The organism is Maribacter stanieri, from assembly GCF_900112245.1.
GTDB classification, from domain to species: domain Bacteria; phylum Bacteroidota; class Bacteroidia; order Flavobacteriales; family Flavobacteriaceae; genus Maribacter; species Maribacter stanieri.
Map to the genome: position 1 here is coordinate 1 of NZ_FOYX01000002.1, position 461,373 is coordinate 461,373.

Sequence of the window (461,373 nt, forward strand, 5' to 3'; positions counted from 1 at the left end):
TACTCTTTTGCTGTTCTTAAAACTTGAAAAGAATGTATTCCTTCTTGTTTCTGTCGGTGTGTTTCTGATAAAAGTTCTCATGATGTTCGTTTTTATATTGATGATTAATAATTTTGTTATACTAAGTAGACGACGATAAATAAGTTTTGTTACAGTACTATGCATAAAAAGGTACTATTTTTAACATATACATAAATCGAAATACTCATAAGTAATTAAATTACAGCTGTTTATGATTTATATTTTTTTTGATGTTTTAACAAAAATTCTTTATTTTTAAAAAATTAGATGGATTAAAGAGTAGGGGATTTCAATAAATATTTCTAAAAAACATACTATAATAGGAATTGATTTTTAAATTAATATTAGGTCTTTTAAAAGTTTGCTAGTTTGAGTACTAGTAATGCTAAATAATTGAAATACAAATCATATCTTTGCAGAACTTTAGAGGGATGCAGATGATTCTTGCAATGACCTTACAACAAGTGGAAAAAATAGTTTACTCAAAAAGCTTACCATTTGTTATACACGTCACCACGTATTTCAATTCCTTTACAGTAAAATCTATTATTATCATTAAAATTACGAATGGCAAAATCGCAACAAACATTTAATAAAACTGAAAAAGAAAAAAAGCGCTTAAAAAAGCGTGAAGAAAAGAAGAAAAAAATGCTTGCTCGTAAAGCAGCTGCAAAAGAAAGTGGTACTTCTGGTATTCCACTTGCTTATGTAGATTTCAACGGAAACTTAGTGGACACTCCGCCAGATCCGGCAATGAAAGTGGAAATTGAAGCAGAAGATATCGTTTTAGGTATTCCAAAGAAAGAAGAGGGAGATGTTGAGGAATTTGATCCGGTAAGAAACGGAAAGGTTTCTTTCTTTGACACTACTAAAGGTTTTGGTTTCATAATTGATGCTGAAAACAACGAAAAATACTTTGTTCACGTAAGTGGTCTTATAGATGAGATCATGGAGAACGACAAAGTTTCTTACGAGCTAGAAAAAGGCATGAAGGGCATGAACGCCGTTCGTGTTAAGAAGATTTAGTTTTAAAATTTTTTAATGGTGAAAATGCAACGTAACACCGTTCTGGTAGTATTGTCATTTTTCGCCATTTACTTCATATGGGGATCTACCTATTTATGGAATAAAATTGCAGTAACGGAATTACCTGCCTTTATGTTGGCAGGTATTCGTTTTGTAACTGCAGGTTGCCTAATTTTTATTATTTCAAAAGCATTAGGCTTTTCTTTAAAAATTACAAAAAAACAATTTAAGAATACAATAATTGCTGGCTTTCTATTTCTAACTTTTGGAAATGGGGTAGTAGTTTGGGCTTTAAAATATGTTGATAGCAGCTTTGCTGCTTTAGAAGTTTCTGCACAACCATTAGTAGTGCTAATAATGATGCGCATATTACATGGAAAAAAAATTCAGCCTATGTCCATTATAGGTGTAATTCTTGGTATAAGCGGAATTTTTTTACTTGTTGGACAAAAAGAAATTATAGCACAAGATGGGGCTATTCTAGGGATGGTTTTAATATTCATTTGTATGTTAAGCTGGTCTTATGGCAGTCTATTTGTTGGTAAGGCAGATTTACCAAAGAATTTCTTTGTGAATACGGGTTACCAAATGCTAACTAGCGGATTATCACTACTTATAATTAGTACCATTTTCGGAGAACAGTGGACATCACCAACCACCTGGAACACTCCTGTTATTTGGTCTATGCTATTGCTAATAGTATTTGGTAGTATTGTGACATTTACAGCGTTTAATTATTTATTACGAATTGTATCTCCAGAAAAAGTAGCTACTTCAACTTATGTAAATCCCATTATTGCAATGATTCTAGGTTGGTATTTTTTAAAGGAAAATATTAGTATGCAATCAGCATTGGCTTCTATTGTACTTTTAACCGGTGTGTATTTTATTAATACTAAAAAGAGTTTGACCATTTTTTCTAGATTCTCGGGAAAACGTATTCCTAAGAAGGCGGCAGATTAATCTTAAGAGGAAGTACATCTGTAGGGTTCATATTTTGTAATTCAATTTCACCTATACGAATACGTACCAAACGCAAAGTTGGGAAACCTACGGCTGCAGTCATTTTGCGTACTTGCCTAAATTTACCTTCTTTAATTATAATACGAAGCCAAGAAGTTGGTCTGTGCCTACCAATACGCATAGCAGAATTAGCATCGGGCAGGGTAGGAGCCTCATTTAAAAGAGTGGCTAAACAAGGCATTGTAACATATTTTTTACCGAAAACACCTATAGATATTCCTTTAGAAATTTCTTTTATGGCTGCTGTAGTGATTAAACCATCTACTTGTGCTAAATACTCTTTTTCTATTCCAGATCGGTTTATAGTATCACTCAATTTACCATCAGTGGTCATTAAGAGTAAGCCTTCAGATTTCTCATCTAACCGACCAATAGGCATTATTCCATCAGGAAAATCAAAAAGTTCACTTAGAAAACGTTTTTTACGAAGTTGACGGTCTTCTCCAGAAGTCATCTGGCTTAACATTCCATAAGGTTTATAGACTTGAAAATGGAAATGCTCCATAAATTTTATCCTATACTGTTTATTTTGGTTACATATGGTCGCAAAAGATACCCTTTTTAACCCATGAATTAGTAATGTAATGTTGATAATGTTACCTTTGTACACTCCAGAGAAGATTTTATGCAAGAGACAGTTTTTGAATTACAGGATAGAAAGACCGATAAGGAACTTTACAGCTATCAACAAGGTGCAATTCAACAAATTTTTGATAAGTTCGATTCAGAACGAGATGATTATCACCTTTTATACCAATTACCAACCGGTGGTGGTAAAACAGTGATTTTTTCGGAAATGGTACGTCAATACCTCAAAAACCACAATAAGAAGGTTTTGGTAATGACGCATCGTATTGAACTTTGTAACCAAACTTCTGCCATGCTTACTAGTTTTGGCGTTGTTAATAAGGTAGTAAACAGCAAGGCTAATCTTGATGATCATGAACGTTACAGCTGTTATGTAGCCATGGTTGAAACCTTAAACAACAGGTTGAACGATGACCAATTAGATATTTCTGATGTAGGTCTTGTTATTATTGATGAAGCCCACTATAATTCTTTTACTAAACTTTTTAAGTTCTTTGAAAATTCATTTGTTCTTGGTGTAACGGCAACCCCGTTAAGCTCAAACAAAGATTTACCAATGAATAAAAACTATGATGAGCTTATACCAGGCGAAACCATAGAAAATTTAATTGCCAACGATTTCTTGGCAAGGGCAGAGGTATTTCAATATGACATGGGACTTACATCTCTAGAAATTGGTTCTAACGGAGATTATACCGTTAAATCATCAGCTGATTTATATACGAGTCCGGCAATGTTAAGTAAGCTTTTAGAAGCTTACATGAAACATTCTAAAAACAAAAAGACATTAATTTTCAATAATGGTATAGAAACATCTATTCAAGTATACCATACTTTTCATGCAGCAGGTTTAAACATTAGACACCTTGATAATACCGCTACCAAAAAACAGCGTAAACAAATATTAAAATGGTTTAAAGAAACACCTGATGCCATTTTAACATCTGTAAGTATATTGACTACGGGTTTTGATGAACCTACTATTGATACTATTATTCTAAACAGAGCTACAAAATCGCTTACACTTTATTACCAAATGATAGGTAGGGGTTCTAGGGTTTTGAATAACAAATCGAAATTTACGGTTATAGATTTAGGGAACAACCTTTATCGTTTTGGACCATGGGGTGCAGATTTAGATTGGGGTGCTATTTTCAAGTCTCCTAACTTCTACATGGATCGTATTAAGGACGATGAGGATATTGAGAGTGATTTTAAACTTGAACTTTCTGATGAAGTTAAAGAAGAATTTAAAAACTCTAAGGAAACTTATTTTGATATTAAAGAAACCTACGAAACTGCAACGTTTGCAGGCGAATCTTCCAAAGTAGTTTTAGAACGCTCTATTGCTCACCATGCATATATGTGTATTGAAAATAGTGAAGATGTATATGATGCATTGGCATTGGCTAAGCTATTGAAAGAAGATATTGATAATCGTATCCATGTATACGGTAAATGCATAAGTAAGAGTACTTATAATTTTTTAAGCTGGTTGAAAGATGATTATCAAAAGAAATTGAACGCTTACTTACGTGAAAATTTCGATACTGTTTTTGAAGAAATTCATGGTCATCCGCCAGAAGATTAAGCAAAGATTTAATATTACAAAACATAAAAAGGGCTGTTCATAAATGAACAGCCCTTTTTATATATAGCTAATTACTTGTTATTCAACAATAAGACTGTATTGTGGAGTCGGATTTAAAGGGCAGAAATATACATATTCTCCTTTATCTAATTTAGTTTCTTTAGAATGACCTACAGTGTTATTCTTTACAGCAGCAGTTACATATGCAGTCTGAATATGGTTTTCTGGTTTAGATGCATCTTTACCTTTTTTCACCAATACTAAACCAACATCTTTACCTACATTGTTGTTTGCAACATCGAAAACATAAGTTCCTTCGCTAACAGTAATTGATTTCTGCGTAAACTCACCAGTTGTTTGCTCTAAGGCAATCTTCTTAACTGGTTGCTTCATCATTTTATCTTGAGCGTTTGCGCTAAATGAGAATGCTAGTACGATAACTAAAATTGATAATACTTTTTTCATGTGTTTTAAATTTAAAGAGCTCTTGCTCTAATGGATAGATTAATAATTATTGTTTGTTTATTGTTTATAATGATGGTGCTACAGGAAAATCAACTGGTACCTGCGTAGTGCTATGAATATAGTTCGATATTGTTTTGTCACCTACTAATGAAATGGTGTCAATTAAATTTGCTTTTGTATAACCTGCTGCAAAATAGTTTTCTAAAACCTTTTCGTCTGTACGACCTCTGTTTTCAGTAACATTTTTAGCTAATTGTGCTAATGCATTTAATTTAGAATCAAATGATGCCTTACCTGCTCTTAGTTCAAGAATTTGCTCGTCATTGAATCCGTTCATTTTACCTATTGCCGTGTGTGCAGATAAACAATAAATACAGTCGTTTACTTGACTAACTGCAAGGTTTACAACCTCTTTTTCTTTAGCTGATAATGTTGTTTTAGCATTAGCAAAATTTAAATAATTTTCTAAAGCTGTATCACTATTTGCATAGGTTGCATATAAGTTTGGTACAAAGCCCAATGCTTTTTTAAGGTTATCGAAAATTGCTTGATTGTTTTCACTTACTTCGTCTCGTGTTAATACTTTAAATGTGCTCATGTTTTTATTTTTTTAATATTTCGAAAAATTTATTTGTTGTATTTCTTCTACAAAAATATAATTGGGAGTATGTTCAAAACATGTGAAGACTTCCTTTTAGTTTGTCAATTCTTCCTTTATAAAAAAGAACCGAATGCGCTATTAAATTTTGAAGAGTTATCAGACTCACAGTAGTAATCTGATAAGTGGTTATGTTTACAATGTTTTTCTACATTGATTGTATTAGCAACAACTACCTTTCTCGAAGTGAATATTTCTATTAAATTGAAAATTGATTTGTGTTTTAAGTTCATGTCTTTACTGTTTAAATTCTACAGCACAAAGATCTAGATATTATAAACCTTAAAACGGGCGATATTACCCAAGTAATTGTCAATACTTCCCTAATATGCTTTTTTAAGTTGCTTCTTAAATTCAGATGGGGAATACTGGGTTTGCTTCTTAAATAAACGACTTAGATGAGATGCATCTTCAAAACCAATTTCATATGCAATTTCTTTTGCAGTCTTATCTGTATAAATAAGTAATCGTTTTGCCTCTAACACAATACGCTCATGAATTATTTGCAGGGGAGTGGTATTAAATTTAGAAAAGGTATTAGAAAGAGTTTTAGGAGACTTAAATAATTTTTCTGCATAAAATGAAACCGAGTGCTCTGATTTATAATGTGCTTCTACTAATAAATTAAAACCTCTTAAAAGGTCAACCTTTACATCATTAGCAGCATTACTAAAGCCTTCTTTAGCTTTCAGAAGCCTTGTACTCATTATCATAAAACGCGCCATTAGCATCCGTAGCATTTCTGCCTGAATTGTATCTTGCGTATCTAATTCGTCTACAAATACCTCGTGTAACGTATCAAACTTTTGTTGTTCTTTTTCCCCTAAATCAATTAGAGGAACATGGGCGTTTCCAAAAAATAATAGTCCCGCACAACTTACTTCTTGGTCATGATCCTTTATGCAATAAAATTCTCTATTAAATTGATATACAATTAAGTTTTTACCCTCAGTAAAATGTATAAATTGAATGGGAGTCAATGCAAGCAGACTATGTTCTGAAATGATATATGGTATGCCATCTACCTCAATAGTGGCTTTATTACTTGTAGTTCTAATAAAAATATAGAGTCCGGCTTGTTTTGGTTTTCTATAAGTTTCTAATAGTAATTCATTACCTATTTTAAGCAAACCATCAGTACTAAAATCTTTGAAAACTTCTTGCATGATTTCTTGGTCTCAAATTTAAGTAAATCATTACAATAGCTAATTTAATAGACTAAAGTTTGAATTGAAATTGAGAAAAGAACAAGGTCAATTGATTATTTTTAAACAATGGAAAAGAAATCTACCGAAATTGCTATTATTGGTGCCGGAGTTAGCGGATTAATTGCGGCAATTGTTTTAGAACAAAATGGTTATTCACCAACCATCTATGAGCAATCTAAAAGTGTAGGTGGTCGTGTTAAAACCGATATTGTTGACGGTTATCAATTAGACCATGGTTTTCAGGTTTTATTAGATGCCTATCCAATGGCAAAGAAATATTTGGATTTCGAAGCTTTAGATTTACAAAAGTTTCTTCCTGGAGCTTATATATTTAAAAATAATAAAAGCGCTGTAATTGGTGACCCACTTAGAAGCTTAGGCTTATTATTCCCTACATTACTTTCAAACATTGGAAGCTTTACAGACAAAATTAAAATTCTAAGATTAAACCTTACTGTCAAGCAAAAAACTAATGAAGATATTTTTAATGAACCAGAAACATCTACACTAGTCTTTTTAAAAGCACAAGGCTTCTCAGAACAAATTATAAGGGACTTCTTTAAACCATTTTTTTCTGGAATTTTTTTAGAGCCAAACTTGGAGACCTCTTCCCGTATGTTTCAGTTTGTATATAAAATGTTTGGCTCGGGTAGTGCTGTTTTACCCGTCGCAGGAATTGGGGCTATCACAGAATTCTTATCCTCCAAACTGAATAAAACAACAATTGAATTTAATTCTACGGTTGTAAGTTGTACAGATGGCTCCATAGAATTCTCCGACGGCAAAAAAATACAAACAGATTACACAATAATAGCTACAGATGCGTCACCATTAGTTCCAAATTTGAGGAAACAAAAACTTTCTTGGCATTCTTCCGATACCTTGTATTTCACTTGTAAGACTCGTAAAATCAAAAAACCTTTAATTGGGTTAATAGCTGATCCAGAGTCATTGATTAACAATATTTTTTATCACACATCGATAAATACATTGAATAAAGGTGATGATGAGTTATTATCCGTAACCGTGGTTAAAAAACATTTCCTTAGTGAATATGAACTTATTCAAAAAGTAAAAGAAGATTTAAATACCTACTGCGACATTACTATCGAGCGTTATATAAAACATTACGAAATTAAAAGAGCGCTACCTAAACTGAACGATTTTCGGTATACCTTGTCACCAAGCGAAACACGATTGACGGAACGTACTTTTTTGGCGGGTGATTACTTACTTAATGGTTCTCTTAATGCAGCCATGACTTCTGGAGAAATGGCTGCATATGGTCTTTTAGAAGTGATATGAGCAAAAGATTTAAAATCTAACGGAAACCTTACCTCTTAAGTAAAAAGGAGTTCCGGGAGTAAAGTGAATTTCCTCGACGGATGCAGTTTCATTGAATAATCTACTTTCTGTAGCAAATTGTGTTTCGTTCCATTCAGTATCAAAAAGGTTCTCTACAATTATGCCAACTGTCCAGTTTTTTATACTGTAGTTAAGATTTAAATCGGTTACAAAATAACCTTCTGCAACAATACTATTATCTTCATTTGCCGCTCTATCACCCAAATATCTATAGTTTAAATTACCGGAAAAATTGCCTAAATCGGTAATTGATAGTCCGCCTACTGCCGTAAAATCTGGTGCAAGGGGAATATAATCTTCACCATCTGGTTCTTCTGTACTTCTAGCATATGTATAGTTAACATCACTATAAAGGTATAACCAATCTGATAACTGATAGCGCCCTCCAAGTTCTACACCGACTCTTCTCGTTTTTCCACTAGGTTCTACAATACCAGCATCACCTACATACACAAATTCTTGATCTAAAAATAAGCCCCATAACGTAGCATTCAATACTAGCTTATCAACCGGTTTAATTATGGTTCCAAAATCAACACCATAAGCTTTAGGTAATACATCTCTACCCTCATTTGCAGTAACTACACGTGCATCATTAGAGTGAAAGCCCATACCTGTTTTTAAGAATAATTGCCAGTTGCGGTTTAGTGCATATAAAGTATTTAGCTTCGGACTAATAATTGCTTTGCTTTCACTTTTATTATCGTAAAGATTACTCAGTTTATTTTCATAATCGAAGTTGAAATAATCTACTCGAACAGAGGGATTAAAGGTCCAATTACCTGTTTTATATTCACCATTTACAAAACCATATACATTAGTTTCATCTACATCACCAAACGCATATTGTTCTAGCACTGTTTTTCTATTTAATGTATGTTCTAAGGTGACATCATCTACATTATCATTTCTAAAACCGATACCACCAGAATATTTAAAGGTGTCATTTTCGCCAACAACTATATTGATTTGCTCAAATACCGTTTCAGCACCCATAATGGTTCTATCTTCATACTGGCGAATTTGATCACCATTTACAGGGTCTTCCAAAAAGAAGGTAAAATTAGAGAACAGCTCAAAATCATATTTGCTCACAAAAGCCCTTGTCTTAAGAAATTGTTCTTCGCCTAAAAACTTTGTGTGATTCAGCATTAAGTTTGATCTACTTGTTTGTCCGCCTTCGGTATCATCTATAGCACCGAAACGACCAATTATGTTTTGGTCGATCGCGCGTTGGGGCACCTGACCAGAGGCATCCCATTTACTTTGAAAATGCGAAGCAGTTAACGTCAATTCTTCTTTACCTATATCTTTATAATGATAACGACCTAGAATATTTATACGATTAAAGTTTTGTGGCGAATCAAAAGGACCATCGGTGAGGTAAAGCTCAGAGGCTATATACGCATCACTTTTACTACTTTCTAAAATATTAAAAAGGCCTACAAATCTATTGGTATTGAATTGCCCTGCTTCATAAGACAACATGCTCTTATCTATACTTTTTTTAAGGTTTAAATCAACAAAACCTGCGGTATTGAAATCTCCTTTATCCGCGTAATACGGACCTTTTCCAAAATTGATATTATCTATAGTTTCTGGAATGACAAAATGCAAATCTGCATACCCTTGACCATGGGCGTGCGACACCATATTTACCGGCATGCCATCTACACTAATAGCAACATCGGTACCGTGGTCAATATCAAATCCTCTTAAAAATATTTGTTCTGCTTTACCACCACCGGCATGTTGCCCTATTAGAAGTCCGGGAACTTTTCGTAAAATTTCTTGTGATGATTTAACTGGGTCGTTCTGTATATCTACATTTACAATTCTGCTCATTGCATCTACTTTAGATACGACGACCACTTGGTCTAAGTTAATACTAGATTCCTCTAATATCACTTCAACACCTTCGCTCAAATGATTTTGATTCACTACCAAAACAAAAGTTTTATAACCTAAATTAGAGAAGTAAATAGAATCGTTGATTTGACTTGAAGGAAGTGAAAATAACCCAGATAGGTTGGTATGACTATGTTGACCAGAGGTTTGGTTAAAAATACCAACATTTTCCAATAAGGCACCACTAGTATCAGTAACAACACCTTTAAGATTTTGCGCGTTGGTAATATTGAATGCCCCAATAATGAGAAATATTGTTAACAGCCTAAGTGCCCAATTACTGCTATAATTCATAAAATAATATTTAAATAAAGTTTGTTTTCAATAGTACTTACGACAAAAACCACGGATGGTTTTATGGTTTTAAAAAAAACGCCAAAATAAAAATATTAAAGGGATAGGGAAATTATTTACGCTTAATGACAATGATTAAACTATAAGAGTCAATAGACATTCGTAGTTATTCAGAACTTTGCATTTATAACAGAATTTTAAAAAATAAAACAATGAGTACACAGATATTATTAACACCTTATCATAAAAATTTAGATTTAAAGAATAGGGTTGTCATGGCACCTATGACAAGAAGCAGAGCTGCAAACGATGGCAATGTACCAACAGAAGATTTACACGTACCATATTATGTTCAAAGAGCATCTGCAGGTTTAATTATTACAGAAGGTTCACAAGTCTCTAAACAAGCAGTAGGTTATGTAAACACTGCAGGAATTTATTCCAAAGAACAAGTGGAAGGATGGAAAAAAGTTACAAAAGAAGTTCATGACAAAGGTGGAAAAATCTTTATTCAATTATGGCACGTTGGGCGTATGTCTCACCCAGATTTTCATAATGGCGAATTACCATTAGCTCCGTCTGCAATAAACCCTAATGCGAAATCTTATACGCCAGAGGGTTTTAAAGATACCGTAACACCAAAAGCCATGTCTATTGAAGAAATTAAACAAACCGTAGAAGATTTTAAAAATGCAGCTAAAAATGCTATTGAAGCTGGTTTTGACGGAGTAGAAATACATTCATCTAACGGATATTTATTTCACCAATTTTTTAACGGAACTTCAAATACTAGAACAGATGATTATGGGGGAACAATTGAGAATAGAGCTCGTTTCTTTTTTGAAGTTTTAGATGCCATGACCAAAGTTATTCCAGAACAAAAAATAGGAGCAAGATTTAACCCTTCGTTAAACGGAATGTTCGGTATTACAATGGATGAGGATACCATACCAACATTTGAATATATTATTAAAAAACTGAATGATTATGATTTAGCTTATATTCATTTGTCTGAACCTTTTACAGATGTTTCTGATATTTCATACGCTGTAAAAAACATTTCTAAACACTTTAGACCTTTATATAATGGTACTTTAATGATTAATGCAGGATTTGATCAAGAGTCCGGAAACAAGGTCATTGAAGAAGGAAACGCAGATTTAGTAGCTTATGGTAAACCATTTATTTCAAATCCAGACTTGGTCGAGCGATTTGCTAATGGATATGATTTAGCAGATTGGAATGAAGAAACTTTTTACACACCAGGCAAAGAAGGCTATTTAGATTATCCTAAATACAATGAAGAAAAAGAACTCGCATAACTTAAAATAGTAGTTATTGTTCAAAAAAAAAGCAGCCATCTGGCTGCTTTTTTTATACAATCATGTACTGACTATTTAATATGGTCAGTATTTCTTTCTAAATCTTCATTTCCATCAGCTCCTTGACTATACAGTTGGTTCTCTTCGTCCTTTAAAATCTTATGCGTTTTGTTTTGGGGTAAATCACGTCCTGGAACATCCAAATCTTTTCCTGCAAAATCAACCTCTTTTTCACGACTGTTGAGTTGGCCATCGTCTCCATTATCTGTTCTTATATTTTTAGTTCTTTCTCCTAAAGCTTGCAAATCTGCTTCTGTTATATCAGAATTATATTTATCGTTTGTTTTGTCTTTTTTCATAGCTGTAATTTTATATAATTAGATTCTCAAATTACAATTTCTATGATGTATACATTATCGCTTTCCATAGATATTTAAGCTCATATCAAGGCAACAATTCTTTTTACAGTGTATTAATTCTACAGTGTGTATTCGTGTTAATATAATTAGTTAACGCATTAATGCTTACTATAGTTATTACGGAACTTGCTGAAAAATTATTAGAAGATGGAAAATGTATTAGTAGCTGGTGCTAACGGTACCACAGGAAAAAAAATAATAAACCTTTTAAAAAACTCTCAATACTTTCAACCAGTAGCCATGGTTCGTAAAGAAGAACAAAAAGAGCAATTTGAAAAGGAAAATATAAGAACAGTATTAGGAGATTTAGAAAAAGACCTATCGCATACGGTTGATAATATTGATAAGGTAATTTTTGCCGCAGGTTCTGGTGGTAAAAAAGTTGTGGAAGTAGATCAAGAAGGAGCAAAAAACTTAATTGACGTTTCAAAAAAAGCAAATATTAAAAAGTTTGTAATGCTTAGTTCTATGGGAGCAGACAATCCTGAAGAAGCAGATGATCTAAAAGACTATTTAAAGGCAAAACATAATGCTGATGAGTATCTAAAATCAACAAATTTAGTACATGCAATTGTTAGACCTGGGTCATTAACAAATGATGCAGGTACAGGTAAAATTGAATTGCAGACAAAATTGAACAAACAAGGTTCAATTTCAAGAGACGATGTAGCGCAAACCTTAGTGCGTTCTTTACATGATAATGATGCCATTAATAGTACGTTTGAAATTATACAAGGTGATACTCTTATTGGAAAAGCAATGGAATCAAATGCCTAAATTCAATCGAATTCTATAATTTAACTGAGCCAATTCTAATACTATTAGAATTGGCTTTTTTATTCATAAATTTTCAATAACTAATTTTAATAATTTAATTACAAAACCATGTTGTGTATCTTCGTGGGGAACTAAACAACCTAAAAAATGAAAATACCCTTTCTAAAAATGACTTTAGCGCTAGCCTTGGTTATTGCGTTACATTCTTGCAAAGAGAACAAAAAAGAAGATTTAAAAAATACAGCTGAGAAAGTTGAACTTGACAGTACTGATTTAGCTCTGTTGGATTTAAATCTACCAGAAGGATTTCAAATCGAAGTTTATGCAAGGGGAGTAGATGGTGCACGTTCTATGGCAATGGGTGATAACGGAACATTGTTCGTGGGTACTAGAACAGAAAATAATGTATATGCCATACAAGATACCGATGGTGATTTTAAGGCTGACAATATCATGGTTTTAGATACCATGGAAGTACCAAATGGTATTGCTATGCGAAATGGTGATCTGTACGTAGCGCAAGTTGGTAGTCTTTGGAAATATCCAAATATTGAAGAACAATTAGGAGGCGATTTAGAAAAGGAACTGATTTACGATGACTTTCCGACAGAATTTCATCACGGATGGAAATACATTGCTTTTGGTCCTGATGACAAACTATATGTGCCTGTTGGGGCACCTTGTAATATTTGTAACCGTACAGATGAGGATGAGCGATATGCAACTATTTCAAGAATGGACCCAGATGGTAGCAATCGTGAAATATATGCGCGAGGAGTTAGAAACTCTGTAGGGTTCACTTGGCACCCAGATACTAAAGAAATGTGGTTTACAGATAATGGCCGCGATATGTTAGGAGATGATATTCCGCCTTGCGAATTAAATAAGGTTACAGAAGTTGGACAACATTTTGGTTACCCTTTCTGTCATGGCGGTATTGTTAAAGATCCTGAGTTTGGTGATTTACACCCTTGTTCAGATTTTGTATCTCCAGCATTACAATTAGATGCACACGTTGCTCCATTAGGCATTAAATTTTACACAGGAAACATGTTTCCATCAGAATATAAAGGAAAGGCATTTATTGCTGAACACGGTTCTTGGAACAGAAGTAAAAAAGTAGGTTACAGAATTATGATGGTAAACATAGAGTATGGTGAAGCTGTAAGTACAGAACCATTTATTGATGGTTGGTTAAATGAAGTTGAGCAGAAAGCTACCGGAAGACCTGTAGACATATTATTATTAAAAGATGGTTCTATGTTGATTTCAGATGATTATGGCGATGCCATTTATCGTGTTTCTTATAGTGAAACAGCACTTGCCAATAACTAAATTTAGATATACATTTATAGAAGAAAAGCAGCCAAATTTGGCTGCTTTTTCATTTCTTATTCATCTTATTCCCGTTTCCAATTCTTATATTTATACTCCTTTTTTTGTCATCAATAATATATCATCATGAACGACTATAACTCACGTAGAACATTTCTAAAACAAACGGGTATATTATCAGTAAGTTCAATGCTACCATTATCCGTACTTCCAATAGATTATAAATATAAAATGGGACTTCAATTGTTCACTATTCGTGATGCCATGGCTAAAGACCCAATTGGCAGTATAAAATATGCCAGAGAGCTAGGGTATGAAGACGGGGAGATATATGGTTATGATGGCAAAAACGATACATACTACGGAATAAAATCTCAAGAGTTTAAAAAGCAACTGGTCGATTTAGATTTCACTATATCTAGTGGTCATTATGATTTCTCAAGTCTTTTTAATGAGCCTATGGATTATCTTAAGCGCTATGTAGACCAATGTATTAAAGGTTCTAAAACCCTAGATAGTAAATATATAACATGGCCTTGGTTAGCTCCAGAATTTAGAACTATTGAAAATTTTAAAATTTTAGCAGATAAATTAAATACAATAGGGGAGCGGGTTAGTAAAGCAGGATTACAGTTTGCCTATCACAATCATGATTTTGAATTTACCGACCATAATGGCAAACAGGGCTATGATATTATTCTTAAAAACACTGAACCCAGTTTAGTTAAACTACAAATGGATATGTATTGGGTAGAACATTCTTCTAATAAAAATATTCATGAGTTAATTACAGAAAATCCTGGGCGTTATGTTATGTGGCATATTAAGGATATGGATAAAGTTACCCGCGATTATTCAGAAATGGGCAATGGCTCTATTGATTATAAGTCCCTATTATCTTCTGTAGATATGGAGGATTTACAATACTACTATATTGAACAAGGTGGTAATTTTGCCGATAACTCCATGCAAAGCATTACAGATAGTGCTGTTTATTTTAAAAAACATTTGCAAAGATTTCTTTAATTCATGAAATACCCAGAAAAAGTTTATTTGAACGGAAGCATAGTACCCCATCAAGATGCTAAAATTTCAGTGTTTGATCGCGGATTTATTTTTGGCGATGGTATTTATGAGGTAATGGTTCAAATTAATGGTTCATTCTTTTATAAAGAAGCGCACTTAAATCGTTTAAAAGATGGACTTCAAAAAGTCAATATTAAATTTGATGTTGATATCCTTCCAAAGGAAATATCAAAATTACTTGAGGCATCTGAACTTACCAATAAAGATTGCATGCTTTATATTCAGATTACCAGAGGTGTAGCCCCACGACAGCATTCCTATCCAGCAGATATACTGCCAACGGTAATGATGTACGCCATACCTAAAGTATTACCTGATATTAATGAAATAGATGCTAAAGTCATTACTCGAGATGATTTTAGATGGTCTCGTTGCGATATTAAAATGACATCGCTTTTAGGTAACGTAATGTTGAATGAAGAAGCCATGCAGTATGATTGCTACGAAACTATTATGCATCGTAATGGCTTATATACAGAAGCATCTCATAGTAATGTATTTTTTGTGAAAGATAATGTTGTTTACACGCATCCTGCGGATGAGTATATTCTAAACGGAATTACCAGAATTATTGTTTTAGATTTATGCAAATCGCTAAATATCGAAATAAATGAATCACCTATTTCTATTGATGACTTAACTACTATAGATGAAGCATTCTTAACTGGTACCATCACACAAATCGCATCAATTAAGCAAATTGACGAGCATATATTATATACAGGAAATAAAAAAGGCCCCATTACAAGAAAATTGCAAGAGGCCTTATTAAAACTTAAGTGATTTATTTATTCTACGCTGAAATAAGTAAAGAATTCGTCTGAGTTCTTAATATCCATTAAATTTAAAATATAACATACTTCAGATAAATCGGAAAAGTCCAATCCACCTTCAGCTACACTTTCGTTAAGGTATCTACCATCTATGCCATTGTATTGGTTTCCTAAACGAATAGCTGTATTCCAAACTTGGGTTAAATGTTCATCATTTAATTTAGATTCCCAATCAACTTTTCCGTCGGACTTAAAACCTGGTGTACCATTACCTACGGCGTTACCATCAGCAATTTTGTGATAATCGGTTATAGTTTGGGCATATTTTAATTTGGTAGGTTCGGTAACAGATTCATTCCAATCGCTATGCTGAACCACATGAATTTTCTCTTTTACATTTAAAGAAGGATTCTTTTCTACCAGTTTCATAACCCAGTCAGCAGTAAAGTCTGACTGACCAGCCTCTGCAACCCAAACAGACCCACCATTATCGATGACTTTTTGAGCTTTTTTGGCAATCATTTTCACAGATGCCTTCCATTCTTTATCAGCATCTACCCAATTTTTATTAAATGCCAGTTTCATTAATTCATTTGGTGGCACATATAAACCTTCTTGTATGCCATAAGTACCTGCAATAGCTACATAGTTTAAATCTTTATAATCCGGGTGATCTAACAAAGTTGCCAAACCAGCGGCAGTGTGTAAATCATCAATATCAGTTTTTGAATCTAATTGTACCAAAAGTAAATCTGTTTCAATATTGAAATTGGGTTCTTGAGATTTTAAACTAATGCTAAAAAGCAAAGTGAGTAACATACAGCTAAAGACGCTTTTTAAATGTAACCTGTTTTTCATTTTGTTGAGTAAAATAAGTTGATTAATAATTTGTTGTTAATAATGGTGTTAGAGTATTCTTATTTTTAAAATAGAACTCCTTTGTTTAGCCTTCTAAAATAGAAAATAATACCATAACCTACATTAAAGGTGAATAATGATAAATTCAATTATCCAAAGCTTCAATCTGTTTTAATATGGCATCTGCCTCAGCTGCTTTACTGTCACTTTTAGAACGATTTTGAGTAGATAAGTCATAAGACTCCTTTAGTAATTTCTCGTACTGCTCTTGTAATTTTTCCTTTTGAGATTTCTTTTTAAATAGTCCGAACATAGTTTTTGTTTTGAAGTTAGCACATTAGTAGCATTTCAAGGAAGTTTTTAAATAAAACATAATCTCATATTCCTGAATTTCGCGGCTATTTAATAACAATGTTGGTAATAAAAATGGCTGATTTGACTTGGGAAATTGATAAATCTCAACTTTTAGGGTACGGTTTACAAAATTAGGAACTTAGAAAAAACCGATAAAAGGCTATAAATTGCCGATAAACTCTTAAATGTTTGCCAATTTATGTAATTAAACAAACTTAAAACATTGTTTGTCAACTATTGGCGTCATCTTTGCTACTTAATAAGTATTATAAATTAAATTACATTACAATGAGTAAAGGAACAGTAAAATTTTTCAACGACACAAAAGGATTCGGTTTTATCACTGAAGAAGGAGTTGAAAAAGACCACTTTGTACACATTTCAGGTTTGATCGATGAAATTCGTGAAGGCGATGAAGTTGAATTCGAATTAAAAGAAGGAAACAAAGGATTAAACGCAGTGAACGTAAAAGTTATCTAAACATATATACTTTCAAGTTTAAGAAAAAGCCTTTCACATAGTGAAAGGCTTTTTTATTACCGTTCATTTTTAAGTCTATCAAAATATTTTTCCAATTGAAATAACTTATCTTCTAGGGTAAAATTGATAATCTTTCCACAGAAAAAGATGAACGTTGGACCTCTATTAAGGAACAGTTTGTAAAGAATAATAAAATTAAAAGTTTTGGCAACGCCAACGAGATGGCGCAAGTACTTTCACAAATGATGGAATTTTCTGAAAACTTAGAAGGTATTAAGTCCGTTTTAGAAAAAGGGCTTAATAATGACTAACATTTAATAAGGTGGTTATTTTTTCTTTTATTCCTGAAATTCAAGCTTTCACGTCAAAATAAAGATGTAGTTTTGCACCCGCAAAAAAGCTGTATTATGAAGCGCATTAATGAATACAAGAAACTCTTCGGGGTTGAAAAAGAGATTGAACTTAAAGCACTTAAGTCCACGTATAGAGGTTTAGTTAAAGAATGGCACCCAGACAAGTTTCAAGAAGGTGACGAAAAAAGAGAAGAAGCTGAAGTTCAGAGTCGTCGTATTATTGACGGATACCACTTTTTAGTGAGTATCGCTCCTGAAACCAAAGAAGCTAATAAAGAAGTATACAACGAGTCTATAAACTCTGGTGTTGCTGATTTTCAGCATAATGGGTTGGTTTTAGAAGTTACTTTCGTTGATGGTGCTACGTATGAGTACTTCGGTGTAACGAAGCCTATTTTCCAGAAAATGATCAATTCTAACAAATTGAACAGATTTGCGAAAAGAAGTATTTTCCCAAATTATTTGTACAGAAAATCGAAACGTGACCTTCAAGAGGCATAATCGTATATAATTAATGGTTATCAAAAACGCATGAAAAATCAAAAAGAGATTTTATCAAAATTGAATATTGATGCGTTAAATCCGATGCAAGAAAGTGCGTTAGATGCTATCTCATCATCGAATAATACCATTTTACTTTCTCCGACTGGTACAGGAAAAACGTTGGCTTTTCTTTTACCGGTTTTAGATTTTATGGACCATGACAATCCTGAAGTTCAGGTATTGATTTTAGTTCCTTCTCGCGAATTGGCTATTCAGATAGAACAGGTTATTCGTAATATGGGTACTGGTTTTAAAGTGAATGCCATTTATGGTGGTAGAGCTATGTCTAAAGATAAGATAGAGCTAAAACATACTCCTGCAATTTTAGTTGGAACGCCTGGCAGAATTCTTGACCATTTTATGGCAAATCGTTTTACCAAAGAGCATATTAATACTTTAGTTCTTGACGAATTCGATAAGTCTTTAGAAGTCGGATTTGAAGAGGAGATGACTGAAATTCTTGCGGAATTACCAAATCTTAAAAAACGTATTCTTACTTCTGCAACGGAAGCTGTTAAAATTCCCAAGTTTGTGGGAATGGAAAATCCAAAGCGCATAAACTTTCTTAAGAAGGCAGCACCATCTCAATTAACAATCAGAACTGTTATAGCGGAAGATAAAGATAAACTGAAAACGTTAGTTCAGTTACTAAAATTTATAGGAGAACAACCTGGTATTATCTTTTGTAATTTAAAGGATAGTATTGAAACTGTTAGTTCTTTTCTAAGTCAGAAACATATTCTACATGAGTGCTTTTCTGGTGGTATGGAACAGAAAGACCGCGAACGTGCTTTAATTAAATTTAGAAATGGTAGTAGTCGTATTTTAGTTGCAACTGATCTAGCTGGTAGAGGTATTGATATCCCTGAATTAAAATTTATCATTCATTACGAATTACCACAACGTGTTGAAGAATTTACCCATCGTAATGGTAGAACCGCTCGTGTAAATGAAGCAGGTACCGCATATGTTGTAAAATGGGATAAAGAATCGTTACCTGGGTTTATTTCAAATTCAAAACCAATTAATATCGGTAAAACCAATAGGTTAGGTGACCCATTTTGGGAAACCTTATTTATATCTGGTGGACGAAAAGATAAAATATCAAAAGGAGATATAGCCGGACTTTTCTTTAAACAAGGTGGTTTGAACAGAGATGAATTGGGAGACATAGAACTAAAACAAGATTGTGCTTTTGTAGCAGTACCGAAAAGTAAATCTCAAGAACTCGTAAGCGAGTTAAATAATTCTAGATTAAAAAAGAAGAAAGTACGTATTACCGTACTTTAATCATTGTTAGTATTTTTGCCCTTTTTAAGGTAGTATGATGAAGGATAAACAGCACGAGAACGAAACTGAAATCGATTTAAACGAGATTGAAAGTTGTATTGAAATTTTAAATCGTTTGGTAACAGATACCAATCAAATTTTTGAGATTCCTGAAGATAGAAGAATTGCCTTAATTAAAGTTGCCGGTCAGCTTTCTCGTCCTAATAAGCAAGAGTTTGCTAAACGGGTTAAAGATGCCAAACGTAACGAAAAAAGAAAGCAAGCAGTTCGCGATAAGCATGCCCGTAAAGAGACAGGTATTCGTAGCGCTCGTGAAGCACATGTTTTTGTAGCTCCTAAATTATTACCTGCTGCAGAATTAGCTAGCAAAGATTTACCAGAACTTACCACTCCTCGTAACTGTTACGTATGTAAGACAGAGTTCACGAAACTTCACCATTTTTACGACACCATGTGTACAGATTGTGGTGATTTCAATTATGCAAAAAGATTTCAGAATGCCAATGTAAAAGGGCAAGTGGCGGTTATTACCGGATCACGCTTAAAAATTGGTTACCATATTACTTTAATGCTTTTGCGTGGCGGAGCTACCGTTATTGCTACCACACGTTTCCCTGTAGATTCTGCCCTTCGTTTTTCTAAGGAGGAAGATTTTATGGAGTGGGGGCATCGACTAAAAATTCACGGTTTAGATTTACGCCACATCCCTAGTGTTGAGATATTCTGCAATTTTATTGAGCAGCAATATGACAAGCTTGATATATTAATAAACAACGCAGCACAAACGGTACGTAGACCAGCAGGATTTTACCATCACTTAATGGAAAATGAAGAACGTGAATTTTCTTCATTGCCAAAGTTTGCCCAAATGGTATTGAGTGACCATGAAAGTTGTTTAGACGAATTAAAATCATTCAGTTCTAAAGCTTCTCCTAATCAAAACATGCCGGTTACTTGGCACGGACCAGAACCTGGCATTGGTTTACGAGCCTCTGCAAAGCTGTCTCAGATTCCATATAGTTTTGATAATGCCTTGGTTGCCCAAGAGGTTTTCCCAACAGGAGAATTGGATGCAGATTTGCAACAGGTAGATTTACGTAAAACCAATAGCTGGAGGTTAAAGTTAGGTGAAATTGAAACCACCGAAATGATTGAGGTACAGTTGGTTAATTCAGTAGCACCATTTGTGTTATGCAACCGTTTGGCAGAATTGATGAAAAAAGAAAATACGGGTCAGAAACATATAATTAATGTCACGGCCATGGAGGGTAAATTCCACCGTTTCTTCAAAGAATCGCGTCATCCACATACCAACATGGCGAAGGCTGCATTGAATATGTTAACACATACTGCTGCTGGTGAACTAGCAAAAGACGGAATTTTTATGAATGCTGTTGATACCGGTTGGGTAACCGATGAAGACCCTGCAGAATTAGCTAAAAAGAAACAAGAAGTACACGATTTTCAACCGCCTTTAGATATCGTCGATGGTGCCGCTAGAGTAATGGACCCATTATTCGATGGTATAAATACAGGAAAACATTGGTGTGGAAAATTTCTAAAAGACTATTTTCCAATAGATTGGTAGTTATATTATTCTTAGAATAAGTTAATATTATTACTGTATTCTAAATTGTTTAATAACATTTAATAAAAAGTTAAAATTCTTACTCTTCTAATTTATTAGTCTGAATCTATTTTCGTTTTTTTGCGGCATGATTAGGCTAATTATCAAACCATTACTACAATTTCTTGTATTTTTAGTTGTCGGAATTTCTATTCCGATGAGCGGTCAAGAAACCCAAACGTATAACGGACCTTTACAAATAGGTAAGTATAACGGTAAAGCAACGTATTCTTATAAACTTGTCGAGAACGATACTGTTCTCGATGGCGATTTTACGGTACTACGTTCCAACCTTCAAGAGCTATTACAGAAACAAGATTATTCATTTCAATTTAAGGGAGCTTTCGTTGATGGCACCGCAAACGGACCATGGAAGTTTCAATTCGGGAAATTCAACTCCCAGAGTCAATCTGAAATCATAGATTACCAATACCGCGTTTTGGTAAGTGGAATTCAAAAATCCGCTAGCGGAAAAATTCAAATGGGTAAACCCAATGGTAAATGGACCATTTTAGAAGAACAAATTGAAAATTCTGAAATATCAAATACCATATTTAAAAGCGTTATTTTTTTTGAAAATGGCGTTCCGCAGAAGAATTTTAGCATAAATAATGAAAACTATACATTAGTAGGTAGATTTCTACGAGATGGTTTGGCTCATGATGAGTGGTCTTTATTTCCTTCAAACGGAATGGACCAATCTGAAAGCTGGTATTTTAAAGATGGCTTATTGCAATCGATTAGGGTGGATGACGAAAGTGATCATAAAACCATAAAGGGATACAAAGGCTATAACGGGCAAACTAAAATCATTAATCTAAATGCGGGTTATATTAATGCCTTAGAAATTCAACTTTCGCAAGTAGATGTTGACATTCTACATCATAATAGTTTACCTGAACTTTTAAAGCAAAATGCAGCACGTTACCAAGAGGTTGATGATATATTATCTGAATTAGGTAAGTCAGAATTTCTTCCTGAATTTAAAGTTAAGGTTCCTTATTATGCGTTAGATTCTTTAGAAGTCTCTAAAGTTGATAGCATCGTATCCTATTACAAAAAAGCAAATGAATTAAGTGAATCTATACTACACAATTCACAATTAAATATTCTAAAATTATCTGATACCAATACAGCGTATCAGTACAACACCGTACTTCACCTAAAAGAAAATTTTCTTACCCCTATTCAAGAAATTGTAAGTTATGATTCTTTGGGTATTTTAGAATATACATCGCGCCAACAGTTAATAAACCATGTATTTCCGGCAGGAATGCCAAAATCTAAAGTGGATATTGAGATGCAAATAGATAGTGTAATATCTTCTAAGCCGTATACAATTACTTCAAATGCTGTAACCAATACCGATAATTCTAGCATAGCGAATATTGAAGCTGTTGCTAAAATGGGATATGACGGTATTCTGTCTATCGCCAACGAGGTTAAAGAAACATTAGCGCAAGAAAAAAGACAAAATGAGTTGGCTAGTTTAGAAGAGGAAATCATATTACAGAACGATTCATTAGTAACTTTTATTGAAGCGATAAACGATAGTATTCCACTAAAATATGCCAAATCTTTACATCAAATTAAATCTTTTGCTAGTACAACATTGAACGATTACTCTAAAGTAAAATCTGCTCAAAACAGATTATATGCTGCTAGAAATACGGTTGAATGTCTTGACAATTTAAACGATTTATCAAGAACGGTTTCGCAAATGCCAGTTTACCATACGGCTATTAAAGAAAGTTATACCGATCGTATTTGGAATCCGTTTATGGCAACATTGATGGATGAGGATATTAAAAAGAAAATTACATCAGCTTATTCCAAAATTTTAGAGCCTTACTTCTTAACTGAAATAGAACAACATATATCGTGTGAGACTATTGAAAATTTAAATAATACTATTACGGCTACCTACCAAAAAGTTCTAGAACTAAAAGATCAAGACACCAAAAAGCTGGAACGAAAGCTCAAAAAAGAAAAAGACCCTGTTACTGTATTAGAGATGTTGAATGTACAAAACACTACAAAGCAATAGCCTATGAAAACGTTTCGTACACATATCGTAAAGCTTTCTTTTTTAATGCTTTTTGCCTTTATTTTTAAAGGATTAGCACAAGAAAAAGAAGCCGTAGAATTGCCAGAATATTCGAAGTATAAAGATTTAGGTACCAAAACCTGGATCAATACTTATGGGAATATTAGAATAAGCAAACGCTTATTTTGGGATGCACAAACACATTTAAGATTAGAAGAAACGGAAGCTACACCATTTTTTGGGCAAGTAGCTCAGGTTTATAATAGACACGCTATTGGGTATATACACTCAAAATATTTCAATGTTCGTTTAGGCGGAGTATTGCGTTTAAACTTCAATACAGATGAAGCCTCTACGGATCGTAATTTAGTACCTGAATGGCGTATTTGGCATCAGTATCAATTTGCGCAGTCATTGGCGAGTATGATGATTTATCACCGTATTCGTATTGAACATCGTTGGACACAAAGTTTTGTGGAGAATAGTGAATACATATTTAGAAACCGATGGAGGTATATGTTCAGAATGAAAATCCCTTTGAACAATCATAAGCTAAAACCTAAGACTTTTTATGTAGCTCCTGAGGCTGAATTAATCATGCAAAGTGGAAAAGCGGTTGTTGCTAGCCCTATGGAAGATTTACGATTAACGACTACTTTGGGTTATATTCTTACACCAAGATTAACCGTTGCGGCAGGAGCCATGTATTCTCAAGGTCAAGATCTAAAGAACGGCGGATATTATAAACAAAGTTGGGCGATGCGTTTTCACGTATACTATTCACCAGATTTTAGAAAGGTGAAAAACAAGCTTCCAGAAATTCACTTAACAGATTAATACCATAGATCAAACAAACACTATGAAAAAAAGAGATGTAACATTGTACGGTCTGCTAGCCATCACATCTGTATTGGCAATTTATTTTGGCATCAAATCAAGCTCGCTGCAAAATGAAATAGGGGAGAGTAGCAAGGCAAAAAAGGAGTTAGATGTTCTTGTAACTGGCAATAAAGAATTAATCGCAATCGATTCTGTTTTAATGAAAGGCGATTATAATAAAGCTATTGAATCTTATAATACCACGCTTCAAAATCATGAAGAGCTGAACAGCGTTATTCCATTACGTATTGCTCTTGCTAAAAAGTTAATGCAAAACAATATTGTAAATGCTTCTGATGAGGAAACCAAAAAAACATCCATCGATTCAATTGCTATTGCCCCAGTTGCGCAAAGTGAAATTAGAAGTATAGATTCTTTAAGTTTCGCATTAGAAAAAGCTCGCGTTCAACTAAGTAATATGCGTAAGCAACTGAACAATAAATCATTTGGAGAATACCTTAGTTTTACTAGTAAGAAAGGAACTGGATTGCATTATGTTGGTCAAGTAAAAAACAACAAGGCCAATGGTATCGGCATTGCCGTACTTGAAACGGGTAGCAGGTATGAAGGCGAATGGAAAGACAATCTACGCGAAGGTAATGGCACATTTTACTGGCCTGACGGTGAATATTATATTGGTAGTTACAAAGATGATATGCGAAATGGTGAAGGCACTTATTTTTGGCCTAACGGTGAAAAATACAAAGGACAGTGGAAAAACGACAAGCGAAATGGAAAAGGTATTTTTCATAAGAAAGAAGGCTCTGTTATAAGTGGTATTTGGGAAAATGACAAGCTTAAAGATACTGACAAGTAGATATACGCTATAATAGCAGCATATTATATAATTTTCAGCAACGAGATTACGTCAAATCTCAGTATGTAATTGTCAAATTAAGAAAATCGTAAAAATGATTTTCAATATATGTTATACGTATCAGTTTAAGTAACTTTAGGTTTTAACCAACCTATTATTTAAGCTAAATGAAAACCTTTGTTCGTTTCCTTTCCATTTCTACATTTTTACTAAGTACAACCTTAGTTCTTGCCCAAGATTTTTCCGCATTTGAATACCGTACTATTGGTCCCTCTAGAGGTGGTCGTGTTACTACGGTTACTGGTACTCCTGTTTTGCCAGGTACTTTTTACCTAGGTGCATCTGGTGCCGGTGTTTGGAAAACAGATGATTATGGCACATCTTGGAATAATATTTCTGACGGATTTTTTGATACTCCTTCTATTGGTGCTATTGAAGTTGCTCTTAATGACCCTAATATCGTTTATGTGGGTACTGGTTCTGACGGACTGCGTAGTAACATCATCAGCGGAAAAGGAGTTTATAAATCTATAGATGCCGGAAAAACTTGGGACCATATCGGTTTGGCAAAAGCCGGACAAATTGGTGCCGTGGAAATTGACCCTACCAATAGTAATATAGTTTGGGTAGCGGCAATTGGTGATGCTTTTAAAGCTAATGAAGAACGTGGTATCTATAAAACTATAGATGGTGGTGCTACTTGGGAAAAAATGCTTCACATATCTAATACAACCGGATTTGCAGATTTAGAACTTTTACCCGGCAACCCTAATGTTGTTTATGCAGCTGCTTGGAAAGCACAACGTACTCCTTGGACAATTATATCTGGTGGAGCGAACAAAGAAGGCGGTATTTATAAATCAGTTAATGGAGGTAAAGATTGGATAAAGCTGGAAACAGGATTGCCAAAAGGATTGATAGGTAAAATAGATTTGGCAGTATCGGCCGTAGATTCTAGTATACTTTATGCAGTAATAGAAGCTCCAGGCGATGAAGGCGGAGTTTACAAATCTGTTGATCAAGGAAAAACATTTGTTCAAACGTCAAGTAATAAAGGTTTGGTCAACAGACCATTTTATTATACAAACATAGAGTTAGACCCCACCAATCCTGATATTGTGTATTCTAATGCCAATCCGTTATTAAAGTCTACGGATGGTGGTAAGAACTGGACAATGATGGCTGTACCACATGGCGATAACCATGATATCTGGATAAACCCCAATAATCCTGATTTATTAATTCAGTGTAATGATGGTGGCGCCAATGTATCGCATAACGGAGGCAAAACATGGTCCTCACAATTCAACCAACCAACAGCTGAAATTTATCAGGTAGCGGTAGATGATCAATATCCTTATTGGATCTATGGTGCACAACAAGATAATACTACCATTGCAATTCCAAGTTCGGCTCCAAGTGGAACTTCTGTTCAAGGTACACAGGTAATGATTGAAGTTGGTGGCTGTGAAACAGGTCCGTCAATTCCAAAACCTGGCAATCACAATATTGTTTACAACAATTGTAAAGGACGCTTTAGTGTTTATAATAAAATAACCGGTACAGGTAGAGAATACTCTATAGGTGCTTCCAATATTTACGGTCACAACCCTAAAGATTTAAAATACAGGTTTCAACGTGTAGCTCCTGTTCACGTATCTCCACATGATCCTGATGTCGTTTACATGGGTTCTCAATTTGTGCATAAAACAAGAAATGACGGAGTTATTTGGGAAACCATTTCTCCAGATTTAACTGCCTTTGAAGCAGATAAGCAGGTTATTTCAGGAAGTCCAATAACTAGAGACATTACCGGTGAAGAATATTACAGTACAATTTATTCGATAAGAGAATCTAAAATAAAGAAAGACCTTATTTGGACGGGATCTAATGACGGTGTTGTTTCAATAACCCAAGATGGCGGACAAACATGGTCAAATGTTACACCTAAGAAAATGCCAAAAGGCGGAAGAGTTGAATCAATTGAACCTTCTCAATTTGACCCTGCAAAAGCATATATTTCGGTAGACAGACATTTGTTAGGTGATGCTACTCCGTATTTCTATAAAACAGCGGATTATGGTAAAACTTGGGAATTGATAAGTACCACTACAAATGGAATTCCAGCTGACTATACAGCTAAAGTATTACGTGAAGATCCAGAAACTGCTGGACTTTTATATGCAGGTACAGAATACGGAATGTTTGTTTCTCTGGATGACGGTAAACAATGGAAATCGTTTCAACAAAACTTACCCGTTACACCTATTACCGATATCATTATTAAAAGAGGAGATTTGGTTTTAAGTACCATGGGGCGTGGTTTTTGGGTATTAGATAATATTACCACCTTAAGAAATGTAGATATTACGACACTAGCGGATTCCCCTGTTTTGTTCAAACCAGATAATACGATAAGATATCGTACACCAAGAAGAGCAAAAGGTTTTCCTGATTACCCAACAACCGGAGTTTTAATTGATTATTACTTGCCAAAGGAATTTAAAAGCGAGGTGCAATTAGAAATTTTAAACGCCAACAAACAGTCTGTCGCTTCTATTTTAAGTGATTCTACAAAGATTAAATCTAGCAAGGAAGAAGTTGAAAATATGGGGCTTAGTATGACTTTTAGTTACTTTGATGCAAAGCTTGAAACCAAAAAAGGTATTAATAGATTTCAATGGGATATGCGCCAAAAAGGTGCATGGAGCGATAAAGAATCTAGAAGGTATAAAAATGGACCTATAGTACCACCAGGTTCTTACATTGCTAAATTAACAGTAGGAGAGAAGACGTTGGAACAGCCTTTTGAAATTTTGGTAGATCCACGTTTAACAGAAGAAGGTATAGATAATACTATCATTCTTGATCACTTAGCTTTTGAGAATAAAGTGCTTGATTTATTAACGGAAGCCAGAAAGTTTCAGTCAGAATTAGAGGCACAGATTAAGAAAACTAAAGGAGATGAAAAAGCTTCCTTAGAGACTGTTTTAAAAGAAATAAAAAATGATGAAGGTGCATATCCTCAACAAATGCTGGTTGCCCAAATATCCTATTTATCCTATATCGTTGGTGGTGCAGATAAAGTGCCTGGCAATGAAGAAGTAGAACGTCTTAAAGAGTTACAACAACAGTTTAATTCTGTGAAAAATAAAGTAAAACTTAACTAAATATTTACTGGGCAATTGTTACGAATAACAACAATTGCCCAAAAATCTCGTCGATAGAATAAAGGTTTCCGTATAAACAAAAGAGCCAGACTTCTATTACATTCTACCAGAAAAGTATAAAGTTTCATTTTTGAAGTGTTAATTAAAAACACGCTTTAAATGAAACAATATATAATCATAGCAAGCATTTTATTTGCTCACTTTGCTTTTGCACAGGATGTAGAAACCAATACCGCCTCTAAAATTTGGTCTTTAGAAGATTGTATTTCTTACGCAATTGAAAATAACATTACTGTAAAAGATGCTGATTTAAATACCAGTATTTCTGAAGTAAATTATAACAAAGCAAAATCTGCTAAGCTTCCAAACTTATTTGGTAGTGCTTCCCAAAACTTCTCTAGTGGTACATCTATTGACCCAATTACGAGCGATTATGTTTCTGATCAAATACATAGTACCAATCTTGGTATTAATAGCTCCGTAACACTCTTTCAAGGAAATCAATTAAGTAATCAGGTAAAGCAAAATCAACTATTAATAGAACAGAATAGTTTATTGGCACAAGAAGCTAAAAACAATATTGTAATAAGCATTCTAGAAACTTACCTGCAAACCCTATATACTAAAGAAGGGATTAGCATTGCAGAAAATAATCTAATTGCTTCAGAAAAGGAAGTACTACGTGCCAAATCAAGATTAGATGCAGGGACTATTGCATTAAGTGATTATACAGAAGCTCAAAGCCAGGCAGCAACTAATAAATACAACGTAATTACAGCAAAAAATGATTACGAGCTTAACATCATCAACCTAAAACAATTACTTGAATTATCGCCCTTAGAGGATTTAACTATTGAAACGGTTGATGAGAATCAAGACTTAATAAATCCAGAACTAAACAAAGAAGCTATTTACACCAATGCCTTATCGTATTTACCAGAGGTAGAGGCTAGCAAAACAAATATTCTAGTTAACGAAAAAGAATTAGAAATAGCGAAAGGTGGATATTTACCAACCCTTGCTTTAACAGGAAGTCTTGGTTCTGGTTACACTAGTATAAGTGACAATACTTTCACCGATCAATTAGATGTCAATTTTAATCAAAGGTTAGGGCTAAGTTTAAACATACCTATTTTCAATAGAAACCAGACAAAATCTGCTGTACAAACAGCTGCTTTTAATATAGAAAAAGCTGAGATTCAGAAACAAACTATTGAAAAGGAAGTAATTAAAAAGGTGGAAACTGCCTACCAAAATGCGCTTTCATCACAAGAACAATTAGTGGCGGCAGAAGTCTCCCAAGATGCAGCAGAACAGTCTTATAATCTAGCACAGAAAAAATATGAGCTGGGCGACTTAAGTACTACAGATCTGGTAATTAGTCAAAACACTTTTACCAATGCACAACAGAACTATTTACAATCCAAATACCTAAATATTTTATACCATCAATTATTACAATTCTATCAAGGAAACGATATTAAACTTTAATCAAAATGAAAAATAAAACAAAAATCATAATAGGAGGATTAGCGCTGTTAGTCTTAGCTTTTGTAGCATATAGCTTTATAAAAGGTGATGACAGTGTTTCTATTGAAGCGAAAACCATAGCAGCTAAAAAAGGGGACGTTACCACTATGGTAACTGCAACAGGTACTATTGAGCCTATAAACCAAGTTGATGTTGGTACGCAAGTCTCTGGTGTTGTGGAGAAAGTATATGTTGATTACAATAGTGAAGTTAAAGAGGGGCAATTAATTGCGGAATTAGATAAAACAAATCTTAAAGCTTCCACTACACAAGCACAAGCTTCTTATGACAATGCTATTAGTCAAAGAAACTATTTGCAAACCATTTATGAAAGACAGAAATCGTTATACGACAATCAGGTAATTAGCAAATCTGATTTTGATGATGCTGTTTACAATTACGAAACTGCAAAAGGTACCGTTACACAACGTTTGTCTGACTTGCAACAGGCAAAAACAAACTTAGGCTATGCAAATATCTATTCTCCTATAGATGGTGTGGTACTTTCAAGAGATATTGATGAGGGGCAAACAGTAGCCGCAAGCTACAGTACACCTACACTTTTTACCATTGCACAAGATTTACAGGAAATGCAGGTAGAGGCAGATGTTGATGAGGCAGATATAGGGGTTGTAAAAGAAGGACAACGAGTAAGTTTTACTGTTGATGCTTACCAAGGTCAAGAATTTGAAGGTGAAGTAACGCAGGTAAGATTAGATCCAACCATTACTTCAAATGTAGTTACCTACACAGTGGTTATCAAAGCTGATAATCCTGATTTGAAACTTAAACCGGGTTTAACGGCAACCATTTCGATTTACACCCTCGAACTAAAAGATGTGTTATCGGTAGAAGCAAAAGCTATCAATTTTAAGCCTACACAACCAGAAATGATGGCATATAATGAGCAGGAGAAGTTAACGGCAGAGCGTCCCAAAAATGGACCAAGAACAGCTGATAAAGAAGAAGTTACTAAAGTTTGGGTTTTAGAATCTAATGGAGCTATAACTCCGAAAGAAGTGAAATTAGGTGCGAGTGATGGAGTAAACGTTCAAATTTTAAGTGGTATTAATGAAGGTGACAAATTGGTATATAGTTTAAAATCTGTAACTACTCAATCTGGTGCCCCAGCAGGTGGTACAGAAGAGAGTCCATTTATGCCACAACGCCCAGGAGGTAAAAAGAAATAAGCATGAGTAAAGAAATCATTAAAATAGAAGACTTAAAACGTGAGTTCGTCATGGGCACAGAAACTGTTCATGCGCTACGTGGAATATCATTCTCTATAAAGGAAGGGGAGTTTGTAACTATTATGGGCTCTAGTGGTTCTGGCAAAAGTACTATGCTTAACATATTGGGCTGCTTAGATCAACCCACATCAGGTACTTACGAGATCGATGGCGTAAGTATGAAAGATTTAAGTAGAAATGAACTGGCTACAATTAGAAATGAGAAAATAGGATTCATTTTTCAATCTTATAACCTTTTAGCTAGAACATCCGCAATAGAAAATGTAGAGTTACCATTGTTATATAACAGCAAGGTATCTACAGAGGAGCGAAGAGAACGGGCTATTAAAGCTTTAGAAATGGTTGGTTTGGGAGATAGATTACATCATACACCTTCTCAACTTTCTGGTGGTCAACAACAACGTGTTGCCATTGCTAGATCACTAGTAAACAACCCAGTAATGATTTTAGCAGATGAGGCAACGGGTAATTTAGATACACGTACTTCTTATGAAATTATGTCTTTATTTCAAGAATTGAACAAGAAAGGTATCACCATCACCTTTGTTACTCACGAGCCTGATATAGCTACGTTTAGTAGTAGAACAATTGTATTAAAAGACGGGGATATCATGCAAGATTATCAAAATCATAAAATACAATCCGCAGCAGCAGAATTGGCAAAATTGCCTAAACAAGACGATTAATTATGAGACTATTAAATCTATTTAAAATCGCTTTCAAAGCTATAATTCTAAACAAAACAAGAACTTTGTTGACCATGTTAGGGATTATCATTGGCGTAGCTTCGGTAATTGCCATGTTAGCTATAGGTGAAGGTTCTAAAGAGAGTATTAGAAGTACCATTTCAAGTATGGGATCTAATATGATAACTATACGTCCTGGGGCAGATGATAGAGGTCCTGCAAGGGGTAGTGGTGGTGATGTACAAACTCTAACGCTTGCTAATTATGAAACGATAAAAAATCAATCTACACTTCTAAGTTATATAACACCTATTGTTAATGGCGGCGGACAAGTAATAAACGGTGCCAATAACTGGCCAAGTACCATCTATGGTGTTAACCCAGAATATTTGGAGATTAAAGTTGTGGGGCTTCAAAGCGGGAGTATGTTCACCGATGCCGAAGTAAAATCTGCCTCTAAAGTTGTTGTTCTTGGACAAACCGTTGTAGACAATGTATTTCCTGATGGTCAAGACCCTGTAGGTCAAATGATTCGTTTTGATAATATTCCGTTTAAAGTTATTGGAGTTTTAGAAGAAAAAGGGGAGAATACATTTGGGCAAGATCAAGATGATGTGGTTATCGCTCCTTACACCACGGTACAAAAACGAATTCTGGCTATTGATTATTTGAATCAGATCATGGCATCTGCCATTAGTGAAGATGATGCACCCGATGCTGTAATAGAGGTTACCGACATTTTACGTGCAGAACATAAGTTAATGTATACCGAAGATGATGATTTTACGGTTCGTTCCATGGAGGAGCTAATTTCAACATTTAGCTCTACCAGTGAAATGCTTACTATTCTTTTAGTTGCAGTTGCCAGTATTTCATTATTAATTGGTGGTATAGGCATTATGAATATCATGTACGTATCGGTAAAAGAGCGAACAAAAGAAATAGGACTTCGTATGGCTGTTGGCGGTAAAGGTTCTGATATTTTGATGCAATTTCTTATTGAAGCAATTTTAATAAGTATTACTGGTGGACTACTTGGTGTAATCTTAGGTTTAGGTGCTACCGTTTTTATAGAAAAGTTCTTACATTGGCCTACAAGTGTGGCATTGTATTCAATAATAATATCGTTTGCCGTTTGTGCGGTAACAGGTATTTTCTTTGGATGGTATCCTGCAAGAAAAGCATCGTCACTAGATCCTATCACAGCATTACGTTATGAATAAATAATTATGTACAAGAATAAAAAAATAATCATAGTTCAGCATCTACTAATATGGCTGGTGCTGTTCAGCATACCTTTTGTTTTATCATACGGTCAAGAATTGGACAATAATAGATTAATTGCCCATTTCTTAATACCGATGTTGTTCTATGCAATCATATTTTATCTGAATTATTTCATACTAATAGACAAATTCCTTTTTTCGAATAAAACGGTAGTATTTATTCTTATCAATTTAGTGATTATCGGTTTTTTTATTTTGATGAAAGAATTTATTGAGGATAATTATTTTGCCGAACTCATAAAGAAACGTCCGCCAGAGGATAATAGGGAAGGACCTCCATTTAAACTGTTCTTATATGTACAAATGTTATCCTATGCTGCTCCTTTACTTTTTTCAATAGCCATTAAGACCACTAAAAGATGGGTTAGAACTGAAGCAGAGAAAAAGGAAGCGGATAACTTTAAATTACAAACGGAACTGCAACATCTTAGATATCAGCTACAACCCCATTTCTTTTTCAATTCTTTGAATAATATTTATTCACTTGTAGATATATCTCCAGATAAAGCAAAATCTACTATTCATAGTTTAGGCAAGCTAATGCGCTATTTGCTATATGAAACAAGTACTGAATTAGTTCCTCTTTCAAAGGAAATTGAATTCATGAGAAAGTATATCGACTTAATGAATCTTCGTTTAACAGATAAAACAACCGTAGAATCTAGTTTTCCAATTAGTGAGCCACAGACTAAAATTGCTCCATTACTGTTCATCTCTCTAATTGAAAATGCTTTTAAACATGGGGTTTCTGCCAGTAAAGAGAGTGTAATTTCAATAGATATGATTACTAATGAAAATGTAGTGATTTTTAAAATCGAAAATTACAATTTCCCTAAACAAATAAATGATAAAAGTGGTTCTGGTATTGGTCTACCCAACCTTAAGAAAAGATTAGAGTTATTATACCCTGGCAAACATCTTTTTCAGCAAGAAATCAAGAACGGAATTTATTCTGTGTATTTAAAAATTGAAATTTAAAACACTGAAAAAGAATATAGAACCCCAATCAATGAATCACAAAAAATATACATTTCTAATTTGCATTTTTCTTCTAATAAGTAATTCTATTTCCGCTCATGAAGGCGGACATGGAATTCCATCCAAACAATGGGAGTTAACTACAAATGAACTATTCAAGGCTCATTTTATTTCATATGAAAATGGTGAAGTTTGGCTTATGGACGGCAACCATAGTATTCAAACTTTTCAAATTACAGACTTTGCAGAAGCTGATCAAAAGTTTATTAAAACAAAAAATGAGTTCATTCATTCATTAAATAGCAGAACAGCTATTCAACTTGGTTCACAATCATTATCAATTTTTGATTGGGCGCTTATTGGTTTCGGTATTCTTCTTTTGTCTTTTTCTGTTTTTAAGCTGATAAAACAAAAAACAGTAGTGTACCTAACACATGGAGTACTTGGTTTAGGGGTTATTTTGATTGTATCCTGTAAAAATGTGAATTCTACTAAAACCAATAATTTAGAAGTACCAGAAAACAACGTTGCAGAGATGCGAGCTTTTTTTGAGAGATTTGAAGATGTCAGTACACATTCGGACGAAAACTATCTTTATGTTTCATCCAATGGCTTACCAGATCATGATATGATGGTTGGTATTACAAACTGGCAACAACAAGTGCCTATTAAGCAAAATTATACCGGTGACAATAGTTGGGCAATACCTACGCATCCAAAAATGGCTGAACATCCGTTATCTACAAAAACCAATTTGTTAAAAGGAGCAATTGCTGTTGCGGTGAATGGAATACCCATTTTCAACCCTTTAAATAACAGAGGCGAAGATGCCAATGCTATTGGAGAATTAGATAATTGGGGCGGACATTGTGGTCGTGCAGATGATTATCACTACCATTTACCACCTCTACATTTGCAGGACCAAGTTGGTGCGTGGAATCCAGTTGCTTATGCTGTTGATGGTTTTCCGGTTTATGGAGAAACCACAGATACATTAGATGAATATTTAGGAAAAACAAATCCAGATGGTTCGTATCAATATCACACCATTAAAGAATATCCCTATTTTATTGCAGGTATGCGGGGCGAAGTACAATTAGACCCAAAAACAAAAGCACCTGAAAACCAAGTGTATCCGCAACCTAGAACACAAGAATTAAGACCTGCGTTAAGACCGTTACGAGGTGCGGAGATTATTGATTTTAAATTCTTAGGAGAGAACTCATATTCCTTAACCTACAGTTTAGATTCCAAAGAATATATTATCAATTATAATTGGGACAGCGAAGATAATTATAGCTATCAATTTATAAATCCTGATGGTTCTTCAAAACTTGAAACCTATACCCCAAGAAAATGAAATATTCAAAATTTATAGTTCCCTTTCTTTTTATTTGCTTATTGTCTTGTAAAAATAGTAACAGAGAAATAACAGAAGTAAATCATGATGACTTTAAAACAATTCATTCAGATTTTAAACTAACTAGTATCGCCATAAAGAATGGTGTTTTATTGGATGATTATAAATGTGAAGAGAAGGTAAATGATGTTGAAAATTCCATTCCTCTTTCATGGGAAAATGTTCCAGAAGGCAATAAATCGTTAGCAGTTGTCATGTATCATTATCCAAAGAAAAATGATAGAACAGAGATTAATTCATATCTGCTATTATGGGATATAAATCCAGAAACCACAGGAATACCATATAAAATGGCTTCTAAAGGAAATTGGTTTATGGGAGTCAATAAAGATGGTACTGCAATATCATATACATCTCCATGTTCTCTTGGAAAAGGCAAGCATGAGTATACTCTAGCTCTTTATGCCCTTTCAGAAACGCCAAGTAGTTTACCAAAAAAACATAGTTTAAATGTAGATTACAATGTATTTATGAATGCATTGGCTACGGTGAAAATTATTGATAGAACAACATTAACCTTTATAGACTCAAATTAAAAATAACAATTCAATGATATACTTAAAGAACACTTTACTACTCTTTGTTTTCGCTTCTTTAACGATGACAGCTTGTAAAAATGGTCAAAACAGTAAAAATACAACACCTGATAATTCAGAAACTTATACAGGATCAGCGTCTGTATCTCAAGGGTCAGCAACCGTTCTTACTGAAAACATTTTTGAGTGTGATAGGGGCAGAGAAGCACCAATTGGTACGTCTACTGCTACAGATGGCAGTGAATGGACGGTTCCTGCAGAAGTGAATTTTACCAATGAAAGTTTTCCTTTTGCATCAGATTTATTTAATCCGTGTACAAAGGTAGAATATACATCTGCAGATGAAGCATTAGCCGCTTTAGACGGAACAGATGTTATAGAAGTTGATACTGATGGTGAAATAATTACAGCATACATATTTGCCGATAACTATTTTGAAATGTACATCAATGGTATTGAAGTAGGCAAAGACAATGTTCCTTTTACTCAATTCAATTCTAATATCGTTCGCTTTAAGGTAAACACGCCTTTTACAATAGCTATGAAATTGGTAGACTGGGAAGAAAATAGTGGTTTAGGATCAGAGGCAAATAGGGGGCAAGCGTTTCACCCAGGAGATGGTGGTATAGTCGCTGTTTTTAAAAATTCTAAAGATGATATAATTGCTACTACAAATTCTGCATGGAAAGCCCAAACATTTTACACAGCACCTTTAAAGGATTTGTCTTGTGCTTCTGAAGAAGGATCTTTAAGATTAAGTGATGCTTGCAGTACTGAAGATTCTAATGATGGTACTTCTTATTATGCTTTGCATTGGAAAACACCATCAAATTGGGAATCGGCAGATTTTGATGATAGTGATTGGCCAAATGCAACCGAGTTTTCAAATAATACCATAGGTGTGGATAATAAACCTGCCTATACTAACTTTATTGATGTGTTTGATAATAATGAAGAAGATGCTCAATTTATATGGTCAACAAATGTAATTTTAGATAACGAAGTATTAGTTAGATATACCGTAAAATAAATACAGAAAAATCTTTTAGACTATTAAAATTAGAAACCTGATATGGAAAGCATACAAATTACTTGCATGATTGTTGACGATGAGCCTATGGCTGTTAACCTAGTAGAAAGTTATGTAGAGAAAACTCCGTATTTAACGTTGAAAAAGAAATGCAATAGCGCCATAGAAGCCATGCAGTTTTTAAATACTGAAAAAGTAGACCTATTATTTCTGGATATTCAAATGCCGGATTTAACTGGAATAGAATTTTCTAAAATGCTTCCAAAACATTCTAGAGTAATTTTTACAACTGCTTTTGACCAATATGCATTAGAGGGTTTTAAAGTGGAGGCTTTAGATTATTTGCTAAAACCGTTTGATTATGCCGAGTTCTTAACCGCTGCCAACAAAGCCTTAGAATGGTTCTCTTTGGTAAAAGGCAATACACAACCTTCTATAGTATCTGATGAAAAGGAATTCCTTTTTGTAAAATCAGAATACAAACAATTGCGCATTAAATTGGCTGACGTCCAATATTTTGAAGGATTGAAGGACTACATAAAAATATGGATAAAAGATAACCCTAAGCCAATTCTAACTTTAATGAGTTTAAAGAGTTTAGAAGAAGAATTACCCAACTCTAATTTTATGCGTGTACACCGCTCTTTTATTGTATCTCTAAAGTATGTTGAAGTAATTGAGCGTAGTCAAATCATTATCAACAAACAACGCATCACCGTTTCTGAACAATACAAGTCCCGGTTTTTAGAATATATAAACGATAATTCATTGAATTCTTAGTATTTCATATTAGAAGTAGATTACAACAAGTAGATTTAAATAATCATACTTATTTTTCAGTACATTTAAAATTGATTTTTAATTCTGTCTGAAAATGAATATCCATTCTACATTTACCAAAGTATTTTTTGTCATTTCATTAGTGCTGTCAATTTCTTGTGGAAACAAAAAGGTACCTAATACCACAAGTTCTGCAATTAAGCTAGATGCTGCCAAAACTGAAACAAGATGGGTTTCTATTTTTAATGGAAATGACTTAACTGGATGGACCATTAAAATTCCTGGACATGAATTAGGTGAAAATTTCGGCAATACCTTAAGGGTAGAAGATGGTATTCTAAAAGTTAGGTATGATGAATACGGACCGGAATTTGGCGATAGGTTCGGTACAGTATATTATGATAAATATCTTACCAATTATAGATTAAGGGTTGTGTATAGATTTGTGGGAGAAACGGCACCAGGTGCTCCAACTTGGGGTTATCGTGATAGTGGAATTCAATTTCATGGCCAACCGCCAGCAACTCAAAAGTTAGATCAAGCCTTTCCTGTTTGTTTAGAATATAATTTTCATGGAGGAAATGGAACAGACGAACGCCCTTTAGGTGCTGCATGCACTAACGGAATGTTCATAGAGCATAATGGAGTACAGAATAAAACAACTTGCATACCTGCTGATGTTTTAAAAACATTTCACGGGGATCAATGGGTTACTGCTGAAATTGATATTAAAGATGGTTTAATTATCCACTATGTTAATGGTGAAGAAATTTTAAGATACTCCAACCCAACTTATAATAGTGAAAACGCTACAGCAAAATTGTTGATGACCAATGGGGACAAAAAAGTAAAAGGTGGCTTTATCTCCTTACAGTCAAACAGCCACCCTATTGATTTTCGTTCTATTGAACTTATGGAGTATTAATTACAAGGTAACTTTCTCTCCGGTTTTTGCCGCTAAGAAAATTGCATCTATAATTTTCATATCCTTAACACCTTCCTCTCCGTCAACTGGTACAATGGGTTGTACACCATCAAAAATTAACGCTGCCATACCGTCCATTTGTAATGTTTGGTGCGTAATGTGTGGTTGGGTCAATTTTCCTTCATGGGTGCGCCCCTCTATAGGTCCATATCCTGTGGAAGGTTGCATTTCAACAAAACCTTTAGATCCAGTCATATAAAACCTGTCTAAATTGCTCATGTTATAAGTTGAAAGGCAATTTGCCACTGCACCACTAGGGAAACCCATTTGAAACTGAATGGTTTCATCAATACCTTCTTTGAATTTTACCGGATCCGTTTTTGTTTCCTGTGCGGTAACCCAAATAGGTTCTTCGCCTAGCATATATCTAGCTCCGTTTATAGAGTAAATACCAATATCCATCATGGCACCACCACCAGACAATTCCTTATTTAAACGCCATTGCGTAGGATCACCAATGGTAAATCCAGATTGACCTTGAAAAAATTTAGTATCACCAAATACACCGTCTTTTCGCATTTGAATAACTGCTACTGTTTTAGGTTCAAAATGCATTCTATACCCGATCAGTAATTTTACATTAGCTGCTTTACAAGCATCAACCATTTGCTGACCTTCCTCGGCATTAATACCCATTGGCTTTTCAGAAATTACATGCTTACCAGCTTTAGCTACTCGTAACGTCTGATCTTTATGCAACCCATTTGGAGTAATAATGTAGACTGCATCAATATCTGGATTATCTTTTATGGCATCGAAATTTTCATAGTTATAGCAGTTCTTTGCCGGAATACTATATTTAGATTGCCATTGCTTGACCTTAGAGGGAGTTCCGCTAATGACACCCACCAACTTAGCTCTTTTACAAGATGTCATTGCTTCTGCTACTCGTGTACCATAACTACCTAATCCCATAATAGCAACCTTTAAAATTGGTCCATCATAAGGTTGCGTATCATTGGCAAATAGTTGTGCCGGACTATATAATAGTGGTAAACCTATTGCGGTAACAGATAATTTTTCTATAAAATTTCTTCTTGAGCTCATATTTTGTTGTTGTTTATTAAGTACCTAAATATAATGAAACTGGAAGTGTAATAATCACATTGAATTTGAATTTATTGTTAGGAATAGGATATGCTACCTTCCATTCATTAAAAATTACCAATTGAGGTAATTAAATATTGAATCTCATTAATGCTACCCATGCCCAGTGGCTAACTTTATTCTAAATTACAGAGTAATGAGTAGAGGGTTCGTAAAAGAAGAAGATCAAGAAGAAATACCAATGGTACCGCCAAGGGCAGATTTACCTGTAGGAGCAGTTAATTACGTGACTAAAAATGGATTTAATAAGCTGTTAGAAGAACGACAAAAATTACAAAATGAAAAGGAATCTTTACCAAATGACAATGAAAAGGAACGTCGTATAACCAGTAATTTAATAAACGCCAAATTACAATTATTGAATGAACGCATTTCTAGTGCAAAAATGGTAAACCTAGAAGAACAACCCAAAAATGAAGTTAGGTTTGGAGCAACGGTCTCTTTATTGATTGATTCTGCTAAAACTGATCAAGAGTTTCAAATTGTAGGGGTTGATGAAGCAAATATTGCTGAAAATAAAATATCGTTTCTTTCTCCTATTGCCAGAATATTGATTTCTAAAAAAGTAGGTGATACTGCAATTTTAAATTTAGGTAAGGTAGAACGGTTGTTTAAAATCACTAATATATCTTATTCCAATTGAATTCAATTCACCTATTATTTTTTTGAACTATAAACTCTTAAGATTCAATCCTACAAAGATATAACTACATCATTTATTCTTATTTGAGCTCTTTTTATTTTTTTCACAGCTAATCATAACTACTGGTTACTTATAATTTTATTGTTCAGAATAAAACATCCTAACACTATGAAGAACGATAAAACTGACACTAAAAAAATTAAGGATTTAGAGAAGTCCAAAAAGGATATGTCCGGTAAAGCATTGACAACCAACCAAGGTTTAAAAGTCAATGACACAAATAACAGCTTAAAATCTGGTGAGCGTGGATCAACGTTATTAGAAGATTTTTTACTACGTGAAAAAATAACAAATTTTGACCATGAAAGAATACCAGAACGCATTGTACATGCTCGTGGTAGCGCGGCTCATGGATATTTTGAGCTTTATGATAGTTTAGAAGAATATAGTAAAGCTGGTATTTTCACTGATACTGCAAGAAAGACTCCTGTTTTTGCACGTTTTTCAACGGTTGCAGGCTCTAAAGGCTCTCCAGATTTGGCAAGAGATGTAAGAGGTTTTGCTGTAAAATTCTATACACAAGAAGGCACATGGGATTTGGTTGGGAACAACATGCCCATATTTTTTATTCAAGATGCCATGAAATTTCCTGATTTAATTCATTCGGTTAAACCAGAACCTAATAAAGAAATTCCACAAGCTGCCTCAGCGCATGATACTTTTTATGATTTCGTTTCTTTAACTACAGAAACTCTTCATAATCATATTTGGGTGATGAGCGACCGTGCAATTCCAAGAAGTTTACGAATGATGGAAGGTTTTGGAATTCATACGTTCAGATTGATCAATGATAAAGGGGAAGCTAATTTCGTTAAATTTCATTGGAAACCAAAATTGGGTGTACATTCAGTTACTTGGGAAGAAGCTGTAAAAATAAATGGTGCAGATCCAGATTTTCATCGTAGAGATTTATGGGATGCTATTGAATCAGGACACTACCCAGAATGGGAATTAGGTGTACAAATTGTACCTGAAGAAGATGAGCATAAATATGATTTTGATTTATTGGATCCAACAAAGTTAATACCTGAAGAAATGGTGCCTGTTAAAATAATAGGTAAAATGACTTTGAACAGAAATCCAGAAAACTTTTTTGCAGAGACGGAACAGGTTGCATTTTTACCTGGGCATATAGTTCCTGGTATAGATTTTACAAATGATCCTTTATTACAAGGGCGTTTATTTTCTTATCGTGATACTCAGTTATCTAGATTGGGTAGTCCTAATTTTCATCAAATTCCAATTAATCGTCCTATTGTGGAAACGCATAATAATCAGCGTGATGCCCATATGCAGATGGATATACCTAAAGGACAAACAGCATATTTCCCAAATAGTTTAAGTGGGGGTTGTCCACATCTTTCAAAAATGGCTGAAGGAGCTTTTCATTCTTATGAAGAGCGTATTGATGCTAAGAAAATAAGAACAAGGAGTGAAAGTTTTAATGACCACTTCTCACAGCCTGCATTGTTTTACAGAAGTCTAGCAGATTGGGAAAAGGAGCATGTAGTTGCCGCATATACTTTTGAATTAGGAAAATGTAACCATGATCATATTAAACAACGTATGCTTTGGCTGATTTCACAAATTGATACCGACCTCTCTAAAGAAGTAGCGGAAGGACTTGGTATGGAAATACCATCTACTATAGATAAACCTATTAATCAAGCCATAGGAGCAGATGCGGATATAGAAAAACACCAACCTGGTAAGAAGAAAATTTATTTAGAGAAGTCTGAAGCACTGAGCATGGCCAACACCAAATTTGACAGTATTGCTACTAGACAAATAGCTGTATTAGCAGCCGATGGATTTAGCATGAAGAATTTCAAACCTTTTAAACAAACATTAGAAGAAGAAGGTGCTGTAGTTAAAATTGTAGCTCCACACGGTGGTTCCATAAAGTGTGACGAAGGTATGTCACATAAAGTTGATGCTGCAATTGCGACTACCGAAAGTGTACTATTTGATGCAATCTACATTCCTGGTGGTGAGAAATCCATAAATACATTGCTTAATAATGGAAAATATTTAAAGTTTATAAATGAGACTTTTAAGTATTGCAAAGCCATTGCTGTAAATGATGAAGGTGAGGAGCTATTAAATGCTTCCTTCGTAGTTGATTTTAAAGAAGACAAAGCTATTCATGTTAATGACACTGCATCTAATTTTGTAAGCAGTATCGCTAAACATAGAAATTGGGAAAGAAGACAACATACCAATAACGTTCCGGTATAAATTCAATATTCCTCACATATTAAAATCCATTGAATGTAACATACTTTAATAGAATATTTCAATGCAAGACAATAATAGAAATCTAAGTTAAAATAGTACGTAAATAAATAAACATAGTTAATTATGAAAACTCGAAATATTAAAAATTTAGTTTGTATTGCTGTAGTAGTTCTTGCTTTGAGCTCATGTAAAGACCAAGCAAAAAAAGACGCTGATAAAAAAGCTATGGAAGAGAAAATTTCCATGGAAGAAAGTAATATGAAAGCTGAAGAGGCTAAAGTAAAAGAAGAAACGAAGAAAAAAGAAATGATGGCAACCAGTATTGCAGCAGTAGCTAGCAATAACGAAGAACTATCTACATTGGTTTCTGCTTTGAAAGCTGCAGATTTAGATAAAATGTTATCGGAACCTGGAAGTTATACTGTTTTTGCTCCTTCAAATAATGCTTTTGAGAAGCTACCTAAAAAAATGTCTATTGCAGAATTAGGAAAACCAGATAACAAAGAATTATTGACCCAGGTACTTCAGTATCATGTAGTTTCTGGAGTAATTACTAGCGATAAACTGGTAGAAGCTATAAAGGGAGCAAATGGAAAGTATACATTTACAACGGTTGGCGGAAAAGATTTAACGGCAAGTCTTAATGGAGATAAAATTGTTTTAAAAGATGAAAAAGGGAATAAGACTGAAGTTGTTCTTGGAAATGTAAAAGCTTCTAATGGTGTAGTACACGTTATAAACGACGTACTTATAATGAAATAAGAGAATTATTATTTTAAACAAAAAGGAGGACCTAATTGGTCCTCTTTTTTTATGTTCAAACTCATTTTAATAAATAGTTATTTTTCGTTTTAAGAAGTCTCGCATTTCAATATTTAATTCTTGCTGATTTGCCAATGGCATCTGGTTAAACGGAGTTTGTGGCATATATGGATAAGGTCCAAATTCTGGAGTAATGGTATAATCTTCCATATTTTGATGCTCATTTATTATTTGTTGCCACCAAACCGTAAATTGATTTAAACTATCTTCCCATTCAAGCGCAAACGGATTGTTTACTTGTGGACTCTGCTCGAAACCTATTCGGGCATGAATGTGCTTAATACGTGGAAAAATCTTTTGGAGAATGTGTTCTTGATCTTGCAACATGCTTTCAGAGGTTACACACCAATGAGACAAATCTCCCACTAATTTCAAATCAGGATATTTTTCTAAATAGGCAAGGGTAGTAGTGGAATGAAAAGTAAATCTACCCCTATGTATTTCATGATAAATTGGAATATTATTTATATCTGAAAATGATTCTACTGCTTCTATGATTTTACAATTTTCATCAAAAGAATAATGGTCTTTTCCTGTATGAGAATTTATAAAATCTGGCTGATATGGCAATGTTCGTTTTAATTGTTTTAAAACATTTGAAATATATTCATCAACTGTTTCTGCTTCTACTGGTAAAACTTGCTGCAAAACAACTGTGAAATTTGGATATAGGTTTCTTGCTTTTTGTAATTCATCTAATAGTTCAATTTCAAAGACGTTATCATTTGGTAGATTCATTTCTATACCTTGAAAACCATGATCAGTTATCAATTTAATAAATCCCGCTGCTGTTAAATGTTCACTTCCCCAATGAGGATATAAATAGTTGATGGTATTCATTTAATATAAAATAGGGTTCAATGGTGAATTTATTATTTCACCAATTTTAACTCCGGGACACCAAGTATCCCAATCGTTCTGTTGACCCTCATTACTAGGTGCTTTTAGCTTCATATCCTTATCCATATATATTACGGTCATAACCTTTCGTATATTATTGGTTGTATTAGCTCCTGCACGATGAAAAATCCAACCGGAGTGAAAACTAATTTCTCCAATATCAAAAGGCTCTATAACATGTTCAAAATCAGTAACCTTTAATCGGTTCTGAATTGCTTTTTCACTTTCATCGCTTATAGATAAGTCTCTACCATCCATTATTTCATGACTGCCAGCACTAAACTCTAATGGTCCCATAGACAACGGAGTTTCTTGAAGTGGAATCCAAGCGGTTATAGTTTTATCTGTTTCTAATGGCCAATAGTATTGATCTGCATGCCAAGGGGTAATACCACCGCCAGCTTCTTTAAACAATGCTTGATCATGATATAATCGTACACCATCAACTTGTAATAAATCTGATGCAATCTTTGCCATGCGTTCAGAAAATACAAATGATTTAATTTCATCATCCTCTTGCCATAAGTTGAATAACTGCACAAAAGCTTTACCATAAGTATCCCTTTTTTCTAAGGGCTTAGGAGCTCTATTTAACTCTATAACCTTCTTTGAAATTACATTGTTAAAATAGGATAAGGTTTCTGAATCAAAAACATCTTTCAATTTAATATATCTATTTTTTTGATAAAAATCTTTCTGTTCTTTTGAAAGCTTATAATGTCTGTCAAGCAAATCATGTTCTTGCATAGTCCTAATTTTAGTTCTGTAAATTTAGAAATGTCATTTGCCTTTTAGTTTTTCTATTTTAACCAATACTATGCATATTTAAACATTATTAACTAAATTCATTCTTATTATATGTTTATATAAGATATATGAAACTTGTTATAGAAAAAATTGGATTACAAGAAACCAAGAGTTCATTTCACTTTTTTACACTAGAAGTAGATGCTTTTAAACCTTTTTGGCATTATCATCCTGAGTTAGAACTTACATTTATAATAAAGGGGCAAGGCACCCGATTTGTAGGCAATAGTATCATGCCTTTTTTTGAAAATGATTTAATGCTTTTGGGCGCTAACCTACCACATAATTATACCTCGCTGGTTCAAGATACGAAGCAAAAGTATGAGGCTATGGTACTACAGTTTCATGCTGCTATTTTTAGTTCTTTAAAAGAATGTGATATGTTATTTCCTTTATATAAAGAAGCGGAAAGAGGTATTCAGTTTATTACTCCTGATGAAGAAACGCTACGGTTACTACATGGTTTTGTAGCTTTGCACAAGGTAGATCAGTTAGCCGTTTTACTTCAAATATTACATCGCCTATTTAAAGATACGAATAGAAAATACCTCTCTTCAAAGACCTATCATAGTTCTATTATAAACTTAAAAGGGCAGAGCAAGATAAAGTCTACTACCAGCTATATTCTTGAAAATTTAGATAAAAAACTAACGGTACCACAAATGGCTCAGCGCACAAATATGGTAGAACAATCCTTTTGTCGCTGGTTTAAAAGTGCTGTTGGTCATTCATTTGTTACCTTTTTAAATTTGGCAAGAATAGAACAAGCCTGTATGTATTTGTCTACTACGGACAAATACATACAGGCTATTGCTTTTGATTGTGGCTTTGAAAATCTATCTCATTTTAACCGAACCTTTAAAAAAATAAAAGGTAAAAGCCCTAGAGAATTTAGGTCTTAAGCTTCTACTTCCGCCTCGGTTTCAGCTTCAATAGGATCTTCCTCAATAACTTCTGCTACTGCAGGTATAGAATCCTTAATAATATTGAATTTTTCTACACGCTCCATATCATCCTCTTCACCAGAGAAATAAGGAAAAACATCCATAATTGGAGATTCCGCAATAGAAGGTACAGAGTATTCACCCATTGTATCTTTCATAACACTAATGGTATTATCATAAGCTTCCTTTACGTCGTTAGCCTGTATCAATAAATACATATTGGTTTTACGTTCTTTGCCACTTTCTTCATCAAAAGCAATTAACGATACTTTTGATTTAAACCATCTGTCTGAATTCTCGAACGGATGAATTTCAGCAAAATTAGCAACCTTAATATTCGTAATTTTTATTTCTTCGGTATCGCTTAAATAAGCCGACATTTCTTCTGTAATTCTGCTTTCTGCTTCGGTATACGAAATAGCATCAACCAAAAAAGGTTCTGTTTTCACTTTCAACATACCTGAAGCTTCATCAAGCTTTCTATATTTTATTTTACACTCATACCAAGTTGCGCTCATATTTTCTATTTTTTTTGGGGTGCTAAATATACTCGTTAGCCATAGTTTGCAACGTCAAAAAATGTAATAGATATTCACAATTTAACGGTCGTGATGATAGTACGCTAAAAATTAGACACTTAGAGATATGTTGAATAATTCATAAATTTTAAACTATTGCAAAGCATAAGAATGGAAAGGAATCTCGATTAAAACAATTCTTCTTTTACTTGGTCATAATACGAATCGCTTACAGGTATAATAACATCAGAAAGAAGTAAGTCTCTACCTTTTAATCCCGTTACGCTATTCTTATTAATAATATAAGATCGATGAACTCTCATGAACATAGAACTCGGCAGTTCTTGTTCTAAAGCTTTTAATCGCTGATTGCTAATTATTTTCTTATCACCTAAATGGAAGGTAACATACTCACTATCACTAACTACATAAAGAATATCTTCATATTTTACTTTATGTAGGTCATAGCCAGATTTTATAGTAATGGTATCGGTCTTTTCAATGATTTTACCCGGTTTCACTTTATTTACGGCAGTAACAAAACGCTCAAACGTTATTGGTTTTAATAGGTAATCAACTGCATTTAACTCATAGCCTTCTAAGGCGTATTGTGAGTATGCTGTGGTAAAAATTATCTTAGTATTGGAATCAACCATTTTGGCAAAATCTGTTCCTTTAATTTCGGGCATTTGTATATCCAAGAACAAAACGTCTACGTCATGTTCTTTCATTAATTGTAAAGCCTCTAACGGATTCTCAGCCTGGCCTACCAAATTTAAATAATCTAACTTTTTTATATAAGTTATTAGTAGGGCACGTGCCAATTCTTCGTCATCTACGACTATACAATTTATACTATTCATTCAATTGTAATTTTAAATTCACTTTAAAAGCTTGCGAGGTCTCGTTTATTACTAATTCATGTCGATTTGGATATAGAATTGCCAAACGTTTTTTTACATTTTCAATTCCAATACCACCAACATCATCCTTTACGACTTTAAATTCTGGCTTGCTATTCTCTAGTTCAAAATCAATACTATTTTCGGTAGCATTAATTTTTAGATTAATAAATGTGCCCGTTACTTTTTCAATATTACTATGCTTTAAGGCATTTTCCAAAAAAGGAATCAATAACATGGGTACAATTTGAATATTCTGGTTTTCTATAGAAAAAGAAGTCGTTATAGGATATGTTTTACTGCTTTTAAGACAAAACAATTTTATATAATTTTCAATATAGTCTATCTCTTTATAAAGCGGTACAATCTCTTGCTCACACTCATATAATACATACCTAAGCATATCAGACAAATAACTAATACTCTGTTGTGTTCTTCCAGAATCTATTGCAGACAATGCATATATGTTATTTAAGGCATTGAATAAAAAATGTGGATTAATTTGTGATTTCAACAGCTTCAATTCTGTTTGTAAAGCTTCATTTTTATTGATAACTATTTCCTCTTCTTTTCGTTGAGCAAATAGAAATATTTCAACAAGCGTGGCTATCACATAAGCAATTGCAATCAATAACAGATTAATGAAAAAACGTGATGGTGGCCTACGGTTAACATCTAATGGCGGTCCGTCTTCAAATCTAGGTCCGGCCGCTGGTCCGCCAGCTCCCGGTCCCGGTCCAAATCTAGGTCCTGGCACCTGGTCTACGTTTTCTAACCCAAGTATCTGGTTTGGTAAAACGTTAGTCAACACTAAGGTGACTACAAAAACTGTGATCAAAGAGACAATAGTAAATGCTATATACTTTTTCTTTAATAATAATTGAGGAACCGTATAGTAGATTAATATGGCAATAACTAAAATCTGAAATACGAGAGCCATTCCGTTTTCCACTGCAAATTGAATATCACTGCCACTAAAAATCCAAGCAGTTGACCAAATCAGTAACCATAGCGCTACGTGAAATATAAAATTCTTATGTCTGTTCATGTTGCAAATAAAAGGAATAATAATTCAAACAAACCCCGTAAACAAGGCTATAAACCGGTGAAACTAAAGTGTTCGCTGTCTAAAATATGTCTTTCACTTAAAAGTAAACGGCAAACACTTAATGCGCTCATATTACATTGAAGTTTCTCACATCTTTGTTCTGGAATATTAATTATTAAAATTAAAACATATGAAACGTATTACATTAAAAACAGGATTATTATTTGCCATGTTAGTTGCATTTGGAACAGTAGCAGTTAACGCACAGTCTAAAGGCGAAAAAAAAGAGCCCCCAACATTTACTGAGCTTTTAAAGCAAATGGATAAGGACGAAGATGGTCAACTTTCTAAAGATGAAGTAAAAGGACCTTTAAAAGATGATTTCGATAAAATTGATACTGATGAAGATGGTTTTCTTACTGAAGAAGAATTAGAAAAAGCTCCTAAACCAAAAGGAAGACCTAGAAACTAATTCAAATTAACCCTTAAAATTTTACACATGAGTTATAAAGATATCAAGTCTGTTTTTCCGATTGAAAAGATCTTATTTTTCATATTCATTTCTGTTTTTATTGCCTGTAGTGATGATGACACAGTAACAAGTACTGACGAGGATGATGAAGAAATAGTTGAAGAGGAAGAAGTTAGTACTACTGTTGACGATACCGATTTTGAAGCTACAGATTGGACCACGGCAACACACAGTAAAGATGCCGACCCAGATTTTGACGAGGTATTTGAAGATAATGCGGTAAAGCGCCTTGATATCGTTATAACCGAGGATCGTTGGGAAAGTATGTTAGATAACATGACATCTCTTTATGGTTCCTTTGGCGGATCTAGCCAAGGAGGCGGACCAGTGGGCACTACATCAACTGATGAGGATCCTATATTTGTTCCTGCAGAAGTATTCTATGAAGGTATAGAATGGTATAGAGTTGGTGTTCGATTTAAAGGTAATTCTAGCTTACAATCTACTTGGCAAGCAGGAAACTTAAAACTTTCCTTTAAACTAGATTTTGATGAGTTTGAAGATGATTACCCCCAAATTGATAATCAACGTTTTTATGGATTTAAAAAATTAAGCCTTAAAAACAACTTTGACGATAAATCAATGCTACGTGAAAAAGTAGCTGCAGATGTATTTCGTAATGCCGGTTTAGCAGTTTCTAACACTGCATTTTATACGGTTTATGTTGATCATGGAGATGGTCCTATTTATTTTGGACTATATACCCTTGTAGAAGAGGTTGATGATACCGTAATAGATGAGCAGTTTTCTGACGATGATGGAAATTTGTATAAGCCAGATGGTGATGCCGCTACTTTTGCCGCAGGTACTTATGATGAAGATGAATATGTTAAAAAGACAAATGAAGATGATGCCGATTTTTCTGATGTAGAAAGTCTTTTAAATATTCTACATGATGCGTCAAGAACAACAGATGCTGCAGCATGGAGAACAAATTTAGATGCAACACTTGATACAGATGTGTTCTTGAAATACTTGGCAACCAATACCGTTATACAAAATTGGGATACTTATGGTAGAATGTCTCACAACTACTATCTATATAATAATCCCGATAACAGTAAGTTAACGTGGATACCATGGGACAATAATGAAGCTCTACAAACAGGTAAACAACAAGGCTCTGCAGCGTTAGATTTCTCAAATATTACAGCATCTCAATGGCCATTAATATCATACTTGTATACTGATGATGTTTACCAAGCTAAGTATGATGCCTACGTTCAAGAAGTTATTGAAGGTCCTTTTAACGAGGCAACGGTACAAGCATTATATGCTAGCTATTCTGCGCTAATTGAACCTTATGCAACTTCTGAAACTGAAGGGTATACCTTTTTAAACTCTAGTGCAGATTTTCAGAATGCGGTGAATGAATTAAATGCCCATGCCACAAGTAGAACTGCGGCAGTAAATAGTTACCTAAATAGATAATAATTGTTGTTGATGTTAGCTCAAAGCTTCGTGAGAAATCATGGAGCTTTATTTAAACACAAAAGTCTTACAACGGATTACAAAATAGCTTTCAATGGTATTGTTCAGAAAGGTTAGAAGTAAATTATTAAGGCTAGAAAAATTTAAAACATACTTTATTTACGCGCTTGGCGAAATAGCGTTAATAGTAGTAGGTCTATTGATTGCCTGGAAAATCAACAACTTAAACGAAATTAAAAAAAATAGGGTTGTAGAGCTTAAAATTTATAAAAGTTTAAGTCAAGAGCTGGATACAAATTTAATTGTATTGGATAGTGCTATTGTAGATTATACAAAGAGCATACAAATGCTTCAAAACACAATTAACTATCTAGGTGTACAGCCAAAAGAATTAACGCAAGACGCCAAAAAGTTAATTGTTAATCTCAACTATGAGAAAACCATTGTAAGAAACGAGGCTATTAATTCCATAAACGCTACTAACAAATTTGAATTTATTGAAAGTGACTCTCTTAAATATTTGATTGCTGCTTACCCTAACGAGTTAGATAGCTTTAATAATCAACAAATTAAAATTGAAAATATTATTACCAATCGGTTAAAACCGGTAATAGAAAAATATATTTCGTTATTAGAAATTTTACCTGAAAATAGTTACAACTACAAGCGAGTTAAAAACTATGGTAATCAATCTAATTATCCAGAATTATTGGTTAGTAGAGAATATCAAAACGGTGTTATAGATAGACTTTTAAGAACCAAAGATCAATTATCGATTGCCAAAAATTTAAGGTTCAAAACTGAGACTATTGCAACAAAATTAGATCAAGAATTACATAGACCTTAATCAAATTAAATAATAATCTAAAACTCAATATCATGATAGAAAAAAATAAATACTTTGTTTTAACCTGCTTCCTATTGGCTTTTACAGCTATTGGTTTTATTAGCTGTAGTAGCGATGATTCTTCAACTTCAGATGAGGCTGTAATTGAAGAGGATGACACAGAAACTGACAATGACGCTACCGATGAAGATACAAATACAGTAAGTGTTGACGCTTCTTATTTTTATACGACTGACGGTTCGGTCACTATCACAACGGTGCCGTGTACTTTATCAGATGGCACATCTACAGATTGTTATCAGATAGTTACGACCAGTCTACCTGGAGATCACGAAATGGGACCATGGTGCCCTGGTAATATTGAAGATGATGCTACAGCAGGTGGTATTTGGCTTGAAGGTGGAGAAGTATATGATGTAGATGGTGCTTTCGTTGAAAATATGGCAACATTCTATAATGATCCAAATTGGATGATGTACGATGCAAACGGAGATATTTATATTACAGATACCCAAGAAGATTGTGAAAATGCCGCCAACCCTGATGTTGGTGAAGAATACGAAAATTTTTGTGTTGAATGTCTTCCTTCCTACATTACAGATTTAACACAAACTTGGACAATTCCTATCACTCCCGTTGCGCAAGATTCTCCTGTGCTATTTACTACCGCAGGTGGTGGACCAGGTGGACCAGGAATAACTACAGCTCCTTCAACACGTGGAGTAGCATTAAACGGTATTGAGTTTTCTGCGCCTGCTCCCGTAGACAACATTCTGGGTGCCTATACTTTAGCTCCATTTGATGATGCTGGCGGACATATAAATGTTCACCAAGGGTATCATTACCACGCAGCAACAGGATTTAGTACTAAAATAGCACAAGATGACGGGCATGCTGCCTTAATTGGCTATGCTCTGGACGGATATGGAATTTATGAATTGGCAGATAGTAGTGGTGTAGAGGCTACAGACTTAGATGAATTAAGAGGACATTCTGATGATACTAGAGGTTACCATTACCATGTAGATGCAGCTGGTAATAACAACTTTATTGATGGATTAAAAGGTGCTTACGTAAACTAAATAGATATGAAAAAGTATATCTTATTATTGATTTTTTTATGGACAACTATGGGCAGTTTTGCCCATAGTCCCGATGCGTCAACCATTGTTTTAGCAGAGCAAAAGAACAACGTATGGGTTTTACAAATCAACGCATCGTTGACTGCTTTTCAACAAGAGGTTAGAACTCATTTTGCTGAGACCCCTTATAAAACACCAGAGGAGTTTCAAGAAATGGTTATATCCCATATTAAAAATAATCTTCAGTTTACTTTTAATAATGGCGAGCAAATTATTTTAGGTAAAGGCGTGGTTAAACTAGGGCATGAAACTAAAGTTGTATTTGAGGTTTTGAATTTACCGACAGAGATAACTTCCGTAAATGTTTCTAACAAAGTATTTAGCGATATCAATAGAAATCAAAGTACCCTGATGATATTTAAAGAAGGCTTTGCTAAAGATCATTTTACCCTAGATAAAACCAATGACCATACTATTACTTTGGTGGTAAAGGACAATAAGTTCATTGAAAAAACCGAACAAAGTGCAGGCGTATCTTCTTCTTTAATCATCTTAGGTTTAATAGCAAGTATTTGTTTAGGTCTATTGATTAAAAATATACTGCTATTGAGAGAAAAATCGGTGAGCGAAAATATATAATCTTAATCTAAAACCAGATTCACTTAATAGAACGCGGAGTTCACTGATTTTTGAAATCTGGTATATACTTAGTTATTAGTATTGTAGTGTTAAATCGCTGAAATCAAGCTCAAATTAAATATTATGAAAAAAAATAGTCTAAAAAGAATTCCCCAAGTGTCATTTGTTTTGGCATTATCATTCATCACATTAATTGCATGTAGTAGCGATAGTATTGATGATGACATTACAGAAGAGATTGCCAGTACTGATGACTCTGAAGATGAATCTGAAGAAGTTGTAACAGAATTACATCCTGCATATGCTGCCTTTAATTCAGATGCGGTAACTGTATATTTAGATGGTTCTGAAGTTGTAATTGAAACAACAGGTTTACCAAATCATGAAACCGTTTATTGGGGAGAAGGTAACGCCTTATACAGAGAAGAATCTGACGTCGCTACGACACCTAGCATTATGTCTAGTAATAATAATGCGACTACCATTCGTGTAGATGCTACTCCTAATTTAACTGGTAGTACTGTTGAAACAGAATTGAATACTATTGGTATCGCTGTAAGTGGCTCTTCTATTTTTAATGATCAAGAAGGTGGTGGTGCTTTAGACCAAGCTGCGGCTAGTTTAGATTGGACAGGGGCTCATATTGGTCCAGGTGTTTATCACTATCACTTAGAGCCAAAAGCGTTCTCGGATGATGATGAAAATTTAGTAGGTGTATTGTTAGACGGTGTTTTTCTTTATGGCCGTAAATGTAATTCAACAGGAGATTATCCTTCAGATCTTGATGCTTCTGGCGGACATACCACTACTACTCAATACACTGATGGTGAAGAAGAATATCATTACCATATTATAAATGAAGTTTATTCAACAACAGGATCATACTTAGCATTTGCAGGTCCTTACCAAGGATATTAATAATGAGAATAGTTCACTTCCATATCATATGTTTTATACTGATTTTTCAAGTTGGTTGTAAGAATATAACAGAGCCCAAAACTTTGGTGGATAAACCAATAGAAATTAAGCAAGAAACTAAATTTAAAGAAGAGTTGACATTAAATCAATTGGAAGGAACTTGGTATTATAAAAACTCACCTTATGATGGTTATTCAATAGCCTTACATGAAAATGGTATTTTGGCAGAAAAGGTGGGTTTTATAAAAGGTAAAAGAGAAGGTGAAGCCCAAAAATGGTCTCAAGCCGGAGTTTTACGAGTGGCATATCACTATAAAAATAACCGACTTGAAGGTTCTTATAAAAGCTGGTGGGAAAATGGTCAATTAGCGCAAGATGCTAATTACGTTAATGGTAATATGAACGGGGTTGAAAAGAAATGGTATCCAGACGGGCAATTGGCAAAAGAAAGACAATTGTTAAATGGAAAGGAAGAGGGTTTACAAAAAGCATGGTTACAAAATGGAACCTTGTATGTAAATTACGAAGCCAAAAACGGACGTATTTTTGGGTTACGAAGAGCCAATTCTTGCTATCAATTAGAAGATGAAGTTGTTATTAGGGATGAAATCGCGAAAAGAGATGAATAAGTCAATTGTAATAATACTGTTTTTTATAATTTTTGCTAGTTGTAAAGAAGCAGTGAAAAAGGAAAATATTCAGATAACTGAAACCAGTAGGGTAGAGCACTTGCCATATTACAATGGTGAATCGTTTACACCTCATTGGATAACTCCAAATACTGAAGAAGAAAAACAATTTCACAAAATTCCAGATTTTAAATTGGTGGATCAATTAGGAGATACATTGACGCAAAAATCATTTAATAATCAAATTTATATTACGGACTTCTTTTTTACGAGTTGTCCAGGTATTTGTTTGAAGATGACCAATAATATGACGAAGGTGCAAGAAGCCTTTTTAGATCATCCGGAAGTAGCTATTCTTTCACATTCCGTTACTCCATCCATAGATTCGGTTTCTGTTCTTAAAACATATGCTGAAAAGAACGGAGTTATAGATTCTAAATGGCACTTGGTTACCGGTGACAAAACTGAAATTTACAACTTAGGTAGAAACGAATATTTTGTAGAAAATGATTTAGGTATTCCAAAGGATATCAATGACTTTTTACACACAGAAAACTTCTTATTAATTGATAAGAACAAACACATAAGAGGTATTTATAACGGATTAAATAGAGCGTCAATAGCACAATTAATAACCGATGTAAATGCCTTATTAGAAGAAAGTTGATTGCAACTGTTTGATTAATTATTAAAAAAAAAGCCCGTAAACATAAGTTTACGGGCTTTTTAAATTTAACATGAAATGCTATTACTTCAAAGCAGCTAATAATTTCTCTGCTACTACTTCTGATGAAGCTGGATTCTGACCTGTTATAAGATTTCCATCTTGTACAGCGTAAGAAGCCCAATCTTCTTTCTTAGAATAGATTCCGCCATTTTCTTGTAGCATGTTTTCTACCAAGAAAGGAACAACCTCAGTTAACTGAACAGCCGCTTCTTCACTATTTGTGAACCCGGTTACTTTTTTACCATTTACTAAAGCTTTACCATCTTTTCCCTTTACACCTTTTAAAGCTGCAGGAGCGTGACATACAAAAGCAATTGGTTTTTCTTGTTCATTGAACGTTTCAATCAATTTGATTGAGGTAGCATCGTTTGCTAAATCCCATAGCGGTCCGTGACCACCTGGGTAGAAAACTGCATCAAAATCAGACGCGTCTACTTCGGCTAAAACCTTTGTATGGTTAATAGCGTCTTGAGCAACTTTATCATCTTTAAAACGCTTCGTATCTTTTGTCTGAGCATCTTCGGTATCACTACTTGGGTCAATTGGTGCTTGCCCGCCTTTTGGAGTAGCTACTGTAATTTCTACACCTTTATCTAATAATGCGTAATACGGAGCTGCAAACTCTTCAATCCAAAATCCAGTTTTCTTTCCTGTGTCTCCTAATTGATCGTGAGACGTTAATACAAATAATATTTTCATTGTTTTTTGTTTTAAGTTATAAATTTATATCAAGTCTTATGTTTAGACTTTAACTATCATTTTTCCTTTATTCTTACCATTCATCATATCTAAGAATGCTTGCGGAGTGTTATCAAATCCTTCTACAATCGTTTCTTTATATGTCAATTTACCTTCACCCAACCATGTAGATAATTGCTTCATAGCTACAGGGAATTTTTCTGCATAATTAGAAACAATGAACCCTTGCATTAAAGCACTATTCTTAACCAAGAAAGGTTGTACAGCAATAGCCATAGGTAGTTCGGTTTTGTTGTAGACCGAAATAGCGCCACAGATGATAATTCGTGCGAACTGATTTATGTTAAATAAAACAGCATCGGAAATTGGTCCCCCAACATTATCAAAATAGATATCGACTCCGTTTGGTGCCGCTTCTTTAATGGCAGCTTTCATATCCTTAGTAGTTTTATAATTGATACCATAGTCGAATCCGAATTCAGATTTCAACATATCAATCTTTTCATCTGTACCAGCAATACCAATAACATTAAGTCCAAGTATTTTACCGATCTGCCCCACAACACTACCAACTGCACCAGCAGCACCAGATACCACTAAAGTTTCTCCTTTTTTAGGTTTACCTATTTCGTGAAGACCTAAAAAGGCAGTTAAGCCAGTCATACCAACAATACCTAAGTAGGCACTTAATGATGCTTTACTTTTATCTATTTTTTGTAAGCCTTCGCCAGTAGAAATTTGCTTCTCTTTCCATTGCAGTAAACCTGATACAAAATCACCTTTTTTGAATTTGTCGTTCTTGGTTTCAATAACTTCAGCTACAATACCTGAGCTAATTGGCTCACCAACATTGAACGGAGGTACATAAGATTTTGCATCGCTCATTCGACCACGCAAATAAGGGTCAACAGATATATATTTTGATTCTAAAAGTATTTCACCTTCAGATACATTTAAGTTATTCTCTAATTCTATAATATCGAAATCTGCTAGGGTAGGAGTACCTACCGGACGTTGTTTTAAATTAATTGACTTATTCATAAGTTATTTATTTAATTTTTAAATATGTCTGAAGTTATCTATGAGTTAATACACGGGATACATCAGAAAATTCAATATGCTATTTTTATACAATTCAAAGGTATTACAAAAAAAGAATGAACATTCATTTTTTAACTAAAGTTTATAAAAATAGAATTCATATAATAGACAAAAGACAGTCAAATGACTGCCTTTTGTTTTGTTGCTTTTTTACTTCTCATCCATTATAATAATAGACTTTACATTAACGAATTCTTTCATTCCAAATCCGCCATGCTCCCTTCCGTATCCTGAATCTTTAACACCGCCAAAGGGCATAGAAGGCTCTGCTAATCCGAAAGAATTTATGAATACCATCCCTGTATCAAAATGTTTTGCCGCTAGTTCTGTAGCTTTTTTAACATCCATAGAGAAAATACCACCACCAAGTCCAAATCTACTATCATTGGCTATACGCATTGCATCTTCATTATCTTTTGCCTTAATTAACGATGCCACAGGACCGAACAGCTCATCATCATACGCAGGTTGTCCTGGTGAAACATTTCCTAATATGGTAGCAGGGTAGAAGTAACCTTCACCTTCTGGAATTTTTCCACCACATAAAATTTCAGCTCCTTTTTCAATACTTTCTTCCACTTGTTCGTGAATTTTCTTTCTTAAATCTTCACGCGCCATTGGTCCTAATTCGGTCTCTTCCAATTTTGGGTCACCAACTTTTAAAGCGTTCATAGCGTTCACAAATTTTTCTTTGAACTCATCATAAACTTTTTCGGTAGCTATAAATCGTTTTGCCGCTATACAGGTTTCTCCATTATTATAAATACGACCCATTACACTTTTTTCAACAGCGAGGTCAATATCCGCATCATCCAAAACTAAATAAGCATCATTACTACCCAATTCTAGAACAGTCTTTTTAAGTGCTGCACCTGCTTTTTCTCCTATTTTTTCACCAGCTACAGGGCTACCTGTCAAGGTTACACCTCTTACTAATTTATGCTCAACAATAGCATTAGATTGTTCATGCTCAATTACCAGTACATTAAAAAGACCTGCTAGCAAACCAGCGGTATCAAAAATGGTTTTTAATAATTTCGCTGTTCCTGTTACGTTCGAAGCATGTTTTAAAAGAATACTATTACCTGCCATAAGATTTACGATAGTATATCGTAATACTTGATAGCTTGGATAGTTCCAAGGTTGAATTCCGTAAATAATTCCCATAGGAGAGTAGTTGATAATTCCTTTTCCCCCATTAGTTAATTGTCGTTCTTCACTCTTTAAAAACTCCGGTGCATGCTCTGCTGAATAGTTGCAAATTGATGTACATAAGTCAACCTCTTGTTCACTTTGCTTCAATAGTTTTCCCATTTCATCGGTCATCAATTCGGCAAGCTCAGTTTTATAATTCTGTAATTCTTTACCTATAGCCTTAATAACCTCGCCACGTTCTTCTACTGTTTTATTTTTCCATTTTAAAAAAGCTTCGTGAGATTGCTGTATACTTTCCTCTACTTGATCATCTGTCATATACGTATATGTGGACAGTGTTTTTCCTGTAGTGGGGTTAATTGTTTTGAATGTATCTTGTTTTGTTGTCGTAGACATAACTTGTTTTTAAATTTTATTTATTGTTGTTCACTTGGTACCAAATACACATCATTGATGTTTACTCTATTTGGTTGTGTTAAAACATAGTAGATGCTGTTTGCAATATCTTCTGCTTCTAATGTTTCCATCTTTTGCATTTCTTTCATCATCTCCTTAATATCCTCATCACTAATGGTGCTTGTCAAATTAGTAGCTACTGCCCCAGGTTCTATAGAGGTAATATTAATTCCGTATTTCGGTGCCAATTCTTGGCGTAGTCCTTCTGAAAACATTTTCACTGCAGATTTGGTTGCACAGTACACTGCACCACCTGGAAAATATCTATTTGCAGCCATTGATGAGATATTAATAATATTACCACCTTTGTTGGCTTTTAGTTCAGGTAAAACCGCTGCAACACCATTCAACACTCCTTTAATGTTGACATCTACCATTTTTTCCCATTCATCTGTCTTTAATTTCTCTACAAATGAAAGTGGCATTAAACCGGCATTGTTAACCAAGCCTGTTATTTTACCGTATTCTAATTTTGTTCTTGATACTACTTTTTGAAAATCTTCCTTTTTAGTGACATCTCCAGTTGCAACTAAAGCTTCTCCACCATTTTTTTTGATCTGTGATTTTATATCGTTCAGTTCATCTTCACTTCTTGCCATTAATACAACTTTGGCTCCGTTTTCTGCCAATTTTATTGCTGTTGCTTTACCAATTCCGCTTGATGCTCCCGTTATTATAATAACCTTATCTTCTAATTTCATAGTGTGTTTATTTTTGATTTGAATACAAGGTACAGGTAATGAAAACAGTCTTTTAACTAGATTAAAATAAGAATTGACGTTATTGGTATTGAATTAATTTTTACGGGTTGTGAGTTAATAGTTAAAAGGTTTTACGACATAATTATTCTGGTTACAGAAATTATTAATATGTTAAAAAATATATGCATTTATATGATTTTCATTTGACCCATATTTTTAAAATCAGGTAAAAGCTGTGATGACAAATAAGATGATTCGTATTGTTGGTGGAGTAGTTAGTTGAGCTGGAATTGACTTTATTAAAAAGTATATGATTTTACTAAGGCTACGATTGACTGGGAACATTTACTAGTGAACGTGCTTTCGGTTCCTCATAAATATATATATATATATAGAACTAAGTGTTTGTTTGGTGAAATAAATACTGATGGCGAGATTGCGATAGCTGAAATTATTGCATTTATAATTGCAAGTAGTTCTAGAGTTATTGGTAATTCTTGTAATACGGCACGTACTAAACCGCTGAATTATAGATGCCACCACAATATTGAATAGAACATTTATTAAAGAGTCTACACAAATGGAAATGATTGCATGTTATTGATAAATTTATCCTGTACATGCATTTCTGGTTAATAACATGTAGTTTCCATTAGTTTTAAATTCTTTAATAGATATGCCAACATAACGCTTAAAGGTCTTTGATAAATGACTGACGTCTGTAAACCCTAAATCGTCTGCTATTTGGGTTAAGGTAAAATCAGAATTAAGCAGTCTAATTTCAACTAATTTCAATTTTGCTTTTATTATATATTCCCGCAACGGCATTTGTACTTGTTTTTTAAAATACTCACTCACATACGTAGGAGACATCATAAAAACATCTGCTAAATTTTCAACTTTTAACAAGTCGGTTTTATCTATATTCTCATTAATATAGGTTAGCATTTTTGTGATTCTTTCTTCAGATACTTTTGCATCAGTATCAAAATAATTACTCTTTCTAATATTCCTAATTAGTATTTCTAAAATACTGGTCATTAAGCTGGTAATAAGCGTAACGGACTCTTCTCCATAATTTCTTGTTTCCAATAAAATCATCTCAAATAAATTACCAATATGTAATCTATCGGTTTCAGATTTTAAAATATCGCCTGGTAATTGATTGTAGTTAGATAATATGTACGAAGCTTCTTTAAACCACTCATTTCTATCAATCTGTATTTTATTTACACCTCTAAAAAATGAATCTGTAAATTTTAAGAATACAAATTTACTAGTATCGTTAATGGTGAAAGAATGACATTTTAAAGGGGGTAACAAAAAAACGCTTCCCTCTTTATAAGGTGATTCATTATAGTTTATACACTGGGTTCCTGAGCCAGATTTTACCAAGACCAACTCAAAAAAATTGTTCTTAACCGGGCGTTGCTTCCACTCAGATAATTCAATTTCTTGTATTTCAAAAGGTTTATAAGCTTCTAAAACTTCCATATTTATCTAATTATAGTGTAAAACTATAGTATTTACGTGAATATTTCATTCAGCTAGTCAAATAAACCTTGATTTATACAAACATCACCTTTTTATGTACATGATTAGATATGAGTAATACCAATACATTTGTATCAAATTAAAAAAACAACATTTTAAAATATAATAATGAGCACACCAAACATCGCAAAAGAAGAGATCATCAACGCTTTTAACTTTAGACATGCAACAAAGGAATTTGATGCTACTAAAACTATCTCTGATGATGACATGAAATTCATCTTAGAAGCAGCACATTTATCACCAAGTTCATTTGGTTTTGAACCATGGCATTTTATAGTAGTTCAGGATAAAGAATTACGAGAGTTATTAAAACCTGTAGCATGGGGGGCACCTCTAAAATTAGATACTGCTAGCCATTTTGTATTAGGTTTGAGTATGAAAGCGCCAATGGTAAAGCACGATTCGGAATATATCATGCATATGATGAAGGATGTAAAGCAACTACCTGCTGATGTAATTGAAATGTATTCTAAATTTTATAGAGAATTTCAAGAACGTGATTTTGATTTGGACACGGACAAAAAATTGTTTGACTGGTCATCAAAGCAAACGTATATCGCTTTAGGAAATATGATGACCGCTGCCGCTTTAACAGGAATCGATTCTTGTCCTATTGAAGGTTTTCATCAAGAAAACGCAGAAGCTTTATTGAAGGAGAAATTTGGTGTAGATACCGATAAATATGGTCTATCGTTTATGACTGCTTTCGGTTACAGAAAAGCAGATCCAGAATTTGGTAAATCTAGAAGAAACTTTGATGATATCGTTACTTGGAAGTAATCTTATCATTCTAAAAAACAACATAAAATGAAAGCAATAGGATACAAGGAGAACCTCCCAATAGAGGATGTAAAATCTCTACAAGACATCGAAATAGATACTCCAAAAGCAATTGGCAAAGACATTCTAGTTGAGATAAAAGCAATTTCTGTAAACCCAGCAGATTATAAAGTAAGAGCAGGAATGCCTGTTGAAGGCGATGATTGGAAAATTATTGGTTGGGATGCTACCGGAATTGTAAAAGAAGTTGGAGATGATGTTACGTTATTTAATGTTGGTGACGAAGTTTGGTATGCGGGCGATTTCACGAGACAAGGAAGTTATGCGCAGTATCAAGTGGTAGATGAGCGTATTGTGGGCAAGAAACCATCTAGCTTATCTTATGCAGAAGCTGCGGCTTTACCATTAACTTCTCTTACGGCTTGGGAAATGTTGTTTGATAGATTAGAAGTTGCAAACGATGATGCCAGTAAATCTATTCTAGTCATTGGTGCTGCAGGTGGTGTTGGTTCTATTTTGGTACAATTAGCCAAGAAGCTTACAAAACTGAATATTATAGGAACGGCTTCCCGTGAAGAAACTACAGATTGGTTAAAAGAATTGGGTGCTGACTCGGTTATTAATCACAAAAATAAATTGAGTGAGGAATTTGAAAAATACAAGCTACCTGCCCCTGATTATATTGTGAGTTTAAATGCTACCGAGCAACACGCAGACGAGATTGTAAAAGTCATTAAACCACAAGGTAAATTTGGTTTTATTGATGACCCTAAGTCATTTAATGTCATGCCTTTTAAAGGTAAAGCTGTGTCTACTCATATTGAGTTGATGTTCACTCGTTCTATGTTCCAAACGGAAGATATGATTGAGCAACACAACATCTTAAATGAGGTTTCTAAATTGATAGACAACGGAACTATTAAAACCACTTTAGGAGAAAATATTGGAACTATTAACGCAGAGCATATGCGTAAAGCCCATGCTTTCTTAGAGACAGGAAAAGCAAAAGGTAAAATTGTTTTAGAAGGATTTCAAGATTAACTATTTAGATACTGAAAATAAAATGAAAAATATATTAACAATTTTAGCTGTAACGGTGGTATTTGCAAGTATCAAGATAACTGCACAAACACCAACAACAGATTCGGTAAAATCGGTAAACGAGGTGGTAACTGCAGATAATGTAGAATGGGGTTGGTTAAATCCGCTTCGAGGTGATAAAAGTCCGGCAGCAGGTGAACTTTGGGGAGACAGAACTAAAAACGAACCAGCGGGATTTTTGGTAAAATTCAAAAAAGGATTTTCACCACCACCACATATTCACAATATAACCTATAGAGGTGTGGTAATTAAAGGTTTGTTGCACAATGATGATGAAAATGCCGAAAAACAATGGCTTCCGGCAGGTTCTTATTGGCAACAGCCAGCAGGCGAAGCGCATATTACTGCTGCTGACGGTGAAGAAAATATGGCGTTGTTAGACATTCAAGAAGGTCCATATTTGGTAAAACCAACATCAGAAGCCTTTGATAATGATGAAAGACCTGTAAATGTTGATAAAACAAACTTGGTTTGGTTAAACGCTAACGACATCCAATGGGTTTCTGAAAAGAGTAATGTGCAAACTGCCTTTTTATGGGGAAGTCATCAAAAAAATCAGCTACGTGCCGCACTTTTAAAATTGCCAGCTGGTTTTAATGGAAAGATTAAAAACTTAAGTCCTAATTTTAGAGCAGTGATAATTTCTGGTGAGATAACACATCAGTTTTCTAAAAAAGATACTAAAAATGAGTTGCAGTCCGGTTCTTATTTTGGAGCGGAAGAGAATGCGACTTCAATCATTTCTACCGCTAAAGAAACAATTCTTTACATAAGTAGTAATGGAGATTATGAGGTAAAATAGATTACAAACATTATCTTATGTTCAAGCTTATCACTATCTAAACAATCAAACCAATTATGATCGATCCAAAATTTCCTGAATTAACCAATGTTCAGGTAGAAAAACTTAAGAATTATGGTGAAATAGAGTTCTATAAGGAGCCAACGGTAGTTTTAGATTTTGGAGATCAGCATTATGATTTTTTTGTGGTGCTCACTGGCGGAATCAGAATTATAGACCCTGATAAAAAAGATGAAAATATTGCCATTCATACCAGGCATCAATTCTCAGGTTCTAGTAGTATTCTTTCGCACAGAACCGTTGGGGTTTGTGGTGAAACCTTGGCAAATACGCAGCTTATAAGAACAAGTCCTGAAAACCTAAAAAGTGCCATTGCCAAGTTCAGTGATATTAGCGATGTACTTCTGAATGCATTTTTATTGCGTGAAGACGCGCTGAAAAACAATGTTCAGGGTATTAAGCTAATTGGTTCTGAACACTCCAATGAAACCTACGCTATTCGTGATTTCATGGATAAGAATGATATTTGGTACAATTTTATTGATTCGGATAAAGAAGATGGATTGGTGCAACTATTGGAAACTTTCAATTTAAAAGAATCTGACCTACCTGTTTTGATTAATAGTCAGAATGAGATTTCCGTTCGCCCATCCATAGATGAAATTGGTACGTGTACCGGTGTTAGATTACAATTGGATGATGATGTTTATGATGTTCTAGTGGTAGGTGCAGGTCCAGCTGGCTTGGCTGCTAGTGTTTATGCCGCTTCAGAAGGCTTAAAAGTGTTGACCATAGATAGTAATTCCCCTGGCGGACAAGCCGGTAAAAGTTCTAAAATTGAGAACTATCTAGGGTTTCCTACCGGAATTTCAGGACGTGACCTTGCCAATAATGGCTACATACAGGCACAAAAGTTTGGTTGTACCATTTCCGTGCCTCATAGGGTAGAGGGCATAGCGCGCAAAGAAGGTTATTACGAAGTTAATTCTAATAACACATCTATATTAAAAGCAAAAACGGTAATTGCCGCAACAGGTGCGGCGTATAGAAGACTACCTTTAGAAAGTATTGAAAAATTTGAAGGTTCCGGAGTGTACTATAGCGCCACTTCTATGCATGCCAATATGTGTAAAAACAGCGAAATAGGTATAGTGGGCGGTGGCAACTCCGCAGGTCAGGCGGCATTGTTTTTAGCAAGCCATGCGCATAAAGTATATGTAATCATCAGAAACGAGGATATTGGCGCAAAAATGAGCGACTATCTAGTGCAGCGAATTTTCGCATGTGATAACATTGAAGTTTTAACAGGTAGTAATGTCGTTAAAGTTGACGGCGATACATATTTGGAAAAGGTAGAAATCAAGCAAAACGAAACTTTAGTCCTAAACAACATTAATTACCTGTTTACATTCGTTGGTGCAAAACCGTGTACGGAGTGGTTAGATAATATTATAGACACGGATGCTAAAGGCTTTGTACACACAGGGCTCACTATTTGCGACAATGCTTTAAATGGCGAATCGGTATTCAAACATAGAAAACCATACACTTTTGAAACCAGTTTACCCGGACTTTTTGCTGTTGGCGATGTACGTTCTGGTTCGGTTAAACGTGTAGCTTCGGCAGTAGGTGAAGGGTCTATTGTAGTTAGTGACATCCACAAATTTTTAGCGCTTGAAACCGAAGCAAAAATTATATAGAACTTTAAAGCCCTATGCCACGTACAATAATCGAAAATATTGTAATTCAAGAGTACAAAGACCAAACCTTTTTTGAGTTTTGTAAATACACTACCATCAGGTTTTTTGAGATTGTGTATTTTGAAAAGGGTAGTGGCACCATAAAAATTAACGGCAAAACGGTAAACTATTCGGCTAACAGCATTTTTGTTTTTGTACCGGACGATATTTATATCGTAAATCCGGAATCGGCTACTACTACCATTGCCATTAAATTCTTGAAAAGCTTTTTTAGGGGAGATGCACCACAAAATGTAAATCTTCCGGTGAACGATTGGTTTAGAAAAATTGAAGGGATTCTAAACAGTGAAAGTCATCAATTACGAGAAATGCGTTTTGAAACCGAATCGGACAAAATACATTTACTATCCTTGATAAAAATGGTGGCGGCAGAAAACGATAAAAAGAAATCATACGACCTGTTTATCATTCAAAATTCACTTTCTGTAATTCTTCACCTTATTGCCCGTAACATACAGTTTTTAAATGCTGATATGAGTACTAAAATTGTGGAGTCCTCTAAAATTCAGCAAATCATCAACTTTATTCACGCCAATATTTACAATCCAGAATTGCTGACCACCAAAAACTTGGCAGAAGAGTTTCATATGGCGGACAATTACATCAGTGAATATTTTAAAAAACATACTGATGCGTCGCTAAAAAAGTACATTCTTAACTACAAATTAAAACTCGTAGAAACCCGATTAAAATATACGGATCTGCAGTTTTCTGAAATTGCAATGGAATTAGGCTTTACAGATTCTAGTCACCTTAACAAGACTTTCCAAAGTTATAAGGGGATGACTATTGGTGCTTATAAGGCAAGTATTTCCTAATAAATTACCATTTACCTCTTTTTTTACTAAAAGCCCTTTGTTTTTTACTTATCCAAAGCTTGAGTGCCTAGGTAACTTTGTACTGTAATAAAAACAGAACAATAATTAACCAAAAACTCAATAGTATGGAATACAAGAATTTTCAAACATTTACGGCAGAACAAAAAGGTGGAATTTTAACAGTGACTATCAACTTTGGTCCTGTGAACGTACAAGGACAAGAAATGCTTGCAGATTTAAGCAGTCTTTGTTTACGATTAGAGCGCGATAGAAGCGTAAAAGTAGTTGTTTTTGAATCTTCAAATCCAGGATATTGGGTATGTCATTATGATACCAACTTGCTTAGAGATATGTCTATGGAAGCGGTACCAAGAAACGAAGTACAGTTATTGGACTTACAGTCTGTTTTAGAAAGATTAAGCAATGTACCACAAGCAACCATAGCAAAAATTGAAGGTTTTGCACGTGGTGGCGGACACGAAATGGCATTGGCACTAGATATGCGTTTTGCAGCAAGAGGAAAAGCCAAATTTATGCAAATGGAAGTAGGTATGGGCATTTTACCTTGTGGTGGTGGCGCTTCACGTATGGCAAGACAAACAGGTTTAGGTAAGGCATTGGAAATTATTTTAGGAGCCAGAGATTGGGACGCGGATGAAGCTGAAAAGTTCGGAACTATTAATAAAGCATTAGATGCAGATGAAATAGGACCTTATGTAGATGCTTTGGCAGAGCGCATTTCTAAATTTCCGGCAGATTCTATTGCAGCTAGTAAACGTGCAGTTTATGCATCCATAGACTTACCAATTAGAGAGGCTTTAAAAGAAGAAGCCTACCAATTGTTTCAGGCTACGAGCAGAACACCTGCCATAAAAAGATTCACCTACGCAGATGAAAATGGCGCTCAGTTTGACCATAACAACCAAAAAAATTGGGAACAAATGGTAATGGATATTCAAGAAGTAAATTAATGGCGCCGAGTGCCTTGCGCTATACGCTTTACGCCAATCGCATATCGCAGTTTGCGTAGAGCGTGTTGCGCACAGCGAATAGCGAATAGCGAATAGCGAATAGCGAATAAAATAAAGTCTCTGTCCTAAGGCTAGAGATATTTCCACAGATAAATAGATTATAACTATAAAAAGAAGAAAGATTATGAAAGCAATGCTTATAAACAACTACGGAGAAAACGGAAATTTCGAAGTATCAGAAATTGAAAAACCAGCAGTAAAGGCAAATCACGTATTGGTAAAAATAGCGGCATCTAGTGTAAATACAATCGACACTATGATTAAGAATATGGGAACTGACTTACCATTATCACCAGCTACACCAGCCTTATTAGGTATGGATTTCTCAGGAATTATAGAATCGGTTGGTGATGGCGTAGAAGGTTTTAAAGTAGGCGATGAAGTTTACGGTTGTGCTGGCGGATTAGCCGATTTACCAGGAACCTTAACGGAATATATTGTAGCGGATAGCAACCTTGTAGCGCACAAACCAAAAGGCTTAACAATGCGCGAAACTGCAGCTTTACCATTAGTAGCTATTACAGCTTACGAAGGTTTAACTAGAGCAGGCGTAAAAGAAGGTCAGAAAGTACTGGTACACGGTGGTTCTGGTGGTGTTGGTCATTTAGCGGTACAATTGGCAAAGTATTTTGGAGCAGAAGTTTTTGCTACAGGTACTGGTGATAATCAAAAAGAAATTGTTGAAAAATTTGGAGCAACCTTCATCGATTTTAAAACTGAAAAAGTAGCCGATTATACTGCAAAATATTCCGATGGTGGTTTTGATGTGGTTTTTGATACTGTTGGTGGAGCAAACCTGAACAATTCTATTGAAGCTGTTGCCTTAAACGGACACATTTCAACTACGGTGTCGTTATGTGAGTTAGATTTAACGCCGTTACACTTTAAAGGAGCATCATTACACGTGGTATTTATGCTAATACCAATGTTACATAATTTTAAAAGAGATGAACACGGTACTATTTTAGAGCGTTTAGCTGAAATTTCTAACGAAGGACACTTAACGCCTATACTAGATGAAAACAGGTTTTCACTAGAAGAAGTTGGTGATGCTTATGCACATTTACAAAGCGGAAAAGCTATTGGTAAAATAGTCGTTGAGAACGAAATTGAATAAGGATTTGCAATGTATCCTTATGTTGATTAGTAGCGTTAAATGCCTCAATTTTGAGGCATTTTTCTTTTTAACAAAGTCAAACCTTGTTTTTTACTAAAACCACCAATTTTACTACCAAAAACAAACAGGTATTTGTGCTTAGTTTTGCTGTAAATAATAACAACAATAGCAGTAGCTATATTTAAAACATATAATTATGAAAACAATAGAATATACAAACGCACTTGCAGAAGCTCGTGCTCTAGAGTTACCATCACGAGAATTATCATTAAGACGCGATCCTTCTGTTTCTCAATTTTGGAATGAAAACCGTAAATTATTAGAAGCTGCTTGGGCGGAGTGGGAGATTGAAAACAAAAACGATTTACTAGTTCCTGACGAAACTTTGCTTGACCCACGTTTACGTAAAGCCATTAAAGAGGCTTGGGAAAACCCAGAAAAAGAATCTGCTGTGGCCGATTTATGGGAAGAAATTATACCTGGTGTTTATGTGGCACAGTTTTTTGATTTAGATCGCTTAGCAGATTTTCGCAACTATTTAGAAGCTGTAGCAAATTCTCAAGTACCTAAACGCGCGCCTTACGGCATACAATTAAACCGATATGGAATGATGTTAGATCCACGTTCCCAAGGGCATTTGGCTGCACCTAATTTTCAAGCCTTTTATAACGATATGATGGACCGTTTTATGCGTCCGATTGCACGTTTGTTATTGGGAACCTACGGTTATGATAATCAGACTTTTGGATTTTCAATACAATACAATCCAGATAAAGACAAGGATTTACATGCGCATACCGATGCGTCTTCAGCAACTTTAAATATTAATATTAACTTACCAGATGAAACGTTTACAGGATCTGAGGTAGATTTTTATGATAAAGCTTCTGGTAAAACAGTTCAAACAAAGTTCGAGCCCGGTAAAGCCATCATCCACAGAGGTAATGTACCACACGCAACACATCCAATTACAAGCGGACAACGTAGTAATTTAGTAGTTTGGCTGTATGGTGACCGTATGCAAATACCACGTGGTAGTACCAGTAGTTACGGAAATATTAGCAGCGACTCCATTAAAGATGTTGCATTAGAAAACGTTACGGCTCGCCAACGTTGGAGTTTACCTGATGGTCCTAAAGATACCGTTGCACCATTCTAATTAGAGCAAGCGTAGTTTATTATATTAAACAAAAATAAAATTATAAAACTGGCAATAGTTGTATTGCCAGTTATCATCAACATAAAAAATACAATGAAACATATATTAATAACAGGAAGCACAGACGGCATAGGAAAATTACTAGCCTTGCGTTTGGCTAATGAAGGGCACTTTGTAGCCATTCACGGTAGAAGTGATGCTAAATTAAGCGCTACTTTAAAAGAAATTAAACAGCAATCTAATAATGAAAATGTAATAGGTTTTTTAGCGGATTTTTCAGACTTAAATGCAGTAAAAAAAATGGCTGAAGAGGTTGCTGAAATAATGCCGGTAATTGATGTTTTGGTCAACAATGCAGGTGTCTTAATGACAAACAGCAATAGTGGCGCTACAGACATACGGTTTGTGGTAAATTACTTTGCACCTTATGTATTAACTAATGGTATAATAGCAAATTTAAAATCCTCAGACGCACCAAGAATTGTGAATTTAAGTTCTGCTGCGCAATCTACTATAAATGTACAAGCATTAGAAGGCAAAACAGGCTTGGGCGCAAACGAAGCTTACGCACAAAGCAAACTGGCATTAACCATGTGGAGTTTTTATTTAGCGGAAAAAAAACCATCAATTACGGTAGTGGCGGTAAATCCGGGTTCATTATTAAATACTAAAATGGCTAAAGAAGCTTACGGGCAGCATTGGTCTCCTGCAGAAAAAGGCGTTGACATTCTGTACAATTTAAGTATGACAGATTTAGCAAAATCAGGTGAGTATTTTGATAACGATAAAGGTTCATATGCTACAGCGCACGCAGATGCTTATGATGCTTTAAAAATTGAAGGGTTATTAAAAAAAACTATGACTATATTGAACTAGTTATAATTTTGGCAATGCTTTAGTATACTTATGTATTGCACGTCGCAAAATTCATTTAGTTTTGCATTTTTTTTAAATGAAGGAAATGGTTATTTTCAAAGCCTGTACCCGTCAGATTACTTTGCAACATTATGGATGATTTAATTACATTTTCTATTGCTGTTTTTACCGGCTTTTTTGCGATTACAAACCCTATTTCAAACATGACGGTTTTCTTATCGCTTACCCAGGGTGCCGATGAAAAAACAAAAGCCGACATTAACAAAAGAGCGAATATCATTGCCTTTATAATCGTTCTGGTATTTGTCCTTTTAGGAAAATATATATTCGAGCTTTTTAATATTAGCATTCCTGCATTTAAAATTACAGGTGGAATTTTAATATTTTATATTGGTTTTGACATGCTGCAATCAAAACAGTCTAATGTTAAGAACATTAAGCATGTAAATATTGATGAAAATATTGCGGTTTCTCCATTGGCAATTCCAATTTTAGCTGGTCCAGGTACGATTGTTACAGCAATGAACTTTGTATCAAGTGCTCAACCTGTTCATATAACTATAGTAATTGCGATTTTTGCTTTCATGAGTTTACTAACATATTTTACTTTTAGATTAAGTAACTTAATTGTTAGGCTTGTAGGCTACAATGTTATTTCTGTGATTGGTAAAATAATGGGTTTAATCATTGCCATTATTGGTACAGGTATGATCATAGAAGGAATAAAAATCTCTTTTAATTTGGTTACCGAACAATAAGCAGCTTTAGCAATCTTTCTTTAACTTACTGAAATATGAAAAAAGTTCTTGTCTTATTTGCTCATCCAAAGTTTGAAAAGTCAAGGGCAAATATGGTCTTAGTAAATCATATTAAAAATAAAGAAGGAGTAACTTTTCGCGATTTGTACGAAGAATATCCAGATTTTCTTATCGATGTTCCTTTTGAAAAGAAATTATTAGAGCAGCATGATGTTATCATTTGGCATCATCCTATGTACTGGTATAGCTGTCCGCCATTGCTAAAACAATGGATAGATATGGTTTTGGAATTTAATTGGGCTTACGGACCTAATGGCAAAGCGCTAAGCTCTAAAATATGCTTAAACGCTATAACCACTGGCGGAAGTAAAGAATTATATTGTACCCAAGGTATCAATAGCTATACAATTACAGAATTTTTAAGACCTTTTGAGCAAACTGCAAATTTATGTCTCATGACTTACAAAAAGCCATTTTTAGTTATGGGAACCTATAAATTAACCGATGAAGAACTTGAAGTTTATGGAACTCAATACAGTTCTCTCATTGATAGCTTGCAACATTAAATTTTCTTATTTAATCTTATTGAAAATTTTGCATTAATTAGGCTTACACTAAACCAACCAAAATGACCGGCAGTATTCTTTTCGACGCAATTGTTTTCTTACTGGGAGCAATAATATGCGTTTCTATAGCAAAACGATTTGGACTAAGCTCTGTTATAGGCTATTTAATGGCAGGTGTTCTTATTGGTCCTTATGTACTAGGCTTTATTGGCGAAGAAGGTGAAGACATTCTCCATTTTGCTGAATTTGGAGTTGTCGTTATGCTGTTTTTAATTGGACTGGAAATTGAACCAAAAAATTTCTGGAACATGCGAAAAACAATTGCCGGTATGGGAGGCCTACAAGTTGCCGGTACCATGCTTCTTTCTTTTATATTTTTCTCCCTTTTAGATTTTGAATGGAAAGTAGCGTTGGTTACTTCTATGGCGGTAGCATTATCTTCAACAGCGATTGCCATGCAGACTATAAAAGAAAAAGGATTAATGGAAACCACGTTTGGTAATTCAGCTTTTTCAATTTTACTATTTCAAGATATCATAGTTATATTTATGTTGGGTGCAATTCCTTTGCTAGCCAATACAGATGCAGTATCAACCACCACTACTCATGAAAACGCTGGTAATTTATTAGATACGCTACCTATGGGGTACCAAACCCTGGCAATTATTTTATCGGTAGTATTGATTATTGGTGCTGGGCAATATTTAATTGTTCCAATGCTTCGCAAGGTTGCGCAAACAGGTGTTCGTGAACTTTTAATAGCCTCGGCATTATTAATTGTTTTTAGCATTTCCTCTTTAATGGAATATGTAGGTCTTTCTCCTGCATTAGGTGCTTTTTTAGGCGGTGTAGTATTATCGAGCAGCGAATATAAACATGAGCTTGAAAGCACCTTAGAACCTTTTAAAAATCTATTACTAGGTTTGTTTTTTATTGCCGTAGGCGCTTCCATAAATTTCGTTGTAATCGCAAAAATGCCATTGACCATTGGTGGAATTTTGGTAGCCGTAATTTTAATAAAAGCATTGGTTCTATTTATTACTGGTCGTGTATTTAAAATGAAGCTTGACCAGAAACTATTATTAACCTTTAGCTTGGCACAAATAGGGGAGTTCGCCTTTGTATTATTATCCTTTGCATTTCAGTTGAATATTCTTGAACAGGAACAAATGGATATCTTATTGGTAATAACGGCGCTTTCAATGTCAATAACACCAATTATTAGCATTATCAACGAACGACTAATTCTACCGAAAATAGGTACCAAAGAATCTATAAAAAGACCTATGGACCATATTGCAAAATCGCAAAATGTTATTTTAGTAGGGTTCGGACATTTTGGAAGTACCGTTGGGCGTTTTCTAAGGTCTCACGGTATAGAGGCTACAATCTTGGATCAAGATTCTAACAGGGTAGACTTTCTTCGTAAAATGGGATTTGAGGTATATTATGGTGATGCCACTCGAATAGACTTATTGGAATCCGCAGGTATTGCTCAAGCTAAAATATTAATCTGCGCTATAGACAACCCCAGTGTTACCAAAGAAATTACAAAATTGGTTAAAGAGAAATATCCACATGTAGAACTCATGATACGGGCACAAAATAGGTATGATGCTTATGAATTGTTGAACATGGGTATGGAAAACATTTACCGTGAATCTTTAGATACATCGCTATCTTTAGCTAAAGATGTACTTAGTAAGTTAGGTTTTAGAAAATACACGTTAAATCAACAGGTTCAAAATTTCATTAAATATGATGAGAGTAGTTTAAGAAGATTGGCTGCAGAACCTGTGCAAGATGATAATTATATTTTTAAAGCCAGAAAAGAATTAGAAGAGCAAGAAAGATTGCTTAACGAAGATTTTAAAAGAGGCATCGTAGAATATGATAACCATTGGGATAGCGAGTCTATACGAAAAGTACTAGAGGACCAACAAAAAGACAATCATTCATAAATACAACTCACAGTTTATCATTTACTTAAAAAGGTGAACTTTTTTACTTCTATAAAATTGAAAGATTCGTAGATAGAATCCACCTTCTGGTCTATTTCTTCTGCATTTGCGAGGTTTCAAATTAAACCACAACTATAATTATATGTCTTAGTATTGAACGTAAAATAAAAGTTTAATCTTTTAAATTTAAAACGATGAAAACAAATACTAAAACATACGTAGTACTAGGTTTATTTATAGTTGCATTTGCACTGCCAAGTACAGCACAAACACGTAAAAGAACAACTACAAAAACTACAGTTTCGAGAACGGTAACAAAAACACCAGGTAGAGTTTCAAGTAAAAAAGTAGTTTACCGAACACCTACAAAAAAAGTTATATCGGTAAGAACAGTTCCTAATAGAACGGTGGTTAGGCATAATGGTCAAGATTACTATTATTCTAACAATAGATACTATACCGCTTCTAGAGGTAGGTATATCGCTATAGCTCCAAAAGTTGGTTTTAGAATAAGAACCTTACCATCTAATTCTGTTAGAATAAATTATAATAATCATGTGTATTTTAATGTGGCAGGAACATTTTATCAACAAACTAATGCTCAATATGAGGTTGTTGAGCCAGAAATTGGAACTTTGGTTTATGAATTACCAGATGGGTATGAGAAAGTGACTATTGATGGTTTAACATACTATGAGTATGCTAACATACTTTACGAGAAAGTTCAAGTAGATGGTTCTAGAGCTTATGAAGTTGTAGGTATCATTGATATGGAATAGTATTTTTTAGGTTTAAATTCAGAAAGCGCTTACGCAATAATACGTAAGTGCTTTTTTTTGTATTTCATATTCTTAAAAACATGACATTGCTCAGGTTTGGTAACTAGCTATTTTTTTAATTTTACCCAAACAACCAATAGGTTGTACTCAATTATTTAAACATGTCTTCATTTTACCAATACATCATTGTTTGTTCTCTTCTTTTTTTTAATTCCGATTACAATCAATTTAACACCATAAATGCTTCTAAAAACACCTTGACTTTTGATATCATTAATAAAAATGAAGTTATTGGAAACTTAAAGGCTACAAAGACTTCTACCGACACAAAAACTCATTATCAAAGTGTAACAACTATTTCTACCAAGATTCTAAAAGAAATCAAAGTAAACTACAAATACGATGTTACCTATGAACGGAATAAATTAAAAAAAGCCAATGTTTATATAGATGTAAATAATAAACCATATGCAGATATTTTAACCAATTGGGAAGTAAAACATTATCAAATCACCAAAAATGATAAAAAGGAAAAGGTAGTTGAAGATGAAATTAATTACGCGACTATTTTATTATATTTTAATGAACCTTTTGATATTGAGCGTTGTTATTCTGAGCAAGATGGAAGTTTTAATACCATTGTGCCATTAGGAAATCACACATACAAAAAGATAAATGCTAAGAATCATGAAAATATATATTATTATAAAAATGGTTTCTTGCAAAAAGGTGAAATAAACGGCGGATTAGTGAAATTTGAGATTATTGCTCAAAAATGATTAGTTAAAAAGTAAAATCAATTCCATGAGCGTAGGACTAGTATTATCAGGTGGCGGCATTAGGGGAGTGGCACATATTGGTGTTATTAAAGCACTAGAAGAAAATGGTATTTACCCTACACATATATCTGGCACAAGCGCTGGTGCTATTGTTGGAGCGTTATATGCAGGCGGTGTTAAATGGAAAGAAATTTTAGATTTTTTTAAAGTAATTCCAATATTTCATACCAATAAATTTGCTCGTAGAAAACCCGGATTTTTAGACACCGAGAAGTTTTACGATGAGTTCAAAAAATTCTTCCCTCATGATTCATTTGAGTCCCTTCCTAAAAAACTATTCATTACAGCAACAGATATTATTAAAGGGGAATTAAAGATTTTTGATGAAGGTGAATTGATAAAACCGGTGCTTGCATCTGCAACTTTTCCTGGTGTTTTTTCTCCAATAGATATTGATGGATCTTTCTATGTTGATGGAGGTGTATTGAATAATTTCCCTATTGAACCTTTAATACCATCATGCGACAAAATAATCGGCAGTTATGTAAACGCACTAAAGGATATTAAAATAAAAGATTTAAAGCATTCGTATAATGTCTTGGATAGAGCCTATAAAATTAAATCAGCCTCAGATTCGCTTGCCAAATTTCAAGATTGCGATTTTGTTATCTCCCCAGAAGCGCTTTGTGAATTTGCCACCTTTGACATGAGGTATATTGATGCCATTTTTGAAATAGGTTATAATAGTACAGTCCAAGTTTTAGCAGAAAGAGATAAAATAACCAAGGCTCTAAATAATTAGTAATTCACTACACCTTAACATGATGTGCGCGCTCCATAAAGAAATCTTCAAAACGTTCTAATTTAGGATGCATTTTTTCTGAATATATAACGTACTGACATTTCATGATACTTTGAGCAACCGTAATCATTGCCGTATAATCTGATTTTTGAATTAAAAAATCGCCATCATCAATACTGCAAATTTTTAACTGAGAAGTACTTACGCCATTGGTTAAAAATAATTTATGAAGTGTAGTTGGGGTAGTGATAAGTATATCTATACCCTCAAATATCTCTGATTTCTGAATGTCTATATGTAATTCCTTATAACTTGCATATACTCTTAGTGAGGAGTAATTGGTGTATTTTAAAAATTCGTCATAAAGCTCTAATACTTTTTCTTTATTCTCAACAACGACAACGGCTCTAGGTGCATTACCCTCTGCTTTACATTTTAGTTTCTGTAAAGTAGTTAGTATCAAAGTGGTGGTTTTACCGCTTTCCTTTGGTGCTATACAATACACATTTGCTCCACTCTTTATTACCGGAATGCTTTTCTTTTGAAATGTAGTAGGCTCTTCTATTGAAAAACCTTCTAATGTTTCAAGTATGTAAGGGTTTAATTTTTTAAAAGACATAAAATTTTTCGCTTATTGAGAATACGTATTTAAACAAAGATACAGCCAACAATTGGGCTAACCCATTCTAGAAATGTATTTTCCAACGATATAAAAACAAAGTAGTTTCTTAAGAATACAAAATTAAAAACACGCCAATCATAATACCTGCTAAGGGCACAAGTTTTTTACGCTTATTTTGTTCCTTAAAAATATAACCACCTACTACAACGGCAATTAATATCTGACTCCGCTTTATTGCTGAAAGCAACATAATCAGTGCTTCTGGATCTTGTAAAGCTTTAAAATAAAAATAATCTGCAATTTGTAAAAGTATACCAACTAAAGGTATCGTCCATCGCCACTTAAAAGCTTGTCGTTTTTCTTTATAGGGAAACCAAGTAATGGTTAGAATGATGAGCAGTAATAGTACTGTATAAAAACAAAACCAAAATTGTAATGTTTGTGGGTTCAGTATTAAACTTTGTACTAAAAACTTATCGTACAAACCACTTGATGCTCCTAAAAAAGTAGCACCTATTATAGCGAATATCCATTTATTTCGTTTAAAATGTATTCCTTCTTTTTTACCAATCCTTGAATATAAAATCACCGAAAATATGATAAGAAAAAATCCGACCCACTGCCAAGAATTCGGCTTTTCTTGATATATGGTTATAGCACCTATAAATGTAAAAAACGGACCTGCAGATCGTATAGGTGTTACTATAGTAATCGGCAAATGTTTTAATGCCTGATATGCCAATACCCATGAAGCTGCCATTATTGCTGACTTTATAGCTATAAAACCGTGAGTTTTCAGAGGAATATCCGTAATGTAGAATTCGATATCAATCATGAATTCTTTGAAAAACACAGAACCGAAATAAAAGGGTAGGAGTAATAAAAATCCAGAGGAGATAGTACCTAACAAAACAGGAAAAACTTCATTGCCCTGTACTGCATGTTTCTTACATAAGTTGTGTAAACCTAAGAAAAGAGCCGCTAAAAGTCCAAGGTACATCCACATAATGCGCGCGAAGATATTGGTTTTTACACAATAATAACTTCGTAATTCTTATGATTAACGGTAGAAATTTTAAGATTAATCATTTGCATCAATAATCCTTAAAATCAATACTCTCAACCTGTGCACTAAATTCTCTAATAGGTAAACCTGCTGAATCTAAATTTTCCTGATCAGCAACATATGTTTCATTTGACATGATTTTGTTTAAATCATCTTTGCCATATGATGTAACGATTATTAAAAGAAAAACGAATAAGTAACAGAAATACCTTTCATCGTTATGTTTTAAATATCATTTAAGCAGTTACTTAAATTTTAAATAATTGACAATATTTAAAACTATTGGTTCCTGTTATTGAAGAAATACGATACTGGTAATGTTATAATATTACTCTCTAGAGTTTTACGATGAAATACATCAATCTTAATAAAATGATGACATATAAAAAGAGCCGCCTTAAAATAAGACGGCTCTTTAAAAATATATTGCTTGATATTATAGCTTAGTAAGCCATTTTTACAATTTTCTCAACCTTGTCCGGTGATAGATCTTGGTTCTCACCCAATCCTTTCCATCCACGGGCTGTAAATCGTTTAGAAATTTCTTCAGCCGTACCTTCATAATCTTCAGTATAATCAGACAACTTAGTATCTATTCCCAAACCTTGAAAAAATGCTTCAGTTTTCTCTATAGCTGCATATGCCTTATCATCTATACTACCCTCGGTAATATTCCAAACACGCTCTCCATACTGTGCCAATTTCTCTTTCTTAGCCTCAATATTGTACTTGTAATGACTTGGTGCAATTACCGCTAAAGTACGTGCATGGTCTATTCCAAATAATGCTGTTAACTCATGACCCATCATGTGTACGGCCCAATCACCAGGAACACCTTTTTGAATTAGACCATTAAGTGCCATTGTACAGCTCCACATAAAATCTGCAGCTGGTTTATAGTCCGTAGGGTCTTTAATTACTTTAGGTGCCACTTCAATTAAAGTCTGAAGAATGCTTTCTGCAAATCTATCTTGTAATGAAGCTCCTATAGGATAAGTCATATATTGTTCCAATACATGGGTGAATGCATCTGTAATTCCATTTACTAATTGTCGCTCAGGAATTGAACTTATTACTTGTGGGTCTAAAATTGAAAACTCTGGAAACAAGCCTGGACCGCCCATTGCCAACTTCTCTTTTGTCTCCGCTCTTGTAATTACAGCACCAGAATTCATTTCTGAACCTGTAGCCGGTAAGGTTAACACCGTACCAAAAGGCATTCCTTTTTGTGTTTTTACATTTTTAGTTAAAATGTCCCATGGGGTATCACCATCATAAACCGCCGCTGCAGACAAAAACTTAGTACCATCTATTACAGAACCGCCGCCAACTGCTAATAAATAATTAATACCTTTATCCTTAATTACCTGTAATGCTTCCATTAAAACAGCATACTCAGGATTTGCAGGAATACCACCAAACTCAGTAACATCTACTTTTGACAGTGCTTTAGTCACTTGCTCGTAAATACCGTTCTTTTTGATACTTCCACCACCATAAAGCAATAATACTTTTGCATCTGACGGAATTTCACTTTCTAATTTTTCAATTGTATCCTTACCAAATATGATTTTAGTAGGATTCTTAAATTCAAAATTGTTCATTTTCTCTCTTCTTTTAATTTTTATTCTGCAATTCTTTTTTAAAGATTAATCAATAACTGTTACCAAATCTTTCATTGGCTTTCTTACTTTTACCAAATTCACTAACCAATCTTCACTTTCTTTTCTATAGCCTAATGGCAATAGAACAGCACTACGCAACCCTTTTTCGCGTAAGCCTAAAATTTCATCTACTGCTTCTGGATCAAAACCTTCTATAGGAGTAGAATCTACCTCTTCAAAAGCGGCAGCAGCTATTGCTTGTGAAAAAGCGATATAGGCTTGTTTTGCTGCGTGGTTAAAATTTTCTTCAGCATCTTTCTGCGGATACGAATCCAATAACATTTGACGATAATTCTCCCATCCTTCGTTCTTGAAACCACGAATTTCATTGGTTAAATCGAACATATAATTAATTCTATCTGCCGTATACGTATCCCATGCAGCGAAAACTAATAGGTGAGAACAATCTGTAATCACAGACTGATTCCACGCTACAGGTCTAATTTGTTCTTTTACTTCTTGGTTTTTAATTACAAAAATTTCAAAAGGTTGTAAACCACTTGAGGTAGGGGCAAGACGTGCCGCTTCTAATATGCGTTCTACTTTATCCTCGGCTACTTTTTCACCATTCATTGCCTTAGCGGCATATCTCCAATTTAATTTATCTAATAACTCCATAGTAATCAATCTTTCTTTATGTTGCTTTTTGCTAATTGTTCAATATCTAATGACGTTATAATTACGTCGGTATTACTTGTTGTATTTGCTAAATTCACCATTGCTTGTGCAATGCTTTCTGCATTAATAATTCTATATTTTTTTAATGGACCAATAAAAAGTGGCTGCATAAGTCTGAAAACTTTTAATCCTATTTTCTCTAATATCCTTCTCTCTTCCCGTTCACCACCTATTAAAGAAGGCCTAAGTATAGAAGTATGTTGTATTCCTTGATGTAATACATCTTGCTCCATTTCACCTTTAGTTCTATTATAGAACACCTTACTTTTCTTATTTGCCCCCATTGCTGAGACCACTAAAAAAGTAGTTATATTATTTTCTTTGGCAAGTTTAGCTGCAGAAACCGGTATACCATAATCAATGTTTCTATACATTTTTTTATCTGGCGTTTTCTTTGCTGTAGTACCTATACAACAGTAGACTTCATCTGCGGTAAAATCGGTTTTAAATTGATCTAACTCCAATAAGTTTCCTATGAATTGCTGTACGGTATTTGGTAATCCTTCAATTCGCGTTCTAGAAAATAATTTTATAGTTTCATACCTATTGTCAACCATCAATTTTTTTATTAGTAAACAACCGGTCAACCCTGTTGCCCCTAAAATTATAGCTGTCTTTTTCATATTATTTACAAGCTTTTATACTACTCCAAGCTGCTTCAAATGCTTGATCCAATTCTTTGGCATCTAATTTTACGGATCCTCTATTTTGAGTGATCATTAAAAACGAAAGCGGATTTATAGAGTAGGCATACAGCATATAATCTGACAGCGGTTTTATAATTCCCTCTTTTTTACCTCGTGCCCAAAGATCTAATAACGGCTGAAGGTGCTTTATACCTTCCTGCCTGCTTTCTTCATCGATCATAGGAGTATTATCACACTGTGCCAAAAACATGGCATGTGCACTTTCTTTTAGCTTAAAATCTGCAATACGTTTCCATATAACTTCAAATCCTTTTTCAACAGACATGCTTTCGTCATATGTAGCAAAAGCATACGCAGTATAGTTAGATTTTACTTCTATATATGTTTTGTTTACCAAATCTTGCTTATTCTCAAAATAGAGATATATAGTTGCAGGTGATACACATGCCATTTTCGCTATTTTGCTCATTGGTGTTGCATGAAAACCATCATTGTTTACCAAGTCGATAGTAGCATTTATTAATGCGTTACGCTTATCTATACTTTTTTGAAGTGCTGCCATAATTGTAATATCTGAGACAAAGATATAAAAAATGAACGTTCATTCTTTTTTATTAACAGAACTTTAATTTAAAGAAAGATTATATGGGTTGTCCTAATTGATTATTGACAATTACGACAACCCATAATTACTGGAGTTTTATTCAAAGTCAAAAAAAAATATAATTACCTCATATATTCTAAGAACATCCTACAAACATCATATTTTATATTTTTCTATATTTAAGTATTCCTATAAAGGTAGTTCCCACGTCCTTTTGGTTATCTAATTTAATCTCTCTTTTTAGGTAAACATATATTTTTGAAAATGTATAAAATTCTATCCCTTGATGGCGGCGGAAGCTGGGCTATTATTCAATTACTCACCTTAAAAGACAGATTTGGTAATATAAGAGGCCATCAAATATTACGAAAATTCAACTTGGTAATAGCTAATTCTGGCGGTAGTATTGTATTAGCTGCTCTTGCAGAAAACTATACCATAGACGAAGCAATTTCCCTTTTTAAAGAAAAGAAAAATAGGGAGAAGATATTTCATAAAAACACTTTTAAAGACCGTTATTTTCCAGTTGATTACTTAGGATTATTTAATGCTGGCTTTGGACCAAAATATAGTCAAAAAAAGAAGAAAGAGGCTTTTGAAAGTTTATTTCCAGAGATAGATAAAGTTCAAATGAACGAACTACCTAAATTCATTGGTAATGAGTCTCTAAAAATAGTTGTTGCCACGTATGATGCCTTAAATAATCGTGCTAAATTCTTTAAGTCTTTCTCGTCAAATCCTGAAAGTTATGATTCGGTAAGATTAACACAGGCAATAAACGGCTCTTCTAATGCTCCGGTCCAGTATTTTGATTTTCCAGCGCGGTTTAAGGCTAAGCAAAGTGATATTTATTATGAGCTATGGGATGGCGCATTAGGCGGATTCAACAATCCAATTTTAGCGGGAATAATTGAAGCTTATAAGCTTGGAATTGACCTAAAAACAATTCAAGTTATCTCTCTAGGAACAAGTAACTCATTGATGTCATCTGATGCCAAAGAAAACTTTTGGAATTGGAAACAAATCGCCTTAAAATTTAGAAGAAAGAAATTGAGTTTTTCTAAATGGAAACCCCAATTAAACTTCTTCAAAGAAACCGTTTTACACCAAGCTAAAACTATTCTTTATCAACCGCCAGACACTGCAAATTATATTGCTATGATGTTCTTAAAAGTAGCTACTAGCAAAAACCTTAACGACCAAATTATACGGTTATCGCCACTTATTCACTATGATGAGAACACTTCAAAAGCTATTGTACCATTAGTTCAACAATTATATCAATTAGATATGGATTTAACAACTGATGAAGAAATAGATACTCTTATTGCATGTTTTAATGCATGGAAAGATGGTAAACTATATAATCAACCTATAGAGTTTAAAGTAGAGCGCAATAACGACCTTTTGTTTTTGCAGGGAGATAGGTGGTATAAAAATGGAATGGAAAGATGGCGTGATTGGTAAGAATCTAAGAACATTACTTATTAATTATAAATTGCTTCTCTAGCAATGATGAGCTATTTTATCTAAGCTTTTTACCTATTTTTGAGAAACCACTATTCTATATATTATGACATTAAGGCAAGCCATTATAATAATAGCAATTTTCATTGCTTCTCCTATAATTTCTCAAGAAACAATTCCATCAGAAAGTTTCTGGAACACTTTAAAATCTCATTGTGGCAAAGCGTATGAAGGCAGTTTGGTCTTGCCAGAAGAAGACGAAAGCTTTGGAGGTAAAAAACTGGTAATGCATGTTAAATCTTGTAGTCAAAATGAAATTAAAATTCCCTTTTATGTAGGTGATGACAAATCTAGAACGTGGGTTTTAAAAAAAAACCAAGATATCATCAGTTTAAAACATGATCATCGTCACGAAGACGGTACTGAAGATGACGTTAATTTCTATGGTGGAACGGCAAGCAATGCCGGTAAAGAAGATATTCAGTTTTTCCCTGCGGATGTTGAAACACAAAAAATGATTCCTGGCGCAGCTACAAATGTTTGGTGGATAACGGTAAACGATTCTACTTTCTCTTATAATTTAAGAAGGCTAGGAACCGATCGTGTCTTTAAAGTGGTAATGGATTTAACCAAACCAATTGCAGAACCTACTGCACCTTGGGGATGGGTTGATTAAACTATAGCAATATAGATTTTATAACATATACAGTATTATTGAAAATTAATTTTATCCTATTACCCTATTTATATTTCACTTATAAGTAGTTTGATGTTACTCACTGCTTCACAGTAGCTATCTTTGCTGAAAATTATTTTATGTCAAGCCAATTTTCGGATTTAGGAATCAATAGTGAATTTCAAAAGAGTTTAAAGGAATTACAAATTTCTGTACCCACAGATATTCAGAAAAAATGTATTCCTGTTGTTCTGAATAAAAAAGAGGATCTTGTTGCTTTAGCTAAAACCGGAACTGGTAAAACAGCTGCTTTTGGATTGCCATTATTACAATTAATTAACGCCGAAAGCACCACAGTACAAGTGGTTATTTTAGCACCTACTAGAGAATTAGCACAACAGATTCACGCTAATTTATCTTCATACGCTTCTCATGCTCCTGCAATTTCTATTGCCGCATTATGTGGAGGTATTCCTATAAAACCACAAATAGAACGACTTAAAACGCCTACACATATTATAGTAGCAACACCAGGTCGTTTGGTTGATTTAGTAAAACGTGAGGCTATAGATATTAAAAAATTAAAATACCTGGTTTTAGACGAAGCCGATGAAATGGTTACTGCTCTAAAAGAAGATTTGGATGTTATAATTTCGGGCATTCCAAAATCTCGTCGCACACTTTTGTTTACGGCTACCATGTCTGGCGCAATTAAACAGCTTGTTCAGAATTACATGTCTAAGCATGTAATACATGTAGAGGCAGATATGTCTACATTAGGCCACCAAGGTATTGATCATGAATATGTAGTTGTAGAGCCAATAGAAAAGTTAGATGTGCTCATGCATTTCTTAAATACGAAAGAGGGGCAAAGGGGTATTATATTCTGTAAGACAAAAGCGGCGGTAAATAAATTAGCTAAAAACTTAGCTATAAATAAATTCTCATCTGGTGCTTTGCACGGTAGTTTATCCCAAGGTATTCGTGACCGTATAATGGGACAGTTTAGAGATGGTCATATAGATATTCTAGTAGCTACAGATTTAGCTGCCCGTGGTATTGATGTTAAGGATCTTGCTTACGTTGTTAATTATCATTTACCAGATACATACGATGCCTATGTACATAGAAGTGGACGTACGGCAAGAGCAGGAGCAAAAGGACTTTCTTTAACTATACTTCAAAAAGAAGAGGTTGCAGAGGTTGTAGATTTTGAAAAAGAGTTAGGTTTAACGTTCTCTAAATTCAAAAAAGCAGATGCACAGAGCATAGAGGAAAACAATACATTACTTTGGGCTAAAAAAATTTTTAAGACCAAACCTAACCGCGAAATATCGGAAGAGTTCAAAACAAAGGTTAAAACAGTGTTTCATCATTTAACCAAAGAGGAATTGGTTGAAAAAATATTAGCGAATTATATTTCGCAAAATACCGCTTCACAGTTAAAAGTAGAAGAACCTAAAAGAAAGAAATAAAGGGATACATTTAATTAAATGACAAACAAAAAGCCGACTAAAATAGTCGGCTTTTTGTTTCAATATATGTAGCTATTAAAGATCTATAAATATGCCTTCAACATTTCGTTATTAGATTTTCTTCTTAGAATTTTTACAGCTTTTTCTCTTATTTGTCTTACACGTTCTCTAGTAAGATCGAAAAGTTCGCCTATTTCACTTAAACTTTTAGGACTTCTATCTCCAATACCATAATAAAGCTTTATAATCTCACTTTCTCTACTTGGTAGCGTGTTTAACGCTTGATCAATATCGAATTTCAAAGAATCCATCATCATTTTTGAATCTGGACTATTATTATCCTTTGAAGATACCACATCGTACAGATTTGAAGATTCGCCTTCTTGAAAAGGTGCATCCATAGATAAGTGCTTACCTGAGTTTTTCATGGCAAGTTTAACCTGTGCGCCGCTCATATCTAATTCTCTTGCAATCTCAACTGTACTTGGAGGTCTTTGGTAAGACTGCTCTAATGTTGAGTATACTTTTTTAATTTTACTTATTTCTCCAATCTTATTCAGAGGAATTCGTACCATACGAGATTGCTCAGAAATTGCGGATAGTATAGATTGTCTAATCCACCATACTGCATAAGAGATAAATTTAAAACCTCTTGTCTCATCAAAACGTTTTGCCGCTTTGACCAATCCAATATTTCCTTCGTTAATTAAATCTGAAAGTCTAATTCCACTTCCTTGATATTGTTTTGCTGTAGAAACTACAAAACGTAAATTAGCATTTACTAGTGTGTTAAGGGCAATTTGATCTCCTTCACGAATTCTTCTGGTCAGTTCCACTTCCTCATCTGCGGTAATCAAATCTATTTTTGATATTTCTTGAAAGTACTTTTCTAATGATTTGGTGTCTCTGTTGGTAATTTGTTTAGTGATCTTAAGTTGCCTCATATATTTTTCTGTTTTTTATCGTTGTAAGAATATAACTTATATTTTAACAATATCCTAATGAATCTAAATGTTTATTAAAATTCTTTTAATGATTTTAAATTATTTTTTAATAAATCCTAATTTTTACACTAACATTCAATGTAATTTTATCAAATTCATAATTTATAGGTAATTCTCATTAGATATTCGTTAGAAATTTTAATTAAAGTAATTCCAGAAGATTACCTAAATACCTTTATATAGGCGCATATTCTCTTTTTTAATATGTGATAATTCGTTCTTATTTAAAAAAACTCGAAATTCGGAACACCAAATAAGCCGAAATGAAAATTACCACAACCATTCTTCTTTTTCTTGTCTCTACTTTCTTTGCTTTCAGTCAGACTCCAGTTCAATCGTATTTTGAGTGGACAGATCTACCTTTTACCAAAGAGGAATTAAGCACACGACGGGATAATTTAGCAAACACGTTAAAAAGGGAAGGTGAAACAGGATTAGCTGTAATACCTGCAAATGACGGATTTTCATTTGGTGAAACCTTTCGCTAAGCAGATGATTTTTATTACTTCACAGGTCTTGAATTACCCAACGCTATATTGGTTATGGACTTAAACCATAACACTACAGTAATTTATACTCCAGAACGTGATTTAAGATTTGAAAATGGTTCTAGGGTGAATGATTTTCCCGGAAGACCTTTATTAAATGACACCAGTATTTCTGATAAAACAGGTGTACCGTTGGCTTCCATGCAAGACTTTACAGAATTTATGAACAATGCCAGCAAAGAGAAAAATACAGTTTTAATAAATAACAATAGGGAAGGTGATATTAGATATGCGTCTAATGAGTATGTAGCAACATATTCTCCCGTTCAAGTACTTTTACGGGCATTGAATAACAGGCATTCTGGCTTAAAACATAAAAATATGTACGAAGCCGTTGCAAATGTTCGAATGATAAAATCGAACTCAGAAATTGAAATTTTAAGAAAGGCTGCATCCATTACTGTTGAAGGTATAAAACAATCTGCAAAAACGATTAAAGCAGGTGTAGACGAACGTTTTTTAGAAGGAATATTAGAAGGCGATTTTAAAGTAAATGGCTCGCAAAGACTCGCATTCGGTTCTATCATTAAATCAGGACCAAATTCCCACTGGCCTTGGAGAATTTTGGCTACTCATTACAACCGTAGAAATAGGGTAATGGAAAATGGCGATTTGGTCATTTTCGATGTAGGTTGTGAATACAATCAATATGTTAGTGATATTGGTAGAACCTTTCCTGTTTCGGGAACGTTTACAGAAAGACAGAAAGAAATTCTTGTAATGGAAACCAAAGTTGCCGACAAGATCATTAAATTTCTAAAGCCAGGTATTACATTTAAAGATGTGCAAACTCTAACAAATAGTGTCATTCCTAATAATGCAAAACCATATATGCAAGTAGGTTTATTCTTTGGTCATCACTTAGGGCTTTCTACCGGAGATCCAAGTCTTTCTAATGCTATATTAAAGCCAGGTATGGTTTTTACCGTTGAACCTTGGTACTATAACCACAATGAAAACATATCGGTTTTTACTGAAGATATGATTGTTATTACAGAAGATGGCTGTGAAGTATTAAGTAAAGATTTACCAAGAACTCCAGAAGCATTAGAAGCTTTAATGAGGGATTAATTATAGTATCATACATATTAGAAACAAACCATCACCATATTTCTATAACATACTACGTTGTAATTAAACAATTACAAAATTCCAACATGTTACAACACCAATTACAATAAAGTACAAAATACCTATTTGCTTTACCGATAAAAATAACCCACCCGCTGATTAAAACCCCTTCTTCACTGAAAGGCTATTATTTCATTTAAACCATTATCTACATTTAAAATCTAATTGGGCATAAGCGGCTAGCCAAAATTATAGTTGCTTAAAAACATCAATAACCCCTAAAAGATTAAATGATGAGAAAAATGAAATTAAAGTATGGTACAGGCTCTTTGTTACTACTTCTTCTTGCTCATACTTCGTGTAGTGATGATTCAGACAATATAACATTAAGCACTAATGACACTGACGAAATCATAGAAGTTAGCAGCACAGTAGACAGTAATTCCTATATATTGGCAGTGGAACCTGATACTGGAGTGTTTTTAATTGACCATGATGGCAATACATTATTCGATTGGGACTTTGATGGCGACCAATTAGGTAATGATGCCGAACTACATGACGATGGTAGTCTAGTAGCCTCAATTAAAGTAAACAATCCACAAATAACTTTTGGAGGTTACGGCGGTGCCTTTAGAAAAATTAATGCCGACCAAACGATTGCATGGGAAATTAATTATTCAGGTGATTCTTACATTGCCCATCATGATATAAACTATTTATCTAACGGAAATATAATTTTTCCGATTTGGAAAAAGGTTAGCGCTGAAGAAGCTGCAGAATTAGGATTTTCTGGAAATTTCGACATTTACCCAGATGCTATTATAGAAATGAATCCACTTACCCAAGAAGTAGTTTGGGAATGGCATGCTATAGACCATATTGTACAGGATTATGATGAAAGTAAAGCAAATTTTGGCGTAGTTGGTGACCTTCCAAATTTAATTGATATTAACTACAACAATGACCAAACAGATGGGGATATAACGCATGTAAATGGTATAACATTAGATGAAGAAAACGACTTGTTGTATATGACCGTAAATTTTTATAGTGAGGTTTGGGTTGTTGACCATAGTACTACAACAGCAGAAGCGACTACAGGTACAGGCGGTAATTATAACCTTGGTGGCGATTTAGTTTATCGTTTTGGAAACCCTCTTGCTTATGACAATGTAGGAGACGTAACAATGAACCGTGTACATTACCCTAATCTTTTTGATGACAATAAAATGTTGGTTTTTGTAAATAATAAATACGATAACCAATCTGCCGTAGCAGAATATCAGTTGAGTCCGCCTTACGAGTTAATTGCTGGTCAGGATAACGAACCTACACTTATATGGGAATTTACAGATACCGACCTATATAGTAATGGACTTGGTAGTGGAGTTCGTATGAGTAATGGAAATACATTGATTTCAGAAGGCACGGGAACTATTTGGGAAGTTAATAACGATGGGGATGTTCTTTGGAAGTTTACCGATTACAATAGACCTTGGCGTGCTTATGCCTTTACCAAAGAAGACGAAGCAATAACCTCATTGGGTTTATAGTAGAATTGAAAATTGAGTTTGGTTTAATTGATGTTGATGATGAGCTCTGGTAGTAATACCGGAGCTTTTTTTGTTTGATCGGACATGTAATGAACCTCCTTAAAATACTTTAATGATGCAAATACCGCCATTCACTAAAAACTTACAGGCATCCACTTAATACAACGCAACAGTAACGGATATTAGATTAGGTTTGGTGTGTTCACACAAAATAAATCAACTAAATGAAAGCATTTTTTTATCTGATAATGTTACTTAATATTGTTTGTAGCAACGCGCAAAATTCTCAAGACAATATTGTTTATGAGAGTTTCATAGATGATAAAAATGTAGTTGTAAAGCTAAGCACTATAGACCAAGCTACAATGCTATCTATGTTGCACGGGGGGGTCTATGTGTACTTTGATGTGAAAGGGAAAAAGAAAAAAAATGTTTCCATTCAGTATCCAATTAATGCTACACTGCCACAAAGACCGGACAAAAATGATAGAGAACGTAATAGAGAAGATAGGGATGAAGAAGCTCAAAAAGGACCTGACATAGCAGTCTTAATAGAAAAACTGCCTAAAACAGCCTCCTTTGTAAATTTCGATTCTGAACAAGAGTTTCATTTAGACTTAAACAATTTAGGTGTTACAATCACTTACAGCCTCGATGAAGAGGCTGAAGAATTATTATATATTCTTCAAATACCTAAGCACAATTTATTGTCGGGCAAGGGTAGTGATTTATCAAAATTATCAATAGGGGTTGTTTCTCCTAAAATTAAAACAGAATCAAAAAACGATGGTTCAGGGATTAGTTTTGGAGGTGGGAACCAAAGCGGCGGACCTGGTGGAAGTGGAGGTGGACCTGGAGGTCCAGGCGGTGGCGGTCGTGGCGGATCACAAAACGGACCACCTATTCAAGATCAAAGACAAGAAAAGGTTTCTCTTAATTTCTGGTTTAAAGCTTTTGAAAATAATTAGAATTTTGTCGCTCTTGAATCTTAATAGCAAAATTGAAATTCATATTAGTTACCATCAGGATCAAAAACTACTCCACCGTGTGTGTCTACAGTAATACCTTCTTCTAAAGTAACTCTGTAAAAGAATGATGTTTTAGATTCAGGCATTTCATCTGCAACCATTTGCAAGTAAAACCTACCATCTTCGGTTTCGTAATTTTGCCAGATTTCGCTTCCTAATATTTCACCAGTTTCTACATTAACCAATTCAACATCAACTATGGGGCTAGTGGCTATATAATATCTAAAAAAATTAGTAGTATATGACAAACTAAAAGCACCATTTGTAGCATTAGACATAAGTATATTTTTTTCTACAACACGAACTTTTCTGGTTTTTGAAACTCCAGTTTCCGATGTTACCGTATAAACAACATCTTCGGAAAAATCTTGTGGAAGTGAGGAATCGGGAGTAATGCTAGCATAATCACTTATTTTAAAGTAATCGGGTGTTATATTAGTTAAATCTTGATTTTTTAAGGTGTAAAACAGGATATCATCTTCTTCCAAGCCTACTATATATTCTGGAAAAGCATCTCTTGCAAAGTTCGAACTAATAAACTCTCTTCTTATTGGCAAATTAATTCCTTTTATAAAATTATCAGAACTCTGAATAGATAATTCATAAGTTTTGTCTAAACCTGGTATAGTTAATTGATGGTCTTTTATACTCAAATCTATGAAGTGATTATTTGCAGGTTCTGTTTCTAAATCATTTGTTGTTTCTATAGCCAAAAATGGAAATAACTCCCATGATTCCCACCTTTCTACAGCATCACCAGAGTAATCTATTTGTATTTTGTTGTTCAGTTCATTTATCTTACCTAAGTACCTATCAACTGCAATTTGTTTACCATCTTTCGATCCTAGCTTTAGTACAATTTCTTGTAACCCCTCTAACAAAATTAACTCTGTCGTATATAATTTAAAGCTTCCGTCTTCTGCATAAACCCTGAATAAAATAGGATTGGTAAAGTCTACTTTTACATTTATTACTGGAGAGATACTTGCCTTTTCAGAAATATTAATTGTTGGCTTCCAATAATAGAAATCTAAGGATGCCGGCGCATAAATTTTAATTATATCCCCATCAATTTCGGTCGTTACTCCTTCAATTTCAAAAGTTGTTATTTCTTTAGCTTCAGATTTTATAACCTCTGGTTTTTCATCTTCTTTAGAACAACTAGATAATGTTAGCAAAAAAAGGAGAACTAAAATATTAGATTTCATAGAATAGGGGTTGATTGTTTAGTAAAACGTAATCTAAAAATCGATATTGTTGTAATTCGACAATGGCAGTTCAGAAATTCAATAAAAATGTTTCATCTATGAATTTGGATTATAGGTAGGCTAAATTTTGGCTTTGGTATATACTTCTTTATCTTGAGCTAGGTTAGTGTATTTTTGCAAAATAATTTAAAACACATAACCATGAAAAAAGTAGTAGCCTCATTTATTCTTATCGCAGCTTTAGCTAGTTGTAACAGTGTAAAAAACATGGATACCTCTAAGGTATCTGACGCAGCATCAATGTTAGCATCATTGAGCCCTAATTCTACAGTACAACAAGTAGCAAGTCTTTTTAAACTTCTTGATGCCAATAATGACAACTCTGTTAGTTCAACTGAAGCTGTAGGCGCTGTAGCTGAAAATTTTGATACTTTAGATACAAACAACAACGCTGGTTTAGACCTTAGTGAACTACAAGGTATTCTTGCTTTATTAAAGTAAATAGTTCATATCTCTATAGCAAAGCGTATTCTTTTGAATACGCTTTTTTTGTTCTACAACTACCTGTTAATAATTGACAATTCTGTATATAGCATAGGTTTTACTGTAATATTGTAGCTTATTATACTATTTTAGTGAACTTAAGTCCGGCGGATATTATTGTAACAATTTAAAATGCTATGAAAAAACAAGATAATTTAAATAGGCAATCAGAATATCTTGAAAATCTTACAACAAAAGATGTAGAGCAGTTAGAAAAAGATAAAATTATTGAAAGACAATTACGCTTTCAAGAATTATTAATCAGTATTTCTACAAAGCATATTAATGCAGATTTATCGGATATTAATAAATTAATTAGAGAATCTTTACAGCAAATATGTCAGTTTGTTGAATCTGATAGGAGTTATATTTTCTCTTATGATTTTGTAAATAATACAACTTCCAACACCTATGAATGGTGTGCTGAAGGAATTGAGCCTGAAATTGATAATTTACAAAATGTACCCATAGACTTTATTCCACAATGGATAGAAGCACATAAAAAAGGGGAACCCTTTTTTGTTGAGGATGTTAGTGAACTACCCGAAGATGGTGAGTTGGGTTTACGTGCCGTTTTAGAACCACAAGGCATTAAAAGTCTAATAACCATACCTAAAATTAAAAATAAGGAGTTGATTGGATTTATTGGTTTTGATTCTGTACACAAAATAAATAAATACAACGATCATGAAAAGGAAATTCTTTTTGTTTTTGCCAATATGCTCGTAAACGTATTACAGAGAAAAGAGCAAGAAGAGCGTATAAAGGAACAGGAAGAGAAAAAAGAGGAATTATTACAATTCTTATCTCGCCAAAATGAAGAGTTGAATGAATATGCACATGTTGTTTCTCATGATTTAAAAGCACCACTTATCAACATAAGCACGCTGACTAGTTGGTTTATGGATGACAATAAGGATGTATTAGATGAAAATGCTATGGCTCCATTACATCAAGTGATGTTTAATGTAGAAAAAATGAATTTCTTAATTAAAGGGATTTTGGACTATTCTACCATTGATAAATTAGAAACCGAAGACAAGCATATTGATTTTAACCAAATGATCGAAGAGGTGTTACAAACACTTCACATTCCAGACCATATTAAAATAACCGTCCAAGATAACTTACCTAGTTTGTACGGTAATGCATGGCGATTTAAGCAAGTGTTCCAAAACTTGATTCAGAATGCAATCAACTATAATGATAAAGAGAATGGTGTTGTTGAAGTAGGATATTCTGAGCAGGAAGATTGCCACCAGTTTTTTGTAAAAGATAACGGTGTGGGTATTAAATCAGATTATTTTGAACGAATTTTTAAAGTTTTTACAAAACTAGAAAGTACAGGTTCTTCGTCTGGCATCGGACTTTCTATTGTCAAAAAAATCATTACTTTGTATAAAGGAACCATCTGGGTTGAAAGTCAAGAGGGGGTAGGCAGTACTTTCTATTTTACATTACTAAAAAACAGATAATATTGAATTGCAAAATATTTATTAACCTTCCTGTTTTAAGAAAACCATTACTGTAGTAACCCGGCAGATTTAATAATTTTTAGTTGTCTTTTGTGACAAATTTGAAAATCTGCATACTAATGAAACAAAACTATATATATGGCAATCAACAAAAACAAGGAAGAGAAATTATTAGTAGTTCTTACTAAGTTTTATAAATGTGAAATCAAGATTTTTAAACGCATACTTGGAATAAAGTAAGATTAGACATTAATAACATAGACTACAGATTTACAATTGAAAAGCCCCTATTAAACTATGTATTTAATAGGGGCTTTTTGTAATTTAAGAAAATTGACTCTTAAATTTCTACTACTCTTTATTTAAGCGTTCAAACTTATAGGTAATACCTATGTTTAGTCCAAAAGAAGAATAAGGTACTTTTTGAGAAAGCTCCTTAGATGTATCCGTATTTGAATTAGATAAATTATCTACATAGGTAGTTGTTCTGTTTATGCCTTCAGGTAAATTATCTAAAGTATATAAACCACTTACAGCAACCGTTCCATCAGGTAGTTTAACATCTGTATTGAAAGCCGAAATTTCAGAATCTTTACGCTTTAAACTTATTCCATAATACTCAGCTTCTGCGAATATGCTAAAATGTGAATCTAAGTCATACTTGTACCCTAAAGCACCTACGAAGCCTAAAGGAAAATGTCCGTGAAAATCCTCTTTATAATTTGTTTCGGAATATGAACCTACCGGTACACCAAAAGCTTCAGCTTCAGCTTCAGAAAAAACTGATTTCTGATAAATAACACCTTCCGTTTTACCTCCTAATTTTAGCAGGGCTCCAAAGCGTCCATATATATTATTGGTAAACTTATATACCACAGAAGCAGAAGCTCCAAAGGCACGTGCTCTAGCAACTGCATTTACCTCTGTACTTGGTAAGTCAATAATAGATACATCTTGATCCGTACCTTGTAGATAACCTACACTTAAATCAACCCCAAATGAATCATCAAAGAAATACGTTCCTCTTAATTGAACATTTGTGCCTTCACCATAACTACCATAAGAATTTTCGGTTTCAGAGGTATTTATACGTTCTCCTAGTTTCATAGTTGCGCTCCCTAAGGCATAACCAGAACTCGCAGAAACTTGCCATTGACCATATGATAGGGAACTTATCAATACAGCTGTACATAATGTTATTAAATGCTTCATAATAAATGATTTTTAGAGTTAATGATGATTGAATTCTGGATTTCATGAATTCCATATTCACATACATTCGCTATGAAATCCTAGCTTTTCAAATTCAGTAAAATTGTTTACTCAAAGTTACCTTTTTACAGAAATTTCTTGCAGGTCCCCTTTAGAATTAACAGCATTTTAAACTTTTAACATTAATATTATATTGGCTGTCATTAAAGGGGGCTTTTGGTTAATTTACAATAACTACAACGACATTTTATTAAGAATTATGAAAGCCCTTTTTAGAGTTATTTTCTATTAATACTCTTTTATCGTAATCGTAAAGGTTTAAAACTGATAAATACTATGGTGTAGATGAATAATAGCGATAAATACCAGGTATTAGAGACCAAATCTAAGTAATCTATTCTTCCTTTAGAAAAGCTCAAAATCATTAAAACTTGTGCTCCATAAGGTAATAATCCTTGAAAAATACATGCGAAAATATCCAAGATTGAAGCGGTCTTTTTGTTATCCAGCTCATACTCATCATTAATTGTTTTGGCAATAGGGCCAGCGATAATTATAGATACGGTATTATTGGCTATCGCCATGTTAATGGTGCTCACCAATGTGGCAATACCTAACTGTGCCGTTTTTTTGTTTTTTATAAGCTTTTTTATGTTTACCAATATAAACTCTATCCCTCCATTTCGTTCTACCAAAGCTGCCAAACCACCGGTAAGTAACGACAATAAGAAAATTTCTGTCATGTTGGTAAATCCGGTATAGGCGATTTTAGTTGATTCCAAGAGGGTGAAATCGCCATATACAATTCCTAAGAGTCCTGCAAAAAGAGAGCCTAAAAGCAAAGTGACAAAAACATTTACTCCTACAATAGAAAGGATAATCACTAATAGATAAGGCATAATTTTAATGACCGAATAGCTATAAACTACTGCCTCTGTTTCTCCGGACCGTAATCCTAAACCTTGAAAAACCAAAATAGCGATAGTAAATAGGGCAGCGGGTACGGCAATTTTGATGTTCTGTTTAAACTTATCGCTCATTTTACAACCTAATGATTGTGTTGCCGCAATTGTAGTGTCTGAAATAACGGATAAATTATCCCCAAACATACTACCACCTAATAGCGCCCCACATAAAATAGCTAAATCAGCACCGCTCTTATCTGCAAATCCTACTACAATAGGAGCTAAAGCTACAATTGCACCTACAGAAGTCCCTGTAGAAACCGATAAAAATCCAGCAATGATAAAGATGCCAACATAAATATATTGAATAGCTATATAATCTAAACCTAAATTTACTATTGCGTCTACACTACCGGTTTCATTGGTAATTGCCGCAAAGGCACCTGCAAGCAAATAGATTAAACACATGGTTAGTATTTTATCATCGCCACAGCCTTTTAAAAGCGTTTTAATTTTAGAATTAATAGATTGTCTAAACAGTAAAAATGCAGCAATTATACCCACTATTACCGCAATGGGAGCTGGTAAAGCATAAAAGTCATTTTGGTATATACCAACACCTAAAAATGTAAATACGAATATAAATAAGGGTATTAAGGCTGTAAATTTGGGAGTTCTGTCTTTTGCGTTTGCCATTTCTTTCTTTATTCTAAAAAGGAAATAGCTGCAAATAAGTAGACACATGAGTTAACATTTGTTCCAATTAATTGGCTTATCTATTTAGCACCTTGCTTGTTATTGCAGGTTGCTATCTCCTTTTTGAGATTCTTGATAATTATTTAAGGCGGCAAATGTAGTGTATAATTCTTTCTTGTAAATCTTAAAATAAGTTAATTTACTTAGGTGGATCCAATGTCTAAACAAAAGCTATCCTATCCATTAAAATCGATAAAATCCCAAGGAATAAACATCCATATTAAGTATAAGGAATATTGATTTGGATACAACGGTAGGGTAGAGGGCTACCAACTTTTAATCGTTACTTATCGTCAGATATTCTCAATTAAAAGTATCATTACTATAAAATTGTAGTGTCCTATAACAATTTTATTGATGCATTAAGCTTCTATTCTAGCTTAGATTGTGATTTAATTTATTGAAGAAATTTACTTGTAACTGTAAAGGTCATATAAATTATGCACTAACTTTTCTTCCATATATTCTATTATAGACCAAATCTATAGAATTATGGAGTTCACTCTTTGTAAAGGGCTTACTTATAAAATCTACACAGCCAAGTTCTCTGGCTATCACTTCAAATTCCTGTTTGGTAGAACTTGATATAAATGGCATACGGTTACCGAACATTTCAAGAAATGAAAATCCGTTCATACCTGGCATTTCTATATCGGCCATAACTACCTGTGGTTTCGCTAATTGAATATGTACCCAAGCATCATAAGAATCTTCAAAGGTAAGTACACTACGGACTAATGGATGTGATTTAGCAAGCTTTTCTGCTAATGACAGCCATAAAGCGGAGTCATCAACAATAATTAATTCAAGTTTCATAACTATTAAGTTTGAGTTTTCAGATTTGAGGTTTGAGAGACGAAAATTACCGCTATGCCTCATTTTGGAAAATAAATTCGGATGAAAGGTTAATAACTTGCTTGAAAAGTTAAAAGATCCTATTTACCCCTTTAAAACCTGAAAAAATTAAAAATAGGATGTCAGACAAACCTGCCGATTTTATCGATTATAGCATACCAAAAAGTGTATCGCCCAATACTATTTTAACTATCCTATCCACATTTACCAATATCTATTTAACCATTTAGTCAAATGTTAAACTCGAATAGCCATTGAATAAAAAAGATTCTCTGTACCCAACATTAGATACAAAGAATCTTCACATTATAGGTAGTATAACTTACAAAGACTACCTCAACAAACTAACAACTAATCAAAATACGATTGTAATTCCTTTTTTAAATTACCCCATTGTTTTTTATCACCACTAATTACCTGTCCGACTTCCTTTAATTTAGAAGTTCCAAAACCAATAGCTTCTTTTATTCCAATATGAGGAGGTAAGGACAATGCTCCGCTACTAACTACGGCATCTATAATAAAAGGCTTTTTACTATTCTTTGCCTGTAGTACAGCAGCATCAATATCTTTGGCATGTTCTACCCGTACACCATCTCCACCACATAATTTAGCATACTCGGCAAAATTGACATTGGTTTCATGCAATGCATCTAGACTAGCCGCTAAACCAACTTGTTCCATTTCTAGTTTTACAAAACTCAATTCAGAATTATTAAAGATGAGCACTTTTATAGGCAACTCATATTTAACGGCTGTTATAAAGTCTTGCATCGCCATATTAAAAGCTCCGTCTCCACTCAAACACCAAATTTCTTTTTTAGGATTAGCCATTTGTGCTCCAATTGCAGAAGGTAGGCCCACTGCCATAGAACCATGATTAAAAGAGCCTATTAAGCGTCTTTGACTATAAAACGATATATGATGTGCTGCCCATATTGCAGATGTTCCTGTTTCAACCGTAAAAATGGCATCATTAGAAGCATGTTCGTTTACCAAATCCGCAAATATCTGCGGGTGTAAAGGTTCATTCTCACGGGAAGGGGAAGCCTGTTCCTTCATGTTCCCTTTCCAATCCTCAAAATTCTTTATTAGTTTATCTATAAAAGTAGTATCCTCTTTTTGTTCAACTTTAGGGTTAAGGATTTCTAGGAAAGAAGAGATATCACTCCATACGCCTAAAGACACAGCGGTTCTATTGCCTATATTTTCTTGGCGAATATCTACTTGAATCGTTTTTGTTTCATGCGGAAGAAAATCGATATACGGAAAATCTGTTCCCAACATCAATAACAAATCACACTTCATAACCGCATTATATCCAGATGGGTTTCCTATCAATCCGGTTAACCCAACTACATTATCCGTATCGTGGTCAAAAATATCACTGGCTCGAAGACTGTGGGTTATGGGTGCATTCAGTTTTTTAGATAATTCTATTACCGCAGCTCTGCTTTCCCTACATCCATCACCAGCCAATATACCTATCGTTTTAGCATTGTTCAAAAGATTGGCAGCTTCAATAACTACAGATTCCTCTGGAACTAAGCTGGAAACGTATTTCTTGATAGGATGAACAAATTGCTCATTCTCGGCTTTCATTTCCGCTACATTTGCCGGTAGCTCAATTCTGCACACCGCATTATTTGCCATTGCAATTTTAATGGCACGTTGTATGACCATGGGTGCTTGCTCTGGAGTTTCAATAATTGCCTGATAATCGCAAACATCGTCAAATACCTTTTTTAAATCCACCTCTTGAAAGAAACTAGTTCCTTGTTGTTTCTGATTGATTTGTCCCGTAATGGCAATCACCGGAGTACGTTCTTTCTTAGCATTATAAAGTCCGTTTATTAAATGTAGTGCTCCAGGACCAACCGTACCCGCACAAACAGCTAAATTTTCTGTGGTTTGGCTATGTCCGAAGGCAGCAAAAGAGGCATTTCCTTCGTGTTTCATACCTATCCAATCTACTCCATCACGTTCCTCAATAGCTTTTACAAAAAAGTTAAGGGCGTCACCCGTAACTCCATATACTTTTTCTACGCCAACACCTTGCAAAATATCCAGTAGTTGTTCTGATACATTTTTACTCATAATAGTATTCTTTATGTTTTTAAATTGGATGACTTATGCATCCGTATTCTATCTATATTCAGGATTCTCAAAATTCCAACGTGTACCGTCATCCCATTCTTTTCTAGAATTCCCGTAAGAAGGATACCCACCATTATCTTTCAACATTTTTGCTAGATGCATTAAGTTATAGCTCATAAAAGTGGTGTTCCTATTTGTAAATTCTGAATCAAAACCTACTGGCGGGTCAATACTTTCCCCGTTCCATTGCGTATCACCATAGCTAGGTCCTGGTCCAACTTTACCAATCCAACCGGCATCTGCTTGCGGCGGAATGCTATATCCTAAATGTTGTAACGCATATAATATTCCCATAGAGCAATGTTTTACACCATCTTCATTACCGGTTACAATACAACCACCAGCCCTGCCATAATACACATATTGCCCTTTGTCATTTTGGTACCCACTCATAGCGTACAATCGTTCTATAAGTTTTGTTGCTATAGAAGACCGCTCTCCCAACCATATAGGCGTTCCTATAACAAGAATATCTGCGGCTTTTATCTTATCATATATTTCGGGCCACTCATCTTTGTCATAACCCTCTTTAGTCATATCTGGTTGTACACCAACCGGAATATCATAATCCGCAAGGCGTAAAACCTCAACATCAACACCCTCAGATTCCATAATTTTAATAGATACATCCATTAGGTTACGTGTGTGACTTTTAGATGGTGATTTTTTTAAGGTGCAGTTTACAAATACTGCCTTTAGTGAACTGAAGTCTATATTTTTCATAATTCTTTATATTCTTATTTTCCTATTGTTTTCACTGTAACTACACCAAATACAAGATGCCCAATTAGCATGGCAACTAACCTCATCGGCATTGATCCGTTCACTGGTGGCATTTCTAACATCATACCCATTACCTGCATTCCTATTTGTGCTAGAATTAATGCTACTATACCAAAAGCGATACCTTTTAACCATATATTGGTAATAATTACATTGGGTGCAAAAAGATATCCATAACCTAGGGCAAAGATTATCCCAATTACAAAGTGCATGATCCAACCTACAACTATTGGAACACCCATAGCCCCTGCTAATAATTTCCACGGTGCCATTTCGGGCATACCTAAATTTGGAGCCATTACCATAATAAGGGTCATGACTATTGTTCCTAAAATACCTGCTAATACGTATCTTGATAATTGCTTATCCATTTTTGTTTGGTTTAAAATTTTTAATCTATTGTCTAATAGAAGATGGTAGAAATATATTTTGATATTCAACTGAATATCAATATGCAAGGTATATAGAGTTGATTGGTAGTATTAGTTCATACGATTCTATTATTGCCGTATACACACACAGAGGTTAGTGCATTAAAAAACTAATTGATTATTGTAAGTGGTAATTGAAGTAACTGAACTTGTGCAGAAATCCAGCACCAAATGAAATAACGGCTGTGTCTAATTTATTTTGAAATTATTAAAAAGAAAATTAAAGAAATTGGTGTAATACGCCTTAACAGGTAGTAGCTATTAGCATATGTTATTCAAAGAAGCGATATATAGTAATCCTTCCCCCCATGTAGTATAGGGGAGTGGTATAATAGATTATTAGACAGTTATCACATAACTACAAACTCATAGCTGGTATTCTGATAAAAAATTAAAATTGAATGTTGATTAAATTATAGCTGCTAAACGGCTTGCTTGATTTATGGCTCGTTTTGCATCCAGCTCAGAAGCTACATCTGCACCGCCAACAACATGTACTTTTAAACCAAGGGCTTCTAAAGGGGATAATAGTTCTTTAAATGGCAACTGACCTGCGCAAATGATTACATTATCAACCGCTAAAACCTTTTTTTCTTCATTTTGAACATAATGTAAACCTTCATCATCTATTTTGATGTATTTCACACTATTGATAAATTGTACATTTTTCTTTTTAAGGGTAGAACGGTGAATCCATCCAGTTGTCTTTCCTAAATTGGCTCCAAATTTCCCTTTACTACGTTTAAACATAAATAGTTCTCGTGGAGACGGCTCAACAACTGCTTGCATTCCTTCAATACCACTACGTGCGGTAATGGTTTTATCTATTCCCCATTCCTTTAACCAAGCGTCTATATGCAAAGATGTACTCTCTCCTTCGTGAGCTAAAAATTCAGACACATCGAAACCAATTCCTCCTGCGCCAATTACGGCAACTCTTTTGCCTACTGGTTTTTTATGCTTTAATACATCTAAGTAGTTTAAAACTTTAGGATGTTCAATGCCTTCAATTTTTGGTGATCTTGGTTGAATACCTGTAGCTAATATAACCTCATCAAAATTGCCATTCTTTATATCATCGGCTTGTACACGTGTATTTAATTTCACGGTTACTTTATGTAGTGCTATTTGAGTGTTGAAGTAACGTATGGTTTCGTAAAACTCCTCTTTACCGGGAATTTGCTTCGCCATATTAAACTGTCCGCCTATTTCCTTATCGGCATCAAAAAGAATCACCTCATGTCCACGTTGAGCAGCTATAGTTGAAGCAGCTAATCCCGCAGGACCTGCACCGATAACGGCAATCTTTTTCCTATGCTCCGTAGGTAGATAATTAAGTTCCGTTTCATGACAAGCTCTTGGGTTTACCAAACAACTGGCTACTTTCTGTTGAAACACATGATCTAAACAAGCTTGATTACAGCCTATACAGGTATTTATTTCGTCCGACTTATTTTCCGATGCTTTATTTACCCATTCTGGATCGGCTAGAAATGGTCTAGCCATAGAAACTAAATCCGCATGACCTTCTGCCAATACCTGCTCTGCCGTTTCTGGCATATTAATTCTATTAGAGGTTACTAGCGGAATAGAGAGTTCTTCTTTCATCTTCTTAGTTACCCAAGTAAATGCCGCCCGTGGTACCGATGTTGCTATTGTGGGTATACGAGCTTCATGCCACCCAATTCCGGTATTTATAATGGTAGCGCCTGCCTTTTCAATTTCTTTACCCAAGGCAACTACTTCTTGCCATGAGCTTCCTTTTTTTACGAGGTCCAGCATAGACAACCGGTAGATGATGATAAACTCCTCACCAACTGCTTCTCTAGTTTGTTTTACTAATGCTATAGGTAAACGCATACGGTTCTCATAACTGCCGCCATAATTATCTGTACGTTTATTTGTTCTTTCTGCAATGAATTGGTTAATAAGGTACCCTTCGGAACCCATGATTTCTACACCATCATAGCCTGCTAATTTTGCAAGCTTTGCAGAATTTACAAAGTCTTTAATGGTTCTCTTAATACCCGATTGTTTTAGCTTAAAAGGCTTAAAAGGAGTTATGGGAGATTTTATAGCTGAAGGGGCTACCGCTAATGGGTGATATCCATAACGCCCAGAGTGTAAAATTTGCATACATATTTTACCTCCTTCTTTATGTACGGCATCAGTAATGACCTTATGATGTTTCGCATGTTTCTTTGTGCTCATACGTGCAGAAAAAGGAGCTGTCCACCCTTGTACGTTTGGTGCTATACCTCCTGAGACAATTAACCCCACACCACCTCTTGCGCGTTCTGCATAATAGGTGGCTATCCTTTCAAGACCATTTTTTTTCTCTTCTAAACCTGTATGCATAGACCCCATAATTATACGGTTCTTAAGGATTGTAAAACCTAAATCTAAGGGTTCAAAAATATGGGTGTACTTGGTCATTTATAGTCGGATTAAATTATATTTATTATGCATGCATAATATTTGAAAAGGTACGTAAATTTATTAAAAACTATAATGCTTCGAATTTTGATAATATCATATAACACACTTACCATTGATGATTCTTTGAATAATACACCAGATTCTAAATAAGAATCAATCTATTGATATTGAAATATTTACTGTGTTCACTTCAATAATTTTTATATTAAATTTATTACAGATAAAAATGACGTAAGTTACAGTCTAAACCAACCCTATGCCACTATTTTTGGATTTACACAACCTACCTGAAGGAATAACATCGGCTCATGTTGCAGAAATGCATCAAGCAGATTTAGACCTAGAGCATAAGTATAAATGCCGCGGACTTACCTATTGGTGCGATGAAAAACGGAAAACTGCTTTTTGTTTAATTGAAGCTCCTAGCAAAGAAGCGTTAATTGCCTTACATGAAGATGCACATGGTGCTATTCCTACCCAAATTATAGAGGTTAATGATACTATTGTAGAATCTTTTCTTGGTCGCATAGAAGATCCCAAAAAATCTAAGAACGTTAGTCTTAATATTATCAACGAACCTGCTTTTAGAACGCTAGTGGTGGTTAAAATTATAAACAAAACTCTTAGAACAACTAAGGTTTCTACACTAAACGCAGCCATAAGAGGCTATACACAATCTATTAAGGCAGCAGTATCAAATTATAAAGGGAAGGTGGTAAAACATGAAAACAATACCTTTTTAATCTCATTCAATACCGTTACCAATGCCGTTCATTGCGGAATAAAAATAGAAGATGCATACCATGGTGTTATAACGCCAGACTTAGAATTTAAAATTGGTATTCATGCAGGGACTCCTGTTACAGAGAAAGACAGCATATTTGAGGATACCATAAAATCAGCAGATTACTTAAGTGATATTGCAAAAGGTGACTTTTCTATAACGGAGGTCATTAAAGATCTTTACGAAGGGGAAAACCAGAACAAACCCTTAGCACGAAATACAATTACTATTTTAGATACGGCAGATGAAAATTTTATAGTCTCATTAATGGACTATACCGAAAAAATATGGTCTCAGAATACCATCAACGTAGTCGATTTTGAGAAAAACTTAAGTTATAGTAAATCGCAATTGTATCGTACTATGATGACTTTAGTGGGAAAATCTCCTAATATATTTTTAAGGGAATATCGTTTAAGCAAAGCATTAGAGCTATTAGAAAAGCAACAGAATAATATTTCCGAGATTGCATATCTCACTGGGTTTAGCAGTCCGGCTTACTTTTCAAAATGCTTTCAGAAAAAGTACAAAATTCTTCCCTCTAACTTTACCACTGAAAAATAAAATACTGTTTATCATATAGTTGACATTAAAATACTACTGGTCTAAAAGTGTGTTTTTTTGGTCTAATCGTAGAATTGCCAAACGTAATTCCATTCTACTTTTGTCTTGAACAATTTAAATATCTACAAGATGAAAACAAATTTAACAGTAGCGTGCATCATGGCAATTGGCTTAGTATTTACCAGTTGCGAAAAAAAAGTTGAAAATCCCATTGTGGCTATCGACTTAATTTCTGAGGAGTTCCCAGACGAGAAACAAGAGGTCATGGAAACTTTTGGTGCCATTGCACAAAGTATTAAAGATGGCGACATGGACAAACTGATTTCCTTTCATGCCTACAGTTCTAAGTTTACCGAATTCAAAAACGGAGAGCCTCGTAATGGAGGTGCAGCAAATGAAAATCATGAACGTACCGTTTTTGGTTCCGTAACCGAAGTAGTAAAGTTCGATGCTAAAGATTTACAGATTGCGGTGTATGGAGACGTTGCCAACTTAACCTTTCATTCAGACTTTCACCTTAAATTTGGCGATGACCTCGTAATTATTAATGATCAAATTACCTTGTTATTTGTAAATACCGATGATGGATGGAAGATGGTCCACGAACATCATTCTCCTTTAAACTTAGGTTAATACAAGACCTTTAGGGTACGCCCAGCAGATATTTTACAGTATATTTAATACATAAGAAAACATTTGGTTTTCAAACTTCCCCTAAAAGTATACTAGGTTAACCTGGTATCAATACACACATTTTAGATTAAATATTGCATTGTTCCCCATGTACAGTTCTAACAGTCCTGTGCTTTTTGGAGAAGAATCGCATTGCCTATTCTTAACTATAAACTTTTAAAATATATTATCATGAAATCAAAATTGACATTTACAGCGCTATTAATTTTTACAGGAATAGTACTTACCGGGTTCACCAAAACAATTGAAGTTGAATCTGACACAGACCTTATAAACAATGAGTTTCCTGAGGCAAAACAAGAAGTTTTAGAAACCTTTGGTGCCATAGCACAAAGTATTAAAGATGGTGATATGGATAAACTTATCTCCTTTCATGCCTACAGTCCTAAGTTTACCGAATTCAAAAATGGAGAGCCTCGCAATGGTGGTGCTGCCAATGAAGCTCATGAGCGTAATGTATTCGGTTCCGTAACTGAAGTAGTCAAATTCGATGCTAACGATTTAAAAATTGCCGTTTACGGGGAAGTTGCCAACTTAACCTTCCATTCAGATTTTCAACTCAAGTTTGGTGAAGACCTTGTTGTGGTTAATGATCAAATTACATTATTGTTCGTGAATACAACTGACGGTTGGAAAATGGTCCACGAACACCATTCACCTTTAAAATTAAACTAACCATCTCATTTTAAACATTTTAATCAATACCTCGAAACATGAAAAAATCAATAAAAGACCTCTCCGCACAAACTATACATGCCTTTGCCACTAAATTAAAAGGCAGTCTAGTATTACCGTCAGATGAAAATTATGATGATACTCGGCAAGTGTACAATGCCATGATTGATAAACGCCCAGGCGTATTCGCCATGTGCAAAAGCGTAGATGATGTTATCGCATCCGTAAATTTTGGAAGAGATAATAATATACTAGTAGCCATACGTGGTGGCGGACATAATGGTGCGGGTTTAGGTTTGTGTAATGACGGATTGGTTATTGATTTGTCCGGATTAAAATTCGTTGAAGTAGACTCTGCAACCAATAGGGTAAAAGTAGGTGGCGGAAATATATGGAACGAGGTAGATGCTGTGATTCATGAGCATGGTTTAGCCATTCCTTCCGGTATGATTTCTACTACTGGAGTAGGTGGATTAACACTTGGCGGAGGTGTTGGTTATCTCACCCGTAAATACGGACTTACCATTGATAATTTGTTAGAAGCGGATATGGTATTGGCAGATGGTTCTTTTGTAACCGTAAATGCTACTGAGAATATTGATTTATTTTGGGCTATACGTGGTGGTGGTGGAAATTTTGGGGTGGTTACTTCTTTTACATTTCAAGCACATGAATTAAAAACGGTTATTGGCGGACCTACCTTATGGCCTATTGAACAGGTAGAAGAAGTTATGGAATGGTACAATACCTTTATCCATGAGGCTTCAGAAGACCTTAACGGATTTATAGCTACTATGGTGATACCTGAATCTCCGTTTCCAGAACATTTGCACAATAAGAAGTTCTGCGGTATTGTTTGGTGCTACGTTGGTGACCCAGATAATTTTGATGCTATATTCAAGCCTGTCTTAGATTTAAATCCTGTTTTTGCACACGTAGGCGAAATGCCATTTCCTGCATTACAGAGTATGTTCGACGGACTTTTACCGCCAGGACTGCAATGGTATTGGAGAGCAGATTTCTTCAACGATTTAGGTCCTGAGGTACGCGCCCAACATTTAAAATATGGTTCCAAGATTCCAACGCCTTTATCACAAATGCATTTGTACCCTTTAACTGGTGCAGCTAGTAGAGTAGGAGCAGAATTTACTCCTTGGGCGTATAGAGATGCTAAATATGCAGGTGTTTATATTGGAGTAGATCCAGACCCAAAAAATGCCGATAAAATTACTAAATGGAGTAAGGAATATCAAGAAGCTTTACACCCATATTCCGCGGGTGGTGCATATTCTAATTTTATGATGGAAGAAGGTCAAGATCGTATAAAAGCTAGCTATAAGCACAACTACAATAGGTTGGCTAGAATTAAAAACACCTACGACCCCAATAATTTTTTTAGCGTAAATCAGAATATTGTTCCAAAGTTTTAGCATATAAACACATTTAAAATACAGCAATGACCCTGTGCGATTACGTACAGGGTTATTTGTTTAAAATATGCTTATTCTGTCTATACAAATTAGTTATTTTCGTTATAAACCTTACGCATGAAAATTAATTACTTTCTATTATCTGGGCTATGTACGCTATTTATAATTTCCTGTAATTCTAAAAAGGAAATAAATTATGATTTGGTGCTGCAATCGGTAACCGTAATTGATACCTATTCTGGGAACTTGAGCGAAAATCAGAGTATTGCAGTTATAGGGGATTCCATTGCTGCTATTTTAGATGATGAAGGTGCAAAAATTTGGAAGGCCAAGAAAAAGGTAAATGCCAGCGGAAAGTTCGTGATTCCTGGTCTTTGGGATATGCATGTGCATTTTGGAGGTGGCGACAGTCTTATAACAGAAAACAAGAATTTATTACCACTATATATCGCCAACGGAGTAACTACTGTTCGTGATTGCTCGGCAGATATTAGTACCGCTGTTTTTGAATGGAAAGCTGAGGTTAATAAAGGTTCGCTTTTAGGACCCAATATTTTTTCATCAGGACCAAAAATAGAAGGTATCAATTCCATCTGGCCAGGTGATCAAGAGATTGGTGATGAAGCAGGATTAGAACTTGCCTTAGACTCTCTTGAAACGGTACAAGCAGATTTTATAAAGATTACTGATAATACACTCTCTCCCGAACTTTTTGAGCTAGCGGTAAAAAAGGCACACGAACGTGGGTATAAAGTGTCTGGACATATTCCTTTTAGTTTAAAAGCTACTGATCTTGCCAAACAGGGAATGAGTACCATAGAACATATGTCTTATATGCTGAAAGCAGGTTCTCCTGAAGAGTCGGCTATCATAAAAAAGTATAAATTAAAAGAGCTTGATTACGCATCGGCAAACAAAGCACTTTACGATTCCTTTGATGATCAATATGCATTGTCTATTTACAAAGATTTAAAGGGTAGTAGTACTGCCGTTGTACCTACATTGATTGGAACCCGAATTACTTCTTTTCTAGATGAGGACGATCACTTAGCAGATGAGCAATTGCAGTATTTAGGAAAAGGATTAATAAAAACGTACGATTGGCGGGTTCAAAGAGCGAATAAAGCCAACGAAGAAGAAATAGTGGCACGTAAAGAGCGATATAATAAACTAGTGTCATTGATTCCGATCATAAAATCTTCGGGAATGGATATTATTGCCGGTACCGATGCAGGATTCTTAAACTCTTACATTTACCCAGGCTCTGCTTTGCACGAAGAGCTAAAGATATTTGTGAATGCGGGATTAACTCCGCTAGAGGCACTTCAAACCTCTGTGATCAATGGACCTAAATTCTTCGGACTTCTAGACCAATATGGCTCTGTAGAGAATGGTAAGAAAGCAGATTTGCTCCTTTTAAATTCAAATCCGCTAGAGGATATAGCAGCAACTAGCGATATTTTTATGCTCATCAGACAAGGACAATCCCTCTCCAAACAAGATTTAGATGATTTATTATCCAATTTAAAAGAGCTAAATAACGGCGAACAGTAAATTTCCTTTACATTGAACTTAATCTCATAAAGAGCATTACCATTAAAAGAGCCACCACCATACCAGAAGTACTAGAGCAACTAGATAGCATTATTGACGATGCTATTGCAAATAACGACCGTATTGGTTATTTCGCTTATTTATATAGACGGGTAACTGCCCAAATTCTTAAAGAAGTACAACTAAAAAACTTTGAGGATAATGAGCGTATGGAAAAATTCGATGTGGCTTTCGCTAACTATTACTTAGATGCCTACAACGCTTATATCAATAATACCCCAATTAGTAAATCTTGGGCATTTGCATTTCAAAATAGAAATGAACAGCTGACCATTCTACAGCATATAATGTTGGGTATAAATACGCATATCAATCTCGATTTAGGATTAGCTGTAAGTGCTGAAATGCATGGGAAGGATATATTAGAAATTGAAAATGATTTTACTAAAGTAAATAGTATTCTCGCTAGCATTGTAAACGAAATGCAAGACCGACTTAGCCGCGTATCTAGTATGCTGTTCTTATTAGACCTTGCAGGTAAAAATACAGATGAAAAAATCATCAATTTTAGCATGCAAAAAGCACGCGAACTGTCATGGCATAACGGTAATTTACTTTGGGGTTTAGGTAGTGAACACCAAAATGGCGCAATAGACCAAATGGATTTAGTAGTGCTAAGTTTAGGTCAATTCATAAAAGCGCCTAAATCTAAAATTATTGATTACATGCTTAGTTTTATAGCACGATTCGAAGAAAAAAATGTAGGTGTGGTAATTTCTAAGTTGAGACGAGAATAAACATGTGTATGGATTGGCAGTTTTTAAATACCCTTCAAAAGATGTGTTGCCATAGTTTCAACATAAGGCAGTATTAACTAAATTAAATGTCCAAAACGGAAATCAAGCCTCAGTAAAATCAACATTTAAAGACCCGTTCACCAATCTATTTTCATTATCTATACCGCTAAAAACACCTTCTTGATTTCTACTATTGTTCTTTAAATAGTAACTTTTAAAATAAATATTGACCCGCTCAAGCGCTATAATTCCAGAAAAATTAAATCTAAAATTAATTACAGATCCTTTATTCAATAGCTCTATACGGTCCTTTTCTATATATACATTTTCCGTTAGAGTAACTATTTCATAATTGGATGGTAGAATTTTAAATTTCAGTTTCTCTTTAAATCCATCCGCAAAATCAAAAGTTACATTATATGTTCCCGGTATTTTGCCATAGAGTGATGCATACGGACTATTACTTGACAATTCTAAAGCGTGCCTAGGTACTACGCTCGGGTTTACAATACGCTTGTTCCTTATTTCCATAGCAATATAAGGTGGTATATTAGGGTCTTTAGATTTTTGCTCCATTTCTTGTTTACTCTCACATTTCTCTAAAATAGCCCTGCCGGCAACGGTATTTGTAAACAAATCAAAGGTACAATAGGTGCCTATCAAGTAATTTATATTTGATGGTGCTCTATGTCCCAAGTAGTAAATCTCACTAGCGCCATCAATATATCTATCTCCGGAAAGGGTATTGGTTTTAATGGTAAGGGTATCTCCTTGGCGTTTTATATTACCATGACTATAATATTCTCTCATGGTACCGTCTTCTAGGGGATACATGAATATATGCTGAATCTTTTTCCAGTTTTTAGAAATGATACTTTGCCCTTTTAAAATGGTATTATCCTCGCCAAAGTAGTAGTTAATATAGTAATACGTAATATCCTCATCATTACTTTTAAGCAAAGTAAGTTGCTTTTCATGTTCGTCTTCAGATGGTTTATGCTCCGCTAAGAATGTTCCGTAATCTTTATATCCTAAAAAAAGTAAGATGATGGTTTTATAATAATGATTCAATTTTATTAATGGTTTACCCTTTTCAAAATCTCTAAACTTATCATATAGATACTTGCCATTAATAAACTCGGACCCTAATGCCTCAAAATCACTTTTTAAGCTTGGTTTATTTTCATCAAAAGCCCCATAGCCATAGAGTTGAAATGTTTTGGGTAATTGTTTAAGACCATGCTTTTTAATAAACTCATCATGTATCTTGTCAATAAGAATTTTAAAATATTCCGATGTTAAAACCAATGAACCTGAAGCAATTATCATAAATTCCTATTTTAACAATAAAATTATTAAAAATATTTTTAGTATTCAGAATTAATCATAATTAATACATGTGTTTCTACATTTAGCAAACAAATTAATATAACTGAACATGAAAAACTTACTCGTACTTATTTGTTTTCTGGTTTCTACCATTGGCTTTTCTCAAACCTTGGTAACTGGTAAAATAATAGATCAAAATAGTGAACCATTACCTGGAGCTAGTATTAGCGAAAAAGGAACAACTACTGGTGTAATTTCAGATTTCAATGGAAATTTTGAGATTACGGTCTCATCTAATGAAGCTGTATTATCCATTTCATATATAGGATATGAAACTCAAGAAGTAACCGTTTCGGGACAATCTCAATTGGATATCGAATTAGCGGAAACGGCTGTATCATTGACAGGTGTTACCGTACAAGGTTTCGCTGGTATCATGGGAAAGTCTAGAAAACGAACCGAATCTATACAAACCACTGCTGAGTCGGTTACGGCTTTAAATGCAGAAGGTATTGAAAATGCTGGTATTACAGATATAAGTTCATTCTCTACGCTAGTACCTAATTTAAAGTTTAACTCCTCACAATCTATCGGTTTAAACTTTATTACGGTTCGTGGTATTCCGCAGGTTAGGGGAGGTGATGCTCCTTTGGCTTTTGTTATTGACGGGGTTACCATTCCGGATCCTAGTTTACTTAGTCAAGACTTGTATGATTTAGCCTTGGTAGAAGTGGTAAAAGGTCCACAAGGTGCACTTTACGGTAAAAATGCTATTGGCGGTGCCGTAAATATTTACACTAAAGACCCTACCAATAAAATGAGCAATCAAATAAAACTTGGTGTTGGTAACGGTGGCTTTAAACAAGCACAGTTTATTTCTTCCGGTGCAATCGCCAAAGACAAATTGTTCTATCGCTTTTCTACTCAATACAAAGATTTTGATGGATTGTTAACCAATGAATTTTTAGATGAGAAAGTTGATTTTAGAGAAGATATTAATGTAAGAGGTCAATTAAAGGCGAAGTTATCATCTAATTTTTCTATTACGGGTTCTTACCAATATTTTAATATAGATGGTGGTGCTACCTATTACTCTGTTAACCCAACGGGAACTGATGGGGAGTTTACTGGCGGTATTCTAGATCCAAATCCTGCAGATGGTAATAATGTTATTTTCTCCGATGTATTAGGGACTTCTAAAATGACAAACAATTACGGAACCCTAAAAATGGATTACAACTTAACTGGTGTTAAGTTACAGAGTATTACTTCTATCAATAAAGTAGATCGTTCTACAAACGGAGATTTAGATTTCTTGGAGCTGGACGGATTAACGCAAGGTGAAGAAATTACCACTAAAACTTTTAATCAAGAGATTAGAATAAACAATGCTAAAACAGACACTAAGTTTGATTGGAGTTTAGGAGGATTCTACCAGAGAATAGAAAAGGATTTCTATCAAAATGGAACTACAGGTGTTGATTTTGGCGGACCTGATGCTTACGATACAGCAGACTATATCAACGAAACACAAACCATTGCCTTATTTGGTTTTGGAGATTATAAACTTACAGACAAACTAACCTTATCTGCCGGTTTCCGTTTAGATATGGACAAGTTTACACAAGATGATGTATTGTTCGTTACCAATTCAGAAAGAGACAATAGCGAAATTCAGCCTAAAGTCTCATTGTCATACCAAGCGAATAAAAATGTATTGGTATACACCAACTACGGTCGTGGATACAGAAATGGTGGTTTTAATGCACAACCAACTGATTTGTTTAACAGAGATTTTGAAGATGAAACATCAGACAATTATGAATTAGGATTTAAAACAACTTCTTGGAATGATCGCTTTATTTTAAACGGTTCTGTTTTCTATTCTAAGCTAAACAACCAACAACAATATATTTTAGACTTAACCACCTTTATTGCCGGTGTATACAATTATGACAAAAGTGAAGTTTTTGGCTTTGAGCTAGAATCTAGAGCTAGGTTATCTAATTTCTTAGATGTATTTGCCAACGTAGGTATTACAGATGCTAAAATTATAGAAGGTGGATCTACTGGTGGCGATGATGGTACGTTTACCAACAACTCTGCCTATGATGGTCAAAAAACACCATTTGTACCTGTAAGCACTTTCGCAGTTGGTTTAGAATCTAGTGTAAACATTACGGACGATTTAAAATTTAATGGATTCTTAAACCTAGATACTACAGGTAAAACCTACTGGCACGAAAGTAATAGAGACGCTTTTACTACAGATGCTTATTCTCTTTTAGATGCTCGTTTAGGACTTTCATACAAAAACTGGAAGCTAGAGTTATGGGGCAAAAACCTAACGGATAAAGCATACTACCAAGAATTTTCTCCTGGAGAATTTGTAGGTAGCCCAGATGATGTTGCTTGGAGAGGGCAACCGTTAACTGTTGGAACGGCAATTTCTGTTAAGTTCTAAAAAATCTAAACCATTAATTATTTACTGATTATTATGGGCATCGTTTTAAGATGCCCTTATCATCCTATTTCAAAAAATTATTATGGAAACTAAAAGAGCTCGTTTTTCAAGAATACTAATGGAAGATATGTTTCAAGTAAAAGCTGGGGAAACCGTAGCCATTACTTCCGATCTAGGAACAGATAGAGAAACAATAGACGCCATGGCTCAAGCTGCAATGAACGCAGGTGCATTTCCATTGGTCATGTATATTCCACAGGCAAAAAAAGATGGTCAGGCGGGTATGGTAGATTGGCCTTCAGAAGCGTTAACGGCTGCATTGCTTAAAGCTGATGTTTGGATCGAGGCAAATTCTGTCGTTATTCTATATTCCGATATTTGGGAAACTGCCATGAGGGATAATAAAAAGCTTCGCTACTTGATTATTGCAGAAAGCACTATAGATTCACTTGACCGGGTATTTACAGGCTATAAAATTACCGATTTAAAAAAGCTATTGCTACCGTTGACCAACATGGCAAAAAAATGTAAAACAGTTCGTATTACCAGTACAAACGGAACTGATGTTTCTTACGATATAGATACTAATTATACGTTTGATTATGATGACGGTGATTTCTCCATCCCAAAATTTGGTACGGCTCCAGGTTTTGTGAATATTGTGCCTAAATTAAATAGTATGAATGGTCGTATCGTGTTCGATTACTTACAGCATGCAGAGCTTTATAACAAAGTAGAATTTGTAATGAGAGACGGTGTAATCACTGAGGTAGCAGGGGAGGGCGCTGCCCAATTCAAGGAATACCTTTCTTCATGGGATGATGAAAATATGTATAAAGTCTCTCATAATATGCTAGGCTTAAACCCCAAAGTACATGCAATTACGGGCGAGTTGGTAGAAGATGAACGAATATGGGGCGGTGTAGATTTTGGCTTCGGACATACTAGTGCTATGGATATGCCGCCTTTCGGACAGATGGCAAAATCGCATTTTGATGGTGTTGTTGCCAAAACCAGTATTTATTTTGATGACATACAAATTACCGATAATGGCGAAGTATGTCATGAAGAATTAAGACCTTTAGCAGAGAGCTTATTAAGCGCCACAAATGTCTAGCACAGAAGATCAATACGCAACAACCAAAGTACAGCCCAAAGACTTCGTGTCCGGTTGGGTTGTTGCGTTGATAATTGCAAGTACCGGACTCTCGGTTTCAACCTTGTTCTTGGGCTCTGAAATTGCCTTAAGCTTAGGTTTTGAAAAAGCCCTGATCGCTTTTGGTATTTCTACGTTGGTATTGACGCTTATGTGCATGGCTACCACTTTAATTGGTAATCGCTCTAGGCTATCCACTTACATGATTCTTCATTTTAGTTTTGGAGAATACGGAGCCAAAATTGTCAATTTTATCTTTGGAGTTACTTTGGTCGGTTGGTTCGCAGTGGCATTAGAACTTTTGGCTATTGCCATATTCGATACCGCAGCAAGTACCTTTAGCTTTTCCGTATCAAAAGAGCTTATCATTATTGTAACCAGTCTCTTCATAACCATTACTACGGTATACGGTATCCGTAGCATTGAAAAAGTGGCTAATATATCGATCCCTATTTTAACTGCTTTTTTAGGTTATATCTTTTACTTGTCCGTTGCGGAATTAGAAAGTTTCTCATCACTTTTTGACTTTGTACCTGAAGAAAATGGAATGACACTTTTTAAGGCTACTTCTATTTTAGTGGGTGCCGCTATATTGTTCCCCGTTTTAATGGCAGATTTCTCTAGATTCGTTAAAACGGATAAGCAAAGTTTGGCTTCGGTATTAGGTTTAACAATTGGTACGCCGTTGGCTTATTTTCTTAGTGCCGTACCCTCAATACAAACCGGCGAGGTAGATATCATTAAAATAATGGAGGAATTCAACATGGTAATTCCTGCCTTTTTACTGTTGTTTATTTCCACATGGAGTACCAATGCAACTAATCTGTATTCGGCTAGCTTAACTTTTTCAACCATTAATAAAAAATGGACCTTTAAAAACGTGGTTATCGTATCTAGCATATTTGGCACCCTTTTAGCCTTGTTCGGTTTTGCTACCTATCTTTTCGAATTTCTGGAGTTTTTGGGCATTTTAGCTCCCTCTATTTCTTCCATTTATTTTATTCATTTCTTTTGGATTAAAAGACAGCGCTATAACTTAGACGACATAGCCAAGTGGGAACCCTCAGCTCTAATTAGCTGGGTGTTAAGTTCGTTGATTAGTGTGTTTACCTATTTAGAAGTTTTTCAGATTACAGGGGCTTATTTCCTTGATTCTTTTCTACTTGGTGCCGTAATCTATTTAGCATTTCAGTGGAAAGCTATTTTTAAACCCGCTCAGTAGTTACAACTAGTTATTCTTAAAAAACGGCGTTCTTCTTCAGTTAAAAGTATTCTTAGTAAGTACTTCTCAGCCAAATTATTAAACACCCATTCCTACGTGAGATTGATTTATTTGCTGTTTTGTGTGATAATATGACGTATTGCTATACTAATAGCATAAATAAACAAATAAGACATAATGAATACTGTAGCTAAAAAATTCAACCTTCAGAAAATCCTTATCAAATTTTATACCTGTGAGGTACGTACTTTTAAGCGAATATTAGGACTAAAATAACAGCGTCAAATTAGTATTGGTTCATCCAGCATTGAAACCGTTTCACTTGATATAAGGGCGTAATTATGTTACCTTTATACTGGTGCTAGTTTTTAAAAGTACTACTATAAATAGCTATTTAGAGTTTAGCTGGTTAAATCAATAAAACGTGCATACAAGCTTTTCATATGAAGCACATCCCATTTAAAATGTTGCTAAAGAAATCATATCTCTATATCGTTTTTATCTTTTTGGGTTGTACGTCTACCAAAACAAAAAATCAGAACACAAACAGTTCTAATGCTGAACCTACTATCATACAAACACAAAACGAAACTGTTAAAGCAAAGCCTTTTATTCAAAATTTGGGTTTAGATGATCATTCATACATCAGTCTAACACCACCCCAAACAGAATCAACGATCCATCATAAAGATTCGCTTCTACAAGAGCATAGTAATACTCAACTAAGTAGTAGTTCTGAGGAGGTTAAGTTTAATAGCGATAGTCCCGTAGCGGATAGAATTGTTCAAAATTATCTGAATAGCGAAATTAAAGAGCCTGGCGGACATTGCCTTACCGTAAGTAAAACTCGGTTTGAAAAGGCATACAAAGAAGTGCACGGTCATTTGCCTTATCAAGATTTTCCCGATAGTATGGCTACGGCTACATATACTTCTAAACAGGTATTTAACTTGCTTTATGTGACTGCTTCTAAACCAGATAAAAGCTGGCAAAGCCTTCCCGAAAATTATAGGGGCAAAGGTAATGCGGGTGCTATTACCTACGCCGGTATGGGAACTTTAGTCGATTCTACCGGTATTTGGGGCGGAAAATTAAAACCGGGTGCCCTTATGCAAGTCTGGCGGTATAAAGAAGATTTTATAGAGGTGGTACAAGGTGCCGATGTTGCAAAACTAGATCCTTACGGACATTCGTTTATTTTCATAAACTATGTACGTGATGACAAAGGTGTAATTACCGGACTCCGGATTGCGGATCAGGGTTTTCAGAGTTACAGACCACTAGTGCCTAGAGATTATGATGTCTGGTGGGCAGTGAACCTAAGCGTTTAGCCAACGCATAAAAAGCATCATAAAACTTTAACTTTTTATATGTAATTTACTCAGTACTAATACGTTCTAATCATAGTATCTTATCCCTAAATCTATTGTAACCTATGTTTCTTTTTTCGATACTTCTTTCTTTAGGCTTTTCTAATGATATCTCACCTAAAACAAATAGGGTGATGCATCATAGTACTGCTGCTGTAAGAATTTCACCTGTATCGAAATCAACTAATTTTAAGGAAGAAAAAACACTCGTGCTCAACATAACATCAGATTCTATCGCTGATTCTTATGCCAGTACTAAAGAAGATGCCCATCAACTTCGGTTGCGCTTAAAAGAAGATTTACGGGCAGGTACTATTTCTATCGATCATATTAAAACAGCTTTTGCCGATCAACTGGTAGATAAAATTATACCGCACTGGTATGGTACTCCGTGGAGTTTTGGCGGACATACTGCTACGCCTAATGAAGGTAAAATTGCATGTGGTTATTTTATTTCAACCACTCTGCGAGATATGGGAATTAATATCAACCGTTATAAATTGGCTCAAAAATCGCCCATAGACGAGGCTAAAATGATCAGTTGTGGTTCGATAATTACTCAAGTGGAACAAGAAACCCATGAAAAAGCGTTTGAAGAAATAGATACATTAACCCAAGAGGGACTTTATTTTATAGGTTTTGATGAAGGGCATGTGGGCTATCTTTTAAAACGGGAGGGCGAACTTTTCTTAATACACTCCAACTATCTTAACCCGGTGTCTGTTTGTATGGAAACTTTTAAAGAATCACGCGTTTTTAATCGTTTCACCAAATTTCATCTCGTAGCCATTTCTCATAATGATGCCTTATTACAACGTTGGTTAGACAACGGTACTGTTATGTAATTTTGCATGACTGCATTGAACTTACTTATATCATAAACATATACCATAGCGCTTTTTAGCGCTATTTTTTATTCAAAAGTATGTCGTTGTTCTGCAGTTGAAGATGCTTGCAGTAATTGGTGAAATGTCTTTATACTATCAAAATTGCTGGTAATTTCTTCTGATACCGCAATGCCAGATACTCCTGCTTCTAATAACCCTTTCACATCTGCCGTAGTAATACCACCAAAAGCAATAATTGGGGTTTCAGTTTTTAAAGCTTCTACTAGTAACATGTACCCATTTAAACCCAAAACCGGACTCTTATCTTCTTCGTTGATATTTGCTTTAAACGGACCTAAATTGATATAATCAACTTCTTTGGTCAATAGTGTTTCTGCGTCTTGTAAGGTGTTTGCCGTACCACCAATCATTTGCCAAGTGTATAGCAGTTTTCGTACTTCGGTAGGGGAGGTAGCTGTTTTATCTAATACAACACCATCTGCTTTAATGGTATGTGCAATCTTAAACTGATTCTCAATGATCAACCGCGTCTGAAAATGTGAAGTGATCTCTCTAGCTTCTTCGGCTATTTTTAAAAACTTCTTTTCTGATACATCTTCTAAACCTAACTGCACCAATTCTATACCCGAAGTACACGCCTTTTGTATATTTTCCAATACCTCTTTTGGTGAATTTCCTTTTGGTATGTAATGTAATTTAGGAATAATCATGTCCATATTTTTTGATGTAAATGTTGTAGTATTTAAGTTGGCAAAGTTACGGATGTATAAATGTATATTTCTGATTTAAAGTTGAAATTGAAAAAATAAATTTACTATTTACAATGACTTTTTTCACTAAATATATTAGGGCTAGAGTTGTTATCTAGCCCTAATCTTTTTTATAATTTTTGAAGGTTCCACATGCCAAATACTCCAATGACCAAAGTAACCATCAACGTAGGTAGTATTATATAAAACCAATTAAAATCACGGTTAATAGCATAGTATTTAGCTTCGTGTTCTTGCCAATTTACAGCGTCTGCCGTTTTATTGTCAAAAATTTTAGTGTAAAAACCTAAACGTAGATTTTCATGAAACTCCGTTAAGGCTTTTAAGAAATTTATGTGGCTAATCATATCCGTACCAGCTAGCGTATTAAAACTAAGTTGAGCGTGCATTGTAGGTACAAAGAGTGCAAACTTCTCACTTAAATTATTACGGAGCATTATTTTTTCGGTCATTTGTGCGCTTGTTTCCTTTGCCGCCAAATCACCCATATGTTGCATACCATAATACCAGATCCAACTAAATTTATCTTGGGGCACTTGGTAGTTTTTATATTGGGGATAAGCTTCATAAAATCCGGTCATGGTAACATCCTTTTCCAAATCCCATTTTTCATGATACCCATCGCGCTGTTCTACCATCGCGTGTAAGGCTTCGGGCACTTGATATTTGTTTATTACATAACTATTTACCATCGCCGGAATTAAAATTGTCAGTACCACCCAAATAGAGATTAAAGCCAATGCATTAAAACTTGATTTTTTTTGCAAAGAAATCATCCATAGGCATAATACGCTCCAAAACGTTATATACAAAAGGCTTTGAAGAAATAACGCCCAGAAATTTTGATTCATTGGTATATCAAGAATAGCACTTGCCATAAACAGCAATACAATTAGAACCGTAAAGACAAAAAGTATTCTTACCACTAATTTTTTGAGCAAAAAATTAGCTCTTTTAGCGGTTTGCGACGCCAATATTCGCCACGTGCCCAGTTCTTTTTCTTCTGAATACAAATTAAAAGTCATGGCTATTAATACCAAAGGAAATAGATATATAATAACGAAACTTAAATCTAAATTACCTGACATAAGTAATGATGGATTTTCAAAATCGGTATCATATTTTTGCCCTTCTAAACCCCTAATGGTCACCGCTTGCATAAGAGGATTAACATCGCTCTGACCAATTGAAATTGCGCTAATATTCGCTGGTTTTTTTATTAGCGTAAAGCGCAGGTAATATAAGAGTAAACCCAAATCATCTTTATGATAATTTATATTTCTCTTGATACTTTCTTCCTGAAATTCTTGAGCGGCACTAATTGTTTTTTCCTGTTTTACCAGGTATTGTTTGCCTATTAAAATACCAATGACCCCAACGGTCATTAATAATATTAGACCTACCAAAAATATCTTTGTTCTAAAAAATGATTTAAATAATAATCGATACATCTAAATTGCTTTTAAGTTATTAGATAATTTAAACAGGCCATAAAACAATATGAATCCCCAAAACAGTAAGGCTAGTATGGAAATCAATTCATTTTGAAAGACCTTACGAATACTCATAAATTGATATTGAAAAGGTGGAAATTCTTTCCAAAAATCACTAGAAATAGTATTAGGTCCGGCTTTTCCACTATTTGGTATAAATTCCATTTGCAACTGATTCATTTCTTGTGCTAGATTATAGCGATACGTTTCTGCCATATCCTTAAAATGAAGAAAGGATTGAAAATCTGTTCCAGAGAAAGCCATGGATATATTTTTAATAGCGGTATAGGGGTTTATAAATGCAGAATAGCGTTCTAAATTATTCTGCTTGGCATAAACCTTATACAATCTGTCTTGATGTTCCAAGTATATTTTAGTACTTAAGGTTTCTCCCTTGGCCATTATAAAACCACCATAATTAAAAGGAAGGTCATTTGTAGAACTCACGTTATTAGCCAAAAGAACTGAATCTTTTATGGCTTTAAAATGTGCATCATCTGGATTATGACTATCGCCTTGCAATGAAAGATCATGTTCTACAGCCGTTTCCATTTCAATCTTAGAAGGAGTAGGGTATAGGTAGTACCCAATTGCCTGTAATGATTTTGGAACTATAATTACAAATAGCAACCAAACGCCCAAGAGCTTCACCAATGCACTCTTAGCTGTAGCACTAAAAGCCGATACTAAAATTGTAATTGCACTAAGAATTCCAAAAAACAACACATAGGAAAGTAATAGTACTCCGTATCTCATTAAACTTGTACCTGAACTGGTGTCATGAGTACCAAACAGTACAAAGCATAATAAAATAAGAAATATGGGTATTAGAAAAATTAGAGATAAATTGTAAAGACCAAGCCACTTACCACAAACAATTTCTTTTCTGGTAATACCTTGACCAATCAATAATTTTAAGGTACCATTTTCTCGTTCTTCGGCAATTGTTGCAAACCCAAGATAAAAAATCAGTAAGGGTACAATCACTTTTAAAAGCATTGCCAAACTTACTTCGCCAAAACGTAAAAGCCCGGTAGACATACTAGCTTCAGAAAAATTGACCGTATTCTGTTTATGTGCTTCTAGAAATACGGCGTTTCCAACAAAATTTTCCATTCCCAGATCAAAAACACTTAGTATATGTTTTATTCTAAGCGCAAAGGAACCGTAATGTGCCATTCTATGCGGGTGCTTATCTGGATTGTTTTCCCAACTTTCTTGCACTTCATCTTGAATTGCATCTCGTGCATAGTTCTGATCATGGTAATTTTCCCAACCGCTGTAGCCAGAAAAACAAACTAGTAAGATCATTAAACCCAAAGCCACTACCATGACCTTAGATCTAAAAACATCTTTGCACAGTTGGTGTGCCAACAAAAAGATTACATTTTTTCTCATCTCTAGAATTTATAGGTTGCGTTTAATAAAACATTTCTAGGGGCGCCCGGACCTAAACGTGAAGGATTTAGACCACCTAACCAATACGTTTCATTAAATAGGTTGTTCGCCTTTAAGGTTAACTGTATGCCGGTATTATTAGGCTTGTAATAAAGAGCACCATCAAAAATTGTATATGCAGGTAATAATACTCTGCCAGTGTCATATGTTGGGTTATACCACGTATATCTCTCATCTACATATTGCGCACCTAAACCAAAGCCAATACCTTTTAGAATGGTATTGGAATGAAAATCATACCTACCCCAAACATTTGCATTATGCTTTGGAGCACCACCAATGCGCTCTCCTATATATTCCTCAATAGCATCTTCTTCAATTGTAGCATCTGTAAAAGCATATGACATCGTTAATTGTAAATTAGACAACAGGTACCCAGAAATATCGGTTTCAAAACCTCTACTTCTTTGCTCGCCCCTTGTTGTTAAGTTATCCAGGTCATACGTATCACCGAGCAAGAGGTTTTTTTGGGTAACATTAAAAATTGCAAGATTGGCGAATAACTTGCCTTTTAAGAATTCTCCTTTAGCACCTATTTCCGTTAAGCTACTTTCTAAAGGATCAAATCTACTTGGTGAAGCCGACCAAAAGAATCCTTCTGCTGTAGGAGACAAGGATACCGTGTTGGTATGTGGCTGAAAGCCTTCTAAATACGTAGCATAGGCACTAATATTTTTGGTTACCTCATAGGTAAGGCCAATTCTAGGTACCAATGCACTTGTGGTAAATTCTTCTTCATCAACCTTATAGTTGAAAATATCTGTAAACCACTCATATCGTAAGTTTAACAATGCTGAAAATTTACCGACCTTGAACTGGTTTTGAATATAGATACCATTAGAGGTGTTTAAGTTTGCAGGTATAAATAATTCTGCAAGGTTATAACTATTGGTATTTCTAGCTCCGTTGAAAGGATTTTCCAAATTAAAATGCGGAACCGCCGGTACTGGCATAGTTACCCCATCTACAGCCATTTGTTGAAAATTATCTGGATTACTAGGGTCGTAATTAGCCTGTCCGCCACTTACGGTCAAATATCTTCTGGCACGTAGAAAACCAGCTCCTATTTGTCTTTCCCATCGGGTAGCATCATATCCCACTAAAATTTTATTAGTGATGTTCCCCTTTTTTATATCATAATTAAAGTAGGTACTAAAGTTATCCGTTTCCCAAAATTGTTGTCTCTGGTCATATCGCATTCGTGCCAAGGTAGGTATCACATTACCATCTATATCTACTGCAGTGCCATCAACTCTATGCTCAGCTAAATCTTCGTTCCAGGTTTGTTTCATGAACTGGGCATTGAAACCAAAGTTCTCCGTAAACTTATGACCAAAGTTTGCCATGAATATGAGCTCCTTAGTTTTGTAATGATCATTAGATGCACCAACATTTCTAGAAATAGGCGTACTATTCAAATCGTACTCACCATTAATGGCACCAAAAATTGGCTGACCTCTATCTAGGTTTCCTTCGGCGTTATTATAAATCATTTCTACATTTAAAGAGGTATTTTCGTTAGGGATATAACTAAATGACGGTGAAATTAAAATGGCATTGTTATTTACAACATCCCTAAAAGAATCTGCTTCTTGAAACGCTGCATTGAAACGATATAATAGGGTTTTAGAGTCATTTAAAGGTCCTGTAAAATCAGCCGTTGCTCTAAGTGTTCCAAAACTTCCCGCAGTAAAGCTTATTGAACTTCTTTTTTCTGTCAATGGCTTTTTCGTTACCATATTTACAGTTCCACCGGGATCGGCACTAGAAAACGTTACAGAGGAAGGTCCCTTAATCACTTCTACACGTTCTAAATGAGAGGTGATAGGTTGCAAAAAATAGTACTGTCTTGTACGCATACCATTAAGCATTTGACCATCATCTGCTTGCGTAATCCCTCTAATGTTATAATGATTGTATAAACCAGTAGCCGACACACTACTTACCGTTTTTACGGCATCTGGTAATTGAAATGCCAGACGGTCATCAATAAGCTCTTTGGTTACGGTAGCCACTGCTTGCGGTAATTCTTTGTTTTTGATAGCTACCTTGGTTGCAGAAAATGAATATTCACTATTGTAATCCGTTCTAAGACGACCAGTGACCTCTACCGACTGTAATTGCTCTACAATTTCCTGTAGAACCAAGGTTCCTAAATCATAGTCCGTTAATTGGGTAAATTCTTTTTGAAAACTGGTTATTTTAGTACCAATATAACTTACAGTAAGTAGATAACTTCCTGTATTGGAAAGCTCAAAATTATACGTTCCGTCTTCATTGCTGATAGTTCCGCCAGATTTTTCAATGTTTTTTTCAGAGTAAGCAATTGTTGCCCCAAAAATGGGTATCCCCTCATTATTTGTAATTTTTCCTTTTACTGAGATTTGAGCAAATGATAGGTTAAATGCAAATGCCATCAGAAAGATTATAATATAGTTTTTCATAAGTGTGTACTTCATTTTGTGCTTTGTAACACGAAACTTTCAACTACTACTTCATTGATCTGAAGAATATATGTATTGAAAGTGTTATGTTTTATATGGTTTCTAAGTAGAGTTGATTTAATTGACCTGCGTCTATATCGCTTGATTTAATTTGTTGTACTAGCGAACCTTCTTTCATAATGCCTATGGTCGTCGCCAATTCTACAGCATTAAAAATATCATGGGTAGCCATAAAAATAACTTTGCCCATTTCTGCCAGCTCTTTACAGATTTTCGTGAATTCTGAAGTTGCTTTAGGATCTAGTCCAGAAGTAGGCTCATCCATAAAAATAACAGCTGCATTTTTGGCAAGTGCAATGGCAATTCCTACTTTTTGACGCATTCCTTTAGAATAGGTAGATAACCTTCTTTGATGCGCCTCTGATTGAAGTCCTGTTTTATTTAAAAAAGTTTCTAATTCTGAGGTGGAATAAGAAAAACCGGCCAAGCGACTAAAAAAATCAAGATTTTCAACTCCAGATAAGTTGCCATATAGCTGAACGGTCTCTGGAATATAGGCGGTAAGGTGACTGGTCTCGTCTATACCTACTTCTTTATCACCAATAAAGGCTTGGCCATTATCCATTTTAATGAAGCCTAAAAAGATATTTATTGTAGTTGTTTTACCTGCTCCATTTTGACCTAAAAGACAAAATATTTCGCCTTTGGCAACTTCAAAAGTTACGATCTTTAATGCAAGTTTACCATCGTACGACTTTGTTATGTTTATTGCTTTTAACATAAAAAAAATGTTTGAGTTAATTATGAAAGTGAATGCTACAAACAGTCAATTATAACTGTACTACACAGTAAACTGATGTTTGAGAATTTTGAGAAATATCCGAAAAGAATGAATGGGAAGTCCACCGTTTGCAAACTATGTTCGCATACAAATAATTAAAAAATAGAGACCTAAAAACGGTCAAATATGTACAACTAGTTTATAAACAAGATGCACCTATTCTGTAATTAGAATGGTTAGTAAAAAAAATGGACTATGTGAATAGTGGGGGAGGCCTGGTAAAGAGAAAACTCGATAAATATTGCTTGTTTAAAGAAACAAACAGCGCTTTATCATTAATTTTTTGTTCTGTAAAATAAAAATCTACAGGTGGTAAGGCAATAGTTTCCGTTTCAATTAGCGGTATAAAATTTACTGCAATTGAAATATGACAAACTTCGCAATGCTGAATAGCTGAATCGTCATCTTGATGCGCAAATGCATGTAATGATGCCACATTGAATAATAAAAACAATGCGACAAAAAACGAAGTAATAAAGTTTTTACCGTTTTTCATAATCAATGTTAAAAGTAGCCAATATTTTAAATCTAACTAGAAATATTAAAAAAATGTTAGTGTAAAATACAATCACACATGTAATTAAATAATGTTAAACAATACAAAATCAAAACTATAGGCGTAAATACGTAATGCGTAATTAATAGAAAAACTAAACTTTATATATTGCTTTTAATCATTAGAGTTAAAAATAATTGGCACCTATTTTATTTTAAAACACTAAAAAAAATAAAACAGTTACAGTAATTTTGTAGTTCATATAATTACAGCATATTGCTAGAGAAAAGAAATCAATTACCCCAAGAGCAATTTATAGATGAAGAAAACTTCATTTATTGTTTAGAAGGCGTTCAAGATATAGAAACGGATAAGGTTACCGAAGCTCAAGAAAGCTTGGAGCAACTGGCCATGAAATATGGCATAGCAAGTATTTACAAAACCTGTGATACCATTGAAGGATTAGAAGATAGCTTAAATGCCCTGGTCTTAGATGATCACAATTTTAAGGACTATGAAATCATCTATTTGGTAATGCATGGTGAAGCCAACAGTATTTGCTTAAACGATTACTATTATACCTTACAGGAAATTGCAGAGCTATTTGAAGGCCGATTGAAAGGAAAGATTTTACACTTCTCCAACGCAAAAATTCTAGATTTAGACGAAGAGGAAGCGCAATTTTTTTTAGATATTTCCAATGCAAAAGCTGTGTCTGGTTATGGCAATGCATTTAACGGAGTAAGCAGCGCCAACCTTGACAAGGCTTTCTTTAACTTATTTAAAGAAGATGATGATATGTTTGAAGTGGTAGAAGAGCTACACCAAAGACATTACAATATCTGTAAGTTGCTTGATTTCAGATTGTATTATTAAACCGCTACCTAAAACAAATCACTTACTCTTCAATTTGATCTCAAGCACTTGATCGCTGTTGTAGACAATTTTCAAACCTGCTTGTTGATTCGTTGATTTACCTATCTGTTTAATAACAATAGGCATTTCTTCTCCCGTTGGTACCAAAATATGTTCAACTTTTGACTCAATTTGATACTGATTTCTAGCATCTCCTGTAAGTGCTATTGTACTGATAAAGCAGCCCGTATTACCTCCCGTATTTTTTAGATATATAGTCGTATCGGTACCAATTGGTATTTCAACTTCTGACTTAGCACTTAGCTTTGAACCTACAAGTGCTTTCCCTTTTGGGTTGTCTTCGCCATACACCTCCATATTCCTTTGATTTCCACCGGCACGTACCGGTGATCCCGCTGCTATATGAATTCCATTTCCCGAAAGTATTGCCTGAGTACCATGTCTAGCATAGTTCATATCCTGCTTTTTAGACCACAAACCTGATTTAGGATTATAGGCTTCAACAAGTTTATAAGCTGGTCCTGCTTCTTCACCTTCACCGCCCATTACAAAAAGCTCTCCGTTATAAACTACAATACCAGGAGCAGCTCTTGGGGTCGGTAAATTTTCAGATAATACAGACCAGCGTTTTACCTCAAAATCATAGGTATCAACTATTGCTGGTAACGGTGCAAACACTCCGCCTTCGCCACCAGATTGTCTTCCGCCAGCGGCATATAATTTATTTTCGATCACAGCAGCACTAAAATGATCCCGTTGTTGAGAAGCATTTTCTAATACAGTCCAGGTATTGGCTTTTGGGTCGTATTCATCAAACCAGTTGACATAACCGCCATCATGACCAATAGTATTACCACCAATGACATAGAACTTATCTTTGTACATAACCAAACCTGCACCACCTCTTCTTCTGTTTTCAGGAATCTCAGGACCTTGAATCCAATTGTCTGTAGGTGGGTGATATAACCATACATGTTCTTCAGGAATTTCTCTCGGAAAATTATTGGTCTTAAACGCTGCTACCACCCAAATAAAACCTTCATAGGCCGTTGCCTGAAAATGATTAAACTCTTTGGGCGCCATTCTACCGGTACTCCAAGTGTTATTCTTATAATCTTAGATATCTAATTTTTGAGCAGATTCGCGACCTCCAAACAATACAAATTTATCACCAATTTGCACAAATGAGCATTCGTGCCGCGCCGTATAATTTTCGCTTTCATTCTTGTCGATCCATTTATCCGTATGGTTTTTATTCATTTGACATAATCCTAAAAAAGGTATTAAAATAAATAAATAGCTCAATAAATTTTTCATATTTGATTTATATTTTGATGAATAGATATTGTCATCTGGACTATAATAGTATACTATTTAATTGGTTTATGGTTAATAGGGGAGTTAGCAGTTAAAGTGAAATTTACATTGTAAAAAGAGTATAAATAAAAGAAGCAATTATATGTTGTTTTAAAATTAATAACTCTTAAGTATTCAAGATAAAAATTAAATCTATATTCCTATTTTTACCAAAATCAAATAGAAGAATTTAATAGTATGAGCAAAACAAAACTAACCATAAATAGTAATGGGTCTGTAAAAGTAGAAGGAGATTTTGAAATTGTAGATAGCCAAGGTAATTCATATAACTTACAAGGTAGAACAGCGTTAGGTATATGTCGTTGCGGACTTTCTAATAACAAACCTTTTTGCGATGGCTCACACAGAAATCATTTTGAGCACGAAGCAACAGCTTTCGATTTACCCCCAATGAAAAAGCGTTAATACATATTAATTATTTCTTTTTAATGGACTTCTCTCATAAAAAAGCAATAATTAGTTTTTATTTTTTTACATAATTATCAAGGAATAATCCTCCTTTAGATTACAGGACTTATAACGCAACTATATAAAATAGCGCTCAAATGTGCTATTCACTTATTTGTTATAATTGTTCTATAATGTCTTGCGTTATGGAACTTTGCTTTGGAAAAGCAAAGTATTTACTACCACTTTTCTTTAAATTTTTTCTTCTAAAAGCTTTCTTCTCAAAAGGTAATGGAACACTTATTATGCGAGCCGACGGTAGGAGGTGAGTGTAATGTGTGTGGAATGGGATTGTATATTTAAATAATGAAATTTATAAAGTAAATTTTTCGGCCGTTAACATTTGTTTCAATGACATTGTAACCCAATACATGGTAGTTTACCGAATAGATTAGTGCTTATTTGGCAAGGAAATTATATTAGTTTGTATTTCCGTAAATTATGAAATTCAATCTAATACTTACACTTATTTTCACTCTTGTTTTCGGTTCTTTATATTCACAGGAATGGTTATTAAATTTCAAATTTACCGAACCCATAAGGGCAGCCGAAAATGATTTTGGAAATTCTGTTTCTACATATAATAATCTGGCAGCTTTTGGGTCATCTTCCACAAATGTAGAAGCTCTTGAAAATGCCGGAAAAGTATATTTGGCGAAAGCCGATTGTAATGGCTGGACCATATATCAAGAAATTTCCTCTCCAGAACCACAAAACTATTGCTATTTTGGACGAAAGGTTTTTTTAAAGGAAAACACATTATTAATTTCTGGTTGTGACCCTCAAAATAGGGGAGCAGTTGTTTATGTGTATGAGAAGGATGCTAACGATTCATTCATCTATAAACAAAAACTTGTAAGTCCATTTGATATTGAAAACGAAGGGTTTGGGTATCAATTTGACCTCGCAGGTAATAATATGGTTGTTACGGCCATTAATAGAAGTGTGGTAGGGTCCTCCTATCATGATTTGTATCCCCTTACCCAAGGAGTTGCTTATATATACCACAAGGATAATACTGGTAATTGGTTATATGCACAACGGATTGCGGCCAGTGACGGTAAGCCACAGGCTCATTTTGGTGTTTCTGTTGAGATAGATGGGGATGATTTGATCATAGGGGCTCCGAGAGAGGGAAACATTGCAGGTGCCGCGTATGTTTTTAACAAGAACCCATTGACTAATCTATGGTACGAAGTTGATAAACTTGTTGCATATGATCATAGAGGAAATCAGACCAAATTTGGTAATAATGTTAGAATAGACAATGGCACAATTGCCGTTTCTTCTGGTCAAGATCCAAATTATCCTTATGACAATCTTATCCCAAATGTTGCCAACGGTACCGGGGCCGTATATATATTTAAAAAAATAGAAAACCAGTGGTTTCCACATCAAAAACTTACTGTTACGGATAGTCTATCGGAGGAGTTGTATTTTGGCAACGGCCTAGACTTATACAATGATCAGATTGCAGTAGGAGGTCAAGATAAATTTTACGATCCTACAGGTAGTCTCTCCGCTATCTATGGCCGCGTTTATATGTTTAAAAGAGATGTGGACGGTCTTTGGAAGGAATATCAGATGATAATGCCTAAACTTAATTATACCAGCACCTATGGAGGAAATATTTCCATCCATCAAGAAAATATGTTTGTTAGTGCCAAGTGGGATAGCTATGATTCGGAAGACAGTAATTTTATAGCCAGCGCAGGCTCTGTCTACTTATATAATACTTACCAGTTTCAACAGACACAAAAACCGGTTCTAAATACTATTCCAATTATCTATGCTTGTAATGATTCAGGTGACGGATTCTCCATTTTTAACTTGGCCGATATTGAAGAAAAATTAACAGAAAATGTAGATCAATACAATTTCATTTATAAGGATATAAATGGTTATCAAATTGAAGCTCCATTAACCGAAACCTATGCTAATTTTATTCCATATATGGAAAACATCAAGGTAAGAGTAGAGCACAAGAACAACCCAAATTGTTATGAGGAAACACAGATTGTGCTGCAAACATATCCTCCCATTGAACTAAATGAAATTTCAGGGTTGAATTCATGTGATGAATCCGGTACTGGACATGCATTTTTTGACCTATCAAATTTAAGTATGGCAATAGTTGAAAATACTAACCAATATGAGATTTCCTATTTTAATAGTGTAGGAGCTAATATTACGGAATATATTCAGGAGCCTTATCAAAATTCAGTTAAATATTTAGAGGAAATTCAGATACAAATTGTAGATAAGAATACATTATGTTCTAAGGAATTATATTTACCTCTAAATGTCATTACAACCATGGCATATGAAATACCTACAATACGATCTTGCCAATCTGAAACATCGGACAAAGTTATCTTTGATACCAGTAATATAAATTCTCAAATTTTAAAAGGGCAAACTAATAAAATAATTACCTATTATGACGCGGAGGGAAACATATTAGAATCGCCATTACCAAATCCTTTATCTATGGATTTTAATACCATCAAAATTATTAAAGTACTTGTTGAAGATATTACTTTTGGATGTTCTGTTGAAAACACTATTGTCTTTGATAGTTACTTTTGTTCTAAAAGTCCTGAAACCCCTTTAGAAATACCTTCCTTAACGATTAGAAATTTCTTTACACCCAATGAGGATGGCGCCTATGACACATGGCAACCTTATGAATTGGTATCAGTTGTTATTCAAGACTTCAGAACCTATATTTTTAATAGATATGGTAAGCTAATTACTACGCTAGAGAAACAGAGTTCATGGAATGGCATGTATAATGGTAAGCGTATGCCAGAGGATGATTACTGGTATCGAATAGTTAACCAAGATGGTACAAGTATTACTGGGCATTTTTCTTTAAAGAGATAACTGTGCAACCAATAATTTTACATAACCGTGGCAAAATAGATCAGTTATTAATTAATCTAATATCAAATGGCGCTTAATGCGCTAACCCCTAATTCAATCCATTCTGTATTATAATGTTCCGCGTTATGTAACTTGAGCTTTGATTAAAAGCGAAAGTATCTACAAATTTTCATTGATTTTTTTCTTTCTTTAAACTTTCTTCTCGAAGGTAATGGAACACTAATTAACTGACCGACGATAGGAGGGAAAGCAATGTGTGTGGAATGATTTTAACCTCAATTAATTAATAGAGGCCCTAAATTCTTTAGGCGAATGCCCTACCTTTTGTTTGAATAGACGACTAAAATGCTGTGGATATTTAAAACCCAATTCATATGCTATTTCACTTACTGATTTGTTAGGGTCAAAGATTTTTTCTTTTGCCACATCAATAAGTTTTATCTGTATATATTCTTGGGCAGATATTCCAGTTTCCTTTTTGACCAAATCTCCAAAGTAGTTTGACGACAGATGTAATTGGTCTGCGAAATAACCAACAGAAGGTAAGCCGTTAGTTTTAGGTTTATCTGATAAAAAATAATCCCTCAATAACGTATCAAACTTTTCTAAAGTGCCTTTATTGACAACTTCCCGGGTAATAAATTGGCGGTCGTAAAACCGTAGGCAGTAATCTAAAAACAACTCTATATTGGTCACGATCAGTTTCTTGCTGTGTTTGTCTATCGGCTGCTCCAATTCAAACTGAATTTTTTCCAACAAACTCAAAATCACTTTTCGTTCTTTAGCCGATAAATGCAATGCTTCATTGCTAGAGTAGGCAAAGAAATTGAACTCCTGAATCTTTTTAGCCAGGTTGGTGCCCAATAGCAGGTCTGGGTGAAAGAGTAATGCATAGCCTTTTGGTACATAATCGGGGGCGAACCCACCAAATTCAATGGTTTGGTTAGGCGCCATAAAGACCAATGTACCCTCATCATAATCATAAGAATTCCCGCCATACATCAATTTACACCCTACGGCATCTTTTAGGAAGATGGCATAGCAACTATAATGAAAACCGTCGTAAGGCATATTGGTGTATCCGCTTTTACTTACGTTGTCCAAATCTACAATACCCACCAACGGATGTAGCACTTCACAATTTCGCAGTTTAAAGTAATCTGCAATGGTTTTTATCTCTAAAATATTCTTCACGACCAATTGAATTTAAAATAAAGATAACCTATTGACTACCATGTAGTCAAACCCTGATCTTAAAATCTGTAATTATGGTATAAACATCCGTTATTTGGGTATTACTCAGCCTTCTTTCTTATCCTAATTTTGTTCTGAAAGAAATTAACCCCTTATGAATAAAGTAGTTACGTTAGTAGTGTCCCTTTTGTTATCAACCATGTACGCACAAGAAAGTGGTTCTGAAAATCACCCTAAATTTCTAGATGATTTTAGGGCTACTGCAAGTATTACCCATAATGGCGTATCATTGGTTCCTTCTTTTTCTTTAGGTGACCCTGCTTTGTTGTTCGATTTAAAGTTTACCAAGGGAAAGCTAAGTTTTGAACCCGATATGCGCTTTTCACTAGAAGGCAAACCATGGACCATGTTGTTTTGGTTACGCTATAAGGCAATTGAAAAAGAAAAGTTCTCGCTTAGAGTAGGCGCACACCCTGGACTCAATTTTAGAACGGTCAATGTAATTCGCAATGGGCAGAATGAGGAACTGTTAGAATCAAGAAGATATATAGGCGCAGAAGTGGTACCCAATTATAAAATAACAGAGCGATTTAGCGTAGGTATATATTATTTATATGGGCGTGGTCTAGATGAAGGTGTAAAAGAGACCAATTTCTTGGTAGTAAATGCTTCCTTTACACAAATACCCCTTTCAAAAACTGTATTTATGAATTTTACGCCACAAGTTTACTATCTTACTTCAGACAAATTAACCGGTTATTATACTTCTGCATTTTTGACCTTGGCGAAAAGAAATTGTCCCTTTTCTTTAACAGCGGTGGTAAACAAAGGAATCAGCACACAAATCTTGCCCGATGACGATTTTACATGGAGCGTGTTGTTGAATTATAGCTTTCCATCATCAGGAAAAGCTAGGAATTTGAAGAGAAAAATATAAAGTATCGATTAAAGATTCCCCAAAAAAAAGTAAATCATGATAAAGCTAAACTATCTATTTGTACTTGGAAGCACATTACTTCTTATTGGCTGTACCGAACAAAGCAAACAGGTAACTCAAAAACCTATAAAGTCTAATGATGTTATCTCTATTCAACAACAGGGTACTTTTGCCGTTGGCGGTACGGTTAAGAAAAGCCCAGGGGAATTTGACCCTATTGCTCACGGAGCATTCAATCCTTCAAATCAAAGTAATGTGGGACAAACGCTTCACGGGGACCATGCTTCGGTTTTATATCAAATTCCTACAGAACCACGTAATCTCCCATTAGTATTTTGGCATGGTTACGGTCAGTCTATGCGTACATGGCAAAGCACCCCAGATGGTAGAGAAGGCTTTCAAAGTATTTTTCTAAAAAAACGTTTCCCTGTATATTTATTAGATCAGCCCAGAAGGGGACTGGCAGGACAAAGTTCAGCACCAAAAACAATTGAGGCAAGAACCGAGGATCAACTATGGTTCGGTATATTTAGAATGGGAGAGGGAGTTAATTTTTATCCAGACATTCAGTTTTCGAAGGATCCCGAAGCTCTAAATCAATTTTTCCGTCGCAGTACTCCAGATACGGGACCTTTAAGTATCAATCTCAATATTGACGCTGTTACCGCATTGTTTGAAAAAATTGGGGAAGGAATACTTGTTACCCATTCCCACAGTGGCGGACAAGGTTGGAGTACCGCTCTAAAGAATGAGCGCATAAAAGGTATTGTAGCTTACGAACCTGGTAGTAATTTTATTTTTCCTAACAATGACATTCCAGACCCTATCGCTTATGTGGGCGGAACATTAAGTGCCAAAGGTGTTTCGATGGAAGAATTTAAAAAACTGACCAAAATCCCCATTGTAATCTATTATGGGGATTACATTCCTGAAAGTGAAGTCGAAAATCCTGGTCAAGATCAATGGCGTGCCGCACTTAGTATGGCAAAGAAGTGGACCAAAGCAGTTAATGATGCCGGAGGAGATGTAAGCTTAGTGGTATTACCTGAAATAGGAATTAAAGGCAACACGCACTTCCCAATGTCCGATTTAAACAATCAACAAATAGCCGATTTAATGTATGACTGGCTTAAAGAAAAAGAATTGAATTAAATATTTTAAAACATAGCTAACACTAAATATTATGAAAAGCATAAAGAGAATCACCCTTATTTTAGCCCTCATAGGAACTACTTTTTCAATTGCACAGGAGTCCATTATCCCGAAAGAGAAACTAGTAGATACCGTACATGAGAATGAAACGGAATATGATTCCTTAAAAAATACTGATACTATTAAAAAAGAGCTTTTAAAATTATCAAAAAACAAATGGCAATGGATGGCTGACAAGGATGTGGATAAATTGGCTGTGCTTTTCCACGACAAATCCAAATTTGTACATATGAGCGGCTCTTGGAAAAAAGACAAGGAACTTGAAATTATTGAATCGGGCAGCATTTGGTATAAAAACGCAGCGGTTCATGATGTCGCTGTGGAAGTATTTGGAGACAATACCGCTGTACTCTGGAATAGAATCACATTAACTGCCCACGTTCGTGGCAACGATGTTTCTAATGAATTTACCGTAACCGAAGTCTATAAAAAAGAAGCAAATGATTGGAAGCTGCTAGATTTAACCTTTAGCAGTGTGCGTGATACACACAAAATTGAACATTAATAACAACACAATCAACAGCGGTCAGTAGATAAATACATACATTTTATACAAAGTAATATATTAAATTATCAATTTAGGTCAGTTCGAGCGCAGTCGACAACTCTTGATTGGCAAAATCGGACTTCGACTGCGCTCAGCCTGACATTATCGCTATTAATTCAGCATAAAATAGGCAACTAATTACTAATCTCTAAAAATCAAAAACGATGAACACCAAAATAATTTTAATTGCACTTCTTTCTGTATTCAGCATTGGGCAAACATTCTCACAAACATTGGTCGAGCAAGAAATTAAAGAGCTCTCGAAAAACAAATGGCAATGGATGGCAGATAAGGACACCGAAAAACTGAGCCAACTATTTCATGAAAATGCCCAATATGTACACATGGGCGGATATTGGGGCACCGAGCGTGAATTGGGAATTATTAAAAGTGGCGGTATATGGTATAAAGAAGCGATTGTTAAAGATGCTACCGTAGCTGTAACGGGTGATACTGCGATACTACTTAACACCATTACCCTGGTGGCAGAAGTAGGCGGTAACGAAGTGACCAACCCGTTTGTAGTTTCCGAAGTATATCAAAAAATAGGGGGGAGCTGGAAACTGCTAAACCTCTCTTTTGTAAAACAGATGGTTAGGGAATAACAGATACAAAAAAGTATGAAAACAAGACTTATAATGGGTTTGTTGATTGTTATTGGATTTCAATTGAACGCTCAGAATACTGAAGTAGCTAAGGTTCGTTTATCCGAACAAGAAAAGGGTATCATTTTAATTGCTAGTTATACGGCACAAGGAAAGCTAGTAAAACTGGGGGATGCTCTAAACGAGGGATTGAACAACGGACTTACAATCAACGAAATCAAAGAGGTTTTGGTGCATTTGTATGCCTATGCCGGTTTTCCAAGAAGTATACGCGGTTTACAAACTTTTTTGGATGTGTTAGATGACCGAAAGAGTAAAGGAATAACAGATGATCGAGGAGTGGATGCATCTCCGATTTCCGAAACACAAGACAAATATGATAGAGGTAAGAAAATTTTAGAAAATTTGGTAGGTAGGTCTTTAGACGGACCAAAGCCTGCATATCAAGAATTTTCACCGGCGATGGACCGTTTCTTAAAAGAACATTTATTTGCCGATATTTTTGAGCGCGATGTGCTTAGCCATAAACAGCGTGAATTGGTAACCATATCGGTAATTGCAAGTTTGGGAACCTTAGAGCCCATGTTAAAAAGCCATTTAAATCTTTCGTTAAATGTAGGATGGCAGCCCGAGCAATTGCGGGAGTTTACCAAAGTACTAGATGGAACTACGACGACCGAGAACGCAAAGGCAGCAAAACTGGTACTTCAAGAAGTACTTGATAATCGAAAATAATAATAGTAGAGAAATGAAAATTAACCCCATATATAGCACATTTTTGATTTTAACCCTGTTGATTGGATGCAATGAAGCAACAGAAATTCATAAGGATGCTACTTTGTTTTCTAAAGGTGAAATAGTAACCAATGAAAATTTTACGGGCACCGCGTGGCTAAATATGTTGGCTACACCAGATAGTTTAAATACCATGTATGCCGGCTTGGTCACTTTTGAATCTGGCGCACGTACTAACTGGCATTCCCATCCCGCTGGGCAAATTCTTATCGTTACCAAAGGAGAGGGATATTACCAGGAAGAAGGAAAAAGTAAACGTATGCTTCGCCAAGGCGAAACCATAAAATGCCTGCCCAACATAAAACATTGGCATGGAGCTAGTCAAAATTCAGAATTTGCTCATATAGCAATTTCAAGTCGCGATAAAGGACCCGCGCAGTGGTTTAAACCGGTTTTAGACGAAGAATATAATGGTAAATCTGAATAATCCAAAAATTACAGAGATTCTTAATCTCTAAAATTTATATATTATTTGACATAATATTAGTGGTTAGTAAAAATTAAGAATCTTACTCAAGAGATATTTTAATTGATACGAATTAGTTAAAAACCTGTGAGTCGATGCGTTTACAAATTTTAGCTGTTGAAATAATATGACGAGAAGGCTGTAGAAAAAAACCTTGCACATATTTTTATATATGTTCAGCATATTATTTTTTTACATAATTACCAAGGAATAATCCTCCTTTAAATTACAGGACTTTTAACGCAACTATATAAAATAGCGCTCAAATGTGCTATTCGCTTATTTGTTATAATTGTACTATAATTTATATTATGTAAAATAGACTTTTTGAGAACTTGTACTCTATTAAGTCTAATACCATCACATAAGTCCTCCACTACCCAAAAATAAGAACAAAAAAAATGCCCATCATTGCTGATGGGCATTGCATTTAAAGTTTAAGCGTCTTAATCTATAACTGTTACGTTTACCGCGTTTAATCCTTTTTTTCCTTGGGTTAGCTCGAATTCGACTTCATCGCCTTCGCGAATCTCATCTACTAATCCTGAAATGTGAACGAAATGATCGTTCGTTGAACCTTCTTCTGTAATAAATCCGAAGCCTTTTGCATCGTTGAAGAATTTTACTGTTCCTTTATTCATTGTACTTTAATTAAATATTAATAATTACTGTTATCATTTCAAATATGATGCCACAAATTGAAAACAGGTCTTTTCATAGGTTGCGCTTACTTATTGATTCCAGTAATAATTCTAATTAAAGAGATGCTATTCTTCAGACTATACATGCCATACATTTAATGACGCAGAACAACTTATTTAAAAGCGCTAAAGTCAAAAAAATTAGGATCAATAAAAAAATTGCCGTATTTTAGTTTCGTAAAATAATAACAGTGACAACCACACCAAATTTTGTTCTACTTTCTGAAAACAATACCTACTATGTAGAGTATCTAATTGGACACCTTGTTTTAGCCAATAGCATTACGGAAGCTGTAATCTTTGAGTCTCAATCTCAAGCGATTAAATTTCAAAAATACCTTTACAAAAATTGTAGTGTTCGCTTTTCTGTAAACACGTTTATTGCATAACCGCTATTCCCTATCACACATTAATGGTTAAATACTTCTTAATTCAGTTCAAAGTATTTAAGCAACAACTATCTTCCCAAAAAAAATAATATGAAATACATTGCTATCCTTCTTCTTGTAACTACTATGGTTTCTTGTGGATCTTCTGATGATACCAAACCTATAGTTGTTGAACCCATTGATTATACTACTATTAACGAAGAAGAAATTAATGCCTATTTAACCGCAAATGATTTGGTATCGGAAACAACTGCTTCTGGATTACATTATATCATAGAAAACCAAGGTGATGGAGCAAAACCAACTGCTACGTCTAACGTAACCGTTGCCTACAGAGGTTATTTTTTAAACGGCAATGTTTTTGACCAAAGTACTGAAGGGTTAGCTATTGGTCTTGATCAAGTTATTGCGGGTTGGACAGAAGGTATTCCCCTTTTCAATGAAGGAGGCAATGGTGTATTGTTAGTACCTTCTCACCTAGGCTACGGTAGTTTTGACTACAGCTCTATACCTGGTGGTTCTGTATTAGTTTTTGATATTGAATTGCTTTCGGTTAATTAAAAGAAAACGCATCTACAGACATCTTTGCCGTACGTACTTGAGTTACAGCGGCAACTTGCTCTGTCCATGCAAAATATAATGTTTCTTCTACCATTTCCATTTGTGGGAATCCAGATTTACGAGAATCCGCCATTTTGGTAATCACTTGTTGTTTTGATGTAGTTCCGTCTTTTCTAACAATCATCGCTTTAAAAAGGGCTGACTTATCATTGGCTTCCATCCAACTCACTACGGCGTTATCCTCATCTGTCCAAAGTACATCTACCCTACCCATAATTATACCTTCTGCAATTACTATTGGTGCTGTAAATACTTCCCCACCATTTGAAGAAAAAGATACTTGAACTTTTGGTGCATTTTCGGCACCGGTAAACCAAGCAACTACCACATTGTTACCCAAAGCATCTACTTTAGGTCCGTTTACCGGGCATCCTTTTATTTGCCAGTTGTCTACATGTATTGCTTTTGGTGCTGTCCATTCTCCAGCTACTTGACGAACGATACTTATATCACGTATTTCATCTGCTGAACGATCACGGTATATTACTATTGGTCCGTTATCCGTAATAACAGAAGTCGTCTGGCAACAATCGCAAGTTCTAGCATCCAATTCGTACTCTTCTAACATTTCGCCGGTAACAGAAACAATACCTGCACGTAACGACATGGCTCCCCGCTCCCCTACTTCATTTTCTTCTGTATTTCTGCCATCTAGCCAGTTCACAAAAAAATGGTCATTATACGGCACTATACTTACAAAACCATGTTCGGTTGGTGTACCATCGGTATGTAGCGGCAAATCTGTTTTCCATTCGGTCGCACCCTTAGGTTTTACATTCATTTTAATGTCATAGGAATACGTACCCGCTGTCGATTTCTTTAATACATGAGACCACAAACTACCATTGTTCTCGGTAATCATAGGGTAATCTGCCCAATTTACAAACCAATCTGTACCAGTCAGTATATTTTTAGAACTTTGCCATTTGCCATCTACCAATTCTGAATATTTCATAGTTGCCAAAGTGTCTCCTGAAGTTTCTACCCATGATAGTAATGCCACATCTTTATTGGACATTAAATATGGCAATGCGCTACTTTCTTTAGCCGGAGAAGTCAATTCTTCTACCACCTTCACTTCAACTTCATCAGCTGCAGTTGGTTTTGCCGCTTCTTTACAACCAAAAATTAGACTTATGGTTACTAACAAATAATAAAAGGATGATTTGCGCATTAGTGTACTGTTCGTAATTTCTCAATCATTTCTGGACTATCCCATTTCAATCCGCCATCAAAACGTAACACCTGCTCCCCTACTTCATTATATATAAATGTTGCTGGCAAGGCGCTTACATTTTCTTTGGCATACATACCATTGAACTTGATGAATTCTAAGTCGAATCCTCGTGCTTCTTTAAATTTTACAATCTTCTTTACAGATTGATCGGACGCAAATAAGAAAACATAATTTTCTTGTTCCAAAATGTTTTGCGCTTTCTCCATATCTGGCATTTCTTCTATACACGGTCTACACCATGTTGCCCAATAATTTAACAAGATACGCTTACCCTTGTAGTCGCTTAATTCTATAGGGTTTCCTTCTAAATCTTCATATGTAGCAGAAGGTACCTTTTCAACCTCGGTTTCTATAACTGCTGTGTTCGGTGTAGTAGTTTTGGCATCTTTGCACCCTATGAAGGTAATTGCTAAAGCCAAGAAAAATAGTGGTCGTAAATACATACCCAAATATAACATTTCATACTATGATAACATGACCATTAGAAACAAAAAAACCGCCCTATTAAGGCGGTTTCTACTATATAACGTATACGTTTTATTTGATCTCTACCAATTCTAACTCAAAGGTTAAATCTTCACCAGCCAATGGGTGGTTTGCATCTACTACGATATCATTTTCGTTTACTTCTGCAACACGTAATTGTCTTTCACTACCATCTGCATTAGTTGCCATAAGTGCCATATCAACTTTTGGCTCCATATCTTCAGGCAATTCTGATTTTGGTACTGTTTGAAAAAGCTCTTTTTGCTTTTCTCCGTAAGCTTCCTCTTTAGCAATTACGATTGTCTTTTTGTCGCTTGGCGCCATATCCAACAATCCTTTTTCAAATCCAGGTATTAAACTACCTTGACCCAATTTTACCTCTAAAGGCTCTCTATCTACTGAGCTATCAAATATTTGACCATTACTTAATTTACCTGTGTAATGTACTACTACTTTGTCGTCTGCTTTTACTTTACTCATACTATAAATTTCAACTATTTCACTTATTTGAGCTGCAAAGGTATCGTTCTCAATAGGGAATAACGAAGATTATGACAAAACCTTCCCTTTTTAGCCTCTTCTTAACATTAAATACTAAAAATTGCTGTCAAACTACACATTGCTAATAGATTGACTTCCCCAAAAAGTCTTAATTACTAATAACACTTTGATTTTTAAGAAGGATTAAATGATTTTATTGGGTATATTTAAATGTCAACTTATCAAGCTCAAAACAACATATCATGAAATCATTTTCAGTATTATTTACAATTCTCTTAGCTCTTAGTTCCTCTACATTTCAAGCACAGCATAAAATCGGAATTTTTGACGGTCAAATTAGTATTGGTAATCCTAAAGTAAAGGGTTCCGCAACATTTAATTCGGATAACCAAACCTATACTATTGATGGCTCGGGCACCAATATGTGGTTTGAGAAAGATGAATTTCAATATCTATGGACTACTTTACAGGGCGATTTTATACTGAGGACTACTGTAAATTTTGAAGGAAAAGGCAAAGACCCACACCGTAAAGCAGGATGGATCATAAAAAATAATCTGGACGATAATTCCGCACATGTAAATGCCAGTACTCACGGTGACGGACTAACATCTCTACAATACCGTAAAACCGTTGGTGGCCTTACCGAGGAAGTAAAATCTTCTCACGAAAACCCAACTATTATTCAATTAGAACGCCGTGGTACAACCTATATAATGTCTACAGCTAAGTTTGGTGAAGAATTCACTAGTATTGAACTAACCGATATGGATTTGGATAATGAAGTCTATGTGGGCTTATATGTTTGTTCTCACAACCCCAAAGTTTTAGAGCGTGCCACTTTTAGTAATGTAAGGATAGTAAAACCCGTTGGAGATGACTACCAAGCATATCGCGAATATATTGGTAGTAATCTAGAGTTGATGGATGTTGAAACCGGATACAGAGAAATTATTTACCATTCTGCACATTCTATACAAGCCCCAAATTGGACCGTTGATGGTAAAAAATTGATCTATAATTCTAAAGGTCGTTTGTATAATTATGAGCTAGAAACCAATTCCATCACCCCTTTAAATACCGGATTTGCCATAAAAAACAACAATGACCATGTTTTAACTTTTGACGGGAAATTGTTAGGCATTAGCCACCATAATCAAGACGACAATGGAGATTCTGCTTTATACTATTTACCAACCAATGGAGACTCTAATCCAAAAATGGTTACAAAACCAGGCGTGGGTGCATCATATTTGCATGGTTGGTCGCCCAATAATAAAGAGATGATTTTTACCGGAGATAGAAACGGGGCATATAATATCTTCACTGTCAATATAAAATCTGGAAAAGAAGAGCAACTAACAGATTTCCCTACTTTGGATGATGGTCCAGAATACACAAAAAATGGGAAGACCGTTTTCTTTAATTCCGACCGTACAGGTACCATGCAATTATATAGTATGAAAGCAAATGGCAAGAAACAAACACAACTGACTTTTGATGATTATAACGACTGGTTTCCACATGTAAGTCCGGATCAAAAATGGATAGCTTTTATATCTTTTCCTAAAGAAATCAAATCTAATGACCATCCTTTTTATAAGCATTGTATGTTACGTATTATGCCAATTAAAGGAGGAAAACCTAAAGTTATAGCTCACATATACGGTGGTCAAGGTACAATTAATGTCCCAAGTTGGTCACCAGACAGCAAGAAAATAGCCTTTATAACCAATACAGATAGCTATTAAAGTATTACTATTGATGAAAACACCTAACTAGTTAGTCTTCATCTTTATTTACCTTAATACTACCATCGTATTGAATAGCATTTCGGTTTGCCATGGTAACATAAACTGTGCTTGATTGGCTTGGGTAGACATCCATAAGAATAGTGTAGCGATCGGACTTGTCCGTGATTTGAAAACTAATGGTATATTTTTGCTTATCGGTATCAAACTCTTGTAAGTAATTATCGGGCTCGCCTTTAAATTCAACACCGGTAGCAGAACCATAACCACCTCCAAATTGTCGTTCGCCGTAGTAAGGTAAATTGGCTGTAACACTATCTCCAAAAACTTTTAAATAACTATTATTTCCTGATAAGTCTATGCGTGAAATAGTACTGCCCGGAGCAATGAGTCCGCTATTGGCAACTGCATTTAAACTTTGAGTTACCATAGGATTGGCAGATTTAGCCGTAAAGGCAAAATTCTTGGAACTAACTAGTGCATGAATAGGATGTGTATCATCAATCGCCATTTTTGACGATTTACAACCAAGTAATGCGGTAAAAACAAATAGTAACATAAGTGAAGTTCTCATAGAAGCTATATTTAATCACCCATTAAGCTACCAATTCTATGCCAAAGAAGAAATTTAATCTTCAAAGTCTTCTTCTTCAAATTCAGTATTAACCAATACCGATTTTTTGAAATTTATAGCTCTGGATTCTTTATAAAATCCTTTAATTAATCGTTGACGTTTTCTATCGGATATATCCAAGGTGTCCAGTCCTCTTATTTTCTGCTTCAATGCTTCTCGTTGTAACATAGTTGCAGTTTCATAGTTAGGCTCAAATTGAAACATTACAGGACCTTCGTCTTCTGCATCTGGTTTTAAATGGGCTGTGTTTTTAGTTTGCGAGTATAACATACCCGTAACCAAAAACGCACAGCATAAAGCTAGCCGCGTTATAATTTTCATATTAATTTCATAAGTGTTCTACGTCTAAATTAGTAACAATTTTTGAAAATTGTTTTTAAACAAGTAACATATTAGAAAATAACATACCAATTAACCGATTAGCTAGAAAATAAGCATTTAAACGGGTTGTCTAAATTTCAAGGTGTATTCCATAAAATCGAATTCAAGCTCAAAAGTTTCCCGAATATGATAGTTTACCAACTTAAATTGTTCTGGCTGCATTACTTTAGAAGTTCTCATAAATTCCAATAGCTTTTCGTTTGTCTCGGAAAGCTTCGATATTTTATTCTTTAAATACGCTTTGGTCTCAAAAAGGGCTACCGTAGTAGGTTCATACAAATAGGAATCTACCCTTATTTTAAAATGCTGAATAGTGTTGTAACAACGCTCCAATTTACCTAAACACAAAGATTTGTCTTGTTCATTCTCCATAGCAGTAGATTAAAAAATGAAATTGTGAGAAATTTACTTCAATTTAAGATATCAAGTCCATATTTAAACTAAGTTTTCGTAAGTTTAACTTAACTTTAAATTAGAGAGGCAAATGCTAACTTTATAAAACAAAAGGATTAGCAAATCTTAATTTAAAACATATAATTTATTAAGTTTTTTTTAGTTGTAATGATTAATTGAAATGAGTACCTTAAACTAAACTTATAGCCTATGAATATCAATTTTGAATACGACGATGTTAAAGCCAGTAACAGATTAGAGATTATGGCTGCACAAAAATTAGAGAAATTATTGGACAAATTTGATTTTATAGTAAGGTCCGATGTTTTTTTCAAAAAGGAAAATACCTCTTCCCCAGATTCTGGGATGGTATGTAATATTCGCTTGAGTGCGCCAGGTCCACGCCTTTTTGCACAATCGTCTTCCGCTAGCTTTGAAGCTGCAATTGCTTCATCTGTAGAAGACCTGCAAAGGCAATTAGAAAAAAGAAAAGCAAAAATGCAGTCTCGTTAGACTGCATTTTTTTATTGTTCAATATTTTTATCAGGTGAAATGTGATTAGCAATCACAGCTTGAACCTTTTCAGATAAAGGGTTTCGTTTTAACTCTTGTAAAAGACGCCTTCTTTTTCCTTCAGATATATCAATAGAATCTAACAATTCTTTCATACGATATTGATATGCCAAACGAGCTTGTTTTAGGGCAACACGTTCATTAGCCGTCAAGACATAATCAGATTCAAATTGATTTAAAAGCATGCGCTGTTTTACCCGTACATCTGATTGCGGAGAATCTTGCGCATGTACAGTACTAACACTCATAATAAAGCATAGCAAAACACCGCCTAATATGGTTATTTTTTTCATTTCAATAGCTTGTTCTACTTTAAAATTAAACTAAAAATTCTCAAATTACCACGATTCTAAATTAAAAATGTACTTCATCGATCATAAATGTTCCTTTATCCAAAAAAGGCAATAATTAAAATACCACTCAATATTTACCTCAGATTTTCAATTGGTTGCTTCCTAAATAATCAAAAATCCTATCAACAGGTAAACGTTTTTGTTATACCCGGTATTTACAGATTAATCTATCTTATTTTTTTCGATTAATCTTTTCCGTAAACACATCAATTAACAATCTAGTAAAACTAGAATTTTGCATCAAGCAGGTATAATAAATTATTTGGCGTACAAGACTCGATCATTTAAAAGAATCGAAATACTTAAAGTCAATTTTTAATACCTTTGCAACTTCAAAAATTCTATATGATAGTCTGGATTGTCTTTGTTGCCTTTGTTATTGTATTTCTTGCACTAGATTTAGGTGTTTTCCATAAGAACGACCATGTGATCAAGTCTAAAGAAGCAGGTATTTGGACTGCGATTTGGGTAACGATTGCATTTGCATTTAGTGGCGTCATATATTGGTTGTTCAATGCTGAAATAATTGACAACCCAACCGGACTAACACCCAATAATGCGGTATTAAAATATATTACCGGTTATTTAATTGAACTTTCCTTAAGCGTAGACAATGTATTTGTAATTGCCGTTATATTCTCTTCTTTCAAAATTCCGGCATTATATCAGCATCGGGTTTTGTTCTGGGGTATTTTAGGTGCAATTGTATTTAGAGCTTTAATGATATTCTTCGGAGTTGCATTAATCACCAAGTTTGAATGGATTATTTATGTTTTTGGCGTATTCCTTTTATATACTGCATTTAATATGCTAAAAGGTGAAGATGAAAATTTTGACCCTAAGAATTCTTTTGTTTTTAAAACCATCAAGAAAATTTACCCGGTTACATCAACTATGCATGGTCACGATTTTTTCGTAAAACGAATGGGTATAAACGCCGCTACTCCCCTATTTGTAGCACTTATAGTGATTGAGTTGACCGATATTCTATTTGCCTTAGATAGCATACCTGCTATTCTAGCGATAACTGCAGATCCTTTTATAGTATTCAGTTCTAATATTCTTGCAATATTAGGATTACGTTCTATGTATTTTCTAATATCTAGAATGCTAGAGAAGTTTAGATACATTAACTATAGTCTGGTAGTAATCCTTGCCTTTGTAGGTTTAAAGATGTTATTCTCCCATTATATTCATTTACCTGAATGGGTTTCTTTAACGGTGATTTCAGTTGCTTTAATTTCAGGAATACTTGCCTCTACATTAATCAAGGATAAAGAATAGAAACCTAAACACTTACTTTTCTTTTAATTTGGCATCGATTATTGCCATGGCATCATTAACGGTTTGCATTTGATCCATGTCATCATTTTCTAGACGTATATCAAATGCATCTTCCACATCTAAAACGATATCAACTAAATTAGCAGAGTTGATGTTTAAGTTGTTCATGAAATGACTATTCTTCTCAACGTCCGTAATTGCAACGTCTTCGGGAAGGTATATTTTAATAATATCCTTTAGTTTTTGATATTTCTCTTCTTCCTGCATTTATAATTTAATTACAATACCTATTAGTATATTTTTTATTCTTCTACGAATGCTTTAAATATAACACAAGCATTTACATCTCCAAATCCGAAACTTGCCTTAGCAATTACTCTAGGTGCATGATTTAGCGTTTCCCTAGGCACTCTGGTTTCCGATATTAAATTAGTTATTTCTGGATGCACATCCTCACAATTTACATTTTTAAATACCACCTTTTCTTTAAACTGTAATATGGTAGCAACGCTTTCAATGCTACCCGCTGCAGCCAAGCAATGACCAACCGTGCTCTTAAAGGAATTTATATAAGGAAAATCTACGCCTGCACGCTCTAATGATTTACTCCAATTTTCAATTTCTAATCCATCCTTAGCCGTAGCTGTCAAATGTCCATTAATAACATCAATATCAGATAAATGTACTCCGGCGTTAGAAACTGCATTACGAATGCAGCGCTGAACTGCAATACTATTTGGTGCGGTCATAGATCCTTCACCCATTTGTCCACCACTATTAATTTCGCCCCCTAATACTTCTGCATAAATATGTGCACCACGGTTTAAAGCACTGTCCAATGATTCTAAAACTAACGCTCCTGCACCACTACCGGGAATAAATCCACTTGCTGTAGCACTCATAGGTCTACTAGCTTTTGTTGGATTATCATTATAACCCCTTGGCAAAATACGCATGGCATCAAAACCACCCCAAACATAAGGACCACTATCACTACAGCTACCGGTAAGCATAATTTCCGCCTTTCCCTGACTAATACGCTCATATGCCATAATAATTCCCTCAGTACCAGTAGTACAGGCTGCAGAGTTCGTTGTAACCTGATTTCCACAACCTAATAATCCGCCTAAATAAGCACTAATTCCACTTGCCATAGTTTGGATTACTGAGGTACTTCCTAACCTTCTAACATTACCTTCATCGATAAGATGAATAGCTTCCCTAAATTTATCAACGCCTAAAATTCCTGTTCCAAAGATGATTCCTCGGTCCCAAAAAGGCTCGTTAGATGTATTTTTTTTCAATCCGGCATCTTTCCACGCATCTACTCCTGCAATAACACCGTAAACAATGCCTGTAGCATTCAATCCCCTACGTTCTAATGGCGTAAAGTAATTATCTATAAGATTATCTTTTACCAAGGGTTCACCAGCTACCTGACAGCCAAAACCCAGTTTCTCTAAGTTAGGCTGATGACGAATTCCACTTTTACCGTCTAAGAGAGATTGAGTAAAATCGGTAAGTCCTACACCATTTGGCGCACACACTCCTAAACCTGTAATTACCACGCGTCTATTCATTCGCTTCCCCTATCATGCCTGCCAATACACCTTTACAGACCAATTTATCATTTTTGTTATACATTTTTACCTGGCATTTCAATTTTTGAAACCGGAAGTAAACCAATTCTGAAACTACCCGAACACGCTCGCCTGGGAATACGGGTAATAAAAATTCCATTTGCGAACTACTCATTCCTATACTTAGGTTTTTCAGTTTAGTCTCTTTCCCTAAAAGAAAGATACCCAAAGACACCAACCCTATCTGCGCGCAACATTCTGTCAACAATACACCGGGAGTAACAGGATTATTTTTAAAATGACCGCCGTAAAAATCCGAATCCGATTTAAACAGATAACTTCCCTCAGCACCATTATTATCCACCCTTAAAATTTCATCCAAGAACAGAAATGGATCTGCATAGGGCAATTCATTTAAAATCCAATCATACTCTTCGTTTCTCTTCATCAACTACTATATTAAACTTTCCCCACCATCAACTTTTATAACGGTTCCGGTGATCCACTTAGCTTCATCGGTCGTTAATAAATACACGGCATTCGCTACATCTTCAGGCATTGTCAAACGGTTATTTGGGTTCCTTCGCAATGCATTCTCTTTAATTTGTTCGTAACCAGGTATCATGGACAAAGATTTTGTCATCGTAATACCTGCTTGAATACAATTCGCTTTTATACCAATGGGTGCAAATTCTAAAGCTATACTTCGGGTTAGCGCTTCTAAAGCCACTTTTGCAACGGACACCGCACTGTAATTTGGTAACGCCTTTGTATTTCCTTCACTAGTAAAAGATATTATTCGTGCATCTTCATTGAAAAGCTTTGCAGTCGCCAAAGCTTTTGTCCAATCATATAGACTGAGCGCCATAGCATCAAATGTTATCCTGAAATCGGTATCACTTAATGTTTGTCTATTTTCAGAAAACATAGGCTTCAATGTGCCTTTTGCAACACTGTGCACAAGTACTTTTATAGTATGCCCTTCGGGTAACTGTTGTTGAATATCTGCAATAATACCCTCACGCTTATTCGAATTCAAAGCATCAACGTTCATGGCAATAACTTCATTTCCAAATGAGCGAATCTCTTGAAACGAAGCTTCAATAGCATCCATATCTGAACGTCTATCTCTATGAACAATTAATATATGATACCCATGACTTGCCAGTTTCTTTGCCGTAGCTAAACCTAAGCCACTACTACCTCCTAAAATTAATGCCCAATGATGATTATTCATATACTTATATTCAATTACCTACCATTCTATTAAAACGCGTTGTGCAGAAAACCCTGGACCAAAACTTAAAATTAAACCTTGTTCTCCCGCAGAAATATCTTTTTCCAGAAAGCGCTCTAAAACGTATAAAACAGTGGCGCTGCTCATATTACCATAAAGTCTTAAAACTTCTCTAGTATCGTCTATATTTTTACCCAACGCCCCAAAAAGCGATTCTACTGTTTGTACTATTTTTTTACCACCAGGATGAAATATTAAATGGTCTACATTCTGAATATTACTACCATATTTTTCTAAAAAAGGATGTACGATTTCTGCGAAATGATTAGATATCGTTTCCGGTACTGCTGGATCCAAAATCATTTTTAAACCATGGTTGGTTAAATCGAAACCCATCATCTGAGTGGCATCCTTAAAATGATACATTTCTTCTCCAATAATTTTAGGTCCCACCGCATTTTCTTCAGATGACAATAATACACACGCCGCACCATCGCCAAAAATTGCAGCACTTACCATATTAGCCATAGAAAAATCATTAAGCTGAAATGTTGCTGTAGGACTTTCTACCGAAACTAATGCAATACGCTTACCAGGATTGGATTTTAAGAAGTTGTGTGCATAAATAAGCCCAGATACTCCAGCGGCGCAACCCATTTCAGTTACCGGTAGCCTAACAACATCTTGACGCATGCCCAATTCATTGATTAAGTAGGCATCTAAGGAAGGAATCATAATTCCCGTACAGCTTACCGTTATAATATAGTCTATAGAGTCAGCGTCCCAACTGCTTTTATGCAAAGCGTTTCGCAAAACATTAGCACCCATTCGTTTTGCTTCTCTACTGTATATGTTATTCTTGTCTTCAAAAGAAGTTGTAATAAATACATCTTCCGGTGGCATTATAGAATACCTTTTATCTACTGCGGCACCTTCAAAAATCTTCACAACTTTTCTGGTAAATCGCTCTTCTTGATCACCTAACCAGAATTCTACCAAGGGAATAATATCTTTGGTATCTCTAAAGTATTTGGGTAATTCTTTGGTAACACTTATAATTCTTGTGTGATTCATAGCTATTCTTATACTTCAATCTACTACTTCTTTTTTAAAACCCATATATATCTAAAAGCCCATTTCCACCGAATGTGATGCGTGGCATTTTTGACTTGATTCGCAAAATCTTGTAATTCTCTCATTTTAAACGCTCTTCTAACAGATAACAATCCGTCTTTTTCTGCTATTTCCGTTTTGATAAAAAAGAAACTAAAGGCTTTAAATAAATAATAGGCAATTGGACTACGTTCCAAATCATTTATAACAACACCCATCGATGCCAGCTTTACAAACCTGTTTACAAATTGTACAACACCTTCATCCGTAAAATGGTGCAATGTTAATGTGGTCATTACTACATCGATATTCATTTGTGAAAAATCGGTAGTCAAAATATCTGCTTTTTGATATGTAATTTCGGGATAATCTATTGAATGCTTTTGTGCCAATTCCAAACTTTGACCATTTAGGTCAACACCAATTAAATGGAGTTTGATATTTCTTTTTCTACCCTCATCTGCAAGCTTTCGTAACATGGTTCCTTCTGCGCAACCCATATCTAAAATCGTATATGATTCTTTAAATGCAGAACTAACCATCTCAAAAACAGCATTTAAAGTTATCTTATACCCACCAAGAAGCTTATTAACTCTATTAATGTCCTTAAGAATGGTTTCCAACTCTTCCGTGGTACCAGAAAAGGTATCCATAATCTCAACTACAGAACTTCTATATGTAAAATCTTCCATTATGACAGCAATTCTCCATGGGTTTTAGATATAATATATTTCAATAGCGTTTTCGATTTTCCTACAGTTTTAATACCCATTGAAACTAATCTTTTATTCATTAAGATGCCTTGTAATTTCCTTCCAAACCATAAACGTCTACTAAATGCCTTGGTCCATAATTTAGAATAGTCCAATTCTAACTGCTGTCGATCATAATCCTCTTCTTTTACAAACCGTAAAATTAATTGAACTGCGATCTTAGCACTATGTATAGACATTGCCATTCCATTTCCACAAAGTGGATGAATTAAGCCTGCTGTATCGCCACACATGATCATATGATTAACAACGCTTTCCTTCTGGTCAAAAGATATTTGGGCTATTGTCATTGGACGCTTAAAAATTGGCGTCGCATCTTTTAAAAAGGTTTTTAAAAATGGATTTTCTAATACAACTTGCTCATTAAAACACTGAATATCCTTATACTTTTTAAAACTCTGATAATTTGCCAAATAGCAAAAATTAACGGTACCGGACTCTGTTTTGGACAAGCCACCGTAACCTCCATTAAAATTATGTAACCCCACCAAATCATCTGGAAAATCAGCTAATTTATAATGCGCTTTTACCGCTAACCACGATTGTTTCTTTTTACTAAACACACGGTTCAAATCCTTATCTAAAACAGAACGCTTACCGTAAGCACCAATAACTATTCTTGAAGTATACGATTCAGATTTAGTATTAATGGTAAAGTAGTCATTACCAAAAGCTGTAGTAATCACTTTCTCAAAATAAAAAGTAACTCCAAGCTTCACTGCCCTTTTATATAGAAGTTGATCAAAAGCATACCTACTTATTCCAAATCCGCCTAAAGGAAGTTCAGTATCTACTACAAACCCATCTTGTGTACTTATTTGAAATTGTGAAATAGGAATAGCTCCTACGGAATTAGGATTAATACCTAAACGATTCAAGTAAGGGAGTACTTCATTAGAAACATATTCCCCACATACTTTATGATGCGGATATGGATTCATTTCAATAACCGCAACATCTTGCCCTTCTAGAGCTAAATGAATAGCTGCCGTTAACCCTGCTAAACCACCACCTATAATAAGTATACCGTGTTCTTTCACTGCATGAAAGTTACACCAAAAACAAAAAAGCCCTGCAAATGCAGGGCTTTAATTTTAACTCGTTTACAAAAATAAGTTCTACTTAATTTGTCTGTGTCTTTGCTTCTTGCTTTAAAGACTCACTAGCTACTATTGCTAGTTCTACTCTTCTATTTTTTGCTTTACCTTCTTTGGTGGTGTTATCACCAACTGGTTGGGTCTCACCATACCATTTGGTATCAAAACGACTTGCATCAACTCCTTTGCTAACTAAATAGTTAGTAACCGACTCGGCTCTTTGCTTAGATAGGTTCAAGTTATACTCGTCTGCACCAGCACTATCGGTATGTCCTTCAACTAAAATATTAGATTGTGGATATTCTTTAAAAATTCCAACTAACTTATCTAAAGTAGTAGCAGATGTACCTTGTACGTTAGATTTGTTGGTATCAAAATACACACCTGCATCTTCATTGAAAGTAACGTTAATACCTTCACCAACACGCTTAACTTCTGCTCCAGGAATTTCCTCTTCTATACGTTCTGCTTGGCGATCCATTCTATTACCAATGTATCCACCAGCTGCACCACCAATAGCGGCACCTAATATTGCACCAAGAGCAGTATTGTTACCACTACCAACATTGTTACCTAAGATACCACCAATTACGGCACCACCTGATGCTCCGATTACCGCACCTTTTTGTGTTTTATTTGCATTCTTAACTGTGCTACAGCTCATTACCATGGCAAGAGCGATTATGTAACTAGTTCTACGTAATATCATTGTTTTCATATGTTTGATTTAATTTTAAGTAGGTTTTTATTTTTTACTGAATTGATAAACAACATTAATAGGAGCACCTTCTACCATAACATTAGATTTTAATGTCATATTAGATTCGGTTAGGTTTTCGATATTTAAACGATAACCAGCACCTCCAGAAATATCTTGATTTTTCTCGTTAATAAATTTGAACTGTAGTTGACTTGTGTAGTTTTCTTCACGTTCTACAACTGACCATCTAATATAACGGTCTCCACCTGTACAGAAAGTAGACTGATTAATGGTATACCTACCAGTACTATTATTATCACGGAAGAACCACTCGCTACCTTCTAGGCATATATCTTCAACATCGTTAAATAAGACTGCTTTAACATTACCAGTGTTTCCTTCAAAAGAAACATCGTTTAATGTCCATGTGCCACTTAGCAAATTTCTTTTGCCTCTTGCATCTTTAGATATTGAACATGAGGACACTAAAAGAACGATACTAAAAAGCCAAATCATTTTTTTCATAAGTAAATTATTTAGGGTTTGATCTATATACGATTTATGTTAAGTTTTGGACGGTTGTAATTTTAAATCCGTTCCAATAACAACGCAAAGATGATGCTAAATAATATTACCTATTACCTCTTTTAACAATTTTGTTAACGTGTATACTTAATAATCTATAAGTTCTCTAAGGGCTGACTCAAATCTCGACTTAGCCAAATACTGTTGTTCTAGTTGTGCATTAAAAGGTATAGGGGTTTCTAAACTACCTACTCTTTTAACAGGACCATCTAAATGTTCAAAACAGTTTTCCATTACCAACGCAGAGATATCACTAGCTATACCTCCAAAAAGACTGTCTTCCTGTAATATAATTAGCTTTCCTGTCTTTTTTACAGAATCATAAATTGCAGTAATATCTAATGGTTGCAAAGTTCTTAAATCAAGTAAATCCGCACTTATACCTTTGTTCTTTTCTAATGTTTCCAAAGCCCAATGCACACCTGCTCCATAAGTTACAATCGTTATTTGATCTCCCTGACTTAAAAGACTTGCTTTCCCTAAAGGCAATGAGTAATAATCTACAGGTACTTCTTGATATATACTTCTGTACAATCCTTTATGTTCAAAAAACATAACCGGGTTTGGATCTTCAATTGCGGTGGCAAGCAATCCTTTAGCATCATAAGGAAAAGCAGGATACACCACTTTTAACCCTGGGGTTTTAGTAAACCAAGCTTCATTTGTTTGGGAATGAAAAGGACCCGCAGCTACACCACCACCACAAGGCATACGAATAACTACATCTGCTTTCTCTCCCCATCTATAAAAACTCTTTGCTAAATAATTGACTATCGGATTAAAGCCGCTACTCGCAAAATCTGCAAATTGCATTTCCATTACCGCCTTCATTCCATTTATGGATAAACCCATTGCGGCAGATACTATTGCAGACTCACAAATGGGCGTATTCCGCACACGTTCTTTTCCAAAATCTTCAACAAAGCCGTCTGTAATTTTAAAGACACCGCCATACTCCGCAACATCTTGCCCCATAATAACAAGGTTATCAAACCTTTTCATAGAAGCTCTTAATCCATCAGATATAGCATCAATTAGACGTATATTTTTAGTTTCTTTATTTGGAGTAATATCTTTATATTTAAAATTTTGATACACTTCACTTAATTCTTTACTTTCATTAGGTACAATGGAGTTTTCATTAAATGCAATTTTTAAGTTGTCATCAATCTCAGCTTGAATTTCAGCTTTGTAATTTTCAATAACCTTTTCAGAAAGCAGGTTTTCATCCAACAAATATTTGGTAAAATTTTCTAGTGGATCTTTCTCACCCCACATATCCAAAAGATCTTGAGGTACATATTTTGTTCCGCTTGCTTCCTCATGTCCGCGCATGCGAAATGTTTTAAATTCTAACATTACCGGTCTAGGATTAATTCTCATATCCCTAACCAACTGTGAAACTTTAGAATAGACCTCCAATATATTATTACCATCAATTATGTGAGATTCCATCCCATAGCCAACACCTTTATCTGCGATGTGCTCACATTTAAACTGTTCATTGGTTGGGGTCGATAAGCCATAGCCGTTATTCTCTACACAAAACAGCACAGGTAAATCCCAAACAGAAGCAACATTTAGTGCTTCATGAAAATCACCTTCACTGGTTGCTCCTTCACCTGTAAATACAGCGGTTACCTTATTTTCTTTCTTTAACTTATGAGCTAGAGCTATACCATCGGCAACACCCAATTGTGGTCCCAAATGAGAAATCATACCTACAATCTTGAAATCTTGAGTACCAAAATGAAAGCTACGATCTCTGCCTTGGGTGAATCCGCTTGCTTTGCCCTGCCATTGTGCAAACAATCTAAACAACGGTATCTCTCTTGTAGTAAAGACACCCAAGTTTCTATGCATAGGCAAAATATACTCATCACTATCTAAAGCCGTAGTTATACCAATTGAAATAGCTTCTTGACCTATACCACTAAACCATTTAGAAATTTTACCTTGACGCAAAAGTATCAACATCTTCTCCTCTATCATACGAGGCTTAAGCATTGATTTATAAAGTTTTAACTTAACATCTTCAGCTACTGAAAAATCGGTATAGTTCATTACTACAGTTAATTTTGAGTATTAAATTATAAATGTAACAAAAATGCATATAGAAAGTATAGATTATAACAAAGCTTGTAAATCCACAATAATTATTAATTTTACATAAAATCTTTATGTTATGAGCTTAGTACCTAGTGTAGATTTATCGGATTTTCTTTCTGATGACCCAAAAAGAAAACAAAAGTTTATTGATGAAATTGGAAAAGCCTTTGAAGAAATTGGCTTTGTTGCTTTAAGCGGACATTTTCTATCAGATGAATTAGTGGATTCTTTATATGCTGAGATTAAAGACTTTTTCAATTTACCTAGCGAAGTGAAAGATGGGTATCAAATAGAAGGTATTGGAGGTCAACGTGGCTATACTTCTTTCGGAAAGGAACATGCTAAAGGTAGAAAAGAAGGTGATTTAAAGGAGTTTTGGCATTTTGGCCAATATGTTGAGGATAATGACGCATTAGAAAAAGAATATCCTGCTAACGTAATGGTAAAAGAGTTGCCACAGTTTAACAAAGTTGGCAAGGAAACCTATAAGATGCTAGAAAAAACAGCCAAGTATGTTTTACGTGCATTGGCATTACATTTAAATCTAGATGAATTTTATTTTGATGAGTTCATTAAAAATGGAAATTCAATATTACGCCCTATTCATTACCCACCTATTACCTCTGAGCCTAAAAATGCAGTAAGAGCAGCGGCTCATGGTGACATTAACTTAATTACTCTTTTAATGGGTGCTCACGGGAAAGGACTACAAGTACAGAACCATGAAGGAGAATGGGTAGATGCAATTGCAAAGCCAGACCAGTTAATGATTAACGTAGGTGATATGTTATCTAGATTAACAAACAATAAACTATTATCTACAATTCATCAAGTAGTTAATCCTCCAAAGGAATTGTGGGGAACTTCTAGATACTCGGTTCCATTTTTTATGCACCCTGTAAGTGAAATGCCTTTAAATTGTTTGGAGAATTGTATTGACGAAGAGCACCCTAAGTTATATACTGATATTACTGCAGGTGAATTTTTACATGAAAGATTAATTGAACTTGGGTTAATTAAAAAGTAACCAATATGGACCTTAAAGATCAATTAAAAAATTTGTTTCCAGAGCACGAACTAGAAGAGACTCCGATAGAGAACGAGCCTAAAAAATCTATTTGGCTTCAAGATGATCCTATCATTTGTAAATACGAAAAGCGAAAAGGTAAACCAATTACAATCTTAGAAGGATATACTGGCGCAGATGAAGATTTTAAGAAATTAGCGAAAGAACTGAAGACCAAATTGAGCGTAGGCGGTAGTTTTAAAGACGATAAAATTATTATCCAAGGAGATTACCGGGATAAAATCATGGCAATACTCAAAGACAAAGGCTTCTCTGTCAAACGAGTAGGCGGATAACTTTGCAAAAACGCCTTCTTTAAAAGTTCTATTTGTTTTCTGTTAAATAATTTTATAACGTTGTTATAAGTGTTATTTTTAATCTAATCAAACTAAAATCAAACCTGGTATGAGTTCTCTCTTGCACATTACCAACGGAGATGTTTTCACCGAACGACTTCAAAAATTAAACCTAAGTGGTGATGTCATCACATGGCGCGAAATGCTTTGTGAAGGACAGACATTGCCGACTGTTGGTACAGAAACATTTTGGAAAGCTCGTTTTGAGTTTCTCCATAAAAATTATAAAGTATCTAAATCATGGTTTATTGAAAAGACTTTAAAGGAATACAGGTCTTTATGTAACCATAAACAACAAGATCATATCGTGCTTTGGTTCGAGTATGATCTTTTTTGTCAAGTGAATATGCTTGCCGTTATAAGTTGGCTGCTAACACATCGAAAATACGCTCAAATATCTCTTGTATGTAGCGGAAAAGAAGATGATACAGACAAAATGTACAGTCTTAATGAGCTTACTGATGAGCAACTTTTAGACCTTTATAAGAATAAGAAAGTTTTAACCCAGGATGATGCAGAATATGCGGATTATGTTTGGCAATTATACTGCAGCAATAACCCTATTCGATTAGAAAACTTGACAGATTTTAACGATTACCAATTTGACTATTTAGGTAATGCCGTTAAATCTCATTTGAAACGTTTTCCTAGTATTAACAACGGTTTGAACGAAATGGAAAATACCATTTTGCAACTTGCACTTGACAAGAAACCAAAGTCCAAAACCGAATACATGGACATATTGCTTAAAAATCAAGGTAATCTTGGTTTTTCCAATACGCAATATGATCGCGCATTGACAAGGTTAAAACCGTTGATTACAAGTCTAAATCCAGTACGCTTATCCAAGAAAGGAAAAGAGATTTTAGAAGGAAAAACAAGTTACTACTCTTGTATTCAAGATAATGATGTGTATTTAGGAGGTGCGTTGAAATATAATTTCCTTTACAACACCACTACTAACCGAATTTTAAAATTATAGCATGCAACTAAAGCCTGCTGAGCTTATCATAAATGAAGATGGCAGTATTTACCATCTAAATTTATTACCAGAAGATATTGCAACAACTATTATAACCGTAGGAGATCCAGATAGGGTTCATCAGGTATCTCGTCATTTTGATACTATAGAGGTTAGAAAAGGTAAACGAGAATTTCATACACATACCGGTCGTTTAAACGGAAAGAGAATCTCTGTGATTTCTACCGGAATTGGCACGGACAATATAGACATTGTATTAAATGAACTTGACGCCTTAGTCAATATAGATTTTGATACTAGAGCGTTAAAAGAAAAACATACTTCGCTCAATATTATAAGAATTGGTACAAGTGGCGCCATTCAACCAGATATACCTATAGATTCTTTTCTTATAAGCAAATACTCCATTGGGTTTGACGGACTGTTACACTTCTACGAACATGATGAGATTAACCATTCTAAGATTGAAGATGAATTTATAGCTCATACCGGCTGGAGTTCTGAAAAAGCTAGACCTTATGTACTTTCCTATTCAGAAAAACTAGGTGCATTGTTTAGTGACAATCGTATACGATTAGGCTTTACAGCAACAAACACGGGATTTTACGGACCACAACAGCGCCAGTTGAGAATAAAACCAAGTCAAATGGAATTAATGGAAAAATTATCTTCATTTAATTATAATGACATACAATTAACCAATCTTGAAATGGAAACCTCGGGTATTTACGCACTTGCCCAGATGTTAGGACACCAAGCAGTATCACTTAATTGTATTTTGGCAAACAGATCTACGGGTGAATTTTCCACTACCCCTACAGAATCTGTTGATAAGCTAATTGAATTTTGCTTGAAAAGGTTGGCTTAACAAACATTTACAATATTTTAATGTTGTACTTCTTATTTTTACTGAAACCTTAACATGAAAAATGACAACTTGAAGCATAGAGACATTAATTGGCTCTACTTTAATGAACGTGTTTTACTTGAAGCCAAAAGCAAAGACACTCCTTTATTGGAACGCTTAAAGTTTCTGGCCATATTTTCGTCTAACCTTGATGAGTATTTTAAAGTACGTGTTTCTCAACTCCGACAAATAAAACAACTTGATAAAAAACTTCGAAAGAAGTTAATGTTTAAGGCAAATAGCACCTTAAAGCATATTCTTAATATTATCAATGAACAACAGGTACAGTTCGGAAACGTAATAGCAGCAACGTTAATTGAATTAGAAGAGCATGATATCTATATTCGAAACACCAGTAATTTTACTGATGTACAAAAGAAGTTTTTAGAACAATTATTTGATGAATCCATCAAAGACGCGTGCGAAGTCCATAAAGAGCATTTAGAATTAACTGATGGTGCACTTTATTTGGCTATTGCCCACCCCGATAATGAATATAGCATTGTTGAAATACCTATCAAAAATCAAAATAGATTTATAACCTTACCTGGCAACGGTCATCAATTTTGTTTTATAGATGATGTTATAAGGCTAAATATTAAAAAACTAATACCAAACAAGGTCGTTGTTGATTGCTATTCCATAAAACTTTCTAGAGATGCTGAATTATATTTAGATGACGACTATTCAGATATAGAACTTGTAGAAAAAATATATAATTCCTTGGATAAACGTCTTTCAGGACAAGCAACACGTCTTCTTTATGATGAATCAATGCCTATTTGGCTGGTTGACTCTCTAAAGGTAGATTTCAAATTAGGTGAGGTAGATCTATCCCCCGGCGGAGCATATCATAACTTATCGGATTTTTTCTCTTTTCCTCTTCCAAAGGGAACTGAACATTTACAATATCAAGAAAAGCAGGCATTACCACATCCAGAGCTATCCTATTCAGAAAATATTTTTGACAGTATAGCTAAAAAAGACCAATTGGTACATTTTCCGTATCAAGATTTTCAAGTTGTAGAAGAATTTCTTTCTACCGCAGCTACAGACCCTCAAGTCAGCGCCATTAAAATGACAATTTATCGAATAGCAAAATCATCGTCTCTTGCAGATGCGATTTTGACTGCATTGGATAATAATAAGAAGGTTACCTTATTTGTTGAGGCACAAGCTAGATTTGATGAGGCTAATAATATTAAGTGGGGTCGCATATTTGAAGAAAAAGGTGCCAAGGTAATATTTAGCATACCACAGGTTAAGGTGCATTCTAAAATAGCCATGGTTTATAGAACTGAAGGTACTTATGAAAAACGATATGCCTATATAGGTACAGGTAATTTTAATGCAAAGACCTCTAAAATCTACTGTGATCACGGATTATTTACTGCAAACAAGAAAATTACCAAAGATTTAGGACAGGTATTCCAAGTTTTGGAACGCAAGCTAATTGTGCCAAAGCTGAAACGATTAATGGTTTCGCCATTCACCACTAGAATAACATTTCTAAACCTAATTCAAAACGAAATCAATGCCGCCTTAGAAGGCAAGAAGGCTGCTATAACGGCAAAAATGAACAGTCTTGAAGATTCTGACATGATTAAAGCGCTTTACAGGGCTGTGAATGCAGGTGTTGATGTTAGGCTAATTGTTAGAGGATTCTGTTGTTACCTCAAAGCGAACAATGACCCCAATGCGGGAATGAAAGACAATATTTTCATTACCAGCATCATAGATCGCTATTTGGAACATGGACGAATTTATCTATTTGAAAATGGTGGAAATGAACTTATGTATATTGGTTCTGCAGATTGGATGACCCGTAATCTCGATCGCCGAATCGAGGTGCTCACCCCAATTTTAGATAAAGATATTTTTGAAGAGCTGAGACACATATTGAACCTTCAACTTAATGACAATCAAAAAGCGCGCGTATTGGACCTTGAAAACTCCAACCGAAAAGTCATACAAAAAGAAGGCGATAAGGCTATACGATCGCAATACGCCATTTACGATTACCTTAAAAACAAACTAGATGAAAACCGTTAAGATTATTGGAGTGCCAGAACATTTTAATCTTCCATGGCATTTAGCTATTGAAGAAGGCGCTTTTGAAGAAAGAGGGATAAACCTAGAATGGACCGATATACCCGAAGGAACCGGTAAAATGAGCGAGCTCCTTAAAAATAAAGAGACCGACCTAGCAATTATTTTAACTGAAGGCATAGTAAAAAGTATAACCGAAGGGAATGCCGTTAAAATTGTTCAGGAATTTATAGCCTCTCCTCTACTTTGGGGAATTCATGCCGATGCGAGCAGTTCTTTTACATCTCTAGAGGATTTAAAGGACACTACAGCAGCTATTAGTCGTTTTGGTAGTGGTAGTCACCTAATGTCGTATGTACAGGCTACAAAAATGGGCTGGGACACCGAAAAACTAAAATTCAATTTAATAAATAATCTAGATGGCGCTGTCGAAAGTTTGGCATCGGGTACTGCAGATTATTTTATGTGGGAGCGCTTTACAACTAAACCATTGGTAGACAACGGCACTTTTAAACACTTGGGTAATTGTCCAACGCCATGGCCTTGTTTTATGATAGTTGGCACCAACGAATTTGTAACGAAAAACAACGGATTGTTAAAGCATATACTAGAAATCATCAATACGTATACCGTTGAGTTCAAGCAAATACCTAGAATAGATTCTACCTTAGCAAATAGATATCATCAAAAATTAGAAGATATACAAGAATGGCTGCAATTAACAGAATGGAGTCAGAAACAATTACCAAAAGAAACCCTGGCGAAAGTTCAAACTACGTTGAAAGAATTGAATTTAATAGACTCAATTATACCTGCATCGGATATTTTAAGATAAATTAAATTGCCGCTAAACTGTAATGCTTTTGAATTAGAGCTTTAAAAGTTTCATCAGAAAGTGGTTTCTGTGCGAAGTCTGCTATATACTTATTAGATATAGCACGCTCTTTATCCTCTTTGTTATCACTTATCGTAACAAGAACAATAGTAATTTGACTTTTCAATTTTTTAGGCACAAGTTCTTCATATGCCTTCATAAATTGCCATCCGTCCATTACCGGCATTCTAAGGTCTAACATGACCATACATGGCAATTCCAATTGTTCTTGGCCTTTTCCAAGAATAAAATCAATAGCCTCTTGACCATTTAGAGCCGAATTGATATTTACATCCATATCCAATTTATTAATGAAAATGGAATGTAAAAAGTTACTTGCATCATCATCGTCTACCAACAAAATGGTGTTAAGCCTATCTAAGTTATTCATTTGAGCTGTTATTTAAGTTATTTTTCAGATCTTGGGTTGATTCAAGACCTAAATTTAAAGCGTTATTATTATCTAAACTTACCACGTGATAATTTTATTGCCTAAATCTTTTAATATTTTGTTGCAGGATGAAAAATGTTGATTATTAAACCAATATCCACGATTGGCGCTAAGCGGTGATGGATGACCAGATAACAATAGACTGTGCTTCTTTGAATCTATAAGTTTTGCTTTCTTTTTAGCGAAGCCACCCCACAAAATAAATATGACATGCTCTATATTCTTTGATAGAATTGAAATTACAGCATCAGTAAAATTTTCCCAACCCTTTTTCTGGTGACTACCAGCTTCATGGGCTCTAACGGTAAGCGTAGCGTTTAAAAGTAGTACACCTTGTTTTGCCCATCTTTCTAGATTACCACTTTCTGGATATTGCTTTCCTGTATCAGATTCAATTTCTTTAAAAATGTTAATTAAGGATGGTGGATGTTTTATACCATCTTTTACTGAAAAACATAGCCCATTAGCTTGATTGGGTCCATGGTAAGGATCCTGACCTATAATAACCACTTTGGTGTTCTCAAAAGAGCAATGGTTGAATGCGGCAAAAATATCCGTAGCGTTTGGGTAGCAGGTATTTTCTGCATATTCTTTGTCTACGAAGTTCATTAAATCCTTAAAATAAGGTTTGTCAAATTCTTCTTTTAACTGACGCTCCCAACCTTCACTCAAATTGATATCCATAAAATTTGCATTAAACATCTAGAAATCAAAGTTAGTATTAACATAAGAACAAGTCAATCCTTTACTAAAACATCATTTCTACAACCATTAAAAGTTTTAGTCGGGGATTATCAATTGTTTTACGTTCAATAATTTGATATTCCTAAGGTGTTCGCATTTTCAAAATCTAAATGTCAATGCGTACCTTTGCAGCTTATTAAAGCATAACGTGGCTAACATACATTCCAAAACATTACAAGACTTAGAATTTCCATCTGTATTAAAACAAGTATCCGCTCGTTGTCATACAGAATTGGGTAAAGCGGTAGCATTAGAAATTGCACCCTATATAACTGAAGAAGTAATAAAAATTGAGCTGGGAAAAACAGCTGAATACCTATCCTCATTGATAAGTGAGAATCGCATACCTAACCATGGTTTTGATAGTATAAATGGCGATTTAAAGCTTTTAAAAATTGAGAACACCACACTGGAGCTGCAAGGCTTTAAAAGAATTGCCAGTATCTGCACCACGGTTGCAGAGCATCAGAAGTTTTTTAAAAAATTCAAGGAATACTACCCTCTTTTTTATGACTTTGCTTTAAAACTTGAACCAAATACTGAAATTCCGGTTTTAATAAACAATGTAATTGATCGTTTTGGTGAAGTAAAGGATAATGCCTCAGATCAGCTTTTTGGGATTAGAAGGCAAATTAATGTGGTACGTGGAAAAATTAGCCAGAGCTTTGGCTCTGCTTTAAACACCTACCAATCTTCTGATTATTTGGATGAAATTAGGGAATCTGTGGTAGAAAACAGACGTGTTTTAGCGGTAAAGGCAATGTACCGCAAAAAGGTAAAGGGTGCCGTAATGGGTACATCAAAGACCGGAAGCATTGTTTACATAGAACCCGAGGCCGCCCTAAAGTATAGTCGAGAGCTTAATAATCTAGAGTTTGAAGAGAAAGAAGAAGTACAACGTATACTTAAGCAATTAACTGCTCAAATAAGACCATTTAGAGCTCTTTTAAGAGACTATCAAGAGTTTCTCTCACAAGTTGACGTAATAGCTGCGAAAGCTAAGTACGCAGAAGATATAGACGCTCTTTTACCTAAAATTAATTCAAACAATAGACTTTTTCTTAGAGATGCCTATCATCCGCTATTGTTTTTAAACAATAAACGTAAAGGAGAAAAGACATATCCACAAACAATTGAGTTACATGATGAAAACAGGATAATAGTCATCTCAGGACCCAATGCCGGTGGTAAAAGTATTACCCTAAAGACCATAGGCTTACTTCAAGTAATGCTTCAAAGCGGTATGTTAATTCCTGTACACGAAAGAAGTGAAGTTTGTTTCTTCAAAAAAATACTAACGGATATCGGAGACAACCAAAGTATTGAAAACCATCTAAGTACATATAGTTACCGCCTTAAGAACATGAACCAGTTCTTAAAACGATGTGACAGCAATACGCTATTCTTAATTGATGAATTTGGTACTGGTAGTGATCCGGAATTGGGTGGAGCGTTAGCAGAAGCTTTCTTAGAAGTGTTTTATGAGCGTGGATCATATGGAGTTATTACAACACACTACGCAAATTTAAAAGCCCTTGCCAATGAATTGCCTCATGTAACGAATGCCAATATGTTATTTGACGGAAAGACTTTAGAACCCACTTTTCAATTAATATTAGGGCAAGCCGGTAGCTCTTTTACTTTTGAAGTTGCACAAAAGAACGGAATCCCCTACTCGCTTATAAATAAGGCAAAGAAGAAGATAGAGCGCGGTAAGGTTCGTTTTGACGCCACAATTGCCAAACTGCAGAAAGAGCGCAGTAAAATGGCAGAAACTGGATCTAGACTTAAAGAAGAGGAAGTAAAGGCAAGGGAAGAGAATGAGCGTTTAGAGAAATTGAATGCCAAGGTAAAATCTAAATTAGAGAATTATCAAGAGCTTTACGACCATGACCAACGTATGATTCTGTTGGGTAACAAAGTTAATGTAGCAGCGGACAAATATTTTCAAGATAACAAAAAACGCCCATTGGTTTCTGAGCTTTTAAGAATTGTAGAAACCGAAAATAGTAAGCGCAAAAAGAAAACAGCAAATGAAGCTAAGGCAGAACGAACTAAAAAAATTAAAGTAGCGCAAGAAGTTCAAAAAGAGGTTAAGGTTATTCGAGAGAAAAAGAAGTTTGAAAAGAAAAAGGCAATCTTTAAAGTAAAGAATAAGCCAAAACCTATTTTTAAAATTGGCGATAGAGTTCGTATGCTTGATGGCAAAGCTGTAGGAAGTATAGATTCGCTTGAAAAAGGAAAAGCAATTGTCAATTATGGCATATTTACTACAAACGTTAGTGTAGACCAATTAGAAATGGTGGAAAAAAAGAAATAACACTGTAATATAGCCGTTTACAATCAATCGTATACGATTTATTCAACCTTTATACAATAAACACACTATGCTCATCTTACCATTACAGTGAAATTTAGTACTTGATTTATTATAAAAATCTTATGATTTGCCCTGCTAATAATTAAATAATTTTACAAAGTGGAATTAAATAAAAAAATTATTCTTTTTGATGGGGTTTGCAACTTATGCAACAACACTGTACAATTTGTAATCAAGCGAGATGTTAACGACATCTTTCGTTTTACTCCTTTGCAAAGTGATACCGCAAAAAAGCTATTACACGAACGAAATATTGATATTGATGATATTGATTCGATTATACTTATTGAACCAAATGTTGCCTATTACACAAAATCTACAGCTGCTTTAGAAATTGGTAAAGAATTGAAAGGGTATGATGGGCTATCTGTTATTTTACTATGGCTACCAGAGTCTTTTAGAAATATCGTATACGATTATGTTGCCAAGAATAGATATAAATGGTACGGTAAAAAAGAGTCATGCATGATACCTACCCAAGAATTAAAGAACAAATTCATTTAATTCCTAAAAATTATAATTGCCACAACTACTTTTAATCTGAATAGATATTCTTTTACCTCTAATCATTTCTTGAACTGATATTCTTAAATCTATCGCTTAACTTCTCAATGTTTGATTAAAACATTGAAAATCATGAGTGAAGTAAAACGGAAGCGATATAAGAAAAAGAGATACTTTGTACCTATTACCATCGTAATTTTACTTATAGTAATTCGCCTTTCCCTACCCTTCTTTTTAAAAAATTATGTAAACAAAGTTCTAGCAGATATTCCTGGATATTATGGTCAAGTTAAAGATATCGACTTATCAATCATCCGTGGTGCGTACACTATTCACGGTATGTATTTAAATACCGTAAACGCAAATACAGAAATTCCTTTCTTAGACTTTAAACAAACGGATATCTCTATTGAATGGAATGCGCTATTTCATGGTAGAATAGTTAGTGAGATAGAAATGCTAGAGCCCACAATAATCTATGTTTTTGAAGATCAACAACAAGATACTACAGGACAAGCTAATACAGAAGATTGGTCTAAAGCACTTACTAATTTAGTGCCTATTGATATTAACCGTTTAACCATTGAGAATGGAAAGTTTGCTTTTTTACAATTACAGGCAGATCCCAATATAGATTTAAATCTATCAAATGTTCAACTCACCGCGTCAAACCTTAGAAATGTCATTGAAAAAACAAGGACGTTACCTTCCAATATACAAGCAACAGCCACTTCAATCGGTAACGGTAATGTTGTATTAAAGGGTGATATGAATCTAGTAAAGGAGATACCCGACATGGATATAACCTTTAGTTTAGAAAATGCCAACGCAAAAGCTCTAAATGATTTCACCAATTACTATGCTGGTATTGATTTTGACGAAGGTTCTTTTGATCTTTTTGGCGAGCTTGCTATTGCCGATGGGTATTTAAAGGGTTCGTTTAAGCCCATTCTTAAAAACGCCAAGCTTATTGGTAAAGAAGATGGGTTTCTAAAAACGCTTTGGGAAGGATTTGTAGGCTTCTTTAAGTTCGTACTAAAAAATCATAAACAAGATACCTTGGCTACTAAAATACCTATTGAAGGTGACCTGAATAGTGTAAAAACAAAAGTTTGGCCTACTGTTACGCGAATTTTTAGAAATGCCTGGATCAAAGCTTATAAGGGCGTTATAGATGATGATTTAAATTACCAAGATGCAACTGAAGGAGCCGATAAGCTTAAAGAGAAAAGACCATGAATAATAAATTGAAAAAAATTGCCTTTATAGGTTATATCGCAAAAGGTGTAGTTTATTCCATTACCGGGATATTAACCTTTTTAACAACTATTAATATGGGTGGTCAAAAAGCAGGAAAATTGTCTACCATAGACTATTTAGAAGAACAAAATTTTGGTGCCGCTATTGTAATTTTATTAGGGCTTGGATTACTATGTTATGCTTTATGGCGATTACTGCAAGGCATATTAGACCCAGAGGATATGGGTTCTAAACCCAAATTCATTGCAAAACGAATTGGTTTTACCATTAGCGGAATTATATATGCAGCGTTAGGATTATTCGCTATAATTGACGCTTTGGATATTGGTATGTTTTCTGGTAATGGAAATTCTAAAGAATCCATATTTACCGGTACTAGCGGTTCAGTATCACTTGTAATTATTGGTATCGGCTTGGGCTTAAAAGGTGGATATCAGTTTATCAAAGCCTACAAAGGAGACTTTCTTAAAAAGTTTAAAATACAATCAATTTCATCTATTAATAAGAGAAAATATATTAAAAGAATTGGTTATGCCGGATTGATTTCCAGAGGAATCGTTACGAGCATTGTTTCCTATTTTTTTATAACAGCTGGTATAAACCTAAGAGGAACAACCTCTCAAAAACTGAAGGGCACTTCTGAAGCCTTCTCATTTATACAAGAGCAAGTCTATGGCAGATGGTTATTAGGCATCGTTGCCTTAGGTTTAGTTTGTTACGGATTGTTCATGTTCAGCACTGCTGCCTATCGTAAATACAAATATTGAGATAAGATTACTTTTTATAATTATCGTCCCAGTTTTTAACTTTTGGTTCGTGTAGTTTATCTACAGATTTAGCAACCATCATAGAAACGGCAGCGTCTCCAGAAACATTGATTACTGTTCTACACATATCCAATGGTCTATCAACTGCAAATATCAAAGCTAATCCGGCTTCCGGTATACCTGCCTGTGCAAGTACAATAACCAGCATGACCATACCAGCACCTGGCACAGCGGCACTTCCTATAGAAGCTAAAGTAGCCGTTACAATAATTCCTAATTGTGCAGACAAACTTAAATCCATTCCAAATGCTTGTGCAATGAAAACAGCGGCAATAGCTTGATAAAGGCTTGTACCATCCATATTTATGGTTGCTCCTATTGGCAAGACAAAACTTGTTACCTCTTCATCTACACCTAAATGCTCTTCTACCCTTTCCATAGTTACAGGTAAGGTAGCAGCACTTGAACTTGTTGAAAATGCAAGCAATTGAGCTGGCGACATTCCCTTCATAAATTTATTTGGAGATGTTTTCGTAAATACCCAAACCAATAATAAATAAACTCCCAGCATTAGCGAGAGTCCTAATAATACACAGAAGGCGTACCAAGCCAAAGCCTTAAATAAATCTAAACTTGGCGATTCTACTACTAATGCAGCCAATAAAGCGAATACTCCAAAAGGTGCAGCCAACATTATCAAATCAATCATCTTCAAAATAACTTCATTGAATCCGTCAAAAAACTTTTTAACGGGTGTAGCTTGTTCTTCAGGTATAAGTATTAAACCGATTCCAAAAAATATTGCAAAGAAAATAACCTGCAACATATTACCATTATCTGAAGCTGCTTTAAATATATTACTTGGCACCAAATCTTCTAATGCTTGTAATGGTCCTGCTTCTCTCTGCTTTTCTGCCTGAGTTTTAATAGCATCAGCATCACCTTTATAATTATCGACTAGTTCTGTTCTGGTCGCTTCTGTTATAGATGCACCAGGTTTAACAATATTTACAACCCCCAACCCTATAGTTACGGCAATAACTGTTGTTGCTATGTATATTCCTATGGTACGCCCACCCATTTGGGAAAGCTTGGAGATATCTTTTAAATCTGAAACCCCTTTTATTAGGGAACCTAAGATAAGCGGTACTGCTATAAGCTTTAAAGAGTTGATGAAAATGTTACCAAATGGTTTAATCCAATCTGAAATAAATTGCGGCCCCCATTCTAACTGAACCATGGCCAAAGCGAATAAAACCCCTACCAACATTCCTATTAGAATTTGCCAATGCAACTCAAGCTTCCTCATATATAAATTAGTTTAGGGAAGTAAGATAGTATTTTGCTTGGAAAAGTGCTAAAAACGCAACCTATAATTTAATGGTGCGGTTAATTAGGGTATAGTCTGCCAAAACCAAGGCGGTCATAGCTTCTACTATAGGTACAGCTCTTGGAACCACACAAGGGTCATGTCTTCCTTTACCCTGTGTCTGAACCATATTACCCTCTTTATCAATAGTTTCATACCCTTGAATGACTGTAGCTACTGGCTTAAAAGCTACGTTGAAATAGATGTCCATACCATTACTTATTCCTCCTTGAATACCGCCACTATAGTTGGTTTTTGTAGAGCCATCACCATTAAATTGATCATTGTGTTCGCTACCTTTCATCTTAACACCTTCAAAACCACTACCATATTCAAAGCCTTTAACCGCATTTATAGATAGCATTGCCTTACCTAATTCTGCATGAAGCTTATCGAATACAGGTTCTCCTAAACCAATCGGTACATTTTTTGCGACACAGGTGATAATCCCACCTATTGTATCGCCTTCTTTTTTGATAGATTTTATGTATTCTTCCATCTTTGCAGCCATTTCAACATCAGGACAACGAACTGCATTAGATTCGGTTAACGATAAATCAAGTTCTGTATAGTGTTTACCTAAATTCATATCTCCTACTTGAGATACAAATGCTTGTATTTCTATTCCTTTTAAAAATTGTTTCGCAATAGCTCCTGCCACCACTCTACTTGCTGTTTCCCTTGCCGAGCTTCTGCCTCCGCCACGGTAATCTCTAAAACCATATTTTTGATCATACACATAATCGGCATGAGATGGTCTATACGAATCTTTTATATGTCCGTAATCTTTAGATTTTTGATTTGTATTATGAATAGCAAAGCCAATTGGTGTACCCGTCGTTTTACCTTCAAAGATGCCCGAATAAAATTCTACTTCATCTGGTTCTTTTCTTTGGGTTACAATAGCAGATTGTCCTGGTTTACGACGGTTTAAATCGTTTTGTATCGCATCAAAATCTATTTCAATTTCAGACGGACAGCCATCTATAACACCTCCAATTGCTTTTCCGTGGGACTCTCCATAAGTGCTTACCCTAAATAAATTTCCAAAGGTATTTCCGGCCATAATAAATACGTTCTAATTTACGCTTAACGATTGTAAAGCTTACAAATTCAAAGTCTTCAAAGATAAATGTTAAATGCTTTAAAGAAAAATTAAAAAAACGCATAATATTAGCTTAACCTTAGTCACTTAGCATAATAATTACTTAACGTAATGATTATAGATTATTGACCTACTAAATAGCTGATTAGGATGTAATTAGGTTTAATTTTGGTGTAAAAATTTGCCACTTGAAGAAGCGTCGTCTTGAAATAGCTGTTTTATCGGATGTACATTTGGGTTCTTATGCATGTCATGCGGAAGAATTACTAACATATTTATCTAGTATTGACCCAAAAATGCTAATTCTCAATGGCGATATTTTAGATGCTGGAAAAATGCGTAATAATTACTTTCCGCCTTCGCATTTAAAAGTGGTCAAGAAAATCTTTTCAATGGCTTCTAAGGGAACTGTTGTTCACTTTATAACAGGTAACAGAGATGAGCCGTTTCGTAAGATTGATAATATTTATATGGGTACCATTAAGGTTTCCAATCGTCTTACCTTAAAACTCAATGGGAAAAATACATTGTTTTTTCATGGCGATATTTTTGATTTCTCTTTTCGCCACTCTCACTGGCTATTGCACTTTGGTGAAATTGGTTTTGACACCTTATTGAACCTAGCAAAATTGAAAACTAAACTGTTTAAGCTATTCGGTAAGAAAAACAAACCTTTTTCTAATCCAGAATTAAACCATGGTGAACGCGATCCTAAACAAATTGAATCTTTTCAAAATAATGTCGCTAAAATGGCTATTAGCCAACATTATGACCATGTAGTTTGCGGGCATAGCCATGCACCTAACAAACAGCATTTTCAGACTAAAAAAGGAGCATGCCTTTATTTGAATTCAGGCGATTGGGTTAAACATATGACTGCTTTAGAATACTCTTTTAAACGTTGGAAACTATACCGTTATGAAAACGACAAATTAACCTCGTTTTATATGGATGAAGAGCTAAAGTCAATGGATATGAATGAACTTATAGCAACCATCACTCATAGAAATGCTAGTAATAACAAAAAGGAAAAAGGCGGTCTTACCGATAATTAATTCGATAATGCCTCTTTCAGTATACTAACCGGATGCTTTGCTATTCTTTTTGTACCATCGAATATTTGATGCCTACAACTAGTGCCGTTTGCAGCAATTATAGTCTCAGCAGAAGATTTACTTACTGCAGGAAATAGTTTTAAACCTCCAATTTTCATACTAGTTTCATAATGCTCTTCTTCGTAACCAAAGGAACCTGCCATACCACAACAACCTGAAGCAATAATTGTAACCTTGTAATTTGCTGGTAGATTTAATACATCAAACGTTACTTTCTGATTGCTTAATGCTTTTTGATGACAATGATTATGAATTTTTATATCTCTTGCTTCTTCAGTAAAATCTGCAGAATTCAAACTACCATCGGCAATTTCTTTTGCCAAAAATTCTTCTATTAAAAACGAATGGTCTGCAACTATTTGGGCTGTAGTTTTATCTGAAGTCATTCTCTTGTATTCATCTCTAAAAGATAAAATTGCAGATGGCTCCAATCCTAAAATAGGCAAACCGGCTTCAGCAAACTTCTTAAGTTCCTTTATATTTTTAATGGCTAGCTTTTGAGCTTGTTTCAAGAACCCTTTTGAAAGAAAAGTTCTTCCACTTTCTGCATAGAACAACTCCACATCATAACCCAATCTGGCAAGTAACTCAATTGCATCTTTACCTACTTCGATATCTAAGTATTTCGTAAATTCATCTATGTATAAAACTACTTTCTTCTTTAACTTAGTATTCTCAAGATTAGATTTTTGAAGATGCTTATCGAAATTAAAGCTATAAACATTAGGCAAGCTTCTTTCTTTGGCAACACCACTCGATTTTTTCAACAAACCACCTAAAAATTCAGAATCATAAATAGCATTGGTCAGTCCAGAAACCTTGCTAGCCAATCCGTTTAGTTTTGTGTTGTACGCAAACAATTTTCCTCTTAAAGAATAACCATTTGCCTCTTGGTATTGATATAAAAATTCTGCTTTTAGAGTTGACACATCTACATTACTGGGACATTCACTTGCACACGCTTTACAGCTTAAACACAAATCAAATGCCTCTTTAATCTCGGGACTATCAAAACTATTTTTAGCATTGCTATTTGGGTTCGTTAAAAACTCCCTTAACGTATTTGCCCTGCCTCTAGTAGTATCCTTTTCATTTTTTGTTGCATGATAACTTGGACACATACCACCATTCATATGATGGGTTTTTCTACAGTCTCCACTTCCATTGCATTTTTCTGCGGCCTTTAATATACCCTCACTATCAGAAAAGTCCATGAAAGTCTTAATATCCGGCTCTTCACGATCAATTTCATACCTAAAGGATTTATCCATTGGGTATGCATCAACTATTTTACCAGGATTAAAAATACCTTTAGGATCAAAATAAGACTTAATTCGTCTTAGCAGCTGGTAGTTTTTATCACCAATCATTATCGGAATAAACTCGGCACGAACAATACCATCGCCATGCTCGCCACTAAATGAACCTTTATATTTCTTGGTAAGCTTAGCAACATCAGTTGTTATACTTCTAAACAAACCAACATCGGTAGATTTTTTCAGGTTCAAGATTGGTCGTAAATGCAGTTCACCTGCACCCGCATGTGCATAATACACAGCGCTTTGATTATAACCTTTCATTATTTCAGAAAATTCAGCTATAAAATTCTTTAAATCTGGAAGCGCTACTGCAGTATCTTCAATACATGCCACAGCTTTCATATCTCCTACAATATTTCCTAACAGACCAAGACCTGCTTTACGTAACTCAATGGCTTTTGCTATTTGATCTCCAAAAAGAACCGGATTAGAATAGCTTAAACCAGATTTTTCAATAGTAGCTATTAATGAAGCGATAATACCCTTTAACTCTTCCTCCGTATGCGCCGAAACCTGCAACATTAACAAAGCCGCGGGATCACCCTCTACAAAGAATCGATTTGCTAATTGCGTTCTGTTATTTTTTGTACAGTCCAAAATAACCTTATCCATCATTTCGCACAAATGCAATGGATGTTCCATAACCGGAACTACGTCCATTAAGCAATCTTCCAAAGATGTATAATGCGTAACTACCATTGCAGATAAGGCTGGTGGTAAGTCGTCTAACTGAACTGTAATTTCTGTGGTAAAAGCCAAAGTTCCTTCACTACCACACAGCAATTCTGCCATGTTAAAATATGGTTCCTTACCACCAAAAATTTGTGACTTCAATAATTCATCGACAGCATAACCAGTATTTCTTCTATGTATTTCAGGCTTAGGAAAATGGTCAATTACTTCTTTAGCTATTTCTTTATTAACTAGTTCTTTATATATATTATTATAAAGTGATGCTTCAAGTGTACTGCCGTTCTGTTTTTTCTTGAAATCTTCAGCGGAAATCCTTCCAAATTCCGCCTCACTACCATCTGATAAAATTGTTTTCATTGAAATAATCTTATCTCTGGTTACACCATATTGAATGGATGTGGTACCTGATGAATTATTACCCACCATACCACCTACCATACATCTATTTGATGTAGATGTATTTGGTCCAAAGAATAATCCGTAAGGTTTTAGATATTGATTTAACTCATCTCTAATTACACCCGGTTGTAAGGTTACCTGCTTGTTAACTTCATCAACACTTATAATTTTCGTGAAATGTTTAGACACATCAACCACCAAACCATCACCAACACATTGACCCGCCAAAGACGTACCTGCCGTTCTTGGTATTAGACCAATATTTTCATTGTTAGCAAACCTTACTATTGTTTTTATATCATCAACAGTTTTAGGAAATGCAGCACCTAAAGGTATTTTTCTATAAACGGAAGCATCTGTAGCATAAATAGTCTTAGTAAGATTATCAAATCGTACATCTCCCTCTAAATCTTGTCGTAACTTTAATAGCAAATTATTATCCAACTTAACACAATTTTGACTGCTAAATTAAGTTTTATTGTGTGAGCCACATTACAAATTGGCTCATTTTTCATCACAAAAAAGAAGAAGTATATGAAGATTTTAAAAGGATTAACTGTATTATTATTTATGGCGACCTGCTCGCTTTCCGCTCAAGAAATTGCTGACCACGCCTTAGGATTAAGACTAGGTGATAGTGATGGCTTTGGTGCTGAAATTAGTTATCAAAAATCATTGACAAGAGCCAATAGGTTAGAATTTGACTTGGGCTGGCGTGACAGTAGAAACTTTAGCGCATTTAAATTAGCTGGACTTTACCAATGGGTTAGACCTATTGAGGGTGATTTTAACTGGTACTATGGTGTTGGTGGTGGTTTAGGTAGTGTTGATTTCCCTGGCGATGATGGTGGATTATTTGTCTTTGCTGCAGGTGATATAGGAATTGAGTATAATTTTGATATTCCATTGATACTTTCTTTAGATTTTAGACCTGAACTAGGGGTTACAGGATATAATGGATTCTCTGATAATTTTGATTTTGATATAGGACTAGGTATCAGATACCAGTTTTAAACAGAAACTTATCATTATAATAAAGACCTCTAGCCATTGCGTTAGAGGTCTTTTTTTATATTCTTTATATAAGTACATTTGCAACTTAACCTAAGTGAAATTTATGAAAAATAGTATTGTAATACTACTAGCCGGAATCTTATTGTTTAGTTGTAACACTAAACCGGAAGGCTTTACCCTTAATGGAAAATTAAGAGGCGAAATGACAGATGGCACTCGCGTTTTCCTTAAGAAAATTGGAGAAAACAATCAACCTATGGAAGTAGATACTGCTACTACTACCAACGGTGAATTTACTTTTACAGGAAAATCTGATATTCCTGAACTACATTATATCTTCGTTGAACAATTACCTGGTTATACAGCTGTAATTTTGGAAAACGGAGAAATACAGTTTAGTGCACAAAGAGACAGTATGGGCTTTGCTGAAATTAGCGGTACATTCCAAAATGATGCTTTTTCTGATTATATGGAACAGTCAAGAGAAATCTCTCAACAAGCTCAATCTATTCAGCAAGATATGAAAGTGGCATCTGGAGAAGCTGCACTTGCACTTCAAGATGAAATGAAGGAATTACAAGAGGAATACAAGACTTTTGAATTAGACTACGTTAAAACTCACCCTAACGCTTTAATATCTGCACTTGTTCTGGATAGGGCTGTTGCAACCAAAGCAGTTAGCCTTGAAGAAGTTGAAGAAATCTACAAGACTTTATCTGAAGAAATTAAAAATTCTAAGCCAGGTAAACAAATTCTAGATGGAATAGAGAAACTAAAGGCTTCTGAAGCTGCAGGCAAAAATTCAAGTATAGGCGCTAAAGCTCCTGACTTTTCTGGACCAAGTCCTGATGGTAGCGTAATCGCTCTTAAAGATGTTATGGGAAAAGTAACATTAATTGATTTCTGGGCAGGATGGTGTAGACCTTGTAGAGCTGAAAATCCTAATATTGTTGCTGTTTACAATAAGTACCATGATAAAGGCTTAAACGTCTTAGGTGTTTCTTTAGACAGAACAGAAGAAGCGTGGAAAAAAGCAATAGCAGAAGATGGTTTAGAGTGGAATCACATTTCTAACATTGCCTACTTTGATGATAAAATTGCTAAACTTTATAATGTAGAAGCTATACCCGCAGCATTTTTATTAGATGAGAACGGTGTTATAGTAGCTAAAAATTTAAGAGGTCCTGCACTAGAAGCGAAAGTTGCAGAATTGTTGAATTAGGATTTAAAATTAATTACATAAAAAAAAAGCCCGAACAATGTTGTTCGGGCTTTTTTTTATAGTTTACAGTATCGATTAAAATGCTCCTCGAACATCTCTAAAGGTACCTTCTACCGTTGTATTTGAGCCTTTAGTAACATTACCAAAGATATTTACAACAGAATCATCACCAATGAACTCTATAGTAGCTCCTTCATTTAGAACTAAATCACCATAAATAGTTAAGTTGCCTTCCACCCTAAATGTCGCACCAGAATTTATTGTAACGTTTCTTTGTCTATTATTTCTTCCTATAACGATAGTTCCATTCATTTCAAATAAACCATTTGCATTAATATTCACACCATCTTTCACTGTCCAAGAACCACAAAGCAATAGATTACCACCAATATTTACATTATTGAATCTTTTAGAGCCTCTATATGCTAAATCATCACCTGTATTCACGTTCAAATTTGAACTACCAGAATATGAGGTTAAGTCTTCACAACGTGTTACCAAACTTTCGTCTGGTCTATTCAACTTTATAATTTGAAATCCTTTTTTACCTGAAGCGGCAAAAATATAATCTCCTTTAGATGTAACGAAATTTATAGAACCGGTAAGTTCAATTACACCAACACCTACAGTACTACCATCTTTACTTTCTGAAAGACTTAATCCTCCAGCGCCATTCGCCATTAAAAGTAAGTCTTCGTTAACTGCAACTCCATTAGTTACAATTTCTCCCGGTTCAGCATTTTCCGGATTTGTTAATATTGGTAAGTATTCTACAAAGCTACCAGAAGTAGCGTTATATACTCCTGCTCCCTTTTCACCCTCTGAAACGACAATATTTTCATTTGAAAAATCTAATGTACGCTTGGCATCTACTCCAAAATCAGAATCGATATTTATACTCCTTGTTACATTTAAACTTTGATCTAAAAATGTAACACCTTGTGCAGCATCTAATACAGCAATTTCACTACCACTGTAAGCTACAGAACGTAAATCTGAAAAAGCAGCCTCGTTCAAAGCACTTAAATCATTTTTATCATAAACCACTACAAATCCATCTTGACCACTAGTTACAATAGCCTTATTGTCAACAATACGAACATCTGTAGCGTTAAATCCTTCTTGAAAGCCATAAGTAATGTCGGAGGTATTCAATCTACCGCCACTAACAGCTATTTTAGCAATTAGAGAATTTGCCGTTGCCGTAACCGATTGTTCTGAATCTACACCACCAGCAACATATACATACCCATTATCATAGGCAATTGAATTTAAATCTGCATTTGTGTAATACAATCTAGATGTAACTCTAGGATCGGTTGGATCACTAATATCTATTACATCAATAGCACCAACATAATCTTGACCAACAGTATTATAGGATACATAACCATAATCACCGTCTAAAGCAACATGGGTTGCAGCTAAATTTTCACCATTATCAAATGATGGCGGTGCAATTTGAGCAACTAAGGATAGTGGATAATCTCCTGCTTCTTCTGTTTTTCCGGTAAGATTAAATCTCTTGGCAGTAGCTATAGGATCTTCATAAATATCAAGAACACCAGCGCGTTCGAAACTTACACTATTGTCTAATTTTGATTGATTGGTTTCATTAACCAAGTTATCATCGGGATTTTCAAAAACTGTAGTTTCATCACTACAACTTACCACAAAAAAAGTAGCAGCTATGGCAATAAGCCATGTTTTTTTGATAGATAGGGTTGATTTCATGTTTAATTCGGGTTTCAGCAATAACGACCCCTAGTGCGGGATTGTTGTCTATACACAGAGAAAACCGATGAAATGCACTAAATCTTAGTTCATTTAAGCAAAGATTCTTAGAATCTTTACAAAAAGCCTAAATTTTGCCCATTCTACCAAGAACAAATAGTAAAATAATTGGAAGAGCCAATAACCCAACCATTAGTGTTTCGGTCTGTAAAAGACTGGGCATGAATAACAATGTACAGGCATAACCACCTATGGCTCCACCAAAATGTGCCGTATGGCCTATATTCCCCAGCCGCTTTTTCATTCCATAAATAGAATACAGTAAATATCCAATACCAACTACATACGCAGGAACTGGAATAGGAATAAACATTATGCCCAATTGCATGGTTGGTTGCAGTAGTATAGCTGCATACAAAATTCCGGTAACCGCACCACTTGCACCTACAGCAGAATAATAAGGCTCATCTTTATGAAAACTCAACGCTAACAAACTACCACCTATAAGACTAACCGCATAAATTATCAAAAACTGAGTGGTACCAAACCAATTTATAACTACACCTGCAAAGAAATATAGCGTAAGCATATTAAATAATAAATGCGAAACATCTACATGTAAAAAACCAGATGTTGCCATACGTTCTTTTTGCCCTGCCTTTATTGCTCCGATACTAAATTTGTAACGCTCAAAGAAAGTAGTATCATTAAATCCCTTCATTGACACTAATACATTTGCAGCAATTATTGCTATGGTCGCTATATCAAGGTTATACATTATCTGTCATTTATTTGGCGTCAAATATAACTATATTTGCCCATAATTTTTTTGAGAATGCAACTATTGGCCTTTGTTTTGATTTACCCATTTCTCTGGGTGGTTTCCATTTTGCCACATCGCTTATTTTACGGTTTATCTGATATTGCTTGTTTTTTTATCTACCGAGTTTTTGGTTACCGAAGAAAAGTAGTTCAAGAGAATTTAAACTTGGTTTTTCCCGAAAAATCAAAAGAAGAGATTCATAGAATTGAAAAAGACTTCTACAAACATCTTTGTGATATGTTCTTAGAGATGGTAAAAACGATGAACTTAAGTAAGGATGCCGTTTCAAAAAAATATAAAGTTGTAAATCCGGAAGTTTTACTTGAGATAGAAAAAGAGCGCAGTATCATTATTTTATGTGCGCATTATGCGAATTGGGAATGGAACGTAAGCATAAACAATTACGTTAATTCTAAAGGATATGCAGTTTATCAAAAAATAAACAATTCTTATTTTGACAATTTTATCAGAAAAGTAAGAGCTCGTTGGAACACCACTTTAATTACACAAGCCCAAACAGCCAAAACAGTTATACAGAATTTTAGAAATAATGTACGTGCAACTTATGGCATGGTAAGTGATCAATCGCCACAAGCGCACAGAGCGCATTACTGGACCGATTTTATGGGAATAACAGTTCCTATTTTTAATGGCGGAGAAGCATTAGCCAGAAAAACAGGATTAGCTACGGTATTTTTAAAAGTAAGCAAAGTAAAACGCGGATATTACAAAGCTGAATTTATACCGATTGCCATAAATAGTAAAGAAACTAAAGAACACGAAATAACAGATGCCTTTCTAAGGCTTACTGAAGAACAGATAAAAGACCAACCGGAATTTTATTTATGGACTCACAAACGCTGGAAACATAGAGGCAAGAAACCCGCTGCCTTCGCAGAAATAAATTAACATTACAAAAACAAAAACCGGAAACAGTTAAACTGCTTCCGGTTTTTTATGCTTCTTATTTTATAAGAGTTACAATCCTGCTACTGCTTTTATTTCTCCTATAATTCTATCTGCCAAACCATCTGCCTCAGTTTGACTTTTAGCTTCTGTATAAATTCTGATTATTGGTTCTGTATTAGATTTACGTAGATGAACCCAATTTTCTGCAAAATCGATTTTTACACCATCAATAGTAGATAACTCTTCGTTTGCATATTTTTCAGCCATAGATTTTAAAATCCCATCCACATCTAATCCAGGTGTCAACTGTATTTTCTTTTTACTCATAAAATAGCTTGGATAGCTAGCTCTAAGTTCTGCTACTGTACCACCCTTTTCTGCCATTAGCATTAAGAATAAAGCCGTACCCACTAAAGAATCACGACCATAATGGCTTTCTGGGTAAATTATACCTCCATTACCTTCACCACCTATAATTGCATTATTGGCTTTCATTTTAGTAACCACATTTACTTCACCTACTGCCGCAGCTTCATAAGTACCGCCATGCTTTTGAGTAATATCTCTTAATGCTCGTGAAGAGGAAAGATTAGAAACTGTATTCCCTTTTGTTTTACCTAAAACATAATCTGCACAGGCTACCAATGTATACTCTTCCCCAAACATTTCACCATCATTGCTAATAAAAGCTAAGCGGTCTACATCTGGATCTACTACGATACCAAAATCCGCCTTTTCCTTAACAACCAAATCACAGATATCTTTTAAGTGTTCTTTTAAAGGTTCTGGATTATGTGGAAAATGACCAGTAGGCTCACAATATAACTCAACTACTTCTACTCCAAATTCTTTTAAAAGTTTTGGTATTGCAATTCCTCCCGTAGAATTTACACCATCTACCACAACTTTAAATTTCGCCTTTTTAACTACTTCGGCATCAACTAAAGAGAGGTTTAAAACTTCATCTATATGAATATCAATATAACTATCGTTTCTATTTATTACTCCAAGATCATCGACATCAGAAAAATCAAAATCTTCTTTTTCTGCTATTTCTAAAATTTTAGCACCCTGGGCAGCATCCAAGAATTCCCCTTTTTCATTTAACAATTTAAGGGCATTCCATTGCTTTGGATTATGACTAGCCGTCAAAATTATTCCTCCATCGGCATTTTCCATAGGCACCGCTATTTCAACTGTTGGTGTTGTTGATAAATCTAAATCAACTACATCAATTCCTAAACCTACCAAAGTAGAAACCACAAGATTTTGAATCATTTCACCAGACAAACGAGCATCACGACCAATTACAACTTTCAACTTATCCTTTTTAGAATAATCCTTTAGCCAAATCCCATAAGATGCCGCAAACTTTACCGCATCGATCGGAGTTAGATTATCTCCTGGTTTTCCTCCTATTGTTCCTCGTATTCCTGAAATAGATTTTATTAGTGTCATATACTCTTAATAAGTTTTTTGCAAATATAAAGGTATCATACTTATCACTATAGCCCTTCTTTGTAAATTCGACTTAGGAAGCATAATTTAGTCCAATGAATTTTTTAGCCCATATTTACCTTTCTTTTAACGATAAAGAAATCACCATAGGTAACTTTATTGCCGACAGCATACGTGCTAATAAATTTCAGCATCTGCCCATTAAGGTACAGAAAGGTATTAAGCTTCATCGTTTAATTGACACTTATACGGACACCCACGCCATACCAAAAATTAGCAGCAAGAGACTTCACGCAAACTATAGTCATTATAGTAGGGTTATCGTTGATATCTACTATGACCACTTTCTTGCCAAAAACTGGTCTAAATATTCTGATATTCCACTAGATGTTTTTGTCGATAATTTCTATGATCTTTTAGAAGACAACTATGAAATTTTACCCGATGGAATAAAAAGAATGATGCCTTATATGATAGCCGATAATTGGATATTCAATTATTCTAAAATGGATGGTATTGCACGCGTACTAAATGGTATGAACCGTAGAACAAAAAACAAATCTAGAATGAACTTTGCTATTTTAGACCTTGAAGAACATTATGATGAATTCGAAAAAGAATTTACTGAGTTTTTTGAGGAGCTTATTACGTATTCTAAACATAAATATATTTCCTTAACCACAAAAAAATAATATTTTAAATATCAAAATACCAATGTTTTATATATACTAATTTAAATAATTAATACAACTTACTATGAACCAACTAAAACTATTATTTACACTGACTGCATTGTTAGTATTAAGCAGTTGTAAAGAAAATCCGGCAGTACCAACAGGGACCGTTACAGATAATGCAATGGTAGTATCTGCAAGAGAGGAAGCCTCTAAAATTGGTAGTGATATCATGCAAAAAGGAGGCAATGCTTTTGATGCTATGGTAGCCACAGAAATGGCTTTGGTGGTTGCATATCCATTTGCAGGAAACCTTGGTGGCGGCGGATTTATGGTGTATCGAAAAGCAGACGGTGAAGTTGGCGCTCTTGATTATAGAGAGAAAGCTCCTTTATCAGCTCATAAAGACATGTATTTAGATTCATTGGGCAACGTGATCCCCGGTAAAAGTACTTTGGGCGCATCCGCTGTAGGAGTACCTGGAACAGTAGCAGGTATTATTGAAGTACATAAAAAGTTTGGGTCACTACCCTTAGAAGAGATTATGGCTCCGGTTATTGCTCTAGCAGAACGTGGTGTTGTCGTTACAGCTAACCAAGAAAAGCGATTGGCCAGTCAACGAGATAAATTTATTGAAGTGAACAGTGACAGCACCAAGTTTGCTACCGTATTCAAAACTAATGATACCATTAAATATCCTGTATTGGCAAATACCTTTAGAAGCATCGCAAAAAATGGTAGAGATGGTTTTTACAAAGGTGAAGTTGCTAAAAAACTTGCAGCATTCATTCAAGAAAAAGGTGGATATATTACCGAAGAGGACTTAGAAAAATACCAGGCGGTATGGAGAGACCCAATCACTTTTAATTACAGAGATTTACACATCATTTCTATGAGTCCGCCTAGTAGTGGAGGTGTCACCATTAATCAGATTTTTAAGATGATGGAAAATTACGATGTTGCCAAACTTGGTCATAACTCCCCAAAAATGGTACAATTATTTACAGAAGCTTCAAGAAGAGCTTATGCTGATAGAAATTATTTTCTAGGTGATCCTGACTTTGTTGAAATTCCATATGATAAATTATTAAGTGACCACTACCTAACGGAAAGAATGGCTAATTTCTCTTTTGAAAAGGCAACAAAATCATCTGAAGTTGAGCATGGAAATATAGAAATAGTAGAAAGTATGGAAACTACCCACTACTCTATTGTAGATCAAGAAGGTAATGCCATATCGGTCACCACAACACTTAACGGCGCTTATGGCTCCAAACTATATTCTGATGAACTTGGCTTCTTTTTAAATAATGAAATGGACGATTTTAGCTCTAAAGCAGGTGTACCTAATATGTTTGGACTTGTAGGTGCTGAAGCCAACAGTATTGCAGCTGAGAAAAGAATGCTAAGTAGTATGACCCCTACAATCGTTGAACGTGACGGAAAGTTATGGATGGTTGTCGGTACTCCTGGTGGATCTACAATCATTACTGCAGTGGCTCAGACTATTTTGAACGGTTATGAATTTAAAATGAGTATGCAAGACGCAGTTAATGCTCCTCGCTTTCATCACCAATGGTTACCAGACATGGTCATCTTTGAACCAGACGGATTTCCTTCTAATTTAAAGGAGGAACTAAAATCTAAAGGCTATATAATTAACGAAGAAAGAACTCCTATTATTGGTAAAGTTGATGCTATTCGCATACTTGATAACGGCAAGCTTGAAGGTGGCGCAGACAAACGTGGAGATGATGCAGCAGTTGGCTTTTAATTATCACTAAGATTAATTTTAAGCAACTTTTAATTTCTACATAACAATTTACTAATGAAATATTTAAATATATTATGCTAAAGAAATTATTTAAACTTTTAGGTATACTCATTATACTAGCTTTTATAGGCTATGGTGTTTTATATTACCTATATAATGAACCTGTACCTATAGGAGAATCTGGACCTGAAGCTGATGCTTTAGCATATAGAATGTTGGATGCCTTAAATTACAAAAACTTCAACAACACCAAAATATTGGAATGGTCTTTTCGTGGTGATCATCACTATAAATGGGATAAAGAAAAGGAGATTGTTACTGTAACCTGGGATAACACAATCGTTCATTTAGATTTAATTACTCCACAATCTAGCATTGCCGAAGTAAACAATGTGAAAACCAATTACGAGGAAACTCAAGTTTTAATTGAGAAAGCTCAGAATTATTTTAATAATGATTCGTTTTGGTTAGTTGCCCCATTTAAAGCATTTGACCGTGGCACCGAACGGTACTTGGTAGATATGGAAGATGGGTCAGAAGCCCTTTTAGTTACCTATACTAAAGGTGGAGATACCCCTGGAGATTCTTATCTATGGATTATAGAACCAAGTGGTAGACCAAAAAGTTTCAAACTGTGGACAAAAATCATTCCTATTGGTGGCGTAGAAGCTTCTTGGGAAGAATGGATCGAAACAGAAAGTGGTGTTATCTTGCCTACCCTTCATAAACTTGGACCATTTTCAATATCCATGGGAGATGTCAAAGGGACTTATTAATTGACTATAAAGAATTCAGCCACTAAAAATTTAAAATGCAAGATTATAAATTTCCATTAGATTTCACTTTTCATATAGGTACTTTATCTAATGATTTTTCGGCTGTAGATGCCAACGGAAAAATGGTGGCATATGTAAAGCAAAAACTCTTTAAATTTAAAGAGAATGTTGGCGTATACCAGAACGATAGTAAAACCGAATTACTATATAATATTAAAGCCGATAGGTGGATTGATTTCTCTGCATGTTATTCTTTTTCTAACCCTTCTGGTCAAGAACTTGGTAAAATTGGTAGAAAAGGTTGGGCTTCTCTATGGAAAGCTCATTATGAGATTTTCGATAAAAACAAACAATTAAAATATACTATTAGAGAAGAAAATGCCTGGGTAAAGGTTTTGGATGGTATGGTTGGTCAAATTCCAATTATTAATCTATTTACCGGCTTATTCCTAAATCCTGCCTATATCGTAATCAATGGCAATAACGAAACCGTGGTACGTTTATCTAAAGAGAAATCATTGGTAGGCCGTCGTTTTAAAGTAAGTGAATTAAAGAAATTAAGTGGTAATGATGACGATATCATTATTCTAGGTTTAATGATGATGATTTTGCTAGAACGCCGTAAAGGTTAAAACAAACAAGATTAGTTTTGTAATAACAATATTATTACAATTACCCTAAATGAAGTAATTTTAAGTATAAATACAATATACTATGATTATAAAACTAATTACTTTTAATGAGGTTACCACCGAGCTTCAAACTCAATTAACAGAGCTTTACAAGCAACTAAATTCTGAATTAACACAACTAGACTTAGCCTCTGCCCTATCTGATTATAACACTACAGATGTGGTAATATGTTTGGATAACGAAGACTTAGTAGGTATTGCTATGATGGCTAAATATAAGGTGGTTTCTGGTCATAAAGGAATGATTGAAGATGTGGTTGTTTCTTCTGATTATAGAGGTAAAGGCATTGGCAGAAAGCTAATGGAGAAACTTTTAGAACAAGCAGAAAAAGAGAAACTAGATGATGTATTATTGTTTAGTGGTCACCATAGGACAGCAGCAATTTCCCTTTATAAAAGTCTTGGATTTAAGCTAAAAGAAAGCGGAATGTATATCAAAAAATATTAAAGTATTAGTTTAATTAACCTTTTTAACATGCTGTAGCTGATCTTTTAACTCTTTCATTGACTCCTGCAACTGTCGCAAAAGTCCATTATCTGTTGTAGCGTCAACATTAAAAGTTATTTTACTGCTCACCTCCCAAATTTCTTGAATTTGAAATGGTTTAATATCATATGGAGGATAGGTTTCATTCAATGATATTAAAGTAATATTATTAGAATTAGGTCGCTTTTCTACTTTCTTGACCATGATGGAGTCTTGCAATACCACTACATACATTTTATTAGCACTTACGTAGTCAATATGTTCAATTGCTCTTGCTAAAACCCATTCGCCTGGATGTAGATTTGGAAGCATACTGTCCCCCTCAACCTGAAAGCCTCTATACGTTGCATTTCTAAATTCAGGAATTGGTAAATCAAATGCGGGTAATTGCTGATACCAACTGGTATCGGAAATATTTTGAGGATATCCAGCTGCTGCTTTGGCATTTACCAATACCATATTATCCCGATTAGCAGAATCTACCGTAACTACCTTTGGAATAACACTTGTTCTTGACGTTTCTAAATATTGCTCTTCACTTTCACCAAATAACCAAAGCGGATTAATTTTGAATTGTTTCAATAATTCTGACACAACCTTCCCTGAAAGCTTAGTTCGCCCACGTTCAATATCTGCAGTAGTATTAGATACTCCAATAAGTGCTGCAAAATCAGCCTGAGTATAACCAAGCTCTCTTCGTAAATCGGTAAATCGTTTTAATGTCAATTCGTTTTCCATAATATCCACTTAAATCAAGATAAAAAAATTCTCAACACTTCAAATATACTCATTATGGATTATATCCATAATAATATTTGGAATATTTCCATAATTAGGAATATTTCCATAATTTTGGATTAATTACAAGTCGTTATGGATTTTAATCGAATTAAAGAAAAACTAAATATTTTGGCCGATGCAGCCAAATACGATGTGTCATGTTCTAGTAGCGGCAGTAATCGTAAAAATAAAGACAAAGGCTTGGGTGATGCTGGAAACGGAATCTGCCATACCTATACTGAAGACGGACGATGTGTTTCTCTATTAAAAATTCTACTAACCAATCATTGCATATTTGATTGTGCTTATTGCGTAACACGTAAAAGCAACGATATAAAACGAGCTGCATTCAAAATTCAAGAGGTAGTTGATTTAACCATTAATTTTTACAGAAGAAACTATATTGAGGGGTTATTCTTAAGCTCTGGAATTTTTAAAAGCCCAGACCACACTATGGAACGTTTAATAGCAGTAGCTAAAAAACTTCGCTTAGAAGAAAATTTCAATGGATACATCCATTTAAAATCAATACCAGGCGCAAGTGATGAGTTAATGTACGAGGCCGGATTATATGCTGACCGATTATCGGTCAATATTGAAATCCCCACAATTTCCGGCCTTAAACTATTAGCTCCAGATAAAAAACATGAAGATTTCATTAAGCCAATGCTAAAGGTTAAAAATGAAATCATTCGTTATTCAGAAGAGCGTAAAATCATAAAAAGTACAGCAAAGTACGCACCTGCAGGACAAAGCACTCAAATGATTATTGGAGCTACTGGTGAAAGTGATAAGGACATTATGTATTCTGCTACCCATTTCTATAAAAATTATAAGATGAAACGGGTGTACTATTCCGGTTATGTTCCTATATCTACCGATAGTCGCTTACCATCTTTGGGTTCTGAAGTACCAATGCTACGTGAAAATAGATTATATCAAACAGATTGGCTTCTTCGTTTTTATGGTTTTAGTGTTCATGAAATTTTAGATGCAGACAATCCAAATCTTGAAATGGACATTGACCCAAAATTAATGTGGGCTCTTCGTAATCTAAATCATTTTCCTGTAGATATAAATAAGGCAGATGCCAGAATGTTAGCACGAATTCCAGGGATAGGAATGGGTTCTGTTCATAAGATTATTAGTGGTCGAAAATATAGAAATTTAAGCTGGGAACATTTGAAAAAAATGGGTGTGGCTCTTAATCGTGCTAAATATTTTATCATATGTAATTCTAACGACTGGGAGCGGAGAGATTTAGATGCTTCAAAGATAAAAGGAATGATTTTACAGTCCCAAAATGGCAAATTCAAAAATCAATATACCAATCAATTATCTCTATTTAACTAAAGTAAAACTTAATTAACAACCAACGACTATGGAACATATAAACAACATCTCTAATTCGGTAAATTTTTCATTTTTTAATACTGCTATAGACCGTAGTCAAAGCCAACTATTATCATTTGGATACCAAGTGGTATTTATGAAAAGTAAAATTAAAAAAAGGATGAAAATTTTAACTAAAATATTCTTCTTCAACTTCTAAAACTATTACTATGAATTCGACAAAAACTTTGGTTTACGATGGTAGCTTTAATGGTTTTTTGACTGCAGTTTTTATTGGTTACGAACAGAAGCTTGCCTACGCAGATATTCAAAAAAAAGGGCAATTACAAAGTGGACTTTTTACTGAGACAGAAACGATTTTTACCAATTTAGAAAAAGCACAGCGTGTATGGAACGGTGTTAAAAACAAAAGTAATTCTGCTATTAAGAATATTTATTTTGCTTTTTTAAGTGAACAAAATAATATGGAGGCACTACTCTACCGTTATATTCAAAAATTAATGGGTAGTACATACAAGGGCGCTACAGACTTTAGCGATGATTGTGTTTTAAAAATAAATTCATTAGCACAAAAAGTAGGTAGGGAAAAACACAGAATGGAAGCTTTTGTACGCTTTCAATTAACTAAGGATGAAGTTTATTTTGCTAATATTGAACCAGATTTTGATGTTTTACCATTGATATCTAAACACTTTAGAAACCGCTACGCAGATCAATCTTGGATTATTTATGACGTTAAGCGTAAATACGGACTTTACTATGATTTACAGACGGTTGAAATAATTTCATTAGACTTAACCGATATACATACAAATAGTCTTGAGAAAAGTGCTGTCTTCACTGATGCTGAATATGAATACCAAGACCTTTGGAACAATTACTTCAAAAGCACTACTATTAAATCTAGGATTAATACTAAGCTTCATGTACAACATGTACCTAAGCGTTATTGGAAATACTTGTCCGAAAAAAAGGAAGCAGTTTAATAATTTGTAATTTCTTTTTTACCATTGTAATTCCGCATTGAATTTTAGATTTTTAAGTCAAAAAGTATTTCTCTATCTTATTAACTTAGCTGCTTAATGAAAACTTTCATTATAATAATTACCGGAATTTTAGCTGCAATAACAACTTTTAATGTGAGTCATCATTATAATCAAGGCGCAGTAAGAGCATATGCCCTTTTATCTTTTTTAGTCGGCTTGTTTTTTACTATTTCCCTGATTTATTAAATACACACCTAACAAAAAACATATCTGTAGTTTTTATAGAAACCTCTTTCTTAGGTATGATTTCAAAAACCACTCGAAGAAGTTACATTTACTTGGCAATTGCTGGCTACTTGTTTAGTATTATCCATATCAATAAGAATAATTTATTTCAAGGCTTTGGCGGTGCACTTGGCACCCTAGCATTTATTGCATTATTAACCACCTTTGCTTTTTCAATTGCATTTTCTAAAAGTATCTACAAGCTAAAAGCGATACTTAGACTATGCAAGTGGAAATAATTCTAATTATTTAACTTAACGCATTAATCTACCGGTAATATTGCCTGCAATAATATTGTTTACTTCGTCTACCGTAGCAAAATTTACATCACCCTCATAAGTATGTTTTAATGCGCACGCAGCACTTGCAAATTCCATTGCTTTATAGTCATCATATTTCTGTAAACCATAAATTAAACCTGCTGCAAAAGCGTCACCGGTACCAATACGGTCTACCACATGGGTAATATCTATATCTTCAGTTTCCCTAAATTCTATGCTATTCCACATTCTGGCTCTTATTTTATGCCAAGAAGAATTTACCGAAGTTCTTATTTTATCGAACACCTTTTCAATGGTTGGAAATTCTTCTATAAGCTGCTTGCTAGCCGCTATAAAATCGTCATTACTATAACCGAATTCCGTACCCAATACTTCATTAATTTCATTTACACCACCTATGAAAATTGTAGAATAATGTAAAAGTTCTACTAAAGCCTCTTTAGGATTTTGACCGTATTTCCATAAACCACTACGATATGTTGGGTCTGCAGAAACAGCCATCCCTTTTTGTCTAGCTAACTTTAGTCCGTCTTTAAGAACGTTAAAAGCACCTTGAGATAATGCAGGGGTAATTCCGGTCCAATGCATCCATTCCCCATCTTCCAAAGCATTTTCCCAATTTACCTTTGTAGGTTCAATTTCAGAAAACGCCGAATGTGATCGGTTATACGAAATCATACTTGGTCTAATAACCGCGCCTACTTCTAAAAAATATACTCCTAATGGTCGTTTAGATTTAACAATACAAGAGGTATCTACACCAAACTTACGTATATAAGTCATAGCTGTGTCACCAATAAAATCATCTGAAACAGCACTAATATGCTTTACTTTAATGCCGAAATTAGAAATTGAAATACCAACATTTAATTCTGTTCCGCCAAAATAAAACTCTACGATGTTAGATTGAACAAACTTCTTGTTACCACGAGGAGAAATACGCATTAGTACTTCTCCGAAGGTTATAATCTGACCCATTTTATAATTTTAAACCTAAAATAACCAATGTGAAATAAAAAAACTATGGTTATTAAAAATATATCAAAAACAAAACGGAATTGATTAATTATGAAGTTGATTGTTGGAAAGGCATACCTCATTATTTGATTAAAAAAAATATGGATTCAAATGCAACCTTCTTAATTTTAATACGACTATATATTTAGTAAGTAATTATTCCAAAAGACATTAAGCAAAAAATTAATTATAGAATTAAAATTTTTCTATTCGTAAAGAGAGAATTTAACAGACCGTATACCTGGACGTAATCATCAATATTAGACTTTAAATTTAGTTTTAGATCTAAACCGATAAATATCTTCGTATATTAATAATTCATCATTCAATCATCAATAAGCATGCAAATTAGACAATTCCTATTTCTTACAATTTTTCTAGTATCATTTGCATCTTATAATCAAGATAAAATATCTGAAGAAAAGTTTATAAACATTGAAGGTATTGATCAATGGATAACTATAAAAGGAAATGATAATAGCAATCCGGTAATCTTATTAATTCATGGTGGACCAGGTAGTACCATGAGCCAATATGAAGATGGCATTTATGCTGATTGGTTGAAGGAATTTACCATTGTTCATTGGGATCAACGAGGAGCTGGAAAAACTTTTGGAAAAAATTATCCTAAAGAAATAACTGAAGAGTTTTATTTAAAAAATCCACTTTCCGTTGAAAAGATGACAAACGATGGCATTGCCGTTGCCCAATATCTAATTAAGCATTTAAATAAAAGCAAAGTTATTTTAATGGGTACCTCTTGGGGTTCTATCTTGGCAACACAAATGGCTCAAAAGAACCCTAACTTATTTCACGCTTATATTGGTCATGCTCAATTTGTAAATTTTGACAGCAACATAAAAAATGCCTATTCAGAAGTATATGAAATTGCAGAAGTCAAAGAGAATAAATCAACTTTAGCAAAACTAGAAGAACTAGGTCCACCACCTTATAAAAGAGCAAAGAATTACGGACAATTATTGCGCGTTGTAAAACAATTTGAGAAAGAGAATACTACCCCTGCTCCTACATCTTGGTGGGAAATAGCAGATTCCTATGAGAATAATGAAGACAGCAGAGATAGATATAATGGTGATGATTATTCTTTTTTGAACCTTGTGGGTGATGAAACCATGGGTATTAAATCAATGGTACGTCATATCAATTTCGATAAAACCGGATTTATTTTTCGACTACCTGTTTATTTGGTACAGGGTGAAAACGATATTTTATGTTCTAAAGAACTAAATAAACCATATTTTGATAAAATTAGGGCTCCAAGAAAAGAATATGTTATCGTCTCTAAAGCAGCCCATGGTTTCAACGAAGCAATCATTAAAAAACAATATGAAATCGTTAAATCGCTTCGAGTTCAAAATTAAATTATTGGATAAATAATAATCAGAACCTACTTACCCCCTTTTTCTCCAACAAAATGATCGCTTTTAGCCTTAAAAAGAACATTAAATGTAGTTAAACTACCATATATTCTGGTAATATATTGCTGTAAATCTATTTTTTCTTGATCATCTAAATTTTTGCTAGAATTTATTTTTTGCTCCATTACACGTATGCGATCACGCACCATTACAATTTTATGAAAGAAGGTGTTAATAGGAATTTCTTTATTGCTCATACCTGCTTCACCAGGTTCCAAAATTAAATTACCACCTTTCCATTTATCCGCAATGGCCACACGTTGGGTAGCATCACTCCATTTTTGTAAAATAGAGACCAAAGAACTTTCTACATCAAAAAAACTAACGGTATCTACCTCATTGTCAATAGCCTCAATCACTTCATAATCAGAATCTATATCAATGGTTTCTAAGCCTTTATCCATAAATGTCACCCAATACATATTACTAGATACATTCGTAACTACACCTTTACCAAATTCAGCATGTGAAATTCTTGAACCTATTCCCAATATTTTCATTTTATTAATCTTTACAGTGAACTGCTAAATTAATAGCACTTTTTATTATCCGCAAAAAGAAATCTGTTTTAATATTCAAGTTATCCTTAGTTCGTTTTTGCCATCTTAACAAGTTCATGTACATTTAATGTCAACAATTTTAAGTAAACATCAACATGAAAAATTTATTGGCCGTTGTTTTATTCAGTTTAGCACTTACTTCTTGTGGAGAAAAGAAGAAAGAAATTGTTGAGAAAGAGCAATCACCATCAAAATTGAGAGCATTAATCATTGACGGACAAAACAATCATTACGTTTGGCCTAAGACCACCATGATGATGAAAGATTACTTAGATAAAACCAATCTTTTCACAGTAGACGTCAAAAGAATGGATTCTGTTTGGTTAGGTATTAAATACAATCAAACAAGACCAGAAGCTTATAACTCATTTATAGAAATCTATCCTTTAACAGATAAAACATATCAAATTTCTGACAGTCCTATTAAAACTTCAGATTTTACACTTGATTTTAATAACTACGATGTCATAATTTCTAATCTTGGAGCAGAGTCTCCCCTATGGCCAGAGAAAACAAGAAAAGACTTTGAAACTTACATGCAAAACGGAGGTGGCTTAGTGGTCATTCATGCCGCTAACAATGCTTGGGGAGATTGGGAAGAATTCAATAAAATGATTGGTTTAGGCGCCTGGGGAAATCGTGATGAAAGCTCCGGACCTTACGTATATTATAATGATAAGGGTGAATTAATAAAAGACCCCGTAGAAGGTGTTTGTGGATCTCACGGTCCTGAATATGAATTTCAATTAACAACAAAAGCACCTGAGCACCCCATTATGAAAGGTATACCTGAAAAATGGCTTCATACTCCAGATGAATTATATGAACGTATGAGAGGCCCTTTTGAAAATGCCACTATTTTGGCCACAGCTTTTGCAGATGTTGAAAAAAATGCACCACCTTGGGACCCAAATGTTACCGGCTTAGGACAAAATGTGCCTCAACTTATGGCTATCAACTACGGTAAGGGGCGCGTATTTCATTCAACCTTAGGTCATTTTGACTATTCTATGGAGTGTGTAGGGTTTATTACCACATTTCAAAGAGGTGCAGAATGGGCTGCTGCTGGTAAGGTTACACAAGAAATTCCTAATGATTTTCCTACTGCCGGTGCAACTTCATCTAGATTTTGGAAATAGGATGCAATATTTATTCTGATGCATTATTGCAATCTTCTTTTCTTCTTGAATCAATTAAGTAAATAATTTTCCAGGTATCTTCTTCTTTAAAAAGTTGAAAAGAATTAACTCCACAATGGCTAAATTCCCCATTATACCAAAATTCATACGGTGCCCAAACATGCGCCATACCACCATCTATATGAATTTTATAATCTAAAATTTTTTCTTGAAAACTTATAGAATCTGGTGTGGTAATCATAAAGTTTATTAAATCATTAAAATTATTATTTCGTACGGTCATTTTGCCTAGCATATTTAAACCTACAGTCTGCATTAAAATATCAGGATTAACAACACGCTTCATCGCTAATTCATTTTTGTCATGAAAAGCGTAAAAAAAAGTCTCTACCGCATACTTAACTTTTACCTCTTCTTCAATTTGTGCGCTAACCAAAGTGACGACTAATAGTGTCAATAGCAAAAAGAAATTTTTCATGTAATACCTTTTATTAAGTTAATACCCTAAAAATAGATAAATTCTAAATTATTCCCTTTTAAATGGAATCTAAACTATGAGGGTTAAATCTCATTAAAACTCCTTACTTTTATGGCACTTAATCAAATAACAGACTATGTCAGTAGCTAAGAAGGAATATAAAAGAGTCACGGTTAAATCACTAGTGGACATGAAGAAGAATGGAGAAAAAATCTCTATGCTTACTGCATATGACTACTCTATGGCTAAAATCGTTGATGCCGCAAAGGTTGATGTAATTTTGGTTGGTGATTCTGCCAGTAATGTTATGGCTGGCCATGAAACTACGTTACCAATTACCTTGGACCAGATGATTTATCATGCTTCTTCTGTAATTAGAGCTATTGACAGGGCTTTAGTTGTTGTTGACTTACCATTTGGCAGCTACCAGAGCGACCCGAAGGAAGCTTTACGTTCTGCTATTAGAATCATGAAAGAAAGTGGTGCACATGCCGTAAAATTAGAGGGCGGAGCAGAAATTAAGGAATCAGTGAAAAGAATTTTAGCTGCCGGTATTCCGGTAATGGGCCACTTAGGTTTAACTCCTCAATCCATATATAAATTTGGTACGTACACCGTTCGTGCAAAAGAAGAAGAGGAAGCGGAAAAGTTAATGGAAGACGCCAAATTACTTGAAAAACTTGGCTGTTTTGGAATCGTTGTCGAAAAAATTCCTGCTGAGCTTACAAAAAAGGTTTCTGAAAGTTTAACCATACCTACCATTGGTATTGGAGGTGGAAAATATGCAGACGGACAGGTTTTAGTAGTTCATGATCTATTAGGAATGACACATGAATTCAATCCTCGTTTTTTACGTAGATACATGAATTTATACGAAGAAATGGGAAATGCCATTTCTAATTACGTAAGCGATGTAAAAAGTCAAGATTTCCCTAATGATGAGGAGCAATATTAATTAACACTACCCTACTCTTTGTCAAAAAAAGAACATTCTACAATTGATAATCTTCAAGTTTTATTTGAGGATAACCATCTCATTGTTATAAATAAACGTCCTGGTGATATCGTGCAAGGAGATAAAACCGGAGACCAACCACTTAGCGATACCGTTAAAGCATTTATAAAGAAAAAATACAATAAGCCAGGTAACGTTTATTTAGGTGTAGTACACCGTTTAGACCGCCCTACATCAGGCATTGTAGTATTTGCTAAAACCTCTAAAGCACTGCCAAGATTAAATAAGATGTTCGCTGAAAAAGATGCTAAAAAAACCTACTGGGCAATTGTAAAAAATAGTCCAGAAGAGCCAAAAAAGAGATTGGTTCATTGGATGAAGAGGAATACAAAGCAAAACAAATCTTACGCTCATATAAAAGAGATTTCAGAAAGTAAAAAAGCAATTTTAACCTATAGAACTTTGAAAAAGCTTGACCGTTATTTTCTTTTGGAAGTAGACCTTGAAACTGGAAGACACCATCAAATACGATCGCAACTTACCGCAATCGGCTGCCCTATTAAAGGTGATTTAAAATATGGCTTTAATAGAAGTAACGAGGACGGAAGTATTCACTTACACGCAAGAAAACTACGATTGATGCATCCTGTAAAAAAGGAACCTTTAGAAATTATTGCCCTGCCGCCAAATGATCCCATTTGGAATGCGTGTCTTTAATTTTACTACTTTTAACATAAACACTATTACCATGTTAAAGAAAATTTGCTTCTTAGGTTTGTTTATAGTAATTACTTCATGCAGTAGCTATAATTCTATTGACACCTTTTACAATGCACACAAAAATGATAATCAAGTAACCGCAGTACGTGTTCCACAGTTCATGCTTTCCATGATAAGTGAAATTTCTCCTGAAATGAAAGCTATGGTTGGGAATACCAAAGATTTAAGATACATGCAATTCCCCAGTACCACAGATAGTAAAACCCAATTTCTAAATCAACAAATGAATGGTATTACAGGTAATTCATTTATAGAGGTTTTCAGAAAAAATGATGAACTAAAACGCAATGTGGTTTCTGTAAGAGAGAAAAAGAACTTGGTTAAAGAAATATTGATTTATAATAATGATAACCAAACAGGCTCCTTTTTATATTTTAATGGAGATTTTGACCCAGTAAAGGTTAGAGAAATGGCTAAGAATGAGCAATTCACCAAATTCGGAGATAATATAATTAGCCAATTTGGCGCAAGTACTCCTGGTATAAATTCTCAAAATTAATTGAGCATATCTTAAGTTTTCTTCTTTGAGCGAAAACTTTCTATAACTACGGAACTTAAAATTAAAACACCTCCTAGAATTGTAGTTCCTTTAGGTATTTCAGATAGAAATATAGCTCCTATTAAAATACCGTATACGGGCTGCACACTACTTAATATACTAACGGTGGTAATATTAAAATGCTTAAAAGTCATTAAAAACATAGTATGACCTATTGCAGTGGTCAAAATTGCTAGAGCCACCAGTACTTGCCATTGGTCAATTATTACATTTGGCGAAATTGTAAACAAAAATGGAAATAGCAAAATACCAACTATGGCTGTCTGATATGTCATTAGCACAGAACCATTATACTTTTCAACCTTCTTTTTAAGTACTAAATTTCTTAAGGCATAGGCAAATGCCGAAAACACCCCGAAACAAATTGCGATAGTATAACTATTCTCAAAATCTAAAGACGGACTAAGAAAATACATGCCTGTTAATACCAGAAAAGCAAGAAGTAAATGTGCCAATTGAAACTTGGTCTTTAATAAAATTGGCTCTAAAAACGCAGTAATTACCGGGTATGTAAATATGGAGAGCATACCGATGGCGACATTTGATAGTTTTAAGGCGTAGAAATAGGTAACCCAATGAACTCCCATTAAGACACCGCTAAATAAAATTACGCCTGCATCTTTTGTATCTATTTTTAAATTGAATTTTTTATATCTGCAGTACAGAAATAAAGCTACAAATGCCAGTAAGGCTCGTGAACCAATTGTTACGGGCACAGGTAGTTGTACATATCGCCCAAGAGCTCCAGAAGTGGCTATGAATAACATAGCCAAGTTGATTTCTAATAAATGTTGAATATGGTTACTTTTCATCTAACAAAAGTTTCTTTAGCGTGTTTTCGCCAAAGCCTTCTCCCTCATTATTTGAGATACAGGTTTATTTTGCAAATGACTCTCTAACCATGAAAGAATATCTAAATACAAGAACGCCCTTTTTTCATAAGGGTGATCCTCATACTTTTTCAATTCAGTATATAACTTCTGAAATTCCGCTTTTAATTGATTAGGATAGATACCGCCAAGACTTCTTAAAAACTTGATCATTTCTTTTTGGACTGCGTGCATATCGTTCATTTTCAATAAAAACTTATAGGTGCTTTTTAATTGAACTTCTAAATGATAATCCATACCAGCCTCATAATGAGCCACTAAACTTAAAACACGAGCAAAACACATTAGGTCTTCACGCATTTTTAAATTCTTGTTATCTATAATTTTTTTAAGATATTGAATACACGTTTTGTTATCCCCAATTCCAAAATACAGACACGCAATTTTATAATAGAGAACCATAACATGATGTACATCTATTCTGTCTCTATGCTTATTTATTCCGTATTCAACAATCTTTACTAGATAAAGTCCTTTTTCAAAAGTTCCTTCTAGAAAATGCAAGTTCAATTTATTCGCATTTAAATACATGAATACCAATGAATTGATATTATCATTATCTGGAAATTCCTTTTCCTTAATAGTCAACTCTAAACGCTCAAGAACTTCTTTAAATTGAGAGCTATACTGTACATAAAAAAGTGATTCCAATAAATAGTGATTACCTTTTAAAAAGAACACCGGATTAAGATAAATCATGTCTTTATGATCATAAAAAAGATCAACCCACTTACTTGCGTATTTAAAACAGGACAAGAAATCTTGAGTAAGAAAACTGTACCACAGATACGCTTTATACAACCATAACTTTTCTCTAAATCCTAAATCCTCTATGTTATATAGCGGTAAATGATCATTAAAATAAGTTTTTACTTTTTGATAATCCTCATCACTGCGTACATAACCTACTTTCAACATCATTCCATAAAGTTGAAGCGAAAGATTAGATAGTTTACTGGTCATTACATTATGCCCAGATAATTCTTTTGCCTGTATGGCAAGTTCATCTGCACGATCAGGTATACTTCGCGTAATGTACTGTGTTTCAATAATTTTCTCTAACTCAACAATCTCATAGGCAATATTCTTTTCCTCATTTTCAATAGCGATACTTTTTACCTTATCAAGAATCTTTAAACTTTGCTTGTATAGTCCTTTTTGATATAAAATTGTGGCAAAATCTAACTGCTCCCGTATTTGAACCCTAATATTCTGGTTAACGGGATTTAATCTTAAACTGACTAAAATCTGTTTGTATAGATGTGCTTTTAGGTTAGAGAGTTGTGCTTTCTTAACTATACCACTTTCTAGTATGGTTTTCTCATCATAATGCTTAATTTTATCCAATAGATTGAACAGTGCTAAAAATTTAGCATCGGTATTCACACCTAATCTGCCTACATAAAGCTTAAATTGACGCTTTTCAGATTTAGAAAGTGATTTAACTAAAACGAACAAAGCATCTTTATGCGCATTTGTCATCGTAATAATAAGAGTTTAAATAATTGTAATTCAATGTTTTATACACCTAAAAAACTGACTTAACGTTGTAAACATGTTAACAAAATTCGAGCATTTTGTGTTTTAGGTTATATATTCGTTTGACGAGTAAAACTACGTAAATATAATGAGTAAAGAGATAGTACAAATATTTGACACTACTTTAAGAGATGGAGAGCAAGTTCCGGGCTGTAAATTAGACCGTGAGCAAAAATTGGTAATAGCTGAGCGCCTAGATTTACTAGGGGTAAATGTTATTGAGGCCGGTTTTCCTGTTTCTAGCCCTGGAGATTTCCAATCTGTAGAGGCCATAGCCAAACTCGTTAAAAATGCGACTGTTTGTGGATTAACCCGTGCGGTAAAAAATGATATTGAAGTTGCAGCTGATGCATTGAAATATGCTAAAATGCCTCGAATTCACACCGGTATAGGTACATCTGACTCACATATAAAATTTAAATTCAATTCTAACAGAGAAGCTATTATAGAGCGTGCAGTTGCTGCCGTTTCCTACGCTAAGACTTTTGTTGAGGATGTTGAATTTTATGCGGAAGACGCAGGGCGTACGGATAATGAATTTTTAGCTCGTGTATGTGAAGCTGTAATAAAAGCTGGTGCAACAGTACTTAATATTCCAGATACAACTGGTTACTGCCTACCAGATGAATACGGTGCTAAAATGAAATATTTACGTGAAAATGTAAAGGGAATACACAACGCTATACTTTCTTGTCATTGTCATAATGATTTAGGTTTAGCCACCGCAAATTCAATTGCAGGTGTTTTAAATGGTGCAAGACAAATAGAGTGTACTATAAATGGCATTGGAGAGCGTGCAGGTAATACCTCATTAGAAGAAGTGGTAATGATTATGCGCCAACACCCAGATTTAAACTTAGATACTACCATAAATAGTAAACTATTGTATGACACTAGTTTAATGGTTTCTAGCAAAATGGGAATGATGGTACAACCAAACAAAGCTATTGTTGGTGCTAATGCATTTGCCCATAGTTCTGGTATTCATCAAGATGGTGTTATAAAAAATAGAGAGACTTACGAAATTATTGACCCCGCAGAAGTTGGTGTCACAGAATCTTCTATTGTCTTAACAGCTAGAAGCGGTAGAGCCGCACTTGCTTACAGAGCAAAAATTGTTGGTTATGAGCTTACTAAAACTCAATTAGACCAAGTTTATCAAGAGTTTTTAAAATATGCAGACACAAGAAAAGAAGTCAAAGACGATGATATTCATCAAATTATAGAGACCTCTAATATAGACTTACAAAGTATTAGCTAATTATGCATTTAAATATTGCTGTTTTAGAAGGAGATGGAATAGGGCCTGAGGTGGTTGCGCAATCCATTAAATGTTTACGATCGGTTGAAGAAACTTTTGGACATAGTTTTACTTTTGAAAAAGGCCTAATTGGTGCTTCTGCAATTAAAAAAACAGGAAATCCGCTACCTGATGAAACTCTTGAACTTTGTAAAAGAACAGATGCAACCTTGTTTGGTGCATTAGGTTTACCCGAGTTTGATGATAATCCGAAAGCAAAAGTTTGGCCAGAGCAAGGACTTTTACGATTACGTAAAGAACTAGGTCTTTTTGCCAATATTAGACCTGTAAAGGTTTTTCCTTCACTTGTAAAGCAGTCTCCCCTTTCTAAAGCGCAGGTTCAAAATACTGATCTTGTAATTTTTAGAGAACTGGCGGGCGGAATTTATTACGGAGTAAAAACCATTGATGAGGAAGCAAATTCTGCTACCGATACATGCACATATACAGAAGCTGAAATTAGCAGAATAACACATTTAGCGTTTAAATCTGCTCGTTCAAGAAAAAAGAAAGTTACACTGGTAGACAAAGCCAATGTACTTGAAACATCACGTTTATGGAGACGTGTAGTAAGGTCTATTTCTGAAAGTTATCCAGACGTAGAGTTAAATTGCCTATTTATAGACAATGCCGCTATACAAATGGTTTTAGACCCCTCACAATTCGATGTTATTTTAACCGATAATATGTTTGGAGACATCCTTTCTGACCAAGGTAGCGTTATTGCTGGCTCAATAGGGCTTTTACCATCTGCTTCAGTAGGATTAGAACATGCTATGTTCGAACCTATACACGGCTCATACCCAGATGCTGCGGGCAAAAATATTGCTAACCCGGTTGCTTCCATTTTAAGTATGGCTATGTTACTACAACACTTTAAAATGAATGAAGAATCTGATGCCGTTGTGGCTGCCGTTCTAAAATCCTTTTCTAAAAAAATAGTTACTGCAGATATTTTAGGTAGCTCTAAATATGGAACTAATTATGTAGGGGATTTTATTGCAGATAATATTATGGAACTAGATGGTAGCTTCAACATTAACGACGAAAATATTGGTTTAGGAAAATCTACCATTATCTAGTTTACTCATTACTAAGCTGCGTAATTAAAGCGTTAAAATCCTTTTTAAATTCAACATACTTTTCTCCAGTTGCAGGACCGTTAAATCCTGTATGAATTTTTCTTACATCTCCATTTTTATCAATAAAAATAGTAGTAGGGTAAGAAAGTATATGGTTTAACATGGGTAGTTTTTCTTGTGCCTTTTTCTTATCATAGCTTCCATATTGAGCTAGTAATATAGGATAATTTACCGCTACCCTATCCTTTAAACGATTAATAGCCTTAAATGCTATTTCTTTAGTTTTTGCAGATTCAAAAGCCAGCCCAATAACTTCAACATTAGAATCTTGTTTAAGATAATCTACCAAAAACTTAGTCTCATCTAAACAATTTGGACACCAAGTTCCCATTAACTGGACAATAACAACTTTGTTTTGATACTTCTTATCAGATAGGGATATCATATTTCCATCAGAATCAGGAAAAGAGAAAGCAAGTTTATCATAACCTTCATTTAAAAAAGTTAACGAATCTGGATTAGGCAGTTCAAATCCATCATTTCTATTTGCCACAAAAGGTTCTTTAAAATGATTGCCTGAGTAAAAATTACCATTCATACTTGAATCTGTAACTTTTGCAGTAAATAGAAAAGCATGAGCACCATCAAAAGAAGATAACTTTAAAGAGTCTCCATCAAGTATACCTTCAAGGAATCTATAATCACCAGTAGTTGTTCTAAAAGTACCGGTTACCTTACTATCCTCTTGTAAAAAAATTCCTTTGCCAACATATTCCTCCTCTAAATCTGGACTAAAATAGGTTTCCCAAATTCCAGTTACGTTTCTTTCCGTTTTCTTTAATTTAGCAGGAAATCTATCTTCAATACCATAAACTGCCGTAAACGGTACAATCCTATCTAGACTTTCTTTTATAAACTGTCCTTGTATTTTGTTTTCTGTAAAAGTACCTGCTAGGTATCCTTCAAAAACAGGTGTTTGCATACGTATAGAATCTCCTTTAATTTCTATTTCGTCTACATCTATAACTTCTTCTGCATTATAAATTTGCATTTTATAGCTACCATCATCCTTTTTAGCTACTGTAAGATTAAAAGGTAGTTCTTGGTTATCCATAACATTTAACTCCACAAGCCAAATACCTTCAGAGAGGTTATTGGTTTGTTTTTTTTCCTTACATCCAACAATTAATAGTAAAGCGGATAATATTGCTAACCCAAATCTCATACTGTTTTCCAATTTAACTGGTAAGAAACAATTAAATATGCATAATTAAAAATTTAAATAAAGACTTCATAGCTTATTGAATGTATACGGGCATTGTTTTATCTTTGCGCACTATAAATGTTTTGAATGAAAATATCATATAACTGGCTTAAACAGTTCATACAAATAGATTGGGAATCACAAAAAACCGGAGAACTTTTAACCGATTTAGGTTTAGAAGTAGAGGGTGTTGAAAAATTTGAATCTGTTAAAGGCGGATTGAAAGGCATTGTTGTTGGTCATGTATTAAGTTGCGTTAAACATACTAATGCCGATAAGCTAAATGTTACTATGGTCGATATAGGCCTAGATGCTCCTGTACAAATTGTATGTGGTGCCAAAAATGTTGCAGCAGGACAAAAAGTACCTGTAGCTACTATTGGTACAACATTGTATACCCCAGAAGGAGAAGCCTGGACTATTAAGAAAGGTAAAATTAGAGGCGAAGAAAGTTTTGGAATGATTTGCGCTGAAGATGAACTTGGTCTTGGATCTAGCCATGATGGAATTATGGTCTTGAACGAGGATTTAAAAGCGGGTACACCTTGCGCTGAAATATTCAATGTTGAAGAAGATGAAGTTTTTGAAATTGGACTTACCCCTAACCGTGCTGATGCTATGAGCCATTTTGGTGTAGCAAGAGATTTAAAAGCTGGGTTGAAGCAAAAGGAAATTACAAAAGAATTGATTACCCCATCGACCAGTCATTTTAATATTAATGACCGATCATTAAAAATAGACGTAGACGTTAAACAAACTGAACTTGCCCCAAGATACTGTGGTGTTACGTTGAGTAATTTAATTATTCAACCCTCTCCTACTTGGTTACAAAATAGGTTGAAATCTATAGGTCTAACTCCAAAAAATAATGTTGTTGATGCTACTAATTATGTATTACATGAATTAGGGCAACCTTTGCATGCATTTGACGCAGCAAAAATAAAGGGTAATAAAATTATTGTTCAAACCCTACCTAAAGGCACTAAATTCACTACACTTGACGGCGTTGAAAGAACGTTACATGAAGATGATTTAATGATTTGTGACACCGAAAAACCCTTATGTTTAGCTGGTGTGTTTGGAGGTTTAGGTTCTGGTGTAACCGAAGAAACCACTTCTATATTTTTAGAAAGTGCCTATTTTAACCCAGTTTCCATTAGAAAATCAGCAAAAAGACATGCGTTAAACACCGATGCGTCTTTTAGGTTTGAACGTGGTATTGATATAGAGAATGTTGAGTTCAGTCTAAAACGTGCCGCTTTATTGATAAAGGAAATTGCTGGCGGAGAAATCACTTCAGACATTTATGATCTATATCCTAAGAAGCAACCAAACTTTGAAGTTTTTCTTGCTTTTGAAAAAATAAACAAGCTTATAGGTCAAGCTATTCCGCAAGATACTATCAAATCTATTTTAGCATCTCTAGACATCAAGGTTAAAAACGTTACAGAAGCCGGTATGGGTCTTGAAGTACCGTCTTACAGAGTTGATGTACAAAGACAGGTAGATGTTATAGAAGAAATATTAAGAGTCTATGGCTATAACAATGTAGCTTTCAGCCAAAAGCTGAATGCATCCGTTGCAACCACAGAAGCAACCGCAGATCACACTATACAAACTACAATTGGCAATGTTTTAGCTTCAAAAGGCTATTATGAAATTTTAACCAATAGTTTAACCAATCCTGATTATGTTTCGTTACTAGATTCAGACGAAGAGGAACATAAATCTATAGAAATCATTAACCCATTAAGTGGCGATTTATCTATTTTAAGAAGAACCTCATTATTCTCTGCATTAGAAACTGCCAACTATAATATTAACCGTAGACGCGCAAACCTAAAGTTGTTCGAATTCGGAAAAACATATTATGCAAAAGGAGATAAAAGAATAGAGCCAAAATATTTAAGTATCTTATTAAGTGGAGATTCTACACAAGATAGCTGGACCAACAAAGCTATATCGACCAATTTTTACGAATTAAAATCAATTGTTGAAACAGTTCTATTAAGACTTGGAATATCTAACTTAAAGAGTGAGCCTATTAGTTCTTCCAATTTTTCAGAGGGCTTAACTTTTACATATAAAAAGAAAGAATTAGTTTCTTTCGGATTGATTAAAAAGTCAATTCTTAAACATTTTGATATCAAGCAAGATGTATTATATGCAGACTTCGATTGGGGTGCTGTTTTAAAACACTTAGAGACAACTCCTGTAGTGTTTAAAGAAATACCTAAGTATCCTGAAGTTAAGAGAGATTTCGCACTACTGTTGGATAACAAAGCGACTTATCGCGAACTTCACGACCTTGCTTTTGGAGCTGAGCGTAAGTACTTAAAAGATATGACGCTATTTGATGTTTACGAAGGCAAGAACTTACCGGAGGGTAAAAAATCTTATGCAGTTAGTTTTACTTTGCAAGATGACAAAAGCACGTTAACTGAAAAACAAATTGAAAAGATAATGTCTAAACTACAAAATACTTACGAACGTAATTTAGGAGCAACGCTTCGTTAATTAAAATGTAGTTTCTGGAACAAAAACGGTGTCAATCTCATGAATGATGCCGTTAGATTGATTTGAGTCCGCAGTTACAATAACAGCACTATTGCCTGATTTATCAGTTAATACAATATCTATACCCTTCATTGTTGCAGTAATTTTTTCACCCTGTATTGTGGTAAATTTTGCTACACCATTACCTCTACACATTGCTCTTAATATTGTAGATGCAGATAACTTATCCGCGATAATGTGATATGAAAGCATCGCTTTTAAAGCTTTCCTATTTTCTGGATCAAATAATTTATCAATTGTAGCTTCTGATAATTTTTCAAACGCAAGATTAGAGGGAGCAAAAACAGTAAATTCTCCTTTATAATTTAATACCTTATCTAAATTTGTAGCTCTAAGGGCATTTAAAAGTCTAGAATGATTTTCAAAAGAGGCAGTACGTTCTATAATAGACTTTTGTGGTTGTATACTAGAAATTAAACGCTCAAATTGTAATTCAATTACATTATCCTGTGCATAGGTCTGAATCCCTATAAATAGGGCAAACAAGGACACGAGGGCTGTCCATTTTTTCATGATAGTTGGTTCTTAAGGGGCAAATGTTCTAGAAATCGACAAACGGTTCAATTTCTCCGTTAATATACAATTAGATGTCATTTTCACCTAGTATGAAATAAGCAATAAATTAACTTTAACATTTTATTAACATTTTATTAAGTTAAACAAGAATTTCTCCAAATCACTAATTCATTAACTTTGAGAGTATTGCTAAAAAGAAGAACATGTTATTACCCAAAACTAACATTGAAGCGAAACTTACAGAAGTTAGAAAGAAAAGTGTTTTATCTGAACAACATAGACTCGATGAAGTTTATGAAATCTTGTCTAAATTGGATAATGAACTTGACAGAATTGAAGAAAATGTAACAAGTAGTAAAGGAATATTAAATAATAAATTCAATATCAATTTATTAGATAGGTCAAAAATTTACCATATAGAGGATATCAAACAAATCTGTATAGATTATAGATTACGTTTTTTAGATACAAAATATTTTAAAGGCACTCTTCCTACTGAAGCATTATCAAAAATTAAAGCGCTAGAAAAAGAGCATAATATAGAAGTTAAGGGATTTAAAATTATTACTCCTTCTAAACTTTTTAAACTAGAAGATAAAGATGATCCACTTTTGTTCGCCCCTATAGGTAACGGTTATCACTATTTAATACATCATTGGGGAAACGACCTTCACCCATTACGTAAAATTATGATGTGGCCGTTTAAAAGCATTATAAATCTTATCATTTTAATATTGTTGATGAGCTTTTTAACCACACTAGGTATCCCTGAAGGACTATTCTCAAAAACGAATTCAAATGCTCAATTTTGGATTCTAAACTTTTTTATGTTCAAGTGTATTGCCTCTGTAGTAATATTCTACGGCTTTGCCATGGGTAAGAACTTTAACCCAGCTATTTAGAATAGCAAATACTTTAATAGTTAGATACCCTACCCTATTTAACGAATATTGTATGCGGAACTCCTTCTAAATCTAAATTGTCTATTAACTTAAAATCGGGAGACGGGGTAATTCTTAGTATACCACCTTCATCAGCAGAACCATTTTTCTTATAGCCTATAAGTACATAATTGTTTTTATTATCATAGGCTATTGCTGTTGTTTCAGCAATGTTATACTTGATATCCAATTCAGTTTCAGTTAAGAAATTTTCAAATAAATAAACTACGGTACTATTTTTTTCAAAATCGTAAATAGCTGGAACTTCAGTAACTGCAGCTGATGGCATATTTTTGTGAAAATATAATTTACCTGCGGCATCCATGTAATAATCATTTGTAGTAATGAATCCTGGCTCTGTATTTTCTCCGTATGTTGTATACTCTTTATCTAAAGTCAGCGGGTCTATAGTAGTGTGTAATTTCGGATAACTGACAATAACTTTACCAGAATTATTGGTGAATAATCTTAAGGCATCAACCCCTAAATCCAATTCCATAATTATAATGTCGGTATCTAAATCAATTACCGATAAATAATAGTTATCCGTAACATATTCATCTAAAGTCAAAACGAAAAGTCTATCACCAGATGCAATTATATCTATTGGCTTTTTGTCTAGTGTAATTTCAGAGTAACTAGCTGTTGTTTGATCAAGGGGATTAACTCTTACTACAAATTGTTTGTCTTTACCTAGCAACTCTCTTTCATAAGCTATAAATGCCGATTCACTAGAATGTGCAGTTGCTATTACATTTAATTCACAAGAATCTAAATCTTCAAAAAGTGGAATTGATTTTGTTGTCTCACTACTTGCATCATACCATTGAAAATTAGATTGGCAATTAGAAGTATAAAAATAACTGATATCTAAAGTCGTGCGATATTTTAAAGAATTTGAAGGAACATCATTAAATGATGCCAAAGTATTTTCCACGATTATTTCTTCTCCTGTAGAATTAACCACTACCGCATTAAGCTGGTTGTTGTTTTGCATAAAAACAGTATAATCTGAGACTACACTAGTTTTAATTTCTTCTGTGCTAGTATCGGTAGATTTCTCACACGCAACGAAACTGAAGGCCAGCATAAGACAGGCCACAATATTGTAGGTTTTCATAAAACATCGATTTGGGTTAATCTATTCTATGCTTATTCAGCGTACATCTTATTACGCTGATCTTTTAATGCCTTATCGGACATATATTCATCAAACGTAGAATACCTGTCAATGTTGCCTTTAGGAGTCAGTTCAATGATTCTATTTGCTACTGTCTGCGCAAATTCATGATCATGGGTAGTTAACAAAACTGTTCCTTTAAAATTTTTCAAAGAATTGTTAAATGCAGTAATACTTTCTAGATCTAAGTGGTTAGTTGGCTCATCTAGCATTAACACGTTAGCACGCATTAACATCATTCTACTTAACATGCAACGTACTTTTTCTCCACCAGATAAAACTGTACATTTCTTAAGTGCCTCTTCTCCACTAAATAGCATTTTACCTAAGAAACCACGTATGTATACTTCTTCGCGTTCTTCTTCGGTTTTTGCATACTGTCTTAACCAATCTACTAGATTTATATTATCGGTAAAGAAATCTGCATTATCAGCAGGTAAATATGATTGTGTAGTGGTTACACCCCATTGAAAAGTACCTTTGTCTGCTTTTTTATTACCATTGATTATTTCATAGAAAGCCGAAGTTGCCCTTGAATCTCTAGAAATAATAGCTATTTTGTCTCCTTTAGCTAGGTTAATATTCACATTATCAAATAATAACTCTCCTTCATCAGTAGATGCAGAAAGACCTTCAACATTTAATATTTGATCTCCAGCTTCACGCTCCCTATCAAATATTATTGCAGGATATCTACGGCTAGATGGTTTAATATCATCAACCTTTAGTTTTGAAAGCATCTTTTTACGAGAAGTTGCTTGTTTACTTTTTGCAACGTTTGCACTAAAACGTGCAATAAATTCTTGTAATTCTTTTGCTTTTTCTTCTGATTTCTTATTCTGCTGTGCACGTTGACGAGCAGCTAACTGGCTACTTTCGTACCAGAATGTATAGTTACCAGAATAAAGGTTCAATTTACCAAAATCAATATCACCAATATCTGTACATACCGTATCTAAAAAGTGACGGTCATGACTAACAACTATTACCGTATTTTCATAATCTGCTAAAAAGTTTTCTAACCAACTAATTGTTTCATAATCCAAATCGTTGGTAGGTTCATCCATAATTAAAACATCTGGATTACCGAACAATGCTTGTGCTAAAAGTACACGTACCTTTAATTTGCTATCAAGTTCTGACATTAAAGTAAAATGCAAATCGGCATTAATACCTAAATTAGACAGCAAGGCAGCAGCGTTACTATCTGCATTCCAACCATTCATTTCTTCGAACTTTACCTGTAACTCCCCTATTCTATCTGCATTCTTATCATCGTAATCTGCATAAAGGGCATCTATTTCTTTCTTAATTTTATACAAAGGCTTATTACCCATTACTACAGCTTCTAACACTGTAAAATCATCTGCAGAGTTATGATTTTGCTCTAAGATAGACATCCTTTTACCTGGCTCTAAATGTACATGGCCAGAAGTTGGATCCATTTGTCCAGCAAGTATTTTCAGGAAAGTTGATTTACCAGCACCATTGGCACCTATAATACCATAACAATTACCTTGGGTAAAAGCAACGTTTACTTCATCGAACAAAACTCTTTTTCCAAATTGAACAGAAAGATTAGAAACAGATAACATAGAAATAAATTTTAAAAATCCGTGCAAAAATACTGAATTTATAGGCTTACACTACTTAGTTTATCATCAAATTCGACAAAAGATTCTTAAGTTAGCGGTCGACAACATTTAACTAGCTATTAACAACATCTGGTGATTAGGTTTATTATTTTTGGCTAACACCAGTCCCATAACTATATGATAAGATTTTTACTCTCTACATGCGTAGCCTTATTAGTAGGTTGTTCTTCTACAAAAAAAGATTCAGATACTGTTTTATTCGCTGGTGAAATTGTGAACCCTACGAGTGATCAAGTCATTTTAATGAAAGGTGGACTAAAAATAGATTCTGCCAAGCTAGATGATAAAAATAGATTTAAGTTTAAATTATCCGCTATAGAAAATGGATTGTACCATTTTAATTTAGCACCAGAACACCAATATGTATATTTAGAAAAAGGTGATAGCTTAATGGTACGCCTTAACACCATTTATTTTGATGAATCTTTGGTTTTCTCCGGGAGTAACGAAGAGACAAATAATTTTCTCTTAGAACTTTTCTTAGCTACTGAAGATGAAGATTCTGCCATGTACTCTGAGTACTACGAATTAGAACCAAAAGATTTTTTAGAAAAAATTGAATCTCTAAAACAAGACAAAATCTCTAGGTTACAAGAATTAAGCACTGACAATTTAATTTCCGAGGAGGCAATTAAATTGTTGAACGGAAGTATTGATTATACGTATAATAGATATAAAGAAATTTATCCTTTTCACCATAAAAGAAAGACTGCTGAAGAAAATTTTCATGATCTGCCTGAAAATTTCTATTCCTACAGAAATCAAATAAATTACGGAGATCACACACTTACATACTTAAGACCTTACTACGATTTCATGAAGGCACACTTTGGCAACTTATCTTACATGAATTGTTTAAAGGATTGTGACAAAAGCAATAAAGTAGAAAGCAAGCAGCTGCATTACAAGAAACACAAACTTCATTTAATAGATAGCTTGGTAATAGAAAAGGAATTAAGAGACAACCTCTTTAGAAATGTTGCTTTTGATTATCTATTAAAAAAGAAGGATGCTCCGGAAAACACAGAAATCTTTTTAAAGGAATTTAAAAACGTATCTAAGAATAATATTCATATTGATGAGATTGAAAACCTTTACCAAGGTATTGCAAACCTTCAACCCCAAAAGGTTATTCCAGATTTAGATGTTATTTCATTTAATAGTGAAAACAAAACATTAACCGAAATTGCAGCGAATAAGAAAGTAATGTTTTATTTCTGGTCTGGCACCAACAAAAAGCAATACCAAGAGATATTTAAAAGAGTTGCCGTACTTAAAGAGAAGAAACCTGATCTTGAATTAATTGGTATTAATATTAAAACCGATTTTGATCAATGGAAGATTATCCTAAAAAATCTTGGTGTAGACGAATCTCTACAATATCACAGTAACGATTTTAAAGAGCTTACCGAGAAATTAGTTCTCTACCCTATGAACAAGGCTATTATTACTGAAAATGCGGTAATTGTAGATGGCTTCTCAAATATCTATTATAATTAATAGCAATTACTAAATTTATCTGCTGGGCATAAAACTTAATGGCTACTATGGCTCTCTAATAGTTTTTCGAACCAACGACCTGGTAACAAGTTTTTAAGTGTCAAAGAAAACTTCTGAATAAAAGTACCAACCTTATAGTGTGGTTTAGGGTTCTTGGTCTCTATAATTTTTGCTATTTTTTTGCCGACTTCAGCTGGGTCACTACCACTATCAACGTCTGCATCTATAGCTTCTAAAGTATTTCTATAAGCTTCTCTATATGGAGAATTTTCAAAAACCGGCGTATGATATCTACCTGAGGCAATATTTGTAGCAAAATCACCTGGTGCTAAAGTTGTAAGCTTTATACCAAAAGACTTAGTTTCCATTCTATAACTTTCCGTTACTATTTCAAGAGCACCTTTAGAAGCAGAATAAATTCCTCTGTAAGGCAAACCCATATAGCCCGCTATGGAAGTAATATTTATAATCAACCCACCTTTCTGCTTACGCATTACCGGTAGAACTTGATTCATTACATTTAAAGGTCCATTAAAATTGGTGGCAAATGCTTTTAAAACTTCTTCATGAGGTGTTTCTTCAATTGGTCCGGTAATACCAACACCAGCGTTGTTCACAAGCACATCTATTCTTTCTTCTTTCTCTAGCAAAGAAGCTATACAACTTTTAATAGTGGCTTCATTTCTAACATCCAACTCTAAAAGAGGAAACTCTGAAAATGATGGATATTTATTCTTGTCACGAGTAGTACCGTAAACTTTATACCCTAATGTACTTAAATGTATACCAATTGCTTTACCGATACCTGAAGACCCACCTGTAATTAGAACTACTTTTGTTTTCATTTTATAGAAAATAAGCGATGCTAAACGTTATATAGAATTGGTTTTGAATATGTTACCTTAAGTTGATTTATTTCACAATAAGGCACAAAAAAAAGGCAAGCTACCTACATCGCACCGCTACGACCATATACCCTTGCTGTGTTCCCACCCTGGGGGATTCTACAGGAGCTGGTCGTGTAGGACTTGCCAGGTGCAAATATACAATCTTTTAAAACTTTCACAATCCTTTTACATTCTAAATTTTATGAATTAAATTGCCTATTAATAGCAAGAGACCCTTCTTGCACACGATTACTAAGCAAACTTAAACACCCATTTTCTTAATGAGAATTGTAAAAATTATCTGTATCACTCTTATTACCAGTTTATTCACAGCATGCGGTAGCGGTAACCAAAAAGCATCTTCTCTATTCGAAATTGCTCTAGAAAAAAATGCAAACCTGGTTAACCAGAACCAAGAAATTGGTGTTAGTATTAAAAATAAAAAAGAAAAAGATATAGAAAGCGTTCAGTATAGCATTGACGGCAAAGTTATTCCGGTTAAAAATGACAAAATACATATCAATTTACCAACTCTAGGCAACAAGATTTTAACAGCTAAAATTACATTTGATGGTGAAACCGTAGCTATTAATAAAAACCTAAAAGTACTTTCAGAAAAAGCTCCTGAAATATATACCTATACTATTATTAATGAATACCCGCACGATACAAAGGCTTACACGCAAGGTTTAGAATTCTACAACGATACATTATATGAGTCTACTGGAAAAAAAGGACAGTCCTTTCTAAGAAAGTTAGATTTTAAAACCGGTGAGGTTTTTGAACAAATAGATTTAGATGAAACTTACTTTGGAGAAGGCATTACCATTTTAAATAATAAAATATACCAGCTTACTTGGCAAAGTGGATTAGGTTTTATTTATGATTTAGATACTTTTAAAAAAATAGACAACTTTCAATATGGAAAAAGTCGTGAAGGCTGGGGCTTGACTAATGATGGCTCTAAAATTTATAAAAGTGATGGAACTGAAAAAATATGGTTTGTGAATCCAGATACAATGACAGAAGAAGGTTACATAGAAACAGTTACCAATTCTTCAATTTTTAATTCTGCTAATGAATTAGAATACGTAGATGGTAAGATTTATGCTAATGTTTACCAAAAACCTAGCGTGATGATTATTGACAGCAAAACTGGAGCAATTGAAGGGGTAATTAATTTTAGCGGCTTAAGTGATATTATCACCAAAACCGAGAATTGGGATAAAACAAATTACGTGCTTAACGGTATAGCTTACCACCCAGAACGCAAGACATTTTTTGTTACCGGTAAGTTCTGGGACAAAATGTTTGAAGTGCAAATAGAGAAAAAATAGAAATATGGCATTTCAAAAAGAGATTGTTGTTTCGCATGACGATTTAGACGATTTAAACCATGTAAACAATGTGCGCTATGTACAGTGGATACAAGACATTTCTAAAGAACATTGGCAAACAGTAGCAACTGCAAAAATGCAGCAAGACGTTATTTGGGTAGTATTAACTCATCATATAGAATATAAGCGGGCAGCAGTATTAGATGACCCAATTGTTATATCAACACACATAGAATCTAGTTCTGGTGCTAAATGTGTTAGAATTGTAGAGATGAAACATGGTAAAACCAATAAATTATTAGTTCGTTCAAGTACAGAGTGGTGCTTATTAAATAGTAAATCTTATAGACCTGTAAGAATCCCTGAAGAGATAAAAGAAATTTTCCTCTAACTTAGTAATGCAAAAAGAATGCAACTGTGCGTATTAGAATATTAATTACTCTATCTATTTTGTTTACTATTCTATGGAGCTCATCTTGTAGAAAAGATTTTGAATACACCGCCAGTAATGGTCATTTGTCTTTTTCTAAAGATACCGTTTACCTAGATACCGTTTTCTCGAATATAGGCAGTAGCACCTATACTCTTAAAGTTTATAATGACACTAAGGATGATGTCATTATACCCAACATTGCTCTTAGAAATGGCACTGAAAGCTTTTACCGACTGAATGTTGACGGAGTTGCAGGTAATAGTTTTACCGAAATTCCGATTTATGCAAAAGATAGTCTTTTCATTCTTATTGAAACGACAATAGACATAACGGACAACTCCATAAATAAGCTTTTATATACCGATGCAATTCAGTTTGATAATGAACCTAATTTACAATCTGTTGAATTAGTAACATTGGTAAAAAATGCCATATTCCTTTTTGCCAATAGTAATACTGAACATATTGATTTATATAATGATGAATCTGGCAATCCTATTCAGATAGAAGGGTTTAATATTCCAGATGAAAAATTAAATTTTACTAAAGATAAATCTTATGTTATCTATGGATACGCCATCATCCCTGAAGATAAAGAACTAATTATAGACGCAGGTGCCCGAGTTCATTTCCATCAAAATTCTGGAATTTTAGTAAAAAATAAAGCCACACTAACCATAAACGGCGAACTAAGTGATAGTGATGAATTATTAGAGCGAGAGGTAGTTTTTGAAGGTGATAGATTAGAACCAGAATTTGCTAGTATACCAGGGCAATGGGGAGCTATTTGGATTAGTGCAGGAAGTACAAACAACACTATAAATCATCTTACCATAAAAAATGCAACAGTTGGATTGTTCGTTGAAGGAAAAGAAAATGAAGCTGAAGCATCTTTAAACATTTCAAACAGCCGTATATATAATAGCGCTAGGTATAATCTATGGTCAAAGAGTGCTGAAATAGAAGCTAACAACATTGTTTTAGGTGGATCGGGTAGTTCTTCGCTAATTATAGAAAATGGAGGCAGTTATTCTTTTATACACGCTACAATTGCTAATTACTGGAATAAAGGCTTCAGGTTTAATCCTTCTGTAGTAATAAGCAATACAAGCAGCAATAATGGCTTTGGGTTAGATTTGATAAAGGCGGATTTTAAAAATTGCATTATTGACGGCAGTAGCCAGAATGAGATCTTCCTTCAATCTAATAACGAAAACAGCTTGAACTATAATTTTCAAAATTGTTTTATCAAATTCAATGAAAACCAATCTTCAACCAATGATAGTTCTTTCTATCAATTTGATAATCCCGCCCACTACTCCAACATTCAAACAAATGGAAATTTAGATTACTATTTTCCTTTTGAAAATGATTTTAGAATTGGACTAGATTCTGAAGTAATTAATAAAGGGGATGTAAATACAGCAAATTTTACACCTTTAGACATAATAGGAATAACACGAATAATGAGTCCAGATTTAGGAGCATTTCAAGCAAAAGAGAAGGAATTTTAGATATTTCTTTAAATATAATGACAGATTTTTCTCTCACAAGCCCCGTAAATAGGCATTATATCAATATGTCCTTGGTTTTTATAAGGATATTCTAGGTCTCCTTTTTCCTTCCTATGTTTAATTTCGTAGTATACATTATATTTTTTGAACTACACATATACCATAATAGACTCTGATGCTGTCTCAAATTTGCAGTTGCATGCATTTTTAGACGAATATGGTGATTTTGAATGTATAAATACTACCACCAACCCTACAGATGGTTTAAACGATATTTTAAAATATTCTCCTGATATTGTTTTTATAAACTTAAATAACGACTATTCATCAGTTTTTTTAATGGTGACCGAAATTCACCAATATATGAGTCAATTACCTATTTTAATTGGTATTGCTTCAACCAAAAATTACGCATATGACGCCATAAAAAATGGTTTTTTTGATTATTGGCTACAACCCTTTAATGAATTTGATATTCGTAAATCTTTGTTGAAACTTCAAAAAAGAATGCCAAAAGAAAAGGCTCCTGCAACTTTATGCCTTAAATCCTACAACGATTTTCAATACTTGAATACCAATGATATTCTTTATTTAAAAGCAGATAATAATACCACTGAATTTTTTATGAAAGATGGTGCAATTATTAATGCTTTTAAAACGTTAAAAACTTTTGAGAAAACATTGCCAGATAACTTTATGCGTATACATCAAAGTTATATTGTAAATACTAGCTATGTTTCTCGCATTAACTTTGGCAAATCTATCTGCGCCTTAAAAACGGTGAATGAGAACATTCCCTTCTCAAAATCATACCGTGAGAATATGAATAACCTAAAAACTATTCTCTCAAAAAACACCCTTTCCACCTTGAATTAAAGAATTCTCTCACAATTGGGTCATATACTCACAGAACAGCGTCATTCACTTATGACTCAGAAAACTGCAATTACGCTCCGCTTTATGGTATTACCTTGGCTATAGAATAAACCAAAGAACCCCTAAAAAACAGGAACATTATGAAAAAAGTAACAAGTATCTTAGCAGTAGCAGTAATGACATTAGGAATAGCAACAGCGGCTGTTCAAAATTTAAATAGTGAATTTGATTTCTTAAACGATATTTCTAAAGCACTTGCTTGTGATGATTGCCATACCAATGATACAAGAGGAGATAGACCTATAGGTAAAATCGCATAAGAATATAAAAACATATTACAAAAAAGCTTTTAACATTAATGTTAAAGGCTTTTTTTTTATACCTTGGTTTTCTATCTCCAAATATTTTTTTTTGATTAAATATTATTTTTCAATATTCGTGCTAGTTATATTTTGTACCAGTTGTGCAAAAACAAAACCTTCTTCAGAAACAACCACAACAACTAAGTTAGAAAATGATAGTATTTCTATCTGGATTGCAAAAAGTCAAAAACCTACCACAACAAATGAAGAAAAGTTAAAACTACAATTAAAAGCATATGCTTTTGCTGAAAATTCAAGTAACGATTCCTTAAAAGCCAGTTATTTTTCTACCCTTTCATATAATCAAATATTTGTAACTGATAGTTCTTTATTTCGTAAAGTAAATAAAAGAGCAATTACAACAAATGAAAAAATCAAGGACTCCACTGCGTTAGGTATAGCCTATTGGGATATGGGCTATTTTTTTCAAGGCAAAGTCTTTAAGGATAGTGCTTTCTATTATTACTCGGAAGCTCAGAAGACATTTGAAGACATTAATGAAAATGCATTATCAGGAATAATGTATTTAAATATGGCATCCATACAAATGCAGATAAAGGATTATACGGGCAGTGAAGCAAATACCACAAGAGCAATTGAACTATTTAAGCCTTTAAATGATAATTACAACTTATACAATTGTTATAATCTTCTTGGTATACTGCTAGGTGATTTAGAGGAATATGAAAAATCATTAATTTATTATAATGAGGCGCTTTATTATTTAAAAAAAACAGAAAATAGCAAAATAAATGAATTGCCTATTATTAATAACATAGGTATTGTTTATCGAAACACTAAACAATACAAGAAAGCAATTGAAAATTTTGAAAGTGTTATAAATGCCAGTAATATCCTTGTAAAAAATCCGAATTTATACGCAAAAGCTTTAAGTAACCTAGCTACTACCAAGCTATACAACGAAGATACACTTGGTATACATAACTTATTGATCAAAGCTATTGATATAAAGCACCAAGAGAAAGCATTAGGAAGCTTAGCATCAAGCTACTATGGTTTAGCTGAATACAACCTTTATGCAAAAGATACTTTAACAGCATTCGACAATGCTAAAAAGGCGTTAAAATTTTCAATTGAAAGTAATAATAATGAACGACTACTTAAAACTTGGTCTTTTCTCGCAGGCATAGATAACGCTAATGCTACTGAATATTTTCAAAAATTCACCATACTTAGTGACAGCCTTCAAAAAGAAGAACGTAAACAACAGAATAAATTTGCACGTATACGATTTGAAACAGATGAATTTATAGCAGAAAATATAGAATTGGAAAGTGAAAAAGAAGTGCTTTCTAAACAAAAGAAAATGTGGATCGGTATTGCAACTGGTTTCTTTTTACTTGGTCTGTCAATCTACATTATCATTAACCAACGTGCTAAAAATCAAAAATTACGTTTTGACCAACAACAACAGGCAAATAACCAAGAGATCTTTAATCTCATGTTAATGCAAAAACAAAAAGTAGACGAAGTTAAAAGGCTAGAACAAAAACGTATTTCAGAAGAACTTCATGATGGTGTCTTAGGTAAAATGCTAGGTGCCCGTATGATATTGACAGGACTTAATAAACGCGCTACCGATGAGGCTATACAAGAAAAATCTAAAGCACTAGGCTCCTTACAAGAAATTGAAAATGAAATACGATCTATATCACATGAGTTAAGCCACAGTGCCTATCAAAAAATCAACAACTTTACAGACTCTATTGAAACACTACTTTCAAACAACAAAAATATCGACATTAAAACCTTCTTTCATTTTAACGAAGACGAAAACTGGGACAGCCTAGCTGGCGATGTAAAAATTAATGTATACAGAATAATACAAGAAACATTTCAAAATGCAATTAAGCATGCAAACTGCTCGTATTTTGAAGTTACTTTTCACCGAGATGATGAGAAATTCAATGTTATAATGAGCGACAATGGCATCGGTTTCAATCTTAATAAAGGTAAAAAAGGTATTGGCATTAGAAATATTACTTCTAGGATGGATAAATTAAATGGTTCATTTCATATTGATACAACTGAAGGACAAGGCACTACAATCTCCCTGAACATTCCGATACAAATTGAAACTAAAAAAATAATAAATAATAATACCTAGTATTAAAACGTTTAGTAAATTACAATAGAATCGTAACTTATGAACACTGTACGAATTTTAGCGGTAGATGATCACGAAATGACAGCTTTGGGGTATAAATATATCCTTGAAGACTCTGATTTTACTGGCTTTAATGTAAAAGTTGAAATTGCCACTAGTTTTGAAAAAGGTAAAAGTAAAATTGAATTATCTAAGCGAGCAGTACCTTATGATTTAATTCTGTTAGATATTCAATTATTTTCACCAGAATCTAAAGATATCAGAACTGGTATTGATTTAGGCATGGTTGCAAGAGCTGAAGTACCCAATTCAAAGGTAGTTTTTATGTCTTCTTATAGCGACAACTACAGAATCAATAACATTTTTAAAACCGTAAATCCAGATGGGTATATGGTTAAATCTGAAATTGATGAAATGTCGTTAAAAACAATGGTTGAAACTATAGTTAATGAATCTCCATATTATACCGCAAGTGCACTTTCTGCAATACGCCGAAGAATGTCTACAGACATTGTAATAGACGAACAAGACCAAAAAATACTATATCACCTTTCCCAAGGTATACACACAAGAGATATAGCACCATTAATTGGCTCTGCAAATACCACTGTTGAAGCTAGAAAAAGACAACTAAAAGCTTTATTTGATGTTAAGAATGGAAACGATCTTGCATTAATAAATGAAGCTAAAACTCGTGGATTCTTGTAAAATTATTAAATAATTGATTTTCAATTAGTTATGATTTTTATCTTCATTTTAACATAATATCCTCATAAATTCTAAGGTTTTCCTATATGATATTGCAACGTGAGAAAAGTATCTTTATAAGAAAGAATGCTATAATTTTTCTTGTATGCCATTTAATTACGAAAACTTCATAAACAATTCAAAGCTAGAATACACCAAAGAAATTAATGGTTTAGACGAATTTCTAACCTCTCTTGGTTTTCATTATTTCTCAAGTGTAAAGCTTAACAATAAGCATATTACCTTTAACTCCATTAGTTTGGTAGTAGAAGTAACTTGTAATTTAGATTTGCTGGAGCTACTAGCGCACTTTAATACCGGACGTTGGGGAAGCAATGGCAAAGAAGAATCTCCTTTACAACATGCCTTAGATATTCTTGATTTACAGAATCAATATCATATAGATATTGAAGAACTTACCTTTTTCTTAAATGATACAAGTATTGTTATTAAAAGAATTTATGACAAGAGTATACCAAGCCAATTAAATGACATTTTAAAGCAAATTGCATTTAACTATGTCTTTTTAACAAGAGGTCTTACTCAAAAACCATATGAAATTTTCGTTCCTATTTTTGAAGATATAATAGAAAATATAGATGCTAACGAAAATCAACTAAATATGGTCCCAAAATCATATTCTGAATTTTGGGGAATATATTTAGATAAAGACGACGAAGCATCTATTTATGATGTGAACAAGAATACCTATGTAAGTGGTGATTTAGAGTTTCTATCAGAATAAAAAACAAACCTATTTTTATTTAAGCATTAAAAATAGGTCTCGTATTCATCATTGCATTTACTTTACTTTTCACTTCTTTAATTATAGTTTCATTTTCAGGATTTGTAATTACCTGATCAATGAAATCAACAACTATTTCCATATCACTTTCAACTAAGCCCCTAGTGGTAATAGCTGCAGTTCCAAAACGAATACCCGAAGTAACAAATGGAGATTTGTCATCAAAAGGCACCATATTCTTGTTTGCCGTAATATCAGCAAGAACCAATGCTTTTTCTGCATCTTTACCAGAAATATCTTTATTTCTAAGATCAATAAGCATCATATGATTGTCCGTACCATCAGAAATGATGTTGTAACCACGTTTCACAAAAGATTTAGCCATTGCATCGGCATTCTTCTTTACTTGCGCTATATAAGTTGCATACGATTCTGTTAATGCTTCACCAAAAGCAATTGCCTTACCAGCAATAACATGCTCTAAAGGACCACCTTGATTACCTGGAAAAACTGCTAAATCCAATAAAGCGGACATTTTTCTAAGGTTACCGTTTTTCAATTTAATGCCAAATGGGTTTTCAAAATCTTCTCCCATCAATATTAAACCACCTCTTGGTCCTCTTAATGTTTTATGTGTTGTTGTAGTAACAATATGACAGTGAGGAATAGGATTGTTCAATAATCCTTTTGCAATTAATCCTGCCGGATGAGAAATATCTGCAAGCAAAATAGCATTTACACTATCTGCAATTTTCCGAAAACGCTCAAAATCCATATCTCTAGAATAAGCAGATGCCCCAGCGATAATTAATTTCGGCTGCTCTTTTGTAGCTACTTCTTGAATTTTATCGTAATCTAATCTACCTGTTTCTTTATCAACTCCATAAAAAACAGGGTTATATAACCTACCTGAAAAATTTACGGGAGAACCATGAGTTAGGTGCCCTCCGTGAGATAGATCAAAACCTAATATTTTATCTCCTGGTTGTAAACATGCATGATAAACTGCCGCATTAGCTTGAGAACCTGAGTGTGGTTGTACATTAGCATATGCCGCACCAAAAAGCTCTTTAGCCCTGTCAATAGCCAATTGCTCAACTTTATCAACTACTTCGCAACCTCCGTAATATCTTTTTCCAGGGTAACCTTCTGCATACTTATTTGTAAGCACAGAACCTTGGGCTTCCATAACTTGAGGACTAGTAAAGTTTTCAGAGGCAATTAATTCAATGCCGTTAATTTGACGTTGCTTCTCTTCTTCAATAAGATTAAATATTGTTGTATCGCGTTGCATGTTACTATATCTTTTAAATAAGCTGCTAAAATACAAATAGCCTACTTAATGAAATATAAAAAACAGTACAAACACATAACTTATTTATTAAAATAAGTTAATAACTATATTTTTTTTAAAAGACGCCAAAGTAATGACAGTTAAGCATCTTAACGAAAATATACTATTCCTTATCCTATTACGTTAAGTAATAACCCTTTTATGGCACGGCTGTTGAATAGCTTTAATAAATTCTAAAATTAATAGACATGAAAAAATTTCTACTATTTAGTTTTATAGGTCTACTACTTTCTTGTAGTGGCGTTAAGAAAACGCAAGAAGCTCTTAATTCTGGCAATTACGAAGCTGCAATTAATAAAGCAGTTATGAATATTGCAGAGAACAAGACCAAAAAAAGTAATCAAACGTATATTGCTCTGCTTGAGGAAGGGTATAAAAAAAATACCGAAAGAGAATTACAACATATAAAGTTCCTTAAAAAGGATGGTAATGCTGCTAATTACGAAGAAATCTATAATACATACGGACGTTTAAAATCTATTCAGGAAAGAATACGACCATTGCTTCCTTTGTATATTCAAGACGAAAACAGAAAGGCGCAGTTTAATTTTAAAAATTATGATGAGGATATAATTGCCGCTAAAACTAATTTATCCGAATTTTTATACAATAAGGCAACAACGCTATTAAAAGATGCTAATTATAAGTCTGACTATAGAAATGCGTATAATGACCTTAATTATTTAGAGGAGATTAATCCTAATTTCAAAGATGTTGTAAGCAAGATAGATGAAGCATATAAAAAAGGGTTAGATTTTGTTATTGTAGAAATGACGAATAATACAGATCAAATAATACCAAAAAGGCTTGAAGATGAACTTTTAAATTTGAATACTTATGGATTGAATTCTGATTGGACCGAGTACCACACTAATAGAATACAGAATCAACTATACGATTATCAGATGGAGGTTTCTTTTCAGGACATTAATATTTCTCCCGAACAAATTAGAGAGAAACAAATAAGTAAGGAAAAGCAGATTAAAGACGGATATACTTTTGTTGAAGATCGTAATGGCAATGTAGTTTCTGACAGTTTAGGCAATAGTATAAAGGTTGATAAATTTAAAACTGTAAGATGTGATTTTTACCAATTTACTCAATTTAAAAGTGCACAAGTTACAGGTGTTGTAAGTTTTATTGATATAAAAAAGCAACAGAAAATTAATCAGTACCCATTATCCAGTCAGTTCGTATTTGAGCATATTTACGCCAATTACGATGGAGACAAAAGAGCTTTAGACAATGATTTGGTTTCACTATTACAATTGGCAAGAGTTCCTTTTCCCAGTAACGAACAAATGGTTTATGATGCTGGTGAAGATTTAAAAAATAATCTTAAAAATATTCTTAACAATCAAAGGTTCAACTAAAAAAAAAGCCCCGTTTAGTACGGGGCTTTTTTATATATATTGTTCTAATTTTATATCGGATATTGCTCCATGAGAATCGTGGATTACCACTACCCCATTTTTTATTATCAACATTTGTGGCGATTGATGCATTACCCCAAATTCTGAAGCTACCGCATTAGATACATCCCTATTTGCCAATAAGTCTAAAAAGTAAAGATCCATCTGTCCATTTTCAAGACCATAACTACTTTTAAACATATTCAAAACCATTCTACTAATACCGCAAGACGTTGAGTGCTTGAATATAACCTGTGGCCTATTATTAGATGCTTCCTTAATGTCTTTCAATTGACCAATTGTATTCAAGGAAATCCAAGGTATATCTGACGAAGCATTCCCATCATCACTTTTTGAATTCCCAAATAAACCTCCAAATAATCCCATAAAATTCTTAATTTAATAGTCTAAATTCAATTCGAGCAACCTGACTAATTGTCATTTTATTTTCTTAAATTTACGCCATTTTGTCTCATAAATTCAATTGGTAAGATTGTTGAATATTAATTTTCAAAAGTATTACAATTAACTAAAACCTGAGATAATGAATATAAATAATTTTACTATAAAATCACAAGAGGCTATTCAACAAGCCCAGTTGATTGCTCAGAATAATGGGCATCAACAAATTGAAAACGAACACCTATTTAAAGCACTTACAGAAGTAGAAGAAAATGTAATGCCCTTTTTAATTAAAAAGCTTGGTATTAATTTTTCGCTAGTTCAACAAATTTTAGAAAAAGAACTTTTAAGCTTTCCTAAAGTTGAAGGCGGTGACTTACAATTTTCTAGAGAAGCTAGTAAGACTTTAAACGAAGCCAGTATCATCGCCAAAAAAATGGAAGATGAATATGTCTCTATAGAACATCTATTTTTAGCCATCTTAAAATCAAAAAGTAAGATAGCCCAAATCTTAAAAGACCAAGGGGCAACCGAAAAAGATTTAATGTCTGCAATAGACGAATTGCGTAATGGCGACAAGGTAACCTCGCAAAGTGCCGAAGACAATTATAACTCACTTAATAAATACGCTAAAAATCTAAATGAATTAGCAGATAGCGGTAAATTAGACCCAGTAATTGGGCGTGATGAAGAAATTCGTAGAATTCTACAAATTTTGTCTAGACGCACCAAGAACAACCCAATTTTAGTAGGTGAACCAGGAGTTGGTAAAACGGCTATTGTTGAAGGTTTAGCACATAGAATCATACAGGGCGATATTCCTGAAAACCTAAAGGATAAAGTAATTTACTCTTTAGATATGGGAGCATTAATAGCTGGCGCCAAGTATAAAGGCGAGTTTGAAGAACGATTAAAAGCGGTTATTAAGGAGGTGGTAAGTGCAGATGGTAATATCATCTTATTTATTGATGAAATACACACTTTAGTTGGCGCCGGAGGCGGACAAGGAGCTATGGATGCCGCAAACATTCTCAAACCTGCTTTAGCTAGAGGTGAATTAAGATCGATCGGTGCAACTACCTTAGATGAATATCAAAAATATTTTGAGAAAGATAAAGCCCTTGAAAGAAGATTTCAAAAGGTGGTTGTAGATCAGCCAGATACTGAAAGTGCTATTTCCATCCTTAGGGGTATTAAAGAAAAGTATGAAGCTCATCACAAAGTACGTATTAAAGATGAAGCGGTCATTGCTGCTGTAGAGTTATCACAACGATATATAACCAATAGATTCTTACCAGATAAGGCTATTGACCTTATGGATGAAGCCGCATCTAAACTTCGAATGGAAATTAATTCTAAGCCAGAAGAGCTAGATGTGCTTGATCGAAAGATCATGCAGATTGAAATTGAGATTGAAGCCATTAAACGCGAAAATGACAAGGCTAAGCTTCAAGTTTTAAATTTAGATCTGGCAAACATAAAAGAAGAACGTAATGAAATATTTGCTCAATGGGAAAGCGAAAAATCTGTAGTTGATAATATTCAACAGACTAAACTTGATATTGAAAATTTCAAGGCAGAAGCGGAACGTGCAGAGCGTAACGGCGATTACGGGAAAGTTGCCGAGATTAGATATGGAAAAATCAAGGAAGCACAGGAGAATTTAACCAAATTACAAGATGATTTGGCTTCACAGCAACATTCTGGTACTTTAATTAAAGAAGAAGTTACTAGTGACGATATTGCTGAAGTTGTTGCAAAATGGACAGGAATACCTGTTACTAAAATGCTGCAAAGTGAGCGGGAAAAGTTACTGAAATTAGAAAGTGTGCTACACAAAAGAGTAGTTGGTCAAGAAGAAGCTATTGAAGCTGTTTCCGACGCAATTAGAAGAAGCAGAGCAGGTTTACAAGATGCTAGAAAACCAATTGGTTCATTTTTATTCTTAGGTACAACTGGTGTTGGTAAAACGGAGTTGGCAAAAACATTAGCCTCTTATTTATTTGATGACGAGAATGCAATGACCAGAATAGATATGAGTGAATACCAAGAAAGACACTCCGTAAGCAGACTTGTAGGAGCTCCTCCAGGATACGTTGGTTATGACGAAGGTGGACAATTGACAGAGGCTGTTAGAAGAAGACCATATTCTGTGGTGCTTTTAGATGAAATTGAAAAAGCACACCCAGATACTTTCAATATTTTATTACAAGTATTGGATGAAGGAAGATTGACAGATAATAAAGGAAGGGTTGCTGATTTTAAAAATACAATTATAATCATGACCAGTAATATGGGAAGTGATATAATTCAAGATAAATTTGAAAACGCAGTAGATACTTATAGCGCTACAGAAGCCGCTAGAGTTGAAGTACTTGGGTTGTTAAAGAAAACAGTTCGCCCAGAGTTTATTAATAGAATTGATGACATTGTAATGTTTACGCCTTTAACCAAGGACAACATTAAACAAATTGTAAGACTTCAATTAGATCAACTAAAGAAAATGTTGGACAAACAACAAATTACTTTAGATGCTACTGAAGAAGCTATTGCTTATTTGGCAGATAAAGGTTATGATCCTCAATTTGGAGCAAGACCGGTTAAAAGAACTATTCAAAAAGAGGTTCTTAACAATATGTCCAAATCACTTCTTAGTGGAGAAATTAAGTCTGATAGCGTTGTCTTGCTAGACGCCTTTGACAATAGTTTAGTTTTTAGGAATCAAGAAGATATAGTTGTCTAATTTTATAAAAATGATAAAAAAGCGTTCATATTAAATATATGAGCGCTTTTTTTTATCAACAATATATACCATGCAGTATAGATTTTTTATATTCGCATAAAACAGTCTTATATGTCCACAAAAGCCGAAAGAACTACCGCTTATATTATTGAGACTGTCGCCCCTGTTTTTAATAAACATGGATACGTCGGCACTAGCATGAGTGATTTAACAGATGCTACAAACCTTACTAAAGGTGCATTGTACGGTAATTTTGAAAACAAAGAAGCTTTAGCATTAGCGGCATTCGAATTTAACCGTAACGTATTGCTTACAGGTATTGATGAACATTTATCTATTGAAGGCAAGGCTATTAACAGGATAGAGAACCTTATAGCATTTTATAAGAAATATGATGTTTTTACCATGAACATGGGTGGTTGTCCAATTTTAAATGTAGGCATAGACGCACAACATAACAATAAATTATTGGCTGCCGCAGCAAAGGAAACCATTAAAGAAATTGAAGGAAAAATTGCTTTGGTTTTTGAGAATGGTATTAATAATGGAGAATTTAAATTACCAGTAACTCCTCTGCAGTTTTCTAAGCAATTATTCACCATTATCCAAGGAGCCATAGCAATGGCAAGTATTACCAAAGACCGTAAATACTTATTGAATACAGTAACTTACCTAGAAGTTTTGATAAAAAGAGAACTTAAATAGGCTAATACGGTTTTCGCATTAGCTTATTTCTAATTATTTAATAGAGCTTAAGGGAGATTATTCTTCTCCCGTTACTCTAAATATCCATATTTTATCATTGTACTTGCCGTCTAATTTAGAGTCTCTAGCGGCTCTTGCATCTTTAATGAAGTTATATTTAGCCAGGTATACGTAGTTATATTTATTCTTTTGTCTAAAGAAAGATTTTGCATTTATTCCCTTTTTCTTCATGTCCGCCAAGAAAGCGTCTAAGTATTTTTTAGTCCCAAATACGTTTGCTATTAAATAATAACCCGGTTCCAAAGAGCCTTCTTTAGCGACTTCTTCGTATTTCTCGCCAGCCTTAACTTCAACCACTTCGTTTTTCATAGCCAAAGCTTCGCTTTGAGCTATTGAATCTTGTCGTTGTTTTTGCGCTAATGCAACAGCCTCAGCCTCTCTCTTCATTACAACAGCAATTGAATCTTGCTGTCTTTGCTGTTTAAGTGCTTTTGCAGCAACTAATGCCTGTTCCACTTTTGCATTCTCTATTGAATCCCTTTTTCTCTTTAAGTCTCGCTTAGATTCCTTTGCGGCAATACCCGTCTTCCTGGAAGCATCTTGAATAGAATCTCTAATTCTATTACTTTCTATAAGTGCTAGACGCTCTTGTTTTTTCGATTCGCGTTTTAAAGCTAGCTTTTCCGCTTTAGTCAATTCAGTTGACTCTACTTCCTTTTCTTCTTGTTTAGCAAGTAACTCTTCTTTATTCTTTTCTTCTTCAGCTATTAATTGCTCTTCTAATTTTTCTTCAGGCGTTTGTAATGCTCCTAATTTATAAGAAGTAACCAATTCAAAAGAAGGGTCCTGTCCTTTTAGATCTGAACTTGTCCCAACTTCAATTAAAGCCCCAAAAGAAACTCGTTTAAAGAAACGACCTCCAACTCCTCCTGAGAATCCGTAGAAACTATTATAACCTGCTTGAGCCCAATACTTATTGGTTGTCAATAAAGTGGTTAAACCCACTTGATTATCCAAGCCAGGTATAGTCTTGTAATACAATATTGGTCTAAAAACAGAACTATTATCAGTTGCTAATACATTTACTGGAAAATCATAACTTACCAATGCCTGAAACATTCTATCATCTGGACTAGTGTTTCTCTCATTAGTAGTGAAGTTATAATCGAAAAGATTCTCTGATACCAACCCAATATTAAAACCATCAATACTCAAATTAACACCAGGTGCCATTTGTATGATAAAATCATTATTTATAGTTGTCTGGATAGGATTCGGCACAAAGAAACGATCATCTGCCAACTTCTGCTGAAAAGCAAATAGATTAAGACCTACCCCCAAAAACACATTTTCGCTTAGTTCTATATTATAAGCGTAATTTAAAGCGGCACCGGTATTTAGAAAAATACCTGTATTATGTTGAAAAAAACCAACACCTGCAGAAGACACATCACTTAGTCTTGTAGTGTAATTTAAAAATAATGAAGTTGGGTCAGCATCATAGCTTTGCCATTGCCATCTAGCCCATAGCGCCACAGAGGAAGGATTATTACGATCCAAACTATAAGCAGGATTTATTAAACTACTGTTATATTCGGTTAGATTTTGTTGCCTAAAATCTGTAGGAAGTACGACTTCTTGAGCCTTAAGACCTAGAACTACAAAACCGATAAGAAGTGCCCCACAAAATTTTTTCATATGCAAAAAAACAAAAAATAGACTATTTATAGTACTATTTTGAAGTAATTTTAGTTATTAAATTAATACACCAAACATAATTTCATGAAAGCATTCAAATATGTTCTTTTTATTTTACTGTCTATCAGTCTTTCTTGTAAAGATGAGCCAACAGTTGACACATCACAAGAACAATCTTCTGTTTCTACTTTTTACCTTATAAGACATGCAGAAAAAAACAGAGGTAATCTTAATGACGCCGACCCAGAACTTAACCAACAAGGGTTAGGTAGAGCTATGCATTGGGCAGAAATTCTAGCAGACACAGAATTAGATGCAATCTACTCTACCGACTACAATAGAACTTCTATGACCGCCGCACCTACCTCTGTAAAACAAAATATAGATGTACAGTATTATGACCCCAACACTATTGATATTGCGCAATTTAAAACAGAAAATTTAAATAAAAACGTTTTAGTTGTTGGCCATAGTAACACTACACCAGATTTTGTCAATAAATTAATAGACGAGCAAAAGTATTTTGATATTGATGATAGTGAGAACGGAACGCTATTTATCGTGAAAATAATTAATGGAAAACCTTCAGTTGACAAACTTATTTTCAACTGTAATTGCCCCGATTAATCTTTTTTAAATCTATTTTCATTAGCAATTAGTTTTAAAAGGCTAAGACATTCATTGAATTGTTCTTACTTTTGTCTGTGATGCAGAATACTATTAACATTAAAAATAAAAGGGCTCGTTTTGAATATGAGCTTTTGGACACGTTTACAGCAGGTATTGTTTTGGCAGGTACCGAAATAAAAGCCATTAGAGAAGGTCGCGCCTCTATTTCGGAAAGCTTTTGTGAGTTCAACGAAAGAGAAGAACTATTTGTAATCAACATGCAAATAGATGAATATTCGCACGCATCTCATTTTAACCATAAACCAAAAGCGGAACGTAAATTACTGCTACAAAAAAGAGAACTTAAAAAACTAAGTAAAGAAGTCAAAACTTCTGGTTTAACCATTGTACCACTTCGTGTATTCTTAAACGATAGAGGACTTGCTAAAATGCAAATTGCTTTAGCCAAGGGTAAAAAACTCTACGACAAGAGAGAATCCATTAAAGATCGTGATAACAAAAGAGACTTAGACCGAGTTAAAAAGAATTTCAATAATTAGTTTTTATTCTCTAATAGTGGTACGAATCTAAAGGACCCGTATTCTGTTTTTGAAAATTCTTTTTCGGTTGTTCTAACAAATAATGTCATTATTTGCTCCTCAAAACCTATAGGTATAACTAACCTACCTCCTACTTTTAACTGTGACAACAAGGCTTTAGGTACTTCTGGTGCGCCTGCCGTGACAATAATACAATCAAAAGGCGCCTGTTCCGGCAGACCTTTATAACCATCACCAAAAATTATTTTTTTAGGCCGGTACCCCATTTTCTTAAAAAACAGATTTGTTTTTTTAAACAATTCTAATTGTCTTTCTATTGTCCAAACTTTTACGCGTAAGTTTAAAAGAATTGCAGTTTGATATCCACTGCCTGTACCTATTTCTAAAACTTTTTGACCTTCTTCAAGTTGTAATAATTCTGTTTGAAAAGCAACGGTATATGGATGCGAAATTGTCTGGTTTGCAGCAATAGGAAATGCTTTGTCTTGATAGGCATGCCCCTCAAAACTACTATCCATAAACAAGTGCCTAGGTATCTCTCTTACAGCATCAAGTACTTTTCTATCCGCTATTCCCTTGTCTATTAATATTTGCGCTAAATGGTTGCGCATGCCCCTGTGTTTTAAGGTATCTTTCAATGGTAGTTGGTTTGACCATCAAAGTTAACAAAGTTCTTTATACGACGGAAGAACCTTTTAAAACTAATCATCATTTTTTATAAAATTGAAATAACGCATAGGATAAAAGTACCTAACTATGTGTATTTTTGATGAAAACGAAACAAATGTTAAAAGTTGGTGTTTTAGGAGCTGGGCATCTAGGTAAAATCCACCTTAGACTTCTAAAAGAATCTAAAAAATATGACCTTATAGGCTTTCACGATGCAGATAGCTCTAATGGTCAAAAAGTTAGTGAAGAATTTGGATATACCTATTTTAAAAATCTTGATGATTTAATAGATGTAGTAGATGTAGTAGATATTGTCACCCCTACACTTTCACATTACGAATGTGCTAAAAAATCAATTGAAAAAGGTAGGCATATTTTCATAGAGAAACCAATTACACATACTCTGGAAGAAGCTAATTCTTTACTTGAGCTAGAAGAAAAATATGGCATAAAAGGGCAAGTTGGACATGTTGAACGTTTTAACCCGGCATTTACCTCTGTAAAACATGCTATTAAAGAACCAATGTTCATTGAATCTCATCGTTTAGCTGAATTCAACCCTAGAGGAACAGATGTTCCTGTGGTATTGGATTTAATGATTCATGATATCGATGCTATTTTAAGCGTTGTTAATTCTAAAGTAATACAAGTTAATGCAAGCGGGGTATCTGTTATTAGCCAATCTCCCGATATTGCAAATGCTAGACTAGAATTTGAAAATGGATGTGTAGCAAATTTAACCGCAAGTAGAATTTCATTGAAGAATATGAGAAAATCTCGCTTCTTTCAAAAAGACGCGTATATATCGGTAGATTTTCTAGAGAAAAAAGTTGAAGTAGTAAAAATGAAAGATGCTCCCAAAGAACCAGGAGATTTCGACATGATATTACAGAATGCGGAAGGAATTAAAAAGCAAATCTATTTTGAAAATCCTTCAGTTGAAACCAATAATGCAATTTTAGATGAGCTTGAATCTTTCGCTGATTCAATTAATGACGACACAATACCTGTAGTTAGTTTAAAGCAAGGTACACAGGCTTTAAAAGTTGCCCTACAAATTATTGCAGCATTTAATCCAAAGAAAATATGAAAAACATAGCAGTTATAGGCGCAGGTACTATGGGCAATGGAATTGCTCATGTATTTGCTCAAAACGGATTTCAAGTACACCTTATTGATGTTTCTAAAGAAGCTTTAGATAAAGGTCTTAGCACCATTTCAAAGAATTTAGACCGCATGGTTGCAAAAGAAAAAATAAATGTAGCGGACAAAGAGCGTACTCTTTCTAATATTACATTGTTTACCGAATTAAAAGCAGGTGTCACCAACGTAGAACTTGCCATAGAAGCAGCAACAGAAAACATAACTGTTAAACTGAGTATTTTTAAGGAATTGGATTCCCTGTGTAGTGAAAATACAATTTTAGCATCTAATACATCATCTATTTCCATTACACAAATTGCGGCAGCTACCAACAGACCCGAAAAGGTTATTGGTATGCATTTCATGAACCCTGTGCCAATAATGACCTTGGTTGAAATTATTAATGGCTATAGCACTACCAGTGCAACCACTTCTACTATCATGGAGCTTTCAAAACAGTTGGGCAAAACCCCAACAGAGGTTAATGATTACCCAGGTTTTGTTGCCAATAGAATTTTAATGCCAATGATTAATGAAGCGATAGAAACTTTGCACCATGGTGTTGCAGGCGTGCAAGAAATAGATACGGTCATGAAATTAGGTATGGCACACCCTATGGGTCCTTTGCAATTGGCAGATTTTATTGGGTTAGATGTATGTCTTTCTATTTTAAATGTTATGTATGACGGATTCAAAAATCTAAAATATGCCCCTTCCCCATTATTAGTAAATATGGTTATGGCAGGAAAAAAAGGCATTAAATCTGGAGAAGGTTTTTATGATTATGCCGATAGTAGAAAAGCTGAGATAGTATCAAGTCAGTTCACAAATTAAGATTACCAAAGAAGTAAAATTATATGTCAATAAAAGAAAATCTTTTAGCTGTTACAAATACAATTCCTAATTCAGTAACCCTTGTTGCTGTCTCTAAAACAAAACCAATGTCCTTAATTCAAGAAGCATACGATGAGGGACAACGTATTTTTGGAGAAAACAGGGTTCAAGAAATGACAGAAAAATGGCAGAAAATGCCTAAAGATATCAAATGGCATATGATCGGACACTTACAGCGCAACAAGGTCAAATATATGGCAGAATATATTTCCTTGGTTCATGGAGTTGATAGCCCTAGATTACTTGCCGAAATAAATAAACAGGCTGAAAAGCATAACAGAGTTATTTCTTGTCTATTACAAGTACATATTGCAGAAGAGGATACTAAATTCGGATTTAACGAAGAAGAGCTACTTGATTTAGTAGCTAACGAAGAATTTAAAGCTTTCAAAAATGTAAAAATTGTGGGGTTAATGGGCATGGCTACCTTTACCGAAAACATGAATCAAGTACGTAGAGAATTTGCTAGCCTTAAATCACTCTTCACAAAACTAAAAAGTAATTATACAGACTTTAACACCCTTTCAATGGGTATGAGTGGTGATTATAAAATTGCAATTGAAGAAGGTAGTACTATGGTACGTATAGGAAGTAGTATCTTTGGATCAAGAAATTAATACCTAAATCCCCACTTACCCAAAAAATCCGATTATATTAAATGTACGCAATTTTAGATATTGAAACTACTGGAGGAAAGTTTAATGAGGAAGGAATTACCGAAATTGCTATTCACAAATTTGACGGTCAAAAAGTAGTGGACAAATTTATTAGTCTGGTAAATCCTGAAAAGGAAATTCAGCCCTTTGTCGTAAAACTTACCGGTATTAATAGTAAAATGTTAAGGACAGCCCCTAAATTTTATGAGGTTGCCAAGAGAATTATTGAAATAACAGAAGATACCGTCATTGTAGCTCACAATGCTCAATTTGATTATAGAATTTTAAGAACGGAATTTAGGCGTTTAGGTTACAATTTTGAACGTAAAACCTTATGTACCGTTGACCTTTCTAAGTTATTATTGCCAGATGCAGAATCTTATAGCCTAGGAAAGTTGGTGAGGTCATTAGGTATTCCCGTAAGTGATAGACATAGAGCCAATGGAGATGCTTTAGCAACGATTAAATTATTTAAACTTTTACTAGCTAAGGATACAGAAAAAATAATCATAAAAGACACTATCAGAAAAGAAACCCAAGGTGAACTTTCAGAAAAACAATTGGATATTGTGAGGGATTTACCAAACAAGACAGGTGTTTTTTATATGCATAATAAGGATGGAGATATTATTCACCTTAGCAAAACCAGTGACATAAAAAAGAAAGTAAATCAAATCTTTACAAAGACTAGTGATAAATCTAGAAAAATAGCCAAAGAAACCAAAAAGGTAACTTTTGAGCTAACCGGAAATGAACTAGTAGCTATATTAAAAGAACACGAAGAATTATTGAAACTTAGACCTAAGTACAGTATTATCCCTAAAAAAAGAATGTACAGTCATGCTTTTTGTAAAAGTATGAATGAAAATGGCTATTTCGTTATAGAGATAAAACCTTACCGCGAGTGTGATGAGCCACTAGCTCTTTTCAACGGCGTATTCAGTGCTAAAAATTACTTATATAAGATAACACAAGAATTCCGATTATGCGAAAAGGTGAACGGTATAAGTGAAGCTCGTAATAATTGCTCTGGTTATGATGCAGGTACATGCAAAGGTGCATGTATTAGCAAAGAAGATGTAGAAGATTATAATAAACGAGTAATTGCTGCGCTCTCTAAAAATAGAGTTAACGGTAATAAAGTATTAGTAATAGATAAGGGTCGAGAAATTGGTGAACAAAGTGCAATTTTAGTTAAAAACGGATCTCTAGTAGGTTTTGGTTTTTATGATCTTAACTATCAAATAAATAATATTCATATCTTAGAAAGTATTATTACACCAATGAACGGTACGCATGATGCTAACTTTCTGATAGAATCGTACTTAAGAAAAAAGAGAGTGCTTAAAATAATGGAAATAAACGATTAGTTTGAAAGAGGACGAAAAACTATCATCCTGGAAGAAAAAGGTTCATGAGATTATTTATGAAGCAGATACCCCTATGGGTAAATTGTTTGATATTATACTTTTTGTTATCATTATTTTTAGTGTTATCCTTATCATGCTTGAAAGTGTAAAAGCTATTGATGCAGAGTATCATGAGATTCTTTTTATTCTTGAATGGATTGTTACTATTTTCTTTACCATTGAATACATTGCACGAATTGTTAGTATAAGAAAGCCCAGTAAGTATATTTTTAGTTTTTATGGTATTATTGATTTCCTTTCAACAATCCCCCTTTATATATCTTACATTTTTGCAGGATCACAGGTGCTTTTAGCCGTTAGAGCATTTAGGTTATTACGTGTTTTTCGTATATTAAAATTGGCTCGTTTTCTAGGTGAAGCCTCTCAATTAAAGAGAGCCCTAAAAGCTAGTAGGGCAAAAATTACGGTTTTCCTTTTTGCTGTACTTATTTGTTCCGTAATGATGGGAACCTTAATGTATTTAATAGAAGGAGATGAAGCTGGCTTTACAAGTATACCTACTAGTATCTACTGGACAATAGTTACACTAACTACTGTAGGTTATGGTGACATTGCACCTATAACACCTCAAGGTCAAGCAATAGCTACTATTATTATGCTTTTGGGTTATGGGATAATTGCGGTACCTACTGGTATGGTTACAGCTGAATTTGCGAAGCAGAATAGAGAAACTTCTAATTTAAAAAATGGCGGTAGTTATGTTCATATAAACACACAAAGCTGCCCAACATGTAGTAAAGAAGGTCATAGAGATGACGCTACCCATTGTTATAATTGTGGATCAATATTAAATGAATAAAACTTTAATTTCAGTGGTAGGCCCTACGGCTATCGGCAAAACCAAACTAGCTATACATTTAGCCAAACAGTATAATACAGAAATAATATCTGCAGACTCACGTCAGTTTTTTAAAGAAATGAATATTGGTACCGCTGTGCCTAGTTTAGAAGAACAAGCACAAGCAAAGCACCATTTCATTCAACATAAAAGTATTACCGAAACTTATACGGTCGGTGATTTTGAACGTGAAGCTATTCAAAAGCTATCTGAACTTTTCAAAATACATGACGTAATTGTTATGGTTGGCGGAAGCGGACTATATGTAAATGCCGTAACCGACGGATTAAATACATTCCCAACAATAGACCCTTCAATTAGAGAAGAACTAAATACCAAACTCTCTGAAAGTGGCATAAAACCATTACAACATAAATTAAAACAGCTAGACCCCGAATATTTTAATAAAGTTGATATTTATAACCCTCAAAGAGTAATACGAGCACTTGAAGTTGCCATAGGTAGTGGTAAGCCATATTCTTCTTTTATAAACAAACCTAAGGCAGAAAGAGATTTTAAACTATTGTCCGTAGGTCTAAGAGCAGAACGTGCTTTAATTTATGAACGCATTAATGCACGTGTAGATGTTATGGTCGAAACTGGGTTATTACAAGAAGCTAAAAGTTTACTTTCCTTTCGCGATTATAATGCTTTACAAACTGTTGGATACAAAGAACTTTTTAAATATTTTGATGGAGAATGGACTTTGGATTTCGCCATATCAGAAATTAAGAAAAATACGAGAAGGTTTGCTAAAAGACAGCTTACATGGTTTTTAAGAAATGAAGATACTCTTTGGTCCGATTATGACTATGAAACTAAGACCCTCTTGGATATAATAGATGTTGAAATTGAAAATTTAAAAAATGTTTAAAAAGCAAATCTTATTTGTAATGGGTGTTTCCGGAAGTGGAAAATCCACTATAGGGAAACTTTTAGCCGATAAACTTAATATACCCTTTTTTGATGGAGACAGTTTTCATGCAGAAGCCAATGTAAAAAAAATGAGCGAAGGTCACCCTCTGAACGATGACGATCGTCAAGGTTGGTTAGAGCGCCTTAACGAGGTTGGTATAGAAAATTTAAGTACTGGTGCAGTAATAGTGTGTTCTGCCCTTAAACAAAAGTATAGAACTACCCTTGGTCATAATTTAGAGAACAAACATCAATTTATCTATTTAGAGGGTAGTTTTGAGCTTATAGATGCACGCCTTAATAAGCGTAAAAATCATTACATGCCAAAAGGGTTATTAAAATCTCAATTTGAAATTCTTGAAACCCCTATAGAAGCGCTTTCTGTTTCAATAGACCAATCTCCTGATGAAATCGTAAATGAAATTTTAGAAAAACTCTAAAACAAAAAAAGCATCCAATTTTGGATGCTTTTTTTAATTTTTATTATAGTATTCTATTCTCCTTCAGTCTTCACAACCAAACGGAAACCTTCACCATGTATATTCAAAATTTCTACAGTATCATCAACTTTAAGATACTTACGTAATTTAGCTATATAAACATCCATACTACGAGATGTAAAGTAATTATCATCTCTCCATATTTTAGTAAGTGCTAACTCTCTTGGCATTAAATCATTTTCATGTAAGGCCAATAACCTCAATAATTCATTCTCTTTCGGAGATAATTTAATTGATTCTTCGTCTTTATATTTTAAAAATCTCAATTTAGAATTTAAGTGGAAACCACCAATTGTAAATTCAAACTTCTTACTATCTGCCAATCCATTAGAAGCTTTTCTTTGAAGTATTGCTTTTAACTTCATTAATAACACTTCAGAATCAAATGGCTTGTTCAAATAATCATCTGCACCAGCTTTGTATCCTTTAAGAACATCTTCCTTCATTGTTTTTGCCGTTAAAAAAACAATTGGCACGTTCTCATTTTTTTCACGAATTTCCTTCGCCAATGTAAACCCGTCTTTATACGGCATCATTACGTCCAAAATGCAGATATCATAATTATCTTTCTTGAACTTCTCAAAACCTTCCATTCCATTTTTCGCCAAAGTGACATCAAAGTCATTCATTGACAAATAATCTTTCAACACAATTCCAAAATTTGGATCGTCCTCCACTAAAAGTATCTTCTTGTTTATTGTTTCCATAATTTTTTATATTAACGGCAGTTTGATGTAAAATGTACTTCCTTTTCCTTTTTCACTTTCGGCATAAACTTCACCTTGGTGATCTTCTACTATTTTTTTAACGTAAGACAATCCTAATCCATGTCCTTTAACGTTATGTATGTCTCCTGTGTGCTCTCGATAGAATTTTTCAAAAACTTTCTTAACTACACCTTTGCTCATACCAGTACCTTGATCTTGTACTTTAATAATTATATAATTCTTTGCTCTTTCAGTATACACATCAATTTTCGGTGCTTCTTCCGAATACTTAATAGCATTATCAAGCATATTCACAATTACATTGGTAAAATGCATCTCATTTGCTAAAACCTCTGAGCGTTCCGAATTTAAATGCGTGTGTATATATCCTCCTCTATCATCTACTATTAACTCAACATGAGTTATAGCGTCTTCTATTATGTCGTGAACATTCACCCTATCCTTACTAATATCCAGTTGATTTTTTTCCAACTTAGATATTCGCAATACATTTTCTACTTGCGCATGCATTCTCTTATTCTCATCACGTATCATTTGCAAGTATCGCAACACTTTTTCTTGATCCCCAATAATTTTTGGGTTTCTAATAGCCTCCACAGCTAAGTTTATAGTTGCTATTGGTGTTTTAAATTCATGCGTCATATTATTAATGAAATCTGTTTTTATTTCAGAAATCTGCTTTTGACGAATTAACTGATAAATTGCTCCGGCATATGCTACTACAATTATAATTGTAAATAACAATGATAACATTGCCAAACCTAGAATAGACTGCACCAAGAATCGCTTTTTCTTAGGAAAGGAAATTAACAAATCGAAATTTGACACTCCCTCAAAGTCAACGAACATTGGTGACCTATACACGTTTGCCTCTGCATATTTAAATTTAGACGACTTTACTTTTGTCGGCAAACCATTGCTATAAACACCATATTCAAATGCAATATCTACTCCTCTATTTTCCAACTCGCGTTGTAACAATAATTCAATTTCTTGCTTAGAGACCCTTTTATGAATTGGAACACGTTTAGCATGAACCATAAACATATCTTCCATGGCAGCCTTTTCCATTTTGTTAAGACCTCCAATTTTTTCGATTCTCTGAATTGGATTTAAACGTGGTGTATTACCTTCTAAATCAAAATCTTTTCTAAAAATAGATGTAGTTCGTTTACTGGTGTAATTTTTAATAATGGTGGTATCTGCACCATCACTACTATCAAAGAACGTTGACGAAATACCATAATCCTCTTCTAAAATACCGTGTTCATACAGTAAAATTTCGTTGGAATTGATATCCCTATCAATAAAGAAAAAATTAGTAAGCTGAGTACCTTTAAGCTCTCCTCCTATACTATCCTTCGCATTTAAATACCTGTCAAAATAGTTTTTAGATTCTCTTTCGGTAATCTTATTGGTGACGCTGTTCAATGCTTCAGAAACACTGCTAGAAAATTGCTCTTCTCCACTGTCAATTGATTTCTTAATCCAGAAACTTTGAACGAAAATCAGACCAATAAGTGAAAGGCTCATTAAAACTACTAAGAGCACAAATAACTTTTTGTTCATTGGGGGTTAAAATTAAAGATTTAACAGTTAGAGGATAGTACGTTTAACCTAACCTTAACAAAAATGTTAAAATTGCTAAAGAACTAGCAATCAGTTAAGATAGAAGCGTGAACTTGAAGAACATTTGAGCTAGTTCTTTCTAAATCAATATTTTCGATAACGTAATTGCTCAAATTCAATTTCGTTTTATCATCTAATTGATTGTTCATTCGGGCAATAACTTGCTCCCTACTACTCTTATCTCTATCAACGACTCGTAATATACGCGTTTCTTTAGGTGCTGTTACCAGAATTATGCTATCGTATAAGTCTTGTGCCTTATTTTCAAATAATAAAGCTGTTTCTTGAATTACATAGCTATAATCTTGTTTTTTAGTCCAATCAATAAAATCTTTCCTTACTATAGGATGGACGATATCATTTAATTTAGCCAATAAATTAGTGTTACTAAAAACCTTTTCTGCTATAAATGACCGATTTAACTTATCACCCTTATACGCTTCCTCTCCTAATAATTTAATTAATTGACTTTTAATATCAAGAGAAGTATTCATTAGGTACTTCGCTCTTTCATCTGAGTTATAAACAGGCACACCAAGCTCTTTAAACATATTGGCTACTGTAGATTTACCACTTCCAATACCACCTGTTAAACCAATTATCTTCATTCTCTTCTCAATATAAATTCAACCTCATTAGTACTAATTACAGCATTGTTCAAAGTTTTTGGATATTGTGCTAACTGTACCGTTAAACTATTACCAGATTCTTTGGAAATTTTTGAATAATCTGCTTCCACGGCAAAATCATCAGCTGAAAGTTCTTTTAAATGCTCTAAAGTTCCTTGACAACGCACCTCTATAATTTCCGGAAAAGTTCTCACCTTAATTTTCTCTGGTAAATTAATAACCGTAACCGGCACCTCAATTACCCTTTCGGAAAACTTAACAATCTTTGCCGAAACCATAACAACGTCATTAGAGAAAGTAGTTCCTTTTAATTGCTTTGGTAACTTAAGTGCTACTTCATCTGTAAAAGAGTTATTTAAGTCATCCCTTTTTATCACTTCTGTTCTTATGTTACGGATAGAATCAATTTGACTTTTTGGACCAGATACTTGAATAGAATCAGGAATTACTTTTATTTCCCCTTCAAGAATATGGTTCGCTGCAAAAGTAAAATCTAATACCGCCTTTACTGGAACTTTTTTAGTTTCTAAAGATGTAAAATCGAAATATATAATATCACTATCAAAATCTGTTAAGGTATTATAATTGTTCAGCTGAGCTTCAAGTTGAATTCTAATTTGATCAGATGTCAAATAATAGCTATCATCTTTATGCATGACTTTACTAACATCTAATTGTATTTGCTTAGGCTTAAGTTCATACCCTAGAAATTGAAATCCGACTGCCTGTAAGCGCACTTGAATTTCTTCCTTAGGGGTATTCGCCAATAAGAACTCTTCCGGAATATTTATATATTCAACCTGAAATGTGGTATTGCTAGTATACGTTTGAGATAATTTATTGATCAACCAAGCTAGGGAAGCACACAATAAGAACACTAGAAAGACTTTCACCTTTCTTTTTTTTAGTCCTGTTTGTATCCACTCTATTAAACGTTCCATCAATTCACTCTAAAAAATAATTTAGGAAAAATTTCCTCTGGTTTTTTATTTGAAGATTGAATATACAGGGTTGACTTTAAAAAACCGTATCCATATCCAACAAATTGTATCGCAGTTGCCAATAACGATAAAAATGCAACTTTTAAATTGCGTGTTTTAAACAAGGCATCTACAAACAATATTAAAAAGTACGTTGCATAGAAAAATAACGGAATAGAAAACCCTATTACGGCCAACAAAATAGAAATCACCAATCCAACACAAAATATAGTAGGAAACCAATAAGTAATCTTCTTTGTTTCTGGATGCCACTTATTTAATATGGGACGAACCATTCCGAATTTATTGACTTGTATATAAAATTTATTCCAGTCTATTCGTCTTTTATGGTATACGAATGCTTCTGTTATCAACTTGGTTCCATATCCTTTATTCCATATACGGATGGTTAAATCTGGATCTTCACCTGGGTGAATATTTCCATAACCGCCAACATTTTCAAAAGCTTCTTTGGAAATACCCATATTAAAGCTTCTAGGCTGAAATTTATCTACAGCTTTTTTACCACCACGAATTCCACCTGTTGTTAAAAATGAGGTCATCGCATAATTAATCGCTTTTTGAACATCAGAAAACGACTCATGTGCCGCATCAGGACCACCATAACAATGAACAAAATCTTCTTTTAAGCTTTTCTCCGCTTCTTGTAAATACTGAGGTGGAAGTATACAGTCAGAATCCAAGACAATAAAGTAATTACCTTTTGCCTTACCCATTCCGTAATTACGAGAATCACCAGGACCTGAATTGGTTTTTTTATAATAGGAAATGGCTAATGTATCTACGTACCCACCTATGACCTCTTCCGATGAAATAGTAGAACCGTCTTCGACGATAACCACCTCAAAAGTCTTGTCATAGGTTTGTAACCGCAGACTATCCAACAGTTCCTTAATTTCGTTGGGTCTATTATATACGGGAATGATAAAAGAAAACGATAAGTTCATTATTACTCTCCTTTTATAAATAGGCTCCAATAAAATTGGAAATTAAATCTAAATTAAAATTTCTCTATAACCTCTTGACTAACTCCAGTATTTGAGAAACCACCATCATGAAACAAATTCTGCATGGTTACTTTTCTAGTTAAGTCAGAGAATAAAGTAACAGTATAATCAGCACAGTCCTGAGCCGTCGCATTACCTAATGGAGACATTTTCTCAGCATAGCTGATAAATCCGGCAAATCCTTTTACCCCTTGTCCTGCTGTAGTTGCGGTTGGAGATTGAGAAATTGTATTTATACGAACTTTCTTTTCTTTACCAAAGAAGTAACCAAAGCTACGTGCCACAGATTCCAAATATGCCTTATTATCTGCCATATCATTATAATCAGGGAAAGTTCTTTGTGCTGCCATATAGGTCAACGCAACAACACTACCCCACTCATTCATTGCATCTGCTTTGTAAAGTGATTGTAACACTTTATGAAAAGACAACGCAGAAACATCCCATCCTTTTGCTGTAAAATCATACTTCTCATCAGTATAAGCACGGCCTTTACGTACGTTTACAGACATACCTATAGAATGTAATACAAAATCAATTTTTCCTCCTAAAATTTCAACTGCCTTAGCAACCAAATTATCCAAGTCTTCTACACTTGTTGCATCTGCAGGAATAATTTCTGAACCTGTTTTCTTTGCTAACTCATCTATTTGACCCATTCTCATGGCAATTGGGGCGTTTGTCAAAACAAAAGTTCCACCTTCATCATGCACAGTTTGTGCAGTTTTCCATGCAATAGAATTTTCATCTAAAGCTCCAAAAATAATTCCCCTTTTACCTTTTAATAAGTTATATCCCATGATAGTTGATTCTATAGTTTGATTTAATATTCAAAGATATCTAAAATATGTTAAAACCGAATTGATGTAATACGGAAAAAAGCTAAATATAACGCTTGACCCGTTGCATATGTATAACTCACATTTAAATCGCAAAATTTAAAAAACTCATCTCAAAAAGTTTACACCTCCTGTGTAGAATTCAAAAGTTGTTTAGCATGTGCTAAAGCAGAATCAGATAAATCTTTACCACTAAGCATATGGGCAAGCTCCACTACTCTTTCATCTGTAGTCAATTGCTTCATATTTGTCATGGTACGCTCTTTACCTTCGGTTTTATATACTTTAAAATGATGATTTCCTTTTGATGCCACTTGTGGTAAGTGTGTTATAGAAAACACTTGTAAATCTCCACTCATATCTTTCATGATATCAGCCATTCTGTTTGATATCTCTCCAGATACACCTGTATCTATTTCATCGAACATGATGGTCGGTAATTTTTCATATTTAGCAAGTATTGCCTTTATTACCAACATTATTCTAGACAATTCTCCACCAGATGCAACCTTTTTTAATTCACCATAACTGCCACCTCTGTTAGCTGTAAAAAGAAAAGATAACTCATCTTTCCCTGTCGAAGTAAACGATTCCGAAGCACTTAGTTCTATTTCAAAAGAAGCACTTGGCATACCTAGCAAGCCCAAATCAGATTCCAACTTTTTCTTTAATTTAGGTGTAACAGCATTTCTTTTTTCACGTAGTACGATAGCCTGTACCTCTAAAGCAGATTCTATTTCTTGAATCTCCTTTGTTTTTGAGGCTATTTTCTGATCTAGATTAGCTGTTTCAAATACTTTATCGGCAAGCTCATTTTTAATGCTGATTAATTCTGAAACGTCACCAGCATTATGCTTCTTTAAAAGATTATAAAGTAATTGAAGTTTATTATTTACTTGCTCTAATTGATCAGGATTTGCCTCTACTCCTTCTTGCAAACGTTGTAATTCAGAACTAACATCATCCAACTCTATCAACACAGATTTTACACGTTCATAAAGATCCTTGTAATTGGTTCCAAAATCAACCAACTTAGAAAGTGATTGACGCATTTCTGTTACTAAAGGTAAAACACCAATTTGCTCATCATTGAACAATTGGTCTCCTTTTGACAATTGCTCCATAATCAACTCAACATTGTTCAGTTGCTCATATTCCTCTTCTAACTCTTCAATAACCCCTAACTTTAAAGGTGCTTTTTCCAGCTCTTCTAAAAGAAAAGAATTATAATCTTGCTCCTTATTTGCGGTAACCTGAACATCAACTAGATTTTGCAGCTCTTTTTCTGCTTTGCGATACGTTTTTAAACCTTTCCTATATTCCGATAATCGTTTTTGATTATTTGCCAATGCATCAACCAATTTCAATTGAAAGTCGTTCTCTGTAAGTTGCATGGTCTGATGCTGAGAATGGATATCAATAAGGTTCTCTCCTAAACTAGATAAAACCCCTAAAGTAACAGGTGTATCATTTACAAAAGCTCTGGATTTACCACTTGGTAATATTTCGCGCCTAATGACCGTACTTACATCATAATCTAGATCATTTTCCTCAAAGAAATTTTGGAGACCATATGTATCTAACTTAAAAGTTCCTTCTATAATACATTTCTGGTCCTTAACCCGCAACGATGTTAAGTCTGCACGTTTACCCAATACTAGAGATAAGCCACCGAGTAAAATAGATTTACCTGCACCTGTTTCACCTGTAATAACAGTAAAACCTTTATCGAAGTCTACTTCTAGACTGTCAATTAATGCGTAATTAGAAATGGAAAGGGTTGAAAGCACGCGTTAGAATTTTAGATTCACAAAGGTAATCTATAATTCAATGCTGTAAAATGGTTCAATATTTAATATCGTTCCAAGTTGTAGCGTAAAGAGGAGCAATTTTATTCAAGGTTTCCTTCAGTTTCACAATATCCACTTTTGGTCCGTCAGAAAAAATATTCTTAATCTCTTCAGATTTCGCATCAAAAAAAGTGGAAATAAGAAAAGCATTTGGCCTTCTATTGATCATAGTCTGAAATAAATTCATGGTACCAGCTATCACCTGTTTACCCGTGCTATTATTATCTGGAAGAATATCCAGACCTTTTCTATGGTAGTTATACATTGCAATACGGTATTCTCTATAGGTATTTGACAAAAGGTTATCTACCAATTCAAACCTACTTCTATTAGAATCTGCCGATTGACTCCACCCTGCAGAATTACTACCCTGAGCCTGGGTTACAATATTTTGGGCCTTTCTATAAAACTCTGTTCCGCCTTCTAAAGAAAAAGTATCAGCATCTAAGCCTAATATTACATATACATAGTAAGCCATAACGCTCACCAAATTAGACTCGAACTGATTTTCATTAAAAATTAATGGTTGAAATTCGATGTATTGAAAGTTGAATGCATTATCCTTATAATTAAAGACCGGAGATGAATAAGAAGTATTATAAACTGGTCTAGAAGATTGTATTTGAATATTACCACTGAACATATTGGATTCATACGATGTAATGGTGATGAACATTTGGGCATTTACCCTTTCATTCTCTTTATATACACGATTAGTCCATTTTGTCTTGTTTACAAAATCATTTAAAGATCGTTCTAAGGTCTTAAAGACCTGAAGTTCTCCTTGTGATAACTGATCTGAATTGACAGTAATTGTACAAGTTAATTCTTGAGCAATTGAAGCAAAACAAATAAAGGTAAATAGTAATAGAAAAATAGCCTTACGCATACCGTCTTTTAATAATTTCATTGAAGATATCCACGGCAACTTCCGCCTTGGTCTTTAGTTCAAACGTAGTTATGTTAGAATTGGTATCTATAAATGAAATTTTATTGGTAGCACCACCAAATCCTGCGCCTTTGTCTCGCATAGAATTCAAAACAATGGCATCTAAATTTTTACGCTTTAGCTTACCCTTTGCGTTTTCTACTTCATTTTCGGTCTCTAAGGCAAAACCAACTAAAAATTGTTGCTTTTTGTTATCTCCGAAAGTTTTCAAAATATCTTTATTCTTTACTAACTCAATCGTAAAATTTTCTTCAGATTTTTTGATTTTTTGCTCAGCTATTGTTTTTGGTCTGTAATCCGCTACCGCTGCGGCACAAATAACAATGTCAGAAGTATCATAATACATTTGAGCACTATGGTACATATCGTCTGCCGACACAACATGTACTACATGTATATTATCGTGAGTAACAGATAAATGGGTAGGCCCCGTTACCAAGTAAACTTCAGCACCTAAACTAGCAGCAGTATTTGCAAGCTCAAAACCCATTAGACCAGAAGAGTGATTTCCAATAAAACGAACTGGATCAATTGCTTCATAGGTTGGTCCTGCCGTTATCAGTACTTTCTTTCCGGAGAGTGGTAAACCTACCGACAATTGTTTTTTTATGAACTCAACAATATCTTCTGGCTCAGCCATTCTCCCTTCACCAACCAAACCACTGGCCAGTTCACCATTAGTCGCAGGTATAATAAAGTTTCCAAACGAAGCAAGCGCCTCTAGAGAGCTTTTGGTACTTGGATGCTTATACATATCCAAATCCATTGCCGGAGCAACAAATACAGGACATTTAGCAGACAGATAAGTTGCCATTAAAATATTATCACAGTTACCTGTTGTCATTTTAGACATGGTATTTGCCGTAGCCGGCGCAATTACCATCAAATCAGCCCAAAGCCCCATTTCTACATGATTGTTCCAATCTACCGTATTATCCTCTGTCTTGACAAAATCGAGTACCACAGGATTTTTCGCTAAGGTGGACAATGTAAGTGGAGAAACAAAAGAGCTGGCACTATCGGTAAGTATAATCTTAACGTTAGCGCCAGCTTTTATAAATAAACGAACTAAGAATGTTGTTTTATAAGCAGCAATTCCCCCGGTAATCCCTAAAAGAACATTTTTGCCGTTCAACATATGTCTTAAGCGTCTTTTTCTGTGTTTCTATGGTAGATTTTATCCATCAACCATTCTTCTACTGCCATTGCGTGTGGCTTAGGTAATTTTTCGTAAAACTTAGAAACCTCTATCTGTTCTTTATTTTCAAAAACTTCTTCTAAACTATCGCTATAAGTAGCAAACTCTTCTAATTTTTCTAAAAGCTCTTTCTTTATCTCAGAGTTGATCTGAACAGCACGCTTTGCAGCAATTGAAATAGCCTCATAAATATTCTCAGTAGGTGCGTCAAACTCATTACGGTCAATAGTTACCGTAGATACCGATGCTTTAGAGTTTTTTAAATCGTTCATATTCATAATTAAATTATTTATTTTGATTCAACGTTTTGCGCTTGCATACGTTGTAATTCTTTGTCAATTTTCTCAATTAAGTTAGTAGCCTCCTTATCAAACTTAGTTTCAGGAAACTGCTTTTTTAAAGCAACATGAGCAGCTTTAGCATTTTTTAAACGCTCTTCCTTTAATTGCTCAAAACTATTTACAGCCATATGTGTCAAAGCTTCAACTTTAATGAACATAGCTTCTTCTCTAAATGGTGATCCAGGATTATCTGAAACAAAATTATCACTTGCAGCTACCGCAGATTTAAGCATATCATAATTGAACTCACCCAATTTGTTGTATTGCTTTAATATCTCAAACGCTTTTTCTTCTTTTTTAGTAGTTAGCTCTTGAGCCATAGCATTTGCTTCTGCAAAATATTCAGATTCAGCATAGGTATTGATGAAATTCTGTAATTTCAACAATGCCTTATCCGTATCAGTTTGATCTAAGGAATACTCCGGAGATAATTTGTAATAACTCTTAGCTCCTAAAAAATTTGCTTCAACAGCTTTATCACTTTTAGGATATGATTTTACAAAACGTTCAAATTGGTAACCGGCCATATTATAATCGCCGCGTTGAAAATAGCTGTTGGACAAGAAAAACATAACACGCTCTCCTTGAGGCTTACCTACATATTTAGGTGCAATTTGCTCAAGCAATCTATTCGCTCTTCTAAAATCACCTTCTTCGTAGAAAGTTTCAGCCATATCATATTTAGCTTTTACATCATCATGCTTAAGTACTTTTTGGTACTCACTACAAGATTGTAAAGCAATGGCAATCAATAGTATTGGTAAAACTCTCCTCATTTTAAAAAACATTTTGCAAAATTAGTGATTATCAATGGATTTAAAAAACATTTTAAACCAATAAAAATACAGGCTTTATACCACAAGAATGTACTACCTAAAGAAGATTTAACGAATATTTATGCAGGTATGCGTATCATAGTTTCCATAAATGAAACAATTCTATGCTTTAAGGCATCGCTAGCTGTTATTAAAGGTAATCTTACAAAAGGTTTGGCAAGACCTAAATATTCAAATATAACTTTGATACCAGCTGGGTTTCCTTCTTCGAAAATCAACTTCATGCCTTCTTGCATCTTGTAATGATAACTATAAGCCAATTCGGTATTACCATCTAAACCTTCATGTACCATTTTAGAAAACTCTTCTGGCAACCCCTGTCCTATTACAGAAATAACACCATCTCCACCTGCTACTATGGTGGGTAAAGCAGTAATATCATCACCAGAAAGAACTAAGAATCCTGCTGGTCTTTTAGATATCAACTCTTGTACTTGTGTCATATCACCACAGGCTTCTTTAACAGCTACAATGTTTTCGAATTTCTTGGCTAAACGAACCACAGTTTCCGGTAGCATATTACTTCCCGTACGCCCTGGTACGTTATAAACTATTATAGGTAAAGGCGATACTTGCGCCAATGCTGCAAAATGTTGATAAATACCTTCTTGTGTTGGTCTATTATAATATGGAGAAACAGATAATATTGCATCATAAGCAGATAAATCTGCCGATTGTAATTCCTCTACTAAAGCCATAGTGTTATTACCACCTATACCGATTACTAAAGGTAATACACCTGCATTGGCTTCTTCAACCGTTCGCATTACCAATTGTTTTTCTGCTTTGGACAAGGTTACAGATTCTGCTGTAGTGCCCAACACCACCAAATAATCTATATGGCTTTCAATGTTAAAGGCTACAACTTTTTTAAGTGCCTCAACATCTACATGACCATCTTCTGTAAAAGGCGTAATTAACGCTACACCTGCACCCCTTAATTCTTTCATAATTAAATCTCTTTAAAAATGCCCAAGTACTTTTTCAATTCTTTTTTAAATATTTGAAAGTCCTTTAAGGGCGTATCTAACATTAAATCATTGTAAGTTGGACCAACTTTTTGAAAACCAACTTTTAAACGCGCCTTGGTCTTCATTGACATCAAATTCAATAATAGACTGTCTTCGTCATAATAATTTACTAAAAGGTCATATTCCCTACCCAAAAACTCATGGGCATAGCTATTTTCAATTTCACCGTTCCATCCTAAATCCTTATCTGAAAAAACTGGAGTGGCATAAGGCGAGTTTTTATCGTAAAAACGCTTATAACCAATAATTTTAACTGCGTTAGGATGCAGCGATAACTCTTCTTGAAACTGAAAAAACACTTCTGATTTCTCAAATTTATCTAAATCAACAATACAACCTACAGAACGTATACCTTTACTCTCACGTGCTACAGCAACTGGTGTTGCCACCAACTGTTTTAATATTTTACGGCCAGATTTCCGCTTAAACTTGTCCTTAATTCCTTTTAAAAACATGTATTTTTACATTTAGACAAATGTAAATAATATCCCTGCAACTCTATGGCGAAGTTAAAACACTTTGATATTTTAAAAATACAACATTATGTTATATTTATAACATTGGTTGGATTTGCATCATGCAAAAATACCCCTGAGCACCTTATTGAATTGACTGGCAAGCAGATAGCTATTGATAGTAATTATACATCAGTAGATAGTATTCAGAAATTTATTTTACCCTACCATGAACATGTAGAAACCATTTTAGATAGCACATTGGCATATGCCCCATATACTATTACTAAAACGGATGGTAAATTCAATACAACGGCAGGTAATTTAATGGCAGATATTGTGTTAAGTGAAGCTAACCCTGTATTTAAAAGCCGAACTGGTGAAAATATTGACATGGTTTTATTAAATCATGGTGGTATTAGATCAGTCATATCTAAAGGCAATGTTACTTCAAGAACCGCTTATGAGGTAATGCCTTTTGAAAACTCGGTGGTGGTGGTAGAACTTAAAGGGGAAGCATTATTAAAAATGGTTGACTATTTAATACAATCAAAAAGAGCACACCCAGTTGCTGGTATTCAACTAGTATTGAACAAAAACAATACTGTTAAAACATTTACAGTAGGCGGCAAGGCCATAGATAAAGACAAATCCTATTTTGTGGCTACATCAGATTATTTGGTTACCGGTGGCGATAATATGACTTTTTTTAAAGATGCACTATCTAAAACAGAAACAGATTATAAAATACGTAACGCCATGATAGATTTCTTTTCTAAAGTGGACACCATAGCACCAAAAGTAGATTTAAGATATTATCAATTACAGTAAAATGGAACGAAGAAAATTTATAAAAAATACTGCTGCATCCTCTAGTCTATTAACCCTTGGGGGTTTAAGTCTAAATTCATGCAACGTAACTACAAAAAAACATATTACCATTTTACATACTAATGACGTACACAGTCATGTAGATGCTTTCCCTAACGACCACGCAGATTTTCCAGGCATAGGAGGTTTGGCTCTTAGAGCTGGTTTGGTAGATAGTATCCGAAAAGAAAACCCACATACATTTCTTTTTGATGCCGGCGATATTTTTCAAGGTACCCCCTACTTCAACTTCTATGGTGGTGAGCTAGAATTTAAACTCATGAGCATGCTTAATTATGACGCCACTACTATTGGTAATCATGATTTTGACAATGGTATTGACGGACTCTTGGCGCAAATGCCCAATGCTAAATTTAATTTTATAAGTGCTAACTACGACTTTACAAATACGGTTTTAGACGGACTTACAGAGCCGTATAAAATTTATGAGAAAGACGGAATTAAAGTTGGTGTTTACGGATTAGGAATTCAATTAGCTGGTTTGGTTACAAAACAACTCTATAAAGAAACCGTATTTCTTGACCCGTATGAATTGGCAACGGATATGGAAACCAAACTCAAGGAAGAAGAAAAATGCGATTTGGTTATTTGTCTTTCCCACCTAGGGTATGAATATAACAGCGTACAAAAGCCAGATGATTTAAAACTAGCCAAAAGAACCAAATACACAGATTTAATTATTGGTGGTCACACGCATACTTTTTTAGATAAACCTAGCGTAGTTACCAACGCTGCAGAGCGCGAAATTCTTGTTAATCAAGTAGGATGTTTTGGAGTAAACTTGGGGCGTATAGATTTCTACTTTGATAATAAAAACACCAAGGTTAACGGATATACAATTAAAGTCTAAAAATTAGACCTCAATATGCTTTACTACAAACGTTGTTCTAGTGATAATCAAAATTTTCAGGAATTAGTAAAACTTCTTGATGCAGATTTAGCATTGCGAGACGGTGATGATAATGCTTTTTATGCGCAATTTAATGGCATTGTTGAGTTAAAAAATTGTGTTGTCTTTTATTCTGACGAAACCCCTGTTGCCTGCGGAGCTTTTAAAAGATTTAACGAGGACTCGGTTGAGATTAAACGTATGTATGTTCAACCAGATTATCGCGGAAAAGGAATTGCCTCAAAAGTATTATTGGTACTAGAAAAATGGGCAAAAGAATTGAATTACACCTACTCTGTCTTAGAAACCGGATTACGCCAGCCTGAAGCAATCGCACTCTATAAAAAGAATAATTACATCGTTACCGACAACTACCCACCTTATGAGAATATGGAGAATAGTGTTTGCTTTAAAAAGGTGTTATGATTTTAAGAGTTATGATTCCGTAGAAAGGTTAAAATTAAAACTGATTTTTATATCTTTTACCAAGTAAATAAACCAGAACATATAAATTATTGGATTTTAAATAGTGATTAATTTTTCACTTCTCCACTCATGTTTTGAATAGATTAAGCTGTATAAAAATGAATAATTACCTTGAAGATGAATTTGGACTAACCGTTATCGACAGTAAAAAACTTGATGGTTATGACAATGCTAATTTTTTGATCACCACATCAGAAAAGCAATACATCTTTAAAACGTATCCATATTCTGATTTTCTTTTTGATATTATAAAAGCTGAAAATGATACTCTTTTATTTCTTGCAGATAATTTTCACAGCAGTATTCCTAATCCAATAGCCTTTAAAAACAAAAAATTACAAAAGAAGATATCCTCTGAAAATCAGCTAAAGGTTTATAGACTACTTTCATTTTTAGAAGGTAATTTTCTAGGAGATTGTACACCTACAAGAGAAATATTTCAGTCTTTAGGTTGTTTTATTGCTGAACTAGATAAACAGCTTCAAGTTTATACTAATTACACTATACAGAGTCGGCAATGGGAATGGGACCTTCAATACTTCCATTTAAATAGAAAGTATATCAACGATATATCCAATTCAAAAAATAGAAATATTGTTCTGTACTTTTTCAACCAATTTGAAGAACATGTTAGACCACTATATCCTGAGCTAAGAAAACAAATTATTCATAATGACGCTAATGAGTGGAATATTCTAATTGAAAACAATAAAGTATCCGGTATTATAGATTTTGGTGATCTTGCCCACTCGTTCCTAGTTAATGAATTAGCTATCGTAATCACCTATTCGTGTTATGACAAGGATAATCCGTTAGAATGGGCAACAATTTTATTAAAAGCTTACCATGAAAAATTAGCACTTGAGGAGAAAGAAATTAAAATTTTATATTATCTCATTGCTGCACGGTTATGCACTAGTGTATGCAATTCTGCGCATGCAAAAAAAGTAAGTGCAGATAATACTTATGCATCCATTAGCGAACAATCTGCTTGGAAAATGCTATACACCTGGCTTACCATTAACCCTAGACATGCGGAGAATGAGTTTAGAAAGGCTGCGGGAATGTCCATTATTGAAAACAAATCACTTGAATACAGTATAAATAAAAGACATACCCATATTAGTTCTATTCTTTCCATGAGTTATAGAACACCTATACATATGGAAAAGGCTGCATTTCAATACATGTATGATACCTCAGGTAATACATTTATAGATGCCTACAATAATATACCACATGTTGGACATTGCCATCCTAAAGTTGTTAGGGCCGGACAATTACAAATGTCAAAACTTAATACCAATACGCGGTACCTATATGATGAATTAGCCGCATATGCCGAAAAATTACTAAGCTATTTTCCTTCATCTTTAAATAAAGTGTTCGTTGTAAATTCTGGTAGTGCAGCGAGTGATTTAGCAATTCGTTTAGCAAAAAGCCATACGGGATTTAAGCATATTATGGTAATGGAATCTGGGTACCATGGTAATACACAAACCTCCATAGATATAAGTGATTATAAGTTTAATAATGCTAAGGGTGAAGGGCAAAAAGAAAACATTATTAAAACCACATTACCAAACACATATTCAGGAAAGTACACAGCTGATATACCCAATGCAGGTACACTGTACGGAAAAGATGCTGTATTAGAAATTGAGACTTGCCAACATCCTATTTCTGCATTCATTACCGAACCTATAGTTGGTTGCGCAGGACAAATACCACTTGCCGACGGATATCTAAAAGAAGTATACCCAGCCATAAGAGCACAAGGTGGCGTTTGTATAAGTGATGAAGTACAAACAGGTTTTGGACGACTTGGAGACTATTTTTGGGGATATGAAGCACAAAACGTAATACCTGATATTGTTATATTAGGAAAACCCATAGCTAACGGACACCCAATGGGCGCTGTTGTTTGTACAGAAGAAATTGCAAAATCTTTTGAAAAGGGAGTTGAGTTTTTCAGTTCATTTGGTGGTAATCCTGTTTCTTGCACTATAGCTAGCGCTGTATTGGAAGTAATCGAAGAAGATAAATTGCAGAAGAATGCCAAAATGGTGGGCGATTATTATATGCTACTCCTAAAAGATTTGATGAAAAAATACAAATGCATTGGCGATGTTAGGGGATCAGGTCTTTTTATAGGTATAGAAATTGTAAAAGACAGTAAGACTTCACCACATACAGAACTGGCCAATCATATTAAAAATGAAATGAGGAATAGAAATATTCTAATTAGTACTGATGGTCGTTATGACAATGTTTTAAAAACAAAACCGCCATTATGTTTCAGTAAAGAAAATGCAGAAAAAGTAGTAGGTACAATTGATAATATATTAAGCTCATTCTATAACAACTAAGAACAACCTCAACCCCATACTTTAAACAAAACTTAGCCGTAATGTGATTTCACAAAAAACACTATTCCACACTTAGTATAATGTGTAATTTAGCTGTTATTAATTGATTAAAATACTAATTCCATAAGAAATGAAAATAATAGGCATAGGCAAGAATTATGTAGTTGACAAATCTGAAATAGACGACTTAAAGAATGATGTCCAGCTCATATTTACAAAACCAGATTCTTCTTTAGTAACAGACAGTAAAGATGTTGTATTTCCACCTATAACCAGTCAGTTAATTTATGAGGTAGAATTAGTAGTTAAAATTGGAAAGACTGCTAAAAATGTTAGTATAGCCGACGCAAACTCATACATCTCTGAAATAGGAATTGGTATTGATTATACTGCTAAAGATGTTCTTACCGCTAATAGGGACAAAAAAGGACCTTGGGCACTGGCAAAAGGTTTTGACGGTGCATCTCCAATTTCTGGTTTTAAACCTGTTTCTGAATATCCAGAGTTAGACAATATTAATTTTGATTTAGTCATTAATGGCGAAAAGAAACAAGTAGGTAATACTGGTTATATCATTTATAATTTTGCTGAAATCATCAGCTTTGTTTCTTCTTTTATGACATTGAATCCTGGTGACATAATTTTTACCGGTACACCGGCAATAGGTGCAGGTGAAACATTTAAAGGCGATCATTTACAAGCTTCTATTGAAGGAGAATTGTTGCTTGATTTTAAGATGATTTAATACATACAGTATTTTTTATATTTTAAACCGGAATTCTTAATGGAGTCCGGTTTTTTAGTTTCTCCTTTTTTCCATTTAAAATAGACAGCAATAAAAATTGCACGACAACAAATCTTTGCTATTTCTTGTAGGTTATTATTAAACTTCTTTCATTGAACTTATATTTTAAACTCTTAGTTCAACTAAAACAGCTACATTTCATGTAATATAAATTGTACATTAGCATTGTTTTAAAGTGAAGAATTAAAAATTTTAAATGAGTGTTGTTTTCCTGTTAGTAGCAATCTTTGGTTTTATTTTGACAGCCTTATTGCTTCTTAAGAAAAATGTAAACAAATTACCTCAGCGATTTCTTGCCTTATTTTACTTTATATATTCCGTTTATTCATTTCAAACTTATATAATCACTGAAGGTCTTCTTGAACATTTTAAGTGGTTCTATTTTTGGCCACTTCTACTATATAGCATAATTACCGTACCGGTTTATTTTTACTTTAAAACTATTATGGAGGATACGTTTAGGTGGAAATGGCAATACATTTTTCTATTTATCCCATTTATACTAAGTTTAATTGATGTGGCTATTGTTTTTTCCAAACCTGCAGATTATTACAGTCAGATAGTTGTTAATGCAATCACCTTCCCTACAGATAGGTTTAGTGCCCAATACGGTCTGCTTAGTTTAAATGAGCATTATAGCTTAAGACACTTATGGCAATTGTTATACCTACTTTCTTTAGTTCCGCTACTGAAGCGTTTTTTAGCTATAAACCCAAATGACAAACTGAAAATAATTCTTAATAGATGGCTGCTGTTATTTTACACCGCATTAACTCTTATGGCATTTATCACCTTATTTTTTGGGGTAGAACGTCTCTTAGGTATCAATACATTAAATGTATCTAATACAAGTTTATATACGCTACATTTGGTTTTATTACTTGTCTTACTAATTATTAGTATAGCTCCCTTATATTTCCCTTCTATCTTATACGGGTTTCCTAAGAATCAATTATTGGTTTCATCATCTATTTCAAAAAGTACTTCTTCAGAAGAGCAGATATACGGATTAGATAATAAAGAGCTAAACAAATCATTGTTAGCTATTGAACAAAAAGATGAATTTCTAAAGCAAGGTTTTAATTTAAAAGCGTGTGCCCAACTATTACATGTGCCTCCCTATCATGCTGCTTATTTTTTCTATCAAACAAAAGGTATCAGTTTTACAGCTTACAGAAACAAGATTAGAGTAGAAAAAGCAAGGCAGCTAATTGATTCGGGATTTCTAGAATCGAACGACCTAAATGTTCTTATATCTTCATGCGGATTCAATAATAAAAGTGATTTCGAAAAGACTTTTGAAAAATTGACAACTACCAGTTATAATAATTACCAACTAAAATAATGTAAAGACTAGGTTTTATTTTTTATCATATATTCCACAATTACCTTAAGCTCTTCGCCTAAGGTAATTGTTGTATATTCTTTTTTCGCCAACCTGTACCAATATCCTGCATTAAACCGATCACCTTCTTTACGGTGCAAATATGCATGTATCCAACTACCTAAAGTGTTGTGCATATCTTGGGCTATATTATGCGAAGCTTCCCAATCTCCCTTAGCATCATACCAAGCCGATTTTAGTCCGTCTGACCATTTTTTTGGCACATGAGACAACTCTAAGCTCTTTTCAAATTCAAGATAGGTCTTTGGTATCATTTTACTACACGTTTTATGAGCTTCTCTACAGTTAAACCTTGTCCGATAATAGAGAATACCACTACTATGTATGTAATCACTAAAAATGCATCTCTATGCATTTCATCAGATAAGCCTAATGCCAATGCTATGGATATACCACCACGCAATCCGCCCCAAGTCATTACCAAATTAGTTTTCGGTATAAAATCTAGCTTCTTCTCAAAGAACTTAATAGGAATTAATAGCGATAAGTATCGACAAATCAATACTAACGGAATCGCTAACAATCCAGCTACTACGTATTCTATTTTAAAGGATAATACTAACATTTCCATTCCTATTAAAACAAACAGAAGGGTGTTTAAAAGAATATCTAACAGCTCCCAAAATTTATCTACATAGGTCTCCGTAGTTGCTGACATTGCTGAATTTCGTACGGTGTCATTACCAACTACCAAACCTGCAGCAACCATAGCTAGTGGAGCAGATAAATGGAATTTCTGAGCAATCAATGTACCTACCATTACAGTTGCCAAGGTTATAATAACTTCTATGTCATAATCATCAATAGATTTCATAAGTTTCCATGTTCCCCAACCTAATGCCAGACCCAGTGCCAACCCACCAATTACTTCAACTCCAAAAAGTTCTAATATATCTAACGGACTAACTGCCACCTCTGTTGCCGAAGCCAATTGAAATATCGTTAAAAATACAACTACCCCTACTCCGTCATTAAACAATGATTCTCCTACGATTTTTGTTTCTAATTGCTTTGGTGCTCCTGCCTTTTTCAATATTCCTAAAACTGCTATTGGATCAGTAGGCGATATTAGCGACCCGAACAATAGACAATAAATAAAAGAGATATTCATGCCTAATAACTGTAGTAAATAATACATACTTGTACCTACTAGAAAAGTTGACACTAGAACACCCAAAGTAGAGAATACTAGTATAGGCCAACGTTGTACTTTTAATTGTTCAAAATTAGTATGAAGTGCACCTGCGAATAACAAAAAACTCAACATAATATCAAGTAATACAGATTTGAAATCTATCTGTGTAATTATGTATCGCTCAGCATTTATCAAAGTATCATCGATATACCCGATACCAAAGACAACTAGGGTAAATACAATCGTAATCAACATTAAACCAATACTATTTGGCAGTTTTAAAAATCTGGCATTTATATAGCCAAAGATTGCTGATAGAAATACTAATACTGAAATTATTGTAAAAATGTCCATAGTAATTTATGCTATCATATTTATAAAATCTTGTTCACTAATAATAGGAATTTCTAGCTTTTCGGCTTTTGTACGTTTACTAGGCCCCATTTTATCCCCAGCTACTAAATAACTGGTTTTAGATGATATAGAAGTACCTACTTTACCACCATTATCTTCTATTTTCTTTTTAAGCTCGTCTCTACTTAGAATTTCAAAAACTCCAGAAACCACGAAAGTATTCCCTGCTAACTTATTGGTCTGATTCTCTAACTTCTCTGCAGAAATAGCTAATTGCACACCGTAGCTTCGTAAGCGCTCTATTGCATCAATATTCTTCTCGTTCGCAAAAAAGTCAATAACACTCTGCGCTATACGCTCTCCTATTTCATCAACCGATGTCAAGTGCTCTAGGGTAGCTTCTTTCAAGGCATCTATATTCTTATAAGCTTTTGCCAATTTCTTTGCTACCGTCTCCCCTACAAAACGAATACCTAAAGCAAATAGTACTCGCTCGAAAGGAACTTGCACAGATTCTGATACGCCTTTTACCAGATTCTCTGCGGACTTCTCAGCCATTCTCTCCAAGGGCAACACATCTTCTTTGGTAAGTTTATACAAATCCGCATAATCGTCTATTAAACCTTCTTTAAACAATAATTCTACGGTCTCACCACCTAAGCCTTCAATATCCATTGCCTTTCTTGAAATGAAATGCTGAATACGCCCTGTTATCTGTGGCGGACAGCCGTATTCATTAGGACAGTAATGTTTAGCATCACCTTCTGTTCTAGTAAGCTCTGTGCCACATTCTGGACACTGATGTATATATTCTGTGGGTTTAGAGTCTAAAGGTCTTTTGGTTAAATCAACCGCTATGATTTTGGGGATGATTTCTCCTCCTTTTTCTACGAACACAGTATCACCAACTCGTATATCTAATTTTGCTATTTGATCAGCATTGTGTAAAGATGCTCTTTTAACCGTAGTACCTGCCAATAAAACCGGTTCTAAATTGGCAACGGGAGTTATAGCTCCTGTACGACCTACTTGATACGTAATTTCATTTAAAACTGTAAATACCTGCTCTGCCTTAAACTTATACGCCATTGCCCAACGTGGAGCTTTAGCCGTATAACCTAATTCATCTTGATTCTGAAGACTATTTACTTTAATCACCACTCCATCTGTTTCATAAGGCAACTCATGTCGTTTTACATCCCACTCCTCTACAAATGCCATAACTTCATCTGTAGTTTGGCAAAGTTTTGCCACTGTTGGTACTTTAAAGCCCCATTCACGGGCTTTCTCTAACATATGAAACTGAGAGTCTATATTTAGATTTCTGCCAACAATGCTATACAACAAACACTCTAACGGTCTTTGCGCTACTGCGCTACTATCTTGAAGCTTTAAACTACCCGAAGCTGTATTTCTAGGGTTCATGTATGGGTCTTCACCATTTGCCACTCGTTCTTCATTCATTTTCATGAATCCCTCGAACGGTAATACAATCTCTCCTCGTATATCAAACTTCTCCGGGTAATCTCCCTTTAGTTGTAATGGAACCGATTTAATGGTTTTGATATTATTAGTAACATCATCGCCTTGAATTCCGTCTCCACGGGTAACTGCTTTTACCAGCTTCCCTTTTTCATAGGTTATACTGATAGATGCACCATCGTACTTTAATTCGCACGTAAATGCAACGGGCACATCACCTAGGTTACGCTGAATACGTTTCTCCCAATCTTCTAAATCTTCTTTGGAATATGAGTTGTCTAAAGAATACATTCTATGTTCATGAACTACGGTTGCAAAATTCTTGGTGATCATACCACCAACACGAAGCGAAGGGGAACTTGCATCATAGAATTCTGGATGCTTTGCCTCCAGCTCTTGCAATTCTTTCAATTTCATATCGAACTCATAATCAGAAATGGTCGGATTATCCAACACATAGTAATTATGATTATGCTCTCGTAACTCTTTTCTTAGTGCTTCTATTTTTGCCTTCATATTCCTTAAAGCTGCTCTTTATTAATCCATTTTGGTGTTGGTAACGGAGTGTAATTTTCCATTTTCTTTAGTAATGAATCTATATCATCATCTACCAAAATAGTATTTATATGTTCCTGTTTTACAAACCCTTCGTTGACCATATCATGCATCATCTTTAGAAGAGAATCATAAAAGCCGTTTGTATTTAATATTCCTATCGGATATTGATGTAGTCCCAATTGTGACCAGGTCAACATTTCAAAAAATTCTTCTAGAGTTCCAAATCCGCCAGGAAGCATTAGTATGCCGTCGGATAAATCATGCATTTTCAGCTTACGTTCATGCATATTTTGGGTAACTATTAATTCAGTCAACCCCTCATGAACGACTTCTTTCTTTTTCAAGAATACAGGAATGACACCTACTACCTTTCCGCCATTGTCAAGAACTCCTTCAGCTACTTTACCCATGATGCCAATTTTGGCTCCACCATACACCAACTGAATAGTTTTCTTTGCGAAAGTCTCTCCCAATTCATATGCTTTCGATCCATACACAGGATCGACGCCTTCACTACTACCGCAAAATACTACTATACTTTTCATTTTCTTATTCCTTTTATCATGCGGTCATTGCCAAACATATCTTTTCGCAACTCAATAGTCTTAAAATTAGACTTCTCTAATAATTGTTTAGTTTCTTCTCCTAAATACTGATTGATCTCTAAATACAAACAACCATTTTCATTTAAATGATTAGCTGCAAAATTAACCACTGCGCTATAAAACTTTAACGGGTCTTCGTCCGGTACAAAAAGTGCTAAACTAGGCTCATGGTCTATAACATTATTTTGCATTTCTGCTTTTTCTAATTCTCGTACATATGGCGGATTAGAAATAATAATATCAAATTTTTCATCTAACTCTTTTGCTGAGGTTTCCATATCCAAAGACAATATATCTGCTTCGTAAAATTTCACATCTGAATTCAGCAAAGCGTTATTTTCCTCAGCTACTTTTAAAGCATCCTTTGAAATATCTAACCCGAATACTTTTGCATCCGTCAGGTTTTTATCCAAAGAAATAGGAATACAACCACTACCTGTACCCATATCTAAAATGGTCAATGTTCTTTTTAAATTTTCTGCATCTTTTAAAATCCAACGGACTAATTCTTCAGTTTCTGGTCTCGGTATTAATACATGCTCATTGACCTTAAAATCTAGGTCCATAAAATATGCTGTACCAATAATATGTTGAATAGGCTTCTCTAGTTTTAATTCTGATAAGGCTTGGAATATAATAGTCTCCTGCTCTATATCAATTACTAGCTCTGGCTGAATTGCCAAAATAAAACGTTCTAAATCAAAATAATGTTCAATGAGTAAATAGAAAAAACTATTCACTTCTTCTTTACCGTAGATGACATCTAATTCTGAATGATATATATTTTTGATTTCTCTTAAAAGCACAGTTAAAATGTTTTAAGCATAAAAACAGGACAAGAATAATGACCTGTATCTCCCATTCTGGCATCAATATATTCAAATCCCATTTTCTTATATAATTTTTGAGCAGCCTCCATATTTGGCATGGTCTCTAAATAACAGGCATCAAAACCATATTCTTTGGCACGTTCTAAACATACCGTTATCATTTTGTGACCTACACCTTTACCTCTCGCCTCTTCTAAAAAGTACATTTTCTGAAGCTCACTCACATTACCTTCATAATTATCTAACTGCGCAAAACCTGCACAACCTAAAATAGAACCATTAGCCTCTGCAACAAAATAAGTTGCCTTAGGTTTCTCATAATGCTCAAACATTTGATCTAATGAGGGATCTTCATAAGCCGTACCTACTTTTGGCACACCTAAGTCTGCCAACACTTGCCGTATAACTTTGGCTACTTGTGGGTTATCTTCCTTTCTAATTTCGCGGATCACGACATTTTCCATATCAATAATGCAATAGGTTTTAAAGTACTATTTTTGAGGTGTGAAGATACGTGATATGCGTATAATGTTAAAGTCTGATGTCCATTAATAATCTAGATACCAACAATTCGATGCCGTTACATTTAGTTTCTCTTTCTACAGATGAAAAATACATGCTTCGTTGTATTCAAGTAGCTAAAAACGGACTTGGAACTACAGCTCCAAACCCTATGGTTGGTGCCGTTATTGTACATAAAGATAGAATTATAGGCGAAGGATTTACCAGTGCATACGGTGGTTCTCACGCTGAGGTTAATGCCATTAACTCTGTTTCTAATATTTCACTTTTAAAATCATCTACCATTTATGTAACCTTAGAACCCTGTTCTCATTATGGTAAAACTCCGCCTTGTGCTGATTTGATTGTTAAGATGGGGATACCTAATGTTGTAATAGGATTAAAAGACCCGCATGAAAAAGTTGCAGGTAACGGAATCAAAAAATTAGAAGCTGCAGGATGCGTGGTTAAAGTAGGTGTCCTACAAAAAGAATGCGAAGAACATCATAAACGCTTTCTCACCTTTTTCACCAAAAAACGACCATATCTAATTTTGAAGTGGGCAGAAACTGCTGACGGATTTATTGCTCCTGAACCTTTAAAACGCGAAGAAGAAAAGAAACCCTATTGGATTACCAATACCAAATCCCGACAATTAGTACATAAATGGCGCAGCGAAGAGGCTGGTATTTTAGTAGGTACAAATACAGTGTTGGCTGACAATCCGCAATTAAACCTAAGAGATTGGGCTGGCAAAGCACCTACACGAATTGTTTTAGATAGAAGCTTAAAGATTTCTAGAGATTATCACGTTCTTGACGGAAAACAAAAGACCATTATCTGCACCGAAATAACAGATAGCAACTCCCATTTAGAAGGAGTAACTTATAAAATCATCAATTTTAATTCTGATGTACCGCAACAGCTATGTAATGTGATGCATGAAGAGCAGATACAAAGTGTAATAATTGAAGGCGGCTCACAAACACTGCAAAGTTTTATTGATGCCAACCTGTGGGATGAAGCTCGAATTTTTAAAGGAGCGAATAATTTCACAAAAGGTATCGCTGCACCAAAAATTGCAGGACGCAACCAACAACAAATTCAAATTTTAACCGACCAACTAACCATAGTACGAAATGATTAAAAACATCATATTTGATTTTGGAGATATCTTCATTAATCTTGATAAGCAAGCCCCTTTATTAGAAATGGCAAAATTCGGATTCACCGAATTGACTCCTGAATTAGATACCATTTTCAAAAAATATGAAATGGGCTTAATGGAGTCTGATGAATTTGTTGATAAACTACAAGCTATTTTCACCAATGCTACTAAAGAACAAATTAGAGATGCATGGAACTCTATAATTTTAGATTTTCCTGAAGAGCGACTAACTTTCATCGAGAAATTAAATAGCGACAAACAATACAGATTATTCTTATTGAGCAATACCAACGACCTACATATAGAAAAAGTAAAAGACGCTATGGGAATGCAACGATTTAATAGGTTTCAAAATTGTTTTGAGGTTTTCTATCTTTCTCAAGAAATGAAAATGCGTAAACCTAATGCTAACATTTACGAAAAAGTTCTAAGCGATAACAAACTAATAGCCGACGAAACATTTTTTGTGGATGACACCAAGGAAAATACTGATAGTGCTTCTAAATTGGGAATACACTGTTGGAACCTTCAAGTAGGCAAAGATGATGTACAAGAAATCTTAAGTCATCTTTAAAATGATGTATTTAGCATTCAGCATCCTTTTTTCTAGTTTAATTTTCGTAGTCTTTAAATTATATGCCAAATATCAGGTTCAAACAATTTACGCCATAATCACTAATTACTTTGTGGCTTGTACCGTAGGTATTCTGTATTATAAAGAACCAATTAACCTAGGTGATATAACCCAGAAAAGTTGGTTTTGGGGAAGTTTAGCCTTAGGATTATTATTTATAGTAATTTTCAACCTAATGGCGGCAACCTCCCAAAAATTAGGAGTATCCGTTGCTTCTGTTGCCACCAAAATGTCACTAACGATTCCCGTATTATTCGGTGTTTTCTTTTATAAAGAAGAACTTAGCATATTAGAAGTTTTTGGAATTGTTTTAGCCCTTTTAGCGGTTTACTTTACATCATTAAAAAAGAATAAAATTAAAGCGGAGAAATGGGCATTTGCCCTTCCAGTACTAGTTTTTCTAGGATCAGGTATAATAGATACTAGTATAAAATACTTTCAAGATGCCCATATGCCCGAAGAAGAATATGCGTTATTTTCGGCAACAGTGTTTGCTTCTGCTGGAATATTTGGATTATTTTTTATTGGGTTTAAATCTACCCAACAGCAACTAAAAGTAAATTTAAAAAATATTATTGGCGGTATTTGCCTTGGAGTACCTAATTATTTCTCCATCTTTTTTTTACTTAAAGCGTTGCAACACCCTACATGGAACAGTGCATCTGTTTTTACGATAAACAATGTAGCAATAGTTATGTTCTCAACTTTATTGGGTATTATATTGTTTAGAGAACGCCTAACGGTTAAAAACTGGTTCGGCATAGGATTAGCTATATTTAGTATTGTTTTAGTAGCATTTGGTCAACGATTAATGACTTACCTGTAAAACAAGCCCAATTAATTTATATGGATACCTATAAAACTATTTCGAAACCATCTGAACCTATTTTGTTCAAAGAACGAAAGAGTAAATTTTATGGATATTGTTTTCCTGTATCCGATGAAGAAACTATTAAAGCACATATTGAAGCATTAAGAAAAGAATACCCTACGGCCAATCATGTTTGTTATGCTTGGCAAATGGGTATTGAAACAAAATCTTATCGTGCAAATGACGATGGCGAACCTAACAATTCTGCAGGTATGCCCATTTATGGTCAATTACAGTCTTTTGATGTCACTAACACATTAGTTGCTGTTGTTCGTGTTTTTGGTGGAACAAAACTAGGTGTAGGCGGTTTAATTAGTGCATATAAAGAGGCTGCAAAGTTAGCTTTAGAAAATGCCAAAATAATAACTAAGGTTTTACAGAAACAAGTGTCGGTAATTTTTGAATACTCAGAAATGGATATTGTAATGCGATTAGTAAAAAAACACCAACTGAACATTATATCACAAGATTTACATTTAAAATGTAAAATTGTTTTATCCGTGAACAAAAGTGATTTCAAAAAAACAGTAAAACTTTTAAAAGCACATCACAAATTAGAAACAAAGGAAATTGACTAGTTTCTAATACTTCAATTTATCCAATAACACCTGTGGACATTTGGTAGGTCTTTTTCGTTTCATATCCATAAAAACCAAAACAGTATTTGCTGTAGCCAATAATTCTCCTGCTTCGTTTATTATTTCATAATCAAATTCAATTCGTACAGCAGGTTTTTTATTCAATATAACCTTAACCGTTATCAAATCATCATACAAAGCCGGCTTTAAAAAATTGATCGATAAACTTATTACCGGAAGCATTATACCTCCTTCTTCCATGCTTTTGTAAGAAATTCCTAACGACCTTAACCATTCAACTCTTGCTAATTCTAGATATTGAGCATAATTGCCATGATAGACAACGCCCATCTGGTCTGTTTCACTGTATCTTATTCGAAAAGAAATTTCGTTTGTTCGCATTTATTTAAAGTAAAAAGTATATATTTAAAAGCTCCCCTATTGAGTAAACGAACATGAGAAAAAAAAAGGTTAAATTCAATGACAATCGATTTTTTTTTTTAATAATTTGTTCACATATTTGCCCAAGTTGAACGAGAACCTATGTTGATTTAATTTAATCACCTATAGCTCAACGCTAACCATTAAAAGTGTAAAATTTATTATGAGTGTTACTGCAAATTCCGTATGGAAAAACTGTTTGGTGTTTATTAAGGATAATATCCAACCGCAGGCATTCAAAACATGGTTTGAACCTATCAAGCCTGTTAAGCTATCTGAAAACGCATTAAGTATTCAAGTTCCAAGTAAATTCTTTTACGAGTGGCTAGAAGAACATTATGTTAAACTTTTAAAAGTAGCTCTTACCAAAGAATTAGGAGAAACAGCAAAATTGGTATACATCATTCGTATGGAGAATACCTACGGAAACAAAGAACCTTTTACTGAAAAGATCCCTAGTTCTAACAGAGGTGCAATGGCAGCTCAGGAAATGGATGTTCCAATTAAGTCTAAAAATCCAGAATTACGTAATCCTTTTGTAATTCCAGGAATAAGAAATATAAAAATAGAATCGCAATTAAACCCTAATTACAATTTTGATAATTTCCTAGAGGGTGATTCTAACCGTTTAGCAAGATCTGCAGGTATGGCAGTTGCCAATAAACCAGGTGGCACCTCATTTAATCCGCTTTTAGTTTTTGGAGGTGTTGGTCTTGGAAAAACACACTTAGCACACGCTATTGGTGTTGAAATAAAAGATAAATATCCAGAACGTACCGTTTTATATATTTCTGCTGAGAAATTTACGCAACAGTACATAGAATCGGTAAAGAAAAATACTAGAAATGATTTTATCCATTTCTATCAGTTAATAGATGTTTTGATTATTGACGATGTTCAATTCTTATCTGGGAAATCTGGTACACAAGATGTGTTCTTCCATATTTTCAATCACTTACATCAAAATGGAAAACAAGTAATACTTACTTCAGACAAAGCCCCTGTAGATATGCAGGATATTGAACAACGTTTACTTTCTCGTTTTAAATGGGGATTATCTGCAGAATTGCAAAGTCCAGATTACGAAACAAGAATCTCTATCTTAAAGAATAAATTATATAGAGACGGTGTTGAAATACCTGAAGACATTATTGAGTATGTTGCAAAGCATATTAAGTCAAACATAAGAGAACTAGAAGGTGCCATTATTTCTTTAATTGCACAATCTACTTTAAACAAGAGAGAAGTAACTATAGAACTTGCACAGCAAGTGGTTGAAAAATTCGTTAAGAATACTAAACGAGAAGTTTCAATTGATTACATACAAAAAGTAGTTTCTGATTACTTTGAAATGGATGTTGCCACTTTACAGTCAAAAACTAGAAAAAGGCATATTGTACAAGCAAGACAGCTAGCTATGTTTTTCGCTAAAAAGTTTACTAAGGCATCGTTGGCCAGTATAGGTTCTCAAATTGGAAAAAGAGATCATGCTACCGTTTTACATGCTTGTAAAACCGTAGATAACTTAGCAGAGACAGATAAGCAATTTCGTAAGTATATCGACGACTTAACAAAGAAATTCTCTTAAAATTTACTTTACATGAAGGTGTTAATGGTTTGCCTAGGTAATATATGCAGGTCGCCATTGGCAGAAGGCATTCTTAAAAGTAAAGTTGATGCTACAAATATTTACGTTGACTCCGCAGGAACTGCCGGATACCATGTAGGTAATGCACCAGACCCAAGATCTATTAAGGTTGCTCATGAACACGGTATAGATATTAGCTCTCAGGTATGCAGAAAATTTACAGTTTCAGATTTTGATACTTTTGACTTAATCTATGCCATGGACAAAAGCAATTATGGTAACATAATTCATTTAGCCAGAAGAAAAGAAGATGCCGAGAAAGTCAAACTACTTTTAAGTGAATTGAACACTCAATATATTGAAGTTCCAGACCCATACTATGACGCTGAAGACGGATTTGAAAACGTATTTCAAATGATAGACAAAGCTTGTAACATTATAGCCGCAAGATTAGAAAGTAAATAAATGAGCACACAAAACGGGAAAATAGGTAAAGTTTATTTGATACCTTCTACATTGGGCGATATGCCTCCTTTAGAAGTTTTACCAATTTCAATTAAACAAACCATAGAAAGGTTAGACCACTATGTGGTAGAAAACGAAAAGACTGCTCGACATTTTATAAAAAAAATTAGCCCTAGAAAATCTCAACCCAGTTTAAAACTATTCGTTTTAAACAAATTTACGGAACCTGAAGAAATTCCTAGTTTTCTAAACCCATGCTTAGAAGGCTTTGATGTTGGTATCCTTTCAGAAGCAGGTTGCCCCGGTATTGCCGATCCAGGTGCTGCTGTCGTAAAGATTGCCCACGATAAAAATATTCAGGTAATTCCTTTGGTTGGACCATCCTCTATTTTATTGGCATTAATGGGAAGTGGCATGAACGGTCAAAATTTTGCATTCAACGGCTATTTACCTATTGAAGGTACTGAGCGCAAAAAGTACATTAAAAACTTAGAACGCAAATCTAAAGAAGAAAAACAGTCGCAGGTGTTTATAGAAACCCCTTACCGAAACAATAAAATGCTAGAAGAACTAATTAAAACTTTAGCTCCTAGTACTAGGGTATGTGTTGCCGCTGATATAACCTTACCAACAGAATATATTAAAACCAAGACTGCCATTAATTGGAAAAGGGAAAACGTAGATTTACATAAAAGACCTGCAATTTTTATAATTCAAGCATAAAAAAACCTTGACAATTAAATGTCAAGGTTCCTCATTTTCATATCCACTTAAATTTTTATATTCTTGGGTTGCGTTTAGCTTCAATCATTGAAACATCATAACCCGAAAACTTTTTCATATAATTAGAGATACTTGTACCGTATCCGTCGCTGATTTCCATACGACCATGTGATCTTAAATATAACTTTACGTTACCTGGCCCTGCTAAATGAGCTGCTGCCAAAATACCAGATTCAGTAACTTCCACTCCATTCATATATACACCAACGAAGCGTTTAATATCTCGTCTTAAAATCCATTTGTTACGAGAGGTATTTACAAGAAAAACTTTTTCCTGCAATACAGGATTGTTCAAAAACTGATTTCCGTTGTAAACACCGACCAATTCTAACGTACCTAATCCAAATTGATATTTACCTAAATATCCAAAAGTGTTAGTTACAAAATAATTGCCTTGAGACTCTTTAAAAGCTAACGCTTCCTTAAAGCCTATAAATTGACTACCTAAAAATGGTGGTGCAATTTGATAATTTGACAATAGAGCTTCGTCTTGAGGAAACGAAACTAAAGTAGATTCTTTTACTCTTAGCTGCTCAGGCACTTCAACCTTAAAAGGTTTAAATCCATAACCAGATAAAATAAACATCACAATAAGAGGACAACTTGCTAATATCCATCTTTTCATACTTTTTATTTCTTAAGACTTACGGCGACTACTATTTGCTTGCTTAAATTTCTGCGGCAAAGGTAGAACGGAAATAATAAGAGTTTAAAAAGGTTCTGTTAAAAGAATCTAGATTTAGTTAACAAGTTCTAAAACTCGGTTAAAAGCTTACCTATTGATTTTCTGAGCATTAATCCATCGGATGTACTGCTCTTTATTTCGGTTATGTTGCGTTAAATTCTCTGCAAACATGTGATATCCGAACTTTTCGACATTTGCAACGAAGTAATAATAGTTATGTTTTTTAGGATTTAAAACAGCATCGATGGCCGTAATATCTGGCATTGCAATTGGTCCAGGAGGCAAACCAGCATACTTATAAGTATTATATGGCGAATCCATCTCCAAATCTCTATACAAGACTCTTTTAATGATAGTATCGTAATTACCGGTTTCTTTCTTAATAGCATAAATAACAGTTGGATCTGCCTGTAACAACATGCCTTTTCTCAATCTATTAAGATAAACCCCTGCAACAGTTGGTCTTTCATCTACTTTTGCGGTTTCTTTATGGACTATAGATGCTAAAGCTATAACTTCATCAGGCTTTAAACCCAATGCACTAGCTTTTTCTTTACGGGTATCTGTCCAAAAACGATTATACTCCTTTAACATTCTACCCCTAAAACCTTCTGCCGAAGTATTCCAGAAAAACTCATAACTGTTAGGAATGTATAGTGAAATTTTATTATCATCATCAAAGCCATTGGCTTTCAAAAACTCTTTATCATCAAACGCCGCAACCAAGGCAACACTATCGGCTTCAATTTGACTAGCAATTCTACCAGCTAGGTCATTTATACTTTCCTGATTATTAAAAGATACTTTAACAGGTAAATTTCCACTTCGCAATGAGTTTACTATCTCATTGTTATTCATCCCTTTAGCTATCCTATATCTACCAGGTTTTATATTGCTTATATACCCTTTTCTTTCTGCAGCAGATTTAAACGAACTAAAGTCCTCTAATAAAGGAGCAAGACGTTCTTCCAAATCACTTACGGATGCATTGCTTGGAATAAAAACTATAGCTTCGTCATTATTAAAATTTGTATTTGGGGTAAAGAAAGTTCCAAATACTATGTAGGCAAAAATTCCGCCCCCAATTAAACCTACGAGCGCAATACCCAATAAAATACGTTTGATGTACATTAGTTATTTATTTTTTGCAATAATAATTCATTCTTAAAGGTATTCTTAAATCGCACCCAATCTTTCTTAATTCCCACAGTTTCAAAATTTAGTTTTTTGAACAAGTGTAGACTTGGAGCATTTTCCTCTAGTATATTAGCATATACCTGTTTTAGTCCTAAAACGTCAAACAAATAATCACACAACAAAGTTATTGCCTCTGCCCCTATTCCTTTATTTCTTTGATTCTCATCTAAAACAATAATCCCAATACCGGCACGTCTATGATTTGGATCAAAATCAAATACATCAATTAGACCAACGGATTTATGCTCATTTGTACATATTACTAATCTTAACTGCTTTACATCATAAATATCTCGATGGGCATTATCTAAATAAAGTTGCAAAACATCTTTTGAGAACGGAGTAATGGTTCCACTTACCTCCCAGACTTCGGTATTATTCTCTAGTTCGTACAGAAAATTAAGGTCCTTTTGCTCCAAAGCCCTCAGATAAATCTGTTTTCCTTTTAATTTTGCCACGTTAATTCTCCTTTAAATACTTGTTTTGCTTCGCCCTTTAAATAAATATCATGGTACAATCCATTATTTTCTTTAAATGAAACCTCTAAATTACCTCCTAGCGCATTTACAGGTATTGTTTTTTCCTTTGTATTTCCCAAATGGTACATCCCTATTGCAACAGCTGTTACCCCTGTACCACATGATAATGTTTCATCTTCCACACCACGCTCGTAAGTTCTTATATCAAAACCACCAGAAGCATTGGGTTCCACAAAATTAATATTACTACCCTTCTCTCCATAAATGCCATAACGCATACGCGCTCCTTCTTTTACAACATCAAATGATTTTAATTCGTTGACCATTTGAACGTGGTGCGGGGATCCTGTATTCATATATAGGGCATTTGTCTTTTCTTTCACCTCGTTAACATCCATCATTTTAAGGCTAACAACATTATTATCGATTGTTGCCTCATGCAAGCCGTCAACAGCAATAAAAACAGTTTTCTTACCAATGACATTCAGAAAATGAGCGAAAGCGACAATACATCTACCACCATTACCACACATACTACCTTCATTACCATCGGCATTAAAATAAACCATTCTAAAATCGGTTTCCGAATCATTCTCCAACAAAATAAGTCCGTCTGCACCTATTCCAAATCTTCTATGGCAAACCTTAGCTATTAAAGCAGTATCTTCTTTCGGAAACAGTCCATTGCGATTATCAATCATCACAAAATCGTTTCCAGTACCTTGGTATTTATAAAATATATTTTCCATGCTAGTATAATAGCTTCAAAGATAGCACATAATTACGTTTTGCTTGGTAGTTAAAAAGTAGTTAAACGCTTATTATATAACATAAAAACAAGTAATTTTGTGCAGAATACGTTAAAACTTTAATGAATATGAAAAGAATAGCAAGTCTCCTATTTGTATCCGTTTTTGCAGGTGCGATTACATTGGGTGCCTACAAACTATTTTTCGAAAAGGAAAATTTTACCATTATCACCCAAGATAATAATAACGGTTTTGCAAATGCTAGTTACACCCCCACTTCTGCAAGAGGAGCAGGTATCAATGAAGTTGATTTTACTTCTGCAGCCGAAAACACGGTAAATGCAGTGGTACACGTTAAGAACATTACCATAAGTAAAGCTCCTGCCAATATATTCGATATTTTTTACGGAAATGGTGGTGGTAGATCCGTACCGCAAGTAGGTACTGGATCAGGTGTTATTATTTCATCAGACGGTTATATTGTAACCAATAACCATGTTATCAATAAAGCAAATCAGTTACAGGTAACACTAAACAACAATAGAACATATAATGCAGAACTAATTGGGACCGATCCTAATTCTGACATTGCGTTAATTAAAATAGATCCGGAAGAAAAATTACCTTATTTAGCTTTTGGTGATTCTGATCATACAAAAATCGGAGAATGGGTATTGGCCGTAGGCAATCCATTTAATTTAACCTCTACGGTTACTGCTGGTATCGTAAGTGCTAAAGCACGTAACTTAGGAAAGAATCAATCTTTTATACAAACAGATGCCGCCGTAAATCCTGGCAACTCTGGTGGTGCTTTAGTAAATACTAATGGTGATCTTGTCGGTATCAATACCGCTATCACCTCACAAACAGGTTCTTATGTAGGCTATTCTTTTGCGGTACCTAGTAATATTGCCAAGAAAGTTGTTCAGGATATTTTGGAATATGGTAATGTTCAAAAAGGTTTTATGGGAATTAGCCCGGCGCCAATAAACACAAGAGATGCTATTGAAAGAGGCATAAATAATATTGACGGTGTATATATAGAACTTGTTGAAGAGGAATCTGCAGCGCAAGAAGCCGGAATTATTGTAGGCGATATTATTAAGAAGGTGGATGAAATTGATGTACATAAATATCCTGATTTAACCGGATATCTATCAACCAAGAGACCTGGAGATACTTTGCAATTTCTTATCAATAGAAAAGATGAAGAATTAATTTTACCATTGACACTTAAAGAAAGACAAACTTTGGTTGTCCCAGAAATGGGTCTTGAGGTAAAAAACCTTACAGAGCATGACAAAAAGGTGTATAAAACGAAAACTGGCGTAAAAATTATAGGGGTACCTGAAAGATATAGAGGCTATGGTTTATCTGAAAAAGTAATCGTTAAAATTGACGATAACGAAATTGGGAATATCGATGATGCCTATAATGCTTTTGGCGGAATATCTAAATACGGCAAAACAGTTATTACAATGCTAGGTTCAAATGGTGAACGAGACCGACTTATCTTTCAATAAAAATTCAATATAAAATACAGCCTTCGCAAAAACGAAGGCTTTTTTTTGAAAAATATTTATTTAAAGTACTTAATTTTTCTAGTTTTGTGCGAATTATAAAATTAATCAACTAATTATGGCTCCACAGACCACATTTGAAAAAGAGCTCGCATTTCAAGCTGATCGTAGAAAAGCTACGACTGAATTCATTAAAATCGTAAGCGATTTATGGTATGATAAATCCATTGAAATTGTTCTTTTTAAAAATCAGGTTATTGACAAAAATGTAAGCGATATTATTCACTTGCATGAGTATGCTGGCGAATTTGTTCAAAAACCGATATCTATTTTTGATTCGGTAGAAATACTTCGCTCTATTTCTGATATGGTTTTACCTCCTTCTAAATTAGATATCGGTAAATTGACCTATGAATACCACTCGGATAATAACATTTTAAACAATGTAAAGTCTTTTGTGATTGACAAATTACAATCTGCTCAAGATTTTAAGAATATTGAGCCAAAAGATGTAGTGTTATATGGCTTTGGACGTATTGGAAGATTAGTTGCCCGTGAGTTAATGTCCAAAACCGGAAAAGGAAATCAATTACGTTTAAGAGCTATTGTTGTAAGAGGCAAACCTAGTATTGAAAATCTTGAAAAAAGAGCCAGTCTACTTAGAACTGATTCTGTTCATGGGATTTTCAACGGTACTGTTAAAGTTGATTATGCCAACCTTAAACTGATAATCAATGGTACTACAGTTCATGTTATTTATGCTAACATGCCAGAGGAAATTGATTATACCGAATACGGTATTAAAGATGCTTTGGTTATCGACAACACTGGCGCATTTAGAAACAAAGAACAATTAGAAAGACATTTACAAGCAAAAGGTGCTTTAAAAGTACTATTGACAGCGCCTGGCAAAGAAGTAGCGAATATTGTTCACGGAGTCAATCATTTAGAATATAATCCAGACGATACTGCTATTTTCTCAGCGGCTTCTTGTACTACAAACGCTATCACACCTATTTTAAAAGCCATAGAAGAAACATTGGGAATAGAAAAGGGACACCTAGAAACTATACATGCATATACCAATGATCAAAATTTGGTCGATAATATGCATGGTAAATACAGAAGGGGTCGAGCTGCAGCACTTAACATGGTAATAACCGAAACTGGCGCAGGGCAAGCGGTAACCAAAGCATTACCTTCATTAGACGGCAAATTGACTTCTAATGCCATTCGGGTTCCTGTACCTAACGGTTCATTAGCTATCTTAAACTTAGATGTAAGTCAAAAAACATCTCTAGAAGGCGTAAATTCTATGATTAAGAAATACGCATTAGAAGGAGATTTAGTAGAGCAAATTAAATACTCGCTAGATAAAGAATTGGTTTCATCAGATATTATTGGGACTTCTGCCCCTTCAATTTATGATAGTATGGCTACCATTGTATCAAGTACAGGTAAAAATATTATCCTTTATATATGGTATGATAACGAATATGGCTATTCTCATCAAGTAATTCGTTTAGCTAAATATATAGCCAAAGTGCGTCGTTTTACCTATTATTAAAAATTTAAAGCCAAGACATCTATTTTTGGAATAGTTACGTAGTTAAATAAACGCGTTTATGCTTTGTACTTTTTTTTTATAATTCGACAATTATAAAGTACTTTAGTCAACTCTAAATTATTCAAATTAACCTAAGGATCTAATACATGAAATTCTATAGAATACTATTACTGCTCGCATTTCTTTTAGCAAGTAACGTACAATTTGCGCAAGACACTGAAGAAGAGGACGATAAACTGTCTTTAGACGAAGGTCCTATCAGTAATCAATTCGATTATATCGCAAAGCGTTCTGGGAATTACAGAGCAGACGGCATTAGGTATGAAGTTGTTAAAGAAACCAATCTTTTTAAGATTCGTAAGAATGTATTGGATTCTATAGCGGCTATGAATAAAAAAACGGGTGAGCTTAAAGCAACTATAGCAGAGCACGAGACTACCATTACGTCACTAAATAAAAAGTTAGAAGAAACTACTACTAACTTAAGCGCTGTTACCGAAGAAAAAGATAGCATGTCTTTTATAGGGATTCCTGTTTCTAAAGGAACATATAATTTTATTCTATGGACTATCATTGGAGGATTGTTCTTAACACTTGGTTTGTTTATTTACAGATTTAGAAATAGTAATATTTTAACTCAAGAAGCAAAACAAAATCTTTCTGAACTTGAAGTAGAATATGAAGACCATAGAAGAAGAGCTTTAGAGCGAGAGCAAAAAATTAGTAGGCAACTACAAGATGAGATAAATAAACAGAAGAAATCTAAATAATTAAAAGCTCCTTAAAAGGAGCTTTTTTTTGATATGAAAACTATACAAAGAATTACAGCATCGCAGATTGAAGACATTGCCCCACTATTTGATGGTTATAGAGTCTTTTATAAAATGGAATCTAATATTGATGCCGCTACAAAGTTCTTGAAAGCAAGAATCAGTGCTAATGAATCTATCATATTCGCGGCATACGAAGGTGACATTGCTATTGGTTTCGTACAATTGTATTTTACATTTTCTTCAGTAAGCCTAGACAAGTCACTTATACTAAATGATCTATTTGTGGCCCCTAATTACAGAGGTCATTCAACGGGACAACTATTACTAGTAAAAGCACAAGAATTTTGCAGAAACAATGGTTATAAAGGACTCGCTTTAGAAACCGCAATTGATAATCCTGCACAAAAATTATATGAGAAGCTAGGATGGACCAAAGATTACCACTGTTTTCATTACTTTTGGCAGGTTAAATGATGATGCAAAATCAAAAGATGCGAATAGATATTATAACTGTATTACCGGAATTACTTACGAGCCCCTTTGACGCCTCTATTCTAAAGAGAGCAATAGAAAAAGGTTTGGTTGAAGTCCATTTTCACAATCTTAGAGATTATACCGATACAAAGTACCGCAATGTAGATGATTACCAGTTTGGTGGTGGCGCTGGTATGGTATTAATGATTGAGCCTATAGATAAGTGTATTACAGAACTAAAGTCTCAACGTACGTATGATGAAGTTATCTATATGACTCCTGATGGTACAACATTAAATCAAAAAATGTCTAACAGCCTTTCTATGGTTGAAAACATCATCATTCTTTGCGGACACTATAAAGGTGTTGACCAAAGAGTACGAGATGCTTTTATCACCAAAGAAATATCTATTGGAGATTACGTGCTTTCTGGAGGTGAATTAGGCGCCGCAGTGCTTTGTGATTCTATAATAAGATTGCTACCAGGTGTGTTAAACGATGAGACTTCTGCTTTAACCGACACTTTTCAAGACGGACTTTTAGCGCCTCCTGTTTACACAAGACCTGCGGAATATAAAGGTATGAATGTGCCAGATATTTTACTTAGCGGAAATTTTGGGAAAATAGAAGAATGGCGAGAAAATAAGGCTTTTGAGCGCACAGAAAAACTTAGACCAGACCTTCTAGAGTAGCAAGAAATAAGAAATAAATAAAAAGCATATAAATACTTGTATGTTTTAATTTAAATATTAATTTTGCAGCCTGTTAGAATAACCTCTGACGATAATCGTGAATGTTGCTCTAATTTAATTCCTATTTAACTATACAATGGAATCATTAATAAAATTTGTACAAGACGAATTCGTAACTAAAAAAGAATTCCCAAAGTTTTCTTCAGGTGACACAATTACTGTGTACTACGAAATTAAAGAAGGTGAAAAAACTAGAACACAGTTCTTTAAAGGTGTTGTAATACAACGTAGAGGATCTGGTTCAACAGAAACTTTTACTATTCGTAAAATGTCTGGAACAGTTGGTGTTGAGCGTATCTTCCCAATTAACTTACCTGCACTTCAAAAAATTGAAGTTAACAAACGTGGTAAAGTACGTAGATCTAGAATTTACTACTTCCGTGAATTAACTGGTAAGAAAGCTAGAATTAAGGAAATAAGAGGATAATTTATTCCTCATTATAATATAAAGCACCGCTTCAATTTGAAGCGGTGCTTTTTTTATGAACAATAGTGAACAACTCATGTTTATAACATGTTGATTAATAATTATTTACAATTTTTACATTCGAATTGTTTTTTTTCGTAAATTAGAGTGTGATTAAGAAATAGTACTGACGAAAAATCCATTTCAATATCACTACGAAGTTTACGTTCTTTCGTATTGTTGCTTGACCTACACATTTAATATTAATTAAATGAGGTAAATTCTAAACTTATAAGCTGTCGCTTACAAAGTGTAAAATTAATTGAATCTTAAAAAAACTATATACTAGGTTTTTAATTTTCAATAAAGGCAACAAAAAAGAAATGAAGAGTAGATGTTGGATTACGTATCTGAGAATCGAAAAACATTTTAAACGTTGAATTAGCGAAGCGGATGCAATCAAGGGTTGCCGTTTTAATGAAATATTAAAACAAACTGTCCGCAGACTTTTTCTAAAAAGCCATATCATTGTATGCGTACATTGATATGGCTTTTGTTATTTAACAAATCTTCTTACTTAACCTTAAATATTAAGACACCTCCTCCCTTTTAAGCTTTTAGAAAATCGTATATTTGTTCCGCTTAAATTAAAACAAACCGCAAATGTCCAAAATTTTTTATACCAAAACAGACGAAGCGCCTGCATTGGCAACTGAGTCTTTTTTACCTATTGTAAAAGCTTTTACAAAATCATCAGGAATTGAAATTGAAACTAAAGATATTTCCTTAGCTGGTAGAATAGCCGCTACGTTTCCCGAGTTTTTGACAAAAGAGCAACAGGTGTCCAATGATTTGGAAGAATTGGGCAATATGGCAAAACAGCCAGAAGCAAACATTATTAAATTACCAAATATTAGCGCTTCAATTCCACAATTAAACGAAGCTATAAAAGAATTGCAGTCTAAAGGTTACAAATTACCTAACTATCCAGACGAGCCTAAGAATGACGAAGAGAAGGAAATAAAGGCAAAGTACGACAAGATAAAAGGTAGTGCAGTAAATCCGGTGTTACGTGAAGGTAACTCTGACCGTAGAGCTCCTAGAGCTGTAAAAAATTACGCAAAACAGAATCCGCACAGTATGGGTGCTTGGAGCTCCGACTCCAAGACACATGTTGCAACAATGGGCGATGGTGATTTTCAGGCAAATGAAAAATCATTGACCTTAAATGATGCTACTTCTATACAGATTAAATTAGTTTCAGATGGTTCTGAAACTATACTGAAAGACAAGTTAAGCCTTCTTAAAGGTGAAATTATTGATGCTACCGTCTTGAATAAAACGGCATTACTTGACTTTATAAAGAAGGAGATTAAAGATGCTAAAGATAAGGGTGTTCTTTTCTCCGTGCATTTGAAAGCTACAATGATGAAAGTTTCTGATCCAATTATTTTTGGACATTTTGTAGAAACATTCCTTAAACCTGTATTTGTTAAATACGCAGATACTTTTGATAAATTAGGTATTAGTCCTAATGATGGATTAGCAAGTCTTTACCAGAAAATTGAAAAGCTTTCTGCTAGTGAAAAAGATGCAATTACTAAAGATTTAGATGAAGCATTAGCTAACGGACCAGATTTGGCCATGGTAAATTCTGATAAAGGAATTACCAACCTTCATGTACCAAGTGATATTATTATTGATGCTTCCATGCCTGCAATGATTAGAAATTCAGGTAAAATGTGGAATGCGCAAGGCAAAGCTCAAGATACAAAAGCTGTTATACCTGATAGTAGCTACGCTGGTATATATAGTGCCACCATAGATTTTTGTAAAAAGAATGGTGCATTTGACCCAACCACTATGGGTACTGTTCCCAATGTTGGATTAATGGCTCAAAAAGCTGAGGAATATGGTTCTCACGACAAGACATTTGAAATTAAACAAAACGGAACCGTTCAAGTTGTTGATTTAGAAACTGGAAAAGTTTTAATTGAGCATACTGTAAGTGAAGGTGATATTTGGCGTATGTGCCAAGTAAAAGATGCTCCTATTCAAGACTGGGTAAAACTGGCTGTTTCAAGAGCAAAAGCTACAAATGACCCTACAATTTTTTGGTTAGATGAAAATAGAGCTCATGATGTAGAACTTATTAAAAAAGTAAAGACATATTTAGCTCAAGAAGACACTAAAGGTTTAGACATTCAAATCATGTCTCCCATCAAAGCTACAGAATTCACATTAAAAAGAATGAAAGCTGGCAAGGATACAATATCTGTTTCAGGTAACGTATTACGTGATTACTTAACTGATCTATTCCCAATTTTAGAAGTTGGTACAAGTGCAAAAATGCTTTCGATTGTTCCTTTGATGAACGGTGGCGGACTTTTTGAAACTGGTGCTGGTGGTTCTGCCCCTAAACATGTAGAACAATTTTTAGAAGAAGGACATCTTAGATGGGATTCTTTAGGTGAATTTTTAGCACTAGGAGTTTCTTTGGAATTCTATGGTGAGAAAAATTCAAATGCTGCCGCAAAAGTATTAGGTGATACTTTAGACAGTGCAACTGAGAAATTTTTATTAAATGATAAGTCTCCTTCTAGAAAAGTAAAAGAAATTGACACTAGAGGTAGTCATTTCTTCCTTGCTAAATATTGGGCAGAAGCTTTGGCATTACAAGATGACAACAATGACTTAAAGTCGATATTCTCAAAAGTAAGCACAGAGATAAATGAAAAAGAATCTCAAATTCTTGCAGAATTAATTGACGCGCAAGGTTCTAAACAAGATATAGGTGGTTATTATAAACCAGATCCTATTTTAGTTGAAAAAGCGATGAGACCAAGTACAACTTTAAATAGCATTTTAAAATCTATTTAATAGTGTAAATGCATATTATAAATACCCTCAACGAAAGTTGAGGGTATTTTTTTTTACAGAAAATAAGTTTTAGGAGCGTCCCCTATTTCTAAGTATTTTTACAAAAAAAATTGATGAAAGGGTACTTGCCATTTATTCTCTTCTCTCTACTGTGTTTTTCTTTCAATTCTTGGGGTCAACAAAAATTTACCTTAAGTGGCTCTATCTCTGAATCTAGTAGTAACGAAACTCTTATAGGGGTTACCGTAGCTATTCCTGAATTAAATACAGGGGTAACTACAAATGAATACGGCTTCTACTCAATTACACTGCCAGAGGGCACTTATACTGTTCTAATCAGTTATCTAGGTTTTGAAGATATCATTCAAGAAATTACACTAACCGAAAATAGACGAATTGATTTTCTGCTTGAAGAAGAAGCCGAACAATTAGATGAGGTCGTTGTTACAGAAAATGTGGAAAAAATGGATATCAGAAAACCACAGATGAGTGTAAACACGCTATCTATTGGCACTATCAAAAAAATACCAGTTATTTTAGGAGAGGCAGATGTTATCAAATCTATTTTATTGCTTCCTGGCGTTACTAATGCTGGCGAAGGTGCTTCTGGTTTTAACGTACGCGGTGGCGCAGCAGATCAAAACCTTATTCTTTTAGATGAAGCAATTATTTTTAACTCATCACATTTATTCGGTTTCTTTTCTGTTTTCAATCCTGATGCTATTAAAGATGTAAAGCTTTATAAAGGCGGCATTCCTGCACGTTACGGTGGTAGAGTATCTTCTGTATTAGATATTTTTCAAAAAGAAGGTAATAGCAAAGAATTTAAAATGAACGGCGGTATTGGTGCGGTTGCCAGTAGACTTTTAGTTGAAGGACCTATTAAGAAAGATAAAGCAGCTTTTTTAATTGGCGGTAGAGCTTCATATGCCCATTTATTTTTACCCCTTTTCGATATTGACAATACTGCATATTTCTATGACCTTAATACCAAATTAAATTATAGGTTAAACGATAAAAATAATATTTTCCTTTCTGGTTATTTCGGTAGGGATGTTTTTGGTATCAACGATAGTTTTGTAAATACATATGGTAATACCGTTGGTAATTTTAGATGGAACCATTTATTTTCTGACAAGCTATTTTCTAACCTATCATTAATATATTCCGATTACTATTACGGACTAAAATTAGATTTTGTAGGTTTCAATTGGAATTCAGGTATCAGAAATTTCAATGTCAAATACGATCTAAAACACTATGCAACAGATAAACTTCAGGTGAACTATGGAGTTAACAATGTTTATTATCAGTTTAATCCTGGTAAAATTGAACCCAGTAATGCTGAATCTGGTATTGTTGAAGAACAATTAATTCAAAAGTATGCAAATGAATTTGCTGCTTATATTGATTTTGAGCATAGAATAACAGATAATTTAAGCCTTGGTTACGGATTGCGTTTTAGCCATTTCATGAGATTGGGGCAAGATGAGCTTAATGTTTACTCAAATAACAATCCCGTTGAGTTTGACCCGTTCTTGTTAATTTACAAAGAAGCAGAACCAATAGATGTTATTAACCCTAGTCGAAGCAAATCGATATCGAACTTTAGCAATTTTGAACCTAGAGCATCTTTATCGTACACCTTGAACGAAACTAGTTCTATTAAAGCAAGCTACACTAGATTGGCGCAGTATCTACATCTTTTATCTAATACAAGCTCACCTACTCCCCTAGATGTTTGGACACCTAGTGGTCCATTTACTAAACCTCAGTTGCTTGACCAGTATGCACTCGGGTATTTTAAAAATATTAAAGACGGCGATTATTCCGTTGAAACTGAAGTATTTTATAAAGACGTACAAAATAGAATAGACTATATAGATGGTGCTAATTTAATTGCAAACAATGCCATTGAACAGGTAATTCTAAACGGAGAAGCTCGCGCTTATGGTTTAGAATTTCTTTTACGTAAAAACGAAGGTAAACTTCAAGGCTGGCTAGCATACACCTTATCAAAATCTGAACAACGAACATCAGGGCGAGAATCTACTACTGATAACGGACGGAGCAATATTGAAACGGGAATCAATTTCGGTAACTGGTATAACACTCCTTATGATAAAACACATGATGTTTCCATGTTCTTAAGTTATGACGTAAATGACAAATGGAGTTTTAGTGGAAATTTCACTTACCAAACAGGGCAACCCACAAATTACCCAATTGGTCAATTTGAATTTCAAGACTTAACCGTTCCCTATTACGGTTTACGCAACACACAAAGATTACCAGCATACAACCGACTTGATTTATCCGCTACACTAACGCCTAAGAAAAATGCTACTAAAAAAATAAAAGGAGAATGGATCTTTAGTTTGTACAATGTATACAACAGAAGAAATGCGGCATCTATAAGCTTTAGACAAAATGATGACACTGGGGCTAATGAAGCAGTTAGAACGGCTATTTTCGGAATTGTGCCTGCAGTTACCTACAACTTTAAATTATAAGTTATGATACGTTATTTTCTATTATTACTAACCCTTACTCTATTCATTTCTTGTGAAGATGTTATTGATGTAGACTTGCCTGAAAATGAAACTAGACTTATTGTTAACGGTGTAATAAGAGTTGATGAGACCCAAGATTACCTACCAATTGAAATTAGGGTTTCGGAAAGTAGTTCATTCTTTGAAAACAATACAATTGCCTCTATCAAAAGTGCCATTATTTATTACGGTACACCAAACCCAGATGCTCCTGAAATACTAGAAGGTGGCGGTGTATCTAATTTAGCAGAATTAGAACAGGGTAGTGGTATTTGGGTTCCAGACCCAACATTTGACAGTGACCAAAGAATTAGAGTTAGTAGCATAAATGAGGGAGATGTTTTTCAACTTACAATTGAGACCAACGAAGAGCGTTTTTTCGCCACCACTACATACGTAAAATCAGTACCAATAGATTCGTTGGTGCAAGGTGATGAAACCTTATTTTCCGGAGACGAAACAGAAGTTATTGTATCGTTTACAGACCGTGGCGATAGCGATGATTTTTACGTTCTTGATTTAGATTTCGGTGAATTTTTGGTGACAGAAGATGAGTTCTATCAAGGGCAGACTTTTGTTTTCTCTTATTTTTATGATAATGAATTAGAATTGAATACAAGCTCTGTAGTAGATATTAGTCTATTAGGCGCAGATGAAGCGTTTTATAATTACATGAACCAAATTATTGTACAATCTGGTGGTGATCAAGGACCTTTTCAAACACCTGCAGCAACAGTTAGAGGAAATATTATAAACATTACAGGAATAGATAATAATGAAGTTTTTGATAACGTTGAGCGTACCAACAATTTCGCTTTAGGTTATTTTGCAATTGTAGAAGAATATAAGGATAGTATTGAAATAACAAATAATGAGAAGAACTGACAAAGATCTATTGGTAACTGGTCTAAAACGCTTAGCAATTACAGTAGTTTTAATGTTTACAGCCCCAATTATACTATGGCAAGCATTTAAAAATCAAGAACATTTTTTATTCTGGCCTGTTTGTATATTAGGGCTAATAATAGGCTCTTATGCCGTATATATGGGATTTAAAGGAATTATGACTATTATGAATTCATTATTCGGAGAGAAAACTAAATCTCATTAATTTTTAGGTGTCTTGGTTGTCCTTTTCCACTTATTATAAAGCTTATCATAGTCATAATCTAACACTGTTTCCTGTCTTTCTAATTTACCTTGAGCGAAAGCACGTTGTAGTATATCTTCTATTAAGTAATCTTCCTCTATTAAATCTGGATGAAATTCTTCCTTTATACTTATACTAAATAGTTTAGCGGTTGTATTATACCAAAATGCTCGCCAACCATTTCTTAAATCTTTAACCAAATCAAACGCAGTAGTACCAGTTTGCCTATAGATTAATTTAACCAAAATTTGACCCTCGGTACGTGTCAATTTTTTAAGTTCTTCAGAAAATTCTTCCTCAATAAATTTTTGTACTTTTTTGGTGTATTTTTTACGTTTCCTATTGTTCTTCATGTCAGCTAAACTATCGTTTAACTCCACCAAACGCTCAGCCGCCATCTTTGCATACGGGTATACTTTTTGTGTTTTTCTACGTAGAATATAATAACGTAGCTTATCATCATATGATGAAAATTTGAGCTTACCAAATACATAAGCCTCCTCTAAGGCAATAGAATTCTGCACTAGTGAATCTCCAGCTATAATTATCATTTTTTCAGCAACTGAATCCAATTCCTGTTCCTCAACTTGGGCATTGCATAATAGAACACCAGTTATGATTATAAAAAAGGCTAAAAAGTTATGTTTCATTACCATGAGCTTAACAAAAGTCCTGCCAAAATTAATGATTATTAAAGAAGGTTATTATTAATACAACGCTAATATTCTTAAGTTTGTATCCTAAACTTACATTGATGGCTGATAAAAAAATAATTACCAAAAAGTCACTTGACTTTTTTGAAAAATACTTGAATAATGCTGCTCCCACTGGTTATGAATGGGAAGGACAAAAAATATGGATGGATTATTTGAAACCATATGTAGACACCTTTATAACAGATACATACGGTACTGCAGTTGGAGTTATTAATCCTGAAGCTAAATATAAGGTTGTTATTGAAGGGCATTCAGATGAAATTTCTTGGTATGTTAATTATATTACAGATAACGGATTAATTTATGTTATTCGTAATGGCGGTAGTGATCACCAGATTGCTCCTTCTAAGTGGGTCAATATTCATACTAGAAAAGGAATTGTCAAAGGTGTTTTTGGCTGGCCGGCTATTCATACCCGTAAAGGTGAAAAAGAGGAATTAGCGCCAAAACTAGATAACATAAGCATAGATATAGGTGCTAAGGATAAAGCTGAAGTAGAAAAAATGGGAGTTCATGTTGGTTGTGTTATTACATACCCTGATACCTTCCAAGTACTTAACGATGACAAATTTGTTTGCAGAGCAATAGATAACCGTGCTGGTGGATTTATGATTGCAGAAGTTGCGCGTCTACTTCACGAGAATAAAGTAAAATTACCATTCGGTCTATATATAACTAATTCAGTTCAAGAAGAAATAGGTCTACGTGGTGCTGAAATGATTACACAGACTATTAAGCCTAACGTTGCTATCATAACAGATGTTTGTCATGATACTACAACGCCAATGATTGATAAAAAGGTACAAGGACATACCGAAATTGGAGCTGGACCAGTTATCTCTTATGCTCCTGCAGTTCAAAATAAACTACGTGAGCGCATTTTAGATACAGCTGAAGAGAAAAAGATTCCTTTTCAACGTATGGCTGCCTCCAGAGCTACTGGTACCGATACCGATGCTTTTGCCTATAGCAATGGCGGAGTTGCTTCGGCATTAATTTCTTTGCCTTTACGTTACATGCATACTACCGTAGAAATGGTGCATAAAGATGATGTTGAGAATGTAATTCGTTTAATTTACGAAACGCTTCTTACTATAAAAGACGGAGAAACTTTTAGCTATTTTGATTAAATTATTATAATCCCAAATCCCTCCTCTTTTTACGGAGGGATTTTTTTTTACATATGGATGAGTTAATTGATATTTTAGATGCTGATGGCAACATGACCAGGAAAACTGCCATGAAGTCCGAAGCCCATAAAAACGGATGGTTTCATCAAACAGTGCATATTTGGTTTTACACCTCTGACCATAAAATTCTACTGCAGCAACGTGGTAAACAAAAAGATGTTTATCCTTTACTGTGGGACGTATCTGTAGCCGGTCATATTGGTGCAGGAGAAGATATAATAGAGTCTGCTATTCGTGAAATACAAGAAGAAATTGGACTAACCACTACTCCACCTGATTTAGATAAAATAGGAATTTTTAAATCCATTCAAAATCATTCAATAGCATTAAAAGACTATGAATTTAATCACACTTTTATTTCTAAACTGAACACACCGTTTAGCTGCCTACAAAAACAAGAAAGTGAAGTTGAGGCACTAAAACTTATTCCAATAAATCAATTTAGTGAAGAAATAAAGGAAATCTCAAAATACGGTTATGTACCTCATAACCAATCGTATTACGAAACTATTATTAGTAAAATATTTGAGAATTTGTTGTAGTCACAATGGACTTCTTGACTTTTAAGAAAATAAAGCACTAAATACCAATTGATTTATAGTGCTTTACTATAATAGAATTATCTGTTACATATTATAAACACCGCCATTGATATCAAGTGTAGCACCAGTAATAAAACCGTCATATTCAGATGCCAAATACAATACTGCTCTTGCTACATCATCTGCATTACCTGCTCTTTGAATAGGAATACCTTTTGTAGTTTCATCTGCTGATTCTTTAGTGGTATGTGTATTATGAAATGAAGTACCTAAGATAAGACCTGGTGCAACTGCATTTACTCTAGTCCCTTGTGGTCCTAATTCTGCAGATAGCGCTCTAGTATACGTTAAAATTGCTCCTTTACTAGTAGAATAAGCCAATGATCCAGGATGACCACCTTTACGACCTGCTAACGATGCCAAGTTTACAATACTGCTATTATCGTTTTTTGCTAAATGGGGCGCTGCTGCTCTACTTACAAACATCATTGAAGTAAGATTAATGTCCATTACCTTATGCCAAAATTCAGTTTCCATTTCGCTTAGCATTTTACGAGCCACTAAAGAACCTGCATTATTTATAAGAATATTTAGGCCCCCTAACGCTGCTATAGTTTTATTCACCAAAGCATTGGCATCTTCTTCTTTTGTTAAATCACCACTTACAGCAATTGCTTTTAACCCTTTACCCGTCGCATATTCCACTAATTTATTAGCTGTATCTGCACTAGAAAAATAATGAATAGCAACATTGGCACCACTATCAATAAAATGTTTGGTAATGGACTCTCCAATTCCTTGAGCCCCAGCAGTTATCAATATATTTTTTCCAGATAATTTATTACTATTCGTCATGATTTTTTTTAATTATGAAAACTTGAAATTTTATTTTGGCTTTACAAACAACTACTTATAAACAATTGTTAACTGTATCAATAAATTGGTTAACCAAATATAATCAAAATGACTCAGTAATATTTTATCTCATTATAAGGCATTTAGCTCAAGTGATTTACAAAATCCTCAACCTTTGTTAAGCTGTATTCTTCTTGCGAACCTTCCTTCATGTTCTTGACTATGAAAGAGTTTTTACTCAACTCTTGTTCCCCTATTAGAATTACGTATGGTACATTTCGGTTATTAGCATATTTCATTTGTTTTTGCATCTTCGCGCTTGATGGATAGATGTCGGCCTTAACACCCGACTTACGTAACTGACACACTAACTTTAGCGCCGCCATTGCTTCTTTTTCTCCAAAATTGACGCACAATACCTGAAGAGATTGGTCAATTGCCTCAGGAAAAAGGTCTAAATCTTCTAACACTAAATAGATTCTATCAAGACCAAATGAAATACCAACACCACTCACATTCTTTAAACCAAATATACCTGTAAGATCATCATAACGACCACCACCACCTATTGATCCCATTTTCACACCTTCTGGAGCTGCAACTTCAAAAATAGCTCCGGTATAATAGTTCAATCCGCGTGCAAGGGTGACATCTATTGCTAATTTAGCAGACTGAAGACCTAAAGTCGCAATAGTCTCTAAAATAAAACGAAGTTCTTCTAAACCTTTCTTGCCTTCTTCCGAATCTTTCAATAACGTATCTAGGCGCTCTAATTGCTCGTCGTTACTACCTTGAGGCAAAAATAATGGGGACGCTTTTTCAATTGCTTCTTCGGCAATTCCTTTAGCAAGCATCTCTTTTTTAACTCCGTCCTCCCCTATTTTATCCAACTTATCTAGGGCAACGGTAAAATCAATCAATAAATCTTTAGCACCGATAACTTCAGCTATGCCAGCTAAAATTTTTCTATTATTCATTTTAATGGTAGCACCTTCCAATTTCAATTCAGAAAATACGGCATCATACAATTGTATCAATTCAACCTCCTGTAATAGAGAATCTGACCCAACTACATCAGCATCACATTGAAAAAACTCTCTAAACCTTCCTTTTTGAGGTCTATCTGCTCTCCATACTGGTTGAATCTGATAACGCTTAAAAGGAAAATCCAATTCATTTTGATGCATCACTACATAACGGGCAAAGGGCACAGTTAAATCGTAACGTAATGCTTTCTCTGTAATTCTTGGGGCAATACTAGCAGATTTTTTATCTGCATATGTAGCATCATCTACCTTACTAATAAAATCTCCCGAGTTCAATATTTTAAAAATAAGGCGATCACCTTCTTCCCCGTATTTACCCAACAATGTATCTGAATTTTCAAACGAAGGAGTTTCAATAGGCTGAAAACCATAAGTTTGAAAGTTCTTCTTTATAATGTCAAATATATAATTACGTTTGGCAATTTCAGATGGATTAAAATCGCGAGTTCCTTTTGGAATAGATGGTTTTTGTGCCATTAATTTTTTATTATGTTACAAATATAGCCTTCAAACAAATAAGGCTACAATTACGTGGTGTGATTATAGGTTTAATAATATACTAAGAGGTGGTAATTACTTTTTCGAACCACTTGTATAAATCTCCTTTAGTTATAACTGCCCCCTGTTGAAGTAGTGAAAACTTATCTAAATTTTTATCATCCGTATACGCTTTTGAAGCAGTTAAATATTCAACAAAATCTGACTGCCAGTTTCTTTTGAACCAATCAAACCCTACTGGTGTGGTTAAATCTATTTCTGGATTCATCACTTTTACCGATATTAGCTTCATCTCCTTTTCGGTTAAATGAAACAGATGCATTTGCTTATCTGAAATATTCTCTAGGTATGAAACTTTACCCAATACCCCTTCCCATACCAAATCACTAAAAACATCAATTTCTTCTTCAGCAACCTTAGGTTTATCCCTTTTTATAGTATCCCACTCATCACCTGTAATTGATTGTGTTGCTAGAAAATTGATGAATTCTGGACGCAATTCCTCTAATTGTTCTTTTGTTAGCCTTGTATATTTCATTTTGCAAAAATAAAAAGCCCTAACATATTTGCTAGGGCTTTTACAACTTAATTTTAATTTCTTAAAAGATATATCTTAATCCTACTTGAGCTTGCCATCTAGATAACAAACTAGCGTCATATCCAAAAGTCTCAGTCAATTCTGAATTAAAAGTATATGTAGGTACATTAGTACCAGGATCAACAGTTACTCCTATTGGTTGCACATTGTTTGGTTGTTGTACCAATCCCCAATCTGAACTGATCATGTTACCAATATTCAACACATCAATACTAAATTGAATGGTATTGGTCTTTCCTTCAGATACGGTGATTTTATAGTCTTGTAAGAACTTAACATCCCAACGCCCTCTCCAAGGTGCCAAAGCTCCGTAACGCTCAGCATACTCACCTCTACGACCACTTAAATAATCGTCTTGAGCAATATATACATCTAAAGCTGCTCCTTGACCGGTACCTGCAAATTGCATCTGACCTATTTCTGCAGATGTAGGCACATATATAAGGTCATTAATACCAGATCCATCTCCATTAATATCTCCACCATAAGTGTAGTTGAATCTTCCACCTTCAGCGTATTCAAAGAATGTAGAAAGTGTTGTTCCCCATTTACCATTACCGTAAACCCAGTTTTTACTAGCTACACCAATAAATCTGTGTCTATCACCATATTTAGAAGGGGCTAAAACATCTGCATTAGCATCATTTATAATCGGGTTACCCGCAAAAGCATCTGATGTAATTTCCGCTTCAATAGAATTTACATCTTTAGCATCTAAATAACTGTATGCCAACATTGTGTATAATCCCTTATCAAAAGTCTTTTGTGCTTTAAAAGAAGCATTCCAAATTCTACCTTTATTAGAGTTGGTAAAAACATAAGGTCCTGCCCCAAAACCAAAGCTATTTAATAAATCGCCCGAGGTATAGGTTGCTCTAGTGTCAACTCCAGAAAGATTACCTGAAGGCGAAGTCAATGCCCAGTTTTGTACATGTGGACCATTAATATCTTTTGTATATGATAAATCTGCAGTTAGCACCATACCATTATCCAAACGTTTATCTGCACCTAAATTAGTTCTCCATACTTGTGGAAATTTATAATCTGGGTCAACAGCTTGCAAGAAAAATACATCTGGAGCAGCAATTTGATTTCCTAGCCATACGAATGGGAAACGACCTGTAAACAAACCAGAACCACCACGTAATTGTAATGAACGGTCACCGTATACATCATAATTAAAACCTACTCTTGGTGAAATTAACCAATCGTTTGTAGGCATTTCAGTATTATCAATAAATACGGTTTCTCCCGTATTTGGGTTTTGGTATGGCTGATCAGCAATTACAAAACCTCTATCTATAACATCTTGTGCTTTTGTTGCTGAATCAAAAAACAACGGCTTATCGAAACGAACACCGTATGTTAATTTAAATTTCTCACTAACATTCCATTCATCTTGAACATAAAATGCTAATTGACCAACATTAGTTTCTGCCAAAGCCCAACCTTCGCCATCTGGTACGGCATTATTAGCGTTAAAAGTAGCTTGTGGACCTGCAAAATCATAAGTTGATGCATCGAAATCTGCTATGTCTACACTACCAAACTTAGAAAAACCATAACTAGTTAAGTTGAACGAGTTATCGAACATAAACTTCTCTAATGAGAAACCTACGGTATAGGTATGATCACCTTTGTAAAAGTTAAGGTTGTTCGTGATTTGAAGTACTTTTTGATCCAACCTGTTATTTGCAGAAAAAGGTTCATGACCAGCAATTATGTAATTAGAACCTTCTTTAGAAATATTGATTGAAGGTGCAGGAGTAGAAAACGGATTTCTATAATCGTTAAAATGCGTATACCCTACTTGTAATTTATTTGATGCCGTTGCAGATAAGGATGAGTTTAATTCTACTTGAATAGATTTAAGCTCATTATTTATTTCATATCCAGAATTTTGAAATTGCAATGTATTTGCATTTGGACCTCTGAATTGAATTGCCGTAGGGTGAGCTGGCTTTTCTTTAGATGCATTTAAGAAATTATAAATAACTGCTAAACGGTTATTATCATTAATATTCCAGTCTAACTTAAGAAGTCCTTTTGTAGATTCTGCATCATGCGTAAAACCTTCATATGCACCTGGATCATAACCAACTGCCAATAATTGATTTCTAACAGCTATTAAATCACTTTCCAAAACTCTAGATTCATTGATAGCACCAGAACCTGTGTTTGGTACCCAACCATTTGTTCCTAAATCTGTTCGCTCATCTCTTTCAAAGTTTGCGAAGAAAAATAATTTATTTTCAACTATTGGACCACCTATACTAACACCATATTGGCTTTGATCTAATTTAGGCTTTACTATATCATCACCTTTAATCTTTCCACCGGTCATATCTTCATTTCTGAAAAACCCGTAAACAGTACCATGAAATTCGTTAGTTCCACTTTTAGTAACAGCATTTACAGAAGCCCCAGTAAAGCCAGATTGTGTAACGTCATAAGGCGCCGTAGAAACTTGAATTTGTTCTATAGCATCTAAAGATATTGGCTGAGAATCAGTTTGACCACCTGGTGTGGCTGCATCTAGTCCAAATGGGTTATTAAAAATAGCACCATCTAGTGAAAAGTTATTGAATTGGTCATTTCTACCACCAAATGAATTACCACTTGCCGTAGGTTCTAAACGTGTAAAATCTTGTGCTGAACGAGAAATAGTTGGTAAACGAGTTAATTCTCTTCTCCCCACACTTGTTTCCGCCCCTGTACGATCACTGCTAAATGTACCAGATCTATCAGATACAACAGTTACTTCATCTAAAGCTTGGCTTTCGCCCACTAGTTTTACATCGATGTTAAAAGTTTGCCCTAAAGATAAATCTACATCCGTTAAAGCATAAGGTTTAAAACCAACATAAGTTATTTCAACCCTGTAAGGGCCACCTACACGAAGGTTTAAAAGATTAAATCTACCATCTTCATTGGTAATTGAACCGTATTTTGTACCAGTAGGAGTGTGGACGGCGACAATATTTGCGCCAAATAAGGGTTCGTTTTGGTCATCCATTACTAAACCTCTAATATTTGAGGTAGTCACTTGACCATAAGTTGCACTTACAAAAAGTAGTAACAGCAGGTGAAAAAACAAGTTGTTTTTCATTTTTATTGGTTTTGAATTATTTATGAGTTCTTTAACAAAAATACCAATAAAAAAAGAGCTATGCACGCATAGCTCTTTGAAAGTTATTAACTTATAGAGAGTTAATTATTTTTGTTCCGCAACTACTTCGAAACCAAAATCAACAATCACCTCACGGTGTAATCTGATCTGAGCGTTGTATGGTCCAGTTCTTTTAACTGCTCCACCTTGAATGCTAATGAATTTTTTGTCGATTGAATGACCTTCTTTTTCAATTGCATCAGCTAAATCACCATTAGTAACTGATCCGAATAATTTATCGGCAGCACCAGTTTTAGCGGTAATTTTTAATTCTAAAGCTTTCAATGCTTCTTCTACTTTCTTAGCAGCATCTACAACTTTTTTATCTTTATGTGCTCTTTGCTTTAAGTTCTCAGCTAAAACTTTTTTAGCAGAAACTGTAGCCATAGCAGCTAAGCCTTGAGGTATTAGGAAGTTTCTTCCGTACCCGTTCTTAACATTAACTACATCGTCTTTAAAACCTAAATTTTGTACGTCTTCTTTTAATATAAGCTCCATGATTCTTTTCTTTTATTTTAATAAATCAGCAACATATGGCATTAACGCCAAATGACGAGCTCTTTTTACGGCTTGTGCCACTTTTCTTTGATACTTCAATGAAGTTCCAGTAAGTCTTCTAGGTAACAATTTACCTTGCTCGTTTACCAACTTCAATAAAAAATCAGCATCTTTATAATCTACGTACTTAATACCAGATTTTTTAAAACGACAATACTTCTTCTTAGTGTTGGTTTCAATGTTCAGTGGAGTTAGATACCTGATCTCTCCATCTTTTTTTCCTTTTGCCTGTTGTTGTAATGTTGCCATAATACTTAAGCTTTAGCGGTTTTGTTTCTTGTTCTTCTTTTTTCTGCCCATGCAACAGCGTGCTTGTCCAACTTAACGGTCAAGAATCGCATAACACGTTCATCTCTTCTAAACTCCTGTTCGTAAGGTGTAACTACCTCACCAGAGTTAGTAAATTCAAACAAGTGGTAAAAGCCACTCTTTTTGTTTTGAATAGGATAAGCTAATTTTTTTAGCCCCCAATTCTCTTTAGCTACCATTTTGGCGCCATTGTTAATTAAGAAATCTTCGAATTTCTTAACTGTTTCCTCTATCTGAACATCAGATAGAACGGGATTCAAAATGAAAACAGTTTCGTAATGGTTCATATTATATTTGTTTTTAAAGAGTGCAAAAATAGATATTTTTTTAAAATAAATATAAGAAATGCGAATATTCTTCGTTATTGAATGGTAACAACATTAAAAATTAAACCAAATCTTAAACATATCATCATTACCAATTACACGATCAACAGCGCATTGTTCACATCTTTTGTTGCAGTTCAGCTTGTTTTTTCAGTTCTTTGTCGATGATTTAACCCCACAAATCAACCCTTATGAAATTAAGAAGTATCATCGTTGACGACTCATCTATGCAAAGGATGGCCGTTGCCAAGTTGGTAAACAATCATCCTAATTTGACTATGGTAGCAGAATACAGTAATGCTATCGAAGCCAAAAATGGTATCAAGAACCATGAGATAGATCTTATTTTTCTTGATGTTGAGATGCCAATTATTACAGGATTCGACCTACTCGAGTCATTAGAAAACAGTCCTCAGGTAATTTTAATTACCGGTAAACCAGATTATGCGCTTAAAGCATTTGACTATGACGTAACGGATTATTTACATAAACCGATTACTATGGCACGTTTTGATGCATCTGTTAAAAGAGCTGTAGCAAATTACGAACAATTGCACAGAGTCAATGAAGACGAAGAGCATATTTTTGTAAAGAGTAATCTTAAGAAAAGAAAAGTTATTTTAAATGATATTAAGTGGATTGAAGCTCTTGGTGACTACATTAAGTTGGTAACTGATGAAGCAAATATCGTAATCTTATCAACAATGAAGTCTTTTGAAAAGCAATTGCCAGAAGATAAGTTTTTAAGAATTCACAAATCATACATCATTAACCTTGAAAAGGTTGAAAAATTCAACAGTAAAAATGTTGAAGTTAGCGGTAGATCTATTCCGTTAAGTAGAAATAAAAAGACAGAACTAGCCGAAGCGCTTAGTAACGTATAATATATGGTATAAATTTACTTTTAAAAAAGACCGCTAATTAGCGGTCTTTTTTTGTTTATATATGATCTACATTATAGATGACCCTTACACCTCTATACATTGCAACAGATTTAAATGATTTTTCTATTCTTCTAATATTCGCTTTTGTCTGTGCTAAAGAATGTACTTTTTGCACCTTAATAACGATGTGTTTTAAATATTGATTTCGAATACGAGCCACTGGCGGATATTCAGGTCCCAATACCGTACCTCCAAAATTAGAACGTAACGCGCCAGAAAACCAATCGGCAGCTTCATTTAAAACATTATAGTTTTTATGCTTGAAAGTAATTTTTATAATTCTATTTACTGGCGGATATTTAAACTGCTCTCTTTCATATAGCTGTTCTTTATACATACCTTCATAATCACTATTGGTCACTTGTTTTAAAATCTGATGATAAGGATTATAAGTTTGAATTACTACGCGACCTCTCTTTTTGGTACGCCCTGCCCTACCCGATACCTGTGTCAATAATTGATAGGTTCTTTCATGAGCACGATAATCAGGAAAGTTCAGTAATGAATCTGCATTCATTACACCTACTAAATTTACATTCCTAAAATCAAGACCTTTAGTAACCATCTGCGTTCCTACCAAAATATCTAGCTCTTGCTGCTCAAATGCGGTTATAATTTTTTCATAACCATGTTTGCCTCGTGTGGTATCCAAATCCATTCGTCCAACCTTAGCATCAGGAAAAAGTGCTGTTACTTCTTTTTCAATTTGCTCCGTTCCAAAACCCTTGGTATCTAATTCAGAACTACCACAAGCAAAACAACTTTCTGGTAAGGCTGTGTGATGACCACAGTAATGGCAACGCAGTTGATTTCTATATTGGTGATATGTTAAACTAACATCACAATTAGGACATTGTGGAGAGTGACCACATGTTAAGCATTCCATTAACGGCGCAAATCCCCGTCTATTCTGAAATAGTATGATTTGCGCACCATCCTTTAACGTTTCTTCCATTTCAAGAAAAAGTCGTTCAGAAAAATGCCCTTTCATCTTTCTTTTTCTTGATTCTTCCTTAATATCTACTAACTCCATTTCAGGCATTAACACATTACCATAACGCCTAGTTATTTCAGCATAACCGTATTTACCCGTTTGCGCGTTGTGATACGTTTCTACACTTGGTGTTGCTGAGCCTAAAAGAATATTTGCTTTATGAAGATGACCTAACACAATTGCCGCATCTCTTGCATGATATCTTGGTGCGGGATCAAATTGTTTAAATGAACTTTCATGTTCTTCATCTACAATAACCAACCCCAACTTACTAAATGGCAAATACATTGCTGACCTTGCCCCTATCACTAATTGCGCCTTTGGCTTTGATTGCAAAACATTCTGCCAAACTTCTACTCGCTCTTGTACGTTATATTTTGAATGATAAATTGCGATTTTTTCACCAAAATATTCTTGCAGCCTGCTTATTAGCTGTGTAGTCAATGCAATTTCCGGCAATAGATACAGCGCTTGCAATCCTTTTTCCAGGCACTCTTCTATTAATTTTACATAGACTTCTGTCTTACCCGAAGATGTTACCCCTTTTAATAAGGTAACTTTATTTTCCCCGAATGCCGACTTAATATCAACTAAGGCAGCTTCTTGAAATTCGTTTAAATCTTTAGTTTCGGAATTGTCACTTTCTCCATCATAACTAACCCGATCGGTTTTAATAAAGTATTCTTCTAGAATACCTTTATCAACCAAAGTCTTTATAATTGCCTTTGAAGTGTTGCTTAATTTTTCAAGCTCACTAACTTTAATTGGTTTTTGACTTTTTGCCTGCAGTTGAAATAGAGAAAGAACGACTTGACTTTGCTTAGGTGCTCTAGTCAGTGAATTTAAAAGTTCTTCTAATTTTTCATCAGATGCATGTTCTTCTCCCAATTTAACATATCGTACCAACTTAGGTTTATACTGTTCATACACCTCTTCTTTAAGTACAATTACTTTTTTCTCTAGTAATCGCTGTAAAATTGGCAGTACATTTTTTCTTTCAACAATGGCAGAAACTTCCTGAACCTTAAGTATAGACTGATGCTGAAGTGCTTCAAAAACTAAGAATTCATCATCTAAAAGCTCATTCTCATCAATATCATATTCAGTATTTCTAAGTACCAGGGTTTCACTTTCTAGTAAAAAAGCTCCTGGTAAGGCACTACGTACAACTTCACCCAATGTGCACATATAATAGGTAGCTATCCATTCCCAATGCTTTAATTGAGTAGCATTTACAATAGGATAATCGTCTAGTATTTCATGTATCTCCTTTGCTTCATAAGCTTCTGGCGGATTTTGATGAACACTAAAAATAATACCGGTATATATCTTGGATTTACCAAATGGCACGGCTACTCGCATACCTGGCTGTAGTATCTTAGCCTCCTCTTCAGTTATACTATAGGTAAAACTAAGCTCTAAAGGAATTGGTAATATTACATTAATAAAGTTTGCCATATTTATCCTTCCACTCGCACCCAAGTTTGGGTTCTAAAGATAAAAGCCAAATATCCTCTCACCTTTAATTCATTCGAATTATCAGGATTCAACCATATTTTAAAACGGAATGTCATGGCTTGTTCTGGATCAAAGAGTCTTTTACCTTTCCATTCACCATCATCATGAAGTTTACCTGCAGTAATAATTTCCATTCCTTCTACGGGTTTATCTTTTAAATCTCCATCACATTTTACACAAGTAACTCCTTCTTTACCTTCTTCTAAGATTTTTATGACCTTACCATACATTAACCCTTCTTTTTTATAAATTTCAATAACACCTTTAGGCAAACCGGTACGATCATCAATAGTTTTCCACTTACCAAAAACGGATTGTGCAGAAATGCTCATTGAAATAAATAATGTAAAGAGAATACTTAATTGTACAGTTTTGTTTATCATTCTTTTTTTGTGATTTTGCGTAATGTGTTGAGAGATGCGTTCAGTTCAAACCCAAGTAGCAATATATTAGAATTTAACCAGATGTAGACCATTAAAATTAATAATCCACCTAATGCACCATATAATTCATTGTATCTAGCAAATTTTTCCACGTAGATACCAAAAAGATATGAGGTAATTAAAAACAACGTTGTAGTCATCAAAGCTCCAAAAGAAAAGAATTTTGCTTGCCTTCCTTCCCTCGTTCCAAAGTAATACAGAATTGCTGTAGTGAAATAAGATAATATTATAAAGAATAACACTTTTGCTATCTGCACACCTACCACTTCATCTTCACCTAAAATATAACCACCTTGTTTTGCTGCGAATTCAGATAAGTAACCAAGTACATAGAATTCAAAATATATAAACGCCACAAAGCCCACTAAAATTAAAATAGATAATATTAAACCTACCATTAATGCATACAGGTATTGTCTAAAAAAATGTCGTGTTAGATCAATATGATATGATGTTTCAAACCCTCCAAAAATAGCGTTTACGCCATTTGCCACTAAAAAAATAGAAAGTAAAAATGAAGAAGAAAGTAAACCTCCTCGTTTCTGATCTTTAATTTGTTGAAATACCTCCCCAAAATAATCACCTGTAGCATTTGGTAAGAATGACTCTAAAAACAATCGAAATTGCACTTCAAAATCACCATGTTCAATACTTATATATGGCAATAAAAAAGGTACCAAAGTAACCATAAATATAATCAACGGAAACAAAGCCATAAACAAGCTAAAAGCAATGGCACTGGCGCGAGTAGAAAGCGTACCTCTTAAAATACCAAGTACATACATCTCTATAAGGTCATACACAGAAAGCCCTTCAAAACCTGGTAATCTAATTTTTTTCAAAAACAGAACAAACCAATTTATGATAGGAATCTTTTCTAATTTTTCTTCGACCTCTAAAGACATCTACACTGCTTTTAAACTCAAATCTAGGTTATAAACCGAGTGAGTCAATGCTCCAGAAGAAATAAAATCTACACCACACTCTGCATACTCCCTAATAGTCTTCTCATTAATTCCACCAGAAGACTCGGTTAAACAGGTGTTGCCTATTAATTTAACAGCTTCTCTAGTGTCTTCGTAATTAAAATTATCTATTAATATACGATATACCCCTTCCGACTCTAAAATCTCTTTTATCTCCTCTAAATCTCTTGCTTCAACGATGATTTTTAAATCACGACCTGTTTCTTTTAAGTACTTCTTCGTCTTATCGATGGCTTTTGTAATTCCTCCAGCAAAATCAATATGATTATCCTTCAGCATTATCATATCATACAATGCGAACCTATGGTTCTCTCCTCCGCCAATTTTTACTGCCCATTTTTCTAGCGCTCGTATACCTGGAGTGGTTTTTCTTGTATCTAAAATCTTTGTTCCCGTCCCTTTTAAAAGATTAACGAACATATTAGTTTTTGTAGCTATCGCACTCATTCTTTGCATGGCGTTCAATACCAAGCGCTCTGCCTTTAGAATACTTTGAGAACTACCTTCTACATAAAAAACAATATCTCCATGACTTACTGGTGAACCATCTTTAATTAAAACTTCTATTTTTAAACTAGGATCTACAAAGTAAAATACAAGTTCAGCAAAATCCACTCCAGCAATTATACCTTCATCTTTCACTAACAATTTTGCTTTACCTGTTGCAGATTCTGGTATACATGCCAACGAACTATGATCACCATCACCAACATCTTCACGAATGGCATTTGCAATGATTAATGTTATCTCTTCTTTAAATTGTTCTTCTGAAATCATATTTGTAATATCTATTGTATTGCTAATTTACAAATCCATTTGCGAAATTGATTTACTTTTGACATATGACTATAAAACTTTTAGCCATTGGCAAGACAGATAGTTCTCAACTGCAAGAGCTTATTGAAATATATCAGAAAAGACTACAGCACTATGTCAATTTTGAAATTGAATTGATACCTGATTTAAAAAAGACAAAGAATTTATCTGAAGACCAACAAAAGGAAAAAGAAGGTGAACTTATCCTTAAAAAATTAGCACCAACAGATATTCTAATACTTTTTGATGAAAAAGGTAAACAATATACTTCTGTGGAGTTTTCACAATACCTTCAAAAGAAAATGAATTCTGGCATTAAGCAATTGGTTTTTTTAATTGGTGGACCCTATGGATTTAGTAACGACATATATGCAAAGGCATCAGGAAAAATAAGTTTATCTAAAATGACATTTTCACATCAAATGGTGCGTTTATTTATTACTGAGCAAATTTATAGAGCTTACACAATTTTAAAAAATGAGCCTTACCATCATCAATAAATCAGGGCTTTATCCATGCATTAAAATTACTTATGCTGGTTTCATTAATGATTTTACCATGTTATTAGAGACTATTTCTAGATCATTAAGTTCTTCCATTAAAAAAGAAATTAATTCTTCTTTATGCTCCATGTTTTTTTCAATCTTAAGAATGTGATTATAGTTCTTAATATTTTTCATGTGCGATTCGAAAGCATGGGTTTGATGCCAATTAATTTCTTTTAATTTTTGATTTTGGATTGCCATCTTTTTTATAGAAGGATTTATAAAAAAGAAAATTTCAAAAATCAAAATCAACAAGGAAAATACAGCAAGCTCTAACTCAACAATCATAAGTGTTTTGATATCCTTTTCTGAGGCTTTCTGAAATTGCCCCACAATAGTATCCATAACTACCAAAAATTGATCTGATTCAGATGACAGACTTTCCATATCCACTTCACCTAATTCATTAAAATCATCTAAAGATTCAAGAATATAATCTATATGTGGCTGTAGCTTATTGAAATTGTTTTGAATTTCTTCATTATTTAATTCTGGAATACCGGTTTCTTCGTTTCCTTGTTGTAGCGCCGTATTTGTATTTGATAGCTTTTTCATTGCTAAACGCAACTCACCATAATCACAAGTACCATAATTACACTCATAAACACTCTTAACAATAAACTGAGACAACATTCTTTGTCTACCTGCCTCATTTATTCTTAATGCATCTTGACGTTGTCTTGCTAAAGAATACTGAATTATTGATTGTATAATAATCGTTAATACAATTACAGTAAAAGCCAATAGATAATAGTTGTTAAAACTATTACCAGATTTAAATTTAGATAAAATCCTTTTCAGCATATTTAAAGATATTTCCTACAAGATATAAATGTATCATAACCATAACCACACATTTTCAAAAATGTTGTAGAAAAACCTAAAAGTTGGTCAAAAAAAAATGCAAGTTTCTCAACTTGCATTTTTGAATATAAAAGATATAACTTTTCTTAATTTACTAGTAAAGCACTCTAAACTTAATTGTGTTCTCTACCTTCTTCAATTCTTTAATTACTTCCTTGTTGTATTCCTTGTCTAAATCTGTAATTACGTAACCAACTTCATTATCAGTAGATAAATACTGACTATTAATATTCAATTCGTACTGAGCCAATACTTTGTTGATTTTCGCCATTATACCTGGCACATTCTTATGAATATGTAAAAAACGGTGCGATTTATTTTGTTTTGGTAAACGAATATTTGGGAAATTAACTGCATCGACAGTATTACCAGAATTAATATAATCCATTATCTTATTCGGTACAAAATCTGCGATATCTCGCTGTGCCTCTTCTGTACTACCACCAACATGAGGAGTTAAAATTACATTTGGAAAACCTTGTAACTTTGTTTGAAAATCTCCATTACTAGCGGGCTCATCTGGATAAACATCTACAGCAGCACCACCAACATGACCATTTTTCAAACCTTCTGCAAGGGCATCAATATCAACTACAAAACCTCTAGAAAGGTTAATTAGCATTGCACCTTTTTTCATTTGCTTTATTTCACGCTCACCAATAAAGTTTTTATTCGCTTTATTATCATCAATATGCAAAGTAACTACATCAGATACGCTTAATAAATCTTCTAGCGTATTGCATTTTACCGCATTACCTAAAGCTAATTTATCATCCACATCATAGTAATAAACACGCATACCCATAGCTTCTGCTAATACAGATAATTGCTTACCAATATTACCGTAACCAACGATACCTAAGTTTTTACCTCGAACTTCTCTTGAACCTGCCGCTGTTTTTTGCCATTGACCTTCGTGAATTTCTCTACTACGATCAAAAACACTTCTCATTAGCATAATAATTTCACCTATTGCCAATTCTACAACAGATCTAGTATTACTATAAGGAGCATTGAAAACTACAATACCTTTCTTTTTGGCTGTCTCTAAATCTATCTGGGTGGTTCCTATACAAAAAGCACCAACCACCAATAGTTTATCGGCAGCATCTAAAACAGTTTGTGTAACCTGTGTTTTTGAACGAATACCTAGAACGTGAACGCCCTTGATTTTTTCGATCAACTCTTCTTCAGACAAACTATGTTTGATCAATTCAACGGAAAAACCGTCTTCTGATAGATTATCGAATGCAGCAGTGTGCACGTTTTCTAATAGCAGGACCTTAATCCTATTCTTTGGGTACGAAATATTTCTTGGCAACTTGTTCACAAATAAAAATTCATCTAAACTTGGTGTAACATAATCCGCATTATTTGCGGCTTTCTCTCTATGCACGTTTTCCGTATAAGCAAAAAACTTATCTGCTATACCTGCCTCGCGCATTACATAATCACTGTAACCATCTCCAATAACTTGAACTTCCCCGTCCAAATTCATTTGCTTTAGGCAATCAATTTTACCATTGTGCTGGGATAGTACATTCATTTCATCGAAACCGATGATATTTCCTTCTTCGTCGAATTTAAATGTATTTGCATACACTCGATCAGAAGGTATATTGTATTCTTTTACAATTGGGTCTATAAACTCTTTAAATCCACAAGATATCACATAGATATCATCTGCATATTTTTCAAAAAAGTCTTTATTAGATTCTATAGATTTAGATATTTTGCTTCTTAACTGCTCAACCAGTCCATCTAAATCCTCTTTTTTAGCATGTAATAACTTAATTCTACGCTCTAATGACTCTGTAAATGAAATATCACCGTCAATACCTAAATTGGTAATCTTTTGTATTTCTTTAATTACTTCATCTTTATTAGACCTTCCTTCTAAAGTCATTTCTGCAAGAACATCTAAAGCCTCTACCCTAGTTAACGTACTATCAAAATCAAAAACGTATTTTCTACTTACTTCTACCATTATTCTCTTTGGTTTGGATAGGAATTTTTGTCGTTAAAATAAGTAGCAAAAGTAAAAATTTAATTTATCCTGATATGTGATATCTTGGAAATAAAACAAAAAGCTTTTGTTATGATGTAATTTGACAAAAAGACATTCTTTATTTTAAAAATTTTAGAATAGAATTAGAGAAATCTTCTGTTTTATATGTTCCATTGTGATCACCGGGTACTCTATTCAATTTTCCGTTCCCTAATGCATTGCGTAATTCTTCTGCGCTACCGTTATCCGAATCTTCATCTCCGCAAATTACAAGTACCGCTATCTTAATTTTATTTAAGTCTTCTACAGAAGTTACTGGCTGGTATTTTTGTTGCAAATGAAGTGACCGTAAATCTGCATTAATAGATTTTGCATAGTCCACAGCGCCTTTCGTTATTTCATTTACATCACCATCAAAAGCTTTTGCGAACATTATTCTCCGGTCCCAATTTGTATTCGTAAAGTCTATACCCATACCACCTAATACGGCTTTTGCAACTCTAGCATCTTCGGTTAATAATTTTGCCAACACAATGCTACCTCTTGAGTAGCCTATTGCTTTATAGGATTCCATATTCAGATGATTCATTAATAGAATCAAATCTTTTACCTCTGCATTATTTTTATATGCTATATCTGTTTGCGGTTTATCAGAATCTCCATTGCCCCGCATATCAGGTATAATTACGCGATAGCCAGAATCAAGTAAATCTTGTTTTAAAGCTGTTTTCTTCCAAGATTTTCTAGAATTTATAAAGCCGTGCAGTAATAAAATCGGCTCACCTTGCCCTTCATCAGTGTAGGTTATGTGTACCCCATCAAAAGATTCAAATTCACCTACTTGGCAAGTTACCTTTGGGACGAATACCAACAACACCAACCAGAGCAAAAAATACTTTTTTACCATTGTAAATTATTTATGAAATATAAAGGAGTCCAGCCAGAATAGCCATGCCGAAACTAACCAAAGTACCTATTAAAATATACTCTGTTAACTTTCTATTATTTCGCTCTTTAAGATCATTGAATCTAAAAACAGATTTAGCGGCTATTAATAACCCGATAACTTCCCACCTACCTATAACTATAAATATCAATACAAATAGACGTTCAATGATACCTATGTACTTACCAGCATTATGCAGCGATTTGTGATCTGTCTCTATCTGATTTGACATACCTTCTAAAACCTGACCCATAATAATTGACGCTGGGTAGGTAACAAAAACAATTGCCGTTACCAAATACCAATCTAGATTTTCAAAGAGAGATAAGGTATGGGTATATAGATCAGTATAAAATGCGCAGCAATAAATAACCAGTATATGAAGTATTTGATCTATAAAAAACGGAATGCTCTTTTTCTTAACCATTTCATTGGCATACAACTTTAAAATATCTATAGCTAAATGGGTAATTGCAACTACAAAGGCAATTGTCCATAAAGACAAATTCCACAGTAAAAGCATGTACAAAGCAAAATGCAGTAGTACATGTAGATATAAATATTTGGATGTTATTTTATTTGCTTGTTTATGAAGTACCCATTTTTTTGGTTGTAAAACAAAGTCCCCAATTAGATGACCAAGTACTAGTTTTATAAAAATCAGCATATTTATTTTACTGTAATTAATTCTTTATAATATGATAATACATCTAATACTAGATCTAATCGTGCTCTTTTTAAACGCTGACTTACAGCAGATTGCTTTATTCCCAATCGTTGTGCTATTTCTTTCTGTGAAAATTGTGGATAGTCAAGTGCCAATGTTACAATCTCTGCAGAAACTACACTCCAATCATCCATAAAGTCCAATGCTAAACGTAACATTAAATTTAATGTGCGGTCTTTACTAGTATCACCAGTTGCAATACTAAGATTTACTTTACTTTCTTTTAAGGTTTCAAAATTTCGTCCTGACCTTTGGTAAGCTGGTCCATTAGATTCTGTTACACCTGTACCTATATACGTTTCTAGACCAATGCCAACACCCATTCTAACATCTAAGCCCTTTATGGATTTCAACATAGCCTTAATACGTATAGCTGTAAATAAAGCATTTTTCTCCGTTACCTTTAATTGGAATTCATCTCCACGATAAATTTCCCAATTCATTGGGGATGCCCCAAATTGGTTGAAGTAATTCTTTAATAAGTCAATCCATTGAGAACTTGGATGATTTTCAGAATTTATGATGTCTCCAGTGATTATCGCTATCATTACTATTAGTTATTACGCTAATATATTAAATTATAAGCTAATTCAATAATATATTTAAATATTAGCACAAAGACTAATATAATTGAAAGTGAGACTTTCTAGAACCAGCGCCTTGTTAAGATACAATAATCTTTAAAGGAACGCCCAAATTTTTCTAAGAGAATTCGTTCTTCAGGAATAATTTGAAAACGATTCATATATCCCACAAATGTAGCAGCTATTAAAATATTAAATGCATTTCCTAAAAAAACACCCAGGGCTAACAAAATCAATAGTAAAGATAAGTACAATGGATTACGAGAAAACTTAAAAATACCCCCTACTACTAAATTTGAAGCTTTATCCGGTTTTGTTGGATCTATAGTAGTTTTTGCCCTACCAAACTGCAACAGCGCCATAATTGCAATTAACACACCCAAGCCTACTAAAATTTTAACAAGCAACATTCTACCGTAAAAGTCAAAATAACCAATTGGTAGAAATTCTGCTAATAAATACATTATCAATCCAAAACATACAAACACTAAAGCTGGTGGTACTTTTAATTCCATTTTATAAAATTACTACTTTTGATAATGTAAATTAACAAACCAAATTCCAAATTGTTAGCATGAAGCTTGTATTTGCCACTCACAACCCAAATAAACTAAAAGAAGTTCAACAATTGGTTCCTAACCAAATAGAACTAATAAATTTAGAAACTATAGGTTGTACAACAGATATACCAGAAACAGCGGATACACTTGAGGGAAATGCAAAACTAAAGGCAGATTTTGTAACAAATAACTACCAACTATCATGTTTTGCAGATGATACAGGTTTACTAGTTAATTCTCTTAATGACGAACCAGGAGTGTATTCTGCGCGATATGCCGGTACACAGGCAGATTCAAATGCCAATATGGATAAATTATTAACTAACTTAAGCAGCAAAAAAGATAGATCAGCTTACTTTCAAACTGTAATCGCTTTAAACCTAAATGGTAAAACACATATATTTGAAGGCAAAATAGAAGGCGTAATTACAGCAAGCAAACGAGGAGAAAATGGTTTTGGATACGATCCAATATTTCAACCAAATGGATATAAAGAAACTTTTGCAGAGCTACCTTTAACCATTAAAAACAAAATTAGCCACCGCGCACTGGCATTCAAAAAATTGATTACATACCTAAATAGTATTCATGTTACAGGAGAAAAATAAAGGGGAAACGGTTGTTGTATCGGTTGCATCTGAACGTGCAGAAGCCATTGGCGGTGTACTTATCGCATTATTTGCCGCTCTTATGGCAATATCGCAAATGGTAAATGGCGAATTGGAAGAAGAAATGATGATTGCCCATAATAATGTGGTAAGCTACTCTAACTGGTATCAATCTAAAAGCATAAAAGAAAGTTTAAAAGAAAGCGAACTAGATTACCTAAAAGCTTTGATCGAAAGTGGTATCGTTTCCGAAGAAAAAAAACCTGTAATTGAACAAAAAATAGCTGAAGTAGGAGAAAAAATAATCAAATACGAATCAGAAAAAACAGAAATCTTATTAGGCTCCAAACATGTAGGCAAAGAAAACTGGGTACAAGATATTGAAGGTGAAATGGGTATCATTACCGGCGTTAAAGAATGGGAAAGATTGACAAAATCTTATGACTACGCCACCAAAAGATTTGATTATGCATTGCTATTTTTTCAAATTTGTATCGTGCTTGGTGCTGTTTGTATAATCATTTATGATAACCCTAGGCTTCAAAAAGGATTAATTGGGCTAATGATTATCTTTGGCATTACCGGCGCATCCCTTTCTATATATGGGTATTTACTAGCACCATAGTATTACTTTCCCAATAAATTATACTGATTCAAATATTCGCAGTACCTTTGCCGCTTAATTAACGCCGCTAGTATAGCATGTGTTGCCCTGAGTCTAAATAGGTTATATACGATAATCGCTCTATGCAACATTCATATTTGCGATTTAGTATAACATATTATGACAAAGTTTGAAGCACTAGGACTGCAAAAGTCTCTATTAGATGCTATTACTGATATGGGTTTTGAGACCCCTTCAGAAGTTCAAGAAAAAGCAATCCCTATTTTATTGGAAAGTGAAACCGACTTAGTTGCCTTAGCGCAAACAGGTACAGGTAAAACTGCCGCATTCGGTTTTCCATTAATTCAAAAAATTGATAGCGATAGCAGAACTACACAAGGTTTAATTCTTTCCCCTACTCGTGAGCTATGCTTGCAGATAACGAAAGAAATGCAAGCGTATTCTAAATACGAACGTAATATTAATGTAGTTGCCATTTATGGTGGTGCAAGTATTACAGAACAAGCAAGACAAATAAAACGAGGAGCTCAAATTATTGTAGCTACGCCTGGTAGAATGAAAGATATGATCAGTAGACGTCTTGTGGATATTTCCAAGATTGACTATTGCATATTAGATGAGGCTGATGAAATGTTGAACATGGGCTTCATGGAAGACATTAAAGATATTCTTTCTGGTACGCCTAATGATAAATCTACATGGTTATTCTCTGCAACGATGCCTAAAGAGGTTTCTATAATTGCAAAGAAATTTATGCACTCTCCACAAGAAATTACTGTGGGTGCTAAAAATTCTGGTGCTTCTACCGTACAACATGAATATTATGTTGTTGGTGGTAGAGATCGTTATCCTGCATTAAAAAGATTAGCAGATACAAATCCAGATATATTTTCTGTAATTTTCTGTAGAACAAAACGTGATACTCAAAAAGTTGCCGAAAAATTAATTGAAGACGGATACAATGCCGGTGCTTTACATGGAGATTTAAGCCAAAACCAAAGAGATTTGGTAATGAACTCTTTCCGCAAAAAGCAGATTCAAATGCTTGTAGCAACAGATGTTGCTGCACGTGGTATTGATGTTGATGATATTACACATGTTATCAACTACCAATTACCAGATGAAATCGAAACATATACTCACCGTAGTGGTAGAACTGGTAGAGCCGGTAAATCTGGTATTTCTATGGTTATTGTTACCCGTAGTGAACAACGCAAGATTAAGGCGATCGAGAATAAAATCAATCAAAAATTTATATTGAAAAAAATTCCTACGGGAATGGAAATCTGTGAAATTCAATTATATCACTTAGCAAATAAGATTAAGGATACTGAGATTAATGAAGATGTAGATGCATATCTACCTGCCATTAATGATGTTCTTGAAGGTATTGACCGTGAAGAATTGATCAAGAAAATAGTTTCTGTTGAATTTACTAGATTCTTCAATTACTACAATAAATCCAAAGACTTAAACTCTTCCGATAGCGGTAGAGACCGTGGTGAAGGAAGAGATAGAGCAGAAATACCAACTAGTGGTGCAGTTCGTTATTTTGTAAACGTTGGTGAAAGAGACGGTTATGATTGGATGTCATTAAAAGACTTCATTAGAGATACGGTTGGTTTAGGACAAGAAGATGTATTTAAAGTAGATGTAAAAGAGAGTTTTTCTTTCTTTAATACTGAAGCAGAAGTTACACAGCAAATTCTTGACAAATTCACGGAATTTAAGGTAGATGGTCGTTTTGTTAACGTTGAAGTTTCTAAAAACCCTGGTGGTGGCGGAGGCGGCAACAGACGAAGAAGCGGCGGAAGCGGTTTCGGTGGCGGCTATAAAGGAAAAAGAAGCAGCGGTGGCGGAAGAAGAGATGATGATCGTGGTTCAAGAGGAAGAAAAGAGGGTAGCTCTGAGTCTAAAGGAAGAAGACGAGACAAAAGCGAATCTAGTTCACCTAACTCAGGAAAACGACGTACAACCAAAAGAAAAGGAGATTTCTTTTAGTTAATTGTATATTAAAAATACGCTTCGGCGTATTTTTTTTGTTTTGTTTGTATCCTAATTACGCGTCAGTACAATGAAATATCTTTTATCGCTTACAATTCTTTTCGTTTCATTTATAGGCTTATCACAAGAGTCAGAAGAAGGTCAACGCCTTAACGCTGTGGTGATAAATGCCCAAACAGATGAACCTCTAGAAAGTGTACATGTTGTTAACCTAAACCAAGTTTTTGGTACAATTACCAATGAAAAAGGTGAATTTTCAATTGCTGCTGCGGTAAACGACACCTTATATTTTTCGTTTCTAGGTTTTAAATCCCAAAAAATTAGAGTTACGAACGATATGTTTAAATTTAAGGATACGGAAATTGCGTTAACAGAGCTTGCTTATGCACTAGAAGAGGTTATTGTAAGACCATATCAACTTACCGGTTACCTTGAAATTGACGTAAAAAATCTTCCCATCAACAATGCTTACCAGTACAGTATATCTGGCTTAGGAGTAAGCTATGAAGGTGGAAACAAGAATCCAAGCGCTGTTACTAAAGTTTTAGGTGCTATTCTTAACCCTGCAGATTTATTACGGAACCTTTTTGGCAAGAAACCTGCACAAATGCGGAAGCTTAGACAAATGCGAGAGGACGATGATATTCGTAATTTACTGGCCTCTAAATTTGATAGAGAAACGCTTACAGAATTTCTTCAACTAGAAAAAGTTGATATTCAAGATATTTTGAATAATTGCAATTATTCAAAATCTTTTATTTCTACAGCCAATGACCTTCAGATACTTGACGCTATTAGCAGTTGCTATGAAGAGTATAAAGTTCTTAACAGAAAGAAATAATATTTTTTAAAACGGAATCCTTGTTATAGTTTTAATGCAAATAACAGGGAAATGAAAAATGTACTCTTACTTGGGCTATTATCTATAGCAATAACTTCTTGCCAACCAAAAAGTAAAGACAAGACAGAAAATATAGCCGTTGTAAAGGACACAATTGAAACTCTTAAAAAGAATCCGAATTTTCAATGGGAAGCTGCTACCGTATATTTTCTACTTACGGACAGATTTAATAATGCAAATCCAGATAACGACTTAAATTTTGAGCGTAATAAAGAAACAGGTGAGCTCAGAGGATTTTTAGGCGGCGATATTCAAGGTATAACAGAAAAGATTAAAGATGGTTATTTCTCTGACCTAGGTGTCAACGCAATTTGGTTTACACCAGTTGTAGAACAAATTCATGGAGCTACTGATGAAGGCACAGGTAACACCTACGGGTATCATGGGTATTGGGCTAAAGACTGGACAGCTCTTGATCCAAATTTTGGAACGAATAAAGATTTAGACACTTTAATTAAAACTGCGCATGAGTATGGTATTCGTATTTTATTAGATGTAGTATTAAACCACACCGGTCCAGTTACCAAAGAAGATTCAGTTTGGCCAGAAGAATGGGTAAGAACCTCCCCTACTTGTGAATTCACCACATACGAGAATACAACAGCCTGTACTTTAGTTGCCAATCTACCAGACATATTAACCGAATCTGATGCTGCCGTAAATTTACCAGATGCATTACTTGCTAAATGGAAAGCAGAAGGTAGACTAAGTGAAGAATTAGATGAATTAGAGCTGTTTTTTGACAGAACAGGCTATCCAAGAGCTCCTCGTTTTTATATTATTAAATGGCTTACCGATTATGTTAACAAATATGGCGTTGATGGTTTTAGAGTAGATACCGTAAAACATGCCAACGAAAATGCATGGGCAGAATTATACAAAGAAGCTTCAATAGCATTTGAACTTTGGAAGAAGAAGAATAAAGATAAAGTACTTGATGACAATCCGTTTTACATGGTTGGAGAAGTATATAATTACGGAATTTCTGGCGGACAGGAATTTGATTTGGGTGATAAAAAAGTAAATTATTTTGATAACGGCTTTAAAAGTCTAATAAACTTTGAACTAAAAACGGATGCAAACAAAGAATACGAAACCATTTTTACAAAATACAGTAAGTTATTGCATACTACTTTTAAAGACAAAAGTGTTTTAAACTACCTTACATCGCATGATGACGGGCAACCTTTTGACCAAGATAGAACCAACCCAAAAAGAGCGGCTAACGTTCTATTACTAACTCCAGGTGCATCACAAATATATTATGGTGATGAAACGGCAAGAGATTTAACCATTGAAGGCACCGAAGGCGATGCCACACTGCGTTCTTTTATGAACTGGAATGAATTGGACAGTATTCCAAAAACAAAAGAAACTTTAGCCTACTGGCAAAAACTAGGGACTTTTAGAAATGACCACCCATCTATAGGAGCCGGTATTCATAAAAAAATTACAAAAGCTCCATATGTCTTTAGCAGGTATTTTAGCAATGCTGATTTTGTAGACAAAGTGGTAATTGGTTTAGATTTGCCAAAGGGCAAAAAATCAATTTCTGTAAAGGGCGTATTTGGCAATGGCACAAAAATTTATGATCGTTATTCTGAAGTAGAATTAACCGTTGAAAATGGTGAAGTTGTTTTAGATAATGAATATGATATTGCTTTATTAGAACTGGTTAATTAAGCAATAATTTAAGTATTTGAGTGTACAGCAATTCTATTGCCCTCAGTATCCTTTAAAAGCCCCATAAACCCATGTTCATCCCCTATTTCGGTTTTTGGTTGTAATACTTGTCCGCCAGCTTTTTCTACTTTACCTAAAACTATGGCGGCATCTTCACAAGCAAAATAGATTAGCGCACCTTCGCTTAAACTTGGCACATAGTGTTCATGTTGAACTAAGGCACCATTTGCTTGACCCAAAACAGGTTTATCAGGAAATAGACCCATCACAAATTCCCCAAAATTATTAACCGTAATCGTCACTTCTAATATTGATTCATAGAACTTTTTAGCTCGTTCCATATTCTTCACCGGAATTTCAAACCATGCTATCATATGCCATTATTTAAATTATCTTTTAAATTCTGTAATCCTTGTTCAAAATCCTTTCCTACCATTTTATCCATACTCATAAATAGCATCATAATACTCATAGGAAATTTATTTTTACCAGAGAAACCCCAAGTAACCTTACTTTTATTTCCATCTAAAGCATCAAGATTCATATAACAATCAGATTGTGATTTATAAGGTTTAAAAAACCGTAAGTCTTGCTCTATACGTTTACCCTCCACAATTCGTGTTATTTCTTGCTCGCCTTCACCTACATCTTTATTACCGTTCCATTGGCTAATTGCACCTACGCTGCCATCTTCTCCCGTAAACTTTAATTCCATGTTAGGATCTTTTTGAGCCCACGGAGACCATTCTTGCTGTTTCCTTAAAAATTTTAAATGTTCCCAGACCAATTCTGGTGGCTGGTCTACTGTTATGCTCCTATAAACATGATAGGTTTTAGGGGCTATTAATGCTAGTACTACAATTAGGGCTAAGAGTATTGCGAGAATTATTAATAAGGTATTCATTTGTTGGTCAATTAGTTAATCACCATTAAGTTAAGTATTTTTTAATTATATGTATAATATCTTTCTAAAATATCATCAATACTTTTAATCGATTTTTTGGTCCAGTCTAAGCGCCTTTCCAATCTTTCTTCTTCTGTCAACCTCCAATCAATATCCGAAGCTTTTAATTTTGTTGTTAAGTGTTGTAATATGATTGCTGCAGAAACAGATATATTCAAACTTTCAGTAAAACCCACCATGGGTATCTTTAAATGAGAATCTGCATTTTCAAGAACATAATCACTTAAGCCTTTGTTCTCGGTTCCAAAAAATAGCGCCGTTTTACTATTTATCTCGAAATTTTGCAACAATGAACTATCTGCATGCGGACTAGTAGCTACAATTTTGTAACCTTGCCCCCTTAATGAATCAATTACCGCTTTTGAATCTTTGTATCGTTTAATATCTACCCATTTCTGCGCACCCATAGCAATTTCCTCATCTAAGCGTTGACCATATTTCCCTTCAATTAAGTGAGCGGTCTGCACCCCAAAAGACTCACAACTTCTTATTACAGCGCTTGTATTATGCATTTGAAACACATCTTCTACGGCGACGGTTATATAATCTGTGCGTTCATTTAATATCTCAGTAAATCTCTCTTTTCTTTTTTCTGAAATAATTTCTTCTAAATATGCTAAAAGCTTCATATCAATCATGCATCCAAGATAAGAAAAGTATATTTTTAAGCTTAATTTTTACCTCCATGAAAAATATTGTTGTATTAACGGGAGCCGGTATTTCGGCAGAAAGCGGATTAAAAACTTTTAGAGATGCTGATGGTCTTTGGGAAGGACATGATGTTATGGAAGTAGCTACACCGGAAGGGTTTCGGAACAATCCAGAATTAGTACTTGAATTCTATAATCAACGCAGGAGACAATTATTAACGGTACACCCTAATGATGCACATAAAGCTTTAGTTGCTTTAGAAATGGAATACAATGTCCATATTATCACTCAAAATGTTGATGATTTACACGAACGTGCCGGTAGCTCTAATGTAATTCACTTACACGGAGAGTTATTAAAAGCAAAAAGTACTGATAGTACCGAAAATATATTTGAATGGCAGAAAGATATTTTACTTGGTGACACCTGCATAAACGGATTTCAAATTAGACCTCATATTGTTTGGTTCGGTGAAGCTGTACCCCTCTTAGAAGATGCAATTTCGATTACAGAAAAAGCTGATATTTTAATTATTATTGGAACCTCTATGCAGGTATATCCAGCGGCAAGCCTAATAGATTTTGTAGATGCCAGTACACCTATTTATTTCATTGACCCCAAACCAGCTATTAAGAATTCAGAAAAAAATAATATAACAGTAATAGCCGAAAATGCAGTTGACGGCGTACCTATTTTGGTTGCTTCCCTAATTGATAAATGATTCTGGTTTGCCTTACCCATTCTACCAAATCAGTTACTTCACTTACAGAAAGTTTAGTATCTGCATGTATTAAAGTATACTGAGATAATGGCATTTTACCATTAGAGACCTCTTCTTCTATTTCTTCTAATAAATGGTCCTTTTTAGTAAGGGAATAATTTTCCCATTCAGAAAAATTCAAATGTTCTTTACCTTCATTCACATGGTCAGCCAACCAATAAGAAATAGGCGCTACATTATTATACCAGGGATATTCTGTGTTATTGCTATGACAATCATAACATGAAGTTTTGAATGTTCTTTGAAGTTCTGGAGTAGGGTTTGTCTCTTTTATAAAAACTGCGGTATGGTTACCAGGTGAAATGTTTTTTGTAGGACTGAAAAATTGCATGGCTATAAATACAACAACCACACCTAGGCTAATTTTTTTTAGTAATTTCATATTTGGGGAAACATATGGATTAAAGATACAATTTTATGAATAAGGATGAGATTTACGAAGCATTGAATTATGTTAATGCAACTCGTGAAAATCGCAGTAAAATGGCTAATACCGTTGAAGCTCAGCCAGACCTTATGGTGTACTTAGTAGAAATATCTCAAGAAAATTTAGACCCCATATCATGTAAAGCAAGCTGGGTTTTAGAATCTGTGGTTAAAACGAATCTTAATTCTATTAACCCCGTCATAGACCAATTTATAAATTCTTTACGATTTTTAAAATTAGAGTCATCTATTAGGCCCGCTTCGAAAATCTGCCTTCTTTTAGTTCAAGATTTTTTTTCAAAAAAAACTTCTACATCAAATAATATACTTAAAAATCATCACCTAGATACTATTTCAGAATCTGCCTTTGACTGGCTAATAGGTAACCATAAAGTTGCCCCAAAAGCATATTCAATGACTACACTTTTATTTTTAGGCAAAAAAATAGAATGGATACACCCTGAGCTACTTCAAACATTAAAACAGAATTATGAAAATGGAAGTGCAGCGTATAAGGCACGCGCTAGAATGACTTTAAAGGTTTTAGAAAAATAATGACCATGACATATCACATTGTTGATTAAATGATGCTTTTTGGCTATAACTTAAAGAGTTTAGTGTTTAAAACTTTAGTATGAATAGGTATATTTGCCCCTTACTAATTTAACCATAGATTATGTCTCTTAACGCACTAAATGCTATTTCTCCTATTGATGGACGATATAGTTCAAAAACCAATTCTTTATCAGCTTATTTTTCTGAAGAAGCTTTGATAAAATATAGGGTAAGAGTAGAAATAGAATACTTCATTGCGCTTTGCGAAATTCCATTACCCCAATTATCTTCTTTTGATGTTTCTAAATTTGACGCATTACGAAAAATTTATACTGATTTTTCTACCTCTGATGCTCAGGAGATAAAAGAAATAGAGAGAACAACAAATCATGATGTTAAAGCAGTAGAATACTTTATTAAAAAAGCATTTGATTCTTTAGGCTTATCACAATTTAAAGAATTCATACACTTTGGCTTAACGTCACAAGATATAAACAATACAGCCATTCCACTTTCTATTAAGGAAGCAATGAACGATGTGTATGTACCTCAATATTTTGAATTATTAGAGAAACTTGATGTGCTTACATTAGAATGGTCAGATATACCTATGTTGGCAAGAACACACGGCCAACCAGCCTCTCCTACCCGATTAGGAAAGGAAATTATGGTGTATGTAGTTCGTCTAAAAGAACAATTTAATTTATTGAACGATATACCAAGTGCAGCCAAATTTGGTGGAGCAACTGGTAATTTCAATGCACATTTAGTTGCCTATCCTAATATTGACTGGAGAGCCTTCGGTCAAAAATTTGTTCAAGAAAAATTAGGCCTACAACATTCATTTCCAACAACACAAATAGAGCACTATGACCACCTAGCGGCTTTATTCGATGGTCTTAAACGCATCAATACAATTGTTTTAGATCTTGATCGCGATTTTTGGACTTACGTATCAATGGACTATTTTAAACAAAAAATTAAAGCAGGTGAAGTTGGTTCATCGGCAATGCCACATAAAGTTAACCCTATAGATTTTGAAAATTCTGAAGGGAATCTTGGTATCGCCAATGCTATTTTTGAGCATTTATCTGCAAAACTTCCTGTTTCTAGATTGCAAAGAGACTTGACAGATAGCACTGTTCTAAGAAACGTTGGTGTACCGTTTGCCCATACGCTCATTGCTTTTCAATCTACATTAAAAGGCTTAAATAAATTACTTTTAAATAAAGAGAAATTTGAGCAAGATTTAGAAAACAACTGGGCTGTTGTTGCTGAAGCTATTCAAACAATATTAAGACGAGAAAGCTACCCTAACCCGTATGAAGCTTTAAAGGGACTTACCCGTACAAATGAGAAAATTAATAAGGATTCTATTGCCAATTTTATAGATACTTTAGAAGTTACTGATGAAATAAAAAAGGAATTGAAGCAAATATCTCCAAGCAATTACACTGGTATTTAAGCCAGTTTTAATGCATTAAAACTTTTCTTTTGTTCATATACTTCATATAGCCCGTTTAGGGCGATATGCATTTTAATTTGTTGTTCATACTTTATATATTCCCGTTGAAAGGAAAATTAAAAGTATATGCAAACAAATTTCTCAGTTGAAGAATCGGTAAGTAATTTATGGGATAAATTAGATGGTTGGTTAGAATCTATCATTCTAAAATTACCCAATATAGCCATGGCTGTTATAGTCATGTTTTTATTTTACTTTCTAGCAAGAGGAATACGTAAAGTTCTTAAACGAACCGTTCTAAGAAAAATATCTCAAGTATCTATTCAAGAAATAATTGCCAAAGTAGTCTTCGTAATTATAATTTTAATTGGCTTCTTTATAGCTTTAGGTGTTTTAGACCTCGATAAAGTATTAACAAGTATTTTAGCCGGTGCAGGTGTTGTTGGTTTAGCAGTTGGTTTAGCTTTACAGGGAACTCTAAGTAATACCTTTGGCGGACTAATTCTTTCATTTATGCCCCAGCTTAAAATCAATGATTTTATTTCTGCTGATGGGGTTTCGGGTTTTGTTACTGAAATTAGTTTACGAAACATAATCCTTAAAAAACCTGATAATAACGTAGTAGTTATACCAAACTCTAAATTCATTGATGGTTCATTCACCAATTACTCTATGAATAAGAGAAATAGAATTTTTGTTAATTGTGGTGTTGGCTATGAAAGCGATTTACAAATGGTAGAAGATTTAACAGTCAAAATCATAGCAGATAATTTTGAACAGCAAGATGATGAGAATGTAGAATTCTTCTTTACAGAGTTTGGAGATAGCTCTATTAACTTTATGGTGCGTTTCTGGGCAGATTGCGTTAATGTGAAACAAGAACATGCCGCAAGACATAAGGCTATTAAAATAATCAAGAAACGATTTGATGAGCGTGATATTAATATTCCGTTTCCAATTAGAACATTGGACTTTGGAAAAAATAATCTTCAAATTGCTAGAGAGTAATATTTAAAATTAAAAAAACCCGTTGAGCAAGTTCAACGGGCTTTTTAATAACTAACTAACTAGACTAATATTATTTATTTATTTGAACTTCATGTGGATAAGGAATTTCAATACCTGCAGTATCTAATGCCTTCTTAGTTCCTTCAATTGTTGCAAAATATACATCCCAAAAATCTTCTGGCTTACAGAAAGGACGTACCGCAAGGTTAACCGAACTATCTGCTAATTCAGATACATTTACTGATGGTGCTGGGTCTTTTAATACTTTAGGATTAGAAACCAGCATTGCCAAAAGTACCTCTTTAGTTTTCTGAAGATCAGAATCATAAGCTACACCTACTGTAGTATCTACTCTAATTTTACCTTCTGCAGTATAATTTACAATATTACCGTTGGCCATAGCACCATTAGGTACAATTGCTAATTTATTCTCTGGTGTAATTAATTTAGTTGTAAAAATCTCTATTTCTTTTACATTACCCAGTACACCTTGTGCTTCTATTAAATCACCAATTTTATAAGGCTTAAAAATAATTAACAACACACCACCCGCAAAGTTAGAAAGTGATCCCTGCAATGCTAATCCTATTGCTAAACCTGCCGCTGCAATTACTGCTGCAAAACTTGTAGTTTCAACTCCTAAAGTTGAAATAACCGTAATAATTAGAAATATCGTTAGCGCCCATTTTGCTAAGTTCAACAAAAACTTTTTCAATGATTCATCATACTGCTGTTTGGTCATTCCCTTATTTGCAACACCAATCAACTTTTTAATAATCCAAGAACCAATGATGTAAATAAGTATAGCCCCAATTATTTTAGGTCCAAATACCATTATAAAATCAATTCCTTTGTCAATCCATACTTCTGCGTTTTCCATCTTAAATAGTTTGTTTAGGTTGTTTAATAATTGTCCTCACTTATAGGACACCAATTTTATTGAAAGGTCACAATAAAAATAGATGTAAACATCAACTAGAAAAAATAAAAAACCCGTTACAATTATGTAACGGGCTGTATTTAATATATTTAGCGTTTAAACTTAACCTTTAATTAAATTTCCAAGTTGTTCCAATCCTTTACCATCAAAATCAGACTTTTCCATTGCCTGTATTAATTGTACAAAACTTGCAGGGTTCATATTATCTCCCAATACACGAACGAGAATTAATCCTTTTTCATCATTATCTCCAAATATGATTACTTCATCAATAGTGTCGTCATCACCTTTTAATTGTATGGTAGCTTTACCCATGGATGTATTCATTTTCATAAGCTCGCTGTAATCAGAACTTTTTAAAATTGATTTGATTGTTGCTTTTTGAGCTTGATAATCAGCTTCATTTTCAGGCTTTTTCTGAAATGCCAAAATATTCAACTTTTTAAGAGATGATGCCACCTCCATCTCTGATTCACTCAAATTAGCTTTCTCCAAATTCAAAAGACTAGAAGGTAAATCAAAAGACATAAAATTTGGGTTCTCGGCACTAGCAATATAATACTGCTGTATACTCTGTTCTGATGAACAGGACGAAACCGCAAAAACTAATACCAACGTAATAATAAAATATACCTTTTTCATAATGTGCTTTTTAAACTAGAAAAGGTCTTCCTATATCAAGGAAGACCTTTTGTATTATACTTATTATTTACCCGAAGCTTTATTTAAATCACTTGGCAAATCCATTTTACTTGTCAACGTACCAATTTTATTTAAATCGATATCACCGGTTAAACTGACCAATACGGTTTCAAGTTTTCTACCATGGTCTCCTATCTCCACATTATTCAAACCACTAACAAACATTAATAATTCTGATACATGGTCTTTCTTTGAGCCATCTTTTACATAAAACTTTACATTAACATCTTTGTCCTTTACACGCATAAGCTCTTCTAATTTAGAAGATTTCAGGTATTTCTTTACCGTTGACATCATGTCTGCAGAAACCGAGGCATCTTCGGTCATAAACACTTTTATGTTTTTTAATCCGCTAGCCACCTCCATAAACTCTTGCGCATCTGCATCATCACTCATTTCTCCAAATTTGGAAACTAGGTCTATCATTCCTTTATTAACGATTACAGACCCTACATTATCCATATTCTCGTATTTGTCAAATACAGATTGTGAAAATCCAAATACGGGTAAAATTGCCATTAAAATTACTACTGCTACTTTTCTCATGATTGTTGTTTTTAGTGCTTTGATCGTTTACGACCTTTACGATTGATGAATTGATGATTATTATTTGCATTGAAATTAATGGGTCAATGCCTACTTATTTTGATTAATTCCCTTTTTTAGATGCTTTCCCTAATTGGTCACCACCTGGTAAATCCATTTTGTCTGTCAACTTTGATACTGATCTCAAATTAATATCACCTGTTAAGGATAATAAAACTGTTTCTAGTTTTCTACCATCAATATCTATGTCTTTATCTTTTAAACCGGTTACGAACATTAATAGTTCTTTTACATGGTCACTATCCTTACCTTCTTTAACGTAAAACTTCACATTAGAGCTACCATCACGAACTCTCATTAGTTCTTCAAAAGAAGAGCTGCTCAACCTTTTTGTCACCCAACTATCTACATCTTTAGATATAGCTGCATCATCAGTTGTTATTACCTTAAAACTGGTAATAGAATTAACCAATTCAAAAAATTCCTTGGCTTCTGGATCATCTGAACTTACACTCATTTTACCCAACATCTGAAACATTTTTGGCTGCATAGCCACAAATGTTACCTTGTCATTATCCTCATATTTTTCAAAAATATCTTGAGCATTAATAATTACAGGGGCTAACACTAAAAGTGTTAATACTAGTATCTTTTTCATTTTAATTATTTTTCGTTAAAAATTTATTTGTTGTTTTTTCAAATTCTTCTAAATGATACAATTGCTCTGTACCCTTATTAAAATTCATTGCCAATAAGGCTAACGCCTCTTTTGCAGATTCAATTTCCTCTGGTGTATACTCATCTGCTAAAGTAACTGGAGGTGGTGTGGGCTGATAAAAATAGACCCCTACCATAAAGATTGCAATCGCAGCAACGGATACCCATTTCAAATAGTCTCTTCTAGGTTTTAATGGCACCTGCTTTGTAAAACGCTCTTCTTTTGCTTTTGATAAGTAATTGAACAAAGGCGAATATTGCTCTAAATGCGGTGCAATATCATCTTGCGAGAAGTATGCCTTAAGCATTTCTTCATCGGCTACCGTAGTGGTAGCTTCAAAATACTCTTCTATTAATTTTTCTATTTTATGCAATTCCATAATTATGCTTTTCCATTAATTTTTTCCTTACGGTTTTTCTTGCTCTGGACAAAGCTACCCGTATGGCTGTAGGTTTCATGTCCAATAATTTCTCTATTTCTTCATATTCATATTGCTCAACATCTCGTAATTGTAATACCATTTTTTGCTGCTCCGGTAACTCCGCCATTATACGTTCTACCCAGTTAATGCTATCTTTTGCTTCTAATTCACTTTGTAACGATGTACTAGAATCTGTATAATTACTATGTACTAATTTTAAATTACCAGCTTGTTTCGATTTTAATCTATCTAAACAAAAATTCTTGGTCATCGTCATTGCAAACGCTTCTACGTTATTATATGACTCCATTTTGTTTTTCTTGGACCATAATTTTATTAGAATCTCTTGCGTTGCATCTTCTGCTTCTTCCGTTGACACTAATAACCTTTTGGCCATGCGGAACAATTTATCCTTAAATGGTAACACAATATTTAAAAACTCCGTTTGTTTCATTTTGGTTTGGCTGTTTGTAAACTTTCTTAACGGTTTACAAAAAGAAGACGATGTACAACGATTTTTGTTACAATTAATTTTTAATTAAAACACTTGTAAGTAAATTTAACATCCTAACACTAATTATTTACGTACTTACTTAGACATTGTAGTATCGCAATTATATGGAAGATTCTAATTGCTGGAAAATTACCTAATAAGAATTAAAAAATAGCTATGAAAAAATTTTTCTTATCCGTCCTTTGTTTGGGACTTATTATTACTTCTTGTAAAAAAAATGATGATGGCCAAGTCATTGAAGAAGAAATTGAAAACCCAGAAGAAGAAACCCCTGTTACCGTAGATATTGAAGTCCAAAACTTTTTTTGGCAAACACTAAATTTATGGTATTTCTGGCAAAGTGATGTGCCAGATTTGGCAGATGATCGTTTTGATACGCAAACTGCATACGAAGAATACCTTACCGAGAATGATGACCCTGTTGCTTTACTAGAGAATAAACTATTATTTTCAGAAGATCGATTTACTTTCTATAGCGATGATTATACTGAATTAGTAAATAATTCTGCAGGGGTATCTAAAAGTAATGGATTACAATTTGGTTTAGGTCGTATATCTGATTCTGATGAGGTATTTGGCTTTGTAGAATATATCGTTAAAAATTCTGATGCTTCTACTAAAGATATAAAAAGAGGAGATTTATTTGTTGCTGTAGATGGTCAAACATTATATTCTAATAGAGAAAATCCAGAAGACAATAATTTAGATTTACTTTTTAGCGATAATGATACTTACACTTTAAATATGGCCGAAATTGTTGATGGCGGTATAAGTGCTAGTGCTAAAAAAGTTACTTTGACAAAATCTGAAGGTCTTGAAGAAGACCCTATTCATGTTAATACCGTAATTACTTCAGGGGATAAAAAAATTGGATATTTAATGTATAACCAATTTGTCTCTGGTAATGAAGATGAATTGAATGCCGTTTTTGCCGATTTTGTATCTCAAGGTGTAAATGATTTGGTTTTAGATTTAAGATATAATCTAGGCGGTAGAGGCTCTACAGCTGCTGTTTTAGCAAGTTTGATAAAAGGTACCAATACGTCTGATTTACTTTTTAAAACTATATACAATGCAAAAATACAAGCTCAGCTTGAAAGCAGTTTTACTGACAACTTTTTTGTAAGTACTACAGGAACCAACGATGATAATTCCAATGCTCCTTTAAACACATTAAATTTAAATAGGGTGTACATAATTGCTACAGAAGGATCCGCTTCTGCAAGTGAATTAGTTATGGTGGGCTTGGCTCCTTATATGAACGTTGTTCATATTGGCGGTACAACTGTTGGTAAAAATCAAGGATCGCTATTATTTGTAGATGATCCAGAGAACGGTAATGTATATAGCCCAGAAAATGTTGATAACATCAACCCAAATGTACAATGGGGATTACAGCCTATTATAAGTAGAGTTGAGAACAGTGCTGGTTTTTCTGATTATATTGATGGTTTAGTACCCGATATTGAACTTTCTGAAGATGTTACCAATCTAGGAGTCTTAGGTAACGCCGATGAGCCTCTATTTGCAAGAGCTATACAGGAAATTAATGGAGTTAGTGGAAAAAGCAATTTTGATGTACTAATACCTGCGAATGTAGTCTCTAGTTCTAAGCTTCATGATCCACGTAATGCAGTCTTATTGCTAAATAATAGTGTTCCATCTACCAAAATTCCTTTGGCTGAAAAGAAATAAATTTAAAACATTTCAGTTACCCTATTTATGAAGAAGATATTAATAATATTTGTTGCTGCAATTGCATTCTCATGTTCTAAGGATGATGACTTGTCCTTACCTAATACAGTAGACCCAGATGGCTCTGCAAATGTAGAAGTACAAGATTTTATGTGGAAAGCCATGAATTTCTGGTATTTCTGGCAATCTAATGTAGATGATTTAGCTGATGACCGTTTTGAAAATACCGAAGAAGGTAGAGCTGCATACACTGCTTTTCTAGATTCTGAAGATGACCCTGCTGCTTTTTTTGAAAATAAGCTACAGTACATACAAGATCGTTTCAGTTTCTTTAACGAAGATTATCGAGAGCTTACCAATTCATTGGCAGGTATTTCTAAAAGTAATGGCTTAGAATTTGGTCTTGTTCGTTTCCAAGATAGCGAAGAGCTTTTTGGTTTTGTACGTTATATAGTTCCTAATTCCAATGCTGCTACTACAGATATTCAACGTGGAGATTTTTTTACGGGTGTTGATGGTCAAACATTAAACCTAAGCAATTACGTTGAGTTACTATTTGGAGAAAACGACACCTATACTTTAAATATGGCAGACTTTACAAATGGTACTATTATACCTAACGAAGAGGAAGTTGTTTTGACTAAAGAAGAAGGTTTAGCAGAGAACCCAGTGTTTATCTCTAAATCTTTTACCATAGGTGGAGAAAATATTGGATACATCATGTACAATCAATTTACTAACGAATATGATGACCAACTGTACGCTGCCGTTGAAGCTTTAAAATCTGCAGGTATCACTAATTTAGTAATGGATCTACGTTATAACCCTGGTGGCTCTGTTAATACCACTCGCCTATTGGCAAGCATGATTTACGGCACCAATACTTCAGATTTATTTTTGAAAAAAAGGTACAATGATAAATTACAAGATCAGTTTAACGACAGTCAATTAGAAGTCTATTTTGCAGACAAGGTAAATGGTAAAACCATAAATTCTTTGGGCTTAACTAAATTATACGTGCTAACCTCTTCAAGTTCAGCTTCGGCAAGTGAGCTGTTAATTAATAGCCTAGAGCCGTATATGGATGTTATCCAGATTGGAAATGTAACGAGAGGTAAAAACGAATTCTCAACCACTTTAGTAGATGACCGTGAAAACTCGTACCTATACACCCCATCGCGAGTAAATGATATCAATCCAGATAACCAATGGGCTATTCAGCCTTTAATCGGAAGAAACGAAAATGCAGATGGTTTCTTTGACTTTACCAGTGGTTTACAGCCAGATCATGAGTTATTGGAAGATTATAGTAACCTTGGAATTTTAGGGGAAGAAAACGAGCCGTTATTAGCTAAAGCTATTGAATTGATTACCGGGCAAACAGGCAAACGTGATTATACGGTTCAATACCCTATTAATACTGTTAGTAGTTCTAAAGAGCATAGCCTAATGAGTGATAAAATGGTTGACGATACTGTTTATGACTTAAAGTTTTAGAGCTTACACTTTACTTAAAATAAAAAGGACAGCCTGTTGGCTGTCCTTTTTTTATGTTAAAGACTTAATTTAAACCCAAGCCTAACATTTCTACCTTTCGTAGTAAAAGAAACTACTTCAGTATATTCTTCGTTTAAAATATTATCTACAGCTAAGAATGCTTTTAGATTTGCGCAAAACTGATGTCTCAATTGTAAGTTAGCCAGACTAAAGCTATCTAAAGTTACATCTGAAAAGGTTGCGAAATCTGTATCTGTTCTATCCGATACATATTGATAAGATAAACCTACAAATGTATCTTCCTTGATAACATAACCTAGAGTTGCATTTATCTTACTTTTTGGCACCCTTAACGCCAATCCTTCTTTAGTATTTGTATAGGTATAATTCGTATCAAAAGTAAGTCCTTCTGCTAATTCTGTATCTAATCCAACTTCTACTCCATCAAAATGAGCAGTATCGGCTGAATTTCTATACTGACTCTCAAATGTATTTGGGTCAATAGTTACATATGCTATTCTGTTATCTTCTGTTCTATTAAAATAAATAGCATTAATAATAAAGACATCAGAAACTTTAAATTCAAATCCACCTTCTAAGGTACTATCTTCTTCAGGGTTCAAATCTGGATTAGCTCCAAAAGGACCATACAATTGCGATAGATTTGGCGCAATATAGGAAGTAGCATATGATCCCATAAATTTTAAATATCCATCATTTATATCAAATCTGTACGATGGATTAATATTGTAAATAAAGTTAGAACCATAATTGCTATGATTATTTAAACGTAATCCTGCATTTACATTAATACCTTGATTACCTACATATACAGCATTCAGATAAGGATCTACGGTATTAGAATCGTATTCTTCACTAAATAAAGTCTGATTGTCAATATAGTTTAAACCTACTATGGTATGAATGTTCTCTGAAAAAGTGTACTTATTAAAAACATCTACAATGTATGATTGCGAGTCATAACTCGCAGGAAAAGTAGATTCAAACACCCTATCAATTTGATTAAATGCTGTATTTACATTGATACTTCCATTTTCATACCCGTAAGATGAACTTAGACCAAAACGAGATTGTTCACTGGTAAAATGAAAATCTGCATCTTCAATAGGAAAACCATTATCGTAGTCACTATTCAATTTGTTATAAAATGCAGATGCATTAATTTCAAAACGATCAGAGAATCGGTATCCTAATTTTACATTTCCATCAATTCTTGAAAACTCATCAGATTCTGTTCCTATTGCTGCAGACAAACCATCTGTATATTGATGACCACCAGAAGCAAGTACTGAAAGTTTACCTTGTTTTGCCGTTAAGTTTAAAGTATTCGAAAAATCAGAAAGGTTATAATTTTGATCTGCTTCGGTCTGGTTAGTTCCCATACTCGAAATTACATCTAAAGCGAGTCCTTCTTTTGATGCTTTTTTGGTGGTAATATTTATAACCGCTGTTGCAGCAGAGTTACCATAAAGCGTACTTGCTGCTCCTTTTAAAATTTCAATACTCTCTATTTGATCCGTATTTAATAATCTTAAATCGTACTCTGCGCTGGTACCCGATGGGTCAGATACTTGAATACCATCAATAATAACCAATACCTGGCGATTATTCCCTCCTCTTACATAAGTAGAAAGGTTTTGACCAGCAAAACTTCTGGTACCATTAATTTCAATTCCGCTTTTAGTGTTGATAATTTCTGCAACAGAGCGACCTTGATTTTGTTTTAATTCTTGTTGCGATATGGTAATTATGGTTTTACCTGAGTTTTCACGCTTTAATTGAAAACGCGAATCACTGACTACAACTTCATCTAGTTGTACCGTTTTTGTAGAATCTTGCACTTGCTGTGCTCCTACATTTGCACACAATAATACTGTGACCGCTGTAGGCCACAAAAGATAATTTTTCATTCGTTTAAATTCATAAACGGGAGTGTAGTATGTCTGTACCCATACGTAAACCTTTATCCCGAAAGTTTAACATTTTCTGTTTGAATTAGGCAGGTCTCCTGACTTGTTAAATGCTATTCTGCCTTCCCATGATTTCTGAACCGGTTCAGATTTCAAAGTGGCTTTTGAAGAAAATAGCACCTTCAAAAAAAAGTATTAAACAAAATCTATTTGCCAATAGATAGGTTTAATATCAACTTACAGTTGCGGGAACAGTTCCAGATTTTCACTGGATTCCCTTTTAATTTCATCGCAAAAAGCAATGAAAACCAAAATTCACGGCGAAAGTAAACATTTAGTTTAATCTTTCTAAGTAAACTTTTATAATACTACATTTGAAAACTAGACGAAATTTAATCATGATCAAACGCTTACTTTTTATTAGTTTTTTAATTTTATTATGTACCTGTAAGCAAGAAAAAAAGGATTCAATTCCTGTAAAAAATCCAACCAGTAATATTTCAATACAATACGCTAAAGGATTTACTGTAGAAAAACAACCATCGGGCATTACTATAATTAAGGTACTCTCACCATGGTTAAATTCCGAAAAAACATATACCTATGCATTAATCCCTAAAGAAATTCAAGCTAAGGTATCCTTAAACAGAAATGAGTACGATGCTATAATTTCCACACCTGTAGAAAAAATAGTATTAACCTCAACAACGCACATACCCGCTTTAGAAGAATTAGGGTTATTAGATAAATTAGTAGGTTTTCCAGACACAAAATATATCTCATCTAAAGCTACTAGAAAACGAATTGAAGCTGGTCAAATTCAAGAATTGGGCATCAACGAAAACCTAAATACCGAAGCAGTTATAGCTTTACAACCAGAACTTATTTTTGGCTTCTCCATCAATGGTAGCAATGCTGTTTACGAAACTATTCAACGTGCCAACATTCCTGTTGTATATAATGGAGATTGGGTAGAAGAAACTCCCTTAGGTAAAGCGGAATGGATAAAATTCTTTGCCCCTTTCTTTAATAAAACAAATGAGGCAAATTTGATTTTTACAGAAATAGAAGCATCCTATTTAGAAGCTAAAGAATTAGCCGCTAAAGCTACGAAACGACCAACAGTTGTTAGCGGAGCTCTATATAAAGATGTATGGTATTTACCTGGCGGAAAAAGCTGGGCCGCTAATTTTCTACGTGATGCCAATGCTGATTATCTTTGGAGCACATCTAATGAAAGTGGAAGTCTTTCGTTAAGCTGGGAGAGTGTGCTAGACGTTGCCCAACATGCTGAGTATTGGATTGGTCCTGCTCAATATGCATCATATGACGAAATGAAATCATCAAGTCAGCATTACCAACAGTTTGATGCTTTTAAGAACGGAAAGGTGTTTAGTACCGCCAATACGAAAGGAGAAACTGGCGGCACCTTATATTATGAGCTTGCACCACAAAGACCAGATCTAGTACTAAAGGATTTAATTTATATTTTGCACCCTGGATTACTGCCTAACTACGAACCGTTCTTTTTTAAACCCCTATTATAATTGCTGAAACCACCCACTTATACCATTCATTTTACACTGCTAGTTATTGTTCTACTGGTATGTTTTATTATAAATATTTGTTTGGGTTCTGTAACTATTTCTTTACTAGATACTGTTCAAATATTATTTGGTATCGTTTCAGAAGATTCATCTAACTCCTATATTATTTGGCAATACCGCTTACCAAAAGCTATAACCGCTATTTTGGTGGGCGGCGGACTTTCCCTTAGTGGATTACTAATGCAGACCTTATTTAGAAATCCCCTCGCAGGACCTTATGTTTTAGGTATTAGTTCTGGAGCAAGTTTGGGTGCTGCAATAATAATTATGGGATCTTCGCTATTTTCTGGTTATTTCGCGTTCGCTACTTTTAACGATATTTCTTTAGCAATAGCCTCTAGTATTGGCAGTTTTCTAGTTTTATCTCTTGTGCTAATGGTTGCTTCTAAAATAAAGGACACTATGGCACTATTAATTATTGGCTTAATGTTTGGCAGTATTACAGCTGCCGTAGTCAGTGTACTTTCTTACTTCTCTAAAGCTGAAAAATTACAGCAATATATCTTTTGGTCTTTTGGTAGCTTAGGAAATCTATCATGGTTGCAAATTCTCATTGTTGCCTCTTGTACGGTTATTGGCATACTTTTAAGTATTATGACAATTAAACCACTTAATGCATTTCTATTAGGAGAAAACTATGCCAAGAGCTTAGGTATTCGATTACAAAAATCTCGTTATCTTATAATTATAGCTACAGGCTTGTTGGCAGGTTGCATTACTGCTTTTGCAGGACTCATAGCTTTTGTAGGTCTAGCGGTACCCCATATAACCAGACAATTATTTCACACAACTGACCACAAAATTCAAATACCAGCTGTTTTGTGTTGTGGAGCAATTTTAATGTTAATATGCGATACCGTTGCCCAATTACCCGGATCAGTAAGTGTTTTACCTATTAATGCCATAACAAGTATTTTTGGAGCTCCGGTAGTTATTTGGCTATTGGTTCGCAAAAGAAAAATGATATTTTAATATTAAACTATAAGTCATCCAGAACTTCAATCTAAATAGCACATTAAAAGTTAAAGATTTATCTATTGGCTATGATAAAAAAGTCATTGCTTCTAATATATCCTTTAAATTGAACAAAGGCGAGCTTGCCGCCATAGTTGGTATTAATGGGATTGGAAAGTCAACTTTATTACGGACTCTAGGTAGATTTCAACCCAAAATATCTGGTTCTATAGAAGTTGAAGGTAAGCAGCTAGATTCTTTTGAAGATTTAGAAATAGCTTCAAAAGTGAGTGTTGTACTCACAGAGCCAATAGCTTCTAAAAATTTATCGGTACATGAATTGTTGGCTTTAGGCAGGCAACCTTACACCAATTGGTTGGGAAAACTAACAAATGAAGACATATCAATAATTAACAATAGTATTGCATTATTAGAGTTAGAACCTTTTTTAGAAAAAAAATGTTTCCAATTAAGTGACGGACAATTGCAACGTGTACTTGTAGCTAGAGCCCTAATACAAAATACAGATGTAATTCTTCTTGATGAACCAACCACACATCTAGATTTATATCATAAGGTTCAAATATTAAAACTGTTAAAATCAATTGCTCACGAAACAAATAAAATTATACTATTTACCAGTCACGAAATTGAACTCGCCATCCAATTATGCGATAAGATGTTAATATTAGATGGACTAACAAATTCATTTGATGAACCTTGCAAGCTGATAGCGAATAAAAGCTTTGACTCCCTCTTCCCTACTGATATGATTTCCTTTGATGCTAATACAGGTTCTTTCAGAATAAAGAAATAGGGAATATTCCTATTTCATATAATTCATTGAGTATGTTAATTAAAACAGATAAGCTCTTTTAGAGTTTACTGATCAATCAAGTATCTTTACCAGATTACTCTAGTTAACTGATGAACGAAATCTATATATACTTAATCATAGGAATCCTTTGCCTTGCCATTGGATATTTTCTTGGCAATTATATTCAGCTTCTAAAAACGAAATCTCGTCAAAGTACTTTAGAAGAGCGCGAGCAACAAATGCATAATAACCTATCTGTATTTCAAGAGCGTTTAAAAGAGAGCGAAAAACAAAAATTACAACTACAATCTGAAAAAGAACACCTTGGCAATCAAATTGTACGTTATCAGGCAGATTTAGAAAACTTACAACAAAAGAATAGAGAGCAAAAAGAAGAAGTTGAAAAACTACAAGAAAAATTTACCAAAGAATTTGAGAATCTTGCCAATAAAATTCTTGAAGAAAAGAGTCTAAAATTTACAGAGCGAAACGAAAAGAACATCAAAAACATTCTAACGCCTTTAAATGAGAAAATCTTGCTTTTTGAAAAGAAAGTAGAAGAAAGTCAAAAAGAAAACATAAGCATTCATTCCGCCTTAAAAGAGCAGTTATTAAACCTGCAGACACAAAATATAAAAATTACCCAAGAGGCAGAAAACTTAACAAAAGCTTTAAAAGGCGATAGTAAGATGCAGGGTAATTGGGGCGAATTGGTTCTTGAACGTGTTTTAGAAAAATCTGGATTAGAGAAAGACAGAGAATATTCCGTACAACAAAGCTTTACCCGCGAAGATGGCAGTAGAGTATTACCCGATGTCATTATCAACCTACCTGACGGTAAGAAAATGGTGGTGGATTCTAAAGTATCTTTAACAGATTATGAGCGTTATGTAAATGCTGAAGATGAATTTAAAGAGAAGTATTTAAAAGACCACATAAACTCTCTTAGAAGACATGTAGACCAGCTATCAGCGAAGAAGTATGAAGATTTATATGAAATGGAAAGTCCAGATTTTGTACTCATGTTCGTTCCTATAGAACCTGCATTTGCAATTGCCATAAACCAAGACAATTCTTTATATAACAAAGCTTTCGAACAAAATATTATAATTGTAACTCCCTCCACACTTCTTGCTACCTTACGCACTATTGATAGTATGTGGAATAATGAAAAACAGCAACGCAATGCAATTGAAATAGCACGACAAGCAGGTGCTCTCTATGATAAATTTGAAGGCTTTGTAAATGACCTTATGAAAGTTGGTAAAAAGATGGACGATGCTAAAGATCAATATCGCGGCGCAATGAACAAATTAGTAGATGGTCGTGGCAACATAATCACTAGTATCGAAAAATTAAAAAAGATGGGTGCCAAAGCTAAAAAATCAATACCTGAATCACTTTTAAAACGCGCTATTGATGATGATGATTTTGAAGAAGAACCTAAATTAGAATTATAATTAACAACCATTAACTATATAATTAAATTAAACACATGAAAAAGATAGTCTCATTAATTTTATTAAGCGTTGTAGTAATCTGTGCGCTCTATTACGCATTCATCTATTTTGTGACCTTTAGCGAAGGTGTTCGTTCAGGGGAACTTATAAAAATCAGCCACAAAGGTGTTATAGCCAAAACGTGGGAAGGTGAAATTAGCCAAGGAATATCTGGTGCTCAAATATTCTCATTTTCTGTATTAGACAAGGATAAAGAGGTAATAGAAAAACTGCAAGAATACCAAGGACAATACGTAAAAGTTAGTTATGTAGAACGCTATACCACATTTTTTTGGTTAGGTGATTCAAAATATTTCGTTACCAAAGTACAACCAGAACAATCACCTCATTTTAGAAAATAGACATTTACGTTAAAAAATAAAGACCTTATGGAAAAGTTTAAAAGTGTAAGAGAGTCTAGAGTTTCTATAACAGAATTGATGCTTCCCTCCCATTCTAATTTTGGAGGCAAAGTACATGGTGGACATATATTGAATTTAATGGATCAGATCGCGTTTGCTTGCGCTTCTAAACATTCGCGACAATATTGCGTAACTGCATCTGTTAACCGAGTAAATTTTTTAAACCCTATTGAAGTAGGTGAATTGGTGACCTTAAAAGCAAGTATCAACTATACTGGTCGTACATCTATGGTTGTTGGTGTTAGAGTAGAATCTGAAAACATTACCACAGGCACTAAAAAGCACTGTAATTCATCATATTTTACTATGGTAGCTAAGGGAACAGATGGAAAAAATGTTCCCGTGCCAGGACTAATTATCTCTGATGATCAAGGAGTTAGAAGATTTGCGCGTAGCAAATACCGCAAATTAGAAGCTCAAGAAAGAGATACTAAATTTGAATCAAAAACCTTTAACTCAGAAGATTATATTAAAGAATTGGAATCTGAAAATATAAAGATTGAGCTTAAGTAAGAAGCTTTGCCGCAGCTGCATCTAAAAACCAAACTAAATCTTTGGTTTTTGGTGCAACATGGCTTGCCGGATAAATTAAATACCCTTCTTCCCTGTCAATAATTATTTTAACCTTTTCTGCCTTGGTTTCTCCTGTTACCAAGAAAGCTACTGTTTTGGCATTATTTATAATTCTGCCCGTTAGTGAAACTCTTCTTTGACCAGATTCTGGGTGTATTGCAACTTCACAATTATCCGGTGAAACCCAAAGCTCTATTTCATGAGGAAAAATTGATGCTGTATGACCATCATCGCCCATACCAAGAATAACCAAATCGAACTGAGGCAATCCCAACTCTTTAGGCAATTCTTTCTCCAATAATTCACCATAACGCTTAGCTTCCAACTTTGGATCAGCTTCACCTTTAATACGGTGGATATTTTCCTCTGGTATATCTACCTTAGAGATAAGGTGCTCTACCGTCATTTTATAATTACTTTCCGCATCATCAGGTGCTACACATCTTTCATCTCCCCAGTACAAATGAATATTTCTCCAATTTACATCGCCCGCAAATTCCTCCGCCAGAACATCAAACACAATTTTAGGGGTACTACCACCAGATAAGGCTATATGAAAAGCCTTCTCGTCTGCAGATTTCTCTATAAGGTATTTAGAAAACTCTTCCGCTACCTTTGTTTTATTTTGATAAACTTTTACTTCCATCTTTTCTTAAAACTTTAATTATTCCTCTTCCTACTTAACAGATTACACAATAACCAGATTCATCTGCTAAATTCTCACTAGGGTTACGCCATTCCCCAACTCCTTCAATAAGCTCATTCGCATTTTCAGGTCCCCAAACTCCGGCTGCATAACCGTACATTTTAACATCCTTTCCATTTTTCCAATATTCTAAAATAGGATCAACAAATGCCCAAGCTGCTTCTACTTCATCAGCCCTTGCATATAAAGTAGCATCGCCTTGCATTGCATCAAGCAAAAGACGCTCATAAGCTTCCATTACATTAGTTTCCGTTAAACTAGAATAGTAAAAATCCATATTGGCACGTTCCACTTCAAAACCTTGACCAGGAACTTTTACTCCGAACTTTATCAATATACCTTCATCTGGCTGAATACGAATAACCAATTTATTATCCTTATTACTGATACCCGATTCCTTAAAAATCTGATGATGTGGAGTTTTAAAGTGTATAACAACCTCAGTTACTTTGGTTGGCATACGTTTTGCCGTTCTAACATAGAACGGTACATCTGCCCAACGCCAGTTATCTACAAAGAACTTAATTGCAGCAAAGGTTTCTGTAGTTGAATTATTATCGACACCTTCTTCTTCTCTATAACCTTTTACCTCTTGACCATCAATTTTAGAAGATACATATTGTGCTCTTATAGTATTGTCATAAAGCGTTTTCTCATCCGTCATTATTTTAAGTGACTTCAACGCTTTCAACTTTTCATTACGAATTTCCTCTGCATCTGCGCTTAAAGGCGGCTCCATCACAATTAAAGCTACTATCTGCAATAAATGACTTTGAAACATATCTCTTAAAGCACCAGACTTATCATAATAACCTCCTCTTTTCTCAACACCTACACTTTCTGCATTGGTAATCTCTACATGATGTATATAATTCCTATTCCAAAGTGGCTCAAAAATACTGTTGGCAAAACGCGTTACTAGTAAATTCTGTACCGTTTCCTTTCCTAAATAATGATCTATTCTAAAAATTTGACCTTCTTTAAAATAGGTATGCAAACCATCGTTTAATTCTTTAGCAGACTCTAAACTATAACCAAATGGTTTTTCAACAATAATTCTTCTCCAACCAGTAGTCTCTTCATTTAGTCCTTGATCAGATAAATTTTTTGCAATAGGCTCATACAAACTTGGCGGTGTAGACAAGTAAAACATATGATTACCATTCGTATTATATTTTTGATCTAAATCTGAAATCCTTTTTTCTAAACGCTCATATGAAGTGTCATAATCTGATCCTAAATCTTCATAAAAAAGTTTATCGGCAAATTTTTGAATATAATCCTCGTCAAACTCTTCTCTTTCTTTTTCTAGATAAGGGCTTTCTAGAACTACCTTACTTCTAAATTGCAAATCGCCCAAATCACTCCTACTCACACCAAGAACCACAAAATTTTCAGGTAGGTCATTGCCTTTATATAAATTGAAAATTGCGGGTATTAATTTCCTTGCTGTTAAATCTCCAGATGCCCCAAAAATTACGAGCATTTGATTTTCTGTCTTTTTCATTATGGGTTGATATTCTTTATTATTCAAATATCTTAAAATCTAAGCCATTATTGGTCTTCTTTAAGACGGAATTTGGAATTAAAGTCAATATTTTAAATTATTTTTGATTGACATTATGTTGCTAACAACATATAAATAGAGTGTTGTAACATTTTTGTATTTTTTAATTAAAAAACAATCAATTTATGTATGATTTTGGTTTAGTAGGTCTTGGAGTAATGGGACAGAATTTTATTCTTAATGTAGCTGATAATGGGTTTTCTGCTTACGGATATGATTTAGATGAGGAAAAAGTAGAGGCTTTAAAGACTTTAGGAGGAGATTTAGATAAAGTAAGTGCATCTAGCAATATAAAGACATTCGTAAAAAATTTAAAACAGCCGCGTAAAATAATGTTATTGGTACCTGCCGGTAAAATTGTAGATGCGGTTATTGAATCTTTACTACCACATATTGACAAAGGAGATATCATCATTGATGGTGGTAACTCTTTCTTTACAGATACGGACAGAAGAGAGGCGCAATTACAAGAAAGAGCAATTAACTTTTTTGGTGCCGGAGTTTCAGGTGGTGCAAAAGGTGCTCGTAAAGGCCCAAGTATTATGCCTGGTGGCTCAAAATCTGCATATGAACATATTAAACCAATTTTTGAAGCGGTATCCGCTAAATATAATGGTGAACCATGTGTTGCTTATTTAGGTCCAAAATCTGCTGGTAACTATGTAAAAATGGTACATAATGGTATAGAATACGGCTTAATGCAGTTAACTTCTGAAATTTATGATGTACTAAAAAGAGGGGGCGATTATACAAACGATGAATTACATAGCACTTTTGCAAAGTGGAATTCTGGAAGATTACAATCTTTCCTAGTTCAAATTACTTCTGAGATATTTGAGCAAGAAGATGACCTTGTAAAGGGACGTTTAGTAGATCAGATTCTAGATAAGGCTAAGCAAAAAGGTACTGGTAAATGGACAAGTCAAAATGCGATGGATTTAGGCATTCCCGTTCCATCAATTGATGTTGCCGTTAGCATGCGTGAACTTTCTGCTTTAAAAGAAGAAAGAGTTAAAGCCGATGCTCTTTATGATAGACCATCTGTTGCCCACATGGATAAAGAAAAATTAGAAGAGCTTACCGAAAAAGCATTATTCTTCTCTTTCATTATAACATATTCGCAAGGCCTGCACCAACTAGCAGATGCTTCTAAAGAATACGGTTATGATTTAGATATTGCTATAATTGCAAAAATATGGAGAGCTGGTTGTATTATACGCGCCGGTCTTTTAGCTGATATTACAGAAGCTTTTAAAGCTGAACCTACTTTACCTAATCTTTTACTTTCTCCAAATTTCGTGAGTAAAATAAAGGAAACTGTTGGTGCAGCTAGAGAATTGGTTGCTTTTGGAGCACAAAATGGAATTCCATTACCAGGTTTGTCAAACTCGCTTACATATTTTGATGCGTATACCTCTAGCAAATTGCCGTTAAACTTAATTCAGGCGCAACGAGATTATTTTGGTTCACATACTTATGAGCGTTTAGATCGTGAAGGTATTTTCCATACAGAGTGGGAAGATTAAAAATCATCATTTGAGAAAATTAAAAACTGTTATACATAGTATTTGCCTTTTAGTAATTGTTGTAACGACCATAGTGTCTTGCAAAGAAAAATCGACGGAAGAAATTCCTGTAGAAGTTCTTGATAATCATACATTAGACAGAAAGGCAAATGCTATTTTAATAGATTCGCTGGTTAGACAGGTTTACGTACCTATCTATTCGGATATCTATAATCAGACTAGAGATTCTAGAACATTGCTAACAGCTACGCTAAGCATTAGAAATACAAGTTTAAAAGATAGCTTGTTCGTAAGTAAAATAGATTACTATAATACTGAAGGAGATTTGGTTAGGAGCTATATTGACTCCCCTATATACCTCACCCCTATGGAATCTATTGATTACGTTATTGAACAGCAAGATACCTCTGGTGGTAGTGGTGCAAATTTTATGATAGATTGGTATTCAAAGAAACAATTGAACCCATTATTCCAAGCCGTTATGGTTGGTGGATTGGGAGCTCAAGCCTTTTCATTTACTACTGAAGGAATTGAAGTTATTGAGTAATAACCTCAATACATTACCTTAAGAAATTTAAAAAGTCTTTAATTCATACCGTCTATTATGTATTCCATTTACGTTATTGAATTATCAAAAAAAGTGTTCACTGAAAATAGAAAGTTCAGAGAAGCCAATCCGCAATTTAACGGAGTTCTTGAATGTCTATATGTAGGCATGACAAGTAAGACACCCAAAGAACGATTTGATCAACATAAAACTGGTGCTTTAAGTAAAAAAGGTCATAATCTATCTTCAAAAATTGTTCATAGATATGGCATGTATTTGCGTGGCAGTCTTTTCAATCATATTGAACCTATAAAAACAAGAGCAGATGCTTTGCATATGGAAAAGCAATTGGCTCTTGAACTTAGACGTAAAAAATACGCGGTTTGGTTTAATTAATATAAACTCTATCATTTATTTAGGAAGTGGAGTTACTGCATCTAGAAGCTCATCTTCCATACCATAGTATTTCAAAGCAAAACCGAAAGCGATTACCGAAAGAATAACTCCTACAAGAAACACCGTATAAGTCCAACGTAATAATCGGTACTTTTCTTGTAAAACCTTACCCAAGTAATACAAATCCATACTTAAAGAATCATAAATTGATTCTTTACTTTTGATGATATCTCTTAGTTTAGATTTAAAATCATTTAAATCCATCGTATGGAAATTCCCAAAAAATAAGAAGTTAGTATCCTTCTTTTTGATATCATCTTCGACTACATCTTCATTAGTAACTTTAGGACGCGTTGCTAATACGGACATTATCATAGATGCTATACTGAACAATACAAATATTACCGTTGGATAAATTAAATACGAATTTGATGGTGAATCTAATTTCGGTATCAGATTAGCTAGTAACAATGAAATAATAATAGCATTTACAGAAAGTAGAATATTTGCTTTAGTATCTGCAATATCACTTAATTTAATATGGTTTCTAAGCTCTATACGATACAAGGACTGAATTGCCCTTTGCGGACTCTCATCTTTCAATCTAGCTTTTAAAACCTCTTTCTTTTCTGTCTTTTCTGACTTTTGTAACCTAGAAATCAACGAAAGTATATTATTTTCTTTTTTTTCTTGCCAATTCTCCTTGGCATAGTCGGTGTAAAAACGATGCTGAATACGTAGTTTTTCAACGTAGTTTAAACGCCATGTATCTAGGTCTGGAACAGATTTATCAAAATTCTCTAATTCAAGCCTTAGCAATTGCAGCATTTCCTCAAAATTCTCTGATGCATAAAACCAACAGCTAACGTCTTTTAAAATAGCCTCTTCATCATTTTTAGGGTTTTCATCTTGCCACGGACAACTTATTAAACTATGTATTTGATCAATATCATTTTGATCAACTTTATTTTCTTTTAGAAAACTTGAAGCCAACTGAAGACTCTCATTTAAATGATTTTCATAATCTACCGCATAACCTGAATAAAGAAACCAAGCAGCTATTATAACTCTATTTTGATCAACTTGTTGATTGCCACTTTCGCTTAGAATCTTATTTACTTCTACAATAGTCTTTTTAGCATACCCTTGACTATGAAAAAGAAAGTTCTTATTCATTTGATCTGCTAAAAGATTCTTAATATATTTTTCGACTTTATCTACTATAAGTTCATTCATGATTGTGAGTTTGTTGGTTTACTAGGTGTATTAGATAAATAATTGACTCCCATTTTTCAATTGCCTTTTATTAATTGACACAATTAAAACATGCCATTTGAGATTTAGTCAATTTTAAATCATCTGAACCTTTCAATGCTTTCGTTAATTCCTCTGCTTTAATTAGTTCTTTTTTAAATCGAATAGCATAATCTAGTAGCTTACCTCGCCTACTTTTAATCTTTGCTATTATTTCATTACCATCCAATTCGAAAATATCATTAGACCATACACCAAAAGATTCATTTATAGCTTGATCAGTCAATAATACTTGTAATTGCCTAGCTTCTTTTTCAAATACCGTTTGTGGAATATCCCTCATAAAATAAACATCGAATGGAGATATTAAACCTGGTAGGAAATCTATCTCTTTTTCAAAAGATTGTACTTCGGGAAGAAAAGCTTGATTAGAGATTAATGTAGGTAGAATACCTTCTAAATTAAAGAATGCATTATCCCTATCGCACGGCAAAGGAATAGCATTTATGGAATCTCCAATATTTTCAATTGCCCAGCCCCACTGTTTGGCATGGCGATCCCAATCACCAATAAGCAAATCAAACAGCCTTGCTCTAACTAATGAATTCTCATCTATGGCAACTTTATTCGGGTATTTAATTTTTAACTCTTGTAAGTTATCTGTGTCTACAAGAGAATCTACATTAACCTTATTTAACCACTTCGCATTACCTTCTGTTTCATATTCTAATTGAAACAAACGATTGCCAAACTTTGCATTATAATTATCAAGCGCTGCCTGTTTTGGAACAAATACCAACTTTGGTTGAGTATTGAATATTTTAGCCTTTTTAGACAACTGCGCTACTACTAGAGCTGCGTATGGATGTTGAGCTGAAATACCATCAACAACTATATTTTCTATTCCCAAGGTCTCGGCTATTTCAGGTATTAAAGGAGAAGGATCTTTTGATACACTTCTCAAAGTCATTAATGTGCCATCATCTCTCTTTAACTTTAAAGAGTGGGTTTGTTGACCGCCACCTTCTTCTAGTATTTTTACATTGCCTTCCAAATCATTTAAATACAGAATTGACACTTTAACTGGGGTTGCCCATGCCTTTCTATATTGTGCGCCTTGCATGACATTTTTTATATCATTCGCTTCATATAAAGTACTTGCCGCTACTAATACAGAATCATACTTTTTAAAATCTATTTTTTCGACATCAGAAAATCCTACAATCTCACAGGTGTCAAAAGTTTTATTAGTACTTGATAAAGACCAATATGCCAATCCAATAAAAATCAACACTATTAAACTTAATAAAATAATTATTTTTTTCACCTTCTTTTTTTAAAAATCTATTCCTGAACAAGAATAGCTATAAAAGGAGATTTAGGATTACCTAATAAAATTAATTTTTAACCTTATAAAAGATGGATTAACCTATTAAAAACCACATCTAACACAATAGCAAATCAATCAGTTTAGTGTTAAAATTTTATGGATATGTTATTTTAAAATGATTAAATTTAAAAGTTACGTAATGAACTTATCTTAAAATATCTTTTATGACCGGATTAATAATGGATTACCCACTAACCACTAATACCATATTAAATTATGCAAACAGTGCTTTTCCAGATAAAAAATTAATCTCTTACTTACCAGATGGTAGTAGACATGAATATTCGTACGGCCAACTTTACAAACGATGCTGTCAACTCGCTAATGCCCTAAAAAATAAATTAGGAATTACTAAAGGTGATATGGTTGGCACCTTTGCATGGAATCACTACCAACATGTTGAATTATACTATGGTATACCAGGAATAGGTGCAATTTGCCACACCATCAATATCAGATTATCATCTCAGCAGACAGAATTTATTATTAATCATTCTGAAGATAAAGTGATTTTTGTTGACGCCACATTAGTCCCTTTATTAGAAAAAATAGCTCCAAAATTAGAAACAGTAGAAAAATATATTATCATAAATGCCCCTAAAGGCTTTACCACTAATCTCCCCAACATCATTCATTATGAAGATTTAATAGGAGAGCAATTAGAAACAATTGATTGGCCTGCGATATATGAGAATGATGCCAGTGGTATGTGTTATACAAGTGGTACAACAGGCATGCCTAAAGGAGTTTTATATTCCCATAGATCAACTTATTTACATGCCATGACTATACTATCGCCTAACGCAGGTAATTACAACAATAATGATATTATATTATTAGTAGTACCTCAATTTCATGTTATGGCTTGGGGTTTCCCCTATATGTGTTTATTATCTGGATCAGATATGGTAATGCCATCATTACATTTACGACCAGATGCAATTATAAGAATTCTAGAAAGTGAGAAAGTTAACAAAGCAAATGGGGTACCCTCTATTTGGAGAGGAGTTTACGAAGAAATGAAAAAGAACCCTCCTAAAAACAAATTAGCCTTAGAGGAATATTTGGTAGGCGGTTCAGCTCTATCCGCCAGTCTTATTGAAAATTTTGAAAAGGATTTTGGTATTAAAGGAGTGCAAGCCTGGGGTATGACAGAAACTTCACCTTTAGGTACAGCTAGTAGACTTCAGAAAAAGCATAAAAACTTAAGCGAAAAAGAACAAATAAAAATACGGGCAAAACAAGGCATTGAATTTCCAGGCATAGAAATGCGAATAATTGGTGATGACGGCGAAGTAGCTCCTAGAGATGGTAAAACTATGGGAGAACTGCAAGTAAAAGGAGCCTGGGTAATCAAGTCTTATTTCAAGACTAATAGCCGCGATAGCTTTACTAAAGACGGTTGGTTTAGAACTGGAGATGTAAGTACTATAGATGCTGATGGCTATATGGAAATAACAGACCGTACCAAAGATTTAATTAAAAGTGGTGGAGAATGGATTTCTAGTGTTGCGCTGGAACTAGCGCTAATGTCTCATTCCAAAATCAAAGAAGCTGCCGTAATTGCAATACCTGATAAAAAATGGTCTGAACGACCTTTGGCAACATTAGTACTAGCGGATGAAAATGATCCTGTTTCTACTGAAGAATTGAAAGAATTTTTAGCCAAGGATTTTGCTAATTATCAAATTCCTGATAACTACGTAACAATAAATCAAGTACCAAAAACAAGTGTTGGTAAATTTGACAAGAAAGAAATAAGAAGATTATACGCAGAAGGGAAACTCTAATTTATTTCAAGTTTCCCTTCCGTTTATAATATTAGTCTTAAAATAAGACTATTTACTTAAATACATTTTACGTCTAGCGTATAAGTTGTAAAATTCATCATCTTTAAGACTATCGATGAAAAGAATACTCTCTCCTGTACTCTTCATTTCAGGACCTAAGTTTTTGTTTACATTAGGAAATTTATTGAAAGAGAATACCGGTTGTTTTATTGCAAAACCTTCCAATTGAGGGTTGAAGTTAAAATCTTTCACCTTCTTCTCCCCTAACATCACCTTAGTTGCATAGTTTACATATGGTTCTTTGTAAGCTTTCGCTATAAAAGGCACCGTTCGAGATGCTCTAGGGTTTGCTTCGATGATATAAACAACGTCATCTTTTATTGCAAACTGAATGTTGATAAGACCTACCGTATTTAATGCTAATGCAATTTTCTTGGTGTGATCTTTAATCTGCTGCATTACGAACTCACCTAAATTAAATGGTGGTAATGTTGCATTAGAATCTCCCGAGTGAATTCCACAAGGTTCAATATGCTCCATAATTCCGATGATATATACATCTTCACCATCACAAATTGCATCTGCCTCCGCTTCTATAGCTCCATCCAAATAATGATCTAGCAATAACTTGTTATTCGGAATCTTTCTCAAAAGATCTACTACATGCTCTTCTAGTTCTTCTTTATTAATAACGATCTTCATTCCTTGACCACCTAAAACGTATGAAGGTCTAACCAATAATGGAAAATCAAGTTCATCTGAAAGTGCTAAAGCTTCATCTGCAGTTTCAGCAACTCCAAATTGTGGGAATGGAATATCATTTTCTTGTAAAAGTTTAGAAAAACTACCTCTATCTTCCGCTAAATCCAAAGACTCAAAACTTGTACCTATAATCTTTATACCATATTTAGATAGCTTTTCTGCTAACTTAAGTGCTGTTTGCCCCCCTAATTGAACTATAACACCTTCCGGTTTTTCATGACGAATGATGTCATATATATGTTCCCAGAATACAGGTTCAAAATAAAGCTTATCCGCAGTATCAAAATCAGTAGAAACCGTCTCAGGATTACAATTAATCATTATGGTTTCATAACCACATTCTGCAGCTGCCAAAACCCCATGCACACAACAGTAATCAAATTCTATACCTTGACCAATTCGATTAGGCCCAGAACCCAAAACAACAATTTTTTTCTTATCAGAAACTATACTGTCGTTTTCTACATATCGGGTACCGTCCGGTTTTTCAATTTCTTCTTCAAATGTTGAATAGTAATAAGGCGTCATGGCCTTAAACTCTGCCGCACAGGTATCAACTAATTTATAAACTCTGTTAATTTTAAGTTCTGTACGCTTATTATATACTTCACTCTCATAACAATCTAGCATATGTGCAATTTGTCTATCCGCAAAGCCCTTTTGCTTAGCTTCTAGCAATAAATCTTTTGAAAGTGTCGCAATAGTATATTTTGTAATCTCTTTTTCTAAAGCGTATAGTTCCTCGTATTGTTTCAAGAACCACATATCTATTTTTGTAATCTCATGAATACGACTCAATGGTATACCCATTTGTATAGCATCATAAATTACGAATACACGATCCCAACTTGGTATTGTTAACTTACTTATTATTTGTTCGTAATTCTTATAACCTTTACCATCTGCACCAAGCCCATTTCTTTTAATTTCTAAAGACTGTGTTGCTTTATGTAATGCTTCCTGAAATGATCGCCCTATACCCATAACCTCACCTACAGATTTCATCTGTAAACCAAGAGTACGGTCAGAACCTTCAAATTTATCAAAGTTCCAACGTGGTATTTTTACGATAACATAATCTAATGTTGGTTCAAATAAAGCTGATGTGGATTTTGTTATCTGATTGTCCAACTCATCTAACGAATAACCAATTGCCAGTTTAGTAGCTATTTTAGCAATAGGATATCCTGTTGCCTTAGATGCCAAAGCAGAAGACCTAGATACTCGTGGATTAATTTCTATGGCAATAATATCTTCTTTCTCATCAGGACTCACTGCAAACTGTACATTACAGCCTCCTTCAAAATCACCGATACTGCGCATCATTTTTATCGCCATATCTCTCATTTTCTGAAAAGTACGGTCAGATAAGGTCATTGCAGGTGCAACTGTAATAGAATCACCTGTATGAATACCCATAGGGTCCATATTTTCAATGGTACAGATAATTACAACATTGTCATTTTTATCACGGAGTAATTCCAATTCATATTCTTTCCAACCCATTAAGGCTTTATCGATCATTACCTCATGTATTGGAGAAATTTCCAATCCGTAGCTTAATTGCTCATCAAAATCTTCTGCCTTATATACTATAGATGCTCCAGCACCACCAAGTGTATAAGATGCACGTATTACCAATGGAAAACCAAATTCTTGTGCTATTTCTTTCCCTTTTAAGAAAGACGTTGCTGTAGCTTGGGGTGCCATTCCTATGCCAATTTTAAGCATTAGCTCCCTAAACTGCTCTCTATCTTCAGTGATATTAATAGCATCAATATCAACACCTATTAACTCAACACCAAAATCTTCCCAAATTCCTTTCTTATCAGCTTCAATACATAAGTTTAATGCTGTTTGACCACCCATTGTTGGCAAAACCGCATCTATTTGTGGATGAGCTTTTAATATTTCTACAATAGATTTTGTAGTTAAAGGTTTCAAATAAACATGATCCGCCATTGTCGGATCAGTCATTATTGTCGCTGGGTTACTATTAATTAAGATAGTTTCAATACCATCTTCACGTAAAGAACGTAAAGACTGACTACCTGCATAATCAAATTCACAAGCTTGACCGATAACAATAGGACCTGATCCTATTAATAAAATTGAGTTTAAATCTTTTCTTTTTGGCATTTTTGAATTGAGTATTTTGGGAATTGGACAAAAAAAAGGTGCTACTTTCGAAAAAGTAACACCTAAATATTTTAAAAACTATACAATCATTATTTTTTATGTCTTGTTTCAGAGGAAACAGTCAACTTCTTTCTTCCTTTTGCTCTTCTTCTAGCAAGAACCTTTCTACCGTTTACGGAAGCCATGCGCTCACGAAAACCATGTTTGTTCTTTCTTTTTCTCTTTGACGGCTGATATGTTCTTTTTTGTCCGGGCATGTCTTAAACCTTTTCTATTATTTTGATATTTTACAGAATCCTCTGTGAAACTGGGCGCAAATATACAAAGAGTTTTTTCTTTGACAAGCGATATGAAAAAAAAATTTTTTTATTAATCCGTACGTCTGAAAACCTAGCTTTTAACTAATTTTGCCAGAATTAAAACTAAACACTGTATTAGCTTATTTTATTAGGGCTCCTAATTACTCTAAGCTTTTCAAATCAGATAAAAATCTACATTATATGTTCAATAAAAATTTAAAATTGGTTATTGCAGGATTAATAATTGCTTATGCAATCTATCAATTTATAGAAGACAACATTGGAAATGGTATCTCACTTATACTTTTATCTACGATTTTTATCTTTTTATATTTTAGAAATGAAATTATCCTCTTGTCATTTTTAAGAATGCGAAAGCAAGATTTAGCCGGTACAAAGAAATGGCTAGATAAAATTAAAAATCCAGAAGCAGCATTAACTGTAAAGCAACAAGGATATTATAATTACCTACATGGTATCATCTTTTCTCAAACAAATTTGACCCAAGCAGAAAAATACTTCAAAAAAGCATTAAAACTTGGTCTTACCATGGACTACGATGTTGCCATGGCAAAATTAAGTTTAGCAGGTATCTCTATGCAAAAACGTCGAAAAAGAGAAGCCACCATGCTTTTGAACGAAGCTAAGAAATTAGATAAAAACAACATGTTGACGGATCAAATAAAAATGATGCAACAACAGATGAAAAAAATCTAAATTTATTTCGATTCGCGGTAATATCCTTTATTAGGAATTTCTACTGTATATTTTTTACGAGAGCTATTATTTAAATGTGGCTCTCTTAACCAAGGATTATGGCGTTTTAATATTTTGTAATTGATTTCATATTTCTGAGCGAAATCTGCAAAATCACTAACCGGTTGATCTACTTCTACCGTAAACGTAGGTACCGCCTCATACATATCCTCTTTATCAACATGAAAACCATATTTTTCTGGATTAGCTAGAATCTCTTTTATAGCCATAATTCTAAAAACATATCTTCCTGTTTCACTACCAAGTAATAAATCCCAGTAATTATCTACTTGCTGTATACCCATATACTTATTAATAGCTCCAGGACCTGCATTATAAGCCGCAGCTGTTAACGCCCAACTACCATATTTACTTTTCCATTTGTTCAAGTATTTGCAAGCTACCTCTGTAGACTTTTCTAAATGATAGCGCTCATCAACATTAGAATTCACTTCAAGACCGTACTCCCTACCCGTTTCTCTCATAATTTGCCAAAAGCCTGTAGCACCTGCAGGTGAAACCACATTTGTTAAACCACTTTCCGCCACTGCCAAATATTTAAAATCATCAGGAATACCATTTTTAGCCAATATTGGTTCTATTATCGGGAAAAACTTATTTGCTCTTTTGATCAACAATAAAGCGTTGGACTGCCAATACGTGTTTACCAAAAACTCACGATCTACACGTTCCATTATTTCAGGATCCTCTTGAGGCACAATTTCCCCTGCAAAATTTAAATTCTCAGGGATATCTATAGAAGAAATTTTATATGATTTAGCCACGTTAACCTGAACACTATCGTTTACGACAATTTTATCGTTCACCTTAACAGCATCAGTACTTTGTACCGCAAATATTAATGTACCTGCAACAAACACCACACCTAATAACATTAATATATTCTTAATAGTTTTCATGAAATTTATATTTTAAATTATTTGAACCAATTTTTTAGTCTACCAAAGGTATATATAGAACTATCTTATTCCAAAATAATTGTTGGCAAGTTCTCGTTAAACCACTTCGCCCTATGAATTATCATAGTATGAGTTCCATTGACAACATGAATACAATTATCTATATATGTTATAGGGAATACAGTATCCTTTTCCCCGTGTATGTGTACCAAATTCTCACATGCCACATCTTGGCTCCAATTAACCATTTCATTAATACACCAATCTATATATCCTTTATCTCTAACTGATAAATATTTCTCATACAAAGAGAGTCGTTTGGTAACACTTTCGCCAAAAGCATATTTAGCTAACAATTCAACATTATTTACCAAACCTGTCGGAAGCAGCTTATGAACCTTAGTATACCTAGCAAACAACATACGCTTTGGCAATTCATGTTTTGTTTTTACACTAGATACGATTATCACCTTCCTAACCTTTAAAAATTTTGACATCTCTTGGACTAAAAGTCCACCAAGTGACACACCCAAAAGGACACTGTTTTCATGATGTATTCTTTCGCACATATTTTTAGCATAATCACTAAAGGAAATACCTTTTGCAGGAACACTCCATTCTAAAAAATGTAACTCAAATCGTTCTTCTGGCAATTTTATATATTCAAAAATAGCTGAACTCGCTGCCATTCCTGGCATACAATACACATGAATTCTATTATCAATCATAGTTATGAAACGTAGTAAAAGCTAGGAAATTAGGGATTTTTTAACTACTTTTGGAAAAGAATGCGAAAATCACCTAGCAATATTAAACAATATTCTTTATAGCATTTTAATCACGACAAATTACGATATGAGAACATCGTAATTTTTTTGTCTAGTAGCAACACTAAAATAATCTATATGAACGATGTTATTATTAAAGACAATTCTTTTCTTCGCCAATTTGAAACCACAGTTAACGGACATCTAGCAAGAATAGAATACTCTTCTCAAGAACGTAAAGTGTTTCTAACTAAATTAGTAGTTCCTGAAGAAATTACGGATGAAAATTTTAGAGAAAACTTCATCAAAGCCGTTCTAAGTATAATTCAAGAAAGAAACCTTAGAGTTGTACCAACAAGTCCTCATATAGCAGGATTCTTAAGAAAAAACCGACTACAGTACAAAGAAATGCTACCTATTGGCATTCGTATCTAAAAAATTAAAAAGCCTTTCAAATGAAAGGCTTTTTTTATACTTCTACTTCTAAGTTTACAAAATTAAACCGCACTAAGCCATCTTTATCAATTTTGGTCAGTTTCACCGAATGTAACGTATTCACCAATTCCGGATTCCAAGGCGATTTTACTTTCACATAATTCTCAGTAAACCCGTGAATATATCCCTCCTTATTTTCTCCCTCAAATAAAACCGTAAGCTCATTCCCAATTTGACTTTCATAGAATGCACGTCTTTTCTTTACAGATAAACCACGTAGCATTTTACTTCTTTTATTTCTAATCTTATTTGGAACCACACCATCCATAGATGCTGCTGGCGTATTGTCTCTTTCTGAATATGTAAATACATGTAGATAAGAAATATCCAAATCATTTAAAAAGTGATAGGTCTCTAAAAAATGTTCTTCGGTCTCCCCAGGAAAACCTACTATGACATCCACACCAATACAACAATTTGGCATTACTTCCCTAATCTTATGAACACGCTCTTTGTAAAGATTGGTCATGTAACGACGCTTCATCAACTTTAGCAAGTCATCACTACCACTCTGCAAAGGAATATGAAAATGAGGTACAAAAGTTTTACTCTGGGCTACAAACGCTATAGTCTCGTTTTTTAGTAGATTAGGCTCTATGGATGAGATTCGTAAACGATGTATACCATCTACATCATCTAGCGCTTTTACAAGATCTAAAAAAGTATGCTCATGCTTTTTATTACCAAATTCTCCTTTTCCATAATCACCAATATTGACTCCGGTTAAGACAATTTCTTTAATACCCTGCTCCGATATATCCGCAGCATTCTTTAAAACATTATCCAAAGTATCACTACGAGAAATGCCACGTGCCAAAGGAATGGTACAATAAGTACATTTATAATCACAGCCATCTTGCACTTTTAGAAACGCTCTGGTTCTATCTCCAATTGCGTAACTACCAACATAAAAATCTGCATCGGCAATTTCACATGAATGTATTTTACCGTGGTCATTTTTTGTAAGATCGTTTATATAATCTGTAATTTTGAACTTCTCTGTAGCTCCTAAAACCAAATCGACACCATCAACATCTGCTAATTCTTCGGGTTTTAATTGTGCATAACAGCCAACCGCAGCAACAAATGCATCAGGATTAATTTTCTGAGCTTTCTTTACTATAGTCTTAAATTTCTTATCTGCATTATCTGTAACAGAACATGTATTTATTACATACATATCTGCTTCTTCCGAAAAATCTACCCTTTCAAAACCTTCATCTGCAAAATTACGGGCTATGGTAGAAGTCTCCGAAAAGTTCAACTTACATCCTAAAGTGTAAAAAGCCACTTTCTTCTTCATCTAATAATCTCTTTGAGAGTGCAAAAATACTTAAACTTAATCAAGCTAAAAAAGCTTAACTAACTGTATTACAGTTTTAAATACTTAATACTTCCTCCATTTTTTAGTTATCTCAAATACATGGGTAAGAATATCCATTTCAACATCATTAAACTCCACCCCTCTTCTAGCCATCATTACTTTAGCAGCATCAAATGCTTTTGCAGGTTGATAAGCCGTAAACCCAGATGCACCACCCCAACTAAAACTTGGTACAAAATTTCTTGGAAACCCTGGTACATAAATATTAGAATTTACTCCAATTACAGTACCAGTATTAAACATTGTATTAATTGCCGTTTTACTATGATCACCCATCATTAGTCCACAAAACTGCAAACCTGTTTGCTCAAAGCGTTCGGTAGCATAGTCCCACAAACGAACTTTTGCATAATTATTCTTAAGGTTAGAATTATTGGAATCTGCGCCTATATTACACCATTCTCCCAATACGGCATTGCCCAAATACCCTTCATGGCCCTTACTTGAATACCCGAAAATTACCGAGTTACTAACTTCTCCACAAACCTTACTATATGGACCAATAGTAGTTGCGCCATAAAGTTTACCGCCCATTTTAATAATAGCATTATTACAAAGTGCCAAACCACCACGAATTAAGCTACCTTCCCATATTTCAGAGTTTTTTCCTAAATAAATAGGACCGTCTGTAGCGTTTAGAATACTAAATTCAACCTTAGCCCCTTCTTCAAGGAAAATACGTTCCGGATGAATTAATTGATTCGTACTGGATATGGGTTGACTCTTTCTACCTTTTGTAATAAAATCGAAATCTGACTGTAAAATGGTAGCATTTTTATCAAAAATATCCCAGGTGTTATTGATTTGAACAAGACCACCTTCAAATTTAACTACATCAAAATCACTTAATTCATCTGCACTTTTAGAAACTGCAGCTAAATAAGCAATTATCAATTCGCCCGACATTAACCTTTCGCCCGCTCGCAAAGCTTTAACCGCTTTTAGCAACTCGTTCGATGGTAATACCGAAGCGTCTATAAAAACATTAGATTCTTCTAAATTAACTGGATATTTTATACTTAAATATTCTTCGGTCAAAGAAGAAACTGAAACTTTTAAATAAGCTTCCCAACGCTCCTTTAAAGTCATAATACCTACACGGATTTCCGAAACCGGTCGTGTGAAAGTGAAAGGTAATAGATGATCTCTGCGAGGACCATCAAAAAGAATAAAGTTCATACTAGATGATTTTTTTCAAAATTAACAAATATCCCTAGAGCATCTATATATAATGGATAACTTCCTTTATTTAAAAGTTAAAGGAAAAAGAAACGCCTTCGAAAATTTCGAAGGCGTTATATTTAATAAAGAATTAAAAGAACTATTCTTGCTCTTTTGTTTCTTCTTTTTTCTCTTCTTTTGAAAATTTCTTGTACTTGTTCTTGAACTTGTCGATACGACCAGCTGTATCCAAGAATTTTGCTTTACCAGTGTAAAAAGGGTGAGAGGTTCTTGAAATCTCCAATTTTACTAATGGATACTCAACACCTTCAACTTCTAAAGTCTCTTTAGTATCAGCTGTTGATTTTGTTAAAAATACCTCTTCGTTAGACATGTCCTTAAAGGCCACTATCCTATAATTTTCTGGGTGTATATCTTTTTTCATTTTAAAAACTTTAACGCACCCATTCCGACGGGCACTCATTTTAAGGCTGCAAAAATAGTGAAATAATATAAATAGGCAATTAGAATAGTAAAAAAATACTAAAATTAAATTTTATTGCATGTGTAACAAATGATACCTTCACAATACTAATATATAAATCAACCTATAAACTATAAAAATCATGGAAGAAATTGAACCAAAAACAGGAAAATTTGCATTGAATTACGGCTTACTTACAGGTCTTGTGGGTGTTGTTTTTGCAGTAATGCTTTTTGTAACGAATATGCATTATGAGCAAGTGACATCAATACAACTAATCCAGATATTAATACTGGCTATCGGAATTGTAATGGCAATAATCCAATTTAAAAAAGCTGGCGGTGGACTTTTGACTATTTCAGAAGCTTTAAAAGTTGGAGCCGGAGTAGCATTAATAGCTGGTATAGTTGGCCTATTATGGTTTTTCATACAATCTAATTTCATAGAACCAGATTATCTAGATAAAGTTTATGAAATAGGGAAGATAAAAGCTATGAAAGATAATCCTAGTCTTACCGAAGAACAAATAGACCAAGGTATAGAAATGCAAAAAGGTTTGGCTTGGGTTATGTACCCAGTTGGCTTAATAATTAACGTTCTTATTGCCTTAGTTATTAGTTTAATTGCCGGCTTAATCTTGAAAAAAGAAGAAGCTGCTTATTAATACTAAGTAATTGTAGTATTTTTGGAGACAATACCAGAAGTCGCGCATGCAATTATCAATAGTAATTCCGTTACTAAACGAAGAAGAATCACTTAAAGAACTTCATGATTGGATTGTATCCGTAATGCAATCCAATCATTATTCTTATGAAATATTATTTGTTGATGACGGCAGCACAGATACCTCTTGGAAAATTATTGCGGATTTATCTAAAGAAAACCCAGCCGTAAAAGGAATTCATTTTTCGCGCAACTTTGGAAAATCACAGGCACTACATGCAGGTTTTAAAGCCGTTAGCGGCGATGTTATTATTACAATGGATGCCGATTTACAAGATAACCCAGAAGAAATACCTGGGTTATACAATATGATAACCAATGAAGGTTATGAATTGGTATCTGGTTGGAAAAAGAAACGCTACGATTCTATCATCTTTAAAAACACCCCTTCAAAATTATTTAATTGGGCAGCACGAAAAACTTCAGGTGTTCGTTTGCACGATTTTAATTGTGGTCTAAAAGCTTACGCTAAAGATGTAGTAAAAAACATTGAAGTATCGGGCGAAATGCACCGTTACATACCTGTGCTTGCTAAAAATGCAGGCTTTTCTAAAATTGGGGAAAGAGTTGTAAAACATCAAGCTCGTAAATACGGTAAAACAAAATTTGGAATGGAACGTTTCATAAATGGCTTTCTAGACTTGCTAACCATATGGTTCGTATCTAGATTCGGTAAACGCCCAATGCACTTATTTGGTGCATTAGGTGTTTTAATGTTCTTAATCGGATTCGGATTTGCTATCTATTTAGGTATAGATAAATTATTCATAAACAAATTTGGAAGATTGATAACAGACCGACCACAATTTTATATTTCACTGATAGCCATGGTCATAGGAACACAGTTGTTCTTAGCTGGATTTCTTGGCGAAATACTAATACGTTCTAAGAAGGAAGAAAAAAGATATATTGTTTCTGAAGAAATAAATATGACTCTTTTACAATAGTAAAATTCTCACTAACTTAATTGCACATAAAACTATAAACCAATGGATAATATCCTAGAAACTGCAAAAAGCTGGCTTACCGATTTTTTTGACCCAGCTGTTAAAAAAGAAATTGAACATCTTATCGCTAATGATAAAGAGGAATTGAACGACCGTTTTTACAAAAATATGGAGTTTGGTACAGGTGGTATGAGAGGTGTTATGGGTGTTGGCACCAACCGAATTAATAAATACACATTAGGTAAAAGCACACAAGGTTTAAGTAACTACTTAAATGAAGTATATAAGAATGAAGAAATCAAAGTGGTCATCGCTTTTGATTGTCGCCACAATAGTGATACTCTAGCAAGAACTGTTGCCGAAGTATTTTCAGCCAATAATATTAAAGTATACCTTTTCTCAGATTTGCGCACTACCCCAGAACTTTCTTTTGCAGTAAGACATTTAAATTGTCACGCAGGTATTGTTTTAACTGCATCGCATAACCCACCAGAATATAATGGGTATAAAGTGTATTGGACCGATGGCGGACAAATTGTACCACCACAGGATGGTAAAATCATTGCTGAAATTAATTCCCTCAATATTGAAGATATAAAGTTTAAAGCGAATGAAAACCTAATACAAGTAATTGATAAAGAGGTTGACGAAGCTTTTATAGCACAGTCTGTAGACGCAGGAAATTTTAATGCTGACGGCAAAGATGACTTCAAAATCGTTTTTACTTCGCTTCACGGCACCTCAATTACCGCTATACCAGAAGTTCTTAAACGTGGTAGGTATGAAAACGTAACTATTATTGAGGAGCAAGCAAAACCAGACGGAAACTTCCCAACGGTAAAGTCTCCTAACCCAGAAGAACCAGAAGCGCTTTCAATGGCTGTTAAAAAAGCTGAAGAAATTGGTGCAGACATGGTTGTAGGTACTGATCCAGATAGTGACCGTTTAGGAATAGCTGTTCGTAATCTTGATGGAGAAATGGAAATTGTTAACGGAAACCAAGCTATGGTTTTAATGACAAAATTCCTTCTTGAAAAGAGAAAAGAAAAAGGTTTTAAAGGAAATGAATTTATTGCAACAACAATTGTATCTACCCCAATGATGGAGGCTATGGCTAAAGCATACGGAGTAGAATTTAAAACTGCACTTACCGGATTTAAATGGATTGGTAAAATGATCAAAGATTTCCCAGAATCTGACTTTATTGGTGGTGGCGAAGAGAGCTTTGGTTATATGGTAGGCGATTTTGTTCGTGATAAAGATGCGGTTACCTCTACCCTATTGGCTTGTGAAATTGCTAGTCAGGCCAAAGCTAATGGCAGTTCTTTTTACAAAGACTTAATTCAATGTTATGTTGATTATGGTTTTTATAAAGAACATTTAGTTTCTATTACCAAAAAAGGTATTAGTGGTGCAGAGGAGATTAAGCAGATGCTTAAGGACTTTAAAGAAAATCCGGTGGAATCTGTTGCTGGTTCTAAAGTAAAATGGATTGAAGATTATAATACTTCAATTGCCAAAAATGTATTGACTGGCGAAGAAAAGACTATTGATATTCCAAAATCTAACGTTTTAATTTACGAAACAGAAGATGGTACTAGAATAGCAGCGAGACCAAGTGGAACAGAACCTAAAGTGAAATTCTACATCAGTACAAATACGAAATTAGAAAAAACTGAAGATTATAAAAAAGTAGCGGCAGAACTTGACAATAAGGTCAAGAGCATTCTTGCTGAGCTTAATTTAGCTTAATGAACTATTTCAAAAAGATTCTTCGCTTTGCGAAGCCTTACAAGATATATGCTATTTTAAATATTATATCTAACGTCTTTTATGCATTGTTTTCAACATTGGCGATGATTTCATTATTTCCAATGTTGAACGTGCTTTTTAATCAAACAGAAAAAATATACATCAAACCAAAATGGAATGGTATTTCTGATTTAAAGGATTTTGTTACCGACTCTTTAAACTTTTATGTTACCGAACGAAGCGAGCATAGCGATCCAGGCGAAGTACTAATGCTAATGGTAGGATTGATAATTACGATGTTTCTTCTAAAGAATCTTTTTAATTACTTAGCCATGTACTTCATTACATTTCTGCGTAATGGTGTACTTAAAGATTTACGAAATGAATTATATGACAAAACAGTAGAACTTCCTATATCTTATTATTCTGAAAAAAGAAAAGGTGATACTATTGCCCGCATAACATCCGATGTATTAGAAATACAACATTCCTTTCTATCTATATTAGAACTAATTGTAAGAGAACCACTTACAATCATTTTTACGATTATAGCAATGTTAGCTATTAGTCCGAAATTAACATTATTCGTATTTCTATTTCTTCCGGTTTCAGGATTTTTAATTTCATTAATCGGTAAATCTTTAAAACGAAAATCTGACAAGGTTCAAAATGAACAAGGGTATTTCTTATCCATATTAGAAGAAACTTTAGGCGGTTTACGAGTCATCAAAGCTTTTAATGCGGAATCGGTATTCGCCAAGAAATTTCAAGCGTCCACCAAAAGATTTTTTAATTTTTCTAATAGCCTGCTTAATAGACAAAATTTAGCATCACCGACAAGTGAATTTTTTGGTATTGCTGCTATCGGAGTCATTCTTTGGTATGGAGGGCAAATGGTACTTGTAGATAAAACACTTGAAGCCGAACTCTTTATAACATATATGGCATTGTCGTATCAGATACTAACGCCTGCCAAATCTATAAGCAAAGCTTCGTATAGTGTCAAGAAGGGTAACGCAGCGGCAGAACGTGTATTAGAAGTTTTAGAGACCGAAAATCCGATATCGGAAATTGATAATCCAATTCATCAAGAAACATTTAACAATGAGGTTTCTATAAATAATATCTCATTTAAATATGAAGATGAGTATGTTTTAAAAAATTTCAATCTTACTGTAGAGAAAGGTAAAACTGTTGCGCTAGTAGGGCAATCTGGTAGTGGGAAAAGTACCATTGCTAATCTTGTTACTCGTTTTTACGATGTTAATGAAGGTGACATCAGCATTGACGGAAATAACATTAAAAACCTCAGTAAAAAATCGCTCCGTGGCTTACTCGGCTTGGTTACTCAAGATTCTATTTTATTTAATGACACTGTTAAAAACAACATCGGATTAGGAAAAGAAAATGCTACCGACGAAGAAATTATTGCAGCCGCTAAAATTGCAAATGCACATGATTTCATCATGGACCTACCTAAAGGGTATGACACTAACATTGGAGATAGCGGCAACAAGTTAAGTGGCGGACAAAAACAGCGATTGTCCATTTCTAGAGCGGTATTAAAAAATCCTCCAATAATGATATTGGATGAAGCTACATCTGCTTTAGACACTGAAAGCGAACGTCTGGTACAAGACGCTCTTGAAAAAATGATGAAAAACAGAACGTCTATTGTCATTGCTCACAGACTTTCTACCATTCAAAATGCAGATACCATTGTAGTGCTTTTAAAGGGAGAGATTGTTGAACAAGGTACTCATGCTGAACTTTTAGAGCTTAATGGTACATACAAGAAACTAGTACAGATGCAATCGTTGGCATAAATTTTTATACCAGGTTATTCTTAAAGTTTTTAAATTAAAAAAGCCATCTTTTCAGATGGCTTTCATTTTTTTTGCGAATAAGGCTTAAACTATCGAGCCACTTTAATATCTACAATCATAATTTGACCGTCGTTACTCTTCATTTTAATAGCTCCTTTATGTCCCGCTGCATTCTCAAATAAAACTACAACCGGATAATCTTGCGGTCCCATTGCCTCATCTTCATTCTCAATAACTAAGTCAACAAGTGAACTTTCGTCGGTTATCGCATCAAATTCTGCAACAGTCATTTGGTCTGCAGTATTTTCCATTTTTGTCGTTGTACCTCCTTCTATTTGCTCATCTATGAATAAATCATCAGGACTCATCCAAAATAAGAATCCAGGATTTGATGGACTCATATCATACCAAGCTAAATCAATAGATGGTGCTATTTCTGCATCGATTTCATTGTAAGTGTATAAATTTCCAGTGCTTGTAGAAAAGAAACGCTTAGTATCCAACCCATCAGTATCAACTATGAACTCCACATTTTCATATAAAACATAACTTGACAATTCTTCAACTTCCTCTTCAGTTTCTTCCTCAACTACCTCTTCTTCTACTTCCTCTTCGGTTTCTTCTTCAGCTTCCTCCTCTTCCTCTACCACTACCTCTTCTTCATCTGCTTGTTCAGTTAAGTCTTCGATAATTACATCTTCATTATCATCACTACATGAGATTACAGAAAATACAGTTATAAAAAGGCAAATCAATAAAAAATTCTTCTTTAAAATCATAAAAATAAGTTTTGGTTTATTTTAAACGGATAGATTATATAATTATTAGGATACCTATTAAAAAGCATCAAATATCATTCGGAATGATTAAACCTTTCCCTAACTTCATGGTCTTACATTAAACAAACCTCAGTTTTAAGTGATTGAAGAGGAAACATTAGTATTAGATTTAAAATCAAAGAGCAAACAAGCTCAAGCTTTTGAAGTATTGGTAAATACTTATAAGGAGCGCTTGTATTGGCAAATACGTAGTATTGTTTTAAATCACGATGATGCTGATGATGTTTTACAAAATACCTTTATAAAAGTCTATAAAAATATAGACGGATTTAAAGGAGATAGTAAACTTTTTTCTTGGATGTATAGAATTGCCACCAACGAGGCTTTAAACTTCATAAAGCAAAGAGCAAAGCTACAAGGCGTTTCAGATACTGATTACCAAGAACGTTTAGTATCTAATCTAGAAGCTGATGTATATTTTGAGGGAGATGAAATTCAACTTCAACTTCAAAAAGCCATAGCTACACTTCCTGAAAAACAAAAACTAGTATTTAATATGAAATATTTTCAAGAATTAAAATATGAAGAGATTTCAAAAATATTAGATACTTCAGTAGGTGGACTAAAAGCATCGTATCACTTAGCCGTAAAAAAAATTCAACAGTATTTAAAGGAAGATTAAACCTTTTATATAATTGAGTGTCAAACAAGTATCATGAACAAAAAAAATAAAAATCCGTTTAAAACTCCAGAAGACTATTTTGATAGTTTTGAGGATAAATTAATGGAAAAATTATCTAAAACCGAAAGTACTATTCCCAAGGATAGTGCATTTAAGGTACCAGATAATTATTTTGAATCGTTCAATGAGTCATTACAAGAAAAGCTAAATACTGAACCCAAAATAATACCTCTTTTTTCTATTAAGAAAATAGTAGCCGTAGCCGCTTCAATTGCCGCTATTGCTATAATTGCCTTAAATTATAACTGGAGCAACGCAGAGGAATTAAGTTTTAATGATTTGGCCAACACCGATATTGAAGCCTATTTTGAAAATAATGATTTTGAGTTATCATCTTATGAAATAGCTGAAGTATTGCCAGTAACCAATACTGAATTTTCAGACTTTTTAAGCTCCCCTATTGATAGTGATAACCTTCTTGATTACTTGAATGAAAATATAAGTGATTTTGATGAACTAAATATTGAAGACAATGAATAAACTTGCAATAATCATATTTCTATTTGTATCTACCATATCCTTTGGACAAAGAAACCAAGATTGGGAAAAAATAAACACTTTAAAAGTAGCTTTCATTACTGAAAAACTTTCACTAAGCAGTAAAGAAGCTCAAGAGTTTTGGCCTGTTTATAATGAATATCAAGAAAAAAGAAATGCTTTACGCAAAAAGAGCCATCATCAAATAAAGAGCAAAATAAAAGATGCCGACTCGCTTTCTGAAATAGAGTCTGAAAAATTACTAGCACTTCATATGCAAATTGAAGAGGAAGAAGAGGTATTGGATAATGACTTTCTTAAAAAAGTAAGTAAAGTTATCTCAGCTAAGAAAACACTTTTATTATTACGATCAGAAGAAGAGTTCAAGCGTCAATTAATGAAGCAATATCGCCAAAATAAAGGTGGCAAATAATTAGTTAAATACTAGTTTAGAAATACGGTTTTTACCCGCGGCGTAAGCTATGGTGTCATTTTGAAAACGAATGGTATAGAAGGATTCTTTAGTTAGTTCTTTCCAACTTTTACCCATGTCTGATGAATAAGATATTCCTGTAAAACCTACAGCAACTAGACCGTTTCCTTGTGTACCCGGTACAAACTGAACACAACTTTTGTAACCAGGCTCTAGACCGTCTGCCAAAAGATTCCAAGTTTTCCCTCCATCCTTTGTAATTGCCTTGTTAGCTGTTGTATTATCCGGGTTTGTGTAATCTCCGCCAATGGCAAAGCCAAGATTTTTGTCATTAAAATCAATAGAATAAATACCTTCCGTTGGCTCTTCGTTACGTATTGGAGTTTGAAAAGACTCCCATGAGTTGCCTTTATCCGGAGAAAAAAGAACACGCCCAGAGGTCGTAGCAATCCAAATATTCTCCCCTACCGTCTCAATATTAGTATTGCTTGCTGCAAATGCCCCCTCACTTTCGATTCCTTCAGGTAATTTTGAACAAGGCAATTTTAACCATGAATTCCCCCCGTCAGATGTCATGATAACACTTAAACAACCATCAACAGAATCGCCTACGGCAATACCATCTAAATCATTTAAAAAGGTCATTGCATCATAAAACACACCTTCGCCTTCTTCTTTGTACACCAACTCCATTCGCCCCTTAACTCCTGTTTTATACAGAAGAGCAGGAGATTCTATAGATAGCATGAAAAAATCATTTGCGGTATGTGCTACTGCCCTAAATGCAGGTAAGCTTGTATGGTATTTTTCAATATTTGCACGGACCTTATCTGTAGTTAAATCAATCGAACCAAATGTGCCTTTATTTGCAGCAAAGGCTAAACTATTCCCCATGAGTTCAATAGCGCGAATACTAATTGAATCGGTATAAATCGTTTCAATTCCTACAGAAGTAAATGTCCTAGGTTTTTGTTGTTCTGAGCAAGAAACTATTAAAACTGCAAGAAGAAAAATATAACGCATATGATTATAGTATAAAGTTCCTCAAAAATAAATGGAATCACTTCTAAAACAATACCTTTGCAGCCTAAATTTTTGGAAGACGAAAATCATTTTAACTTATTTAAAATGAGGTAATGACATGAAATCTTCCTATCAAGTAAATAATACTGATGAAATTACATAGAAATCTGGTTTTTGCCGTAATCGATGGTCTAAACCTAATCTTCAATGAAAACGAATATGCCGACAAGGTTGTTCAAAAAGTACTGCGTTATGATAAACGTTGGGGAGCACGTGACCGTGGCTTTATAGCTGAAACTACTTATGAAATTGTACGTTACAAGCGTTTGTACACAGAAATAGCAGAAGTCAAAGCTCCATTTAGCAGACCAGATTTATTCCGTATTTGGGCAGTATGGGCAGTGTTGAAAGGTATAAGCCTACCAGATTGGAAGCAAATTGAACCAACACCCGAAAGAAGGATTAAAGGTAAATTTGACGAACTTTCTCAAATTAGAAAATTCAGGGAAGCTATTCCTGATTGGATCGATGATTTAGGTGAAAAAGCTTTGGGCGATAAATTATGGACAGAAGAAATAGCTAAACTTAACGTACCTGCGGAAGTTATTTTGCGTACTAACACATTAAAAACTACTAAAGAAGAATTGCGTAAAGCTCTTTTAGATGAAAATATTGTGGCTGAGCCGATTAAAGGGTATGCTTCTGCATTAAAATTAGTTGAACGAGCAAATGTATTTGTAACCCAAGCATTTAAAAATGGAATGTTTGAGGTTCAAGATGCCTCTTCTCAATTAGTCTCTGAATTCTTGGATGTTGAACCAGGTCAACGTATTGTTGATACATGTGCAGGTGCGGGTGGAAAATCTCTTCACCTTGCAGCATTAATGGAAAATAAAGGTCAATTAATTTCAATGGATATTTACGGAAGTAAATTAAAGGAATTAAAAAGGCGCGCAAGACGTAATGGTGCTCACAATATTGAAGTAAGAGAAATAGAGTCAAGTAAAGTATACAAGAAGCTATACGGTAGCGCAGATAGAGTTCTTATTGATGCTCCATGTACGGGATTAGGAGTTTTAAGAAGAAACCCAGATTCTAAATGGAAGATGCAACCGGAGTTTTTAGATAAAATTGTAAAAACGCAAGCAGAAATCATAAGAAGCTATAGTAAAATTGTAAAACCAGGCGGAAAGATGGTTTACGCTACTTGTTCTATTCTACCTCAAGAAAACAGTCACCAAGTACAGTCATTTTTAAAGTCTGAAGAAGGTAAAGATTTCACTTTGGTAAAAGACAAAAAGATATACGCTTCTAAGAGTGGTTATGATGGCTTCTTTATGGCATTATTAGAGAAGAGTATTTAAGACATACTTTTAATCAACAAAAAAAGCCTTTCAGTTCATATGAACCTAAAGGCTTTTTTAATACTTACAATTAAAAGACCTATTCTTTCAATGTTGGATATTCAATTCCTAATTGCTCCAAATACGTATCATATTTCGTTTCATCATAATAGAATTTCTCCAAAGCTGGTCTAAACTGGTCTTGCTTATCCTTGTTTAAATATATAGGGGGCATATCACTTTCAGAAATCATAGGCTGATACTTAGTATCTTTCTGTTGTTCATTATTGAAATAATCCCACGCACCTTTCATTAAATCCGGCTTCAACAAAAAGTCTATTATTGTCATTGCCTCTACCTTAGCCCCTGCTACAACTCCCTTATGCGCAATTGGAGTTGCCATAGCAATAGCATTACTCCAATGGTGACCTTGCAATCCAGGAATGTTAGATGGATACCTCAACGTAACCGTAGGCACTTTCCAAGAAACATCTCCAATATCATCTGAACCACCACTAATTGGTTCAATAACCGGAAGTCCTAAATCATCTAATTCTAAAGGTAAACCTTCTATTTTTTCTGAATTTACTTCTGCCTGCACAGCTTTTGCTAATTTTTGATCAGCTTCTGACCAATCTGGCAAGCCCACTTCTTTAATATTTGAATACATGGTCTCTGCAATCACCTTATTATAATGACGTGGCCATGCCGTACCCAAAACTTTAGAGGTCATAGTAGTACCAGTCATTAATGCCGCTCCTTTGGCCATATCATTTGCCATAGCATACATTTCCATGATTCCCTCATATTTTATATCTCTAAAATAAAACCAAATAGCCGCTTTAGAAGGCACTACATTGGGCTGATCTCCCGAATCGGTAAAAATAGAGTGAGAACGTTTTAAAGGATGTAAATGTTCTCTTTTGTAATTCCAAGCAACATTCATTAACTCGGCAGCATCTAAAGCACTCTTACCTCTCCATGGTGACCCAGCAGAATGTGCCGCTTCGCCATCAAAGGCATATTCTACAGATATTAAGCCTGTACCTCTTGTAGGTCCGTAAGACACACCTAAATTATTACCTACGTGAGTAAAAATGCACATATCGATATCATCAAAACGACCATCTCTTACATACCATGCTTTTGCAGCTACCAATTCTTCGGCTATACCTGGCCAAACTAGTAATGTACCGCCAATATTTTCACGTTCCATAATTTTCTTCACTGCCAGTGCAGAAGAAATATTCATTGGTATACCGGAATTATGACCTTCGCCATGTCCTGGAGCACCTTCTACAATGGGCTTGTGATAAGCCACGCCTGGATATTGAGAGGCTTTTGGTATACAATCCACATCGCTACCCAAAGCAATTGTAGGTCCTTCGCCATTACTCCAAGTAGCAAACCATGCTGTAGGAATACCTGAAATGGAATTTTCAATTTCAAATCCGTTCTCAGCAAGAATTCCGGTCAAATATTTAGAAGATTCTATTTCCTGAAATCCTAGTTCAGAAAAACTAAAAATTTTGTCTACCATTACTTGAGATTGTTTTTTATTCTCCTCTACAATGGCTGCGACCTCCGTTTTTAATTTTTCAATTTGTTTGTTTGATCTTTTCTTTTGTGAATACAAGCCACTTAAGGCTAATAAACAGCATGCAAAAGTACATAGTGTTGTTTTTTGTTTCATGGTAGTTTTTTGAATTAGTTGCTAAAAGTTACATAAATTGACCGTTATGCGTGCGTAAACAACCAATTTTTATCTAATTCAAAACCTGAGCACTCTATTTTATGGTAATAGTATTTTATAAGGTCATAAAATCCACATTTATAAACTATAAGAAGTTAGTATTATAGTTTTAAAAAAGTGGCAATTGCTGATTTTTTTGAACTTCTGGCGCCACTGGTATTTCTACTTTCTTCTCCATTTGTTTTTGCCCCCAACTAGTCATTGCCTTAACGACCGGAAGCAATGATTTCCCTAATGGTGTCAACGTATATTCTACCCTTGGTGGAATTTCCCCATACAATGTACGATCAAGTATTCCAGCCCGCTCCAAAGACTTCAACTGCTTACTAAGCATTTGGCGATTAATCCCTTCAATTTCAGTAAAAAGCTTATTAAAACGATTTGTTCCTTTTGATATATGATAAAGAATAACAGGTTTCCACTTTCCGCCAATCATATCCATACAATATTCAAGTGCTTGTGTATCATTTTTTTGCTTTGCCATTCTTTTTTACTTTTCTAATATCAACAAATTCACTAATTAATAACTAAAATTAAATTCAGTCTAACAAACATACTATTATAGCATTTATTACAAAAATCTAATTTTAATACCATAAAGTAACACTTTATATAACTTAATTATTTTTGGTGATAAAGGTAAAACAAAATCACACTAATTTCATTAACAATTGCTGTTTAAAAGTGTTTCAATTTCCCGTAAATCTTAATTAGTAAAACCTTAATTTTGTACTTTAAAAATCAATACCAGACACACTATAATGATTCACTTTTTTGGGGAACCTAGCAAAAAGGTTTTTGCGGTACAGACCGCTAAGGAACTTTCATCAGAAGATATAAGTAAACTTATATGGTTGTTTGGCAACCAACCTAAAATAAATGCGGCGTCTCTAGACGCCTTTTTTGTTGGTCCAAGAGCTGCCATGATTACTCCATGGAGTACAAATGCTACAGAAATTACCCAGAATATGGGTGTTGCTGGCATAATTAGAATTGAAGAATTCAATGCTATTGAGGAAAAATTTACAGGGTTTGACCCTATGATTTCTCAGAAATATGATTCTTTAAGCCAAGAGATATTTGATATTCATGTAGCTCCAAAACCTATTTTGAATATTGAGGACATTGCCGCTTTTAATCAACAAGAAGGATTAGCTCTAAATGACGAGGAAGTAGATTACCTTGAAAACCTTAGCAATAAATTAGGTCGCAAATTAACTGACTCTGAAGTATTCGGCTTTAGTCAGGTGAACTCAGAACATTGTAGACACAAAATATTCAATGGCACTTTTGTCATTGATGGTAAAGAAATGCCAAGCTCACTTTTTAAACTTATTAAAAAGACATCACAGGAGTTTCCTAACGATATAGTTTCCGCATATAAAGACAATGTTGCTTTTGTAAAAGGACCAAAAGTGGTTCAATTTGCTCCTAAAACAGCAGATAAACCTGATTTTTATCAAGAAAAAGAGTTTGATTCGGTTATTTCCATAAAAGCGGAAACACATAACTTCCCAACTACTGTTGAGCCTTTCAATGGTGCTGCAACTGGTGCAGGTGGCGAAATCCGTGATCGTTTAGCGGGTGGTAAAGGCTCTCTTCCTTTAGCAGGAACAGCTGTCTACATGACAGCTTATTCTCGTTTAGAAAAAGAAAGACCTTGGGAAAAAGGAATGAAAGAAAGGGATTGGTTGTATCAAACTCCCATGGATATTTTAATCAAAGCATCTAATGGTGCTTCTGATTTTGGAAATAAATTCGGTCAACCATTAATTTCTGGTTCTGTACTTACGTTTGAATATGACGAAGCTTCAACTCCCTTCGATTCATCAGAAGAAAATAAGACTTCGGCTACGCACGGTCAACGAAGATTAGGTTATGATAAAGTAATCATGCAAGCTGGTGGTATTGGTTATGGGAAAGTTGAACAAGCTATAAAAGACAAACCTGAAACTGGTAACAAAATTGTAATTCTTGGTGGCGACAATTACCGAATAGGTATGGGGGGTGCTGCTGTTTCTAGTGCAGATACGGGCGAATTTAGTTCTGCAATAGAATTGAATGCTGTTCAACGTTCAAATCCTGAAATGCAAAAAAGAGCTGCGAATGCTATTCGTGGCATGGTAGAAAGTGATGTAAATACTATCGTTTCTATTCATGATCATGGTGCTGGCGGACACCTAAATTGTTTGTCTGAACTAGTAGAAGAAACAGGAGGAAAAATAGATTTAGACAAGTTACCTGTAGGTGACCCTACCCTATCTGCCAAAGAAATAATTGGTAACGAATCTCAAGAACGCATGGGTCTTGTTATCGGTAAAAAAGATGTGGATTTAGTAAAACGAATTGCAGACCGTGAACGCTCGCCTATGTACGAAGTTGGTGATGTTACTGGTGATGACCGCTTTACGTTCGAATCTAAGACTAATGGTGCAAAACCTATGGACTTAGCGCTTTCTGATATGTTTGGCAGCTCTCCAAAAACTGTAATGACAGACAGCACGATAGCTCGTAATTATGCTAATGCAGATTATTCTTTAGAGTTTTTCCATGATTATCTAGGTGCCGTTCTTCAATTGGAAGCCGTAGCCAGTAAAGATTGGCTTACCAACAAAGTTGACCGTTGTGTGGGCGGACGTGTTGCAAAACAACAATGTGTTGGTCCATTACAATTACCTCTGAACAATTGTGGTGTTATGGCTTTAGACTTCAAAGGAAAAGAAGGTATTGCCACAAGTATTGGGCACTCCCCTATTTCTGCTTTAATTGACCCTGCCGCAGGTAGTAAAAATAGTATTGCAGAATCTTTGACCAATCTTGTATGGGCTCCACTTAAGGACGGACTAGCGTCTGTTTCCCTATCTGCTAACTGGATGTGGCCATGTAAAAACGAAGGAGAGGATGCCCGTTTATATACTGCTGTACAAGCAGTTTCAGATTTTGCTATCGATTTAGGAATTAACGTTCCTACAGGAAAGGATTCGCTTTCCATGAAGCAAAAATACAAAGATGGTGATGTTATATCTCCAGGTACCGTAGTTATTTCTGCTGCCGGTAATTGTAGTGATATTACAAAAGTAGTTGAGCCAGTTTTACAGAAAAATGCTGGGTCAATTTATTATATCAATTTATCTAAAGACAGTTTCAAACTAGGTGGTTCATCTTTTTCACAAACTAGAAATAGTATTGGTAACGAAACTCCTACAATTACTGACTCCGCATATTTTAAAACAGTATTCAATACTATTCAAGATTTAATTAAAGAAGATAAAATTGTTGCTGGACACGATGTTGCTTCAGGTGGTTTGATTACTACTTTATTAGAACTTTGTTTTGCTGACACTAACTTAGGCGCAAACCTTGACCTAACAAGTTTAGGTGAAGCTGATACAATTAAAGTTTTATTCTCTGAAAATGCAGGTATTGTGCTGCAAGCGAAAGATGATAGCATTGAGTCAATTTTTGCATCTAAAAATATTGAAGCTAAGAAAATAGGTACGGTTACAAATGAAGCTACACTTACTGTTAGAAATAATGGTATGGAAATGGGACTTAACATAGAAACTTTACGAGATACTTGGTTTAAAACATCATATTTACTAGATAATCAACAGACCGCAAAAGGCTTAGCGAAGAATAGATTCGAGAATTATAAGGTTCAACCTTTACAGTACAATTTCTTGAATTCTGCAGCTATTATTTTACCTAATCGTTCTGAAACAACAAACGGAACGCGACCAAAAGCCGCGATTCTTAGAGAGAAAGGAAGTAACTCTGAGCGTGAAATGGCAAATGCCATGTATTTAGCAGGGTTTGATGTTAAGGATGTTCATATGACCGATTTAATCTCTGGTCGTGAGAATCTAGAGGATATTCAATTTTTAGGTGCCGTTGGTGGGTTCTCTAACTCTGATGTACTAGGTAGCGCAAAAGGCTGGGCAGGTGCCATTAAGTACAATGAAAAAGCAAATACAGTTATTAAAAACTTCTTTGCAAGACCAGACACATTATCGGTAGGTATTTGTAATGGTTGTCAATTGTTCATGGAATTAGACCTTATCAATCCGGAACACGAGTCTCATGGTAAAATGACCTATAATGATTCTCATAAACACGAGAGTAATTTTACTTCTGTAGAAATACAAAAGAACAATTCAGTTATGCTTTCATCTTTAGAAGGAAGTAAACTTGGCGTGTGGATTTCTCATGGTGAAGGGAAATTTGCTTTACCACTATCTGAAGAGAATTATGATATTGTAGCTAAATATGGTTACAAAGGTTATCCGGCAAACCCTAATGGTAGTGATTTCAATACCGCTATGCTTTGTGATAAAACGGGTCGCCATCTAGTAACTATGCCACATATTGAACGTTCTATTTTTCCATGGAACTGGGCAAATTACCCAGCAGAAAGAAACGACGAAGTTTCTCCATGGTTAGAAGCTTTTAAAAATGCTAAAGAATGGATTGTTAATCAGAAATAATCACCTTAAACTATAGAGAAACACAAAAGCTGTGCACTCCCATGTCTGGGGTACACAGCTTTTTTTTTTACAACCAAAACATATTATCTAACCAATAATCTACCGCTCCATGTTTTCTCTTTAGAGTTTTGTAGCTTGTATAAGTATAATCCAGGAGATAGATCTTTTCTTTCTATAATTATTTCATTCTGTCCTACTATACTTTCACCCTCCATATGGTGGTTTCCAAGTAATCTACCGCTCAAAGAGTAAATATTCAATTGATAGCTATCTGCATTTTCTTCGTAAAAATATAAACTTGTACTCTCAAACATTGGATTTGGATATACTACAGATTTATTTAAATTAGTATCCACAAAAGCCTGACCTGGTTCACGATTATGAAAATCTATATTCTGTAAATCCATTGATTTATCTTCAGAATATCCATTTTCCGCAACAAGATTAAAAGAAAGTACTTTTATATCAGAGAAATCAGTACCAGCATCTACATCATTTTTAAAATCTGTATCAGATAATGTGTATTCATCCATTTCACTTTCTAAACTGATAGTAGTTTTATAGATTGAACCGTCACCCTTTATAAGTTGCACATCTAAACTACCTGTTCCTTTCGCCTCAAAGCTTATTTTATTATAATCACTTAAATCAACTGCTGTAAATCTTGGATTCAAAGCACGGTATACTCCCAAGTAATTACTGGTAGAGCCTTGTAACTTTATATTTCTTTCTATAGGATAGCCATCACCAACATACGGACCGTCTGCAGGTAATACCTCATAAGTAGCTACAGTTGTTTCTTCTGCAGAATCATCTAAGCCCCATGGTGCATCGGCTACAAATAAATCATCTGGTGTTGTGCCCAAACCTGCGCTAATTCTAAAGCCCAAATCGAACAATGTTCCCGTTTTTAAGGCAACAGAATCTAAATAACCATCAATATCCGCAGTCACACCTAAAACTTCTGTACCACTAGTTTCCGTAAGTTTTAAACCTCCTTCTAAATTTATACTTTTAGAATTATTGTTATTTACTAGGTTCAACAAAACTTCCCCGTTCTTATAACTGGCAGACTTAACAAATACGGGCGGTGGTGTAGACCCATTGTATTGTGATATTTCTGAATTAACCTCTAATAGATTTAAGATCTCATCGGCAAGTAATAAAAGATCATCTACCGAATTTGACCATACTTGAAAATTATAATACCCCGTATCACTTGCATACGCATCAATATTCCAATGAGATTCTATTGTGAAATTCTCATCTGTATTTACTCTTGCCGAAAATGTCAATGCAAATTCAAGACTACCATCAGGTTGTTTAATAATTGATTTAATAAAATCTTTTTCTCGTAATTGAATATTCGAAACTGATAACAATTGAGCTCCTAGAAAACGATCACAAATAAACTTACTATGCTCATAAACCTTGTTATCTGTTTTAATAACCATTAATGACCCTAAATTTTCAGTACCATTTAGGTAGTCAACAGAATAGATATCTGAAGCATTCGTTAAATCTAACAAATCGCTTGGAGATGATTCTATTGTACTTGTTTCACCAACAACACCCAAAGGCACCAGTGTATTTAAAGGAATATTATTGACATCTGTTTTAGCGCTTAATCCATAGAAAGTGCTTTTTACTATTTTTTTAGCATTTAACTTATCAAAAACATAGTTCGTTTTTGCTCTGTTATAATTTCTCTTACTTATTAAGTTGGCTAATCTATCATTACTCTCTAAACCACCTTTGTTTGCACTTGAAGTAGTTACAATTACAGGACAAGCGGCAACACCAGAACATGAAGGGTCATCGCAATCTACTAGCCCATCACCATCATCGTCAACTCCATTTAAACAATCTTCTTGCGGAACAGGAGCCGTAGGACAACGTGCCCCATCATTACTTGATGCTGCAGGACCAAATGCAAAAATATTAGATTGTATTACACCTAATGATATATTTTGAACTTGATCAATCTTATAAACAGAGCCAGTTTGGTTGGCAGAAATATAAAAATTACCATCTACATCAAAGTAAACGGCACCAAAAGTGTAACTTAATCCTTCAAGAATAGGAACTACCCCCAAGGTCTTTACAATCCCGGTTTCTGGATCTATTTTATATAATGTATTAGTTTTGCCCTCTACCGTATACAGCATATTATCGGCTGCGTTAAAAGCCCAATCTGCAATAGATAAGCTTTGACTTAAACTAAACTTTCCTAAGTATTCTAAATAGGTATCAGATTCTGGATTAATATCTACTTTGTAGTAGGAAGAACCACCAGCTTTAAAATAATAAACACCATCTGTTGAAATATCACCAACATACTTGTTACCAGATGGCAAGTCAGGAATAGTATATTGTTCAACTGAATAATCGTTTCCAATTCGCACTATCGTACTTGATGGGGTTGATAAATATCCCCATAGAAAACCGTCAGTAGAATTATACCCTACACCATTTACATTGCCCGGTGTTATATTTTCAGCTACAAGATAGGAACTACCAGAAGCTAAATCCAGGGCATAAATATCATTATATTGAAATAGATAAGCGTTAAAATCGCAGTTGAATGGTTCTGATTGCGCATCCATGTTCCAACTTGTAAATGTGAAATACATAAGTGCGATAGATCGTAAATAATTAACAATCGTGTAGTTTTTTTGCATATTTCCTACGATTTGGAAGATTTAAATTCTTTATACAAACCTAAATAAATTGAATAAGGAATTTTCCTACAAACAATTGAGATGTATACATAACACGTTCAATTACAATTTATTGTAGACAAATGGTTAAAATAACGGACTTACAAGTTGTTGTCCTATAATTGTGGATATTGTAATGAGATGGCATTTTATTTAACAATACAATTTTAAAATATCGAGTTCTTTCGCTATTTTGCAATACTTATTAGAAATCAAGTATGCAAAAAGTAACCCGTCTTTTTGACTTTCCATATTATCAGCTAGAAAAGCATGCCTTAGATAAGGCATTGGTGTCAAAAAAAAATGGATCGTGGATAAGTACCTCCACTCAAGAATATATAAACAAGGCTAACGCTATTAGTCGTGGTCTTTTACGTCTTGGTGTAAAGCCAAATGACAAGATTGCCGTAATATCACTTACCAATAGAACGGAGTGGAATATTATGGATATTGGCATACTACAGTTAGGTGCACAAAATGTACCAGTATACCCTACTATTTCAGAAGAGGATTATGCCTATGTTCTTAATCATTCTGAAGCTAAATTCTGCTTTGTTTCTTGTGGAGAGGTATATGAAAAAGTTACTGCAATTAAAGACCAAGTAAAAAGTTTAGAAAATGTTTATTCTTTTGATGAATTATCTAATTGTGAGAATTGGGAAAAAGTTTTAGAATTAGGTACCGATACTTCAAACCAACATGACGTTGAAGAGTTAATGAACGCGGTTAACCCTAACGATTTAGCAACCTTAATTTACACTTCGGGCACCACAGGCAGACCTAAAGGTGTAATGCTATCTCATTCCAATTTGGTAAGCAATGCAATTGAAAGTTCTAAACGTTTTCCTATTGTTGATGGAGAAACAAAGGCATTAAGTTTTTTACCCTTATGCCATGTGTATGAGCGTATGTTAATCTATCTATACCAATTTAGAGGTGTAACAATATACTATGCAGAATCTCTTGAAAAAATAAGCGACAACCTAAAAGAAACTAGTCCGCATGTAATGACTGCGGTTCCTAGACTTTTAGAGAAAGTATATGATAAAATTTACGCTAAAGGAACAGAACTTACGGGAATAAAAAAGAAGCTATTCTTTTGGGCTGTTGAAATAGGCTTAAAATACGAACCATACGGTCAAAACGGCTGGTGGTATGAAACGCAATTATCCATAGCACGTAAACTAATCTTTAGTAAATGGAAAGAAGGACTAGGTGGAAATCTTAGTCTAATAGCTTCTGGTAGCGCCGCATTACAGCCAAGATTATCAAGAATTTTCAATGCTGCTGAATTTGGATTAATGGAAGGCTACGGTTTATCTGAAACATCTCCTGTCATTTCTGTAAACGATATGCGTGATGGCGGATTTAGAATAGGTAGTGTTGGTAAACCTATTGACAGAACCGAGGTGAAAATTGCTGCAGATGGAGAAATATGTATTAAAGGACCCCAAGTTATGTTGGGATATTATAAAGATGAAGCAAAAACCAAAGAGGTTATTGTTGATGGCTATTTCCTAACGGGTGATATTGGAGAATTGGATAGTGATGGATTCTTAAAAATCACAGATCGTAAAAAGGAAATGTTTAAAACCTCTGGCGGTAAATATGTTGCCCCTCAATTATTAGAGAACCGTTTTAAACAATCTAGATTTATAGAGCAAATAATGGTAGTTGGTGAAGGTGAAAAAATGCCTGCCGCATTAATTCAGCCAGATTTTGATTTCCTACAAGCATGGGCATCAAAACACAATATCAATATTTCTGATAATACTCAATTAATTAGAAACGAACAGGTATTAACAAGATACCAGCAAGAAATTGATGAAGCTAACGAGAAATTTGCCAAATGGGAAAAAGTGAAGCAGTTTAGACTTACGCCAGATTCTTGGAGCATAGAAGGTGGTCACCTTACTCCTACTTTAAAATTAAAAAGGAAAATTATTAAAGAAAAGTATATTTCACTTTATAATGATATTTACGAACATTAGAATTGTTCGTTTTAATTAAAATATTTGATAACAGTTACAAGCACTGGACAGAATTTCAGCAATGATATTTTATTCAGTGCTTATTTTATTTAATGGTCTTTATTCATTAAAATATTTAAAATCAGAATAATACAAACTTTCGGATTTTATAAAATTCTACCACTAGTATATTTCTACACAATATTATAAGCTTTAGCTAAGAACTTAAAAGAAGCCTACCTTAATTACTTTAGTAACACCTGAGTAACTAAAAAATTACATTAATTTATTATGCATGCATAATAAATTTTCTTATATTTGGTATCCAACTAATTTAGTATGAAAGAAGCAACGATAGATTATGCGTTGAGAGCTACATGGCAAGCGGTAGCTAGAATGTATAATGAAGAAGCAAAGAATTTTGATTCTACTATGGCTGTTGGCTTTACTTTATTGAGCATTGATCCAAAAACTGGTACACCTTCAACTTCATTAGGTCCAAAAATGGGAATGGAAGCTACTAGTCTTTCTAGGATTTTGAAAAGCATGGAGCAGAAAGGTTTAATTTTAAGAAAACCAAATCCAAATGATGGCAGAGGTGTTCTTATTTATTTAACTGATTTTGGATTAGAGAAACGAAACGATTCAAAAAATACAGTTCTAAGATTTAATGAGGCGGTTAAAGAAGAGGTTTCTGAAGAGAAATTAGCGAACTTTTTTGAAGTAACAGATGCCATCAATAAATTAATTGCAGACAAGAAATTATATTAATACAACTTATCAAATTAATACAGCATAAAGTACATGAACAAGCACATTAAAAAAGTAGCGGTAATTGGTTCAGGAATTATGGGTAGCGGTATAGCCTGTCATTTTGCAAATATTGGCGTAGAGGTTTTATTGTTAGATATTGTTCCTAGAGAACTTAACGACAAAGAAAAAGCAAAAGGTCTAACCTTACAAGACAAGGTTGTTCGTAATAGAATGGTTAATGATTCTTTAGCGGCAGCGTTAAAATCTAAACCATCACCTATTTACCACCAAAAATTTGCTAACCGTATTACAACTGGTAATATGGAAGATGATATTTCTAAAGTATCTAAAGTAGATTGGATCATTGAGGTTGTTGTTGAACGTTTAGATATCAAGAAACAAGTTTTTGAAAACTTAGAAAAGTACCGTACTCCGGGTACACTTATTACCTCTAACACTTCAGGTATTCCTATCAAATTTATGTCTGAAGGAAGAAGTGAAGATTTCCAAAAACATTTTTGTGGTACCCACTTTTTTAACCCAGCTCGTTATTTAAAACTTTTTGAAATCATTCCTGGTCCAAAAACGGATGCTGATGTTTTAAGTTTTTTAAATGGATATGGTGAAAAGTATTTAGGAAAAACATCTGTAGTTGCTAAAGATACGCCTGCTTTTATTGGCAATAGAATAGGAATATTCAGTATTCAAAGCCTTTTCCACATGGTTAAGGATATGGATATGACAGTTGAAGAAGTAGACAAGTTAACTGGTCCCGTAATTGGAAGACCTAAGTCTGCTACATTTAGAACTGTTGATGTGGTTGGTTTAGATACTTTGGTACATGTTGCTAATGGAATCTACGATAATTGTTCTGACGATGAGCGTCACGATTTGTTTAAACTACCAGGTTTCATCGACACTATGATGGAAAATAAATGGTTAGGAAGTAAAACAGGTCAAGGATTTTACAAAAAATCTAAGGACGATAAAGGTAAAACAGAAATATTGACACTTGATTTAGATACGATGGATTATCGTTCTAAAAAGAGTGCGAAATTTGCCACTTTAGAGTTAACGAAAACAATTGACAAGGTTGTTGATCGTTTTTCTGTTTTAGTTGGCGGAAAAGATAAAGCTGGTGAATTCTACCGTAAGAGTTTCGGACAATTGTTCGCTTACGTTTCTCATAGAATACCTGAAATTACAGATGAGCTTTATAAAATTGACGATGCTATGAAAGCCGGTTTTGGCTGGGAACATGGTCCTTTCCAGATATGGGATGCCGTTGGTTTAGAAAAAGGTCTTGAATTTATCAAGGCAGAAGGGTTAGAAGTTGCTGCTTGGGTTCAAGATATGAAAGCTAGTGGTAAAGATTCTTTTTATACCGTAAAAGAAGGAAGCACATATTTCTACGATATTCCATCGAAATCCATGGAAAAAATTCCTGGGCAAGATTCATTTATCATTTTAGATAACATTAGAAAATCTAAAGAAGTATTTAAAAACAGCGGTGTTGTTGTTGAAGATTTAGGCGATGGTATTTTAAATGTGGAGTTCCAGTCTAAAATGAACACTATCGGTGGTGATGTTTTAGCAGGATTAAATAAGGCTATCGATATGGCCGAAAAAGATTTTCAAGGATTGGTTGTTGGTAACCAAGCCGCGAACTTCTCTGTTGGAGCAAACATCGGTATGATTTTTATGATGGCGGTTGAGCAGGAATATGATGAGCTTAATATGGCTATTAAAATGTTTCAGGATACAATGATGCGTATGCGTTACTCTTCAATTCCAACTGTTTCTGCCCCACACGGCATGACACTGGGTGGTGGATGTGAATTGTCCTTACATGCAGATATGGTGGTTGCCGCTGCTGAAACGTACATTGGTCTTGTTGAATTTGGCGTTGGGGTTATTCCTGGCGGTGGTGGTTCTAAAGAATTTGCCGTACGTGCTCAAGATACTTTCAAAAAGAATGATGTAGAATTAAATGTCTTGCAAGAATACTTTTTAACCATTGGTATGGCAAAAGTATCCACTTCGGCTTATGAAGCATTTGATTTAGGTATTTTACAACATGGTAAAGATGTCGTTGTTGTTAATAAAGACCGTCAAATAGCTACTGCCAAAGCTTATGCAAAATTAATGGCAGAGCAAGGTTACACGCAACCAGTTAAACGTTCAGACATTAAAGTTTTAGGTAAGCAAGCGTTGGGTATGTTCTTAGTAGGTACAGATTCTATGGAAGCTAGTCATTACATAAGTGAACATGATAAGAAAATTGCTAATAAACTTGCCTATGTAATGGCCGGTGGTGATTTATCTGAACCAACATTAGTAAACGAACAATACTTGTTGGATTTAGAGAGAGAAGCCTTCCTTTCACTTTGTACAGAAAGAAAGACCTTAGAAAGAATTCAACATATGTTGAAAACCGGAAAACCGTTACGTAATTAATTTACGAAGCTATTAGCCCTTAGTTAATGGCAGTCTTAACTTAACAACAATTAAATGCTAGCAGCCAAAAGCTGAAAGCCAAAAGCAAGATTAAAAATGAAAACAGCATATATAGTTAAAGCATATAGAACAGCGGTAGGGAAAGCTCCGAAAGGGGTCTTTAGATTTAAGCGTACCGATGAGTTGGCAGCGGAAACCATTCAATACATGATGAAGGAGTTGCCGAATTTAGACAAAAAACGAATTGATGATGTAATTGTGGGTAACGCAATGCCAGAAGGTTCACAAGGTTTGAACATGGCACGTCTAATTTCTTTAATGGGACTTGATATTGTTGATGTTCCCGGTGTAACAGTAAATAGATTCTGTTCTTCGGGTATAGAAACAATTGGTATAGCAACAGCAAAAATTCAGTCGGGAATGGCAGATTGTATTATTGCAGGTGGTGCTGAAAGTATGAGTTCTGTTCCTATGACAGGTTATAAAACGGAATTAAATTATGATGTAGTTAAAGCCGGTCATGAAGATTACTATTGGGGAATGGGAAATACGGCAGAAGCTGTAGCAAATGAATTTAATGTTTCTCGTGAGGATCAAGATGAGTTCGCTTATAATTCTCATATGAAAGCACTTCGTGCACAAGCTGAAGATCGTTTTCAAGATCAAATAGTACCTATTGAAGTTGAAGAAACCTACGTTGGTGCAGATGGTAAAAAAGCGACTAAAAAATATACGGTCAACAAAGATGAAGGTCCAAGAGCAGGAACTTCAACAGCCATTTTAAATAAGCTTAGACCTGTATTTGCTGCCGGTGGTAGTGTAACAGCAGGTAATTCATCACAAATGAGCGATGGTGCTGCTTTTGTAATGGTAATGAGCGAAGACATGGTAAAAGAATTAAATCTTGAACCTATTGCTCGTTTAGTAAATTATGCCGCTGCCGGTGTACCTCCAAGAATTATGGGTATTGGTCCGGTTGCTGCAATTCCAAAAGCTTTAAAACAAGCTGGTTTAAAACAAGATGACATCAATTTGATTGAATTAAATGAAGCATTTGCTTCTCAATCATTGGCCGTTATGAGAGAATTAAATCTTAACCAAGATATCGTTAACGTAAATGGTGGCGCAATTGCTTTAGGTCACCCATTAGGTTGTACAGGTGCTAAATTATCTGTTCAGCTATTTGATGAAATGAGAAAGAGAAACATGCAAGGACAATACGGTATGGTAACCATGTGTGTAGGTACTGGACAAGGTGCTGCCGGAATATTTGAATTTTTAAAATAACATTATTATTAGTTGGTATTTAGTATTATCTAAATGCTTTATACCAAACATTTTATACTAAACACTATTAACAACATGAGTACAGAAGCTGCAAATAAAGATATTCTTAGAGGAGGTCAATTCCTTGTTAAAGAAACCAATTGTGAAGATGTTTTCACACTAGAAGATTTAAATGAAGAACAACGCATGATGCGTGAAAGCACCAAGGAATTCGTTGACAGAGAACTTTGGGCACATTGGGAACGTTTTGAAAAGAAAGACTATGCTTTTACCGAAGAAACCATGCGTAAAGCTGGTGAATTAGGTCTATTAAGTGTTGCCGTACCGGAATCTTATGGTGGTATGGGAATGGGTTTTGTTTCTACTATGTTGGTATGTGATTATATTTCAGGTGCTACTGGTTCTTTCAGTACTGCTTTTGGTGCACATACAGGAATTGGAACTATGCCAATTACACTTTATGGTACTGAAGAACAAAAACAAAAATATGTTCCAAAATTAGCTTCTGGAGAATGGTTTGGCGCTTACTGCCTTACTGAGCCAGGTGCTGGTTCTGATGCAAATTCAGGAAAAACTAAAGCCGTTCTTTCTGAAGATGGTAAATTTTATAATATTACAGGACAGAAAATGTGGATTTCAAATGCAGGATTCTGTAATTTGTTTATCGTTTTTGCCCGTATCGAAGATGACAAGAATATTACAGGTTTCATAGTTGAAAACGACCCAAGCAATGGCATAACATTAGGTGATGAAGAAAAGAAATTAGGTATCCATTCCTCTTCTACTCGTCAGGTTTTCTTTAACGAAACTAAAGTTTCTGTAGAAAATATGCTTTCTACAAGAGGAAACGGATTCAAGATTGCAATGAACGCCTTAAATGTGGGTCGTATTAAATTAGCTGCTGCTTGTTTAGATGCACAGAGAAGAGTTATTGGCGAGGCAACTAAATATGCCAATGAACGTATTCAGTTCAAAACTCCTATAATTAATTTTGGTGCAATTAAGTCTAAAATTGCAGAAATGGCCACTAGTGTTTATGTTGATGAATCTGCAAGTTACCGTGCCGCCAAAAATATAGAAGACCGCATCGCTATTCGTGAAGCTGAAGGTAATACACATCAGGAAGCTGAATTAAAAGGTGTTGAGGAATACGCTATAGAATGTTCTATTCTTAAGGTAGCCGTATCAGAAGATTGTCAAAATACTACTGATGAAGGTATTCAGATTTTTGGTGGAATGGGCTTTAGTGCAGATACACCTATGGAATCTGCTTGGAGAGATTCAAGAATTGCCCGTATTTATGAAGGTACTAACGAAATCAATAGAATGTTAGCAGTAGGTATGCTAGTTAAAAAAGCAATGAAAGGTCATGTGGATCTTTTAGGCCCTGCAACTGCTGTTGGCGAAGAATTAATGGGTATTCCTTCTTTTGACGCTCCTGATTTTTCAGAATTATTTGCAGAGGAAAAAGACATCTTAAAAAGACTTAAGAAGGTTTTCTTGATGGTTGCCGGTTCTGCAGTTCAGAAATTTGGTCCTGAGTTAGAAAATCATCAACAATTAATGTTAGCAGCTTCAGATATTCTTATTGAAGTATACATGGCAGAATCTGCTTTGTTACGTACAGAGAAAAATGCTAAACGTTTTGGCGAAGAAGCACAGGCTACGCAAATTGCTATGTCAAGATTATACTTATTCAATGCTACAGAAACTATCATCAGAAGAGGTAAAGAAGCAATCGTTTCTTTTGCCGAAGGTGATGAGCAAAGAATGATGTTAATGGGACTTAAACGTTTCACAAAATATACTAATTACCCTAATATTGTTGCATTGCGCACACAAATTGCCGATAAGGTTTCAGCTGACAACGGGTACACCTTTGACTAATTCAGATTACCTTTTGTTGTTTGGTAACTTGAATACTAAGCCGCCCCAATTGGGGCGGTTTTTTTGTTTGGTAAACATAGTTATTGCGACTATTTTTAGACCATGCATAAAGAATTACTGGAACAGGTTTATAATACTTCAGATTTTAATACGAATGGTCACAGTCTTATAGACCAATTGACTTCTCATTTAGAGAATAAACTGAACGATATTTCACGAAATGCCATCAATTGGAACGAACCGGAAAAGGAATTACAGTTCTGGAAAGCATTCTTATCAGATGGTGATAGTAAAGACATGTTCCAGGAAATTATAAAACGAACCACTTATGTGCATCACCCTCATTATATGGGACATCAAGTGAGTCCGCCTGCTCCTATCACAGCATTAACAGGATTAATAAGCGCATTACTTAACAATGGCACCGCTGTATATGAAATGGGTATGTCTTCTAATGCAATTGAAAGGTTGGTCATTGAAACGATATGTAATAAAATAGGTTATAACAATACTTCCGGTGGATTTCTAACTTCTGGTGGAACCTTAGCAAATCTAACCGCTCTATTAAGTGCCCGAAAAGCTATAACAAAAAGAGACATTTGGAATGATGGTAACCAAAACCAATTAGGTATCATGGTTAGCGAAGAAGCTCACTATTGTGTAGACCGCGCTGCTAGGATAATGGGATTAGGAGAACATGGAATTATTAAAATTCCTGTCACCAAAGAGTTTAGCATGAATACCGATTTATTGGAGTCTAAATTTAAGCAAGCAAAAGACAAGGGTATTGAAATATTTGCAATAGTTGGTAGTGCTCCTTCTACAGCCACAGGGATATTTGACAATCTTGAGGTCATTGGTGCTTTTGCTAAAAAACATAATATATGGTTTCATGCAGATGGAGCTCATGGTGGGGCCGGAGTATTCTCTAATAAATACAAACACACCTTAAAGGGGATTGACCAAGCAGATTCTGTTGTTATTGACGGACACAAGATGATGATGATGCCTGCCCTTACTACTGCCCTACTTTATAAAGAAGAAATAAATGCTAAAACCACTTTTAGTCAAAAAGCGGATTATTTACTTTCAGATTCTGAGCATGAAGATTGGTACAATTCAGGCAAACGTACTTTTGAATGTACCAAGAACATGATGAGTATTCATTGGTTTACACTTTTAAAACTTTATGGCGAAGAGGTATTTGATGCAAATGTTACGCATCTCTATGACATGGGAGCTCTTTTTGCAAGATTGATTGAAGAAGAACCAAATTTTGAATTGGCTTTAAAACCAATGTCGAATATTGTTTGTTTTAGATATTGTCCACCAAGTATGAGTTCAGAAAACACCAATGCTCTAAATGCAAAAATTCGCCAACTTCTTTTGGAAGATGGCGAATTTTATATCGTTCAAACAAAGCTCAAAGACAGGTTTTACATGCGTATTACTGTAATGAACCCATTTACAACAGAGGTACATTTCAGAGCCTTAATCAATAAAATAAAGGCTTATATTAGCAACTAATTATTCTCTTAACGACTCCATCATTTCATCTTCACTCTCTTTTTTAGAGAAGTTAATAGCACACTCAATTAATGCTAAATGTGAGTATGCCTGAGGGAAGTTACCAAGCAATCTTTTAGTCTTAAAATCAATATCTTCGCTGAAGAGACCTAAATGATTACTATAACTTAATAATCGCTCAAAATACTCCAATGCTTTTTTGCGTTCTCCTATTTTAAAAAGGCTGTTTATGTACCAAAATGTACATACTGTAAATGATGATGATGGTAATCCAAAGTCATCTTCGTTCTTGTAACGATAAAGTAAACCGTCATTACTTAATTCGGTTCCAATAGCATTTACGGTTTTTATGTAACGCTCATCTTTCGCATCAACACATCCGTAAGATTCCATTAATAATACAGAAGCATCTAGTTCCTTAGAACCATAAGATTGTGTGTATGCTCCTACTTCTTCGTTCCATGCATTATCGTAAATATCTTTCCAGATTTCTTCTCTAATTGGTCCCCATTTGTCAATTTTATGCTGTTTGCCTAACATTTCCGCTACCTTAATAGCACGGTCTAAAGCTGTCCAACATAGTACTTTTGAGAACGTGAAATGTCTGTCTTCTGTTCGGAACTCCCAAATACCTTTATCGGCATCTTTCCAATTATTGCTTACGATCCAAACGATTCCCTTTGTTATCGCCCATAAATCCTCACCATTATCAATATCGACACTAAATTTCACCATTTGCTCATAAATAACATCCATTAGAATACCATAAATGTCATTTTGTTTTTGATGATATGCTGCGTTACCAATACGTACAGGCTTTGAACCTTTGTAACCAGATAAATGTTCTAACGTTTCTTCGGTTAATTTCTTCTCCTTATTGATGCCGTACATAATCTGCAGCTTCTCTGCTTTATCAGGTATCAAATCAATAATAAACTGTAGATATCTTCTAGCTACATTCTTATGGCCTAATTCTGATACTACTTTTATTACCATTGATGCATCACGAATCCAACAGAAACGATAATCCCAGTTACGTACCTCACCAATTGTTTCTGGTAATGAAGTAGTTGCAGCAGCTAAAACAGCTCCTGTTTTATCATAACTTAATAACTTTAGGGTTAATGCACTTCTTGAAATCTCTTCATTGAACTTTTTATAAGTAGGTGTCAAGTTAGACCAGTTCAACCAGTATACTTTGGTGTTCTGTAAATCTAAATAAGCCCTTTCTGTGGTTGGCAACAACAATTTTTCATTGTAGCCCATCAGCATATACTCGTCTTGCGTAAGTTCTAACGTACTTCTATTTACAACGGACTCTTTATCAAATGAAGTATATAAAAATACCGTATCAAATTTTACATCATGTGTAAGACTAGCTATAAAATCTTTTTTAATAAAAGTTTCGGTCGTACCCATGGCATATTCAAGCTTTGGATCATATAAAACAGATAACGAAGGTTTACCCGATATATGTTTAAAATACCGTATCAGTTCTGGTGGTGAATGATAGGTATTCCCCTCTTTACGATGCCTTGGCATAAAATCATGTATTTCAAAATGGTCTTCCCCAGATTTGAAAGATGTGATTAATATATTTGTATACTGCTGGTATTTTTGAGTGATTGTGTAGCTATCATCAACATTTATTTCAAAACTACCGCCAATTTCTTCGTCTAATAGTTTAGCGAAAACCGACGGACTATCGAATTCTGGCAAACAACACCAGTCGATACTTCCTGTCTTTGAAATTAATGCTGCACTTCTGCAATTCCCTATTATTCCGTAGTCTAAATTATCCATTCAATAAAAATCTTAATTCATATGAGTTTTCAATTGGTATTACCCTCCTTTTTGCCGAAATTTAGAGAAATAATTATCAAGAAGTAGCAAAAAATACTCTTTTATGGCTAAAACTATCATTATCTCAAATAGACTACCTGTACAATTACAAATTAGCAACGGAAGCATTACCGCAGTACCAAGTGTAGGTGGTTTGGCTACCGGAATGAAATCTGTGCACTCTGGCGGAGATAGCCTTTGGATTGGTTGGAGCGGATTGACAGATGAAGAAATACCCGAAGAATTGATTCCTAAAATTGATACTGCCCTTGCTGAACACGGCTCTTCTAAAGTAAATCTTACGGAAAAAGAAGTGGACGGTTTTTATTATGGATTCAGTAACAGAACCATATGGCCCTTGTTCCATTACTTCTTAGAATATTCTGAATTTGAATTAGAAAGCTGGGAAATTTACAAAGCGGTAAATCAGAAATTTGCCGATGCCATTCTTGAAAAGGCAGATAATGAAGATACTATTTGGATACATGATTATCAGTTAATGCTAGTTCCACAAATGGTAAGAGCAGAAAGACCAGATATATCAATTGGCTTCTTTTTACATATTCCTTTTCCTTCTTATGAGATATTTAGGACACTTCCGTGGAGGCGTGAGGTGTTATTAGGACTTTTAGGCTCAGATTTAATAGGTTTCCACACTTATGATTACGAACGTCACTTTTTAAGCTCTGTACGCAGGCTATTAGGTTTAGAGGTTAGTTTTAATGATATTTATTTAGAAGATAGGGTTATTAAAGTTGACTCTTTTCCGATGGGGATTGATTATAAAAAATTCAGTGACGCGGCCAAAGAACATTCACTACGCAGTGAAAATGAAAAATCAGACTTACAGAAGCGCTTAGATACACATAAAAAATCTGCACCAGATGCAAAGTTCTTTCTATCTATTGACCGCTTAGACTATACCAAGGGTATTGCAAAAAGACTTAAAGCTTTTGAATATTTCTTAAACAAGTACCCGCAATACAAGGAAAAAGTACGCCTTATTATACTTGCGGTACCTTCTCGATCCAATGTTCCACAATACCAATTATTAAAACGTGAAATTGATGAGCTAGTAGGTCGTATTAACGGAGAGTTATCTACCGTTAGTTGGACACCTATTTGGTACTTCTACCGATCTATGCCTTTTGAAAACTTAATAGATCTTTACACCTCCTCTGATATTGCTTGGTTAACTCCTATTAGGGATGGTATGAACTTGGTCGCTAAAGAATACATTGCCACAAGAACCGATAAAACAGGAGTTTTAATTCTTAGTGAAATGGCAGGTTCTGCCAATGAAATGAATGAATCACTTCTTATTAATCCTAATAATTTTGAACAAATAGCAGATTCTTTAAATGAAGCTATTAATATGCCTAAAGAAGAACAAATAGCTAGAAACACTTTGTTGCAAAAGAGATTAGAGCGTTATAATGTTGAGAAATGGGCAAATGACTTTATGAATTCTTTGGTTGGACAAAAAGAAAAAGATCAGACTTCTAAAACCAGGAAATTATCTGTAGATTTCTTGAATACAGTAATGACTGATTATGAAAAAGCTAAAAGAAGACTGGTATTTTTAGACTACGATGGTACGTTGGCAGGTTTTCATAATGACCCACAAAAAGCTGCTCCAGACGAAGCATTATATGAATTACTAGACCAGATTTCTTCGCAAGAAAATACAGATATGTATTTAATAAGCGGAAGGGACAAGGAAACATTCACTAAGTGGTTCTTACCTAAAAAGTATAACATGATCGTTGAACACGGTGTATGGATTTCTCAAGGAGGAGAAGAGTTTAGAATGCTTGAAACCGTTAAGAAAGATTGGATGGAGAAAATTTTACCAGTGCTAGAATCGTTTGTTGATCGTACGCCTGGTAGTTTCATTGAAGAGAAAAATTATTCTTTAGCTTGGCATTACAGAAAAACGGATCCAGATTTCGGAAAGAAAAGATCAGTTGAACTAAACACGGTGCTAACGAGTTTAATTGCCAACGATGATCTAAGTATTCTGAATGGTAATAAGGTTATGGAAATTAAAAGTAGTAATGTAAACAAAGGCCGTGCATCTATGCGTGTTTATACGGAGCAAGAATATGATTTTGTTTTCGCTATTGGTGATGATTGGACAGATGAGTTTATGTTTCAAGAATTACCAGAAGATTCGGTAACTGTAAAGGTTGGTCGTCAAAAAACTCAAGCAAAATACTTTGTTGACAACACAAAGAACGTTCGTGAAATCTTAAAGAGATTTGCCGAGAAACGCTAGTTAAATAGCCTTAAACAATTAGACATGAAACAGAATCATTTTACCATCTTTTTAAGTTTTTGTTGCTGTCTAAATGTCTTTGCTCAGCAAAGTACAGAAGTGTATTTAGCAGAATTAAAGCAGGAAAATGATTTTTTAAAAATTGATTCTGTAATAAATATTTCAAAAAATGAGGGCTATGATAATCAGCCCTCATTTTTTGATAATGATAATATACTATTTTCATCTACAAGAAATAATCAAACAGATGTTGCGCTCTACAATATAAAGGACAGTAGTACAATATGGCTTACCAACACACCAAATGGGAGTGAATATTCACCGTTAAGAATTCCCAGTAAAAATGCAATTTCGGCTATCCGATTAGATAAAGATGGATTGCAAAGACTTTATGAATACGACGTAAATACTGGCGAATCAGAAGTTATATTACCAGATTTAAAAGTGGGTTATCACGTTTGGTTTTCAAGTGATATTATTGTGTGCACAGTTTTAATTGAAAATCGAATGGATTTGGTAATTTCTAACCTTAAAGCTAATACCAACTATACCGTTCAGAAAAATGTAGGTAGGTCGTTGCATAAAATTCCGAATAGTAATTTAGTAAGCTACATTTCAAAAACAGATGATTCTGTTACTATTAGATCTTTAGATCCTATTACCTTAAAATCTGAAGAATTAATCGCTACAATGGAAGGTTCTGAAGATGTGTGTTGGACTGAAAATGGAGATTTAATTACAGCATACGACACCTCAATTTTATCTTTTAATCCATCTTCAGATGAAGAATGGAAATTTGAATTTAAGATTAAAGATCAAGACGTGAACGGTATTTCACGCCTGGCAGTAAATCCGCTTAGAAATCACTTGAGTTTTGTATCTAAAGATTCTCCTAAAATAATTGTAGACAGGCAAGTAGAAACTTTTAACGCACGTGATATTAATGCATTTGCGAACTGCTTTTCAAAAGATGTCGTTGTCAAGAATTTTCCAATGGATATTTTATACATGGGTAGACAGCAACTAAAAGTTAATTACGAAGCTTTCTACAAAAGAACACCTGCTATAGAGGCTAAGGTGGCATCTAGAATACATGTAGGGCAAACGGTCATAGATCAAGAGGTGGTTACAATAAACGGAAATCAGCATCATCAAGTTGCCATTTATGAAGTTGACAACTTCATTGAAAGCATGACTTTTATAAAAGATACTGCAACAAAAATTGATCCAGAAATTATTGTTCAAGAACAACTTGATGGATATAACGCAAGAGATATAAATTCATTTTTACAGCCATTTGCTGAACATGTGAAAGTTTATGGAGCTAATGGCGAACTAAGAACCCAAGGTATTGAAGAAATGAGAAAAGGTTATAGCGACTTTTTTGAAACAACAAAAGATTTACATTGTTCGGTAAAAAATAGAATTGTAATTGGTAACAAGGTTATTGATGAAGAAAATATAACTGCCAATGGCGAATCTTTTAGTGCTATTGGCATATATGAAATAGAAAACGGTAAAATAGCAAGGGTCACTTTTTTACAATAATATATTGAAGCAAAAATCACATATACTCCCCATAATAATTCTATCTCAATTCGCTTGTACTTCTACTTGGTTTGCTGGTAATGCTATTTTAGAATCCTTGACCAAAAAACTAGATTTTGGTTCTGAAATTATTAGCTACGTTATTTCATCGGTACAATTCGGATTTATCATCGGTACCTTGCTATTTGGCATTATTATGATTGCGGATAGATTTTCACCTTCAAAAGTATTTATGGTTTGCGCTTTGTTCGCAGCTATCTCTAATCTAGTATTAATCCTACCACAACTAACTGTATCTTCTTTACTACTCGCCAGGTTCAGTACAGGTTTTTTTTTAGCGGGAATCTATCCTGTGGGAATGAAAATAGCCGCAGACTATTATGAAAAAGGACTGGGTAAAGCTTTAGGTTTTTTAGTGGGCGCATTAGTTCTTGGTACTGCCTTTCCTTTTTTAATTAAAGGAACGCCTTGGGTAAATAACCCTAATAATGTCATTATGCTAACTTCTGTAATTACGGTTATAGGTGGTGTATTGCTATTTATACTAGTTCCTCACGGTCCATTTAGAGTTGCAAGTTCTATACTAAAATTAGATGCTGGGCCTAAGCTCTTTAAAAATTATAAATTTAGAAAAGCTGCATTCGGCTATTTTGGACACATGTGGGAATTATATGCATTTTGGGCATTTACCCCAGTTGCCATACAATGGTTTGCCACACAAACTAACAGTACTATTTCAGTCGCTTTATGGTCCGGAATTGTTATTGCACTAGGTGGTATATCTTGTGCATTTGGGGGCATACTATCTCAAAGAATTGGAAGTAAAAAGGTGGCATTATTGGCATTGACCATATCAGGATTTCTTTGTATTGTTTCTCCTCTCCTATTTTCACTTTCCTTGTATCTATTCTTAGCAGGTTGGTGCATTTGGGGAATTGCCGTAACTGCAGATTCTCCACAATTCTCAAATTTGGTTGCCTCAGCGGTAGCTCCAGAATTAAAAGGTACAGCTCTAACGCTAGTGAATTGTATCGGTTTTGCCATTACAATAATCAGTATACAGCTTCTAGAATCACTTCAATCGATTATTCCTATTGATCTTATATTTATTCCTTTAGCAATTGGTCCATTAATTGGGATTTATTATTTAGTAAATAAGAAAACGAAGTAAACTCAAAACCTAATTTCTCCTATAGCTCTATATTTTACGGGCAATCATAATGCTATCCAATTCAAAAAAAAGTTTTGTGTTAAATGTAGTTTTGCATATCAAATTATGGTCAGCCCTTTATTTTACTTAAATTTAGAAACCGATTACCTTACTAACTTTACCTCTTAATAAAATTGAATATGAAAAAATTTTTACTGCTTACATTTTTAACATCAGCTATAACATTAACAGCGCAAACGAATCAACGTATCTATGATATTATCAACGCCGTATCTGCTGAGCGTATTGAAAAAGATGTAACCAAACTTGCAAATTTTGGAACTAGACATACCTTAAGTGATACCGTTTCTAACACAAGAGGTATTGGTGCCGCAAGAAGATGGATCAAAGGTGAATTCGAAAAAACATCTGCCGAATGCAAGGGCTGTCTAAACGTTTTCTTTCAAAAGGATTTAATAAAAAAAGGTGCTAATGACCGTATTATTAAAGATGTAGAAGTTGTTAATGTACTTGCTATTCAAAAAGGGACGAAATATCCTAATCGCTATATTATAATGAGCGGAGATATCGATTCTCGAGTAAGTGACCCTACCAATTTTACAGATGATTCGCCAGGCGCAAATGATAACGCTAGTGGTATGGCCGGTACATTAGAAGCCGCTCGTGTACTTTCTAAATATACATTTGAGAATAGTATCATTTATATGGGACTTTCAGGTGAAGAGCAAGGTCTTTTTGGCGGTGGTGGAATTGCACAATACGCTAAGGACAAAGGTTGGGAAGTTATTGGTATTTTCAATAATGATATGATCGGTAATATTACAGGCGTAGACGGAGTTGTCAGTAATGTGGATTTTAGAATATTCTCTGAACCTGTACCTCCGACCGAAACTGAAGAGCAACGTAAAGCGCGTCGTTTTTATGGCGGTGAAGTTGATGGAACATCAAGACAACTAGCACGTTACGTTCATAAAAATGTGAAGCAGTATATGCCAGAAATGAACCCGATGATGATTTATCGTTTAGATCGTTTTGGTCGCGGTGGTCACCACAGACCATTTAATGATGCCGGTTTTCCTGGTATTCGTATTATGGAAGCTCACGAAAACTACACCCAACAACATCAAGATATTCGTGTTGAAGACGGTATAGCTTATGGTGATGTTCTAGAGCATGTTAATTTTAAGTATGCAGCTAAATTAACGGCCGTAAACGCCATAAACCTAGCTTCTATTGCTTGGGCTCCTCCTGCTCCAAAAACCGTTAAAATTGGCGGAATTGTTAAGCCGGCAGCCAAATTTCAGTGGAGTAAGGTTGATGGTGCTAAAGGATATAAAATTTATTGGAGAGATACCACCTCCCCAACTTGGGATTATAGCAGATATGTTGGTGATGTTACAGAATTTACTTTAGAAGGTATTGTTATCGATAATTTCTTCTTTGGTGTCTCTGCAGTTGGTGAAAACGGATTTGAAAGTCCTGTTGTTTTTCCTAATGGAATATTTAGATAAACATAAATCTATTGTACATGAAAAAATTATTAGTTGCCTTGACCCTTGGGATTTTTTCATTCTCACAGGCCCAAACTTTTACGGAACAAGATACGCTTAGAGGTAGTATTACTCCGGAACGTGTCTGGTGGGACTTAAATTATTACCATCTAGATATTGATGTGAACCCTACCGAAAAATTTATAGGCGGAACCAATACTATTCGTTATAAAGTGTTAGAGCCTCATCAAATTTTACAAGTTGATTTACAACCACCTTTGACTATTGAAATGGTTACGCAAGACGGTAAAGATCTTGAGGTGGTGCATAACGTAAATGCACATTTTGTTCAATTGACAAAACCGCAGATAAAGGGTGAGTTCAATGAAATTATTGTTACCTATTCCGGTCATCCAAAAGAAGCTGTCAGAGCTCCCTGGGATGGAGGATTCTCATGGAAAAAAGATGCAAATGGTAAAGATTTCGTCGCCACTTCTTGCCAAGGATTAGGAGCCAGTGTGTGGTGGCCCAATAAGGACCATATGTACGACGAGGTAGATAGTATGTTAATCAGTGTAAAAGCACCTAAAGGTCTCATGAACGTATCTAATGGGCGACTTAGAAGTGTAGATAAAGAAACGAATACGTACAACTGGTTTGTGTCTAATCCCATTAATAATTATGGCGTTAATGTAAATATTGGTGACTATGCACATTTCAATGAAATATATCAAGGAGAAAAAGGAGCTCTTGATATGGATTACTATGTGTTAAAAGATAATTTAGAAAAAGCAAAAGAGCATTTTAAGGATGCTCCTAAAATGATGGCAGCTTTTGAACATTGGTTTGGTCCCTACCCTTTTTATGAAGATTCTTTTAAATTGGTAGAAGTACCATATTTAGGTATGGAACACCAAAGTTCAGTTACGTACGGCAATCAGTATTTAAAAGGATATTTAGGTAAAGATTTATCAGGTTCCGGTTGGGGACTAAAATTCGATTTTATCATTATACATGAAGCCGGTCATGAATGGTTTGCCAATAACATCACCTATAAAGATGCTGCTGATATGTGGATTCATGAGGGGTTTACGTGTTACTCTGAAAGCCTATTCTTAGATTATCATTATGGTACTGTAGCTGCAAATGCATATGTACAGGGAATTAGAAACAATATTAGAAATGACAAACCTATTATTGGCATCTATAATGTAAACCATGAAGGTAGTGGAGACATGTATTACAAAGGATCAAACATTCTTCATACCCTACGCCAAATCGTAAATGACGACAGAAAATGGAGAACCATATTACGTGGCCTAAATTCAGAATTCTATCATAAAACAGTTACTACAAACGAAATTGAAGATGTAATTGGATTAGGACTAAACCGAGATTTAAAACCTTTTTTCGATCAGTATTTGAGAACTGTAAATATTCCTGTTTTCGAATACAAAATAAAAGGTAAAAAAGTAACATACCGTTTTACAAACACTGTTGATAATTTCACCATTCCTATTAGAGTATATATTGATGACAAACCTATATGGCTAGAACCCACTACGGATTGGCAGACACAGAAGTTACATGGCAATTTAAAAACGTTACAGGTCGACCCAAATTTCTATATTGAAACTAAGAACTAAAATGTATTTCATTTCTGAGTAACCTTTAGCGTTCATCATAAATTAAATAAGATTAATTTTCTTTTTTTAATAATGTTAACTTTATCGCAATTACTCCAACCAACATGAAAAAAGTACTTGTCAGATATAGAAATAGTGCTTTAAGAAATTTTGTTCGAAAACATTCTAAATATGCTCCAATATTATTTTTTATTGGCGGATTTATATTTGATACCCTAACCTTAGGTCGAATTGATCGTACCTATGATTTGACGGTTTTATGTATGCATATGACCTCATTATCCATTACCCTATATCTCTACAATTTAGTAGACGATGGCAAATGGAAAAACACATTTTTAGAGCGTTATGAAGAGTATTTACCACTCGCTATTCAGTTCTTTTTTGGCGGGCTATCAAGCGCCTATGTTATTTATTTTTCTAGAAGTGTATCACTATCAAAATCTGCCTCTTTTTTTATCATTCTAGTGCTATTACTAATAGCCAATGAATTTCTTAAAAAGAGGATTTCTAATAAATACCTTCAATTTGGTGTATACTATTTTATAAGTTTCACATTCTTCACTTTCATGATACCTGTGTTTCTTAAAGAATTAAATACCACCGTATTCTTAATCTCCGGAGCCGTAAGTTTAGCTAGTACCTTAATTCTACTCATTTTTATCTATAGCAAAAGTCCTAGTACAAGAAAAGAAATTAAGCTGGGTAAAATGATTACTATAATCTTAGCTATATACGGTATTATCAATCTGTTTTATTTCTTAAGATTGATACCGCCTGTTCCTTTGGCATTAGATAAAGGAATTGTAGCTCATGAAATTGTTTTAAACAATGGTAATTATGAAGTAACCTATGAGGCGGAGAAATCTTTTGTTTTTTGGCGTAAACATAATTTGAATTACAGCTACTCTCCAGACCAACGTGTTTATATCTTTTCCTCAATTTTTGCTCCAACCGATTTAAAAAAATCCATTTTTCATAGATGGAGAAGGTATAATAACAAAACTGAAGAATGGGAAAATGTAGAAGATATAGGTTATGACATAACCGGTGGTAGAGATGGTGGTTTTAGAGGTTATACTTATAAAACTAACGTAACCCCAGGAGAATGGGAGGTTCAAGTATTAACGGAAGAAGAACAGATTCTTGGTGTCATTGGATTTAATATCAATCTTAGAGAAAATCAAGAACCGCTTAGACTTAAGACCTCTAAGTTTTAGGCTGCAATACTTGATTTCAATTTACTAAACATCAATACATTACCTTAACTCATTTGCCGCTTATCTAAGTTTAACATTATAATTTTTCTTAATTGTTTTCCGCATTCAAACATAGTCTACCTTCGCCTAACTTTAAACCCTATAGTGTCGATATACTTAAAAGTCCAAGCGGTAGACCGTATTTTCAACCAATTGGACAAGGAGTTGGGCTCCTTTCAAAAATCTACAGGACTTGGCTGTGTAGCTAATTGTGGAAACTGCTGTCTAAAACCGGACATCAATGCTACTGCATTAGAATTTTTACCGTTAGCATATCATCTTTTTAAAAATGGAGAAGCTGAAGAATGGCTTGATCTTCTACAAAACAATACTTCCGATAAACTATGCCCTGTTTTAAACAAGGTAATTGCTCCAAGTTCTATAGGCTTCTGTTCAGATTACGCGCATCGCGGGCTCATCTGTAGACTTTTTGGCTTCTCTGCAATGTTACATAAGAACAATAAACCAAAATTGGTTACGTGTAAACCTATTAAAGAAAATAAACCTGAAGCTGTTGCGAATGCAGAGGCTCACATTGCTTCTAAAAGTAATTACCCATTAATTAGTAACTACTACATGCAATTGCGTTCTATTGATGAAAATTTAGGGGAGGAATTATTTCCTATTAGAGTTGCCATTGAAAAGGCAATTCAAACCGTACTAGGATACTATGCTTACCGCAAACCGCCAAGAAAAAAGAAAGTCGTTTAACTATAATTATTATCAAAAAGAGATAAAACGTACCTTTATCATTAGCTTCTAAACTTTATAAATTTTGTTTTAGTAGCTACATTCTATTTTAAATAATTTGTCTTGAAAGTATACGGAATTAGTGGACTAGGTGCAGATAAAAGGGTTTTCAAACATTTGTCCTTAGATTTTGAATTTCTACCTATAGATTGGATAACACCTAAAAATGATGAGTCTATTAAACATTACTCTGAAAGGCTTAGTAAAGTAATAGATACCAAAAATGACTTTTGTCTAATTGGTGTAAGTTTTGGTGGTTTAATAGCAACAGAGATTTCCCAAATACTTAATCCCAAAAAGGTTATTCTCATATCTTCTGCACATACAAAAAATGAATTAAGACCTATATACAAATGGTTTGGTAAAGTGAAAATCATTAAACTTATACCTGCTTTTCTATTAAATCCTCCAAGAATATTGGCTAAGTATATTATGGGAGCAAAAAACAACCTAATATTAAATGAAATTTTAGACGATACAGATGCAAGCTTTGTAAAATGGGCATTATATGAATTAACACGTTGGCAAAATTCAAAGCAATCGAATACAGTTCTAAAAATAAATGGAACAATTGATAAACTTATTCCGCCTAGAGGTACGACCAGGATGAAGCTAATCCAAAATGGAGGTCATTTTATGATTGTAGATAGAGCAGATGAGATTAGTAAAATTATCAATAACGAATTACATAATTCCTTAGCATAAAACAAGATGAAAGATTCTCAAGAAATTCTAAATGGCATTAAAGAAGAATTAACCAAAGATTCTCCAGACTGGAACAGCATCCTAAAAATAACGTTAGCGCATTTTTCATGCTCTACAGGAACTTTACATTTTTTAGATGATAATTCTTTACTACAACTACAATCACAAGTGGGAATTCCAGAATTTTTGATTCCGAAGTTATCTACAATTCCTATTGGTAAAGGCATGGCCGGTATTGCTGCTGAGCGTAAAAAACCAGTTGAAATGTGCAACTTGCAAACAGATGATTCTGGCGTAGCTAGACCATCTGCAAAAGATACCAAAGTAGAAGGTTCATTAGCCGCACCTTTGTTGTTAAATGACACATTATTTGGAACCATAGGTATTGCAAAACCCGTACCTTACGATTTTACTGAAGCTGAGATGAATTTACTATTGCAAATTGGTGAGCTCATCAGTAAAAAATTAACTTAGAAATTTACATCAACTTCATATAAATAAAAAGCCCGCTAAATAGCGGGCTTTTCAATTCAATATAATACTAGTCTATTATTTAAAAATAGCACTTGTTAATGCAACTGGAGAAAGCTCTTTACCTTCTTCTCCTTTAAAAGTGATGTAATAAGGTCCGTCACTAGAAACTGTACCAGTTATTGGTAAAGTAAACATTGTACCTTGTGAACCTTCTGGCTGAGCAGTTAATCTGCCCTTACCTACTACAGGGCCATCTACTGTATTTTCGTGAATTTCAAAATCAAAATACATCGTTGGTGGCGCTTGCCATCCTGCAGTTAACGAAACAGACTTTACGTTTTTCAATGACATATTCTCTAACATGAACCATCCGGATGATTTACCGATCAATAAAAGGTCCATACCACCAAATTGCATTGCTTGCATTCCGTCCACTTTAACTTGATCATTAAACTTTACCGTACTGCTAGGTATTGCAATAGATTTAGAACCTGTTAAAGGAATAGTTCCTTCAGCACCTGCATCTGTATAACTAGCTGTAATTACCAACATGTTACCTGGCGCAGACGATTCTGCCGTTATAGTACCTTTTGCTGGTAATGATCTTTCTTCCTTATCGTCTCCGTTTAAAGAAAGAATATATAAAGCAATCTGTCTAGATTCATCTGATGTTATATTAGGGTGAGCTGGCATAGTCACTTCTCCCCAAACTCCATTACCACCAGTTTTAATCTTACCTTGTAGATACTTTAAAGCATCACGACGCTCTTTATATTTAGCTGCCACATCCTTATAATTAGGTCCAATAGATGCTTCTGCCTCTTTATGGCAAGTTTTACAATCCATGGCCTGTGTCAAAGCTTTACCTGTTACAGCTGCAGAAACTTGTTGATGCCCCATATTCATGGCAACCTTATCCATACCTTCTAAATAATCTACACTTACAAAAATATTGCTTGGATCTATTTCCGTTCCGTCTGGATCAGTAACCGAAACATCGTATGCAATTTTTTGACCTGGCAAATAAAACGCCGGTGTACTTCCCCCTAGAGATATAGCAACTTCTGGTCTTGAATTACCTGTTACAATACTTGTACTTTCGCTAATTGCTTCTGCACCTTTATCATCAGAAACGGTAACTTTTAATTTATAAACCCCAGCATCTGCATACGTATAGCTAACATTAGGCTCTGTTGTTTCTTTAGTATCTCCATTACCAAAATCCCACATATATTTAATGGCATCGTCCTCACGGTCATTTGCATCAATTTGTGCATTTACGGCTAAAGGTGTTTTTCCAGCAGTTTTATCCACAGTAATGGAATTAATTAATGGAGGTCTATTACCACCGTTAAATTCAATATAACCCAAAGCAGAATTCGCATTTTGCGAGAACCAACCACTACCGTATTCCAATAGATAAATTTTTCCGTTAGGTCCAACTTCCATGTCAATTAAGTTATTGACCTTAACATTAGGAGCAAATGGTTCCATTTTATTGAAATCTCCATTCTTATCTAAATGTACCGCGAACATCCATCCACGCATCCAATCATATATAATAACCTTACCATCATAATAGCTTGGTAGCTTTTCATCACCTTCAAACATATCTGAATAGTAAGTAGGTCCTGCCATAGCATTTCTACCACCTGTAGCTGTTTGTGGAAAAGCTTGTGATTCATCATACGGGTAATAAACATACGCTGGCATAGCCGGTGGTAGTTCTGTTAACCCCGTATTATTTCTAGAAGTATTCATTGGCTTTTCCGGATCAAAAGCTGGTCCGCTTTCCCCAGTTTCATAATTATATGCTTTATAAGCAAAATTGTCACCAATAAACAAAGGCCAACCAAAATTACCTGCCTTTTTTGCTTGGTTCATTTCATCATATCCTTTTGGACCCCTAGTACTTAAACTATCTGCTCTTGCATCTGGACCAACATCTCCCCAATACACATATCCTCTTTTCATATCAACAGATATTCTATACGGATTTCTATGACCCATGGTATAAATCTCAGGTCTAGTTTTGTCTGTACCTACTGCAAATAAATTTCCTTCAGGAATATCGTACGTTCCATCTTCCTTCACTTTTATTCTTAAAATCTTACCACGAAGGTCATTGGTATTACCAGAAGAACGTCTAGCATCGTACTGCTCATGACCTGGAGTATCGTTCAATGGTGCAAAACCATTATTTACATACTTTGCATCTTTCTCATTAAACGGAGTTGAGTTATCTCCCGTAGATAAATAAAGCAAATTATCTGGTCCAAAAGCAATTGAACCACCTGTATGACAACAAATTTCGCGTTGACTATCTACATCTAAAATAACTTGTTCAGATGCTACATCGAATTTGCCATCTGTAAATTTAAATCTAGATAAACGGTTTACCCATTTATCTCCTGTTGGTGCATAGTACAAGTATATCCAATGATTATTTGCAAAATCAGGATCTTTTTGTAATCCCATTAATCCTTCCTCCGCATTTACACCTGGTGTATTAAGGGTTTTTGCATACACATCAAGTTTTAGAACTTCAGTAAGTTCTTTTGACTCGTTATTATATAGCATTACCTCTCCCCTACGTTGAGCTACTAAAACATCTCCGTTTGGAAGTACCGCCATTTCCGTAGGTTCAAAAAACTGACCTTCGCTTAACGTAACTTTTGCAAAACGATCAGCATCTGGTGGAATTTGAGATGCTACTTTAGAATAATCTAAGTTTAAGTTTTCGCCAATGGCATATTCAATTCCTCCTAAAAGGTGCTTTAAAAATAAGTCTTCAGAAAAACTCTCATCGGTATGTCCGCCACCAGTATAAAATGCACGTCCGCCATCAAAATCATGATACCAAGCTATTGGATGAAAATCTCCATTCTCACCACCTTCATATGATTTCTCATCTAAGGTCATAACCACATTTACATCTGGATTGATGTTCTTGTAATTGTATAATTCATCTGTTCTGTTCCAAATAGTATCCGTAAAGAATTCAGTTGCTTTAAAGTTTTTGTCTTTAATTATGAAATCTGCTGTTGGTGTACCGCTTGGGTGACTTAAAAACTGAGCTCCCGCTAGGTCATTGTACCAACCCCAATCATATTCAGTATCTGCTGCAGCATGTATACCTACATAACCACCACCAGCTTGAATGTAGCGCTCAAAAGCAGCTTCTTGGTATTGATCTAAAATATTACCTGTTGTACTCAAGAAAATTACAGCAGAATATTCTTTAAGATTTTCATCGGTAAATAATTCTGCGTTCTTTGTTGTATCTACGGCAAAACCGTTTTCACTACCTAACTTTTGTATTGCTGCAATACCTGCCGGTATAGATGCATGCTTAAAAGCCATGGTTTTAGAGAAAACTAAAACTTTAGCTTCTCCTTCTCTTTTATTGCCACCACATGAGACAATAATAAGCGCAAAGCCCAAAAGCAGCGCATTGAAGATTTTTTTCATACGTTATTTGTTGTTGTTTAGTTGATTTAAGAATTGATAAAAATAGGGCGTGCATCTGTATTTACCAATACTTTACGCCCTAAAGATTGTATTTTTATGATAAATTAATAGCTATTTTAAAGAATTATGTTAGAAATACCCGAGTTATATTTCAAAAATGATATTGAATTTAAAGATTGGTTACATAATAATCATTATTTGGATACAGGTATTCATCTAATTTTCTATTCTGTAGCACATGAAAATGAAAGCATGCGCTGGGAAGAAGCTGTACAAGTAGCCCTCTGTTATGGATGGATAGATAGTACGGTTAAAAGTTTGGGTGATGGTAAACGAAGACAATATTTTTGCAAACGAAAACCCAAAAGCGTTTGGAGTAGAGTTAACAAGGACTATATAAAAGAACTAAAAGCAACTAATAAAATGCATGCTGCAGGTTTAGCTGCTATTAAAATTGCTAAACAAAATGGTTCGTGGAGCTCTTTAGACGATGTTGAAAACGGAGTGATTCCAGAAGAATTGCAAATCGCTTTCGACAAAAATCCGGTTGCGTATTCCAACTTTACAAATTTTACACGTAGCCAACGCAAAAGCTATCTTTATTGGCTTAACCAAGCAAAACGTCAAGAAACGCGTACTAAAAGGGTTAAAGAAATCATTCATCACTCGGCTGAAAATATAAAATACAGAGATGGTGGTGGTTGGCAATCTGCCAAAAAATGAATTTAATACTGCATTAGTAAGCATTCTTTAAATTGAAGAATGAATCATTGTCTATGCACTAATTCCTAAATGATATCAAAACTGAATCAAAAAATTTCCACTTATTCTTTTTAACTTCCCATTGCTAAATTTCTTTACTATTATGAGATTACCAATTAAAGGGAAAATCGTCGCTCTCACTTTATTTATTGCACTTGTTAGTTGTAATGAAAAAAAGCCAGTTTCATTTGATGTACTTATTAAAAACGGAAGGGTAATTAATTTAGAAGATGGCACTATCTCTGTATCAAACATCTTCATCAACAACAATAGAATTACTAAAATAACTACTGATGCCTCGTTAAGTAATGTTGAAGCAAAAGCCACTATAGACGCTACTGGGAAATACATAGTACCGGGCTTTTGGGACAACCACACGCATTTTAGAGGTGGTGATTCTTTAATTGATGTGAATAAGAATTTTTTAAAACTTTTTATGGCGAACGGAATTACAACTGTTCGTGATGCAGGGGGAGATCTTACCTCTTCCGTTTTAGAATGGCGAAAAGCAATTGCTAACAATGAATTGGTAGGTCCTAAAATTTTTACATCAGGACCAAAAATTGATGGTCCCAATGGTACATGGGCAGGCTCTTTAGAGGTTGATAATGAAGAAGATATCACCAATGCGTTAGATTCTTTAGAAGCCATACCATCAGATTTCGTGAAAATTTATGATAGCCGTATTTCTGGAGCTAATTATATAAAAACAATTGAGGAGGCAGAAAAAAGAAATTTGATTACCTCTGGTCATATGCCTTTTACTGTTGAACTAGATGAAACAATAGACGCCGGTATTGATGCTGTAGAGCATTTATATTATATTATGAAAGGGAGTTCTGCGAATGAAAAAGAGATTACCCAACAATTGATAAAAAAGGAAATCGGATTTTGGGATGCCATGCCCCTACTTCAATCATCTTATTCAGATTCCACGGCTCTGGCAACATTTACCAATTTAAAAGAGCATAATGTCTTTGTGGTACCTACACTTCATATTGGCAGGGTTTTAAGCTATTTAGATGAAGTAGACCATTCTACAGACGATTACCTAAAATATATGTCCACCGGAATTCAACAAACCTACAAGGGTAGAATTGACCGCGTTAAGAATGCAACGGTCAAGCAAGTTGCCGACCGTAAAGCTTTAGACCAATTTTTTGGCAAACTCGCCTATAAATTAAGTGAAAACGGAGTTTATCTTTTGGCAGGTTCAGATAGTGGTGCTTACAACAGTTACACTTATCCCGGTATTTCGTTACACAAAGAATTGGAAGCTATGGTGAATATAGGAATGTCACCACTGAACGCGCTTAAAACTTCTGCATATAACGGAGCTAAATTTTTAAAACAAGATGAAGATTACGGAACTATTTCTGAAGGCAAAATTGCAGATATTGTTTTATTAAACAGTAATCCGCTAGAGGATATAAAGAATACTCAAGACATTTTTATGGTGTTGTCTAACGGAAATCAACACAACAAATCTGATTTAAACCATCTTTTAAATTCTGCCATTGTCAACTAAACCAACTACCAAAATGAAATCAATATTTTTTATTTTTCTTTTCACCACTTCCATATGTTTTAGTCAAACACTCTTAAAACCAGACCGTGTTTTTGATGGCAATGAAATGCACGATAATTGGGTGGTATTGGTAGAAGGAAATATGGTAATATACACTGGTAAAGCAAACAGTGTAACATTACCCAATAACACTACTGAGGTTGATCTACCGGGCACCACTTTAATGCCAGGTATTATTGAAGGTCACTCGCATGTGCTGTTACACCCTTATAACGAAACCGATTGGAATGATCAAGTTCTAAAAGAATCACCAGTAGAACGTGCTGTTAGAGGCACGGTTCATGTGAAAAATTCACTTTTAGCAGGAATAACCACTATGCGTGATTTAGGTGCTGAAGGTGCTGGATATACAGATGTTTATTTAAAGAAAACCATTGATAACGGTATTATTGACGGACCACGATTATTAGTTGCCGGACCTGCAATTGTAGCCACAGGTGCATACGGACCAAAAGGTTTTCATGATGGGGTTACGGTGCCCTTAGGTGCTGAACCTGCTAGCGGAGTGGACCAATGCATTGAAACCGTACGTAGACAAATGGGAAATGGGGTTGATCTTATTAAAATTTATGCCGATTACCGTTGGACGACCGGTGCGGATTCTCAACCTACTTTTCTACAAGAAGAAATTGATGTTATGGTCGCTACTGCAAAAAGCGCGGGTAAATATGTTGTTGCACACGCAGGTACCCCAGAAGGTATGAGAAGAGCAATACAAGGTGGAGTTGAAACTATTGAGCATGGAGATGGTGGCACATTAGAAATCTTTAAGATGATGAAAGAAAAAGGAATAGGCTTATGCCCTACCCTTGCCGCTGGCGATGCCATTACACAATACCGAGGATGGAACAAAGCTACCGACCCAGAACCGGAACGCATTCAACAGAAACGTAAATCTTTTAAAACAGCTCTAGAATCTGGTGTACAAATTGTTTTTGGTGGCGATGTAGGTGTTTTTACCCATGGTGAAAATTATCGTGAAATGGAGTTGATGGTAGACTATGGCATGAAACCAATAGACGTATTAAAATCTGCTACTTCCGGTAACGCTTCTATGTTTCACCTAAATCAACTTGGTCAGTTACAAAAAGGCTTTCTAGCGGATATTATTGCTGTGAAAGGCAATCCCGTTAAAGACATCACTACTATGAAAAATGTCTCATTTGTAATGAAAGATGGTGTTGTTTATAAAGAGTAGTTTCTAGGTAATTTGGTTAAGTTAGCTACCTAAAACGCTTTTAGTACTATTCTTGATTTCTAACGCAGTTGAAACCATAAATGTAATAAATGAAGTCTCAATTATGCGCTGTAACAAACCACGATAACCAGATTCTGGATTAGATATTAATACAAAAATAAATATGCCGCTAACAATTGCCGTAGCAAAGGTAATTTGGGATAAACGGTGATGAACCTCAAATTTCTTTAAACCTAGACCTATAGCCAACATGCAAAAAGGAAGAAAAATATAGGTTAAAGAAGCTGCCGCATTATGTATTAACTGAGAGTCACTAGACATCATAATATTAGTTGGGCATCCGGCATCACAAGGAAATAAGCCCACTAATATTGTTCCTAGACCATAGAAAATAGCGAGTCCAATAAATCCTGCTTTAATCCATCTTGAATTTTGTAAATATTTTGGTGCACTGAAACAAAAAATTGCAGTTAAAATTCCACTAGGAACGTAGCCTAAATACTGTAAATATTTACCGTACTGTGTATTTGATGCAAATGATTCGCTAATGTATTGACTTACGATACTATAATCTTCAATTAATAACGGACCAATTATGGCTGCAATAGCAAATAAGCCTACTCCTAAAATTCCGATGTACGCTACTAATTTATTACTCATTTGAATCTATGGGTTGGTTGTATGCTTGTTTGACGATAGAAAGCAAATTTTGTTACGCTACATATCTACTTTGTTCGATTCTTCCCATGCTTTTCGAAGATCAGAAGACAATATACTACTACCATCATGACGCCAACCTGGTGGTTTTATTAAGTATCTAAATCTATTTTTGATAGATGTTTTTGATGTAAAAAAATCGCTTAACATTTTAAACCATTCTGCGAAGGCAATTTTTAGTGGGTTATAGGTATCTATATTAGTTACCAATCCGTAAACCGGTTTTTCTACTTCGGGTTCAAAAGTGCCAAAAAATCTATCCCAAATGATAAAAATTCCTGCATGATTTCTATCTAAATACTGAGGATTAGTTGCATGGTGTACCCTATGGTGGCTTGGTGTATTAAAAATACCCTCAAACCACTTGGGCATCTTCTTAATCATTTCGGTATGTATCCAGTACTGATAGATTAAACTAACGGACATCTGAACTAAAACCATTACTGGGTGAAAACCAATGATAATCAATGGAATCCAGAAGATAAACGTGTAAAATCCACCAGACCATGATTGCCGTAATGCTGTGCTTAAATTATAGTGTTTAGAGGAATGATGCACTACATGGCTAGCCCAAAAAAATCTGCTCTCATGACTAATTCTGTGAAACCAATAATAGCAAAAATCTTCTGCAAAAAGTAAGATTAACCAAGACCACCAGGCAAAAGGGATTTCAAAGACATGGTAAAAATTATATAGCAAGTAAAACAAACCTAACGCTATGCCTTTGGTGACCAAACCAATAGCAACGTTCCCTAAACCCATAAGTATAGAGGTGCCCGCATCTTTAAACTCATAATTTTCAAGCTTAATTTTTACCGTAAGAATCACTTCAAGTATTACGGTTGCCGCAAAAAAAGGAATGGCGTAGTGTATTAAGTTGGGGATTTCCGGAACTTGCATGGTTTCTAATTAGTCTTCTTTAAAGATAAAGATTAATTATAAATAGAGCAGTTTATCACTTATAAGAGCACTAATTAAATCTGTGAGCTCCCAAGTTATTGTTTTATTCGCTTTTCTATTTCAAGGGCCCGTTTATAAAATTTCCTGAAATCTTCTTTATTATATTTTGCCCTCATTGCAGAAAGAACTTCAGACAGACTTAAGCTGCACCAATCCCATAACATTGTATCAAAATTGTAAGCATACATTTGCTTTTCTATCTCTTTACGTATGGCATTTACTTCTTCTTTTGTAAAGTCGTTATTAATTAATTGTACCAAGCAACGTTCTTCATTCTCTTTAGTAAATTCGGTATCTAAATAGGGTTCTAACAGCCAATCCCAGTTCCAGCTATGTGGAATTATTTCTATATTATGGACTTCTGAAAATTGCTTTAACACTTCTTTTTTTTCTGATGTAATAAAGACAATATCATTTTTGACATAGATTTTACATACTCCAAATTCTATAGACATCGCATCAATATCACTTGCTAAAATTATTCCTGTCGGATATACAATAGAAGGTTCAAAAGGATAATCGGTTATTTCTATTTCATTTTCTCTAACTTCAGATTTACCGATACCGCAAAGCAGTCTTTTTAAACTAAAAGCATTCTTGGAAACACTAACGCCCGTTAAAGGTTTAGAGCTATTGAAACTGAATATGTTTTTAAGATAATTGATCATTCTTAATGCTCTATAAACGTAAAAGCTATTTCTCTGCAACAGGCTCTAATAAATCCCACATATTTCCATATAAATCTTTAAAGACAGCAACCATACCATAAGGCATCTTTTCTGGTTCTCTAAAAAATTTCACCCCTTTTTCAACCATCTTATAATAGTCTCTCCAAAAATCATCAGTATATAAAAATAGAAATACCCTGCCACCTGTTTGGTTTCCAACTCGTGACTCTTGTTCCTCGTCATCTGCTTTCGCTAACACTAGAGAACATTCATTAGCTCCTTTTGGTGAAACTATTACCCATCTTTTACCATCTCCTAAATTAGTGTCTTCTACAAGTAAAAAATCTAATTTTTTAGTATAAAACTCTATGGCTTTATCATAGTCATCTACTACTAACGCTATTCGTGCTATTGATTGTTTCAAAATGTGTTTATTTAATACATAATAAAAATACCGTTTATTAATTAGTTGTTACCATAAGACACTTCTATTGAACAAACAGATATCCACAACCTCCATAATTGCCATATTCGCAACAAACTAGCTTAATTTCATAAATAATTTAATTAACACTATTGTTTAACATAATTTTAATGAAATATTAACAACACAATTCTACTTTTAGCAAGAATAATTCAACAACCACTTTATTAAACAATTTAATAATTGAAAACCTTCCATAAATATATTTTATCTAATATTCTATTGCTGGTTTTTACTCTAGGGTTAGCTAATGAGTTATTATCAAAGTATTCTGAAGACCATACTGTGGTTTTTGATACGGAACAAAATGATAATCATGATGAATCTGAATCTGACGTTGACGAAGAGATTTTAGACATAGATATTCCTCACCGAGAAAAGCATCTTATACTAGCTTATTTAAGCTCCAATAATTTTACTATCAATATAAAGCTAAACTTGGCTTTCAAAATTATTGAAATCTCCCAACCAACACCTCCACCTCAATATATAGGGTAATAATTCATTTACACTTATAGCATACTGTATGCAGTAAGTATTCCACATTAATTATAAAAAAAAGGTCTCCTAAAGATTATTTACATCTTAATGGGACAATATCTTATATATTCAAATTTAAAATTTTCATGAAATTATTAAAACATTGGAAAAAAGACTTACCTGCTAGTCTTGTCGTATTCTTTGTCGCATTACCATTATGCTTAGGCGTAGCTTTAGCCAGTGGAGCACCTCCTTTTGCAGGACTAATAGCTGGTTTAATTGGTGGTGTTTTAGTTGGCTATCTTTCTGGCTCGTCAATTGGAGTCAGTGGTCCGGCTGCAGGTTTAGTCGTTATTGTTTTTAATGCTATTGCTGATTTAGGAAGTTACGAGCTTTTTCTTACCGCTGTAATTTTAGCTGGTATCATTCAAATTCTACTAGGTATATTTCGTGCGGGAGTAATTGGGTATTACTTTCCCTCTGCGGTAATAAAGGGAATGTTATGTGCCATAGGAATTATGATTTTCGTTCAACAGATTCCTCTAGCATTTGGATTTAGCGGTGATGTCAATACCGACAGAATTGATTTAAGCGGTTTGCATGACCAAATTACACCTGGAGCCATATTAATTACAATAATTTCTTTAAGTATATTATTAATTTGGGATGGTATACTAGCAAAAAAAAATAAAATTTTTAAGCTCGTTCCTGCTCCTTTAATAGCTGTAATTGTGGGAATAGTAATTTACATCACTTTTGGGAAATCTGGTTTCCTAGAACTACATGAAAGTCAGCTTGTAAGTGTACCAATACCAAATGATGTAGCTTCCTTTATGGGACAATTTACACTACCTGATTTTTCTGCATTAACCGATAAAAAGGTATATATAACAGCGTTTACCATAGCCATTGTGGCAAGTTTAGAAACTTTATTGAGCGTAGAGGCTTCAGATAAACTTGACCCTTTAAAAAGACAAACCCCCACCAATAGAGAGTTGATTGCCCAAGGCATTGGAAATAGTGTTTCTGGTTTAATTGGCGGTATACCTATAACGCAAGTTGTAGTTCGCAGTTCTGCAAATGTAATGAGCGGAGCCATGACAAAACTTTCTGCAATTTTGCATGGTATACTAATCCTTATAAGTGTAATTGCAATCCCTACACTATTGAATCTAATACCACAAGCTGTTTTAGCTAGTGTTCTTTTGGTAATAGGTTATAAGCTTGCTAGCCCTAAATCTTTTATTCAAATGTATAAATTGGGTAAAGCGCAGTTTATTCCATTTATTATAACGGTAATCGGTATTGTAACTACAGATTTATTAAAGGGTATTTTAATAGGTTTAACCGTGGGTTTAATCGTAGTTCTTTTAAAGTCTTATTACAACTCTCACCAACTGCTAGTAAAGGAGGATAACGGTAAAAGGAATGTATTTCACATTAATTTTGCCGAAGAGGTTACCTTTATTAATAAAGGTCCTATCATGAAAGAGCTAGATGCCTTGAAAAATGATTCTTATCTGGAATTGGATTTTAGAAAAACAAAAGTACTAGACTATGATATTCTTGAATATTTAGATGAATTTTCTATTAAGGCGAAGAATAACAATATCGATATTAAAATGATTGCAGAAAAGGAAACTTTAGATAATCCGGAAAGTTTTAGAAAATATTTCGGACACCAAGTATTCCATTTAGAGCATTAATAGTTAAAAAAATATGAAATTAGATTTTTATAAAAGCTTGATTGAAAATAATAAAAAATGGGTCGAATCTAAATTAGATGATGACCCAGATTTTTTCAAGAAACTAGAGAAAGGACAACAACCACCACTTTTATGGATCGGTTGTTCCGATAGTCGTGTACCTGCCAACGAGATAATTGGGGCTAAACCAGGTGAGGTCTTTGTACATAGAAACATAGCGAATATGGTAGTGCACTCAGACATGAACATGTTAAGTGTTTTAGACTACGCGGTAAATGTGCTTAAAATAAAACATATTATCGTGTGCGGCCATTATGGCTGTGGTGGTGTAAAAGCGGCCATGGGAAGCAAATCTTACGGGTTAGCCGATAATTGGATACGCCACATTAGAGATGTCTATAGGCAGCACCAACTAGAGCTAGGAGAGATTAAAGAAGAAACCAAGCTCTTTGACCGTTTTGTTGAATTCAATGCTGTTGAACAGGTCTATAATCTCGCAAAAACGTCTATTGTACAAAATGCTTGGGAAAGAGGTCAAGACCTTTATTTACACGGTTGGGTATATGGTGTTGGTACAGGAATCGTAAAAGATTTAGATGTTAATTTTAGCTGCAACTCTCAATTAGAAGAATTTTATAAACTTGGAATCCTTTAGTTATAACTTTTTGTTGTATATAAAATCAATGGAGGGGTTTTATGTAATTGCCTATTGTATTTTTTTCAATTAGAATTATTAATCTTTAAAAATGTGGGTATTAAAGCCATCAATACTTTTAGTGTTTTTATTTCTCCAATACGCTTCAATTTTTTCCGCCCCTTGTTTTTCTGCCCAATTATTCAGTGTTGTCCGTTCTTCTTTAAAATCCATAAACGGAACAGCAAAACCGCAAGAAGTCTGCACTAAATCTACATTCATTTCAATTATTTGCCTTGCCCCTACATTCTCAGGAAACAGTTGAGAAAAGTCATTAAAAATACTGTCACGTTTATGATAAATTTTGGCTTCGCCATATAATCTTAAAATCATGGGCTTACCTTCAAAAGCACAGAACATGATGGTCATTCTATTATTCTTCAACAAATGAGCTGCAGTTTCATTACCACTACCCGTAAGGTTTAACCAAACAATTTTATTCTGATTGATTACTCTAAAAGAATCTGTACCTTTTGGCGATACATTTACATTGCCTTCAGCAGCAGCTGTACCCACAAAAAATATCTTCTGGTTTTCTATGAATTCTTGTAATGCGGGAGTGATAGCATCTAATTTCTTTCCCATGGTTTCTTGTTTGATTGATGATCGACCTAATTTACTACCCTTAAAAAGGTTATCATAAACTGGCTATCATTTTTGGTAAATTAATCTTCTCGGCTTTAGTAAATTTTATATCACGTACATATTCCATTTTACCCCATAAATACGTATTTCCTTTTAGACCTTTAGTCATTCTCATTCTACGGTTAAGTCGTTTTGTTTCTTGCTCGGTCACCATTCTTCTTTCATCAAGCTCTCCATATAATTTTATTACCGGATGGTCAGAAAGTTTGTCTTTAAATAATGCCCCAAGCCAAAAGACCCGACTACTGTTTACCCCAAGAAAGCATACATTTTGGTTTGTTTTAGCATGCTTAGGTAATAATTAATGAATATAAACTTTTAACCTTATGAACTTAGTCTGAATTATTATAAGGTTTTAGTGCCAACAAATTTTCACGTTCTATTTAGCATTTAATAAACAATAAATTCAGGAAAAAGTTCAGATTTGAGTGAACTCCACTCCTCTTTTATAATACTATAATAAACATCGGTTCTACTTTCTCCACTAGCAGCGATATAGTTATTTCTGAAAACGCCCTCTTTCTGCGCACCTAATTTTTCAACGGCTTTTTGAGACCTTAAGTTTGCTTTATCAACACTAAACTGTATTCTTCTAAATCCAATATTTTCAAAACCAAAATTCAATAATTCGTATTTACAAGCTTTGTTTAATCCTGTGCCTTGAAATTCTGTACCGTACCAGGTCCAGCCAATTTCACATTTTTGATTTGCGGTATTTACATTTCCATATCTTGTACAACCTGCCACTCTATCAGTTTCTTTATCGATAATTAAGAAGGGATAACACAAGCGATTATTTTTGTCCTTAATCGTTTTTGCAATATAGTTTTTTAAGCCTTGTTCGTTATTTATGCTCATTCCCATAAATTTCCAAATTTCTTTATCGAAGATTATTTCTTTGAGCTCCTCATTTCTTTCATTATCAAAAGGGACAAGTAAAACCCTGTCGTTTTCTAGCTGAATATTGGATTTAAGTATTTTTACTTTCATTTTTTTATTTTCACTTTTTAAGCCTGTTGCCAACGTTTGGTCTAAGCCTTATGCAGAATCAAGAAATTATTTCATTGCTGTCCGTGCACGAAGCTAAAGCTTTTTGTCTGCCTATACCGAAAAGATGCGTTCGGGCGACTTTAGTTTTATTTTTAATTTTTCAAAATCAACAAGTTTAGCGAGTTTATAACTCTGTGGTTATACAGCCATACATATTCCCTACTACATTATCCTAAACTCTATATAAGATTTATTCAATATAGGAAGTAGTCTTTTCTTTTTCATATAGTTTATTCTCCTTAGGCTGAATAATCCAAATGCCAATAAAATAAAACCACAACAGAAAAAATTCCCCAGCAAAATCTCCAAATTCAACTTTCCTTTGTAGTTCAGCAGTTTTAAATGTTTTTGCGGCAAAATACATAGAATATAAAATACAAAACATAGACAACAAATGAAGCGGTAAAATAATAGCAAAAATGTAACCGCTAATAGAGAATCCACGTGGTAATATTTCAGGTGAAAATCTGCTCATAAAGACCATCATAAGCACGATATAAACAAGTGGTATAAAAAATAGAATTTTGAATTTTCCAACCTTCATTTTAATACCATTAGGATTGCTTTGTTGAAGTCCAATGGCTATTGACCAAATCCAACCAAAAAAGATAAGAATGAAAAAAATAGTTATGAATGGGAAAAAATCGAATAGAATGAATTTCTCGCTTACAACTTCTGTATATCCTTCACTTCCAGACAATTGCTCCATAGGAGTTTGAATTCTAAATATTCTTGTCAAAAAATAAACCTGGAAAATTAATGGAATCCCTAACATGATTATAAAAAGTTGCCAATGTTTGGCTTTTAAAAAAAGTTGAATCATATGATGATTTGAGTTGGTTTAAATAGTGATGATTGACTTAATATAAGAATAGTATTTAGTTGGTATAAACAGCTTTTCTTGAGAAAGGAATTAACTATACACCTTCTTTACTATCTAGTTTTAATAATTCAACGTATGAATTTCCATTTAACCCTAATAATTTAGCAAATGCAGGTTCAGTTTTTATTCCGCTAAATTTTAACTTTATTATCTTTTCTTCAAAATCAATTCCTTTTTCTTTTAATATTCTACTTTCTATATTCATATGCCGATATGCGTTTTGTTCTTCGGTTGGAATATTTTGCCCAAAAATCTCAAATAAAAAATTATCCGTTCTAAACTCCGCTATAGTTGATTCTATTCCGTTTTGTTCGGTTGAGTAAATTTTAAAATCTTTATTGTCCGAAAACTCCTGAAGTAGGTGTTTAGAAAATTCAGAATGGTTTTCGCATTCGCAAATAATATCTAAATCACTTTCAGGTATATCAATTCCGATAGGAATTGTTCCTGTCAAAATAGGATTATACTTTTCTAGTTTCTCAAAAATTCTATGTTTTTTAATTTCAGAAAAAGCACACTTTTGCCTCTCGTTCCCATATTTTAAATATTCGATATTTCTAAAATTTTCAATCAAACCTTGGTTTTTCTAATGGTTTACAACATATTGGCTATAGTAGTGTATCTCGGTTATTTTGTTTTCATTTTATGAGGCAACCTCTATTAATTACTTTTCTTTAGACTCTAATTTTTCTTTTTCTAAATTACTTAACATTAGATTTAGCGACTTTATAAATTTACAGACCTTTCGATTAAGTTCTAAAGTCCGCATTACGTTTAGGTTTTATTGGCATTAGTTTTTTATTCCGTTATATACATTTGGGTTATGTTTCTCCATATAAAACTTAGGATTTGGTAATTCTGTAAAACCAAACTTTTTATAAAGCCATTCTGCGGTATCAGTTAATAAAATCCATCGTCTTAATCCTTGTAGATTTGGATGCTCCATTATTTCGTTTATCAGCCATTTACTCAATCCCTTTCCTCTATATTCTTTTAAAACATAAACATCTCCTAAGTACGCAATAGTTGAATAGTCTGAAATTATTCTAGCAAAGCCAATTTGGTTGTTTTCGTAATAAAGCCCAAAGTTCAATGAGTTTTCAATTGAAGTTTTCAAAGTATTGATTGGAATTCCTTTAACCCACTCCGTTTCGTTTGCAAGGAATTTGTGAATGCTCAAAATATCTAATTTATCCTTGTCGGTTGAAATGGTATATTCATTTCTATGAGCTTCTCTAATTTTCATTTCAGCTTCGTAATTTATACCAACGTTTGAGCTAAGCGTAGTGCGGAAGTAAGGAAACTTTTCGTTTCCGTCTACGCACGAAGCTAAGGCTTATTGTTTTGATTTATTTTTACTATTCCAAAGCTAAATCCATAAGATTTAGCGACCTCATAAATATACACAGACCTTGGCGTAATCACCAAAGTCCGCATTAATTATGGGTGTTGTTGTAGCCAGTAATTATTTATTTCATGGACTTCCATTTCTCAAAATTTATTTCCCTAATGGGATATGCAGGGTTCTTAAAAGTCCATTCATTCTCAATCCATTTTTTTACCGTTTTAAACAGAATTGAGTCAAGTCCGTTTGCAACCTCACTTTGTCGGACCCACATATATATTTCAGCATCAAAATCAGCCTTTTTGGAAGGTTCAATATACAAACATCCAAGTACTTGACTTTCATCTAAACTTACAACAGTATATGCGAACGAACTTCGCATTTGGAACTCTTTTTGATGCCAACCTAAATCAATCAAATCCTGTTCGAATGACAAATCCTCTGTTGGCCATTCCCATATTGGCAGGAACATTTCTTGTAAATGGCTAAGACTTGTCATAACCGCGTCATAATCTTTTACAACGTCGTTCACGGTTAGCATTCTAATTCTGAAATGTTGATTCTCAAGTGTATCAGGTACTATAAAATCTGCAGGTACAAATGTTTTGTTTTGAGATAAAACTATTTGTGGAAGCACAAATAGGATAATGGTTATCAGAGTAACTATTGATTTTTTCATATGTTTGGTTTTATTGGCTACAACATTTGAATATACATACCATGGTACGTATATTTTCTTTTATAAATACTTTAATAATACTGAAGTAGCTGAGGAACTACTTCACCTCTTTCATTAACACTTCAATAGACTTTTCTAATTGTTCATCAGTACCTTTAGCAATCACTTCAGGCTGATTTTTAATAAGAATTTCTGGGTTGGTTTCATTGTTTTCCATCCATTCACCTTGCTTATTTTTGGCGCTTACAGGTACAACACCCCAAACACCACCGTTAGGTAAACGCTCCCAACCAGCAAAACTACAGGTACCTGGTACGGGCATACCTACGGTTTTACCAATTTTTAAATCGGTATAGCCACTAGCAAAACAAGAGCCATCACTGTACATAGATTCATTGAACATTGCCAAGGTTGGCTTCGTCCACCTAGAAGTTGGTTCACCACCTACTACCCTAGCTTCGGTCTCATAAGATAAAAAAGGTACTCCAGTAAAGAACATTGCCAAATCTGCTACCAAGTCTCCACCGCCATTAAAACGGGTATCTACAATAACTCCTTTCTTATCATTGAACTTACCTAGCATTTCCTCGTAAATAGTACGGTAAGGTCCGTCGCTCATTCCTGGTATATGTACATAGCCCAAAGTACCATTACTCTTTTCCAGTACCTCTTTTTCATTATTCTTCACCCAACGCTCATATAACAACCCACCTTCTGTTCTTAAAGAAATAGGCTTCACGGTAATTTGCTTACTTTTACCCTTATCATCCAACACATCTAACAAGGTAAAATTACCTTCTAAACGGTTTAAATAATAGGCTGCATCCATAGACGTACCAATAGTTTCCCCGTTAATTTTTTCGATTACCGTACCCGGTTTTATATCGAATCCCGATTTATCTAATGGTCCGCCTTTAATAACTTCTGTAATTTTAATTCCGTCTCCTTTATAATTGTAGTCTATAAAAATACCTAGCGAAGCAGTTTCATCTCCGTTAGCGATACCATCTGAAAATCGACCTCCAGCGTGACTCACATTTAGCTCGCCCAGCATTTCAGAAATCATTTCTGCAAATTCAAAGTCATTACCAATATGTGGCAAATACTTTTCATATTCCGTACGCATGGCTGCCCAGTCTATTCCGTGAAAATTTGAGGTATAGAAAACACCATTTGTTCGCAGCCAAATATGATCGAACATATAACGGCGTTCTGCATCGGCATCTAATACCATTTCGGCATTTAGTTTTACCGGTTCTGTTTTGCTACCCGCTACATCAACTTTAGATATACTACCATCTGCCAATAGAAATAGGTTCTCCTTTTTGGCATCCCACTGCAGGCTTCCTCTTTTGGCATCAAGAGCTATCAACATTTTAGTGCTCTTGGTACGTATTTCGGTTTCCCAAAGATTTAGGTTCTTTTCAAACTTGGTAAGATAATATAGCTTCTCCCCGTCTTTAGATAGTACGGCATCTGCAAGTGTAGAAGAATGTATGGTTAATCTAGATTTTCTTCTTTCCACATTTTCCAAATCAAACTTCAGGGCTTTTACTGTAGCCTCTTCCTTTTTATCGTCTTTCTTCTTTTTATCGTCTGTTTTGGCTTCATCCTTTTTTTCTTTAGCAGCTTCTTCTATCATTTTCAACAAATCATATTCTTCTTTTGTATTGTTGAACTTATCCCATGATTCTTGATTTAAAAACATGCTATAGACATCGGTTTCAAAAGAACCGCTTGTTGCATAACTCTTAAGTCCGTCCCGATTGGTAAAATACATTATCTGACTACCATCGTTCACCCATTTTGGTGTAAAATCGTAATAACCGCTTTGGGTCAGATTTTTACGTTGTTTTCCATCCTTAGAAATTAATAAGACTTCAACATTATTCAACGATACTTTCCAATCTACCAACAGCCACTTACTATCTGGACTCCATTGAAAATATTGATCACCGTCTTGCATGTGTATGACATCTTTTGGAGTCATTATGGTGGTAATCTCTTTTGTCTTTAAGTTTTTGACTTTTAAGGTTCTTCTACCTTCCACATAAGCTATGTATGTACTGTCTGGTGAAAATTCAGGTAAGTATATATCTTCTTTTGCCGTTACTAAAGTATCTTCTTTAAATATCGTGGCAGCAAATAAATAAGGTTCTTCTGACCGTACTTTTGAAGACTTAAAAATACTCCACTTACCATTTCTTTCACTGGCATAGGAAACGGCCTTACCATCTGGCATAAACTTTACAAAACGCTCTTGCTCTGGTGTATTGGTTATACGTTTGGTCAAGGAGCCATCTACAGATGTAACAAATACCTCTCCTCTACTAATAAATGCTATTTCTTTACCATTTGGAGATACATCCATTTCTTGCACACCACCATTTACAGATTTATAGGTAATAGGATTGCTATCTTCTTGTGATCTAACTATAATTTCTACTTTCTTAGCCTCTTCACCTGCTTTTAGCGTATAAATTTCGCCATCGTAACCAAATGCCAAAGTATTGTTCCCAATACTTAATGAGCGTACTGGGTGTGTCTTAAAACTAGTATGTGCTGCTATTTCAGGTTCACCCGTCAATGACATTGAAAAGACATTAAAAGAGCCTTCTTGCTCGCTTAAATAGTAAATAGCGTTGCCATCTTTTGAAAATACCGGATTACGGTCTTCTCCCTTAAAACTGGTTAATTTAATATGTTTACCTGTTGCCGGCTCATACGACCAAATATCTCTTGTAACGGCAGATTTATGATGCTTTCTAAATTCGTCTTCATATCCCTTTTTATCGTGATACACCATCTTGGTTCCATCAGCATTTACTTGTAAATCTTCTGCAGGCACTGTCAACAATTGACCTACACGCCCACCAATTACAGGTATGCTATATAGCTCTGGTTGATCATCTGTTGGATACTGTCGATGCTGGGCAATATCTAATCGGTCTGCACCAAATAGTACATCTGAATCATTGGCAGAAAAACTAAATGGTTTTTCATCATTACTGTGATACGTTAATCGTGTTGCCTCACCACCTTGGCCATCCATTACATAGACATCAAAATTGCCATATCGGTTAGATGAAAAAGCGATTTTCTCCCCACTTTTACTCCAAACAGGCGCATAATCGTGTGCCGAATGGTAGGTTAATTGCTTTGCTATACCACCATCTACAGGTACAGTAAACAAGTTTCCTTTATAGGTAAATGCAATGGTATTTCCATCTGGTGAAATGGCAGGGTAACGTGCCCATTTCGGATTTGTTTGTGCTGAACATACATAAGTTAGGCATACCGCCACTGCAGTTAAAAAAGAATATTTCATACGTATTTCTAGTTGGTATTTAGTCGGTTAGAAAGATAGGTATTTGATTTGTTTACGGCAATCCATGAGTGATCAATGGTATTGAATTCTACATACTTTGCAAAAACTCATCAAATCTGTTTAATTTTACTCGATAATCGAGATTTAAATACTCCGACGCTTGCGTCGAAATATAAATTATATTTTCAATTCAATGTCTCGCGGACTTGCGCCGGGGTATTTACTAGAGTACAAAACACGCAATTATCTTGAAAGAAGAAGAAAATTATTGGACAGAACGCTACGTAGAAAAAAAGACGGGTTGGGATATTGGCTACCCTTCTACTCCAATAAAAACTTATGTTGACCAACTACAAAATAAGGCGTTACAAATCTTGATACCTGGTGCAGGAAATGCCTATGAAGCCGAATACCTTTGGAAAGCAGGATTTAAAAATGTACATATTTTAGATATTTCTGAAGTTCCATTGAAGGCATTCAAAAAAAGGAATCCCGATTTCCCAGAGGCAAATATGCACCAAGCGGATTTCTTCGAGTTTAAAGGTCAGTACGATTTAATAATAGAACAAACTTTTTTCTGCTCTTTTGTACCTACAGATACCAATAGAAAACAATATGCTAAGCACATGGCAAGCCTATTACAACCGAATGGAAAATTAGTGGGACTTTGGTTTGATATTCCATTAACTGGCGATATGATTAAACGCCCTTTTGGAGGAAACAAAGAACTGTATACCAAATACTTATCACCATATTTTAAAACGATCACTTTCGATCAGTGCTATAATTCTATTCCACCAAGACAGGGTAATGAATTGTTTGGGATTTTTCAAGTTCGTTGATGGTTGTTGGTTTTCACTTCGGCTTCGCTCAGTGACCATGCATCAATTTGTCTTTTCGAGCGCAATCGAGAACTAAGGAACATAAATTCAACAGATTGCCACGTAGCGAAAAGCTCCTCGCAAAGACGAATAAAAAACTGGCTACTGAAAACTGTTACTGCCAACTGAAAACTGAAAACTGAATCCATCAAATGTTAATTAATTACCGATTATACAAAACCAACCACTGTTAACATCCTTTTAAGAATACTTCCCTTTCTTTTCATTTATTTTTAGGCACATAACTAACAAACCACTACAATGACAAGAAGATTACTCTCCCTGTTGATGCTTTTTGCATCTTTTTTCGTTACAGCTCAAGAATTTAAAATGGACCTGGTACAGGACATGAAACCCCGTAACATCGGTCCGGGTGGTATGAGCGGTCGTGTTACTAGCATTGATGTTGTCAACTCAAATCCTGATATTATGTATGTAGGTACCGCTTCTGGTGGCTTATGGAAATCTACATCTGGCGGCATAAAGTGGGATCCTATTTTTGATAAAGAGGTTACTGCCTCTATTGGTGCAGTTGCTATTCAACAAAGTAATCCGTCTGTTATTTGGGCAGGTACAGGTGAAGGTAATCCTAGAAATAGTTTAAATGGTGGGTACGGAGTATACAAATCTCTAGACGGCGGAAAAACTTGGAAATCTATGGGTCTTGAAAAAACAAGACACATTCATAGAATTAAGATTGACCCAATGAACCCTAATATCGTATATGTAGGTGCTATTGGATCTCCTTGGGGCGAACACCCAGAACGTGGTGTTTTTAAAACTACAGATGGTGGCGAAACTTGGGAGAAAGTTCTTTTTGTAAATAATAAAACAGGGGTTGCAGACCTTATTATGGATCCGACCAATCCTAATAAATTAATTGCCGCAATGTGGGAACACAAGCGCGATCCTTGGTTCTTTAACTCTGGTGGTTCAGGTAGTGGCTTGTACATGACACATGATGGTGGTAAGAATTGGAAAAAATTATCTGAAGAAGATGGTTTGCCTGCTGGTGACCTGGGTAGAATAGGTGTGGCTATTGCTCCTGGCAAACCAGATGTTATTTATGCATTGGTAGAAGCTAAAAAGAATGCGCTATACAAATCTGAGGATGGCGGATTTAAATGGAAAAAAATCAATGAAAAAGATGATATTGGAAATAGACCTTTTTACTATTCTGAAATTTATGTAGATCCTGAAAATGAAAATAGAGTGTTTTCAGTATTTACCTACGTGAACGTTTCGCAAGACGGTGGAAAAAACTTTGAACAATTAATGCCGGCATATCGTGCAGATAATGGAGTACATCCTGATCACCACGCATTTTGGATTCACCCAGATAACGGACAGTTTATGATGGACGGTAATGACGGTGGATTAAATATTTCTAAAGACGGAGGAAAAACTTGGCGCTTTGTAGGGAACCTTCCGGTTGCTCAATTTTATCATATTGCAACGGATAACGAGTATCCGTATAATGTATACGGTGGTATGCAAGACAACGGTTCTTGGAGAGGTCCTGCTTATGTTTGGAAAGCGCAGGGAATTCGTAATAGCTACTGGCAAGAAATTAGCTTTGGTGATGGGTTTGATGTTGTTCCCGACCCTGTAGATTCTAGATATGGCTATACCATGAGTCAGCAAGGTAACGTACAGCGTTTTGATCATGTTACGGGAGATAATTACATAGTGCGCCCTACTCCACCAGATGCTACAACAGAACTTCGTTTTAACTGGAACTCGGCAATTAGCCAAGATCCTTTTGATAACAGTACCGTTTATTTTGGTAGTCAGTTTGTACATAAGAGTACGGATAAGGCATTGACCTGGAAGGTGATTTCTCCAGATTTAACTACGAACGACCCAGAAAAACAAAAGCAAAGTGAAAGTGGCGGATTGTCTATGGATGCTACCGGTGCTGAAAACCATACTACCATATTGGTTATTGAACCTTCTACAGTTGAAAAAGATATGCTTTGGGTAGGTTCTGATGATGGTCGTGTACATTACACTCAAAATGGTGGCGAAACATGGAACGATGTTACCGCCAATATAAAAGGCTTACCTAAAGGAAGCTGGATTCCGCAAATAAAAGCATCTACACGAAATAAAGGTGAAGCGCTATTAATTGCGAATGATTACAGAAGATTCAACTACACACCATATGCATACCGTACAAAAGATTACGGTAAATCTTGGACAAGAATTGTGGACGCTACTGATGTAGAAAGCTATGCGCTATCTATTATCGAAGATCCAGAGAATCCTAACTTGCTGTTTTTAGGTACCGATGATGGATTGTATGTTTCTTTCAATGCGGGAGATAAATGGCAAAAATGGACTGAAGGTTTCCCTACGGTTTCCACTAAAGATTTAGCTATTCACCCAAGAGAACATGATTTGGTTATAGGTACTTTTGGTCGTGCTGCATGGGTATTAGATGATATTCGTCCATTGCGTGCATTGGCTTCAGATGCATCTATCCTGAACCAAGAAATAGAAATATTTACTCCGCCAACGGCATATCAAGCTTCATATCAACAGCCAACAGGAAGTCGTTTTGGTGGTGATGGACTTTACCAAGGTGAAAACAGAAAGTCTGGCGCAATGATTACCTATTATTTAAAAGAAGGTAAAAAGGATGCCAAAAAAGAGAAGCCTTCTTCAAAAGAAAAAGAGGGTGCTACTGAGGAAAAATCAGAAGCAGTTGAATTAACTGGTGTACAAAAGAAAGATTCTGTTCAGTTCGATTTTTATGATGGTGACAGATTAATTCGTACCTTAAAATATAAGACTCCAGAAAAAGCCGGATTCCACAGAATTTATTGGGGAATGGATGAAAAAGGGGCTGATAGACCCTCTAGAAAAGTAATTACCAAGAAAAAGGAATCTGGAGGATTAGATGTTAAACCCGGAACTTACACTATAAAAATGCTTTATGGTGAAACGGAAGAAGAAACTACAATTACGGTAGCTTCCGACCCACGTTTAGATGTTTCAGCAGTAGCTATAACTGAAGCTTATACCAATGGTAAAGTGTTAGAATCTTACATGCAAAAAGCCGCAGATGCCGTTCAGCAATTGGCACAAAGCAAAGCAACTGCAGAACAGTTTCAAAAAGATTTGAAAAAGGAAGATGACAAAAAGTATAAAGAGCAGATCGATGCCTCAAAAGATATCATTAAACAAATAGATTCTGTTACCGCCATATATTTAGGTAAGGTAGATAAGCGACAAGGTATTACTCGAAGTAAAGAGATGACGGTAATGCAACGTTTACAAATTGCACGTCGTTATGTTGGTTCTCGTAAAGCAGGTATGACAGCTACGGAAAAACAATTAATGCAATTTGCCAAAGATGATCTGCAGAGCGCACTACAAAAAACAAATGCTTTCTTCGCCAAAGAATGGGTAGATTACCGAAATAATATGAAAAGTTTAGATTTATCACCTTTTAAAAAAACAGAAGTATATAAATTAAATTAATATGTAAAAGTCTAACAATCAAAAACTACTACTATGAAGTACCTAATGGCTTGCTTTGTGTTTACGCTTATATTAAGCTGTAAAGAAGAACCTAAAAAACCTTCTATTGCAGAAACGATGAAGACCTATACCATCAAACAAATGATGGATAACGAAGCCATTGGTGGCGGTAGTTTTTCCCCTGATAATTCTAAATTACTTATCTCAAGTAATAGATCTGGTATTTACAACATGTACACAGTGCCTACGAGTGGCGGTGAATTGACTCCCGTTACAAAGTCTGACAGTGCATCTGTATTTGCCATATCCTATTTTCCAAAAGATGACCGTATGTTGTTTAGAATGGATGGAAATGGTGATGAGATTTTCCATATTTACGTAAGAGATTTAGACGGTACTCAGACCGACCTTACACCAGCAGAAGGTGCCCGCGCATCGTTCTACGGATGGGCAGAAGATGATATGAGTTTCTACTATACTTCTAACGAGAGAAATCCTAGAAATGATGATATCTATGAATTAGACCTAGAAACTTTAGAGCCTACCCTGATCTATGAAAATATGGAAGGATATAGTATTGACGGAATTTCTGAAGACAAGAAATATATAACCTTGGGCAAGCCTATCAATACTAATGATTCCGACTTGTTTATTTACACTGTGTCGAATAAAAAGCTTACCAAAATCAATGAAAATCAAAGCGCCAACAGTAGCTCTGAATTTTCTAATGATGGTTCTTCTTTGTATTATACAACAGATGATGGCGAGGAATTCTCTTATTTAATGAAGTACGATATCGCCACTGGCAACAGAGAAAAGGTGATGCAGAAAAATTGGGATATATGGGGTACCTATTTTACAGAAAATGGCACCTATCAAGTGACCTATATTAACGAAGATGCCAAGAATGTCATTGAAATAAAGAATGTTAACACCGGTGAAAATGTTGCTCTTCCTTCCTTAGATGGTTTGGACGTAACCAGTGTAGATTTCTCAGATGATGAAAAACTAATGCGTTTTTACGCCGGTGGGTCACACACCCCTTCTAATTTGTTCGTTTATAATTTAGAAACCAAAGAACAGACCCAGTTGACCAATGTTTTAAATAGCGAAATAAACGGCGAAGACTTGGTGAATGCAGAGTTAATTCGTTACAAGTCTTTTGATGGGGTTGAAATTCCTGCCATTTATTACAAACCTCACCAAGCAAGTGCGGACACCAAAGTACCTGCGTTGGTTTGGGTTCATGGCGGACCAGGTGGTCAGAGTCGTCAAAATTTCAGTTCTTTTATACAGTACTTAACCAACCATGGGTATGCTGTACTTGCCGTGAACAATAGAGGTAGTAGCGGTTATGGCAAAACTTTTTATCAAATGGATGACCTAAACCATGGCGACAAAGATTTGAAAGACTGTGTAGAAGGTAAAAATTGGCTTGCTTCTCAACCAGAAATAGATGCAGAAAAAATAGGGATTATAGGAGGCTCTTACGGTGGGTATATGACCATGGCTGCATTGACTTACACCCCAGAAGAGTTTGCCGTTGGAGTAAATCTTTTTGGCGTTACCAATTGGATCAGAACATTAAAGAGTATTCCACCATGGTGGGAGTCTTTTAAAGATGCGCTTTACTTAGAATTAGGTGATCCTTATAGTGCAGATTCTGTACGTTTAAAGGAGATATCACCCCTATTCCATACAGATAAAGTTACCAAGCCCTTAATTGTGCTGCAAGGATCTCAAGACCCTAGAGTACTACAAGTAGAATCTGATGAGATTGTTGCCGGAGTAAAAAAGAACGGTGTACCTGTAGAGTATGTGCTGTTTGAAGATGAGGGACATGGTTTCGTTAAAAAGGAAAATCAAATTGAAGCCTATAGTAGAGTTCTACAATTTTTAGATGTATATCTAAAAAAAGATAAAGGAACAGCTATTGAAGATGACACACCTGTAAAGGGTAAGCCATAATTATTAAATTGAAAATTAAGAAGACGAAGAATGAGGAAAGTTATTACGTTACTATTATTAACAACAACGATTTTTAATACAAATGCTCAAAGTGAAATAACTGGAGAAGATGATTTTGGTAGTTGGTTCATGTATTTTGGCACCAACAAAATTGCCGATAAATGGAGTATACATACCGAAGCGCAATTTAGGTATTACGAAATGGCTTCTAATTTCAATCAGTTGTTACTGCGTACGGGAGTCAATTATCATATTAATTCTGATGCCATTGCTACATTAGGGTACGGCTTTATAGACACTGATCCTACTTTTAGAGAATTTGATATTCTTGGGGACGATGCCTTATTTGAAAATAATTCTATTTCAGAGCATCGTATTTTTGAGCAGTTCATTCTTAAGAACAAGGTCTGGGAATTTAAGTTCGAGCATCGCTATCGATTAGAGCAACGCTTTGTTCAAAATAACTTTACAGGTATCAGTAATACATTACATAGGGCTCGATATAGAATTCAAATGACCTTGCCCCTAACCGATATTTTCTTTTTAAACTTTTATGATGAAATTTTCATCAACCTACAAAATGATGCTTTTGGTCAGAATAGAGCATATGCAGCCCTGGGTGTTAATGTTACCGATAATTTGAGCATGCAAGTAGGATATTTAAAGAATCATTTCAGTGAAACTAACTTTGATCGTTTTCAAGTTGGGGTATTTTATAATACAGATTTAAGAGGCATTTTTAAAAAGAAGGAATAACTTTATACCATAAACAAATTACATTATCATGAAAAAAATAACTATAACTTTCGTTAGTGCATTATTGATTGTTTTTGCAAGCTGTAAAGAAACTAAGAAAGGTGAAGAGTCTACTAGTGTAGATGCTTCAACTGAAGCAGTTGAAACCTTCAGTTTAGTACAAGATTCAACAAAAGTGAGCTTTATTGCTTACAAAACCACAGAAAAAATCCCTGTGGGCGGTAAATTTGAAAAAATCAATTTCACAAAGACAAATAGTGGTGAAACTGCATTGACCGCTTTAAATGGTACTGAATTCAGTATTCCCGTAAGTAGCTTATTTACTAATGACCCTACTGGTACAAGAGACCCAAAACTTTTAGAATTTTTCTTTGGGGTTTTGAAGGATACAGAATTAATCTCTGGTGTTTTTAAAGTTGAAAATGACAAAAGTTCAATTGATATCACTTTAAATGGGGAGACACAGAATATTCCACTAGCATATGAAATGAATGGTGACAACAAAATTACTTTCAACGGTGTAATGGATTTAGAAAACTGGAATGCCATGGATGCCGTTGCCTCTATTAATAAGGCGTGTGAAATATTACACACAGGAAAAGATGGTGTTAGCAAAACTTGGAGCGAAGTTGCCCTAAAAGCAGAAGTTTTACTTGAAAAGAAATAATTAAACTTATTATCAGTAAAAGAATGAGGTGCCCAACAGCACCTCTTTTTTTATCCTTAAAAATTAAAAGTATTGCTCATTTCAAGTAACGGTTTGATATTGCCTTAATTTATGTCTAATTTAACAATTCATAACAAAATTAGAACATCATGAAAATATTTAAAACGCAATTAGCACTACTAGCAATATTAGTTGCTTTTAGTTGCAAAGAAGTAAAAAAAGAAGCTTCTGACGCAAAGGAAGAAGTAGAAGAACTTATGGATGAGGCTAAAACTGAAATGAACGAAGAGGAAACTGTCGTGAAATTTATGTTAGAGCCCAAAAGTGATAGTAAAGTAAAAGGTGAAGTAACTTTTACTGAGGAGGATGATGAAGTAAGTATGGTAGCGGTATTATCTGGACTTACAGAAGGAGAACACGCTATACATATTCACCAGACTGCAGATTGTACTGCAGCTGATGGTTCTTCTGCAGGAGGTCACTGGAATCCAACAAACGAGCCACATGGTAAATGGGGTGCATCTGAAGGATACCATAAAGGAGATATTGGAAACTTTACTGCAGATGCCGATGGTAATGCAAAAGTTGAATTCTCTACAGAAGAATGGTGCATTGGATGTGATGACGAAAACAAAAACATTTTAGGAAAAGGAGTAATTGTACACCAAGGCGTAGATGATTTCACCTCTCAACCTAGTGGTGCTGCTGGTGCACGTGTTAGTTGTGCCGGTATTATTGAATAGGGTTAATAATATTTTTTTTAAAAGCTGTTCTTAGAACAGCTTTTTTTATTTTTAATCGATTTAAAAAAGCACTCATGCAATTAGACCGTTTGGTTAATCAATTTAGAAAGAAAGACCCCTCCGCTTTCGAGAAGTTATACGGTATGTATGCCGATAATATTTGTGGCGTAATTAATACCATAGTCAAAAACGACGCTTTATCTCAAGAAATTTGTCAAGACGTTTTTATAAAAATTTGGAACAACTGCGAAAGTTATAATTCATCTAAAGGAAGATTCTTTACATGGATTTTGAACATAGCCAGAAATGCGGCTATCGATGAAATACGCAGTAGGTCGTATAAAAATGATAAAAAGAACCTTTCCGCAGATTACTTCGTAGGTATTTTACAGAACAAACAGGAAGAAGAAAGTTCTACTGTAGATACCAAAGGATTGAGGGATCTAGTTAAGAATTTAAAGGAAAAATGTGTTCAAATCATAGAACTGTTATACTTTAGAGGATATACTCAAAAAGATGCTGCAGAAGAATTGGAAATTCCGATAGGTACTGTCAAAACAAGGAATAGGAGTTGCATTTCCCAATTAAGGGAGAATATGGAGGTTAAGTAGTATGGATGTAGAAAAGTACATAGCATCAGGAATTTTAGAGCTTTATATAGCTGGTATACTTTCAGATAAAGAAAATCTGGAAATTGCCAACTACGCAAAAGAGTACCCAGAAATTCAAAAAGAAATTGAAGCGATTGAGGCTTCAATATTAGAATTATCAAGAAAAGCATCACCAGGATATAACTATTCGTTTAAATCATTAATGAATAGGATAAATAAAGAGGTTAAAGTAGTTTCTATCAATGATAAACGAGGCACCCCATTATTATCTTATATAGGTTTGGCTGCATCAGTTTTACTAGCCGTTGGTTTGTTTTGGATGTATCAGCAAAATCAAGATTTAAAGTCAGAAATTGAGTTAGTTGAAAAACAAAATGTTGATCTTGAGCAGCAAATAGCTGACACGGACTCTTCATTAGAACAGACACAAGATTTATTGAATTCGCTGCGTGATAAAAACATTAGTGTAACTACGTTGGGCGGACAAGATATTTCGCCAACATCATACGCAAAAGCGTATTGGAACAAGGAAAACAAAAAGGTATTTATAGATGCCAAAGGTTTACCTGAGCCTCCAGATGGTTTTGTATATCAAGTATGGTCTCTTAAACTTTCACCGCTTACTCCTACCAGTATGGGTCTGCTAGAAGATTTTGCTACGGATGAAAATAAAGTCTTTGCATTAAATAACCCTAATGACTCAGAGGCATTTGGTATTACGTTAGAACCGGCAGGTGGTAGCGAAGCACCAACACTAGAACAACTATATACACTTGGTGTAGTATCAGCTTCATAACGAATTAAAATTTAAAGTAAAAATGGGTAGATTTTAAAATCTGCCCATTTTTTTTTACTATTTTTCGTATATGGATTTAAAGAAACTTTTTGGAACCGTTTTAACCTTATTAGGCATTGGCGGACTTGTTTATACTGCAATTTTATTTGGGAATAGTACAGGCACTACAAAACAACTTATTGTTTACGGTGTATTAGGCGCTATCTTTTTCTTTTCTGGAATTGGACTTATAAGAAATACGAGTAAGGGTTAGTATTTAATAACCTCTTTAATTACCGGTCCTTTTTTACACGATGCAAGCTTAAACTTTTAACCAACCATTTTGGTAATGTTTTATGCGGATTCCTATTTTTGAGATTTAAGTACAATCCTAATGATTTTAGAATAGGAACTTTATGGGTTTCTACCAATTCTATCAATGTACCATCTGGATCTTCCATATAACTAAAATGCCCGGCAGCATCGCCCATATCAAAACTATTGGCACTATCTACCGTAAATGCGTAATTGTTTTTCTTTGCTTTATCTCTTATAAAACACATACCCGAAACATCGAAACATAGGTGTATGTACCCTAAATCTCCCCAAAGTCGATTTTCAAATATTTTATTAGGAGTGCTGTCCAAAACTTGAATCAATTCTAATTGACTAGGCCCCAATAAATCTCCGAAACCACCAAATTGTTTTCGTTCTTGTTTTATAACAACCCTTCTAAATCTGCCTTTACCAGCACCTTTGAAAGCTTCAATATTATCATATTCAATAATTGAATAATCTAACATGGTACCGTAGAACTCTAAAGAACGCTCCATATCACAGACACCAATAACAGCACCTAACACTCCACCATTATTAGACGGTTGTTTACAAAAAACATAATGATCTTCAACCATTTGCACTCGATTACCAAAAGGATCGGTAAAGTAAAAGTTAGGACAGAATGATTGATTGATATCCGATAAATCAGACACTTTTAATCCCCTTAAATATGAATGAATTTCGGTTAGATTATTACATCTAATTTTCATTGCATAGATACCTAAATCTCCAAATTCAATAGGAACTCTAGGTGCTCTTGGTTGTCGGTCTTTAAACTGCCAAATCTCCAATCCGCCGCCACCAATCATATTCAAGGCAAAATATGCTTCTCTTCTTTCGGCTTTATCATTAGTATACTGGGTCATTAATGATGCGACTGCCTCATCTTCGAACAATAAAATATCAAAACCTAAATGCTTTCTATACCAATTAAATACTTCTTTGACATCGCAAACACCAATACCAATTTGCTGAATACCATTAATAATTTCAACCATTGTATGGGGTGCGTATCAACTTGTTATGAAGTGTTTTTAGTTTGTTGCCTGGGTAACCGAATTTGAATAAAACAACCAATAGAAAATTTGAAAGATTTACCCTCAAATATGAATTGCACTCATATTTACGCGCAGAGACTACCAAGTCATTCTTAACTATTGTATATGGTATATTCTGTTTCTTCATTCTATCGAAAAATTCAAAATCTTCCATTAAGACTTGCGCTTCATTGAATCTGCCTAGTTTTTCAAAAATATCTTTTTTAATAAATAGGCATTGATCTCCTCCTCCAGTAAACAAGCCGTCTTTTGCCGTAAAAGATGCATTTACGCGTAAATACCAGGTATCCTTATCAAAGCGATATGTAAAAAATCCTGCTGCATATCCGTTTTTAAAGCTGCGTAAAATATCATCTATAAACTCCTGCGGCGGTACAACATCGGCATGTAAAAAAACCAAGGTATTTCCCAAAGCAGCTTGTGACGCCTCATTCATTTGTGCAGCCCTGCCTTTATCTTTACAATGTAATACCTTTACTTTTTGACTGCATTCTAACATGTCTATAGTATCAGTATTACCAGGAGAAACTGCAACTATAATTTCCAAGAGCTTTTCATGTTCAATAAAACAAGCAACTTTAAAGAGTCGCTGCAGGTTATCAAATTCATTATGAGCTGGAATTATAATACTTATCATGGCAATAGTTAAGGCATTTTTATTAAAAAGTAAAACAGCATTTAAATAGTATATAGTTTTACGCCTTACTTACGCAAATTGAGGAAAATAGTTTTAAAACTATCGTATATTTTTAAAAATAATACTGTAATCAATTAAATAAAGGTGCGACAAATGTTTCATGAACCTTTTAACTATAATTACGTAGCTATAGGTAACCTAAAATAATACTATGAAACTTAAATTATATTTTCTTGCGACTTTATTTGCACTGTCCTGCACTGCTAAAACCGGACTTCAAGCACAAGTAGAAACTGCAAACGAAACAGATTTTAATAAGTTATCCGAATCGTTTTTAAAGCGAATCAGAGATGACAAGGATACGCAAGAAATACAAGATATTTTAGCCAACACAACTATTGAAGAATTAGATAACGCCTTAGATACAAATGATAAGCGATTAGCTTTTTGGTTAAATATTTATAATGGCTACATACAGGTGATTTTGCAGAAAAATCCAGAATTATACGATGATCGCGGTAGCTTTTTCAAATTAGAGCAAATTAAGATTGCCGGTGAAATGGTTTCTTTTGCAAAAATAGAACATGGAATAATTAGAAAATCGCAATGGGAATACGGTCTAGGCTATATACGCAAATGGTTCCCTGGTAAATTTGAACGTAAACTACGTGTAAACAAGCCTGTATATAACGTACACTTTGCCTTAAACTGCGGAGCTAAAGATTGTCCTCCAGTAGCAATCTATGAGTGGGAACGCTTACCTGAACAATTAAAAATAGGGACAAAAAAGCTTTTAGAAAATACAAGTGAATTTAATAGTGAAACTAATGTAGTTAAGGTTACTTCTTTATTTAGTTGGTTTAGAGGTGATTTTGGAGGTAAAGGTGGTATCAAGAAAATCTTAAAAGAAAATGAGATAATACCTTCGACCAAAGGTGTAGATATCGAATACACCAATTACGATTGGACATTATATCTAGATAATTTTATTGAATTATAAACAGCTTAACCTTATGTATTTGCTACATTTAAAATCAAATACATAAGGATAATTTTATATTTGATTCTCTTATTTATTTCTTTTTACCATGGTTAAAATGTAGAATGGTAAATTTGCACCCGAATTAGATTTATTTTCCTCTATGAAGGTTGGCTTTGGTTTCCTTAAAAAATTCTTTATTGCGCTATTTATCCTATTAGGAGTTTTGGCTGCCTCTAAATTGGATGAGCTTCAGTTTTCATTTGATTTTAGTCAATTTTTTCCTGAAGAAGATCCAGATTTAGCCTTTTACGATGATTATGTTGAGGAATTTGGAACTGATGACAATTTCCTATTAATTGCCGTTAAAAACAAACCCAATGTATTTCAGCAAGATTTCTTAAATAAATTTCAAGCGTTTTCCGAAGAAAGCAAAAGCTTTGAATATGTTTTAGAAAGTAGCTCTTTAACCTCGCTCTCCTACCCGCTTAAAACCTCTTTTGGCTATACTACGCTGCCAATTATTCATATAAAAGATTCCACCCAATACCAGAAAGATTGGAAAAAAATTCAAGAAGATTCCCTATTCATAAACGTACTTGTAGATGAAAAGAGAATGTCGCTCGTATTAGCATTAGAAACAGAAGACAATTTAGATTACAAACAGTCAGAACTTCTTCTAAACAGTATAAGAGCTTCATTAAAAGAGCATAATTTACCGCATTACCATATTCTTGGTAGAGCTTTTTTCTATGAAGCAATTGTTGATATGCAAAAGAGCGAAGTACTAACAACTACTATAGTAGCGTCTATTCTAGTTTTTATCATTCTCTTGTTGGTGTATAAAAGTATGCCGGTGGTATTAATTTCTGTAGTCTCTATAGCTACCTCTCTTTTGCTTTTTATGGGCTTGCTGGGCTGGCTAGGAAAAGAACTAAATGCAATGGCCGCATTTTACCCAGTGCTCATGCTCATCGTGGGTACTTCTGATGTTATTCACCTAACCGATAGTTATATTAGAAAATTACATAGTGGTACACCACCATACCATGCCATAAAATCTTCCCTTAAAGAAGTTGGTATGACTACCCTACTTACGTCAATAACTACTGCGGTTGGTTTTGTTACCTTACTTTCCTCTAGATTGGTAAGCATTCAAGAATTCGGAATAAACGCCGCTATCGGTGTCTTAGTGGCTTATATCACCGTAATCTTATTTACTGGCTCATTACTTATAAGCATACCTGAAAAATTGTTAACCGGACGTAAAACTATTTCAGAAAACTGGGTCAACTATCTTTTAAAAATAAATACGTTCACCAAAAACTACCCAAAATCTATCATTATTGGTACGGTAGTATTCACTTTTCTATGTTTTGTTGGTATTAGTATTGTACAAACAAATCAAGAACTAAAAAACACCTTACCTGCAGGAAGTGAAATAGCAAATGATTTCGATTATTTCCAATCCAACTACTCAGGATTTAGACCTTTGGAAATTGCAGTAATGAGTACTGATGGCAATAAGGTAACCGATTTTAAAGTTGCCCAAGAAATTGAAAAACTACTGGTTTATCTAAAGACATTTAAAAGTATTGGTAACGTGCAATCTGCCAACCTTCCTTATAAGATTTTCAATAAGGCAAACAACTTAAATAGTTCTGCATATTTTACGTTACCTAGCGATGAGAAAACCTTTTTAAAATACCAAAAAGATACGCGCAAGCTAGCTCGTAAACAATTAGCTAAATTTGTTAATACCGATGAAACTATTGCCCGTATTAACGGAAGACTACAAGACATTGGTACCGATAAATTAAAAGTTGTTTACAGTGATATTGATAATTTTGCTAAAACGAAATTAGACACCTCTCTCGTTGCTATTAAAGTGACCGGAAAAAGCATCTTACTAGATAAAAACTCTGAATACATTAGAAGTAGCCTATTAGAAGGACTTCTTTATGGATTATTAGTTATCGGAGTTATCATGGCTTTTGTTTTTAGAGATATCAAAATCTTTTTAATATCTCTAGTACCCAATATTTTACCCATACTGTTTGCGGGTGGAATTTTAGGATTTTTAGGTATACCACTAGAAGCTTCCCTTTCTGTGGTTTTTGCTATCGTCTTTGGTATTGCCGTTGATGATACAATTCACTTTCTAGGAAAGTATAAATTAAGTATTACGCAAGGCTTGGATAAAGAAGCTGCACTTGAAAAGACATTTGCACAAACCGGTAGAGCATTAGTAATAACTACCATTATCCTATTTTTTGGATTTATGGTGATGCTATTTTCAATTCATCAACCAAGTGTTACCATTGGGTTGATAATTAGTGTAACCTTAGTAACAGCATTAATACTAGATTTGCTGTTATTACCTGTACTACTAAGAAAATTACTTTAGATAGAACGATTAGTTCTATGAAGCGTTTTTTGTAATGATCTATAGGCAAAAATGCTTTTGCCAACCATTAAAATCATTAAACTTATCCATAATGTAAAGAGTAGGTATTCCATAACACTAATTGGTTTACTTGGTTACTTTTAGTTCACACATTTAAGATGCTGGGACATTTTAAATGTATTTGGTCGATAAATATATGTATTTCATCTATCACGCTGTTAAAAAAAACCAAATTTTCGACGAAATACATAATAATAACAACGCCACGACTATTCATCGTGGCGTTGAAAAAAAAACAATCCAACCTAAAACAAACATGAAATGAAAATAATTGGGCAATCAATTACAAATCATGGACTTGCTTTTCCATACCGGGACCTAACTCATAAATGGCCCCTATTAATTCTCCTTTTAATTCTTTAACCCTTTCAGATTTACCATTTGCCTTGTAAACCTCTGCCGCTTGATATAGTAATGCAGGTTCAATTGTTTTACCATATACGTAGGTATTCATTACTTCCAAAGCTTTCTCCTTATCACCATTTTTTAATAAACTATATGCTAACCAGCTATATGATTCTGGTGTGGGTCTATTCTCTACTTCTTGTTGTGCCAAGATTAAAGCATTATCATATTGTTTTGTTTCGCCTACATACAACCCTAAATTATAAGCATTGTACATATCTCCATAGGCTTCATTTTTTACCCTAGTAAAGTATTCATCTAAATTTCTGGTTCTCACCAAGTCATTACCTATATAGTCCGCTATTTCCGCTTTCAGCAAAAAATAATCTGGAGCATTATAAGTCTTGGTTACGGAATCTAAAATGCGTATTGCTTCTTTTGCATTCTTATCATTGGAAAAAACGATCCAAGCAATACCTTTTTTAGCATAGGCATTATCATTATCAATTTCCAAAGCTTTTAAATAGTGATTATATGAATCTTGAATTCTACCGGCATGACCATAATAGTCAGCTAAATTGGTATAACTCCAAAGCATTAAATCTTTACTTTTAGACGTCTCTGCTTTTGTTCTTGCCTTTTCCATAAAATTTATGGTAGTATCTAAATCACCTTTATAATCGTTCCATTTAGCCAAACGAATCATATAACCAAAATCTGACATGTTCTTTAAACTATCCAAATGTTGCTCTGCTTTTTGATAACTTCCTAATTCCATATGTATATCAAAAAACAAACTTTGATTTTCATTGAAATCTCCGCCTATTGCAGCAGCAGAATCTGCTAATAGTAATGCTTCTTTAAAACGATGCTGAGAGATATAATTTCTTGCCAGTGATCTGTAAAAACCAGGTTTCCCGATATTTGCGATATCTACCGCTTTCTTTAAACTCTTTTCTGCTTTTTTTAGAAACTTAATATCTCCTGTTTGCTGAAAATAGCGATTGTATTCGCCGCCCACCACACCAAAGCTAGTAAGCTGCATACTATCTGGTCTAATTTTAGAATTCCAGAGGTCAAAATATTTTGAGGTTGTTTCAATCTCGTTTGATACTAAATATTTATTGTAATCTTTTTTATGTGCAACTGTGTCTTTATTCTTTGTACCACAAGATGATACCAGTATCACTACTATTAAAAGCTTAATTAATTTCATAAGGTTTGTTTTATTGTGGATCGTTTAAAATAAGGGGAGCCTTTCAACTCCCCTTCCCCTTCTTTTTCATAAACAATTTAGGGTTGTACCTGTCTTATTTACCACTATCAGCAGATAAGATGAAGGCAACTTTTTATTCTGGTGCTCCCAAATATGGGAACGTAGTACCAACAGTAGCGGTTAGCCCAACGCCATCTGAAGTTAATCTTGGTAAATCGGCAACACCATCACCATCAGTATCTTGACCGCTAAATCTAGCGCCATCACCACCACCGAATAATAATATTAAGGATACATCAATAACATCGTCTTGAGGTGTTCTACCCGTTAAACCTATTGCACCTTCATAATTTGGTGCACCACTACCACCATTAAAATATGTAGTTGGTAAATTTGGTGCTACTTCTAAAACGTCATTTGATAAAACTGTAGTTAAAACAGTAGCAGAAACAGGATTGTTGGTAAAACCATCATCCATTGGTCCGTTTAAAATATCACCTAGAATGTTAGGCTCAAAGTTTACGGCTGCAGGATCTGCTCCTAAAATAGTAGCGTAAACATCATGATATGCTTCTAACCTAGCTTCAAAAGCAGCTTGAAAAGTAGCCTGCATTTCTGAAGGAATAGACATATTATGAGAATTCTTAGTATCTCCGTCTGCACTTAAAACAGTATTGATACCTGGTCTACCCATAAAATCAACTTGAGCATATGTTCCAGTAAAATCTAAATCCATGGCTTCTTCACATGGAGTACATGTGCCCCCACAATCAACACCAGTTTCATCACCGTTCATAATTCCATCATCACATGTTGGTGTAATTACAATTGGTGTATTGTCATCATCATCGCTACAAGAAGCTAAAGCAACTACTGCCAAAAGAGACAAAAACGTATATTTTATATTTTTATATTTCATCGTTATATTTTTTATAAGGTTATTATTGCTTAACGTTTGTTGTTACCCATGTTTTGTAGACTGGTAATTCCAAAACATTAACTGCTGTAGTTTCTCCTAAAAGGCTATTTGGTATTTCAATAACGATAGACATTGTATTAGCACCATCAAAGGTGTCAACCGCAGTATCATCGTCATCAGCTGTAGAATTTGGATCGCCCGCTGGTTTAAAACCTAAAGGAGCCTCGCCACCTATTACTGCATTGAATTGAAAAAAGTCGAAGAAAAAAGCATCTTGTCTTGGACCTGCAAATAAAGAAACACCGTTTGCAGTAGTTTCTACTATTGCAGTTTCTGCAGAAATAGCTACTGATCCTAACGGAGCATCTACCATAACTGAACCATTCAATCCTGTTTCACTTGGTGCAACCGGACCAAAGAAATACATTTTACCATCTCTTGGTATAGCCTGGATTACTAAATCTTCTACCAAATCGCCATCTCTGTCGATATTAATTTCCATTAATACATTCTCATCGAACGTACCATAAGCCAAATCTGGCAGTACATTAGATTGAAGATCTACCGCAAAAACGGTATTGTCTGAACCTAATGTTGGTTCAAACGCATAAAAGTCGGCAATGTCTGCCGAAGTTCCCATTGTGTCTGGCGCATCAATATGATCTGCCGCAACTAAAAGAACTCCTACCAAGGCTAATGCCCCAAGTCCCATAAATAATTTTGATTTTTTCATTATCCTTTTTTTTTAGATTAGAATCACCCTTACTTACGAGGTAAAAAAGACAAGGTTCATTTTTTCTTAAAAAAATTAAAAAATATTCTCACCACATTTCATAAGAACCGCGCATATACCTTTCTATGGCGTAGATGTAACATTTTTTAAATTAGTATGAAGTAATAATTAGCTAACTTTGCACTGTTAAATTATTTAAGATATGAACCCGTCTTCCTCTGGTTGGATTGAGAAATATGGTTCGGTTGTTCAAAAACACCAAGACGCTTTCCCTAGTTTTGAAGCTTTATATGGGACACTTAAAAGAAGTGGTTTTGTATATGGTCTAAATTCTAGCATTCCAGATTTTATTGAATTGGAACATACCTTATCTGAAGACGAAAAGGCTAAAATAAATTTATTACACGCGCTTTACTTTACCTACCGTACAAAAGGAGGTGATGATTATTCTGAATTTATTGAACAGGTATTTAAGTTTTATGAAATTCTAAAAATTAATAGAACCGGTTTTTTTGATAAATGGTTTACAGGAAACAAAACCTCAGCGAAGCTAGAGAAGCTGATGACTTCACGTATTTATATTGAAGACAATATCATTAGCAAAACTTTTAACAGTCTTATTACCAATTCACTGCTATTCATTGATGTATTACTCTTTAAGCACTTTTTAAATGGCCATATCGCCCTAAAAGAAAAAGCTGAAGAAATTGAATACCTAGCTATTAACATTGCCTACCATGCGCTAAGCTCTAAAGAGATAGATAGAAAAGACAACAAACTTTCTCAATTGCTAGCGTCTTCATTAACCTATATCAGTTGTGCTGAAAATAGTTTTGATGGTTCTTATCGCGAGAGACTATTAAACAATAAAGAAAACTGGGAGAATCGGTATTTATTAGATATGGCCTGCCTAACGGTATGGGAAGATCATTCTTTAGATTATACAGAGTCTGACTTCATATTCGGAATAGGAAAAGATTTAGGTTTTGAAAAAACCATCATATCAACATCTATTACAGATGTAACAGAATTCTTTAAATTGAATATGGATGTAATTCCTTATTTAAAGGAAAAGAATTTGGCAAAACAGTTTTACGATAGCATGGGTAAGATTGTTAAGAAACTGATTCTACGTAATAGTAAAAGGTTACATAAAGAGCTTTCTCAAAGTGCCGAATTGGTTGCTTTGTTATCAAAATCTACCATGAGAGATTTAAACAATGAAGAAAAGAAGAAGGTTCAAAATCAACTTTTAGATATTTTTAAAAGCATCCCTTCTTTAGCTATATTTATTCTGCCTGGCGGTGCAATTTTGCTTCCTATATTTATTAAGCTGATTCCTAAATTATTGCCATCGGCATTTGATGAAAATAGAATTGACGAGGAAGAAGATTTATATCGTAAATAACTTATTTACAATACATTAATTTTTCTACTCTAACCAAAGCTTAAAGTCTTTTACCTTTTCTCTACTTACAATAATTTCACAATCTGGATTGTTATTCAATTTTATCTGTAGTCTAGAGTTCGTGTAGGAAATGATATCCTTTATATGTTCAATATTCACAAAAAACTTTCTACTTACCCTAAAAAAAACCTGTGGTTTTAACTCATCTTCTAATTGTTCTAAAGTAGTATCCAATAAATAATTACGCCCATCTTTAGTGGCAGCATAGGTTCCTTTGTTTTCACTGAAGAAGCACTCTACATCTTCTGCATTGATAATTTTTAAATGCTGACCTACCTTGGCTGTAAAACGCTTTTTATACTCGCGTTCTAACGGATTTACCAACAGCTTCTTAATATCTTCAAAATCTAACGCAATTTTATTAGGCTCGCTAATGGTTTTAAATCGTTTGCGATATTTAATGACAGCTTGCTCTAAATCTTCATCATCTATTGGTTTTAATAAATAGTCAATGCTATTCAATTTAAAGGCTTTAAGCGCATACTCGTCAAACGCGGTAGTAAATATGATGGCACTGTGCACTTCTATGACATCAAAAATCTCAAAAGAAAGTCCGTCAGATAGTTGAATATCCAAGAAGATTAAATCTGGATGCTCATTTTCCTGAAACCAATTGATAGCCTCTTCAACCGAGTGTAACATAGTAGAGACTGTTAAATCTAAACTCTCTAACATTCTACCTAACCTACGTGCTGCCGGTTTTTCGTCTTCAATTATAATGGTCTTCATGGTCTATATTTATGGTTAAATAGATTCGTATGCTTTAATCGTTATATGAATTTATGTATTTCTGAATTTCACGTTCTTCCCATTTCTTCATGTACCATGAAATATTTCCAAATACAATAATTCCATGAACAACCAGTATAATTCCCCAAACAATGGTGGTGCCGTAAACATTCCAGTTTATCCAATCTAAAAATTCAGGATTGCCTAATGCATTTTTATTCACCATAATGAAAACGAACTTATGTCTCAAGAAATACAAAATGATATTTATTATTAGAAAAACTAATGTGTGATTATAGAAACGCTTGATACTCTCCACTTTTGTTTTTGCTCTCTCATATTTAGACAACCTATTGTAATCTTCGTTTACATGATTATCGTTTACTTGATTGGTATCCATGTTATCTATATTTTTCAAATTCACGTTTATCTTCCTCAATGTATTTATTTATTTGGCGAGATTCCCAGTCATTACTTAAAAACGGATTGAAGTTAAAAACTTTGCCCGCATGAAAAACCAATCCTATTCCCCAGAAAAAAGGCGTTAAAAAGGTGCCAAAATTAACCAATGCTTCATATAGTGATTCCCCTTCCCATATTCTTATAATTACGTTCATGGTTATTATAAAAATATTTGCCAAAATGTAAACAGTTAAATGAATATAAAAACCTTTTAAGTCTTTTACCTTCTTTTCAGCCTTTGCAAGTTTATCTATATTACCTATTGTTGAAACTTCCATATTATCTAAATTTATTGGCATCTCTTTCTTCCTCTTCTACATATTTATTAATCTGGCGCTGTTCCCAGTCTTTACTAAAGAAAGGACTGTAGCCAAATACTTTGGCTGCATGAAATGCCAAACCTATACCCCAGAAAAACGGAGTAGAAAATGTACCGAAGTTAAATAATGCTTCTGAAAACGAAGCTCCGCTAGACATTATTCCCATTATGGTAACTGTCATTAAAAACAAATTTACAAGTACGTAAACAAGTAAGTGTATATAAAACCCTTTCAATTCTTTAACCTTCTTTTTAGCTCTAGCTAATTTATCTGAATGTTCAAATTCGTTTAGTTCCATCTCTGTGCGTTTTCTTCTTGTCTTAAATACTCTTGTGTTTTTCTTTCTTCCCAGTCTCTGCCGATAAACGGATTCAAGTTAAAAATTTTATTCGCTTTAAAAAATAAGCTGATACTTAAACCGAATACTACCCAAAGAAACCAGGCATTTCGCCACTCATTTAAATAATAATTTATTGCTGCTACAATTAAAACGGTTACAATAGCTGATGCTACTTTTCCATAAAATTCTCTAATTTCTTCTACTCTTTCCTTTGCTCTAATATATTTTGTGTTTTCCATGATCTTAAGTCTTTTAGGTTATGATTCTTGCATGAATTCTTTAATCTTTCTCTCTTCCCAATTCTTACCGAATAATGGGTTATATCCATAAGCATAAAGACCGTTCATCACTAATCCGAATCCCCAACCTAGTGCCGGAAAAATTACCCATAGAAAACTTGTTGTATTATAATTGATATATGCCAAAATTGGTATTACGATACAGTATGCCATTAAATTACCATAAAAGCCTTTTATAGCTTGTACTTTTTCTTTTGCCTTTTCGTACTTATAGTTTCTGTCGTTTGTAAAATTTGATTCCATTTTTAAAGTTTTAAATGATTACTATTTTAATTCTATACTTCAAATTTCGGAAGATCATACAGGTTTTGAAAAAATGAAATACCCAGTTGTAATTTTTAATGACTGAATTGTAAAATGTGGTATTTATAGGCGTAAAAAACCTTTAAAGCCCATACGATTTCTTTGCACTTTCTATCTGTTGTTCTTCTGTAGTATTAGGATACAGCAGGTACTTAGGTGCTATAATAGGTTTTGAACTAGTAATCGTAATCTTGGTAATTGTAGCAAATGGAAACTTGCCTTCAGTAAGGTGTAGCAGCATTTTCTCCATCTTAGAGAAGTCTGTAGCTGATTTCTCTATTATTTCAGCCGCGCCTTTAAGCTGGAATCCTTTTTGCTTTAAAATGTCTATAAAACTGATACACACATTTTTATTCGCCCTTATATTTTTAACGGTTTGTGGCGAAGCTATATTTGCTACTATAATTGTATCGTCTTCAAAATAACAGAATATCTCTTTGGGTGATACATTGGGCATGTTATTGGCAGAAGATGTTGCCAGCCAACACAATACACTATCGTCTATAGCCGCTTCTATTTCTTTTGTGAGCATCATAGTGTAATTCTTTAAAAATTCATTTAGAAATTATCTTTCTCCATGAATTCCTTAATTTTTCTTTCTTCCCAGTCATTACCAAATAACGGATTTAAGCCGTATGCTTTTAAGCCATGGGCAAGTAAACCTATACCCCAACCAATGGCAGGGAAAATAACCCACACAAAACTGGTAGTTCTATAATTTATAAAGGCAAGCACAGGTATTACAATACAGTATGAGGTTAAGTTACCGTAGAAGCCTTTAATAAGCTCTACACGCTCTTTAGCTTTCTCGTAGCGCTTGGCACTAATGTGAGAATCTTGTGTTTCTCTAAACGAAATTTCGTTCATTAACATAGGCAGGCGTACTTTAAACTCTTTGTCCGTTTTAAAGATTTGCATTTCCTTTTTTGTGAGAATGGCATAGCGCTGGCGTATATTCTGCAGCCCTACCCCACTACTCTTTTTAACCACCTGTTTTTCTTGAAGATTATTAACGACATACAAATAGTCGTTTTCTTCATAAATTCTAATATGTAATGGTTTAGAAGAAGTTACCACATTGTGTTTCACCGCATTCTCCAATAACAATTGAAGTGACAAGGGTACTATTTTAGTCTCAGGGTTTATAGCTTTATCTGGAATTTCAAATACGATACTATCCTCAAATCGCATTTTTAATAAGCGCACGTAGGTTCTGGCAAAATTCAATTCTTCATCTACAGAGATAAGATTTTTACTCTTTTGTTCTAAAACATATCTATATACTTTAGAGAGGGATGTAGTGAATTTCTGCGCCTGTAACGGGTCTTCTTCTATTAAACTCGTTAGCACATTTAAACTATTAAAAAGAAAATGTGGGTCTAGCTGATTCTTTAAAGCATCAAACTTTGCAGATGCAGAACCAGCAATTATCTTTTGCTCCTGTACCTTCGTATCTTGTAATGCTTTGTAAAAATAAAATGCATGTAGAAACAGTGATACTATAAGGGTAATCCCTAAAGCAATGATGTAGTATTCTGATTTTTCAGTTGCTAAGAATTTACTAAAATCTTTGCCAAATAATATAACTTCCGTAAACCATCTTACAACACCAAAAGCCATTACCGTTAATATAACCGAACCTATGGCTCCATACCACAAACGTTTTCTAGTCTGCTTCTCCCAACTATATATTTTTGATATATACTCGTTATAGTATGCGTTTACACAGGTAAGTACAAAAGAATAAATAAAGCTTACCCCTGCAAATTGCAGCTCTCTATATAACGTGATATTCTCCCAATCTGAAAAAAGTAAGCGAACAACTACCATAACCACCGTAATGATGATACTTGCCCTAAAAACTTTGAAAAAACTACCCATATGCTTAAAGCTATTATTAATTGCTTTCTATTCTTTAAAATTAGGGATTTCCTTTTAGAACTATATGTTCTCTACATAGGGTATCCACTTATTTGACAAACTTGGTAGTTTTAGCACTGAAATAAAAAAATTACAGTCCGAAATGTCAATAAAGACATCCGAACTGTAATTCACAGTATATAAAAGATTGGTTGGTTTTTATTTTGAAAAAGTAAACTCCGGCAATTTTATTATCTCACCACCCTTAAGGGCGGACTCATGAGATAAAATACCCACACATGTAATATTTGCAGATTGCTTCGCATTTGGGTAGGGAGACGTACCATTTATCAAACCATCTACGAAGGCATGTACCAAATGTGGGTGTGACCCACCGTGACCAGCACCTTGGGTAAATGATAAATGTTGATTATCACCTTCATCGTATACTCCTTGCGTTGTAAACGGTTGAATTTCTTTTGGTAATAACTTCGCAAAATCTGGACTCTCAACTTCTTCTGGAATTTCTGGTTCTGGTTTCTTCGCCGTATGAACTACTAACGGCATACCTTCTATCAATGGCCACTCTACCGACTTTTTTGAACCGTACACTTCAAAACTTTCTCTGTACTGTCGGGCAACATCAAAAAGTGAACGATATACTTGCGCGCTCAAATCTGAATTTCTGAATTTGATATGTGTAGTTTCTACAGCATAAGGTGAGTTGTATTCCTTAATCAATTCTTCACGTATGGTACCCGAACCAAAACACGAAACATATTCCGCTTCATCTCTTGTTAAACCAAGTACAGGACAAACACAATGTGTTGCATAATGCATTGGTGGCAAACCAGGCCAGTAATTTGGCCATCCGTCCATATCTTGCTGATGGCTTGCCTTTAAAAATTGAACCTTGCCCAATTCTCCATTATCGTATAGTTCTTTCATATACAAGAATTCTCTTGCATACACGACCGTCTCCATCATCATATAGGTGAGTCCTGTACTTTCGGTAAGTTCTACAATTTGTCTGCATTCCTCTACCGTTGTTGCCATTGGTACGGTACACGCAACATGTTTACCTGCTTTTAAAGCTTGTATCGATTGCTCGCCATGGTTAGGAATCGGGGTATTGATATGAACTGCATCAATTGTATCATCTTTCAATAACTCCTCATACGATGTATATCTTTTTGCAATACTGAACGCATCCGCAATTTCATTTAATTTTTCTTCGTTACGTTGGCAAACCGCAACCAATTCTGCATTGGGATGCTTTTTATATATAGGAATGAACTCTGCTCCAAAACCGAGTCCTACAATGGCTATTCTTATTTTCTTCTCGCTCATTATGTACGTCTTAATCGTTAAACGTTTGTTTTAAAAATTCTAATCCTTGCCTGGCAAATTCATCTTGACTTTTAGCCATGGTTTTCCATATACAAACAGCGGCTGCCAATTCTTTAATTTCTGGCGTAAAACTCTCTATAACCAATCCGCCACTGTAGTTGATATCAGATAATCCTAATTTAAAATCGTTCCAAGGTGTAAGTCCGGTACCAGGCACTCCCCTATGGTTTTCAGATACTTGAACATGAATTAATTTATCTCCTACAGTATTTAAAGCTTCCCTAATATTTCTTTCTTCAATTGTCATGTGAAAACTATCCAATAATACCCGAGCCGATGAATGATTGATATCGGTAACCAATTGCATAATATCATCAACATTATTGACCATGTCAGATTCAAACCTGTTTAAAGGTTCTAATGCAATTGCAAGGTCATGGCCATCTGCCATTATACATACTTTATGCAAGTTGGTCACAGCCATATCCCATTCTATTTTTCGTTGCTCAGGTGGCACCATACGTGCTTTACCCACCGCAGAATACATTGGTCCGGCAAAAAAATCTACTTCTAGAATATTACATAGTTCAAAACATTCCTCTAAATAATCGAAACACTGCCGGTGTACTTTAGGGTCTTCATGAGTTAAATCTTTTGTAGGACCGAATGCACCACATACCGAAGCTTTAAGACCATTGTCTAAAAGGGCTTTTTTAACTTCTTTTGCATCTATAATATGAGTGTCTTCTACAGGAATTTCAACAAGGTCATATCCTAGCTCCTTGATTTTCGGAAAAAGCTTGGTACTACTTGTAGAAAAAGGCGATTGCCATAACCACGTACTGACCCCAAAATCTATCTTATTTTTCATTTCCTTTTGTGCTAACTATTCGCTATTTATTTTACAATCATCACCCCTTGCATAATTCTCCAGTGTCCCGGAAACGTACATATAAATGGATATTCACCCGGAGTTGTTGGTGCTTTAAATTTCAACGAATAGGTTTCATCGGGATTTAAAATTGGTGTCGCAAAAAGTACATCGCTCATTTGAGGTACATAATTAAGCTCTGCTGCATTAGGGTCGGCTGCCATTTTATCGGCTGCCGCACCTACAATTTCCTTTTTACCTGGTTTGGTGATTACCAAATTGTGCTGCATAAAATCTGGATTCTCTAATACCAATGCTACCTGTTCACCTGCTTTCACCTCAAACTTGGTGACATCGAATTTCATTTCGTTGGTGATCGTTTTAATCGTAATGACTTTTGCATTGATAACTTCTTCTGAACCTTCTGCCGTTAATGCTTCTGCATCTGCACCGTAATATTTCATTAAAAGTGTGGCTAAATCAGCATTAGAATAGGTTTTAGCTTCTTGATCCGAATAGTTTTTTTCTACCTTATATTTCCATTGTCCATGTATTCTAACCAAATCTTCACCAGCCTTTACATACAATTGCCAAAAATTTCCATAAAGTCCGCCCTTATCACCATCATCCTCAACCCTAACAGCAATGGTATTTTTACCTGCCCTTAAAACTCCTTCAGGAATATCATAGGTTCTGTTAGAACTGAAACTGGATGCCATGCCACCTACTTCTACTCCATTCACATAGGTAATATCAGAATCATCAATAGGCCCCAAGGATAAAATATTGGCTTTTTTCGCCATGCCTACAGGTATCATCACTTCTTTTCTAAACCAGATAACACCATCAACATCTAACCCAGCATCTTCTATATATTGTGGTATTTCCATGGTTTCCCAACTGCTATCATCAAAAGATGCCGCACTAAAATCGCTCACCTCTTCGGATGGTTTTTTATAATCGGGATTAGCGGCCGTAAAAGCATTTAAGAATCCCTTCACATGTTTTGCAGATGCAGCGTATAATGCCTTGTATAACCATAAGTCATTAATTACCGCCTCGTTCTCACCAAGGTCATGAAGTAATGAGCCTACTTTTTGTGAAGACGGTCTTTCGGCAAAATATATTAATGCTGATAATTGCACATTTGGATCACGGTCATTTAAGGTATTCGCTTTAAATAACGCATCATCGCTTTCATCATTTCGTGGTAGCATTTGTATTGCCGCTTTACGAACTGCCGAGGCTTTATGAAACAATGCTCCTTTTACTACCCCTAATGCATTACTATCGGTTTTTAAAGCTCCTAAACCTTCAATAGTCCATAATGCATGCAATGCTGCATTGTTCAAGCCCTTATCATCTACCTGTTTTTTATTGACCAGTTTGTATAAGTCATTCAATATATCTGTATCACCACGTTCAACCAATAAACGTTGTGCCGTTAGCCTCCAAAACTGATTATCGCTACTTAATGCTTCAATTAATGCTTCTGGATCCTCTTTAGATAATTGTTGCACTTCATAGGTATAATCATACTTAGGTACGATACGCCATATTCTACCATGCCCTTTATCACGTAAGGGGTTTACATAGGCATTACCTTCTCCATTTTCAGCATCGTAACCACCTCTATCTTTATTAGGGGTCGGATTATGTTGCACTATAAAATTATACCAATCTGCTACCCAAACGGCACCATCTGGTCCTGTTTTGGCATCCACTGGTGAGCTCCACTCATCAGAAGAGGCAAAAAGATTACCTGCATCTTCCTCTACATATCCGGCGCCATCTTTTAGTATTCTTGCCTGATGCACTACGCCACCTGTTGGTTCACACACGAAGGCAATACTATTCCAGTACTCACTAGGATAAGCTCTTGCGGTGTAAAAATGATGCCCTGCCGCAGCAGTGAATCCGCCAAAAACATCTACCTGGCGAACATTGGGTGTAATAGGTTGCATGTAGTAATGTCCGTCAATTTTGGCACTACCGTCTTTTCCTATTCCTTCTACATGATTAAACGTTGCATTGGGGATACCCACAAAAACACTATGCGTATTATTGGCCGTAGAGGCGAAAATGGAATTATCTTCTGTCAATCCTAATCCCCAAGTATTGTTACTCGTATTTGTTAAAACTTCAAATGTTTTACGCTTCGGATTGAATCTATATACATTCTGATTAAATTTAAAGCCTTGACCAAAAATTTCTCCTTCAAAGCCGGAATAGCCAACGACTCCATACAAATTGTTATCGATACCATACTGTAAGTTCGACGGACCAGCATGTGTATCAAACGTACCCCATCCATCAATAAGAACCTCTTTTACATCTGCCTTATCATCACCATCGGTATCTTTCAGAAAAATAAAGTGTGGTGCTTGAGAAACTACGATACCGCCATCATAAAAAGCGAAACTTGTAGGTATATTCAATTTATCTGCAAAGACAGTTACCTTATCAGCCTTGCCATCACCATCTGTATCTTCTAAAATTTTTACCTTATCATCACCAATACTATTATCATTACGTACCGTATTGGGGTAATCTACCGTTTCAATAACCCAAAGCCTACCTTTTTCATCCCAGTTCATAGCAATAGGATTAATAATATCGGGCTCAGATGCAAATAATTCTACGTCAAAACCTGCAGGCACTTGTATCAATTTTTTCGATGCTTCTGGTGATAATGGCAATTGGTATTTTGGTGCCGGATCACGCTGCTCGTAATTAGGTATATTCGCACGCTCCTCATATGCAAGGGTCGGCATATCTACCATAAATGCTTCCCAATTCTTTTTTGCGTTATCATCTACTGCCCAAAGAATCCCTGCTTTCACCAATTCTTGAAATCCTTTGTTCTCCCACGTACGCTCATCGTGTCCATATGCAGTATAGAACACTTTTCCTTCGCCAAGCTGCTTCACCCAAGTCCAAGGTTCACGTTGGTCTCCCTCAACACGTTCCATTAATACGATAATGTCATCAGCTATTTTATCATGCACATAGGTTTCGTCCCATGTTTCAAAAGGTTTTAAATTTTTAGTTATTGGATGTTCTTTATTCGTGATTTTTGCCGTGAACGTACCCGTTTCGTGACTCATGAACTGTGCACCTACTAAATCGATATATGCTGGGGAATTCTTAAAACAAAAACTTGCGGAATGAATAGGGATAAACGCTTTACCGGTTTCCACAAAATTCAATAACGCTTTTTCTTCAGCCTTACCTATTTCTTCGTGATTAGCATAAACGATGAGTCCGTCGTACTTACTTAAATTTTCGGAATTTAAATCGGATGGATTTTCGGTATACGTAATATTGATGCCATCTTTTGTTAGTGCAGATGCCAAAATAGGAAAATAGGCACGTGAATTATGGTGCTCTATTTCGTGCCCCAAAAACAATAGTTCTATTCTGCGAGGAGTATCATCAACATGTTCTTTTTTAACTGGCGAACATGCCGCAAAGAGGAATAGCAAAAAGACTATTTGTAATGATGCGAAGTTGGTTTTCATAAAGAGCGTTGTTTTGTTCTCTCAATATTACATAAAATAGCAGGGTATAAATCACTCTTATTTACCACATACTGACTGTATTATATCATTTGATTTCATTTAACTCCATTTTATTGATAAATTAGTATACAATTATAAGTTTTCCCTTCAGCTAAAATGATATTCGACCACAATGAAATCTGCTCTTCAAAAATCGCCAATACCAGAATCAAAAGCCTATTTAGCGCGCACTTTAAACGAGCCGGTTTTTGATCCACATTGGCATTTTCATTCAGAGTATCAATTATTTCTTGTTTTAAACGGTAGTGGCACTCGCTTTATTGGTGATAGCGTAAAGCCCTATAAAGCAGGAGATATAACATTTACGGGACCTAATTTACCCCACCTGTGGCGTAGTGAACATGCACATGAACAAGAACAGAATATTGCATGGTCTGAAGGGGTCGTTATCTATTTTCACGAGAATTTTTTAGGTGATAACCTATTACAGACCGATGAGGCTATACGACTACGACAGGTATTTCATAAAAGTTTACGAGGTATTGAATTTACTAACAAAACTGCTGAAACCCTTCAACAATTAATGCTAGAATTAATTCAAATGGATGGTTTTGAAGGTATTCTACACCTACTTAAAATTTTAGATTTTATCAGCCAAACAAAGGAGTATGCAATTTTAGCTAGTCCGGGGTATACCAATACCTTGCGTGAAGCAGATACGCAACGTATGTTCAGTGTATATGCTTATGTAATGAAAAACTTTAAACGAAAAATAGCTTTGGCAGAATTGGCAGATTTAACCAATATGACGCCCACATCTTTTAGTAGGTATTTTAAAATACATGCCAATAAATCGTTCTCAGAATTTGTGAGTGAAATACGTATAGGCCATGCCTGTAAATTGCTGATTGAACAAAAAATGAATGTTTCACAAGCCTGCTACCAGAGTGGTTTTCAGACTCTTTCTAACTTCAATAAACAATTTAAAGCCATTACTAATCGTACACCTTTAGCTTACAAGAAGGAATATGAGGTGTATTAATGTTTTTAAAGAAATACAATTCGATTTCTATTTCATTAAATTGCTTCTAAAATAGATTTAATGAATAGACTATTACCCATACTTTTTATTGCAATCATGTTATTTTCATGTGCTGAACAAGAACAGAAAATAAATAAAAGCACTAGCAATAAAGGAAAAACCTTAATGGCAATATTTGCTCATCCAGATGATGAGATTGTTATATCCCCTATTCTATCAAAATATCAAAAAGAAGGTGTAAATATTCACTTGGTAATTGTAACCGACGGTAGAAACGGAGTAACTCCTCATGCTAATATACCTGCAGGAGATGAACTTGCCAAAACCCGAGCTGAAGAGGCATTATGCGTCACACAAACCTTAGGCATTAATCCGCCAATATTTCTAAAATATATCGATGGAGATCTAGCACTTAAAGAGAACATCAATACTTTAGACGAGAAAATTGATAGCCTATTTATAAATTATAAGCCAAATACTGTAATTAGTTTTGGCCCTGGAGGACAGTATGGACATCCAGACCATAGAATCGTTAGTAACGTGGTTACAGAGGTTTTTCAAAGAGAGACGTCTAATGAGCTCCAGAATTTACTCTACTACGGATATCCTAGAGAAATTACCAATGCAGAAGTACCCTTTAATACCGATTTGGTCAGCTGGTTGAACGATAATTTAAAAAGAACTCAAGAAAGATTTCTTACCTACAGAATACCTTATAATAAGAGCGATTTAGAATTAGGACATAAAGCATCAAATTGTCATGAGTCTCAATATACTTCAGAAGCTATTGATGATTTAATGGAAATTGTAGAACAGACAGATTCCCTCATATACCTTAGACCTTGGATGGGTAATGAAGAAATTAAAAATACTATTTTCGACTAAAAGCATATTGAATGAATATCAAGTACCTAAGCTATCTACTGTTTTTTATCATGTTAGCTTCATGTCAGCAAAAACAAAATAAAACATCTACTGAACCAGCCGTTTACACTTACGGTGCTAAAAACGATTCTGCCGTTTTTTATTTTAATAAAGGTTGGGAGCATATTTTAGATTATGGTCAATGGACGCTATCTGAAAAAGCATTTAGAAAGGCCGTAGAATTTGATTCTACTTTTATTGTAGGTAAAGCTTTGGTTGGAAAAAACACTACAAACCTCAATGAAAGAATTCAAATCTTAAATGACATTAACAACTCACAAATTAAGGTTAGTGAAGACGACCAATTAATTTTAGAAGTAACACGCATTACTTTAGAATTATTTAATGCCCGTGGAAAAAACGTGAAATTAGATGAAAACTTTAAATCATTTTTTTTGACCACTGCCGAGAAGAACTATAGAACCTTTATCCATAAATACCCAAACGAATCATATATTAAAGCTGAGTATATTGAGGTTTTGAATGCAATATATGGTGCAAAAACAGCCTTAGATTCATTACAAATACTTACCACCCCTAAACAGAAAAAAGTTCCATTTTTTATTAGCTATGCAGCTACTTTAGAATCTGATTTAGGAAATTTTAAAAAAGCACTCTCCATTGCCGATGATTTTAATAATCAAATTAACGACCCTGGCATACCGCAACCTTACGTGCTGTACGGAAGTATATATTTAAAAATGGACAGTTTGTCTTTAGCGACTTCAAACCTTGATAAAGCCCTTCAATTAGACCCTAATCATATTTTCGCACAGCGATTTAAAACTCAGCTTCTCACAAAATTAAATACCATTAACACGAATGACTAAAATAATAGATACTCCAGAACAAAATAACCTTAAAATAGGTATGGCTCAAATCTCACCGGTTTGGCTAAATAAAGAGAAGACTATTGATAAAATCAAGGATTATATCATTAAAGCTGGTGAAGATGATTGCGAGCTTGTAGTTTTTGGTGAAGCACTATTACCTGGCTATCCTTTTTGGGTTTCCATGACAGACGGTGCTAAATTCGATTCTAAAGTACAGAAAGAAATTCATGCACATTACATCAAAAATTCCATTCAAATTGAAACGGGAGAATTAGATGACATTTGTGCTCTTGCAAAGCAGCATAAAATTGCTATCTACCTAGGATTAATGGAACGTGCAAAAAATAGAGGTGGTCACAGTATTTACTGTTCACTTGTTTACATAAATAGTAATGGAGAAATCAAGTCTGTTCATAGAAAATTGCAGCCTACCTATGAAGAACGATTAACGTGGGCTCCTGGTGATGGTAACGGTCTACGAGTACACGACCTAAAAAACTTTACTGTTGGCGGACTCAATTGTTGGGAAAACTGGATGCCTCTTCCACGCACAGCTTTATATGGTTTAGGAGAAGATTTGCATATAGCCGTATGGCCAGGTTCCGATTACAATACCGCTGATATTACACGATTTATTGCGAGAGAATCTAGATCTTTTGTAGTTTCCGTTTCTAGTTTAATGAGCAAATCCGACTTCCCTAAAGACACACCACACTTAGATACTATTCTTGAAAACTGCCCAGATACTCTAGCAAATGGAGGCTCTTGTATTGCTGGACCGGATGGAGAATGGATTTTGCCCCCAGTTATTGATAAAGAAGGTTTAATTACTGCTACTATTGATTTTAACAGGGTGCTTGAGGAACGACAAAACTTTGATGCTGTAGGGCACTATTCTAGACCTGATGTAACGAAATTAACCGTTAATAGAGAACGGCAATCAATTGTTGACATAAATGATTAAAATGGAGAGAACTTAACTGTTCTCTCCATTCAATTCTTTCATAATCTCCGCAAACAATTGATATGATTTAATACGGTCTTGACCATCATAAATGTTAGTGACCGCTATCAGTTCATCTACTTGAGTATCGGCAATAAATTGCTTTATCTGTTTTTTTACTGTTTCCCTGCTTCCAATAAAGGAGTATTTAAGCATTTGTTGCACAGACGGATTCTGACTTAATTCTCTTAGTTCTTCGGTCATATCTACAGGAGCTTGCATAAAACCTCTATTTCCGGTCAATAAGCCTACAATCATCTTATAAAGTGATGTAGAAATGCGTTCTGCTTCTTCGTCCGTATCTGCAATAATGATATTTACTCCTGCAGCCGTATAAGGTTTTTCCAACTCTTGTGAAGGTTGAAATTCATTATGATAAATTTTCAACGCATTCATTAAGTGGGTTGTCGCGAAGTGACTCGCAAAAGCATAAGGCAACCCTTTTTTAGCCGCCAAATGTGCACTATCCGTACTTGAACCTAAAATGTATAAAGGCACCTCTACCCCTTCCGCTAAAGTAGCACGTACTTTTGCTTGGGCATTTTCAGGAGAAAAGTAGCGTTGTATTTTTTCTACCTCTAAAGGAAATGACTGAGCTGCTTGATAAAAATCTGAACGTATGGCTTGAGCAGTCAACTGATCTGTACCAGGCGCACGACCTAAGCCTAAATCTATTCGGTTAGGATATAATATGCCTAAGGTACCAAACTGCTCTGCTATAATTAGTGGGGAATGGTTAGGCAACATAATACCGCCAGATCCAACTCGTATTGTTTTTGTTTCTTCAGCAATCTTACCAATTAAAATAGATGTTGCACTACTGCCTATAGCTACTGAATTATGATGCTCTGCCAGCCAAAAACGTGTGTAACCAGCTTGTTCCGCAGCTTGTGCTAGAGCTACCGAATGATCAAAGGTATCTTTCAATGTAGTCCCCTGTGATACTATGGCTAAATCTAATATGGAATATTTTATTTTTTTCATACCATTAAATTCATTTATATATTTAAAAGTATCTATATATCAAATTAAAAAAATTATAAGTTCTGCAACCTCAACAAGTAATTGTCCCAAACCTCATGGTTAAGCGAATAATTATAATTTCGACCAATTTTATGTTGATTTATTAATCCGGATTCTACCAGTTTTTTTATATGATGACTAATTGAAGGTTGCGCCAAATCTAATAAATTACACGCTCTAGTACATTCTACCTTACCTTGGTTCTTTTGCATATACTGCAATAATTTCAACCGATTTACATCACTTAATGCTTTAGATATTTTCTCTATTTGTTTTAGCTCCATGACGCATTTAATATATTGATACATGCAAATGTATTTATAATAATCTGTATAAAATTTCAATTGGGAAGATCTTAATAATGATTAACTTGACCTTAAGACTAATTCCTTGTAAGTGAATTTGAAAAGTATTTTGAATAAGCCCCAAATACTCCTGTGGATTTTAATACCAGTAATTCTCCTCATAGGATTTCTTGCTCCTGACGAAACATTAGTCATAAATTTTCACGACAGCTATTACGTAATTGCTTTAATTCATTTGGCAGAATTTGTGTCTATACTTTTTGGAATTACAGGGTTAGGTTATTGGATTATTCTGAAAGTGAACCGAAAACTAATAAATGTGCTCACCTTAACATATATAATAATTACAATTGGCGGCTCTGCTATTATACTATTGCCTCCTTATTTTGTTTCAGATGATAGTACAGAAACAACCTTTTTTAAATTTGATAATTTAATTGAACAGAACATGATGAATTTAATAGCACTTTTACTAATCGTAATAGGTCTAATAATTTTTATTATTAATATTCTTGAAAGCCTTTTTCGAAGAAAAGAGACCATGGTAAAAAATAAATAGATTTTACTTTCTGGAATTTTAAAATTTATTAAAGGTGTAATTCTCACTAATGTAATTTCCTGTTCTAATTTTAGATGTCTTATCTATAAAGAATTGCTGCTGCTCATAACCCTGCGTGTATAATATTACAGTGTTTAAATTAAGATCTTCCAATTCCATATTTGGGAATCTTTCGATTAGTTCATTTGGTAGCTCATAAATTTGTTGAGTCTTACTACCAGTTGAAAACACCTCCCAATCAGTAGTCAAGTATGCTCCTTCTTCGTTAGTTTTTTCAGAATTATGACGTGTGGTCTTAGTTACTGGATTTAACTCCGTAACAAATTCTAAATTATATATATCTTGGCTAACCATTGTAAATGAAGGCTTCTCTGGGATTGTAATATCCAAAACCTTATCACCAATTTTATAATAGCCATAACTATAATCGATAAAAGAAATACCTAATCCGAATTTATAGCGATCATACCCATTTAAAAAACTGTTTTCAGGCATACCTTCTCCATTTCCAAAAAATTCGCTAAAAGATTGCCCGTCTCCCCAATACGTATTTGATTCATTAGACGAAAAGCCGCCAGATTGTAATATGTAAAATTGGTTAGATGGTAAATTAATAGGGACATATTCATCGAATTCCAAAAAGTCATTAAAATCATGAATATAAGATTCACCATTCGCAGGACTTAATTTTAAAAATTTAGTTCGCCCATTTTCACCTCTTACATTTATCCAATATTCCATATTTTCATATAGAGGAATATTTGTAAGTTGTAAAGTAATTTTATTATCATTAGATTCTGAACTAAATTCATCAGGTCTTAAAATATTATAAGGAGTTGAAATTTGAAAAGTTTCGTATTCTGTTATGTTTCTGACTTGAAAGTTGAAAGTACCTATTAAATTACCTGTAATATTATAATTATTATCATTCCAAACACTATTATCATCGATATCTGTAAAGGTTAATAATCTATGACCTTCAGAGATACCGTCATTAAATTTATTATAAGATAATTTAGTAATGTTAATCTTTTCAGGAATTGAATCTTTATGAGCTGTAAATGTCATTGGACCTTCTAATAGGTCTTGTTTATAGTCTAATAAATTACCATCGCTATCATACACAATTATCCAGCGTTCTGAATCATTCAACGCTGTCGCATTATATGTGAAATAAACAAAGGGTTCAGGCTCTTCTACAGTTTCTACCTCTTCATTTTGTTCTTCTTCAATAACCTTTTCTGTTTTTACTTCATCTTCCTTTGTACATCCAAATGTTAAGACCAATGAAAAAACAAGAATAAAATTTTTAAAGAACTTCATATTTAATTGTTTGATGTTATCAGATTTTAACGTCAAAAACTATTTATTAGTACATTTTAAAATCTTCTTATGAACAAATAAATAAAAAACTAAACCTTATTTTATTTAGAAAAAAATAATTTAATAGCAAGCGTAATTACAACATAACATTAACATAATAAAATTAAAAAATTAACACAATGAATTAACTTTGTTCTGCAAAAATTAGGAATAAAACCAACCAATGAATCTTACTATTGAAAATATACTTCTTGTAGGTTCCATATTACTGTTCATCAGTATTATAGTTGGTAAAACATCTTATAAATTTGGAGTACCAACTTTAATCCTCTTCTTAGCAATAGGTATGCTAGCAGGGTCTGACGGTATTGGTGGTATTAAGTTCGATGATCCAAAGCTTGCACAATTCATAGGTATCGTTTCCTTGAACTTCATTCTATTTTCTGGAGGATTAGATACTAACTGGAAAGCTGTAAAGCCAATTTTAAAAGAAGGTCTTGTTTTATCCACTTTAGGTGTTCTGCTTACAGCGGTTACCTTAGGTACTTTTGTCTATTACATTACAGATTTTACCATTTATGAAAGTATGTTATTGGGCTCTATTGTCTCTTCTACAGATGCAGCTGCAGTATTTTCCATTTTACGTTCAAAAAACCTAGCATTAAAGAGCAACCTTAGACCCACATTAGAATTAGAAAGTGGTAGTAATGACCCTATGGCCTATGTACTAACATTGGCTTTTTTAACCTTGGTGATTAATCAAGATTTAAGCATTCTTTCCATTATACCCTTGTTTTTAAAACAAATGATTTTAGGTGGTATTGGCGGATTTGCATTTGGAAAGTTAAGCGAGATTATAATCAATAAAATAAAACTTGGTTTTGAGGGGCTTTACCCTGTGCTAGTTATTGCCTTAATGTTCATCACTTTTTCTGCTACAGATTTCTTTGGTGGCAACGGTTTTCTTGCTATATATATTTGTGCCGTTTATCTGGGTAACCAAGATTTAATACATAAATCGACCATATTAAAAATGTTCGACGGTATGGCCTGGTTAATGCAAATAGTGTTGTTCCTAACTTTAGGTCTTCTTGTATTTCCTTCACAAATTATGCCTTATATAGGTATAGGTTTACTTATTTCTGTATTTCTAATTTTGGTTGCCAGACCGGTGAGTGTTTTTATTAGCTTAATGTTCTTTAAAATGAAATTGGGAAGAAGATTCTATATTTCATGGGTAGGTTTACGTGGAGCGGTTCCTATTGTATTTGCTACTTACCCCCTATTGGCTGGTATTGACAAAGCGAATATCATTTTTAGTATCGTATTTTTCATATCGGTATCATCAGTTTTAATACAAGGAACGACACTATCCATTTTTGCTAAATGGTTAAATGTAGCATTGCCAGATGAAGTAAAACCTATAGCCGAAAACGATAGATATATTCTTAATTTACCAAAATCTGCAATGGAAGAGGTTTCGATTTCGCCTAACAGTTTTGCCGTAGAAAAAAGAATAATAGACCTGCATTTTCCAAGGTCCGCATTCATTGTAATGATCAAAAGAGATGGTAAATTTGTACGTCCGGGAGGATCTACAGTAATTGAATCAAATGATACTTTAGTATTGCTGTTAGATAATGAAGAAAGTTTGAAAGAAGTAAACGAAATTCTCGACCAAAGTGTTTTAGTTTAGAATGATAAAGCAGAATAATATACTTAGAGTTCTCTTACTCGTAACAGTTTACTGTTTCGGTATATATAGTTCTGCCAATACGTTACCATTTTCTAATGAGATTGTATTAGGGAAGACTGGTGATCAGAAAACATATTTTTCTGAATCATCAAAGATTTTATCTCCGCATGCACAGCAATCAGAAATTTCTATTTCAGATGTTGCGGAAGTTTCAACGCCAAATTACAAGCTTCCTTTTACAAGTTTTAGTGCTAACTTAAATACAATAGAAGAACGTTTTACTTCTAGATATAAACAGTACACACTTTACGCTAATACCTTATTGGTAAGACATAGAAAGTCTGATCTTATCTTTCCTTTCCATAATTTCTGGTAATATATTTTTTTAAGGCTATCATTCTGATAGCTAAGTATAACAAATTGATATGAAGTTAATGAACACTTCATACAGAAATTAATATCACTTATTTAAAAATATATAAAATGGAATTAGGAATAGCCGCTATTGGTATAGCATCTGTTGCAATTTGTGCAATGCCTTTTGTTGTTACAAGCAGAAGTAGAAAATTAAAAGAAAAGAAAATGATGGCATCTTTAAATGATGTCGCAAACAAACATAACTGTACAATTAGGGAACATGAAATTTTTGGTCATTATGCCATTGGTGTAGACCAAGAGAAAAAATTTGTTTTCTTTATTTCAAAATCCGGTGAGGATTTAAATCAGCAATATGTCGATTTATCTACCATTAAAACATGTGAAATTGCCAATATTGGCAAGTCATATGCTAGAAAAGAAAAGATTACAGAACGCTTACTTCTAAATCTTTTTCCTAAAAACAACAATGAACCTGACACTGTTTTTGAATTTTATGATGTGGAAGTAAATTTCCAATTAAGTGGGGAGTTTCAATCTATACAGAAATGGAATAGTGTAATTAAAAACTTGCTGAAAAGCTAAGTTTAAGTTATCTAACATTTTGTTAGTTATAAAAGCGAATGGACAACTTATCATACTCGGTAGGTTATCTGTTCGCTTTTACTTTTAAAACAGTATTTATTTTGTTAGATTGTAATTGGACATTACCAGAAATCTATAAAATGAAGTTATTTGATATTAAAGTTGACCACAATAAAAACCTACTTCCAAAAGGTGGCACTGTTAATTACTATGGAAAGATTTTTATGGATAACGAAGCTGAAGATTATTTAGATAAACTACTCAATCATATTGAATGGAAAAATGATGAAGCTATCATATTTGGAAAAAAAATAATTACTAAACGTAAAGTAGCTTGGTATGGCGAAAAGCCTTTTCAATACACCTATTCAAAAACTACTAAACAAGCCCTACCCTGGACAACTGAATTATTGACTTTAAAGAACAAAGTTGAACATGAAACTGGTGAAACTTATAATTCATGCTTACTTAATCTTTATCATGATGGTAGTGAAGGCATGGCTTGGCATAGCGACGGAGAAAAAGATCTAAAAAAGAATGGAGCAATTGCCTCTTTAAGTTTCGGTTCTGAAAGAAAGTTTGCTTTTAAGCATAAAGAAACCAAAGAGAAAGTTGAGTTAATTTTAGAACATGGTAGTCTACTTGTTATGAAAGATGAAACCCAAACTAATTGGCTACACCGTTTGCCCCCTACAACCAAAAGTCAACATCCAAGAGTAAATTTGACCTTTAGAACAATTATTGAGAACTAATAAAACTTTTAAATTACCCTTCAGCATTTTTAACTCCCTATAGTTAACATCATGTATTTTACTTTAATTTTGCAGCATGGTCAGAAATGTACAATTACGATTAACTTTAAAGGAAGAAGCTACCCCTAACGGATTAGAGATACGCACAGCGAAATATCTAGGACTTGAAGATGGCACATTTACCATTAAAGTTCTTAGAAAATCAATTGATGCTCGTAAACCTAAAATTTACTTCAATTACAAACTGGCCATATATATTAATGAGCCTGCCCCTAGCGATACTTTAAACTTTAAATACAAAGATGTTTCTAAAGCCAAACCTATTCATATTATAGGATTTGGACCTGCAGGAATGTGGGCAGCATTACGTTGTTTAGAAATGGGATATAAACCCATTGTTCTAGAACGTGGTAACAATGTAAAAGAACGTAGACGAGATTTAAAGGCTATTAATCAAGACCATCAAGTTAACCCTGAAAGTAATTACTGTTTTGGTGAAGGTGGTGCAGGCACATATTCTGATGGAAAATTATATACGCGAAGCTTAAAGCGTGGAGACGTGCGCCGTATTTTTGAAAGTTTGGTATTTCATGGTGCTACAGAACAAATACTGGTAGATGCACACCCGCATATTGGTACTAATAAACTCCCAAAAATCGTTCAAAATATTAGAGAGGTTATTCAACATCATGGTGGTGAAATTCACTTTAATACCAAGGTAACCGACTTCGTTATTAAAGATAACACGCTAAAAGCTATTGTTTTAAATGATAACGATGAAATGGCTGTTGAAAGGGTGATTCTCGCAACAGGACATTCCGCTCGTGATATTTTCGATTTATTACACAAAAAAGATATTGCTTTAGAAGCTAAATCTTTTGCTATGGGCGTACGTGTAGAGCATCCGCAGCATATTATAGATAGTATTCAATACCATTGTTCTGGTGAGCGTAGCGAGTTATTGCCTGCTGCATCCTATAGTTTGGTAGAACAAGTAAAAGATAGAGGTGTATATTCTTTCTGTATGTGCCCTGGCGGATTCATTGTACCAGCTGCAACTGCACCTGGAGAAGTTGTGGTGAACGGAATGTCCCCGTCTAAACGAAATAACCTGTATGCCAATTCCGGTATCGTAGTGGAAATTAATGTGGATAAGGATATTCCTAAATACGAGAAATTTGGAGCGCTTAAAGGTTTAGAATATCAGAAGGCTTTAGAGCGATTAGCATTTACTTCCGGTGGGCGCTCGCAAACGGCACCTGCCCAAAGATTAACTGATTTTGTAGAAGGTAACCTATCTGTAGATTTAAACCCGACCTCATATCAACCAGGTTTAAATTCTGCCCCATTACACTCTCTACTACCTAAATTAATTGGTGGTAGACTTAGACAAGGTTTTAAAGCTTTTGGTGATAAAATGCATGGTTACTACACTGCTGAAGCAAATATTGTTGGTGTTGAATCTAGAACATCATCGCCAGTAAGCATTCCAAGAAATGAAAAACTAGAACATCCGGTAATTAAAGGGCTTTTTCCTTGTGGTGAAGGTGGTGGTTATGCCGGTGGTATCATTTCTGCTGCTATGGACGGCGAAAGATGTGCCGAAGCTGCAATGAGAGGACTTTAAAGTTTAAGTTGGTTGTTGGAAAATATAATTTTAGCTTCTCTATTATATATATTGATAGAAATTAAAATCAATCTATAATTACATCACCTTATTTCTCCTTTATATTTTTAACCTTATACTGAATATTAAAATTAAGCCATTTTAGCCTTGTTAGCTTTTGTGATGAAGTTTAAATCTCTTTTAATTCTAGAATTTTTAAACTTGTATAAACGAGCAACTTCAGTTTCAGTCTCAAGGTTTAATTCGTAAGTAGTTTCAGTAACGATAGTCATTTCAATAGTTTCAACTTTTACATTGTCAGTATTGTTTTGTGCTTGAGCTGTGAAGCTTAAAAAGATGATGAAGATGATTGTGATTATTGTTTTCATGACTTGCGTTTGTTACACTAATAGAACGCCGCAGGCCTTGTTTAACTAGGTTGTGAATCGCTGAAAAACCTATAATTCTCGTTGGTTTACACGTGTTCGGGTAAAGTGTAAAATCGAACCGATTAACGACACACCACCCAAAATCACCTTACCGATATTTGATGTCGTTAACCGATATTTCAAAAATTTCATATTGAACATTTAGAGGAATAGTCAACTTTATAATTGAGAATAAAATACATAGGGTAAAGGTTGATTCAGAAAATAGCAGAACCGTCAATCTCAAATTTATCTAACCTCCCAATTTATAATCAGCCATTTATATTACTAGATATATAACATGATGTGCTTTCGTCATTACCCCTAAACTCTCTACTTATTACTTATACCTTAATTCTTCCACATTAAAGCGTACCTTTGCCGCTTATTAAAATTTTATGACATTTAAAGAACTCGGCTTAGCCGAACCTATCCTAAAGGCCTTAGAAGCCGAAGGTTATACTCACCCTACTCCAATTCAAGAACAATCAATTCCAATATTACTTAAAGGCAAAGACTTACTAGGTGTTGCACAAACCGGTACCGGTAAAACGGCTGCTTTTGGTATTCCTATTCTTCATCAACTATATGAAGGTATTAGTTTAAGCCAATCGAAACGAAAGGTAAAAGCATTGGTAGTGACACCAACTCGTGAGCTTGCAATACAAATTGGAGAAAGCTTTACCGCTTATGGTAAATATACTGGCTTACGTAACACTGTTATTTTTGGAGGTGTTAAACAAGGCAAACAAGTAAGTGCTTTAAGAGGCGGCGTTGATATATTAATTGCTACTCCTGGTCGTCTGTTAGATTTAATGAACCAAGGGTTTATCTCATTTAGAGATTTAGAACATGTAGTTTTAGATGAAGCTGACCAAATGTTGGACATGGGCTTTATACATGATATCAAAAAAATAATTGCCAAACTCCCTGCAAAAAGACAATCGCTATTCTTTTCGGCAACAATGCCAAAAGACATTGTAGAGCTTTCTAGAAAAATGCTTGGTGATTTCGAGCGTGTTACTATTAAACCAGAACAAGCAACTGCAGAGAAAGTTGAACAAGGTGTGTATTTTATAAGCAAGGCCAATAAGCCTAAGCTACTAGTTCACCTTATTAATGAGAATCCAGATAACACCCTTATTGTTTTTTCAAGAACAAAGCACGGTGCAAATAAAATTGTAAAGAAACTTGATCAAGCCGGTATTAGGTCTGCAGCCATTCACGGTAACAAATCACAAGCTGCAAGACAAAAAGCTTTAGGCGGTTTTAAAGAAGGAAAACTTAAGGTCTTAATAGCAACTGATATTGCTGCAAGAGGTATAGATGTTGAAGATTTATCATTAGTAGTCAACTATGATTTACCTAATGTTTCTGAAACTTATGTACACCGTATCGGTAGAACCGGAAGAGCAAATGCTAGCGGTATGGCAATTTCTTTTTGTGATAAAGAAGAAAGAGCTTACTTACGTGATATTGAAAAGCTAATTAAGCAGCAGATACCTCGTATGCCAGAGCATCAATTTACAGATGAGGATTCTACTGAGGATAAAGACGAAAGACCAGCACAACGTCCTAGAAACAGCGGAAATTCTGGAAACAAAAATAAGAACAGACCAGGTGGTAATAACTTTCGTGGAAAGAATAACAGAAATACAAGTAAAAAAAAGCCGAATAGAAATTCGACAAGTAGTCGAGATTAACGGATAGATTTTACCTTAACATATAAAATTGCCAAACCTCCATGATGGAAATATCATGGAGGTTTTTAATTATATAGCTATCGCTATAGCATTTTTCAAGAATTGGTTAGCCATAACATTAAAATCAAAATTTTAAATGGTTTTAATTCTACTTAACAATAATGCTTTATGTGACTTACCAATTGGTATCACTTTTCTTCCTATCTCTAAATGACCATCTGCCAACACATCTAGTTTTGAAATATTGATGATATAAGAACGGTGCACCCGCACAAAATTGAGGCTTGGCAATTTTTCTTCCATAACCTTGAGAGTACATGTAAGTACATGTTTTATATGGTGCGTAACCAAAGAACAATAGTTACGATCAGCTTCGATATATAGAATATCTTCTAGTAAAAGTTTTTCCATTCTACCGTTATGTCGTACAAAAATACGATCATCAAGTACTTCTATATTTTCTTCAATTGATGCCGTCTCGCTTACATCTTTTAATTGTTCAACAACTAATGAAATGGTGCGCTCTAAACTTAATTTATTAAACGGCTTGGCTATAAAAGCTTTGGGTTGTGTTTCTTTTGCCAATTCAAATGTAGCATCATCACTGTTCGCCGTTAGGTAAATTATAGCAATATTCTTTTCTTTAAGTATTGCCTTGGCCGTAGCAATTCCATTCAGATTTCCTTTTAGATTAATATCCATTAAAATAATATGAGGAGCATGTTCCCTAACATGTATAATAGCCTCTTCTCCCCTTGGCAAAATACCTGTAACCTCATAACCCAAGCTGGTTAATTGAATAGAAAGATTGGCAGCAATGATCATATCATCCTCAACTATCAATACTTTAATTGGGCTATTCTTCATCAGGCAGCTTTTATATTTTGAAATTGAATGTGAACGGTGGTTCCTAAGTTAGTCAAAAGCTCCATCTTTCCATCTAATTGTTTTACCAACAAATTAACCAAATGTGCGCCAAAACCTGTTCCACTTTTTAGGCTATTATGGTACATACCAATACCATCATCACCAACTTCTAGAAGCAGCAAATCTTGTTTTTTAGTTAGCGACAAAATAATATTACCCTTTCTATTATCTGGAAAAGCATATTTTAAAGAATTAGTAATCAACTCATTAACAATCAAACCTATAGGAATAGCTAAGTCTACGTCTAATTCAAGTTCTTTCATCTCAATATTTACAGTTATCCGATCATACTTACCAAATGAATGTATGATATAGTCACTTAAATTTTTAAAATAATCTTTCATTTCAATAGTAGCCAATTTTTCGCCCAAATATAATTTTTGATGAATCATACCCATACTATGTACTCGATGTTGACTTTGCTCCATTGCATCCAATATTTTAGGATCTGTAATTAATGAAGCCTGTAATGATAATAGACTAGAAACAATTTCTAAATTGTTCTTTACCCGATGATGTATTTCCTTCAAAAGAAATTCTTTTTCTGCATTTTTACTTTGCAAAAGTCTGTTCTTCTTGACATTATTAGAGATTGCCTTATAAGCCAAAACCAATAGGAGCAATAATAAAAAAGTAATAATTATAATGAGGTGCTGCCGTGTTTGTTGCTTTTTAATTTGAATTTCTTGTAGTGCAATTGTATTCTCTTTTTTAGCCACATCAAACTCCGTTCTTAATTGTGATATTCGTTGATCTGCCTCTGCCGTAAACACTTCGCTTTTTAAGGAATCATATTTAGCAAATGCCTTATAGGCTTTTTTATATTCTTGCTCCCCAGCATAAGCGTTACCTAATTCTTTATAGGCATCACCCAAATAGTACGCATCACCAAAGTCTTCTGTTGCTATTCTAATTGATTTGTTGAGTCCGTCAATAGCTTCTAAATAATTTCCTTGTTTATTCTGCATTTTTGCCATGGCTAGCCAAGAACGCATTATCATAAAATTGTTCTCAAGAAGCTCTGCATACTTAACAGCATTTTTTCCAGCTTCGTTGGCATTTTCAAATTCCCCTAAGTAAGTATATAGGTCTACTAATGAAATATAGACATCACTTAAATTATTGTAAAACCCGTATCGCTCTCCAATTATAATTGATTGTTCATAATACTTGCGAGCCTGTTCGTAATTACTTAATGCCAAATAATTATTACCTGTTACATATAGGGTAAAATCATAATCCAAATCAGTAAAACCCCAAACTTCAAAAAGTTCTAAAGAACGAAGTCCATATTCCAGACCTGATTCATATTTACCTTGTTTCCAAAACAGATTACTTAAATCGCTATACCCCATAGCTATTGCCTTAGTATCATTATGTTCTTGACCTAATTCAATTGATTTCAAAGCAAAATCCGCTGCTTTATCAAGTTGACTTTTACGTTCATATACATAACCTAATTGCGTATTTAGAAATGCTAAATCTGACTGGTCAACTTTTGTTCTTGCCAACTCTAGTACGGTTTGCGCGCTATCTAATTTTTCCATTCGCAAAAGAATAGCTCCCTGTGTAATTTGAAACCTTCCATGCCACAACGAATCGGATTCTACAGTACAATCAAGCCCAATTTTTGTAAATATCAATGCTTTATTTAGGTTCCTAGTATGCCAATAATAGGCCAGGTCATTAAGCATAGAAAACTTGACCGTATCAACCTTGACCTTATTGTAATTTTGCTCTAAAGTATCTAGGTAAGAAGCACCGAAATTATCTGTTTCAACAAATACTTTTTTATAAGGATGTTCACTTGCTAAATCTACTATTTGCCCATAGCCAAAAAGCTGTCCTAAAAAACATAAGAGAATTAAGTAGTATATTTTTTGATAGTTGACTCTCATTTTACAAGTTAGTTCTCACCGAGGGAAAATGAGTATTTATTAAATGTACAACAATCTTCGCAGTGTTTTCCTGGATCAATAAATATCATTATTCGGACAATAGACCAACGAATTCATCCTTTTAAAACTTAATAATTAAGAATTTATAGCTTAGTTAAAGTAGTGTAAAACCTCCAAAATCCTCTACTATGAAACCTCTCAGCATAACTTTGTTCGCTATTGTATTAGTTGTACTGATAGCATGTAGAAATAAAGAAACTACTAAGAACAAGAATACGTCAACCACAATTAACAATGCCAACAACGCCCTAAAGAAAAATACAAAGGAATATATGAATGCATGGAGCGAGTATGATACGTTGTTGTTGGAATCTATCACTATACAGAAATTTGTACGCAATCTTAATGGTGATAATATTTCTTTCTCCCAGCACCAATTATTTAATTCAATGCATTTTTGGCACAGGGTTATGCCAGACCTTAAAATTGTGGATAAAGAAATAATTGTAGTAGAAAATAGAACGTATGTTAATTGGGTGGGTACCGGAACCAACACGGGTATGTTTGGAGATATACCGCCAACCGGAAAAGTGGGGCAAATTCATGGTTTCAGTATTCTTACATTTAATGATGACAATAAAATAGTCCATGAAATTGCCTTTTTTGACAAGCTTAATCTTATGGAAGCCTGGGGCTATTCTTTGGCACCACCAGTAATGAACTAAACCAGCAAACATATTATTTTAATAAAAAATAATTGCGCTATACTTTCGAATTAGTGGCAGAATCAATTATTTTGCCTTCATGAAAAAACAGCTCTTTATTTATGGTAGTGGAAGGCATTCTGTACCCTTTTTAAAATATATGGCAGAAGCTACAGGTAAAAAAAAACCGAATCTTTGCTTTATACCTACTGCTAGCGGCGAGGATCAAGAATATATAGATTCGTTTTATCAGGTTTGTTCCCAAATTAATGTAACTCCCCATGTTTTAAGTGTATGGATAAACTCATACGACCAAAAAGAATCTTTTGAAGAGATAATTTCAAATATGGATGCCATTGTAGTAGGTGGCGGAAATACATTAAATATGCTAGCTATTTGGAAGGCTCAGGGTATTGACATCGCTCTTAAAAAAGCTTATGATAACGGTGTTGTTATGGGCGGTGGTAGTGCTGGATCCTTATGTTGGTTCAATGGTGGCACAACTGATTCTAGACCCAAAAAATTAAGCATTGTAGAAGGCATGTCATTTATAGATAAAAGCCATTGTCCTCATTATAATTCAGAGAAGTCTAGAAGACCATTATATCATAATAATATTATTTCTGGAGAACTTACAGATGGTTATGCCTGTGATGATCGCTCTGCTATTCACTTTATAGATGATAAAGTACACACTTCGGTTTCTTTAGACCTTGATAATAATTCGTATTATGTATATCTAAAAGAGGATGGTTTCATAGAAGAAGAACTTATACCTAATTCCATAATATCCTAAAAATACAACTATTGCATTAACCCTGATTTTAGAAATGACTACACTTAAATACCTTGTTGTTTAGGGTGTTTAGTCACGCTAAAATATTCTCCTAATTCAATTTACCAATCTTCATTTCTTTAATTGCAGCTATTGGTAATTAACTGAATACACCTTCTTTATACCTTATTTATTCCTAACACATAAAATTATACTTATTTAATTCTATCCCGTAAGTAATTCTCGGTAAATAAATAGTGGCATTCGGACAGTTTAAAATCCCATCCGTCCAAAACAGTTCGTATTTCATGCCAAATAGTGATTTCTTTAAAGTAGTTCCTCCTCTTTAGAATCTCATAAAGTACTATTAATCTTTAAATCGAGAAATTATGAAAAGAGTAAAAATTACATTGCTAATTGTAGCCATGGCATTTGGAGCAACTTTTAGCAATGCACAGCAACCTAGTGTAACTTTAGATTTTGACAATGGTAAAACTGCCATGGAAACGCTAAAGAAATACGTAACCGCAATACAAAATGCCGATGTTGAGAATATCTCTAATCTAATGACCAAAGATGCAATGGTCTACGGTCTAGGAAGTGGGTTAGATTCTTTAAACGTAACACAACACAAAGATTATTGGATCAACAGCTTAGCCAACTACAATCATAATATCTCTAAAGATCTATACTTACCTGTGAAGGTTGAAAATAGTTGGAACGAAGGCGAATGGCTGCTTACCTGGGGAGTAAATACACTCGAAAATAATAAAACCGGAGTGGTAACTCCTGTACCATACCACATAGCAGCAGTAGTCAAGGACGACAAAATAGCTGCAATGTACTATTACCTAGATTATATTAGTTTACTCACAAAACAAGGATATACAGTCATACCTCCAGACACAGCTAAAAAATAGTACAACTAAGTAATTTGTAACCACCAAACGTATATAACTAGCTTCTGAAAATTTCTTTGCATTGGAGTACTTAAAATATAATGGTTCAAGTTTCAAACGAATCTAATTAGTATTACCAATACAACAATAAAGGGCAGACAAAATTCGGGAGAAT

General features: G+C 34.3%; 434 protein-coding genes, 1 other RNA gene and 2 riboswitches. Of the genes, 244 read left to right on the top strand and 191 right to left on the bottom strand.

All coding sequences use genetic code 11. The annotated features are described in order from the left end of the window. Positions 1-588 precede the first annotated feature (588 nt). Both BM296_RS10345 and BM296_RS10350 read left to right on the top strand, forming a co-directional pair. Positions 589-1,047 carry a cold-shock protein gene (locus tag BM296_RS10345; protein ID WP_027067021.1) on the top strand — a complete coding sequence of 153 codons (459 nt, stop codon included), beginning with the start codon at positions 589-591 and terminating at the stop codon, positions 1,045-1,047. Positions 1,048-1,071: 24 nt separating this feature from the next. Further along, positions 1,072-2,010 carry an EamA family transporter gene (locus BM296_RS10350; RefSeq protein ID WP_394365306.1) on the top strand — a complete coding sequence of 313 codons (939 nt, stop codon included), beginning with the start codon at positions 1,072-1,074 and terminating at the stop codon, positions 2,008-2,010. Here the strand turns inward: BM296_RS10350 and BM296_RS10355 are convergent. Then, positions 1,991-2,575, bottom strand: a complete 585-nt coding sequence (locus BM296_RS10355) for a pseudouridine synthase (RefSeq protein ID WP_091903759.1) — start codon at positions 2,573-2,575, stop codon at positions 1,991-1,993. The genes BM296_RS10350 and BM296_RS10355 overlap by 20 nt on opposite strands. 120 nt (positions 2,576-2,695) lie before the next feature. On the opposite strand from BM296_RS10355, the gene BM296_RS10360 reads away from it, so the two are divergent. Further along, the gene (locus BM296_RS10360; protein ID WP_091903001.1) at positions 2,696-4,249 is read left to right on the top strand and encodes a DEAD/DEAH box helicase; all 1,554 of its coding nucleotides are present in this window, start codon (positions 2,696-2,698) and stop codon (positions 4,247-4,249) included. A gap of 78 nt (positions 4,250-4,327) precedes the next feature. On the opposite strand, the gene BM296_RS10365 is transcribed toward BM296_RS10360, so the two are convergent. From BM296_RS10365 to BM296_RS10375, 3 genes are all read right to left on the bottom strand, one after another. Then, on the bottom strand, positions 4,328-4,714 hold the full coding sequence (locus BM296_RS10365) for a hypothetical protein (protein ID WP_091903002.1): 387 nt from the start codon (positions 4,712-4,714) through the stop codon (positions 4,328-4,330). 64 nt (positions 4,715-4,778) lie between these two features. Then, positions 4,779-5,312, bottom strand: a complete 534-nt coding sequence (locus tag BM296_RS10370) for a carboxymuconolactone decarboxylase family protein (protein WP_091903003.1) — start codon at positions 5,310-5,312, stop codon at positions 4,779-4,781. Positions 5,313-5,695: 383 nt separating this feature from the next. Continuing rightward, on the bottom strand, positions 5,696-6,538 hold the full coding sequence (locus BM296_RS10375) for a helix-turn-helix domain-containing protein (RefSeq protein WP_091903004.1): 843 nt from the start codon (positions 6,536-6,538) through the stop codon (positions 5,696-5,698). A gap of 108 nt (positions 6,539-6,646) precedes the next feature. On the opposite strand from BM296_RS10375, the gene BM296_RS10380 reads away from it, so the two are divergent. Next, complete coding sequence (locus BM296_RS10380; RefSeq protein WP_091903005.1) at positions 6,647-7,885, top strand: FAD-dependent oxidoreductase; 1,239 nt, start codon at positions 6,647-6,649, stop codon at positions 7,883-7,885. Between the two features lie 9 nt (positions 7,886-7,894). On the opposite strand, the gene BM296_RS10385 is transcribed toward BM296_RS10380, so the two are convergent. Beyond that, positions 7,895-10,147, bottom strand: coding sequence for a TonB-dependent receptor (locus tag BM296_RS10385; RefSeq protein ID WP_091903006.1), 2,253 nt, complete (start codon positions 10,145-10,147; stop codon positions 7,895-7,897). Between the two features lie 212 nt (positions 10,148-10,359). Between BM296_RS10385 and BM296_RS10390 the strand changes: the two genes are divergently transcribed. Beyond that, the gene (locus BM296_RS10390; RefSeq protein ID WP_091903007.1) at positions 10,360-11,469 is read left to right on the top strand and encodes an alkene reductase; all 1,110 of its coding nucleotides are present in this window, start codon (positions 10,360-10,362) and stop codon (positions 11,467-11,469) included. A 71-nt stretch (positions 11,470-11,540) separates the two neighbouring features. Here BM296_RS10390 and BM296_RS10395 read toward each other — a convergent pair whose 3' ends face one another. Beyond that, positions 11,541-11,828, bottom strand: coding sequence for a hypothetical protein (locus BM296_RS10395; protein WP_091903008.1), 288 nt, complete (start codon positions 11,826-11,828; stop codon positions 11,541-11,543). A 207-nt stretch (positions 11,829-12,035) separates the two neighbouring features. Between BM296_RS10395 and BM296_RS10400 the strand changes: the two genes are divergently transcribed. From BM296_RS10400 to BM296_RS10415, 4 genes are all read left to right on the top strand, one after another. Then, on the top strand, positions 12,036-12,665 hold the full coding sequence (locus tag BM296_RS10400; protein WP_091903009.1) for an SDR family oxidoreductase: 630 nt from the start codon (positions 12,036-12,038) through the stop codon (positions 12,663-12,665). A 147-nt stretch (positions 12,666-12,812) separates the two neighbouring features. Beyond that, positions 12,813-14,000: a PQQ-dependent sugar dehydrogenase gene (locus BM296_RS10405; protein WP_177214953.1), complete on the top strand. Its 1,188-nt coding sequence runs from the start codon at positions 12,813-12,815 to the stop codon at positions 13,998-14,000. Between the two features lie 126 nt (positions 14,001-14,126). Beyond that, positions 14,127-15,026, top strand: a complete 900-nt coding sequence (locus BM296_RS10410) for a sugar phosphate isomerase/epimerase family protein (RefSeq protein ID WP_218157884.1) — start codon at positions 14,127-14,129, stop codon at positions 15,024-15,026. A gap of 3 nt (positions 15,027-15,029) precedes the next feature. Continuing rightward, positions 15,030-15,869 carry an aminotransferase class IV gene (locus BM296_RS10415; protein WP_091903010.1) on the top strand — a complete coding sequence of 280 codons (840 nt, stop codon included), beginning with the start codon at positions 15,030-15,032 and terminating at the stop codon, positions 15,867-15,869. A 5-nt stretch (positions 15,870-15,874) separates the two neighbouring features. Here BM296_RS10415 and BM296_RS10420 read toward each other — a convergent pair whose 3' ends face one another. Both BM296_RS10420 and BM296_RS19300 read right to left on the bottom strand, forming a co-directional pair. Then, positions 15,875-16,717 carry a hypothetical protein gene (locus tag BM296_RS10420; protein WP_245787003.1) on the bottom strand — a complete coding sequence of 281 codons (843 nt, stop codon included), beginning with the start codon at positions 16,715-16,717 and terminating at the stop codon, positions 15,875-15,877. A 145-nt stretch (positions 16,718-16,862) separates the two neighbouring features. Continuing rightward, a complete protein-coding gene (locus tag BM296_RS19300) occupies positions 16,863-17,030 on the bottom strand; it encodes a Lacal_2735 family protein (RefSeq protein ID WP_036146964.1) in 168 nt (55 codons plus the stop codon). A gap of 329 nt (positions 17,031-17,359) precedes the next feature. Between BM296_RS19300 and BM296_RS10425 the strand changes: the two genes are divergently transcribed. The 18 genes from BM296_RS10425 (at position 17,360) to BM296_RS10510 (ending at position 38,698) form a co-directional block, all read left to right on the top strand. Continuing rightward, entirely contained in the window at positions 17,360-17,551 is a 192-nt protein-coding gene (locus BM296_RS10425; protein ID WP_027067037.1) for a cold-shock protein, read from the top strand. A gap of 407 nt (positions 17,552-17,958) precedes the next feature. Then, positions 17,959-18,405, top strand: coding sequence for a KTSC domain-containing protein (locus BM296_RS10430; RefSeq protein ID WP_091903012.1), 447 nt, complete (start codon positions 17,959-17,961; stop codon positions 18,403-18,405). A gap of 30 nt (positions 18,406-18,435) precedes the next feature. Beyond that, positions 18,436-19,737 carry a DEAD/DEAH box helicase gene (locus BM296_RS10435; protein ID WP_091903013.1) on the top strand — a complete coding sequence of 434 codons (1,302 nt, stop codon included), beginning with the start codon at positions 18,436-18,438 and terminating at the stop codon, positions 19,735-19,737. 37 nt (positions 19,738-19,774) lie between these two features. After that, positions 19,775-21,325, top strand: a complete 1,551-nt coding sequence (locus BM296_RS10440; RefSeq protein WP_091903014.1) for an SDR family NAD(P)-dependent oxidoreductase — start codon at positions 19,775-19,777, stop codon at positions 21,323-21,325. 196 nt (positions 21,326-21,521) lie between these two features. Next, positions 21,522-23,411 carry a hypothetical protein gene (locus BM296_RS10445; protein ID WP_143099061.1) on the top strand — a complete coding sequence of 630 codons (1,890 nt, stop codon included), beginning with the start codon at positions 21,522-21,524 and terminating at the stop codon, positions 23,409-23,411. Positions 23,412-23,414: 3 nt separating this feature from the next. Next, positions 23,415-24,248, top strand: a complete 834-nt coding sequence (locus BM296_RS10450) for a DUF2490 domain-containing protein (protein ID WP_091903016.1) — start codon at positions 23,415-23,417, stop codon at positions 24,246-24,248. A 22-nt stretch (positions 24,249-24,270) separates the two neighbouring features. Then, the gene (locus tag BM296_RS10455) at positions 24,271-25,107 is read left to right on the top strand and encodes an MORN repeat-containing protein (protein ID WP_091903017.1); all 837 of its coding nucleotides are present in this window, start codon (positions 24,271-24,273) and stop codon (positions 25,105-25,107) included. 167 nt (positions 25,108-25,274) lie between these two features. Continuing rightward, complete coding sequence (locus tag BM296_RS10460; protein ID WP_091903018.1) at positions 25,275-28,277, top strand: WD40/YVTN/BNR-like repeat-containing protein; 3,003 nt, start codon at positions 25,275-25,277, stop codon at positions 28,275-28,277. Between the two features lie 159 nt (positions 28,278-28,436). After that, positions 28,437-29,768, top strand: coding sequence for a TolC family protein (locus tag BM296_RS10465; protein ID WP_091903019.1), 1,332 nt, complete (start codon positions 28,437-28,439; stop codon positions 29,766-29,768). 5 nt (positions 29,769-29,773) lie between these two features. After that, a complete protein-coding gene (locus BM296_RS10470; protein ID WP_091903020.1) occupies positions 29,774-30,997 on the top strand; it encodes an efflux RND transporter periplasmic adaptor subunit in 1,224 nt (407 codons plus the stop codon). Between the two features lie 2 nt (positions 30,998-30,999). Further along, a complete protein-coding gene (locus BM296_RS10475) occupies positions 31,000-31,743 on the top strand; it encodes an ABC transporter ATP-binding protein (protein ID WP_073244333.1) in 744 nt (247 codons plus the stop codon). A 2-nt stretch (positions 31,744-31,745) separates the two neighbouring features. Beyond that, entirely contained in the window at positions 31,746-32,966 is a 1,221-nt protein-coding gene (locus tag BM296_RS10480; protein WP_091903021.1) for an ABC transporter permease, read from the top strand. Between the two features lie 6 nt (positions 32,967-32,972). Beyond that, a complete protein-coding gene (locus tag BM296_RS10485) occupies positions 32,973-34,007 on the top strand; it encodes a sensor histidine kinase (RefSeq protein WP_091903022.1) in 1,035 nt (344 codons plus the stop codon). 31 nt (positions 34,008-34,038) lie between these two features. Further along, positions 34,039-35,367 (top strand): YHYH protein, encoded by a 1,329-nt coding sequence (locus BM296_RS10490; RefSeq protein WP_091903765.1) that lies wholly within the window; start codon positions 34,039-34,041, stop codon positions 35,365-35,367. Continuing rightward, positions 35,364-35,963, top strand: coding sequence for a YbhB/YbcL family Raf kinase inhibitor-like protein (locus tag BM296_RS10495; RefSeq protein ID WP_091903023.1), 600 nt, complete (start codon positions 35,364-35,366; stop codon positions 35,961-35,963). Before BM296_RS10490 ends, BM296_RS10495 begins: the two co-directional genes overlap by 4 nt. Positions 35,964-35,976: 13 nt before the next feature. After that, positions 35,977-36,993 carry a hypothetical protein gene (locus tag BM296_RS10500; protein ID WP_091903024.1) on the top strand — a complete coding sequence of 339 codons (1,017 nt, stop codon included), beginning with the start codon at positions 35,977-35,979 and terminating at the stop codon, positions 36,991-36,993. Positions 36,994-37,035: 42 nt separating this feature from the next. Beyond that, positions 37,036-37,773: a LytR/AlgR family response regulator transcription factor gene (locus tag BM296_RS10505; RefSeq protein WP_218157885.1), complete on the top strand. Its 738-nt coding sequence runs from the start codon at positions 37,036-37,038 to the stop codon at positions 37,771-37,773. A 94-nt stretch (positions 37,774-37,867) separates the two neighbouring features. Continuing rightward, positions 37,868-38,698, top strand: a complete 831-nt coding sequence (locus BM296_RS10510) for a 3-keto-disaccharide hydrolase (protein WP_091903025.1) — start codon at positions 37,868-37,870, stop codon at positions 38,696-38,698. Here the strand turns inward: BM296_RS10510 and BM296_RS10515 are convergent, their stop codons facing one another. Further along, positions 38,699-39,805 (bottom strand): Gfo/Idh/MocA family protein, encoded by a 1,107-nt coding sequence (locus tag BM296_RS10515; protein ID WP_091903026.1) that lies wholly within the window; start codon positions 39,803-39,805, stop codon positions 38,699-38,701. A gap of 196 nt (positions 39,806-40,001) precedes the next feature. On the opposite strand from BM296_RS10515, the gene BM296_RS10520 reads away from it, so the two are divergent. From BM296_RS10520 to BM296_RS10530, 3 genes are all read left to right on the top strand, one after another. Beyond that, positions 40,002-40,508 carry a GreA/GreB family elongation factor gene (locus BM296_RS10520; protein WP_091903027.1) on the top strand — a complete coding sequence of 169 codons (507 nt, stop codon included), beginning with the start codon at positions 40,002-40,004 and terminating at the stop codon, positions 40,506-40,508. A gap of 168 nt (positions 40,509-40,676) precedes the next feature. Next, entirely contained in the window at positions 40,677-42,806 is a 2,130-nt protein-coding gene (locus BM296_RS10525; RefSeq protein ID WP_091903028.1) for a catalase, read from the top strand. Positions 42,807-42,929: 123 nt separating this feature from the next. Next, positions 42,930-43,568, top strand: a complete 639-nt coding sequence (locus BM296_RS10530) for a fasciclin domain-containing protein (protein WP_091903029.1) — start codon at positions 42,930-42,932, stop codon at positions 43,566-43,568. A 66-nt stretch (positions 43,569-43,634) separates the two neighbouring features. Here BM296_RS10530 and BM296_RS10535 read toward each other — a convergent pair whose 3' ends face one another. Beyond that, positions 43,635-44,468: an IolE/MocC family protein gene (locus BM296_RS10535; RefSeq protein ID WP_091903030.1), complete on the bottom strand. Its 834-nt coding sequence runs from the start codon at positions 44,466-44,468 to the stop codon at positions 43,635-43,637. Next, on the bottom strand, positions 44,469-45,275 hold the full coding sequence (locus BM296_RS10540; protein WP_091903031.1) for a phytanoyl-CoA dioxygenase family protein: 807 nt from the start codon (positions 45,273-45,275) through the stop codon (positions 44,469-44,471). Between the two features lie 128 nt (positions 45,276-45,403). Between BM296_RS10540 and BM296_RS10545 the strand changes: the two genes are divergently transcribed. Beyond that, positions 45,404-46,237 carry an AraC family transcriptional regulator gene (locus BM296_RS10545; protein WP_091903032.1) on the top strand — a complete coding sequence of 278 codons (834 nt, stop codon included), beginning with the start codon at positions 45,404-45,406 and terminating at the stop codon, positions 46,235-46,237. On the opposite strand, the gene BM296_RS10550 is transcribed toward BM296_RS10545, so the two are convergent. The 3 genes from BM296_RS10550 to BM296_RS10560 form a co-directional block, all read right to left on the bottom strand. Continuing rightward, positions 46,234-46,797 (bottom strand): DUF4494 domain-containing protein, encoded by a 564-nt coding sequence (locus tag BM296_RS10550; protein ID WP_091903033.1) that lies wholly within the window; start codon positions 46,795-46,797, stop codon positions 46,234-46,236. The genes BM296_RS10545 and BM296_RS10550 overlap by 4 nt on opposite strands. Positions 46,798-46,985: 188 nt before the next feature. Beyond that, positions 46,986-47,660 (bottom strand): LytR/AlgR family response regulator transcription factor, encoded by a 675-nt coding sequence (locus BM296_RS10555; RefSeq protein WP_091903034.1) that lies wholly within the window; start codon positions 47,658-47,660, stop codon positions 46,986-46,988. Then, the gene (locus BM296_RS10560) at positions 47,653-48,747 is read right to left on the bottom strand and encodes a sensor histidine kinase (RefSeq protein ID WP_091903035.1); all 1,095 of its coding nucleotides are present in this window, start codon (positions 48,745-48,747) and stop codon (positions 47,653-47,655) included. Before BM296_RS10560 ends, BM296_RS10555 begins: the two co-directional genes overlap by 8 nt. A gap of 190 nt (positions 48,748-48,937) precedes the next feature. Here BM296_RS10560 and BM296_RS10565 point away from each other — a divergent pair, with 190 nt between their 5' ends. From BM296_RS10565 to BM296_RS10600, 8 genes are all read left to right on the top strand, one after another. Next, a complete protein-coding gene (locus BM296_RS10565) occupies positions 48,938-49,219 on the top strand; it encodes a CREC-EF hand family protein (protein ID WP_073244352.1) in 282 nt (93 codons plus the stop codon). A gap of 27 nt (positions 49,220-49,246) precedes the next feature. Continuing rightward, a complete protein-coding gene (locus BM296_RS10570; protein ID WP_091903036.1) occupies positions 49,247-50,710 on the top strand; it encodes a CotH kinase family protein in 1,464 nt (487 codons plus the stop codon). A 94-nt stretch (positions 50,711-50,804) separates the two neighbouring features. Continuing rightward, on the top strand, positions 50,805-51,557 hold the full coding sequence (locus BM296_RS10575) for a hypothetical protein (protein WP_091903037.1): 753 nt from the start codon (positions 50,805-50,807) through the stop codon (positions 51,555-51,557). Positions 51,558-51,589: 32 nt separating this feature from the next. Continuing rightward, positions 51,590-52,639, top strand: a complete 1,050-nt coding sequence (locus BM296_RS10580; RefSeq protein WP_091903038.1) for a YHYH protein — start codon at positions 51,590-51,592, stop codon at positions 52,637-52,639. A 6-nt stretch (positions 52,640-52,645) separates the two neighbouring features. Continuing rightward, a complete protein-coding gene (locus BM296_RS10585) occupies positions 52,646-53,278 on the top strand; it encodes a hypothetical protein (protein ID WP_143099062.1) in 633 nt (210 codons plus the stop codon). Positions 53,279-53,401: 123 nt separating this feature from the next. Next, positions 53,402-54,196 carry a YHYH protein gene (locus BM296_RS10590; RefSeq protein WP_091903040.1) on the top strand — a complete coding sequence of 265 codons (795 nt, stop codon included), beginning with the start codon at positions 53,402-53,404 and terminating at the stop codon, positions 54,194-54,196. An 86-nt stretch (positions 54,197-54,282) separates the two neighbouring features. Then, on the top strand, positions 54,283-54,825 hold the full coding sequence (locus tag BM296_RS10595; protein WP_245787004.1) for a toxin-antitoxin system YwqK family antitoxin: 543 nt from the start codon (positions 54,283-54,285) through the stop codon (positions 54,823-54,825). Next, a complete protein-coding gene (locus BM296_RS10600) occupies positions 54,818-55,492 on the top strand; it encodes an SCO family protein (protein WP_245787005.1) in 675 nt (224 codons plus the stop codon). The genes BM296_RS10595 and BM296_RS10600 overlap by 8 nt, the downstream gene beginning before the upstream one ends. 81 nt (positions 55,493-55,573) lie before the next feature. Here BM296_RS10600 and BM296_RS10605 read toward each other — a convergent pair whose 3' ends face one another. From BM296_RS10605 to BM296_RS10625, 5 genes are all read right to left on the bottom strand, one after another. Then, on the bottom strand, positions 55,574-56,251 hold the full coding sequence (locus tag BM296_RS10605) for a type 1 glutamine amidotransferase domain-containing protein (RefSeq protein ID WP_091903043.1): 678 nt from the start codon (positions 56,249-56,251) through the stop codon (positions 55,574-55,576). 42 nt (positions 56,252-56,293) lie between these two features. Continuing rightward, positions 56,294-57,292 (bottom strand): NADP-dependent oxidoreductase, encoded by a 999-nt coding sequence (locus tag BM296_RS10610; protein ID WP_091903044.1) that lies wholly within the window; start codon positions 57,290-57,292, stop codon positions 56,294-56,296. A 210-nt stretch (positions 57,293-57,502) separates the two neighbouring features. Next, positions 57,503-58,903 (bottom strand): NAD-dependent succinate-semialdehyde dehydrogenase, encoded by a 1,401-nt coding sequence (locus BM296_RS10615; RefSeq protein ID WP_091903045.1) that lies wholly within the window; start codon positions 58,901-58,903, stop codon positions 57,503-57,505. 20 nt (positions 58,904-58,923) lie between these two features. Next, positions 58,924-59,664, bottom strand: a complete 741-nt coding sequence (locus BM296_RS10620; RefSeq protein WP_027067082.1) for an SDR family oxidoreductase — start codon at positions 59,662-59,664, stop codon at positions 58,924-58,926. A 609-nt stretch (positions 59,665-60,273) separates the two neighbouring features. Next, a complete protein-coding gene (locus BM296_RS10625; protein ID WP_027067083.1) occupies positions 60,274-61,158 on the bottom strand; it encodes an AraC family transcriptional regulator in 885 nt (294 codons plus the stop codon). Between the two features lie 168 nt (positions 61,159-61,326). Between BM296_RS10625 and BM296_RS10630 the strand changes: the two genes are divergently transcribed. The 15 genes from BM296_RS10630 (at position 61,327) to BM296_RS10700 (ending at position 76,310) form a co-directional block, all read left to right on the top strand. Beyond that, complete coding sequence (locus BM296_RS10630) at positions 61,327-62,001, top strand: NAD(P)H-dependent oxidoreductase (protein ID WP_027067084.1); 675 nt, start codon at positions 61,327-61,329, stop codon at positions 61,999-62,001. Positions 62,002-62,028: 27 nt separating this feature from the next. Then, a complete protein-coding gene (locus BM296_RS10635; RefSeq protein ID WP_091903046.1) occupies positions 62,029-63,042 on the top strand; it encodes a zinc-binding alcohol dehydrogenase family protein in 1,014 nt (337 codons plus the stop codon). Positions 63,043-63,064: 22 nt separating this feature from the next. Then, positions 63,065-63,904, top strand: a complete 840-nt coding sequence (locus tag BM296_RS10640; RefSeq protein ID WP_091903047.1) for a DUF4437 domain-containing protein — start codon at positions 63,065-63,067, stop codon at positions 63,902-63,904. Between the two features lie 56 nt (positions 63,905-63,960). Beyond that, on the top strand, positions 63,961-65,604 hold the full coding sequence (locus tag BM296_RS19735) for an FAD-dependent oxidoreductase (protein ID WP_091903048.1): 1,644 nt from the start codon (positions 63,961-63,963) through the stop codon (positions 65,602-65,604). A gap of 14 nt (positions 65,605-65,618) precedes the next feature. Next, positions 65,619-66,482 (top strand): AraC family transcriptional regulator, encoded by an 864-nt coding sequence (locus tag BM296_RS10650; RefSeq protein ID WP_091903049.1) that lies wholly within the window; start codon positions 65,619-65,621, stop codon positions 66,480-66,482. A 125-nt stretch (positions 66,483-66,607) separates the two neighbouring features. Beyond that, complete coding sequence (locus BM296_RS10655; protein ID WP_091903050.1) at positions 66,608-67,453, top strand: enoyl-CoA hydratase/isomerase family protein; 846 nt, start codon at positions 66,608-66,610, stop codon at positions 67,451-67,453. Between the two features lie 184 nt (positions 67,454-67,637). Further along, on the top strand, positions 67,638-68,630 hold the full coding sequence (locus tag BM296_RS10660; RefSeq protein WP_091903051.1) for a zinc-dependent alcohol dehydrogenase family protein: 993 nt from the start codon (positions 67,638-67,640) through the stop codon (positions 68,628-68,630). A 196-nt stretch (positions 68,631-68,826) separates the two neighbouring features. Then, on the top strand, positions 68,827-69,789 hold the full coding sequence (locus BM296_RS10665) for a 2OG-Fe(II) oxygenase (protein WP_091903052.1): 963 nt from the start codon (positions 68,827-68,829) through the stop codon (positions 69,787-69,789). A 93-nt stretch (positions 69,790-69,882) separates the two neighbouring features. Beyond that, positions 69,883-70,665 carry an SDR family NAD(P)-dependent oxidoreductase gene (locus BM296_RS10670; protein WP_091903053.1) on the top strand — a complete coding sequence of 261 codons (783 nt, stop codon included), beginning with the start codon at positions 69,883-69,885 and terminating at the stop codon, positions 70,663-70,665. 131 nt (positions 70,666-70,796) lie between these two features. Then, complete coding sequence (locus tag BM296_RS10675; RefSeq protein ID WP_091903054.1) at positions 70,797-71,423, top strand: MarC family protein; 627 nt, start codon at positions 70,797-70,799, stop codon at positions 71,421-71,423. A 35-nt stretch (positions 71,424-71,458) separates the two neighbouring features. Continuing rightward, positions 71,459-71,989, top strand: a complete 531-nt coding sequence (locus tag BM296_RS10680) for an NAD(P)H-dependent oxidoreductase (protein WP_081819458.1) — start codon at positions 71,459-71,461, stop codon at positions 71,987-71,989. 62 nt (positions 71,990-72,051) lie between these two features. Beyond that, positions 72,052-73,950: a monovalent cation:proton antiporter-2 (CPA2) family protein gene (locus BM296_RS10685; RefSeq protein ID WP_091903055.1), complete on the top strand. Its 1,899-nt coding sequence runs from the start codon at positions 72,052-72,054 to the stop codon at positions 73,948-73,950. Positions 73,951-74,144: 194 nt separating this feature from the next. Next, on the top strand, positions 74,145-74,729 hold the full coding sequence (locus tag BM296_RS10690) for a DUF6515 family protein (protein WP_027067089.1): 585 nt from the start codon (positions 74,145-74,147) through the stop codon (positions 74,727-74,729). Between the two features lie 161 nt (positions 74,730-74,890). After that, complete coding sequence (locus BM296_RS10695; RefSeq protein ID WP_027067090.1) at positions 74,891-75,508, top strand: DUF6134 family protein; 618 nt, start codon at positions 74,891-74,893, stop codon at positions 75,506-75,508. A 25-nt stretch (positions 75,509-75,533) separates the two neighbouring features. Next, positions 75,534-76,310: a patatin-like phospholipase family protein gene (locus BM296_RS10700; protein ID WP_036146978.1), complete on the top strand. Its 777-nt coding sequence runs from the start codon at positions 75,534-75,536 to the stop codon at positions 76,308-76,310. A gap of 7 nt (positions 76,311-76,317) precedes the next feature. Here BM296_RS10700 and BM296_RS10705 read toward each other — a convergent pair whose 3' ends face one another. The 6 genes from BM296_RS10705 to BM296_RS10730 form a co-directional block, all read right to left on the bottom strand. Beyond that, a complete protein-coding gene (locus BM296_RS10705) occupies positions 76,318-76,929 on the bottom strand; it encodes a DEAD/DEAH box helicase (protein ID WP_027067092.1) in 612 nt (203 codons plus the stop codon). 109 nt (positions 76,930-77,038) lie between these two features. After that, positions 77,039-77,938, bottom strand: a complete 900-nt coding sequence (locus BM296_RS10710; protein WP_027067093.1) for an EamA family transporter — start codon at positions 77,936-77,938, stop codon at positions 77,039-77,041. Between the two features lie 503 nt (positions 77,939-78,441). Further along, positions 78,442-79,602: an iron-containing alcohol dehydrogenase gene (locus BM296_RS10715; RefSeq protein WP_027067094.1), complete on the bottom strand. Its 1,161-nt coding sequence runs from the start codon at positions 79,600-79,602 to the stop codon at positions 78,442-78,444. 45 nt (positions 79,603-79,647) lie between these two features. Then, the gene (locus tag BM296_RS10720) at positions 79,648-80,280 is read right to left on the bottom strand and encodes a nitroreductase family protein (protein WP_027067095.1); all 633 of its coding nucleotides are present in this window, start codon (positions 80,278-80,280) and stop codon (positions 79,648-79,650) included. A gap of 5 nt (positions 80,281-80,285) precedes the next feature. Next, complete coding sequence (locus tag BM296_RS10725) at positions 80,286-80,963, bottom strand: NAD(P)H-binding protein (protein ID WP_091903056.1); 678 nt, start codon at positions 80,961-80,963, stop codon at positions 80,286-80,288. A gap of 1 nt (position 80,964) precedes the next feature. Then, positions 80,965-81,549 carry a TetR/AcrR family transcriptional regulator gene (locus BM296_RS10730; protein ID WP_027067097.1) on the bottom strand — a complete coding sequence of 195 codons (585 nt, stop codon included), beginning with the start codon at positions 81,547-81,549 and terminating at the stop codon, positions 80,965-80,967. Between the two features lie 306 nt (positions 81,550-81,855). Between BM296_RS10730 and BM296_RS10735 the strand changes: the two genes are divergently transcribed. From BM296_RS10735 to BM296_RS10745, 3 genes are all read left to right on the top strand, one after another. Beyond that, positions 81,856-83,058, top strand: coding sequence for a patatin-like phospholipase family protein (locus BM296_RS10735; RefSeq protein ID WP_091903057.1), 1,203 nt, complete (start codon positions 81,856-81,858; stop codon positions 83,056-83,058). A gap of 106 nt (positions 83,059-83,164) precedes the next feature. Beyond that, positions 83,165-83,734, top strand: coding sequence for a hypothetical protein (locus tag BM296_RS10740; protein ID WP_091903058.1), 570 nt, complete (start codon positions 83,165-83,167; stop codon positions 83,732-83,734). 140 nt (positions 83,735-83,874) lie between these two features. Beyond that, positions 83,875-85,209: a DEAD/DEAH box helicase gene (locus tag BM296_RS10745; RefSeq protein WP_091903059.1), complete on the top strand. Its 1,335-nt coding sequence runs from the start codon at positions 83,875-83,877 to the stop codon at positions 85,207-85,209. An 83-nt stretch (positions 85,210-85,292) separates the two neighbouring features. Here the strand turns inward: BM296_RS10745 and BM296_RS10750 are convergent, their stop codons facing one another. Then, entirely contained in the window at positions 85,293-86,153 is an 861-nt protein-coding gene (locus BM296_RS10750; RefSeq protein WP_027067100.1) for a sigma-70 family RNA polymerase sigma factor, read from the bottom strand. A 323-nt stretch (positions 86,154-86,476) separates the two neighbouring features. Here BM296_RS10750 and BM296_RS10755 point away from each other — a divergent pair, with 323 nt between their 5' ends. The 4 genes from BM296_RS10755 to BM296_RS19415 all read left to right on the top strand — a co-directional run bounded on the left by BM296_RS10755 (position 86,477) and on the right by BM296_RS19415 (position 90,356). Next, positions 86,477-86,701, top strand: coding sequence for a hypothetical protein (locus tag BM296_RS10755; RefSeq protein WP_091903060.1), 225 nt, complete (start codon positions 86,477-86,479; stop codon positions 86,699-86,701). A gap of 54 nt (positions 86,702-86,755) precedes the next feature. Beyond that, positions 86,756-87,832, top strand: coding sequence for a M24 family metallopeptidase (locus tag BM296_RS10760; protein WP_091903061.1), 1,077 nt, complete (start codon positions 86,756-86,758; stop codon positions 87,830-87,832). A gap of 302 nt (positions 87,833-88,134) precedes the next feature. Next, entirely contained in the window at positions 88,135-89,388 is a 1,254-nt protein-coding gene (locus tag BM296_RS10765; RefSeq protein ID WP_245787006.1) for an aryl-sulfate sulfotransferase, read from the top strand. A 224-nt stretch (positions 89,389-89,612) separates the two neighbouring features. Further along, a complete protein-coding gene (locus tag BM296_RS19415; RefSeq protein ID WP_091903063.1) occupies positions 89,613-90,356 on the top strand; it encodes a hypothetical protein in 744 nt (247 codons plus the stop codon). Positions 90,357-90,400: 44 nt separating this feature from the next. Here BM296_RS19415 and BM296_RS10775 read toward each other — a convergent pair whose 3' ends face one another. Beyond that, positions 90,401-91,624, bottom strand: a complete 1,224-nt coding sequence (locus tag BM296_RS10775) for an SGBP N-terminal domain-containing protein (protein ID WP_091903064.1) — start codon at positions 91,622-91,624, stop codon at positions 90,401-90,403. 201 nt (positions 91,625-91,825) lie between these two features. On the opposite strand from BM296_RS10775, the gene BM296_RS10780 reads away from it, so the two are divergent. Both BM296_RS10780 and BM296_RS10785 read left to right on the top strand, forming a co-directional pair. Next, entirely contained in the window at positions 91,826-92,125 is a 300-nt protein-coding gene (locus tag BM296_RS10780) for an EF-hand domain-containing protein (RefSeq protein ID WP_027067106.1), read from the top strand. A 179-nt stretch (positions 92,126-92,304) separates the two neighbouring features. Then, on the top strand, positions 92,305-93,642 hold the full coding sequence (locus tag BM296_RS10785) for a GAF domain-containing sensor histidine kinase (RefSeq protein WP_091903065.1): 1,338 nt from the start codon (positions 92,305-92,307) through the stop codon (positions 93,640-93,642). Between the two features lie 351 nt (positions 93,643-93,993). On the opposite strand, the gene BM296_RS10790 is transcribed toward BM296_RS10785, so the two are convergent. The 7 genes from BM296_RS10790 to BM296_RS10820 all read right to left on the bottom strand — a co-directional run bounded on the left by BM296_RS10790 (position 93,994) and on the right by BM296_RS10820 (position 103,177). After that, a complete protein-coding gene (locus BM296_RS10790; RefSeq protein WP_091903066.1) occupies positions 93,994-94,854 on the bottom strand; it encodes an outer membrane beta-barrel protein in 861 nt (286 codons plus the stop codon). Between the two features lie 299 nt (positions 94,855-95,153). Next, entirely contained in the window at positions 95,154-96,455 is a 1,302-nt protein-coding gene (locus BM296_RS10795) for a Na+/H+ antiporter NhaC family protein (protein WP_091903067.1), read from the bottom strand. 47 nt (positions 96,456-96,502) lie between these two features. After that, positions 96,503-96,599, bottom strand: a riboswitch (SAM-I-IV-variant riboswitch). Positions 96,600-96,953: 354 nt separating this feature from the next. After that, complete coding sequence (locus BM296_RS10800) at positions 96,954-97,331, bottom strand: response regulator (RefSeq protein WP_177214954.1); 378 nt, start codon at positions 97,329-97,331, stop codon at positions 96,954-96,956. Between the two features lie 390 nt (positions 97,332-97,721). Next, positions 97,722-99,467, bottom strand: coding sequence for a thiamine pyrophosphate-dependent enzyme (locus BM296_RS10805; protein WP_091903069.1), 1,746 nt, complete (start codon positions 99,465-99,467; stop codon positions 97,722-97,724). A gap of 48 nt (positions 99,468-99,515) precedes the next feature. Further along, positions 99,516-100,250, bottom strand: coding sequence for a flavodoxin family protein (locus BM296_RS10810; RefSeq protein WP_091903070.1), 735 nt, complete (start codon positions 100,248-100,250; stop codon positions 99,516-99,518). A gap of 14 nt (positions 100,251-100,264) precedes the next feature. After that, entirely contained in the window at positions 100,265-100,681 is a 417-nt protein-coding gene (locus tag BM296_RS10815; protein ID WP_091903071.1) for a DUF6789 family protein, read from the bottom strand. Between the two features lie 468 nt (positions 100,682-101,149). Next, positions 101,150-103,177: an NADPH-dependent 2,4-dienoyl-CoA reductase gene (locus BM296_RS10820; RefSeq protein WP_091903072.1), complete on the bottom strand. Its 2,028-nt coding sequence runs from the start codon at positions 103,175-103,177 to the stop codon at positions 101,150-101,152. 259 nt (positions 103,178-103,436) lie between these two features. Here BM296_RS10820 and BM296_RS10825 point away from each other — a divergent pair, with 259 nt between their 5' ends. From BM296_RS10825 to BM296_RS10850, 6 genes are all read left to right on the top strand, one after another. Beyond that, positions 103,437-104,528, top strand: a complete 1,092-nt coding sequence (locus BM296_RS10825; protein WP_091903073.1) for a nickel-binding protein — start codon at positions 103,437-103,439, stop codon at positions 104,526-104,528. Positions 104,529-104,657: 129 nt separating this feature from the next. Further along, positions 104,658-105,161 carry a YybH family protein gene (locus BM296_RS10830; RefSeq protein WP_091903074.1) on the top strand — a complete coding sequence of 168 codons (504 nt, stop codon included), beginning with the start codon at positions 104,658-104,660 and terminating at the stop codon, positions 105,159-105,161. Between the two features lie 231 nt (positions 105,162-105,392). After that, positions 105,393-105,896 (top strand): YybH family protein, encoded by a 504-nt coding sequence (locus tag BM296_RS10835; RefSeq protein ID WP_091903075.1) that lies wholly within the window; start codon positions 105,393-105,395, stop codon positions 105,894-105,896. 38 nt (positions 105,897-105,934) lie between these two features. Continuing rightward, on the top strand, positions 105,935-107,326 hold the full coding sequence (locus BM296_RS10840; protein ID WP_091903076.1) for an FAD-binding oxidoreductase: 1,392 nt from the start codon (positions 105,935-105,937) through the stop codon (positions 107,324-107,326). Between the two features lie 117 nt (positions 107,327-107,443). Continuing rightward, on the top strand, positions 107,444-108,880 hold the full coding sequence (locus tag BM296_RS10845; protein WP_091903077.1) for an amidohydrolase family protein: 1,437 nt from the start codon (positions 107,444-107,446) through the stop codon (positions 108,878-108,880). Positions 108,881-108,939: 59 nt separating this feature from the next. After that, positions 108,940-109,677 carry a DUF5995 family protein gene (locus tag BM296_RS10850; protein WP_262493896.1) on the top strand — a complete coding sequence of 246 codons (738 nt, stop codon included), beginning with the start codon at positions 108,940-108,942 and terminating at the stop codon, positions 109,675-109,677. A gap of 102 nt (positions 109,678-109,779) precedes the next feature. Here the strand turns inward: BM296_RS10850 and BM296_RS10855 are convergent, their stop codons facing one another. Further along, positions 109,780-111,006 carry a hypothetical protein gene (locus BM296_RS10855; RefSeq protein WP_091903079.1) on the bottom strand — a complete coding sequence of 409 codons (1,227 nt, stop codon included), beginning with the start codon at positions 111,004-111,006 and terminating at the stop codon, positions 109,780-109,782. Between the two features lie 109 nt (positions 111,007-111,115). Between BM296_RS10855 and BM296_RS10860 the strand changes: the two genes are divergently transcribed. From BM296_RS10860 to BM296_RS10880, 5 genes are all read left to right on the top strand, one after another. Beyond that, positions 111,116-113,470 (top strand): TonB-dependent receptor, encoded by a 2,355-nt coding sequence (locus BM296_RS10860; protein ID WP_091903080.1) that lies wholly within the window; start codon positions 111,116-111,118, stop codon positions 113,468-113,470. A gap of 82 nt (positions 113,471-113,552) precedes the next feature. After that, the gene (locus BM296_RS10865) at positions 113,553-114,587 is read left to right on the top strand and encodes a 2,5-dihydroxypyridine 5,6-dioxygenase NicX family protein (RefSeq protein ID WP_091903081.1); all 1,035 of its coding nucleotides are present in this window, start codon (positions 113,553-113,555) and stop codon (positions 114,585-114,587) included. Next, a complete protein-coding gene (locus BM296_RS10870) occupies positions 114,580-115,848 on the top strand; it encodes a purine-cytosine permease family protein (protein ID WP_091903082.1) in 1,269 nt (422 codons plus the stop codon). Before BM296_RS10865 ends, BM296_RS10870 begins: the two co-directional genes overlap by 8 nt. A 443-nt stretch (positions 115,849-116,291) precedes the next feature. Continuing rightward, positions 116,292-117,179 (top strand): hypothetical protein, encoded by an 888-nt coding sequence (locus tag BM296_RS10875; protein ID WP_143099063.1) that lies wholly within the window; start codon positions 116,292-116,294, stop codon positions 117,177-117,179. A 104-nt stretch (positions 117,180-117,283) separates the two neighbouring features. After that, complete coding sequence (locus BM296_RS10880; protein ID WP_143099064.1) at positions 117,284-118,063, top strand: hypothetical protein; 780 nt, start codon at positions 117,284-117,286, stop codon at positions 118,061-118,063. Positions 118,064-118,131: 68 nt separating this feature from the next. On the opposite strand, the gene BM296_RS10885 is transcribed toward BM296_RS10880, so the two are convergent. From BM296_RS10885 to BM296_RS10910, 6 genes are all read right to left on the bottom strand, one after another. Next, positions 118,132-118,776: a thiamine phosphate synthase gene (locus tag BM296_RS10885; RefSeq protein ID WP_091903769.1), complete on the bottom strand. Its 645-nt coding sequence runs from the start codon at positions 118,774-118,776 to the stop codon at positions 118,132-118,134. A gap of 170 nt (positions 118,777-118,946) precedes the next feature. Beyond that, positions 118,947-120,287, bottom strand: coding sequence for a DUF3526 domain-containing protein (locus tag BM296_RS10890; RefSeq protein WP_091903085.1), 1,341 nt, complete (start codon positions 120,285-120,287; stop codon positions 118,947-118,949). Then, positions 120,288-121,727 (bottom strand): ABC transporter permease, encoded by a 1,440-nt coding sequence (locus tag BM296_RS10895; protein ID WP_091903086.1) that lies wholly within the window; start codon positions 121,725-121,727, stop codon positions 120,288-120,290. It lies immediately after the preceding gene. Between the two features lie 2 nt (positions 121,728-121,729). After that, the gene (locus BM296_RS10900) at positions 121,730-124,231 is read right to left on the bottom strand and encodes a TonB-dependent siderophore receptor (protein WP_091903087.1); all 2,502 of its coding nucleotides are present in this window, start codon (positions 124,229-124,231) and stop codon (positions 121,730-121,732) included. Positions 124,232-124,322: 91 nt separating this feature from the next. Beyond that, the gene (locus BM296_RS10905; protein WP_091903088.1) at positions 124,323-125,012 is read right to left on the bottom strand and encodes an ABC transporter ATP-binding protein; all 690 of its coding nucleotides are present in this window, start codon (positions 125,010-125,012) and stop codon (positions 124,323-124,325) included. Positions 125,013-125,265: 253 nt separating this feature from the next. Then, the gene (locus BM296_RS10910) at positions 125,266-125,568 is read right to left on the bottom strand and encodes a hypothetical protein (RefSeq protein WP_091903089.1); all 303 of its coding nucleotides are present in this window, start codon (positions 125,566-125,568) and stop codon (positions 125,266-125,268) included. A gap of 276 nt (positions 125,569-125,844) precedes the next feature. Here BM296_RS10910 and BM296_RS10915 point away from each other — a divergent pair, with 276 nt between their 5' ends. After that, positions 125,845-126,444 carry a DUF6642 family protein gene (locus BM296_RS10915; protein WP_091903090.1) on the top strand — a complete coding sequence of 200 codons (600 nt, stop codon included), beginning with the start codon at positions 125,845-125,847 and terminating at the stop codon, positions 126,442-126,444. Positions 126,445-126,462: 18 nt separating this feature from the next. On the opposite strand, the gene BM296_RS10920 is transcribed toward BM296_RS10915, so the two are convergent. Then, complete coding sequence (locus BM296_RS10920; protein WP_091903091.1) at positions 126,463-127,527, bottom strand: Kelch repeat-containing protein; 1,065 nt, start codon at positions 127,525-127,527, stop codon at positions 126,463-126,465. Between the two features lie 33 nt (positions 127,528-127,560). Continuing rightward, positions 127,561-127,761, bottom strand: a complete 201-nt coding sequence (locus BM296_RS19310) for a hypothetical protein (protein ID WP_143099065.1) — start codon at positions 127,759-127,761, stop codon at positions 127,561-127,563. Positions 127,762-127,998: 237 nt separating this feature from the next. Here BM296_RS19310 and BM296_RS10925 point away from each other — a divergent pair, with 237 nt between their 5' ends. Beyond that, positions 127,999-128,226, top strand: a complete 228-nt coding sequence (locus BM296_RS10925) for a CDGSH iron-sulfur domain-containing protein (RefSeq protein ID WP_091903092.1) — start codon at positions 127,999-128,001, stop codon at positions 128,224-128,226. A 483-nt stretch (positions 128,227-128,709) separates the two neighbouring features. Continuing rightward, a complete protein-coding gene (locus BM296_RS10930) occupies positions 128,710-131,154 on the top strand; it encodes a T9SS type B sorting domain-containing protein (protein ID WP_091903093.1) in 2,445 nt (814 codons plus the stop codon). A gap of 279 nt (positions 131,155-131,433) precedes the next feature. Here the strand turns inward: BM296_RS10930 and BM296_RS10935 are convergent, their stop codons facing one another. Continuing rightward, on the bottom strand, positions 131,434-132,348 hold the full coding sequence (locus BM296_RS10935; protein WP_091903094.1) for a helix-turn-helix domain-containing protein: 915 nt from the start codon (positions 132,346-132,348) through the stop codon (positions 131,434-131,436). Positions 132,349-132,502: 154 nt separating this feature from the next. Here BM296_RS10935 and BM296_RS10940 point away from each other — a divergent pair, with 154 nt between their 5' ends. The 6 genes from BM296_RS10940 (at position 132,503) to BM296_RS10965 (ending at position 136,871) form a co-directional block, all read left to right on the top strand. Continuing rightward, the gene (locus tag BM296_RS10940) at positions 132,503-133,285 is read left to right on the top strand and encodes a hypothetical protein (RefSeq protein ID WP_073244545.1); all 783 of its coding nucleotides are present in this window, start codon (positions 132,503-132,505) and stop codon (positions 133,283-133,285) included. 36 nt (positions 133,286-133,321) lie between these two features. Continuing rightward, complete coding sequence (locus BM296_RS10945) at positions 133,322-134,437, top strand: alpha/beta hydrolase (protein WP_091903096.1); 1,116 nt, start codon at positions 133,322-133,324, stop codon at positions 134,435-134,437. Positions 134,438-134,468: 31 nt separating this feature from the next. Further along, positions 134,469-135,002 carry a nuclear transport factor 2 family protein gene (locus BM296_RS10950; RefSeq protein WP_091903097.1) on the top strand — a complete coding sequence of 178 codons (534 nt, stop codon included), beginning with the start codon at positions 134,469-134,471 and terminating at the stop codon, positions 135,000-135,002. A 206-nt stretch (positions 135,003-135,208) separates the two neighbouring features. Then, a complete protein-coding gene (locus tag BM296_RS10955) occupies positions 135,209-135,649 on the top strand; it encodes a nuclear transport factor 2 family protein (RefSeq protein ID WP_091903098.1) in 441 nt (146 codons plus the stop codon). Between the two features lie 15 nt (positions 135,650-135,664). Then, entirely contained in the window at positions 135,665-136,384 is a 720-nt protein-coding gene (locus tag BM296_RS10960; RefSeq protein WP_091903099.1) for a carboxymuconolactone decarboxylase family protein, read from the top strand. 13 nt (positions 136,385-136,397) lie between these two features. Beyond that, positions 136,398-136,871, top strand: coding sequence for a cupin domain-containing protein (locus BM296_RS10965; protein WP_091903100.1), 474 nt, complete (start codon positions 136,398-136,400; stop codon positions 136,869-136,871). Between the two features lie 485 nt (positions 136,872-137,356). On the opposite strand, the gene BM296_RS10970 is transcribed toward BM296_RS10965, so the two are convergent. Further along, positions 137,357-137,551: a cold-shock protein gene (locus BM296_RS10970; RefSeq protein WP_091903101.1), complete on the bottom strand. Its 195-nt coding sequence runs from the start codon at positions 137,549-137,551 to the stop codon at positions 137,357-137,359. Positions 137,552-138,090: 539 nt separating this feature from the next. Between BM296_RS10970 and BM296_RS10980 the strand changes: the two genes are divergently transcribed. Next, the gene (locus BM296_RS10980; protein WP_091903102.1) at positions 138,091-138,561 is read left to right on the top strand and encodes an FKBP-type peptidyl-prolyl cis-trans isomerase; all 471 of its coding nucleotides are present in this window, start codon (positions 138,091-138,093) and stop codon (positions 138,559-138,561) included. On the opposite strand, the gene BM296_RS10985 is transcribed toward BM296_RS10980, so the two are convergent. The 3 genes from BM296_RS10985 to BM296_RS10995 all read right to left on the bottom strand — a co-directional run bounded on the left by BM296_RS10985 (position 138,554) and on the right by BM296_RS10995 (position 140,824). Beyond that, positions 138,554-139,795: a hypothetical protein gene (locus tag BM296_RS10985; protein WP_091903103.1), complete on the bottom strand. Its 1,242-nt coding sequence runs from the start codon at positions 139,793-139,795 to the stop codon at positions 138,554-138,556. The two genes, BM296_RS10980 and BM296_RS10985, sit on opposite strands and share 8 nt — an antisense overlap. Beyond that, positions 139,795-140,301, bottom strand: coding sequence for a TlpA family protein disulfide reductase (locus tag BM296_RS10990; RefSeq protein WP_091903771.1), 507 nt, complete (start codon positions 140,299-140,301; stop codon positions 139,795-139,797). Before BM296_RS10990 ends, BM296_RS10985 begins: the two co-directional genes overlap by 1 nt. A 94-nt stretch (positions 140,302-140,395) precedes the next feature. Beyond that, entirely contained in the window at positions 140,396-140,824 is a 429-nt protein-coding gene (locus BM296_RS10995; RefSeq protein WP_027067157.1) for an FKBP-type peptidyl-prolyl cis-trans isomerase, read from the bottom strand. A 263-nt stretch (positions 140,825-141,087) separates the two neighbouring features. Here BM296_RS10995 and BM296_RS11000 point away from each other — a divergent pair, with 263 nt between their 5' ends. Next, positions 141,088-142,596 (top strand): TolB family protein, encoded by a 1,509-nt coding sequence (locus tag BM296_RS11000; protein ID WP_091903104.1) that lies wholly within the window; start codon positions 141,088-141,090, stop codon positions 142,594-142,596. Between the two features lie 31 nt (positions 142,597-142,627). Here BM296_RS11000 and BM296_RS11005 read toward each other — a convergent pair whose 3' ends face one another. From BM296_RS11005 to BM296_RS11015, 3 genes are all read right to left on the bottom strand, one after another. Then, positions 142,628-143,170, bottom strand: coding sequence for a DUF4251 domain-containing protein (locus tag BM296_RS11005; protein ID WP_091903105.1), 543 nt, complete (start codon positions 143,168-143,170; stop codon positions 142,628-142,630). A gap of 54 nt (positions 143,171-143,224) precedes the next feature. After that, positions 143,225-143,551, bottom strand: coding sequence for a hypothetical protein (locus BM296_RS11010; protein ID WP_143099066.1), 327 nt, complete (start codon positions 143,549-143,551; stop codon positions 143,225-143,227). 117 nt (positions 143,552-143,668) lie between these two features. Further along, positions 143,669-143,983 (bottom strand): hypothetical protein, encoded by a 315-nt coding sequence (locus tag BM296_RS11015; protein WP_091903107.1) that lies wholly within the window; start codon positions 143,981-143,983, stop codon positions 143,669-143,671. 231 nt (positions 143,984-144,214) lie between these two features. On the opposite strand from BM296_RS11015, the gene hpf reads away from it, so the two are divergent. Further along, a complete protein-coding gene (hpf, locus tag BM296_RS11020) occupies positions 144,215-144,517 on the top strand; it encodes a ribosome hibernation-promoting factor, HPF/YfiA family (protein ID WP_027067162.1) in 303 nt (100 codons plus the stop codon). Between the two features lie 11 nt (positions 144,518-144,528). On the opposite strand, the gene BM296_RS11025 is transcribed toward hpf, so the two are convergent. Beyond that, positions 144,529-144,870, bottom strand: a complete 342-nt coding sequence (locus BM296_RS11025; RefSeq protein WP_091903108.1) for a hypothetical protein — start codon at positions 144,868-144,870, stop codon at positions 144,529-144,531. Positions 144,871-145,275: 405 nt separating this feature from the next. On the opposite strand from BM296_RS11025, the gene BM296_RS11030 reads away from it, so the two are divergent. Further along, on the top strand, positions 145,276-146,214 hold the full coding sequence (locus BM296_RS11030) for a TerC family protein (RefSeq protein WP_027067164.1): 939 nt from the start codon (positions 145,276-145,278) through the stop codon (positions 146,212-146,214). 12 nt (positions 146,215-146,226) lie between these two features. Here BM296_RS11030 and BM296_RS11035 read toward each other — a convergent pair whose 3' ends face one another. From BM296_RS11035 to BM296_RS11080, 10 genes are all read right to left on the bottom strand, one after another. Further along, complete coding sequence (locus BM296_RS11035; RefSeq protein WP_091903109.1) at positions 146,227-146,481, bottom strand: acyl carrier protein; 255 nt, start codon at positions 146,479-146,481, stop codon at positions 146,227-146,229. Between the two features lie 35 nt (positions 146,482-146,516). Further along, positions 146,517-147,794: a beta-ketoacyl-[acyl-carrier-protein] synthase family protein gene (locus BM296_RS11040; protein ID WP_091903110.1), complete on the bottom strand. Its 1,278-nt coding sequence runs from the start codon at positions 147,792-147,794 to the stop codon at positions 146,517-146,519. Beyond that, positions 147,787-148,242, bottom strand: coding sequence for a 3-hydroxyacyl-ACP dehydratase FabZ family protein (locus BM296_RS11045; protein WP_091903111.1), 456 nt, complete (start codon positions 148,240-148,242; stop codon positions 147,787-147,789). The genes BM296_RS11040 and BM296_RS11045 overlap by 8 nt, the downstream gene beginning before the upstream one ends. A gap of 6 nt (positions 148,243-148,248) precedes the next feature. After that, positions 148,249-149,031, bottom strand: a complete 783-nt coding sequence (locus tag BM296_RS11050; protein WP_091903112.1) for an SDR family NAD(P)-dependent oxidoreductase — start codon at positions 149,029-149,031, stop codon at positions 148,249-148,251. 18 nt (positions 149,032-149,049) lie between these two features. Continuing rightward, positions 149,050-150,105, bottom strand: coding sequence for a type III polyketide synthase (locus tag BM296_RS11055; protein ID WP_091903113.1), 1,056 nt, complete (start codon positions 150,103-150,105; stop codon positions 149,050-149,052). A gap of 23 nt (positions 150,106-150,128) precedes the next feature. Continuing rightward, complete coding sequence (locus BM296_RS11060) at positions 150,129-150,836, bottom strand: methyltransferase domain-containing protein (RefSeq protein WP_091903114.1); 708 nt, start codon at positions 150,834-150,836, stop codon at positions 150,129-150,131. Continuing rightward, complete coding sequence (locus BM296_RS11065) at positions 150,836-151,957, bottom strand: NAD(P)/FAD-dependent oxidoreductase (RefSeq protein WP_091903115.1); 1,122 nt, start codon at positions 151,955-151,957, stop codon at positions 150,836-150,838. The genes BM296_RS11060 and BM296_RS11065 overlap by 1 nt, the downstream gene beginning before the upstream one ends. 82 nt (positions 151,958-152,039) lie before the next feature. Next, entirely contained in the window at positions 152,040-152,732 is a 693-nt protein-coding gene (locus BM296_RS11070) for a YiaD family glycine zipper/OmpA-like lipoprotein (protein WP_091903116.1), read from the bottom strand. Between the two features lie 27 nt (positions 152,733-152,759). Further along, positions 152,760-153,239 (bottom strand): lipocalin family protein, encoded by a 480-nt coding sequence (locus BM296_RS11075; protein ID WP_091903117.1) that lies wholly within the window; start codon positions 153,237-153,239, stop codon positions 152,760-152,762. Positions 153,240-153,386: 147 nt separating this feature from the next. After that, a complete protein-coding gene (locus BM296_RS11080) occupies positions 153,387-155,363 on the bottom strand; it encodes an alpha-ketoacid dehydrogenase subunit alpha/beta (protein ID WP_245787007.1) in 1,977 nt (658 codons plus the stop codon). Between the two features lie 121 nt (positions 155,364-155,484). Between BM296_RS11080 and BM296_RS11085 the strand changes: the two genes are divergently transcribed. The 6 genes from BM296_RS11085 to BM296_RS11110 all read left to right on the top strand — a co-directional run bounded on the left by BM296_RS11085 (position 155,485) and on the right by BM296_RS11110 (position 161,603). Continuing rightward, entirely contained in the window at positions 155,485-156,435 is a 951-nt protein-coding gene (locus tag BM296_RS11085; protein WP_027067175.1) for an isopenicillin N synthase family dioxygenase, read from the top strand. A 5-nt stretch (positions 156,436-156,440) separates the two neighbouring features. Continuing rightward, positions 156,441-156,770, top strand: coding sequence for a translation initiation factor (locus BM296_RS11090; protein WP_027067176.1), 330 nt, complete (start codon positions 156,441-156,443; stop codon positions 156,768-156,770). Between the two features lie 109 nt (positions 156,771-156,879). Beyond that, the gene (locus BM296_RS11095; RefSeq protein WP_091903118.1) at positions 156,880-157,812 is read left to right on the top strand and encodes a DUF1835 domain-containing protein; all 933 of its coding nucleotides are present in this window, start codon (positions 156,880-156,882) and stop codon (positions 157,810-157,812) included. Between the two features lies 1 nt (position 157,813). Next, on the top strand, positions 157,814-158,680 hold the full coding sequence (locus tag BM296_RS11100) for a nucleoside phosphorylase (protein WP_091903119.1): 867 nt from the start codon (positions 157,814-157,816) through the stop codon (positions 158,678-158,680). 54 nt (positions 158,681-158,734) lie between these two features. Next, positions 158,735-160,771, top strand: a complete 2,037-nt coding sequence (ppk1, locus tag BM296_RS11105) for a polyphosphate kinase 1 (RefSeq protein WP_091903120.1) — start codon at positions 158,735-158,737, stop codon at positions 160,769-160,771. After that, positions 160,758-161,603, top strand: coding sequence for a substrate-binding domain-containing protein (locus tag BM296_RS11110; protein ID WP_091903121.1), 846 nt, complete (start codon positions 160,758-160,760; stop codon positions 161,601-161,603). The genes ppk1 and BM296_RS11110 overlap by 14 nt, the downstream gene beginning before the upstream one ends. 1 nt (position 161,604) lies before the next feature. On the opposite strand, the gene BM296_RS11115 is transcribed toward BM296_RS11110, so the two are convergent. Both BM296_RS11115 and BM296_RS11120 read right to left on the bottom strand, forming a co-directional pair. Then, positions 161,605-162,033, bottom strand: coding sequence for a response regulator (locus BM296_RS11115; protein ID WP_027067181.1), 429 nt, complete (start codon positions 162,031-162,033; stop codon positions 161,605-161,607). Between the two features lie 78 nt (positions 162,034-162,111). Continuing rightward, complete coding sequence (locus BM296_RS11120; RefSeq protein ID WP_091903775.1) at positions 162,112-162,777, bottom strand: uracil-DNA glycosylase; 666 nt, start codon at positions 162,775-162,777, stop codon at positions 162,112-162,114. 208 nt (positions 162,778-162,985) lie between these two features. Between BM296_RS11120 and BM296_RS11125 the strand changes: the two genes are divergently transcribed. The 4 genes from BM296_RS11125 (at position 162,986) to BM296_RS11140 (ending at position 167,748) form a co-directional block, all read left to right on the top strand. Then, positions 162,986-165,157, top strand: coding sequence for an endonuclease MutS2 (locus BM296_RS11125; RefSeq protein WP_091903122.1), 2,172 nt, complete (start codon positions 162,986-162,988; stop codon positions 165,155-165,157). 159 nt (positions 165,158-165,316) lie between these two features. Next, entirely contained in the window at positions 165,317-165,721 is a 405-nt protein-coding gene (locus tag BM296_RS11130) for a thiol-disulfide oxidoreductase DCC family protein (RefSeq protein ID WP_091903123.1), read from the top strand. Positions 165,722-165,853: 132 nt separating this feature from the next. After that, positions 165,854-166,960 carry a DUF748 domain-containing protein gene (locus tag BM296_RS11135; RefSeq protein WP_091903124.1) on the top strand — a complete coding sequence of 369 codons (1,107 nt, stop codon included), beginning with the start codon at positions 165,854-165,856 and terminating at the stop codon, positions 166,958-166,960. Beyond that, positions 166,957-167,748 carry a DUF1206 domain-containing protein gene (locus BM296_RS11140; protein ID WP_091903125.1) on the top strand — a complete coding sequence of 264 codons (792 nt, stop codon included), beginning with the start codon at positions 166,957-166,959 and terminating at the stop codon, positions 167,746-167,748. Before BM296_RS11135 ends, BM296_RS11140 begins: the two co-directional genes overlap by 4 nt. A gap of 7 nt (positions 167,749-167,755) precedes the next feature. Here the strand turns inward: BM296_RS11140 and BM296_RS11145 are convergent, their stop codons facing one another. Together BM296_RS11145 and aroC are read right to left on the bottom strand one after the other, a co-directional pair. Beyond that, positions 167,756-169,057, bottom strand: a complete 1,302-nt coding sequence (locus tag BM296_RS11145; protein ID WP_027067187.1) for a dicarboxylate/amino acid:cation symporter — start codon at positions 169,055-169,057, stop codon at positions 167,756-167,758. Between the two features lie 61 nt (positions 169,058-169,118). Further along, positions 169,119-170,183: a chorismate synthase gene (gene aroC / locus BM296_RS11150; RefSeq protein ID WP_091903126.1), complete on the bottom strand. Its 1,065-nt coding sequence runs from the start codon at positions 170,181-170,183 to the stop codon at positions 169,119-169,121. Between the two features lie 227 nt (positions 170,184-170,410). On the opposite strand from aroC, the gene BM296_RS11155 reads away from it, so the two are divergent. Beyond that, positions 170,411-171,277, top strand: coding sequence for a UDP-2,3-diacylglucosamine diphosphatase (locus BM296_RS11155; protein WP_091903127.1), 867 nt, complete (start codon positions 170,411-170,413; stop codon positions 171,275-171,277). Here the strand turns inward: BM296_RS11155 and BM296_RS11160 are convergent. Then, positions 171,274-174,192: an FAD-binding and (Fe-S)-binding domain-containing protein gene (locus tag BM296_RS11160; RefSeq protein ID WP_091903128.1), complete on the bottom strand. Its 2,919-nt coding sequence runs from the start codon at positions 174,190-174,192 to the stop codon at positions 171,274-171,276. The two genes, BM296_RS11155 and BM296_RS11160, sit on opposite strands and share 4 nt — an antisense overlap. A 90-nt stretch (positions 174,193-174,282) precedes the next feature. Here BM296_RS11160 and BM296_RS11165 point away from each other — a divergent pair, with 90 nt between their 5' ends. Continuing rightward, entirely contained in the window at positions 174,283-174,762 is a 480-nt protein-coding gene (locus BM296_RS11165; RefSeq protein ID WP_091903129.1) for a hypothetical protein, read from the top strand. Positions 174,763-174,865: 103 nt separating this feature from the next. Beyond that, entirely contained in the window at positions 174,866-175,984 is a 1,119-nt protein-coding gene (locus BM296_RS11170) for a TlpA disulfide reductase family protein (RefSeq protein WP_091903130.1), read from the top strand. A 75-nt stretch (positions 175,985-176,059) separates the two neighbouring features. Here the strand turns inward: BM296_RS11170 and BM296_RS11175 are convergent, their stop codons facing one another. Continuing rightward, positions 176,060-177,718 carry an LVIVD repeat-containing protein gene (locus tag BM296_RS11175; RefSeq protein ID WP_245787008.1) on the bottom strand — a complete coding sequence of 553 codons (1,659 nt, stop codon included), beginning with the start codon at positions 177,716-177,718 and terminating at the stop codon, positions 176,060-176,062. 127 nt (positions 177,719-177,845) lie between these two features. After that, a complete protein-coding gene (locus tag BM296_RS11180) occupies positions 177,846-178,496 on the bottom strand; it encodes a rhomboid family intramembrane serine protease (RefSeq protein WP_091903131.1) in 651 nt (216 codons plus the stop codon). A 57-nt stretch (positions 178,497-178,553) separates the two neighbouring features. Here BM296_RS11180 and BM296_RS11185 point away from each other — a divergent pair, with 57 nt between their 5' ends. Continuing rightward, complete coding sequence (locus BM296_RS11185) at positions 178,554-179,450, top strand: lysophospholipid acyltransferase family protein (protein WP_027067194.1); 897 nt, start codon at positions 178,554-178,556, stop codon at positions 179,448-179,450. A 69-nt stretch (positions 179,451-179,519) separates the two neighbouring features. Here BM296_RS11185 and glmM read toward each other — a convergent pair whose 3' ends face one another. Beyond that, positions 179,520-180,908, bottom strand: coding sequence for a phosphoglucosamine mutase (gene glmM, locus BM296_RS11190; RefSeq protein WP_027067195.1), 1,389 nt, complete (start codon positions 180,906-180,908; stop codon positions 179,520-179,522). A gap of 95 nt (positions 180,909-181,003) precedes the next feature. Here glmM and BM296_RS11195 point away from each other — a divergent pair, with 95 nt between their 5' ends. The 5 genes from BM296_RS11195 to BM296_RS11215 all read left to right on the top strand — a co-directional run bounded on the left by BM296_RS11195 (position 181,004) and on the right by BM296_RS11215 (position 185,272). Then, complete coding sequence (locus tag BM296_RS11195) at positions 181,004-181,600, top strand: acyl carrier protein phosphodiesterase (RefSeq protein ID WP_091903132.1); 597 nt, start codon at positions 181,004-181,006, stop codon at positions 181,598-181,600. 64 nt (positions 181,601-181,664) lie between these two features. Next, the gene (gene ggt / locus BM296_RS11200; RefSeq protein ID WP_091903133.1) at positions 181,665-183,356 is read left to right on the top strand and encodes a gamma-glutamyltransferase; all 1,692 of its coding nucleotides are present in this window, start codon (positions 181,665-181,667) and stop codon (positions 183,354-183,356) included. Positions 183,357-183,430: 74 nt separating this feature from the next. After that, positions 183,431-184,132 carry a hypothetical protein gene (locus BM296_RS11205; protein ID WP_091903134.1) on the top strand — a complete coding sequence of 234 codons (702 nt, stop codon included), beginning with the start codon at positions 183,431-183,433 and terminating at the stop codon, positions 184,130-184,132. A 35-nt stretch (positions 184,133-184,167) separates the two neighbouring features. Continuing rightward, positions 184,168-184,764, top strand: coding sequence for an LURP-one-related family protein (locus BM296_RS11210; protein WP_091903135.1), 597 nt, complete (start codon positions 184,168-184,170; stop codon positions 184,762-184,764). A gap of 82 nt (positions 184,765-184,846) precedes the next feature. Continuing rightward, the gene (locus BM296_RS11215) at positions 184,847-185,272 is read left to right on the top strand and encodes a GNAT family N-acetyltransferase (protein WP_091903136.1); all 426 of its coding nucleotides are present in this window, start codon (positions 184,847-184,849) and stop codon (positions 185,270-185,272) included. A 9-nt stretch (positions 185,273-185,281) separates the two neighbouring features. Here BM296_RS11215 and BM296_RS11220 read toward each other — a convergent pair whose 3' ends face one another. Continuing rightward, positions 185,282-186,049, bottom strand: a complete 768-nt coding sequence (locus tag BM296_RS11220; RefSeq protein ID WP_091903137.1) for an XRE family transcriptional regulator — start codon at positions 186,047-186,049, stop codon at positions 185,282-185,284. 135 nt (positions 186,050-186,184) lie between these two features. Between BM296_RS11220 and BM296_RS11225 the strand changes: the two genes are divergently transcribed. Together BM296_RS11225 and BM296_RS11230 are read left to right on the top strand one after the other, a co-directional pair. Further along, a complete protein-coding gene (locus BM296_RS11225; protein WP_091903138.1) occupies positions 186,185-187,444 on the top strand; it encodes a putative DNA modification/repair radical SAM protein in 1,260 nt (419 codons plus the stop codon). A gap of 209 nt (positions 187,445-187,653) precedes the next feature. Further along, complete coding sequence (locus BM296_RS11230) at positions 187,654-188,430, top strand: TIGR03915 family putative DNA repair protein (protein WP_091903139.1); 777 nt, start codon at positions 187,654-187,656, stop codon at positions 188,428-188,430. A 539-nt stretch (positions 188,431-188,969) separates the two neighbouring features. Here BM296_RS11230 and BM296_RS11240 read toward each other — a convergent pair. Further along, positions 188,970-189,974, bottom strand: coding sequence for a sugar kinase (locus tag BM296_RS11240; RefSeq protein ID WP_091903140.1), 1,005 nt, complete (start codon positions 189,972-189,974; stop codon positions 188,970-188,972). Between the two features lie 380 nt (positions 189,975-190,354). Between BM296_RS11240 and BM296_RS11245 the strand changes: the two genes are divergently transcribed. After that, a complete protein-coding gene (locus tag BM296_RS11245; protein WP_091903141.1) occupies positions 190,355-191,395 on the top strand; it encodes an alpha/beta hydrolase family protein in 1,041 nt (346 codons plus the stop codon). A gap of 26 nt (positions 191,396-191,421) precedes the next feature. Here BM296_RS11245 and BM296_RS11250 read toward each other — a convergent pair whose 3' ends face one another. Beyond that, positions 191,422-191,952 (bottom strand): DUF8685 domain-containing protein, encoded by a 531-nt coding sequence (locus BM296_RS11250; RefSeq protein WP_091903142.1) that lies wholly within the window; start codon positions 191,950-191,952, stop codon positions 191,422-191,424. Positions 191,953-192,107: 155 nt separating this feature from the next. Between BM296_RS11250 and BM296_RS11255 the strand changes: the two genes are divergently transcribed. After that, complete coding sequence (locus BM296_RS11255) at positions 192,108-193,151, top strand: ThuA domain-containing protein (RefSeq protein WP_091903143.1); 1,044 nt, start codon at positions 192,108-192,110, stop codon at positions 193,149-193,151. Positions 193,152-193,161: 10 nt separating this feature from the next. Here the strand turns inward: BM296_RS11255 and BM296_RS11260 are convergent, their stop codons facing one another. Continuing rightward, on the bottom strand, positions 193,162-193,629 hold the full coding sequence (locus BM296_RS11260; RefSeq protein WP_091903144.1) for a hypothetical protein: 468 nt from the start codon (positions 193,627-193,629) through the stop codon (positions 193,162-193,164). A 136-nt stretch (positions 193,630-193,765) separates the two neighbouring features. Between BM296_RS11260 and panB the strand changes: the two genes are divergently transcribed. From panB to BM296_RS11275, 3 genes are read left to right on the top strand one after another with little or no spacing between them, the layout of a single operon-like run. Beyond that, positions 193,766-194,584 (top strand): 3-methyl-2-oxobutanoate hydroxymethyltransferase, encoded by an 819-nt coding sequence (panB, locus tag BM296_RS11265; protein ID WP_027067207.1) that lies wholly within the window; start codon positions 193,766-193,768, stop codon positions 194,582-194,584. Between the two features lie 18 nt (positions 194,585-194,602). Next, entirely contained in the window at positions 194,603-195,301 is a 699-nt protein-coding gene (locus BM296_RS11270; protein ID WP_091903145.1) for an RluA family pseudouridine synthase, read from the top strand. Between the two features lie 31 nt (positions 195,302-195,332). Continuing rightward, entirely contained in the window at positions 195,333-195,863 is a 531-nt protein-coding gene (locus tag BM296_RS11275; RefSeq protein WP_245787009.1) for a DUF4252 domain-containing protein, read from the top strand. A gap of 11 nt (positions 195,864-195,874) precedes the next feature. Here the strand turns inward: BM296_RS11275 and BM296_RS11280 are convergent, their stop codons facing one another. Continuing rightward, a complete protein-coding gene (locus BM296_RS11280; protein ID WP_091903147.1) occupies positions 195,875-196,735 on the bottom strand; it encodes a DMT family transporter in 861 nt (286 codons plus the stop codon). A 15-nt stretch (positions 196,736-196,750) separates the two neighbouring features. Continuing rightward, positions 196,751-198,295, bottom strand: coding sequence for a hypothetical protein (locus BM296_RS11285; protein WP_027067211.1), 1,545 nt, complete (start codon positions 198,293-198,295; stop codon positions 196,751-196,753). 145 nt (positions 198,296-198,440) lie between these two features. Here BM296_RS11285 and BM296_RS11290 point away from each other — a divergent pair, with 145 nt between their 5' ends. Both BM296_RS11290 and leuB read left to right on the top strand, forming a co-directional pair. After that, positions 198,441-199,613: a 2-isopropylmalate synthase gene (locus BM296_RS11290; protein ID WP_091903148.1), complete on the top strand. Its 1,173-nt coding sequence runs from the start codon at positions 198,441-198,443 to the stop codon at positions 199,611-199,613. A 2-nt stretch (positions 199,614-199,615) separates the two neighbouring features. Next, positions 199,616-200,734: a 3-isopropylmalate dehydrogenase gene (gene leuB / locus BM296_RS11295; RefSeq protein ID WP_091903149.1), complete on the top strand. Its 1,119-nt coding sequence runs from the start codon at positions 199,616-199,618 to the stop codon at positions 200,732-200,734. 1 nt (position 200,735) lies between these two features. Here the strand turns inward: leuB and BM296_RS11300 are convergent, their stop codons facing one another. Next, positions 200,736-201,959, bottom strand: a complete 1,224-nt coding sequence (locus BM296_RS11300; protein WP_027067212.1) for a peroxiredoxin family protein — start codon at positions 201,957-201,959, stop codon at positions 200,736-200,738. A 126-nt stretch (positions 201,960-202,085) separates the two neighbouring features. Here BM296_RS11300 and pheT point away from each other — a divergent pair, with 126 nt between their 5' ends. Continuing rightward, positions 202,086-204,515, top strand: coding sequence for a phenylalanine--tRNA ligase subunit beta (pheT, locus tag BM296_RS11305; protein ID WP_027067213.1), 2,430 nt, complete (start codon positions 202,086-202,088; stop codon positions 204,513-204,515). Here the strand turns inward: pheT and BM296_RS11310 are convergent, their stop codons facing one another. Further along, complete coding sequence (locus tag BM296_RS11310; protein WP_091903150.1) at positions 204,516-205,088, bottom strand: fasciclin domain-containing protein; 573 nt, start codon at positions 205,086-205,088, stop codon at positions 204,516-204,518. A 206-nt stretch (positions 205,089-205,294) separates the two neighbouring features. Between BM296_RS11310 and BM296_RS11315 the strand changes: the two genes are divergently transcribed. Next, complete coding sequence (locus tag BM296_RS11315) at positions 205,295-205,993, top strand: hypothetical protein (protein ID WP_091903151.1); 699 nt, start codon at positions 205,295-205,297, stop codon at positions 205,991-205,993. A 34-nt stretch (positions 205,994-206,027) separates the two neighbouring features. Here BM296_RS11315 and BM296_RS11320 read toward each other — a convergent pair whose 3' ends face one another. Further along, the gene (locus tag BM296_RS11320) at positions 206,028-207,152 is read right to left on the bottom strand and encodes a hypothetical protein (RefSeq protein ID WP_143099067.1); all 1,125 of its coding nucleotides are present in this window, start codon (positions 207,150-207,152) and stop codon (positions 206,028-206,030) included. A gap of 32 nt (positions 207,153-207,184) precedes the next feature. Next, the gene (locus BM296_RS11325) at positions 207,185-208,807 is read right to left on the bottom strand and encodes an ABC-F family ATP-binding cassette domain-containing protein (protein WP_027067217.1); all 1,623 of its coding nucleotides are present in this window, start codon (positions 208,805-208,807) and stop codon (positions 207,185-207,187) included. A gap of 177 nt (positions 208,808-208,984) precedes the next feature. Here BM296_RS11325 and BM296_RS11330 point away from each other — a divergent pair, with 177 nt between their 5' ends. Next, positions 208,985-210,367, top strand: coding sequence for a transaldolase (locus BM296_RS11330; RefSeq protein ID WP_027067218.1), 1,383 nt, complete (start codon positions 208,985-208,987; stop codon positions 210,365-210,367). Positions 210,368-210,402: 35 nt separating this feature from the next. Here the strand turns inward: BM296_RS11330 and BM296_RS11335 are convergent, their stop codons facing one another. Both BM296_RS11335 and ffs read right to left on the bottom strand, forming a co-directional pair. Further along, positions 210,403-211,212 (bottom strand): SDR family oxidoreductase, encoded by an 810-nt coding sequence (locus BM296_RS11335; protein ID WP_091903153.1) that lies wholly within the window; start codon positions 211,210-211,212, stop codon positions 210,403-210,405. Between the two features lie 90 nt (positions 211,213-211,302). Beyond that, an RNA gene (gene ffs / locus BM296_RS11340) (signal recognition particle sRNA small type) lies at positions 211,303-211,401 on the bottom strand. Between the two features lie 134 nt (positions 211,402-211,535). Here ffs and BM296_RS11345 point away from each other — a divergent pair. From BM296_RS11345 to BM296_RS11380, 8 genes are all read left to right on the top strand, one after another. Next, the gene (locus BM296_RS11345; protein WP_091903154.1) at positions 211,536-212,591 is read left to right on the top strand and encodes a glutaminyl-peptide cyclotransferase; all 1,056 of its coding nucleotides are present in this window, start codon (positions 211,536-211,538) and stop codon (positions 212,589-212,591) included. A 4-nt stretch (positions 212,592-212,595) separates the two neighbouring features. After that, the gene (locus BM296_RS11350) at positions 212,596-212,982 is read left to right on the top strand and encodes an acyl-CoA thioesterase (RefSeq protein WP_091903155.1); all 387 of its coding nucleotides are present in this window, start codon (positions 212,596-212,598) and stop codon (positions 212,980-212,982) included. A gap of 26 nt (positions 212,983-213,008) precedes the next feature. Continuing rightward, a complete protein-coding gene (locus tag BM296_RS11355) occupies positions 213,009-214,538 on the top strand; it encodes a hypothetical protein (protein ID WP_091903156.1) in 1,530 nt (509 codons plus the stop codon). A gap of 144 nt (positions 214,539-214,682) precedes the next feature. Then, positions 214,683-215,414, top strand: a complete 732-nt coding sequence (locus BM296_RS11360; RefSeq protein WP_091903157.1) for a LytR/AlgR family response regulator transcription factor — start codon at positions 214,683-214,685, stop codon at positions 215,412-215,414. Between the two features lie 140 nt (positions 215,415-215,554). Beyond that, positions 215,555-215,734, top strand: a complete 180-nt coding sequence (locus BM296_RS11365; RefSeq protein ID WP_027067224.1) for a hypothetical protein — start codon at positions 215,555-215,557, stop codon at positions 215,732-215,734. 118 nt (positions 215,735-215,852) lie between these two features. After that, the gene (locus BM296_RS11370; protein WP_091903158.1) at positions 215,853-217,904 is read left to right on the top strand and encodes a tetratricopeptide repeat-containing sensor histidine kinase; all 2,052 of its coding nucleotides are present in this window, start codon (positions 215,853-215,855) and stop codon (positions 217,902-217,904) included. Positions 217,905-217,943: 39 nt separating this feature from the next. Beyond that, complete coding sequence (locus BM296_RS11375) at positions 217,944-218,612, top strand: response regulator (RefSeq protein ID WP_027067226.1); 669 nt, start codon at positions 217,944-217,946, stop codon at positions 218,610-218,612. 145 nt (positions 218,613-218,757) lie between these two features. Beyond that, on the top strand, positions 218,758-219,396 hold the full coding sequence (locus BM296_RS11380; RefSeq protein ID WP_091903159.1) for a hypothetical protein: 639 nt from the start codon (positions 218,758-218,760) through the stop codon (positions 219,394-219,396). Between the two features lie 19 nt (positions 219,397-219,415). Here the strand turns inward: BM296_RS11380 and glyA are convergent, their stop codons facing one another. Continuing rightward, positions 219,416-220,690, bottom strand: a complete 1,275-nt coding sequence (gene glyA, locus BM296_RS11385; RefSeq protein ID WP_091903160.1) for a serine hydroxymethyltransferase — start codon at positions 220,688-220,690, stop codon at positions 219,416-219,418. A gap of 248 nt (positions 220,691-220,938) precedes the next feature. Here glyA and BM296_RS11390 point away from each other — a divergent pair, with 248 nt between their 5' ends. Next, on the top strand, positions 220,939-222,123 hold the full coding sequence (locus tag BM296_RS11390; RefSeq protein WP_091903161.1) for a hypothetical protein: 1,185 nt from the start codon (positions 220,939-220,941) through the stop codon (positions 222,121-222,123). A gap of 30 nt (positions 222,124-222,153) precedes the next feature. On the opposite strand, the gene ytxJ is transcribed toward BM296_RS11390, so the two are convergent. Continuing rightward, complete coding sequence (ytxJ, locus tag BM296_RS11395; RefSeq protein ID WP_027067230.1) at positions 222,154-222,549, bottom strand: bacillithiol system redox-active protein YtxJ; 396 nt, start codon at positions 222,547-222,549, stop codon at positions 222,154-222,156. Positions 222,550-222,706: 157 nt separating this feature from the next. On the opposite strand from ytxJ, the gene clpB reads away from it, so the two are divergent. Together clpB and BM296_RS11405 are read left to right on the top strand one after the other, a co-directional pair. Next, positions 222,707-225,307 (top strand): ATP-dependent chaperone ClpB, encoded by a 2,601-nt coding sequence (gene clpB, locus BM296_RS11400; protein ID WP_027067231.1) that lies wholly within the window; start codon positions 222,707-222,709, stop codon positions 225,305-225,307. Between the two features lie 111 nt (positions 225,308-225,418). Beyond that, positions 225,419-226,012, top strand: a complete 594-nt coding sequence (locus tag BM296_RS11405; protein ID WP_091903162.1) for a TetR/AcrR family transcriptional regulator — start codon at positions 225,419-225,421, stop codon at positions 226,010-226,012. A gap of 57 nt (positions 226,013-226,069) precedes the next feature. Here BM296_RS11405 and BM296_RS11410 read toward each other — a convergent pair whose 3' ends face one another. Further along, positions 226,070-227,710 (bottom strand): PorP/SprF family type IX secretion system membrane protein, encoded by a 1,641-nt coding sequence (locus BM296_RS11410; RefSeq protein ID WP_091903163.1) that lies wholly within the window; start codon positions 227,708-227,710, stop codon positions 226,070-226,072. 84 nt (positions 227,711-227,794) lie between these two features. Here BM296_RS11410 and BM296_RS11415 point away from each other — a divergent pair, with 84 nt between their 5' ends. Together BM296_RS11415 and smpB are read left to right on the top strand one after the other, a co-directional pair. Further along, the gene (locus BM296_RS11415; RefSeq protein WP_091903164.1) at positions 227,795-228,337 is read left to right on the top strand and encodes a SixA phosphatase family protein; all 543 of its coding nucleotides are present in this window, start codon (positions 227,795-227,797) and stop codon (positions 228,335-228,337) included. Between the two features lie 80 nt (positions 228,338-228,417). Beyond that, positions 228,418-228,879 (top strand): SsrA-binding protein SmpB, encoded by a 462-nt coding sequence (gene smpB, locus BM296_RS11420; protein WP_027067235.1) that lies wholly within the window; start codon positions 228,418-228,420, stop codon positions 228,877-228,879. On the opposite strand, the gene BM296_RS11425 is transcribed toward smpB, so the two are convergent. After that, positions 228,876-229,517 (bottom strand): protein-L-isoaspartate(D-aspartate) O-methyltransferase, encoded by a 642-nt coding sequence (locus BM296_RS11425; protein WP_091903165.1) that lies wholly within the window; start codon positions 229,515-229,517, stop codon positions 228,876-228,878. The two genes, smpB and BM296_RS11425, sit on opposite strands and share 4 nt — an antisense overlap. Before the next feature lie 146 nt (positions 229,518-229,663). Between BM296_RS11425 and BM296_RS11430 the strand changes: the two genes are divergently transcribed. The 7 genes from BM296_RS11430 to BM296_RS11460 are packed head-to-tail and all read left to right on the top strand — an operon-like array spanning position 229,664 to position 235,864. Next, complete coding sequence (locus tag BM296_RS11430) at positions 229,664-230,638, top strand: Gfo/Idh/MocA family oxidoreductase (protein WP_027067237.1); 975 nt, start codon at positions 229,664-229,666, stop codon at positions 230,636-230,638. Beyond that, positions 230,635-231,525, top strand: a complete 891-nt coding sequence (locus tag BM296_RS11435; RefSeq protein ID WP_091903166.1) for a 3-hydroxyacyl-CoA dehydrogenase family protein — start codon at positions 230,635-230,637, stop codon at positions 231,523-231,525. The genes BM296_RS11430 and BM296_RS11435 overlap by 4 nt, the downstream gene beginning before the upstream one ends. A 23-nt stretch (positions 231,526-231,548) precedes the next feature. Continuing rightward, a complete protein-coding gene (locus tag BM296_RS11440) occupies positions 231,549-232,202 on the top strand; it encodes a YggS family pyridoxal phosphate-dependent enzyme (protein ID WP_091903167.1) in 654 nt (217 codons plus the stop codon). Positions 232,203-232,243: 41 nt separating this feature from the next. After that, complete coding sequence (locus BM296_RS11445) at positions 232,244-233,611, top strand: 3'-5' exonuclease family protein (protein WP_091903168.1); 1,368 nt, start codon at positions 232,244-232,246, stop codon at positions 233,609-233,611. A gap of 1 nt (position 233,612) precedes the next feature. Beyond that, positions 233,613-234,470, top strand: a complete 858-nt coding sequence (locus tag BM296_RS11450) for an ion transporter (RefSeq protein WP_027067241.1) — start codon at positions 233,613-233,615, stop codon at positions 234,468-234,470. After that, on the top strand, positions 234,463-235,383 hold the full coding sequence (gene miaA / locus BM296_RS11455) for a tRNA (adenosine(37)-N6)-dimethylallyltransferase MiaA (protein WP_091903169.1): 921 nt from the start codon (positions 234,463-234,465) through the stop codon (positions 235,381-235,383). The genes BM296_RS11450 and miaA overlap by 8 nt, the downstream gene beginning before the upstream one ends. Then, positions 235,376-235,864, top strand: coding sequence for a gluconokinase (locus BM296_RS11460; protein ID WP_245787010.1), 489 nt, complete (start codon positions 235,376-235,378; stop codon positions 235,862-235,864). Before miaA ends, BM296_RS11460 begins: the two co-directional genes overlap by 8 nt. 53 nt (positions 235,865-235,917) lie before the next feature. Here BM296_RS11460 and BM296_RS11465 read toward each other — a convergent pair whose 3' ends face one another. The 13 genes from BM296_RS11465 to BM296_RS11525 all read right to left on the bottom strand — a co-directional run bounded on the left by BM296_RS11465 (position 235,918) and on the right by BM296_RS11525 (position 248,417). Further along, positions 235,918-236,631, bottom strand: coding sequence for a response regulator transcription factor (locus tag BM296_RS11465; protein ID WP_027067244.1), 714 nt, complete (start codon positions 236,629-236,631; stop codon positions 235,918-235,920). A 6-nt stretch (positions 236,632-236,637) separates the two neighbouring features. Then, positions 236,638-238,221 carry a sensor histidine kinase gene (locus BM296_RS11470; protein WP_091903170.1) on the bottom strand — a complete coding sequence of 528 codons (1,584 nt, stop codon included), beginning with the start codon at positions 238,219-238,221 and terminating at the stop codon, positions 236,638-236,640. 83 nt (positions 238,222-238,304) lie between these two features. Beyond that, positions 238,305-238,889, bottom strand: coding sequence for a dephospho-CoA kinase (coaE, locus tag BM296_RS11475; protein WP_091903171.1), 585 nt, complete (start codon positions 238,887-238,889; stop codon positions 238,305-238,307). After that, a complete protein-coding gene (locus tag BM296_RS11480) occupies positions 238,886-239,851 on the bottom strand; it encodes a CdaR family protein (RefSeq protein WP_091903172.1) in 966 nt (321 codons plus the stop codon). Before BM296_RS11480 ends, coaE begins: the two co-directional genes overlap by 4 nt. Continuing rightward, positions 239,851-240,858, bottom strand: a complete 1,008-nt coding sequence (locus BM296_RS11485) for a glycosyltransferase family 2 protein (RefSeq protein WP_091903173.1) — start codon at positions 240,856-240,858, stop codon at positions 239,851-239,853. The genes BM296_RS11480 and BM296_RS11485 overlap by 1 nt, the downstream gene beginning before the upstream one ends. 53 nt (positions 240,859-240,911) lie before the next feature. Then, entirely contained in the window at positions 240,912-241,718 is an 807-nt protein-coding gene (locus tag BM296_RS11490) for an enoyl-ACP reductase FabI (RefSeq protein ID WP_091903174.1), read from the bottom strand. A 161-nt stretch (positions 241,719-241,879) separates the two neighbouring features. Next, entirely contained in the window at positions 241,880-243,547 is a 1,668-nt protein-coding gene (recN, locus tag BM296_RS11495) for a DNA repair protein RecN (protein ID WP_091903175.1), read from the bottom strand. 55 nt (positions 243,548-243,602) lie between these two features. Further along, complete coding sequence (porD, locus tag BM296_RS11500; RefSeq protein WP_091903783.1) at positions 243,603-244,496, bottom strand: type IX secretion system protein PorD; 894 nt, start codon at positions 244,494-244,496, stop codon at positions 243,603-243,605. Next, entirely contained in the window at positions 244,489-245,694 is a 1,206-nt protein-coding gene (coaBC, locus tag BM296_RS11505; RefSeq protein WP_091903176.1) for a bifunctional phosphopantothenoylcysteine decarboxylase/phosphopantothenate--cysteine ligase CoaBC, read from the bottom strand. The genes porD and coaBC overlap by 8 nt, the downstream gene beginning before the upstream one ends. 5 nt (positions 245,695-245,699) lie before the next feature. Then, entirely contained in the window at positions 245,700-246,026 is a 327-nt protein-coding gene (locus BM296_RS11510) for a DNA-directed RNA polymerase subunit omega (protein WP_027067253.1), read from the bottom strand. Between the two features lie 17 nt (positions 246,027-246,043). Continuing rightward, positions 246,044-246,871, bottom strand: a complete 828-nt coding sequence (locus BM296_RS11515) for an outer membrane protein assembly factor BamD (RefSeq protein ID WP_027067254.1) — start codon at positions 246,869-246,871, stop codon at positions 246,044-246,046. Positions 246,872-246,990: 119 nt separating this feature from the next. Continuing rightward, entirely contained in the window at positions 246,991-247,881 is an 891-nt protein-coding gene (gene dapA / locus BM296_RS11520) for a 4-hydroxy-tetrahydrodipicolinate synthase (RefSeq protein ID WP_027067255.1), read from the bottom strand. A 2-nt stretch (positions 247,882-247,883) separates the two neighbouring features. Continuing rightward, a complete protein-coding gene (locus BM296_RS11525; protein WP_027067256.1) occupies positions 247,884-248,417 on the bottom strand; it encodes a DUF6913 domain-containing protein in 534 nt (177 codons plus the stop codon). Between the two features lie 45 nt (positions 248,418-248,462). Between BM296_RS11525 and BM296_RS11530 the strand changes: the two genes are divergently transcribed. From BM296_RS11530 to BM296_RS11555, 6 genes are all read left to right on the top strand, one after another. After that, positions 248,463-249,248: a 5'-nucleotidase C-terminal domain-containing protein gene (locus tag BM296_RS11530; RefSeq protein WP_091903177.1), complete on the top strand. Its 786-nt coding sequence runs from the start codon at positions 248,463-248,465 to the stop codon at positions 249,246-249,248. 1 nt (position 249,249) lies between these two features. Beyond that, positions 249,250-250,158: a bifunctional metallophosphatase/5'-nucleotidase gene (locus BM296_RS11535; protein WP_091903178.1), complete on the top strand. Its 909-nt coding sequence runs from the start codon at positions 249,250-249,252 to the stop codon at positions 250,156-250,158. 15 nt (positions 250,159-250,173) lie between these two features. Further along, a complete protein-coding gene (locus BM296_RS11540) occupies positions 250,174-250,623 on the top strand; it encodes a GNAT family N-acetyltransferase (protein WP_091903179.1) in 450 nt (149 codons plus the stop codon). A 158-nt stretch (positions 250,624-250,781) separates the two neighbouring features. Then, positions 250,782-253,052 (top strand): aminotransferase class III-fold pyridoxal phosphate-dependent enzyme, encoded by a 2,271-nt coding sequence (locus tag BM296_RS11545; protein ID WP_091903180.1) that lies wholly within the window; start codon positions 250,782-250,784, stop codon positions 253,050-253,052. Positions 253,053-253,182: 130 nt separating this feature from the next. Further along, entirely contained in the window at positions 253,183-253,797 is a 615-nt protein-coding gene (locus BM296_RS11550; RefSeq protein WP_091903181.1) for a fumarylacetoacetate hydrolase family protein, read from the top strand. Between the two features lie 505 nt (positions 253,798-254,302). After that, on the top strand, positions 254,303-255,202 hold the full coding sequence (locus BM296_RS11555) for a helix-turn-helix domain-containing protein (protein ID WP_218157886.1): 900 nt from the start codon (positions 254,303-254,305) through the stop codon (positions 255,200-255,202). Positions 255,203-255,210: 8 nt separating this feature from the next. Here BM296_RS11555 and BM296_RS11560 read toward each other — a convergent pair whose 3' ends face one another. The 6 genes from BM296_RS11560 to BM296_RS11585 are packed head-to-tail and all read right to left on the bottom strand — an operon-like array spanning position 255,211 to position 260,690. Next, complete coding sequence (locus BM296_RS11560; RefSeq protein ID WP_091903183.1) at positions 255,211-255,516, bottom strand: hypothetical protein; 306 nt, start codon at positions 255,514-255,516, stop codon at positions 255,211-255,213. Continuing rightward, positions 255,513-256,751: a cation:proton antiporter gene (locus BM296_RS11565; protein ID WP_091903184.1), complete on the bottom strand. Its 1,239-nt coding sequence runs from the start codon at positions 256,749-256,751 to the stop codon at positions 255,513-255,515. Before BM296_RS11565 ends, BM296_RS11560 begins: the two co-directional genes overlap by 4 nt. 6 nt (positions 256,752-256,757) lie before the next feature. After that, a complete protein-coding gene (ligA, locus tag BM296_RS11570; protein ID WP_091903185.1) occupies positions 256,758-258,749 on the bottom strand; it encodes an NAD-dependent DNA ligase LigA in 1,992 nt (663 codons plus the stop codon). Positions 258,750-258,754: 5 nt separating this feature from the next. Continuing rightward, on the bottom strand, positions 258,755-259,336 hold the full coding sequence (locus BM296_RS11575) for an LOG family protein (RefSeq protein ID WP_091903186.1): 582 nt from the start codon (positions 259,334-259,336) through the stop codon (positions 258,755-258,757). Beyond that, positions 259,333-260,202 carry a peptide chain release factor N(5)-glutamine methyltransferase gene (gene prmC / locus BM296_RS11580; protein WP_091903187.1) on the bottom strand — a complete coding sequence of 290 codons (870 nt, stop codon included), beginning with the start codon at positions 260,200-260,202 and terminating at the stop codon, positions 259,333-259,335. The genes BM296_RS11575 and prmC overlap by 4 nt, the downstream gene beginning before the upstream one ends. A gap of 2 nt (positions 260,203-260,204) precedes the next feature. Beyond that, complete coding sequence (locus BM296_RS11585; protein WP_091903188.1) at positions 260,205-260,690, bottom strand: GNAT family N-acetyltransferase; 486 nt, start codon at positions 260,688-260,690, stop codon at positions 260,205-260,207. Between the two features lie 110 nt (positions 260,691-260,800). Between BM296_RS11585 and ribD the strand changes: the two genes are divergently transcribed. From ribD to BM296_RS11605, 4 genes are read left to right on the top strand one after another with little or no spacing between them, the layout of a single operon-like run. Next, entirely contained in the window at positions 260,801-261,874 is a 1,074-nt protein-coding gene (gene ribD / locus BM296_RS11590; RefSeq protein ID WP_091903189.1) for a bifunctional diaminohydroxyphosphoribosylaminopyrimidine deaminase/5-amino-6-(5-phosphoribosylamino)uracil reductase RibD, read from the top strand. After that, the gene (locus BM296_RS11595) at positions 261,867-262,469 is read left to right on the top strand and encodes an HAD-IA family hydrolase (protein WP_091903190.1); all 603 of its coding nucleotides are present in this window, start codon (positions 261,867-261,869) and stop codon (positions 262,467-262,469) included. Before ribD ends, BM296_RS11595 begins: the two co-directional genes overlap by 8 nt. Before the next feature lies 1 nt (position 262,470). After that, positions 262,471-263,355 (top strand): EamA family transporter, encoded by an 885-nt coding sequence (locus BM296_RS11600; protein WP_091903191.1) that lies wholly within the window; start codon positions 262,471-262,473, stop codon positions 263,353-263,355. A 20-nt stretch (positions 263,356-263,375) separates the two neighbouring features. Next, positions 263,376-263,978 carry an IMPACT family protein gene (locus BM296_RS11605; protein ID WP_091903192.1) on the top strand — a complete coding sequence of 201 codons (603 nt, stop codon included), beginning with the start codon at positions 263,376-263,378 and terminating at the stop codon, positions 263,976-263,978. Between the two features lie 3 nt (positions 263,979-263,981). On the opposite strand, the gene BM296_RS11610 is transcribed toward BM296_RS11605, so the two are convergent. Next, positions 263,982-264,380: an acyl-CoA thioesterase gene (locus BM296_RS11610; RefSeq protein ID WP_027067274.1), complete on the bottom strand. Its 399-nt coding sequence runs from the start codon at positions 264,378-264,380 to the stop codon at positions 263,982-263,984. A 202-nt stretch (positions 264,381-264,582) separates the two neighbouring features. Here BM296_RS11610 and dnaA point away from each other — a divergent pair, with 202 nt between their 5' ends. Genes dnaA through BM296_RS11625 form a run of 3 tightly spaced genes read left to right on the top strand, consistent with a single transcriptional unit; the run spans position 264,583 to position 267,195 of the window. Then, the gene (gene dnaA / locus BM296_RS11615) at positions 264,583-266,007 is read left to right on the top strand and encodes a chromosomal replication initiator protein DnaA (protein ID WP_027067275.1); all 1,425 of its coding nucleotides are present in this window, start codon (positions 264,583-264,585) and stop codon (positions 266,005-266,007) included. A 12-nt stretch (positions 266,008-266,019) separates the two neighbouring features. Beyond that, a complete protein-coding gene (locus BM296_RS11620; protein ID WP_091903193.1) occupies positions 266,020-266,472 on the top strand; it encodes a low molecular weight protein-tyrosine-phosphatase in 453 nt (150 codons plus the stop codon). Then, positions 266,473-267,195, top strand: a complete 723-nt coding sequence (locus tag BM296_RS11625; protein ID WP_091903194.1) for an SAM-dependent methyltransferase — start codon at positions 266,473-266,475, stop codon at positions 267,193-267,195. 55 nt (positions 267,196-267,250) lie between these two features. Here BM296_RS11625 and BM296_RS11630 read toward each other — a convergent pair whose 3' ends face one another. From BM296_RS11630 to dapF, 4 genes are all read right to left on the bottom strand, one after another. Continuing rightward, positions 267,251-267,880, bottom strand: coding sequence for a hypothetical protein (locus BM296_RS11630; protein ID WP_091903195.1), 630 nt, complete (start codon positions 267,878-267,880; stop codon positions 267,251-267,253). A 147-nt stretch (positions 267,881-268,027) separates the two neighbouring features. Beyond that, a complete protein-coding gene (gene mltG / locus BM296_RS11635) occupies positions 268,028-269,071 on the bottom strand; it encodes an endolytic transglycosylase MltG (protein WP_091903196.1) in 1,044 nt (347 codons plus the stop codon). Further along, on the bottom strand, positions 269,071-269,595 hold the full coding sequence (locus BM296_RS11640; RefSeq protein WP_091903197.1) for a GNAT family N-acetyltransferase: 525 nt from the start codon (positions 269,593-269,595) through the stop codon (positions 269,071-269,073). The genes mltG and BM296_RS11640 overlap by 1 nt, the downstream gene beginning before the upstream one ends. Then, entirely contained in the window at positions 269,583-270,365 is a 783-nt protein-coding gene (dapF, locus tag BM296_RS11645) for a diaminopimelate epimerase (RefSeq protein ID WP_091903198.1), read from the bottom strand. The genes BM296_RS11640 and dapF overlap by 13 nt, the downstream gene beginning before the upstream one ends. A 128-nt stretch (positions 270,366-270,493) precedes the next feature. Here dapF and BM296_RS11650 point away from each other — a divergent pair, with 128 nt between their 5' ends. The 10 genes from BM296_RS11650 to BM296_RS11695 all read left to right on the top strand — a co-directional run bounded on the left by BM296_RS11650 (position 270,494) and on the right by BM296_RS11695 (position 282,400). Next, the gene (locus BM296_RS11650; protein ID WP_091903785.1) at positions 270,494-271,888 is read left to right on the top strand and encodes a S1C family serine protease; all 1,395 of its coding nucleotides are present in this window, start codon (positions 270,494-270,496) and stop codon (positions 271,886-271,888) included. Between the two features lie 115 nt (positions 271,889-272,003). After that, positions 272,004-273,452 carry a glyceraldehyde-3-phosphate dehydrogenase gene (locus BM296_RS11655; protein WP_091903199.1) on the top strand — a complete coding sequence of 483 codons (1,449 nt, stop codon included), beginning with the start codon at positions 272,004-272,006 and terminating at the stop codon, positions 273,450-273,452. Positions 273,453-273,598: 146 nt separating this feature from the next. Further along, on the top strand, positions 273,599-274,222 hold the full coding sequence (locus BM296_RS11660; RefSeq protein WP_027067284.1) for a hypothetical protein: 624 nt from the start codon (positions 273,599-273,601) through the stop codon (positions 274,220-274,222). Between the two features lie 33 nt (positions 274,223-274,255). Next, on the top strand, positions 274,256-274,699 hold the full coding sequence (locus BM296_RS11665) for a GNAT family N-acetyltransferase (RefSeq protein WP_091903200.1): 444 nt from the start codon (positions 274,256-274,258) through the stop codon (positions 274,697-274,699). Between the two features lie 17 nt (positions 274,700-274,716). Beyond that, entirely contained in the window at positions 274,717-275,391 is a 675-nt protein-coding gene (gene trmD, locus BM296_RS11670; RefSeq protein ID WP_027067286.1) for a tRNA (guanosine(37)-N1)-methyltransferase TrmD, read from the top strand. Between the two features lie 136 nt (positions 275,392-275,527). Then, positions 275,528-275,878: a 50S ribosomal protein L19 gene (gene rplS, locus BM296_RS11675; RefSeq protein WP_027067287.1), complete on the top strand. Its 351-nt coding sequence runs from the start codon at positions 275,528-275,530 to the stop codon at positions 275,876-275,878. A gap of 642 nt (positions 275,879-276,520) precedes the next feature. After that, a complete protein-coding gene (locus tag BM296_RS11680; RefSeq protein WP_027067288.1) occupies positions 276,521-278,737 on the top strand; it encodes an NADP-dependent isocitrate dehydrogenase in 2,217 nt (738 codons plus the stop codon). Positions 278,738-278,850: 113 nt separating this feature from the next. Further along, the gene (locus BM296_RS11685; protein WP_091903201.1) at positions 278,851-281,250 is read left to right on the top strand and encodes a TonB-dependent receptor; all 2,400 of its coding nucleotides are present in this window, start codon (positions 278,851-278,853) and stop codon (positions 281,248-281,250) included. A 3-nt stretch (positions 281,251-281,253) separates the two neighbouring features. Continuing rightward, entirely contained in the window at positions 281,254-282,174 is a 921-nt protein-coding gene (locus BM296_RS11690) for a DUF4249 domain-containing protein (protein ID WP_091903202.1), read from the top strand. Further along, entirely contained in the window at positions 282,161-282,400 is a 240-nt protein-coding gene (locus BM296_RS11695) for a DUF6095 family protein (RefSeq protein ID WP_027067291.1), read from the top strand. The genes BM296_RS11690 and BM296_RS11695 overlap by 14 nt, the downstream gene beginning before the upstream one ends. Here the strand turns inward: BM296_RS11695 and BM296_RS11700 are convergent. Further along, positions 282,397-283,089, bottom strand: coding sequence for a DUF4294 domain-containing protein (locus tag BM296_RS11700; RefSeq protein ID WP_027067292.1), 693 nt, complete (start codon positions 283,087-283,089; stop codon positions 282,397-282,399). The two genes, BM296_RS11695 and BM296_RS11700, sit on opposite strands and share 4 nt — an antisense overlap. A 104-nt stretch (positions 283,090-283,193) precedes the next feature. Here BM296_RS11700 and BM296_RS11705 point away from each other — a divergent pair, with 104 nt between their 5' ends. Both BM296_RS11705 and BM296_RS11710 read left to right on the top strand, forming a co-directional pair. Continuing rightward, the gene (locus tag BM296_RS11705) at positions 283,194-284,285 is read left to right on the top strand and encodes a M42 family metallopeptidase (RefSeq protein ID WP_027067293.1); all 1,092 of its coding nucleotides are present in this window, start codon (positions 283,194-283,196) and stop codon (positions 284,283-284,285) included. Positions 284,286-284,338: 53 nt separating this feature from the next. Continuing rightward, positions 284,339-284,887: an NUDIX hydrolase gene (locus BM296_RS11710; RefSeq protein ID WP_091903203.1), complete on the top strand. Its 549-nt coding sequence runs from the start codon at positions 284,339-284,341 to the stop codon at positions 284,885-284,887. 84 nt (positions 284,888-284,971) lie between these two features. Here the strand turns inward: BM296_RS11710 and BM296_RS11715 are convergent, their stop codons facing one another. The 7 genes from BM296_RS11715 to rpsF form a co-directional block, all read right to left on the bottom strand. Continuing rightward, complete coding sequence (locus BM296_RS11715) at positions 284,972-285,742, bottom strand: SDR family NAD(P)-dependent oxidoreductase (protein WP_091903204.1); 771 nt, start codon at positions 285,740-285,742, stop codon at positions 284,972-284,974. Between the two features lie 143 nt (positions 285,743-285,885). Beyond that, on the bottom strand, positions 285,886-287,265 hold the full coding sequence (gene hisS, locus BM296_RS11720; RefSeq protein WP_091903205.1) for a histidine--tRNA ligase: 1,380 nt from the start codon (positions 287,263-287,265) through the stop codon (positions 285,886-285,888). An 82-nt stretch (positions 287,266-287,347) separates the two neighbouring features. Further along, positions 287,348-287,824 carry a DUF6495 family protein gene (locus BM296_RS11725; RefSeq protein ID WP_027067297.1) on the bottom strand — a complete coding sequence of 159 codons (477 nt, stop codon included), beginning with the start codon at positions 287,822-287,824 and terminating at the stop codon, positions 287,348-287,350. 61 nt (positions 287,825-287,885) lie between these two features. Beyond that, the gene (locus tag BM296_RS11730) at positions 287,886-290,993 is read right to left on the bottom strand and encodes a TonB-dependent receptor (RefSeq protein WP_091903206.1); all 3,108 of its coding nucleotides are present in this window, start codon (positions 290,991-290,993) and stop codon (positions 287,886-287,888) included. 105 nt (positions 290,994-291,098) lie between these two features. Beyond that, a complete protein-coding gene (gene rplI / locus BM296_RS11735; protein WP_027067299.1) occupies positions 291,099-291,551 on the bottom strand; it encodes a 50S ribosomal protein L9 in 453 nt (150 codons plus the stop codon). 12 nt (positions 291,552-291,563) lie between these two features. Then, entirely contained in the window at positions 291,564-291,860 is a 297-nt protein-coding gene (gene rpsR / locus BM296_RS11740; protein WP_027067300.1) for a 30S ribosomal protein S18, read from the bottom strand. A 5-nt stretch (positions 291,861-291,865) separates the two neighbouring features. Next, positions 291,866-292,207, bottom strand: coding sequence for a 30S ribosomal protein S6 (gene rpsF, locus BM296_RS11745; protein ID WP_076548096.1), 342 nt, complete (start codon positions 292,205-292,207; stop codon positions 291,866-291,868). A 230-nt stretch (positions 292,208-292,437) separates the two neighbouring features. Between rpsF and BM296_RS11750 the strand changes: the two genes are divergently transcribed. After that, positions 292,438-293,130: a LytR/AlgR family response regulator transcription factor gene (locus BM296_RS11750; RefSeq protein ID WP_027067302.1), complete on the top strand. Its 693-nt coding sequence runs from the start codon at positions 292,438-292,440 to the stop codon at positions 293,128-293,130. 55 nt (positions 293,131-293,185) lie between these two features. Here the strand turns inward: BM296_RS11750 and priA are convergent, their stop codons facing one another. From priA to nadC, 4 genes are read right to left on the bottom strand one after another with little or no spacing between them, the layout of a single operon-like run. Further along, positions 293,186-295,642, bottom strand: coding sequence for a replication restart helicase PriA (gene priA, locus BM296_RS11755; RefSeq protein ID WP_091903207.1), 2,457 nt, complete (start codon positions 295,640-295,642; stop codon positions 293,186-293,188). Positions 295,643-295,644: 2 nt separating this feature from the next. Continuing rightward, the gene (locus tag BM296_RS11760) at positions 295,645-296,085 is read right to left on the bottom strand and encodes a DUF2147 domain-containing protein (protein WP_091903208.1); all 441 of its coding nucleotides are present in this window, start codon (positions 296,083-296,085) and stop codon (positions 295,645-295,647) included. Further along, the gene (locus BM296_RS11765) at positions 296,082-297,050 is read right to left on the bottom strand and encodes a YihY/virulence factor BrkB family protein (RefSeq protein WP_027067305.1); all 969 of its coding nucleotides are present in this window, start codon (positions 297,048-297,050) and stop codon (positions 296,082-296,084) included. Before BM296_RS11765 ends, BM296_RS11760 begins: the two co-directional genes overlap by 4 nt. Further along, positions 297,051-297,908: a carboxylating nicotinate-nucleotide diphosphorylase gene (gene nadC / locus BM296_RS11770; RefSeq protein WP_091903209.1), complete on the bottom strand. Its 858-nt coding sequence runs from the start codon at positions 297,906-297,908 to the stop codon at positions 297,051-297,053. 65 nt (positions 297,909-297,973) lie between these two features. Between nadC and rlmH the strand changes: the two genes are divergently transcribed. Continuing rightward, positions 297,974-298,447 (top strand): 23S rRNA (pseudouridine(1915)-N(3))-methyltransferase RlmH, encoded by a 474-nt coding sequence (gene rlmH / locus BM296_RS11775; protein WP_091903210.1) that lies wholly within the window; start codon positions 297,974-297,976, stop codon positions 298,445-298,447. A 30-nt stretch (positions 298,448-298,477) separates the two neighbouring features. Here the strand turns inward: rlmH and BM296_RS11780 are convergent, their stop codons facing one another. The 6 genes from BM296_RS11780 to BM296_RS11805 form a co-directional block, all read right to left on the bottom strand. After that, positions 298,478-299,296 (bottom strand): type IV pili methyl-accepting chemotaxis transducer N-terminal domain-containing protein, encoded by an 819-nt coding sequence (locus BM296_RS11780; protein ID WP_091903211.1) that lies wholly within the window; start codon positions 299,294-299,296, stop codon positions 298,478-298,480. Between the two features lie 154 nt (positions 299,297-299,450). Beyond that, positions 299,451-301,343: a phosphoglycerate dehydrogenase gene (gene serA, locus BM296_RS11785; protein WP_091903212.1), complete on the bottom strand. Its 1,893-nt coding sequence runs from the start codon at positions 301,341-301,343 to the stop codon at positions 299,451-299,453. 139 nt (positions 301,344-301,482) lie between these two features. After that, on the bottom strand, positions 301,483-302,271 hold the full coding sequence (locus tag BM296_RS11790) for an alpha/beta fold hydrolase (protein ID WP_091903213.1): 789 nt from the start codon (positions 302,269-302,271) through the stop codon (positions 301,483-301,485). Between the two features lie 10 nt (positions 302,272-302,281). After that, positions 302,282-302,977 carry a DUF3307 domain-containing protein gene (locus BM296_RS11795; RefSeq protein ID WP_091903214.1) on the bottom strand — a complete coding sequence of 232 codons (696 nt, stop codon included), beginning with the start codon at positions 302,975-302,977 and terminating at the stop codon, positions 302,282-302,284. Between the two features lie 2 nt (positions 302,978-302,979). Beyond that, positions 302,980-303,585, bottom strand: coding sequence for a SatD family protein (locus BM296_RS11800; protein ID WP_091903215.1), 606 nt, complete (start codon positions 303,583-303,585; stop codon positions 302,980-302,982). A 98-nt stretch (positions 303,586-303,683) separates the two neighbouring features. Beyond that, positions 303,684-304,136 (bottom strand): methyltransferase family protein, encoded by a 453-nt coding sequence (locus tag BM296_RS11805; protein WP_091903216.1) that lies wholly within the window; start codon positions 304,134-304,136, stop codon positions 303,684-303,686. Between the two features lie 59 nt (positions 304,137-304,195). On the opposite strand from BM296_RS11805, the gene BM296_RS11810 reads away from it, so the two are divergent. From BM296_RS11810 to BM296_RS11830, 5 genes are all read left to right on the top strand, one after another. Further along, complete coding sequence (locus tag BM296_RS11810) at positions 304,196-304,789, top strand: non-canonical purine NTP diphosphatase (protein WP_091903217.1); 594 nt, start codon at positions 304,196-304,198, stop codon at positions 304,787-304,789. Further along, the gene (locus BM296_RS11815) at positions 304,770-305,414 is read left to right on the top strand and encodes a DUF4337 domain-containing protein (protein WP_091903218.1); all 645 of its coding nucleotides are present in this window, start codon (positions 304,770-304,772) and stop codon (positions 305,412-305,414) included. Before BM296_RS11810 ends, BM296_RS11815 begins: the two co-directional genes overlap by 20 nt. Before the next feature lie 159 nt (positions 305,415-305,573). Next, positions 305,574-307,415 carry a DEAD/DEAH box helicase gene (locus BM296_RS11820; RefSeq protein ID WP_091903219.1) on the top strand — a complete coding sequence of 614 codons (1,842 nt, stop codon included), beginning with the start codon at positions 305,574-305,576 and terminating at the stop codon, positions 307,413-307,415. 73 nt (positions 307,416-307,488) lie between these two features. Then, a complete protein-coding gene (locus BM296_RS11825) occupies positions 307,489-308,259 on the top strand; it encodes a carboxypeptidase-like regulatory domain-containing protein (protein ID WP_027067317.1) in 771 nt (256 codons plus the stop codon). A 51-nt stretch (positions 308,260-308,310) separates the two neighbouring features. After that, positions 308,311-310,002, top strand: coding sequence for an alpha-amylase family glycosyl hydrolase (locus BM296_RS11830; protein WP_091903220.1), 1,692 nt, complete (start codon positions 308,311-308,313; stop codon positions 310,000-310,002). Positions 310,003-310,010: 8 nt separating this feature from the next. Here the strand turns inward: BM296_RS11830 and BM296_RS11835 are convergent, their stop codons facing one another. The 3 genes from BM296_RS11835 to BM296_RS11845 are packed head-to-tail and all read right to left on the bottom strand — an operon-like array spanning position 310,011 to position 311,601. Then, a complete protein-coding gene (locus BM296_RS11835) occupies positions 310,011-310,376 on the bottom strand; it encodes a VOC family protein (protein ID WP_091903221.1) in 366 nt (121 codons plus the stop codon). Beyond that, positions 310,373-310,906, bottom strand: coding sequence for an SRPBCC family protein (locus BM296_RS11840; protein ID WP_091903222.1), 534 nt, complete (start codon positions 310,904-310,906; stop codon positions 310,373-310,375). The genes BM296_RS11835 and BM296_RS11840 overlap by 4 nt, the downstream gene beginning before the upstream one ends. A 41-nt stretch (positions 310,907-310,947) precedes the next feature. Further along, complete coding sequence (locus tag BM296_RS11845; RefSeq protein WP_091903787.1) at positions 310,948-311,601, bottom strand: TrmH family RNA methyltransferase; 654 nt, start codon at positions 311,599-311,601, stop codon at positions 310,948-310,950. A gap of 50 nt (positions 311,602-311,651) precedes the next feature. On the opposite strand from BM296_RS11845, the gene BM296_RS11850 reads away from it, so the two are divergent. Next, positions 311,652-312,338: an SIR2 family NAD-dependent protein deacylase gene (locus tag BM296_RS11850; protein WP_027067322.1), complete on the top strand. Its 687-nt coding sequence runs from the start codon at positions 311,652-311,654 to the stop codon at positions 312,336-312,338. Here the strand turns inward: BM296_RS11850 and BM296_RS11855 are convergent. Next, positions 312,307-312,780 carry a heme-binding domain-containing protein gene (locus BM296_RS11855; RefSeq protein ID WP_027067323.1) on the bottom strand — a complete coding sequence of 158 codons (474 nt, stop codon included), beginning with the start codon at positions 312,778-312,780 and terminating at the stop codon, positions 312,307-312,309. The two genes, BM296_RS11850 and BM296_RS11855, sit on opposite strands and share 32 nt — an antisense overlap. A 35-nt stretch (positions 312,781-312,815) precedes the next feature. On the opposite strand from BM296_RS11855, the gene BM296_RS11860 reads away from it, so the two are divergent. The 3 genes from BM296_RS11860 to BM296_RS11870 all read left to right on the top strand — a co-directional run bounded on the left by BM296_RS11860 (position 312,816) and on the right by BM296_RS11870 (position 315,852). Next, on the top strand, positions 312,816-313,379 hold the full coding sequence (locus BM296_RS11860) for an adenylosuccinate lyase (RefSeq protein WP_091903223.1): 564 nt from the start codon (positions 312,816-312,818) through the stop codon (positions 313,377-313,379). Between the two features lie 121 nt (positions 313,380-313,500). Next, positions 313,501-314,844: an adenylosuccinate lyase gene (gene purB / locus BM296_RS11865; RefSeq protein WP_091903224.1), complete on the top strand. Its 1,344-nt coding sequence runs from the start codon at positions 313,501-313,503 to the stop codon at positions 314,842-314,844. Between the two features lie 126 nt (positions 314,845-314,970). After that, on the top strand, positions 314,971-315,852 hold the full coding sequence (locus tag BM296_RS11870) for a mechanosensitive ion channel family protein (RefSeq protein WP_091903225.1): 882 nt from the start codon (positions 314,971-314,973) through the stop codon (positions 315,850-315,852). Positions 315,853-315,922: 70 nt separating this feature from the next. On the opposite strand, the gene BM296_RS11875 is transcribed toward BM296_RS11870, so the two are convergent. The 6 genes from BM296_RS11875 to BM296_RS11900 form a co-directional block, all read right to left on the bottom strand. Then, complete coding sequence (locus BM296_RS11875; protein WP_027067327.1) at positions 315,923-316,732, bottom strand: mechanosensitive ion channel family protein; 810 nt, start codon at positions 316,730-316,732, stop codon at positions 315,923-315,925. A 162-nt stretch (positions 316,733-316,894) separates the two neighbouring features. Further along, positions 316,895-317,434, bottom strand: a complete 540-nt coding sequence (locus BM296_RS11880) for a GFO_1091 family lipoprotein (RefSeq protein WP_091903226.1) — start codon at positions 317,432-317,434, stop codon at positions 316,895-316,897. A 63-nt stretch (positions 317,435-317,497) separates the two neighbouring features. Then, positions 317,498-318,040, bottom strand: a complete 543-nt coding sequence (locus BM296_RS11885) for a GFO_1090 family protein (protein ID WP_091903227.1) — start codon at positions 318,038-318,040, stop codon at positions 317,498-317,500. A 103-nt stretch (positions 318,041-318,143) separates the two neighbouring features. Continuing rightward, positions 318,144-318,698, bottom strand: coding sequence for a GFO_1090 family protein (locus BM296_RS11890; protein WP_027067330.1), 555 nt, complete (start codon positions 318,696-318,698; stop codon positions 318,144-318,146). A 1-nt stretch (position 318,699) separates the two neighbouring features. Further along, positions 318,700-319,137 (bottom strand): PG0215 family putative anti-sigma factor, encoded by a 438-nt coding sequence (locus tag BM296_RS11895; protein WP_091903228.1) that lies wholly within the window; start codon positions 319,135-319,137, stop codon positions 318,700-318,702. After that, positions 319,124-319,633, bottom strand: a complete 510-nt coding sequence (locus BM296_RS11900; protein ID WP_091903229.1) for a GFO_1088 family ECF-type sigma factor — start codon at positions 319,631-319,633, stop codon at positions 319,124-319,126. The genes BM296_RS11895 and BM296_RS11900 overlap by 14 nt, the downstream gene beginning before the upstream one ends. A 216-nt stretch (positions 319,634-319,849) precedes the next feature. Between BM296_RS11900 and BM296_RS11905 the strand changes: the two genes are divergently transcribed. After that, a complete protein-coding gene (locus BM296_RS11905) occupies positions 319,850-321,388 on the top strand; it encodes a GFO_1087 family putative carboxy terminal peptidase (RefSeq protein ID WP_091903230.1) in 1,539 nt (512 codons plus the stop codon). Between the two features lie 27 nt (positions 321,389-321,415). Continuing rightward, positions 321,416-322,885: a GFO_1087 family putative carboxy terminal peptidase gene (locus BM296_RS11910; protein ID WP_091903231.1), complete on the top strand. Its 1,470-nt coding sequence runs from the start codon at positions 321,416-321,418 to the stop codon at positions 322,883-322,885. Positions 322,886-322,941: 56 nt separating this feature from the next. Here the strand turns inward: BM296_RS11910 and BM296_RS11915 are convergent, their stop codons facing one another. Next, positions 322,942-324,816, bottom strand: coding sequence for a TonB-dependent receptor plug domain-containing protein (locus tag BM296_RS11915; protein WP_091903232.1), 1,875 nt, complete (start codon positions 324,814-324,816; stop codon positions 322,942-322,944). 71 nt (positions 324,817-324,887) lie between these two features. Beyond that, positions 324,888-325,144: riboswitch (cobalamin riboswitch) on the bottom strand. A gap of 70 nt (positions 325,145-325,214) precedes the next feature. On the opposite strand from BM296_RS11915, the gene BM296_RS11920 reads away from it, so the two are divergent. The 6 genes from BM296_RS11920 (at position 325,215) to BM296_RS11945 (ending at position 330,628) form a co-directional block, all read left to right on the top strand. Beyond that, positions 325,215-326,363 (top strand): ABC transporter substrate-binding protein, encoded by a 1,149-nt coding sequence (locus tag BM296_RS11920; protein WP_091903233.1) that lies wholly within the window; start codon positions 325,215-325,217, stop codon positions 326,361-326,363. Continuing rightward, positions 326,364-327,395 carry a FecCD family ABC transporter permease gene (locus BM296_RS11925; RefSeq protein ID WP_091903234.1) on the top strand — a complete coding sequence of 344 codons (1,032 nt, stop codon included), beginning with the start codon at positions 326,364-326,366 and terminating at the stop codon, positions 327,393-327,395. It abuts the gene before it with no gap. A 97-nt stretch (positions 327,396-327,492) separates the two neighbouring features. Continuing rightward, complete coding sequence (locus BM296_RS11930) at positions 327,493-328,194, top strand: ABC transporter ATP-binding protein (protein ID WP_317041540.1); 702 nt, start codon at positions 327,493-327,495, stop codon at positions 328,192-328,194. 110 nt (positions 328,195-328,304) lie between these two features. After that, positions 328,305-329,654 (top strand): DNA recombination protein RmuC, encoded by a 1,350-nt coding sequence (gene rmuC / locus BM296_RS11935; protein ID WP_091903236.1) that lies wholly within the window; start codon positions 328,305-328,307, stop codon positions 329,652-329,654. Positions 329,655-329,689: 35 nt separating this feature from the next. Next, positions 329,690-330,055, top strand: coding sequence for a hypothetical protein (locus tag BM296_RS11940; protein ID WP_027067340.1), 366 nt, complete (start codon positions 329,690-329,692; stop codon positions 330,053-330,055). Positions 330,056-330,082: 27 nt separating this feature from the next. Continuing rightward, complete coding sequence (locus tag BM296_RS11945; RefSeq protein WP_027067341.1) at positions 330,083-330,628, top strand: acyl-CoA thioesterase; 546 nt, start codon at positions 330,083-330,085, stop codon at positions 330,626-330,628. Here BM296_RS11945 and pgl read toward each other — a convergent pair. Further along, entirely contained in the window at positions 330,621-331,334 is a 714-nt protein-coding gene (pgl, locus tag BM296_RS11950; protein WP_091903237.1) for a 6-phosphogluconolactonase, read from the bottom strand. The two genes, BM296_RS11945 and pgl, sit on opposite strands and share 8 nt — an antisense overlap. Positions 331,335-331,368: 34 nt before the next feature. Beyond that, positions 331,369-332,901 carry a glucose-6-phosphate dehydrogenase gene (gene zwf, locus BM296_RS11955; protein WP_091903238.1) on the bottom strand — a complete coding sequence of 511 codons (1,533 nt, stop codon included), beginning with the start codon at positions 332,899-332,901 and terminating at the stop codon, positions 331,369-331,371. A gap of 185 nt (positions 332,902-333,086) precedes the next feature. Here zwf and gndA point away from each other — a divergent pair, with 185 nt between their 5' ends. The 3 genes from gndA to BM296_RS11970 are packed head-to-tail and all read left to right on the top strand — an operon-like array spanning position 333,087 to position 335,430. Beyond that, positions 333,087-334,487, top strand: a complete 1,401-nt coding sequence (gene gndA, locus BM296_RS11960; protein WP_091903239.1) for an NADP-dependent phosphogluconate dehydrogenase — start codon at positions 333,087-333,089, stop codon at positions 334,485-334,487. A gap of 10 nt (positions 334,488-334,497) precedes the next feature. Then, on the top strand, positions 334,498-335,034 hold the full coding sequence (locus tag BM296_RS11965) for a DUF3124 domain-containing protein (protein WP_177214955.1): 537 nt from the start codon (positions 334,498-334,500) through the stop codon (positions 335,032-335,034). A 57-nt stretch (positions 335,035-335,091) separates the two neighbouring features. Then, on the top strand, positions 335,092-335,430 hold the full coding sequence (locus BM296_RS11970; protein ID WP_091903241.1) for a GIY-YIG nuclease family protein: 339 nt from the start codon (positions 335,092-335,094) through the stop codon (positions 335,428-335,430). A gap of 15 nt (positions 335,431-335,445) precedes the next feature. On the opposite strand, the gene BM296_RS11975 is transcribed toward BM296_RS11970, so the two are convergent. Continuing rightward, positions 335,446-336,666 carry a Pycsar system effector family protein gene (locus tag BM296_RS11975; RefSeq protein ID WP_091903242.1) on the bottom strand — a complete coding sequence of 407 codons (1,221 nt, stop codon included), beginning with the start codon at positions 336,664-336,666 and terminating at the stop codon, positions 335,446-335,448. A gap of 70 nt (positions 336,667-336,736) precedes the next feature. After that, positions 336,737-338,011: a hypothetical protein gene (locus tag BM296_RS11980; protein WP_245787011.1), complete on the bottom strand. Its 1,275-nt coding sequence runs from the start codon at positions 338,009-338,011 to the stop codon at positions 336,737-336,739. A gap of 227 nt (positions 338,012-338,238) precedes the next feature. Between BM296_RS11980 and BM296_RS11985 the strand changes: the two genes are divergently transcribed. Then, complete coding sequence (locus tag BM296_RS11985) at positions 338,239-339,864, top strand: long-chain fatty acid--CoA ligase (RefSeq protein ID WP_091903243.1); 1,626 nt, start codon at positions 338,239-338,241, stop codon at positions 339,862-339,864. A 48-nt stretch (positions 339,865-339,912) separates the two neighbouring features. Here BM296_RS11985 and carB read toward each other — a convergent pair whose 3' ends face one another. Then, positions 339,913-342,765, bottom strand: coding sequence for a carbamoyl-phosphate synthase large subunit (gene carB / locus BM296_RS11990; protein WP_027067350.1), 2,853 nt, complete (start codon positions 342,763-342,765; stop codon positions 339,913-339,915). 89 nt (positions 342,766-342,854) lie between these two features. Then, positions 342,855-343,022, bottom strand: coding sequence for a 50S ribosomal protein L34 (gene rpmH / locus BM296_RS11995; protein WP_027067351.1), 168 nt, complete (start codon positions 343,020-343,022; stop codon positions 342,855-342,857). 243 nt (positions 343,023-343,265) lie between these two features. On the opposite strand from rpmH, the gene BM296_RS12000 reads away from it, so the two are divergent. Continuing rightward, positions 343,266-343,781: a hypothetical protein gene (locus BM296_RS12000; RefSeq protein ID WP_091903244.1), complete on the top strand. Its 516-nt coding sequence runs from the start codon at positions 343,266-343,268 to the stop codon at positions 343,779-343,781. 2 nt (positions 343,782-343,783) lie between these two features. Here the strand turns inward: BM296_RS12000 and BM296_RS12005 are convergent, their stop codons facing one another. Beyond that, positions 343,784-344,740, bottom strand: coding sequence for a lytic transglycosylase domain-containing protein (locus tag BM296_RS12005; RefSeq protein WP_027067353.1), 957 nt, complete (start codon positions 344,738-344,740; stop codon positions 343,784-343,786). Between the two features lie 65 nt (positions 344,741-344,805). Next, positions 344,806-345,468, bottom strand: coding sequence for an alpha/beta hydrolase (locus tag BM296_RS12010; protein WP_091903245.1), 663 nt, complete (start codon positions 345,466-345,468; stop codon positions 344,806-344,808). Positions 345,469-345,645: 177 nt separating this feature from the next. Here BM296_RS12010 and BM296_RS12015 point away from each other — a divergent pair, with 177 nt between their 5' ends. Next, positions 345,646-345,942: a GNAT family N-acetyltransferase gene (locus tag BM296_RS12015; protein ID WP_027067355.1), complete on the top strand. Its 297-nt coding sequence runs from the start codon at positions 345,646-345,648 to the stop codon at positions 345,940-345,942. A gap of 34 nt (positions 345,943-345,976) precedes the next feature. Here BM296_RS12015 and mtaB read toward each other — a convergent pair whose 3' ends face one another. The 3 genes from mtaB to BM296_RS12030 form a co-directional block, all read right to left on the bottom strand. Then, positions 345,977-347,305: a tRNA (N(6)-L-threonylcarbamoyladenosine(37)-C(2))-methylthiotransferase MtaB gene (gene mtaB, locus BM296_RS12020; RefSeq protein WP_091903246.1), complete on the bottom strand. Its 1,329-nt coding sequence runs from the start codon at positions 347,303-347,305 to the stop codon at positions 345,977-345,979. Positions 347,306-347,389: 84 nt separating this feature from the next. Beyond that, entirely contained in the window at positions 347,390-348,565 is a 1,176-nt protein-coding gene (locus tag BM296_RS12025) for a GlmU family protein (protein ID WP_091903247.1), read from the bottom strand. A 142-nt stretch (positions 348,566-348,707) separates the two neighbouring features. Then, a complete protein-coding gene (locus BM296_RS12030; protein ID WP_027067358.1) occupies positions 348,708-348,992 on the bottom strand; it encodes a type B 50S ribosomal protein L31 in 285 nt (94 codons plus the stop codon). Between the two features lie 181 nt (positions 348,993-349,173). On the opposite strand from BM296_RS12030, the gene BM296_RS12035 reads away from it, so the two are divergent. Genes BM296_RS12035 through BM296_RS12050 form a run of 4 tightly spaced genes read left to right on the top strand, consistent with a single transcriptional unit; the run spans position 349,174 to position 354,279 of the window. After that, positions 349,174-349,695, top strand: a complete 522-nt coding sequence (locus BM296_RS12035; protein ID WP_027067359.1) for a DUF4199 domain-containing protein — start codon at positions 349,174-349,176, stop codon at positions 349,693-349,695. A gap of 46 nt (positions 349,696-349,741) precedes the next feature. Then, positions 349,742-350,701, top strand: a complete 960-nt coding sequence (locus BM296_RS12040; protein ID WP_091903248.1) for a glycosyltransferase family 2 protein — start codon at positions 349,742-349,744, stop codon at positions 350,699-350,701. 42 nt (positions 350,702-350,743) lie between these two features. After that, complete coding sequence (locus BM296_RS12045) at positions 350,744-352,453, top strand: phospho-sugar mutase (protein WP_091903249.1); 1,710 nt, start codon at positions 350,744-350,746, stop codon at positions 352,451-352,453. Then, positions 352,453-354,279, top strand: a complete 1,827-nt coding sequence (locus tag BM296_RS12050) for an ABC transporter ATP-binding protein (RefSeq protein ID WP_091903250.1) — start codon at positions 352,453-352,455, stop codon at positions 354,277-354,279. The genes BM296_RS12045 and BM296_RS12050 overlap by 1 nt, the downstream gene beginning before the upstream one ends. An 89-nt stretch (positions 354,280-354,368) precedes the next feature. Here BM296_RS12050 and BM296_RS12055 read toward each other — a convergent pair whose 3' ends face one another. Next, positions 354,369-355,058, bottom strand: coding sequence for a hypothetical protein (locus BM296_RS12055; protein ID WP_091903251.1), 690 nt, complete (start codon positions 355,056-355,058; stop codon positions 354,369-354,371). Positions 355,059-355,197: 139 nt separating this feature from the next. Here BM296_RS12055 and BM296_RS12060 point away from each other — a divergent pair, with 139 nt between their 5' ends. Genes BM296_RS12060 through BM296_RS12070 form a run of 3 tightly spaced genes read left to right on the top strand, consistent with a single transcriptional unit; the run spans position 355,198 to position 356,710 of the window. Beyond that, positions 355,198-355,740, top strand: a complete 543-nt coding sequence (locus BM296_RS12060) for an RNA polymerase sigma factor (RefSeq protein WP_091903252.1) — start codon at positions 355,198-355,200, stop codon at positions 355,738-355,740. A 33-nt stretch (positions 355,741-355,773) separates the two neighbouring features. Further along, complete coding sequence (locus BM296_RS12065) at positions 355,774-356,280, top strand: hypothetical protein (RefSeq protein ID WP_091903253.1); 507 nt, start codon at positions 355,774-355,776, stop codon at positions 356,278-356,280. Then, positions 356,273-356,710 (top strand): hypothetical protein, encoded by a 438-nt coding sequence (locus tag BM296_RS12070; RefSeq protein WP_091903254.1) that lies wholly within the window; start codon positions 356,273-356,275, stop codon positions 356,708-356,710. Before BM296_RS12065 ends, BM296_RS12070 begins: the two co-directional genes overlap by 8 nt. On the opposite strand, the gene BM296_RS12075 is transcribed toward BM296_RS12070, so the two are convergent. Then, a complete protein-coding gene (locus tag BM296_RS12075; protein ID WP_091903255.1) occupies positions 356,711-357,733 on the bottom strand; it encodes a WD40/YVTN/BNR-like repeat-containing protein in 1,023 nt (340 codons plus the stop codon). It lies immediately after the preceding gene. Between the two features lie 149 nt (positions 357,734-357,882). Between BM296_RS12075 and BM296_RS12080 the strand changes: the two genes are divergently transcribed. Continuing rightward, the gene (locus tag BM296_RS12080; RefSeq protein WP_027067368.1) at positions 357,883-359,097 is read left to right on the top strand and encodes an RsmB/NOP family class I SAM-dependent RNA methyltransferase; all 1,215 of its coding nucleotides are present in this window, start codon (positions 357,883-357,885) and stop codon (positions 359,095-359,097) included. 79 nt (positions 359,098-359,176) lie between these two features. On the opposite strand, the gene BM296_RS12085 is transcribed toward BM296_RS12080, so the two are convergent. Together BM296_RS12085 and BM296_RS12090 are read right to left on the bottom strand one after the other, a co-directional pair. Next, on the bottom strand, positions 359,177-360,769 hold the full coding sequence (locus BM296_RS12085) for a zinc-binding metallopeptidase family protein (protein WP_027067369.1): 1,593 nt from the start codon (positions 360,767-360,769) through the stop codon (positions 359,177-359,179). A 169-nt stretch (positions 360,770-360,938) separates the two neighbouring features. Next, positions 360,939-361,313 (bottom strand): winged helix-turn-helix transcriptional regulator, encoded by a 375-nt coding sequence (locus tag BM296_RS12090; protein ID WP_027067370.1) that lies wholly within the window; start codon positions 361,311-361,313, stop codon positions 360,939-360,941. A 277-nt stretch (positions 361,314-361,590) separates the two neighbouring features. Between BM296_RS12090 and purL the strand changes: the two genes are divergently transcribed. Beyond that, the gene (gene purL / locus BM296_RS12095) at positions 361,591-365,313 is read left to right on the top strand and encodes a phosphoribosylformylglycinamidine synthase (protein WP_091903256.1); all 3,723 of its coding nucleotides are present in this window, start codon (positions 361,591-361,593) and stop codon (positions 365,311-365,313) included. A gap of 83 nt (positions 365,314-365,396) precedes the next feature. On the opposite strand, the gene BM296_RS12100 is transcribed toward purL, so the two are convergent. After that, complete coding sequence (locus BM296_RS12100; protein WP_091903257.1) at positions 365,397-367,994, bottom strand: DUF6923 family protein; 2,598 nt, start codon at positions 367,992-367,994, stop codon at positions 365,397-365,399. A gap of 257 nt (positions 367,995-368,251) precedes the next feature. Between BM296_RS12100 and BM296_RS12105 the strand changes: the two genes are divergently transcribed. The 6 genes from BM296_RS12105 to BM296_RS12130 all read left to right on the top strand — a co-directional run bounded on the left by BM296_RS12105 (position 368,252) and on the right by BM296_RS12130 (position 377,914). Beyond that, complete coding sequence (locus BM296_RS12105) at positions 368,252-370,024, top strand: AMP-dependent synthetase/ligase (RefSeq protein ID WP_091903258.1); 1,773 nt, start codon at positions 368,252-368,254, stop codon at positions 370,022-370,024. Between the two features lie 318 nt (positions 370,025-370,342). Continuing rightward, positions 370,343-370,774 carry a MarR family winged helix-turn-helix transcriptional regulator gene (locus BM296_RS12110; RefSeq protein WP_027067374.1) on the top strand — a complete coding sequence of 144 codons (432 nt, stop codon included), beginning with the start codon at positions 370,343-370,345 and terminating at the stop codon, positions 370,772-370,774. 33 nt (positions 370,775-370,807) lie between these two features. Continuing rightward, entirely contained in the window at positions 370,808-373,213 is a 2,406-nt protein-coding gene (locus BM296_RS12115; RefSeq protein WP_091903259.1) for a 3-hydroxyacyl-CoA dehydrogenase/enoyl-CoA hydratase family protein, read from the top strand. Positions 373,214-373,309: 96 nt separating this feature from the next. Next, positions 373,310-374,500, top strand: coding sequence for an acetyl-CoA C-acyltransferase (locus BM296_RS12120; protein ID WP_091903260.1), 1,191 nt, complete (start codon positions 373,310-373,312; stop codon positions 374,498-374,500). Between the two features lie 75 nt (positions 374,501-374,575). Further along, entirely contained in the window at positions 374,576-376,387 is a 1,812-nt protein-coding gene (locus tag BM296_RS12125; protein WP_091903261.1) for an acyl-CoA dehydrogenase FadE, read from the top strand. 102 nt (positions 376,388-376,489) lie between these two features. After that, the gene (locus BM296_RS12130) at positions 376,490-377,914 is read left to right on the top strand and encodes a pyridoxal phosphate-dependent decarboxylase family protein (RefSeq protein ID WP_091903262.1); all 1,425 of its coding nucleotides are present in this window, start codon (positions 376,490-376,492) and stop codon (positions 377,912-377,914) included. Here BM296_RS12130 and BM296_RS12135 read toward each other — a convergent pair whose 3' ends face one another. Beyond that, the gene (locus tag BM296_RS12135; protein WP_027067379.1) at positions 377,915-379,717 is read right to left on the bottom strand and encodes a glycoside hydrolase family 15 protein; all 1,803 of its coding nucleotides are present in this window, start codon (positions 379,715-379,717) and stop codon (positions 377,915-377,917) included. 103 nt (positions 379,718-379,820) lie between these two features. On the opposite strand from BM296_RS12135, the gene BM296_RS12140 reads away from it, so the two are divergent. From BM296_RS12140 to BM296_RS12180, 9 genes are all read left to right on the top strand, one after another. After that, the gene (locus tag BM296_RS12140) at positions 379,821-382,034 is read left to right on the top strand and encodes a bifunctional alpha,alpha-trehalose-phosphate synthase (UDP-forming)/trehalose-phosphatase (protein ID WP_091903263.1); all 2,214 of its coding nucleotides are present in this window, start codon (positions 379,821-379,823) and stop codon (positions 382,032-382,034) included. Positions 382,035-382,058: 24 nt separating this feature from the next. After that, positions 382,059-383,582 carry a nuclear transport factor 2 family protein gene (locus BM296_RS19315; protein WP_143099068.1) on the top strand — a complete coding sequence of 508 codons (1,524 nt, stop codon included), beginning with the start codon at positions 382,059-382,061 and terminating at the stop codon, positions 383,580-383,582. 4 nt (positions 383,583-383,586) lie between these two features. Continuing rightward, a complete protein-coding gene (locus BM296_RS12150; protein ID WP_091903264.1) occupies positions 383,587-384,753 on the top strand; it encodes an MFS transporter in 1,167 nt (388 codons plus the stop codon). Positions 384,754-384,932: 179 nt separating this feature from the next. Further along, a complete protein-coding gene (locus BM296_RS12155; protein ID WP_091903265.1) occupies positions 384,933-386,264 on the top strand; it encodes a M28 family metallopeptidase in 1,332 nt (443 codons plus the stop codon). A gap of 17 nt (positions 386,265-386,281) precedes the next feature. Then, entirely contained in the window at positions 386,282-387,889 is a 1,608-nt protein-coding gene (locus BM296_RS12160; RefSeq protein WP_091903266.1) for a M1 family metallopeptidase, read from the top strand. A gap of 104 nt (positions 387,890-387,993) precedes the next feature. Next, on the top strand, positions 387,994-389,109 hold the full coding sequence (locus BM296_RS12165; protein ID WP_091903267.1) for a DUF2914 domain-containing protein: 1,116 nt from the start codon (positions 387,994-387,996) through the stop codon (positions 389,107-389,109). A gap of 144 nt (positions 389,110-389,253) precedes the next feature. Then, complete coding sequence (locus tag BM296_RS12170; protein ID WP_091903268.1) at positions 389,254-389,859, top strand: YkgJ family cysteine cluster protein; 606 nt, start codon at positions 389,254-389,256, stop codon at positions 389,857-389,859. 102 nt (positions 389,860-389,961) lie between these two features. Further along, positions 389,962-390,603: an alpha/beta fold hydrolase gene (locus BM296_RS12175; RefSeq protein ID WP_091903269.1), complete on the top strand. Its 642-nt coding sequence runs from the start codon at positions 389,962-389,964 to the stop codon at positions 390,601-390,603. Positions 390,604-390,609: 6 nt separating this feature from the next. Continuing rightward, entirely contained in the window at positions 390,610-391,077 is a 468-nt protein-coding gene (locus tag BM296_RS12180) for a GAF domain-containing protein (RefSeq protein ID WP_091903270.1), read from the top strand. A gap of 75 nt (positions 391,078-391,152) precedes the next feature. On the opposite strand, the gene BM296_RS12185 is transcribed toward BM296_RS12180, so the two are convergent. Then, positions 391,153-394,548 (bottom strand): ThuA domain-containing protein, encoded by a 3,396-nt coding sequence (locus tag BM296_RS12185; protein ID WP_091903271.1) that lies wholly within the window; start codon positions 394,546-394,548, stop codon positions 391,153-391,155. Positions 394,549-394,674: 126 nt separating this feature from the next. Between BM296_RS12185 and BM296_RS12190 the strand changes: the two genes are divergently transcribed. The 3 genes from BM296_RS12190 (at position 394,675) to BM296_RS12200 (ending at position 398,096) form a co-directional block, all read left to right on the top strand. Then, complete coding sequence (locus BM296_RS12190) at positions 394,675-395,271, top strand: YdeI/OmpD-associated family protein (protein WP_091903272.1); 597 nt, start codon at positions 394,675-394,677, stop codon at positions 395,269-395,271. A gap of 142 nt (positions 395,272-395,413) precedes the next feature. Beyond that, entirely contained in the window at positions 395,414-396,838 is a 1,425-nt protein-coding gene (locus BM296_RS12195) for an amidohydrolase family protein (RefSeq protein WP_091903273.1), read from the top strand. A 13-nt stretch (positions 396,839-396,851) separates the two neighbouring features. Further along, complete coding sequence (locus BM296_RS12200; RefSeq protein WP_091903793.1) at positions 396,852-398,096, top strand: metal-dependent hydrolase family protein; 1,245 nt, start codon at positions 396,852-396,854, stop codon at positions 398,094-398,096. A 21-nt stretch (positions 398,097-398,117) separates the two neighbouring features. Here the strand turns inward: BM296_RS12200 and BM296_RS12205 are convergent, their stop codons facing one another. The 4 genes from BM296_RS12205 to BM296_RS12220 all read right to left on the bottom strand — a co-directional run bounded on the left by BM296_RS12205 (position 398,118) and on the right by BM296_RS12220 (position 400,865). After that, positions 398,118-398,756 carry a DUF998 domain-containing protein gene (locus tag BM296_RS12205; RefSeq protein ID WP_091903274.1) on the bottom strand — a complete coding sequence of 213 codons (639 nt, stop codon included), beginning with the start codon at positions 398,754-398,756 and terminating at the stop codon, positions 398,118-398,120. A gap of 57 nt (positions 398,757-398,813) precedes the next feature. Continuing rightward, positions 398,814-399,713, bottom strand: coding sequence for a sterol desaturase family protein (locus BM296_RS12210; protein WP_091903275.1), 900 nt, complete (start codon positions 399,711-399,713; stop codon positions 398,814-398,816). Between the two features lie 95 nt (positions 399,714-399,808). After that, entirely contained in the window at positions 399,809-400,441 is a 633-nt protein-coding gene (locus tag BM296_RS12215; protein ID WP_091903276.1) for a hypothetical protein, read from the bottom strand. Between the two features lie 25 nt (positions 400,442-400,466). Continuing rightward, a complete protein-coding gene (locus tag BM296_RS12220; protein WP_091903277.1) occupies positions 400,467-400,865 on the bottom strand; it encodes a VOC family protein in 399 nt (132 codons plus the stop codon). Positions 400,866-401,108: 243 nt separating this feature from the next. On the opposite strand from BM296_RS12220, the gene BM296_RS12225 reads away from it, so the two are divergent. From BM296_RS12225 to can, 3 genes are all read left to right on the top strand, one after another. Beyond that, positions 401,109-401,423 (top strand): hypothetical protein, encoded by a 315-nt coding sequence (locus tag BM296_RS12225; protein WP_091903278.1) that lies wholly within the window; start codon positions 401,109-401,111, stop codon positions 401,421-401,423. A 128-nt stretch (positions 401,424-401,551) separates the two neighbouring features. Beyond that, on the top strand, positions 401,552-403,111 hold the full coding sequence (locus BM296_RS12230) for a SulP family inorganic anion transporter (protein WP_091903279.1): 1,560 nt from the start codon (positions 401,552-401,554) through the stop codon (positions 403,109-403,111). A gap of 13 nt (positions 403,112-403,124) precedes the next feature. Further along, a complete protein-coding gene (gene can, locus BM296_RS12235; RefSeq protein ID WP_027067397.1) occupies positions 403,125-403,766 on the top strand; it encodes a carbonate dehydratase in 642 nt (213 codons plus the stop codon). A gap of 78 nt (positions 403,767-403,844) precedes the next feature. On the opposite strand, the gene BM296_RS12240 is transcribed toward can, so the two are convergent. The 8 genes from BM296_RS12240 to BM296_RS12270 all read right to left on the bottom strand — a co-directional run bounded on the left by BM296_RS12240 (position 403,845) and on the right by BM296_RS12270 (position 411,735). Further along, the gene (locus BM296_RS12240) at positions 403,845-404,390 is read right to left on the bottom strand and encodes a pyridoxamine 5'-phosphate oxidase family protein (protein ID WP_027067398.1); all 546 of its coding nucleotides are present in this window, start codon (positions 404,388-404,390) and stop codon (positions 403,845-403,847) included. A gap of 52 nt (positions 404,391-404,442) precedes the next feature. Beyond that, positions 404,443-404,604, bottom strand: coding sequence for a hypothetical protein (locus tag BM296_RS19420; protein ID WP_177214956.1), 162 nt, complete (start codon positions 404,602-404,604; stop codon positions 404,443-404,445). Positions 404,605-404,840: 236 nt separating this feature from the next. Continuing rightward, positions 404,841-405,440, bottom strand: coding sequence for a GNAT family N-acetyltransferase (locus BM296_RS12245; RefSeq protein ID WP_091903795.1), 600 nt, complete (start codon positions 405,438-405,440; stop codon positions 404,841-404,843). Between the two features lie 250 nt (positions 405,441-405,690). Beyond that, the gene (locus BM296_RS12250) at positions 405,691-406,323 is read right to left on the bottom strand and encodes a hypothetical protein (protein WP_091903280.1); all 633 of its coding nucleotides are present in this window, start codon (positions 406,321-406,323) and stop codon (positions 405,691-405,693) included. 94 nt (positions 406,324-406,417) lie between these two features. After that, complete coding sequence (locus tag BM296_RS12255; protein ID WP_091903281.1) at positions 406,418-406,957, bottom strand: DUF4269 domain-containing protein; 540 nt, start codon at positions 406,955-406,957, stop codon at positions 406,418-406,420. A gap of 216 nt (positions 406,958-407,173) precedes the next feature. Then, on the bottom strand, positions 407,174-407,629 hold the full coding sequence (locus BM296_RS12260; protein WP_091903282.1) for a GNAT family N-acetyltransferase: 456 nt from the start codon (positions 407,627-407,629) through the stop codon (positions 407,174-407,176). A 223-nt stretch (positions 407,630-407,852) separates the two neighbouring features. Beyond that, positions 407,853-408,407, bottom strand: coding sequence for a GNAT family N-acetyltransferase (locus BM296_RS12265; RefSeq protein ID WP_091903283.1), 555 nt, complete (start codon positions 408,405-408,407; stop codon positions 407,853-407,855). 97 nt (positions 408,408-408,504) lie between these two features. Next, complete coding sequence (locus BM296_RS12270; RefSeq protein ID WP_091903284.1) at positions 408,505-411,735, bottom strand: S41 family peptidase; 3,231 nt, start codon at positions 411,733-411,735, stop codon at positions 408,505-408,507. Between the two features lie 248 nt (positions 411,736-411,983). On the opposite strand from BM296_RS12270, the gene BM296_RS12275 reads away from it, so the two are divergent. From BM296_RS12275 to BM296_RS12320, 9 genes are all read left to right on the top strand, one after another. Next, entirely contained in the window at positions 411,984-412,577 is a 594-nt protein-coding gene (locus BM296_RS12275; protein WP_177214957.1) for a class I SAM-dependent methyltransferase, read from the top strand. Positions 412,578-412,877: 300 nt separating this feature from the next. After that, the gene (locus BM296_RS12285; protein ID WP_245787012.1) at positions 412,878-416,102 is read left to right on the top strand and encodes a VPS10 domain-containing protein; all 3,225 of its coding nucleotides are present in this window, start codon (positions 412,878-412,880) and stop codon (positions 416,100-416,102) included. A gap of 33 nt (positions 416,103-416,135) precedes the next feature. Then, positions 416,136-418,070 (top strand): S9 family peptidase, encoded by a 1,935-nt coding sequence (locus BM296_RS12290; RefSeq protein WP_091903287.1) that lies wholly within the window; start codon positions 416,136-416,138, stop codon positions 418,068-418,070. A gap of 30 nt (positions 418,071-418,100) precedes the next feature. Next, positions 418,101-418,826 (top strand): DUF2490 domain-containing protein, encoded by a 726-nt coding sequence (locus BM296_RS12295; RefSeq protein ID WP_091903288.1) that lies wholly within the window; start codon positions 418,101-418,103, stop codon positions 418,824-418,826. Between the two features lie 28 nt (positions 418,827-418,854). Then, positions 418,855-419,493, top strand: a complete 639-nt coding sequence (locus tag BM296_RS12300; protein WP_091903289.1) for a YceI family protein — start codon at positions 418,855-418,857, stop codon at positions 419,491-419,493. Positions 419,494-419,642: 149 nt separating this feature from the next. Continuing rightward, positions 419,643-420,236 carry a superoxide dismutase family protein gene (locus tag BM296_RS12305; RefSeq protein WP_091903290.1) on the top strand — a complete coding sequence of 198 codons (594 nt, stop codon included), beginning with the start codon at positions 419,643-419,645 and terminating at the stop codon, positions 420,234-420,236. A 74-nt stretch (positions 420,237-420,310) separates the two neighbouring features. Continuing rightward, complete coding sequence (locus BM296_RS12310; protein WP_091903291.1) at positions 420,311-420,847, top strand: RNA polymerase sigma factor; 537 nt, start codon at positions 420,311-420,313, stop codon at positions 420,845-420,847. Position 420,848: 1 nt separating this feature from the next. Then, the gene (locus BM296_RS12315) at positions 420,849-421,643 is read left to right on the top strand and encodes an anti-sigma factor (RefSeq protein WP_027067414.1); all 795 of its coding nucleotides are present in this window, start codon (positions 420,849-420,851) and stop codon (positions 421,641-421,643) included. A gap of 70 nt (positions 421,644-421,713) precedes the next feature. Continuing rightward, on the top strand, positions 421,714-421,896 hold the full coding sequence (locus BM296_RS12320; RefSeq protein ID WP_027067415.1) for a hypothetical protein: 183 nt from the start codon (positions 421,714-421,716) through the stop codon (positions 421,894-421,896). 19 nt (positions 421,897-421,915) lie between these two features. On the opposite strand, the gene BM296_RS12325 is transcribed toward BM296_RS12320, so the two are convergent. Together BM296_RS12325 and BM296_RS12330 are read right to left on the bottom strand one after the other, a co-directional pair. Further along, positions 421,916-422,959 (bottom strand): VOC family protein, encoded by a 1,044-nt coding sequence (locus tag BM296_RS12325; RefSeq protein ID WP_091903292.1) that lies wholly within the window; start codon positions 422,957-422,959, stop codon positions 421,916-421,918. Next, positions 422,952-423,656 carry a glycosyltransferase gene (locus BM296_RS12330; protein ID WP_091903293.1) on the bottom strand — a complete coding sequence of 235 codons (705 nt, stop codon included), beginning with the start codon at positions 423,654-423,656 and terminating at the stop codon, positions 422,952-422,954. Before BM296_RS12330 ends, BM296_RS12325 begins: the two co-directional genes overlap by 8 nt. Positions 423,657-423,867: 211 nt before the next feature. On the opposite strand from BM296_RS12330, the gene BM296_RS12335 reads away from it, so the two are divergent. Both BM296_RS12335 and BM296_RS12340 read left to right on the top strand, forming a co-directional pair. After that, entirely contained in the window at positions 423,868-424,656 is a 789-nt protein-coding gene (locus tag BM296_RS12335; RefSeq protein ID WP_091903294.1) for a DUF547 domain-containing protein, read from the top strand. Between the two features lie 142 nt (positions 424,657-424,798). Beyond that, entirely contained in the window at positions 424,799-427,042 is a 2,244-nt protein-coding gene (locus tag BM296_RS12340; protein WP_091903295.1) for an efflux RND transporter permease subunit, read from the top strand. A gap of 343 nt (positions 427,043-427,385) precedes the next feature. Here the strand turns inward: BM296_RS12340 and BM296_RS12345 are convergent, their stop codons facing one another. The 3 genes from BM296_RS12345 to BM296_RS12355 all read right to left on the bottom strand — a co-directional run bounded on the left by BM296_RS12345 (position 427,386) and on the right by BM296_RS12355 (position 430,315). After that, entirely contained in the window at positions 427,386-428,663 is a 1,278-nt protein-coding gene (locus tag BM296_RS12345) for a tetratricopeptide repeat protein (RefSeq protein WP_091903296.1), read from the bottom strand. A 133-nt stretch (positions 428,664-428,796) separates the two neighbouring features. Then, complete coding sequence (locus BM296_RS12350) at positions 428,797-429,582, bottom strand: DUF4331 family protein (protein ID WP_091903297.1); 786 nt, start codon at positions 429,580-429,582, stop codon at positions 428,797-428,799. Between the two features lie 22 nt (positions 429,583-429,604). After that, complete coding sequence (locus BM296_RS12355) at positions 429,605-430,315, bottom strand: DUF4331 family protein (protein WP_091903298.1); 711 nt, start codon at positions 430,313-430,315, stop codon at positions 429,605-429,607. Between the two features lie 202 nt (positions 430,316-430,517). On the opposite strand from BM296_RS12355, the gene BM296_RS12360 reads away from it, so the two are divergent. After that, positions 430,518-431,723 carry an LETM1-related biofilm-associated protein gene (locus BM296_RS12360; protein ID WP_091903299.1) on the top strand — a complete coding sequence of 402 codons (1,206 nt, stop codon included), beginning with the start codon at positions 430,518-430,520 and terminating at the stop codon, positions 431,721-431,723. Between the two features lie 24 nt (positions 431,724-431,747). Here the strand turns inward: BM296_RS12360 and BM296_RS12365 are convergent, their stop codons facing one another. From BM296_RS12365 to BM296_RS12415, 11 genes are all read right to left on the bottom strand, one after another. Beyond that, positions 431,748-432,512 (bottom strand): LytR/AlgR family response regulator transcription factor, encoded by a 765-nt coding sequence (locus tag BM296_RS12365; protein WP_027067424.1) that lies wholly within the window; start codon positions 432,510-432,512, stop codon positions 431,748-431,750. Between the two features lie 34 nt (positions 432,513-432,546). Beyond that, positions 432,547-432,912 (bottom strand): 2TM domain-containing protein, encoded by a 366-nt coding sequence (locus BM296_RS12370; RefSeq protein WP_091903300.1) that lies wholly within the window; start codon positions 432,910-432,912, stop codon positions 432,547-432,549. 1 nt (position 432,913) lies between these two features. Beyond that, on the bottom strand, positions 432,914-433,252 hold the full coding sequence (locus tag BM296_RS12375; protein WP_091903797.1) for a 2TM domain-containing protein: 339 nt from the start codon (positions 433,250-433,252) through the stop codon (positions 432,914-432,916). A 1-nt stretch (position 433,253) separates the two neighbouring features. Next, positions 433,254-433,592: a 2TM domain-containing protein gene (locus BM296_RS12380; RefSeq protein ID WP_091903301.1), complete on the bottom strand. Its 339-nt coding sequence runs from the start codon at positions 433,590-433,592 to the stop codon at positions 433,254-433,256. After that, complete coding sequence (locus BM296_RS12385) at positions 433,583-433,873, bottom strand: 2TM domain-containing protein (protein ID WP_091903302.1); 291 nt, start codon at positions 433,871-433,873, stop codon at positions 433,583-433,585. Before BM296_RS12385 ends, BM296_RS12380 begins: the two co-directional genes overlap by 10 nt. An 18-nt stretch (positions 433,874-433,891) precedes the next feature. Further along, positions 433,892-434,176: a 2TM domain-containing protein gene (locus tag BM296_RS12390; RefSeq protein WP_091903303.1), complete on the bottom strand. Its 285-nt coding sequence runs from the start codon at positions 434,174-434,176 to the stop codon at positions 433,892-433,894. A 142-nt stretch (positions 434,177-434,318) separates the two neighbouring features. After that, positions 434,319-434,771: a pyridoxamine 5'-phosphate oxidase family protein gene (locus BM296_RS12395; RefSeq protein WP_091903304.1), complete on the bottom strand. Its 453-nt coding sequence runs from the start codon at positions 434,769-434,771 to the stop codon at positions 434,319-434,321. Between the two features lie 23 nt (positions 434,772-434,794). Beyond that, positions 434,795-436,117 carry a 2TM domain-containing protein gene (locus tag BM296_RS12400; protein ID WP_091903305.1) on the bottom strand — a complete coding sequence of 441 codons (1,323 nt, stop codon included), beginning with the start codon at positions 436,115-436,117 and terminating at the stop codon, positions 434,795-434,797. 198 nt (positions 436,118-436,315) lie between these two features. Beyond that, positions 436,316-437,446 (bottom strand): Gfo/Idh/MocA family protein, encoded by a 1,131-nt coding sequence (locus BM296_RS12405; protein ID WP_091903306.1) that lies wholly within the window; start codon positions 437,444-437,446, stop codon positions 436,316-436,318. A gap of 10 nt (positions 437,447-437,456) precedes the next feature. Beyond that, positions 437,457-438,317: a sugar phosphate isomerase/epimerase family protein gene (locus BM296_RS12410; RefSeq protein WP_091903307.1), complete on the bottom strand. Its 861-nt coding sequence runs from the start codon at positions 438,315-438,317 to the stop codon at positions 437,457-437,459. Between the two features lie 26 nt (positions 438,318-438,343). After that, positions 438,344-441,838 carry a PVC-type heme-binding CxxCH protein gene (locus BM296_RS12415; protein WP_091903308.1) on the bottom strand — a complete coding sequence of 1,165 codons (3,495 nt, stop codon included), beginning with the start codon at positions 441,836-441,838 and terminating at the stop codon, positions 438,344-438,346. Positions 441,839-442,010: 172 nt separating this feature from the next. Here BM296_RS12415 and BM296_RS12420 point away from each other — a divergent pair, with 172 nt between their 5' ends. The 4 genes from BM296_RS12420 to BM296_RS12435 are packed head-to-tail and all read left to right on the top strand — an operon-like array spanning position 442,011 to position 445,601. Continuing rightward, positions 442,011-442,880 carry an AraC family transcriptional regulator gene (locus tag BM296_RS12420; RefSeq protein ID WP_091903309.1) on the top strand — a complete coding sequence of 290 codons (870 nt, stop codon included), beginning with the start codon at positions 442,011-442,013 and terminating at the stop codon, positions 442,878-442,880. 60 nt (positions 442,881-442,940) lie between these two features. Beyond that, positions 442,941-443,765, top strand: coding sequence for a PIG-L family deacetylase (locus BM296_RS12425; RefSeq protein WP_091903310.1), 825 nt, complete (start codon positions 442,941-442,943; stop codon positions 443,763-443,765). An 11-nt stretch (positions 443,766-443,776) separates the two neighbouring features. Beyond that, entirely contained in the window at positions 443,777-444,634 is an 858-nt protein-coding gene (locus tag BM296_RS12430; protein ID WP_143099069.1) for a hypothetical protein, read from the top strand. After that, positions 444,627-445,601 carry a carbon-nitrogen hydrolase family protein gene (locus BM296_RS12435; RefSeq protein ID WP_091903312.1) on the top strand — a complete coding sequence of 325 codons (975 nt, stop codon included), beginning with the start codon at positions 444,627-444,629 and terminating at the stop codon, positions 445,599-445,601. Before BM296_RS12430 ends, BM296_RS12435 begins: the two co-directional genes overlap by 8 nt. A 12-nt stretch (positions 445,602-445,613) precedes the next feature. Here the strand turns inward: BM296_RS12435 and BM296_RS12440 are convergent, their stop codons facing one another. After that, positions 445,614-446,624, bottom strand: a complete 1,011-nt coding sequence (locus tag BM296_RS12440; protein ID WP_091903313.1) for an LLM class flavin-dependent oxidoreductase — start codon at positions 446,622-446,624, stop codon at positions 445,614-445,616. 53 nt (positions 446,625-446,677) lie between these two features. Then, the gene (locus tag BM296_RS12445) at positions 446,678-446,947 is read right to left on the bottom strand and encodes an ArsR/SmtB family transcription factor (protein ID WP_091903314.1); all 270 of its coding nucleotides are present in this window, start codon (positions 446,945-446,947) and stop codon (positions 446,678-446,680) included. Positions 446,948-447,077: 130 nt separating this feature from the next. Here BM296_RS12445 and BM296_RS12450 point away from each other — a divergent pair, with 130 nt between their 5' ends. After that, positions 447,078-447,527, top strand: coding sequence for a hypothetical protein (locus tag BM296_RS12450; protein ID WP_091903315.1), 450 nt, complete (start codon positions 447,078-447,080; stop codon positions 447,525-447,527). An 18-nt stretch (positions 447,528-447,545) separates the two neighbouring features. Here BM296_RS12450 and BM296_RS12455 read toward each other — a convergent pair whose 3' ends face one another. Beyond that, positions 447,546-448,850 (bottom strand): hypothetical protein, encoded by a 1,305-nt coding sequence (locus BM296_RS12455; RefSeq protein ID WP_091903316.1) that lies wholly within the window; start codon positions 448,848-448,850, stop codon positions 447,546-447,548. A gap of 223 nt (positions 448,851-449,073) precedes the next feature. Between BM296_RS12455 and BM296_RS12460 the strand changes: the two genes are divergently transcribed. The 5 genes from BM296_RS12460 (at position 449,074) to BM296_RS12480 (ending at position 453,885) form a co-directional block, all read left to right on the top strand. Then, positions 449,074-450,546, top strand: a complete 1,473-nt coding sequence (locus BM296_RS12460; RefSeq protein WP_027067444.1) for a potassium/proton antiporter — start codon at positions 449,074-449,076, stop codon at positions 450,544-450,546. Position 450,547: 1 nt separating this feature from the next. After that, positions 450,548-450,922: a hypothetical protein gene (locus BM296_RS12465; RefSeq protein ID WP_091903317.1), complete on the top strand. Its 375-nt coding sequence runs from the start codon at positions 450,548-450,550 to the stop codon at positions 450,920-450,922. Between the two features lie 107 nt (positions 450,923-451,029). After that, positions 451,030-451,506: a hypothetical protein gene (locus BM296_RS12470; protein WP_027067446.1), complete on the top strand. Its 477-nt coding sequence runs from the start codon at positions 451,030-451,032 to the stop codon at positions 451,504-451,506. Positions 451,507-451,646: 140 nt separating this feature from the next. Next, the gene (locus BM296_RS12475; protein WP_091903799.1) at positions 451,647-452,258 is read left to right on the top strand and encodes an alpha-ketoglutarate-dependent dioxygenase AlkB family protein; all 612 of its coding nucleotides are present in this window, start codon (positions 451,647-451,649) and stop codon (positions 452,256-452,258) included. 76 nt (positions 452,259-452,334) lie between these two features. Next, complete coding sequence (locus BM296_RS12480; protein WP_091903318.1) at positions 452,335-453,885, top strand: NAD(P)/FAD-dependent oxidoreductase; 1,551 nt, start codon at positions 452,335-452,337, stop codon at positions 453,883-453,885. A gap of 131 nt (positions 453,886-454,016) precedes the next feature. On the opposite strand, the gene BM296_RS12485 is transcribed toward BM296_RS12480, so the two are convergent. Then, entirely contained in the window at positions 454,017-454,253 is a 237-nt protein-coding gene (locus BM296_RS12485) for a hypothetical protein (protein ID WP_027067449.1), read from the bottom strand. 437 nt (positions 454,254-454,690) lie between these two features. Here BM296_RS12485 and BM296_RS12490 point away from each other — a divergent pair, with 437 nt between their 5' ends. Further along, entirely contained in the window at positions 454,691-455,995 is a 1,305-nt protein-coding gene (locus BM296_RS12490; protein ID WP_027067450.1) for a DEAD/DEAH box helicase, read from the top strand. A 132-nt stretch (positions 455,996-456,127) separates the two neighbouring features. Here the strand turns inward: BM296_RS12490 and BM296_RS12495 are convergent, their stop codons facing one another. Both BM296_RS12495 and BM296_RS12500 read right to left on the bottom strand, forming a co-directional pair. After that, entirely contained in the window at positions 456,128-456,862 is a 735-nt protein-coding gene (locus BM296_RS12495) for a LytR/AlgR family response regulator transcription factor (RefSeq protein WP_091903319.1), read from the bottom strand. After that, positions 456,862-458,820 (bottom strand): histidine kinase dimerization/phosphoacceptor domain -containing protein, encoded by a 1,959-nt coding sequence (locus BM296_RS12500; protein ID WP_091903320.1) that lies wholly within the window; start codon positions 458,818-458,820, stop codon positions 456,862-456,864. The genes BM296_RS12495 and BM296_RS12500 overlap by 1 nt, the downstream gene beginning before the upstream one ends. A gap of 188 nt (positions 458,821-459,008) precedes the next feature. Here BM296_RS12500 and BM296_RS12505 point away from each other — a divergent pair, with 188 nt between their 5' ends. From BM296_RS12505 to BM296_RS12515, 3 genes are all read left to right on the top strand, one after another. Beyond that, on the top strand, positions 459,009-459,545 hold the full coding sequence (locus BM296_RS12505; RefSeq protein WP_091903321.1) for an ester cyclase: 537 nt from the start codon (positions 459,009-459,011) through the stop codon (positions 459,543-459,545). Between the two features lie 79 nt (positions 459,546-459,624). Beyond that, positions 459,625-460,320, top strand: coding sequence for a Type 1 glutamine amidotransferase-like domain-containing protein (locus tag BM296_RS12510; protein ID WP_091903322.1), 696 nt, complete (start codon positions 459,625-459,627; stop codon positions 460,318-460,320). Positions 460,321-460,688: 368 nt separating this feature from the next. Beyond that, positions 460,689-461,219: a hypothetical protein gene (locus tag BM296_RS12515; protein WP_218157887.1), complete on the top strand. Its 531-nt coding sequence runs from the start codon at positions 460,689-460,691 to the stop codon at positions 461,217-461,219. Positions 461,220-461,373: the final 154 nt, after the last annotated feature.

Bases quoted from the DNA above. Each gene is read 5' to 3' on its own strand.
- BM296_RS10345 (WP_027067021.1), top strand. From the start codon at position 589: ATGGCAAAATCGCAACAAACATTTAATAAAACTGAAAAAGAAAAAAAG.
- BM296_RS10350 (WP_394365306.1), top strand. From the start codon at position 1,072: ATGCAACGTAACACCGTTCTGGTAGTATTGTCATTTTTCGCCATTTAC.
- BM296_RS10355 (WP_091903759.1), bottom strand. From the start codon at position 2,575: ATGGAGCATTTCCATTTTCAAGTCTATAAACCTTATGGAATGTTAAGC.
- BM296_RS10360 (WP_091903001.1), top strand. From the start codon at position 2,696: ATGCAAGAGACAGTTTTTGAATTACAGGATAGAAAGACCGATAAGGAA.
- BM296_RS10365 (WP_091903002.1), bottom strand. From the start codon at position 4,714: ATGAAAAAAGTATTATCAATTTTAGTTATCGTACTAGCATTCTCATTT.
- BM296_RS10370 (WP_091903003.1), bottom strand. From the start codon at position 5,312: ATGAGCACATTTAAAGTATTAACACGAGACGAAGTAAGTGAAAACAAT.
- BM296_RS10375 (WP_091903004.1), bottom strand. From the start codon at position 6,538: ATGCAAGAAGTTTTCAAAGATTTTAGTACTGATGGTTTGCTTAAAATA.
- BM296_RS10380 (WP_091903005.1), top strand. From the start codon at position 6,647: ATGGAAAAGAAATCTACCGAAATTGCTATTATTGGTGCCGGAGTTAGC.
- BM296_RS10385 (WP_091903006.1), bottom strand. From the start codon at position 10,147: ATGAATTATAGCAGTAATTGGGCACTTAGGCTGTTAACAATATTTCTC.
- BM296_RS10390 (WP_091903007.1), top strand. From the start codon at position 10,360: ATGAGTACACAGATATTATTAACACCTTATCATAAAAATTTAGATTTA.
- BM296_RS10395 (WP_091903008.1), bottom strand. From the start codon at position 11,828: ATGAAAAAAGACAAAACAAACGATAAATATAATTCTGATATAACAGAA.
- BM296_RS10400 (WP_091903009.1), top strand. From the start codon at position 12,036: ATGGAAAATGTATTAGTAGCTGGTGCTAACGGTACCACAGGAAAAAAA.
- BM296_RS10405 (WP_177214953.1), top strand. From the start codon at position 12,813: ATGAAAATACCCTTTCTAAAAATGACTTTAGCGCTAGCCTTGGTTATT.
- BM296_RS10410 (WP_218157884.1), top strand. From the start codon at position 14,127: ATGAACGACTATAACTCACGTAGAACATTTCTAAAACAAACGGGTATA.
- BM296_RS10415 (WP_091903010.1), top strand. From the start codon at position 15,030: ATGAAATACCCAGAAAAAGTTTATTTGAACGGAAGCATAGTACCCCAT.
- BM296_RS10420 (WP_245787003.1), bottom strand. From the start codon at position 16,717: ATGAAAAACAGGTTACATTTAAAAAGCGTCTTTAGCTGTATGTTACTC.
- BM296_RS19300 (WP_036146964.1), bottom strand. From the start codon at position 17,030: ATGTTCGGACTATTTAAAAAGAAATCTCAAAAGGAAAAATTACAAGAG.
- BM296_RS10425 (WP_027067037.1), top strand. From the start codon at position 17,360: ATGAGTAAAGGAACAGTAAAATTTTTCAACGACACAAAAGGATTCGGT.
- BM296_RS10430 (WP_091903012.1), top strand. From the start codon at position 17,959: ATGAAGCGCATTAATGAATACAAGAAACTCTTCGGGGTTGAAAAAGAG.
- BM296_RS10435 (WP_091903013.1), top strand. From the start codon at position 18,436: ATGAAAAATCAAAAAGAGATTTTATCAAAATTGAATATTGATGCGTTA.
- BM296_RS10440 (WP_091903014.1), top strand. From the start codon at position 19,775: ATGAAGGATAAACAGCACGAGAACGAAACTGAAATCGATTTAAACGAG.
- BM296_RS10445 (WP_143099061.1), top strand. From the start codon at position 21,522: ATGAGCGGTCAAGAAACCCAAACGTATAACGGACCTTTACAAATAGGT.
- BM296_RS10450 (WP_091903016.1), top strand. From the start codon at position 23,415: ATGAAAACGTTTCGTACACATATCGTAAAGCTTTCTTTTTTAATGCTT.
- BM296_RS10455 (WP_091903017.1), top strand. From the start codon at position 24,271: ATGAAAAAAAGAGATGTAACATTGTACGGTCTGCTAGCCATCACATCT.
- BM296_RS10460 (WP_091903018.1), top strand. From the start codon at position 25,275: ATGAAAACCTTTGTTCGTTTCCTTTCCATTTCTACATTTTTACTAAGT.
- BM296_RS10465 (WP_091903019.1), top strand. From the start codon at position 28,437: ATGAAACAATATATAATCATAGCAAGCATTTTATTTGCTCACTTTGCT.
- BM296_RS10470 (WP_091903020.1), top strand. From the start codon at position 29,774: ATGAAAAATAAAACAAAAATCATAATAGGAGGATTAGCGCTGTTAGTC.
- BM296_RS10475 (WP_073244333.1), top strand. From the start codon at position 31,000: ATGAGTAAAGAAATCATTAAAATAGAAGACTTAAAACGTGAGTTCGTC.
- BM296_RS10480 (WP_091903021.1), top strand. From the start codon at position 31,746: ATGAGACTATTAAATCTATTTAAAATCGCTTTCAAAGCTATAATTCTA.
- BM296_RS10485 (WP_091903022.1), top strand. From the start codon at position 32,973: ATGTACAAGAATAAAAAAATAATCATAGTTCAGCATCTACTAATATGG.
- BM296_RS10490 (WP_091903765.1), top strand. From the start codon at position 34,039: ATGAATCACAAAAAATATACATTTCTAATTTGCATTTTTCTTCTAATA.
- BM296_RS10495 (WP_091903023.1), top strand. From the start codon at position 35,364: ATGAAATATTCAAAATTTATAGTTCCCTTTCTTTTTATTTGCTTATTG.
- BM296_RS10500 (WP_091903024.1), top strand. From the start codon at position 35,977: ATGATATACTTAAAGAACACTTTACTACTCTTTGTTTTCGCTTCTTTA.
- BM296_RS10505 (WP_218157885.1), top strand. From the start codon at position 37,036: ATGGAAAGCATACAAATTACTTGCATGATTGTTGACGATGAGCCTATG.
- BM296_RS10510 (WP_091903025.1), top strand. From the start codon at position 37,868: ATGAATATCCATTCTACATTTACCAAAGTATTTTTTGTCATTTCATTA.
- BM296_RS10515 (WP_091903026.1), bottom strand. From the start codon at position 39,805: ATGAGCTCAAGAAGAAATTTTATAGAAAAATTATCTGTTACCGCAATA.
- BM296_RS10520 (WP_091903027.1), top strand. From the start codon at position 40,002: ATGAGTAGAGGGTTCGTAAAAGAAGAAGATCAAGAAGAAATACCAATG.
- BM296_RS10525 (WP_091903028.1), top strand. From the start codon at position 40,677: ATGAAGAACGATAAAACTGACACTAAAAAAATTAAGGATTTAGAGAAG.
- BM296_RS10530 (WP_091903029.1), top strand. From the start codon at position 42,930: ATGAAAACTCGAAATATTAAAAATTTAGTTTGTATTGCTGTAGTAGTT.
- BM296_RS10535 (WP_091903030.1), bottom strand. From the start codon at position 44,468: ATGAATACCATCAACTATTTATATCCTCATTGGGGAAGTGAACATTTA.
- BM296_RS10540 (WP_091903031.1), bottom strand. From the start codon at position 45,275: ATGCAAGAACATGATTTGCTTGACAGACATTATAAGCTTTCAAAAGAA.
- BM296_RS10545 (WP_091903032.1), top strand. From the start codon at position 45,404: ATGAAACTTGTTATAGAAAAAATTGGATTACAAGAAACCAAGAGTTCA.
- BM296_RS10550 (WP_091903033.1), bottom strand. From the start codon at position 46,797: ATGAGCGCAACTTGGTATGAGTGTAAAATAAAATATAGAAAGCTTGAT.
- BM296_RS10555 (WP_091903034.1), bottom strand. From the start codon at position 47,660: ATGAATAGTATAAATTGTATAGTCGTAGATGACGAAGAATTGGCACGT.
- BM296_RS10560 (WP_091903035.1), bottom strand. From the start codon at position 48,747: ATGAACAGACATAAGAATTTTATATTTCACGTAGCGCTATGGTTACTG.
- BM296_RS10565 (WP_073244352.1), top strand. From the start codon at position 48,938: ATGAAACGTATTACATTAAAAACAGGATTATTATTTGCCATGTTAGTT.
- BM296_RS10570 (WP_091903036.1), top strand. From the start codon at position 49,247: ATGAGTTATAAAGATATCAAGTCTGTTTTTCCGATTGAAAAGATCTTA.
- BM296_RS10575 (WP_091903037.1), top strand. From the start codon at position 50,805: ATGGTATTGTTCAGAAAGGTTAGAAGTAAATTATTAAGGCTAGAAAAA.
- BM296_RS10580 (WP_091903038.1), top strand. From the start codon at position 51,590: ATGATAGAAAAAAATAAATACTTTGTTTTAACCTGCTTCCTATTGGCT.
- BM296_RS10585 (WP_143099062.1), top strand. From the start codon at position 52,646: ATGAAAAAGTATATCTTATTATTGATTTTTTTATGGACAACTATGGGC.
- BM296_RS10590 (WP_091903040.1), top strand. From the start codon at position 53,402: ATGAAAAAAAATAGTCTAAAAAGAATTCCCCAAGTGTCATTTGTTTTG.
- BM296_RS10600 (WP_245787005.1), top strand. From the start codon at position 54,818: ATGAATAAGTCAATTGTAATAATACTGTTTTTTATAATTTTTGCTAGT.
- BM296_RS10605 (WP_091903043.1), bottom strand. From the start codon at position 56,251: ATGAAAATATTATTTGTATTAACGTCTCACGATCAATTAGGAGACACA.
- BM296_RS10610 (WP_091903044.1), bottom strand. From the start codon at position 57,292: ATGAATAAGTCAATTAATTTAAAACAACGTCCGGTAGGTACTCCTACC.
- BM296_RS10615 (WP_091903045.1), bottom strand. From the start codon at position 58,903: ATGTCTACGACAACAAAACAAGATACATTCAAAACAATTAACCCCACT.
- BM296_RS10620 (WP_027067082.1), bottom strand. From the start codon at position 59,664: ATGAAATTAGAAGATAAGGTTATTATAATAACGGGAGCATCAAGCGGA.
- BM296_RS10625 (WP_027067083.1), bottom strand. From the start codon at position 61,158: ATGGAAGTTTTAGAAGCTTATAAACCTTTTGAAATACAAGAAATTGAA.
- BM296_RS10630 (WP_027067084.1), top strand. From the start codon at position 61,327: ATGAGCACACCAAACATCGCAAAAGAAGAGATCATCAACGCTTTTAAC.
- BM296_RS10635 (WP_091903046.1), top strand. From the start codon at position 62,029: ATGAAAGCAATAGGATACAAGGAGAACCTCCCAATAGAGGATGTAAAA.
- BM296_RS10640 (WP_091903047.1), top strand. From the start codon at position 63,065: ATGAAAAATATATTAACAATTTTAGCTGTAACGGTGGTATTTGCAAGT.
- BM296_RS19735 (WP_091903048.1), top strand. From the start codon at position 63,961: ATGATCGATCCAAAATTTCCTGAATTAACCAATGTTCAGGTAGAAAAA.
- BM296_RS10650 (WP_091903049.1), top strand. From the start codon at position 65,619: ATGCCACGTACAATAATCGAAAATATTGTAATTCAAGAGTACAAAGAC.
- BM296_RS10655 (WP_091903050.1), top strand. From the start codon at position 66,608: ATGGAATACAAGAATTTTCAAACATTTACGGCAGAACAAAAAGGTGGA.
- BM296_RS10660 (WP_091903051.1), top strand. From the start codon at position 67,638: ATGAAAGCAATGCTTATAAACAACTACGGAGAAAACGGAAATTTCGAA.
- BM296_RS10665 (WP_091903052.1), top strand. From the start codon at position 68,827: ATGAAAACAATAGAATATACAAACGCACTTGCAGAAGCTCGTGCTCTA.
- BM296_RS10670 (WP_091903053.1), top strand. From the start codon at position 69,883: ATGAAACATATATTAATAACAGGAAGCACAGACGGCATAGGAAAATTA.
- BM296_RS10675 (WP_091903054.1), top strand. From the start codon at position 70,797: ATGGATGATTTAATTACATTTTCTATTGCTGTTTTTACCGGCTTTTTT.
- BM296_RS10680 (WP_081819458.1), top strand. From the start codon at position 71,459: ATGAAAAAAGTTCTTGTCTTATTTGCTCATCCAAAGTTTGAAAAGTCA.
- BM296_RS10685 (WP_091903055.1), top strand. From the start codon at position 72,052: ATGACCGGCAGTATTCTTTTCGACGCAATTGTTTTCTTACTGGGAGCA.
- BM296_RS10690 (WP_027067089.1), top strand. From the start codon at position 74,145: ATGAAAACAAATACTAAAACATACGTAGTACTAGGTTTATTTATAGTT.
- BM296_RS10695 (WP_027067090.1), top strand. From the start codon at position 74,891: ATGTCTTCATTTTACCAATACATCATTGTTTGTTCTCTTCTTTTTTTT.
- BM296_RS10700 (WP_036146978.1), top strand. From the start codon at position 75,534: ATGAGCGTAGGACTAGTATTATCAGGTGGCGGCATTAGGGGAGTGGCA.
- BM296_RS10705 (WP_027067092.1), bottom strand. From the start codon at position 76,929: ATGTCTTTTAAAAAATTAAACCCTTACATACTTGAAACATTAGAAGGT.
- BM296_RS10710 (WP_027067093.1), bottom strand. From the start codon at position 77,938: ATGTGGATGTACCTTGGACTTTTAGCGGCTCTTTTCTTAGGTTTACAC.
- BM296_RS10715 (WP_027067094.1), bottom strand. From the start codon at position 79,602: ATGAACAATTTTGAATTTAAGAATCCTACTAAAATCATATTTGGTAAG.
- BM296_RS10720 (WP_027067095.1), bottom strand. From the start codon at position 80,280: ATGGAGTTATTAGATAAATTAAATTGGAGATATGCCGCTAAGGCAATG.
- BM296_RS10725 (WP_091903056.1), bottom strand. From the start codon at position 80,963: ATGAAAAAGACAGCTATAATTTTAGGGGCAACAGGGTTGACCGGTTGT.
- BM296_RS10730 (WP_027067097.1), bottom strand. From the start codon at position 81,549: ATGGCAGCACTTCAAAAAAGTATAGATAAGCGTAACGCATTAATAAAT.
- BM296_RS10735 (WP_091903057.1), top strand. From the start codon at position 81,856: ATGTATAAAATTCTATCCCTTGATGGCGGCGGAAGCTGGGCTATTATT.
- BM296_RS10740 (WP_091903058.1), top strand. From the start codon at position 83,165: ATGACATTAAGGCAAGCCATTATAATAATAGCAATTTTCATTGCTTCT.
- BM296_RS10745 (WP_091903059.1), top strand. From the start codon at position 83,875: ATGTCAAGCCAATTTTCGGATTTAGGAATCAATAGTGAATTTCAAAAG.
- BM296_RS10750 (WP_027067100.1), bottom strand. From the start codon at position 86,153: ATGAGGCAACTTAAGATCACTAAACAAATTACCAACAGAGACACCAAA.
- BM296_RS10755 (WP_091903060.1), top strand. From the start codon at position 86,477: ATGAAAATTACCACAACCATTCTTCTTTTTCTTGTCTCTACTTTCTTT.
- BM296_RS10760 (WP_091903061.1), top strand. From the start codon at position 86,756: ATGGACTTAAACCATAACACTACAGTAATTTATACTCCAGAACGTGAT.
- BM296_RS10765 (WP_245787006.1), top strand. From the start codon at position 88,135: ATGAAATTAAAGTATGGTACAGGCTCTTTGTTACTACTTCTTCTTGCT.
- BM296_RS19415 (WP_091903063.1), top strand. From the start codon at position 89,613: ATGAAAGCATTTTTTTATCTGATAATGTTACTTAATATTGTTTGTAGC.
- BM296_RS10775 (WP_091903064.1), bottom strand. From the start codon at position 91,624: ATGAAATCTAATATTTTAGTTCTCCTTTTTTTGCTAACATTATCTAGT.
- BM296_RS10780 (WP_027067106.1), top strand. From the start codon at position 91,826: ATGAAAAAAGTAGTAGCCTCATTTATTCTTATCGCAGCTTTAGCTAGT.
- BM296_RS10785 (WP_091903065.1), top strand. From the start codon at position 92,305: ATGAAAAAACAAGATAATTTAAATAGGCAATCAGAATATCTTGAAAAT.
- BM296_RS10790 (WP_091903066.1), bottom strand. From the start codon at position 94,854: ATGAAGCATTTAATAACATTATGTACAGCTGTATTGATAAGTTCCCTA.
- BM296_RS10795 (WP_091903067.1), bottom strand. From the start codon at position 96,455: ATGGCAAACGCAAAAGACAGAACTCCCAAATTTACAGCCTTAATACCC.
- BM296_RS10800 (WP_177214954.1), bottom strand. From the start codon at position 97,331: ATGAAACTTGAATTAATTATTGTTGATGACTCCGCTTTATGGCTGTCA.
- BM296_RS10805 (WP_091903069.1), bottom strand. From the start codon at position 99,467: ATGAGTAAAAATGTATCAGAACAACTACTGGATATTTTGCAAGGTGTT.
- BM296_RS10810 (WP_091903070.1), bottom strand. From the start codon at position 100,250: ATGAAAAATATAGACTTCAGTTCACTAAAGGCAGTATTTGTAAACTGC.
- BM296_RS10815 (WP_091903071.1), bottom strand. From the start codon at position 100,681: ATGGATAAGCAATTATCAAGATACGTATTAGCAGGTATTTTAGGAACA.
- BM296_RS10820 (WP_091903072.1), bottom strand. From the start codon at position 103,177: ATGACCAAGTACACCCATATTTTTGAACCCTTAGATTTAGGTTTTACA.
- BM296_RS10825 (WP_091903073.1), top strand. From the start codon at position 103,437: ATGCCACTATTTTTGGATTTACACAACCTACCTGAAGGAATAACATCG.
- BM296_RS10830 (WP_091903074.1), top strand. From the start codon at position 104,658: ATGAAAACAAATTTAACAGTAGCGTGCATCATGGCAATTGGCTTAGTA.
- BM296_RS10835 (WP_091903075.1), top strand. From the start codon at position 105,393: ATGAAATCAAAATTGACATTTACAGCGCTATTAATTTTTACAGGAATA.
- BM296_RS10840 (WP_091903076.1), top strand. From the start codon at position 105,935: ATGAAAAAATCAATAAAAGACCTCTCCGCACAAACTATACATGCCTTT.
- BM296_RS10845 (WP_091903077.1), top strand. From the start codon at position 107,444: ATGAAAATTAATTACTTTCTATTATCTGGGCTATGTACGCTATTTATA.
- BM296_RS10855 (WP_091903079.1), bottom strand. From the start codon at position 111,006: ATGATAATTGCTTCAGGTTCATTGGTTTTAACATCGGAATATTTTAAA.
- BM296_RS10860 (WP_091903080.1), top strand. From the start codon at position 111,116: ATGAAAAACTTACTCGTACTTATTTGTTTTCTGGTTTCTACCATTGGC.
- BM296_RS10865 (WP_091903081.1), top strand. From the start codon at position 113,553: ATGGAAACTAAAAGAGCTCGTTTTTCAAGAATACTAATGGAAGATATG.
- BM296_RS10870 (WP_091903082.1), top strand. From the start codon at position 114,580: ATGTCTAGCACAGAAGATCAATACGCAACAACCAAAGTACAGCCCAAA.
- BM296_RS10875 (WP_143099063.1), top strand. From the start codon at position 116,292: ATGAAGCACATCCCATTTAAAATGTTGCTAAAGAAATCATATCTCTAT.
- BM296_RS10880 (WP_143099064.1), top strand. From the start codon at position 117,284: ATGTTTCTTTTTTCGATACTTCTTTCTTTAGGCTTTTCTAATGATATC.
- BM296_RS10885 (WP_091903769.1), bottom strand. From the start codon at position 118,776: ATGATTATTCCTAAATTACATTACATACCAAAAGGAAATTCACCAAAA.
- BM296_RS10890 (WP_091903085.1), bottom strand. From the start codon at position 120,287: ATGTATCGATTATTATTTAAATCATTTTTTAGAACAAAGATATTTTTG.
- BM296_RS10895 (WP_091903086.1), bottom strand. From the start codon at position 121,727: ATGAGAAAAAATGTAATCTTTTTGTTGGCACACCAACTGTGCAAAGAT.
- BM296_RS10900 (WP_091903087.1), bottom strand. From the start codon at position 124,231: ATGAAAAACTATATTATAATCTTTCTGATGGCATTTGCATTTAACCTA.
- BM296_RS10905 (WP_091903088.1), bottom strand. From the start codon at position 125,012: ATGTTAAAAGCAATAAACATAACAAAGTCGTACGATGGTAAACTTGCA.
- BM296_RS10910 (WP_091903089.1), bottom strand. From the start codon at position 125,568: ATGAAAAACGGTAAAAACTTTATTACTTCGTTTTTTGTCGCATTGTTT.
- BM296_RS10920 (WP_091903091.1), bottom strand. From the start codon at position 127,527: ATGGCGCCCAAAGAGTTTAATCATTTTCAGGCAACGGCCTATGAAGGT.
- BM296_RS19310 (WP_143099065.1), bottom strand. From the start codon at position 127,761: ATGAAAAATTTATTGAGCTATTTATTTATTTTAATACCTTTTTTAGGA.
- BM296_RS10925 (WP_091903092.1), top strand. From the start codon at position 127,999: ATGAGCAAAACAAAACTAACCATAAATAGTAATGGGTCTGTAAAAGTA.
- BM296_RS10930 (WP_091903093.1), top strand. From the start codon at position 128,710: ATGAAATTCAATCTAATACTTACACTTATTTTCACTCTTGTTTTCGGT.
- BM296_RS10940 (WP_073244545.1), top strand. From the start codon at position 132,503: ATGAATAAAGTAGTTACGTTAGTAGTGTCCCTTTTGTTATCAACCATG.
- BM296_RS10945 (WP_091903096.1), top strand. From the start codon at position 133,322: ATGATAAAGCTAAACTATCTATTTGTACTTGGAAGCACATTACTTCTT.
- BM296_RS10950 (WP_091903097.1), top strand. From the start codon at position 134,469: ATGAAAAGCATAAAGAGAATCACCCTTATTTTAGCCCTCATAGGAACT.
- BM296_RS10955 (WP_091903098.1), top strand. From the start codon at position 135,209: ATGAACACCAAAATAATTTTAATTGCACTTCTTTCTGTATTCAGCATT.
- BM296_RS10960 (WP_091903099.1), top strand. From the start codon at position 135,665: ATGAAAACAAGACTTATAATGGGTTTGTTGATTGTTATTGGATTTCAA.
- BM296_RS10965 (WP_091903100.1), top strand. From the start codon at position 136,398: ATGAAAATTAACCCCATATATAGCACATTTTTGATTTTAACCCTGTTG.
- BM296_RS10970 (WP_091903101.1), bottom strand. From the start codon at position 137,551: ATGAATAAAGGAACAGTAAAATTCTTCAACGATGCAAAAGGCTTCGGA.
- BM296_RS10980 (WP_091903102.1), top strand. From the start codon at position 138,091: ATGAAATACATTGCTATCCTTCTTCTTGTAACTACTATGGTTTCTTGT.
- BM296_RS10985 (WP_091903103.1), bottom strand. From the start codon at position 139,795: ATGCGCAAATCATCCTTTTATTATTTGTTAGTAACCATAAGTCTAATT.
- BM296_RS10990 (WP_091903771.1), bottom strand. From the start codon at position 140,301: ATGTATTTACGACCACTATTTTTCTTGGCTTTAGCAATTACCTTCATA.
- BM296_RS10995 (WP_027067157.1), bottom strand. From the start codon at position 140,824: ATGAGTAAAGTAAAAGCAGACGACAAAGTAGTAGTACATTACACAGGT.
- BM296_RS11000 (WP_091903104.1), top strand. From the start codon at position 141,088: ATGAAATCATTTTCAGTATTATTTACAATTCTCTTAGCTCTTAGTTCC.
- BM296_RS11005 (WP_091903105.1), bottom strand. From the start codon at position 143,170: ATGAGAACTTCACTTATGTTACTATTTGTTTTTACCGCATTACTTGGT.
- BM296_RS11010 (WP_143099066.1), bottom strand. From the start codon at position 143,551: ATGAAAATTATAACGCGGCTAGCTTTATGCTGTGCGTTTTTGGTTACG.
- BM296_RS11015 (WP_091903107.1), bottom strand. From the start codon at position 143,983: ATGGAGAATGAACAAGACAAATCTTTGTGTTTAGGTAAATTGGAGCGT.
- hpf (WP_027067162.1), top strand. From the start codon at position 144,215: ATGAATATCAATTTTGAATACGACGATGTTAAAGCCAGTAACAGATTA.
- BM296_RS11025 (WP_091903108.1), bottom strand. From the start codon at position 144,870: ATGAAAAAAATAACCATATTAGGCGGTGTTTTGCTATGCTTTATTATG.
- BM296_RS11030 (WP_027067164.1), top strand. From the start codon at position 145,276: ATGATAGTCTGGATTGTCTTTGTTGCCTTTGTTATTGTATTTCTTGCA.
- BM296_RS11035 (WP_091903109.1), bottom strand. From the start codon at position 146,481: ATGCAGGAAGAAGAGAAATATCAAAAACTAAAGGATATTATTAAAATA.
- BM296_RS11040 (WP_091903110.1), bottom strand. From the start codon at position 147,794: ATGAATAGACGCGTGGTAATTACAGGTTTAGGAGTGTGTGCGCCAAAT.
- BM296_RS11045 (WP_091903111.1), bottom strand. From the start codon at position 148,242: ATGAAGAGAAACGAAGAGTATGATTGGATTTTAAATGAATTGCCCTAT.
- BM296_RS11050 (WP_091903112.1), bottom strand. From the start codon at position 149,031: ATGAATAATCATCATTGGGCATTAATTTTAGGAGGTAGTAGTGGCTTA.
- BM296_RS11055 (WP_091903113.1), bottom strand. From the start codon at position 150,105: ATGAATCACACAAGAATTATAAGTGTTACCAAAGAATTACCCAAATAC.
- BM296_RS11060 (WP_091903114.1), bottom strand. From the start codon at position 150,836: ATGGAAGATTTTACATATAGAAGTTCTGTAGTTGAGATTATGGATACC.
- BM296_RS11070 (WP_091903116.1), bottom strand. From the start codon at position 152,732: ATGAAAACAATGATATTACGTAGAACTAGTTACATAATCGCTCTTGCC.
- BM296_RS11075 (WP_091903117.1), bottom strand. From the start codon at position 153,239: ATGAAAAAAATGATTTGGCTTTTTAGTATCGTTCTTTTAGTGTCCTCA.
- BM296_RS11080 (WP_245787007.1), bottom strand. From the start codon at position 155,363: ATGAACTATACCGATTTTTCAGTAGCTGAAGATGTTAAGTTAAAACTT.
- BM296_RS11085 (WP_027067175.1), top strand. From the start codon at position 155,485: ATGAGCTTAGTACCTAGTGTAGATTTATCGGATTTTCTTTCTGATGAC.
- BM296_RS11090 (WP_027067176.1), top strand. From the start codon at position 156,441: ATGGACCTTAAAGATCAATTAAAAAATTTGTTTCCAGAGCACGAACTA.
- BM296_RS11095 (WP_091903118.1), top strand. From the start codon at position 156,880: ATGAGTTCTCTCTTGCACATTACCAACGGAGATGTTTTCACCGAACGA.
- BM296_RS11100 (WP_091903119.1), top strand. From the start codon at position 157,814: ATGCAACTAAAGCCTGCTGAGCTTATCATAAATGAAGATGGCAGTATT.
- ppk1 (WP_091903120.1), top strand. From the start codon at position 158,735: ATGAAAAATGACAACTTGAAGCATAGAGACATTAATTGGCTCTACTTT.
- BM296_RS11110 (WP_091903121.1), top strand. From the start codon at position 160,758: ATGAAAACCGTTAAGATTATTGGAGTGCCAGAACATTTTAATCTTCCA.
- BM296_RS11115 (WP_027067181.1), bottom strand. From the start codon at position 162,033: ATGAATAACTTAGATAGGCTTAACACCATTTTGTTGGTAGACGATGAT.
- BM296_RS11120 (WP_091903775.1), bottom strand. From the start codon at position 162,777: ATGGATATCAATTTGAGTGAAGGTTGGGAGCGTCAGTTAAAAGAAGAA.
- BM296_RS11135 (WP_091903124.1), top strand. From the start codon at position 165,854: ATGAGTGAAGTAAAACGGAAGCGATATAAGAAAAAGAGATACTTTGTA.
- BM296_RS11140 (WP_091903125.1), top strand. From the start codon at position 166,957: ATGAATAATAAATTGAAAAAAATTGCCTTTATAGGTTATATCGCAAAA.
- BM296_RS11145 (WP_027067187.1), bottom strand. From the start codon at position 169,057: ATGAGGAAGCTTGAGTTGCATTGGCAAATTCTAATAGGAATGTTGGTA.
- aroC (WP_091903126.1), bottom strand. From the start codon at position 170,183: ATGGCCGGAAATACCTTTGGAAATTTATTTAGGGTAAGCACTTATGGA.
- BM296_RS11165 (WP_091903129.1), top strand. From the start codon at position 174,283: ATGAAGATTTTAAAAGGATTAACTGTATTATTATTTATGGCGACCTGC.
- BM296_RS11170 (WP_091903130.1), top strand. From the start codon at position 174,866: ATGAAAAATAGTATTGTAATACTACTAGCCGGAATCTTATTGTTTAGT.
- BM296_RS11175 (WP_245787008.1), bottom strand. From the start codon at position 177,718: ATGAAATCAACCCTATCTATCAAAAAAACATGGCTTATTGCCATAGCT.
- BM296_RS11180 (WP_091903131.1), bottom strand. From the start codon at position 178,496: ATGTATAACCTTGATATAGCGACCATAGCAATAATTGCTGCAAATGTA.
- BM296_RS11185 (WP_027067194.1), top strand. From the start codon at position 178,554: ATGCAACTATTGGCCTTTGTTTTGATTTACCCATTTCTCTGGGTGGTT.
- glmM (WP_027067195.1), bottom strand. From the start codon at position 180,908: ATGACACTAATAAAATCTATTTCAGGAATACGAGGAACAATAGGAGGA.
- BM296_RS11195 (WP_091903132.1), top strand. From the start codon at position 181,004: ATGAATTTTTTAGCCCATATTTACCTTTCTTTTAACGATAAAGAAATC.
- ggt (WP_091903133.1), top strand. From the start codon at position 181,665: ATGAACCAACTAAAACTATTATTTACACTGACTGCATTGTTAGTATTA.
- BM296_RS11205 (WP_091903134.1), top strand. From the start codon at position 183,431: ATGCTAAAGAAATTATTTAAACTTTTAGGTATACTCATTATACTAGCT.
- BM296_RS11210 (WP_091903135.1), top strand. From the start codon at position 184,168: ATGCAAGATTATAAATTTCCATTAGATTTCACTTTTCATATAGGTACT.
- BM296_RS11215 (WP_091903136.1), top strand. From the start codon at position 184,847: ATGATTATAAAACTAATTACTTTTAATGAGGTTACCACCGAGCTTCAA.
- BM296_RS11220 (WP_091903137.1), bottom strand. From the start codon at position 186,049: ATGGAAAACGAATTGACATTAAAACGATTTACCGATTTACGAAGAGAG.
- BM296_RS11225 (WP_091903138.1), top strand. From the start codon at position 186,185: ATGGATTTTAATCGAATTAAAGAAAAACTAAATATTTTGGCCGATGCA.
- BM296_RS11230 (WP_091903139.1), top strand. From the start codon at position 187,654: ATGAATTCGACAAAAACTTTGGTTTACGATGGTAGCTTTAATGGTTTT.
- BM296_RS11240 (WP_091903140.1), bottom strand. From the start codon at position 189,974: ATGGGTCAGATTATAACCTTCGGAGAAGTACTAATGCGTATTTCTCCT.
- BM296_RS11245 (WP_091903141.1), top strand. From the start codon at position 190,355: ATGCAAATTAGACAATTCCTATTTCTTACAATTTTTCTAGTATCATTT.
- BM296_RS11250 (WP_091903142.1), bottom strand. From the start codon at position 191,952: ATGAAAATATTGGGAATAGGTTCAAGAATTTCACATGCTGAATTTGGT.
- BM296_RS11255 (WP_091903143.1), top strand. From the start codon at position 192,108: ATGAAAAATTTATTGGCCGTTGTTTTATTCAGTTTAGCACTTACTTCT.
- BM296_RS11260 (WP_091903144.1), bottom strand. From the start codon at position 193,629: ATGAAAAATTTCTTTTTGCTATTGACACTATTAGTCGTCACTTTGGTT.
- panB (WP_027067207.1), top strand. From the start codon at position 193,766: ATGTCAGTAGCTAAGAAGGAATATAAAAGAGTCACGGTTAAATCACTA.
- BM296_RS11275 (WP_245787009.1), top strand. From the start codon at position 195,333: ATGTTAAAGAAAATTTGCTTCTTAGGTTTGTTTATAGTAATTACTTCA.
- BM296_RS11280 (WP_091903147.1), bottom strand. From the start codon at position 196,735: ATGAAAAGTAACCATATTCAACATTTATTAGAAATCAACTTGGCTATG.
- BM296_RS11285 (WP_027067211.1), bottom strand. From the start codon at position 198,295: ATGACAAATGCGCATAAAGATGCTTTGTTCGTTTTAGTTAAATCACTT.
- BM296_RS11290 (WP_091903148.1), top strand. From the start codon at position 198,441: ATGAGTAAAGAGATAGTACAAATATTTGACACTACTTTAAGAGATGGA.
- leuB (WP_091903149.1), top strand. From the start codon at position 199,616: ATGCATTTAAATATTGCTGTTTTAGAAGGAGATGGAATAGGGCCTGAG.
- BM296_RS11300 (WP_027067212.1), bottom strand. From the start codon at position 201,959: ATGAGATTTGGGTTAGCAATATTATCCGCTTTACTATTAATTGTTGGA.
- pheT (WP_027067213.1), top strand. From the start codon at position 202,086: ATGAAAATATCATATAACTGGCTTAAACAGTTCATACAAATAGATTGG.
- BM296_RS11310 (WP_091903150.1), bottom strand. From the start codon at position 205,088: ATGAAAAAATGGACAGCCCTCGTGTCCTTGTTTGCCCTATTTATAGGG.
- BM296_RS11315 (WP_091903151.1), top strand. From the start codon at position 205,295: ATGTTATTACCCAAAACTAACATTGAAGCGAAACTTACAGAAGTTAGA.
- BM296_RS11320 (WP_143099067.1), bottom strand. From the start codon at position 207,152: ATGAAAACCTACAATATTGTGGCCTGTCTTATGCTGGCCTTCAGTTTC.
- BM296_RS11325 (WP_027067217.1), bottom strand. From the start codon at position 208,807: ATGTTATCTGTTTCTAATCTTTCTGTTCAATTTGGAAAAAGAGTTTTG.
- BM296_RS11330 (WP_027067218.1), top strand. From the start codon at position 208,985: ATGATAAGATTTTTACTCTCTACATGCGTAGCCTTATTAGTAGGTTGT.
- BM296_RS11335 (WP_091903153.1), bottom strand. From the start codon at position 211,212: ATGAAAACAAAAGTAGTTCTAATTACAGGTGGGTCTTCAGGTATCGGT.
- BM296_RS11345 (WP_091903154.1), top strand. From the start codon at position 211,536: ATGAGAATTGTAAAAATTATCTGTATCACTCTTATTACCAGTTTATTC.
- BM296_RS11350 (WP_091903155.1), top strand. From the start codon at position 212,596: ATGGCATTTCAAAAAGAGATTGTTGTTTCGCATGACGATTTAGACGAT.
- BM296_RS11365 (WP_027067224.1), top strand. From the start codon at position 215,555: ATGAAAAAAGTAACAAGTATCTTAGCAGTAGCAGTAATGACATTAGGA.
- BM296_RS11375 (WP_027067226.1), top strand. From the start codon at position 217,944: ATGAACACTGTACGAATTTTAGCGGTAGATGATCACGAAATGACAGCT.
- BM296_RS11380 (WP_091903159.1), top strand. From the start codon at position 218,758: ATGCCATTTAATTACGAAAACTTCATAAACAATTCAAAGCTAGAATAC.
- glyA (WP_091903160.1), bottom strand. From the start codon at position 220,690: ATGCAACGCGATACAACAATATTTAATCTTATTGAAGAAGAGAAGCAA.
- BM296_RS11390 (WP_091903161.1), top strand. From the start codon at position 220,939: ATGAAAAAATTTCTACTATTTAGTTTTATAGGTCTACTACTTTCTTGT.
- ytxJ (WP_027067230.1), bottom strand. From the start codon at position 222,549: ATGGGATTATTTGGAGGTTTATTTGGGAATTCAAAAAGTGATGATGGG.
- clpB (WP_027067231.1), top strand. From the start codon at position 222,707: ATGAATATAAATAATTTTACTATAAAATCACAAGAGGCTATTCAACAA.
- BM296_RS11405 (WP_091903162.1), top strand. From the start codon at position 225,419: ATGTCCACAAAAGCCGAAAGAACTACCGCTTATATTATTGAGACTGTC.
- BM296_RS11410 (WP_091903163.1), bottom strand. From the start codon at position 227,710: ATGAAAAAATTTTGTGGGGCACTTCTTATCGGTTTTGTAGTTCTAGGT.
- BM296_RS11415 (WP_091903164.1), top strand. From the start codon at position 227,795: ATGAAAGCATTCAAATATGTTCTTTTTATTTTACTGTCTATCAGTCTT.
- smpB (WP_027067235.1), top strand. From the start codon at position 228,418: ATGCAGAATACTATTAACATTAAAAATAAAAGGGCTCGTTTTGAATAT.
- BM296_RS11430 (WP_027067237.1), top strand. From the start codon at position 229,664: ATGTTAAAAGTTGGTGTTTTAGGAGCTGGGCATCTAGGTAAAATCCAC.
- BM296_RS11435 (WP_091903166.1), top strand. From the start codon at position 230,635: ATGAAAAACATAGCAGTTATAGGCGCAGGTACTATGGGCAATGGAATT.
- BM296_RS11440 (WP_091903167.1), top strand. From the start codon at position 231,549: ATGTCAATAAAAGAAAATCTTTTAGCTGTTACAAATACAATTCCTAAT.
- BM296_RS11445 (WP_091903168.1), top strand. From the start codon at position 232,244: ATGTACGCAATTTTAGATATTGAAACTACTGGAGGAAAGTTTAATGAG.
- miaA (WP_091903169.1), top strand. From the start codon at position 234,463: ATGAATAAAACTTTAATTTCAGTGGTAGGCCCTACGGCTATCGGCAAA.
- BM296_RS11460 (WP_245787010.1), top strand. From the start codon at position 235,376: ATGTTTAAAAAGCAAATCTTATTTGTAATGGGTGTTTCCGGAAGTGGA.
- BM296_RS11465 (WP_027067244.1), bottom strand. From the start codon at position 236,631: ATGGAAACAATAAACAAGAAGATACTTTTAGTGGAGGACGATCCAAAT.
- BM296_RS11470 (WP_091903170.1), bottom strand. From the start codon at position 238,221: ATGAACAAAAAGTTATTTGTGCTCTTAGTAGTTTTAATGAGCCTTTCA.
- coaE (WP_091903171.1), bottom strand. From the start codon at position 238,889: ATGAAGATAATTGGTTTAACAGGTGGTATTGGAAGTGGTAAATCTACA.
- BM296_RS11480 (WP_091903172.1), bottom strand. From the start codon at position 239,851: ATGGAACGTTTAATAGAGTGGATACAAACAGGACTAAAAAAAAGAAAG.
- BM296_RS11485 (WP_091903173.1), bottom strand. From the start codon at position 240,858: ATGAACTTATCGTTTTCTTTTATCATTCCCGTATATAATAGACCCAAC.
- BM296_RS11490 (WP_091903174.1), bottom strand. From the start codon at position 241,718: ATGGGATATAACTTATTAAAAGGTAAAAGGGGAATTATTTTTGGAGCT.
- porD (WP_091903783.1), bottom strand. From the start codon at position 244,496: ATGCGTAAGGCTATTTTTCTATTACTATTTACCTTTATTTGTTTTGCT.
- coaBC (WP_091903176.1), bottom strand. From the start codon at position 245,694: ATGTTGAACGGCAAAAATGTTCTTTTAGGGATTACCGGGGGAATTGCT.
- BM296_RS11510 (WP_027067253.1), bottom strand. From the start codon at position 246,026: ATGAACGATTTAAAAAACTCTAAAGCATCGGTATCTACGGTAACTATT.
- BM296_RS11515 (WP_027067254.1), bottom strand. From the start codon at position 246,871: ATGAGGAGAGTTTTACCAATACTATTGATTGCCATTGCTTTACAATCT.
- dapA (WP_027067255.1), bottom strand. From the start codon at position 247,881: ATGAAAGAATTAAGGGGTGCAGGTGTAGCGTTAATTACGCCTTTTACA.
- BM296_RS11525 (WP_027067256.1), bottom strand. From the start codon at position 248,417: ATGTTTTTAAAAGGAATTAAGGACAAGTTTAAGCGGAAATCTGGCCGT.
- BM296_RS11530 (WP_091903177.1), top strand. From the start codon at position 248,463: ATGGCGAAGTTAAAACACTTTGATATTTTAAAAATACAACATTATGTT.
- BM296_RS11535 (WP_091903178.1), top strand. From the start codon at position 249,250: ATGGAACGAAGAAAATTTATAAAAAATACTGCTGCATCCTCTAGTCTA.
- BM296_RS11540 (WP_091903179.1), top strand. From the start codon at position 250,174: ATGCTTTACTACAAACGTTGTTCTAGTGATAATCAAAATTTTCAGGAA.
- BM296_RS11545 (WP_091903180.1), top strand. From the start codon at position 250,782: ATGAATAATTACCTTGAAGATGAATTTGGACTAACCGTTATCGACAGT.
- BM296_RS11550 (WP_091903181.1), top strand. From the start codon at position 253,183: ATGAAAATAATAGGCATAGGCAAGAATTATGTAGTTGACAAATCTGAA.
- BM296_RS11555 (WP_218157886.1), top strand. From the start codon at position 254,303: ATGGAGGATACGTTTAGGTGGAAATGGCAATACATTTTTCTATTTATC.
- BM296_RS11560 (WP_091903183.1), bottom strand. From the start codon at position 255,516: ATGATACCAAAGACCTATCTTGAATTTGAAAAGAGCTTAGAGTTGTCT.
- BM296_RS11565 (WP_091903184.1), bottom strand. From the start codon at position 256,751: ATGGACATTTTTACAATAATTTCAGTATTAGTATTTCTATCAGCAATC.
- ligA (WP_091903185.1), bottom strand. From the start codon at position 258,749: ATGAAGGCAAAAATAGAAGCACTAAGAAAAGAGTTACGAGAGCATAAT.
- BM296_RS11575 (WP_091903186.1), bottom strand. From the start codon at position 259,336: ATGAAAAGTATAGTAGTATTTTGCGGTAGTAGTGAAGGCGTCGATCCT.
- BM296_RS11585 (WP_091903188.1), bottom strand. From the start codon at position 260,690: ATGGAAAATGTCGTGATCCGCGAAATTAGAAAGGAAGATAACCCACAA.
- ribD (WP_091903189.1), top strand. From the start codon at position 260,801: ATGCCGTTACATTTAGTTTCTCTTTCTACAGATGAAAAATACATGCTT.
- BM296_RS11595 (WP_091903190.1), top strand. From the start codon at position 261,867: ATGATTAAAAACATCATATTTGATTTTGGAGATATCTTCATTAATCTT.
- BM296_RS11600 (WP_091903191.1), top strand. From the start codon at position 262,471: ATGATGTATTTAGCATTCAGCATCCTTTTTTCTAGTTTAATTTTCGTA.
- BM296_RS11605 (WP_091903192.1), top strand. From the start codon at position 263,376: ATGGATACCTATAAAACTATTTCGAAACCATCTGAACCTATTTTGTTC.
- BM296_RS11610 (WP_027067274.1), bottom strand. From the start codon at position 264,380: ATGCGAACAAACGAAATTTCTTTTCGAATAAGATACAGTGAAACAGAC.
- dnaA (WP_027067275.1), top strand. From the start codon at position 264,583: ATGAGTGTTACTGCAAATTCCGTATGGAAAAACTGTTTGGTGTTTATT.
- BM296_RS11620 (WP_091903193.1), top strand. From the start codon at position 266,020: ATGAAGGTGTTAATGGTTTGCCTAGGTAATATATGCAGGTCGCCATTG.
- BM296_RS11625 (WP_091903194.1), top strand. From the start codon at position 266,473: ATGAGCACACAAAACGGGAAAATAGGTAAAGTTTATTTGATACCTTCT.
- BM296_RS11630 (WP_091903195.1), bottom strand. From the start codon at position 267,880: ATGAAAAGATGGATATTAGCAAGTTGTCCTCTTATTGTGATGTTTATT.
- mltG (WP_091903196.1), bottom strand. From the start codon at position 269,071: ATGTACATCAAACGTATTTTATTGGGTATTGCGCTCGTAGGTTTAATT.
- dapF (WP_091903198.1), bottom strand. From the start codon at position 270,365: ATGGAAAATATATTTTATAAATACCAAGGTACTGGAAACGATTTTGTG.
- BM296_RS11650 (WP_091903785.1), top strand. From the start codon at position 270,494: ATGAAAAGAATAGCAAGTCTCCTATTTGTATCCGTTTTTGCAGGTGCG.
- BM296_RS11655 (WP_091903199.1), top strand. From the start codon at position 272,004: ATGGCTCCACAGACCACATTTGAAAAAGAGCTCGCATTTCAAGCTGAT.
- BM296_RS11660 (WP_027067284.1), top strand. From the start codon at position 273,599: ATGAAATTCTATAGAATACTATTACTGCTCGCATTTCTTTTAGCAAGT.
- BM296_RS11665 (WP_091903200.1), top strand. From the start codon at position 274,256: ATGAAAACTATACAAAGAATTACAGCATCGCAGATTGAAGACATTGCC.
- trmD (WP_027067286.1), top strand. From the start codon at position 274,717: ATGCGAATAGATATTATAACTGTATTACCGGAATTACTTACGAGCCCC.
- rplS (WP_027067287.1), top strand. From the start codon at position 275,528: ATGGAATCATTAATAAAATTTGTACAAGACGAATTCGTAACTAAAAAA.
- BM296_RS11680 (WP_027067288.1), top strand. From the start codon at position 276,521: ATGTCCAAAATTTTTTATACCAAAACAGACGAAGCGCCTGCATTGGCA.
- BM296_RS11685 (WP_091903201.1), top strand. From the start codon at position 278,851: ATGAAAGGGTACTTGCCATTTATTCTCTTCTCTCTACTGTGTTTTTCT.
- BM296_RS11690 (WP_091903202.1), top strand. From the start codon at position 281,254: ATGATACGTTATTTTCTATTATTACTAACCCTTACTCTATTCATTTCT.
- BM296_RS11695 (WP_027067291.1), top strand. From the start codon at position 282,161: ATGAGAAGAACTGACAAAGATCTATTGGTAACTGGTCTAAAACGCTTA.
- BM296_RS11700 (WP_027067292.1), bottom strand. From the start codon at position 283,089: ATGAAACATAACTTTTTAGCCTTTTTTATAATCATAACTGGTGTTCTA.
- BM296_RS11705 (WP_027067293.1), top strand. From the start codon at position 283,194: ATGGCTGATAAAAAAATAATTACCAAAAAGTCACTTGACTTTTTTGAA.
- BM296_RS11710 (WP_091903203.1), top strand. From the start codon at position 284,339: ATGGATGAGTTAATTGATATTTTAGATGCTGATGGCAACATGACCAGG.
- BM296_RS11715 (WP_091903204.1), bottom strand. From the start codon at position 285,742: ATGACGAATAGTAATAAATTATCTGGAAAAAATATATTGATAACTGCT.
- hisS (WP_091903205.1), bottom strand. From the start codon at position 287,265: ATGGCACAAAAACCATCTATTCCAAAAGGAACTCGCGATTTTAATCCA.
- BM296_RS11725 (WP_027067297.1), bottom strand. From the start codon at position 287,824: ATGAAATATACAAGGCTAACAAAAGAACAATTAGAGGAATTGCGTCCA.
- BM296_RS11730 (WP_091903206.1), bottom strand. From the start codon at position 290,993: ATGAAAAACAACTTGTTTTTTCACCTGCTGTTACTACTTTTTGTAAGT.
- rplI (WP_027067299.1), bottom strand. From the start codon at position 291,551: ATGGAGCTTATATTAAAAGAAGACGTACAAAATTTAGGTTTTAAAGAC.
- rpsR (WP_027067300.1), bottom strand. From the start codon at position 291,860: ATGGCAACATTACAACAACAGGCAAAAGGAAAAAAAGATGGAGAGATC.
- rpsF (WP_076548096.1), bottom strand. From the start codon at position 292,207: ATGAACCATTACGAAACTGTTTTCATTTTGAATCCCGTTCTATCTGAT.
- BM296_RS11750 (WP_027067302.1), top strand. From the start codon at position 292,438: ATGAAATTAAGAAGTATCATCGTTGACGACTCATCTATGCAAAGGATG.
- priA (WP_091903207.1), bottom strand. From the start codon at position 295,642: ATGGCAAACTTTATTAATGTAATATTACCAATTCCTTTAGAGCTTAGT.
- BM296_RS11760 (WP_091903208.1), bottom strand. From the start codon at position 296,085: ATGATAAACAAAACTGTACAATTAAGTATTCTCTTTACATTATTTATT.
- BM296_RS11765 (WP_027067305.1), bottom strand. From the start codon at position 297,050: ATGTCTTTAGAGGTCGAAGAAAAATTAGAAAAGATTCCTATCATAAAT.
- nadC (WP_091903209.1), bottom strand. From the start codon at position 297,908: ATGATTTCAGAAGAACAATTTAAAGAAGAGATAACATTAATCATTGCA.
- rlmH (WP_091903210.1), top strand. From the start codon at position 297,974: ATGACTATAAAACTTTTAGCCATTGGCAAGACAGATAGTTCTCAACTG.
- BM296_RS11780 (WP_091903211.1), bottom strand. From the start codon at position 299,296: ATGCTGAAAAGGATTTTATCTAAATTTAAATCTGGTAATAGTTTTAAC.
- serA (WP_091903212.1), bottom strand. From the start codon at position 301,343: ATGGTAGAAGTAAGTAGAAAATACGTTTTTGATTTTGATAGTACGTTA.
- BM296_RS11790 (WP_091903213.1), bottom strand. From the start codon at position 302,271: ATGGTAAAAAAGTATTTTTTGCTCTGGTTGGTGTTGTTGGTATTCGTC.
- BM296_RS11795 (WP_091903214.1), bottom strand. From the start codon at position 302,977: ATGCTGATTTTTATAAAACTAGTACTTGGTCATCTAATTGGGGACTTT.
- BM296_RS11800 (WP_091903215.1), bottom strand. From the start codon at position 303,585: ATGATAGCGATAATCACTGGAGACATCATAAATTCTGAAAATCATCCA.
- BM296_RS11805 (WP_091903216.1), bottom strand. From the start codon at position 304,136: ATGGAATTAAAAGTACCACCAGCTTTAGTGTTTGTATGTTTTGGATTG.
- BM296_RS11810 (WP_091903217.1), top strand. From the start codon at position 304,196: ATGAAGCTTGTATTTGCCACTCACAACCCAAATAAACTAAAAGAAGTT.
- BM296_RS11815 (WP_091903218.1), top strand. From the start codon at position 304,770: ATGTTACAGGAGAAAAATAAAGGGGAAACGGTTGTTGTATCGGTTGCA.
- BM296_RS11820 (WP_091903219.1), top strand. From the start codon at position 305,574: ATGACAAAGTTTGAAGCACTAGGACTGCAAAAGTCTCTATTAGATGCT.
- BM296_RS11825 (WP_027067317.1), top strand. From the start codon at position 307,489: ATGAAATATCTTTTATCGCTTACAATTCTTTTCGTTTCATTTATAGGC.
- BM296_RS11830 (WP_091903220.1), top strand. From the start codon at position 308,311: ATGAAAAATGTACTCTTACTTGGGCTATTATCTATAGCAATAACTTCT.
- BM296_RS11835 (WP_091903221.1), bottom strand. From the start codon at position 310,376: ATGATAGCATGGTTTGAAATTCCGGTGAAGAATATGGAACGAGCTAAA.
- BM296_RS11840 (WP_091903222.1), bottom strand. From the start codon at position 310,906: ATGAATACCTTATTAATAATTCTCGCAATACTCTTAGCCCTAATTGTA.
- BM296_RS11850 (WP_027067322.1), top strand. From the start codon at position 311,652: ATGAAAAATATTGTTGTATTAACGGGAGCCGGTATTTCGGCAGAAAGC.
- BM296_RS11855 (WP_027067323.1), bottom strand. From the start codon at position 312,780: ATGAAATTACTAAAAAAAATTAGCCTAGGTGTGGTTGTTGTATTTATA.
- BM296_RS11860 (WP_091903223.1), top strand. From the start codon at position 312,816: ATGAATAAGGATGAGATTTACGAAGCATTGAATTATGTTAATGCAACT.
- purB (WP_091903224.1), top strand. From the start codon at position 313,501: ATGTCTCTTAACGCACTAAATGCTATTTCTCCTATTGATGGACGATAT.
- BM296_RS11870 (WP_091903225.1), top strand. From the start codon at position 314,971: ATGCAAACAAATTTCTCAGTTGAAGAATCGGTAAGTAATTTATGGGAT.
- BM296_RS11875 (WP_027067327.1), bottom strand. From the start codon at position 316,732: ATGGAAAACGCAGAAGTATGGATTGACAAAGGAATTGATTTTATAATG.
- BM296_RS11880 (WP_091903226.1), bottom strand. From the start codon at position 317,434: ATGAAAAAGGTATATTTTATTATTACGTTGGTATTAGTTTTTGCGGTT.
- BM296_RS11885 (WP_091903227.1), bottom strand. From the start codon at position 318,040: ATGAGAAAAGTAGCAGTAGTAATTTTAATGGCAATTTTACCCGTATTT.
- BM296_RS11890 (WP_027067330.1), bottom strand. From the start codon at position 318,698: ATGAAAAAGATACTAGTATTAACACTTTTAGTGTTAGCCCCTGTAATT.
- BM296_RS11895 (WP_091903228.1), bottom strand. From the start codon at position 319,137: ATGGAATTGCATAAAATAGAAAAATTAATAGAAGAGTATTTTGAAGCT.
- BM296_RS11900 (WP_091903229.1), bottom strand. From the start codon at position 319,633: ATGAAACAAACGGAGTTTTTAAATATTGTGTTACCATTTAAGGATAAA.
- BM296_RS11905 (WP_091903230.1), top strand. From the start codon at position 319,850: ATGAAAAAATTTTTCTTATCCGTCCTTTGTTTGGGACTTATTATTACT.
- BM296_RS11910 (WP_091903231.1), top strand. From the start codon at position 321,416: ATGAAGAAGATATTAATAATATTTGTTGCTGCAATTGCATTCTCATGT.
- BM296_RS11915 (WP_091903232.1), bottom strand. From the start codon at position 324,816: ATGAAAAATTATCTTTTGTGGCCTACAGCGGTCACAGTATTATTGTGT.
- BM296_RS11920 (WP_091903233.1), top strand. From the start codon at position 325,215: ATGATCAAACGCTTACTTTTTATTAGTTTTTTAATTTTATTATGTACC.
- rmuC (WP_091903236.1), top strand. From the start codon at position 328,305: ATGAACGAAATCTATATATACTTAATCATAGGAATCCTTTGCCTTGCC.
- BM296_RS11940 (WP_027067340.1), top strand. From the start codon at position 329,690: ATGAAAAAGATAGTCTCATTAATTTTATTAAGCGTTGTAGTAATCTGT.
- BM296_RS11945 (WP_027067341.1), top strand. From the start codon at position 330,083: ATGGAAAAGTTTAAAAGTGTAAGAGAGTCTAGAGTTTCTATAACAGAA.
- pgl (WP_091903237.1), bottom strand. From the start codon at position 331,334: ATGGAAGTAAAAGTTTATCAAAATAAAACAAAGGTAGCGGAAGAGTTT.
- zwf (WP_091903238.1), bottom strand. From the start codon at position 332,901: ATGAAAAAGACAGAAAATCAAATGCTCGTAATTTTTGGGGCATCTGGA.
- gndA (WP_091903239.1), top strand. From the start codon at position 333,087: ATGTATGATTTTGGTTTAGTAGGTCTTGGAGTAATGGGACAGAATTTT.
- BM296_RS11970 (WP_091903241.1), top strand. From the start codon at position 335,092: ATGTATTCCATTTACGTTATTGAATTATCAAAAAAAGTGTTCACTGAA.
- BM296_RS11975 (WP_091903242.1), bottom strand. From the start codon at position 336,666: ATGAATGAACTTATAGTAGATAAAGTCGAAAAATATATTAAGAATCTT.
- BM296_RS11985 (WP_091903243.1), top strand. From the start codon at position 338,239: ATGACCGGATTAATAATGGATTACCCACTAACCACTAATACCATATTA.
- carB (WP_027067350.1), bottom strand. From the start codon at position 342,765: ATGCCAAAAAGAAAAGATTTAAACTCAATTTTATTAATAGGATCAGGT.
- rpmH (WP_027067351.1), bottom strand. From the start codon at position 343,022: ATGCCCGGACAAAAAAGAACATATCAGCCGTCAAAGAGAAAAAGAAAG.
- BM296_RS12000 (WP_091903244.1), top strand. From the start codon at position 343,266: ATGTTCAATAAAAATTTAAAATTGGTTATTGCAGGATTAATAATTGCT.
- BM296_RS12005 (WP_027067353.1), bottom strand. From the start codon at position 344,740: ATGAAAACTATTAAGAATATATTAATGTTATTAGGTGTGGTGTTTGTT.
- BM296_RS12010 (WP_091903245.1), bottom strand. From the start codon at position 345,468: ATGATTGATAATAGAATTCATGTGTATTGTATGCCAGGAATGGCAGCG.
- BM296_RS12015 (WP_027067355.1), top strand. From the start codon at position 345,646: ATGAACGATGTTATTATTAAAGACAATTCTTTTCTTCGCCAATTTGAA.
- mtaB (WP_091903246.1), bottom strand. From the start codon at position 347,305: ATGAAGAAGAAAGTGGCTTTTTACACTTTAGGATGTAAGTTGAACTTT.
- BM296_RS12025 (WP_091903247.1), bottom strand. From the start codon at position 348,565: ATGAACTTTATTCTTTTTGATGGTCCTCGCAGAGATCATCTATTACCT.
- BM296_RS12030 (WP_027067358.1), bottom strand. From the start codon at position 348,992: ATGAAAAAAGATATACACCCAGAAAATTATAGGATAGTGGCCTTTAAG.
- BM296_RS12035 (WP_027067359.1), top strand. From the start codon at position 349,174: ATGGAAGAAATTGAACCAAAAACAGGAAAATTTGCATTGAATTACGGC.
- BM296_RS12040 (WP_091903248.1), top strand. From the start codon at position 349,742: ATGCAATTATCAATAGTAATTCCGTTACTAAACGAAGAAGAATCACTT.
- BM296_RS12045 (WP_091903249.1), top strand. From the start codon at position 350,744: ATGGATAATATCCTAGAAACTGCAAAAAGCTGGCTTACCGATTTTTTT.
- BM296_RS12050 (WP_091903250.1), top strand. From the start codon at position 352,453: ATGAACTATTTCAAAAAGATTCTTCGCTTTGCGAAGCCTTACAAGATA.
- BM296_RS12055 (WP_091903251.1), bottom strand. From the start codon at position 355,058: ATGATTTTAAAGAAGAATTTTTTATTGATTTGCCTTTTTATAACTGTA.
- BM296_RS12065 (WP_091903253.1), top strand. From the start codon at position 355,774: ATGAACAAAAAAAATAAAAATCCGTTTAAAACTCCAGAAGACTATTTT.
- BM296_RS12070 (WP_091903254.1), top strand. From the start codon at position 356,273: ATGAATAAACTTGCAATAATCATATTTCTATTTGTATCTACCATATCC.
- BM296_RS12075 (WP_091903255.1), bottom strand. From the start codon at position 357,733: ATGCGTTATATTTTTCTTCTTGCAGTTTTAATAGTTTCTTGCTCAGAA.
- BM296_RS12080 (WP_027067368.1), top strand. From the start codon at position 357,883: ATGAAATTACATAGAAATCTGGTTTTTGCCGTAATCGATGGTCTAAAC.
- BM296_RS12085 (WP_027067369.1), bottom strand. From the start codon at position 360,769: ATGAAACAAAAAACAACACTATGTACTTTTGCATGCTGTTTATTAGCC.
- BM296_RS12090 (WP_027067370.1), bottom strand. From the start codon at position 361,313: ATGGCAAAGCAAAAAAATGATACACAAGCACTTGAATATTGTATGGAT.
- purL (WP_091903256.1), top strand. From the start codon at position 361,591: ATGATTCACTTTTTTGGGGAACCTAGCAAAAAGGTTTTTGCGGTACAG.
- BM296_RS12100 (WP_091903257.1), bottom strand. From the start codon at position 367,994: ATGCAAAAAAACTACACGATTGTTAATTATTTACGATCTATCGCACTT.
- BM296_RS12105 (WP_091903258.1), top strand. From the start codon at position 368,252: ATGCAAAAAGTAACCCGTCTTTTTGACTTTCCATATTATCAGCTAGAA.
- BM296_RS12110 (WP_027067374.1), top strand. From the start codon at position 370,343: ATGAAAGAAGCAACGATAGATTATGCGTTGAGAGCTACATGGCAAGCG.
- BM296_RS12115 (WP_091903259.1), top strand. From the start codon at position 370,808: ATGAACAAGCACATTAAAAAAGTAGCGGTAATTGGTTCAGGAATTATG.
- BM296_RS12120 (WP_091903260.1), top strand. From the start codon at position 373,310: ATGAAAACAGCATATATAGTTAAAGCATATAGAACAGCGGTAGGGAAA.
- BM296_RS12125 (WP_091903261.1), top strand. From the start codon at position 374,576: ATGAGTACAGAAGCTGCAAATAAAGATATTCTTAGAGGAGGTCAATTC.
- BM296_RS12130 (WP_091903262.1), top strand. From the start codon at position 376,490: ATGCATAAAGAATTACTGGAACAGGTTTATAATACTTCAGATTTTAAT.
- BM296_RS12135 (WP_027067379.1), bottom strand. From the start codon at position 379,717: ATGGATAATTTAGACTACGGAATAATAGGGAATTGCAGAAGTGCAGCA.
- BM296_RS12140 (WP_091903263.1), top strand. From the start codon at position 379,821: ATGGCTAAAACTATCATTATCTCAAATAGACTACCTGTACAATTACAA.
- BM296_RS19315 (WP_143099068.1), top strand. From the start codon at position 382,059: ATGAAACAGAATCATTTTACCATCTTTTTAAGTTTTTGTTGCTGTCTA.
- BM296_RS12155 (WP_091903265.1), top strand. From the start codon at position 384,933: ATGAAAAAATTTTTACTGCTTACATTTTTAACATCAGCTATAACATTA.
- BM296_RS12160 (WP_091903266.1), top strand. From the start codon at position 386,282: ATGAAAAAATTATTAGTTGCCTTGACCCTTGGGATTTTTTCATTCTCA.
- BM296_RS12165 (WP_091903267.1), top strand. From the start codon at position 387,994: ATGAAAAAAGTACTTGTCAGATATAGAAATAGTGCTTTAAGAAATTTT.
- BM296_RS12180 (WP_091903270.1), top strand. From the start codon at position 390,610: ATGAAAGATTCTCAAGAAATTCTAAATGGCATTAAAGAAGAATTAACC.
- BM296_RS12185 (WP_091903271.1), bottom strand. From the start codon at position 394,548: ATGAAAAAAATCTTCAATGCGCTGCTTTTGGGCTTTGCGCTTATTATT.
- BM296_RS12190 (WP_091903272.1), top strand. From the start codon at position 394,675: ATGTTAGAAATACCCGAGTTATATTTCAAAAATGATATTGAATTTAAA.
- BM296_RS12195 (WP_091903273.1), top strand. From the start codon at position 395,414: ATGAGATTACCAATTAAAGGGAAAATCGTCGCTCTCACTTTATTTATT.
- BM296_RS12200 (WP_091903793.1), top strand. From the start codon at position 396,852: ATGAAATCAATATTTTTTATTTTTCTTTTCACCACTTCCATATGTTTT.
- BM296_RS12205 (WP_091903274.1), bottom strand. From the start codon at position 398,756: ATGAGTAATAAATTAGTAGCGTACATCGGAATTTTAGGAGTAGGCTTA.
- BM296_RS12210 (WP_091903275.1), bottom strand. From the start codon at position 399,713: ATGCAAGTTCCGGAAATCCCCAACTTAATACACTACGCCATTCCTTTT.
- BM296_RS12215 (WP_091903276.1), bottom strand. From the start codon at position 400,441: ATGATCAATTATCTTAAAAACATATTCAGTTTCAATAGCTCTAAACCT.
- BM296_RS12230 (WP_091903279.1), top strand. From the start codon at position 401,552: ATGAAATTATTAAAACATTGGAAAAAAGACTTACCTGCTAGTCTTGTC.
- can (WP_027067397.1), top strand. From the start codon at position 403,125: ATGAAATTAGATTTTTATAAAAGCTTGATTGAAAATAATAAAAAATGG.
- BM296_RS12240 (WP_027067398.1), bottom strand. From the start codon at position 404,390: ATGGGAAAGAAATTAGATGCTATCACTCCCGCATTACAAGAATTCATA.
- BM296_RS19420 (WP_177214956.1), bottom strand. From the start codon at position 404,604: ATGGTGACCGAGCAAGAAACAAAACGACTTAACCGTAGAATGAGAATG.
- BM296_RS12245 (WP_091903795.1), bottom strand. From the start codon at position 405,440: ATGAAAGTAAAAATACTTAAATCCAATATTCAGCTAGAAAACGACAGG.
- BM296_RS12250 (WP_091903280.1), bottom strand. From the start codon at position 406,323: ATGATTCAACTTTTTTTAAAAGCCAAACATTGGCAACTTTTTATAATC.
- BM296_RS12260 (WP_091903282.1), bottom strand. From the start codon at position 407,629: ATGAAAATTAGAGAAGCTCATAGAAATGAATATACCATTTCAACCGAC.
- BM296_RS12265 (WP_091903283.1), bottom strand. From the start codon at position 408,407: ATGAAAAAATCAATAGTTACTCTGATAACCATTATCCTATTTGTGCTT.
- BM296_RS12270 (WP_091903284.1), bottom strand. From the start codon at position 411,735: ATGAAATATTCTTTTTTAACTGCAGTGGCGGTATGCCTAACTTATGTA.
- BM296_RS12285 (WP_245787012.1), top strand. From the start codon at position 412,878: ATGACAAGAAGATTACTCTCCCTGTTGATGCTTTTTGCATCTTTTTTC.
- BM296_RS12290 (WP_091903287.1), top strand. From the start codon at position 416,136: ATGAAGTACCTAATGGCTTGCTTTGTGTTTACGCTTATATTAAGCTGT.
- BM296_RS12295 (WP_091903288.1), top strand. From the start codon at position 418,101: ATGAGGAAAGTTATTACGTTACTATTATTAACAACAACGATTTTTAAT.
- BM296_RS12300 (WP_091903289.1), top strand. From the start codon at position 418,855: ATGAAAAAAATAACTATAACTTTCGTTAGTGCATTATTGATTGTTTTT.
- BM296_RS12305 (WP_091903290.1), top strand. From the start codon at position 419,643: ATGAAAATATTTAAAACGCAATTAGCACTACTAGCAATATTAGTTGCT.
- BM296_RS12310 (WP_091903291.1), top strand. From the start codon at position 420,311: ATGCAATTAGACCGTTTGGTTAATCAATTTAGAAAGAAAGACCCCTCC.
- BM296_RS12315 (WP_027067414.1), top strand. From the start codon at position 420,849: ATGGATGTAGAAAAGTACATAGCATCAGGAATTTTAGAGCTTTATATA.
- BM296_RS12320 (WP_027067415.1), top strand. From the start codon at position 421,714: ATGGATTTAAAGAAACTTTTTGGAACCGTTTTAACCTTATTAGGCATT.
- BM296_RS12325 (WP_091903292.1), bottom strand. From the start codon at position 422,959: ATGGTTGAAATTATTAATGGTATTCAGCAAATTGGTATTGGTGTTTGC.
- BM296_RS12330 (WP_091903293.1), bottom strand. From the start codon at position 423,656: ATGATAAGTATTATAATTCCAGCTCATAATGAATTTGATAACCTGCAG.
- BM296_RS12335 (WP_091903294.1), top strand. From the start codon at position 423,868: ATGAAACTTAAATTATATTTTCTTGCGACTTTATTTGCACTGTCCTGC.
- BM296_RS12340 (WP_091903295.1), top strand. From the start codon at position 424,799: ATGAAGGTTGGCTTTGGTTTCCTTAAAAAATTCTTTATTGCGCTATTT.
- BM296_RS12345 (WP_091903296.1), bottom strand. From the start codon at position 428,663: ATGAAATTAATTAAGCTTTTAATAGTAGTGATACTGGTATCATCTTGT.
- BM296_RS12350 (WP_091903297.1), bottom strand. From the start codon at position 429,582: ATGAAATATAAAAATATAAAATATACGTTTTTGTCTCTTTTGGCAGTA.
- BM296_RS12355 (WP_091903298.1), bottom strand. From the start codon at position 430,315: ATGAAAAAATCAAAATTATTTATGGGACTTGGGGCATTAGCCTTGGTA.
- BM296_RS12360 (WP_091903299.1), top strand. From the start codon at position 430,518: ATGAACCCGTCTTCCTCTGGTTGGATTGAGAAATATGGTTCGGTTGTT.
- BM296_RS12365 (WP_027067424.1), bottom strand. From the start codon at position 432,512: ATGAAGACCATTATAATTGAAGACGAAAAACCGGCAGCACGTAGGTTA.
- BM296_RS12370 (WP_091903300.1), bottom strand. From the start codon at position 432,912: ATGGATACCAATCAAGTAAACGATAATCATGTAAACGAAGATTACAAT.
- BM296_RS12375 (WP_091903797.1), bottom strand. From the start codon at position 433,252: ATGGAAGTTTCAACAATAGGTAATATAGATAAACTTGCAAAGGCTGAA.
- BM296_RS12380 (WP_091903301.1), bottom strand. From the start codon at position 433,592: ATGGAACTAAACGAATTTGAACATTCAGATAAATTAGCTAGAGCTAAA.
- BM296_RS12385 (WP_091903302.1), bottom strand. From the start codon at position 433,873: ATGGAAAACACAAAATATATTAGAGCAAAGGAAAGAGTAGAAGAAATT.
- BM296_RS12390 (WP_091903303.1), bottom strand. From the start codon at position 434,176: ATGGAATCAAATTTTACAAACGACAGAAACTATAAGTACGAAAAGGCA.
- BM296_RS12395 (WP_091903304.1), bottom strand. From the start codon at position 434,771: ATGATGCTCACAAAAGAAATAGAAGCGGCTATAGACGATAGTGTATTG.
- BM296_RS12400 (WP_091903305.1), bottom strand. From the start codon at position 436,117: ATGGGTAGTTTTTTCAAAGTTTTTAGGGCAAGTATCATCATTACGGTG.
- BM296_RS12405 (WP_091903306.1), bottom strand. From the start codon at position 437,446: ATGAGCGAGAAGAAAATAAGAATAGCCATTGTAGGACTCGGTTTTGGA.
- BM296_RS12410 (WP_091903307.1), bottom strand. From the start codon at position 438,317: ATGAAAAATAAGATAGATTTTGGGGTCAGTACGTGGTTATGGCAATCG.
- BM296_RS12415 (WP_091903308.1), bottom strand. From the start codon at position 441,838: ATGAAAACCAACTTCGCATCATTACAAATAGTCTTTTTGCTATTCCTC.
- BM296_RS12420 (WP_091903309.1), top strand. From the start codon at position 442,011: ATGAAATCTGCTCTTCAAAAATCGCCAATACCAGAATCAAAAGCCTAT.
- BM296_RS12425 (WP_091903310.1), top strand. From the start codon at position 442,941: ATGAATAGACTATTACCCATACTTTTTATTGCAATCATGTTATTTTCA.
- BM296_RS12430 (WP_143099069.1), top strand. From the start codon at position 443,777: ATGAATATCAAGTACCTAAGCTATCTACTGTTTTTTATCATGTTAGCT.
- BM296_RS12435 (WP_091903312.1), top strand. From the start codon at position 444,627: ATGACTAAAATAATAGATACTCCAGAACAAAATAACCTTAAAATAGGT.
- BM296_RS12440 (WP_091903313.1), bottom strand. From the start codon at position 446,624: ATGAAAAAAATAAAATATTCCATATTAGATTTAGCCATAGTATCACAG.
- BM296_RS12445 (WP_091903314.1), bottom strand. From the start codon at position 446,947: ATGGAGCTAAAACAAATAGAGAAAATATCTAAAGCATTAAGTGATGTA.
- BM296_RS12455 (WP_091903316.1), bottom strand. From the start codon at position 448,850: ATGAAGTTCTTTAAAAATTTTATTCTTGTTTTTTCATTGGTCTTAACA.
- BM296_RS12460 (WP_027067444.1), top strand. From the start codon at position 449,074: ATGAATCTTACTATTGAAAATATACTTCTTGTAGGTTCCATATTACTG.
- BM296_RS12465 (WP_091903317.1), top strand. From the start codon at position 450,548: ATGATAAAGCAGAATAATATACTTAGAGTTCTCTTACTCGTAACAGTT.
- BM296_RS12470 (WP_027067446.1), top strand. From the start codon at position 451,030: ATGGAATTAGGAATAGCCGCTATTGGTATAGCATCTGTTGCAATTTGT.
- BM296_RS12475 (WP_091903799.1), top strand. From the start codon at position 451,647: ATGAAGTTATTTGATATTAAAGTTGACCACAATAAAAACCTACTTCCA.
- BM296_RS12480 (WP_091903318.1), top strand. From the start codon at position 452,335: ATGGTCAGAAATGTACAATTACGATTAACTTTAAAGGAAGAAGCTACC.
- BM296_RS12485 (WP_027067449.1), bottom strand. From the start codon at position 454,253: ATGAAAACAATAATCACAATCATCTTCATCATCTTTTTAAGCTTCACA.
- BM296_RS12490 (WP_027067450.1), top strand. From the start codon at position 454,691: ATGACATTTAAAGAACTCGGCTTAGCCGAACCTATCCTAAAGGCCTTA.
- BM296_RS12495 (WP_091903319.1), bottom strand. From the start codon at position 456,862: ATGAAGAATAGCCCAATTAAAGTATTGATAGTTGAGGATGATATGATC.
- BM296_RS12500 (WP_091903320.1), bottom strand. From the start codon at position 458,820: ATGAGAGTCAACTATCAAAAAATATACTACTTAATTCTCTTATGTTTT.
- BM296_RS12505 (WP_091903321.1), top strand. From the start codon at position 459,009: ATGAAACCTCTCAGCATAACTTTGTTCGCTATTGTATTAGTTGTACTG.
- BM296_RS12510 (WP_091903322.1), top strand. From the start codon at position 459,625: ATGAAAAAACAGCTCTTTATTTATGGTAGTGGAAGGCATTCTGTACCC.
- BM296_RS12515 (WP_218157887.1), top strand. From the start codon at position 460,689: ATGAAAAGAGTAAAAATTACATTGCTAATTGTAGCCATGGCATTTGGA.